A 461,373-nucleotide genomic window follows, 5' to 3' on the forward strand; every position below is an offset into this window, starting at 1 on the left:
GCCGGTGGTCACGACGGCGAAGAAGAACGCGCCGTCGAACCGTGCGTCGCGGCTGCTCACCGCCTCGTACCTGGTCCGTTCGTCCATCACACCGTCCAGTGTGCGGCAGCCGCCGCTGCCGCACTCGCGGTTTTCGGACGTCGAACCGTAGGGGCCCGGCTACCGCACCCGGCCGCCGCGCTTGGCCTGCATCGCCGCCCGTCCCTCGGCGCCCTTGCGCTTCCAGTCCTTCAGGATCTCCGAGCGCACCCGGGCATCGGTCTTGGCGACGATCCGCTGGTTCTCGCGGAGCAGCTTGCGATAGCTCTCCAGCCGCCGCTCGGACAGGGTGCCGTCCTCCAGCGCGCCGAGGACAGCGCACCCGGGCTCGCTCCCGTGGGCGCAGTCGTGGAACCGGCACCGCGCCGCCAGCTCCTCGATCTCGGAGAAGAGCTCGCCGACCCCGGTCCCGGCGTCGAAGAGGCCCACCCCGCGCAGCCCGGGGGTGTCGATGAGGACGCCCCCCTGCGGCAGGACGAGGAGGTTGCGGGTGGTGGTGGTGTGCCGGCCCTTGCCGTCGACGTCCCGGGCCGCCCGCACCTCCATCGCCTCCCTGCCGAGCAGGGTGTTGGCGAGGGTGGACTTGCCGGCGCCGGAGATGCCGAGCAGCACGCTCGTACCGCCGGCGACGACGGCGCCGAACACGTCGAGCCCCTCACCGGTGGTGGAGCTGACGGGGAGCACCTGGACGCCGGGGGCGACGGCCTCGACGTCCTGGACGAGGTGGGACAGGGTGGCCGCGTCGGGCACCAGGTCGGCCTTGGTGAGCAGGACGACCGGCTCGGGCCGGTACTCCCCGGTGCCGTGTCCGTCGCCGAGGAGAGCGGCGCCGTTGGAGCTGGACAGGGCGAGCGCGAGGAAGCGCTCGATCCGCCCGAGGTCGAGCTCCACGGCGAGCGAGACGCAGATGACGATGTGGTCGATGTTGGTGGCGAGCACCTGGCCCTCGGACCGCTCCGAGGAGGTCGAGCGGACGAAGGCGGTACGGCGCGGCAGCAGCGTACGGACGAACCGCGGGTCGCCTTCCGCGTCGAGCGCCACCCAGTCACCGGTGCAGACGATCCGCATCGGGTCGCGCGGCACCACGAAGGCGGTGTCGGCCCGGACCGGGCCGTCGGGGGTGATCACGTCGCACTGACCGCGGTCGACCCGCACCACACGCCCCGGCACGAGGCCCTGATCGGCGTAGGGGGAGAAGGCGGCCGCCCAGTCGTCGTCCCAGCCGTACGGAGTCAGCGGGTGCGAGGAGGACGGAACCGGAAGAAACGAGAAAGACAAGGGAAACCCTTCACAGGGCGGCCCCGGCACCGCGCGCTCGCGCGGGACGTACGTGACGTGGGTCAGCCGGTGGCCACGGGGGTGGGAACGATGATCTTCTGGTTGTGGGCAGCGCCCATCGCAACGACAGTCATCAATGTCCTCACCTCCTGATTCCTCGGGTCCTGCGTTCCTTGGTCCTTTACGCGGCCGAGCTTAGCCGCGCCGCACCCGGCGGCGTCAACACGTTTTCCGGCGCCCGCGCCGGAGTTACCCCGCGATCTCCCCGATCTCCCACGATCGGGTGATACGCATGCATAGCGACCGGTCCGGGGCCGTTAGGGTGCCGGTCATGACCACACCTCAGACCTCCACCGGCACGTTCACACCGGCCCAGTTGGGCACCCAGATCCTGATCGGCTGGAGCAGCCGGCAGCCCGGCGCCGACCAGGACACCGCCTACCTCCTCGCCTACTCGCTGGGCGACGGCCAGGACGGCCCGGAGGTCGGCCGGAACGCGCTGCGCATCGCGCTGGAGCGGGCGGGCCTCCAGGCCGGCGGCCCGATCCAGGACGCGGCCGAGGCCCCGGGCATCCAGGCGAAGCTCCTCGTCCAGGCGGGCCAGGCCGTCCTGACGATGCCTCACCTCAAGGCGCAGTACCCGGCGCCCCCGGAGTGGCTCGCGGCCGCCCTCGGGCAGGGTCAGGTGTACGGCATGTTCGCCACCACCCCGTGGCCGGAGGCCGTTCCGGGCCAGCCCGTCAGTGAGGACCAGTTGCGGGCCTTCGCGGCGAACGAAGAGGTCGTGCGCACCGCCGCCCACTGCCTGCTCCCGGTCCGCTCCCTCGGCTGACCCTCCTTCTCCCCGGTCGCCCGGGACACGGCGATGCCCACCACCCCCCGTGGAGTGGTGGGCATCGCCGTGTCCGGTGCCGCGACAACGAGGGCGGGCGGCCCGGGGAGTGACCCCCGGACCGCCCGCGCTACCTGCGTCAGGCAGTGGTACGTCAGTTGTTGCCGACGCCGTTGCCCGAGAGGACCGGGATGTCGTCCAGGATGTGCGAGAGCGGCTCGTCGCCCTTGGCCTGGGTGGAGTTGTCGGTGCACTGCTGGTTCTGCGGGTTGGACAGGACGTTGATGTCCTGGACCGCGATCGGCACGACGCCGACGAGCGAACCGATGTTGGCCTTGAGCGGCAGGCCGACGCACAGCTTGTTCAGGGTGCCCTGGACGAGCTGGTTCTGCGGGCTCCAGTCACCCTTGGTCTCGGCGTTGCCGATCTCCGACTCGGCCCCGTTGCCGTTGACCGTGGTGGTGCCACCGTCGTTGCCGATCGCCATGGCCGTGGGAGCCGCGACTGCGGACAGACCGAGCAGGGACACGGCCACTGCAGCGCCGGCCATAATCTTCTTCATCAACTTCACCTTTCGGAGCGTCCCGTTGTGGAACGTACTGATCAACTGCCGGGGTGCCCGATCGGTTGCGCAGTACCACTCAAATGGGTTTGTTCCGGCGCAAGGTCGACGCCACTCCCCAGTCGCCAGGGGCCTCAGCTCCCGGGGACCTGGTCCGAGGTGCGCGCCGCCGGTACGAATCCGCCGCTGCGGCGGGGGGCGAGCTCCTGGTGCGGTTCGGAGAGGGGGCTGGCGTGCCCGGCCGCCCGCCACTCGGCGAGGAGCCGGTCGTAGATCGGTGTGCCGCCCGGTGCGGGCCACTGCTCTCTGCTCTGCGGGGTCTGACTGTCGTACGGATCCATGGAGAGGCACTACCCGGACCGGCACGGATCGTCAGCCGGGGCTACGGCATCCGGCCCAACCGGGTGCCCCGGCCGGAGGCGACGGCACACGACGAAGGGCCAGTCCCTCCGGGCCGGCGAAGAACGGTCGCCGTACAGGATGGACTGGCCCCACGCGGGTCACGCGGTGCGGACCGGGACTACCCGGTCTCAGTTGTTGCCGGCACCGTTGCCGGAGAGGATCGGGATGTCGTTCAGGAGGTGCGACAGAGCCTCGTCACCCTTGGCCTGGGTGGAGTTCTCGGTGCACTGCTGGTTCTGCGGCGAGGACAGGACGTTGATGTCCTGGACCGAGATCGGCACGAGGCCCACGAGGGAACCGAGGTTCGCCTTGGCCGGCAGGGCGATGCAGGGCTTGTTGAGCGAGCCCTGGATCAGCGCGAACTGCGGGCTCCAGTCACCGTGGGTCTCGGAGTTGCCGTACGACTGCGAAGCGCCGTTGCCGTTCACCGTCGTGGTGCCGCCGTCATTGGCGATGGCCATGGCGGAGGGGGCGGCCGCAGCGGAGACACCGACGACCGAGACAGCGACAGCTGCCGAGGCCATGATCTTCTTGAACATGAAAGAGCCCTTCTGGGGAGTGGTGCGTATCGATCGAGGAACCAGGGAGGAACGGTGGTGCTGCGGCGGTCAGCCGCCGAGGGGAACCCCACCGAGCAGCGGAGTGGCACTCTCGGCCGCACCGGTTGCCTGGCCCGCCAGCTTGCCGACCGTGCCGTCCTTCGAGACCGTCTCGGTGGTCTCGGCGACCGTGTCCACGAGGGGGTCCACGACCTGCGGGGCACTGGCCATCACCTGGTTGAGGCCACTGTCGAGGCTGAAGTTGGGGGCCGTGGGGGTAGTAGCGGCGAAGGCGGGAGCGGCCGCTCCGAGGGCAGCCACGGAACCGGCAACGAGGGCGGCGGTCTTCGCATACTTCACTTTTCTGGTTCCCTTCTACACGGCGTCTGCTTCGGTCACGTCTCCGTGCCGCACACAAGCTTTCTTTACCTGTGACTTCTGCCGCTTTCCTCAGGGATAACGATCAGACCGCGTGCGGGAAACTGCGCCCGCACGACTTTCTCCGGCGGACGGCGGGAGGAATTGCGCGGACAACGCAGAAGCCCCGGACGGCCATTGCCGTCCGGGGCCGGACCGGCCCGGGCGCGAAGGCGGCCCGGACCGGTCGGTTTTCACGCGTTGATGCAGGTGTTGCCGAAGGTCGGGTTCAGCAGGCCGATCACGTTGACGGTGTTACCGCAGACGTTGACCGGGATGTGCACCGGCACCTGCACGACGTTGCCCGACAGCACGCCCGGGGAGCCCGCGGCGATGGCCTCGGCACCCGAGTCGGCCATGGCCGGCGCGGCGGCACCCATCGCCATGAGGGTTCCGGCGGCGACTGCGGCAACCTTGGTGTACTTCACTTTTTTTGTCCCTTTCCTCGGCGGAGTCCGGTGCGGTCACGACTGTCGTGCCCGCCCGAGCCAGGTCCTGATCGCTCGTGACTCCGGCGCTGTCCTACCTAACGATGAACGCCCGGGATCGAAACTGTTCGACGGGCGGATTCCCGGATTTCCGCCCGAATGCCGCAATGCCCGTGGGGCCTTGGGGCCGTGCGGTGGGGAATGCGGACGGAAGGCCGGCGGCCGCATTCCCGGGAAAACGACGGACCCGAGCCGCTCGGTGGAGGAACGCCGATGGCCCGGGCCCGAGTAGGGCGGCTGTGGATCAGCCGTTGCCGGCACCGTTGCCCGAGAGGATCGGGATGTCCTCCAGGATGTGGGACAGGGCCTCGTCACCCTTGGCCTGGGTGGAGTTCTCGGTGCACTGCTGGTTCTGCGGGGAGGAAAGGACGTTGATGTCCTGGACCGCGATCGGCACGAGGCCGACGAGCGAACCGAGGTTCGCCTTGGCCGGCAGGGCGATGCAGGGCTTGTTGAGCGAGCCCTGGATCAGGCCGAACTGCGGGCTCCAGTCACCGTGGGTCTCGGAGTTGCCGTACGACTGCGAAGCGCCGTTGCCGTTGACCGAGGTCGTGCCTCCGTCGTTACTGATCGCCATGGCCTGCGTCGAGCCGAGCCCGAGGATGGAGGCGGCGACAGCGCCCGTAGCCAGAACCTTCTTGATCACGATTAACCCTTCTCGTACTGGTTGCCCCGTAGCGGGGCACCCTGGTCAACTCGGCGCCGGGTGTTTGGTTCCGTGCATTCACCCGAATGCCGGGCTCAGGGGGCGCGCGGCGCGGGAGCGCGACCGGTTCGGCTCCGCCTGCACACGCCTTTAGCGCCACCTCTGTTCGCACGACCATCTGTTCGTGAAGGAATTGCGGACACACCGTCCGGTGCGTTCGTCCGAACGGGTCGACGTGCCGGGCGCACCGTCTCCTCGCGCACCCATCGCCGCGGCCCGCCCCTCAAGGTCAACACCGTTTACGGAAGGGAAAGTTGGGGCTGAATCGTTTCCCTTCAACGGCGGCCGGGCCAGAGCACGGTTCACCTAATCCATCCGTTCGGGTGATTACATAATTTCCACGCCTCTCCGAGTTTCCCGCGTGGCCTTCGATCGTTATGGCAGTCGTCCAGCGCGTATGTGTTCACGACTTTCACCATGGCTTCCCGTGGGGGATCCGGGGGGCCGCCACAGCAGCGGCACCACCCGACGGCTCCGCGCGCGAAGCACCCACGCGAATGTCCTCGCGAATGTCCTAAGGAAGGGCAAGTAATGCGACAGGCCTTGAATAAAAGCATGATCGTCATGGCGGCCGCGTCGGGCCTCCTGGCCGCGGCCGGCGGCTCCGCGCACGCCGACGCGTCGGCCGAGGGCGCTGCCGTCGGTTCGCCGGGTGTCGGCTCGGGCAATGCCGTGCAGGTGCCGGTGCACGTCCCGGTCAACGCGTGCGGCAACACCGTCAATGTGATCGCCCTGTTGAACCCCACGTTCGGCAACGCCTGCAAGAACGTGAGTTCCAGCGGCCACGACGACGGTTACGGATACGGCAACGGCGGCGGGAACGGCACGGGCGGCTCCAGCGCCGAGGGCGCGGCGGTCGGCTCCCCCGGGGTGCTCTCCGGGAACCTGGTCCAGGCCCCCGTGCACGTCCCGTTGAACGTGTGCGGCAACACCGTCAACGTCATCGGTGCGCTCAACCCGGCCTTCGGCAACAAGTGCGCGAACGTGAGCGGCCCGAAGGACGACTACCCGCCCACCGAGCCGCCGGTCGAGCCGCCGGTCGAGCCGCCGACCGAGGAGCCCCCCACCGAGGAGCCCCCGGTCGAAGAGCCGCCCACGGAGGAGCCGCCGACCGAGGAGCCGCCCGTCGACGAGCCCCCGACCGAGGAGCCGCCGGTGGACGAGCCGCCCACCGAGGAGCCCCCGGTGGACGAGCCGCCGACCCAGGAGCCCCCGGTCGACGAGCCGCCGGTCGACGAGCCCCCGACCGCGCAGCCGCCCACCGACACCCCCGGATCGAACACCCCGGGTACGCACACCCCCGGCTCCGGGACCCCGGGCCTGGCCGACACCGGTGCGGCCGGTCTCGGCCTGGCGGCAGGCGCGAGTGCCGCGCTGCTGCTCGGCGGGACGGTGCTGATGCGCCGCACCCGTAACGCGCGGGACTGATAGCCGACCGCAGCGGGAACGAGGTCCGGCCGGACAGCGGGGACTGTCCGGCCGGACCTTTCGCGCGCCCGGGGAGGGGCCGGGGCCGCCGTCAGCGGGCGACGCGCTCGAAGACCGCGGCGAGCGCCTGGCCGCCGCCGATGCACATCGTCTCCAGGCCGTAGCGGCCCTCGCGGCGGTGCAGTTCGCGGGTGAGGGTGGCGAGGATGCGGGCTCCGGTGGCGCCGACCGGGTGGCCCAGCGAGATGCCCGATCCGTTGACGTTGATCCGCTGTTCGTGGTCGGTCTCGCCGAGACCCAGCTCCCGTGTGCAGGCGAGTACTTGGGCGGCGAACGCCTCGTTCAGCTCGATCAGGTCGAGGTCGGCGAGGGTGAGTCCGGCGCGGTCCAGTGCCGTGCGGGTCGCGGCGACGGGGGCGATGCCCATGGTGGCGGCGGGGACCCCCGCGCGGGCGCAGGAGACGAGGCGGACGAGCGGGGTGAGGCCGAGACGTTCGGCGGTCCCGGCGCTGGTGACGAGGCAGGCGGCGGCCGCGTCGTTCTGTCCGCTGGCGTTGCCCGCCGTGACGGTGGCCTCCGGGTCGGACTTCGCCATCACCGGTCGGAGGGCGGCGAGTTGCTCGGCGGTGGTGTCGGGGCGGGGGTGCTCGTCGGCCGCGACGACGGTCTCGCCCCTGCGGGTGCGTACGGTGACGGGGGCGGTCTCCGCCTCGTACCGCCCCTCGGCCGCGGCGCGGGCCGCGCGGTGCTGCGAGCGCAGGGCCAGAGCGTCCTGGTCGGCGCGGCTGATCCCGTACTCCCGGCGCAGGTTCTCGGCGGTCTCGATCATGCCGCCGGGGACCGGGTGGTGGACGCCTCCGGCGGTGACCCGGCCCCGGGCGAGGGAGTCGTGGAGCTGGAGGCCTGGGCCCTTGATGCCCCAGCGTCCGTCGTGGGTGTAGTAGGGCGCGGCGCTCATGACGTCGACGCCGCCGGCGATCACGACGTCGCTGAAGCCGGTCCTGATCTGCATCGCCGCGTCCAGGACCGCCTGGAGCCCCGAGCCGCAGCGGCGGTCGATCTGGGAGCCGGTGACGGTGGTGGGGAGCCCGGCGTCCAGGGCGGCGACCCGGCCGATGGCGGGTGCGTCGGACGAGGGGTAGGCGTGGCCGAGGATCACCTCGTCGACCCGGTCCGGGTCGATGCCCGTGCGGGAGACGACCTCGGCGACGACATGTGCGGCGAGCGAGGCCGGTGTCTGCTGCGCGAACGCTCCGCCGAAGCGGCCGATGGGGGTGCGCAGCGGTTCGCAGATGACGACTTCGAGCGGCACGGCGGGGCCTTTCCTGAGGGCGGTGACGGTGCGGGCGGGTTCGGGCGGTTGGGGGCCTTTCACCTCGGGTCACCTCCCGGATGGCCTCCCGGATGACCTTCGCATTTCGGCACTGAGTCGGTCCAATATCGAATGTGCACCGGATCGAGAGGCTCCGCGTCTCAATCGGGGGTCTGTGCGGGTGTCGGCAGCGCTTCCTGCGCCACGGCGAGGACCGCGCGCAGGGCGGCGGAGGGGTTGTCCGCGCGCCAGGCCAGGGCCGCCCGGAGGCGGATCGGCGGTCCGGCGAGGGGGCGGTAGACCAGGCCGTTCTGCTGGATGTGCTGGACGGAGGTGACCGTGAGGGTGACGCCGACCCCGGCGGCGACGAGGGCGAGGATCGTGTACGAGTCGGGGGCCTCCTGGACGACGCGCGGGGTGAATCCGGCGCTCTCGCAGGCCTCGGTCATGGCGTCGCGGACGGTGGAGCCGGAGTTGGCGGGGAAGGAGACGAACGGTTCACCGGCGAGTACGTCGAGCGGTACGGTCCCGCGCCGGGCGAGCGGGTGGTCGGAAGGCAGGGCGCAGACCAGCTCCTCCTCGTCGATCACCCGGTGGGCGACGCCGGGCCGGGTCACCGGCAGCCGGACGAAGCCGAGGTCGAGCGAGCCGTCCGCGACCCGGGACAGTGCGGTGTTGGCGTACGTCTGGCCGGTCATGACGAGTTCGAGCCCGGGGTGGGCGGCGCGCACGGCCCGGGTGAGCAGGGGCAGAGTCTCGTGGCTGGAGGCCCCGGCGAAGCCGATGGTGACCCGGCCGTACTCGCCCCTCCCCGCCGATCGGGCGGCCCGGACAGCGCTGTCGAGGTCGTCGAGGACGGTCCGTACGGGTTCGAGGAAGGACTCCCCCGCGCTGGTGAGCCTGACCGAGCGGGTGTTGCGGCGGAAGAGCTGGACGCCGAGCTCCTTCTCCAGCCGGCGGATCTGCTGGCTCAGCGGTGGCTGGGCCATCTGGAGCCGCTTGGCGGCCCGGCCGAAGTGCAGTTCCTCGGCCACCGCGAGGAACGCGTTGAGGTGGCGTAGCTCCATGAGGACACCCCCTCGCGTCATTGATACTCCTGGCGTCTCGATACGACCTTAATTCGGTATTGGACAGCCATCAATGGGCGGTGACACCGTGGGGCCACCACCTAGGGACGGCACATCGACGGCGAGGAGCAGCGTGGACCGGAAGGTCATGTCGATGAGGGAGGCCGTCGCCGCCTTCGTCCACGACGGGGACACCGTGAGCCTCGAAGGGTTCACCCATCTCATCCCGACCGCCGCCGGGCACGAGATCATCCGGCAGGGCCGCCGGAATCTCACCGTCGTCCGGATGACGGCGGACATCGTGGTGGACCAGATGCTGGCGGCTGGGTGCGTGACGCGGCTGGTCTCCTCCTTCGTGGGGAACTCCTCGGCCGGTTCGCTCGGGGAGCTGCGGCGGCGGATCGAGCACGCCGACCCCGAGCCGCTGGCGTTCGAGGAGTACAGCCACTACGGGATGATCTGCCGCTACCTCGCGGGGTCGCAGCGGCTGCCGTTCTACCCGCTGCGCTCGTACGCGGGCAGCGACCTGCCGTCCGTCAGCCCCGGGATCCGCAAGGTCGCCTCGCCCTACCCGGCCGCGGACGGTTCCACCGAGCAGATCTACGTCGTACCGCCCGTCAACCCGGACGTGACGATCATCCACGCCCAGCGCGCCGACCGCCGGGGCAACACCCAGATCTGGGGGCTGACCGGCATCCAGGCCGAGGCGGTGTACGCGGCGGATATGGCGGTCGTGGTGGTGGAGGAGCTGGTGGCGGACGAGGTGGTCCGCGCGGATCCGAACCGTACCCTCGTCCCGGCCCACGCGGTCGACGCGGTGGTCGTCTGTCCGCGCGGGGCGCACCCCTCGTTCGCGCAGGGCTACTACGACCGGGACAACGCCTTCTACCGGGCCTGGTCCGCGATCAGCAAGGACCCGGTGCGGCTGCGGGAGTGGCTGGCGGAGTGGGTGTACGGGACCGCCGACCACGCGGAGTACGTGGCGAAGCTCGGCGAGGAGTTCTGGGCCGGGCTCGCCGTCGGCGAGGCTCTGAGCGAGCCCGTGAACTACGGGAGGCGGCTGTGAGCGAGGAGCGTACGGAGGCCACGGGGGCCGTGACCTCGTCGGAGCTGCTCTCCGTCGTCGCCGCGCGCGAACTGGCCGGTCGCCGGACCGTGTTCGCGGGGATCGGGCTGCCGACGCTCGCCGCCGAGCTGGCGCATCTGACCGTCGCGCCGGAGATCGAGGTGGTGTACGAGTCCGGGGTGTGCGGGGCGCATCCCTCCCAGCTGCCGGAGACCATCGCGGACGCCGTGCTGGTCACGGGCGCCGAGGCGGTGCTGTCGATGCCCGCGCTGTTCGGCTGTGTGCTCCAGGGCGGCCACATCGACGTCGGGTTCCTGGGGGCCGCGCAGATCGACCGGTGGGGCAGCCTCAACACCTCGGTGATCGGGGAGTGGGAGAGTCCGGCGGTACGGCTGCCGGGCTCCGGGGGCGCGGTCGAGGTGATGGCCAACGCCCGTGAGGTCTTCGTCGTGATGCGCCGCCACACCCCGCGCTCCTTCGCCGACGCCCTCGACTTCTGCACCACGCCCGGCCCCGACCGGGCGCTCGCGGACGGCATCCGCCCCCTCGGCGCCGGCGTCACCCGGGTCATCACCGAGCTCGGCATCCTCGCCCGTGACGGTGTGGGCGACGAGCTGCGGCTGGTGGCCGTGCACCCCGGGGTCACCGTCGAGCAGGTCCGGGCCGCGACCGGCTGGGACCTGAAGGTGGCCGGCACGGTCACGACGGTGGAACCGCCCACGGATGCGGAGCTGCGGCTCCTGCGCGACGATGTCGACCCCCACCGTGTCTACCTCCGCTGACACCCCGAGCATGTCCGTCTCCGCCGAAAGGGCCCCAACTGCCATGCGTATCAGGATCGTCGGAGCCGGGGCCATGGGCCGTGGCATCGCCCAGTGGGCGGCGAGCGCGGGACACACCGTGGAGCTGGGAGACGTACGGGCCGAAGCGGTGAAGGACGCCGTGGAGTTCGTCGTCTCGATGCTGGACCGGGCGGTGGCCAAGGGCCGGATGTCCGCGGCGGACCGGGACGCGTCCGTGGCGCGGCTGGTGCCGCTGGAGGACCCGTGGGCCGCCGGGCCGGACGTGGAGCTGGTCATCGAGGCCGTACGGGAGGACCTGGGGACCAAGGCCGAGGTGTTCGGGAAGCTGGAGCGGGCGCTGCCCTCCTCCGCCGTCTTCGCGACCAACACCTCGTCCCTGTCGGTGACCCGGATCGCGGCGGGCCTCCAGGACCCCTCGCGCCTGGCCGGGCTGCACTTCTTCAACCCGGTGCCGCTGATGCGGATCGTGGAGGTGGTGCCGGGCGCGGCGACCCGGCCGGAGATCCCGGCCGCGCTGACCGAACTGGTGGAGGGGTGCGGGCACCGGGCGGTGACCGTGGCCGACACCCCCGGCTTCCTGGTCAACCACGCGGGGCGCGGCCTGGTGACGGAGGCGCTGGCACTGCTGGAGGAGTCGGTGGCGGGGACCGCCGACATCGACCGGATCGCCCGGGACGTGCTGGGGCTGCGGATGGGCCCGTTCGAGCTGATGGACCTGACCGGTCTCGATGTCACGGCCGCGGTGATCGACTCGATCTGGCAGGGCTTCCGGTACGAGGACCGGCTGCGCCCGTCCTACCTCACGCCGAACCGGGTGGTGGCCGGGCTGCACGGCCGCAAGACCGGGCAGGGCTGGTACGCGTACGGCGAGGGCGCCGGGGGTCCCGCGCCGGAGCCGGCGGTGACCGGGAACGGCGACCGGCCGGTGTTCCTGGCCCCGGGCGGATCCGTGGAGACCACGTCGTACGTGGAGGCTCTCTCGGGCGCTCTCGAAGCGGCTGGGGTCCGGATCGAGCGGGGCGACGGGCCCTCCGCCGAGGCGCTGGTGCTGGTGCCGGTCTGGGGCACCACGGTGTCCGGTGCGATCCGGGCGGGCGGGCTGCCGCCGGAGCGGACGATGGGCGTGGAGGTGCTGCCCGCGGCCGGGCGGCGGCGGGTCCTCGCGGTGACGGCCGTCACCGGTCCGGCGGCGGCCCGGGACGCGCGGGCGGTGCTGGCCCGGGCCGCGGCGGACGAGCCGCACGCCGTGACGGTGGTGCGGGACACGGCGGGCTCGGTCGCTCAGCGGCTGCTGTCGTCGGTCGTCGCGGTCGGTGCCTCGATCGCGGAACGCTCGCTCGCCACCCCGGCCGACATCGACCTGGCGGTGACGACCGGGCTCGGCTATCCGGCCGGGCCGCTGGCCTGGGGCGAGCGGATCGGGGCCCGGCGGCTGCTGGAGCTCCAGAGGGCGCTGCACGCGGCGACGGGCGACCCGCGCCACCGTCCGACGCGCTGGGTGACCGAGCGGGCGGATCTGGGGCTCGCGCTGACCGAGGCGGGGACTCCGGTGGGCGACTGCTGGGGGTGATCCCCGGCGGACGCGCGTCCGATTCGTACAAGACGGTGGGGAGGCCCGGTGGCTACGGTCGTTCCATGACTCCACGACTCGACGCGATCAGCATCATCACGGCCGACCTGGCGGCCTCGCTCGCCTTCTACCGCAGGCTCGGTCTCGACATCCCGGCCGGGGCGGAGTCCGCCCCGCATGTGGAGGTGGTCCTGCCGGGCGGGCAGCGGCTGCTGTGGGACACCGAGGACGTCATCCGCTCGTTCGACCCGGGCTGGGAGCGCCCGGCGGGCGGGGAGCGGCTGGGGCTGGCGTTCGCCTGCGACAGCCCGGCGGAGGTGGACGCGCTGTACGCGGAGCTGACCCGTGCCGGGTACGCCGGGCATCTGAAGCCGTGGGACGCGGAGTGGAGGCAGCGCTATGCGGTGGTGCTGGACCCGGACGGCTGCGGCGTCTCGCTGTTCGCGTCCGCGTAGCCCGCGTCCGCTGAGCCCGCGTCCCCCGCGTCTCCGTCCGCCGCGAAGTAGGCCCCGAGGGTCGTGCCGGCCAGGTCGCGCATCTCCCGGGCGAGGTGGGCCTGGTCGGTGCAGCCTGCCGCGCAGGCCGCTCCGGCGTACGGGAGGCCGGTGCGGATGAGTTCCAGGGCGCGCTGGAGGCGGAGGATCCGGGCCAGCGTCTTGGGGCCGTAGCCGAAGGCGGCCAGGGAGCGGCGGTGGAGCTGGCGGGCGCCGAGTCCGGCCTCCGCCGCCGTCGCGGCGACGGAGCGGCCCCGGCGCAGCCCCTCCGCGACGGCGACCGTCCGCGGGTCCGGGGGCCCGGTTTCGGCCATCCGGTCCAGGGCGAGGCGTTCCAGGGCCCCGGCGGGGTCGGGGTCCTTCTCGATCCGCTCGGTGAGGCGGCGTACGGCCGGGGAGGGCCAGAGGTCGGCGAGGTCGGCCCGGTGGTCGCGCAGCAGGGACGCCGGTACGCCGAGGAGGACGGGCGCGGTGCCGGGGGCGAACCGGATCGCGGCGCAGGAGCCCCGGCTCTCCGGGTCCACCTCGAAGGCGTGGGTGTCCGGCCCGGCGACGACGATGCGGCCGCCGGTCCAGATCAGGTCCATGCAGCCGTCGGGCAGCACGGACCGGGGAGCCGGCGGCGGGCCGTCGGGGGCGTCCCAGGTCCAGACGACGGCACCGGGCAGCCGGGCGGGCCGTTCCTGGTAGCGCGGGCGTTCCTGGGGCATGTCTCCACGCTAGCGTGGGGTCAGGCGGAGGGCGGTTCGGAGTTGTCCCGGGAGTGCCCGGACTCCCTGGCCGAGGTGTTGCTCTCCCTGCTGCCCCTGGTCTCCTTCGGCTCCTTCTCCCAGGTCGACTGGAGCCGCGACTTGACGTCGTCGGGCGGCAGGAAGCGGGACCAGCGCTCCGGGAACTCCGAGGGCATGTAGGCCGGGTCGTCGTCCTCGTCGTCGTCGTTCGCGGCCTCCCAGGCCGGACGGGTCCGGGCGACGAACTCGGCGGCTTGGGCGGCCCGGACGCGTTCGGTGGCCTCGCGGGCGGCGGCGGTGGCGAGCGAGGGCCACACATGGTCGATGGCCGCGTTGACCGCGGCGCCGACCAGGACGGCGAAGGCGGAGATACCGATCCACAGCAGGACGGCGATGGGCGCCGCCAAGGAGCCGTAGATCGTGGGGCCTTCGACGGTGTTGGTGAGGTAGATCCGCAGCAGGAAACTGCCGAGCACCCACATCCCGAGCGCCACGAGCGCACCGGGGACGTCCTCGATCCAGGGCGACCGCACGGGGACGGACACGTGGTAGAGCGTCGTGAGGAACGCGATGGTCAGCAGTATGACCAGGGGCCAGTAGAGGACGGCGATGACCTCGGTGCCCCAGGGCACGAACTCGACGACCCGGTCGGGGCCGACGACGAGCAGCGGCAGGACCACCGCGCCCAGCAGCAGGGCGACGACGTACAGCAGGAAGGCGAGCAGCCGGGTCTTGACGATGCCGCGGTGGCCGTCGAGCCCGTACATGACGGTGATGGTGTCGATGAAGACGTTCACCGCGCGGGAGCCGGACCACAGGGCGATGGCGAATCCGATGGAGATGACATCGGGGCGGGCGCCGGTGCTGACGTCGGCCAGCAGCGGTTTGGCGAAGTCGTTTACCCCGCGCTCGGAGAGCACGGTCTGCGAGGCCGAGAGGATGTTGCGCTCGATGGAGGCGACCGTGGTGGTGGTCGTCCACTCGTCGACGTAACCGAGCAGCCCGATCATGCCCAGCAGCAGCGGCGGCAGGGAGAGCAGGGTGAAGAACGCCGCCTCGGCCGCCAGCCCGAGGATCCGGTACTCGATGCACGAGTTGACGGTGTCCTTGAGCAACTGCCACGCCATCCGCCGCTTGGAGACGTTGCGGTAGAGGACTCGGGCCCGGTGGAGCCGGCCCGGTGGCCGCTCGGGTGTTTCATTTGCTGCCTGCACCTCCTTACCGTATCGGCATGGCAGCCACCACCCACACAGTGACCAATCAGGTTCCGCCGCTGGTCGGCTATGACGTCTACACCGCCGACAGGGCCCTGTCCGAGGCCGTCGAGCGGCACATCGAGCCGGGCGTTCTGCCCGGGGCACGGGAGGAACTCGGGGCGCTCGGGCGGGCCGCGGGTTCGGCGCAGGCCCAGGAGTGGGGTGCGCAGGCGAACGGGCATCCGCCCGTTCTGCGCACCCATGACCGGTATGGGAACCGGATCGACGAAGTGGAGTTCCATCCGTCCTGGCACCGGCTCCTGGGGCACGCGGTCGCCGCCGGGCTGACCGACGCCTGGGGCCGCCCGGCCGGTCATGTCCGGCGCGCGGCCGGGTTCCTGGTCTGGACGCAGGCCGAGGCGGGGCACGGCTGCCCGCTCTCGATGACGCACGCCGCGGTGCCCGCGCTGCGGACCGACCCGGTGCTGGCCGCCGAGTGGGAGCCGAAGCTGACCTCGTACGTCTACGAGGAGGGGCTGCGGCCCGCGCCGGAGAAGGCCGGGGTGCTCTTCGGGATGGGCATGACGGAGAAGCAGGGCGGCACCGACGTGCGGTCCAACACGACGCGGGCGGAGCCTCTCTCCGGGGAGGGCGAGTATCTGCTCACCGGGCACAAGTGGTTCTGTTCGGCGCCGATGTCGGACGGGTTCCTCGTGCTGGCGCAGGCGCCGGGCGGGCTGACCTGCTTCCTCGTTCCGCGCGTGCTGCCCGACGGCACGCGCAACGTGTTCGCGATCCAGCGGCTGAAGGACAAGCTGGGCAACAAGTCCAACGCCTCCGGCGAGGTGGAGTTCGACGGGACCTGGGCCCGCCGGGTCGGCGAGGAGGGGCGCGGGGTGCGCACCATCATCGAGATGGTGGCGGCCACCCGGCTGGACTGCGTGGTCGGTTCGGCGGCGCTGATGCGGCAGGCGGTGGCGCAGGCGATCCACCACGCCACCTACCGCAGCGCGTTCGGCGGACTGCTGACCGACAAGCCGCTGATGCGCAACGTGCTGGCCGATCTGGCGCTGGAGTCGGAGGCGGCGACCGTCCTGGCGATGCGGCTGGCCTCGGCGTACGACACGGACACCGAGGAGGAGCGGGCGTTCCTGCGGCTCGCGGTGCCCGCCGCCAAGTACTGGGTCACCAAGCGCTGCACCCCGGTCGTCGGTGAGGCGCTGGAGTGCCTGGGCGGCAACGGGTACGTGGAGGAGTCCGGGATGCCCCGGCTGCTGCGTGAGGCGCCGCTCAACTCGATCTGGGAGGGCTCGGGCAACGTACAGGCGCTGGATGTGCTGCGGGCGCTCCAGCGGGAGCCGCAGGCGCTCGACGCGTTCCTGCGGGAGGTCGGGAAGGCGCGCGGGGCCGATCACCGGCTGGACGCGGCGATCAAGGACCTGCTGACCGAGCTGGCGGACCTGGAGGGGATCGAGGCGCGGGCGCGGCGCCTGGTGGAGCGGATGGCTCTGGTACTCCAGGGTTCGCTGCTGGTGCGCTGGGCGCCGCCGGAGGTCTCCGACGCGTTCTGCGCCTCGCGGCTCGGCCGGGACTGGGGCACGGCGTTCGGGACGCTGCCGCACAGCCTGGATCTGGCCTCGGTGGTGGCGCGGGCCCGGCCGGTCGCGGAGTAGTCGCCGGCCCGGAGGTGAGCGACGGAGGGTGGTGCTGCGCCGACACGGCACCACCCTCCATGCTTGAACCGTGCCGTACGCCAGGCACGGGCCCGGCGTACGGCACGCTGCCACTCTCGTACGGTTCGGCGGGGCATCGCCAGAGTTGCAAAGGGTTGCAACCATTGTGTGGACTGCCAGGTGGGGTTGGCCGGGCAGCGGCAGGATGGGGCCGGAGAGCGCGGAGTGTTTCGGGCGGAACGGGTGGGGACCATGAGCGAGCAGGGTTCTGCCGCAGGGATGCGGGTGATCGGCCGGGAGGCCGACCGCGCGGCCCGGCTGATCCACCGGGCCAGGGAGGCCCGGCTGGCGGGCGAGCGGTCCTCCGTCGTCCCGCGGGCGGAGATCGACGCCTCCTGGGACCGGGTGGTGCGCAGTGGCATCGACCCCGAGCAGTCGCCTTCGAGCGAGCTGCTGCAGGTGGAGGAGATCGAGCACCGCCGGCACAGCACGGCGCTCGGCGAGGTGATGCCGCTGCTGCGGGCTGGGCTCGCGTCCATCGCCGACGCGGCGCACCAGATCATGGTGGTCACCGACGTGGAGGGCCGGGTGCTGTGGCGCCAGGGCAACTCCGGGGTGCTCCACCGGGCCCACGACATCTGCCTGGAGGAGGGCGCCGCCTGGGCGGAGGAGGCGACGGGGACCAACGCGATCGGTACGGCGCTGGCCGCCCGCGCGCCCATCCAGGTCCACTCGGCCGAGCACTTCATCCGGGCCCTGCACAACTGGACCTGCGCGGCGGCTCCGGTCCGTGACCCGCGCGACGGGCGGCTGGTGGGCATCGTCGACATCAGCGGCCCGGCCTCCACCTTCCACCCGGCGACGCTGGCCCTGGTGGACTCGGTGGCGCGGCTCGCCGAGGGTGAGATCCGCACCCGTCACCTGGTGGCGATCGAACGGCTTCGCGCGGTGGCGGCGCCGATCCTGTGCCGGCTGGGGGGCCGGGCGCTGGCGGTGGACACCCACGGCTGGCTGGCGGCGGTGACGGGGATGCCGCCGGTGGACCGGCTGCCGCTGCCGAAGTCGCTGCGGGCGGGCCGGGTGTGGCTGCCCTCGCTCGGCATGTGCCGGGTGGAGCCGCTGCCGGGCGGCTGGCTGGTGCAGGTGTCGGACAGCACGGCTGAGGGGGCGCCGCGCCGGGTGGTGCTCGATCTGAGCCGGCCGCGGGCGCTGGCCGTGCATCTGGTGGGCCCGCTGGGCACCTCGACGCAGCGGCTCTCGCCGCGCCACGCGGAGCTGCTGTACGCGCTGGCGGTGCAGCGGGAGGGGCGTACGGCCTCCGAGCTGGCGCAGGACATCTTCGGTGACGCGACCCGGACGGTGACCGTACGGGCCGAGGTCTCCCGGCTCCGTCGCCATCTGGCGGAGGTGCTGGCGCACCGCCCGTACCGCTTCGGGGAGGGGGTCGAGGTGGAGGTGGTCCGGCCGGAGCACCCCGCCGACCTGTTGCCGCACTCGAAGGCGCCGGTGGTGACGGGGGCGCGGCGGGGGGCGGCACAGGCCTGACCGGGCCCGATGGGCGGGCCGGTGGGCGGGCCCGCTGTGCACCGGCGGGCGGCGGCATGGTTTTCTGGCCGCCATGAGTAACCCCGTGCAGCCCCCCGCAGCCACCACCGCAGCGACCGAGGTGACCGAGGTGACCGAGGTGACGGTCTGGTCGCTGGAGCAGACCTCCCCCGCCGACCTGCGGCCCGCCACCGCTCCGGAGGGCGATGTACGGATCGTCCGGTCCGAGGTGGTGCTGCCGGAGTTCAGCCGCTTCCTCTACTCCGCCGTGGGCGGCGACATCCGGTGGACCGACCGGCTGGCGCTGACGTACGCGCAGTGGCAGGAGGCCCTGGAGCGGCCCGGGGCTGAGACGTGGGTGGCGTACGCGAACGGGACGCCGGCCGGGTACGTGGAGCTGGACCCGCAGGACGACGGCGTGGTCGAGATCATGTACTTCGGGCTGATCCCGGCCTTCCGGGGGCGGCGGATCGGCGGCCACCTCCTCTCGTACGGGGTGGCGCGCGCCTGGGACCTGGCGGAGCGGTGGCCCGAGCGGCCGCGGACGGAGCGGGTGTGGCTGCACACGTGCTCCAAGGACGGCCCGTACGCGATGGACAACTATCTGCGGCGGGGCTTCCGGCTCTTCGACACGAAGACCGAGCTGGAGCCGGACGTGGCGACTCCGGGACCGTGGCCGGGAGCGTACGGCGTCTGACCTTTCCACCGTTCTGTCTGACCTTTCCACCGTTCCGTCCGGGGCGGGGCCTCTCCGGCTCCCCCCTGGGGCATTTGCCCCCATTGCCGCCGACGCCGCATGTGACCGATACCACAGCGTCTCATTCTGCGAGACCATGTCGTCCACATCGTGGATAGTGGTGGACTGCCCCGAGATCCGCGTGACACGCTTCCGTCATGTCTGGAACTGGAATTGCCTTGGTGAGTCGACGCCACGTCGACCTCTGCCGCATGTCCAGCGCCATCTGTCCGGCGAGCTGAGAGTCCCAGCACCGCCGCGCCCCCTCATACCTCTGCCGAACCCAGCGCACCGCCGCGCCTCAGCGCGAGTGTGCGGTTCAGAGCCGCCCTCCTGCAGTCCCGAAGGACGTACTGTCATGGCCGCTACCCCCGAACAGCCTGCGACCACCACGCCCCGCCGCAAGGCCGGACGCCACCGTGGCGAGGGTCAGTGGGCCGTGGGCCACCACACACCCCTCAACGGGAACGAGCAGTTCAAGAAGGACGACGACGGTCTCAACGTACGGACACGTATCGAGACGATCTACTCCAAGCGTGGCTTCGACTCCATCGACCCCAACGACCTGCGCGGACGCATGCGCTGGTGGGGGCTGTACACCCAGCGCAAGCCCGGCATCGACGGCGGCAAGACGGCCGTGCTGGAGCCGGAGGAGCTGGACGACAAGTTCTTCATGCTGCGCGTCCGGATCGACGGCGGCCGGCTGACCACACAGCAGCTGCGGGTGATCGGCGAGATCTCCCAGGAGTTCGCGCGCGGCACCGCCGACCTCACCGACCGGCAGAACGTGCAGTACCACTGGATCCGGATCGAGGACGTGCCGGAGATCTGGCGTCGGCTCGAAGAGGTGGGCCTCTCCACCACCGAGGCCTGCGGTGACACGCCACGCGTGATCCTCGGCTCCCCGGTGGCGGGCATCGCCGAGAACGAGATCATCGACGGCACCCCCGCGATCGACGAGATCCAGCGCCGGTTCATCGGCAACCCCGACTTCTCCAACCTGCCCCGCAAGTTCAAGTCCGCGGTCTCCGGCTCCCCGCAGCTGGACGTGGCGCACGAGATCAACGACATCGCGTTCGTCGGCGTGAACCACCCGGAGCACGGCCCCGGCTTCGACCTCTGGGTCGGCGGCGGCCTCTCCACCAACCCCAAGCTCGGGGTCCGCCTCGGCGCCTGGGTGCCGCTGGACGAGGTGGCCGATGTGTACGGCGGGGTCATCGGGATCTTCCGTGACTACGGCTACCGGCGGCTGCGCACCCGCGCCCGGCTGAAGTTCCTGGTCGCGGACTGGGGCGCGGAGAAGTTCCGCCAGGTCCTGGAGGACGACTACCTCCAGCGCAAGCTGGTCGACGGCCCCGCGCCCGAGCAGCCCGCCCAGACCTGGCGCGACCACCTCGGCGTGCACCGGCAGAAGGACGGCCGCTTCTACGTCGGCTTCGCCGCGCGGGTGGGCCGGGTCGACGGCACCACGCTCACCAAGATCGCGGAGCTGGCCGACGCGCACGGCTCCGGCCGGGTGCGGACCACCGCCGAGCAGAAGATGATCGTGCTGGACGTGGCCGAGGAGCAGGTCGAGTCCCTGGTCGCTGGTCTGGAGGCGCTCGACCTGCGGGTCACGCCCTCCCCGTTCCGGCGCGGCACGATGGCCTGCACCGGCATCGAGTTCTGCAAGCTGGCGATCGTCGAGACGAAGGCGCGCGGCGCCTCCCTCATCGACGAACTGGAGCGCCGCATCCCGGAGTTCGACCACCCCATCACCATCAACATCAACGGCTGCCCGAACGCCTGCGCCCGCATCCAGGTCGCCGACATCGGCCTCAAGGGCCAGCTGATGCTGGACGGCGAGGGCAACCAGGTCGAGGGCTACCAGGTGCACCTCGGTGGTGCGCTCGGGCTTGAGGCCGGGTTCGGCCGCAAGGTCCGTGGCCTGAAGGTCACTTCGGCCGAACTGCCGGACTACGTCGAGCGGGTGCTCGGCCGGTTCCAGGAGGAGCGCGAGGACGACGAGCGCTTCGCGACCTGGGCGGCGCGCGCCAGTGCGGAGTCGCTGTCATGAGCGAGCGAGCCGCCCCGTTCTACTGCCCGTACTGCGGCGACGAGGACCTGCGCCCCAACGAGACCGGCCACGGCGCCTGGGAATGTGCCTCCTGCAACCGTGCGTTCCAGCTGAAGTTCCTGGGTCTGCTGACCCGGGGCGTCCAGCGCAACGACGGTGAAGGGGACCGGACATGACGGACACTCTGCTGAGCGGCGAGCTGACGGACAGCGAGCTCCAGGAGCTGGCCGAGCGGGCGGGCCGCGAACTCGAGGACGCCTCGGCCACCGAGATCCTGAAGTGGGCCACCGACACCTTCGGGCCGCGCTTCTGCGTCACCTCCTCCATGGAGGACGCCGTGGTCGCGCACCTGGCCTCCCGGGTGATGCCGGGCGTGGACGTGGTCTTCCTGGACACCGGCTACCACTTCCCCGAGACCATCGGGACCCGGGACGCGGTGGACGCGGTGATGGACGTCAACGTCATCACGATCACCCCCCGGAGGACGGTGGCCGAGCAGGACGCGGAGCACGGCGAGAAGCTGCACGACCGCGACCCCGACCTGTGCTGCGCGCTGCGCAAGGTCAAGCCGTTGGAGGACGGCCTGACCGCGTACGGCGCCTGGGCGACGGGGCTGCGCCGCGACGAGTCCCCGACCCGCGCCGACACCCCGGTCGTCGGCTGGGACGCCAAGCGCCGCAAGGTGAAGGTCTCCCCCATCGCCCGCTGGACCCAGGACGACGTGGACGCCTACGTCGCCGAGCACGGGGTGCTCACCAACCCGCTGCTGATGGACGGTTACGCCTCCGTCGGCTGCGCGCCCTGCACCCGCCGGGTGCTGGAGGGCGAGGACGCACGGGCCGGCCGCTGGGCAGGACGCGGCAAGACCGAATGCGGGCTGCACGGCTGATGACGACTGATCAGGAGAGTTCGATGAGCGTGACGGAGACGGGAGCCACCATCTGGCTGACCGGTCTGCCGAGCGCGGGCAAGACCACCATCGCGTACGAGCTGGCGGGCCGGCTGCGGACCGAGGGCCACAAGGTGGAGGTGCTCGACGGCGACGAGATCCGGGAGTTCCTCTCCGCGGGGCTCGGCTTCTCACGCGAGGACCGGCACACCAACGTGGCCCGGATCGGCTTCGTCGCCGAACTGCTCGCCGCCAACGGCGTGAAGGTGATGGTCCCCGTCATCGCCCCGTTCGCCGACAGCCGCGAGGCGGTCCGCAAGCGGCACGCCTCCGAGTCCACCACCTACCTGGAGGTGCACGTCGCGACGCCCGTCGAGGTGTGCTCCGTACGGGATGTGAAGGGCCTTTACGCCAAGCAGGCGGCCGGCGAGATCAGCGGTCTCACCGGGGTCGACGACCCCTACGAGGCACCCGAATCGCCCGACCTGCGCATCGAGTCGCACCAGCAGACCGTGCAGGAGTCCGCAGCGGCGCTCCACGCGCTGCTCACCGAGAGGGGCCTGGCGTGAGCACCGTCACCACCGTGCCGGAGGGCACCGTCAACCCGTACGCGCTCAGCCACCTGGACTCCCTGGAGTCGGAGGCGGTCCACATCTTCCGCGAGGTGGCGGGGGAGTTCGAGCGGCCGGTGATCCTGTTCTCCGGCGGCAAGGACTCCATCGTGATGCTGCACCTGGCGCTGAAGGCGTTCGCGCCCGCGCCGGTGCCGTTCACGCTGCTGCACGTGGACACCGGGCACAACTTCCCCGAGGTCCTGGAGTACCGCGACCGTACGGTGAAGAAGCACGGGCTGCGGCTCCATGTCGCCTCCGTGCAGGAGTACATCGACGCCGGGAAGCTCCGCGAGCGCCCGGACGGCACCCGCAACCCGCTCCAGACCGTCCCGCTCACCGAGGCGATCCAGCAGCACCGCTTCGACGCGGTGTTCGGCGGCGGGCGGCGCGACGAGGAGAAGGCGCGCGCCAAGGAGCGGGTCTTCTCGCTGCGCGACGAGTTCTCCCAGTGGGACCCGCGCCGCCAGCGCCCCGAGCTGTGGCAGCTCTACAACGGGCGGCACGCCCCCGGCGAGCACGTCCGGGTCTTCCCGATCTCCAACTGGACCGAGCTGGACGTCTGGCAGTACATCGAGCGCGAGGGGATCGAACTCCCGGAGATCTACTTCGCCCATGAGCGCGAGGTCTTCAACCGCCACGGCATGTGGCTGACCGCAGGACACTGGGGCGGGCCCAAGGAGCACGAGTCCACCGAGACCCGTCTGGTGCGCTACCGCACGGTCGGTGACATGTCCTGCACCGGGGCCGTCGACTCCGACGCCACCACGCTGGACGCCGTGATCACCGAGATCGCCGCCTCCCGGCTCACCGAGCGGGGCGCGACCCGCGCCGACGACAAGATGTCCGAGGCCGCGATGGAAGACCGCAAGCGCGAGGGGTACTTCTAACCATGACCACACCCATCCTCCCGGCGCTCTCCGCCGAGCAGCTGTCGGCCACCACCCTGCTGCGGTTCGCCACCGCCGGGTCGGTCGACGACGGCAAGTCCACCCTCGTGGGACGCCTGCTGCACGACTCCAAGTCGATCCTCACCGACCAGCTGGAGGCCGTGGAGCAGGTGTCGCTGAGCCGTGGCCAGGAGACGCCGGACCTGGCGCTGCTGACCGACGGGCTGCGGGCCGAGCGCGAGCAGGGCATCACCATCGATGTCGCCTACCGCTACTTCGCCACCGCCCGCCGCCGGTTCATCCTCGCGGACACCCCGGGCCATGTGCAGTACACCCGCAACATGGTGACCGGCGCCTCCACCGCCGAGCTGGCCGTGGTCCTGGTCGACGCCCGCAACGGGGTGGTCGAGCAGACCCGCCGGCACGCCGCCGTCGCCGCGCTGCTCCGCGTCCCGCACGTGGTGCTGGCCGTCAACAAGATGGACCTCGTCGACTACGCGGAGCCCGTGTTCGCCGCGATAGCCGAGGAGTTCACCGCGTACGCCGCCTCGCTGGGCGTCCCGGAGATCACCGCGATCCCGATCTCCGCGCTGGCCGGGGACAACGTGGTGGAGCCGTCCGCCCACATGGACTGGTACGGCGGGCCGACCGTGCTGGAGCACCTGGAGACGGTGCCGGTCAGCCATGACCTCACCGCCTGCCACGCGCGCTTCCCCGTGCAGTACGTGATCCGGCCGCAGACCGCCGAGCACCCGGACTACCGGGGGTACGCCGGTCAGATCGCCGCCGGGGTCTTCCGGGTCGGCGAGGCCGTCTCCGTACTCCCCTCGGGGCGCACCACCACGATCACGGGCATCGACGCGCTCGGCGAGAGCGTCGACATCGCCTGGGCGCCGCAGTCGGTGACGATCCGGCTGGCCGACGACATCGACATCTCGCGGGGCGACCTGATCGCCCCCGCCGACGACGCGCCGCCGGTCACCCAGGACATCGAGGCGACCGTCTGCCATGTGGCCGACCAGCCGCTCTCGGTGGGCCAGCGGGTGCTGCTGAAGCACACCACCCGTACGGTCAAGGCGATCGTCAAGGACATCCCGTCCCGGCTCACCCTGGACGACCTCTCCCAGCACCCGGCGCCCGGGCAGCTGGTCGCCAACGACATCGGCCGGGTCGTGGTGCGGACCGCCGAGCCGCTCGCGCTGGACGCGTACGCCGACTCACGGCGTACCGGATCGTTCCTGCTGATCGACCCCGCGGACGGTACGACGCTGAGCGCCGGTATGGCGGGCGCCGCGTTCGCCGCGGCCCCGGAGCCGGTCGTGGCCGACGACGACGCCGAATGGGACTTCTGACGTGACCGACTTCTTCTCCACCTTCTCGAAGGAGGGCGGCCGTGTGGGCAGCGGCGCCCTCGGCAGCGGCCAGGGAGGCGTGGGGCGATGTGCGTGATGACGTACGCGCACCGCTCGCGCGCCCTGAACCCCCCGCATCCGTACCGCCGAAGACCTGCCGATCTCCCGGCCGCGCCCCCCTGACCAACAGCGGGACGCGAGTACCGGGCCAACGAGAGGAAAGCCTCCCGTGCCTGCCCCCCGTTCCACCGTTCGCCGCTCCATAGCCGCTGTCGCGGCCCTGCCGCTGCTCGCCCTGGCCGCCACCGCCTGCGGATACGGCGCCGACGCCGAGGACGACGACGCGAAGAAGGCGAACGTCTCCTCCGGGGAGAAGAAGCTCTCCGCGGACACCGTGAAGATCGGCTACTTCCCGAACCTCACGCACGCCACCGCGCTGGTCGGTATCCAGGAAGGCACCATCCAGAAGGAGCTGGGCGGGACCAACGTCGAGTCCACGACCTTCAACGCCGGCCCCTCCGAGATCGAGGCGCTCAACGCGGGCTCGATCGACATCGGCTTCATCGGCCCCTCCCCCGCCATCAACGCCTACGTCAAGTCCCAGGGCAAGGGCCTGCGGATCGTGGCGGGTTCGGCCTCCGGCGGGGTCAAGCTGGTCGTCGACCCGAAGAAGATCAAGACCGTGGACGACCTCAAGGGCAAGCGGATCGCGACCCCGCAGATCGGCAACACCCAGGACGTGGCCTTCCTCAACTGGATCTCCGAGAAGGGCTGGAAGGTCGACCCTCAGAGCGGCAAGGGCGACGTCTCCGTGGTCCGCTCGGACAACAAGGTGACGCCCGACGCCTACAAGTCCGGTTCGCTGGACGGCGCGTGGGTCCCGGAGCCGACCGCGTCCAAGCTGGTCTCCGAGGGTGCGAAGGTCCTTCTCGACGAGAAGGACCTGTGGCCGGACAAGAAGTTCGTGATCACGCACATCATCGTGTCGCAGAAGTTCCTCGACGCGCACCCCGACGTGGTCGAGGCCGTGGTCAAGGGTTCGGTGTCCACCAACAAGTGGATCAACGCCAACCCCGAAGAGGCCAAGGCGTCCGCCAACAAGGCGCTGGAGAAGCTGAGCGGCAAGCCGCTGGCGAAGGAGATCCTCGACCCGGCGTGGGAGTCCATCGAGATCACCAACGACCCGCTGGCCACCACGCTCAAGACGCAGGCGGGGTACTCGGTGAAGGCCGGTCTGCTGGAGAACCCGCAGCTGGGCGGCATCTACGACCTGGGGCCGCTGAACAAGATCCTGAAGGCCGACGGCCAGCCTGAGGTCGACGACGCCGGTCTCGGCGTCAAGTAGCCCGACCACCCGACCATCCGTACCCGGATCCATCGGATTCCCAGGATTCCCAGGAGGTGACGACCATGGCGACCACCACCCTCACCAAGGCCGAGGACCGTACTACGGTCGAGCACGCCGCCCGGCTCTCGCACGTCTCGAAGTCCTTCGCCGGACACACGGGGCAGCAGCTCGTCCTGGACGACATCACGCTCGATGTCGCTCCGGGTGAGTTCGTCACCCTCCTGGGGGCCTCCGGGTGCGGTAAGTCGACGCTGCTCAACCTGGTGGCCGGACTCGACCGCCCGTCCGCAGGGTCGATCGAGACCCCCGGCGGGCGGCCGGCCCTGATGTTCCAGGAGCACGCCCTCTTCCCGTGGCTGACCGCGGGCAAGAACATCGAACTGGCCCTGCGGCTGCGCGGGGTTCCCAAGGCGGAGCGCCGCACCGAGGCCGAGCGGCTGCTCGAACTCGTCCGTCTCGGCGGCGCGTACGGCAAGCGGGTGCACGAGCTGTCCGGCGGTATGCGGCAGCGGGTCGCGATGGCCCGCGCGCTCGCCCAGGACAGCCAGCTGCTGCTGATGGACGAGCCGTTCGCGGCGCTGGACGCCATCACCCGCGATGTGCTGCACGACGAGCTGACCCGGATCTGGCGCGAGACGAACGCATCGGTCCTCTTCGTCACGCACAACGTGCGCGAGGCCGTACGGCTCGCGCAGCGCGTCGTGCTGCTGTCGTCCCGGCCGGGCCGGATCGCCCGCGAGTGGACGGTCGACATCGAGCAGCCGCGCCGTATCGAGGACACCGCCGTGGCGGAGCTGTCCGTCGAGATCACCGAAGAACTGCGTGGGGAGATCCGCCGACATGGCCAGCACTGACATCACGTCCGACCGGAAGCGGCCGGACGAGGCGGCCGGACCCGTCGACGCGAAGCCCGACGATCTGGCCGGTCTGGAGGCCGGCCTCGACGCCCTGGACGCGGTACAGATCCGCCGCACCCCGGTGCGCGAGGTCCTGCTGAGCAAGGTGCTGCCGCCCGTGGTGGCGGTGGCCCTGGTCCTGGTGGTCTGGGAGCTGCTGGTCCGCGCCCAGGTCACCGAGGTCTACAAGCTGCCGCCGCCGTCCGCGGTGTGGGACAGCGCGCAGGACATGTGGCTCAAGGGAACGCTCCTGGAGGTCGTCTGGACCAGCGTCTCGCGCGGTCTGCTCGGCTTCCTCCTGGCGGTGGCCATCGGTACGCCGCTGGGGCTGCTGGTCGCCCGGGTGAAGCTGGTCCGGGCCGCGATCGGGCCGATCCTGTCCGGGCTCCAGTCGCTGCCGTCGGTCGCGTGGGTGGCCCCGGCGGTCATCTGGCTCGGGCTGAACGACAGCATGATGTACGCGGTGATCCTGCTGGGCGCGGTGCCCTCGATCGCCAACGGGCTGGTCTCCGGCGTCGACCAGGTGCCGCCGCTGTTCCTGCGGGCGGGCCGCACGCTGGGCGCGACCGGGATCCGCGGGACGTGGCACATCGTGCTCCCGGCCGCGCTGCCCGGCTACCTGGCGGGTCTCAAGCAGGGCTGGGCGTTCTCCTGGCGCTCGCTGATGGCCGCCGAGATCATCGCCTCCTCCCCCGAACTTGGTCTGGGGCTCGGGCAGTTGATGGAGAACGGCCGCAGCAACTTCGACATGCCCGGGGTCTTCCTCTCGATCCTGCTCATCCTGTTCGTCGGCATCGCGATCGACCTGCTGATCTTCAGTCCGCTGGAGCGGTGGGTGCTGCGCAGCCGCGGTCTCCTCGTCAAGAACTGAGTTCTCCCATGGCACCTTCCGTCCTCCTCGTCATCGCCCACGGCAGCCGCGACCCACGGCACGCCGCGACCGTGCACGCCCTCACCGGGCGGGTGCGGGCGCAGCGGCCGGGGCTGCGTGTGGAGACGGCGTTCCTGGAGTTCAACGCCCCTTCCGTGCCCCGGGTGCTGGAGCGCCTGGCCGCGGAGGGGGCGCCCGAGGTCATCGCCCTGCCGCTCCTCCTCACCCGGGCGTTCCACGCCAAGACCGACATCCCCTCGGTCCTGCGCGAGGCCCGCGTCCGGCTGCCGAGGCTGCACATCCGCCAGGCCGACGTCCTGGGCCCGTCCCCGCTGCTCAATGCCACGCTGGGGCGGCGGCTGCGGGAGGCCGGGGTCCGCCCCGGCGACATCCCCCGGACCGGGCTCGTCCTGGCCTCGGCGGGATCCTCCGACCCGGAGGCGATCGCAGTGATCGCTGAAATCGCGCGGGAGCTGCGGCACACCGGTTGGTGCGCCGTGCGGCCTGCGTTCGCCTCCGCATCCCTTCCCCGCACCGAGGACGCCGTACGGGCCCTGCGCGCCGACGGTGTCCGCCGGGTGGCGGTCGCGCCGTACGTCATCGCGCCCGGCCGGCTCCCCGACCGCATCGCGGCGGGCGCCGAGGCGGCCGGGGCGGACGTGCTGGCCGATGTCCTGGGCCCCGCGCCGGAGTTGGCGCGGCTGCTGCTGGACCGGTACGACGAGGCGCGGGTGCCGGTGGGGGCGTCGTCGCTCTCGGCGTGAGCCCCCTGCCGGTCAGTCGTAGGACAGGCCGCCCGAGCGGGCCCGCTTGAGTTCGAAGAAGCCCTGGTGGTTGGCGAGCACCCGGAAGCTGTCGAAGAGTTCGGCCGCCCCCTCGCCGCGCGGGATCGCGTTGAGGACCGGGCCGAACCAGACCGTGCCGTCCACGTGGATCGTCGGCGTGCCCACGTACGCGTCCTGCTCCGGGTCCTTGCCCGTGTCGTGGCTGCGGGCGACCTCGTCGTCGTACGCCGTCGAGTGCGCGGCCTCCGCCAGTGCGGCGGGCAGGCCCAGTTCGGCGAGGGAGGCGGCGATCACGGCGTCGAAGTCCGCCTCCTTGTGCTGGTGGATGCGGGTGCCCAGCGCGGTGTAGAGGTCTCGCAGGATTCCGTCGCCGTGGGCGGCGGCCGCGGCGACGGCGACCCGGACCGGGCCGATCGACTTGTCGACCAGCTCGCGGTACCAGGGGGCCAGTTCGTTGCCCCGGTTGTGCAGGTACAGGCTCATGGGACGGAAGCGGAGCTCGATGTCCCGGTGCTGCTCCACCTCCAGGATCCAGCGGGAGGCGATCCAGGCGAACGGGCAGGCGGGGTCGAAGAAGAAGTCGACGGTGGTGCGGTGCGGGGTGGTCATGATCCCAGCCTAGGAAGTGATTGGCGTGGAATCCCGGGCCAATCGCGTTCCGGTGCCGTGGGCCATTCGGGGTTCGCCGCCCGGCACCCCGGCCGCTCAGACGAGCGTCTTCCGTGGCTCCTCGGGGTCCGGGGTGTGGTGGCGGCCGACCGGGATCACCAGCGGGGTCCCGCTCACCGGGTCCGTGGCCACCTGGCAGCGGAGGCCGAAGACGTCCTCGACGGTCTCGGCGGTGATGACGTCGGCGGGGGCGCCCTCGGCGACGATGCTGCCCTTCTTCATCGCGATGACGTGATCGGCGTACCGGCAGGCCTGGTTGAGGTCGTGCAGGACCATGACGACCGTGCGCCCCTCACGGCGGTTGAGGTCGACGACGAGGTCCAGGACGTCGATCTGATGGGCGAGGTCGAGGTACGTCGTCGGCTCGTCCAGGAGGAGCACCGGGGTGCCCTGGGCCACGGCCATGGCGATCCAGGCGCGCTGGCGCTGGCCGCCGGAGAGTTCGTCCACCGCACGGTCGGCCAGGTCGGTGGTGCCGGTCGCGGCCAGCGCGTCGTGCACCGCCTGCTCGTCCGCCTTGGTCCACTGCCGCCACCACGTCTGGTGCGGGGAGCGGCCCCGGTTGACCAGGTCGATGACGGTGAGGCCCTCGGGGGCGACCGGCGACTGCGGGAGGATGCCGAGCTGCTGGGCCAACTCCCTGGTGGGGATGGAGTGCAGGGCCCGGCCGTCCAGGCTGACCGCCCCTTCGCGGGGGGTCAGCAGGCGGGCCAGGGCGCGCAACAGGGTCGATTTCCCGCAGGCGTTGGCGCCGACGATGGCGGTGATCCGGCCCGGCGGCACGGCCAGGTCGAGGCCGGAGACGACAGCCCGGTCGTCGTAGCCCAGGTGCAGGCCCTGCGCCCTCAGGTCGGGTTCGGCGGTGGACATCGGTCAGCCTCCTGAGCCCGCGCGGTTGACGCGGATGAGCAGCCAGAGCAGCACCGGGGCGCCGAGCACTCCGGTGACGATCCCGACGGGCAGTTCGGTGCCGGGGATCAGTTCGCGTGCGAGGACGTCGGACGCGAGGACGATGACGGCGCCGGTGAGTCCGCCGGCGAGCGGGGGCGGCCAGGCCGTGCGGCAGAGCCGCTGGGCGATCTGCGGGGCGGCGAGCGCCACGAACGCGACGGGCCCGGCCGCCGCCGTGGCGAAGGCGACCAGGCCGACGCCGGTGAGCAGGACGGTGAGGCGGACGGCCTGGACCCGGGTGCCGAGCCCCTTGGCGACGTCGTCGCCGAGTTGCAGCGTACGCATCAGCCTGCCGATCAGCAGGGCCGCGGGCACCAGCACGACGAGGGAGGCGGCGAGGGGTGCGGCCTGCTGCCAGTCGCGGCCGTTGAGGTTGCCGACGAGCCAGCCGAGCGCGGCCTGTGCCTGGAAGCGGCCGCCCCGGGCGAGCAGGAAGTCGGTGACGCTGAGGCAGATCCAGGAGACGCCGATGCCGACGAGGATGATGCGGTAGCCGGTGGTGCCGCGCCGCCAGGCGAGCCCGTAGACCAGCAGGGCGCTGGTGAGTGCGCCGATCAGGCCGAGGGCCTGGGTGCCGAGGCCGAAGTCCCAGCCCAGGACGATGCCCGCGACGACCGCGGTTCCGGCGCCCTGGGTGAGACCGATCATGTCGGGGCTGGCGAGCGGGTTGCGGGTCATCGTCTGGAACAGGGCCCCGGACATGCCGAACGCGATGCCCGCGAGCAGTCCCGTCATGGCGCGGGGCAGCCGCAGTTCCTGGACGACGAGAAGGGTGCCCGGGTCGCCGGAGCCGGTCAGGGCGCGGGCGACGTCGGTGAGGGGGATGCCGTACTCACCGATGGAGACGTTCCAGCACAGGGCCGCGAACACGGCGACGACGAGGGCCGCGCAGACGGCGAGCTGCCGGGGGCGCAGAGTGCCGGAGACCGGCGGGACGGACAGGCGGAAGGGGCGGGCGGCGGTCTTCTCCGTACGGAGGGAGTCGGTGGTCACGGTCATACCTCCGCGAGCCGGCGTCGGCGGACCAGGGCGATGAAGAAGGGGCCGCCGATGAAGGCGACGATGATCCCCGCCTGGACCTCGACGGGCCGGGCGATCACCCGGCCGAGGATGTCCGCCCCGAGCAGCAGCCCGGCGGCCAGCGCGGCCGAGAGCGGCAGCAGCCAGCGGTGGTCCGGGCCGAGTCCGGCGGACTGGGCGAGGGACCGGGCGACGTGCGGGACGACCAGGCCGATGAAGACGACGGGGCCGATCACCGCGACCGCCGCCCCGGTGAGGAGGGTGACCGCGACGACGCCCTGGAGGCGTACGAGGCCGAGCTTGCGGCCGAGCGAGGCGGCCACGTCGTCGCCGAGGGCGAGGCTGTTGAGGGCGGGGGCGCTCGCCAGCGCGAGGAGGGCGCCGAGGCCGAGGAAGGGCAGGATGCGCAGCACGGTGGAGGCGTCCTGGTTGGCGAGCGACCCCGCCGACCAGAAGCGGAACCGGTCCAGGGCGGCCGGGTCGGTGAGGACGACGGCGCTGGTCAGCGACGACAGCACGGCGGTCACCGCGACTCCCGCGAGCGCCAGCTTCACCGGCGTGGACCCCGAACGCCCCATCCGCCCCAGCAGATAGACGACGATGCTCGCCGCCATCGCCCCGGCGAACGCGAACCAGATGTAGCCGAGCAGCGAGCCGATCCCGGCGACCCCGGCGGCGATCACGATGGCGAAGGCCGCTCCCGCGCTCACCCCGAGGATGCCGGGGTCGGCGAGCGGGTTGCGGGTCAGCGCCTGCATCACGCAGCCGGAGAGGCCGAGGGCGGCGCCGGCGGCCAGCCCCAGGGCCGTACGCGGAACGCGCACCGACCAGATCACGTCCTCGATCCGGGGTCCGGTCGGCCGGCCGAGGAGCGCCTTGAGGACGTCGCCGGGCGGGATCCCGAGGGCGCCGAGACCGAGCGAGAGCAGGCACAGCACCACCAGCACGGTGGCGATCACGGCCACGAGCAGGGCGGGGCGCCATCGGGCGGGGCGGGTCACGGGGCTGGCTCCACGGTCCGGTTCCTCACGGGCGGTTCAGCAGGGGGTCCGTCCCGCCTGATCGCGGCGGGACGGACCGGGGGAAGGCGTCAGGACGCGGGGTGGACGACCTTCGTGTCCGGCTTGCCGTCGACGGCGGCCGACAGCATCGGGACCAGGCGGTCGACGGTGTACGGGATGCTCAGCGGGGTCACGAAGGAGATGGCGCTGCCGAAGTGGCTGCTCTCCTTGATCATGACCTCGCGGCCCTCCTTGACCGCGTCGAGCTTGCCGTACAGCGGGTCGGCGTGGAGCTTCGTGGCGTCCTTGGCAGGGTCGGTGACGATCCAGGCGACGGCGTCCGTGTCGAGGAGGTCGGTGCGCTCCTTGCTGATGTTGGCGCCGAACGCGTCGCCGACGACCTTGCCGAGGCCCGTGGGGAGCTGGAAGCCGAGGCCGGTGAGGACGCGGGAGCGGTTGTCCTGCGGGCCGTAGACGTACATGCCCTCGTACGGCGTCGCCATGACGGCGGTCCTGCCCTTGAACTCGGGGTGCGCGGCCGCGGCGTCGGTGATGTGCTTCTCGGTCTTCGCGACCAGCGCCTTGGCCTCGTCGCTCTTACCCAGGGCCCTGCCGACCTGCTCGGTCTGGTCCTGCCAGGAGATCCCCCAGTCCGGGACGTCCTTGGGCTGGGCGACGACCGGGGCGATCTTGGAGAGGGTGCGGTACTGGTCCTTGGTGAGGCCCGAGTACAGGGCCAGGATCAGGTCGGGGCGCAGCGAGGCGATCTTCTCGACCTGGGGGCCGGTGCCGTCGTCGTGCAGGACGGTCGGGCGCGGCTTGTCGCCGAGCGCCTTCTCCGCCCAGGGGCCGATCGCGCCCTTGAAGTCGCCGAACCACTCGGTCGTGCCGACCGGGGCCTTGCCGAGGGCGAGAACCGCGTCCTGGTCGGAGAGGCCGACGGTGACGATGCGCTTCGGCTCGTTCTTGAGGGTGGTGGCCCCGTACTTGTGGTCGAGGGTGACCGGGTACGCCCCCTTCGGCGCGCTGTCGGCGGACGGGGCCGCGGAGTCGCCGCTCTCGCCGGACCCGCAGGCGGCGGCTCCGAACAGCAGCAGGGCGGACGCGGCCACGGCGGTCAGCCGGGTCCGCTGGAACATGCGGGACATGGGCGGTTTCCTTCGGGAGGGTGGGCGTGCCACGGGGACGTGGGGGCTCGGGGGTCAGAGGCGGGGTGCGGCGCGGCTGCCGGACCAGGCCCGCCAGAGCGTCGCGTACGGGCCGTCGGCGGTGCGCAGTTCGTCGTGGGTGCCGCTCTCGACGACCCGGCCGGCCTTCAGCACCACGACCCGGTCGGCGGCTACGGCCTGGGTGAGCCGGTGGGCGACGACGAGGGCGGTGCGGCCGGCCAGGGCGGCCCCGGCGGAGCGTTCCAGGGTGCGGGCGCCCGCGCTGCCCGCTTCGGCGGTCGCCTCGTCGAGGACGACGACCGGGGGATCGGCCAGGACGAGCCGGGCGAGGGCGAGTTGCTGGGCGCGGGCGGGGTCGAGGCGGTGGCCGCCCTCCCCCACGACGGTGGCGAGCCCTTCCGGCAGGGCCTCGGCCCACTCCAGCGCGTACACGGTGGCCAGGGCGGTGCGCAGGTCGGCGTCGGTGGCATCGGGCCGGGCGAGGCGGAGGTCCTCGGCGAGGGTCCCGGTGAAGACGTGGACCTCCTGGGTGACCAGGACGACCGGCGGGCCCGCCGTGCTCGGCTCGCTCCGCGCGACGGAGACCGTGCCGCCGGTGGGCTGCTGGACGCCTGCGACGAGCCGGGCGAGGGTGGACTTCCCGGCCCCGCTGGTCCCGACGAGGGCCACGTGTTCGCCCGCGCGGAGGGTGAGCGAGACCTCGTGGAGGACGGTGCGGCCGGGGCCGTAGGCGTGGCTCACGGCATCGACGGTGACGGCCGCCTCGGCCTCGGTCCCGCTCCGCTTCCGCTGATGCGGCAGGCGTACCGCGCTCTCCTCGATGTCGGTCACCCCCACCAGCCGTGCGAGTCCGGCCGCAGCCGACTGGGCGTCGTCGAGCAGGACGAGGGCGGCGTTGACGGGTCCGAAGAGGCTGTGGAAGTAGAGGGCCGCGGCCGTCGCCGTACCGATGGAGACGGACCCGTCGCGGACCAGGAAGAAGCCGGTGACCAGTACGGCGGCCAGGCCGATGTACTCCGCGATGTGCAGGCGCGCGTAGAAGCCGAGCACCAGGTGGACGCTGCGCATGGTCAGCTCGACGGCCTTGCGCGAGCGCCGCGCGCTCTTCTCGGTGTGCTGCTCCTCCAGCCGGTGGCCGCGTACGGTCACCGCTCCGCCGATGGTCTCCAGGAGCTGTTGCTGCTGGGCCCCGTTGGCGACCCGCTGGTCGGCGTAGACCGTGACGGCCCGGCGTAGGTACCACCGGGCGGTGAGCGCCTGGACGGGTACGGCGAGGAGCGCGGCGAGGAGGAACCGTACGTCCAGCAGGGCCATCGCGCCGAGGGTCAGCACGATCGCGAGGACCGAGCGGGCCATCTCGGGCAGGGCGGAGCGGACGGCCTCCGCGACCCGGGCGACGTCTCCGGTGACCCGGGCTGTGAGGTCGCCCGCCCCGGCGCGCTCCAGGCGGTCGGCGGGGAGCTGGAGGGCACGTTCGACGAACTGCTCGCGCAGCCGGGCCAGTACGGTCTCGCCGAGCCGGGCGACCTGGGTCAGCCCGAGCGTGGTGGTGACGCCCTGGACGACGGCGACCACCAGGAGGAGGACGACGGGCAGGGTGAGGGCGTCGGCGGGGCGGCCGTCGGCAACGATGTCGACGATGCGGCCGAGGAGCGGCTGGACGAGGAGCCCCACGGCGGTCGCGCCGACGAGGACGACGAGGCCCAGGAGCGCCCGGCCCCGGTCGGGGCGGATCAGGGTGCGCAGGGCGGCCCGGGTGCGGGCGCCCGAGGCGATGGGGAGCAGTTCGGCACTGTCGTCGGCCGTGCCCGGTATGCCCGATGGAGTGGTGGTCATGTGAGCACCGCCGTGCGGTAGACGGGATGGTCGCGTACGAGGTCCTCGTGCGGGGCCTCGGCGGTGATGGTGCCGCCGTCGATGAGGACGACGCGGTCGGTGGCGGCGAGCAGCGCGGGGCTGCTGGTGACCAGGACCGTGGTGCGGCCGGTGCGGGCGTGGCGGATGCCGGTGGCGATACGGGCCTCGGTGGCGGCGTCGACGGCGGTGGTCGGGTCGTGCACGACGAGGACGGACCGGTCGGCGGCGAGCGCGCGGGCCAGGGCGACGCGCTGGCGCTGGCCGCCGGAGAGGGCGCTGCCGCGCTCGCCGATCCGCCCGGCGGTGCCGCCGGGCAGGGTGGCGGCGACCTCGTCGACGGCGGCGGCGTCCATGGCCGGTTGCGGGCCGGCTCCGGCGGGGGCGGCGGCCGTGACGTTGTCGAGGAGGGTGCCGTCGAAGAGCTGAGCGTCGTGCTCGGCCACCAGCAGCGTGGAGCGCAGGGCGGCGGGGGCGAGCTCGGTGACGGGGGTGCCGTCGAGTTCGATGCGTCCCCGGTCGGGGTCGCAGCGGCGGGCGAGGCAGTGCAGCAGGGTGGCGGCGTCGGCGGCGTCGGTGACGACGATGCCGAGGTGTTCGCCGGGGCGCACGGTCAGGTCGATCCCGTCGAGCCCGGCGTGGCCGAGGTCGTGCAGGCGCAGTTCGCCGGTGGTGGGGGTCGCGGGTTCGGCGGTGCCGCCCGTGGTCTCGCCGGGCGCGGCAAGCACGCCGGCGATGCGGGCGGCGGAGGCGCGGGCCCTGGCGAGTTCGGCGCCGACCCAGGCCAGCACGCTGATCGGGCCGGGGAGGAAGAGGGCGAGGCCGACGGCGGAGACGAGGGCGCCGAGGCCGATGGAGCCGCTGAGCACCAGGCGGCCGCCGACGAGGGCGACCAGCGCGATGAAGGCGCCGGTGAGGGTGAGCATCAGGCCGGTCTGGAGGGCGGCGGCGCGGGCGGCGCGCACATTGGCCTCGCGAGAGGCCTGGCTGGTGGTCCGGTAGCGGGCGACGGCGGCGCGCTCGGCCCGCAGGCCCTTGAGTACGCGGACCCCGGCGACCAGGTCGGCGGCTACCCCGGAGGCGTGGGCGGCGCTTTCCTGTTCGGCCTCGCTGCGGTGCTCCAGGGGACGGGCGAGGTAGTGGCCGAGCGCCATGAGGACCGGGGCGCCGATCAGGACGAGGAGGCCGAGGGGGACGGAGGCCCGCAGCAGGAGGACCGCGCCCGCGACGACTCCGACGACGGCGGCGATGCCGAGGGTGAGGGCCATGTTGAGGGCCCCGACCCGCCGGGCGTCCTCGGTGGCCACGTTGACCAGGGCCCCGGGGGGCCGCCCGGCCTCGGCACCGCCGTGCGGGGCGAGGACCCGGCGTACGACATCGAGGCGCAGCTGGTGCGCGGCCTGCTCGGCGGCGCGCTCGCCGGCCCGGGCGCCGAAGCGGAAGCCGTAGGAGAGCGTGGCGTAGACGACGGCGAGGACGACGAGCCAGGCGGCGAGCGCTCCCCCGTCGGGGCGGACCACGGCACGGTCGACGATCAGGCCGATGAGTACGGGCACGAGCGCTTCGCCGGTCTGGTGGGCGGCGCCCAGCAGCGAACCGAGGACGACGTCCCGGCGCTGCCCTGCTACGGCGCGCCGGATGACACCGCGCCCGGACGTGTCAGCCCCCACCCACCCGCTCCTCAAGCCTGTACCGGACAAGGCGGGAGGGGCGACTTCCAGCCACCCGTCTCCAGCCAAACGAAGGTAAGGCTAACTTGCTCGACGCCCGGTGCGGAACGGGCCCCGGTGGACGTTCCGCGGAGGCGCGGCCAGGGTTCGGCGAACGTCCTCCGGCGCGTCGGCGGGCAGGTTCTCGCGGAGGACATGCTCTGCCGCGCGGGGTGAGCGCCGGTACGGGGGTGGGCGTCCGGCTCACCCCCGTACCGCGAGCTCCACGTCCGCCCCGGAAGCTCAGACCTCGGCGAACGGGTCGTCGATGAACGGGGTCGCCTGGTGGAAGTAGAGCCGCCACCCCGCCCCGGTCAGCCGCCACAGGGAGCTGCGGTGCGAGCGCAGCCCCTTGGACTCGGTGTCGAAGGTGAGGTGCACCAGATCCGAGCAGAGCTCCACGCCCTGCATCCGGGACGCGGTCAGCGGGCCGGGACCCGGGGCGTCGTCGGCGGTGAGCGCCTCGATGATCGTCTCCCGGTTCCAGAGCCGGCCGCTGGTGCCGATCTCCCGGAACCCGGGGTGCAGCAGGGAGGCGAGGAGATCCGCGGAGGCGCGTACCACCGGGTCCAGCAGGCGGAGTTCGCCTTCGATGGCTGCGGCCACGGCGGGCGACGGCTCAGACACGTGTCATCTCCACAAGTTTTGCCACGGTGTTCCAGTTGCGGGTGGTGGCGGTGAGGCCCGCGGTCTGCCGGGGGCGTGCCAGTGCCTCGGCCAGCTTGGAGCGGCCGAGTCCGTCGGGAGCGTACAGGTAGAGGCAGCGGTCACCGAGCTCGAAGGCCTCCGGCCGGTAGGCCTGTGCGTCGAGTGCGGCGAAGCGCCCGCTCTCCACGGCCCGGTCGAAGTAGGTGACGTGGAGCTGCTTGCCCTCCAGCTCGGCGGCGGAAAAGGGGCAGGCGTCCGCGACGGCGGCGAGATAGGAGCCGCTGCGGACGATACAGCTGACGGAGAATCCGAACCGCTCGTGCAGGGCCTGTTCGAGAGCGGCGGCGAGCGCGTTCTCGTCCTTGCTGTCGCTGCGGAAGACGGCGTTGCCGCTCTGCAGGTGGGTGGCGATGTCGGTGTGCCCCAGTTCACCGAGCACGGTGCGCAGTTCCGGCATCGGGACCCTCTTGTGGCCGCTCACATTGATCCCGCGCAGCAGCGCCGCGTACTTCGTCGTCATGGCCCCACACACACTAGAGCGATCTTTCCTCCGGCGCGCAGCCGCCGCGCCCCGTGGGGGAGGGCGCGGCGGCTGCTGTGCGCGAGCGTTGCCGGACGGGGGCGGTGGGGCGCCACCGTCCGGCGGTGGGTCCTACTCGACGATCTTGAGGAGCTTGTTCGCCGTGCCCTCGGTCGCGTTGGAGATGGCGTCCGGGGTGGCTCCCCCGGTGAGCGCCGTGGCGACCTGCTCCGGGGTGGCGTCCTGGTGGCCCGCCAGGTAGACGGCGGCCGCGCCGACGACGTGCGGGGTGGCCATGGACGTACCGGAGATGGTGTTGGTGCCGGTGTCGCTGTCGTTCCAGGTGGACGTGATGTCCGAGCCGGGGGCGTAGATGTCCACGACGGGGCCGAAGTTGGAGAACGAGGACTGCTCGTCGGCCTCCGTGGACGAGGCGACGGTGATCGCCTCGGGGACGCGGGAGGGCGAACCCTGGCCGGCGTCGCTGGACTCGTTGCCCGCGGCGACACCGAAGGTGATGCCGGCGGCGATGGCCTTCTGGACGGCCTCGTCGAGAGCCGGGTCGGCGCCGCCGCCGAGGCTCATGTTGGCGACGGACGGGCCGGACGCGTTGGCGGCGACCCAGTCGATGCCGGCGATGACCTGCTCGGTGGTGCCCGAGCCGTTGTCGTCCAGGACTCGGACGCCGACGATCTTGGCCTTCTTGGCGACGCCGTGCGCGCCCCCGGCGATGGTGCCCGCCACGTGGGTGCCGTGCCCGTTGCCGTCGTCGGCGTCGTCGTCGTTGTCCACGGCGTCGAAGCCCGAGGTGGCCCGGCCCTCGAAGTCCTCGTGGGTGACACGGACCCCGGTGTCGATGACGTACGCGGTGACGCCCTCACCGGCGGCGTCGGGGTAGTTGTACGCGTTGTCGCCCGCGGTCTCGGCCTGGTCCACGCGGTCAAGACCCCACGACGGCGGGTTCTCCTGGGTGGCGTTGATGGTGAACTTCTTGTTCTGCACCACCTTGGCGACGGACGGGTCGGCGGCGAGGCGCTTGGCCTCGGTCTCCGAGAGTCCGCTGGCGGAGAAGCCGTTGATGCTGGAGGAGTAGTCGCGCTGGAGCTTGCCGCCGTACTCCTTGGCGAGCTTCGACTTGTCCGCCTTCTCGCCCAGCATGACGATGTAGCTGCCGGAGACGGCGGTCTCGGCGTCCGCGCCGTAGACCGTGCCCATGGGAGCCGGCGCGGCTCCGGCGAACGAGGTTCCGAACAGGGTGACTCCGGCTGCGGCCGCCACAGCGGTGATCGCGGCGGTGAGCTTGGTCCGGCGGCTGGTGCGCTGGTGCTTGGCCATGAAGAGGGGTCTCCTCGTCAATCTCTGTGGGGGGATTGACCTCCGGCCGGAAGATCTCCGGGGGTTGGCTCGAAACCCTGACCGATTGACGAGCACAGATCAAGACCCCCTTGCATCTGTGACTTACTCAACAAGGTTTCGTAACAAGAAATCGGCCATGGCGGGTCACAACGGGCAACGGTCGTCAACACCCGGACAACAACGCCGTGTCGGCGGGGCGCGAGGGGGGCCCGAGCAGAGGGAACCTGCAGTTCAGAGCCGCCGCCGGGCCGTTCGCACCACCGCGCACCGCACCCGGGTGTGCCCGGCACCGGCACTGCCGGAGGGAGGCGGGTATGCGTGAAGACATGTGAACGTGCGTGAAGAAGTGCGCGAGAGGGGTGAAGTCCCCTGCCGGAGATGTGGAGTCACCCGGGGGGTGCGTGCAGATGCAACGACCACCGGCATCGCACGGACGAACGCCCCACCCCGCACGACCGCGCCGCACGGCGGTGCGGGGCGGGGCGAGAACGTCCGGATACCATTCCGGCCGGTCCGCTCAGAGCGACAGCTCGGCCTCGATGAGATCGGCCGCCCGGAGCGTACCGCCCTCCTTCGCCATCTGCTCGCGCAGCCTGGCGGACCGCTCGGCCACCTCCGGGTCGTCGGCCAGCGCGAGCACGGCGGCGCGCAGCGTGGCGGCGTCGGCCTCCTCCATGGGTACGTGCCGGGCCACGCCGAGCGCCTGGAGCATGTCGGCGTTGCCGAACTGGTCGACGGCCTGAGGCACGGCCACCATCGGCGTCCCCGTGGCGAGCCCCTCCTGGCTGCCGCCCGCCCCGGCATGGGTGATGAAGGCGTCGGCCTGCTTCAGGACCGCCAACTGCGGCACCCACGCGTGCACTTCCACATTCGCCGGTACGTCACCGAGCTCGGCCGGGTCGACATGCGCGCCGATCTGGAGCACCACGTGCCAGCCGGGCAGATCACCGAAGGCCGCGACGCACTCCCGGTAGAAGGCGGGCTGCTTGGTGAACGAGGAGCCGAGCGAGACCAGCAGCACCTTCTCGGCCCCGGCCGGCCGCTCCCACTCCCCCTGGTCGGCCCGGTCGCCCTGGCAGGCGCCGACGAAGGTGTACATCCCGCGGTCCACCCGGTCCGCGTTGGGCTGGAGCGCCTCGGGGATCAGGACGATGCCCCGGCGCGGGCGGGCCACGAAGTCGTCGCCGGAGAGATGGCCGAGGCCGTTTCCGGCGAGCCAGCCGTCGAAGTGGGCGTAGTACGCCCTGCCGCGCTCGGTCTGTTTCAGCTCGGCGGTCATCGGCTCGCCGACCTCCTTCTCGTACCCCTCCCAGGGAACCAGGTTGGGCCAGAGGGAGACGGCGGGGACGCCCCAGCGATGGGCGAGGACGCGGGCGGGATAGGAGGTGATGTCGTGCAGGACGAGGTCGGGCTCGTCGCCCTCGAAGGCGGTGACGAGGTGGGGGAAGGCCTGAATGGCGTCGGCGAGGAAGGGTTCGAGGTTGTCGATCAGCTCGGTGCCCCAGGCCTCCGGGTCGTCGTCCGTCGGCAGGGTCGAGGTGTAGATCACCGGCTCGGCGCCGGTGGCCGCGACCTTGTCGGCGAACGAGGCGGGAATGGCGTAACTGACGCGGTGCCCACGGCTGACGAGCTCCCGGATGACGTCGAGGCTCGGGTTCACATGTCCGTGGGCGGCGATGGAGAACATGGCGATGTGGGCACGCGGGGATTCCGTCATGCCGCCCACCATAAACGAGACGGTACGTCTCGTCTAGTTATTTCGGATGTCCTCCTCAGCGCTGGTAGCGGGCCAGGACCCGCTTGCCGTCGTCGACCAGCCGTTTGCGCAGCTCATCGGTGCCGATCGCGCCGCTGTAGTACTCCTGGAGCGCTGGGGTCGCCACCTTGTCCTTCCACTCGGGGTAGCCGCGTACGGTCTGCGCGGGCGCCGGGCGCAGAAACCGGGCCAGCGCGGTCCCGGTGGCCCAGCCGTGCTCGGCGGTGTGCAGGGAGGGGTGGGCGAGGGCGGTGGTGCCGGTGGGCAGCATCCAGTCGCCCCTGGCCAGCCGGACCATGTTCGGCGGCCGCAGCAGGAAGTCGATGAAGGCGACGGCCTCCTTCTTGTGCGGGCTGTCCTCGGCGACGGAGAGGGTCTGCGGGCTCACCCCCTGGGCCGGCCCGCCACTGCCCGCCGGAGCGGGCAGGACCGTCCACTCGAACCCTTCGGGGGCCTGCTCGACGATCTGCTGGCGGTAGGCGAACCCGAGCGGAAGCATCGCGTACCGGCCGCCGAAGAAGCCGGGCAGGGCGTCCGAGCCGCCCATCCCGAGCGCCGTACGGGCCGCGCTGCGGTCGGTGTTGACCTGGTCGTGGATGGTGCCGGTCACCACCTTGTCGCCCTCCTCGAAGCGCAGCTCGACCCTGCCGTCCGGTTCGCGGTGGAAGAGCTGCCCGCCGCCGGAGAGGCCCAGGTTGAGGGTGACGGAGACGGGTTCCTTGAGCGGCCAGGCGACCCCGTAACGCCCCTTGCCGGTCAGCTCCTTGGAGACATCGCGGAACTCGGTCCAGCTCCAGGGCTGCTCCGCCGTCGGGATCCGCACGCCCGACGCCTTGAGGATCTTGCTGTTGGCGATGAGGACGCGGGGTTCCTGGAGGAAGGGGACTCCGTAGGTCCCGCCGTCGAAGGTGGTGGTGCGCCAGGACCGCTCGGGGATGTCGGCCTTCAGCCGGTCCGGGAGGAGGGTGCGCAGGTCGGCGAGGTAGCCGCCGTAAGCGAAGTCGGCGAGGTCGTCGGAGGCGTCGTGGATGATGTCGGGCGCCTCGCCGCCCTCGAAGGAGGTGAGCAGCTGGTCGTGGACGTTGTCCCAGCTGCCCTGGACGTAGTCCACCTGTACGCCGGGGTGGGCGGCGTTCCACTCCTTCACCAGCTGCTTGTTGGCGTCGACGGACTCCTTCTGCCAGGCCAGCGACTGGAACCTGAGGCGGATGGTGCCGTCGGCGTCCCTGCCGTCGTCGGTGGCCGAGCAGCCGGTGAGCAGGAGGACGAGGACGGTGGCGGCGACCGCGACGCGCCGGGTCGGGGTGCGACGCATCAGCCCCTCACCGCCCCGGCCGTCATCCCGCCGGTGATCCGCCGCTGGATGAAGGCGAAGAGGACCAGGGAGGGCAGCGTGGCGAGGAACGCGGCGGCGGCCAGCGGACCGAGGTCGGCCACGCCCTCCGCGCCGAGGAAGTGGGTGAGGACGACCGGCAAGGTCTGCTTCTCCGGGGTCTTGAGCAGGACGAGTGCGAAGAAGAACTCGTTCCATGCGGTGATGAACGCGAAGAGGGCGGTGGCGACGATTCCGGGGGCGAGCAGCGGGGCGACGACCGAGACGAGGGTCCGTACGCGGCCCGCGCCGTCGACGGCGGCGGCCTCCTCCAGCTCGGCCGGCACGGCCCGGACGTACCCGGCGAGCATCCACAGCGCGAAGGGCAGCGACCAGACGACGTACACCAGGATCAGCCCCCAGAGGGTGTTGATCAGATGCAGGTTCTTCAGCACCAGGAAGAGCGGAATGATCACCAGCACGAACGGGAACGCCTGGCTGACCACGACCCAGCCGGTCGCGGCGGTGGCGAGGCGGCCCCGGTGGCGGGCCATCACATAGGCCATCGGCGTGGCGATGACGACGGCGATCAGGGCGGCGGAGACGGCGGTGATCAGCGAGTTGGCCGCGGCCTGGAGCAGCGGCTGCTCGTCGAAGGCCTGCCGGAAGTTGTCCAGGGTGGGCTTCTCGGGGATCCAGGTGGGGTGCAGGGAGCCCAGTTCGCGGGCGGGCTTGAAGGCGGTGGAGAGCAGCCACAGGAACGGGAAGGCCAGGAACACCAGGTACGCCAGGAGCGCGAGGTACTGGCCGGCGCGGGCGGCCCTGCTGGTGGGAAGACTCATCGCGTCCCGCCTCCTTCGGGGATCCTCATCGCTCCTCGCCTCCCTTGATCCGGCCGACGAGGTAGCAGGCGAGGATCACGGAGATCACCGCGACCATCACACAGCCCATCGCGGCGGCGTAGCCGAACTGTCCGTACCGGAAGGCTTCCTCGTACGCGAAGAGCATCGGCAGCCGGGTCCGCCCGCCGGGACCGCCGCTGGTCAGCACATAGACGAGGGCGAAGGAGTTGAAGTTCCAAATAAAGTTGAGGGCGGTGATGGCGAGGGCGATGGGCTTGATCGCGGGCCAGGTGACCGTACGGAACCGGCGCCAGGCGCCCGCCCCGTCCAGGGCCGCCGCCTCGTGGAGTTCGTGCGGGGTGTTCTGGAGTCCGGCGAGCAGGGCGACGGTGGTCTGGGGCATGCCCGCCCAGATCCCGACGAGGATCACGGCGGGGAGCGCGGTGGCGAGGCCGGTGAGCCAGTCCCGGCCGTCGCCGAGGCCGAGGTCGCGGATGGTCTCGTTGAGGATGCCCGCGTCGGGGTTGTAGACGAGCCGCCACATGATGCCGACGACGACTTCGGGCATCGCCCACGGGATGATCGCCAGCGCCCGGGCCAGCCAGCGCATCCGCAGCTTCTGGTTGAGGAGCAGGGCGAGACCGAGGGCCAGCAGGAACTGCGGGACGGTGACGCCGAACGCCCAGATGAGGCCGATCCGGAACGAGTCCCAGAACAGGGTGTCGTGCAGGAGGTCCTGGAAGTTCAGGGTGCCGATCCACTGGGTGGAGCGGGTGCGGCCGGACTGGGCGTCGGTGAAGGCGAGCGCGATGCCGTAGAGGAGGGGCCCGACGCTGAGGATCAGGATCGGGAGGAGGGCGGGCAGGACGAGGAACCAGGCCGCCCGGTCCCGGGCCGTGGCGCCGGGCGCTCCGGCCGGTCCGTTCCGTGCACGTCCCGGCCCGGACCGCCCCTTCACGGACGCTGATGTCACGAATAAGACCTCTTCGCGGTCTAGGGCCTGTCGTTCGGATCAGGCCGGATCAGGGAGCGGGGTCCGGTGCGTGCAGCTGCAAGGCGGAGGAGGGAGTCACTTCGGAGCATTGGCGACCGACGACAACGCCGCAGATGGACGTGCCGGGGCACGCGAGCCCGGCCTGATCCGAACGACAGGCCCTAGGTGAGGTTCATACCGATCTGGCAGCCCTGGTGGCCTCCGTCATCGTGCTGACGGGCCGTCGGTTCGTCAAGGTGGCCTGCGCGGATGCAAAATCGCACCCATGGACGAGATGCGTGCGCGTGAGGTGCTGACGGCCGCCGGTTTCCCCGGCACGCCGGAACTGCTGGCGCTGGGCGAGAACGCGGTCTTCGCGGCCGGCGACCTGGTGGTGAAGGTCGGCCGGGACGCCACCGGCCACCCGGAGCTGGCGGCCCGGGCCGAACGGGAGGTGGCGGTCGCCGACTGGCTCGCCGCGTCGGGCGTCCCGGCCGTGCGGGCCGCCGAGCACCTGGTACGCCGGGTCGAGGGCCACCCGGTGACGGTCTGGCACCGGCTCCCCGCCCCCGTACGCCCCACCGAACCCCGCGATCTGGCGCCCCTGCTCTCCCGGGTGCACGCCCTGCCCGCCCCCGAGGGATTCACGCTCCCGCGCCGCGAACTGCTCGGCGGGGTGGAGCGCTGGCTGACCCTGGCGGGCGACACGATCGACCCGGACGACGCCGACTACCTCCGCGGCCGCCGCGACGGCTTCGCGGCCGCGGCCGCCGCCCTGGTCCCCCACCTGCCCCAGGGCCCGATCCACGGCGACGCGCTCCCCCGCAATGTCCATGTCGGCCCCGAGGGCCCGGTCCTGGTCGATCTGGAGACCTTCTCCACGGACCTGCGGGAACACGACCTGGTCGTCCTCGCCCTCTCCCGCGACCGCTATGGCCTCGACCCCTCGGCCTACGACGCCTTCTCGTCCGCGTACGGCTGGGACGTACGGGAGTGGGAGGGCTGCACGGTCCTGCGCGGCGCCCGCGAGACGGCCAGCTGCGCCTGGGTCGCCCAGCACGCCCCGGCCAACCCGAAGGCGCTCACGGAGTTCCGCCGCCGGGTGGCGTCACTGCGCGAGGGCGATCCCGAGGTCCGCTGGTACCCCTTCTGAAGGGCCAGCGGGCCGGCGGCCGGACGAGGTCGCGGAGCGTAGGTTGATCTCATGGGATTCTTCGACAAGCTGACCGGAACCAAGCGCCCGGAGACCGGGGTGGCGCCGCGACCGGCCGAGGAGTTGCGGACGGCCCTGCTCGGTCTCAACCGGCCGGACGTCCCCTACGTCATCAGCGACGGCGCGGCGCACGGCGCCGATCTGGTGGCGGAGTGGCGGATCGCCGAGCCCGCCTGGCAGACCTTCTTCATCGGATCCCAGCTGACGCACGCCGTCCGGATCCGGATGCGCCTGGCCGAGGACGTCACCGAGGTGCGTGCCGTCGAGGAGAGTTGGGAAGTCACCCGCGTCGGGAATCCTCCGCGGCTCCGGACTTCGGCGGCGTACGCGCGCGGCGCGGGCAGGACCGTGTCGCGCCGGTACACACTCCACCGAGGGGAGAGCGGCCGCCTCGAAGCGACCGAGTCGTTCAGCTTCGACAGCGCGCAGCTGACGAACCCCCTGCGGAACACCACCCTCGAGTCGGGCTGGACCTGGCGCGGAGTGATCTTCGGCAAGCTCTGACTCCGGTTACGCCCCCCTGCCGGTCACCCGCTCCGCGGAATCACCGGCCAGGCCTGCTCCACCACCGCCGCCGGGTTCGCCGTGCGCCGCAGATAGGCCTGGAGCGAGGCGGACTGTTCGGCGGCCGCCCGGACCTGGAGGGCGTGCAGTTCGGCCGGGGGCAGCGTGCTGACCGGGCGGTGGCGCTCGCCCATCTGCCGCACCACGCGGACGGCGGCCACCGCGTCGGCGGTCGCGTCGTGGGCGTCGGACAGGGTCACTCCGTAGTGCTCGCACAGGGCCTGGAGGGCTCGCTTGCCCTTGCGGTACTTGTCGACGTGCTTGTCGATCACCAGCGGGTCGATGACGGGCGAGGGCACTCCGCCGATCCGCTTGTCGACGGAGTCCAGTCCGTACCGCCCGCATTCACGGTCCAGGAGCGAGAGGTCGTAGCGCGCGTTCATCACCACCAGCGGCACCCCCGAGCGCAGCACCTCGGCGACCGCGTGGGCGATCTCCTCCACGGCCGAGGCGGCCCGCGCGCCGTGCTTGCGGGCGTGGTCGGTGCCGATGCCGTGGATCGCGGACGCCTGCTCGGGTATCGCCACCCCCGGGTCGAGCAGCCAGGTCCGCTGCTCGGTGACCGTCCCGTCCGGCTCCAGCCGGACCAGTGCGGCGGTGACGATCCGGTCGGTCTCGACGTCGGTCCCCGTCGTCTCCAGGTCGAAGCCGACCAGTGGTCCCTGATGCCAGCTCATCCCGATACCTCCTTCGTGGTGCTCCCCCGTGGTGCTCCCCCCGAGTGATGACCACCTTCGCACGCAGCACTGACAACACCGGGAGGGGTGTCGGGACGGGACCTCACGACACCGGGCGCGAGTCCGTCCAGACCGACTCGAACTCCTCGCGGTACGTCTCGAAGAGACCGTGCTCGCTGTCCTGCCCCGCCCGCACCACCGTGCGCCGCCCCCCGCCGCGCAGGACCAGCACCGGTGCCTCCATGCCCCGGGCCCGCCGCAGATAGGGCTGGACGACGCCCACGGCGTCCGCGCCGTCGCCGTCGACCAGGTACGCGGTGAAGCGCGGGGTCTCGTCGAAGACCTGGATCTCGAAGGCGCCCGGGTCGCGGAGCTTGGAGCGGACCCGGCGCATGTGGAGGATGTTCATCTCCACCGAGCGGCTCAGCTCGCCCTTCTTGAGGCCCAGTTCCCGCTCCCGGCGCTTCACCGCGCTGCTGGCCGGGTTGATGAAGAGCAGCCGGACCCGGCAGCCCGACTCGGCGAGCCGGACGAGCCGGCGGCCGGAGAAGTTCTGGACGAGCAGGTTGAGGCCTATGCCGATGGCGTCAAGCCGCCGCGCCCCGCCGAACAGGTCCTCGGCCGGCAGCTGGCGCTGGAGCCTGACCCGGTCGGGGTGGACCGAGACCACGTCCGCGTACCGGTCGCCGACCAGCTCCTCCACCGCGTCCACCGGCAGCCGGTCGGCGGACGGCACCGCGGCCCCGCTGCCGAGGATGTCCAGGAGGCGGGCGGAGGCGCGCTCGGCCTGGGCCAGCACCGCCTCGTTCAGCGCCCGGTTGCGGGAGACGACGTTACGGGCCACCTCCAGCTCGTCCAGGGCCAGCTCGACGTCACGCCGGTCGTCGAAGTACGGCTCGAAGCACGGCCAGTGCTGGACCATCAGCTCGCGCAGCTGCGGCAGCGTGAGGAAGCTGAGGACGTTGTCGTCGGCCGGGTCGAGCAGATAGCCCTTGCGGCGCGAGACCTCGCGTACGGCGACGGCGCGCTGCACCCACTCCTGTCCGGCGGGCCCGGCGGCGGCCACCACCCAGTCCTCGCCGTGCACCGGCTCGTAGATCGGCCGGAGCACCGCGGCGACCACCGCGCGCAGCCGCTGTTCGACCAGATTCAGCCAGATATAGGCGCGGCCCGCCCGCTGGGCGCGGGTGCGCACCTCGCTCCAGGCCTCGGCGCCCCAGTCCAGCTCGGCGCCGATCTCCATGGGCTGCGCGAGGGACACCGCCCCGGGCGGCGCATCGGTCGATTCCCCCTCGTGACCTGCGTCACCTGGGGGTAGCTCGAACCCTCCCGAGCTCACCCGCGTACCGCCTTCCACTCCCCCACCCAACGATCAAGGAAGGGTACTCCGGGAGCGGGATCCGGTGCAGCCCGATGGTCAGGCCGGTTTCTCAACTCCCGTATCGGAACGGCCTGTTCCTTTCGGCGAGATCGGGTGGAGTGAGCTGATTCATAGTGATTAGGGACCCCGGCGAAGGCCGCGATCCGGACGCCCGCCGGGCGGGGCCGTCCGTAATCGCGTCCGGGCCGGCACCCCGGTGTCCGAAGTTGACCGCTGTGGCCGGAGACGGGCGACGGGACCCGGCCGCACCGCGTGACGTACTAGGTGCGCGCCCCACTTTCGGGGAGTATTCGGGGAGTAACGGGCCGAGGAAAGCCACCGCACCCGGATCAGAAGTGGAAGAGTCTCATCTATGCAGGTCTGGCCGGGACACGCTTATCCCCTCGGCGCCACCTATGACGGCGCCGGCACCAACTTCGCGGTCTTCTCCGAGGCCGCCCACCGGATCGAGTTGTGCCTGTTGCACGACGACGGTTCAGAAACGGCGGTGGAGCTCCGCGAGACCGACGCCTTCGTACGCCACGCCTATCTGCCCGGGGTGATGCCGGGTCAGCGCTACGGCTTCCGGGTGCACGGGCCCTACGAGCCCCAGCACGGGCAGCGGTGCAACTCAGCGAAGCTCCTGCTCGACCCGTACGCCCGTGCGGTCGCCGGACAGATCGAGTGGGGCGAGTCGGTGTACGGCTACCCGTTCGGCAAGCCGGACTCCCGCAACGACCTCGACTCGGCGCCGCACACCATGAGCTCGGTGGTGGTCAACCCGTACTTCGACTGGGGCGACGACCGCCGCCCCCGCACGGACTACCACCGTACGGTGATCTACGAGGCCCATGTGAAGGGCCTCACGATGCTCCACCCCGGGCTCCCGCCCGAGCTGCGCGGCACCTACGCGGGGCTCGCGCATCCGGAGGTCATCGCCCACCTGACCGAACTGGGCGTCACAGCCATCGAGCTGATGCCCGTTCACCAGTTCGTCCAGGACCACCGGCTGGTGGACATGGGGCTCGCGAACTACTGGGGCTACAACACCATCGGCTTCTTCGCCCCGCACAACGCGTACGCCTCCTGGGGTGAGCGCGGGGAGCAGGTGCTGGAGTTCAAGCAGGCGGTGAAGGCCCTGCACCAGGCAGGGATCGAAGTCATCCTCGATGTCGTCTACAACCACACGGCCGAGGGCAACCACCTCGGGCCGACGCTCTCCTTCCGCGGCCTCGACAACGCCTCCTACTACCGTCTGACCGACGACCAGCGGTATTACATGGACACCACGGGCACCGGCAACTCCCTGCTCATGAGGTCCCCGCACGTACTCCAGATGATCATGGACTCGCTGCGGTACTGGGTGACCGAGATGCATGTCGACGGCTTCCGCTTCGACCTGGCGGCGACGCTCGCCCGCCAGTTCCACGAGGTCGACCGGCTCTCCTCGTTCTTCGACCTGGTGCAGCAGGACCCGGTGGTCAGCCAGGTGAAGCTGATCGCCGAACCGTGGGACGTCGGCGAGGGCGGCTACCAGGTGGGCAACTTCCCGCCGCTGTGGACCGAGTGGAACGGCAAGTACCGCGACACGGTCCGCGACCTCTGGCGGGGCGAGCCGCGCACCCTGGCCGAGTTCGCCGGGCGGCTGACGGGCTCCTCGGACCTCTACCAGGACGACGGGCGCCGCCCGCTCGCCTCGATCAACTTCACCACCTGCCACGACGGCTTCACCCTGCACGACATGGTGTCGTACAACGACAAGCGGAACGACGCCAACGGCGAGGGCAACCGGGACGGCGAGAGCCACAACCGGTCCTGGAACTGCGGCGCCGAGGGCGAGACGGACGATCCGGAGGTCCTGGAGCTGCGGGGCCGGCAGATGCGGAACTTCATCGCCACGCTGATGCTGTCGCAGGGCGTGCCGATGCTGAGCCACGGGGACGAGTTCGCCCGGACGCAGAAGGGCAACAACAACGCCTACTGCCAGGACAACGAGCTGTCCTGGATCCACTGGCCCGACCCGGACGCCCCGGACGACGAGTTCCGCCGGAATCTGCTGGAGTTCACCCGGTCCATGGTGTGGCTCCGCCGCGACCACCCGGTCTTCCGGCGCCGCCGCTTCTTCCACGGGCGGCCGGTGGAGGGCACCCACGACGAGCTGTCCGACATCGCCTGGTTCACCCCCGAGGGCCAGGAGATGGCCCAGCGGGACTGGCAGGCGGCCCACGCCAAGGCGATGACGGTCTTCCTCAACGGCCATGCGATCTCCGAGCCGGGGCCGCGCGGGGAGCGGATCTCCGACGATTCGTTCCTGCTGATGTTCAACGCGGGCGCCGAGACGCTGGAGTTCGCCGTCCCGGTGGACCACGGGGAGCAGTGGCAGGTCGTCGTGGACACGGCACTCCCGGAGGGGGTGCCCCCGGGGACGGGCCCCAAGGTGGCCGAGGGCGAGCAGGTCACGCTGATCGGCCGCAGCCTCGCCGTGCTGAAGCGCCCCGCCTGAAGCCGTACCGAAGTGCCCGCCCGAAACCGTGCCGAAGCGCCCCGCCCGACGGGGCGGCGGGGGTGAGCGTCCTGCCCGGGGTGACACAGTTCGCCCCGGGCGGGGTACGTAGAAGTCCATGACGCCCACCGCCACGTACCGGCTTCAGCTCCAGCCCGACTTCCCCTTCCCGGCGGCCGAGAAGGCGGTGCCGTACCTGGCCGCGCTCGGCGTCTCCCATCTCCACCTCTCGCCCGTCCTGGAGGCGGTACCCGGCTCCCGGCACGGTTACGACGTGGTCGACCACAGCCGCGTACGGGAGGAGCTGGGCGGTGAGGAGGGGCTGCGGAGCCTCGCCGCCACCGCCCGGGAGCACGGGCTCGGGCTGGTCCTGGACATCGTGCCCAACCACATGGCCGCCGTGCCCCGGCACAACCGGCAGCTCTGGGAAGTGCTGCGCGAGGGCCGGGCCTCCCCGTACGCCCGCTGGTTCGACATCGACTGGGCGGCGGGCGGCGACAAGGTGCTCCTCCCGGTCCTGGCCGGTCCGCTCGGTGGGGAGCTGGACGCCTTCTCCGTCGACGCCGGCGAGGACGGGAAGGTGCTGCGCTACGGCGAACAGGAGTTCCCGCTGCGGGCGGGCACGGCGGACCTTCCGCTTCCGGAACTGCTCGACGCCCAGCACTACCGGCTCGCCTGGTGGCGCCTGGCCCGCACCGAGCTGAACTACCGCCGCTTCTTCACCGTCTCCGAGCTGATCGGGGTCCGCGTCGAGCACCCCGAGGTCTTCGACGCCACCCACTCCAAGGTCCTCGAACTGCTCCGCGACGGGGTGCTCGACGGGCTGCGCATCGACCACCCGGACGGCCTCGCCGACCCGGCCGCGTACCTGCGGCAGCTGAACGAGGCCACCGGCGGCCGGTGGACGGTCGTGGAGAAGATCCTCACCGGCGACGAGCCCCTCCCGGCCGGCTGGGCGGTCGCCGGGACGACCGGGTACGACGCGCTGCACCGGATCGACGGGCTGTTCACGGACCCGGCCGGGGCGGCGGAGCTGCTGGGCCACTACCGGGAGTTCGCGGGCCCGCCCGGGGACCGCGGCGGCTACTGGAAGGCGACCGTCCGCCGGGCCGCGTACCGGGTGGCGACCCACGAGCTGGCGTCCGAGACGGCCTGGCTGACCCGGCTGGCCGCCTCCGTCTGCGCCGGGGACCCTGCCCTGCGCGACCACGCGCCCTGGGCGCTGCGGACGGCGATCCGGGAGCTGCTGGTACGGGTGCCGGTCTACCGGCCGTACGTCACGGCGGGCGAGGAGCCGACCCGGATCGCGGAGGAGACCCTTCCGGACGATGCCGTACGGGACGCGAAGGCGGCGTTCTCCGTGCCGGAGGAGGCCGCCGCCGTCGATGTCGTACGGGATCTGGCGCTCGGGCGGCTGGGAGAGGGGGAGGAACAGGTGTCCTTCTGCGCCCGGTTCGCGCAGACGGCGTCCGCGCTGCACGCCAAGTCGGTGGAGGACACCGCGTTCTACCGGTACGTGCCGCTGATCTCGGCGACGGAGGTGGGCGGGGACCCCGGACAGCCCGCGGTGACGGTGGACGGGTTCCACGCCTTCGCCACCCGGATCGCCCGGGACTGGCCCGCCACGGGAACGGTCCTGACCACGCACGACACCAAGCGGAGCGCCGATGTCCGGGCCCGGATCGCGGTCCTTTCGGAGTGTCCGGAGCGGTGGGCGGAGCTGATCGCGGAGTTGACGTCCGCTACGTCCGTCGCTCCCCCGGACCCGCAGCTCGCCTGGCAGGCCTGGCAGTCGTCGTACGGCTGCGCCCCGCTGCCCGCCGACGAGCTGGGCGCCCGCCTGGAGCCCGCCCTGCTCAAGGCGGTGCGCGAGGCCGGGCTCTTCACCAGCTGGACGGAGCCGGACGCGGCGTACGAGAGGGCGGTGACGGACTTCGTGGCGGCCGGGCCGGGCAGCGGGTCGGGTACGGCCCGGCGGCTGGTGACCGCCTTCGCGGAGTCACTGGCCCCGCACGTCCGGGCCAATGTGCTGGGGGCGGCGCTGGTGCAGCTGACGATGCCGGGGGTGCCGGACCTGTACCAGGGCACGGAGAGCGGGTACCTGGCCCTGGTCGACCCGGACAACCGGCGCCCGTTCCGGCGGCCGGAGGGGCAGGCGGAGGAGAAGCGGGTGGTGACGGCGGCGGCGCTGGGGCTGCGGCGGGAGCTGCCGGAGGTGTTCGGGGAGTCGGGGACGTACGTACCGCTGGAGGCACGGGGGCCGGCGGCCGGGCATGTGGTGGCGTTCTCCCGGTCGGGCGAGGTGGCGGTGGCGGTGACCCGGCTGTCGCTGCGGCTCGCGGAGGACGGGGGGTGGCGGGACACGGTGGTGGAGCTGCCTGACGCGGGGCCGTGGCGGGATGTGCTGGACCCTGGGGCGGGGCGGGAGTTCACGGGGGGTGCGGTGGCGGCGGCCGAGCTGTTCGGTGAGCGGCCGGTGACGCTGTTGCGGAGGGTGCGGGGGTGAGGCGGGGGCGGGGGTGAGCCCTCGCTCTGCGGTGCGGGGGCCCTCGCCCTGCGGTGCGGCGGGGGTGATGCCCGTATCGGACAGCCTGGTCAGGACGGCCGTACGAGCAGGGTCCGCGGCCCCCGTGTGAGTACCCCGCTGGACGCCGGGCGGAAGCCCTCTGCCCAGTGGATGCGGGGCATCGCCGTGAGCAGGGCGCGCAGTCCGTGTTCCGCCTCCAGGCGGCCGAGCAGGGCGGCGGGGCAGCCGGCCGGTCCGGTGAGCAGCGGGTCGGCGTCGGCGCGCAGCGGGTCGAAGCGGTCGGGGGCGGCGAACCGGGCCGGGTCGCGCCCCGCCGCGCCGATGAGACAGGCGACGGGAGCCCCGCCGGGCAGGGTGCCGCCGCTGACGCGGACCTCGGTGCGGGTGCGGCGCAGCACGATCTGGACGGGCGGATCGCGGCGCAGCGTCTCAGTCCAGGCCCGTCCCAGCAGCATCCCGGCCCCTGCCCCGGAGCCCGCCACGCCGGCCAGCAGGTCGGGGTCGTCCAGCATGTTCGCGAGGAACGAGGCCAGGGCCCTCTCCCGGAGCCCGGTGTGCCGGGCGCAGTCTCCGGTGCCCCCGCCGGACCGCTGGTGGACGGCGTGGCGGGGTGGGGCGTTCAGGTCCGGGTAGGAGAGCCCGGCCGCGACGGCATCGGCCCCGGCGGGGAGCCACCGGCAGAACTCGCCGACCAGGTCCGCCCGGTCCCGCCCGGCTATCCGGCGGGCCAGGACGTACGCGGTGCGCTCGACGGCGGAGAGGGTCGCGGGTGTGCTCGCCGGACCCGGAGGCGGGCCCGGAGCCGGAGCCGCACTCGGACCCGGCCCCGGTGCTGTTCCGCCGCCCGGCAGCGGCGTGCAGACGAGGCTCCCCCGACAGAGCCCCAGCGGGGCGGGGACCGGACCGCGCGGGGCCCCGTCGTGCGGGTAGCCGGTGAAGCGGGGGTCGGTGAGGGCGAGGGCCACGTCGGCGTACCGGCTCAGCAGCCAGGCGCCGAGCCCCGGGTCGTAACCGAGCGGGAAGTCGGTGCGCAGGACGCGGTAGAGGCGCAGGCGGTACGGATCCGTCGAGGCGCCCGGCTCCAGCAGTCCCGGCTGTCCGCCCGCGAGCCGGTGCGGACGGCGGGCGGTGGGCAGGGCCTCGGAGCGGTCGGCCGGCATCCCTCGTCGCCCCCTGCGGTCTTGGCGCCGCCTGTCGGCGCACCTGGCTCTCAGCGGACCACCGACGGGGGCTCGGCGCAGTCGGCGTACGCCCGTTCGGGTGAGGGGGCTCCGGGGCGGAAGGGCCGCAGCGGCCGGATTCCGGTGTCCGGCAGGGTGGTGAGCAGCTCGGTGAGGGCGGCCGCCGCGCCGGTCAGGGGCACCCGGGAGAAGACGGCGAGGGCGCGCAGCCAGGGCGGGTCGACGCTCAGGACCGCGCAGTCCTCGTCGAGCGCGCCGCGGACGGTGTGGGAGGGGGCGGTGGAGATGCCCACCCCGGCCGCCGTCATCCGGATCGCCGTCGACGTGCCGGCCGGGCTGCGTAGGGCCCCCGGTCGACTACGCCACCGTCCCCCGGGTCACTGGTGAAGGTGGTGGCGAAGCGGGCGGGCCGGGTGCTGGGCGTCCATCTGGTCGGCCCGCATGTCTCGGAGATGATCGCGGAGAGCCAGCTCGTGGTGGGCTGGGACGCGGAGCCAGGCGTGGCCTGCACCAGCAGCACGGAGAGACACGGGCCGCACCAGCAGCACCGGAAGCGGGCGCCCCAGGATCAGGCAGGCGGGCGCAGCGAAGGAGCGGTCAGACGGAAGCTCATCCGCCCGAAGCTGACCTGGTCCCCGTCGCGCACCAGGATCGAGCCGACGAGCCGCTGGCCGTTGACGCAGGTGCCGTTGGTGGAGCCGAGGTCGCGGAGCACCCAGCGGCCGTTCTGCACGGTGAGTTCGGCGTGCAGCCGGGAGACCGTCTCGTGGTTGAGGCGCAGCCCGTTGCCCGGGTCGCGGCCGATGAGCAGCGGATACGGGCTCGGTGCGGGAAGCAACAGCTTCGGGAGCCGCTCGGTCTGCCAGGCCCGGCGCAGCCGCCCCGGAAAGGCGGATATCCCGCCGACTGCCCTGACCAGCCCCTGCGAGAAGCGGCTGCCGGTGTCCAGGTCCGAGGTGAGGGCCGCCAGTTCCTCGGGACGGCGGGCGATGAGGGCGAGCTCCATGCGCCGCATGAAGGTGTCGTGCGACAGCTTGCCCTGTGCGGCACCCTCTCTGAGCACGCCGAGGACACGGTCGCGCTGGGCGTCCGACAGCCGCGCGGGATACGTGTTGAACTCGAAGGAGGACGTCACATCGACGATTGTCGGGCCGAGGGGCCCGAAGTGTCCAGAACAGCTCTGCTTCCCGCCCGTGCTGACCTGCACCGGGGCTCGGCGCGGCCCGCCCGGTCAGGGGCGGCGTGTTAATCGGTGGACAGGGTCCCCGGCCCCCGGATACGGTCGGCACCGACATCGGCCCAGGTCATGGAGGGAGGCGGAACCGTGCGTGAGAACACCACCGGCTCGACCGGCATCCGCAGCTTCTCGCCCCCGCGCTCCCGCCCCGTCCACCGGGCGGTGTCGGACTCCGTCTGACGTCTGGGAAAACCTGACGTCCGACGTTCGACCGGGAGCGCGGTATCTCGTCCCCGGAGGACACCTTCATGACCGACCTGGTCATTCGCGCGCTCACCCCGAGCGACGCCGATCTCTTCAACTCCCTGCATGACAGCACGACTCCGCAGGGCATCGCTCTCGTCGGCCGTGGCGCCTTCGGCCACCGTTACTCCACCGTGGCGGACGGCGGCGAGTACCGCCCCGACTGGACCTGGGCCGCCCTGCGCGACAACACCGTGGTGGCCAGGGCCGCCTGGTGGGGCTCCCCCGACGACACCGCGCCCATCGCGCTCGACTGGTTCGACTTCGCGCCGGGCGAGGAGGAGGCGGGCGCCGAACTCCTGCGCCGGGCCCCCTTCCGTAGCGAATACTCCCTGCTGGTGCCGCCCGGCTGGCGGGAGGCGCCCGAGGTCCGGGCCGCCGCCGAGGGCCGGATCGCCGCGGCGCGGGCGGCCGGTATGGAGGTCCTCGTCGAGCGTTACCGCTATGAGTGGACCACCGGCTGCCCGCTGCCCGAGCGGCCGGGCCGGCTCACCTTCCGCCCCGAGCCGGACGACGCCGTGATTCTGGACGTCCTGCGCCGGGTCCACTCGGTCACGCTGGACGCCCACGCCCGGCGGGACATCGAGGGCCCGGGCGGTCTGGAGGCGGCGGCCCGGTCGGAGCTGGACTTCTTCCACTGGTGCCCCTCGCCCCGTGAGTGGTGGCAGCTCGCGTACACGCCGGACGGCGAGGTGGCGGGCATCCAGGTGCCGGCGCACAACCCGTCCGGGCCGTGCGTCGGCTTCATCGGGGTCGTCCCCGAGGCGCGCGGTCACGGGTACGGCTACGACCTGCTGGTGGAGTGCACCCGCTTCCTGGTCGAACAGGGCGCGGAGTCCATCGCGGGCGCGACGGACCGCGCGAACGCGCCGATGGCGGCCGCGTTCGCCCGCGCCGGTCACCCCGTCACTCAGGAGCGGATCGACCTGGTGTTCGCTCAGGGGTGAGTGACCCGCTCGCCGTCTCCTCGGCGAGCCAGTCCAGCCGGTGTTGCTGCTCGGCGGGGATCGTCGCGTCCTCGCCGCGCGGCCCCACGTTGAGCAGCAGGTTCCCGCCGTCGGCCGCCGTGTCGCGGACCAGTGAGGTCAGCGCGCGGCGGTCGATGAAGGCGTCCGGGCCGGAGTTGCGGTTGTAGCCGAAGCTGTGGTCGATGCCCCGGGTGATCTCGTACGGGTCGGAGCCGGTGTACCGGGCGTACTCCGGCGTACGGAAGTCGAAGTCGGGCGGGGTGCGGGGGACGAACCCCTCGCCCTGCGCCACCGTGCGCCGGTCCCACCAGTTGTAGAGGGACTTGGCGCCCGGCAGGTTCAGTGCCCGCCAGTGCGGGGCGTACGGCAGCAGGCGGTCGTTGACGACGCCGTGCGGGACGGTGAAGCGGTAGAAGTCGGTGAGGGAGCGGATCCCGGTGGCGGCGGCCGGCCAGGCGATGTCGTTCCAGAGGATGTCGGGGCGGTAGCGGCGGATCAGCTCCCTCAGCTGCGCGTCGGCGTAGGCCGGGTAGCGGCCGCGCGGGACGGCGGAGAACATGTCGGCCGCGGTGCCGATGGGCCGGTCGTCGAAGGTCCAGTCGAGCCCGCCCGAGTAGTAGACGCCGAACCGCAGGCCCTCGGCCCGTACGGCTTCTGCGAACTCGCCGACCACGTCCCGGGTGGTGTGCCAGCCGGTGCGGTGCGGGTTCGCGGTCTCGGAGGGCCAGAGGCAGAAGCCGTCGTGGTGCTTGGTGACCAGGACCGCGTACCCGGCGCCCGCCTCGCGGAAGCTGCGGGCCCAGGCGGCCGGGTCCCAGCCGCTGAGCCCGTCCTCGAAGTCGCGGCCGAAGTCGGTGTAGGGGCGGGTGCCGTAGGTGGCGCGGTGGTGGGCGGCGGCCGGGGAGCCGGGGAAGCGCAGGGAGTTCTCGTACCACTCCGCGTACGAGGTCCAGCCGAGCGGCGCACGCCGGCCCGCCGCCGGGAGCTCCTCCGGCGGGACGTAGGGCGGGGCCCAGCCGGGGACGGAGGCGGGAGTCCAGTGGACGAAGATCCCCAGCCGGGCCCGGGACCACCATGAAGCGACCATGGCGCGAGTATTGATCATTCGGGGGGAGCCGCGTAAGCCCCCTCGACCGCCGGGTTCCGCTTCTGCTCCGGCTTCTGCTGCTGCTTCTGGGCGCGGATCAGGTCGCGGTACCAGGCGTACGAGGCCTTCGGCGTACGGGTGAGGGTCTCGTAGTCGATGTGAACCAGGCCGAACCGCTGCGAGGCCCCCTCCGTCCACTCCACGTTGTCGGTGAGCGACCAGGTGAAGTACCCCCGTACGTCGACCCCGGCGTCCATCGCCGCGCGCAGGGCGGTCAGGTGGCTCTCCAGGTAGGCGATACGGCGGTCGTCGGCGAGCGGCTCGTCCAGGGCACAGCCGTTCTCGGTGATGTGGAGCGGCGGGAGGCGGTCGCCGTAGCGGCGGTGCAGCAGGGTGAGGATCTCGGTGAACCCCTCGGGGACCACGGGCCAGCCGAAGCCGGTCTTCTCGTACCCCTCGATCTCGCGTATCCCGAAGGGGAGTCCGGCGGGCATCGCGAAGCCGGAGAAGGTCTCCAGGGCCTCCGGCCGGGGGGCACCGACGAGGGTCGGGTTGTAGTAGTTGACGCCGTACCAGTCGAGCGGGGTCGAGATGACCTTGAGGTCGTCGGCGACCGGGCCCGGCATCAGGGCGGCGAGGCCGTCGTCCGGGTAGCGGCCGGTGAGGACGGGGTCGGCGAAGAGCCAGTTGGTGAGCGTGTCGTACAGCTCCGCGCCGAAGCGGTCCTCGTCGGAGTCGCCGGCCGTCCAGACCGGGGCGTGGGAGAGGGCGATGCCGATGTTGTCGGCGCCCGCCGCACGCAGGGCCCGGACGGCGAGGCCGTGGGCGAGGAGCTGGTGGTGGGCGGCGGGCAGGGCGTCGAAGAGGAGAGCGCGGCCGGGGGCGTGCTCGCCCAGGGCGTAGCCGAGCATCGTGACCTCGGCGGGTTCGTTGATGGTGATCCACATCGGCACCCGGTCCGCGAGCCGCTCGGCGACGATTCCCGCGTACTCGGCGAAGCGGTAGGCGGTGTCCCGGTCGAGCCAGCCGCCCGTCTCCTCCAGCGGGAGCGGGGTGTCCCAGTGGTAGAGGGTGGGGGCGGGGGTGATGCCGTGGGCGCAGAGCTCGTCGACGAGCCGGTCGTAGAAGTCGAGGCCGTCGGCGTTGACGGCTCCGCTGCCGCCCGGGACCACGCGGGGCCAGCTGATGGAGAACCGGAAGGCGTCGGCGCCGAGCCCGGAGAGCAGGGCGACGTCCTCGCGGTAGCGGGCGTGGAAGCCGGTGCCCCGGGTGGTGTCGGTGCCGTCCTTGATCCGGCCGGGCAGGGCGGCGAAGGCGTCCCAGCCCGAGGGGCCCTTGCCGTCGGCGTCCACCGCCCCTTCGGTCTGGAAGGCGGAGGCGGAGGCTCCCCAGAGGAAGCCGGGCGGGAACTGCGGTACGGGCATCTCGGCCTCCATGAGCCGTACGTATGAACAGAACCTGTATGAGCGGGAGCCGGCCGGGCAATGATCAGGACCAGACCTTAATGGCCGGTGACGGGCCGGTTCTAGGGGTGCGCGGTCGCGGGTACGCGGTCGCCGGCGCGCGGCGGGCCGGTCATGGCGCCCCGCCTCCGGTCCGCGCGGCGGCCTGGCGATCCGGCGATCCGTTATGTGACGAGGAGTGGTGGATGCAGTTCGAGGTATGGGCCCCCGAGGCGGACACGGTCGTGCTGGAGGCGGCGGAGGTCCGCTACCCGATGGAGCGCGACCCGCTGCGGGAGGGGTGGTGGAGCGCCGAGGCGGAGGCGGTGGACGGGGAGCGTTACGGGTTCCGGGTGGACGACGGGCCGCTGCTGCCCGACCCCCGTTCGCGGCGCCAGCCGGACGGGCCCGACGGGCCGAGCGCCGTCGTCGACCAGGGGGCGTACGCCTGGCGCGAGGGCTGGGCCGGGCGGCGGCTGACCCGGGCGGTCCTGTACGAGCTGCACGTGGGGACGTACACCCCTGAGGGCACCTTCGACGCGGCGGCGGCACGGCTGGGCCATCTGGCGGAGCTGGGCGTCACCCATGTGTCGCTGATGCCGGTCTGCCCGTTTCCCGGCACCAACGGGTGGGGGTACGAGGGTGTCTCGCTCTGGGCGGTGCACGAGCCGTACGGCGGACCGCAGGGACTTAAGCGTTTTGTCGACACGGCGCACGGGCTGGGGCTCGGGGTGATCCTGGACGTGGTCCACAACCACCTGGGCCCGTCCGGCAACCATCTGCCCGCCTTCGGCCCGTACTTCACCGACACCCATCACACCCCGTGGGGCGCGGCGGTCAATCTGGACGCCCCGGGCTCGGACGAGGTGCGGGCGTTCCTGCTGGGCAGCGCGCTGGCCTGGCTGCGGGACTACCGGCTCGACGGGCTGCGCCTCGACGCCGTGCACGCGCTCGCCGACACCCGGGCGCTCACCTTCCTGGAGGAGCTGTCGACGGCTGTCGACGCGCTGGCGGTGGAGCTGGGGCGGCCGCTGGGGCTGATCGCCGAGTCCGACCTCTGCGACCCGCGCACCACCACCCCGCGCCCGGCGGGCGGCCTCGGGCTGCACGCCCAGTGGAACGACGACTTCCACCACGCCCTGCACACCGCGCTCACCGGTGAGTCCCAGGGCTACTACTCGGACTTCGCCCGGGCCCCGCTCGCCGCCCTGGCCAAGACGCTGACGTCGGCGTTCTTCCACAACGGGACGTGGTCCAGCTTCCGGGGCCGCACCCACGGCCGCCCGGTCGACGTGACCCGCTCCCCGGCACACCGCTTCGTCGGCTACGCCCAGACCCACGACCAGATCGGCAACCGGGCCCTCGGCGACCGCCTCGCCGCCTCCCTCTCCCCCGGCCTCCAGGCGTGCGCCGCCACCCTCGTACTGACCGGCCCGTTCACGCCGATGCTGTTCATGGGCGAGGAGTGGGGGGCGCGCACCCCGTGGCAGTTCTTCACCGACCACACCGATCCGGAACTGGCGGAGGCCGTACGCAACGGCAGACGGCGGGAGTTCGGCGCGCACGGCTGGGCGGAGGAGGAGATCCCCGACCCGCAGGACCCGGCGACCCGGGACCGCTCCTGTCTGGACTGGGGAGAGCCGGAGCGTGCACCGCACGCGCGGCTGCTGGACTGGTACCGCCGGCTGATCGCGCTGCGGCGGACGTTGCCCGACCTCCACGACCCCGACCTGGCCTCGGTGAAGACCGCCTTCGACGAGGACGCCCGCTGGATCGCGTACCGCAGGGGCGATCTGCGGATCGCGGTGAACCTGGCGGACAAGCCGGCCGCGATCCCGCTCGGCTCGGGCCGCCACCGGCGCGTCGGCGGGCGGGTGGTGGCGGCCTGGGAGCCGGTCGGGGCACCGGGGGCGGACGGGGTGCTGCACCTGCCGCCGGAGTCGTGCGTGGTGCTGGCGGACGACTGAACTCCCCCGACCTGTCGGCTACTCCACGATGGCCAGCTCGCGTGCGGTGGCGTTGAGGCGGCGGCCGCCGTCCTCGGTGACGGTCACGATGTCCTCGATCCGGACCCCGAAGCGGCCGGGGAGGTAGATGCCCGGCTCGACGGAGAAGCACATGCCGGGGACGAGCGGCTGCTCCTCGCCCTCGATCATGTACGGGGGTTCATGGGTGGTGACGCCGATGCCGTGGCCGGTGCGGTGGATGAACCGGTCTCCGTAGCCGAACTCCAGGATCACCGCGCGGGCGGCGCGGTCGATCTCCTGGCAGGCGACCCCGGGCCGGACGGCGGCGCAGCCCGCCTGCTGGGCCTCGCGGACGATGTCGTGGACCCGCTGCTCCTCGGCGGTGGGCTCGCCGACGTGGACCGTACGGGAGGTGTCGGAGCCGTAACCGTGCTTCAGGCCGCCGAAGTCCAGGACGACCATGTCGCCGCGCTCGATGGTGCGTTCACCGGCCTCGTGGTGCGGGTTGGCGCCGTTGGGTCCGGAGCCGACGACGGTGAAGTCGACCTGGGAGTGGCCGAAGTGCTGGAGCAGCGCGGCGAGATCGGCGGCCACATCGGTCTCCCGGCGGCCGGAGAAGCGCACCTTCAGGATCTCCTCGTACGTGGCGTCCGCCGCCGCCCCCGCCGCCGCCAGGCGCTCCAGCTCGGCGGCGTCCTTCACCGCGCGGAGCATCGGGAGCGCCTCGGTGAGGGCGGTGTACGTGGTGTCGGGCAGGGCCCGCTGGAGGCCCAGGAGGTGCATCGCCCAGGCGTTGTCGCTGACGGCGAAGCGGCCCTGGGTCGCGAGCAGCGGGGAGGCCACCGCGTACGGGTCCACGCCGTCGGTCCAGTCCCGCAGGGCGAGCGCGGGCGCCCCGGCGGCGGCCGCCGCGTCGGGCGCCTCCAGGGTGGGGACGACCAGGACCGGTTCCTCACCGGCCCGCAGGACGAGGAGGGTGAGGCGTTCGGTGGAGACGGGCCGGTAGCCGGTCAGGTGGACGAGGTCGGGGCCTGGCGCGACGATCACCCCGGCCAGCCCGGCCTCGGCGGCCGAGTCGGCCGCCCTCGCCATCCGGGCCCGGTAGTCCTCGGCGGTGAAGGGCACGGGGTGCGGCGCGGGCGGGTTCGGGCTGGACATCGGGGCCTCCTGGCGGTGCGGGGGTGCGGCAGGGCGCGTGGCTTCCTGCATCCTGCCCGCCGGGCGGGGTGTACGCGAACAGGTTCGCGGGCGTACACCCCACCCGGCGGGCAGCCCGGTCACGACGGCAGCCGCACCACCACGTCGGCCCGGTCCCGGCAGCTCTCCACCAGCCGGGCGTTCGCCTCGTCGGACCGCTCCACCCACTCCCGCGCGACCACCGGAGGCTTCCCGTACCGCACATGGCGCTCGACGAGCCGCCGCACCCGGACCTCCGGATCGAGATCCAGGAACCACACCTCGTCCAGCAGCCCGCGCACCGCCGCCCACGGCCCCTCGTCGAGCAGCAGGTAGTTGCCCTCGGTGATGACGAGCGGTACGTCCGGCGGTACGGCCAGGGCTCCGGCGACCGGCTCCTCCAAGGCGCGGTCGAAGGCGGGGGCGTACACCGGGCGGACCGGATCCGGGTCGCGCAGGCGCCGCAGGAGCGCCGTGTACCCGGCCGCGTCGAAGGTGTCGGGGGCGCCCTTCCGGCCGGCGCGGCCGAGGCGCTCCAGCTCGGCGCCCGCAAGGTGGAAGCCGTCCATGGGGACGAGGACGGCACGCCCCTCCAGAGCCTCGGTCAGCCGTTCCGCCAGGGTGGACTTTCCGGCCCCGGGCGGTCCGGCGATCCCGAGGACGCGCCGCCGGCCGGTCTCCGCGAGGCGGCGGGCCCGGTCCGTCGCGTCGGCGAGGCCGCCGGGGGTCGTGGTGTCCAGGAAGTCCATGCGGGGCATTGTGCGGGGGCGGGGACGGGAAGCGTTAGTGTTACGTATAACCACTTCTCGATCCTCTGGAGAGGCCCATGTCCCACATCGCCCTGGTCACCCTGGTCGTCCGCGACTACGACGAGGCCGTCGCCTTCTACCGCGACGCGCTCGGCTTCGAGCTGGTGGAGGACACCGACCGGGGCGACGGATCCCGCTGGGTGGTGGTGCGCCCGCGCGGGGCGGCGTCCGGTACGGGGCTGCTGCTGGCCCGTGCGAAGGACGGGGCGCAGGAGGCGAGCGTGGGGGCGCAGACCGGCGGGCGGGTCGGCTTCTTCCTGCACACGGAGGACTTCGCGGGCGACCATGCCCGGATGAGCGCGGCCGGTGTGCGCTTCCTGGAGGAACCCCGGCACGAGACGTACGGCTCGGTCGCGGTCTTCGAGGACCTGTACGGCAACCGCTGGGACCTGCTGCAGCCGACGGACTGACCCGTCGCCATTCGGCCCACATCTGGGCGCTGGGCATCGCGGTCGACATCGTCACCCTGCTCGTCTCCACCCGCGACCGCACCCTGCGGCGGATGGCCGAGGGGATGGCCGCACGCCGTGGTGACCGGCCGCCACCGGGTCCGCCGCACGCCGCCGCGCCCTCGCCGCCCCGGCTCAGCGAATCGCGCGTCGACACCGCGCACATGGGCGAACGGCTCGGGCTGTACGTGATCATCGTGCTGGGCGAGGGGATCATCCAGGTCATCGACGCCGCCTCCGAACGCGACGACTGGGACCTGCCCCTGGCCGCCACCGGGCTCGGGGCGTCCGGGCTGCTGGCCGGGGTCTGCACCCTGAGCCTGCTGTACGGCACCAACGGCATCCCGCACCTGCGCAAGGACGCGCTCGCTCCCCCTCTCGCGATGCTGCTGCACGCCGTGACGACCGGTTTTCTGGACGCGCTGGCCACCGCCCTGGGCTCGGCGGTCGCCCACTTCGACGACGTACTGCCGAAGGGGCAGCACTGGCTGCTGTGCGGGGCGCTGGCGGGGTACTTCGCGGCGGGCGTGGTCGCGACGCTGCCGCTCGCGGAGCGGGCCGACCGGGTGTGGGTGCTGGGCTGGGGGCTGCCGTGCGTGGCGGTGGCCGTGGCGCTGGCTCCGCCGGGCGTACGGCTGGCCGCGTGGGCGACGATCGGGATCCTTGTGGCGCTGGTGGGCTGGCAGATCCTCTACGACCCGGGGCGGGCGGGGATGTCCCCGTCCGGGCGGTGGTGGGGCGGCAGGATCCGGATCCGGCGTACGGCCCGGATCGGCTGAGCGGCAGGCGTAAGCCCTCCGCTCACGCCCGGGCCAGCCCCGCCTCCCGTACCGCCACCGCCTCCATCGCGTCCAGCACCGGCCGGATCAGCGGATGCCCCTCGGCCCCCTGGCGTACGGCGGCGAAGACGCGGCGGGTGGGGGCGCTGCCCTCCACCGGGCGGACGACCACCCCGGTCAGCTCCACCCCGCGCAGGGCCGACCTCGGCACCAGCGCCACCCCCGCGTCCGCCCCGGCCAGCGCGACCACCGCCCGGAAGTCGTCCGACGAGTGCTCCAGGCGGGGTTCGAACCCGGCGAACTCGCAGGCCAGGACCACCACCTCGTGGCACGGATTGCCCGGGTACGGCCCGATCCACGGGTCCTTGGCGAGGTCGGCGACCGCCACCTGGTCCTGGCCGGCGAGGCGGTGGTCCACCGGGAGCACCGCGTCGAACGGCTCCGAGTAGAGCGGGACCCGGGTGAGGCGCCGGTCGTCCTCGGCGGGCGCGCCCCGGTACTCCACCGCCACCGCCACATCGACCTGCCGGTCCAGCACCATCGGCACACTCGCGTCGCCCTCCGCGTCCTGGACCTTGACCCGGATGCCGGGGGCGGTGCGGGCCAGCTCGGTGAGGGCGGGGGCGAGGACGAGGCCGATGCCGGTGGCGAACGCGGCGACCGTGACCGTACCGGCGACGCCCGCGCTGTAGTCGGCGAGCTCCGCCTCCGCCCGCTCCAGCTGGGCCAGGACCACGTTGGCGTGGCTGAGGAGGATCTCCCCGGCGGCGGTGAGCCGGGCGCCGCGCGCGCTGCGCTCGACGAGGCGGTGGCCGGTCTCCTGCTCCAGGGCGGCGAGCTGCTGGGAGACGGCGGAGGGCGTCAGGTACAACGCGGCGGCGGCCGCGGTCACGGTGCGGTGGTCGGCCACCGCACGGAGGATTCGCAGCCGCCGCGCATCGATCATGTGCCCATTGTCCCAGGTCGCGGCCGGGGCCCCGACCCGGTGGTCACGCCTCCGCGTCGAGGGCCGCCCGGGCGTCGACGAAGGCGTCCACCGCGCGGTTGACGTCGGCGGTGGAGTGGGCGGCGGAGAGCTGGACGCGGATGCGCGCGGCACCCTGCGGGACGACGGGGTACGAGAACCCGATCACGTACACCCCGCGCTCCAGGAGCAGCTCCGCCAGCCGGGCCGCCTTCGCCGCGTCCCCGATCATCACGGGGGCGATCGCGTGGTCGCCGGGCAGGATCTCGAAGCCCTCCTCGGTCATCCGGGTACGGAAGAGCGCGGTGTTGGCGTTGAGCTGGTCGCGCAGGTCGCCGGCGGACTCCAGCAGGTCGATGACCTTGAGGGAGGTGGCGGCGATGACCGGGGCGAGGGAGTTGGAGAAGAGGTACGGGCGCGAGCGCTGGCGCAGCAGCGCGACGATCTCGGCGCGGGCCGCGACGTAACCGCCGGAGGCGCCGCCCAGCGCCTTGCCGAGGGTGCCGGTGATGATGTCGACCCGGTCCATGACGCCGTGCAGCTCGGGCGTGCCGCGGCCGCCGGGGCCGACGAAGCCGACGGCGTGCGAGTCGTCGACCATGACCATGGCGTCGTAACGGTCGGCCAGGTCGCAGATCTCCTGGAGCGGGGCCACGTACCCGTCCATGGAGAAGACGCCGTCGGTGACGATCAGGCGGCGGCGGGCGCCGGACGCCTCCTTGAGCTGCTTCTCCAGATCGGCCAGGTCACGGTTGGCGTAGCGGAAGCGCTGGGCCTTGCAGAGCCGGATGCCGTCGATGATCGAGGCGTGGTTGAGGGCGTCGGAGATGACCGCGTCCTCGGGGCCGAGGATCGTCTCGAAGACTCCGCCGTTGGCGTCGAAGCAGGAGGAGTAGAGGATCGTGTCCTCCTGGCCGAGGAAGGCCGAAAGGCGCTGCTCCAGCTCCTTGTGGACCTCCTGGGTTCCGCAGATGAAGCGGACCGAGGCGAGCCCGTAGCCCCAGCGGTCCAGCGCCTCGTGGGCGGCGGCGACGACCTCGGGGAGGTCGGCGAGGCCCAGGTAGTTGTTGGCGCAGAAGTTGAGGACCTCACCGGCGCGGCCGCCGGAGGTGACGGCCACGGTCGCGGACTGCGGGGTGCCGATCACGCGCTCGGGCTTGTGCAGCCCGGCGGCGCGGATCTCGTCGAGGGTCGTGCGCAGATCGTCGCGTACGGAGTCGAACATGCTGGATTCCTTAAAAGGGATGCGAGAAGAGCTTCGAGAGAAGGTTCGACGGGTCAGACGGTCCAGTCGAGGATGACCTTGCCGCCGAGGCCGCTCGCGGCGTCGTCGAAGGCCGCTTCGAAGTCGCGGAAGCCGTACCGGCCGGTGATCACGGGGGCGAGGTCGAGGCCGCCCTCCAGCAGGACGGACATGGCGTACCAGGTCTCGTACATCTCGCGGCCGTAGATCCCCTTGATGGTGATCATCGAGGTGACGATCCGGGACCAGTCGACGGCGAACTCCTCGGCGGGCAGGCCGAGCATCGCGATCCGGCCGCCGTGCGTCATGTTCGCGACCATGTCGCGCATCGCCTCGGGGCGGCCGGACATCTCCAGGCCGATGTCGAAGCCCTCGCGCAGGCCGAGCTCCCGCTGCCCGTCCGCGATGGTCCGGTCCGCGACGTTGAGGGCGAGGCTGACGCCGACCTTGCGGGCGAGGGCGAGGCGGGCCTCGCTGACGTCGGTGATGACGACGTTGCGGGCGCCGGCGTGCTTGGCGACGGCGGCGGCCATGATGCCGATCGGGCCGGCGCCGGTGATCAGGACGTCCTCGCCGACCAGCGGGAAGGAGAGCGCGGTGTGCACGGCGTTGCCGAACGGGTCGAAGATCGCCGCGATGTCGAGGTCGACGGGGACCCGGTGCACCCACACGTTGGAGGCGGGCAGGACCACGTACTCCGCGAACGCCCCGTCCCGGCCGACGCCGAGGCCGACGGTGGAGCGGCAGAGGTGGCGGCGGCCGGCGAGACAGTTGCGGCACTTTCCGCAGACCAGGTGGCCCTCGCCGCTGACCAGGTCACCGACCGCGATGTCCGCGACGCCGGAGCCGAGGGCCGCGACCTCGCCGACGAACTCGTGGCCGAGGATCAGCGGGGTGGTGACCGCCTGCTGGGCCCAGCCGTCGTAGGCGCGGATGTGCAGGTCGGTGCCGCAGATCCCGGTACGCAGGACCTTGATCAGGACGTCCGCGGGGCCGTACTCCGGCTCCGGCACGTCCATCAGCCACAGTCCCGGTTCGGCCTTCTGCTTGACGAGTGCCTTCACGGCTGCGGCTCCCTGCACGTTGGTACGCGGGTGGTGGATACCCCGGGCCTCGGGGCATGTCGGAGGAACCCTGCGGCCCGGGGTGGTCTTTTCGGGGTCACCCCCATGGTGGGGGCGGGGATACGGCGGGACGGGCCGGAACACGCCCGTGCGGCTCCACGCACCGTCCCCGGCCGTCACGGAGAAGGCTGCCGTACGACGGGGGCCCGGGTCCATCGAGGATTTCTTAAGCGCGGTCGCAGGTGTGCTTCACACCTGGCCGTGGGTTCACAGCCGGGTGTGCCTCAGCCGTGACCGGGAGGTCACAGCCCGCTCGTGGTCAGACCTCGCCGTACGGGCCCAGGAAGCGGGGGCGGCCCTTCTCGATCCGGTAGAGGAAGATCCCGTTCTCGTACCGGACCTGGCGGGTCGGGGCGTGGAACGCCAGGGTGCGGACGATCCCCCGGTGCTCGGTCCGGAACAGCCGCTGCGCCAGGCCGTCGCGCTCCGCGCCCGCGGCACTCGTCGCCGCCGCGGCCCGGGCGATCAGGCCGACGGCGTCGTACGCCTCGGCGGCCCAGGTGGCGGGCGGTGCGCCGAAGCGAGCGCGGTGGGCGGCGGTGAACTTCGCGGCCGACGGGAGCGCCACCGCGTCGGCGTACGCCTCGGCGAAGACCCAGCCGTCGGCGGCTTTCCCCGCGCCCTTGAGGAAGGCGGGCCCGAGGGCGGGTCCGGCGCCGACCCGGGTGCCGGTGAAGCCTTCGGCCGCGAGGGCGGTGGCCAGGAGGGCGGCGCGGGGTGCGGAGCGGCCCGCGTGGATGACGGCGTCGGCCCTGATGGCGGTGGCCCGGCGGGCCGCCGGGCGGAACCCCGACGCGCCCTCGGGGAGGAGGTGTTCGGTGAGGGTGGCGCCGGTGAGGGCCGCATCACGGAAGGCGGAGCCGGTCTTCCAGCTCCGGTCGGGGTCCGCCGCGTCCGACACGAGGAGGATGCGCTGTGCGGGACGGGTGTGGACCAGGTAGCTGACGAGGCCGGGGGCGAGGCTGCCGTCGTAGGGCCGGGTCACGCAGAGCGGGAGGCTCGCGCCGGACCCCGCGGTGGTGGAGCCCGCCGCGACGACGACCGTGGCGAGCCGCGCCTTTCCGTACCGCAGGACGACGTCCTCGGGCAGCACGTCACCGGTCGGGCCGAGGACCGCGATGACGTCGGGGTCCGCCGCCAGCCGGTCGGCCGAGCGCAGGGCCCGCGCCGGTTCCCCCGCGTCGTCCTCGGTGCGCAGGGCGAGGCGGAAGGCTTTGCCGGTACGGGAGTTGTGGTCGGCGACGGCGAGCCGGGCGCCGCGCAGGTGGGCCAGTCCGGTGGCGCGGCCGGGGCCGCTGAGGTCGGCGTGGAGGCCGATGGTGCGGGTGGGGGGCTCGCCCGGCCCCTGCGGTCCGGCGCTCCCGTTCCGCCGCCGCGTGGCGATCCAGGCCGCCGTGGAGCCGCCCGTCAGGAGGACGGCCCCGGCCGCCCCGGCGGTGAGGAGCCTGCGGCGGGTGAGGTCGCGGCCGGAGGGCGGGCCTGCGTCGGGTACGGCGGTGGCGGGGAGGAGGGGGTCGGGGTCGGGCAGCGCGAGGGCGGCGGCCGAGCGTTCGGCGATCAGGGCGGGGAGGCCGGGGAGCGACCAGGGGGCGGGTGCGGAGACCAGGGCCAACGCCTCGCGCGGGTCCTCTCCCCCGCCGCCTGCCGCCAGCGCGTCCGCCACCTCCCCCGCCGTCGGACGGTCCTCCGGGGCCTTCGCCAGGCAGGCCGTGACCAGGGGCAGCAAGGCGTGCGGTACGCCGTCCAGCTCCGGTTCCTCGTGGACCGTCCGGAACAGGACGCCCGCCGGGGCGCCCTCGCCGAACGGGCGCCGCCCCGTGACCGCGTACACCAGGACGCAGCCCAGCGAGAAGACGTCGCACGCCGGTCCGACCGGTCCGGCCGACGCCTGTTCGGGCGCGAGGTAGCCGGGGGTCCCGATCACGGCGTCGGTCGCGGTGAGGGCGGTCGCGCCCGCGTGCCGGGCGATCCCGAAGTCGATGAGCCGGGGCCCGTCCAGGGCGAGCAGAACGTTGCCGGGCTTCAGGTCGCGGTGGATCAGCCCGCCCCCGTGCACCGTGACCAGGGCCGCCGCGAGCCGCGCCCCGAGCGCCCGTACGGTCGCGGCGGGCAACGCGCCCCGGGCGCCGACGACCTCGCCCAGGGACGGCCCGGGGACGAAGGCGGTTGCCAGCCACGGTTCGCGGGCCTCGGTGTCCGCGTCGAGCACCGGTACCACCCACGGCCCGGTGATCCGCCCGGCGGCCTCCGCCTCCCGGCGGAACCGCGCCCGGAATCCGGGGTCGGCGGCGTGGTCGGCGCGGATGACCTTCACGGCGGCGAGCGTCCCGCCGGCCGAGCGCGCCAGGTAGACCACGCCCATGCCGCCCGCGCCGAGCCGGGCCAGCGTGCGGTACGGGCCGACGGCACACGGGTCCTGGGAGGCGAGGGGTTGCACGTCAGCTCTTCGGTTTCGGGGCCGGGCCGAGGTAGCGGTAGCGGCCGCCCTCCGCCCGGTAGAGGTGGGCGTCCTGGCCCACCAGTTGCTGCCGCTCCTCGTCGAAGGCGTAGGTCCGGGAGATGCCCTCGTACCGGGAAGTGGCGATGGCGGCGACGAGCGCGGCGCGGCCGGGGCGGCCGTCCGCGGAGGGCGTGCTTCCGGAGGACGTGCCCCCGGAGGGTGTGGCGGTCGGTGAACCGGTGGGGCCCCCGCCGCCCTTCGTGGCGGAGCCCACCAGGGCGGCCACCTCCTGGGCGACGAGCCCGGCGACGTCGTACGCCTCGGCGGACCAGGCGGCGGGGGCGGCACCGAAGCGTTTCCGGTGCGCGGCGGCGAAGTCGGCCGCACCGGGCGCGCCGGGCGTACCGGACACGCCGCCCGCGTCCGTGAAGGGGGCGATGAACTCCCACCCCTCGGCGGTATCCCCGGCCCGCTCCAGGAACTCCGGCCGCATGACGGTGTGTTGCGCCATGCTCGGCCCCTTGAACGGCGTCGCGGCCAGGGCGCGGGCGGCCCGCGCTCCACCCGCCGCGTCCCCCGCGTAGAAGAGCGCGTCGCTGCGGTGGCCGAGCAGGTCCGCGATCACCGGCCCGAGGTCGGAGGTCCCGGCCGGGACCACGCGCGGGTGGGTGGTGCCGGTGGTGAGGCTCGGGGTCATCAGGTTGGTCGCGTATCCCGCCTGGTACGCGGCCTGCCCGCCGGACCGGTCGATCAGGACGCCGAGCCGCTCCACGTCGGGGCGCAGGAGGAGCCGGGTGACGATGGGCATGGAGAGGGCCGCGTAGGAGGGAGAGGCCTGGAAGAAGGCGGCGTTGACCCGGGCCGGATAGGAGATCTGCAACGACGACACCGTCAGCAGGGGCAGCACCGCTTCGTCGTACGCGGGCAGCGCGGTCCCGGTGGCCGCGTCACCGGTCGGGCCGATGACCGCGAGGACGTCCCGGTCGCGGGCGAACTCCTCGGCGACCCGGGCGGACCGTGCCGGGTCGCCCCCGTCGTCGAGCACCTTCACCGCGAGCGTAAAGGGCTTTCCGGTAAGGGAGTTGAAGCGGTCGACGGCCAGCCGCACCCCACGTTCCTGCGCCCGCCCGGCCGCCTTCTGGGCGCCCGTGAGATCGGCGTGTACGCCGATGACCCAGCGCCGCCCGGCCGCAGAGGCGCCGCTCCGGCCGTCGGGTTCGTCGCCGATCAGTCGTACGGCGGCGAAGGTGCCTGCCCCTAGGGCCACCGCGCCGCCTGCCGCGAGCGCCAGGAACCGTCGCCGGGCGGGGGCGGGGGCGGTGGCCGACGTGTTCACGGTGGCTTCGATGTCGGGCAGCGCCAGCATCGCCGCGGACCGTTCCGCGATCATCCGGGCGACGTCCTCGGGCAGCCAGTCGGCGCTCACGCCGTCGCCCGGGACGTCCTCGGCGATCCTGGTGTCCAGGTCGGCGGCGGCCGGACGGGCGGCGGGGTCCTTGGCCAGGCACTCGCCGAGCAGGGCGCGGAGTGCGGGGTCGTCGACCCCGGCGAGGTCGGGTTCGTCGTGGACCGTGCGGTAGAGCAGGGCGTCGACGGCCCCGCTGCCGAAGGGCGGCCGGCCGGTGGCCGCGTACGCCAGGAGGCAGCCGAGCGAGAAGACGTCCCCCTCCGGTCCGGCGCCCGCCCCGGCTCCGGTCGCCTGCTCGGGCGGGAGGAAGCCGGGGGTGCCGACGACGAGACCGGTGGCGGTCAGCGCGGTGGCCTCGGCGGCGCGGGCGATCCCGAAGTCGATGAGCCGGGGGCCGTCCGCCGTCAGGAGGACGTTGCCCGGTTTGACGTCCCGGTGGACAAGTCCGGCACCGTGTACGGAGGTCAGGGCGCGGGAGAGCAGCCGGCCGAGGACCTGGACGCTGCGGGTGGGCAGCGGACCGCAGCGGGCGACGACCTCGGAGAGTGTCGGTCCTGGCACGAACTCCGTCGCCAGCCAGGGTTTTTCGGACTCGGTGTCGGCGCCGGTGACCGGGACGGCCCAGGGGCTGTCCACCCGGCGGGCGGCCTCGGCCTCGCGGCGGAAGCGGGTCCGGAAGTCCTCGTCCCCGGCGTGCTCGGGGAGGATCACCTTGATGGCGGCGAGCGCTCCGGCCTCGGTGCGTCCGAGGTAGACGACACCCATGCCGCCCGCTCCGAGGCGGCCCAGGAGCCGGTGTCCGCCGATGCGTGCGGGATCGCCCGGTCGTAGTGCGTCCATCGCCCGGCCTCAGCTCTGCTTCTCGACGGCGGATTCCAGTCGGACCAGCATGGTGGCCTGCGCCTGGGTGACGAGGGCGTCGATCTCTTCCTCGGTACGCCCCTCGGCCCCCTTACCGGTCACGGCGACGGTGACCTGGTACGTCTGCGCCTGCTGCCAGGAGTAGTGGTGCGGCCCGCCGAGCTCGGTGGACCGGTACTCCCCGACCTCGGTCAGCGCGTCCTCGGAGTTTCGCTGGGTGTCCTCTCCCCCGAGCAGTGCGGCCGCGACCATGCCCCCGATCTGCTCGCCGGCGGTGAGCTGTTGCGTGGGGCAGCGCATGGTCTCCTCGATGGACTCCGCCATCTCCCACTCCGCGTCCTCGCGGCTGCGGTGGACGGTGACGACCGCGGCGAGCCGGACGGGCCCCTTGCCCTGGGCCGCGGGCACCTCGAAGGAACGGGTGCGGGTGGCCAGGACGGTGTCGGCGGGCTTCTCCTGGGTCCAGACGCAGTCCGGACCGAGCACGGGCCAGGTGGCCGCCCCACTCTCGTACGGACTCCGCTTCACCACCCCGGGGCCGAAGCTGTCTGGCCCGGCGATGACCCGGCCTATGAGGTCGAGCGCGGCGGCCCGGGTCCGGGGAAGACGGGCGGGGTCGGGTTCGGGCAGGGCCGGGGTGTCGGCCCCGGTGGCGGTGCCCGTGCTCCGGCCGCCGCCGGCCGGAGCCTTCCGGTTCTCCGTGCCGGGGCTGTCGCCACCGCCTCCTGAGCATCCGGCGAGCAGCACCGGAACGATCGCGAGGAGCAGCGCGGCGCGCCGCCCCCGTCCACCGAACCAGCGTGCACCTAACGGCCCTTGACAGCCCACGGCACTTCCCCCGCTCTCCCTCGACACCGTGCCGATCATAGGTTCGCCCGCCGTCCCCGAAGCGGCGCCGGCCGGAGACTGTTGCGCCATCGGAACATGCGTAACGGGGCCCGCACAGAGGCGACTTCACCGGTCAGGGGGTGGTCTCCGCATGCAACTCCTCCGCACCCCGTCATGCCCTCAACGCAGTACGAGCACATGGCTGACATACCGGCAGAATCTCTCCGCTCCGCAAGCCTTCGGATCTTTGCACGGCTACCTGCGAGCTTTGAACACAGTGGTGACGAAGTATGGACGGCGTCAGCAGAAGCCTCCTACTGTTTCGGTCGCACGAGGACGCACGAGGACGCACGAGGTCCAACGAACTCGCACGAGGACGCACGAAGTCGCACACCCTCTCGACCTGCTCGACCTGCACTCCCGCACGAGCCGCTTGACCCGCTTGACCCGCACGAGCCGAACGTTCACCCCCGGGCGCCGGGTGGCCCCACCCACCGCCGCGACGTGCCTCTCGCTGCGAGGGGCCAGGAGGAAGAATGCATCCACGGCCGTTCCACCCCTTCCGCAGACAACCCGCCCTCGGGCGAGGGCCGTTCCGCAGGCACCTGACCGGTCTGCTGGTCTCCTCGTTCCTCGTCGGCGCCTTCGCCGCCGTCCCGGCCAACGCCGCACCGGCGGCGCCGGACGAACTCCCCCCGCAGGAACCGGGGGTGACCCTGCGCGTCTTCGACGTGCAGGTCCCCCTGGACGAGCTGTGCGACATCAAGTCGGGCCAGACGCCGAACGTCGACAAGCTCATGCCGCAGATCGACTGGGACGCGCCCGACGACTTCGGCTTCGACGACCGCTTCGTCTCCCAGGTGACGGGCAACATCGACGTCCCCGAGGACGGTTCGTACGCGTTCCGCCTCACCAGCGACGACGGGTCACGCCTGCTGATCGACGACCAACTCGTCATCGACCACGACGGGTTGCACGGCGCCGACCCCAAGGACGGCACGGTCACCCTCACGGCGGGCTACCACTCCCTCCGTATCGACCACTTCGACCGCACCGGCGGCCAGCAGATCACGCTCGCCTGGCAGCCACCGGGCGCCGGTGGCTTCACCGTCGTACCGAACTCCGTGCTGTCCACCGACGCCGACGTCGTACGGGTGACGGCGCCGGGCCGCAAGGAGTGCGAGGGCGCGCTCGACTCCCCCGGCGACGGGCTGCCGCTCACGGAGACCCACCCGGACTACGCGCTGACCGATCTGCGCCCCGAGGGCTTCGAGCCGCAGGTCTCCGCGATGGACTGGCTGCCGGACGGGCGGCTCGCCGTGACCACCTGGGGCGGTACGGACAACGAGACCGGCGAGGTCTATCTCCTCGACGGTGTCCGGGGCGAAACCGGCCCGGACAAGGTTAAGGCGAAGAAGGTGGCTGAAGGGCTCAAGGAGCCCATGGGCATCAAGGCCGTCGACGGAAAGCTCTACGTCTCGCAGAAGCACGAGCTGACCGAGCTGACCGACACGGACGGCGACGACGTCACCGACGAGCGGCGGACCGTGGCCACCTGGCCGTACGGCGGCAACTTCCACGAGTTCGCCTTCGGCCTGCTCTACCGGGACGGCTACTTCTACCTCAACCTGTCCGTGTCGATCAATTACGGTGGCGCGACGACCGACCCGCAGCCGGCCCCGAACCGCGGCTCCACCATCAAGGTGAACAAGGAGACCGGCGAGGTCGACTACATCGCCGGGGGCCTGCGTACGCCCAACGGCATCGGGTGGGGCCCGGAGAACGACCTGTTCGTCCTGGACAACCAGGGCGGCTGGCTGCCCTCCTCGAAGCTGGTCCATGTGAAGCAGGACCGCTTCTTCAACCACTACACCAACCCGTCGGGCCCCTTCGACACGAAGCCGGTCACCAAGCCGGTGCTCTGGCTCCCGCAGAACGAGATAGCCAACTCGCCCTCCACTCCTCTTCAGTTGACCGAGGGCCGGTTCGCCGGGCAGATGCTGTTCGGGGACGTGACGTACGGCGGTATCCAGCGCGCCTACCTGGAGAAGGTCGACGGCGAGTACCAGGGCGCGGTCTTCCGCTTCACCCAGGGCCTGGAGGCGGGCGTCAACCGGATCAGCATGGGTCCGGACGGCGCGATCTACGCCGGCGGTCTCGGCGCGGGCGGCAACTGGGGTCAGGAGGGCAAGCTCGCGTACGGGCTCCAGAAGCTCTCGCCCAGCGGTGACAAGGCGTTCGACATCCTGGCGATGCGGGCGAAGCCGGGCGGCTTCGAGCTGGAGTACACCGAGCCGCTCTCCGCCGAAACGGCGGCGAAGCTCGCCGAGAGCTACCAGGTCGAGCAGTGGACGTACGCCCCCACCCCGGCCTACGGCGGCCCCAAGATCGACGAGGAGACCCTCCGGGTCGGCTCGGCTACGCTCTCCGAGGACCGCAGGAAGGTCACGCTCACCCTCCCCGGCCTCAAGGCGAACCGGGTCGTCCACGTCCGCTCCCCGCGCCCCTTCTCCTCCGCGAACGGCACGGAGCTGTGGTCCACGGAAGCCTGGTACACGCTCAACTCCCTGCCGGGCGGCCAGCCTCCGCCCACCTTGTACGAGGCGGAGGAGGCCGCCCTCACCGGAGGCGCGGGGGTCGACACCGAGCACGCGGGCTACTCGGGAGGCGGCTTCGTCGACAACTTCGGCAACGAGGGCGCGGCGGTCACCTTCGACGTGGAGACCACGAAGGCGGGCCCGCACGACGTCGGCCTGCGCTACTCCAACGGCCCGAACCCGGCCCCCGGCACCAAGACGATCAGCGTCCACGTCAACGGTACGAAGGTCCGGCAGACGAAGCTGGCCTCCACCACCGACTGGAAGACCTGGGCGACGAAGAACGAGCAACTGGAGCTGGAGGCAGGTCACAACACCGTCACGTACTCCTACGACGGCGGCGACACCGGTCATGTGAACCTCGACATGATCGCCGTCCACCCGAAGGGCGCCCGCATCCCGCTCTTCGACGGCACGGACCAGGCGTCCTGGCAGCACCCGGACGGCCGCAGCCCCGAATGGCCGGTGAGCGACGGGGAGATGGAGATCAGGAACGGCGACCTCCGGACGAAGCAGGGGTTCGAGGACTTCCGCGTCCACGTGGAGTTCTGGCTGCCGAACCTCCCGCCGGACGTGACCGGCCAGGACCGCGCGAACAGCGGGGTCTACCTCCAGGAGCGGTACGAGGTGCAGATCCTGGACTCGTACGGTGACGACACCCTCGCCGACAACGAGGCCGGGGCGATCTACACGAAGAAGGCCCCGGACGTGAACGCGGCCACCGCGCCGGAGACCTGGCAGACGTACGACATCACCTTCCGCGCGGCTCGCTTCGACTCCTCCGGCAACAAGACGGAGGACGCCAGGATCAGCGTCGTCTGGAACGGCGTCACCGTCCACGACGACGTGGCGGTCGACGGCCCGACCGGCGGTGGAGCGGCCGAGGCCGCGACGGCGGGGGCGATCAAGCTCCAGGACCACGGCAGCAAGATCAGGTACCGCAATGTGTGGGTGGAGCCGCTGACCTAAGCGATCGCCTGGAGGGAGGCGGCGGGGCCGTGAGCCAGATGCGAGAGCAGCCCGTCCGGCCCACGGGACTGCCGTATCCGCCTCCCCGGCGCGGAGGTGCGTCCCCTCGCAGTAGGCAGGCACGTGCGCCCTACTCGGATATCGGCCACGGCTAGGTCTGCTTCCGGTCAACCCGAGCCGACTGCCCCCGAAGCCCGCTTCCCCTCCCCTAGGGTCGGATGCCTGTCTGACTAAAACGGGGAAGCACATGGATCCAATCACGGCTGCCGCCGTAGCCGGAGTTGCGCTGATCGCCAAAGGCGCGCTCGAATCAGCCGGGCAAGAGGCCGGTCGCTCCGGCTGGGGCGGTGGGGCACGCCTCGTGGAGCGTCTGCGAGCGCGTTTCCGTGGGGACTCCGACGCCGAAGGCGCGCTCGACCGGGTCCAGCAGAGCCCTGCCGACGAAGGGGCGCAGGAGCAGTTGCAGCGGCTGCTACTCGCCCACATGCTGCGCGACAGGGAGTTCGAGACCGATGTGCGGCGGAGCATCGACGAGGCCGTCGCCTCGGGTGCCGGACGTGCCCAGGTGAACGCGGCGGTGATCAAGAACTCTCAGGTCTTCAACGAGAAGGTCGAGATCAAGGGCGACTGGAACATCTCCTGACGGGCTGAGAGTTCATGAGCGAGGAAACATCGCCGGACGAGGCGATGCGTGAAAGCGACGAGCGTGCGCCCGCTGAAGAGACCGCCCCGCCCCCGGCCCGGCCCGGGATCGAGGAGGACGGCCCGGTCAGCGAGTCGGACGCCCTGCGGTCCCTCGCGTCGGGCGGCGAGGAGAGCGGCGCCGAACGGGCCGAGGCACTGCGGGCCGGGGCGATCGCGGACCGGATCGCCGAACGGCTGAACGCCGACGCGTCCGGGACCAGGATCGGCACCCTGGCCCTGTTCAACGAGTCGGTCACCTTCGGCGGCGGATTCAACAGCGGGGGAGGTCGGGGGCCCTCCGCGGCCGGCGGCAACGCCACCGCGCAGCTAACCGAGGCGGAGGTCGCGGAACACACCGACCTCTATGTGCATCCTGACCGGTACGACGACGCGGTGGAACTGCTGCGGGAGCACTGTCTGCTGGTCCTGACCGGGGCGCCCGGTACCGGACGTTCGGCGGCGGCCGTCAATCTGCTCGCCGAGGCGATGGCTTTGAACGGAGCCGAGGGCGGAGGAGTGCACCGCGTCCTGGACGTGGCGTCGATCGGTGCCTCGGGGTGGGCGCCGCCGGGCAAGCACAGCGGCTGTTTCGCCGTGGTGGACGGCGACGATCCGGCTGCGGTAGTGAGGGGGCTGACCGCCGCACTGGTCCGACTGCGCTCCGTCGACGCGTACTTGGTCCTCGTCGGTGGCCCCGACCTGACGGCGGCTCTCTCGGGGCCGGGCGGTGACGGTGTCGCCCGGCATCAGCTCGGGCCGGTCGACCCCGCCGTTCTGCTGAAGCGCCGCGTGCTCGGGCACGGGAACGACCCGGACCGGCACAGGGAGCTCTCGGTCCTGCTGGAGTCCACCGGGGCGCTGGCCGCGTTGCGGGAGCGGCCGATGGCCGCCCACGCGGCCCGGCTTGCCTCGGTGGTCATTGCGGGCGGTGACCTCGCGGCCGAGGTGGCGCGGCTGCGCGACCCCAGTGAGCAGGTGTACACGTGGTTCCGTTCCCATCACGCACCGGAGGCCGTGGCGTTCGCCCTGGCCGTCGCAGTCCTGGAGGGCAGCGGGTATCTCACGGTCGCCGATGCGGCGGTCTCCCTGCGACGGGCCCTGGCACCGACCGACGACGCACCTCCGGATGTGCGCTTCCGTGACCGGCTGGAGCAGGAACAGCCCTGGATCGAGCTGGTCTTCCCCCGGGCCGGTGCGACCGGGCCGCCCACGCTGCGCTTCCGCAGCGAGCTCGTACGCCACGTGGTGCTCACCTACGCCTGGACGACCCTGGACGGCAGGCGCGATGCCGTGCTCCAGTGGCTGCGGAACCTGCTGCGCCACGCCGATGTGGAGGTCCGCGCCAAGGCCGCCGTCTCGGCCGGAGTGCTGGCCCGGGCGGATCACTCCTACGCCGTCCACCGGTTCGTGACGTCGTGGGCGAGCAGCACGTCCTGGCCCGTACGGCAGGCCGCGGCGACAACACTCGGGGTGGCCGGGGCGACCCCTGAGACGGCGGAGCAGGTCTGGGCGTTGCTGTTCACCTGGGCACGCGGGGGACACTCCGCCCACGAGCGTCGGCTGGCGAGCACGGCGGCCAACACTGTCGGCGGTCTGTTCGGCCGCAACGCCCCGCAGCGGGCGCTGGACGTCCTGCGGGCCGCACTGGACCGGGGCGACGACTGGGGCACGCTCACCCCCGTGGCCTGGGGCGGAGTACAGCTGATCCACCAGGGACGGGCGCGCGAGGTGCTGGCCGCCTACCTGAAGTGGTCCGCGCCCCAGGACCTGTCACCGATGGCCCTCAAGACCCTCTCGGCCTTCGTCTTCGCCGTTTCGACCTCCTGGTCGTCGGTGTCGCCGGACCCGGCGGGCCCGGACGGAGCCGTCGCCGGGGTCCCCCTGCTGCTGAGTACGCTGCCGCAGCACCGCGCCGAGTCGGCCGAGCTGTGGAGGCGGGCGCTGGCGCGCAAGCCGGTCCAGGACAACGCCCTCATCGCTCTGCGGGCGTGGATCGACACCTATGCGGAGCAGTGCCCCGGAGCACCGGCCGCGCTGCATACCCTGGTGACCGATATCGCCCGGTCGCCCGGCAAGCACCGGGAGCGGCTGCACTGGTGGCTGACGAAGTGGGCCACCGACCCCGATGTGCCCTCCGCTCTGGCGGCGGATCTGGCGCGTTCCGTCGAACGATGAGTCATGCGTGTGGAGCTGTGAGAGGAACGCCGTGGAACTGACGTATGACCCCATTCTGGACCACCAGTCGGTGCCCCGGTGGCGGCTGACGAACCCGCTGCGGCCCCCGGCACCGGGCAGGGCTCTCGTCCTGGTGCCCGACAGCGGGGCTTCACTGACGGTTCTCCCCGGCGAGGAGATTCCGGCAGCTCGCTTCGGCGCGTACCAAAGCGTCTACACCGTCGATCTGTCCCAGCACCGGCTGGTCCTCGACATGCCCCTGCTGAGCCGCGACGCCTCGTTCTCCTTCCGCAGCCGGGTGGACGTGGTCTGCAGGGTGGCCGACCCGGCGGAGGTCGTGGGCCGACGTATCCGGGACATGAGCGGAGCGCTCTACGGCCACCTCCGCAAGCTTCTGCGCGAGGTTTCCCGGGAGTTCGACATCTCGGAGTTCCACGCGGCCGAGCAGGCACTCAACTCAGCGTTGCGTGGTTTCGTGGGCGACTCGGCGGTGCGGCTGTCCAGCCTCCAGGTCGAACTCCTCGTCGACGAGGACGAGATCGCCACCAGCGGGCGCGAGTTCCGCGATGTGCTGCGGGAGACCCGGCTCGACGGGATGCGCCGCAAACGGCACCTGGACCTCATGCGGGAGGAAGGGGTCGAGGGAATCATCGCGGAGATCATGGAGCGCGAGGGCCCGCGCGCCGCGCTGGCCTGGATCGAGAAGGGCGAGTCCGAGCAGCGCGAGGCGGGGCTGCAGGCACTGCGCATGGTCCTGGAGCGCGGCGATGCCGACCGGGAACCCTTCGAGCAGACGGAACTGGAACGGGCCGTGATCGAAGGCATCGTCAACGGGGAGGACAGGCTGTTCGGCGGCGTACGCCGGGGCCGGCTGCGTGGCGCGCTGGCCCCGGGCCGCGGCGCGGAGCATGACTCCGCACCGTCGTCGTCCGCCGAGCGTGGCGCTGAGGCCGGGCGCGACGGGGGACGCGGCCGTGGCCGCGATCCGCTCGCCGGTGAGGTGGTGCGTCCGAGCCCGGCGCCCGTTCCGCCCGAGGACGAACCGGTCCGGTCCGACGCCCGCGAGGAGCGACCGGTCATGCCTTCCCGCCCTGCCCCCTACGCGACGCCGGGCCGGCCGTCACGCCCAGCCGCCGGAACGGCCGACCGTTCCGGGCACGAGGACGCGGGCAGGACGGCGGCCCCGGGGCACACCCCGGCAGCCGAGCAGCCCCGGCGCGTCAGCCGCGTCCGGGGCACGGCCAAACGGCCGGGCGGCGAGGGCGGTGGGGACCGGCGATGACCACTCCCTCCCGTCCCTGGACCGACGCCTGGCAGTTGGCACCAAGTCATCCACCGCTCCCCGGCACTGCCACCGGGCCTGGCTCCGAAGCGGCGCCGGCCGCTGCCGCGGGTCCCGCCCGCGCGGAGCCGGTGCCGGACGTACCCGGTCCCCCGGCCGACGCTCCCCCGGCCGCCGTGCCCCCGCCGACCCCCCGCATGATCTGGGGTTGCGGCATGCCTGGCCTGCAAGCCCTGGGGGTCTGGACGGAGCGCGTCCCGGGGCGCGGCGAAGACGCGGAACCCTTGATCGCTCACCATCATGGGAGCGTGCGCGGGTTGCTCGGGGTCTTCGACGGCTCCGGAGGCTCGGGGTCCTCCCCCGTCTGGCAGGCTCCGGACGGCGAACAGCGCACGGGTGCCTGGGTCGGAGCACGCGTCGCCCGACTCGCGACGGACTGCTGGTTCCGGGAGATCGTCGATCAGGGCGCACCCGCCGACGCGGAAGTGCTCAAGGACTTTCTGGACTACTTCCACGAGCGGGCGCCACAGCGCCGCAGCAAGATCGTCGGCCGGATGCGACGGCAGCTCCCCACCACGCTGGCCGCTGTCGAGTACGGCGTCGGCGAGGGCGACGCCGTGGACGTCCGGGCCCTGTGGGCCGGAGACTCACGGGCGTACGTGCTGACGCCCGAGGCAGGGCTCCAGGTTCTGACCTCCGACCACACGGAGGAGCACGACGCGCTGGAGCTGCTGCGTTCCGATCCGCCGATGACCAACACCGTCTGCGCCGACCGGGACTTCTTCATCGAGGAGAGGTCCCATGCCTTCTCGATGCCGTGTGTCCTGCTCGCGGCGACGGACGGCTTCTTCGGCTACGTACACACCCCTGCCGACTTCGAGAACACCCTGCTGACCACCCTCATGCGGGCCGACAGCGCGGTGGAGTGGGCCGACCTGATCCGCCGGGAGGTGCAGGAGTACACGGCGGACGATGCCTCCCTGTCCCTTGCCGCCCTGGGACACCAGGACTTCGCGGGAACACGTGCGGCCTTCGAGCAGCGTGCCGCGCTCCTGGCCGGACTGTGCGGCAAGGGACGGCCGTCGGGTGCCGATCAGGCCGTGACCGTGCGGTCCTGGCAGAACAGCACCTGGCAGGAGTACCGCCGCGACTACGAGGCGTACCTGCCGATGTCGCAGGAGGACACGGAATGAAACTGGGCGACGAGATCTCGGGCTACCGCGTGGTCACCGAGCCGACCAACGCCAACGGCGGCAAGTGCATGTGGGCATTTGCCGAGAAGGACAGCCGGCAGTATTTCCTGAAACGCTTCCTGGAACCGAAGCGGCCCCGGGAAGGCTCCACCGCGAGTGCCGCGAGCCGCCGCATCCGGCTGGAGGTCTGCCAGGAGTTCGAGGACCGGCACCGCGGCATCATGAAGCGGCTGCGGCCGGACGCGCGCGGCGGCGGCAATCTGGTGCTCGCCACCGATTTCTTCCATGAGGGAAGCACCTACTACAAAGTCACCGAGCGGATCGACACCACCACCCTGGAGAAGCCACAGACGCTGGAACCGCGCCAGAAGGCGGTGCTCCTCAAGACACTTGGGCTGAGCCTCCAGCTCCTGCACGACATCGACGTGGTGCACGGCGACCTCAAACCGCTCAACGTCCTGATCCAGAAGCGGGACGGGGCGGCCTTCCACTCGGCCAAGCTCATCGACTTCGACGACTCGTACCTCTCCGGGAGTCCCCCCGGGCGCCAGGACGTCGCCGGTGACTCGCTGTACGGGGCACCCGAATGGCGCCGGTACGTGCAGGAGGACGAGTCCGTCCAGCCGGAGCATCTGACTACCGCGGTCGACGTCTTCGCGCTGGGTCTGATGACGCACGAGTACCTCACCGGAAGTCTGCCCGCCCACGACGAGCGGTACGGCTCCCCCGCCGACGCAGTCAACGCGGGTGAGCCACTGCGCCTCGACAGCAGGCTGTCGGACTCCCTGCAAGGGCTCATCCGGGCGACGACGTCCCTCCAGCCGGGCAACCGGCCGCGCATGGGCACCTACCTCAAGGCGCTCAAGGACCCGACGGTCTGTGTCTTGGTCCACCGCCGCCCCGGAACCGCCGGCTCGAAGCCCCCTGCGCCTGCCGCACCCGCCGCGCCGCTCCCGGCGGAGGAAGCTCCCGGCACGCGCGTCAGCCGGATCAGATCCAACCTGGGACGGCCCCCGGCCTCCGCGAAGCCGGAGAAGCCAGCGCCGGAGCCCGAGACGGCCACGCCGACCGAGGTCAAGCGGTCCCGGGTACGGATCAATCTCGGCGACCGCCGCAAACCCTGAGCATGCGAACCAGCACCAATGCCTTGAGGAGAGAACCCCGATGAACGCCAGCAGTGGTCAGTACCAGGGCAATCTGCAGTATGCCGTCGACATCGTTCTGTGCATCGACGCCACGGCCAGCATGTTTCCGGTACTGGACACCGTGAAGGCCAGCGCCCTCCAGTTCCACGAACGGCTGAACGACGTGATGGCCAAGAAGGGCAAAGCGATCAGCCAGTTGCGCCTGAAGGTCATCGCCTTCCGCGACTTCGGTGACAACCCGAACGATGCCATCGAACAGACCGGCTTCCTCACCCTGCCCGAACAATCCGCGGAATTCGAGCGGTTCGTGGGCGGCATCGACGCGGGCGGTGGCGGAGACATCCCGGAGTCCGGCCTCGAGGCACTGGCCCTCGCCATCAACTCGCCTTGGGAGAAAGGCCTCGACCGCCGCCGGCACGTCATCGTCATGTTCACCGACGCCCCCGCCCACCCGCTCGGCACCGTCGGTGTGACGGCTCAGACCTACCCGTCGGCCGTTCCGCGCAGCATGGACGATCTCTTCGAGCAGTGGGGCTACGCACGCAGCCAGACCGCCGTGATGGAACAGTCCGCCAAGCGGCTGGTGCTGTTCGCACCGGACGGGGCTCCCTGGCAGGACCCGATCGCCGAGGAGTGGGACCTGACGCTCCACTTCGAGTCCAAGGCAGGGCAGGGGCTGGAGGAGTTCGAGATGGACGAGATCATCGAGACGATCGCGAACAGCCTGTGAGACACAGGCTGGAGCTTCCGGGCGCCTCCGTCAGGGTCGATGAGCAGACGATGACCTTCAACTGGCACGCCTTCGGTCTGATGCAGCTGCCGGTGAGGCACTGCGCGTCCCTGCACACCCGCACGAACGCCGAGCAGAGCGGGATGCAGCTCGTCTTCCGTTTCCGGCCGGAGACCGCGGGGGAGGGTGCGGCGGGCATGGTGATGATCCGGCTCGATGTCCCGGCGGACCACGCGACGCCCGCATCACGGTTCGTGGCGGAGCTCCGGGACGAACACGGCCTCGTGGCGCCTGCGGAGGAGCAGACCGAGGAGGACGGGGTACAGACCATCCCCACGGAGAGCCCGGACTGGGTCGTCTCACCGACGAACGCGGACTCCGAAGAGCTTCACCGCGAGATTTTCGGCAGGATCGCAGCAGAATCAGCGCCCTGAGCGCTGTGTGACGACAAGAAGGGACGGGCGAGGGGGTGGCCGCGGCCAACTGGCGCTGCACGGCGTGCGACACGTTCAATGGACCTACGGCGAAGGTGTGCGTGGGGTGCGACACGGAGCGCAGTCGGCCCGCTACGCGCTCGCCACGGTCCAGCGGGCCAAAAGGTCCCTGGACGTGCGCCGACTGCGACACGAACAACGTCCAGGAGGACCGGTTCTGCATCGGTTGCGCGAGTCCCTGGAAGGCCGCGGCGAAGAAGGCGGCCGCCGGGAAATCCGCACCGAGGAAGCCCGCGGCCCGGAAGCCCTCGGCCGCGCGTACGGAAGCGGGGAAGTCGGCCTCCCCGAAGGCGACGTCGTCCAGACCCGCCGCTGCGAAGAAGACGGCGTCGAAGACAGCGACTTCGAAGACAGCCACGTCCAAGCCGGCTGCCCCGAAGAAGTCCGGCTCCACAGGCCGGACCACCACGCGCGGGGCCGGAACACCCGGCGGACGGGCCGTCAGGCCGTCGCCGATTCCCGCAGAGGTCTTCTACCCCTCGTCCGAGTCCGGCGGCTACGTCCCCGGGCCGAGCACGCATGTCCCTCCCACCGCGGCACGGCCGGAGCCGGCTCCGTACACGCCACCCCCGCCCTACCCGGGCGGACCGGCACCCTTCTACCGGCCGCCGGAGAAGAAGAGCAAAGGGAAGGGATGCGCTCTCGGCTGCTTCGGACTGGCTGTCGTGCTGTTCGTGCTTCCCATGGCGTCGAGGGTGTTCTCCGGGTCCGAGGGGGATTCCGCCGATTCCCGCACCAAGACCTCGCCCACCGCGCCCGCCTGCCCCGACCGGATCGCCGGGGCGATCCCCTCCGGGGAGGGAGCTGTGCTGGTAGAAGCGTTCCGCACGAAGAACAAGCAGATCACCATGTGCCGCACGACGGGTGACGAGCTCTACTACTACGGCGAGTTCAGTGATCAGCGCGAACCTGGCATCGCGATGCGGGCCTCGAAGAAGCCGGGCGGCTACGAAGCGCGCAACGATCCGTACAGTTATCGGATCAAGGACGGGGCCGTGACGATCTACCGCAACGGAAACCGCATCGGCCGGGAGGAACTCACTCCCGAACCGTCACCTTCCTGAACAAGTAGGGCTGTTGAACAGCGAGCTGCTCCTGCTCTGCAGCTACGCCTCCGCAGCGCCTGCAACTCGGCCTGCCACTCCTTGATAACGTCGCCCCCGCGGCCGTGGACTTCTCTCCCCCGACCCGGTCGCGTGGTGGGTGGAGCGGGGACCGGTCGCGGCAGGACGAAGAGGGCCGACAATTGAGCCTTGCACAGGTGCACTACACCTCCGCCGCGCCGGGGGACGCGGAGAAGACGGCGGGCCGGTTCACGGCGGTCGGGCCCGGGGTGTCGCAGGCGCTGCTCGCGGAGATCGAGCCGTTGGTCGGGTACGCCCTGCCCGACGGGGCCTCGCACCGGCCCGCAGACGCCGAACTCCGTTCACTGCCACAGGCGTTCACGTACGCCGCCCTCTCCGACGGCAGCCGTTTGGTCGGCCGTACGGCTCCGGCGCGCGGCGAGGGCCCGGCGCCCGTCCGGTTCCACGCGCACGCGGTGCACATACCCTCCGGCGTGCCGTTGCCGGGCGACCGGCTGCCGGTGGAGGCGTGGCGGTCGCCGCACTGGGTCTCCGTGACGCCCGTGGGCGGCGCGCTGCCCGACCCGCTCGGCGCGCTGCCGCCGGGCCCCGCCCCCGTACGTGAGGGGCTCGACGACTTCGCCGTCTCGCGCGGTCCCTGGCTGGCGGCCGTCCTGGCCGATCTGCGCCGGGCGAGCGAGGAGGCCCCTGCGGGCGGGCCGGTGGTGCTGGTGGAGAGGCAGAACGCGGATGTGGCCCGCTGGCTGGGGCTGGCGGCGGTCACCCTGCCCAGGGAGAGCGTGGAGCGGCTGACGTTCACCACCTACACGCGGCGGCCGGGGAGTTCGGCGCTGCGGGTGGTGGGGGCGCTGCCCGAGGACGCCGCGGCGGCGCGGGAGGCGGGGCTGCGGGTCCATGTGTGCGCGGACCGGCCCCCGGTGGACGGCACGCCGGACATGTGGGCCCGGACCGCGGCCCGGGTGTGGCGCAGCCGGGCGCCGGAGCTGTTCCAGGAGGCGCGCGAGCTGCACGGGGACCCCTTCGCTGCCGGGCCGTTGGCCGTGATCGCCCTTTGCAACGGGGTCGCGCTCGGGCCCGAGGAGCGTGCGGCGGCGGCCGGCTGGGCGGCGGAGCGGCCGTACGCGCTGGACGCGGAGCGGATCGGCCGGTTGGTGGAGGCGCTGGCCTCACCGGGGATCGATGACCGTACGGGCTCCGAATTCGACGCGGTGGGGCGGCTGTTCGGCGCGCTGGACGGGCGGTGCCCGGCCTCGGTCACCGCGCCGCTCGCCGCGATGCTGGTGACGGAGGCGGTGCGGGGCGGCAACGGTTCGCTGGAGCTGCCGCGCCGGGACGCGTTCGTGGGCCCGGACGGGGAGGCGATCGCCGGGGTGCTCGGGCCGGAGATCCTGACCGAGCTGGAGAGCGGTGCGGGCGGGGCGCGCCCGGTGGCCCGGACCGTGCAACTGCTGCGGGTGGCAAGGCTGTTGGGCGTGAACGGCACGGAGCTGCTGCCGGGTGTCGTCGACCGGCTGGCCCCTGCGCTGCTGGCGGAGGCGTCCGAGGAACCGGGGCCCCCCGCCTTCGCACCGGCGCTCCTGGAGTTGCTGGACGAACAGTTCGACGTGCGGACGGCGTTGCTGGGCGCGCTGGACCGGATCGCGCCCGAGGACCCCGGAGCGGTGGCCCGGTTCCTGGAGCGGGTCGCGCTGCCGTTCACCGGGACGCAGGCGCTGCCGCACCTGCGGATGTGCGCCGAGGTGCCCGGCGCGATGACCACCCTGGGCCGGGACCGTACGGCCGTCTGGCACCGCGTCCTGCGGGCGGCCGGCCTCTCCCCCTTCGCCGAGCCGCTGGTCCTGCGTACGGCGGTGGGCCTGGTCTGGGAGGACCGGGCACCCACCGTGGAGGAGGCCCGGATGCTGCTGGAGGCGGCGACCTCGGACGCGCACCGGGCGGCCGGTACGTGGGCCCGCCTGGTCGACGCGGCGCTCGGTGCCCCGGCGGACACGGAGGACGCCACCGCGCTCGCCCACGACCTGCTGCAGGCCTTCCCGCAGGAGATCGGCGGCCGGGAGCGGGCGGCGCTCCAGCTCCTGGACCTCTGCCGCGACCTGCGGACGGGGGCACCCGAGCCCGGCTGGGCCGAGCAGGTCCGCACGCTCCGCGACCGGGCCGAACCTCTCGAACCAGCAGTCCAGGAAAGGGCGTTCACCGCCCTGGTCGAACGCCTGCTGGCCCCGGACCGGCCGGGAGCGGAGCTGTACGACTTCGTCCGGAGCGACGACGTTGAACTGATCGCCGCCTACGACCGCGCGGCCCGCTCGGAGCCGACCCGCGCCCGGCTGCGTACCCACCCCGCTTACGCGGCCGACTGCTTCACCCACTGGACCGCCCACCCGCACGCGGGCGCCGCCTGGACGACCACGGCCGCCGCCCTCCTGGAGGAGGTGCTGCGCCCGGCGGTGCGCGCGATGACGGCGGAGGCCGTCGCGGAGGTGGAGGAGACGGTGGGGCGGACCGGCAGCAGCGGCCGGGCGGTCGCCTTCCGCGACTGGAACAGGTCGAGCGCGCTGGGCCGCCTGGGGCGGCGGATCGCGGGGCGGGTGCGGCGGGGCTGACCCCGAAGCCGCCATGGCCGGACGTGCGTTCAGTACAGCAGGTCCAGTTCGGCACGGACCGTCTTGCCCGGCGGTTCACGGTCGATGACCGCCCAGCGGTCCGCCAGCGCGTCCACGATCAGCATCCCCCGTCCGCTGTCGTCCCCGTCCTCCGGTACGGCGATCTCGCCGGGCCCGGGCGGCCGGCACTCGGTGCGGGTGTCGGACACCTCGATCCGCAGGACGCCGAGGATCTCCCGGTCGCCGGGGGTGTGCGAGAGGCACAGCTCGAAGTCACGGCCGGGCACGCGCCCATGGGTCGCCGCGTTGGCCGTCAGCTCCCCGATGATCAGGGCCGCCGACTCCGAGGCGTCACTGAGGTACGGGATACCCCAGGTGTGCAGCCGGTAGAGGCCGATCCGGCGGGCGAGCCGTGCACCGCGCGGATTCGAGCTGAACTGCCGCTTGAACACACGTACGGTTACATTGGGTTGGGTCTTCGTAGGTGCTTCCATGCCCCCAGATTTCCGGCCCCGACCCTCCACCACCAGGTCACCGACCCGTACGCTGAGTCAGCGTACGGGTGCGAAGGGTAGACAGTACGGATCACGTTCCGTGAGCATGGACGGGTTGCGGACCAGGACAGCGCACGGGGAGGTGGCCGTACATGACGCACGGCACGGATGGCATCGACAGCACGTACGGGACCTTCGGCAACGGCGGCGGGCGCAGCGGCGAACCCGAACCGCATTACAGCCTCAAGATGTTCGGAGAGGTCGTCAAGAACTTCCGCAAGCGGGCGGGCCTGACGCAGGAGCAGTTCGCCCCGCTCGTCGGGTACTCCCCCGAGACCGTCGCCTCCATCGAGCAGGGCCGCCGGCTCCCACCGCCGGACTTCGCGGAGCTTGCGGACGAGATCCTGGACGCGTTCGGGGTGATCCTGGGCGCGGCAAAGCACCTGACGCGACGGAAGGGGTTGGCGAGCTGGTTCCGGCACTGGGCGCAACTGGAGTTGGGGGCACTGAGCCTCTACACGTACGAGTGCCGGTTGATTCCGGGCCTGCTGCAGACGCCCGCGTACGCGCGGACGCTGTTCGCCGACCAGTTGCCGCCGCTCGACGATGAGCAGATCGAGGCACAGCTCGCGGCTCGGCTGGAACGTCAGCAACTCCTGCGGAACCGGCCCAACACCGCGTTCACCTTCATCCTAGAAGAGCACCTATTCCTGCGGGACTTGGGCGGCGAGGAGGTGACGAGGCAGCTGATCGACCACATTCTCGACCTGTCCGAGCTGCGCAATGTGGACATCCAGATCATGCCGCTGGTGCGGCATCACCACGCGGGACTGGACGGACCGATGCAGTTGCTGGAGACGCCGGAGCACCAGTGGTTCGGCTACTTGGAAGGGCAGAAGTACGGCCAGTTCATCTCCGACCCCAAAGTGATCAGCGCACTCCAGATGCGGTGTGCCAGTATGCGTTCACAGGCTCTCTCGTTGGACGACTCCAAGGGCCTGATGCGGCGGATGCGAGGAGCGAGATGAGCACCACAGACCTGGCCTGGTTCAAGAGCAGCTACAGCGGTGGCGACGGCGACTCCTGCGTCGAGGTCGCCCTGGAGTGGCACAAGTCGAGCTACAGCAGCGGCTCCGGCGACGACTGCGTCGAGGTCGCCGCCTGCCCCTCCACCGTGCACGTCCGCGACTCCAAGATCGAGGAGAGCCCGCAGCTCGCCCTCGCCCCGACCACCTGGACGCACTTCCTCTCGTACGCCGCCCAGGGCTGAGCCTCGCGCCGAGCATCCAGGCGTAGCCCTGCGAAGGGTACGCCCGGAAGCCGCGCTCACTGGCGCGGGGGAACACCTTGATCACCTTCGTGGTGCTGCTACTGGTCGCAGTGGTCCTGGGCAGCGTGTGGACCGCCCTCGGCATGCACGGGCCGCTCCTCGGCCGCATGCCCGGTCGCCTGCTTCAGCGACACGTGCAGCAGCCGAGGCTCTGGGGAGCCGGCGCCCTGCTGATGGTGATCAGCCGGAGCGCGCACTCGCCGTCGCTCCTGGTCATCGGGATCGGCCTCGTCGCCCTGGGGCACGTCGTGAAGCCGATACCTCGACAGCACGTGCCGTAAGGCCACCGGCGCCCGGACAGGTACCGTAAAGGCGTACTGACACGACTCATGGGCCTCCTGGCGGGCCGCGTGCGTGAACCCCAGGAGGAGCCGACATGACGACCAACCGTGGACGCAAGGACGTCATCCGCGACCGGATGGCCGCCACCGGCGAGTCGTACAACGTCGCCGCCCGCAACCTCAAGGCCATGAAGGACATGGGCGCCACCCGCGAGGCCGTCCTCGTGCAGCGCTGGAAGCCCGCCGACAGCTTTGAAGTGCCCTGTCCGTGCGGCGGGACCTGTGAGCCCGGCGAGACCTGCGAGCACTGCCACGCCCGCCACCGCCATGTGAAGCGCTACCCGGGCTCCACCACCGAGGTCGAGACCTGGGCCGACCGCTACGAGTGCACCGGCTGCTCCTCCTCGTACACCCTGACCATCCACCTGGCCGGGCGGCCCTGGGGTGTCGCGGAGACGGTCGTGCAGGGCGGGTCGGCCGAGGAAGTCGTACGGGCCCGGGTCTTCCCCGGCGTGATCCACCCGCTGCTGCGGTCGGAAACGGGCGGGAGCGACGACGACGAGGAGTGATCCTCGGGGGGCTGCGCCCGTCTGGTGGAATCGGTCCGGTATCCCCGGGGGGGGCGTGACAGCGCTGTGCCCCCGCCCTGCATACGCGCAGGGGCGGGGGCACCGGCAGGCGGTGGGGCTCAGCTCTCGTCCGGCGCCAGCGTCAGCGAGATCGAGTTGATGCAGTACCGCTGGTCCGTGGGGGTGGGGTAGCCCTCACCCTCGAAGACATGGCCCAGGTGCGAGCCGCAGCGGGCGCAGCGCACCTCGGTGCGGACCATGCCGTGGGCGCGGTCCTCGACCAGCTCGACCGCGTCCGTGTCCTTCGGGTCGTAGAAGGACGGCCAGCCGCAGTGCGACTCGAACTTGGTGTCGGAGCGGAACAGCTCCGCCCCGCAGGCCCGGCAGGAGTAGACGCCCGCCGTCCTGGTGTCGGTGTACTCGCCCCGGAAGGCGGGTTCGGTGCCGGCCTGGCGCAGAACCGCGTACTCGGCGGGGGTCAGCTCTTCCCGCCACTGCTCGTCCGGCTTCTCGACGTCGTACGACACGTCCCGCTCCTCAGCTCGACAGGTGTTCCAGGATGCGCGGGCCGAGGTCGGTGACATCGCCCGCTCCCATGGTGAGAACGAGATCGCCGGGCTTCGCCATTCCCGCGACGGCGGCCGGAACCGCGTCCTGGTCGTGGACGGCCGTGACCTCGGCGCCCGCCGCCTTCGCCGCGTCGATGATCAGGGCGCTGGTGATGCCCGGGATCGGGTCCTCGCGGGCCGGGTAGATGTCCAGGACCACCGAGGCGTCGGCCAGCGCGAGGGCCTGGCCCATCTCGGTGCCCAGCTCCTGCGTACGGGAGAACAGGTGCGGCTGGAAGACGACCAGGATGCGGGCGTCGGCGGCGGCGCCGCGCATGGCCTCCAGATCGGCGGTCATCTCGGTGGGGTGGTGCGCGTACGAGTCGATGACCTGCACGCCCGCCGCCTCGCCCTTGAGCTGGAGGCGGCGCTTGACCCCGGTGTAGCTGCCGATCGCCGAGGCGAGGTTGTGGGCCGGGATACCGAGGGCGACCCCGGCGGCGAGCGCGGCGACCGCGTTGTGGGCGTAGTGGCTGCCCGGTACGGAGACGGTGAAGGTGAGGAACTTGCCGTTGAGCAGGACCGTGACCTCGCTGGTCAGCCCGCGCGGGGTGACCTTGTGGACGCGGACGTCGGCGTTCTCGGCGGAGCCGTAGGTGACGACCTTCAGTTCGGAGAGGTCGCGGACCCGGCGGGTCAGCTCGACGGCGCCGGGCTGGTCGGCGGAGATGATCAGGGTGCCGCCGGGGACGACCTTGCCGACGAACGTCTCGAAGGAGTCGTAGATCTCGTCCATCGAGGCGTAGTTCGCGTGGTGGTCCAGCTCGACGTTGAGGACGATCGCGACCTCGGGGTCGTACTTCTGGAAGCTGCGGTCGCTCTCGTCCGCCTCCGCGACGAAGATGTCCCCTTCGCCGTGGGTGGCGTTGGTGCCGGGGCCCTCCAGGTCGCCGCCGATGGCGTACGAGGGGGACAGACCCAGCGAGGAGAGGGCGACGGCCAGCATCGACGTGGTGGTGGTCTTGCCGTGCGTGCCCGCCACCGCGATGGCGCGCAGGCCGTTCATCAGGGAGGCCAGCGCGTCGGAGCGGTGGACCACCGGGACGGACAGCTCGTTCGCCCGGAGCAGCTCCGGGTTGTCGGCGCGGATGGCGCTGGAGACGACCACGCAGGACGCGTCGTCGGCCAGGTGGCCTGCCGCGTGCCCGATGTGCACGGTCGCCCCCAGCGCCCGCAGCGACTCGGCGGTGGCGGACTCCTTCATGTCGCTGCCCGCCACCTTCGCGCCGCGCTGGGCGAGGATCTTCGCGATGCCCGACATTCCGGCGCCGCCGATGCCGATGAAGTGCGGTCGTTCCATGGCGGCGGGAATACCGGGTGCCATCAGTGGGTCCTCCGTGCTGGGTGGGTCTTCGGCCGCGGACCGGTGCCACTCCGGACCGCGGGGCCAGCCTATTCGCTGTGTGCGAAGAGCTTGAGCACCGGGACGCCGACCTTGTGCCGGGCGCGGGACGCCCAGTCGCGGTGGAAGAACTCCTCCACGTAGTGCGGGGCGGTCAGGACGATGACCTCGTCCGCGCCCGCCTCCTCGACGACGGTCGTCAGTTTGTCCAGGGGGTGGTCCTCGATCACTTGCCCGACCGCTTCGGAGCCCGCCTCGCGCAGGGCCCGTAGGGAGTACTCCAGGCCGATCTCGGCGGGCTCCCGGGCCTCCTTGCCCTCCGGCTCCTCGCTCTCGCGGACTGCCTCCTTGAGCTCTCCCATCGCCACGTCGTCGATCGCGCGCAGCAGGACATCGGCCTGGTCGCCGCGCGGCTGCAACAGAACGACGAACGAGATCCGCTCCTCGCCGTGGAGGGTGGTGACGAAGTCCACGTCCTCGGGAGTGAGCGGCTTCTCGATCATCAAAACGCTTGTGAACACGACAGGCGCCCTTCCGCTTCTGCGTCTCGTCGACAGCCGGCTCGACCGTCGACGGTCGTTTGCTGAAACCATCCTTCCCCGTGCTTCCACGGGGACTGCAGAGGTAAGTGTGCCCAGCCGGAGCTAACCGGAACGGGTAATTCCGCTAAGTGTCCCTCCGTCGGTGACCGTGTGTCCCTCTGCCGGTCACCGTGTGCCCCTCCGCCGGTACCGTCCGAAGAGGAAACCGTCCTCTTCCAGCAGCGATGCCAAGGCGAAACGTTCCGGCACGGTCACTCCGGGGCCTCCGGCGATCCGCTGCGCGTCCCCGGCCGTGAGCATCGGGGAGAGCGTCAGGCAGAGCTCGTCCAGCACCCCCGCCGCCACGAACTGGCCGAGCAGCCGGGGCCCGCCCTCCGTGAGCTGGCGCCGCAGCCCCCGGTCCGCCAGCTCGCGCACCGCGCGGGCCGGGTCCACCCGGGCGTCCTCGCCCGCGATCACCACCTCCGCGCCCGCCTTCCGGGCCGCCGCGATCCGGTCGGCGGGGGCCCCGGCACCGGTCACCACGAGGGTCGGGACCAGCGGCTCGGTGAACAGCGGAAGCGAGAAGTCCAGGTCCAGCGAGCCGCTCACCACCGCGACGGCGGGCGCGGGGCCCTGCCGTGCCGCCGCCCGCCGCCCGGCGAAGGCCTCCCGGGCGCGGGCCGGACGGTACCCCTCCAGGCGTACGGTCTCGGCTCCGGCGATCACCACGTCGGCGAGGCCCCGCAGGGTGCCGAAGATCCGCATGTCGGCGGCGCAGGAGATGCCCTGCGAGCGGCCGTCGTGCTGGGCGGCCCCGTCGAGGGTGGAGACCATGTTGGCGCGCAGCCACGGGGCCCCGGGCGCGGGGTAGGCGTACGCGTCGGCCAGCTCGTCGAGGCTCCACTCGCGGTCCGTGAGCAACCCCGAGGGCTCGGGGGCAGCGGCTGTTGTTGTCAGGTCCGTCACAGGGAGCAGGCTTCGCATGGGTTGCAGTCTGGCACGGGCCTTAGGGTGGAGAGTTGTGTCGTCCTCCACCGCGTTTCCGGGGCAGAGCCCCCTCGCCGAAATGGCCCCGCTGTCCCTGTGCGCCCGCGAGCCGCGCGTCCCCGCCGACCGTCTGGTCGCGGAGATGGTGCCGCCGCCGCGCTTCGATTCGGTGCGCTTCGACACCTACGTACCGGACCCGAAGCAGCCCAGCCAGAGCGAGGCCGTCACCGTCCTCGCGGGCTTTGCCGCCGGGCTCGGCGGGTCGCACGCGACGGGTTCCGGGCGCCGGAAGTGGTTCGGGAGCAAGAAGCCGGCCGCTCCGACCGGGCCGCGCGGGGTCTATCTGGACGGCGGCTACGGCGTCGGCAAGACCCACCTGCTCGCCTCCCTCTGGCACGCCACGCCCGCCGAGCCGTCGCTGAAGGCGTTCGGCACGTTCGTGGAGCTGACAAACCTGGTGGGCGCGCTCGGCTTCCAGCAGACCGTGCAGACGCTGAGCGGTCACCGGCTGCTGTGCATCGACGAGTTCGAGCTGGACGACCCGGGCGACACCGTGCTGGTCTCCTCGCTGCTCAGCCGGCTGGTGGAGCACGGGGTGGCGCTGGCCGCGACCTCGAACACGCTGCCGGGCAAGCTCGGCGAGGGCCGGTTCGCCGCCGCCGACTTCCTGCGCGAGATCCAGGGCCTGTCCGCGCACTTCCGCCCGTTGCGCATCGACGGTGAGGACTACCGGCACCGGGGTCTGCCCGAGGCGCCGCCGCCGTACACCGACGAGCAGGTCACCCGCGCCGCGTACGCCACGCCGGGCACGTCGCTGGACGACTTCCCGGGGCTTCTCGATCACCTGGCACGGGTCCACCCGAGCCGGTACGGGGCGCTGACCGACGATCTCGACGCGGTCTGCCTGACCGGGGTGACGGCGGTGCCCGACCAGTCGACCGCGCTGCGCCTGGTGGTGCTGGCCGACCGGCTGTACGACCGCGAAGTGCCGGTACTGGCCTCGGGGCTGCCGTTCGACCGGCTGTTCAGCGACGAGATGCTGAACGGCGGGTACCGGAAGAAATACTTCCGGGCGATCTCGCGGCTGACGGCACTGGCACGTGACGCGAAGGGCCTGGTGGCGCAGTAGGTTCGGGGGGTGACACCGGGTGCCCGTTCGCGGCGTGCCCGTAACTCCGTCCGCGTACAACCGCGGACAACTCCCGTACAACCGCGCACACTGTTCCGTTCGAAGGGATCCAGCATGGCTACCACGCGTCAGGCGCACACGAACTGGGAAGGCAACCTGCTCGAGGGCAAGGGGGTCGTCACCTTCGACTCCTCCGGCATCGGCGACTACCCCGTCTCCTGGCCGGCCCGCTCGGAGCAGGCGAACGGCAAGACGAGCCCCGAGGAGCTCATCGCGGCCGCCCACTCCAGCTGCTTCTCGATGGCGCTCTCCCACGGGCTCGCCGGGGCCGGCACCCCGTCGACCCGGCTGGAGACCAAGGCCGAGGTGACCTTCCAGCCCGGCACGGGTATCACCGGCATCCACCTCACCGTCGTGGGCGAGGTCCCCGGCCTCGACGAGGACGCCTTCGTGAAGGCCGCCGAGGACGCCAAGGCGAACTGCCCGGTCAGCCAGGCGCTGACGGGTACGACGATCACGCTGTCGGCCTCGCTGGCCTGACCCTCCGCGTCGGCGGCCCCCTCCGGGCCGTCCCAGCGGCAACACGGGGCGCGGGGGCGCGCATGGTTCCCCCGCGCCTCTGTGCGTGCTACACACATGCGGGTCACGTCACCTGTCCGCCAACAGGGAGTTGCCTCATGTCATCCGAAACCCGGACCACAGCGACCGCACCCCGGCACACCGCGACACGACGACAGGTCCTGGCAGGCAGCGGCGCAGCGGCCGCGATCGCCTTCACCGGGGCTTTCTCCGAACTCTTCGCGGGCACGGCCGCAGCCCGCGGCCACGGCGGCTACGGCCCCCTCGTCCCCGACCCGGACAGGCTGCTCGACCTGCCGAAAGGTTTCCGCTACCGGGCGCTGTCCCGGGAGGGCGACCCGCTGCGCTCCGGCGAGGGCAGGGTGCCCAGCAACCACGACGGCATGGCCGCCCTCGCGGGCCGCAACGGCCGCGTCCACCTCGTCCGCAACCACGAGAACCGGCACACGGCGAAGATCGGCGTACCGACCGTCGCGGGGCTCACCTACGACCCTGCCGCCAAGGGCGGCTGTACGTCCCTGGAGCTGGACGGCCGGAACAAGGTGCTCGGCGAGCGGGTCGCCATCGCCGGTACGGCGGTGAACTGCGCGGGCGGGCCCACCCCCTGGCGCACCTGGCTGACCTGCGAGGAGACCGAGGACAAGGCCGGGACCAACGGGTACACCAAGGACCACGGCTTCGTCTTCGAGGTGGACGGCGCCGACCCGCGCCGCACCGGGGCCGTCCCGCTGACCGCGATGGGCCGCTTCCAGCACGAGGCGATCGCGGTCGACCCGAAGACCGGGATCGTGTACGAGACGGAGGACGCGTTCGACAAACCGTTCGGCCTCTTCTACCGCTTCCTCCCCGCCAAGCCGCTCGGCGGCACCGGTTCGCTGCGGGCGGGCGGGGCGCTGGAGGCGATGCGGGTGCCGGGCCTGCCCGACCTCTCCGCGGTCCAGGAGACCGGCGCGAGCTTCGACCGGGTGGAGTGGGTGCCCGTACCGGACCCGCTGGCGGCCGAGACCCCCATCCGGCTCCAGGACTTCGGCCCGAAGGGCATCACACACGCCCAGAAGCTGGAGGGCTGCTACTGGGGCGGCTCGTCCGTCTACTTCGTCTCCAGTTTCGCCCGCAGCGCCGAGGGCTCGGCGGCCGACCACTACGGCCAGGTCTGGCGGTACGAGCCGAAGAAGCGCCGGCTCACCCTGGTCGTGGTCTTCGGGCCGGACACCGACATCCAGCTCCCCGGCGAGTCCCCGGACAACATCTGCCTGGCCGCCGACGGGGGCCTGATGGTCTGCGAGGACGGCGGCGGCGCGCAGCACGTGCTGGGGGTGACGCGGCGGGGCGAGGTCTACTCGATGGCGCGCGGGCGGCAGAACATCGGGACGCCCGAGGAGCCGGAGTGGGGCGAGTTCGCGGGGGTGGCCTTCTCGCCGGACGGATCGACGATGTACGTGAACTGCTACACGCCGGGGACGACGTTCGCGGTGACGGGGCCGTGGTGCTGAGGGCGCGGGGAGCCGAGGGAGCAGGGAGCCTCACCGGAGCGCCGTAGGGACAATATGGGATGATTGTCGGATATTTTCCGTGAGTGATCATTACTGCACGGAAGATGACGACACTGACGGTCGCGGGGGTGCTGCTCGGCGGCGCGCTGGCCGGGTGCGAGGGCGTCTCCCCCGCACCCACCCCCGTATCCACTCCTTCCCCTGCGGCTCCCGCTCCCGCCTCCCCCGCCCCGAAGAAACCGCCGACGATGGCTCCCGGTCCGGCGGGGCGCACCCCGGTCTTCGAGCGGAGGCCGGCGGGCGGGGGCGCGGCGGGCGGCGGCACGGAGGACGAGCGCGCGGAGGGCGGCGCGGCGGCGGGTGGGCAGGCGGCCGCCGGGTCGGCGGAGAAGGTCGTGGCGCTCACCTTCGACGCGGACATGACGGCCGATCAGGGCCCCCGGGCGAAGGCGGGTGAGCGCTTCGACAACCCGGAGCTGATCGCGCTGCTGCGGCGGCTGAAGGTGCCCTCGACCGTCTTCATGACCGGGCGCTGGGCGGAGGAGTACCCGGCGCAGGCGAAGGACATCGGCACGGACGGCCTGTTCGAGGTCGCCAACCACTCGTACAGCCACTACGCCTTCACCGCCGACTGCTACGGCCTGCCGGTGGTCGAGAAGGGCGCCATGGCCCGCGACGTGGAGCGGGCCTTCTCGGCGTTCCGGCAGGCCGGCGTACGGAATGTGGTGCCGTACTTCCGCTTCCCCGGCGGCTGCTACGACGATGCGGCCCTGCGCGCACTGACCGCGGCGAACGTGACGGCGGTGCAGTGGGACGTGGTGAGCGGCGACGCGTTCGCGACGGATGCGGGGGCGGTGGCCGAACAGGTGCTGGACGGGGTGCGGCCGGGGTCGCTGGTGGTGATGCACTGCACGCGCAGCGCGGCGCCGGTCACCGGGGAGGCGATCGGCAGAATCGTTCCGGAGCTGCGGAAGCGGGGCTACCGCTTCGTGAAGGTGTCGGAGCTGATGGAGGGTTGACGGGGCTGATGGAGGGTTGACGGGGCCGGCCGCTTCAGGCGGGGGGTTTCGCCGTGGCGCGCGTCGTGGTGAACCGTCTGCGGTACTCGCTCGGCGTGGTCCCCAGGTGGCGGGCGAAGGCGCGGCGGAGGCTCTCGTCGCTGCCGAGACCGCTGTGGAGCGCCGCCGAGGTGATGCTGTGTCCGTCGAGGAGGAGCTGCTGGGCGCGGTCGAGGCGGACGCGTTCGACCCAGCGGGCGGGCGTGGTGTCCAGCTCGCTCCGGAACAGCCGGGCCAGCTGCCGGGTGCTGAGCGCGGCGGACGCGGCCAGGGCGGACAGGCTGTGGTCGCCGGAGGGGTCGGCGACCACGGCGGCCATCAGCGGTCGGAGCAGGTCGCTGCGGGCCGGTGGCGTACTGACGGCCGTGGAGAACTGCGACTGCCCGCCGGGGCGCTGCAGGAACACCACCAGCTCACGGGCGATGGACCGGGCGACGTCCGGCCCGTGGTCGTCCTCCACCAGGCCGAGGGCCAGGTCGATGCCCGCGCTGATGCCGGCGGAGGTGACGTAACGGCCGTCGCGTACGTAGAGGGCGTCGGGTTCGACGTGCACGCGGGGGAAGCGGTGGGCGAGCGTGGGGGCGTGCCGCCAGTGGGTGGCCGCCCGGCGTCCGTCGAGCAGCCCGAGCGCGGCCAGGACGAAGGCGCCGGTGCAGACGGACGCCACGCGCTCCGCCCGCCCGGTGAGCTCCTCGGCCGCCGCCAGCAGCTCCGCGTCCGGGGGCGGTCCGGCCAGTCGGTCCCCGCCGGCGACCACGAGCGTGTGGAGCGGCCCGGCGTCGGCGGGGGCGACCGTCCCGCCCAGCACCATCCCGGAGGCCGTCGTCACATCGCCGCCGTACGGGGAGACGAGCAGCAGTTCGTAGGGGTGGCCGAGCCGGGCCGCCTGGTGCAGCACCTCTGCGGGGCCGCTGACGTCGAGCAGGGTCACCCCGTCGAAGACGAGGAAGACGACGCGTCGGGTCATGTCCGGATCCGTGGTTCTCTCGGCCGAATGGACATGGCCCAGCGTACGTGAGCGCGCGAGGCTGGTACCAGGCGCACAAACGCCATAGGCACCACAGGCACCCCAGCCATCGACGGAGCACGGAGAGGCCCCATCATGAGCGTCACGAGCGGAACGATCGCAGGCGTACGGATCCCCGACAGCGCCCTGGCCAGGGAAGCGACCGAGCTGGTGCGCGAGGCCGCCACGCCGCTGGTCTTCGACCACTCCCGGCGGGTGTTCCTCTTCGGAGCGCTCCGCGGCCGGGAACAGGGCCTGGACTTCGATCCCGAACTCCTCTACGTGGGCGCGATGTTCCACGACCTGGGCCTGACCGGGCGCTTCCGCCGTACGGACCAGCGCTTCGAGATCGACGGCGCGGACGAGGCCCGCCGCTTCCTGAGGACGCACGGCATCACCGGTGACCCGGCCGACCGGGTCTGGACGGCCATCGCCCTGCACACCACGCCGGAGATCCCGCTGCACATGGCGCCCGAGGTGGCCCTGGTGACCCGGGGCGTGGAGCTGGACGTCCTGGGCATCGGCTACGACGCCGTCACCGACGAGCAGCGCGCGGCCGTGGTCGCGGCGCATCCGCGCCCGGACTTCAAGAACGGGATCCTCGCCGCGTTCACCGAGGGCATCCGGGACCGGCCGGGGACGACCTTCGGCAACGTCAAGGCGGATGTGCTCGCGCACTACGTCCCCGGCTTCGAGCGGGGCGACTTCGTGGAGGTCATCAAGGGCTCCAGCTGGCCGGAGTGACCGGCCCGGGCGGTCACCGGGGCACCGGTAGGATCAGCGCTTTGATGCGACCATCGGGGCGGGGCGGTCAGGGACGGAAGTTCGCGCTGACCTCGGATGAGGACAAGGCCGACTTCTGGGACTCCGCCCGCGGGGCGGAGGGGTTCTTCACGCCGCTGCCGGACGAAGAGGGAGCACGCCGGGTGCGCCTCAAGGGCTGCCTCCCGCTGGGCGGCCTGCTGAAGAGCGTGGGACGCGTCGGCAGTCGTCGCGCCCTGGCGGGGAACGCCTGGTTCGAGCTCCTCGACGGTGACGGAGCCACCATGGGGTCCTACTTCGTCAATGACGTCACCGTCATCGGCGTCGAGCCCTCCGCCTGCGGGGGCGGCCTCGTCGACCTCACGGTGACCCTGTGGTGCGAGAACGCCTTGGCCGGGGCGGAACGCGTATGGGACCTGATCCGCGCGGGCCGGCTGAACCACACCGGCATGTGGCACGAGCTCACCCCCGAGGACAGACACGCGTGGCTGTCGGTGGCGCTGTGGTCCCGGGAGTACCGCCGCCGGGGAAAGGCCGACGCTCCTGCGGGCCAGGTGTTCACCTTGGACGGTCGGCACATCGTCGACCGGGACAGCTTCTACTGCGCGATCGGTGAAGCCGTCAACGGCCCCGGCGGATACTTCGGCTGGAACCTCGACGCTCTGGACGACTGTCTGAGGGGCGGCTGGGGTGCCAGCACGCCGTGCACCGTGCACTGGGATTCCTCGGTCCGGGCCAGGGCACGGCTGGGAGAGCGTGTGCACTCGGGAGCGCGCGAGGTCACGCTCTTCGACCTGCTCCTGGAGATCTTCGAGGAGCGGGGCGTGAGCGTCGCCCTTCGGTGACAGCTCGATCAGGCCGCCGGGTCAGGCGGAGCCACACGCGCTGCCGGGCATCCCGGACGGCCTTGCGCTGCTCGACGTAGCCCGCGTCCATCAGCACCGTGACGTGCTTGGTCAGCACGGAGGCGGAGAGGCCCAGTTGCTCCTGGACCAGGCCGAACTCAGCCTCTCGACAACTCTTTTTTGCTCATGAATCTTTGATTCTTGCGCAGACTCATAGACTTCCTGCGGGGCGGCTTCTAGCCTGCTGCCGACATCACGGTTGTGTACACGACACTCACACCCCTCGCCGGGCCGCACCCGCCACAGCCGCTCCCCGCACCCGAAGGAAGTCTCCGTGGAACTTTCCAGACGGACCATCATCGCCACCGCGCTCGCCGGGACCGGCTCCCTGGCCGCCGGTCTCATCCCGTCGGCCGCGCAGGCCGGGCCCGTTCCGCGGGCCGCGGCCGCCGCGTCCCCGCCCGGGGACGTCGTCGGCAAGATCACCGTCGGGTACCAGGGCTGGTTCGCGTGTTCCGGTGACGGCGCGCCGATCGACGGCTGGTGGCACTGGTCGCACAACTGGGGCCAGTCCCCGTCGCCTTCCAACACGGCCATCGTGAGCTGGCCCGACGTGCGCGAGTACACCCGTACCTATCGCACGGCCTACCCCGCCCTCGGCAACGGGCAGCCCGCGACCCTGTTCTCCTCCTACGACCAGCAGACGGTCGACACCCACTTCTCCTGGATGCGCGAGTACGGCATCGACACCGCCGCCCTCCAGCGCTTCAACCCCAACGGCGGCGAGGGCGCGACCCGCGACGCCATGGCCGTCAAGGTCCGCGACGCGGCCGAGCGGTACGGGCGGAAGTTCTACGTCATGTACGACGCGACCGCCTGGACGAACATGCAGCCGGAGATGAAGGCGGACTGGACCGCGAAGATGCGGGCGCTCACCGCCTCCCCCGCCTACGCCCGGCAGAACGGCAAGCCGGTCGTCGGCATCTGGGGGTTCGGCTTCAACGAACCGAACAAGGCGTGGTCCGCCGAGGTGTGCCTGGACGTCGTCAACTGGTTCAAGGACCAGGGCTGTTACGTGATGGGCGGGGTGCCGACCCACTGGCGGCGCGGGGTGGAGGACTCCCGGCCCGGCTACCTCGGCGTCTACCACGCCTTCGACATGATCTCGCCCTGGATGGTCGGCCGGATCGCCGACATCGCGGACGCCGACAACTTCTACGCCAACGTCAACACCCCCGACCAGGCCGAGTGCGACGCCCACGGCATCGACTACCAGCCGTGCGTGCTGCCCGGTGACCTCCAGTCCGGACACCGGGCGCACGGCGACTTCATGTGGCGGCAGTTCTACAACATGAAGCGGATCGGCGTGCAAGGCATCTACGTCTCGATGTTCGACGAGTACAACGAGGGCAACCAGATCGCCAAGACCGCCGAGAGGGCCGACCAGGTGCCCGTGGGATCCGGTATCCGCGCCCTCGACGAGGACGGCACCGCCTGCTCCTCGGACTACTACCTGCGGCTCACCGGGGACGGCGGCCGGCTCCTCAAGGGGGAGCTGGCGCTCACCCCCGTACGCCCCACCCCGACCACCACCGGCGGACCCGTCGACCCGCCACCGGCCGGTGACCTGGCGCTGCGCAAGCCGGTGACGGCCACCAGCCACACCCAGCACTACGGGGCGGGCAACGCGGTCGACGGTGACCCGCACAGCTACTGGGAGAGCGCCAACCAGGCCCTGCCGCAGTCGATCCAGGTCGACCTGGGCGCGGTGCGGCCGGTCACCCGGCTGGTGCTCACGCTCCCGCCGGTCACCGCCTGGGAAGCCCGCACCCAGACGCTCACGGTGACCGGGTCGGCCGACGGCTCGGCCTACTCGGCGCTCAGCGCTTCGGCCGCCCGCCGCTTCGACCCGGCGACGGGGAACGCGGTCACGATCACGTTCCCGCAGGCTCCGGTGCGGTATCTGCGCGTGCAGATCACGGCCAACACGGCTTGGCCCGCCGCGCAGCTGTCAGGGCTGAGCGTCTACGCGACGCCCTGAACCGCCGATACCCGCTGTTTCCCCGCCCGGTCACCCATGGGAACAACCGCTAGCCGGAGCAGGCCGAACGCCCCGCCTCCTGCCAGGCGCAGACCGGGCAGAGCGTGGCGCCCTTGGCGGACTCGGGGTACTCCGTCGGCTCGCGGCAGAGCACGCACTCCGCGAACGGCGGCCCCGCGTCCGCGGGGGACGGCAAGGCTGCGGGGGCGGCTGCGGGAGTCACGCAGTACGTGGCGTCGTCGTCCATGCCCCCGAGCCTACGTAACCGGGCCGGGCGGCCGGGCCGGGTCAGCCCGACGTCTTCTCGGGCCTGGCCTCGCTCGGCCGCACGATGACGAACCCCTCGCCCTGGAGCATCAGCTGCACGGCCTCGCCCGAGCCGCCGCGCACCATCGAGCCGACGCTCTGGGAGCGGTGCAGGGTGCTCGTGAGCTGCTGGCTCCAGCCGACGACCGCGTCCGTGTCCACGTACACCGGCTGAGCGGCCGTCACCGGGATCACGATCGGGGTGCCCTCGCACATCAGGCCGAGCTTGCCGTAGCCCGTGAAGACGCTGTTGAAGAGGCCGCCGCCGACCATTCCGGCGCCCTTCACCGTCTTGATCTCGTACGAGAGGGTGGCGTCGAAACAGAGGACGTTGCGGCCGTTGATGGTGAGCTGGTCGCCCTGGTCCATCTCCACGATGAAACAGTTGGCGGCCTCGTGCGCGAACCACGCCTCACCCTGGCCCCGGACCGCCATCAGCGCGAGGCCCTCGCCGGTGACCGCACGCTTGAGCATGCCGCCGAGGCCCTGCCCCTTGCGCTCGAACTGGAGGTTGCCGCGGAAGGCGATCATCGAGCCCTGCCGGGCGTGCATCTCCCCGTTGACGGCGTACTTGATCGACTTGGAGTTCTGCAGGGTCATGCCGGGGGCAGTGGCCGGCTGGGCCAGGTGCTCGCTGGAAAAAAGATCGCTCTTCATGCGGAGCATCCTCGCCCGGACCGGCCCGTTCCGCCAAGAAGGTGACAGCCACCGCCTGGCAGACTGGGACGGTGAGCAGCGACGACACCTCCCAGAGCCCCTTCCGCAGCGGTCCGACCGACCGGGACGAAGCCCCGCAGTACGTGCTCCCGCTCGTGGTGCACCTGGAGAAGACGGACCCGCCCGCCCGGACGGACGCCCTGCGCACCGCCGCCCGCGCGGTGCTGACGATCCTCTCCGACGAGCGGTCCACCGGTGAGGGCGAGTGGGCGGGCGCGATGCGGGACTGGGAGGACGCCCGGATCCGCAAGGTGGTGCGCCGGGCGCGCGGCGCGGAGTGGCGCAAGGCGGCCGCACTGCCCGGGATCACGGTGACGGGCGGGAGCGCGGAGGTACGGGTGTACCCGCCGATCCCCCTGGACGGCTGGCCCAAGGAGCTCGCCAAGCTCCAGGTGTCCGGCACCGACCTGGACGACCCCGAGCCGCCCGCCGCCCCCGACCCGGAGGGCCCGGTGCTGTGGCTCAACCCGGAGCTGGAGATGTCGGCGGGCAAGACCATGGCGCAGGTCGGCCACGGCGCCCAGCTCGCCTGGTGGGAGCTGTCCGACACCGAGCGCAAGGCTTGGCGCGAGGCGGGGTTCCCGCTCTCCGTGGCCACGGCGGCCCCCGACCGCTGGCGTGAACTGACGGCGAGCGGCCTGCCGGTGGTGCGCGACGCGGGGTTCACGGAGATCGCTCCCGGGCCTACCGTCGCCGTGGAGGGCGGTCGGCGTTTCTGTCCTCTCCCGGGCGTACGCGTCCGCCGGTGAACGCACACCACCTCTGAGACCGGGAGACCTCGGCCATGAGCGGCTCCTGTCGCTGTGGCAGCAGCACATCGAGCGCGAGCAGCGCCGCATCCTGGACGGCGGCCGGCCCTATCTCGCCAGTGACGCCCTCGACAGGGAGGCCGCCGGGGTCGACGACCCGGCCGCCGTGGCGGCACTGGCCCTGTCCGCCCGTCGGCTTCCGCCGTGGTCCGACACCGTGGCCGGGCTCGCCCGGCTCGCCGAGCGGTTCCCCCTGGCCGGGCTCTCCAACGCGAGCCGGACGGCGCTGCTGGGGCTCAACGCCCACGCCGGACTGCGCTGGCACCAGGCCCTGTCCGCCGAGGACGCCCGGACCTACAAGCCGGACCCGGAGGTCTACCGGCTGGCCGTCACGGTCTCCGGGCTGCCGCCGGAGCGGCTGCTGATGGTCGCCGCCCACGCCTGGGACCTGCGCGGGGCGCAGGCACTCGGGCTGCGTACCGCCCATGTCGCCCGTCCCGTCGGCGATCCGCCCACCGCGTCGGACCGGTTCGACCTGTACGCCGACGGCCTGGCCGATCTGGCCGATCAGCTCGACGCTCTCCCCGGCCGGGAAAGGTCCGCCCGCGGCTGAGCATTCCTGCGCCCGACTACGTACCTCCCGGTACTGCCCCATCGGCATTACCGCCAAGTAGCCTGCACGGCGACTCGGTTGGCGGTTGATTGACGCCTGATCGACGCTGTCACGCCTCGTCCCGGGAGACACCTTGTTGCGACGCATAAACGGAACGGCCCTCATCATCGCGGCACTGGTCGCCACACTCGGCGCACTCGCCTTCCCCGTCTGGTCCTACGCGGACCGTTCCGGCACCGGCGAGGCGAATCTGAACGCCTCCAGCGTCGCCACCCAGTGGGGCCCGCTCTCCGCCACCGACCGGGACTTCCTGGTCAAGGTCCGGCTCGCCGGGCTGTGGGAGCTGCCCGCCGGACAGCAGGCGATCGAGCGGGCGCCCAGCGAGGCGACGAAGGCCGCCGGGGACCATCTGGTCGTCGGGCACACGGACCTGGACCGGCGGGCCCGGGACGTGGCCGCCAAGCTCGGGGTGGAGCTGCCCAACCAGCCGACCGAGCAGCAGCAGGCATGGCTGCAGGAGCTGACGGCGGCGAGCGGGGACGAGTACGAGCGGAAGTTCGCCAACATCCTGCGGGCCGCCCACGGCAAGGTCTTCGGGCTGATAGGCCAGGTCCGGCACACCACCCGCAACACCCTGATCCGGCAGCTCGCGAGCGACGCGAACCAGACCGTGCTGGACCACATCACCATGCTGGAGGGCACCGGCTTCGTCGACTTCGACGCCCTGGCGCGCGAGGCGGCCGGCGGGTCCACCGCCAGCCCCTCGGGACCGTCGATGCCGCAGGGCGGGCAGGTGCCGCAGGTTCCGGTCCCGGTGACGCCGACCGGCGACCAGTCGTTCACCTCGCGGCCGGTACCACCGACGATGCCGCCGATGCCGTAACGAGACCGCGGGCCCGGAACCTCAAATCCTCCTCTGAACGTCCCCCTCTTCGGGTTCGCCGCCGCTCTGCGGGGCCATCACCCCTGGACGGAGCGGAGGAGGGGGACACCATGAAGCTGGGCATCGGAATCGGCTGGCGGCCGGAGATCGCGGCCGAGGTGGAGGCGCTCACGGGGATCGACTGGGTCGAGGCGGTGGCGGAGAACCTCTGCGCCGACCACCTCCCGGGGTCCCTGGTACGCCTGAGGGAACGGGGCGTGACGGTCGTGCCGCACGGCGTCTCGCTCGGCCTGGGCGGCGCGGACCGCCCGGACGCCGGGCGGCTCGCCGGTCTCGCGGCGCGGGCCGAGCTGCTGGGTACGCCGCTGGTGACCGAGCACATCGCGTTCGTACGGGCCGGGGGGCCGCTGACCGCCACGCCGCGGCTGGAGGCCGGCCATCTGCTGCCGGTGCCGCGCACCTGGGACGCGCTGGAGGTGCTCTGCGAGAACGTGCGGATCGCCCAGGACTCGCTGCCCGTCCCGCTGGCCCTGGAGAACATCGCGGCGCTGATCTCGTGGCCGGACGAGGAGCTGACCGAGGGGCAGTTCCTGGCGGAGCTGGTCGAGCGGACCGGGGTGCGGCTGCTGATCGACGTCGCCAACCTCCACACCAACCACGTCAACCGCGGCGAGGACCCGGCGAAGGCGCTGGACGAGCTGCCGGTGGAGGCCATCGCGTACGTCCATGTGGCGGGCGGGGTCGAGAAGGACGGCGTCTGGCACGACACGCACGCCCACCCGGTGACCGCCCCGGTCCTCGACGTGCTGGCCGAGCTCCGCTCCCGGGTCGACCCGCCGGGTGTGCTGCTGGAGCGCGACGACGCCTTCCCGCCCGGCGCGGAGCTGGCGGCCGAGCTGGAGACGATCCGGGTCACGCTGCGGGCGGCTGCTCCGGCCTCAGGTGCGGGCAACTCGCGTGGGGCCGGAGCAGCCGCGGGGAAGCCCGCCGCCCACGGAGCCCGCGACCGTACCGCTGTCGCCCAGACCGCGCTGCTCTCCTCGCTCGTCGCGGGCACCCCGGCCCCCGAGGGCTTCGACCACCGGCGGCTGCGGGTGCAGAGCCGGGCACTGGCCGCCAAGCGTGCCGATGTCGTCTCCAAGGTGGCGCCCGAGCTGCCGCAGATCCTCGGCGACGGCTACCGTGCCGCGTTCCTCGACTACGCCAGGGCCCGGCCGATGAGCGGTGGTTACCGGCGCGACGCCCTGGACTTCGCGGAGCGGATCCTGATCTCGGGCGGCCTCGCCGATCCCGTGGCGCAGCGCCGGCTGACGCACTGGTGGGAGGACCGCTCCGGCCCCCGGCCCCCGCGCCGGACCGCCCGCCTCGTCCGGGCGGCCCGTGCCGTCCTCGTGGGGAAGTGACCGTCATGAACACGCTCGCCCTGCTGCTGACCCTCGGGGTCGCCCTCTCCACCGCGCTGCTCATCGCGAAGGTGGTCGCCTCCCGGTCCGGCCGACGGGCGGCCGGCCCCTCCCCCGCCGTCCACGACCTCTACGAGGCGGCGTTCCTGAACGGCGGCCCGGCCAGGGTCGTGGACACCGCGCTCACCGCCCTGTACGCGGACGGCCGGGTGCTCATCGGCGGACCCGGCATCATCTCCGTACGGCATCCACATGCGAACGACCCGGTGGAACGTGCCGTGTTCCAGGAGCTGTCGACCGCGCCGAGCGGCGCCCTGCACATGGTGCGGGAAGCGGTGATGCGCCACCCGGCGGTGCAGGAGATCGGTGACGGGCTCGCGCAGCGCGGGCTGCTCGTCCCGCCCGCCGCGAGCCGTCCCGTACGGCGGTGGGGGCTGGTCCAGGGAGTGAGCTGCTTCGTCGCGCTGCCCCTCTCCATCCTGCTCACGGTCCTCCAGTACATGGCGCACGACAGCCCCTTCGACATGCCGTTCCCCTTCGTCCTGAAGATGCTGCCCGCGATCCTGCTCGGCGGGATCAGCGGACTCGTCGTGGCCGCGGCCGCCACCAACCGGATCACCCGGGCGGGCCGCCGGGCCGCCCAGGCGTTCCGGGCCGCCAACGCCTGCACGGTGACCCCGCCGTACCTCGTGGCCAATCTGGGACTGCGCGCACTCCCCGACCCCGTGCTCCAGGCCCAGCTGATCGCGGCGGCCCGGCTGCACGCGTCGGCCGGGCGGTCACGTTCCCGCTACTCGGGGAGCCGCTCGCCGGGGTACGTGGGAGGTACGGCAGCGGCGACGGGCTTCGCGGCGACGACGGTGTGGTGCGCCGACGCGGGCCCCGGACACACGAGTTGCGGGGGCTCGTCCGGCGGCGGCTCGGGCTCCGGCTGCGGCGGAGGGTCCGGATCGAGCTGTGGCGGAGGGTCCGGCTGCGGCGGCTCGGGGTCGAGCTGCGGGGGCAGCTCGGGCGGCTCCAGCTGCGGCGGGAGCTCGGGAGGATCCAGCTGCGGCGGGAGCTCGGGAGGATCCAGCTGCGGCAGCAGTTCCTGAGGCCGGGGCCCGGAACGGCGGGCGCGCAACCGGGTCATTCACCGCAACACGCCCGCCCGGTGCTGTACTTCACCCGCCCCGCACCCCACCATCCCCTCTCCGCGTCCGCAGAGAGGTCCCGCCGTGAGAGCAGTACCGCTGTACGCAACGATCGGCTCCCTGGTCCTGTCCGCCCTCACCGCCGCCCCGGCGACCGCCTGGGACGGCGGTGATCCGGCCTCCGCCGAGGCGCGCGGTACTGCGGTGGCCGCGGCCCGCGCCGCGGCGGCCGGGATCTCCTTCGGGGCGTGCCCGGAGGAGGAGATGCTGCCGGACACCCTGAAGTGCGGCACCGTCAGCGTCCCCCTGGACTACGCCCGCCCGGACGGCCCGGCCGTCGAACTGGCCGTCAGCCGCACCCTCGCCACCGGCCCGGCGGCCGGCCGGCAGGGCTCGTTCGTCTACAACCCGGGCGGCCCCGGCGCCTCCAGCATCACCTTCCCGCTGATGGGCGAGATGTCGGAGTGGAAGGAGGTCGCCGCGGCGTACGACATGGTCGGCTACGCCCCGCGCGGGGTCGGCGCCTCGGCCCCGCTCTCCTGCCAGGACCCCGCCGCGTTCGCGAAGAGCCCCACCGACTCCCCCGCCCACCCCACGGCCGCGTACAAGGAGCAGCGCGTCGCCGAGGCGCGGGCGTACGTGCGGGGGTGCGAGCGGAACGCGGGCGAGGCGCTGCGCCACTACACCTCGCTCAACAACGCCCGCGACCTGGAGGTGCTGCGGGCCGCGCTCGGTGATGAGCGGCTGACCTTCATGGGTGCCTCGTACGGCACGTACTTCGGTTCCCTGTACGCGACTCTCTTCCCCTCCCGCGTAAGGCGGATGGTCTTCGATTCGGCGGTCGACCCGGACCCGGAGAAGATCTGGTACCGCTCCAACCTCGACCAGTCGCTGGCCTTCGAGTCCCGCTGGGAGGACTTCCGGCGCTGGGTCGCCGAGCACCACGACGTCTACGGTCTCGGCGCCACGCCCGAGGCGGTGCAGGGCCACTACGACGACGTCCGCGCGGCGCTGGCCACCGAGCCGGCGGGCGGGAAGGTGGGGCCGGGGCAGTTCCACGCGGCGTTCCGGGAGGCGGCGTACTACGACGACTACTGGGCGATGCGGGCGACCGCCCTCTCCGAGTACGTCCGGGGCAACGCGGAGCCGCTGATCACCCAGATGTCGCCGCGCGCGATCACGGCGAAGGACGACGAGAACGCGCGGGCCGTCTACACCGCCGTCGAGTGCAACGACGCGCCCTGGCCCGAGGAGTGGGAGGTGTGGGACCGCGACCACTCCGACCTCGCGGTCATCGCCCCGTTCCAGACCTGGGACAACGCCTTCACCAACCTGCCGTGCGCCTTCTGGCCCGCGCCCCGGCAGCGGCCCCTGGACGTCTCCACCGAGTGGGGCGAACTGCCCCCGGTGCTCATCCTGGCGGCGGAACGCGACGCGGCGACCCCGTACAAGGGGGCGCTGGAGCTCCAGCGGCGGCTGCGCGGCGCGGTGCTCGTGACCGAGCGGGACGCGGGGACGCACGGCATCGGCGGCGCCGGGAACACCTGTGTCGACGGCCATCTGCGCCGGTACCTGCTGACGGGTGAGACCCCGGCCGGTGACGCGGAGTGCGCCCCGCACGCGGAGCCGAACCCCGTATCGCTGGACTGAGGAAGCCGGACGGGCCCCGTGGACGCGCACTCGGTGCGCGTCCACGGGGCCCGAAGCCGAACCCGGTGTCGCTGGAACGGCGGGCGGCACGGTCGGTGCCTGATGCCCGTCTTCTGATCTTCCGGGTTGGGGTGGTGCGGGAACTCGCTGGTTATGCGAGCCCGGCCACCAGGTCTGCGACGCTCTTCCTGCGGCCCGTGTAGAACGGGACCTCCTCTCGCACGTGGAGCCGTGCCTCGGAGGCGCGCAGGTGACGCATCAGGTCGACGATGCGGTACAGCTCGTCCGCCTCGAAGGCGAGGACCCACTCGTAGTCGCCCAGCGAGAAGGAGGCGACGGTGTTGGCGCGCACGTCGGGGTAGCCCCGGGCCATCTTGCCGTGGTCCGCGAGCATGCGGCGGCGGTCCTCGTCGGGCAGCAGGTACCAGTCGTAGGACCGCACGAAGGGGTAGACGCTGATGTAGTCGCGGGGCGTCTCGTCGGCGAGGAACGCCGGGACGTGCGACTTGTTGAACTCGGCGGGCCGGTGCAGGGCCATGTTCGACCAGACCGGTTCCAGAGCGCGGCCGAGCTTCGTGCGGCGGAAGAGGTTGTACGCCTCCTGGAGCTCGTCCGAGGTCTCGGCGTGCCACCAGATCATCAGGTCCGCGTCGGCGCGCAGACCGGAGACGTCGTAGGTGCCGCGCACGGTGATGTCCTTGGCCCCGAGCTGGTCGAACAGCTCCTGGACCTCGTCCGCGTATCCCGCCCGGTCCAGCGGCAGTACGTCGCGCAGTTTGAAGACCGACCAGAGGGTGTAGCGGATGACCTCGTTGAGGTCCTTGGCCTTCTTTCCGGCGTTCGGACTCTTGCTGGATGTCGCAGTCTCAGGAGCACTCATACGGCTATTGTCCCGCCTCGCTCCCGGTGCCCTGAACCAGGGTGGGCGTGGCGATGATCTCCCTCATGATCTCGTCGGCCGCGCGCTGCGCGCTCGCGATGCAGGCGGGGATGCCGACCCCGTCGTAGACCGCGCCGCAGACCCGCAGGGCGGGCAGTTTCGCGATCTCGTCGCGGATGCGGGCGACCCGGGTGTGGTGGCCGACCGGGTACTGCGGCAGTCCACCGATCCAGCGGGTGACCTCGCTGTCGACGGGGCGTGCGGCGAGTCCCGTGGCGGCTCGGAGGTCGCGCAGGGATACGGCGACGAGTTCGCCGTCCTCGCGGTGCAGGTGGTCCTCCTCGCCGTACCGGCCCACCGAGGTGCGGAGCACGAAGAGGTCGGGGGCGGCGTCGGCCACCCACTGCCACTTGTTGCCGGAGAAGGTGGACGCCTTGATGGTGCGGCCATCGACCGGCGGGACGAGGAAGCCGGAGCGGCCGCGCAGGGCCTCGTACCCCTCGATGTCGGAGCGGCGGAAGGCCAGGGTGACCAGGGCCATCGAGGCGTACTCGACGCCGGCCAGCTCGGCGGAGGCGGCCGGGGACTCGGCGGCGAGCAGGGCGGAGGCGGACCAGGCGGGGGCGGCCAGGACGACGGCGTCGGCGGTGATCACCCCGGTGTCGGTGCGGACCGACCAGCCCGCGTCCGTACGGGTCAGACCGAGGACGGGCGTCTTCGTGAGGATCGCGCCGCCGCCGGCCCGTACGGCGTCGGCCACGGCGTCCGGCAGGGTGCCGATGCCCCCCTCGATGCCCTGGAAGACGGGTCCGGTCTGCTGCCGGGCCGCCGCGCGCTCCTGGATCCGGCGGACGGCGTCCAGCAGCGGGCCGCCCTCCTTCACCGCTTCGAAGAGCTGCGGTACGGCGGCCCGCATCGAGATCCGGTAGGCGTCGCCCGCGTAGACCCCGCCGAGGAGGGGTTCCACCAGGCGGTCGACGACCTCGCGGCCGAGGCGGTCGGCGACGTACGCGCCGACGGCGACGTCGTCGCCGACGGGGGTGGGGGTGAGGTCGCGCTCCTCGGCGATCCGGACCAGGCCTTCGGGGGACAGCACACCGCCGAGGGCGGCAGGGTCGCCGGGGACGCCCATGACATGGCCCTTGGGCATCGGGCGCAGCGCGTCGCGCGTCCAGAGGGAGGCGGTGGCGGTGGCCGGCGGCTGGAGACGGCCGGCGAGGCCGACCGCCTCGGCCAGCCCGACCGCCTCGGGGCGGCGGGCGAGCATCGACTCGGCGCCGAGGTCGACCTGGACGCCCGCGATCTCGCCGGTCATGAGCTTGCCGCCGAGCCGGTCGGTCGCCTCCAGGAGCGTGACCCGCAGGCCGGTGGCGACCAGGCGGTGGGCGGCGGCCAGTCCGGCGATACCGCCGCCGACGACGACGGCATGGCGCGCGGGCGGGTCCGCATCCTGATGTGAACGCTGCATGGGTCCACTCTCTCAAACCGTTTCCGGGTCCTGACCGTGACCACTTCGAAACCCCTGGCCGGAAACCGGTTCGGGAGGGCCCACGTCGAACCGGCAGTATCAACACGCGTCCTGGGGGGACCTGTTATGAACAGCGATATCGACGCCCGCTTCCACCACCGCCGCTCCCGTCTCCGGGCCGCTCTGGCGGCGGGTGCTCTCGGCGCGGTGCTGCTCGTCGGCGGCTGCGGGGCCGGCGACGCCTCCGACGCGGGCGGGGGGTCGAACGACCTCAAGGCGAGCGCGGAGAAGGGGCTCGTGGACGAGCAGTACGCCCCGGGCGACTCGGCGGCCTCCGCCGCCGCCCCGGAGGCGGCGAAGAGCGGCGAGCGGCAGAACAAGGCGCCGAAGCCGGGGGCCGCGGGCACCCATGTCATCCGGACCACCGAGCTCTCCGTCGAGGTGCGGAGCGCGCCGAGGGCGGCGGCCGCCGCCCGGAGCACGGTGGAGGCGAGCGGGGGCCTGGTGGCGACCGAGACCACCGAGCGGATCGACGACGAACACGAGACCTCGCACCTCGTGCTGCGGGTGCCGCAGGACAGCTACCAGGAGGTGCTGCGCAAGCTCACCGGCTCCGGGAAGCTGCTGTCCCGTTCCTCGAACGCGAAGGACGTCACCGACCAGGTCGTGGACGTGGAGAGCCGGATCGCCACCCAGCGGGCGAGCGTGACGCGGGTGCGGGAGCTGATGGACAAGGCGGAGAAGCTCACCGATGTCGTCACGCTGGAGGGTGAGCTGAGCAGCCGTCAGGCCGATCTGGAGTCGCTGCTGGCCCAGCAGGCGAGCCTGAAGGACCGCACCTCGCTGGCGACGATCACCCTGGACCTGACCGAGCCGGACGCCCCGCGCAAGGACGGGATGAACGACGACCCGGGGTTCCTGGACGCGCTGGGCGGCGGCTGGGACGCGTTCGTGACGATGTTCCGGTGGATCGCGGTGGCGATCGGCGCGACCGCCCCGTTCCTGGCCACGGCCGCGCTGGTGCTGGTGGTGTGGCGGGTGCTGCGTGCCCGGCGGGCGGCCCGTACGGCCGTGGCGGCGCCCCGGCCGGAGGCGGAGGGCACACCGGCCCCCTGAGCGCCGTAGCGTGGGCTCCCTGACGGCGGACACGGCCGGCACGGCGAAAGGGACCCGGAATGGCAGCGGAGCGACTCGTGGTCATCGGCGGCGCCGCGGCGGGCTTGTCCGCCGCGTCGCAGGCCCGCAGGCTGAAGGGGCCGGACGAGCTGGAGATCATCGCCTTCGAGCGCTCCCGCTTCACCTCGTACTCCGCGTGCGGCATCCCGTACTGGGTGAGCGGGGACGTCGAGCACCGGGACGACCTGATCGCCCGTACCCCCGAGGAGCACCGGGAGCGGGACATCGATCTGCGGATGCGCACCGAGGTCACGGAGATCGATGTGGCCGGGAGACGGGTGCGGGCGCTGGACCGGGACAGCGGGGACACGTACTGGACGGGCTTCGACAAGCTGGTGATCGCCACCGGGGCCCGTCCGGTCCGCCCGGAGCTGCCCGGCATCGACGCGCCGGGCGTGCACGGGGTGCAGACCCTGGGCGACGGGCAGGCGCTTCTGGACTCGCTGGACGCCCTGGGCTCCGAGGAGCGGCGGCGGGCGGTCGTGGTCGGCGCGGGGTACATCGGCGTCGAGATGGCCGAGGCGATGCTGAAGCGCGGTTTCGAGGTGACGGTCCTCAACCGGGGCGAACAGCCGATGGCGACGCTCGACCCGGACATGGGCAGGCTCGTCCACGACGCGATGGACGGGCTCGGCATCACCACCGTCAACGGCGCATCGGTCACCAAGATCCTCACGGGCCCGGACGGCCGGGTCAGCGAGGTGGCGACCGAGGAGCGGACCTACCCGGCGGACGTGGTCGTCCTCGGCATCGGTGTCGAGCCGGAGGCGGAGCTGGCCCGGGAGGCGGGTCTCGCGGTGGGGCCGCACGGCGGTCTCCTGACCGACCTGGCGATGCGGGCCGTCGGCCACGAGAACATCTGGGCGGGCGGCGACTGCGTGGAGGTCCTGGACCTGGTGGCGGGCCGGACGCGTCACATCGCGCTGGGCACCCATGCCAACAAGCACGGCCAGGTCATCGGCTCGAACGTCGGCGGCGGTTACGGGACGTTCCCGGGCGTCGTCGGTACGGCGGTGAGCAAGGTCTGCGACCTGGAGATCGCCCGGACCGGGTTGCGGGAGAAGGACGCCCGCACGGTGGGGCTGCGGTACGTCACGGCGACCATCGAGTCGACACAGCGGGCGGGGTACTACCCGGGCGCGAAGCCGATGACGGTGAAGATGATCGCGGAGCACCGTACGGGACGGCTGCTCGGGGTGCAGATCGTCGGCCGTGAGGGGGCGGCCAAGCGCGTGGACGTGGCGGCGGTGGCGCTGACGGCCGGGATGACGGTGGAGCAGATGACGGCGCTCGACCTCGGCTACGCCCCGCCGTTCTCACCGGTGTGGGACCCGGTCCTGGTCGCGGCTCGCAAGACGGTGGCGGCGGTGCGGGGCGCGGGAAGCTGACGGGTGGTCCCGGGGGCCTGAGAGCTCCCCGGGACCGATGGCGTCAGCGCGCGGTCTGCTCGTGCACGTACTCCACGAGCCGGGTGAGCGCGTCCGGGTCCATGGACGGCATGACGCCGTGGCCGAGGTTGAAGATGTGGCCCTCCAGACCGGCGGCGGCGTCCAGCACCTCGCGGGTCTTCGCCTCGACCGCCGGGGTCGGCGCGAACAGCACCGCCGGGTCGAGGTTGCCCTGGAGCGCCTTGCCGGGGCCGACGCGGCGGGCGGCCTCGTCCATCGGGACCCGCCAGTCGACGCCGACGACGTCCGCCCCGGCCTCGCCCATCAGCCCGAGCAGCTCGCCGGTGCCGACGCCGAAGTGGATGCGGGGGACGCCGTACGGGGCGACGGCGTCGAAGACCTTCGCGGAGGCCGGGAGCACGGCGCGGCGGTAGTCGGCGGGGGCGAGCGCGCCGACCCAGGAGTCGAAGAGCTGGACGGCGGAGGCACCGGCCTCGATCTGGACCTTGAGGAAGGCGCCGGTGATCTCGGCGAGGCGGTCCACGAGGTCGGCCCAGAGCTGCGGGTCGCCGTACATCATGGCCTTGGTGCGCTCGTGGTTGCGCGAGGGGCCGCCCTCGACGAGGTAGCTGGCGAGGGTGAAGGGGGCCCCGGCGAAGCCGATGAGCGGGGTGGCGCCCAGCTCGGCGGTGAGCATCCCGATGGCCTCGGTGACGTACGGGACGTCCTCGGGGGTGAGGTCGCGCAGCCGGGCCAGGTCGGCGCGGGTGCGGATCGGCTCGGCGATGACGGGGCCGACGCCGGGCTTGATGTCGAGGTCGATGCCGATGGCCTTCAGGGGGACGACGATGTCGCTGAAGTAGATCGCGGCGTCGACCTTGTGGCGGCGTACGGGCTGCAGCGTGATCTCGGTGACCAGCTCCGGCATCATGCAGGAGTCGAGCATCGCGATGCCCTCGCGGACCTTCAGGTACTCGGGCAGCGAGCGCCCCGCCTGCCGCATGAACCAGACCGGCGTGTGCGGCACGGGTTCGCGCCGGCAGGCCTTGAGGAACGCCGAGTCACGGGTGGCGTTGCGGGTGGTGTCCTGGCTGGCGGCGGTCGTCGTCTGCTGGCCCGAGGGGCGGTCGTTGGCGCTCACGCACCAAATCTTCGCACGCATGGGGAAGGAGCCCGGCGCCGCAGGGGTGTCTGTCCCTGCGCGGGGCCCGCGTTCCGCCTACTCTTCCCGGCATGGCTCCGGCTCAGGGACAATTTTCCGATCATTCCGACAGTGCTGACAGCAAGGACAAGGACGCGGCGGAGGACCCTCCCGTCCCGCCCGCGTTCCGGTCGGCGGTCGACGCGTTGCGCTCCGCGCGGCTCCGCCCGGAGCTGGAGGTGGAGACCACGCGGCCCCCGCAGCGCCTGGCGCCCCACGCGTACGCGCTGGAGGCGGCGGTGGTCGACGGCGAGGACGATCTCGCGGACGGCAGGCTCGTCCTGCTGCACGATCCGGCGGGGCACGACGCCTGGCAGGGCGCGTTCCGTCTGGTGACGCTGGTGCGGGCGGAGCTGGAGCCGGAGATGGCCGCCGACCCGCTGCTGCCGGAGGTGTGCTGGTCCTGGCTGACCGGGGCGCTGGACGCGCGCGGATTGTCGTACGGGGAAGCCGGAGGGACGGTGACACGCGCCGGATCGCACTACTTCGGTGCGCTCTCCGCGCGCCGTCCGGCGACGCAGATCGAGATCCGGGCCTCGTGGACGCCGCGCGAAGGCCGGGGCGGGGTGCCGGACGCGGCGGCGCACCTGATGGCCTGGGGCGATCTGCTCTGCCAGATCGCGGGGCTGCCGCCGTCGGATCCGACGGACGCGGCGGTGGTGACGCTGCCGCAGCGGCGCGGTCCGCAGGTTTCGTAACACCCCGTCACCCATTTCGCACACACACCGGCTCTCTTTTCGTACAATCGATCGCGCGTCCTATTTGCCCGAATTGTTACTCACCAAATCGTGATCTTCCTCTAAAGGAGGACGGGTCTGCTGCCGAAGAGGTCAATGACCCTTCAAGCACGGTTCGCCCCGGCTTCATCCCCCGAGCCGGCCCCCGTCCCGCCACTCCCCCCAGGAGGCCTGGTGTCCGTTCTCCTTGAGCAGCCCGCAAGCCTGGTCGCCTACCGCCCGAACAAGCCGACGGCCATGGTCGTCGTGGCCGACCCGCGCGTCCGTTCCACCGTCACCCGCCATCTGTGGGCCCTCGGAGTACGTGACGTCATCGAGGCGTCGTCCATCGCGGAGGCACGTCCCCGCGTCGGCAACCCGCGCGACATCTGCATTGCCGACGTCCACCTGCCCGACGGTTCCGGGCTGACCCTGCTGTCCGAGACCCGCGCCGCAGGCTGGCCGAACGGTCTCGCCCTCTCCGCCGCCGACGACATCGGCGCCGTTCGCAACGCCCTCGCGGGCGGCGTGAAGGGCTACGTCGTCACCGGCACCCGAACCAACATCGGCCACCCCACCCGCCCCGGCGTCGCTCCCATCGGCGCCAATGCCGCCCGTATGCACCGCCGGCCTCCCGGTTCCCCGAGCCACCCGGGCGGCTACCGCGAACTGTCAGGACGTGAGGTGGAGGTGCTCCGCCTGGTCGCCGAAGGCCAGTCGAACAAGGCCATCGGCGTCTCGATGGGCCTCTCCGCCCTGACCGTCAAGTCCCACCTCGCCCGCATCGCCCGCAAGCTCGGCACCGGAGACCGGGCCGGAATGGTCGCCGTCGCCCTGCGGACGGGCATCATCCACTGACCCCCACCCCCACCGGGACGTGCACCGATGCGCCTCCGGCTGGAATACGCGCATGGCCACCCGTCGACGGAACGTTCCGTCGACGGGTGGCGCGTATACACAGATACCCTTGACGCGTGACCGACGCCCAAGAGACCGCAGCAGACAGTTCACTGCGAACCACCGGGGGCGCTCCCCCGGACGACGTCGCCCCGGCGCCGATCCCCTTGCTCGAACCTCGCGAGGGCATTCCCCCGGTGGTGGCATCCGACGACGCCCTCGCCCGGGTGGTCGCGGCCTTCGCCGCGGGCACCGGCCCGGTGGCCGTCGACGCCGAGCGCGCCTCCGGCTACCGCTACGGCCAGCGCGCCTACCTCGTCCAACTGCGCCGCGAAGGCGCGGGCAGCGCGCTGATCGACCCGGTCGGCTGCCCCGACCTCTCCGGCCTGTCCACCGCCCTGACCGGCTCCGAGTGGATCCTCCACGCCGCCACCCAGGACCTGCCCTGCCTGCGGGACATAGGCATGGCTCCCACCTCGCTCTTCGACACCGAGCTGGCCGGACGCCTCGCGGGCTTCCCGCGCGTCGGCCTCGGCGCCATGGTCGAGAGCGTCCTCGGGTACGCCCTGGAGAAGGGGCACTCCGCCGTGGACTGGTCCACCCGCCCGCTGCCCGAGCCCTGGCTGCGCTACGCCGCGCTCGACGTGGAGCTCCTGATCGACCTGCGCGACGCGCTGGAGGAGGAGCTGGAGCAGCAGGGCAAGCTGGAGTGGGCCCGGGAGGAGTTCGACGCCATCGCCTCGGCGCCGCCCGCCCCGCCCCGCAAGGACCCCTGGCGCCGCACCTCGGGCATGCACAAGGTCCGCCGCCGCCGTCAGATGGCGGTCGTCCGCGAGCTGTGGAACATCCGGGACCAGGTGGCGCAGCGCCGTGACATCTCCCCCGGCAAGGTGCTGGGCGACGCCGCGATCGTGGAGGCCGCGCTGGCGCTGCCCGCCAATGTGCAGGCGCTCACCGCACTGCCGGGATTCGGCCACCGCATGGGCCGCCGTCAGCTGGAGCAGTGGCAGGCGGCCGTGGAGCGGGCCAAGGCGCTGCCGGAGTCGGAGCTGCCGCAGCCCGGTCAGCAGCCGGCCGGGCCGCCGCCCCCGCGCTCCTGGGCCGACAAGGACCCGGCGGCCGCGGCCCGGCTCTCGGCCGCCCGCTCGGCCGTCTCCGAGCTGGCCGAGCGGCTCCACATGCCCCAGGAGAACCTGATCACCCCGGACACCGTGCGCCGGGTCTGCTGGGAGCCCCCGAAGAACGTGACGCCGAGCGCCGTCGAGGACACGCTCGCCGGTTACGGGGCCCGGCACTGGCAGATCGAGCAGGTCGGCCCGCTGCTGGTCCGGGCGCTCGCCACCACCGGCTGACCCACGCGCCGCCCCCCGCGAGGAAGACACCCCCGGTCACCGGCCGGGGGTTTTCCGCTCTCCGAGCCCTGTTCATATGGAGAACCGATGGTCGAAATCACGCCAGGTTCGGAGCCTGTTCCTCCGCCTCACGGGCGCTCCTGCGGGCACCCGGGCAATGTGACCTTCGACGCTCCGGCCATGGGGGGTGGGCAGTCTGGTTACCCGCAAGTAGCATGAGGGCAGGCGGTGCGCCCACGGGCGTGCCCCGCAGCAGTGCCATCCCGCACCCTGGAGGAGAGCCATCGTGCCTCGTACCATCCGGGACGTCGTCTTCGTCGACGGCGTCCGCACCCCGTTCGGCAAAGCGGGCCCGAAGGGCATCTACCACGAGACCCGCGCCGATGATCTCGTCGTGAAGGCCATCCGGGAGCTGCTGCGCCGCAACCCGGACCTGGACCCCGCCAAGATCGACGAGGTCGCCATCGCCGCGACCACGCAGATCGGCGACCAGGGCCTCACGCTGGGCCGTACCGCCGGAATCCTGGCCGGTCTGCCGCAGTCCGTCCCCGGCTACTCGATCGACCGCATGTGCGCGGGCGCCCTGACCGCCGTCACCGCGACGGCCGGTTCCATCGCCTTCGGCGCGTACGACGTCGTCGTGGCCGGTGGCGTCGAGCACATGGGCCGCCACCCGATGGGCGAGGGCGTCGACCCGAACCCGCGGTTCGTGTCGGAGAAGCTGGTCGACGAGTCCGCCCTGTTCATGGGCATGACGGCGGAGAACCTGCACGACCGCTACCCCACGATCACCAAGCAGCGCGCCGACGAGTACGCGGTGCGTTCGCAGGAGAAGGCCGCCAAGGCGTACGCCAACGGCAAGATCCAGCAGGACCTGGTACCGGTCTCGGTGCGCCGCACCAACGCCGAAGCCGGTGAGACGGGCTGGGGCCTGGTCACCGCCGACGAGCCGATGCGTCCGGGCACCACGATGGAGTCCCTGGCCAACCTGAAGACCCCCTTCCGCGCCCACGGCCGGGTGACGGCCGGTAACGCCGCGGGGCTCAACGACGGCGCCACCGCCTCCCTGCTCGCCGCCGAGGATGTCGCACGCGAGCTGGGCCTCCCGGTCAAGATGCGCCTCGTCTCGTACGCCTTCGCCGGCGTCGAGCCGGAGGTAATGGGCTACGGCCCGATCCCGGCGACGGAGAAGGCGCTGTCCAAGGCCGGCCTCTCCATCTCCGACATCGGTCTCTTCGAGATCAACGAGGCGTTCGCCGTGCAGGTGCTCGCCTTCCTGGAGCACTACGGCATCGCCGACGACGACGCCCGCGTCAACCAGTACGGCGGCGCAATCGCGTACGGCCACCCGCTGGCCTCCTCCGGTGTCCGCCTCATGACGCAGCTGGCCCGGCAGTTCGAGGAGCAGCCCGAGGTCCGCTACGGCCTGACGACGATGTGCGTCGGCTTCGGCATGGGCGCCACGGTCATCTGGGAGAACCCGAATTTCGACGGAGGCAACAAGTGAGCTCCACCACTGAGCTTCTGAAGGGTGCGGCCGAGCTGTTCCCCGGCGAGGTCGTCACGCAGGCGCACGTACGCCACCTGGACCTGCCGTCCGGTGCCGGGCGGTTCGCGCTCATCACGCTGGACAACGGCCTGGACCACACCAAGCCGACCACCTTCGGACCGCAGTCGCTGGCGAACCTGGACGCCGCGATCGACCAGGTCGAGAAGGAGGCGTCGGAGGGCACCATCACCGGCGTCGGCATCACCGGCAAGCCGTTCATCTTCGCCGTCGGCGCCGACCTCAAGGGCGTCGAGCTGCTCGGCCGCCACGAGGACGCCCTCGCGATCGGCAAGGGCGGCCACGACGTCTTCCGCCGCCTCTCCGGCCTGGCGGTCCCGACGTTCGCGTACTACAACGGCGCGGCGATGGGCGGCGGTGTCGAGGTCGGTCTGCACTGCGCCTACCGCACCGTCTCCACCGCGATCCCGGCGTTCTCGCTGCCCGAGGTCTTCCTCGGTCTGGTCCCCGGCTGGGGCGGCTGCGCGCTGCTCCCGAACCTGATCGGCGCGGACCGCGCGGTCTCGGTGATCATCGAGAACTCGCTCAACCAGAACCGTCAGCTCAAGGGCAAGCAGGTCTTCGAGCTCGGCATCGCCGACGCGATCTTCGAGGGCGCCGACTTCCTGGAGCAGTCGCTGATCTGGACCGCTGCCGTCCTCAAGGGCGAGCTGGCCGTCGAGCGCCCCGCGATCGACCGCGGCGACGCCTGGGACGCGGCTGTCGCCCGTGGCCGGGCCGTCGCGGACTCCAAGGTGCACGGTGCGGCCCCGGCCGCGTACCGCGCGCTGGACATCATCGCGGCGGCGAAGGACGGCGACCTGTCCGCCGGCTTCGACGCCGAGGACCAGGCGCTCGCGGACCTGATCATGGGCGGCGAGCTGCGCAGCGGCATCTACGCCTTCAACCTGGTCCAGAAGCGCGCCAAGCGCCCGGCCGGTGCCCCGGACAAGAGCCTGGCCCGGCCGGTCACCAAGGTCGGCGTCGTCGGCGCGGGCCTGATGGCCTCGCAGCTGGCGCTGCTCTTCCTGCGCCGCCTTGAGGTCCCGGTCGTCCTCACGGACATCGACCAGGAGCGCGTCGACAAGGGTGTGGGCTACGTCCACGCCGAGATCGAGAAGCTCCTCGGCAAGGGCCGCATCAACCAGGACAAGGCCAACCGCCTCAAGGGCCTGGTCTCCGGTGTCCTCGACAAGGCCGAGGGCTTCGCGGACGCGGACTTCATCATCGAGGCCGTCTTCGAGGAGATCGGCGTCAAGCAGCAGGTGTTCGCGGAGGTCGAGGCGGTCGCCCCGGCGCACGCGATCCTCGCCACCAACACCTCCTCGCTCTCGGTGACCGAGATGGCGTCGAAGCTGAAGAACCCCGAGCGGGTCGTCGGCTTCCACTTCTTCAACCCGGTCGCGATCCTCCCGCTCCTGGAGATCGTCCGCGGCGAGCAGACCGACGACGCCTCGCTGGCGACGGCGTTCGGTGTGGCCCGCAAGCTGAAGAAGACCGCGGTGCTGGTGAAGGACGCCCCTGCGTTCGTCGTCAACCGCATCCTCACCCGCTTCATGGGCGAGATCCAGAACGTCATCGACGAGGGCACCCCGGTCGAGGTCGCGGAGAAGGCCGTCGAGCCGCTCGGCCTGCCGATGTCCCCGCTGGTGCTCCTGGAGCTGGTCGGCCCGGCCATCGGTCTGCACGTCTCCGAGACCCTGAACCGCGCCTTCCCGGAGCGCTTCACGGTCTCCGAGAACCTCGCGGCGGTCGTGAAGGCCGGCAAGCGCGGCTTCTACGTCTACGACTCCGGCGCGCCGGTCCTCGACCCCGAGGTCGCCGCCCTCCTCAAGCAGGGCGACACCGTCCTCACCGAGGAGCAGACCCGCGACCGCGTGCTCGACGCGGTGGCGCAGGAGATCGGCCTGATGCTGGACGAGGGCGTCGTCGCCGAGGCCCAGGACATCGACCTGTGCCTGATCACCGGCGCGGGCTGGCCCTTCCACCTGGGCGGCATCACGCCGTACCTGGACCGTGAGGGCGTCTCCCAGCGGGTGAACGGCAAGCCGTTCCTGGCGCAGGGCGTGGCGAGCGTTCCCGCCTAGCCGCTGATGTGAGAACGGCCCGGCACACCGTACGGTGTGCCGGGCCGTTGCGTTTCCCCGCTGTCAGCGTCCCGGTGCTGCGGAGCGCAGCATCCCCGGTACGACCTGTCAGATCGCGAAACGATCAAGAATGTTGAGCAATCGTCACACTCTGTTCCACGTGCTGAAGTCGAAGCCCCCGGTCGGTGACAGACGGTTCGCCACCGACAGCCGGCCCCCCTCGCGGACGGTTGCCAACGTCACTCCACCCGTGCGATCGCGGACCATCGCGGGCATCCGGTCGGAGTGCGCGCCGAGGTCGTTCCACCAGACCCCCGCGTCGGGCCGCCCCTGCGCATGGGCGCCCACCACACAGGAGCCACCGGGCCCGGAGCGTACGAGAGCGGAGTACGCCCAGCCCTCCGACTCGATGCCCGGCACCCCGGTGACCGGTCCCGCCCCGTCCGCACCGCCGATCGGCAGCGCGGACACGGCGCCCGGCTGCCAGACGCAGGGCTCGTTCGTGTGCAGGTCACGGAAGAGGAGCGTGCCGGGCTCGGGGCCGGCCGCCATCGAGCCCGGAGCCGGGGAGAGCGCGATGCTCCGGTCCTCCCTCCAGGCCGCGCCCGCCCCGGGCCGGAACCACCGCACCACGGCGGCGGAGTCCCGGAGCCGGGCGAAGACCTCGACATCACCCCGGGCCGTGGTGACCGTCACGATCTCGTCCGCGATCCGGGCCCCGCTCAGGTGCTGCCACGGTGCCCAGCTCCCGTCGGCACCCTGCATCCGGTAGCTGACGCTGTGTCCGAAGTTCCGGGCGAAGACCAGGAGAGCGCCGGACGCGTCGAAGGCCGCCGCCGGGAACCCGACCTCGCGGCTCTTGTACCGGTCCCCGGGGTTGGGGCTGCCGAGGGAGTGCCAGGGGGTGAGGGCGCCGCCCGTGCGGTACTGCGCGGCCCGCATGATCGACACATCCTCCCCGCCGTCCTTCCGCTGCGTCCTGCGGAGCGCGAGGAGGTGGACGAACCCGTGCGGGTCGCGGAAGACGGAGAGGGCGGGCATCAGGCGGGGCCCGGGAAGAAGCTCGGGCCCCCGCCAGGTGCGGCCGCCCGGTTCGTCCTGGGTCCAGCGCAGCACACCGCCCGCGGACGGCTGGAACGCGGTGAGCCTTCCGTCGAACCCCTCGGCCAGCCAGTTCGTCGTCTGCGGATAGCGCAGCGGAGCGGTGATGTCGGCCCGCTCGTCCACGCCCGCCCGGCGGCAGTCGACGAGGACCGGTTCCCCCGTGGCGAGCTGGTAGTCACGGGCGGCCGCGAGCGCGTCGAGCGCCGTGGCCGCGTGGCCGGGCGGTACGTCGTGCACCGGCACGCCGGCGCTCTCGTCGTACCCCACCCGGGCCGGGTCGGGATCCTGCACGAGCAGCCGCTGCGGGCGGAGCTCGTGGAACTCCTTCAGCAGGCCCTCCTTCCCGCTGCCCCGCTGCCCCCCGAGCGTTCGCGGCGCGTGGGCCACCCGGCAACCGCGCCCCTCGGCGTCGGCCAGAGCCCGGTCCAGGGCGGCCCGGCCCTCCTTGCCGTCGTCCTCGGCGCAGATCACGCCGATGGCGGCGGCATCCCGCTGCAGGGCGACGAGGGGCACCGCGTCCCGGTACTTCGCGGCGACGACCGTCACCCTCGGGAGAGCGGCGGTACTCATATCTGCCTCCAGTCGCTGAGGGTCAGGCCCTGGCCGTCCTCCTGGCGTGCGAGGGCCGGCCGGCCCTCGGAGTCCAGGGCCGCCACCACCACGCGCCCGTGGCCGTCCAGTGCGAGCGACGGATCCCCCTGGCAGCGCATCGCGGTGTCGGTCCACCACACACCGGACTGCTCGCCCTCGGTCGCGCACACACCGAGGTTGACCGTCCCGGTGATCCCCCTGACGGCCAGCACCGTGCAGTCGACGCCGTCCAGGGCGGTCCTGAGAGCGGTGATACGGCCGTCCGCCGGGGCCCCTCCCAGCGGCAGGGGCCAGGATCCGGGCCGCAGGGCGACCACTCCGCCGCCACCCGCGTCGGTCAGGTAGTACGTGATCCGGCCGGGCGCGGTCTCCAGCGGGGTCACCGAACCCGGCACCGGAACCACCCGCGCCTCGTCCCCCCGGTCCAGAGCCCCACCGGGCTTCGCCTGAGCAAGGCGCACGGCCGACACACGGGTGGGGACGAGGACCTCCACCACACCCGTGGACGTCGCCGCCGGGGCGGGGCCGTCCGTCACACCGGCGGCGGCGGGAATTCCGGCCCAGGCGCCCCAGGTCCCCTTCGCGTCCTCGCGGCGCAGCGCCACTCCGCCGGGGCCGGTCGGCACACAGATGTGGAGAGCGCCGTCAGGGGTGACGGCACCCGCCGGGGCACCCACCTCCGCGAACTTCGCGATCTCCTTGTAGGGGTTGCCGAGCGCGTGCCACTGGGTCATGGGCCGGGCCGTCTGGTACTGGGTCGCGTACATCACGTCGACGTGGGACCAGCCGTCGGCCCTCGGACGCGTCCGGAGCCCCAGGAAGTGCGCGTAGCGGTCCTGCCCGTGGACCACGCTCAGGTGGGTGATCCCCTTCGCCGGGAGGGATTCGGGCCCTTCCCACCGGGCACCGCCGACCGAGGTCTGGGTCCATCGCAGGAGCGTGTCCTCGACATGGACGTAGGCCGTCAGCCTGCCGTCGTATCCGGTCACCAGCCACGGTCCGCCCAGGGGGCGTTCGGAGCCGGTCCCGGCGGAACCGTTCCGCGGTCCGGCAGGGCGCGGGGAGGCGCTTGGCATGCTTGTCGTCACCCTCCCGGGCTGGTAGCCCTCGCCGGGCGAGGGGGCTCATCGATGGTGGGCGGTACGGGGTCGTTCAGGCGGAGGGAGCCCCCACAGGCGCCCGCCGCGCGGCCGGGTGGCGCAGGCACCAGCCCTCCCAGGCCGATTCCACCATCCGCCGGACGTCATGGCGGGCGGACCAGCCCAGCTCGTCGCGGATCCGGTCCGCCGAGGCGACGACCCGGTCCGGGTCGCCGGGACGGCGGGGGGCGGAGACCGGTTCGCCGGCGGGGCCGTACCCGGTCACCTCGCCGATCAGCGCGATCATCTCGCGCACCGAAACGCCTTCCCCACGACCGATGTTGACCGTCAGATCCGTTCCGGGCCCGCGGCCCAGGAGGGCTCGGGCCGCCGCCAGATGGGCCGAGGCGATGTCGTCGACGTGGATGAAATCACGTACGCAGGTGCCGTCCGCGGTGTCGTAGTCGTCGCCGAAGGCGACCGGGGCGGCGCCCTGGGTGAGCTTCTCGAAGACCATGGGCACGAGGTTGAAGACACCGGCGTCGGCCAGGTGGGGCTCCGCCGCGCCCGCCACGTTGAAGTAGCGCATGGAGGCGGTCGCCATGCCGTGCGCCCGGCCCGCCGCGCGCACCATCCACTCACCGGCGAGCTTGGTCTCGCCGTAGGGGTTGATGGGGGCGCAAGGGGTGTCCTCCGTCACGAGCTCCACGTCCGGCATCCCGTACACGGCCGCGGACGACGAGAAGAGGAAGGCGCGCACCCCGCTGCCGGCGGCCGCCTCCAGGAGTGTGCGCAGCCCGTCGACGTTCTCGCGGTAGTAGTGCAGCGGTCGCTCGACGGACTCCGCGACCTGCTTCTTGGCCGCGAGATGCACCACGCCGCGGACCGACAGCTCGCTCATGGCGCGCCGCAGGCCGGAGGCGTCGAGCGTCGAGCCGTGCACGAAGGGCACACCGGCCGGGACGCGTGCGCGGTCCCCGGTGGAGAGGTCGTCGTAGACCGCGACCGGCTCGCCGGCGGCCGTCATCGCCCGCGCGACGTGGGCCCCGATGTAGCCTGCACCGCCTGTGATCAACCAAGTCATGAGCGAATAATAGTTCGACGCGCCCGCGGTCCATTACCCGCATCGGTCCAGCTGTTCCAGTGCTCGTCCGTTCTATAATGCTCGGTCAGTTGAACATTCACGGACCGGTCACACCCCCCCCACCCGAGTCCCACGCACTCCCCTGGCCTCCTGGGCGAAGAGATTTGAGGACTCGAGCACGATGAGCCACGACGAGACGACACCTGCCTCCCGCGCCTCCCGGCGTGCGGCCAAACCCCGCAAGCGCCGCCGTGGTCTCAAGATCACCCTCGGTGTTCTGCTCGTCCTCCTGCTCGCCGGCGGGGGCACCGTCTACTGGCTCTACAGCCAGCTCGACGGGAACATCAAGGGCGTCGACATCAACAAGGCGCTCGGTGAGGACCGGCCGGAGAAGCTCCCCACCAGCGGGCAGAACCTGCTGGTCCTGGGCTCGGACTCGCGCGCCGGGGCGGAGAACAAGGAGCTGGGAGGCGGCGGCGCCGTCAGCGGCGCCCGCTCGGACACCGCGATGGTGGTGCACATACCCGAGGGCCGCTCCAGGGCCGTCGCCGTCTCCATACCGCGCGACACCCTGGTGACCCGGCCCGAGTGTGCCGAGGACGGCGGATCGACGGTGCCCGCCAAGGAGCGCGTCATGTTCAACTCCGTCTACGCGCAGGTCGGCCCGGCCTGTGTGGTGAAGACGGTGGAGAAGATGTCCGGCGTCCGCATCGACCACTACCTGGAGATCAACTTCGCCGGGTTCAAGGACCTGGTCGACGCCATCGGCGGGGTCACCGTCGATGTGCCGCAGGACATCGATGACAAGGCGAGCGGGCTGAACCTCACCGCCGGCCCTCAGAAGCTGAACGGCACCGAGTCCCTGGCCTACGTCCGGACCCGGCACGGCATCGGCGACGGCAGCGACCTCGGCCGCATCGGGCTCCAGCAGCAGTTCCTGATGGCCCTGCTCAGCGAGGTCAAGTCGCAGGACCTGCTGGGCAGCCCGACGAACTCGTACAAGATCGCCAAGTCGGCCACCAAGTCGCTCACCACCGACTCGGGGCTCGCCTCGCTCACCTCGCTGGCGGAGTTCGCCCGTTCGATGAACGGCGTCGACCCGGCCTCGATGGAGACCATCATGCTGCCGGTGGCGTACGACAGGATCGACCCGAACCGCGTGATCTCGGCCGAACCGCAGGCCGGTCAGCTGTGGAAGGCGATCCGCGAGGACACCGCCATCCCTGAGGAAGCGAAGAGGTCCCCCGCCACCGGCGGCTGACCGCACCGGAGGACGGCCGTCGGCGTACGGCTGCCGGGCGGTGCCCCGGAGCGGGCTGCTCGCGTGACACCCTGCCGGGATGAGCGACGACGCAGCGGTACTGGTGATCGTGGACGGAGCCAACGTGGTCGGTTCCGTGCCCGACGGCTGGTGGCGGGACCGGCACGGGGCGGCGGTACGGCTGCGGGACTCGCTGGTTCCGTACACGGCGGACGGGCTGCCGGGGCTTCCCGGCCCCGTCGAGCTGGTACTCGTCGTCGAAGGGGCCGCGCGGGGCGTCACCTCCGTGGCCGGGGTCCGGGTCGATTCGGCGCCCGGCAGCGGTGACGACCTGATCGCCGAACTGGCGGCGGCCGCCGCCCCGGAACGCGACTGCGTGGTCGTCACCGCCGACCGGGGGCTGCGGCAGCGGGTCGAGGCGTACGGGGCCCGGTGCGTGGGGCCCCGTACGGTACGGCCGCTGCCGCCGTCCTAGCGCCCCTCCTTGCTCATCCGGCTGTGGGAGCGCCCGTACGCGAAGTAGACGACGACGCCGAGGACCATCCAGGCGCCGAAGCGCACCCAGGTCTCCACGGGCAGGTTGAGCATCAGCCAGACCGAGGCGGCCACCGAGACGATCGGGAGCAGCGGCACCCACGGCGTACGGAACGCCCGGGGCAGATCCGGCTGGGTGCGACGCAGGACCAGGACGCCGAGGGCGACGACGACGAACGCGAAGAGCGTGCCGATGTTCACCAGGGTGGCAAGCTCCTCGATGCTCGTGAACCCGGCGATGATCGCGATCAGCACACCGAGCAGGATCGTCGGGCGGTACGGGGTGTGGAAGCGCGGGTGCGTCTTGGAGAAGAAGCGCGGGAGCAGGCCGTCGCGGCTCATCGCGAAGAAGACCCGGGTCTGGCCGAGCAGCAGGATCATGCAGACCGTGGTGAGCCCGACCGCCGCGCCGAAGCTGATCAGTCCGGCGTAGAAGGGGTGCCCGGTGGACTTGAACGCGTCGGCGAGCGGGGCGCTGACGGAGAGTTCGCGGTAGTTCTGCATGCCGGTGACCACCAGGGAGACCGCCACGTAGAGCACCGTGCAGATGATGAGCGAGCCGATGATGCCGCGCGGCATGTCGCGCTGGGGCAGCTTCGTCTCCTCGGCGGCGGTGGCCACCACGTCGAAGCCGATGAAGGCGAAGAAGACGATGGAGGCGGCGGTGAAGATGCCCATCACGCCGAAGTTGGTGGGTTCGTAGCCGAACATCAGCTGAACCAGCGGAGCGTCCCAGCCGCCGCCCGTCTCCTGCTTCTCGGCCGGGGGGATGAAGGGCTTGTAGTTCTCGGCCTTGATGAAGAAGAGGCCCGCGATGATCACCATGAGGACCACGGCGACCTTGATCGCCACCACGACCGAGGTGACCCGGGCGGACAGCTTCATACCGACGACCAGGATGACGGTCAGGACCAGCACCAGGGCGAAGGCCAGGATGTCGAAGCCGAATCCCTCCGCGACATCCGGTCCCGAGAGTGCATCGGGCATCGTCCAGTTGACGTTGTCCATCAGCGAGCGGACGTAGCCGGACCAGCCGACCGCGACCACCGCGGTGCCCAGCGCGAACTCCAGCACCAGGTCCCAGCCGATGATCCAGGCCACCAGTTCGCCCAGCGAGGCGTACGCGAAGGTGTACGCGGAGCCGGCCACCGGGACGGTGGAGGCGAATTCCGCGTAACAGAGCGCGGCCAGCGCGCACACGACGCCCGCCGCGACGAACGCGATGGCGGTGGCGGGGCCCGCCGTCTCCTTGGCGACCTGGCCTGTGAGGACGAAGATGCCGGTGCCGATGATGACGCCGACGCCGAAGACCGTCAGGTCCAGGGCGGAGAGGGACTTCTTGAGCCCGTGTTCCGGCTCCTCGGTGTCACGGATCGACTGTTCGACGGACTTGGTGCGGAACATACCGTTTCCGCGGGGTGGTGTGACCTGCGCGCTCACCTGCGTACCTCCACGCATTGGTTGTGAACGTCATGATTCGGACCGGGTAGGCACGGGAACGCGCCATCCGGCCCGTTTCACGCGAATGGGCCGGAAGAACCACCCGTACAGGGGTGGTTCTCCCGGCCCATCGGCCGTACGGAGAGGTGTTCGCGGGTCAGTCGCGGGCGGGCTCCACCGCGCGGCTCTCGAAGCGGCCGTCGAGCTTGGCGACCAGGCCGGTGACCTGCCGGGCGATGTCCGGCGCGGTCAGCCCGATCTCGGCCATGACCTCGCCGCGGGAGGCGTGGTCGAGGAAGACCGGCGGGATGCCGAAGTCGCGCAGCGGTACGTCGACCCCGGCGTCGCGCAGGGCCTGGGCGATGGCGGAGCCGACGCCGCCGGCACGGCTGTTGTCCTCGACCGTGACGACGACCCGGTGACGCTCGGCGAGCGGGGCAAGCGCCTCGTCGACCGGTTTGACCCAGCGCGGGTCGACGACGGTGCTGGAGATGCCCTGGGCGTCCAGCAGGTCGGCGATCTCCAGGCACATCGGGGCGAGCGCGCCGACGGAGACGACCAGGACGTCCGGGCGGGCCGCCTTCGGCTCGCGCAGGATGTCCATGCCGCCGGCCTTGCCGACCGCCTTGACGGCCGGGCCGACCGCGCCCTTGGAGAAGCGGACCACGGTGGGCGCGTCGTCCACGGCGACGGCCTCGCGGAGCTGGGCGCGGACCTGGTCGGCGTCGCGCGGGGCGGCGATCCGGAGGGTCGGCACGCACTGGAGGATCGACATGTCCCACATGCCGTTGTGCGAGGCGCCGTCCGTGCCGGTGACTCCGGCCCGGTCCAGGACGAAGGTGACGCCGCACTTGTGCAGGGCCACGTCCATCAGGACCTGGTCGAAGGCGCGGTTGAGGAAGGTGGCGTACACCGCGAAGACCGGGTGGAGTCCGCCGGTGGCGAGGCCCGCCGCGGAGACCGCGCCGTGCTGCTCGGCGATGCCGACGTCGTAGATCCGGTCGGGGAAGGCCTCCTCGAACTTGCCGAGGCCGACCGGCTGGAGCATGGCCGCGGTGATCGCGACGATGTCCTCGCGCTCCTGGCCGAGCTTGAGCATCTCCTCGCCGAAGACCGAGGTCCAGTCCAGACCGGAGGTGGAGATCGGCAGACCGGTGTCCGGGTGGATCTTGCCGACGGCGTGGAAGCGGTCGGCCTCGTCCTGGAGGGCCGGGGTGTAGCCGCGGCCCTTCTCGGTGAGGCAGTGCACGATCACCGGGCCGCCGAAGCGCTTGGCGCGCTGGAGCGCGGACTCCAGGGCCTCGATGTCGTGGCCGTCGATCGGGCCGACGTACTTCAGGCCGAGGTCCTCGAACATGCCCTGCGGGGCGATGAAGTCCTTGAGGCCCTTCTTGGCGCCGTGCAGGGTCTCGTAGAGCGGGCGGCCGACGACGGGCGTGCGCTCCAGGATGTCCTTGCCGCGAGCCAGGAACCGCTCGTACCCGTCGGTGGTGCGGAGGGTGGCGAGGTGGTTGGCGAGCCCGCCGATCGTGGGAGCGTACGAGCGCTCGTTGTCGTTGACCACGATGACGAGCGGGCGGTCCTTGGCGGCGGCGATGTTGTTCAGCGCCTCCCAGGCCATACCGCCGGTGAGGGCGCCGTCACCGATGACCGCGACGACGTGGTCGTCCTTGGCGAGGACTTCGTTCGCCTTGGCCAGGCCGTCGGCCCAGCCGAGGACCGTGGAGGCGTGGCTGTTCTCGATGATGTCGTGCTCGGACTCGGCACGGGAGGGGTAGCCGGAGAGGCCGCCCTTGCTCTTGAGCCGGGAGAAGTCCTGACGGCCGGTGAGCAGCTTGTGCACGTAGCTCTGGTGGCCGGTGTCCCAGAGCACCTTGTCCCGGGGCGACTCGAACACCCGGTGCAGGGCGATCGTGAGCTCCACCACGCCCAGGTTGGGGCCGAGGTGTCCGCCGGTCTTGGACACCGCGTCGACGAGGAAGGTACGGATCTCCTCCGCGAGCTGCTCCAGCTCGTCGACGCTGAGCCGGTCCAGGTCGCGCGGTCCCTTGATGCGGGTCAGCAGATCCACCCGTGCCTCCTTGCGTTTGAGCTGATCGAGCGTGCCGATCCGATGAGTCTAATGTTCCACCGCCGGGCATGGGCAGCGGGCGCCTGTGTTCGAGCGCGGACGGGCGGGGACGCGCAGGTGCCCGGCACCCCCGTGGGGCGCCGGGCACCTGCGCGGATCCGCGGTCAGGCGCGGCCCGCGGTCTTCTGGGTCTTACGGGTGATGGAGTCGATGACGACCGTGGCGAGCAGCACGGCGCCGGTGACCATGTACTGGATCGGCGTGGCGATGCCCTCCAGCGACAGTCCGTACTGGATCGAGACGATCACCATGACACCGAGCAGCGCGTTCCAGGTGCGGCCGCGGCCGCCGAAGAGGCTGGTGCCGCCGATGACGGCCGCCGCGATGACGTTCATCAGCAGATCGCCGGTGCCGGAGCCCTGGTTGGCCGCCGCGATCTTGGAGGCCCAGAACAGGCCGCCGATCGCCGCGAACGTACCCGCGATGGAGAAGACGGAGATCCGGATCGCGGTGACGTTGATACCGGCACGCCGGGAGGCCTCGACGCTGCCGCCGAGCGCGAAGATCTTCCGCCCGTACGCCGTGCGGCGCAGCACGAAGTCCGTACCGACCAGCACGATCAGGAAGAGGACCAGGGCGAGCGGCAGGCCGCGGTACTGGTTGAACATGTACGCCGCGGCGAACGCGAACACCGCGAGGACGCCGGTGCGCACGGCGATGTCGGCGATCGGCCGGGACGGGATGCCGGCTGCCTCGCGGCGGCGGGTGTCCAGAAAGGCGGCGGCGAAGTAGCCGATGACCGCGACGGCGGCGAGCCCGTAGGCGGCGGCGACATCGGTGAAGTAGTACGTGGTCAGCTGGCCGACCACCCCTTCGCCGTCCAGGTTGATGGTGCCGGAGTCGCCGAGCAGCTGGAGCATGAAGCCGAGCCAGAACAGCAGGCCGGCCAGGGTGACGGCGAAGGCCGGGGCGCCGATCCGGGCGAAGAAGAAGCCGTGGATCGCGCCGATCACCGCGCCGCTGACGATGGCGACGACGATCGCCAGCCACTCGTTCATGCCCTGGGTGACGCTGAGCACCGCGACGAGGGCGCCGGAGACACCGCTGACCGAGCCGACCGAGAGGTCGATCTCGCCGAGCAGCAGGACGAAGATGATGCCCACGGCCATCATGCCGGTGGCGACCATCGTGGTCGCGATGTCGCTGATGTTCTTCGCGGAGAGGAACTCGGAGTTCATGCTCTGGAAGACGATGGCGATGATCGCGAGGCCGACGACGACCGGGATGGAGCCGAGGTCACCGCCGCTGATCTTGCGCTTGAACTCGGTGATGTAGCCGGCGAAGCCCTGCTGGCGGATGAGCAGCCGGGGGTCGACGACCGTGGCGGCACCCTCGGCCGCGTCCGGGTTGCCGACCGGCGCGTCCTCGGGGGCGGTCTTGTCCAGCGAGGTCGCGGACTTGTCGGTGGTCACTTGGAAACCTCCGCGTTGCGCGCCGCACGTCGGGTCACGGCATTGTCCGTGGCGCCCGTGATGGCGGAGATGATCTCTTCCTGGGAGGTGGTCTTCACATCGAAGACACCGTTGTTCCGGCCCAGCCGGAGCACGGCGACCTTGTCGGCCACGGCCTTCACATCGGCCATGTTGTGGCTGATGAGGATGACCGCGTGACCGCGCTCGCGCAGCCGCTCGACGAGGTCGAGGACCTGGGCGGTCTGCTCGACGCCGAGGGCGGCGGTCGGCTCGTCGAGGATGACGAGCTTGGGCTCACCGAGCATCGAGCGGGCGATGGCCACCGTCTGGCGCTGGCCGCCGGAGAGCGAGGCGATCGGGATGCGGACGCTCGGGATGCGGATGGAGAGCGTGGAGAGCAGCTCGCGGGAGCGGCGCTCCATCTCCACCTCGTCCAGGATGCCGAACCTGCGCAGCTCCCGGCCCAGGTAGAGGTTGCCGACGACATCGATGTTGTCGCACAGCGCGAGGTCCTGATAGACGGTCGCGACGCCGAGGTTCTGGGCGTCGTGGGGCTTGTCGATCTGGACCGCCTTGCCCTCCCACTCGATGACTCCCTCATCGATGGGGTGCACTCCGGCGATCGTCTTGACCAGCGTTGATTTTCCGGCGCCGTTGTCGCCCACCAGGGCGACCACCTCGCCGGCGTGGACCTCAAGCTCTACATCGGTGAGTACCTGGACGGCACCGAATCGCTTGGAGACCCCTCGCAACGCCAACACGGGCGTAGCGGTCACGTGAACCATCTCCTTCGCCGCCTGACCGGCGGGGATGCCGCGCCCGGGGGAAGGCGCGGCGGTCGAGCAGAAGTACAGAAAAAGGGGAAGCGTTCCGTCCGGCGCCCCGCCCGGTAGCGGGACGGTTGGTGGGCGGGACACCGGACAGGCTTCGTGGCGCGCGCGGGCCGGTGTGCGGCGGGCGCGTGCGCGGCAGGGGGTGCCGTGGTGCCCTGGCGGTATCGCGGCGGGCGCACGGCGGGGCGGGACCGGCCGCGGGGCGGCCGGTCCCGGGGGCCTACTTCAGGCCGATCGAGTCGCAGGCGGCCTTGTACTTGCCGGAGCAGATCTCTTCCAGCGTCCAGATGCCGTCCTTGACGACGGTGTCCTTGATGTTGTCCTTGGTCAGCGAGATGACCGGGACGAGGACCGTCGGGATGTCCTTCTGGCTGGCGTTGTCGACCTTCGAGGTGGCGATCGAGTCGAGCTTCTCGCCCTTGGCGAGGGCGACGGCCATCTCCGCGGCGACGATGCCCTCGGCGGGGTAGGACTTGTAGACGCTCATGAACTGCTCACCGGTGACGATGCGCTGCACGCCCGCCAGCTCGGCGTCCTGGCCGGTGACCGGGGGGAGCTTCGGCAGACCGGCGGCCTTCAGGGCGGTGATGATGCCGCCCGCCATGCCGTCGTTGGCGGAGTAGACGCCGTCGATCTTGTCCTTGCCGAGTGCGGTGATCGCCGCTTCCATGTTGGCGTTGGCGTTCTCCGGCTTCCACTCCTTGGTGTCGTACTCCTTGCCGTACTTCACCTTGCCGTCGAGGACGGACTTGGCGCCCTTCTTGAAGAGCGCGGCGTTCGGGTCGGTGATCGCGCCGTTCATCATCACGATCGTGCCGCCGTCGGCCTTGTCTCCCAGGGCCTCCAGGAGTGCGGTGCCCTGCGCGCGGCCGACCTCTTCGTTGTCGAAGGAGGTGTACGCGTCGATGGGGCCCTCGGCGAGGCGGTCGAAGGCGACGACGGGGATGCCCTCGTCCTTGGCCTTCTTGACGCTGTTCGCGATCGCCTTGGCGTCCACCGCGCCGACGATGAGCGCGTCCACCTTGTTGGTGATCATGGTGTCGATCTGCTGCGCCTGGGTGGTCGCGTCCTGCTTGGCGTTGGCGTAGACGACCTCCGCCTTGCCACCCGTGAGCTCGCTGATCTTCTTCTCGATGATCGGCCGGTCGAACTTCTCGTAACGGGCCGTCTGGTTCTCGGGGAGGAGCAGACCTATCTTCAGGTCGTCGCCCTTCTTCTCCGAGCCCTGTTCGGCCTTGTCGCCGGTCTCCTTGGCGCTCCCACAAGCGGCAAGCGAGATCGCCATCGTGGTGGCGGCAACGGCAACGGCGGCACGACGCATACGCGTGTTCATTCTCGAACCTCCCTGACGAGGCCGCGACGTTGCGGCCGAGGTGGCTGGAAGTCAACTCGGCCGCAGCTTCAGCGTCAAGGAGTAAATCCTTAACGAGATGACAACGGTGCCATTCGTTATCTAAGTGAAGGCAGGAGTCGCTGCGGGGAGGGTGCTCTCCAAAAGGGTTGAATCCCCCATCTCGCTCAGCACCAGAGCGAGCGCGCCCAGTACCTCGGCACGCCCTCCCAGGGCCCCTGGGAGCACCGAGAGCTGCCGGGCGGCACTGGGGATCGCGTAACGCGACACGGAGTCCCGTATGGGCCCCAGAACCAGCTCCCCGGCCTCCGCCAGCGAGCCGCCGAGGACGACCCGGCTGGGGTTGAGCAGGTTGCACAGGTTGGCGACACCGCTGCCTATGTGGCGGCCTACGTCACCGATCACACGGCGGCACCCCGGATCGCCCTCACGGGCCAGCTGGACCACCCGTTCCATGGTGAGTCCGGGGCCGTGGCTGGGCTGGAGCAGGGGCAGCACGTAGCGCGCGGCGGTGAAGGTCTCCAGGCAGCCGCGGTTGCCGCAGCGGCAGACCGGGCCCGACTCGTCGAGCGTGATGTGCCCGATCTCGCCGGCCGTGCCGCCGGGGCCCCGGTAGATGGTCCCGTCGATCACCAGACCGGCGCCGACGCCGCTGGCGACCTTGATGTACGCCAGGTCCCGCACGCCCCGCCCGCTCCCCCAGACCAGCTCGCCCAGGGCTCCGAGGTTGGCGTCGTTGTCGACGTACACCGGTACGCCGAGGCGGCCGGAGAGCTCCTCGCTGGGGTTGATGCCCGTCCAGCCCGGCAGGATCGAGGTGGAGCCCAGCGTTCCGGACTCGACGTCGATGGGTCCCGGCACTCCGAGACCGACGCCGATGACCTTGTCCGGGCCGATCCCGGTGGCCTCGATCAGCCGCTTGACCAGCACTTCGGCCCGGTCGAACCCCTCCGCGGACGAGGCGTCGACATCCAGCGGCTCGGACTCCTCCGCCAGCACCTGGTGGGCCAGGTTGCCGACGGCGACCCGCAGGTGCGTATGGCCGAAGTCGACGCCGATGACGATGCCCGCGTCGCCGCTGAGCGAGACGCTGCGGGCCCGGCGGCCGCCCGCCGAGGTGGGGGTCACCTCGACCGTTCCGCCGTCCTTCAGCTCCCGGACGATATTGGAGACCGTGGCTGCGGAGAGCCCGGTGCTCCGGGCGATCTCCGCCTGGGTGAGCGACCCCGCCATCCGTACGGCGCGTACGACCCGCTCCAGATTGGCCCTGTGCAGCGATGTCTGCGACCCGGGAGTCTCCATCGACTCATCCACTCCTGCCCTTGGCGGGCGGTCCAGAGGACCACCCCGGCCGGGGCAGCAGCGATGACACCCCGGCTTCCTCCAACATGTGAACTCTAAGCTGACCGTTCGGGGGTACCTCCCGTCAAGACCTGAGCGGGCAGGGGCTCGCCCGAGCGCGCCACAACGGCCCGGTGCCCCCGCAGAGAGACTCTGCGGGGGCACCGGGCCGTTGTGGATACGTGACCTTCTTATGCGTACGCGTGACCTACTTGAGCGCACCCGCCGTCAGACCCGAGACGACCTGGCGCTGGAAGATGATGTACGCCGCCAGCACCGGGAGCATCGCGATCACCAGGCCGGCGAAGAGTCCGGAGTAGTCGCCCTTGTACCCCTGGCTGGAGGCCAGCTCCACGAGGCCCTGGGCGAGCACCCGCTTCTCCGGGTCGGTGTTCAGCACCGTCGGCAGCATGTACTGGTTCCACTGCCCCAGGAAGTTGAAGATGCCGACGCTGATCAGGCCGGGCTTGGCCATCGGCAGCATCACCTGGAAGAACGTCCGCGTGTGCGAGGCCCCGTCGATGATCGACGCCTCCGCCACCGAGGTCGGCAGCGTACGGAAGAACGAGGTCAGGAAGAACACGGTGAACGGCAGCGAGTACGCGATGTACACGAGGATCAGGCCGTGGATCGTGTTCAGCAGCCCCATGTTGTCCATGACGAAGAACAGCGGGACCAGCGCCAGCATGATCGGGAAACTCATGCCGCCGACGAACAAGAAGTAAATGAAGCGGTTGCCCGGGAACTCGAAGCGGGCGAGCACGTAGGCAGCCATCGAGCCGAGGACCAGGGTGCCCACGAGCGACCCGCCCACCACCAGGATGGTGTTCAGGAAGTACTCGCTCATATGGGCCTGGCTCCAGGCCCGGCCCCAGCTGTCGAAGTTCAGCGAGCTGGGCAGCGACCAGGGGGTGTTGAAGATGTCCGAGTCGGTCTTGAACGAGGACATCACCGCCCAGAACAGCGGCAGGACCACCATGATCGCCCACACGACGAGCATCCCGTGCGAGAAGACGTTGAGGACCTGGCCCTCGCCGCGCTTCGCGGGGGCCGACGGGGCCTTCGGGCCCGTGCCGGTGCGCTGCGCCGGAACCTTGGACGTGTCGGTGCCGGAGGAGGATCCGGAGGGAGGGGTGTCAGTGGTCTTCATCAGAACTCCAGCCGCTCGCGCCGGCCCACCCGCATGACGATGGCGGCGAACGCCAGGGTCACGATGAGCAGGGCGACACCGATCGTGGTCGCGTAGCCCGCCTGTCCGTCACGGAACGCCGACTGGTAGACGTACAGCGGCAGGACGGTGGTCGAGTAGTCGGGCCCGCCGGGGCCGACACTCATGATGTGGACGATGGCGAAGCCCTCGGCGCCGAGCGCCAGGATGCCCATGTAGACCCAGCCGGACTGGACCGTGTCCCACAGCAGGGGCAGCGTGATCCGGAAGAAGGTCGTGATGCGGCTCGCCCCGTCCAGCAGGGCGGCTTCGTAGAAGTCCTTGGGGATGGAGGCCATGCCCGCGGAGAACAGCACCACGAAGAAGCCGGTCGTGCACCAGACGAGGACCGCCATGATGACCCACAGGGCCAGCTTCGGATCGCCCAGCCAGTCCGGTACGTCGTTGAAGCCCACGGCCTTGAGCGTGCCGTTGATCATGCCCTGGGCCGGGTCGAAGGCGAACTGGAACAGGATGGCCACGATCGCGATCGAGAGCACCTGCGGGAAGAAGTAGGCGATCTTGTAGAAGCCGGAGCCCCGTACGCCCGAGACGGCGGCGCCCTTGGTGCGCCGCCCTCCCACGTTGAGCATGAAGGCGAAGAAGAGCGCGAGGCCCAGCGTCACCAGCGGCAGCAGAACGGCCAGCAGCACACTGTGCTGCAGCGATTTCCAGAAGATGTCGTCGTCGAGCATCTTGGTGTAGTTGTCGAAGCCGACCATCTTGAAGTCGGGGCTCAGACCCGTCCAGTCCGTGAACGAGTAGTAGATGGACTGGATGAACGGCCAGATGACGAAGACGACATACAACGTCATCGGGGCCACCAAGAACCCGATTATGAACCGGTATTTACCGTGCTGCATCGTTACCGACTCCGACCTTCCCCGAGCTGCCGCCGCTGGTGACGCGTGATCACTGGTGCCTGAAGTGCTTGATGGACTGGTCCTTGGCGGCCGCGTCGGCGAACGCCTGGATCTTCTTGATGGTCTCGGCCGGGGTGGCGCGGCCCGCCATCATCTCGCCGAGCGCGGCGACACCGATCTGCTCCTTCTGGAGCTTCACGTACCAGTCCTGCAGGCGGGGGTTGACCACATTGGTGCCCGCCTTCTCCAGAGCCGCGACGCCCGACTGCAGGCCGTCCGAGAGCGTGATGCCGTCGGTGCCGCCGTTGAAGGCGGAGAGGGACTTGGTGTTGGTGGTGAAGGACTTGGAGGAGGCCTCGCTGAGCATGATGCGCAGCTGCTCCATGCCGCCCGCCGGGTTCTTCGCCTTGGCCGGGACGATGAACGGCTCGCCGCCGGACGCCCAGATGGTGCCGAAGGGCAGCTTGTCCGAGGAGTCGAGGCTGGAGGGCGCGCCCACGGACAGCTTGAAGTCCTTGGGGATGATCGCCGCTTCCTCGTTCTCGACCCAGGAGCCGTTCGGGATGAACAGCGCCTTGCCGCGGGCCCAGGCGCCCTGCGAACCGCGGTGGTCCAGGCCCGGGGTGCCCTTGAGGATGTAGCCCTTGGCGAAGAGCTCGTAGTACGCCTCGAAGGCCGCCTTGACCGCGGGGTGCTCCCAGGCCTTCGGCTCCAGGTTGTCGATGGCGTTGAGGACCTCCACGCCGCCGATCTTGCCGATGAACGGGTAGAGCGAGAACGGGATGTAGTACGGGTGCTTGCCCGGGTAGGTCCAGCCGGCGATGCCCTGCTTCTTCGCCTTCGCACAGAGCGCGAGCATCTCGTCCCAGGTCTCCGGGTACGTGGCGTCGAGCTTGTCCAGCGCGGTCTGCGAGTACCAGACGCCGTAGACCGTGTACGCGTAGTACATGATCCAGACCGGGTCGCCGTCGAACTGGCCCATCTCGACGATGCCCGGCCGCAGGGTGTCGCGGACCGTCTTGGCGGGGTCGTCGACGGAGGGGGCGTCGAGCAGCGGGGTCAGGTCGGTGAGCTGCTTCTTGCCGACCAGGACGCCCATGTCCATCTGCTGGGCACCGGAGTTGTCGATCAGGTCCGGCGGGGTGCCGCCGTTGAAGCGCGGCTGAAGAACCGACTGGATCTTCTGCGTCGCCGAGAACTTGACCTGCGCCTCGGGGTAGGTCTTCTTGTAGACGTCCCGGGCGTCCTCGGCGTACTTGGTGCCGAACCCGCCGTCGAAGATGACGATCTCCAGCGGGGCGCTGCCGTTGACGGCCAGCGGGTTCTTCTCGGACTTCTCGCCCTTTTCGACCTTGTCGTCGGTGCCGCTGTCGCCGCTCGCGCAGGCGGACAGGAAGCTCATCGTCGGAACAGCGATCAGGCCAAGTGCGGCAGAACGCTTGATCAGATCGCGACGGCCAAGGCCCTCATTGTTCTGAGCGGAGGTGGATCCCATGCTCAAGTCCTCGCCTTCTCCAGGACTCAGGCGGTGTACCGGTCACCCGTCGAAAATTCGCCTCAGGCGAAGGGCCCCGCCACCGCGGTCAGTTGCGCTCGGGTCGTGCAGATATGCAGATGTACCGGAGGAAAAAAACCGGCGGAGTGGGGGTGTCGGAGAACCGTACAGCCAGGACGCCCATGACGCCCTCGCGACCATCCCCTGCTTTCCCCCGCGTGCGCATCCGTCGGAAACGACTGTGCGGATGGCGACAGGTATAGTCCACTTGTCGCCAACTGAGCAAGATCGAATGCACGTTGGGACGACAGTCTTTCCCGAGTTGAGACCTCGCGGACTCCTCGGCACCGCGCGCCCTCGTACAGGGGCAGCTTTTTCCCCTTACGACCGATTCGCGAACCGCACCTGAGGCAACACCCTTGACACGTCCTGTCACTTGGCTCCCTACTGGACCTTGCATCCCGCTATGACAACGTTGTCCAAGCACGCTCCGGGGAGGAATGGCTCGGTATGCAGCCACCACGAGGTCTCCACCATGGCGCTGAGAAGGCCCTCAGCAGCGCCACTCGTACGAGACGGAGCCGCACGGCCGCCGTCCTCGCGGCATCACTCGCCCTGGCCCTCGCGGCCCCCACGGCCGCCGTCGCCGGCCCGTCCGCGGCGCCGCAGAAGCCCTCCGGCGAACGGACGTTCCGCTCCTCGTTCGAAGCGGACGAGAAGCAGCCGGACTGGCGCAACACGGTAGAAGAAGGACCGGACGGCACAGAACGCTCGTCGGGTGTCGACGGCGGGTTCTCCGCCGGAATACCGGGCAATGTCACCGACCGGGTGACCGACGTCCGCGCCAGCGCCGAGAACACCGCGGGCGGCGAGGTCAAGGAGAACCTGGTCGATGTCGAACCGGCCTCCAAGTGGCTGGCTTTCGCGAGGACCGGCTGGGTCGAGTTCGACCTGGACGAGCCGGTGAAGGTGGTGACGTACGCGCTCACCTCCGCCAACGACCACGCCCCGCGCGATCCGAAGGACTGGACGCTCAAGGGCTCGGCCGACGGCAAGGAGTGGACCGACCTCGACACCCGCAAGGGCGAGACCTTCGCCGAGCGGCACCAGACGAAGTCGTACGATTTCGCCTCCGGCACCGCCTACCGGCACTTCCGGCTGGAGATCACGGCCAACAACGGCGCCTCGGACATCCTCCAGCTCGCCGACGTTCAGTTCTCGAACGGTGACACCTCCGCGCCCGTCCCCGACGAGATGCGCAGCCAGGCCGACCGCGGCCCCTCCGGCTCGCCCACCGCGAAGGCGGGTGCGGGATTCACCGGAAAGAAGGCACTGCGTTACGCGGGTACGCACAAGCCGGACGGCCGGGCGTACTCGTACAACAAGATTTTCGACGTGAACACGGCCGTCACCAAGGACACCGAGCTCTCCTACCTCGTCTACCCGCAGATGGGGGAGACGGACCTCAACTACCCCGCGACACACATCGCGGTGGACCTCGCCTTCACCGACGGCACGTACCTGAGCGAGCTGAAGGCCTCCGACAGCCACGGCGGGCTGCTGACCCCGCAGGGCCAGGCGGACGCCAAGCGCCTCTACGTCAACCAGTGGAACAAGGTCGCCTCGCGCATCGGCACGGTCGCGGCGGGCAAGACCGTGGACCGGATCCTGGTGGCGTACGACTCCCCCAAGGGGGCGGCGAAGTTCCAGGGCTGGGTCGACGACATCGCGATCGCCCCGAAGGCGCCCGAGAAGCGCAAGGCGCATCTGTCGGACTACGCGCTCACCACCCGCGGCACCAACTCCAGCGGCGGCTTCTCGCGCGGCAACAACATTCCGGCCACCGCGGTCCCCCATGGCTTCAACTTCTGGACGCCGGTGACCAACGCCGGTTCGCTGAGCTGGCTGTACGACTACCACCGGGGCAACAACGAGGAGAACCTCCCCACGCTCCAGGCCTTCAGCGCCAGCCATGAGCCGAGCCCCTGGATGGGCGACCGGCAGACCTTCCAGGTGATGCCGTCGGCCGCGGCCGGCACCCCGGACGCCTCCCGTACGGCCCGCGCGCTGCCCTTCCGGCACGAGAACGAGACGGCGAAGCCGCACTACTACGGCGTCACGTTCGAGAACGGTCTCAAGACCGAGATCGCGCCGACGGACCACGCGGCCCGGATGCGGTTCACCTACCCAGGCAAGGACGCCAGCCTGGTCTTCGACAACGTGTCGAACGCCGGCGGTCTGGCCCTGGACCCCGAGACCCGCTCCTTCTCCGGCTACACGGACGTGAAGAGCGGCCTGTCGACCGGGGCGACCCGCATGTTCGTGTACGGCGTCTTCGACGCGCCGGTGACGGACAGCGGCAAGCTGAAGGGCGGAGGCGGCGACGACGTCACGGGCTTCTTCCGCTTCGACGCGGGCAAGGACCGCACGGTCGACCTGCGCCTGGCCACCTCGCTGATCGGCGTCGACCAGGCGAAGAAGAACCTGGCCATGGAGATCCCGGAGTCCACCTCCTTCGAGAAGGTGCAGCGCAAGGCGCAGGCGGCCTGGGACGACATCCTCGGGACGATCGAGGTGGAGGGCGCCGACGCCGACCAGCTCACCACGCTCTACTCCAGCCTCTACCGGCTCTACCTCTACCCGAACTCCGGCCACGAGAAGGTCGACGGGAAGAACAAGTACGCCAGCCCCTTCTCCAAGCCGGTCGGTACGGACACCCCGACGCAGACCGGGGCGAAGATCGTCGACGGCAAGGTGTTCGTCAACAACGGCTTCTGGGACACCTACCGCACGACCTGGCCCGCCTACTCCTTCTTCTCCCCCAAGAAGGCCGGCGAGCTGGTGGACGGCTTCGTCCAGCACTACAAGGACGGCGGCTGGACCTCGCGCTGGTCCTCCCCCGGCTACGCGGACCTGATGACCGGCACCAGCTCGGACGTGGCCTTCGCGGACGCGTACGTCAAGGGCGTGAAGTTCGACGCGGAGGCGGCGTACGACGCGGCGGTCAAGAACGCCACGGTGGCCCCGCCCTCCTCGGGCGTCGGCCGCAAGGGCATGGAGACCTCCGTCTTCACCGGTTACGCGAACACCGCCACGCACGAGGGCCTGTCCTGGTCGCTGGAGGGCTACCTCAACGACTACGGCATCGCCCGGATGGGCGAGGAGCTCTACAAGAAGACGAAGAAGGCGCGGTACAAGGAGGAGTCGGCCTACTTCCTGAACCGGGCGCAGAAGTACGTCAAGCTCTTCGACGAGAAGGCGGGCTTCTTCCAGGGCAAGAAGCCCAACGGCGACTGGCGCCTCCCCTCGGACCAGTACGACCCCCGTGTCTGGGGCTACGACTACACCGAGACCAACGGCTGGGGCTACGCCTTCACCGCCCCGCAGGACAGCCGGGGCCTGGCCAACCTCTACGGCGGCCGCGCGGGGCTCGGCAAGAAGCTGGACACGTACTTCTCCACGCCGGAGACGGCGGGCCCGGAGTTCGTCGGCAGCTACGGCGGGGTCATCCACGAGATGACCGAGGCGCGTGACGTACGGATGGGCCAGTACGGGCACAGCAACCAGGTCGCCCACCACGCCACGTACATGTACAACGCGGCCTCGCAGCCGTACAAGACGCAGGAGAAGGTCCGCGAGGTGCTGGGCCGCCTGTACGTCGGCAGCGAGATCGGGCAGGGCATCCACGGCGACGAGGACAACGGCGAGCAGTCGGCCTGGTTCCTCTTCTCCGCGCTCGGCTTCTACCCGCTGGTGATGGGCAGCGGGGAGTACGCGATCGGCTCGCCGCTCTTCAAGAAGGTCACCGTCCGCATGGACAACGGCCGCAAGCTGACCGTCAAGGCCCCGAAGAACAGCGCGAAGAACATCTACGTGCAGGGCGTGAAGGTCAACGGCAAGAAGTGGACCTCCACCGCGCTCCCCCACGACGTGCTGGCCAAGGGCGGCACGCTGGAGTTCGACATGGGCCCCAGGCCGTCCGCCTGGGGCACGGGCAAGGACGCGGCCCCGGTCTCCATCCAGAAGGACGACAAGGCCCCGGCGCCCAAGGGCGATGTGCTGAAGGGTGACGGCGCACTGTTCGACAACACCTCGGCCACCTCGGCGGAGGCCGAGTCGGTGGAGCTGCCCGTCCCCGCGTCCACCGAGGCGCTCCAGTACACGCTGACGTCGGCGGCGGCGGACAAGGCACCGAAGGGCTGGACCCTCCAGGGCTCGTCCGACGGCAAGAAGTGGACGGACCTCGACCGCCGCTCCGGTCAGTCCTTCGCCTGGGACAAGCAGACCCGGGCCTTCTCGGTGGGCCGACCCGGCGCGTACACGCAGTACCGGCTGGTGCTGACGGGTCCGGCGACGCTGGCGGAGGTGGAGCTGCTCTCCTGACGCCCGCGTCGTACGACGGCGGCCGGCACCCCGAGGGCGGGGTGCCGGCCGTCGGCGTTCACTCCTCGTGCAGGCTCTCGGGGAGGGCCACGTTGAGCGCGGCGATGACCGGCCGGCCGTGTTCCGTGCCGAGCCGGGAGACGGCCCCGGTGGCGAGCTGGAAGAGGCGGCCCTCGGCCGGGGTCAGGCCGAGGTAGCGGGCGGTGAGGACGCGCAGGAAGTGCGAGTGGGCGACGAGCGCGATGTCCGCGTCCCCGAGCCCCTCGGCGGCCGACCGGACGCCCGCGAGCACCTGGTCGGCGCGCTGCCCGACCTGGGCGGGGCTCTCGCCGGGGTGCTCCGGAGAGCCGGGGTCGACGCCGTCGGTCCAGAGGTTCCAGAAGGGGCGGGTGCGGCGGATCGCCTGGGTGGTGATGCCCTCGTAGCCCCCGTAGTCCCACTCCCGCAGCTCGGGGGTCACCCGGGGGGCGTGCAGCCCGGCCAGCTCGGCGGTGCGGCGGGCCCGGATCGAGGGGCTGACGAGGGTGAGGCCGATGTTCCGGTCGGCGAGGAGCGGCACGAGGGCGCGGGCCTGGCGCTCGCCGGTGGCGGTCAGGGGGAGGTCTGTGTAGCTCGTGTGCTGCCCGGAGCGGGACCACTCGGTCTCGCCGTGCCGGATGAGGATCAGCTCGCCCATGGGGGTCCGTTCGCTTTCTGTACGGGTGGGGCCGGTTGGTACTGGGAGGTCAATGCTGGGGGGGGACGGGTCGGTGCCGGAGAGACGGGTTGGTGTTGGAGGGACGGGTTGGTGTTGGAGAGATGGGTTGGTGCCGGTGGGGCGGGTGGGGCCACGTACCGTAAGTCCCTCACCTGATCAACTTCCCGTGGGGGGACCGCATGTCCGACAACTTTCCGCCTCCGCCGCCCGAACAGCCGCAGCCGGAGCCGTCGGCCTCGCCGGAGGCGGGGCAGCAGCACCCGGTGGGTCCGCCGCAGCCGTCCCCGTGGGCGGCCCCCGCCGCACCTCCGCGCAAGCAGCGCACGGGGCTGATCGTGACGCTCGCCGTGGGCGGCGGGCTCGTCGTGGCGGGGGCGGTGGTGGCGCTCGTCTACTCGGTGATGAACTCGCTCTCGGACGAACTGGCCCTGCGGGCCGAGCGGTCGGACGCCCCCTTCTCCACCCCGTACGACGAGGAGCCGGAGGAGGGGTACGGGGAGGAGTACGACGCGGAGCCCGTCGAGCCGGAGCCGGAGGCCATCGTGCCGGAGCCGTCCGCCGAAAAGGACGTCACCATCACGAAGTGCACGCGGGACTCCACGATCGGCTGGCCGCACGCCGAACTGAAGGTCGTGAACGGATCCGGCAGCACGAAGAGCTACGTCGTGTTCGTCAAGTTCGTGGACGGCAAAGGTGCTGAGGTGACCGACGGCATCGCGACCACAGAGGAGCTCGCCCCCGGTGAGTCGGCCACGGTGAAGGCCCAGGGGCTCGGCGAGGTGCCCGCGGGCACGAAGTGCCGGATCGATCAGGTCGAGCGGTACCCGCTGTAACGATTCGCTGTTCCGGTTCGGACGATCCGCTGTTCCGGTTCGACGCCGAAGGGCCGCACCCCGGGGAGACCCGGGATGCGGCCCTTGTGCTGTCTGCCGCCTGCCGCCTACTTGCGGATCAGGCTGCGGAGCACGTACTGCAGGATGCCGCCGTTGCGGTAGTAGTCCGCCTCGCCGGGGGTGTCGATACGGACGACGCCGTCGAACTCCACACCGGTGTCGGTGGTGACCTTGACCGTGCGCGGGGTGGTGCCGTTGTTCAGCTCGGTGACGCCGGTGAAGGAGAAGGTCTCCTCGCCGGTGAGGCCGAGGGTCTCGGCGGTCTGGCCCTCGGGGAACTGGAGCGGGAGGACGCCCATGCCGATGAGGTTCGAGCGGTGGATGCGCTCGTAGGACTCGGCGATGACGGCCTTGACGCCGAGGAGCGCGGTGCCCTTGGCGGCCCAGTCGCGGGAAGAGCCGGAGCCGTACTCCTTGCCCGCGAGGATCGCGAGGGGGGTGCCGGCGGCCTGGTAGTTCTGGGAGGCGTCGTAGATGAACGACACCGGGCCGTCGTCCTTGGTGAAGTCGCGGGTGTAGCCGCCCTCGGTGCCCGGCGCGATCTGGTTGCGCAGGCGGATGTTGGCGAACGTGCCGCGGATCATGACCTCGTGGTTGCCTCGGCGCGAGCCGTAGGAGTTGAAGTCACGGCGCTCGATGCCGTGCTCCGTGAGGTACTTGCCGGCCGGGGTGTCGGCCTTGATGGCGCCGGCCGGGGAGATGTGGTCGGTGGTGACCGAGTCGCCGAGCTTGGCGAGCACCCGGGCACCGGTGATGTCCTCGACCGGGGTCGTCTCCATCGTCATGCCGTCGAAGTACGGGGGCTTGCGCACGTAGGTGGACTCGGCGTCCCACTCGAAGGTGTTGCCGGTCGGGATCGGCAGCGCCTGCCACTGGGCGTCGCCCGCGAAGACGTCCTTGTAGGACTTGTTGAACATGTCCTCGCCGATGGCGTTCGCCACGACGTCGTTGACCTCGGCCTCGGTGGGCCAGATGTCGGCCAGGTACACCGGCTTGCCGTCCTGGTCGACGCCGAGGGCGTCCTTGGTGATGTCGACCTTCATCGAACCGGCGATGGCGTACGCGACGACCAGCGGCGGGGACGCCAGGTAGTTCATCTTGACGTCGGGGTTGATCCGGCCCTCGAAGTTACGGTTGCCGGAGAGCACCGAGGTGACGGCGAGGTCGTTCTCGTTGACCGCCTTGGAGACCTCCTCCGGCAGCGGGCCGGAGTTGCCGATGCAGGTGGTGCAGCCGTAGCCGACGAGGTTGAAGCCGACCTTGTCGAGGTAGGGGGTCAGGCCCGCCTTGTCGAAGTAGTCGGTGACGACCTTCGAGCCCGGGGCGAGGGTGGTCTTGACCCACGGCTTGCGGTTCAGGCCCTTCTCGACGGCCTTCTTCGCCACGAGCGCGGCGGCGACCATGACGTAGGGGTTCGAGGTGTTGGTGCAGGAGGTGATCGCGGCGACGGTGACGGCGCCGTGGTCGATCTCGTACGTCGAGCCGTCGGGGGCCGTGACGGTGGTCGGCTTCGTCGGGACGCCGTTGGAGGTCGCCGGGGAGTCGGAGGCCGGGAAGGACTCCTTGCCCGCCTCCTCGTCGTCGGAGACGTAGTTGCGGACGTCCTGGGCGAACTGCGCCTTGGCGTTGGCCAGGACGATGCGGTCCTGCGGGCGCTTCGGGCCGGCGATGGAGGGGACGACCGTGGAGAGGTCGAGCTCCAGCTTCTCGGAGAAGTCCGGCTCGGCGGCCGGGTCGAGCCAGAGGCCCTGCTCCTTGGCGTACGCCTCGACGAGGGCGACCTGCTGGGCGTCGCGGCCGGTCAGGCGCAGGTACTTCAGCGTCTCGTCGTCGATCGGGAAGATCGCGGCGGTGGAGCCGAACTCCGGCGACATGTTGCCGATGGTGGCGCGGTTGGCGAGGGAGGTCGCGGCGACGCCCTCACCGTAGAACTCGACGAACTTGCCGACGACGCCGTGCTTGCGGAGCATCTCGGTGATGGTCAGCACGAGGTCGGTGGCGGTGGTGCCGGCCGGGAGCTCGCCGGTCAGCTTGAAGCCGACGACGCGCGGGATGAGCATGGAGACCGGCTGGCCGAGCATCGCGGCCTCGGCCTCGATGCCGCCGACGCCCCAGCCCAGCACACCGAGGCCGTTGACCATGGTGGTGTGCGAGTCGGTGCCGACGAGCGTGTCGGGGTACGCCTGGCCATTGCGGACCATGACCGTACGGGCCAGGTGCTCGATGTTCACCTGGTGGACGATGCCGGTGCCCGGGGGGACGACCTTGAACTCGTCGAAGGCGGTCTGGCCCCAGCGCAGGAACTGGTAGCGCTCCTTGTTGCGCCCGTACTCCAGCTCGACGTTCTGGGCGAACGCCTCGTTGGTGCCGAACTTGTCGGCGATGACGGAGTGGTCGATGACCAGCTCGGCCGGGGCCAGCGGGTTGATCTTCGCCGGGTCGCCGCCCAGCTCCTTCACGGCCTCACGCATGGTGGCGAGGTCCACCACACACGGCACGCCGGTGAAGTCCTGCATGATCACGCGGGCCGGCGTGAACTGGATCTCCTCGCTGGGCTGCGCCTGGGAGTCCCAGCCGCCGATGGCCCGGATGTGGTCGGCGGTGATGTTCGCGCCGTCCTCGGTACGGAGCAGGTTCTCCAGCAGTACCTTCAGGCTGTACGGGAGGCGCGCGGAGCCCTCTACCTTGTCCAGCTTGAAGATCTCGTACGACTCGTCGCCCACGCGCAGCGTGCTGCGGGCGTCGAAGCTGTTCGCCGACACGACAGTCTCCTTCTTCAATGTGCGCGTTCTACCGCGCCGCGCCTCATTGGCAGCGGGCGCCGCGTTGTGCCGCCTACGGCCCCGACCATCCGCTAAGGTAAGGCTTAGTTAGGTAAACCTTACCGGGTGGCGGCTGCGGTGCGCCTCGGCAGATATCTCGATGTCGAGATAACTCTAGTACATAGCCGCCGCTCGGTCATGCCCAGGTGCCCTTGTGCGCTCCTACCCGGGCCGCCGGACGCGATGCCGGCGGTGGTAGGAGAACGTGACGGCCGCCGTCAACGGGCCCCAGAGGAACAGCGGCTGGTAGAGGATGCCGACGACCAGGTTCCCGGTGGCCGTCATCTCCTCGTGCGGGTACGTCCACCAGAGGGGCACGGTTCCCCAGATCAGGGTCAGCGCCGCCGCGCCCAGGGCGGCGGGGACGACGGCGGCCATGGGGCGGACCCCGCGCCCGCCGATCAGCGGGATCCAGCGCGGTACGACCTCGCCCCACGGACGGACCAGGCCGATGGTCAGGAGGGCGACCAGCTCGCTGACCACGCTGAGGGTCAGCATCCAGACCTTGGCGTCGCCCGTCGCGAAGGGCTCGAAGCCCGCCTCCGTGTAGCCGGCGGGGTGCCCGAGCACCAGGGCGATGCGCCACAGCCCGCTCGGCAGGACCACCAGCGCGGTGAGGTGCGCGGCCCGGACCGCCCAGCGGGGCGGCGGCGCCAGGGGTGTCCGCGAGGTGGCAGGCGGCTTCCGTAAGGTCATGCGACTGATCGTGGCCGCCCGTCTCCGCACGTTCATCAGCCTGTGCGGCGGACCTCATGAGCCTCCGGTACGAGGGGTACGCGGCGGGGTCGGCCGTGCGGCGGAGGCACGGTAGTCCTCCGGGGGCCCGGACAGGGGTCCGGCCCCTCCGCCGGTTCACGGAGGGGCCGGACCTGGTGCGCCGGGCGGGCTACGGCGCGTCGCGGACCGTGCCCTCGAAGGGCGGGCCCAGCGGCTCGCCCTCGTCGTCGGTGGGCTGGAGCCGGACGTACTCGGCCGGCTCCTTCACCTGGTCACGGATGGTCGGGACGGTCAGCTCCGCGGACTGCTCGCCCGCCGGGACCGTCGTCCACAGCGTCCCGTACTCGACCTTCGAGAGCGGGATCGCCGGGTTCGGGACCTTCTCCACGAGCTGGGACAGCCACTCCTGGTCGACGTCGGCCGTGGACAGCTCCGGGCGGCCGCCGGTGACGGGGACCAGCTGGGCCAGGGTCCAGATCTCGATGTCCGCCTTCTCCGAGAGGGAGACGCGCCACGTCAGCGGCGCGCCCTCGGTGACGTCGGCGGCCACCGGCTCGACGGTCACCTTGGGCATCGGGTCGTCGTTCTCGGCGGTGACACCGCCGACGTCCGCGCCGATGACCGTTCCCCGGACCGCCTTGACCAGGATGTCGTGGGGCTTGTCCCAGCCGTAGCGCTTGTTGCCCACGACCTTCACCTCGACGTCGATCCCGGCGGTGCCGGGGCCGACCTTGACCAGGCGGCCGGCCGACTTGCCGGTGTCCGGGTCGACGACGTACAGCCGGACGGCACCGGCGTTCTTGCCGGTGGTGCGGACGGGCACCTTGTAGGTGACGACGCCCGAGTCGCCCTCCTTGACGGTGAGGCGGCCGATGTCGACGCGGGCGAGCGGCGCGGCCTTCACCGCGGGGGTGCCCGGCTTCCACGACCAGGCGTCCATCAGCCACGCCTTGCCGGCACGGGACTTCGGGGTCAGCTCCAGGGCGGCGATCCTGCCGAGGTTCAGCTTGGCGCGGGTCGCGGCGGTCAGCGGAACGCGGACCTCCTGCGCCCAGTACGAGGTGGTGCGGCCGGTGCCCGGCAGCCCGTCGATACGGACGCTGCCCAGCTTGGCCCGCTTGCCCTTGGCGTCCTTGACGCTCACGTCGAACCGGGTGCCGCTGGTGTTCGGCGGTACGGCGACGCGCAGCGCGAGGCTCTTGGCGCCCTTGACGGAGAGCGGTTTCTTCGGGGTGACACGGGCGACCGTGCCGGGCTTCTTCCAGTCCAGGGCGACCGCACGGCGGCCGGCCTCGTGCTCGGGGCGCCACTGGGCGAAGTGCGGCGAGGAGCCGGGGTCCTTCTCGCTCAGGCAGGCGGAGCGGCCGGGGGCGACGGCGTCGCACAGCCTGGCGCCGCTGACCTTCAGCGGGCCCTGCGGGTCGTCGGGGAGGAAACCGGCGCCCCGGTTGCCGCCGACCGCGTGGGTCAGCACCCGGGCGGGATCGGCGGAGGGGGCGCGGCGGCCGGTGCCGTCGACGAGCCGGCGTACGCGGTCGTCGCCGCCGACGAACAGCCGTGCGGCGGCGGCGATGTAGGTCGCACCCGCCTTGTGCTGCTGGTCGGCGGAGAGCCGTCCGGCGGCGCCGGGCGAGCAGAGCGGGTCGGGCGACTCGGGCTCGTGCCAGAAGTCGTCGTCGGCCGGGGCCTTGGCCTGGCCCGGAGTCCACTCGGTGTTGAAGTAGTTGTGGTTGGCGCCGACCATGTAGACCGAGCTGTGCAGGGCCTTGCCCCGGCTGACGCCCCGGGTGCCGTCCGTGAACACCTGGCCCTGGAGGTCGGAGACGTCACCGTCGCAGCCCGGCAGGATCGTGAGCGAGGGGACGTCCGGCACCGGGTTCTGGCCGAAGATGGTGGGGCCGATGTGGACGGTGCCGCGGATGTTCCAGCGGGCCTTGGAGCGGTAGCCGTCCTGGGCGGCCGGCGGCTTGTACAGGCTGTCCATCACCGCGCGGTTGACGCCTTCACCGCCGCGCGAGTGCCCGACGAGGAGCACCCGCGACAGGTCGGTCTTCGGGCCCTTGCCTACGGCGGCGGGCGCGGAGGCGGGCTTGGCGGCCCAGTCGGCCCAGCGGCCGAGGTGGTTGCGGATCAGCGAGGAGCGGGCCTGCGCGCCGCCGTCCTCGGCGTTCCAGTCCTGGCCGTTGATGCCGTTGGCGGAGATCGAGACGGTCACGTACCCCTGGGAGGCCAGCAGTTTCTGGTCGCGCAGATAGCCGCGGTGGCTGGGGATCGGCTTGCTGCCCTTGGCGCAGGGCCAGTCGATGGACGTCTCCTCGCTCTTGCCGGGGACGTAGCAGGTGGAGTGGCGGCCGTGCAGGAAGAGGGCGACGGGCCGCTTGCCGGGGGCCTTCTTCGGGGCGACGACGACACCGCGCATCTCGACCGGCGCGGGGAGGCCCGGGAGTCTGACCGAGGAGAGGCTGTACTCACCGGTGGTGGTGGCGTACTTCCCCGCCTTGCCCGGGTCGACGGTCCCCGCGGGCAGCTTGGGCGGCAGCTTCGGGGCGGGCGGCTTGGCCTTGCGACTCGTGCCCGCGTCCGGGGCCTCGTCGAGCCGGCGTCCGGCGGCCTGGACCTGGAGGTCGTCCAGGTCGGCGGTGCGGACCGCGTCCATCGGGAGCCGGAAGGTCCGGCCGTCGTCCTGCGGTTCGGGCACGCCCACGAGTTCGCCGTTCGCGCGGAACTCCACGCGGGCGTCGCCCATGGGTACCGGCTTGGGCGCGCGCCACTCCAGGTGGTTCCGCCCGTCCTCACCGGCGATGCGCCAGCCGGGCGGCAGTGCGTTCCCGGTGTTCTGCGTAGCGGTGGCGGTGGGTATCTCCGGCGGCGCCGGGGCGGCGTACGCCCCCGTAGGCGCCACCCCTGCCACTGTCAGCACCGCTATCGCGGTGGCCCATGCTTTCCGGCCACGTATCAAAGCTCCTCCTCAACCCTGGTCACCCGCGCGTCCGTTCCGGTGGTCTGTTCCGGATCGAACGCGCTCTCGGACTTCGAGACGGGGAGGCGAACCTGTGGGTTGCCTCTGCGGGCGGAGTGATCGGCGGGGCCGCTGTCGTAGGCGGTCGGTAGGGTCGTGAGGCGGATACGTTCTGCGTGGCGGAGGGGTGGCGGAGTGAGGGTCAGGGAGAGCGATCTGCGGCTGGGCGACGGCCGCAGGCTCCATGTGTACGACACCGGCGGCGACGGCGGCCCGGACGACGGGCTCGTCGTCTTCTGGCACCACGGCACACCGAACATCGGTTCACCGCCCGCGCCGCTCTTCCCCGCCGGCGCGGAGCTGTCCATCCGCTGGGTGTCGTACGACCGTCCCGGCTACGGCGGTTCGTCCCCGCTCCCCGGCCGGGACGTCGCGTCGGCCGCCGCCGACGTACGGGCGATCGCCGACGCGCTGGCCATCGGCCGGTTCGCCGTCCTGGGTCATTCCGGCGGCGGTCCGCACGCGCTGGCCTGCGGCGCGCTGCTGCCCGACCGGGTCGTCGGGGTGGCGACGGCGGCGGGGCTCGCCCCGTACGACGCCGAGGGGCTCGACTGGTTCGCGGGCATGGTGCCGTCCTCGGCGGCTTCCCTGCGGGCGGCCGCCGAGGGGCGCGCGGCGAAGGAGGCGTACGAGGCGGGCGCCGGGTACGACCCGGAGATGTTCACCGGCGCCGACCACGACGCGCTGGCCGGTACGTGGTCCTGGTTCGATCAGGTGGTGGGCCCGGCCCTGGAGGGCGGGCCGGACGGCCTGATCACCGACGACCTGGCGTACGTCGCTCCGTGGGGCTTCGATCCGGCGCGGATCGCCGCGCCCCTGCTCCTCCTCCACGGCGGGCAGGACCGGATCGCGCCCGCCGCCCACAGCCACTGGCTCGCCGGACGCTGCCCGACGGCCGAACTGCGGGTGCGCCCGGGGGACGGGCACATCTCGGTGCTCGACGCGGGGGCGGAGGCTTTGGAGTGGCTGGCGGGGCGGGCGGGGTGAGGGGACGCAAGGTGGGGTCGCGACGGCTCAACTCCCCTGCGGGCCGGGGCTTTGCGCGGCCCGCAGGCATATCCCCGCTGCTTCGGGATACCCGTGGGTCCTGACACAAGGAGGCCCAGATGGCGATCACCTTCCGTAAGAGCTTCCGGATCCTGCCCGGGGTGCGGCTGAACATCAACCGCCGATCCTGGTCGGTCACCACCGGCGGCGGGCGCGGCCCGCGGCGCACGGTCAGCAGCACCGGCCGGCGCACCACGTCCATGGACCTGCCGGGCCCGTTCGGCTGGCGGAAGACGACCCGTCGGCGCAGCGGCTGAGCCTGACCGCCACCCCGTACGGCCGCGCGCCCCGCGCCCCGTCGCCCCCACCGGGGGACGATGGCGGCGCGGGGCGCGTTCGCGCGTTCCGCGAGGGGAGCGGTACGCCGCCCTCCCGGGAACGGTTGCACACCCGTCACTCGAACGGCACACCCCCACATCAGCCTCATCTCATATCTGAGATAACCTGCCGCCATGTCAGACGACTACCTCGCACGCATCGGCAAGCTCATCCGTGACGCCCGACAGCACAGGGGCTGGACACAGACCCAGCTGGCCGAGGCGCTCTCCACGAGCCAGAGCGCCGTCAACCGCATCGAGCGCGGCAACCAGAACATCAGCCTTGAGATGATCGCCCGCATCGGCGAAGCCCTCGACAGCGAGATCGTGTCGCTCGGCTACTCCGGGCCCATGCATCTGCGGGTCGTCGGCGGCCGTCGGCTCTCCGGCGCCATCGACGTCAAGACCAGCAAGAACGCCTGCGTCGCGCTGCTGTGCGCCTCGCTCCTCAACAAGGGCCGCACGGTGCTGCGCCGGGTGGCCAGGATCGAGGAGGTGTTCCGGCTCCTGGAGGTGCTGAACTCCATCGGGGTGCGCACCCGCTGGGTCAACGACGGCGTGGACCTGGAGATCGTGCCGCCCGCGCAGCTGGAGATGGAGGCGATCGACGCCGACGCCGCGCGCCGCACCCGCTCGATCATCATGTTCCTGGGCCCGCTGCTGCACCGGATGGAGCAGTTCACCCTGCCGTACGCCGGCGGCTGCGACCTGGGCACCCGCACGATCGAGCCGCACATGATCGCGCTGCGCCGGTTCGGCCTGGAGATCGCCGCCACGGAGGGGCTGTACCACGCGCAGGTGGACCGCTCGGTCTCCCCCGGCCGGCCCATCGTGCTGACCGAGCGCGGCGACACCGTGACCGAGAACGCCCTGCTGGCCGCCGCCCGCCACGACGGCACGACGGTCATCCGCAACGCCTCCTCCAACTACATGGTCCAGGACCTCTGTTTCTTCCTGGAGGCGCTGGGCGTACGGGTCGACGGGGTCGGCACGACGACGCTCACCGTGCACGGGGTCCCGCAGATCGACGTGGACGTGGACTACTCCCCCTCCGAGGACCCGGTCGAGGCGATGAGCCTGCTGGCCGCCGCGGTGGTGACGGAGTCCGAACTCACCATCCGGCGGGTGCCGATCGAGTTCCTGGAGATCGAGCTCGCGGTGCTGGAGGAGATGGGCGTCGACTGCGACCGCACCCCGGAGTACGCGGCCGACAACGCCCGTACCCGGCTGGTGGACCTGACGGTGAGGCCCTCCAAGCTGGAGGCGCCGATCGACAAGATCCACCCGATGCCGTTCCCCGGCCTCAACATCGACAACGTGCCGTTCTTCGCGGCCATCGCGGCCTCCGCCCACGGCCAGACCCTGATCCACGACTGGGTCTACGACAACCGCGCGATCTACCTCACCGACCTCAACCGCCTCGGCGGCCGCCTCCAACTCCTCGACCCGCACCGGGTCCTGGTCGAGGGCCCCACCCGCTGGCGCGCCGCCGAGATGATGTGCCCGCCCGCCCTGCGGCCCGCCGTGGTGGTGCTGCTGGCGATGATGGCGGCCGAGGGGACGTCCGTACTGCGCAACGTCTATGTCATCAACCGGGGGTACGAGGAGCTGGCGGAGCGGCTCAACTCGGTGGGGGCGCAGATCGAGATCTTCCGCGACATCTGACCGGCACACGGAGGGAAAGGGCGCGGGAACGAAAAAGGCGCGTGCTCCGCCGTCTTCGGCAGAGCACGCGCCCACTGCACCGAATGCGGTGCGGATCATCGCGGCGGGGGTTGTGCGCGACGTCCGTTTCCTGGTCCCGCCCTCGGGGCGAGGGCGGGACGGGACCGCGCTCCGGTGGTCGGGAGGGGTCAGCTCGCCGGTGCGGTTCCGCGGCCGGTGACGGCGCGCAGGATCACGGCGAGAGCGACCAGGACGATGCCGAACCAGACGACGCTGGACACACCCACGTGGTCGGCGAACAGGCCGCCGATCAGGGCGCCGAGGGCGCCGAGGGCGATGCAGGTGTTGTAGGCCATCGTGTTGAGCGACATCGCGGCCTCGAACTGCTGGGGGGCCGCCGAGAGCGTCATGTTGATCTGGCTGAGCTGGACGAGACCGAAGGCGAGGCCCCAGAGGGTCATCGCGATGATCACGCCGACCTTGTTGGCGCCGATGGTCAGCAGCAGGACGAGCGAGGCGACCATGATGAGGCCGCCCACGATGAAGCTGCCGCGGAGGCTCTTGTTGACGGTGTGTCCGCCGATGAAATTGCCGACCGCGCCACCGATACCGAAGACGATGAGGACGACGGTGATGAAGCCGACGGTGGCGGAGGTGCTCTCCTCCAGGTAGGGGCGGACGAACGTGTAGGCGCCGAAGTGGCCGAGGACGAAGAACACGACCATGATCAGACCACCCGCAGCTGCACGTTCTTCAGCGGCAGGGTGAAGACCTCGCGGACCGAGACGGCGTTGGCCGAGGGCAGCGACGGGACGGTGACGGCGACCGCGATGAAGACGACGGCGCTCAGGGCGGACCAGATGAGGAAAGTGGTGCGCCAGTCGCTGGCGCTCTCCAGCAGGGTGCCGAGCGGGATGCCGACGACGGTGGCGATCGAGATGCCGGACATCACTACGGCGGCGGCCGGGTTGGCGTGCTTCTCCGGGACGATCCGCATGGCCATGGTGACACCGATGGCCCAGAAGACACCGCTGGCGAAGCCCATGATCAGGCGGGTGCGCAGGATCAGCGGGTAGTTCGGGGCGATCGAGGTGATCAGGTTGCCGATGGCCACCACGGCCAGCAGCGTGACGAGCAGCTTGCGCCGGTTGACGCGCCGGCTCCACGCCACGATGAACGGCACACCGAGGCCGGCCGCGATGCCCTGCGCCGTGACCATGAGACCTGCCGCGCCGACCGAGACGTTGAGGCTCTCACTGAGCGGGGTGAGAAGGCCGATCGGCATCAGCTCGGTGGTGAGGAAGACGAACAGGCTGGCGGTGATGGCGGCCACGCCCAGCCATCCCCTGGCCGGGGACACCTGATTCTGCGACGTGGCGGGTGGGTTGTCTCTTCTTGGACGGTCATGTCATCTCTCCGGATGTGGTCAGGCGTGGGTACGCGCATGCCTCGGGCCGCCGGGATCCGGCGGGGAGTCCATGGCGAGGGACGGTGCGCCCGCCGTTATCCGCTGCGTTCCTGTTCCAGACCTTCGCCGCTGATCACGCACCTGACGCGGCGGGCTCTCGCACGTCCGCGGGCTGCACTGGGGGATCACCGTGTGCTGCTGAGAACGGCAGGTCGGCCACCCGGCCGTATACCGACTTCACCCACCCTGCCGGGACAGAGACCGGCCCCGCACACATCCATGACGGCCCGGCGTCGCAGCGGATGACGCCGAGATGGCCGGTATCCGAACTCCTCGCGCGGGCCGGCAGGAGCAGCGCGCGCTGCCGCTCGTTCAAAACCAGCCACCGATTCGCCCGCGGTACCGGCCGGAAATTCGCGGCGGTCCCATCTTTGCGTATTTCTTTACCCTGTCTTCCGTCCGGAGGCTGCCCCTCTGCGTCCTTCTCTGCCACATCCAAGGGTGAGAAGAGGGAACCGATGAATATCTTTCGCCACGGAGCTCGGACATCTTGATTCTCACCGCCCGCCGGAGGGCGGGACCGCCGTCACTTCTTCTGCTCGCCGGGGCCGCGGGCATCGACAGCTCTCAGCCCGTCGCGCGCCATGGTGTTCTGCCGGGGGTGTTCACCGGCTCCGGGCAGGGCGAGGGCCGTCTCGAATTCGTGCCGGGCCTCGGCACGCCGGCCCGCCGCCGCGTAGGTGCTGCCGAGGCGGACACGGACCTCCATCTCCAGCCAGGTGCTCGCGCCCGGCGTGAGCGTGGACAGGGCCTCGCGGTGGATGTCGACGGCGGAGCGCAGACTGCCCTGGACGTGTTCGGCGGTGGCGAGCCGGGAGAGGCTCGCCGCGTGCAGGGGCAGATCCTCGGCCTCACGGGCCAGTTCGACCGCGCGCCGCAGCAGATGGGTGGCCTCCGCGTGCCGGCCGAGGGCCAGGTGGGCATCGGCGGCGAAGCAGAGGGCGTTGCCGATGGCTCGGGGGCGGCCGTTCTTCTCGGCGATCGCGAGGGCGGCGGCGTAGTGCTCCAGGGCCTGCTCGTGCCGCCCCTGCTGGGAGTGGATCGCCCCGAGGTTGCACAGTGCGATCCCGCTCAGCCAGTCGTCGCCGAGCCGGGGGGCCAGCTCCACCGCCTCGCCCAGGTGGGCGAGGGCCTCCTCGGCATCGCCCAGGATCCACTCCGCGGCCCCCATCCCGGCCACTGCCCGGGCCTGTTCCCGCAGATCGTCCTGGCCCCGGCCGAGGCGCAGCGCTTCGGTGAACCAGGTGTGCGCCTGCGGGAACCGCCCCTGGTAGATGTCGACCATGCCCATGCAGTTGCGCAGCGCGGAGGGCATCCGCCGGTCGGCGGCCAGGTCCGCGCAGGGCAGCGCGAGCTCCAGGACGGCACGGCACTCGGGGTACCGGCCCTGGTGGACCAGGGGGTCGGCCAGGGCTTCGGCGATCCAGCAGGCGTGGTCGAACCGGCCGGCCGCGGCCGCGTACGCCACCACGTCGACCAGTTCGCCGCCCGCCGCCTTCAGCCAGGCCGAGGCTTCCCGCCAGCCCGGGAAGGGGGCGGGGCCGGCGGTGCCGAAGCCGGTCGGGAAGCCGTCGGGGCCCCAGTCGCCGGCGATGCGGCCCGCGGCCGTGTAGAGGTTCAGGACGGCGGTGCGGTACTCGGCGGCCTCCTCGGGCGCTTCGGTGGCGAGGCGCCGCGCGTGTGCCCGTACGAGATCGTGCAGCCGGTAGCGTCCGGGGTGCGGCTGCTGGAGCAGGCTCGCGTCGACCAGGTCCTCCAGGAGCTCCTCGGCTTCCTCCCGGGGGGATCCCAGCATGGCGGCGAGGGTGAGCACATCGAAGCGTGCGGTCGGGGCCAGGCCCAACGCCCGGAATCCACGCCGTAGTTCGGGCGTCAGCTGGTCGTACGACATCCGGAAGGCGGCCTCCACGCTGCGGTCCCCGGCACGCAGCTCGCCAAGGCTGCGCACATCGTCGGACATCCGGCCGGCCAGGAACGCCAGGGTCCAGGACGGGCGGTTCTGCAGCCTGGCGCTCGCGATGCGCAGCGCCAGGGGCAGGCCGCCGCACCGCCGGGCAAGCTCGGCCGCCTCCTCCGGCTCACGGTCCGCCCGGGACTCCCCGATCAGCTCCCGGAGCAGGCCGACCGCGTCGCCCGTGTCCAGCGGCTCCACGGTGAGCCGCAGATCGGCGTCGAGGCCGAGCAGGCGTTGCCGGCCCGCCACCAGGACCCGGCTCCCCGGTCCGGCGGGCAGGAGCGGACGCACCTGGGCGGCGCTGCGGGCATCGTCGACGACCAGGAGCAGCCGCAGCTCACTCGTGGCCGCACGCCAGGCCGCCACCAGGTCCGCCACATCGTCCAGGTCGTCCGGGATCTCGTCCCCGCTGCCCCGGACCGCGCGCAGCAGCCGGCGCAGGGCCCGCTCCGGGCCGACGCCCTCGTGGGCGGCGCCGTGGGTGTGCAGGTCCACGAAGAGGCAGCCGTCGGGGTAGGCGTCACCGAGCGCCCGGGCGGCGCGCACCACCAGGGCGGTCTTGCCGACGCCCGCCGTGCCGTCGACCGCCACCACGGAGACGCCTTTCGGGGACACCGGGGCGGTGAGCAGGGCGAGTTCCTCCTCCCGGCCGACCAGACAGGCGGTGTCGCCGGGGAGGTCGTTACGGCGGACACGGGCGCGGGGGCGGGGCCGGGGACGGGCGCGGCCTGCTTGACCGGACCCTTCGGACCGGCCGGGCGCGGCAGGATGACCGGGCCCACCGGGATGACCGGGTCCGTCGGGATGACCGGCTCCCTCGGGCAGGCGCCGCCCGGCCAATGAGCCCTCGGCCTCGGCGGCCCCGGGATCGGCCTCGACGTCCCCGGGATCGGCCTCGACTGCCCCGCGAGCCGGCTCCACACCCCCCGCAGCCGGCGCCCCGGCAGCCGACGGCCCCGCCGGACGGCCGAGCAGCAGATGGTCGTCCCGGCGCAAAACCGCCTGGTGCACCCGGCGCAGCTCCTCGCCGGGCTCCATGCCCAGCTCGTCCAGGAGCCGGCGCCGCGTCTCCCGGTAGAGGTCCAGCGCCTCGGCCTGGCGCCCGCTGCCGTACAGCGCGCGCATCCGCAGGCCGGCGAGCGGCTCGTCGTGCGGCTGGGCCAGGGGCGCCGCCATCAGGGCGTCCAGGGCCTCCGGGTGGCGCCCGAGCAGCACCAGGCACTCCGCCCGGTCCTGGTGCACGGTGCGCCGCTGCCGGGCAAGGCGTTCGCGCTCGGTGCCGGCGAGCGGCCCGGGCAGGCCGGGCATCGGCTCACCGCGGAACAGCTCCAGGGCGCGGCCGCTCCGCACGAGCGCCGTGTCGAGGTCACCGGCGGCCTTCGCTCGGTGGATGCGGTCGACCTGTTCGGCGAGGTCGCCCAGGTCGGTCGACACCCCCTCGGGCACGAAGCGGTAGCCGCCGCGCCCGCCGCGGATCACCGACCGGGCGGCCCCGGCGCCCGCCACGTCCATCGCCTTGCGCAGGGAGTAGACGTAGCTCGACAGGACCCGGTGGCCGGTACCGGGGGTTTCCGCTCCCCATACGTCGTCCAGCAGTTGCCGGTACGTCACGAAGGCCGGCGCCCGCAGGATCAGGGCCGCGAGGACGGCCTGCCGTCGTACCGGGCCGAGTGCGATCGGCGCCGCGCCCCGACTCGCGCTGACCGGCCCGAGCAGGTCGATCCGCACCTGCTCGCCCGTATCGGCCCGGCTCGCGGCCGAACCCCCCGCATCCATACCCATGCCCATGTCAAGTCCCCACGTCCCCCGTGCGCCTCGTGCGCACCGTGCCCCGCGCAGCCCCCGCGTCCCCCGCGTCCCCCGCTTCAGCGATATTTCGTCGGCATTTCAGCGCGCCGCGACAGAGTTTGCCAGGTTGCGCCGGTGTCGGCGCCGTCGGGGCGCCGGCCCGGTCGCCCGGTGAACACGGGCGACCGGGCCGGTGGAAGAAAGGAAAACAGCATGTCGCACGGCAATCGCGCCCCCGGGTCACAGCCCACCCGCCGGGGTGCGCGGTGGGAGCGCTACCGGGTCGCCCGCCCATTCTCCGCCCAGGACCTGGCGGGCCTGTGGGGGCTGATCGTGGGCGTCGTGGCCCTTGCCCTCCTGCTCGGCTGGGCGCTGGAGATGAGGGGCGGCACGGTCATCGTCCTGGCGATCCCCTTCATCATCTCCTGGTACGAGAAGCGGCGTACCGCCTTCCAGTTCGACGCGGCCGGCGCCCGGTTCGGCGAGCTGCTGCTGCCGTGGCCGGACGTCACCCAGTTCGTCGTGGCCACGGTGCCGGGCGACGAACACACTCTGATCGGCGCACGGTTGAGTCCCGGCGCGACCCTGCCACCGGGCGCGAACGGCCCCGCACCGCACCCGGCCATGCCCGCCCCGGTCCATGTCGCCGTCCCCCGTGCCAAGTTCGACCTGGACAAGATGGTCCGCAAGGCCCACAAGTACGCCCCGCAGCACATCCAGATCGTCGTCGCCGAGCCGTCCGGTGAACGCGTCGCCTCCCGGGCCAACTGATGCCGCGCCCGTCACAGCCCTGGGAGCTGCCGCCCCCGGAGCACCGGCCGGTGCCCGGCAACCCGTACGCGGCCGAGGGCTTCGGCCCCCCGGTGGAACCGCCGCGCCGCAGGCGCTCCGGCAAGGTGCCGCTGATAGCCGCGGCCGTCGTCCTGCTGCTCCTGGCGGCCGGTGGCGGGGTGTACGCCGTCACCGACGGCAGGTGGGGCGACTCCGCCGCGCCCGCCGCGAAGAGGACGCCACCCGCCTCGGAGACACCGTCCGCTCCCCCGGCCTCCACGGTCCCCACACCCGAACCGAAGCGGATCCCGACGTCGGCGGAGATCAACGCCGGGCGCAAGCCGGGCGAGGCGACGGCGTGGGTCGTCGACGACCGGACCGATCTGCCGGGGCGGAGCATCCTGCTCCACGATCTGTGGGTCGTCGGTGACACCGTCGTCCAGGCCATGCACAGAAAGGTCACCGCCTACCGTCTGTCGGACGGCGCCGAGGTGTGGAGCGTGCCGCTGCCTGCCCCCGTCTGCGAGACGCCGGTCGATCCGACCCCTGACGGCAAGGTCGTCGTGGTGTACAAGAACAGCCAGGCCGTGAACGGGAACCGGTGCAACCAGCTCCAGATGATCGATCTGCGGACCGGGAAGGCGGGGTGGCAGCGAGAGCTGACCGAGACCGGGTCCCTGGACGACACGATCATCGTGCACACGGCCATCAGCGGCGATGTCCTCGCGGTCGTCCAGGGCATGACGGCCGCCGCCTACCGGGTCGACGACGGCACCGAGCTCTACGACATCCCCATGGAGAATCCCGGGAAGTGCTACCCCGACGACGTGGCGGGCGGCCCCCGGCTCCTGGTGAGCTCCAACTGCGCGATGGGCGCCGACCGGAGCAAGTCGTACAGCCAGCTCCGCGAGATCGACCCGCGCACCGGGAAGGTCCACTGGCGCTTCCGGACCCAGTCGGGCTGGAAGGCCGGCAAGGTGCTCTCCGTCGCCCCCGTCGTCCTCACCACCCTCGACACCGCGGACATCATCGGCAACTGGCGGATCGTCGCCCTGGGGGCCGGCGGCAAGCTCCGTACCACCATCGACGCCCGGCCGAAGGGCTTCAAGTACTGCGGCGACTCGGGCGACTCGGGCCAGGGCATCCAGAACTGCCCGGGCATGGTCGCCGGCAGGAACGCCGTCCATGTGGGCGGCACCGGGCAGGTCGGCGCCTATGACCTCGCCACCGGGAAACTCGTCTGGGGCGTGAAGTCCGAGGGAAGCACCCTCCACCCCCTGCGTGAGGAGAACGGCAGCTCCGCACTCGTCTACGAGGCGTCCCGGCCGGGCCGGGAGGGCGGGATCATCCGGTTCGGCCCGGGTGGCGTGGACACGAAGAAGCAGGTGCTGCTCCACCCGCAGTCGGCCCGTCCCACCGAGCACGCCATGCTCGCCGGGCGCCTGGCCTACGTGAACGGCCGGATCGTCATCACGCCGTCGATCGTGAGCGGCAAGGACACCGAACGCGAGGCCCGCATGATGTCGTTCGCCCCGGAGAACCCCTGAGCGTACGGAACGGACGCCGGCCCGGGGCGTACGCGCGAAGGAGTGCGCGTACGCCCCGGGCCGGTGCGCCCGTCGCCGCCTGCGGCATCCCGGGCGCAATGTTCACCGTCATCGGCGGACTCCCCGGCACCGGCAGGACCACCCTGGCGCGGCTCCTGGCCGCGCGCATCGGCGCCGTCCACCTGCGCGTCGACACGATCGAGCAGGCGATCGTCCGCTCGGGCCTGGCCCGGCATCCCGTCGGGCCGGCCGGCTACACGGTGGGATACGCCCTGGCCTCCGAGCACCTGCAGCAGTGCCCGACCGTGATCGCGGAATCCGTGAACCCCCTGGCCGTCACGCGTGACGCCTGGCGGGAGGCGGGCACCGGGGCGGGCGTTCGGGTCGTCGAGGTCGAAGTGGTCTGCTCGGACCCCGCCGAGCACCGGCACCGCCTGGCCACCAGCTCCTGCGACATCCCGGAGCTGCCGCTGCCCGACTGGCAGCAGGTCCTCGACCGCGACTACGAGCCCTGGGGCCGGGAGCACGTCGTCGTCGACACCGCGGGGCAGGCCCCGCAGGAGTTCCTCGTATCGCTGGTGAACCGGCTCGGTGAACCGGGCGGGGCGGAGCCGGGTCCCCGGTAAGGAGGCGGAGTCCGGGAAGCGACTTCCCCGGGGAGGCGGAAGAACGGTCCGGTCGGCCGCGCCCGCGCTGCGCGCACGGCCGCCCGCCCTTACTGTCTGTCCTGGAGCCGCGACAGAAGGTGCCGGAGTGCCGGCGCCCGGCGGGCCGCCCGACCCACCCCGTACAGGAGGAGCCCATGCCGGAGCTGTTCATCGGCGGCCGGTGGACCGCCGCCGCCGACGCGGGCACGCGGGAGATCCGCTGCCCGGCCGACGGCACCCTGGTGGCCACCGTCGACGAGGGCGGGCGCAAGGACGCCGACGCGGCCGTCGCCGCCGCCCGGGCCGCCTTCGACGACGGGCCCTGGCCCGGTACGCCGGCCGCCGAGCGCGGGCGGCTGCTGCTGCGGGTCGCGGAGCTGCTGGAGCGCGACAAGGACCTCTTCGCGCGGGCCGAGTCCCTGGACACGGGCAAGCGGCTGGTCGAGAGCGCCTACGACATGGCCGACATCGCCAACTGCTTCCGCTACTTCGGCAACCTGGTCGCCGCCGGGTCCACCGACCGGGTCGTCGACACCGGGATCGCGGACGTCGACAGCCGGATCGTGCACGAACCGGTCGGCGTCTGCGCGCTCATCACCCCGTGGAACTACCCACTGCTCCAGACGGCCTGGAAGGTCGCCCCGGCGCTCGCGGCCGGCAACACCTTCATCCTCAAGCCCAGCGAGCTGACCCCGCACACAGCCGTCCTGCTCATGGGGCTGCTCGTCGAGGCCGAGCTGCCGGAGGGGGTCGCCAATCTGGTGCTCGGGGCGGGCGCGGCCGTGGGTGCGCCGCTCACCGAGGATCCGCGGGTCGACATGGTGTCGTTCACCGGCGGGCTCACCACCGGGCGGGCCATCATGGCGGCCGCCGCGCCCACGGTGAAGAAGGTGGCCCTGGAGCTCGGCGGCAAGAACCCGAACATCGTCTTCGCCGACGCCGACTTCGAGACCGCCGTCGACTACGGGCTGATGGCGGTCTTCCTCCACTCCGGCCAGGTCTGCTCGGCCGGGGCGCGGCTCCTCGTCCAGGACGAGCTGCACGACCGGTTCGTGGACGAGCTGGTGGCGCGGGCGCGCCGGATCAGGCTCGGCGGCCCCTTCGACGAGGAGGCCCGCAGCGGTCCGCTGATCTCCGCCGCCCATCGCGACAAGGTCGAGGCGTACGTGGCCGAGGGCATCGCCGAGGGCGCGGTACTGCGCTGCGGCGGCGCGCGGCCGGACGATCCGGCGCTGGCGGACGGCTTCTACTACCCGCCGACCGTGCTGGACGAGTGCACCTCCTCGATGTCGGTGGTGCGGGACGAGTCGTTCGGTCCGGTGCTCACGGTGGAGCGGTTCCGGGACGAGGACGAGGCGGTGCGGCTGGCCAACGACACGGTGTACGGGCTGGCCGGGGCGGTCTGGACGCAGGACGGCGGGCGCGCCCACCGGGTGGCCTCGCGGCTGCGGGCGGGCACCGTGTGGATCAACGACTTCCACCCCTACGTACCGCAGGCGGAGTGGGGCGGCATGAAGCAGTCCGGCTTCGGCCGCGAGCTGGGTCCGGCCGGTCTCGCCGAGTACCAGGAGGCCAAGCACATCTGGCGCAATGTCGCCGCGACCCCCCAGCGTTGGTTCGAGTGAGTACGGGTACGGGCCCGGGGCCCGGCTCCGCCCCCGGAAGCGGTGACAGGACCCAGACCCAGCACGACGACGACGCGCTCGGGGAGATGGGCTACCGGCCCGAACTCAAGCGCACCCTGGGCAACTTCCACACCTTCGCGGCCGGGATCAGCTACATCTCGATCCTGACCGGCACCTTCCAGCTGTTCTACTTCGGCGTCAGCTTCGGCGGTCCCGCCTACTGGTGGTCCTGGCCGATGGTCTTCTGCGGGCAGCTGATGGTGGCCCTGTGCTTCTGCGAGCTGGCGGCCCGCTATCCGGTGGCCGGTTCGGTCTACAACTGGGCGAAGAAGATGGGCGGCCCGCATGTGGGCTGGCTCGGCGGCTGGATGATGATGACGGCCACCATGGTCACGCTCTCTGCGGTGGCGCTGGCCTACCAGATCACGCTGCCGCAGATCGACAGCTGGTTCCAGTTCGTCGGCGACGGCAGCGGAAAGAACGACCAGGCGGCCAACGCGGTCCTCCTCGGCACGGTGCTCATCCTCTTCTCCACGCTGGTGAACGCGTTCGGGGTCAAGCTGATGGCCCGGATCAACTCCGCGGGCGTCTTCATCGAGCTGATCGCGGCCGTCGCCCTGATCGTCTTCCTGGCGGCCCACATCACCCGCGGCCCCAGCACCGCCCTGACGGAGACGTACGGCCTCGGCAGCGGCCAGTCGCTGGGCTACTTCGGCGCGTTCCTCACCGCCTCGCTGGCCTCGGCCTATGTGATGTACGGCTTCGACACGGCGTCCTCGCTCGGTGAGGAGTCGCACAACCCGGGCCGCAACGCGCCCCGCGCCATCCTGCGGGCGCTCATCGCGTCCTTCACGATCGGCGCGTTCATCCTTCTCTTCGCCCTGCTGGCGGTGCCGGACCTGCAGGCCGAGGAGCTGTCCACGGGCGGTCTGCAGTACGTGGTGCTGGCGACGCTCGGCGACACGGTCGGGGAGATCTTCCTCTGGGCGGTGGTCGTCGCGATCACCGTCTGCGTGCTGGCCGTGCAGGCGGCGGGGATCCGGCTGATGTTCGCCATGGCGCGGGACAACAACCTGCCCGCGGGATCGAAGCTGGCCAAGGTCAGCCCCCGCTTCCAGACGCCCGTGGCGCCCGCCGTGCTGATCGGGGTGGTGGGCGTGGTGATCCTGGTGGTGAACATCAACCAGCCGCAGATCTTCTCGGTGATCACCAGCATCGCGATCATCATGATCTACGTGGCCTATCTGCTGGTCACCGTGCCCATGCTGCTGCGGCGGCTGCGCGGTACGTGGGAGCCGCGCGAGGGCGCGTTCTCGCTGGGCCGCTGGGGGCTGCCGGTCAACGTCCTCGCGGTGCTCTGGGGCACGGCCATGTCCCTCAACCTGGCCTGGCCGCGCGCCGAGGTCTACAACGCGACCGGCCCGCAGCACTGGTACCTGCGGTGGGGCGCGTTCCTGTTCATCGGCGTCGTCGCGCTCGGCGGCTTCGCCTACTACTGGTTCTTCCAGCGGCACCGTACGGGAGTGCTCGCCGAGCACCGTTTCGAGGCCGAGGACCCCACCGCTCCCCCTCCCCCGACGACGCCCGACCGCTGAATCCTGGAGACGCGATGCCCGAAGAGAGCCCTGTGCCCACGTACGACTACGTCGTGGTCGGCGGCGGTACGGCCGGTGCCGTCGTCGCCGCCCGGCTCACCGAGGACCCGGCCGTCACCGTCTGCGTACTGGAAGCGGGCCCCTCGGACGTCGGCGACGACAGCATCCTGCGGCTGGACCGGTGGATGGCGCTGCTGGAGTCCGGCTACGACTGGGACTACCCGGTGGAGCCCCAGGAGAACGGCAACAGCTTCATGCGGCACGCCCGCGCCAAGGTGCTCGGCGGCTGCTCCTCGCACAACTCGTGCATCGCCTTCTGGGCCCCGGCCGAGGATCTCGACGAGTGGGGTGCCCGGGGCTGCACCGGGTGGAGCGCGGCGGACTGCTTCCCGCTCTACAAGCGGCTGGAGACCAACGACGCGCCCGGCGACCACCACGGCCGCTCCGGCCCGGTCACCCTCCGGACGGTCCCGGCGGACGACCCGTGCGGTACGGCGCTCCTGGCGGCCTGCGCCGAGGCCGGGATCCCCACCACCCCGTTCAACACGGGCACCACGGTGGTCCGGGGCGCGCACTGGTTCCAGATCAACGCCCGCGAGGACGGGACCCGTTCCTCGGCCTCGGTCTCGTACCTGCATCCGGTCCTCGGGAAGCGGCCCAACCTGGAGCTGCGGACGGGGCTCCAGGCGAAGCGCCTGCTGTTCGACGGCGAGGGCGGGCAGCGGTGCACCGGGGTGGAGTACCTGGAGCCCGACACCGTCCACAGCGGCAGGGTGCACGCCCGGCGCGAGGTGGTCGTCGCCTGTGGTGCGATCGACTCCCCCAAACTGCTGATGCTCTCCGGGATCGGTCCGGCCGGCCATCTGCGGGAGACCGGGGTGGAGGTCCGGGTGGACTCCCCCGGCGTCGGCTCGCACCTCCAGGACCACCCGGAGGGCGTGATCATGTGGGAGGCGAAGCAGCCCATGGTCACCTCCTCCACCCAGTGGTGGGAGATCGGGATCTTCGCCGACACGGAACCGGACCTGGACCGGCCGGACCTGATGTTCCACTACGGCTCGGTGCCGTTCGACCTGAACACCTACCGGCGCGGCTACCCCACCTCGGAGAACGCGTTCTGCCTCACCCCGAACGTCACCAGGGCCCGCTCCCGGGGCACGGTCCGGCTGCGCACCCGGGACTTCCGGGACAAGCCCCGGGTCGATCCGCGCTACTTCACCGACGAGCACGACGTACGGGTGATGACGTACGGGCTCCGCCTCGCGCGGGACATCGTCGCGCGGCCGCCGATGGCCGCCTGGGCGGGCACCGAGCTGGCCCCGGGGGCGGGCGCCACCACGGACGCGGAGCTGTTCGACTACATCCGCGAGACCCACAACACGGTCTACCACCCGGCGGGCACGGTACGGATGGGTCCGGCGGACGACCCGGACTCGCCGCTCGATCCGCAGCTGCGGGTCAAGGGGGTCACGGGGCTGCGGGTGGCCGACGCATCCGTCATGCCGGTGCTGACCACGGCCAACCCGTGCATCACGACGATGATGATCGGCGAGAAGTGCGCCGACCTCATCAAGGGGGAGCTGAGGCCCGCCGTCCAGGGGACCTGAGCCCGTTCGCGTGGGCCGCACCCGGGAGGGGTGCCCACGGTGGTGAGTAGTCTTCTTCTCGCAGCAGAACCCCGCCGTACGTGCCTACCTGGCCGCCGAGGCGGGAGAGCGCAGGGTGGACGCCTTCGCGTTCGGTGGTGGCCAACCGGCCGTTCCTGCTGTTCGCCGCTGCCATGACCGGCTCCTACGTGCTCACGTTCCAGGTGTATCTCGCCCTCCCCCTCGCGGCGGGGGACTCCCTGGGAGTGAACGCCACGAAGGTGACCACCGGTCTCTCGTGGTCTCCGCCGCGGTGGCGGTCGCCGGGCAACTGCGCCTGACGGCCTGGGCGAAGGGCCGCCGGAGCACGCACCAAGCCCTTGCGGCCGGGCTCTCCTGCATGGGCCTGGCCTTCGTCCCCCTCGCGTTCACCCCGCGGGACTCCCCCGTGATGACCCACGTCGCCCTGGTGACCCCGGTTGCCCTCCTCGCGGTCGGCGGGGCGATCGTCCATCCGTTCGAGATGGACACCGTGGTCGCCCTGTGCGACAACCGGCTGGTCGCCACCCACTACGGGCTGTACAACACGCTCTCCGGTGTGGGGATCACGCTGGGCAATCCGGCGGTCGGGGCCCTGTGGGACTTCGCACAGGTCCACCGGGCGGCCTGGCTGACCTGGGTGGTTCTCGTGGCGGTGGGATTCGGGTGTGCGGTCTCGGTCACCGTGCTGGCACGCAGCGGCGGACTCGCCGGCCGGGAGGTCGCCCAGGCGGCCGGCTGAGCATCGGGGGCACGTCACCCTTCCCCATCCCATTCGCACACCTGTACGAATAGCGTTACGCTCGTGCCATGGCCGTACACCTGCAGACCTCGCTCTTCGACCAGGGGGACGAGGTCGCCGTCCGCCCCCTCGGCGGGGTGCGCCGGGAGCATCTCGGCCACGGCGCCTGGATCGACGTACTCCCGCAGTGGCTCCAAGGGGCCGACGCCCTGTTCGAGACCCTGGCGGGCGCCGTGGCCTGGCGGGCGGAGCAGCGGGTGATGTACGAGCGGGTGGTGGCCGTCCCCCGCCTGCTGGCCTTCTTCGGCCGCAGCGATCCCCTGCCGCACCCCGCGCTCGACGACGCCCGTACGGCGCTGGGCGCGCACTACGGGGCCGAGCTCGGCGAACCCTTCACCACGGCCGGGCTCTGCTACTACCGGGACGGCCGGGACGGGGTCGCCTGGCACGGTGACACGATCGGCCGAGGCTCCACCGAGGACACCATGGTCGCGATCCTCTCCCTGGGAGCCCCCCGGCACCTCGCGCTGCGGCCCCGCCGTCCGGGCCCCGCCCCCGTACGCAGACCGCTCGGGCACGGCGACCTGATCGTCATGGGCGGCAGCTGCCAGCGCACCTGGGAGCACGCGGTCCCGAAGACGGCACGGGCGGTGGGGCCGCGGATCAGCGTCCAGTTCCGGCCCGACGGCGTGCGCTGACCGCACCGGCGGGTGCCGGAAGCCGCCCCTATCGGCCGTGGCGCGGGCGTACCGCAGTTGTGCCTGCCGGGGCCAGGGCGGATTCTGAAGACCATGGACCAGGCCGGTGTGGCGCGGTGAGCGCGACCAGAGCGGCGGATGCCGCCGACTTCCGTGGCCCCCTGGACATCGCCAGGGCGGCCACGGTGGTCCTGGACGGCCGTGACACGGTCATCGGGTGGAGTCCCGCCGCCGCCGAGCTGCTGGGCTACGGCCCGGACGAGGCCGCCGGACGGCCCCTGAGCGCGTTCCTGTCGCCCCTGCCCGTCGACCGGCCCCTCCCGGCCGCATCGGACCGCCCGGGCCCCGCGGACCGCCCGGACCCCGGCCCGTCCTCCGGCAACGAGATCCGCCTCGCGCGTCACCGGGACGGCCGGGAGCTGCTGGTGGCGACCACGATGTGCCCGCTGGCGGGTGCGGCCGGAGGTGACGCGGCCGAAGCCCCGGGACGGGTTCTGGTGGCGGCGGAGCTCGGGGCGCTGCGGCAGTGGGAGTCCCAGCTCGCCCTGCTGCAGGGGCTCGCCACCCAGTCGCCCGTGGGCCTGGCGATCTACGACACCCGCCTCCGGCTGACCTGGAGCAACACCGCCTACGAGCGGGAGATCGGCAAGCCGCTCGCCAAGTACCGGGGGCAGCGGGCCGACCAGCTGTACTCCGGGGGCCGTTTCGTCACCCCGGGGTACCCGCAGACGCTCGACGCCGTGATGCACCACGTGCTGGACACCGGCGAACCCATCCTCGACCTGCACTTCCAGGGGCGGCCGCCCAGCGACCCCGGGACGGAGCACCTGTGGTCGTGCTCCTACTACCGGCTGGAGGACGCCCACGGGCATGTGTTCGGGGTCTGCGAGGACGCCTTCGACATCTCCGACCGCTACCGCGCCCAGCAGCGTCTCGCCCTGCTCGTGGAGGTCGGCCGCCGGATCGGCACGGTCCTGGACGTGGTCACCACGGCCGAGGAGATCGCCGAGATGACCGTGCCGGAGTTCGCCTCCGCCGTACGGGTCGACATCGCACGGGTGACGGTGATGAGCGGGGAGCTGCCACCGTCCGGGAGCTCGGCGGCCATGGATCTCCTGCGGGTCGGTGAGCACTCCGTGGACCCGGGGATGGCCGATCCGGGCGAGCCGCTGTACCCGGGCGCGCCGGGGACCCAGGCACACCGATATCCCCCGGTCGCCTATCCGCCGGGTTCACCGCAGGACCGCAGCCTGGCCTCCGGCGGGCTCGTGCTCGACGACAACACCCTGGTCGTCCCGTTGCGGGTCGGCGGCAGTGTGCTCGGGCTCGTCACCTTCCTGCGGAGTCCGCGCCCCGACACCCCCGGCCGTACGGTCGCCCACGGTCCGGCGAACACGTTCGACAACGGCGAGGTCGCCCTGGCCGACGAGCTGGCGGCCCGGGCCGCGGTCTGCATCGACAACGCCCGCCGCTTCACCCGGGAACGCTCCGCCTCCCTCGCCCTCCAGCGCCAGCTGCTGCCCCACCATGTGCCGCCGCAGTCCGCGGTCGACATCGCCTACCGCTATCTGCCGTCGGACGATGTGACGGGGGTCGGGGGTGACTGGTTCGACGTGATCCCGCTCTCCGGGACCCGGGTGGGCCTGGTGGTCGGGGACGTGGTCGGCCACGGCCTCCAGGCGGCCGCCACCATGGGGCGGCTCCGCACGAGCGTGCGCGCCTTCGCCCAGCTGGACATGGCCCCCGACGAACTGCTGACCCGGCTGGACGACCTGGTGGGACAGCCGCTGGAGGAGCGGCCGGGCACCCGGAACGGCCCGGCATCGGACGCGTACGACGAACTGACCACGGGGGCGACCTGCCTGTACGCGGTGTACGACCCGGTCTCGCGGCGGTGCGTCATGGCCCGGGCCGGGCATCTGCCGCCGGCCGTGGTGCACCCCGACGGCCGGGTCATGTTCCCGGATCTGCCGGCCGGGCCGCCGCTGGGGCTGGGGGGCCTGCCCTTCGAGTCCATGGAGATCGAGCTGCCGGTGGGGAGCCTGCTGGCGCTGTTCACGGACGGTCTGGTGGAGGCCCGCGACCACGACATCGACCAGGGACTCGACGCGCTGGGCCGGGTGCTCGGCGCCCCCGGCACCTCGCTGGAGGAGCTGTGCGACCGGGCCGTCCTCGAGCTGGTGCCGGACGCCACGACCGCCGACGACACGGCCCTCCTCCTCGCCCGCACCCGCCAGTTGGACGAGGGGCAGGTCGCCGAGTGGGAACTGCCGGCGGCGGCGGTGGCCGTGGGCCGCGCGCGGGAGCTGGCCACCCGTCAACTGGGCCTCTGGGGCCTGGAGGAGCTGTCGTTCGCCACCGAACTGGTCGTCAGCGAACTGGTCACCAACGCGGTCCGGTACGCGGGCGGGCCGCTGCGGCTGCGTCTCATCCGGGACCGGACCCTGCTCTGCGAGGTCGCGGACACCGGGCACACCTCGCCGCATCTGCGCCACAGCGCCGAGGACGACGAGGGCGGGCGCGGGCTGTTCATCGTCGCCCAGCTCGTCCAGCGGTGGGGCACGCGTTACACCCCGGCCGGGAAGACCATCTGGACGGAACAAGCCTTTCCGCCGGTCGAGTTCGGCTGAATCTGATCGCTAAGTCGACTGGGTGTCCGTGGTTCTGGTTCCGATGCCGAGAAAGGTGCTCATTCGATGAGTGCTGTTCCCTCCACCCGTACCGTCGCCCGCACAGGCCTCACCCTCTTCTCCGCCGCCGCCCTGGCGCTCTCCCTCGCCTCCCCGCCGCCGCGGCGACCGGGACCCGCACGATCACCGACGGGGGCACCACGTACAACCTGTCGCTGACCGCCCCGAACACGGCGACCGCCACCGGGCAGAACATCACCGTCACCGGCAGCGGTTACAACCCCGGCCAGGGCGTCTACGTCAGCCTCTGTGTGGTGGACGGGGCGCAGGGCGCCAACAAGCCCTCCCCGTGTCTCGGCGGCCAGGACGAGTCCGGCACGACCGGAGCCTCCCACTGGGTCTCCAGCCTGGGCGGCGGCCTCCCCAACACCTCGCCGTTCGGCGCCGGCGGCACCTTCAGCGTGCCGATACACGTCAAGGGCGACCTCGGCGGCGGCAACGACGGCACAACGGGTTGCGCCGATACCGGTAGTGACGGATCGACAGGTGGCGGCAGCCCCGGCGGCAGCACCGATGGGGGCTCCTCCGCCGGGGCGTCCGGCTCCTCCGGCGACTCCGGTTCCCCGGCAGGCTCCACCGGCTCCACGGTGGGCGGCGGCAGCGCCGGGGGCACCACCGGCACGGGGACGACGTCCGGCGGCAGCCTGGCGGCGACCGGGATCACTGTGATCTCGGCAACTCTCCTTGCGGCGGCACTCCTTGGCGGCGGGCTGCTGATCCACCGCCGGGCCAGGAGGCGCACGACCGGCCTCGCCCGACCCCGTGGGCGCCCCCTTGCCACCCCGGGGGGCCGTCCACGGACCACGAACCCCCTGGCAGCGCAGGTCGCCGCCATGGGGTTCGTGCTTGCGCTCCGGCGTGCGCCGGAGTGAGAGCCTCCGCCTCGGGCCGCCGGGAACCGCACCCCACAAGCGCTTGCCCAGCCGTTGATCCGTCAACAACCGCCCCTCATAGGCGAGATCAGCTGGTTACGGCAGATCGCGGGTGTCTGAACCGAGCCGTCTGAACTTCACGAGAACTCCAGCGAAATGGCACGTGTGTGGATATCGTGCACCGAGCGAGGGCGCATCCGTCAGTCCATGGGATCGACGGATGCGTCCCGTTTGTGGGGGTGCGACTGTGACTGGGGGGTTCATGGGGCATGTCGAAATACCGGAAACTGACATATCCGGGCCGGTGGGGCTCCGGGGCGCGCCGCGTCCCCGCACCGCCGCGTCCCGGAATCGCACGGCGGCCCTGGAACAGCTGTGGAGGGCCCCGACAGCAGAGCGCGACCCGGCCGAGCGGGCTCCGGCCCGCCGGAAGCCGGGGCACCATCCGTCGGTAGGCGCGCTGACCGACCTGATAGGGCTGGCCGGGCCGGCCTGGCTGCTGCTGCACCTGGGCGAGCAGCCCCGCCCGTGGGTGGCCGCGGCGGTGGCCGGCGCGGTGTGGACCGGTTTACGCGGTGCGCGGGGGCGGTACGCGGACCCGGTGCGGGCCGAGGCGGGCGGCGCGTTCGGCGCCCTCGGCGACTGGCTGGTGCTCCTCGGGGTCCTGGCCGTCCTGCACGCGGCGGCGGGGGGTTCCGTCGACCCGGCCACGGCTGTCGTGGCCGTGGCGCCGGGACTGCTGGTCGCCACCGCCGTGGAGGGGCTGCGGCGCTGGCCCCGCACCGCACGCCGGGGCCGGGCGGTGCGCCGGGTGCTGCTGGTGGGTGAGGCCGCGGGCCTGGACCGGGCGGCCGAGCAGCTCAACTCCCGTACCGACCACGCCTATCGGCTGGTTGCCGCGATCCCGGTCGGGCCCGCCCGGCCGGGGTACGAGGGGGTGCAGGTGCCGGGGCGGCTCGCCTCCGCCCCCGCGGACGACGATGTGACGACGGTGCTCGGCGGGGCCTACGCCCACGAGGCCGATCTGGTGCTGGTGGCTCCCGGGCCGCGGCTGACCGGCGACCGGCTGCGGCGGCTGGGCTGGGGGCTGCACGACGCGGGCGTCGCCCTGTGCGTGGTCTCCGAGCTCTCCGGCGTCGCGGCCGGCCGGGTCCGCCCGGTGACGGCGGCCGGGCTCACCCTGCTGCACATCGCGCCGCCGCTGCGCGGTGGCCCGCAGGGGGTGCTCAAAGCCGCGCTGGACCGCAGCGGCGCCCTGTTCGGGCTGCTGGTGCTCTCACCCCTGCTGCTCGCGGTGGCCCTGAGCGTGCGGTTCTCCTCGCGCGGTCCGGTCTTCCACCGGCAGATCCGGCAGGGGCAGCACAACCGGCCCTTCACCATGTGGAAGTTCCGCACGATGGTGGCGGACGCGGAGGCGCGCAAGGAGCAGCTCACCGAGGACAACGAGGTCGACGGACCGCTCTTCAAGATGCGCAGGGACCCCCGGGTGACGCCGGTTGGACGGGCCCTGCGCCGGACCTCGATCGACGAACTCCCGCAGCTGTTCAACGTGTTGCTGGGGCAGATGTCCCTGGTGGGGCCCCGGCCCCCGCTCCCCGAGGAGGCGTCCCGGTACGACGAGCGGGAGCACCGCAGGCTCGCCGTGAAACCGGGGCTGACCGGGCTGTGGCAGGTCAGCGGGCGCTCGGACCTGTCCTGGCAGGAGACCGTCTCGCTGGACCTCTGGTACGTCGACAACTGGTCGGTGGCCACGGACATGGGGCTCCTCGCCCGTACGGTGCGCGCCGTCACCGACGGCCGCGGGGCCTACTGAGAACGGCGGGCCCGACGATGCGAGGAACCCCCGTGCGCCACTGCGCGGCCGGCACGCGCAGTGGCGAACGGTCAGGCGGCGGGTGCGAGTTGTCCCAGCCACCAGGCGTAGGTGCGGGCGATGCCGTCGCGCAGCGGGATCTGCGGCTTGAAGCCGAGGGAGGTCAGGCGGGAGACGTCGAGCAGCTTGCGGGGGGTGCCGTCGGGCTTCGAGGTGTCCCAGCCGATCCTTCCCTGATAGCCCGTCACCTCGGCGACTTTCTCGGCGAGTTCGCGGATGGTGAGGTCCTCGCCGCAGCCGATGTTGACGGGCGCGTCACCGTCGTACGCCTCCAGCAGGCGTACGCAGGCGGCGGCCAGGTCGTCGACGTGGAGGAACTCGCGGCGCGGCGAGCCGGAGCCCCACAGGGTGACCTCCTCCGCCCCGTCGCGCTGCGCCTCGTGGAAGCGGCGGATCAGCGCGGGCAGGACGTGCGAGGTCTCCAGGTCGAAGTTGTCGCCCGGCCCGTAGAGATTGGTGGGCATGGCGCTGATGTAGGAGGCGCCGTACTGCCGGCGGTAGGACTGGGTCTGGACGATTCCGGCGATCTTGGCCAGCGCGTAGGCCTCGTTGGTGGGCTCCAGCTCCCCGGTGAGCAGCGACTCCTCGCGGATCGGCTGGGGGGCGAGCCGGGGGTAGATGCACGACGAGCCGAGGAAGAGCAGCCGCTCGGTCCCGGCCGCGTGCGCCCCTGCGATCACGCTGAGCTGGATGCGCAGGTTGTCCTCCAGGAACTGCACCGGGTAGGTGCTGTTGGCCATGATCCCGCCCACCTTGGCGGCGGCCAGCACCACGGCGTCCGGGCGGATGTCCCGCAGATACGTCTCGGTCCGCGCGGCGTCGCGCAGGTCGAGGAGGTCACGGCCGCGGGTGAGGACCTCGTGGCCGTCGTCGGCGAGGCGGCGGGCCACCGCCGAGCCGACCAGTCCGCGGTGGCCCGCGACGAATATGCGGGAGCCGGGGCGCAGTAGGGGACGGGCGGATTCCTGGCGTGGGACGGGGAGTTCGGTCGTCATGGCTCGGATTGTGCCAGCAGTAACGGACTGCGGTGATGTTTTGCCGCAGAACGCTCCAATTCCGATATGTCGGTGACCTGTTCGTCGCACAGGCGGACAGCAGAGAAGGGGGAATCGTGGCGAAGACCGCGCTCATCACGGGAGTGACCGGCCAGGACGGCTCGTACCTGGCGGAGTTGCTGCTCGACAAGGGGTATACGGTCCATGGCCTGATACGCCGGTCGTCGAGCTTCAACACCGAGCGGATCGACCACATCTACCAGGGTCCCGAGGAGCCGGAGCGCTCCTTCGTCCTGCATCACGCGGACCTCACCGACGGTGTGGCGCTGGTGAACCTGTTGCGCGACATCCAGCCCGACGAGGTCTACAACCTGGGCGCCCAGTCCCATGTGCGGGTCTCCTTCGACGCCCCGCTCTACACCGGTGACGTCACCGGGCTCGGCACCATCCGGCTCCTGGAGGCGGTCCGGGCCAGCGGGATCCAGACCCGGATCTACCAGGCGTCGTCCTCCGAGATGTTCGGCGCCAGCCCGCCGCCGCAGAACGAGAAGACCCCGTTCCACCCGCGCAGCCCGTACAGCGTGGCGAAGGTCTACTCGTACTGGGCGACGGTCAACTACCGCGAGGCGTACGACATGTTCGCCGTCAACGGGATCCTCTTCAACCATGAGTCGCCGCGCCGCGGTGAGACCTTCGTGACCCGGAAGATCACCCGGGGCGTCGCCCGGATCAAGGCCGGCCTCCAGGACCGGCTGCACCTGGGCAACCTGGACGCGATCCGGGACTGGGGGTACGCGCCGGAGTACGTGGACGCCATGTGGCGGATGCTCCAGTGCGAAACCCCGGACGACTACGTGGTGGCGACCGGGGAGGGGGTCAGCGTCCGGCAGTTCCTGGAGTTCGCCTTCGAGCACGCGGGCCTCGACTGGGCCGAGCATGTGCGGTACGACCCGAAGTACGAACGCCCCAGCGAGGTGGACGCGTTGATCGGTGACGCGTCCAAGGCCGAGGACCTGCTGAGCTGGAAGCCCGAGGTGAAGTCGCGGGAGCTGGCCCGGATCATGGTCGACGCGGACATCCGCCTGCTCTCGGACCAGCTGACCGGGGCCGCCGTCCGGGTGGACAGATGAGGGGGGCGGGGGGTCGAGGACGTACTCTGCGCGGCGGTGTCCTCACCGCGGTCCTCGCGCTGGCCGCCGGGGTGCTCGCCCCGGTGGCCGCCGCGCCACCGGCGGCCGCACTGACCGACCCGGTCGGCTTCACCGCCGACCAGCTGCCCACCTACCAGACCAACGGGATCGTGTGGGCGCTGGCGGAGGCGAACGGGGTCGTCTACGCGGGCGGCACCTTCTCCGCCGTCCGCCCGGCCGGAACGCCCTCCGGAGGCAGCTCCACGCCCGCCGTCAACTTCGCGGCCTTCAACGCGGCGACCGGGGCTCCGGCCGGCTGCCCGCTCTCCTTCACCCGGAGCGGCGGCACCGCCACCGTGCGGGCGCTCGCCGTGTCGCCGGACAGGTCGACGCTGTACGTGGGCGGGTACTTCAACGCGGTCAACGGGACGAGCGCCAACGGGCTGGTCGCCGTCGACACGGCCACCTGCACGCGGCGGGCGGGGTTCGCGCCGGACTTCTCGGCGACGGTCCGCGCGCTGGACGTGGCGCCGAACGGCACGGTCCACGCGGGCGGCGACTTCCAGTCGGTGAACGGGCAGACCCGGCGCTTCTTCGGCGCGGTGACCCCGGCGGGTGCCGTGACCGGGTGGAATCCGGACGCGGACGACCCGGGGCGGACCCTGAGGGTGACGCCGGACGGGCAGTCGGTGCTGATCGGCGGTGACTTCTTCACCGTGGGCGGCGCCAACTCCCATGCGATCGCGGTGACAAGCGCCACGACCGGATCACTCACCCGGGGCTATCCGAACAACTTCATCCCGTCCACCGCCGTCATCAAGGACATCGTCACGGACTCCGCGTCCGGCGGCTGGTACGCGGCCGGTGAGGGCCGGGGCGGCAACTCCTTCGACGGCCGGCTCGCGATGGAGCTGGACGGCTTCGGCCAGCGCTGGCGGGACACCTGCCAGGGGGCGACGCAGGCGCTGCGGGTCTACAAGAGGGTGCTCTACGCGGCGAGCCATGTGCACGACTGCTCGACCATGGGCGGCTTCCCCAACCAGGCGCGCAAGCACCTCACCGCGCAGGGCGTCGACGACCCGGCGCTGCTGGGCTGGCTGCCCGACACGAACGACGGGATCGGGGAGCCGGTCGGGCCGCGCGCACTGACCGTCGCCACCCGCGACGGCCGTGACTTCCTGTGGGTGGGCGGGGAGTTCACCACCGTCAACGGGGTGCAGCAGCAGGCGCTGACCCGGTTCGCCAGCACCCCGGACACCGGTGCGCCGAGCCTTCCCGCGGCCAGTGTGTCGGCGCCGCGCGCCGGTGAGGTGCGGGTGAGCTGGCGGTCCGCGCTGGACCTGGACGACAGTCTGCTGACGTACCGGGTGTACCGGAACGGGGGTGCGCTGCCGGTGCACACCACGACCGGCTCGTCCCTCTTCTCCAGCCGCCCGCAACTGACCTTCACCGACCGGAACGTGGCCGCCGGGCAGACGTACTCCTACCGGATCACGGCGACCGACGGCGCCGGCAACACCAGCGCGCTCTCCCCCGCCGTCTCCGTGACCGCCGCCTCCTCCGCCTCCCCGTACCAGGAGCGGGTGCTGGCCGACGGGGCTGATCTGTACTGGCGTTACGACGAGCCGGGCGGGGCGTTCGCGGCGGACGCGTCGGGCAGCGGCAACGGCGGGGTGTACGTGAACACCCCCACGTACCGGGCCACGCCCTCCGCCGTCGCCGGTTCGGCCGCGCTCTCGCTGAACGGCAGCGACGAGTACGTGTACAGCGACCGGCTGCACCGCTACAGCTCACCCACCCCGTACTCCATCGAGACGTGGTTCCGTACGACGTCGACGAGCGGCGGGCGGCTCGTCGGGTACGGCAACAACATCGGTACCGCGCAGGGTCACACGAGCTCCGTCTCCGACAAGCTGCTCTACCTCACCGACAACGGGCGGCTCGCGTTCGGAGTCCAGGTCGGCAGCACCAACAGCCGCCCGACCCTGACCAGTTCGGCGAGCTTCAACGACGGGCAGTGGCACCACGCCGTCGCCACCCAAGGGCCCGGCGGGATGGCGCTGTACGTGGACGGGGTGCGGGTCTCCTCCAACACGACCGCGGGGAACCGCTCGTACAACGGGTACTGGCGGGTCGGCGGTGACGCGATGAACAACGCCTGGCCGAACCGGCCCTCCAGCACCTACTTCGCCGGCCAGGTCGACGAGAGCGCGATCTACCCGTCGGCGCTGACGCCCGCCCAGGTCGCCGCCCACCACGAGCTGGCGCAGGCGCCCGTCCCGCCCGGCGACACCACGCTGAACGTCCTGCCCGACGAGGACGCGTACGTGAACGGCGTGGCGGCCAACGCGAACTACAACGACCAGCAGCTGGCCTCCCGGGGCATCACGCCCTACCTGGGCTATCTGCGCTTCACCCTGCCCGCCGCCCCGGCCGGGCAGGTCCTCAAGGGGGCCCGGCTCCAGTTCCGTACGTCGTCGGATCCGACGGCGGGCTCCACCGACAGCCACACCGTGGTGCCGGTCACCGGCGCCTGGACCGAGTCGGCGGTCACCTACAACTCCCGGCCGGCGCTCTCCGCGTCCGTGCTGGGGAACATAACCGGCGCAACCGCCGTCTCCACCGACTACTCGGTGGAGCTCACCGCGCCGGCACTGGGCGGGGCCCTCGGCTCCGCCTACTCACTCGCCCTGACCAGCAGCGGGACGGACAGTCTCCGCATCTGGTCGGGCGAGGCAGGATCGGCGGCCTCCAGGCCGCAGCTCGTTCTCACCTTCGGAGCTGAATGATGAACGGAAGTACGGGGCAAAGATCCGGAGGACGCGGCAGTGTTCGGGCCGCCTCCGCCGCTCTCTGCCTGCTGGCCGGAGCCCTGACCGCCACGGCGGTCGGGGGTTCCCCGGCAGCGGCGCTGACCCCTCCGGTGGCCATCACCGCGGACGACCTCTCCACCTGGCAGACCAACGGCATCGTCTGGTCGATGGCGGCCGGCGACGGCGTCGTCTACGCGGGCGGCACCTTCTCCACCCTGCGGCCGCCCAATGCCGCACCCGGCACCGGTGAGCAGCCCGCGGTGAACTTCGCCGCCTTCGACGCTGCGACCGGGGCGCCCACCGACTGCTCACTGTCGTTCACGATCTCCTCGGGGACCGCGACCGTACGCTCCCTCGCGCTCTCCCCCGACGGGGAAACGCTGTACGCGGGCGGCCAGTTCGGGGCGGTGAACGGGGAAGGGGTCAGCAACTTCGCTGCCATCGACACCGCCACCTGCACCGTCCGCAACGACTTCAAGATCGCCGTCTCGGCCACCGTGCGGGCGCTCGCCGTCACGTCCGACACGGTCTATCTGGCCGGCGACTTCACCAGCGTCGGAGGCCAGAGCAGGAGCCATTTCGCGGCCGTCTCCACCGCCGGGGCCTCGCTCCTGCCGTTCAGGGCCGACGCCGACGAGGTGGCCCGGGCCGTCGAGCTGACCCCGGACGGGCAGAACGTGCTGCTCGGCGGGGACTTCTTCCGGATCAACGGCACCACCACCCACGCCCTGGCCGTGGTGAACGCCACCACCGGCCAGCTCACCAAGACCTACGCGGGGTTCATCCACAACAACTCCACCGTCCAGGACATCACCACCGACGCCACCGGCTTCTACACCGCCAACGAGGGCAGCGGCGGTGGGGTGTTCGACGGCCGGATCGCCCTGAACCTGAGCGACTTCCAGCAGCGGTGGCGCGACACCTGCCTGGGCGCCACCCAGGCCGTGGCGGTCTACTCCGGAGTGCTCTACAGCGGCAGCCACGCCCACGACTGCTCCTCCATGGGCTCCTTCCCGGACCAGCCGCGCAAGCACCTGCTGGCCCAGTCGGTCGACGACCCGACGCTGCTGCCCTGGTTCCCGGACACCAACGACGGCATCGGGGAGCCGGTCGGTCCGCGGGTGATGACCCAGGCCGCCAAGGACGACCGCCACTACCTGTGGGTCGGCGGCGAGTTCACCACCGTCAACAGCGCCCCCCAGCAGGGGCTGACCCGGTTCTCGGACGCCCCGGACACCGGGGCGCCCTGGGTGCCCAACGTCAGCCTGTCGACGCTGAATCCGGGCAAGGTCGAGGTGAACTGGCAGACCAGCTTCGACACCGACGACGGTGAGCTGACCTACCGGATCTACAAGGACGGGTCGAACACCCCCATCCACACCACGACCGGCTACTCGGTCTTCTGGAACCGGCCGCAGCTGAGCTGGACGGACACCGACGTCGTACCGGGCGAGACCTACTCGTACCGGATCACCGCGAGCGACGGCACCAACACCAGCGCCAAGTCCCCGGCCCAGTCCGCCACCGTGGCCACCACGACCGAGGCCTACCCCGCCCGGGTCAAGGCCGACGGGGCCACCCTCTACTGGCGCTACGACGAGGGCACCTCCACCTTCGCCCACGACAGCAGCGGCAACCTCAACAACGGGTTCCTGCGCAACGGCCCCGCCTACCGGCAGACCCCGGCGGCCGTCGCCGGGCCGTCCACCGCGATCGGGTTCAACGGCACCGACGAATACGCGTACAGCAACCGTCAGCACGCCCAGCCGACCCGCTTCTCGGTGGAGACCTGGATCAAGACCACCACCACCCGGGGCGGAAAGATCATCGGCTTCGGGAACCTGAACCAGCAGAACAGCACCCGCCACGACAAGCACGTCTACATGCGCAACGACGGGCGCCTCGTGTTCGGCACCCAGAGCGGCGGGACGCGCACCATCGCCACCTCGGCCGCCTACAACGACGGCCAGTGGCACCACGTCGTCGCCACCCAGGGCCCCCTGGGCCAGGGAATGTCGCTGTACGTCGACGGGCAGCTGCGCGCGTCGAACATCCTGTACTCCACCAACGAGAACTACCCGGGGTACTGGCGGGTCGGCGGGGACAACCTGTCCGGCTGGCCGAACCGTCCCACGAGCAACTTCTTCGACGGGGAGATCGACGAGACCGCCGTCTATCCGACCGCGCTGACCGGTTCCCAGGTCAGTGCGCACTACGCCCTGAGGAACAGCTGATCCGATGAGGAATCCGTTCCTGGCCTGCGCCGCCGTCGTCCTGACGGCGGCGGTGCTGGCCGCCTGCGGCTCGTCCGCGGACGGGAACGACCCGGAGGCCGCGGGCGCCCAGCGCCCCGCGGCCTCCGGGCCCTCCGTCCCCGGCCCGTCCGCCACCACGCCCACCACACCCGCTGCGCCCGCCGCACCCGCCACCGAGGGGCCGGCGGTCCCCGATCCGTCCGCTCCCGCCGCGACCGCCGAGGGCCCCAAGACGCCTTCCGACGAGATCACCCCGGCCACCGGGACCTTCACCAAGAAGCAGAAGGAGTATCTGGAGGACCGGGTGCCCAAGGGCATGGACCCGGCCGCCGTGCTCCAGACCGGCCAGGAGACCTGCGACAAGCTGCGCTACCTGGTCAAGGCCGACCGGGACACCGCCGTGGGCGCGATCGCCACCCAGGAGATCCCCGACGCCCCGGCCGCCGTGGCGGGGCTCTGCCCCCAGCACCAGGACCTGGTCGACGAGGCCGCGTACGCCTATGTGGACGGCACCCACACCGGGAAGACGCTCCGGCCCGGCGTCTACCGCTCCGCCTCCCCCACCACGAGCTGCTCGTGGCAGATCACCGGGGCCGGCGACAAGGAGCTGGCCTCCGGCACCTCGGACACCGGAAAGTCCCGGAAGATCACCATCCCGAAGTCCGCCCGCACGTTCACCTCCACAGGCTGCTACGCCTGGCTGGCCGAAGGAGCCGAAGGATGACCGCTGGTAAGACCAAGCTCCCCATAGCCGTGGCGATCCCCACGAAGAACGAGGGCCTGAACATCGCCGAGGCGGTGAAATCGGTGCTCGGCCACTTCGAGGCGGTCGTCGTGGTGGACTCCCACAGCACCGACGACACCGTCAAGATCGCCGAGGAGTGCGGAGCCGAGGTGGTCACGTACACCTGGGACGGGGGCCATCCGCGGAAGAAGCAGTGGTGCCTGGATAACGTCCGCACCGACCTGGACTGGATCCTGCTGCTCGACGGCGACGAGCGGCTCAGCCCGGGGCTGCTGGCCGAGCTGCGGGAGACCTTCCGCGATCCGTCGGCGCAGAAGCCCGCCGCGTACGACATCCCGCTCGGGTACTGGTTCTCGGGGAAGCGGCTGCGGCACGGATACACCATCCGCAAGCGGTCGTTGACCGACCGCACCCGCTCCTACTACCCGGAGGTCGGGGACCTGGACGCGCCGGGCATCGGGGAGGTGGAGGGCCACTACCAGCCGGTCGCCGCGACTGTGGGGACGTTGGAGAACCCCATCGAGCACCAGGACCTCGACCCGGTCACCGCCTGGTTCGAGCGCCACAACCGGTACTCGGACTGGGAGGCGTGGCTGGAGCAGCACCCCCAGGTGAAGGAGCAGGTGCGCCAGGTCAAGTCACGCCAGGGGCAGTTGTTCCACAAGGCGCCGTTCAAGCCGGTGGTGTCGTTCGCGTACATGTACCTCTACCGGCGGGGCTTCCTGGACGGCCGGGCCGGGTTCGACTTCGCGCTGGCGATGAGCTTCTACCGCTGGCAGATCGCCCTCAAGTCCCGTGAGAAGCCGCTACGTTGACCTGTGCGTCGCTCACCCTCGCCTCCGGCGGACCACGTCCTCGTAGGTCCGCCGGAGGGTGGCGGTGACGACCTCGATGGTGAACTGGTCGTTGACCAGGTCCCAGGCGGCCTTGCCCGCCTGCTCGGCGGCCTCCGGCTCCAGCAGCTCCAGGATCGCGTCGGCGACCTTGCGGGCGTTGGCCGCGTCCTCGCCGACCCGGCTGTCGATGACCCGGCCCGCCCCGGCCTCCGCCACATCGGGGGCCTGCCCGCAGGTGCGGGTGATGACGACGGGGGTGCCCACGGACATCGCCTCCAGGACCGAGACCGGGAACGGCTCCTCGATCGCCGGCAGCACGTACACATCGGCCTCGCGTCCGGCGGCGAGGACCTCGTCGTGCTCCAGCGGGCCCACATGGTCCAGGGAGTCCGTGACGCCCAGCCTCCGGGCGAGGGCGAGGGTGCCGGGCAGCGAGCCGGTGTCCGGTCCGGCCAGGACGAAGCGGGCGTCCGGGTGGCGGGCGAGGACGTGCGGCATCGCGGAGACGAAGTCCTCGGGCCGCTTGCGCTTCTGGATCCGGGCGAGGTAGAGCACGGTGGGCGGCCGGCCGGGGTCGCGGGCGGGCTTGCGCTCCTGCGGGCGGACGCCGTTGACCAGCCGTACGGTGCGGGTGAGCGGGACGGGGGCGGCGACGGCGTTCACATCGAGCCGCTCCATCTCGGTGAGGTGCAGGACGGCGTCCGCGCTGCGCAGCACCTTGCGGACCCCGAGCAGGTCGGTGAGCTGGGCGACCTTCTTCTCGGTCGGGTCGATCATGCCGTGGGTCTGGACGACCAGCGGCGTCCGGGTCGCGAGTGCGAGCAGCGCGGCGGGCAGGGTCACCAGGTCCCGCATCAGATGGACGTGTACGAGGTCGGCGCCGCGCATCATGCGGCGTGCGGTGCGCAGCAGCGCGGCGGAGGTGATACCGCTGACCTCGAACATCGGGAGCAGATGCCGGGCCTGGAAGAGGTGGACCGGAACTCCCTCGACATGGCTGGGCAGTTCGCCGTCGGGGAAACCGTCACCGAGGGCCATGATGCGGGCGTCGTCCCCGGCGGCCCGCTGGACCTTGGACAGGTTGAGCGCCACCCGGGTCGGACCACCGAAGGCGTGGTCCGGAGTATGGAGCGTGACGACGTGCAGGATCTTCACCAGAGTTCCCCTCGACTACGGCCAATTGTTCACAGGGTAGTCATTGGATCCCCTCAAGTGGGTTGATTCGTTAGAGTGTTCAGCGGTTCACTGAACGGGGGGGCGCATGACGTCGGTGCACACGTCGGCGCACGGACCGGCCGAGGAGAAGGCCGGGGAACCGGCCGTCGACGCGGCCGCGCGTCCGGAGCGGTCCAGAGCCCGGGGCGGGCCCTTCGAACCCCCCGAGCGGCCGATCGCCTGGGCGATGCTGTCGCGGGCGGTGTCGGTGCCGCTCATCCTGGGTCTGGTCTGCTTCCTGCCCGCGGTGATCGCCGCGCAGCCCGGCACCGGCGTCCGGGACAGCGCGTACTGGCTCCAGCTGGTCCTGACCTGCTACGCGGGGGCCCGGCTCGCGACGATGATCCTCTCCACCCGGCGGCGGCTGCTCCAGGGCGTCTTCTGGATGTTCGTGTACATCGCGATGGGTGTGGCCCCGTTCGCCCAGGTGGTGATCGAGCAGACGCCGACGCCGATGGTGGGGCCGCGCCAGGACCTGATCACGGCCATCGCGATGGTCCTGGTGGGGTGTGCCGCCTTCGACCTGGGGGCGCTGCTGGCCTCGCGGCGCCCGCTGCGGCGCCGTACGCCCTCCGCGCGGAGCACGGGCGGAGGGCCGGCTGTGGCGCATCCGGTGCGGCTGCGGCTGCTGGTGGTGCTGGCGTTCGCGGCGAGCGCGTTCTACGTGCTGAAGCTGGGCGGGCCGGCCGTCTTCTTCACCAGCCGGCAGGAGATCAACGAGACCGTGGCGGCGAGCGGGGTGGTCACGGAAGGGTCCAATGTGGGCTCGGCGTTCATCAAGGGCTTCGGCCAGGTCCCGGCGCTGCTGGGGCTGCTCTTCTACACCCGCCGGCTGGCGACCTCCTACCGGGCCCGGCGCACCCCGTCGACGGTGCTGGTGTGGGTGGCGCTGGTGGCGCTGAACCTGGTGGTGAACAACCCGATCTCCAACGCCCGTTACTGGTTCCTGACGGTGCTGATGGCGTTCGTGTTCACCGCGTTCCCGAGCAGTGCGGCGATCTACCGCACGGTGCTGGCGACGGGGGTGGTGGGGGCGCTCGTGGTGTTCCCGTACGCGGACAAGTTCCGGTACGACGAGGGGGGACAGCGGCCCGCGCAGTCGGCCTCGGTCTTCGAGCCGCTGGTGACCAAGGATTATGACCAGATGGTGATGTTCGCCAACACCATCTCGTGGGTCGACACCCGGGGCCACACCTACGGACGCCAACTGACGGGCTCCGCGCTGTTCTTCGTGCCGCGCGCGGTGTGGAGCGGGAAGCCGGAGGACACCGGGGTCCGGGTCGGGCAGTGGATGGGGCTCCGGATGACCAATCTCTCGGCCCCGCTGTGGACCGAGTTCTGGGTCGACTTCGGCGCGTCCGGGGTGATCGGCGGGCTCGCCCTGATCGGTTACGGGGCGGCGCGCACCGACCGCCGGTACGCGCTGGCCGTCACCCGGGCGGGGCCCGGCCCCGGGAGTGTGCTGGCCATCGCCGCGCCGCTGATCGCCGGATACACCTTCATCCTGCTGCGCGGCCCGCTGCTCCAGGCGGCGGGGAAGCTGGCCATCGCCGCGCTGTGTCTGCTGCTGATCAGCACGTTCAGGGAGCAGAGGGCAGGACGTCGGCGGTGACGGCCTCGCCGGGGGCCGGCTTCCGGCGCCGGATCCGGGCGACCCGGATCCAGGTGGCGGCGGCCTTGCAGAGCGAGCCGAGGAAGAGCCCCCAGGCGGCGCCCAGGACGCCCCCGACGAGGTAACCGCCCGCGAGGAACGCCACGGCGATGAGCGAGAAGACCACCTGGACGGCGAGCGTGGTGCGCGGGTCGAGCATCCGCAGGGCGAGCATTCCGCAGGTGCCGACGGCCATCGCCGCGTACTGGCTGCCGGTCGCGGGCAGCAGGGCGGCGGCCACGGACCAGGTGTCGCCGAGGAGTTGGCGCCCCGCGCTGTCGGGCAGCAGGGCGAGGACGGTGGCCCAGAGTCCGGCGGTGGTGGCGAGGGCGGCGGCGAGGGCGGCGGTGGCCCGGACGCGTCGGCGCTCCTCGGTGATGCGGCCGAGCAGCGGGGGGCCGAAGGAGGTGGCGGAGGTGAACAGGACGTTGAGCGGCCCGAACAGGGTGGTCGCCCCGCGCAGGGCGCCGACGAGCAGCGGGTTGCCGACGGCGCCGAGGCCGAGGACGGAGAGCTGGCTGGTCGCGTTGCCCACCCCGAACTCCACGGTGAACCGCTGTCCGAGGTGCCCGCGCCGGAGCATCGGCCGCAGCAGCAGCGGGGCCCCGGCGGTGGAGCGGTGCAGCAGGGCGGTGGAGAGCAGGAGCGCGGGCAGGGCGGAGAGGCCCCAGACGGTGATCAGGCGGGCGGGAGACGCCCCGTACACCTGGGCCCCGAGCGCTCCGAGGACGCAGGCGAGGCGCAACAGGTCGCAGAGCAGGGCGAGATGGGGCTGCTGGAGGGTGGAGAAGGCGTACCGGACGGCGTCCTGGCCCAGCACGACCGGCAGGACCAGGCCCAGCGTCAGGAGCGCCAACGCTGTGTCCCCGGGGACGAGGAAGCAGACGGCGGCCAGGAGCGCGCCGGACGCGGCGGCGGCGAGGACGGTGAAGGCGACGGCGGAGCGGCAGGCGCTCCGGGTCTCCTCCCCTCCCCCGCGCCTGAGGACCAGCGGCTGTCCGGTGTACGCGCCCGAGACGCCGAGCAGCACCGTGAAGACCAGGTAGACCGCGGAGAAGCGGGCGAAGTCGGCGACGGTGGAGAGCCGGGCGGCGGCCACCAGCACCAGGATGTTGGTGAGCGCCGCCACGCCCTGGTCCGCGACCGAGCAGAGGACGGCCGTACGGGCTCTCACCGCCGCGCCGCCGGAAGCGTCAAGGAGCGCAGGCCGAGGGTCTCGGTGGGATCTCCGGTGATCTCAGGTGCGTCCGGCTCGGCGGTGGGGGTGGGACCGCCGCCGCCACCGGTACGCCGCCGGGCGGACCTGGTCCGGCGCTCCGACCGGCGCAGCCGCCCGCGGCTCGGGTGGAGCAGGGCGCCGAGGACGGAGCCGCCGGAGGCGCCGATGATCTCGCGGATGCGCTCCAGGTCGCTGCGGTGCACCGCGCGCGGGTCGCAGACGATGATCACGCCCTCCACCCGGTCCACCAGGGCGACCGCGTCCGCGTAGGAGAGGACGGGCGGGGCGAGGACGATGACGACGCTGCCGGGCCGGTCGGCCTCGGCGACGATACGGCCGACCGGGGTGGAGGTGAGCGCGCGCGGGACGTTGTCGACGGTGGTGCCGGGGATCAGGGCGAAGGCGCCGGAGCCGGGGACGTCCACGTTGGATCGGCCGCCGGTGGGCCAGCTGCCGTCGCCCTCCTCGGCGGCCCACCGCGGCGGGCGGACCTCGTGCGCGGCGGGGCCCAGGGCGCGGGCGAGGGAGGGCGTCCGCAGATCGGCCTCGACGAGCAGGACGTCCCGGCCCATCTCGGCGAAGGCGGCGGCCAGGTTGGCGGCGGCCGCCGCGGCCTCCTCGTTGTCGCCGCGCGGGGCGGTGACCAGCAGCCGGCGGCTCTCGGCGAACGAGGGGTCGTAGGCGAGCCGGAAGGCGACGGCCCGGTACTCCTCGGCGAGCCGGGAGCCGCTGCGGCCGATGGCGAGCACCGACCCGGTGGCGGCGCGTTCACGGGGCAGGGTGCCGAGCAGGGGTGCGCCGAGCGAGCGGACCAGCTCGCGGCCGGAGCGTACGGCGGGGTCGAAGACGAGCCGCACCCAGGAGAGCAGCAGCCCGAGGGCGAGGCCGACGACGCCGCCGAGGCCGAGCAGCAGGGGCAGGCCGGGGCCGGTGGGCGCGGTGGGGGCGACGGGCTTCTTGTTGAGGTAGCCGGGGGTGGTGTCGAGGGCCTTGAGCTCGGAGATCTTCCGGCTGAGCTCGGAGATGGAGACGATGATGTTGGCCCGGGCGCTGGTGACGTCGTCGGCCGCGCCCGAGCCGGTCTGCTCCTCCAGCAGGTCGCGCTTCTCCTCCAGCGGGTCGAGCTGGGCCCGGTAGCCGTCGGACATGTTCTTGATGGATTCCTCGGTGCGCGCCTTGCGGTGGGCCAGATAGGCGCCTGCCAGGGCTTCGGCGCGGGCCCGGGACTGCTCGGGGGTGGCGCCGGTGTAGGAGAAGCGGAGGGTGAGTGTGTTGGGCGGGTTGGTGACCTGGAGCCCGGCGAGCAGCTCCCGGGCGGCCACGTCGTCGCCCTTCTTGAGCAAGGTGCCCGCGGCGAGGGTGCCGACGGTGTCGCTGACGGCGGTCTGGCGCTCGGAGCCGATGTTGATGCCCTTGTCGGCGGTGGCGCCGCTCGCGAAGGGGTCGGAGATGGCGGAGCGGACGAGCACCTCGCCGGTGGCGGCGTAGGTGTCCTCACCGCTGAGGGCGAGGTAGCCGCCGCCGAGCAGCCCGATCACGACACCGACCGCCAGCAGCGCCCGGTAGCGCAGGAGCTGGCGGAACTGGTCGCGCAGCAGCGCCGGTTCGTCCTGGTCGTCCAGGACACGGTTCACAGGTGTCATCGGCTCGGGCTCCCTTGTCCGTCCTGCAGGGCCTCGGCGAGCAGGGTGTCGAAGCGGGCGAGGCCCGCCTCCCGGCTCAGGTGGCGTGCGACATACCGCGGCCCCTCCGCCCCGAGGGCGTCTGCCGCGGCCGGGTCGGCGGCCAGCTTCCGCAACGCCGCCAGCAGGGCGGCCGGGTCCTCGGGGGCGACGAGCACCCCGGCCCCGGAGCGGCGCACCTCGTCGGCGGTGCCGCCCTCGTCGGCGACGGAGGCGATGACCGGGCGGCCGGAGACGAAGTACGAGGTGAGCTTGGAGGGGACGCTCATGTCGAGGACGGAGGCCCGCTGGGTCACCGCGAGGACGTCGGCGGCGGCGAGGACGTCGGTGAACTCCCGGGCCCCCGCGGGCACCGGGAAGTCCACGTTGGGCAGTCCTTCGGCGCGGGCTCGCAGGGCGTCGCGCTGGTTGCCGTCGCCCATCAGGACGATCCGGACGTCCGGGGCGAGGCGGGCGGTGTCGATCAGGACTTCGAGGCCCTGCTTGAGGCCCATGTTGCCGGAGTGCAGCAGGACGGGCGTCGAGGGGTCCCAGCCGAGCCGGGCCCGGGTGGCGGCCCGGTCGGCGGTGGGGGCGTGCACATGGGTCCAGTTGGGGACGATCCGGATGCGGCCGGGGTCGACGCCGAGGGCGGTGACTCCGGGGACGAAGCTCTCGTGGATGACCCCGACGAGGGCCGCGCCGCTCAGGGCGTACCGCTCGGCCGTCGCGGCGACGGTGGCCGCCCTGCCGCCGCCCCGTATGCCGCTCTGGGCGGCGGCCGCACCCATCAGGTCCTGGACGACGGGGAGGTACGGGACGCGGTGGCGGCGGGCGAGGCGGGCGCCGATGACACCGCCGGCGAGGCTGGGCATCTGCGCGATCACGGCGTCGGGTCTGCCCGGCGGCGGCGCGATCAGCCCGGTGGCGAGGACGGAGGCCTCGAACGCGGCTCTGCGCAGAGCGGTCTGACGGGACGGCACATAGTGCCTGCGCCGGTGCACGCCGACGCCGCGGCGTATCTCCACCGTCCGCCACACGCTCCGGTAGGCCTCGTCCAGCCGCCAGGACGGGTAGTGCGGCATACCGGTGAGCGCACGCACCAGGGCGCCGGACGCGGCCCAGTGCTCGGCGAGTTGAGTGGCGTACGGGCCGATGCCCGTGACCTCCGGTGCGTAGTTCGTCGAGACCACCAGAAGGCGGCGGTTCAGAAACGGCCTGTGCCGTTCGGCATCGGACATCGGACGATCGCCTTCCCCCCACAACAGCCGCTGCCCCCTGCGGGAACAGCCCCTGTCGAGCTTATCCGTTCACGGCTTGCACAAGTGTTCTTCACAGTAAGGTCGTTGGAACATCACCGGATCACATCGACCGTGGGGGGAGAGATACGGATGGTGCAGCACAGGGTGGGGTACGCGCCCGGGGTGTACGACCTGTTCCACGTGGGCCACCTCAACATCCTGCGGCATGCTCGCAGTCAGTGCGACTACCTCGTCGCGGGGGTCGTCTCGGACGAGATGGCCGCCCTCGCCAAGGGCCACACGCCCGTGATCCCGCTGCGCGAGCGGCTGGAGATCGTCCGCAGTGTGCGGTTCGTCGACGCCGCGTTCGTGGAGACCGTGCCGGACAAGGTCGAGACCTGGCAGCAGGTCCGGTTCGACGTGATCTTCAAGGGCGACGACTGGCGGGGCACGGAGAAGGGGAAGAAGCTGGAGCGCGACTTCGCCGAGGTCGGCGTGGAGGTCGTCTACTTCCCGTACACCGTGCACACGTCCAGCACCCAGCTGCGCCGGGCGCTGGACGTCCTCGTCAGCCGGGACGGAGCGCTCTCAGCTCCCTGAACCACTTGGCGAGGAAGGCCGCCAGGAAGAGCGCGTGGACCACCGCGAGCACGGCGTACCCGGCCCGGAAGGCCCCGGGTGCGCCGAGCAGCATGAAGACCAGGCAGAACACCCCGTAGTCGGCGGGCAGCAGGGCGACCGCCCGCACCCGGGAGACCGGTGCGGCGGGTGTGACCGCCCCCGCCGGTGCGGCAGCCGCCTTTGCGGTGGCCATCCGTGCGGTGGCAGCCGCCTTTCCGAGCTGTTCGCGCAGCAGCCCCGCGCAGAAGGTCACCACGGCGGCCAGCTGGAAGCCCGGCGGCAGCAACAGCCAGGCGTCCGAGGGCAGTTCACCGAAGCGGTAGAAGGAGATCAGTACGGCGGTGTGGACGAGCACCAGTTTGCCGCAGTCCACGACGTGGTCCAGCCACTCCCCGTCGGGTCCGCCCCGGCCGGTGAGCCGGGCGAGCTGGCCGTCGGCGGAGTCGAAGGCGAAGCCGACGGCGAGTGCCGCGTAGACCGCGAGCCCCAGCGTCCAGGACGGCTCCACGAGTGCGACCGCCGCGAGCGCGGCGTAGGTGAACACCGCGCTGACCAGTGTGACTTGATTGGGTGTCAGCCCGGCCCGGTACGCGCCCGCCGCGAGCACCCGCCCGGCCGGGCGGTTCACGTACCGCGAGTAGAGCGAGACGCCCTTGGCGCTCTTCTGTGCGCCGCGCAGTTCGCGCAGCACTGTGCCCGTGCTTCCCATACGCCCCCCAGCGTCCGGCATTGCCCGCATCATGGCATGCGGGCACCGGGGCCGTGGCGTCATTGGCGGGGACGGAACAGTTCCGTGATCATGCCGGGCCGGGGGGCTGCTTCCCGTCGGTGAGCTGCTCGTCCAGTTCGTCGAAGAGCAGCTCCTCGTGCTGGACCTGTCCGGTGCGGTACGCCGAGCGGGCGACCAGGTGCGAGGCGACCGGGCCGGTGAGCATCTGGAAGAAGCCGATGAGCGAGAGCGTGGCGAGATCCATGCCGCTGCGCAGCCGGAGTGCGACCCCGGCCAGGACCAGGAGGATGCCGAGGGTCTGAGGCTTGGTCGCGGCGTGGCTGCGGGAGAGGACGTCGGGCAGCCGGAGCATGCCGATCACCCCGAGCAGGCAGATCGCGGCGCCGAGGATGACGAGCAGGGCCCCGGCGGTGTCGAGGATCTGGAGCCAGACGTTCACTGCGGGCCCTCCTCGGTCCGGTCGGCGTCCGGGCCCGGGGAGTGGGTCGGGACCGTGACGGCGGGCCGGTCGCGTACGGCGATGAAGCGGGCGATGCCCACCGAGCCGGTGAAGCCGAGGAACGCCAGCACCAGCATGATCGGGAAGTAGAACGGGTCCCGGGCGAAGGCCGACTTGGCGCCGAGACCGGCGATGATCAGGGCGGCGATCACATCGAGCGAGATCGCCCGGTCCAGCATGGAGGGGCCGAGCCAGATCCGGACCAGCAGCAGGAGCCCTGCCACCAGGACCAGGACGATGGCGGCGGTCAGCAGAATACGGTCGACGTGTTCGAGAACGCTCATGGTGCGGGCCTTCCGGCGGCGAGCTGTGGCGGTGGGGGCGGTGCGGCGACGCGGACGATCTCGTCCCGGGTGCCGAAGGCCCGTACGGTCAGTTCTTCCAGCCGCCAGACCTGACGCCTGGCGGCTTCGAGCTCCTCGGGCCGGTCCGCGTCCAGGACGTGCAGGAAGACGGTGGCGGTGGCCCGGCGCACCTCGATGACGGAGCCGCCCGGCACGTTGGAGACGGCCACCGCGACGGCGGCGAGCATCAGGTCGCCGCGGCAGCGCAGGGGCACGCCGATGACGGCTGCCCGGTGCGGGGTTCCGCCGAAGATCTGCCGGGTGACCCGCACGCCCGAGGTGTACATGTCGTAGAGCAGGTATCCGGCGAGGCGGACGATGCCCCACGGGTGGAGCCGCAGCCCCAGGTCGACCGGCGGCAGCGGGAAGGCCAGGCAGACGGCGCTCGCGACGATCACGCCCGTGATGATGTTGGCCAGGTTGAAGGTCGACCAGAGCAGCACCCAGATGAGGGTGAGCCAGGCGATCAGCGGCAGGTCCAGCACCCGTCCACGTCGGCCGACCTTGCAGCTCATCGGCGGCAGGTCGGTGTCGCGGAACGAGAGCCGCAGGAATCGGCTCACCTGCCCAGCACCTCCTCGATGTAGGGCGTGCGCTTCAGCAGTTCGACGGCCGACCGGTCGGTGAAGGTGGTGAGCGGTCCGGCGAACACCGTGAAGGACAGGGCCAGCACGATCGTCGCGGCGGTCGCCGCCATCATGGGCCGGGGAAGCCTGCTGGTGGTGATGACCGCCTTCCCCCGGAGCGTCGCCGCCACGGGTCCGCCGGCCGGCTGCCGCACGATCGTGATGCCCTCGTCACCGGTGCCGGGGACCCCGTCGGGGCCCTCGTCGACGTCGTCGTCGCTGTCGTCCCCGGACTCCAGGACCGTCCCCGCCTCGGCCAGCCCCGGCGGAGCGGCCCGCCAGAACGCCAGGTTCCAGACCTTGGCGGTCACGTACAGCGTCAGGAGGCTGGTGACCACCGAGCCGGCGACCAGGATCCAGGCCCAGGTGGAACCGTCGGCGACGCCCGCGCGCATCAGCCCGAGCTTGCCGACGAAGCCGGAGAGCGGAGGGATGCCCGCCAGGTTCATCGCGGGGACGAAGAAGAGGAGGGCCAGCATCGGCGCGGCCTTGGCGAGTCCGCCGAGCCGGGTCAGCTCCGTGGTCCCGCCCCGGCGCTCGATCAGACCGGCGACCAGGAACAGGGTGGTCTGCACGGTGATGTGGTGGACGACGTAGACGATGGCGCCGCCGTACGCCTCGCGGGTGGCCAGGCCGATCCCGAAGACCATGAAGCCGATGTGGCTGATCAGAGTGAAGGAGAGCAGCCGTTTGAGGTCGGTCTGGGCCACTGCGCCGAGGATTCCGATGATCATGGAGGCCAGCGCGACGGCCATCAGGAGATCGCCGATGCGGTTGCCCGGGAAGAGCAGGGTCTCGGTCCGCATCATGCAGTAGACGCCGACCTTGGTGAGGAGTCCGGCGAACACCGCGGTGACGGGGGCGGGCGCCGTCGGATAGGAGTCGGGGAGCCAGGCCGCAAGTGGGAAGACGGCGGCCTTGATCGCGAAGACGGTGATCAGCATCGCCTGGATCAGGGTCTGCACGCCGAGCGGGAGGCCGGGCAGCCGCTCGGCGAGCTGGGCGAAGTTGACGGTGCCGAGGGCCGCGTACGTCATCGCGATGGCGATGAGGAAGAGCATCGACGAGAACAGCGAGATGATCACGTAGGTGGAACCGGCCCGCATGCGGGGCCCGGTGCCGCCCAGAGTGAGCAGCACGAAGCTGGCCACCAGCATGATCTCGAAACTGACGAAGAGGTTGACGAGGTCACCCGCGAGGAAGGTGCAGGAGACTCCGGCCACGAGGATCAGGTAGGCGGGGTGGAAGACGGCGAGCGGGGTCTCCTTGTCCCGGTCGGTCATGCCCTGGCCGAGGGAGTAGATCAGCACGAAGAGGGTGACGGCCGAGGAGACGGTGAGCATCAGGCCGGAGAGCCGGTCGGCGACCAGGGTGATGCCGAGCGGCGGGGCGAAGTCGCCGAGGTGGACGGAGAGCGGGCCCTGGCGGTCGGCGGCGATCATCAGGATGACCGAGAGCGCCAGGACGGCGGTGAGTACGGCGACGCTGATGAAACGCTGGAAGCGCTGCATCCGGGTGCCGAAGGTGAGGCTGAGGCCGGTGGCGCAGAGGGGCAGGAGCACCGGCAGCGGGACGAGCGCGTTCATCCGGTGGCTCCTCGGTCGTCGCGGGGATAGCGGTCGTCCGCCTTGGCGTCTCCGTCGCGTTCGTAGTCCTCTGGGTCGGCGCCGATGACGTCGTTCCAGAGGTCGCCGGAGGCATCGCGGCCGCGGGCCTGGCGGGCCCGGTCGGCGCGCAGCCGGTCGCGGAGTCTGCGGCGCTCCTCGCGGTAGCGTTCGCGCTCGTCGGCGGTCGGTTCGGCGCCCGAGCGGAAGTCCTCGCGCAACTGGGCGCGTTCGGAGAGCACTTCGGCGCGGAGCACGATGCGCCGGTCCTCCAGGTCGTCGTGCACCTCGTCCGTGCCGGTGATCTGGTGGCTGCGGTAGGCCATGGCGAGCAGGAACGCGGTGGTGCCGAGGGTGATCACGATGGCGGTCAGCGCGATGGCCTGCGGCAGCGGGTCGGTGACCCGGCGCAGGTCGACCCCGTAGAGGAGGGGGGCGGCGCCGGCGGTACCGGTCGAGGCGAGGATCAGCAGGTTGATCCCGTTGCTCAGGATGACGGCGCCGAGCAGGATGCGGGTCAGTGGCCGGGTCAGCATGAGGATGCCGCCGACGGCGCAGAGCACCACGGCCGTGGCGAGGAGCGAGGCGCTGACGGTCATCGGGAATCCCCCTCCGTCATGGCGCTGTTGGGGGCGGTGAGGGCTCCGGCGGCCCGTTCGATCTGCCGGTCGATCTTGGCGCCGAGGGCCCGGACGATGTCCAGGACGACGCCGAGCACCAGGAGGTAGACGCCGAAGTCGAAGAGGATCGGCGTACTCATGTGGAAGTCGCCGAAGACCGGCAGGTGGCCGTGGTACGTGAAGGCGTGCAGCACGGTTCCGTCCAGGAGGCCGAGGAGCCCCACGGCGGTCGAGATGAACAGCCCCAGTCCCGTGAAGAGCCCCGGTTGCAGGGGCGCGGCCCGGGCCAGTTCGAAGCGACCGCCCGCCAGGTAGCGGGTGATGAAGGCGACTCCGGCGACGAGCCCCGCGACGAAGCCGCCGCCCGGCATGTTCTCGGCGCAGAACAACAGGTAGACCGAGAGGATCAGGATCGGGTGGAAGATCAGCCGGGCGACCACCTCGAAGACGATCGAGCGGTGCTCGGGTGCCAGGGTCGAACCGGCGGCCAGCCAGCTGCGTTCGGGCGCCACGTCGTCGCCCTGTGGCAGACGTGAGGTGTGCTGCGCCGCGATCGACCAGGCGGTGCGGCCCTTCAGTTCGTCCGGGATCACCGACCCCTCGCTGCGGCGGTGCAGGTAGATCAGGCTGGTGACACCGATGGCGGCGGCGGCCAGCACGGCGGACTCCCCCATGGTGTCCCAGGCGCGCAGGTCGACCAGGATCGTGGCGACCACGTCCTTGTACCCGTGGTCGGCGACCTCCTCGACCATGGCGGCGCCGGCGGGCTCCGCGGTGCGCGCGGCCGCGGCCACCCATACGGCGACGCCGATGGTGGCGGCCGCGAGGAGGGCCACCGGGATGCGGATCGCCCGCCGCCAGGGAGAGACGGTCTCCTCGAAGTGCACCGGCATCCGGCGCAGCACCAGGACGAAGACGATCATCGCCACGGTCTCGACGCAGAACTGGGTGAGCGCCAGGTCGGGGGCGCCCTGGACGACGAAGAGCAGGGCGGTGCCGTAACCGATCAGACCGCTGAGGACGACCGCCTTCATGCGGCGCCGTACGGTCAGGCAGAGCAGCGCCACGATGCAGGTGAGCAAGGCCACGCCGCCCTGGAGCACGTTGTCCCAGAGCCGGGGGGCCGGTGCGCCCTGCCACGGCTCGTCGGTGAGGAGCACGGCGAGCTGTCCGCCGACCATGACGAGCAGCGTGGTGGCCAGGTAGACGGAGAGGGAACCGCGCTGGATGAAACCGGTGACCTGGAGGGCGAGACGTTCCTGCCCGAGCAGGAGATGGCCGAAGACGCTGTCGGCGGTGGGCCAGGCGATGCGGCGGGAGACCTTGGTGACGGTGGCGCGCCCGAGGAAGAGGACGGTACCGGCGGCCCAGGCGACGGCCGACAGGAGGAGGGCGGTGCCGAGCCCGTGCCAGAGGGAGAGGTGGTAGGGGTCCGCGGGGACGGGGTAGGTGTCGGCGTACGCGCCCAGCAGCCGGTCGGTCCAGCCGACGCCCGGGCCGAGGACCAGGCCGAGGACGGCGAGCAGGGCGGGCGGGGCGAGGAAGGCCCGGCCCACGCGGTGTACGGGGGTGTCGGGGACGCCGGGCTTCCGGGCGAAGGCGCCCCAGACGAACCGCAGGGTGTACGCGGTGGTCAGCGCCGAGCCCGCGACGACGACGGCCAGCGCCCACCGCTCGGCGGCCGTGCCGTGCAGCAGCGCCTCGAAGGCGGCCTCCTTGGCCGCGAAGCCGAGCAGTGGCGGCAGGGCGGCCATGGAGGCGGCGGCGAGGACGGCGACCCCGGCGACGTACGGCAGGGAGCGGCCGACTCCGGAGAGTTTGCGCAGGTCGCGGGTGCCGGTGGCGTGGTCGACGATGCCGGTGACGAGGAAGAGGGGCGCCTTGAACAGGGCATGGCCGAGGATCATGGCGGCGGCGGCGAGGGCCGCGTTCCGGTTGCCGGTCCCGGCCAGCAGGATGAGGAAGCCGAGCTGGCTGACGGTCCCGTAGGCGAGCACGAGCTTCAGGTCGTTGAGGCGCAGCGCCCGCCAGCCGCCGAGCAGCATGGTCGCGCCGCCGAGGACCAGGATGACGGGCTTCCACACGGGTACGTCGGCGAAGGCCGGGGAGAGCCGGGCGACCAGGTAGACCCCGGCCTTGACCATCGCGGCGGCGTGGAGATAGGCGCTGACGGGGGTGGGTGCGGCCATGGCGTTCGGCAGCCACATGGAGAACGGCCAGATCGCGGACTTCGACAGCGCGCCGCACAGGACGAGGACGAGGGCGATGGAGACGGCGATGGTCGCCTCGGGCGGGTCGGCGACGATCGTGGAGATCCGGTAGGTGCCCGCCGCCTGACCGATGATCAGGAAGCCGACCAGCATGGCGAGCCCGCCGAGTGTGGTGACCACGAGGGCCTGGAGCGCGGAGCGGCGGCTGTGGCGGTGTTCGCTGCCGTGGCCGATCAGCAGGTAGGAGAAGACCGTGGTCAGCTCCCAGAAGACGTACAGCGTGATGAGGTCGTCGGCGAGGACGAGGGCGAGCATCGCGCCCGCGAAGGCGAGCAGGTTCCCGGCGAACCGGCCCAGTTGCGGGGTGTCGTCCCGGAAGTAGGAGGCGCAGTAGAGCAGGACGAGCGCGCCGACCCCGGCGGCGAGCAGCACCATGAGTTCGGCGAGCGCGTCGAGGCGCAGGTCGACGGAGACGTCGTAGTCCGGGATCCACTGCCAGGACCAGGTGACCGCGTCACCGGAGGCGGCGGTGTTCCAGCGGGTGAAGGCCCAGACGGTGGCGGCGGCCGGGGGCAGCGCGAGCACGAGGAAGGCGCGCCTGCCGAGCCGGTGCACCAGCGGGCCCGCACAGGCCGCCAGCACGAAGTGGCTGACGATGAGCGCGATCACAGAGGAGTGTCCGGGTCGGGCGGCAGGGCATCCGGAATAAAGTGCACTAAATACAGATATATCCCCGGGATCGATTCACTCGACCGGCGCGCCGCGCACCCCCCGGCCCACTGCGCCGGGAGCCATTTTCAGCCGTTTCCGGTGCCTTGCCCGTGCCCGGCGCAGGCTCCGCTGTGGTCGCAGTACGGGGTGTTCCCGGTGGCGCCGCAGCCGCAGAGCATGACCCGGGTCTCGTGGTGCGGCCCGTGGGGGGTGGCGACTTCCAGGTCCCCGCGCAGGTGCAGCACCCCGTCAGGGTGCAGCGACACATGGGTGGGAACGTCGGGGATCTCGTCGGGCAGGCCGTCGGTGCGGTGGTACTGGAGGGCCCCGCTCGGGCAGCGGTGGATGACGTCGGCCACCTCTTCGGCGGGGGCGTTGCCGGGGAGGATCCATGGTTTCCGGCCGACCTCGAAGACGGCGGGGAGCCCACGTACGCATTCGGCCGCGTGCAGGCACCGGTGCGCGTCGAAGCCGACGGTGATGCCTTCGCCGTCGTAGGACCGGGCGGCGGCGGGGTGCGGCGGGGTCGGTCGGCTGTCGCTGGTCACCGCGGACCCTCCTGGCGGCTCGGCATCCGTACGGGCCCCTCCAGCCTCGCCCTCCCCGCCCGGGGCCGCGACTCGGGCGGGCGGGGCCCACCGCCGCGACCTCGGCGTCGCCGCCGCCACCACGCCGTCGCCCCCGCCCCGTCACCACCGCCACCGCCACCGCCACCGCCACCGCCACCGCCGTCAGGGCAGCACGGCGACCCCGTCGATCTCGACCATCGCCTGTTCGTCCCAGAGCCTCGCCACCCCGATGACCGCCATCGCCGGGTAGTCGCGCCCCGCCAGCCGGCGCCAGATCCGGCCCAGTTCGGCGGCGTTGGACCGGTAGTCGGCCACATCGGTGGCGTACACCGTGACGCGGGCCAGGTCGGCGGGGGCGCCGCCCGCCGCGCGCAGGGCGGTGAGGAGGTTGGTGAGGGCGGTGGTGAACTGTTCGGGCAGGGTGGCGCCGACGACCTTGCCGTCCTGGTCGAGGGCGGTCTGCCCGGCCAGGAAGACCAGATGGCTCCCGGTGGCGACGACGGCGTGCGAGAAGCCGGTGGGCGGGGAGAGTTCGGCCGGATTGATCCGGTGGGACGGGCTCATACGGGCGGCTCCTGGGACTCCTGGGCGGCGGCGGACGCGTACAGCTCCTTGGCGATGATGGTGCGCTGCACCTCGCTGGCGCCCTCGTAGATCCGGGGCGCGCGGACCTCGCGGTAGAGGTGTTCGAGCAGATGACCGCGGCGCAGGGCCCGGGCGCCGTGCAGCTGGACGGCGGTGTCGACGACGTACTGCGCGGTCTCGGTGGCGTACAGCTTGGCCATGGCGGCGCGGCGCGGCACGCCGCTCTCCCCCGCGTCGTACGCCGCGGCCGCCGCGTACACCAGGAGGCGGGCGGCCTCGGTGCGGGTGGCCATCTCGGCGACCTGGTGGGAGACGGCCTGGAGGTCGCTGAGCGGGCCGCCGAACGCGGTGCGCCGGGCGGTGTGGCCGAGGGTGGCGTCGAGGGCGGCGCGGGCCATCCCGACGGCGAAGGCGCCGACGCTGGGGCGGAAGAGGTTGAGGGTGTCCATCGCGACCCGGAAGCCCCGGTCGGGCTCGCCGAGCACGTCGTCGGCGGTGACCGGTACGCCGTCGAACTCCAGGGTGCCGATGGGGTGCGGGGAGAGCATGTCGAGGGCGGAACCGGTGAGTCCGGGGCGGTCGGACGGGACCAGGAACGCGGTGATCCCGCGCGGGCCGGCGCCGGGTGTGGTGCGGGCGAAGACGGTGGCGAAGTCGGCCTCGGGGGCGTTGGAGATCCAGCACTTCTCGCCGGTGAGCCGCCAGCCGCCCGGGGCGGGTTCGGCGGCCAGGCTCAGGGCGCCGGCGTCGGACCCCGCGCCCGGCTCGCTCAGGGCGAACGCCGCGACGGCCCGGCCCGCCCGGACCTCGGGGAGCCAGCGTGCGCGCTGGGCGGGGGTGCCCGCCCGGACGACGGGGGTGGTGCCGAGGCCCTGGAGGGCCAGCGCGGTCTCGGCCTCGGTGCAGCCCCGGGCCAGGGACTCGCGCAGCAGGCACAGGTCCAGCGCGCCGGAGCCGAACATCCGCTCCAGCAGGCCCAGCTCGCCGAGGGCTGCGAGCAGCGGGCGGTTGACGCGCCCGGGCTCTCCCTTCTCCGCCAGCGGGCGCAGCCGCTGCTCGGCGAGGGTGCGCAGCTCCTCACACCAGGCGGTCTGTGCCGGTTCGAGGGAGAATGCCGTCATGGCGGCGCCTCTCTTGTCGCGTCCGTTGTCTTGTCGCTTCTCTGCCTTATCGCGCACCGTTGACTACCGTCACCCAAACGATACGCTCCAGGGGCGACAAGGGGGCGATCCTTCATGGAGCCGAATTCCTCGCCGAACACGCCCGCAGCCGCCGCCGACGCGTCCGTACGCGTCCCCGGTGCGCACACCGACACGTTCACGCGCGACCATCTGCCACCGCCGCAGCAGTGGCCGGAACTCCTTCTGGACGATCCCGCGCTGCGCTACCCCGACCGGCTGAACTGCGGACACGAGCTGCTGGACCGCACGGTCGAGGAGCGGGGTCCCGACCGTCCCGCGCTGCGCTCCGCCGACGGGGGCGTCTGGAGCTACGGCGAGCTGCGGGAGACCGTGGACCGCATCGCCCATGTGCTCACCGACGACCTGGCCGTGGTGCCCGGCAACCGGGTGCTGCTGCGCGGACCGACCACACCCTGGCTGGCCGCCTGCTGGCTCGCCGTCATAAAGGCGGGCGCGGTCGCCGTGACCGTACTGGCGCAGGCGCGCACGAGTGAACTGGCCACCATCTGCTCGCTCGCCCGGGTGAGCCACGCGCTGTGCGACGCGCGCTCGGCCGAGGACCTGGCCAAGGCGGACGTGGAGGGACTGCGGACGACCTTGTTCGGCGGGGACGGCCCCGAGGACCTGATCCGGCTGGCGGCCGCGCACTCCGGCTCCGGCCCGTACCGGGCGGTCGACACGGCCGCCGACGAGGTCGCGCTGATCGCCTTCACCTCGGGGACCACCGGACGCCCCAAGGGCTGTATGCACCTCCACCGGGATCTGCTCGCCATCGCCGACACGTTCTCCCGCCAGGTGCTGCGGCCCGTCCCGGACGACGTGTTCGCGGGCAGCCCGCCGCTCGGTTTCACCTTCGGCCTCGGCGGTCTGCTGGTCTTCCCGCTGAGGGCCGGGGCCTCGACACTGCTGCTGGAGCAGGCCGGGCCGCACCATCTGCTGCCCGCACTGGCCCGCCACCGGGTCTCGGTCCTCTTCACCGCGCCGACGGCCTACCGCACGATGCTCGGCCAGCTGGACGGCCACGACCTCTCGGCGCTGCGCCGCTGTGTGTCGGCCGGGGAGAACCTGCCCGCGGCGACCTGGCAGGCCTGGTTCGAGGCGACCGGGCTGCGCATCATCAACGGCATCGGGGCCACCGAACTGCTGCACATCTTCATCTCCGCCGCCGACGACGCCATCCGCCCCGGCACCACCGGCGTCCCCGTGCCTGGCTGGCAGGCCCGGGTGGTCGACGAGCGCGGCGAGGAGCTGCCCGACGGCGAACCGGGGCTGCTCGCCGTGCGCGGCCCCGTCGGCTGCCGCTATCTCGCCGACCCCCGCCAGACGGAGTACGTCCGGCACGGCTGGAACATGACCGGCGACACGTTCGTCCGTGAGCCGGACGGCTACTTCCGTTACGTGGCCCGTGCCGACGACATGATCATCTCGTCCGGCTACAACATCGCGGGCCCCGAGGTGGAGGACGCCCTGCTGCGCCATCCGGAGGTCGCGGAGGCGGCCGTGGTGGGCCGGGCGGACGAACTGCGCGGGGAGATCGTGGTGGCCCACGTGGTGCTGACGGAGGGGTCGGAGCAGACGGCCGACTCACTGCGGGCCCATATGAAAGCCTCTCTGGCCCCGCACAAGTGCCCGCGCGTCTTCGTCTTCCGCTCCTCCCTCCCCCGTACCGCGACCGGCAAGCTCCAGCGGTTCCTGCTGCGGGACCAGCCCCTCTAGAGTGATCACGTGGCCGAGCTCCGCACCCCCCGTTCCCTGATCGTCACGCTCTACGGCGCCTACGGTCGGCCGCCGGACAACGCCCCGTTCGCGGTGGCGGAGCTGATCCGGCTGCTGCACGCCGTGGGCGTCGACGCGCCTTCCGTACGCTCCTGCGTCTCACGGCTGAAGCGGCGCGGGCTGCTGGTCGCCGCGCGGGCGGCGGACGGCTCGGCTGGGTACGCCCTGTCGCCGGACGCCCGCCAGCTGCTCGACGACGGCGACGGGCGCATCTACGGCCGTCCGGTGCACCGGCTCGCCGAAGGCTGGGTCCTCGCGGTCTTCTCCGTCCCGGAGGCCGAGCGCAACAAGCGCCACCTGCTGCGCTCCCGGCTGGCCCGCCTCGGTTTCGGCACGGCCGCCCCCGGAGTGTGGATCGCACCGGCCGGCCTCTACGAGGAGACCCGGCACACCTTGGAGCGCCTGGAACTCGCCCCGTACGTCGACCTGTTCCGCGGCGACCACCTGGGCTTCGCCGCGACCCGCGCGTCGGTGGCCCGCTGGTGGGACCTGGACGCGGTGGCCCGCCTCCACCTGGACTTCCTGGAACTGCACGAGCCGGTGCTCCGGGAGTGGGAGGCGGCCCCGGGAACCGAGGAGGACCCCCGCCCGCAGGATGCCTACCGGGACTATCTGCTGGCCCTGGACTCCTGGCGCCAACTCCCTTACGCGGACCCGGGGCTGCCGGAGGAGCTGCTGCCGAAGGGCTGGCCGGGCGGCCGCTCGGCGGAGGTCTTCGGCAAGCTGCACGAGAGGCTGCGGGACGCCGGGGAGCGGTTCGTGCGGGGGTGAGGGGCGGCGGTGCCGAGTTCGTACCGCCCGGGAGCCTTCGGCCACGACCCGCTGAACCGACGAGCCGGTCGCCCGTCAGGCGCGGACCAGCTCGGCAGCACCGAAGGACACGTCGAATCGGTCGCACCAGATGCTGACGCTGGTGAAGGCAGCCGGGTCGAGGCCGGCGGGCAGCGGATAGTTGTGGGCCCCCTTGTTGCCCTTGAGCTTGCCGAGGCTCTCGTAGGCACCGTCGTCGAAAACGAACCAGCCGGCCCGCCCCGCCTTTACCGGCGCATCGGTCAGCCACACCCTCAGGTCCGGACCGTTACCGGTGTCGAGGTTCTCCAGCCGCAGGATGTGCGAACCGTCGCTGAGCCGCAGCAACTTCACCGTGCCGGAAGTGGAGTGCTCATGGCTGATCAGCTCGCCTCCGGCCACGGTCACCGGCTCCACGGGTTCGGAGGGCGGCGGCCCCTCCGGCGTCACCGGCTCGCCCGCGGACCTGCCCACGGGCTCCGAAGCCGTCGCCTCCGGCAAGGCCTCCTGAACGGTGTCGTCCTGCCACAGCTTCCACGGCTGGAACCAGTGGAGCCCCACGCCGACCAGCGCCACGACCACCACCAGCGCCCCCGCGACCACCGGCCGCGTCAGCGTTTCGCGCACTCGCCCCATCCCGTCTCCTCCACTCGCCCTGCCGGCCTGCTCGGCCGGCTCCGGAAGACCCATCCAACCCGACCGGGCACACCTGCGGCGGCTGCTCCGGTATGACGAGAGTCTTACGTCCGCGCGGGAACGGTCAGCCCAGCCTGAGCCGCGGCTTCGGCCCGTCCGTGCGGCCCGTGGGCGGGGGGCGGCTGCCCGCGCCGTACGGGAGCGGCCAGGGTGCGCCCGGTCCCGCGTAGCCCTGTTCGGCCGCCGCGTGGAGCGTCCAGTGCGGGTCGTACAGGTGGGGGCGGGCCAGGGCGCAGAGGTCGGCGCGGCCCGCCAGGAGCAGGGAGTTGACGTCGTCCCAGGAGGAGATGGCGCCGACCGTGATGACCGGGACGCCGACGGTGTTGCGGATCCGGTCCGCGTACGGGGTCTGGTACGAACGGCCGAACTCGGGGCGCTCCTCGGGCACCACCTGGCCGGTGGACACGTCGATGGCGTCGGCTCCATGGGCGGCGAAGGCGCGGGCGATCGCGACGGCGTCCTCCGCGTCGGTGCCGCCCTCGGCCCAGTCGGTGGCGGAGATCCGGACGGTCATCGGGCGGTCCTCGGGCCAGACCTCGCGGACGGCGTCGAAGACTTCGAGGGGGAAGCGGAGTCGCGCGGCCAGTGATCCGCCGTAGGCATCGGTGCGGTGGTTGGTGAGCGGGGAGAGGAAACCGGAGAGCAGGTAGCCGTGGGCGCAGTGGAGCTCGAGGAGGTCGAATCCGGCGTCGGCCGCCCGGCGGGCAGAGTGGGTGAACTGATCCCGGATCGTGGCCAGTTGGGCCGCATCGAGCTCCTGCGGGACCTGGCTGACGCCTGGCTGGTACGGAAGCGGGGAGGCGGCCGACAGCGGCCAGTTGCCGGTCTCCAGGGGCTGGTCGATGCCCTCCCACATCAGCCGGGTGGAGCCCTTGCGGCCGGAGTGGCCGAGCTGGACGCCGATGGCCGCGCCGGGGGCAGAGGTATGGACGAAGTCGGTGATCCGCCGCCAGGCGGTGGCCTGTTCGTCGGTCCACAGGCCGGTGCAGCCGGGGGTGATGCGGCCCTCGGGGCTGACGCAGACCATCTCGGTCATGGTGAGTCCGGCGCCGCCGAGCGCCCGGGCGCCGAGGTGGACGAGGTGGAAGTCGCCGGGGAGCCCGTCGGTGGCCGAGTACATGTCCATGGGTGAGACGACGACCCGGTTGCGCAGTTCGAGGCCGCGCAGCCGCAGCGGGGTGAACATCGGGGGGGTGCCGGGCGGGCAGCCGAACTCCTCCTCGACGGCGGCGGTGAAGGAGGCGTCGCGCAGCCGGAGGTTGTCGTGGGTGACGCGGCGGCTGCGGGTGAGCAGGTTGAACGCGAAGCGGCGGGGCGGCTGGTCGACGTAGCCGGCCAGCTCCTCGAACCAGCGCAGACTGGCCGCCGCCGCCCGCTGGGTGGAGGCGACGACCGGGCGGCGCCCGGCCTCGTACGTGGCCAGCGCGGCGGGCAGGTCCGGCTGTTCCTCGATGGAGGCGGCCAGCGCGAGGGCGTCCTCGACGGCGAGCTTGGTGCCGGAGCCGATGGAGAAGTGCGCGGTGTGGGCGGCGTCCCCGATGAGGACCGTGTTCCGGTGCGACCAGCGGGAGTTGGTGACCGTACGGAAGGTGAGCCAGCTGGACCTGTTGGCGCGCAGGGGCCTGCCGTCGAGGGCCTCGGTGAAGAACTTGGCGCAGCGGGCGGTGGATTCGGCCGGGTCGCAGGTGTCGAGCCCGGCGGCGCGCCACACCTCCTCGCGCATCTCGACGATGACGGTGGAGGCGTCGGCGGCGTACGGGTAGCCGTGCAGCTGCATGACGCCGTACGGGGTCTCGGCGATCTCGAAGCGGAAGGCGTCGAGCGCGAAGTCGGCGGCGAGCCAGATGTAGCGGTTGCGGTGCTCGGTGACGGCCGGGCCGAAGGCGTCCGCGTGCGCCTCACGGGTCGCACTGTGCACCCCGTCGGCGGCGATGACCAGGTCGTGGCGGGCGGCGAGGTCGGCGGCGGGCGGGGCCTGGGCGCGGAAGCGGAGGTCGATGCCGAGGGCGGTGCAGCGCTCGTGCAGGATCTCCAGCAGCCGGCGGCGCCCGAGGGCGGCGAAGCCGTGGCCGCCGGAGGTGTGGGTGCGGCCGCGGTGGACGATGTCGATGGTGTCCCAGCGGACGAACTCACGGCTCAGGGCCCGGTAGACCTCCGGGTCGGCGTCTTCGATCCCGCCGAGGGTCTCGTCGGAGAGGACGACGCCGAAGCCGAAGGTGTCGTCGGGGGCGTTGCGCTCGTACACGGTGATCGCTCGGGCCGGGTCGAACCGCTTGAGCAGGGCGGCGGCGTAGAGGCCGCCGGGGCCGCCGCCGATGACCGCGATGCTCCGCACAGGGGTCGGCACGGCCGCTACCTCCCCCGCCACTTCGGCGGCCGCTTCTCGGTGAAGGCGGCGTGGAACTCCGCGTAGTCCTCGCCGTGCATCAGGAGGGCCTGGGTGTTGGCGTCCAGCTCGACGGAGGCGGCGAGCGGCATGTCCAGTTCGGCGGTGAGCAGCGCCTTGGTCTGGGCGAGGGCGAGGGCGGGGCCGTCGGCGAGGCGGCGGGCCAGCTCGGCGGCGCGGGCGTCGGCCTGCCCCTCCTCGGCCAGCTCGCTGATCAGCCCGATCCGCTCCGCCTCGGGGGCCCGGACGGGGTCGCCGAGCATCAGCAGCCGGGTGGCGTGGCCGAGGCCGACGACCCGGGGCAGGAGGTAGGCGGCGCCCATGTCCCCGCCGGAGAGGCCGACCCGGGTGAAGAGGAAGGCGAAGCGGGCGGAGGGGTCGGCGACCCGGAAGTCGGCGGCGAGGGCGAGGACGGCTCCGGCTCCGGCGGCGACCCCGTGAACGGCGGCGACGACCGGGAAGGGGCACTCGCGCAGGGCCCGTACGACCTGTCCGGTCATCCGGTTGAACTCCAGGATCGCCGCGGTGTCCATGGCGAGGGTGGCGCCGATGATCTCCTCCACGTCGCCCCCGGAGCAGAAGCCGCGCCCCTCACCGGCCAGCACGAGGGCGCGGGCGGAGCGCTCCCGAGTCAGCTCGGCGAGCAGGTCGCGCAGATCGGCGTAGGCACCGAAGGTGAGGGCGTTGAGCTTCTCGGGGCGGTCCAGTGTGACGGTCACCACACCGCCGTCCCGGGTGATCCGGAGATGGCGCCACTCCTCCACGCGCGGGGCGGAGCTGGGAAACGAGCTCATGAAGGGGTTCCCTTCAGCATTCGGGCGGGTTGCCGACCGTGCGCGGGTCGCGTTCCACCACCGAATTTATCACTCGTACGTGACTGTCGTCACGAGGTCGCGATACGTCGACCGTGAGACTGTTGTGGCGAAAGTCCTGTTTGCACCGGCCGACCGCCTCTATGGCCAGGGCCGTGCGGTTCGTAAGGTTGACCCCAGGAAGTCTCGATACGCGATGCCGATGATGAGCCGAGTGAGTCGAGAAGCCCCGACGAGGAGTCGGGAGAGCCCGATGACGAGTCGGGAGGCCCCGATGAGTCGAGAAGTCCCGCTAAGAGGAAGACCCGCTCCCGAACGGAACCCCGCCGTGCCGCCCGATGTCCCTGTTCCCGCCTCCTGGCGGATCGCCCTGCCGCACTCCACGGCAGCCGTGCCGATCGCCCGCGCTCTCGTCCGTACCGCCCTGTCGGACATCGATGCCCCGGCGGACAGCGACACCGCCGAGCTGCTCACCGCCGAGCTGGTGGCCAACGCCGTCGAGCACACGGTGAGCAGCGAACCGATCGAGCTGGTCGTGGAGCTGCTGCCCACCGGCTGCCAGGTAGAGGTGCACGACCACGACCCCGCTCCGCCCGGCGACCTGTCCCGGCCGCCGCACGGTTACGAGGTCGACCCCTGGCAGGAGCACGGCCGCGGTCTGCTGCTGATCCGGACCCTCAGCTCCGCCTGCGGTCACCGCACCACGGAGCACGGCAAGGCCGTCTGGTTCACGCTTCCGGCGATACCGTCCCAGCCGGGCCCGTCTCCGGAGAGCTGACCAGCCGGGACCGCTTGCGCCCGTAGCAGGCGTAGAGCAGCGAACCGGCGGCGAGGAAGACCGCGAACTGGACCCAGGTCGTCCAGCCGGTCCCGTACATCAGATACAGGCAGAACACCACGCCGAGCACCGGGCTCACCGGGTAGAGCGGCACCCGGAAGGTGCGTTCCAGTTCGGGGTTGCGGCGGCGGAGCACCACGACGGCCACGTTGACGGCGACCATGGTGGCGAGCGTGCCGATGGTCGTCAGGTTGACGACGACGTCCAGCGGGACGAAGGCCGCCGGTACGGCGAAGACGCAGGCCACGATCCAGGTGTTGGCGACCGGGGTGTGGGTCTTGGGCGAGACCCGTTCGAAGACGCGCGGGATCAACCCGTCGCGGGACATCGACATCAGGATGCGGGTCTGCCCGTACATCACGGCGAGCACCACGGAAGCGATGGCCACGACCGCGCCGAAGGCGATGATGCCCCCGCCGACCGAGGAGTCGGTGACCTGGTTGACGACCAGAGAGAGGGCCGCGGGCCGGTCGGAGACGGCGTCCGCGCCGAGTGCGCCGATGGCCGAGAGCGCCACCGCGCAGTAGAGCAACGTGACGACGCCGATGCAGATCAGGATGGCGATCGGAATGTTCCGGCGGGGGTTCTTGACCTCTTCGCCGGCGGTCGTGATGGCGTCGAAGCCGATGTACGAGAAGAACGCCAGCGACGCGCCCGCCGTGATCCCGCCGAGCCCGTGGCCCGCGAACGGCACGAGGTTGTCGTCCTGGAACGCGGTGAACGCGATCACGCAGAACGCGAGCAGGATGCCGATCTTCAGGACCGCCATGGCGGCGGTCGCGGTCGCGCTCTCCCGGACGCCGCGCACCAGCAGGGTGGCGGCCATCGCGATCACGACGACCGCCGGCAGGTTGATCACGCCGCCGTCGCCGGGCCCGGCGGAGACGGCCGCGGGCAGCTCCCAGCCGATCAGGCTGTTCAGCAGCTCGTTGACGTACTGGCTCCAGCCCACCGCGACCGCGGAGACCGAGACGCCGTACTCCAGCATCAGGCACCAGCCGACGAGGAACGCCGTGCGTTCGCCGAGGGCGGCGTACGCGAAGGAGTACGAGCTTCCCGAGACCGGGATCGCGCTGCCCAGCTCCGCGAAGGAGAAGGCGGTGAAGATGCAGGTGATCGCGGCCAGGACGAACGAGATGACGACGGCGGGTCCGGCCTCGGCGACGGTGTCGGAGAGGCCGACGAAGATGCCGGTGCCGACGATGGCCCCGACGCCGAAGCAGACGAGCTGGAAGAGGCCCATCGTCCGCTTGAGGCCGTGGCCCTCCAGGTCACCGCCGGACTCGGCGATGAGCTGGTCGGGGCTCTTGCGGCGCAGTCCGGGACGGTGTGCGGTGCCGGGATTCGGCAGGCCGGGGCTCATGCGGGACGTTCTCTTCTCTGGTGGTGCAGTGGGGGGACGGTCCCGTGCGCGCCTGAGCGGCACGGGAAAGGGGCCCAGGCACGTCAGAGCCCGAACCCCACCAGAGGCGACATCGTAGCCACCACCTCGCATGTTCACCCAATCGGGCGAATGGCCATGCGAATCCCTCGGCCGTGAGGTCGGCTACACGTCCGCCAGCGTCGCCACCAGCACGGCCTTGACGGTGTGCATCCGGTTCTCGGCCTGGTCGAAGACCACCGAGTGCGCCGACTCGAAGACCTCGTCGGTGACCTCCAGCTCGGTGAGTCCGTGGGCGGCGTGGACGTCCCGGCCGACCTGGGTGCCGAGGTCGTGGAAGGCGGGCAGGCAGTGCAGGAACTTCACGTCCGGGTTGCCGGTGGCCCGCAGGACGTCCATCGTCACGGCGTACGACGCGAGCGCGGCGATGCGCTCGTCCCAGACCTCCTTGGGCTCCCCCATCGAGACCCACACGTCCGTGGCGACGAAGTCGGCGCCGCGGACGCCCTCGGTGACGTCCGCGGTGAGCGTGACCTTCGCGCCGCTGACCGCGGCGAGCTTCTCCGCCTGCTCCACGACGGAGGGGGCCGGCCAGTACATCTCGGGGGCGACGATCCGGATGTCCAGGCCGAGCAGGGCGCCGGTGATCAGGTAGGAGTTGCCCATGTTGAAGCGGGCGTCGCCGAGGTAGGCGAAGGCCATCCGTGTGACGGGCTTGCCGCTGTGCTCCGTCATGGTCAGGACGTCGGCGAGCATCTGCGTGGGGTGCCAGTCGTCGGTGAGCCCGTTGAAGACGGGGACGCCGCCGTACGCGGCCAGCTCCTCGACCACCTGCTGGCTGTCGCCCCGGTACTCGATCCCGTCGAACATCCGGCCGAGCACCCGGGCGGTGTCCTTCACCGACTCCTTGTGGCCCATCTGGGAGCCGGAGGGGTCCAGGTAGGTGGTGAAGGCACCCTGGTCGGCGGCGGCGACCTCGAACGCGCAGCGGGTGCGGGTCGAGGTCTTCTCGAAGATCAGCGCGATGTTCTTCCCGCGCAGCCGCTGGGTCTCGGCCCCCGCCTTCTTGGCCGCCTTCAGCTCGCCGGCCAGCGCGACCAGGCCGAGGAACTCCTCCGCGGTGAAGTCCAGCTCCTTGAGGAAGGGGCGGCCGGTGAGGTCGATGGCCATGGTGACGGCTCCAGGGATCGTGCGGGGATCGACGAACAGTTCTGGAAGTCTATACGACTAACCGCATTCCTATACAGCCCCCTGGGTCCAGAATCCGCCGGTCCCCTGTCTCGAAAGTGCCTGCACTACACAGGGTCCCGCACCACCGGACAGCTCATGCAGCGCGGTCCGCCCCGCCCCCGGCCCAGCTCGCTGCCCCGGATCTCGATGACCTCGATGCCCTGTTTGCGCAGATAGGTGTTGGTGGTCGCGTTCCGCTCGTACGCGACGACGACGCCCGGCTCGACAGCCAGGACGTTGCAGCCGTCGTCCCACTGCTCGCGCTCCGCCGCGTGCACGTCCTGGGTGGCGGTGAGCACCCGGATCGAGTCGAGGCCGAGCGCGGCGGCGATGGCGCGGTGCATGTGCTCGGGCGGGTGGTCGGTGACCTTCAGTTCGCGGGGGCCGCTGCCCGGCTCGATCGTGTACGAGCGGAGCATGCCGAGCCCGGCGTACTGGGTGAACGTATCGCCGTCGATCATGGTCATCACCGTGTCCAGGTGCATGAACGCACGGCCCTTGGGCATGTCGAGCGCCACGATCGTGCGCGCGGAGCCCGCGTCGAAGAGGCCGCGGGCCAGCATCTCCACCGCCTGCGGGGTGGTGCGCTCGCTCATCCCGATCAGGACCGCCCCCTGCCCGATGACCAGGACGTCACCGCCCTCGATGGTGGAGGGGTAGTCGTCCTGCCCCTCCGACCAGTGGTGGAAGACGCCCGCGTCCGGTCCGGTGAAGAGCGGATGGTGGCGGTAGATCGCCTCGAAGTGGACGGTCTCGCGCTGCCGGGCGGGCCAGCGCATCGCGTTGATGGAGACCCCGTCGTAGATCCAGGCGGAGGTGTCCCGGGTGAAGAGGTGGTTGGGCAGCGGGCCGAGCAGGAAGTCGTCCAGGTCCATCACATGGAAGCGGACGGAGGTCGGTTCGCTGTGCCGCTCCAGGAACTCGCGCTTGGTCATCCCGCCGACCAGCGCCTCCGCCAGCTCGGCCGACGGCAGCTCCTCGAAGGCGGCGCGCAGGTGCTCGGTGGCGAGCGGCCCGTACTCCTTCTCGTCGAAGACCCGGTCGAGCACGAGCCGCCGCGCGACGGGGATGTCCAGGGACTCCTGGAGGAGGTCGCCGAAGAGGTGCACCTCCACTCCCCGGTCACGCAGGACGTCGGCGAACCCGTCGTGCTCCTCCCGGGCCCGGCGCACCCACAGGACGTCGTCGAAGAGGAGCGCGTCCTTGTTGGAGGGGGTCAGCCGTTTCAGTTCCAGATCGGGGCGGTGCAGTATGACGCGGCGCAGCCGCCCGGCTTCGGAGTCGACATGGAATCCCATGTCTTCATCCTCACCGGGCGGAGCACCGTTCACCCCGCGAATCGCCCACCGTTCGCGCGGGTCTCAGAGCCGGGGGTCCACCGGCTCCGACTCCAGGGCCAGGACGGCGAAGACCGCCTCGTGGACGCGCCACAGCGGCTCGCCCTCCGCCAGCCGGTCCAGGGCCTCCAGTCCGAGCGCGTACTCCCGCAGCGCGAGCGAGCGCTTGTGGCCGAGGAACCGGGACCGCAGGCGCTCCAGGTTCTCCGGGCGGGTGTACTCGGGGCCGTAGATGATCCGCAGGTACTCCCGGCCGCGCACCTTGATGCCGGGCTGGACCAGGTGGCCCTTCGCGTCCCGGACGAGGGCGCCGAGCGGCTTGACGACCATGCCCTCGCCTCCGCGCCCGGTCATCTCCAGCCACCAGTCGGTGCCCGCGCGGACGGACGCCTCGTCGGCGGGGTCCACGACGAGCCGGCGGGTGACCTGGAGCAGCCCGGTCGGGTCGTGCTCGACGAGGCGGTCCAGCCAGGCCAGCTGCTCGTCGTGGGGGACGGCGGCCAGCGAGCGGCCCTGCACGGCGAGGATCTGGAACGGGGCGATGCGCATCCCTTCCAGCCCCTCGGTGGACCAGCAGTAGCGCCGGTACGCCTCGGTGAACGCGGCCGCGTCCTCGGCCCGGGCGCGCTGCCGCCCGCCGAGGCCGCCGACGTCGACGCCACGGGCGGCGGCCGTCTCCAGAGCGGCGAGGGCGGACGGGAACACCGCGCCGGAGGCCGCGCCGACGGCGGCGTACTGCGAGCGCAGCAGTCCGCCGGCCTTGAGCGACCAGGGCATCAGCTCGGCGTCCAGGAGCACCCAGTCGGTGTCCCACTCCTCCCAGAGCCCCGCCGCGGTGACGGCTGTACGGAGTCGGTCGAGGACCTCTTCGGTCACGGCCCGGTCGTCCAGGAAGGGCCGCCCGGTGCGGGTGTACAGCGCGCCGGTGGGGCCGTCCGTGCCGAAGCGGGCGGTCGCGGCGGCGGCGTCCTTGCAGATCAGGGCGACGGCCCGGGAGCCCATGTGCTTCTCCTCGCACACCACCCGCTCGACGCCGTCGCTGCGGTACTGCGCGAACGCCTCGGCCGGGTGCTCCAGGAAGCCTTCCTCGCGGGAGGTGGCGGTGGGGGCCATGGTGGGCGGGAGGTAGGCGAGGAGCTGCGGGTCGACGGCGAACCGGCTCATGACTTCGAGGGCCGCGGCCGCGTTCTCCTCGCGCACGGCGACGCGGCCCAGGTGCCGGGTCTCCACGACCCGGCGGCCCTGGACGTCGGCGAGGTCCAGCGGCCTGCCCTCCCGGCCTCCGGGCGCCTCTGTGGTCAGTGGCCTGGCGGGCTCGTACCAGACCTTCTCGGCCGGTACGTCGACGAGTTCACGCTCCGGCCAGCGCAGCGCGGTCATCTTCCCGCCGAAGACCACGCCGGTGTCCAGGCAGATGGTGTTGTTGATCCAGGAGGTGGTGGGCACCGGCGTGTGACCGTAGACGACGGCGGCGCGCCCCCGGTAGTCCTCGGCCCACGGGTAGCGCACGGGCAGGCCGAACTCGTCGGTCTCGCCGGTGGTGTCCCCGTACAGCGCGTGCGAGCGGACCCGGCCGGAGGTGCGGCCGTGGTACTTCTCGGGCAGTCCGGCGTGGCAGACCACCAGATTGCCGCCGTCCAGCACGTAGTGGCTGACGAGCCCGTCGATGAACTCCCTCACCTGCTGCCGGAACTCGGGGTGCCCGGCGTCCTCGTGCTCCAGTTGCTCGATCGTCTCGGCGAGGCCGTGGGTCTGCTGGACCTTGCGGCCCGCGAGGTAGCGGCCGAGCTTGTTCTCGTGGTTGCCGGGGACGCAGAGGGCGTTGCCCGCCGCGACCATGGACATGACGCGGCGAAGCACACCCGGGCTGTCGGGGCCCCGGTCGACGAGGTCGCCGACGAAGACGGCCGTACGCCCTTCGGGGTGGGCGCCGCCGACGTATCCGAGTTTGCCGAGCAGGGTGTCCAGCTCGGAGCGGCAGCCGTGGATGTCGCCGATGATGTCGAACGGGCCGGTGAGGTGGCGCAGGTCGTTGTAGCGCCGCTCCAGGACCACTTCGGCGCTCTCGGCCTCCTCCTCGGTGCGCAGGATGTGCACCTTGCGGAAGCCTTCGCGCTCCAGGCCGCGCAGTGAGCGGCGCAGCTCGCGGCGGTGGCGCTGGATGACGTGGCGGGGCATGGACGCGCGGTCGGGGCGGGCGGCGTTGCGGGCGGCGCAGACCTCTTCGGGGAGGTCGAGCACGATGGCGATGGGCAGCACGTCGTGCTCCCTGGCCAGCTGGACGAGCTGTTTGCGGCTCTCGGACTGGACGCTGGTGGCGTCGACGACGGTCAGCCGTCCGGCGGCCAGGCGCTTGCCGGCGATGTAGTGGAGCACGTCGAAGGCGTCGCGGCTGGCGCTCTGGTCGTTCTCGTCGTCGGCGACGAGGCCCCGGCAGAAGTCCGAGGAGACGATCTCGGTGGGCTTGAAGTGCTTGTGGGCGAAGGTGGACTTGCCCGATCCGCTGGCGCCGATGAGGACGACGAGGGAGAGGTCGGTCACCGGCAGGGTGCGGGAGGCGCCGCCGGTGGTGGTGTCGGTGCTCGTGCTGTCGTCGTTCGTCATGCGGCCTCCGCCTCCTTCTTCTTCTCGTTGTTCCTGTCGGTCTTCCTGCCGATTTCCGTGCCGGTCAGGGTGAAGACGGCGAGCTGGGTGGGCGGGCCGACCTCGGGGTCGTCCGGGCCGACGGGCAGATGCGCGACGGCGTACCCGTGGCGCCCGGCCACCTTCCCCGCCCACTCCCGGAACTCGGCCCTGGTCCACTCGAAGCGGTGGTCCCCGTGGCGTACGTGCCCGGCAGGGAGGGTCTCCCAGCGGACGTTGTACTCAACGTTCGGCGTGGTCACGAGCACCGTGCGCGGACGCGCCGAGCCGAAGACCGCGTACTCCAGCGCGGGCAGCCGGTCCAGGTCCAGGTGCTCGACGACCTCGCTGAGCACGGCGGCGTCGTACCCCTTGAGCCCCTTGTCCGTGTAGGTGAGGGAGCCCTGCCGGAGGGTGACCCGGCCCGCCTGCCGCTCCCCCATCCGGTCCAGCTTCAGCCGGCGCGAGGCGATGGTGAGGGCGCGCATCGACACGTCGACGCCGACGATCTCGGTGAACCGCACGTCCTTGAGGAGCGCCTGCACCAACTGGCCCTGGCCGCAGCCCAGGTCGAGCACCCGGTGCGCACCGGCCCCGCGCAGCGCTTCGAGGATCGCGGTGCGCCGGTGCTCGGCGAGCGGGACGGGCTTCTCCTCGGTGTCGGTGCTCTCGTCGACCGCGTTGTCGACGCTGTCGACGTCGAGGTCGTCCGACTCCGCGAGCCGGACCAGCTCCAGGGCCTGGTCGGCCTGGCGGGTCAGCCCCCAGCGGTGGGAGAGGTAGCGCCGGGTGATGAGGGGGCGCTCGGGGTGGTCGGCGAGCCAGCCCTCACCGGCCCGCAGCAGCTTGTCCACCTCGTCGGGGGCGACCCAGTAGTGCTTGGCGTCGTCGAGCACCGGCAGCAGGACGTAGAGCTGGCGCAGCGCGTCGGCGAGCCGCAACTCCCCTTCCAGCACGAGGCGTACGTAGCGCGAGTCGCCCCACTCGGGGAACTGCTCGTCCAGCGCCACCGGCGTCACCTCGACCCGCTCCCAGCCGAGCGGCACGAACAGCTTGCGCACCAGCTCCGCACCGCCCCGGGCGGGCAGCGCGGGCACCTCGATCCGCAGCGGCATCGGAGCCCCGGCCCGCTCGGGCATGGCCCGGCAGACACCGCCCAGCGCGGACTTGAACAGCGTGGCAAGCGCGACCGAGAGCAGTGAGGAGGCCGCGTAGGGGCGGTCGTTGACGTACTGCGCGAGCGCCGCGTCGGGCGCACCGCCCCGGCCCTTGCCCTTGCCGCGCCGCACCAGCGCCACCGGATCCACCTCCAGCAGGAGTGCGGCCGTGCAGCGCTCCGCGGACGCCTCGGGATAGAAGACGTGCGCGGTGCCGTGCGAGGTGGAGAACGCCTGCGCCCGGTCGGGGTGCTTGTGCAGCAGGAAACCGAGGTCCGTGGCGGGACGTTCAGGGGTGCCGGTCGTACCGATTGTCAGGAACACCTGTCCGAGTATGGTCTCGATCCCGCACCTCCCACCAGGCATTTTCAGCGCTCCAGCAGCCCCGCCAGCTCCTTGATCCGGTCCGGCCCCACCCGGCAGCAGCCCCCGACGAGCCGCGCCCCGGCCCCCGTCCAGGCCCGCACCCGCCCCGGGTCGAAAGTGCTCCGCCCGGTCCACTCCCTGCCTCCGGCGTCCCAGCCCTCCCCGCTGTTCGGGTAGACCACGGCCGGCTTGCCCGTGACCGCCACCGCCACCCGCACCGCCTCCTCCGCCTCGGCCGGGTCGCAGCAGTTGACCCCGACGGCCACCACCCGCTCCCGCCCGGCGGCCACCGCGAACGCCTCCTCCAGCGGCTGCCCGGCCCGGGTCCGGCCGCCCGCGACGCTGTACGAGAGCCAGATCGGCAGCCCGGTCTCCTCGGCGACCCGCACCACCGCCTCTGCCTCGTCCATGTCCGGCACCGTCTCCAGCGCCAGGACGTCGGGCTCCGCCTCGGCGAGCGCCGCCATCCTGGGGCGGTGGAAGCGCTCCAGCTCCCGGACGGTCAGCCCGTACCGCCCCCGGTACTCGCTGCCGTCCGCGAGCATCGCCCCGTACGGGCCGACCGAGGCGGCGACCCAGACCTCCCGCCCGGGATCGGCCCGGCGGGCCGCACCGGCCGCCCGCCGGGCCAGCTCCACGCTGCGGGCGAGCAGCGCCCCGGTCCGTTCGGGGCCGATCCCGTGGCGGCCGAACCCTTCGAACGTGGCCTGGTAGCTGGCCGTGATGAGCACCTGCGCTCCGGAGCGCAGATACGCCAGGTGGGCGGCCTCGATCTGTTCCGGGGCGTCGGCCAGCAGCCGGGCCGACCAGAGCGCGTCGGTGAGATCGCACCCCTGAGCCTCCAACTGGTTGGAGAGTCCGCCGTCCAGCAGGACGGGTCCTTCCGCCAGTGCTTCGGCGAGCGTACGGCCGGTGCTCACAGCCATCTCCTTCTCGTCCGTCCTTCCCTGTGGGAGAGGCGGGTCAGTTCAGCTGGGACTGGATCTGCGAGGAGATCAGCTCCAGATGGTCCAGGTCGTCCAGGTCGAGGACCTGGAGGTAGATCCGGGACGAGCCGATGGCCGCGTACCGGCCGATCTTGTCGACCACCTCGGCGGGCGAGCCGGCCAGCCCGTTGGCCTTGAGCTCCTCCACGTCCCGGCCGATGGCCGCCGCCCGCCGGGCCACTTCGGCGTCGTCCTTGCCGGTGCAGACGACCAGGGCGTTGGAGTACACCAGGTCGTCCGGTTCCCGCCCGAACGCCTTCGCCGCGGCCTTGACCCGGCCGAACTGCTTCTCGCTGTCCTCCAGGGAGGCGAAGGGGATGTTGAACTCGTCCGCGTACTGCGCGGCGAGGCGCGGGGTGCGGGTCGCGCCGTGGCCGCCGATGAGGACGGGCACCTTGGCCTGGGCAGGCTTCGGCAGCGCGGGCGAGTCGGTGAGCTGGTAATACGTGCCGTCGTAGCTGAAGGTCTTGCCGACCTCCGTCGCCCAGAGGCCGGTGACGATCGCCAGCTGCTCCTCCAGCCGGCCGAACTTCTCCTTGGGGAACGGGATGCCGTAGGCCTTGTGCTCCTCCTCGAACCAGCCCGCGCCCAGGCCGAGTTCGACGCGGCCGCCGGACATGCGGTCGACCTGGGCCACCTGGATGGCGAGCACGCCGGGCAGGCGGAACGTGCCTGCGGTCATCAGCGTGCCGAGCCGGATCCGCTTGGTCTCGCGGGCGAGACCGGCCAGCGTGATCCAGGCGTCGGTCGGTCCGGGCAGGCCGTCACCGGAGCCCATGCGGAGGTAGTGGTCCGAGCGGTAGAAAGCGTCGAAGCCGAGGTCCTCGGTGGCCTTGGCGACGGTGAGCAGGGTGTCGTAGTCGGCCCCTTGCTGGGGCTCGGTGAAGATTCGAAGATCCATGCACCCATCCTGCCCCTTCACCGGCGGCTCCTCCTCAGGGCCCCGCCGCCGACGGGGCGGGGCCGCGTATCCCGCCGTAGGGGCCGTCGCGCTCCCTTTCCCGCTCCCCCAGCCGTCTCAGCAGCCCGTGCACGCGGTCGAGCGACTCGTCGGCCGCGTCCATGGCCTCGATGCACTGCCAGTAGAGGCCGTCCTCCCCCGTGTCGCAGGCCACCGAGACGAGCGCGATCCCGGCCTCGCCGAGGAGCAGCGCCAGACCCGTCAGGGCCGCCCGCACATCGGCGATCCCGGAGAGCTGCGCCGCCCGTGCTCCCCGGGAGAGGACCGCCGGGTGGTCCGGCGCCGAGCAGCCGCCGCCGATCTCACCGAGGGCCCGCGCCTCCCCCCGTAACTCCATCGGGCCGAGCAGGGCCAGCCGGCTGCCGACCGTCCGCGCGAGGGCCTGTGCCTGCCAGGCCTCCGCCATCACGTCCGGCGCACCCCGGCTCTCCGCCAGGGCCCGCCGCCCCGCCTCGATGAGTCGCTCCGCTTCCATGCGTTTCCCCCGTCCGTACGAAAACCCGCTCACCTCTTTCATTACCCACAGTGAGGTAGATGGCACCGTAAGGCCAGAGGAAATCGGAAATCTGTGGACACCAAGTCGATTGTGGATAAGTCGATCACTCCGAAGAGTGACGATCCTGGGGTTCCGGCGTGCTCGGGACAGGGAAGCGCTTCTCGTTCCGGTCCATCTTGGCCGCCAGCGCCCGGAGCGGGTCGATGCCCAGCACCTCGCAGAACTGGAGGAGATAGGCGAGGACATCGGCGACCTCGTCGGCGACACGATGGGCCGCTTCGGGTTCGTCCATGATCCGGGCGGACTGTTCGGGCGTCAGCCACTGGAAGATCTCGACCAGTTCGGAGGCCTCGACGCTGAGGGCGGCCACCAGGTTCTTCGGGGTGTGGTACTGCTCCCAGTCCCGGGCCGCCGCGAACGCGGCCAGCCGCCGCTGGAGTTCTGCCACATCGAGTTCTGTCACGGCCCCAGGTCTACCACCACCGCCCCGGACGCCGCCGCCCCGGACGCCCCGAGGGGCGTCCGGCGGCGAGGCCGACGAGAAGGGGCGGGAGGGACGGGGCTTTACGACAGGCCCTAGGACTGGGCGAGCCCGGCCGGTGTGACCCCTTCGACCTCCATGCCCTCCGGGGCGAGCAGGAAGACGTTCCGGTCGACGCGGTGCATGCCGCTGCCGAGTCCGAAGACCACACCGCTGCTGAAGTCGAGAATCCGCTTGGCCACGTCCGTCTCGGCCGCTGTCAGGTCGAGCAGCACCGGAACCTGGGCGACCAGGTACTCCGCGACCTCGCGGGCGTCCGCGAAGACCTGCACCCGCAGCACGACCAGGCGTCGCTGTTCGGCCGCACGCTCGTCCGGGACCGTGCGGTGGTCGATGCGGGACGGCCACTCGTCGCGGCCCCGCAGGGGTACGACCTGGGCGAGCCCCTCCCACTGTTCGTCGGTGGCGTCATATCTGTCGTACCTGTCGTACCTGCTCACAGGGCCACCCCGTCGTCAAGCCGGTCGGGTTCGCGCCGGCTGCGCTCACTGTTCATCGGGCAATCCTCTCGCCCCTCACCCGTTCGGCGTACCAACGACACGGCGAAGGGCCGGATCGAGTCACTCACACCGCGCCCTCACACCGCGATGACCTGGACCCCGGCCTCGCCGAACCGGTCCCTCGCCTCCGCCGTGATGTGGGAGTCGGTGACGAGCACATCGACCAGGCCGAGGTCGCAGACCCGCGCGAAGGCCCGCTTGCCGATCTTCGAGGAGTCGGCCGCCACCACCACCCGCTGGGCCCGCTCCGCGAGGAGCCGGTTGACGCTGGCCTCGCCCTCGTGGTGGACGTAGGCGCCGCGTTCGATGTCGATGGCGTTCACCCCGAGGACAGCGACGTCCAGCGTGATCTCGTTCATCACGCCGACGGCCAGCGGGCCGGTCAGTTCGTACGACTGCGGCCTGGCGACACCGCCCGTGACGACCATCTTGATCTGCGGCCGGATCGCCAGTTCGCTCGCGATGTTCAGGGCGTTGGTCACGACGGTGAGCGTCGGCTGCCCGCCCGCGACCGTGGTCTCGCCGACGATGTCGGGGCGGACCGCCAGCGCGCGGGCCACCTCGGTCACCGTCGTACCGCCGGTCAGGCCGACCACCTCGCCGACGGCGACGAGCCCGGAGACCGCGCGACCGATGGCCTGCTTCTCGGGGGCGTGGCGGCCGGTCTTGTAGCGCAGGGCCAGCTCGTAGGAGACCCCGTGCGCGACCGCTCCGCCCCGGGTGCGGGTGAGCAGGTGCTGTTCGGCGAGCTGGTCCAGGTCGCGGCGGATGGTCGCGGCCGACACGGCGAGCGCCGCCGCCGCCTCCTCGACCTCCACCCTGCCGTGCTTGCCGACGAGTTCCAGCAGCGCGTCCCAACGGGCGTCCCTGGCCACGTGCGTCTCCTTCACCGTCCGGTGCCGGGCTCCGCGCTTCCCGGGAACGCGGTCGCCGGTGGCCGGACCGCGCAAGCGTCGCACAGGAGCCCGGCGACCGGCTCCGCACCCCGCGCACCATGCTTGTTCTTGCTCGATAACTGCATGTAACGTGCAGGATTCTACATCGAGGCTCCTTCCGCCCCTCGTCCCGTGGAGTTGCAGACGTGTCGTACGCCGAGACCGAGACCGCCAGTCAGCCCGCCTGCTGGCGTCGCGCCGCCGCACTGGCCGATGGCCACCGGGCCGTCCTGCCCGCCTCCGGAGAGCGTGTCGCCGTCGTCGGCTGCGGCACCTCCTTCTACATGGCGCAGGCCTACGCGGCGCTCCGCGAGGGCTCCGGCCAGGGCGAGTCGGACGCCTTCGCCGCCTCCGAGTTCCCCCACGGCCGCGGCTACGACCGGGTCGTCGCGCTGACCCGCTCGGGGACCACCACCGAGGTGCTGGAGCTGCTGGACCGTGTGCGCCCGGCCTCACGGACGGTCGCCGTCACCGCCGATCCGCGGACCCCGGTACGGGAGGCTGCCGACGATCTCGTCGTGCTCGACTTCGCCGACGAACGGTCCGTCGTCCAGACGCGGTTCGCCACGAGCGCCCTCACCCTCCTCCGGGCCCACCTCGGTCTGCACACCGAGGACGCGGTACGGGACGCGGAGCGGGCGCTCGCCGAGCCGCTGCCCGAAGGGCTGCTGGAGCGCTCCCAGTTCTCCTTCCTCGGCCGGGGCTGGACGGTCGGCCTGGCCCATGAGGCGGCGCTGAAGATGAAGGAGGCGGCACTGGCCTGGACGGAGTCCTACCCGGCGATGGAGTACCGCCACGGGCCCATCAGCGTCTCCACGTCCGGTACGGCGACCTGGATGTTCGGCGCCGCACCCGAGGGTCTGGGCGAGCAGGTGCGCGCCACGGGCGCCCAGTGGGTGGAGAGCGGACTCGACCCGCTGGCCGACCTCGTACGCGTACAGCGGCTGGCGATCGCCCGTGCGGCGGCGCGGGGGCTGGACCCGGACGCACCCCGTCACCTGACCCGGTCGGTGGTGCTGGACCAGGCCTGAGGGAGGATGGACGCAGGAGGAGGTCGACGCCCCTCCACGCACCCGACACCCCCACGCCGGAGAGCCCTCATGCACCTCGCACTGCCAGTTGCCGCCGAGGAACCCGAGGGCGGCATCGCGGGGTGGGCCACCGGCCTGGTCGAGACGTTCGGCGGGCCGGGTGCCGGTTTCGCCATCGCCCTGGAGAACCTGTTCCCGCCGCTGCCGAGCGAGATCATCCTCCCGCTGACCGGGTTCGCCGCGTCGCAGGGCGTGCTCAGCCTGGCCTCCGCCCTGTTCTGGACGACACTCGGCTCCGTCGTCGGGGCGTTGGCGCTGTACACGATCGGGGCCGTGTTCGGCCGGGAGCGGATGCACGCCCTGTGGGCCAAGCTGCCGCTGGTCAAGGCCTCGGACCTGGTGCGTACGGAGGCGTGGTTCGCGCGGCACGGCACGAAGGCGGTCCTGCTGGGCCGGATGGTGCCGGTCTTCCGGAGCCTGATCTCCGTGCCCGCGGGTGTGGAGCGCATGCCGCTGCCGGTGTTCGTCGGCCTGACGACGGCGGGCAGCCTGGTGTGGAACACCCTGCTGGTGATGGCGGGTTACTGGCTCGGCGACCGCTGGGACGTCGTCGGAACGTACGTCGGACTGCTGTCCAAGGTGGTGCTCGGGCTGGCCGCGCTGGCGCTGATCTTCTACGTGGTGATGCGCGTCCGGGGCCGCAAGGGCTCCCGGCGCGGCGAGTGACGGGCGACGCCCCGCACGGATCCACCGCCCGGCACCGCCCGCCCCGGAGCACCGCCCGGCGCTCCCGGACGCCGCGGCGCGCCGGGAGGGCCGCCCGGAGGCGTCCGGGGTCCGGCCGGCCCGCTCAGGACTCCTCGAAGTAGGCGTCCAGAGCGGCGTCCAGCTCGGCCGGCCACTCCTTGAGCTGGGTCCGGCTCGCCGCCTCGACCTCGGCGTTGAACCAGCGCCGGGTCGACAGGTGCACGGTCACGGTGAACCGGCGGCCGAACCGGGCCGGGTTCATCTCCACCGCGCCGATCTCGGCCCAGTCGAATTCGGCCTCCTGGTCGTCCAGCCGGAACCTGATGCCTTCCCGGGCCACCCGGATCGAGCCCCGGCGGTCGCTGACCTCGAAGACCGGGCCGTCCTCGGCCTCCTTCTCCTCCGCCTGCACTTCGGCGTCGGACTCCGCCTCCGACTCCGGCTCGGCGTCGGATCCGGGAGCCGCCGCGTCTTCCGCTCGGGGCGCGTCCTCCGGCTCCGGGTCCGTCTCCGTACCGGCCTCCGCTTCCGGTTCGGTCTTCCGGATCGCGGCGGGCGCCGCCAGGCCGGGGAGGGGGATGAACGCCGGGTCGGTGCCTGCGGCGAACTCGGGCTTCTTGTTCGAATCTATGCTCTGCTCCACGGCGGGCAGTATGGTCCACGAACCTGTACGTGACCAGTCGTCACCGTCTCAGGACGGCCGCCGGAGCCTGAGACCGGCTGTCAGAGCACGCCCCGGCGCCACTCCCGTACCAGCAGACAGCCGAGGTACGCGCCGCCGATCGCCATGGTGTAGATCCCCACCGGCAGGTCCTCGAAGAGCGGCAGCTGCTGGGCGCAGAGGTCGGCGGCCACCAGGAGCAGCCCGCCGGTGAGGGCGGAGAGCAGCAGGTGGGGGCCGGATCCGCGGGTGAGGCGCCTGGCGATCTGCGGGGCCGTCAGGGCGATGAAGGCGATGGGTCCGGAGACGCTGACGGCGGCCGCCGAGAGCGCTATGGCGAGGGCCACGGCGAGGGTCTTGGCCTTCCTCGGTTCGGAGCCGAGCCCTTCGGAGATGTCGTCGCCCATCTCGCCGATGTCGAGCCGCCGGGAGATCAGCGCGGTCAGCGGGGCGGTGGCGAGCAGGACCAGCCAGATCGTGGTGGCGTCGGTCCAGGAGCGGGCGGTGAGGCTGCCGTTGACGTAGGCGGTCAGGACGGACGCCTTGTCGCGTTCCAGGGCGTAGACGACGTACTGGGTGACGGCGGCGCCCATCGCGGCGACCCCGATACCGGCGATGACGAGCCGGGCGGGGTTGCGGAAGCCGGTGCCGGTGGAGACGTACACGAGGGCCATCGCCACGACCGCGCCGATGAGGGCGCCGACGGCGACGGGGACCGTGTCGGGGAACATCAGCGCGCAGATCGCGGCGCCCGCCCCGGCTCCGGCGGAGAGCCCGATGACGTCGGGGCTGCCGAGGGGGTTGCGGGTGACGGACTGGAACAGCGCGCCGGAGAGGCCGAGCGCCGCGCCGACCCCGATGGCGACGGTGAGGCGGGGGCCGCGCAGCCGGTTGAAGACGAAGCGGTCCTTGCCCTCCGCGTCCCCGACGAGGGCCGCGGGCAGGTCGGCGAGGTCGAGGCCGAGACGCCCCCAGGTCAGCGTCGCCACGGCGGCGACGAGGAGGAGGACGAGGAGGCCCGCGCCCGCGAGGACGGAGGCGCGGCGCATCGGTATCGCCACGGTGCGGCCGACGACCAGGTAGCCGCGGGGGGCCTTGACGGACTCTCGAAGGGGCTCGGTGACGGTCATGTCGTGCCCCGCATCCTGCGTACGGCGATGAGCAGCGCGGGTGCGCCGACGAAGGCGGTGACGACGCCGACCATGAGTTCGGTGGGGCGCATGACGACCCGGCCCACGACGTCGGCGAGGAGCAGCAGGGTGGGGCCCAGCAGCGCGGAGAACAGCGTCTGGACACGGAAGTCGACGCCGACCAGGGCCCGTACGACGTGCGGTACGGCGAGGCCGACGAAGGCGATCGGGCCGACGGCGGCGGTCGCGGCGGCGCTGAGCAGGGTGGCGGCGAGGAGCCCGCCGCCCCGGGTGCGCGCCGGGTTCGAGCCGAGGGAGACGGCGGTGGCGTCGCCGAGGGCCAGGGTGTTGAGGCCGGGGCCGAGGGCCAGGGCGAGGAGGAAGCCCACGGCGGCGAAGGGCAGGACGGACCAGAAGACGTCGAAGTCCCGGCCGCCGAGCGCTCCGACCACCCAGTAGCGGTAGCTGTCGAACACCTGCGGCTTGCTGAGGGTCACGGCCTGGATGAACGCCATCAGTACGGCGGTGAGCACGGCGCCGGCGAGCACCAGGCGCACCACGCTCGTGCCCGTACCGGCGGAGCCGATGACATGGACGAGCACTCCGGCGACCAGTGCTCCGGGCAGTGCCCACCACATGGTGTCGGTGGCACCCGACGCACCGAACCAGGCGGTGGCGGCGACGATGCTCGCGGAGGCGCCCGCGTTGATGCCGAGGAGGCCGGGTTCGGCCAGCGGGTTGCGCGAGACTCCCTGCATGAGGGTGCCGGCGACCGCGAGGCAGAGTCCGGCGAGGACACCGAGGACGGTTCTGGGGTAGCGGCTCTCGATGATGGCGGTGACGTTGGCGTCGGCGCGGGAGCCGAGGACGTCGAGAACATCTCCGAGCGAGGTGGAGCGGCTGCCGAACATGACGCTCGCGCAGAGCGCGACCGCCAGCGCGGCGACCGCCGCGAGCAGGAGGAACGCCGTCCGAGCGGCGCCGGTACGGGAGGTACCGGCGCCGCTCGGCGGTGCGACCGTGGTGGTTGCCATGGGAGTGAAGTGTGCCTGGTGGCTTCGGCGGTTCGGATACCCGGCCGGGGTTACTTGCCGGCCTTCTTGACGGCCTCGTCGATGATCGGCAGGTAGCGCTCGATCGTCCACGGCACGGTCAGCGGGTTGATGATCGAGGAGGCGGTGACGAAGGAGTTGTCGTTGCTCGCGACGACGGCGCCCTTCTTGATCGCGGGGATCGCGCCGTACAGCTTCTGGCCCTCGATCTCCTTGCGGTTCTTCGCGTCCGTGTAGAACGTGAAGACCAGGTCACTGTCCTTCAGCTTCTCGGCGTTCTCCAGGCCGATGAGGGCCGAGTCGGTGCCGGGGGTCTCCTTGAAGCCGTTGACGACCGGGTCGACCTTCAGGCCGAGCGAGGAGACCATCTTGACGCGCTGCTCCTCGGGCTTGAAGACGCCGAGGGTGCCGGGGCCGGAGTTGTAGATGTAGGAGAAGGTGACGTCCTTGTAGTTCGGCCGGGTGGCCGCGGCGTCGGCGAGCTGCTTCTCGATCTTCGTCTTGAGGCCGTCGGTGTCCTCGGTCCGGCCGAGCGCCTTGCCGATGATGTCGATCTGCTGGTCCCAGTCGGTGCTCCACGCCTGGTCCGGGTAGGCGACCGTGGGGGCGATGTCCTTGAGGACGTCGTACTGCTTCTGCGTGATGCCCGACCAGGGGGCGAGGATGACGTCCGGCTCCAGCTCGGTGATGGCCTCGAAGTCGATCTCCTCGCCGCCCGCGAACTGCTTGGGGAGCTTGTCGCCGGACTTCTTCACGGCCTCGTTGATCCACGGGAGGTAGCCGGACTTGTCGCTGCCCCACGGGTAGCTCTCGATGCCGACCGGGGTCTGGCCGAGGGCTATCGCGGTCTCGGCGGAACCCTGGCCGAGGGTGACGATGCGTTCGGGCTTCTCGTCGATCTTCGCGGTGCCGAGCGAGCTCTTGATCGAGACGGGGAAGGCCCCGCCGCTCTTCCCCGCGTCCTTCGCCGTGTCCTTGCCGCTGTCACCGTCCGAGGAGCAGCCGGCCAGGACGACGGCGAGGGCGACGGCGGTGGCCGAAGCGGCAAGGGTGTGACGACGCACGCGGGTGAAGCCGAGCATGGGTGTTCCTCATGGTTGGACGAACGAGTGAGAGTTAGGCAAGCCTAAGCTAAACGTAACAGGGGGCCTCCGGTGGGCCCTTATCCACCCTCCCCGGAGTGCGACTCACCCACAATCGCTACCCATTCAATCTCTCTAAAGATGATTGACCGACAGACTATTTCTCGATACCGTTGGGCGGACCGCCGGCCTTGCCGACCGCCGTACGGACGGAGCCTCATGCCCCCGCTCGACCTGACCTCCGACGAAGTTCTGACCACCACCCGGGCGGTACGCAGACGCCTGGACCTGGACCGGCCGGTGGAACGCGCCCTGATCGAGGAGTGCCTGCGGCTCGCCGCCCAGGCCCCCACCGGCCGCAACCGGCAACGCTGGGACTTCGCCCTGGTGACGGACCCCGCCAGGCGTGCGGCCCGGGTCTCCACCAGCGTCATCCCGGCGCTGTTGACGGCCTGTTCGCGGCCGGGCGCGGCGAGCGAGGTGAGCACCACGACCGGGGTGTCCGGGTGGCCGTCGCGGACGGTCTCCACGAAGCCGCAGACGGCGGGCCCCCAGGTCCGCGCGGTGAACCCGCCCCGGATGTAGGCGTTGATGCCCAGCTCCAGGGTGATCAGGTCCGCCGGCGCGTCCCGGATCGTCCGCGCGAGGAGCGGATCGAGGTGGGCCTCCCCCGCGAGCCCCAGGTTGCGCAGCCGCCACCCGCGCTCCGCCGCCACGAGAGCGGGCCAGGTCTCCGAGGGGCCCGCCGCGTACATGCAGTGGACGATCGAGCTGCCGTACACCACCCACCGGGCGCCCGGCCGGTCCACCGCGGCCGGCGGCGAGCGGTGGCCGCTCAGGGAGACCGCCGCGATCCGGGTGGCGCTCAGATGCGGCAGCCAGACCTCCGCCTCCGCCGGGCGGGCGCCCCCGGCGGGCAGGGCGAAGGCGATCCGGTGGCGGCCGGGCCCGCCCGTCCAGCGGTGGGCGAGGAGGCCGTCGACCCGGACGTCCAGCGGTGAGCCGCCGGGGCTGTTCTCCACCTCAAGATCGATGGAGGCCGTCGGTCCGGACCGCGAAGCGGACCCCGGCGGTGGTACGGGCCAGCCGCGCGAGGTTGGCCGACAGGGTGGTGTCGAGCCGGTCCAGGGGGATCCGCAGCGGGAGCAGACCACCGCCGGTACTGAAACCGTTCCCGTCCCCGTTGCCACCGTCCTCAAGGCTCCAGCCGGTGATGCCGTCGAAGGAGAGCCGGGGGTCGTCCGGGGTCAGCCGCTCCACGGGCGGATGCGACGGTACGGGGGTGGCGTCGGTCGACATGGGCGGCCACCTTCCGGGGCCGGGCGGCAGGGGGCGGATCCACGGCGGCGCAGGGCCGACGCGAGCCCCAAACGTATCAGCGCAAATAGTCTGTGCCCAGACAATCTTGCAGCATACTTAACCGCCTCCGACCCTCGCAGCGCCCGTCGCGGCCGGTCCGCCGCGTCGATGCGGCGCTAGGGTGGTGGGCCTGAACCCAGGAGGAGCAGTCATGGCCGCCCCACAGCCTTCCCGCCTCACTTCGCCCAGCCGGAAGCCGGAGGCCGGCGGGCGCGACCGGTACTTCTCCCGACTGGCGCAGGAACGGCCCGACATCGCCCTGTGCCGGGCCACGACGGTGGTGACCCGCACGCTCGACGAGGAGCTGGCCGGGCGGCAGCTCACCATGGCCCAGCACCTCGTGCTGAAGATGCTGAGCGATGTGGGCCCCTGTTCCCAGCAGGAGCTCAGCGAGCAGCTGCGGATCGACCGGAGCGTGATGGTGGGGTGCATCGACGGGCTGGAGGACTCCGGCCTCGTACGCCGTGAGCGCCATCCCCGGGACCGCCGGGCCTACGCGGTGACGCTGACGCCGGAGGCCGGGCCGGTGCTGGAGGAGGCAGAGAGCGGGGTTCCGCACCTGCTGGACCGGGCCTTCGGCGCCCTCACGGCGGCCGAGCGCCGGACCCTGACCCGGCTGATGGGCAAGATCCTCGACGTGCACTGAGCCGAGGCCGGTGCGCCGGCCCGGCCGACGGGTGCGGGCCCGGCCAATCCCCTTGCCATGCGGCTCCGAATCACTGGTGGGAGCCCGCCCGGACTCCCGTAGCGAGGCAGGTGGGATCCATGGTCCAGGCACGGTCACTGCTCACCCCCGACCTGCCGCCCCGCTTCGCGACGCCGGACCTCCCGGGGGCGCGTGCCCCGGTCGATCCGTCGGCTCCCGGCCCTTCGGAAGCGGCCGTCAGCCCCTTCCCGCCGCGTCGAGCGCCAGCCACACCCGGTCGCGGGTCGGCGGCAGTTCGGTGAACCTGATCCCCGTGGCGTCGCGCAGCGCGTTGGCGAAGGCCGGGGCGACCGGGTTGAACGGGCTCTCGCTCATCGACTTCGCGCCCAGCGGGCCGATCGCGTCGGAGGTCTCCATGAAGTGCACCTCGGTACGCGGCACATCGGCGTTCTGCGGCAGCCGGTAGCGGCGGAACGCGGCCGTGGTCACCTCGCCGCGCCCGTCGAGCCGTACGTTCTCGAAGAGGGTCGCCCCGAGCGCCTGCGCCACCCCGCCCTCGACCTGGCCCCGGCACTGCATCGGGTTCATCACCTTGCCCGCGGAACAGCTCCTTGAGGCTGACCACACGCCCGGCGCGCTCCACCGCGTCCGCCGTGAGCCTGCACTCCCCCGAAGCCGCCCCCAGATGCTCGGCCGCGAACTCCAGGAGCTGTACGGCGAGGGCGTCGGCGGCCTTCATCACCGCCTTGCCTTTGTGGACGGCCGTGGTGCCGTTGCCGAACTCGGCGGTGCCGACGGCGATGTCGTACGTACCGTCCTGGAGCAGCTTCACCGTGGCGTCCGCGAAGTGGCCGCCGGGCGGCCCGGTGGCAATCATCGGCATCCCGGTGCCCTGGCCGACGAGCCACCCTTCCGGGACGTCGTCGCCGGGCCCGTCCCCGTACTCCTGGATCGCGTCCCGTACGACCTGGAGGCACTGGTCGAGGCCGTAGCTGGCGATCTCCAGGTCCTCCTCCTTGCCGTACGCCGCGCAGCGCGTCCTCGATGGCCCGGTAGCCGGTGCAGCGGCAGATGTTGCCCTTGAACGCCCTTGGCAGGTCGGCCAGTTGCTCCTCTTCGAGGGCTGCCGTCGTCATCAGGTACCCGGCGGTGCAGAAACCGCACTGGAAGCCCTGTGCGTCCAGGAACTTCTGCTGTACGGGGTGGAGTTCACCGTCCGCGCCCGCCAGGCGCGCCTGCGCTCTGCCGGACCACGGCCCGTACACCGTGATCGCGGTCTCCATGGGAGCGGAGGAGGGGGCGGCGGAGGCGGGCGCCGAGGCCCTGGACGAGGTTCTGCGCCACCTGCCGGGCCACCGGTTCGCGACGGCCCGCCTGGCGACGGGCGGGACGGCCGCCGTCATCGCCACGGACTCCGGTGCTCCGGGTGCTGGTGCTCCAGGTGCCGTGGTCGCCACGCTCAAGGGCCTCTGGCCCACGCTGGACGCCTGCGACGACGCCACCCTCCCGTACGGCGGGACCAGCACCCCGGCCGCCGCCCAGGAGCTCAACGGCGCTCTGGAGCAGGCCCGTTACGCGCTGACGGCGGCGGTTCGGACGGGGAGCGCGGACGGCGCCGCGCAGCTCACCGCGGTCGAGGACCTGACGACCCTGGACGCCCTCCTCGCGGGCATCCCCGCCCACCTGCGGACGGCCTTCGGCGTCCACGCGCTCGGCCCGCTCGCCGACGGCACGAACCCCTCCCACCGGATGCTCCTGGAGACCCTCGACACCTTCCTGGCGCACAACGGCTCCTGGGCGCGGACGGCCGAGGCCCTGCATCTGCACGTCAACACCGTGCATTACCGCATCGGGCGCGTGGAGCTGCTCACCGGCCGCGATCTGGCCCGCCTCGATCACAAACTGGACCTGAAGACGGCGCTGCTCTGCCGCTGAGCCCGGCGGACCGGAGGAGTCAGCGGCGTCGGAGGGTGAGCGCGCTGCGCTTCTCCGGCTGCGGACGGCTGGCCCAGAGGGTGCGTACGTGCTCCAGGTGGTGGCGCATCAGGGCCTCCGCCGCCTCTGCGTCCTGGGCGATCATCAGGTCGAGCAGCGTCACGTGCTCCTCCGCGGAGTCGACGAGCACCCCGGCCTCGTCGAGCTCGGTGAGACCGTACAGCCGGGACCGCTTGCGGAGGTCGCCGACGACCGAGACGAGGTGGCGGTTCCCGCCGAGGGCGAGCAGGTCGAGGTGGAAGCGGCGGTCGGCGTCCAGGTAGCCGATGAGGTCGTGCCCCCGGGCCGCCGTCACGATGGCCTCGGCGCCGGGGCGCAGGGCTTCGAGCTGCTCCCGGGTCGCGGTCCGGACCACCTTGCCGACGGTGGGGACCTCGATGAGCGTACGGATCTCCGTGTACTCGTCCAGGTCCTGTTCGGTCATCTCCGTCACCCGGAAGCCCTTGTTCCGTACGGCCTCGACCAGCCCTTCATGGGCGAGGTCGAGCATCGCCTCCCGGACCGGTGTGGGCGAGACGCCGAACTCGGCGGCGAGGGCGGGGGCCGAGTAGACGCCACCGGGCTTGATCTCCCCCGCGATGAGCGCGGCACGCAGCGCGTGGGCCACCTGGTCGCGCAGGTTCTCGGTGGGGGACACGAGCTTGCGCGACTGCAGGGTGACCACGGCGTCCTCCGGGACTTCGGGCGTCTTCGCTACGGAACCGTCGGCCCCACGAGGAGGCGTCGGTGCAATGTCACGTTACCCGAAGGGAGTTCACCTCCGGAGGGGGTCGGGGCCGACGTCCTTCACAGCAGGAAGCCGTCCGGGAACGGGTCGCTCGGGTCGTGGTGGAACTGCGAGGTGCCCGTGATCCAGGCGCGTCCGGTGATCGTCGGGACGACCGCCGGCTCCCCCGCCACCCGGCACTCCTCCACGAGCCGGCCGGTGAACGACGTACCCAGGAAGGACTCGTTGACGAAGTCGCGGTGCAAGGGCAGTTCGCCCCGGGTGTGGAGCTGGGCCATGCGTGCGGAGGTGCCGGTGCCGCAGGGCGACCGGTCGAACCAGCCCGGGTGGATGGCCATGGCGTGGCGGGAGTGCGCGGCGGTCGAGCCGGGGGCCAGGAGCTGGACGTGATGGCAGCCGGTGATCGACGTGTCCTCCGGGTGGACGGGCGGGTCCGTGGCGTTGACGGCGGCCATCATGTCCAGCCCGGCCCGCAGGATGTCGTCCTTGCGTGCCCGGTCGAAGGGCAGGCCCAGGCGGTCGAGGGGGAGGATCGCGTAGAAGTTGCCGCCGTAGGCGAGGTCGTAGGTGACCGTGCCGTACCCGGGGACCTCGACACGGCGGTCCAGGGCGACGGTGAACGAGGGCACGTTGCGCAGGGTCACGGCGGTGGCGGCCCCGTCCTCGACCCGGACCTCGGCGACCACCAGCCCGGCGGGGGTGTCGAGCCGGACCGTGGTCACGGGCTCGGTGACGGTCACCATCCCGGTCTCCACGAGCACGGTGGCGACGCCGATGGTGCCGTGCCCGCACATCGGCAGCAGCCCCGACACCTCGATGAACAGCACGCCCCAGTCCGCGTCGGGCCGGGTGGGCGGCTGGAGGATCGCCCCGCTCATCGCCGCGTGGCCGCGCGGCTCGTACATCAGCCAGGTCCGGAGGTGGTCGAGGTGCTCCTGGAAGTAGGTGCGCCTCTCCCCCATGGTGGCTCCGGGTACGGTCCCGATGCCGCCGGTGACCACTCGGGTCGGCATGCCCTCGGTGTGGGAGTCCACGGTGTGGATGATGCGGCGGCTGCGCACAGCTCTGCTCCTTCGTCATGGTGGGACGGGATGTATCCGATGCCTCAGTCCAGGCCCTCGGCGAGCAGCTTCTCGGTCAACGCCCGCACGGTCGCCTCGTCCTGGGAGGAGAGCGGGGTACGGGGAGGCCGGCAGGGTCCGCCGCTCCCGTCGGCCACCACGTCCTGGGACACCTTGATCGCCTGGACGAACTCGGTCCTGGAGTCCCAGCGCAGCAGCGGGTGCAGACGCCGGTACAGCGGTACGGCGGTGTCCAGGTCACCGGCGACCGCCGCGCGGTTAGAGAGCGGTGCAGGAGCCGGGGAGCGCGTTGGGGAATCCGGCGATCCAGCCGACGGCCCCGGCCACGGCCAGTTCCAGCAGGACGTCATCGGCACCGATCAGCAGGTCGAGCCCGGGGGCGCGCTCGGCGATCTCCCAGGCCCGGCGCACATCACCGGTGAACTCCTTCACGGCGACGATGTCCCCCGCCTCGTGGAGCTGCGCCAGCAAGGCGGGGGTGAGGTCTACCCGGGTGTCGTAAGGGTTGTTGTAGGCGACCACGGGCAGCCCGGCGCGGGCCGCCTCGGCGTAGTGGGCGCGTACGGCGGCCTCGTCGGCCCGGTAGACGTTGGGCGGCAGCAGCAGCACCGAGCCCGCCCCGGCCTGCGCCGCCTCCTCGGCTCAGCGCCGGGCCTCCGCACTCCCGTAGGCGGAGACGCCCGGCATCACCCGGGCCCCGTCGCCAGCCGCCTCGACGGCGGTCTCGACGACCCGGCGGCGCTCGTCGTCGGTGAGGGTCTGGTACTCGCCGAGGGACCCGTTCGGGACGACGCCGTCGCAGCCCGCGTCGATGAGCGAGCGGACGTGGCCGGCGAAGGCGTCGAGGTCGACGGAGAGGTCGTCGCGGAACGGCAGCGCGGTGGCGACCATGACGCCGTGCCAGGGGTGGGTGCGGGTGCGGGGCATCGGCGAACTCCTTGGGTCGGAGGCGGGGTCGGGCTGAGGCCGGCGGGAAGCTGGGAGGTCAGAGGGCTGGTGTGCCTGGGGTGGTGGCAGGGCCGGGGTCGGTACCGGGACCGGTGGCCGGAGCGGACTCCGCGAGGTCCTGGAGCGACACCGGGCAGGAGAGCGGCCGGCGTGCGGGGGCGAGAGGGGCGGAGCCGTCGCCACCGGCCGCGAGGCAGGTGACGGCCGTCTCGCACAGGCGCCCCTGGCACCAGCCCATCCCGGCCCGGGTGAGCAGCTTGGCGCTCCGCACGTCCCGGGCCCCCAACTCGTGCGCCTGCCGCAGTTCATGGGCGGTGACCTCCTCGCAGCGGCAGACCTCGGTGTCCTGGGTGACCCACTGCGGCCAGTGGACGCCGGGGCGGTGGACCGAGGCCATGAGGTCGGCGAAGCGGCGTTGCCGGGCGGTGGCCGCGCGCGATCCGGCGTTGCGCCCGCCGCCATGGAGGGCGGCCGCCACGCTCAGGGCTGCCGACCGGCCCTCCAGCAGCGCGAGTTCGACGCCCCCGATGCCGGTCGGTTCACCTGCCGCCCACAACCCCGCGATGTCGGTGCGCTGTTGGCCGTCGACCTCGACGGCGGGTGTCCCGTCCGGTGCGGTGCGCAGTGTGCAGCCGAGAGCGACGGCCAGTTCGAGCTGGGGGACGAGCCCGTGGCCGACGGCGAGCGCGTCGCAGGCGATCCGCACTTCGGTCCCGGCCACCGGCCGCCATTCCCGGTCGAGGGTGGCGAGGGTGACCGCCTCGACCCGGTCCGTACCGTGCGCCCGGACGACCGCGCTGCGGGTGCGCGGCCGGATCCGGTACCGCAGGAGATCCGCCGCGAGCCGGGCTCCCTCCACCGCCTTCGCCGGGTTGCGGGCGAGCACACCGAGACGGCCGGCATAGCCGGTGTACGAGGCGGCCTCGGCCAGCACCGGGATGCCGGCGCCCGCCTCCGCCAGGGAGACGGCGACCGCGAGCAGGAGCGGTCCGCTGCCGGCCACGACGATGCGCCGGCCGGGGAGCGCGCCGGAGTCCTTGAGGATCGCCTGGGCACCTCCGGCGGCGACCACCCCGGGCAGGGTCCAGCCGGGAAAGGGGAGTTGGCGTTCGTAGGCGCCTGTGGCCAGCAGGAGGCAGCGGGCTCTCGTGATCCTTATGCCGTCTGCGGGTGTGGGGGCGGCCGGTGCGCCCTCGGCCCGTGCGCCGTCGACCGGGACGTGGCGGAGTGTCCAGCGTTCGGGGTCCGCCGCCGGGCCGCCGCCTTCGGCCGTCCAGACGTGGCGGCGCGGGAGGTGGGTGATCCTGCCTCCGCGCACGTGTGCCGCCAGGCGGGCGGACAGCGCGGCGAAGGTGGCCCGCTTGTGGTGGACGGGCTTCCCTTGTGGGGCGAGCCCGGGGGCGGCATGGCGGAAGTACTGGCCGCCCGGGCGTTCCGAGGCGTCGATCAGGACGACGTCCAGGCCGCTGTCGGCCGCGGTGACGGCGGCGGCCAGGCCTGCGGGCCCGGCGCCGATGACCGCCAGGTCGTATCCGCCCGGCGCCGGGGCCGGGGCCGGGGCCGTACTGTCCGCCGTACGGTCGAGCGGGGTTGCCCTGCCCGACGTACCGCCGGGCGCCGAGCCCCTGCTCCCCCGCGTGCCGTCAGCTGCCGAGCTCGTCACGCCCGTGCCCTTCCTGCGAGATGACCGTTTCACCCTCCGACACCCTTACGAGGCAAGCGCGTTGACCGGGTGCACCGTTGACGACGACCAGGCAGTCGAAGCAGACGCCCATCCCGCAGAACGCCCCTCGCGGCCGTCCGCCGACGCGGGTGGTGCGCCAGGCGACGATGCCGTGGTCCCACAGGGCGCCCGCGATGCTCTGCCCCTGGCGGGCGGCTACGGCGCGGCCGTCGAAGGCGAAGCGGACGGGCCCGGCCTCGGCGGGTGGTTCGGCTCGGTGTCGCATGGACCGCTCTTCCCTTCTCTCGTAAGGGAACCCGGGAACCCGGGTACGCGAATGCGCGCGTGCCGGAAGGTCAGTTGCCGTTCCGTGGAGACACACCGGCGGGTTCGGCCAACCGGCCCGGGTCGAAGGGGCCGACGTCGAAATCCGTTGCCCCACCGGTCAGTTGCCGGGCGATGGCCAGCCCGGTCGCCGGGGCGAGGCCGATCCCGGCGCCCTCGTGGCCGCAGGCGTGGTAGAGGCCGGGTACGTACGGGTCGGGGCCGATGGCCGGCAGGTGGTCGGGCAGGTACGGGCGGAAGCCGCAGTAGACCCGGAGAACGCGCACCTGCGCCAGCACCGGGAGGAGGCCGGTCGCGGCGGCGGCCAGGCGGTGGACGGCCTCGGCCGAGATACGGCGGTCGAACCCCACCCGTTCCCGGCTCGCGCCGATGAGGACGGGCCCGGCGGGGGTGCCCTCCACGACCGGCGAGGTCTGCAGCCCGGCGTCCCCGCTCGCCACGTCGGCGACGTACCCCGCCGCGTAGACCTTGTGCCGGACCAGCGGGGGCAGAGGCTCGGTGACGAGGACGAAGCCCCGTCGCGGCTGGACGGGGAGGTAGGAGCCCGCGAGCTCCGCGATCCGGCCCGCCCAGGTGCCCGCCGCGTTCACGACCGCTCCGGTCAGGAGCCGGCGGCGCGCGGTGCGCACCCCGCTCACCCGGCCTTCCGGGGTGGTCGTGACGGCCGTGACCTCCTCCCCCAGGAGGAGCCGCGCCCCCGCGCGCCCCGCACACTCCAGCAGGCGGGCGGCGGCCCGGGCGGGCTGCACCTGGGCGTCCTCGGGGTAGTGGAACCCTCCGGCGAGGCCGGGCGCGAGGTGGGGCTCCCGGTCGTGAAGGCCGCCGGGACCGACCTCCTCCACGGTGACACCGGACCGGGCCTGCGCGGCGGCGAACTCACTTAACGCTGAAAGCTGTTCACCGTCCTCCGCGACGACGAGACCACCCTTGGCCTCGAACTCGATGTCAGTGGGTAGGACTTGTGCGAGGTCACTCCAGAGCCGGAGCGACGCACGGGCCAACTCCAGCTCCGGACCGGGCTCCTTGTCGGAGACGAGGAGGTTTCCCTCACCCGCTCCGCTTGTGCCGCCCGCGACCGGCCCCCGGTCGACCACGGCCACGGACAGACCGGCCTGAGCGGCGTAGTAGGCGCACGCGGCACCGACGACTCCGGCGCCGATCACGACGAGATCCACGGACTCTCCCTTGAGCACGTCAGTAACATGTCACATGGCTCAGAGCCTGCCAAGACCCCGTCCCGGCCCGCTTCCGACCCGCTTCCGACCCGCCGACGACCCGCTCCCCCCGGGCGGGAGCGGGTCGTCGGCGTCAGAAGTGCCGGGCTCCCCAGGGTCAGTACTCTGCGGAGACCACGAGCCCCGACACCGCCTGTTCAGCGGCGATCGAGACGTAGTTCCACCCCGGAGTGGGGTTGTTCACGGTCACCGACTCGGAGTTGCCGGGCTTGGCGGACCGGTGGGTGAAGTCGGTCTTCGACGGCCAGGAACCGGCCCGGTGGTACAGGTCGGCGTTGCCCGTTCCGCCGTGGGTGCTGATGCGCAACTTCGTTGTTCCGGAAGGGACATACAGGGTGAGGTAGGCGTAGTCGCCGGCGCGGGCCGAGACGCCGGACCGTGCGCAGTTGCGGTCGAGCCGGGTCTGCTCGGGAAGGGTGCACTCGGGCAGGTCCGGCGGATCGGTCGGGTCGGTGGGGTCCGTGGCCTCTCCGCAGTCGCCTGCGGCGCAGGCGGTGAGCCAGGCGTTCCAGCCGGCGTCGTAGCGGGTGCCGATGGTGGTCTTGAGGTGGGTGCGGGCCGCGTTCCAGTTCCCGGCGCGGTAGTGGCGGAGGACGGTGTCCAGGTCCGCGCGGTGGGACTGGAGCAGGTAGCGGACCGCGAGGTAGCCCCAGCGGTAGACGCGTGTGCTGTCGCTGTTGTCGTAGGTGGTGTCGAACAGGGTGCTCAGCGGGTAAGTGCGCTTGCCCGCCTCGGCGATGGCCGCGTCGTAGGTGAGTTGGCGGTACGAGTAGGAGACGTACTCCGCGAACCCCTCGACCCACCAGACGGTCGGGGTGGTCATGCCGTCGGCGAAGTCACCGGCCATGGTGAAGCGGCCGTCGAGGTAGTGGGTGTACTCGTGGTTGAGGTTCCAGATCTGGAAGTCCGGCCTCAGCCACTCGGCCTCGTAGGCGATGAAGCGGGGCTGGTTGCCTGCGGCGGAGGGGTCGCCCTCCAGGTACATGCCGCCGTTGTTCGTGTCGATGCCGAACATGGCGCCCGCGTAGGTCCCGTAGTCGTCGCTGGAGTTGTAGACGACCACTTCGAGGCGGGTGTTGAGGTCGCCGGCCACCGGTCCTGCGTCACGGGCGATGTCATGGAAGAAGGCATCCTGGCCCGCCAGGCTGGTACAGGTGGAGGCGAGTTGGGCGGCGGACATCTCCTGGGCGCGGATGCGCAGGCTGCCGCTGCAGTCGTGCCGGACCGGCAGCGCGGCCCTGTCGAGGCGGTCGGGGAGGTCGCAGGTCGCGAAGTAGGCGCAGTTGCCCGCGTCGTAGTAGTTGGCCGACTCGGCAAGCCCCACCCACAGGGGTGCCGTCGCCCCGGTGATGGACGTCCGGTCGAGCAGCCCCTTGACCTGCGGGCGGACCGTGGGGCGCAGCGCCTCGTACGGCAGGAAGCGGGCGAGTTCGCGGCCCGCGTTGGTGACGAGGAAGGCGTGCTCGGTGCCGAGCAGGGCGAGGTTGCGGGAGGCGAAGGAGTGGACCGTGTCGGCCGTGGACCGGTCCGCCGTGACCGCCGTGACGAACGCGGGGAGTTGGTGTCCCCGGAAGAGCACGGTGAAGGTGTTGTTCACGGCGGCCCGCATGTTCCAGAGGGCGTTGTACGAGGTGTCGTAGCCGGTGAGCAGCCGCCGGACCACATCGAGGTAGCGGGCGTTCTCCTGGGAGCTGTCGATGAGGATGACGGCTTCGGAGAGTGTCTCGCCGTTGGCGTCGGTCACGTCGCGGGAGCGGGGCGAGGCGAAGAACCCGTCGAGCGCGGACCGTATCGCGGTGGTGAGCGCCGGTCCGTAAGAGCCGACGACCGGCTCGTTGTACCACTGCACGTAGTACCCGGCCCTCAGATACAGCACCAACTGGGGTACGCCGGTGGTCCCGTTGCCCGGATAGGCGGCCGAGGCGTCGCGCAGCGCGTACGACACCGTCGCCATCTGCGCCTCACGGAACGCCAGGCGCGCGTTCTCGCCGGTGAGGCCGAACAGCGTGTTGACGCACTCCGTGGCGGACGCCTTGATCTGCTGGACGAGGGCGCTGCCGGTACGCGAGGTGAAGTCCGCCGGATCGCAGGCGGCGGCAGCGGTGGCGGACCCTTCCGCAGGCTGGTCGTAGTCCCGCCTGAACGCCGCGTCGGACGCGGGGGCCGGGCCCCGCTCGTCGACGGGCAGCGCCGAGGCCCGTACGTGGTCGGGTTCGGGCGCAGCGTCCGGCAGGTGGGACGCGGCGGGCGGGATCTCCGCGCCACCGCCGTCCACCGGGTCCGTGACGGACGCCGGGGGGCGCGGAGCGGAAGCGAACGACGGGGTGCTGAACGAGGTCGTACCCAGGCACATGCAGAGCGCCAACGCGGCTAAGGTCGCGGCGCGTCTGCGCATCGATGCCGGTTTCACCAGCTGCCTCCTCTTAAGGCTCACCCGGGACGGGTGTGGGGGATGAGGGTGGGTGGGGATGGCGGAGCGGCACCTCGCACATCGATGCTGCTGACATGGACACGCAAGGTGCTGTGCGACAGTACAATTTCACACAGCACTAGCTTTGAGAAGGCACCCGGCGCGACTTTCGGCCCGGGGGGACACGACGATGGCCCCCGCTGAACGTGTCAGCGGGGGCCATCGTCATAACGGCGTCGGATCAGGCGCTCAGGTCGCCGTCCTTCACAGCGGCGACGAACGACGACCAGCCGGCGGCCGCGAAGGTGAGCGCGGGGCCTTGGGGGTTCTTGCTGTCCCGGACCGGAACGACCCGGGCGAAGTCGTCGGCAACCTCAAGGCACTGGCCGCCGTCCTGGTTGCTGTAGCTGCTCTTGCGCCAAGTGGCTGCGTTCAGATCAAGGGCTCGCACGTACTTCCTCCAGGATGCGCAGAATGAATCTCCGCGACTCGGCCGGCGAAAGAGCCAGGTCGCGCACCGAATCGTACGCACGTTGCAGCCGCTCAACCGTTACAGAGTCCTCGATGAGTTCGCCCCTGTACCCGTTCTCGGCATACGCCACGGTACGCCCATCGGGCAAGCGCAGGAACATGACGTCAGCGTTGGTGAGACCGTGCAAGCCCGCACTGAACGGTGCTACCTGCAGGGTTACGTCATCCCGTTCGCCGACCTCCAACAGATACTCCAACTGCTGCTTCCACCCCTGCGGACCGCGCAGCGACGTCCGCAGCACGGCCTCCGACAGGATGGTCCGGAACTGCGGCGCATCCTCGCCGGCAAGCAGCTCTCGCCGCCCCATCCGCGCGTCGACCTGCTGGTCCAGCGCTTCCCCCTTGAGCCCACCGGCCGACAACACCTCCCGTGCGTACGCAGGTGTCTGCAACAGCCCCGGCAGCACGCTCACCGCGAAGTGCCACAGGCTCACCGCCTCGGCCTCCAGCGCCATGTACCGCCGGTACCGCTCCTTGAACTGCGTCTTGTCGCTGACGGCCAGCTCCCAGAGCGCCAGCAGCAGCCCCGGCGTCCCGTAGTGGACGTCCAGCGCCTGGACCACCTCCGGGCCGCCGACCGTCTCGCCCTTCTCCATCTTGCCGAACAGCGACCAGTCCCAGCCCAGCCGGTCGCCCAGCTGCCGCAGGCTGTGGCCGCGCGCCGTGCGCAGGAGCCGTAGCTCCTCCGCGAAGCGCGCTCGTGGTTCCCTGCTGCGGCCCGTGACCGCTCGCCTCGTCGGCATCGCGTCCTCCGTGGAACGTGTGGAACGTGGTTCTCCCGGCCGGGAAGCTGCTCCCGGCTCCGGCCGGATCGCACCCCTGGCCAGGCCATTCTCGTAATGAGCCCCTCACGCACGGTAGTTCAGGACGTGCGGCCGGGGCGCCCCTTCCGTCCAACATCCAGCCGAAGGAGGACGTCATGACGTCCAGGCCGCCCCTCCCCCGCCGTACACCGCAGAGTGCCGCCCCCAACTCCGGGGCCGCCAAAGTGAAGGAGGCGCTGGACGCGCGGGACGCACTCGCCGCAGCCCTCACCCGGGCCGGTATCCAGCTTCCCGCCATGGACGTCCGCACCCCGTGGGCCGACACCGTCCCCGAGGACGCCCCGGCCGCCGCGCCGGACGGCGAGGCCTCGGAGCGTTCGGGCGAGATCCGGTACGCCCTCGTGCACCTCGGGGTCTGCTCCGCCCCCGTGGCCCACGCGTTGGCGACCGCCATCACGAACGGGCTGGCCGGGTGAGGGAGGACGGTGGCCCGGCGGTCGGGGCGGCCGTCCACGACAGCGGGTCCGACCGGGTGGGGGTGGTGCTCGGCCACCAGGGCGCCCACCTCCGGCTCGGCCCGCTCGGGGGTGGGCGCGCGTGGGAGGCGGACCCCGCCGACGTACGGCCGCTCAGCCGCGCCGAACTGCTGAGCGCCCAGCTCGCCGAGGTGAACGCCCGCAGCCGGAGCCCGCTCTGACGTCAGCCGCAGGACTCCCTCGTGGGCTGCCGGCGTCCGGGAGCCGGGGAGCCGGGGAGCTCGCCCATGGGGGCGCTGCCCTGTTCGAGCAGCCGCCGCTGGGAGAGGAGGTAGCCCAGCTCGGCCCTGCTGCGGCTGCCCAGCGCCTCGGAGACCTTGCGGATGTGGGTGGACACGGTGCGGGCGCTCATGCCCAGCCGGGACGCGATGGATTCGTCCGTGTGGCCGGTGACGACCATGCGGAGCACGGTCCTGCGGACCGAGCTGGTGAGCAGGTCGGGGCGGTGCCGTTCGATGCTGATGGCGACGGGCTCGGCACGCTCCCACGCATGATCGAACATCTTGGCCAGAAACTCGATCACCCCCGGGTCACGGAGAGCCAGCGCGGTGCTCTTGCGTTCCGCGGTCCCCGGGATGAAGGCGACCGAGCGGTCACAGACGATGACGCGCTCGAAGATCTCATCCACGGTACGGACCTGGGCGCCTTCGGCGAGGACCTGTTCGATGTAGGCCAGGGTGGGAGCGTGCGACCGTACGCTGTGCTGATAGAGAGTGCGCTGCCGTACGCCCTTCCCCAGCAGAGCAAGATCGCGGGGCAACGCCTCGGCGAGCAGCGCGGGCGACCGGCCGCCGCCGGGCTGCGCGGTCAGCAACTCCTCCTTGCAGGATCCGACGGCCTTCCGGAGCGCCTCACCGATCACCTCCTCACCGCTCAGCGGCTCGATGGGCAGCTCCGCCCGGCGCTGGACCTTTCGATAGACGGCTTCCGCCGCCAGGAAGGATGAATGCAGGACTTCCAGGGTTTTTCGGCGCTCTTCGATGTCACGCTCGATATGACGCGCAAGTTGAGATTCGGCGATTTTGGGGGGAACAGGCACGTACACGGCCCGTCCGCCGGGCAGCGGCCTCAGGAGCCCGGACCTGATGAGGCATCCGGGCACTTCACCGGATACCGTCCCCGCCTCCAGCGCCTCACGGTAGCGCCGCAGTCCCTCCTCGCACAGGCGCACCTCGGTAAGTGGCGTTATGTCAGGTTCTGGCGCCATCTGCTCATCCTTCGTGTTGCCGCAATGCGTGGTCAGGACGACAGGCAGGCTCGCATCGTCGCCGGAATATGCGAAAGGATGGCCGTGACGCAAAAAATGCGCCCGGACAAAAGCAGCAGTGGCACCTCACCCGGGCCGATTCACAGGAACTCGCCCGGGAAATTTCACAAACGGGAAACCCCCGCAGTGAAACATGGAAACAATCACATCGATAAGGTGATGGTATGTATCGGACCGTCAGCGCTGCGCATACTTGCTTTTCACGACGCGCACGCCGTGCACCACAGGAACGAAAAGACTCGGCCTGGGGCTGATGCACAAAAAGCGCAATCGGCATCATTCCCTATCCGGCCTTTTTCTCCTCGAAATTGACAGAGAAACGTCTCGCATCCTGAGACGGGCGGTGCGGCGGGCGCGCTCCCCAGGGAGCCCGGAGGCACCGCTTCAGTCCTGGGCGAGATCGTCCGGGGCCGACCTGGCGAGGTCGCCGAGGGTCGCGAGGGCCCGGGAGAGGGTCTCGGCGCCCGGCGAGGCGAGGCCCAGACGGATCGCGTGCGGCCCGCGGTGGCTCCGCCCGACGGAGAACGCGGCGGCCGGAGTCACCGCGATACCGTGCCGCGCCGCAGCGGCGACGAAGGTGTCGGCGCGCCACGGCCGCGGCAGCTCCCACCAGCGGTAGTACGACCCCGGGGCGCTACGGGTCACGAAGTCACCGAGGTGGCGCTCCGCGATCTCCTGCCGCTCCACGGCCTGCCGCTGCTTGGCCCGTACGAGAGCCTCCACGGCGCCGTCCGCCTGCCACTGGGCCATCGCCTCCAGGGGAAACCGCATGGGCGTCCAGCCACCCGAGCGCAGAGCGGCCGCGACCCCGGCCGAGACGGCGGCGGGGGCCACCGCGAACCCGAGGGACAGCCCCGGGGAGAGCCGTTTGGACAGACTGTCGACAAGGACCGTCCGCTCCGGCGCACGCGACGCGAGGGGCGGCAGATCGTCCCGGAGGAAAGCCCAGACGGCGTCCTCGATCGCATGGATCCCGCACGTCAGCAGCACATCGGCCAGGCGGTCCAGCCTGCCCGCGGACATGGTCAGCGACAGCGGGTTGTGCAGGACGGGCTGTACGTAGACGGCGTGCAGCGGCCCGGCCCGGTGCGCCTCCTCCACCGCTTCCGGAATGAGCCCGTCCGCGTCCATCGCCAGCGGCACGAGGGTGACGCCGAGCCGGGTGGCGATCGCCTTGAGCACCGGATAGGTCAGCTCCTCGACGCCCAGCCGCGCGCCCGGCCGGGTCAGCGCGGCGACGACCGCCGAGATCGCCTGGCGGCCGCTCCCGGCGAACAGGATCCGCGCCGGATCGGGGCGCCAGCCGCCCCGCGCGAGCAGGCCGGCCGCGGCATCGCGCGCGGCGGGGGTACCGGCCGCTCCGACCGGTCGCAGTACCGGCTCCAGACGGTCGGGCAGCAGCAGCCTGCCGAGACCGGCGGCGAGCAGCCCGGCCTGCTCGGGCACCACCGGGTAGTTGAGCTCCAGGTCGATCCGGCTGTCGGCGGGCTCGGACAGCGGGGGGGCGGCGGCCGCCGGGCCGGGGGCGTCGCAGACGAAGGTGCCGCGGCCCACATGGCCGACGGTGAAACCCCGGCGGGCGAGCTCCTGATAGACGCGGGTTGCCGTGGAATTGGCGATGCCGTACTTCCGGGCGAATTCCCGTTGGGCGGGGAGCCGTTCACCCGCCTTGAGCCGGCCCGCTCTGATCTCCTCCGCCACCGCGTCGGCGACGCTCCGGTAGTCCTTCACGAACCTCACCTCCCGTACCCATCACTCGTCGGCATCACCCGCCGACTCCCTCATCGACAGCGAAGCACAGCATTGCACCGAGTTCAATATTCCGTATTGAACCGAGGAAAGATTTGACCTTACACTCGAATTGCTCCGATGCCTGGCTCCGCAGGAGACCGGAAATGCACGGAGCCGACGACGGAACTGACCGCAGAACTGACCACGGAACTGAAGGCGGCGCACAGCAATGGTTGAGCTGACCGGAGTACTGGGAGTCGCGATGGTGGCCCTGGGGATGGTGCTCACCCCCGGACCGAACATGATCTATCTCGTCTCCCGGAGCATCACCCAGGGCCGGCGCGCCGGAGTCGTCTCCCTCGGCGGTGTCGCGGTGGGATTCCTGGTCTACCTGCTGGCGACGAACCTCGGCCTCTCGGTGGTCTTCATCGCGGTGCCCGAGCTGTACATCGCGGTGAAGCTGGCCGGCGCGGCGTACCTGGCCTACCTCGCCTGGACCGCCCTGAGGCCCGGGGGTGTCTCCGTCTTCGCCCCCCAGGACATGCCGCACGACTCCCCGCGCAAGCTCTTCACGATGGGGCTGATGACGAATCTGCTCAACCCGAAGATCGCCATCATGTACCTCTCGCTCATCCCGCAGTTCATCAACCTGGAGTCGGGGCATGTGCTGTTCCAGGGGTTCGTGCTCGGCTCCGTCCAGATCGTGGTGGCCCTCACGATCAACCTGAGCATCGTCCTGGCCGCCGGATCCATCGCCATCTTCCTCGCCCGCCGCCCCGGCTGGCTCAAGGTGCAGCGCTACATGATGGGAACGGCACTCGCCCTCCTGGCCGTCTCGGTCGCCCTGGACACCTCGATGCCTGCCAGTTCGAGCTGATCCCGTGCCGTCATCGCTGTGAGCTGCTCCGCGTGTTCTTGGAGGGAGCGGACGCCGACGTCGCCGTGGTTGAGGGCGTCGATGCCCTGGACGGCCGCGGCGAGGGCCTGGACGGTGGTGAGGCAGGGGACGGAGCGGGCGACGGCGGCGGTGCGGATCTCGTAACCGTCGAGCCGGCCGCCGGTGCCGTAAGGGGTGTTGACGATGAGGTCGACCTGCCCGTCATGGATGAGCTGGACGATCGTCTTCTCCCCGTTCGGCCCCTCCCCTTCGGACTGCTTGCGCACGACGGTGGCGTTGATCCCGTTGCGCTTGAGGACCTCGGCCGTCCCGGAGGTCGCCATCAGCTCGAAACCGTGGGCGACGAGCTCACGGGCCGGGAAGATCATCGAGCGCTTGTCCCGGTTCGCGACCGAGATGAACGCCCGCCCCTTGGTGGGCAGCGGCCCGTAGGCCCCGGCCTGCGACTTCGCATACGCCGTACCGAAGACGGAGTCGATGCCCATGACCTCACCGGTGGAGCGCATCTCCGGGCCCAGGACGGTATCGACGCCCCGGCCGTGGATGTCCCGGAAACGCGACCAGGGCATGACGGCCTCCTTGACGGAGATCGGCGCGTCCAGCGGCAGCGTCCCCCCGTCACCCGTCTTCGGCAGCAAACCCTCCGCCCGGAGTTCGGCGACGGTCGCACCCAGGGAGATACGGGCGGCAGCCTTCGCCAGCGGCACAGCGGTCGCCTTCGAGGTGAAGGGGACCGTGCGGGAGGCGCGCGGGTTGGCCTCCAGGACGTAGAGGATGTCCCCGGACAGCGCGAACTGGATGTTGATCAGCCCGAGCACACCGACACCCTTGGCGATGGCCTCGGTCGAGGCCCGCAGCCGCTTGATGTCGAACCCGCCCAACGTGATCGGCGGCAGGGCACAGGCCGAGTCGCCGGAGTGGATCCCGGCCTCCTCGATGTGCTCCATCACGCCGCCGAGGTACAGCTCCGTGCCGTCGTAGAGGGCGTCGACATCGATCTCGATCGCGTCATCGAGGAACCGGTCGACCAGGACCGGGCGGGTGGGGCTGATCTCGGTGGACTCGGCGATGTAGGACGCCAGGCGGGTCTCGTCGTAGACGATCTCCATACCCCGCCCGCCCAGAACGTAGGAGGGGCGGACCAGAACCGGGTAGCCGATCTCGTCCGCGATCGCCTTCGCCCCGGCAAAGGCGGTCGCCGTCCCGTGCTTCGGCGCCGGGAGCCCGGCCTCGGCCAGGACCTGGCCGAAAGCCCCACGGTCCTCGGCGGCGTGGATCGCCTCCGGGGAGGTCCCGACGATCGGGACCCCGTTGTCCTTCAGCGCCTGGGCGAGGCCGAGGGGAGTCTGGCCGCCGAGCTGCACAATCACCCCGGCGATCGGGCCCGCCAACGATTCGGCGTGGACGATCTCCAGGACGTCCTCCAGGGTGAGCGGCTCGAAGTACAGCCGGTCGGAGGTGTCGTAGTCCGTGGAGACCGTCTCCGGGTTGCAGTTGACCATCACCGTCTCGTACCCGGCGTCGGACAGCGCGAAGGAGGCGTGGACGCAGGAGTAGTCGAACTCGATGCCCTGCCCGATCCGGTTCGGACCCGAGCCCAGAATGATCACAGCCGGCTTCGTGCGGGGGGCGACCTCGGACTCCTCGTCGTAGGAGGAGTAGAAGTACGGCGTGTTCGCCGCGAACTCCGCCGCACACGTGTCAACCGTCTTGTAGACGGGACGGATCCCCAGCGCGTGGCGCACCTCGCGGACCACGTCCTCACGCAGGCCCCGGATCTCACCGATCTGCGCGTCCGAGAACCCGTGCCGCTTGGCCTCGGCCAGCAACTCAGGGCCGAGCTTGTCAGCAGCGGCCAGCTCGTCCGCGATCTCCTTGATCAGGAACAGCTGGTCCACGAACCACGGGTCGATCTTCGTCGCGTCGAAGACCTCCTCCTGCGTCGCCCCGGCCCGGATCGCCTGCATCACCGTGTTGATCCGGCCATCCGTCGGCCGGACCGCTTCCGCGAGGAGTTCGGCCTTGTCACCGACCTCACCGGTGAAGGCGAACTGCGAGCCCTTCTTCTCCAGCGAGCGCAACGCTTTCTGGAGGGCTTCGGTGAAGTTCCGGCCGATCGCCATCGCCTCGCCCACCGACTTCATGGTGGTCGTGAGGGTCGAGTCGGCGGAGGGGAACTTCTCGAACGCGAACCGCGGCGCCTTCACCACCACATAGTCGAGCGTCGGCTCGAACGAAGCCGGCGTCTTCTCCGTGATGTCGTTCGGAATCTCATCCAGCGTGTAGCCCACGGCCAGCTTCGCAGCGATCTTGGCGATCGGGAACCCCGTCGCCTTCGACGCCAAAGCGGAAGAGCGGGAGACACGCGGGTTCATCTCGATCACGATGACCCGCCCGTCGGTGGGGTCGATCGCGAACTGGATATTGCAGCCACCGGTGTCGACACCCACCTCACGGATGATCGCGATCCCGACATCCCGCAGCCGCTGATACTCCCGGTCGGTGAGGGTCATGGCGGGGGCGACGGTGATGGAGTCGCCGGTGTGGACACCCATCGGGTCGAAGTTCTCGATCGAGCAGACGACCACCACATTGTCGTTGCGGTCCCGCATCAGCTCCAGCTCGTACTCCTTCCACCCCAGAATCGACTCCTCCAGGAGCACCTCGGTGGTCGGAGACAGAGTCAGACCCTGGCCGGCGATACGGCGCAGCTCCTCCTCGTCGTGAGCGAAACCGGAACCCGCACCGCCCATCGTGAACGAGGGGCGCACGACAACCGGGTAGCCACCGAGGGTGTCCACCCCGGCGATGACGTCGTCCATGGTGTGGCAGATGACCGAGCGGGCGGACTCCCCGTACCCGATCTTCGCCTTCACCGCCTCGACGACACCCTTGAACAGCTCGCGGTCCTCACCCTTGTTGATCGCCTCGACATTCGCACCGATCAGCTCGACCCCGTACTTCTCCAGCACACCGTTGTCATGCATGGAGATCGCCGTGTTCAGCGCCGTCTGACCACCCAGAGTCGGGAGCAGAGCGTCGGGGCGCTCCTTCGCGATGATCTTCTCCACGAACTCCGGGGTGATCGGCTCCACATACGTGGCATCCGCGATCTCGGGGTCGGTCATGATCGTGGCCGGGTTGGAGTTCACCAGGATGACCCGCAGGCCCTCCGCCTTCAGAACACGGCAGGCCTGGGTCCCGGAATAGTCGAACTCGGCAGCCTGACCGATGACGATCGGACCCGAGCCGATGACCAGGACGGACTGGATATCGGAGCGCTTAGGCACGCTGGCCCTCCATCAGAGAAACGAAACGATCGAACAGGTACGCGGCGTCATGCGGACCGGCCGCCGCCTCAGGGTGGTACTGAACACTGAACGCCGGCCGGTCCAGCAGCTGGAGACCCTCCACCACCTGGTCGTTCAGGCACACGTGGGAAACCTCGGCACGCCCGAACGGGGTCTCCGAGACCTGGTCCAGCGGCGCATCCACAGCGAAGCCGTGGTTGTGTGCCGTGACCTCGACCTTGCCCGTGGTGCGGTCCTGCACCGGCTGATTGATCCCCCGGTGCCCATACTTCAACTTGTACGTACCAAAACCCAGCGCCCGGCCCAGGATCTGATTGCCGAAGCAGATACCGAACAACGGAGTCGACCGCTCCAGAACACCCCGCATCAGGGCGACCGGATGATCGGCCGTCGACGGGTCACCGGGACCGTTGGAGAAGAACACACCATCCGGCTGGACCGCGTACACCTCCTCCAGCGTCGCCGTCGCGGGCAGCACATGCACCTCAATGCCACGCTCCGCCATCCGGCGCGGCGTCATCCCCTTGATCCCCAGGTCCACCGCCGCGACCGTGAACCTCTTCGTCCCGATCGCCGGAACGACGTACGCCTCCTTCGTCGCCACCTCGGCAGACAGGTCCGCACCCACCATCTGAGGAGCCCGCTGGACGCGGGCCAGCAGCGCAGCCTCGTCGGCCAGCGCCTCGCCGGAGAAGATCCCGACCCGCATCGCACCCCGCTCCCGCAGATGACGGGTCAACGCACGCGTGTCGACACCACTGATCCCGACCACCCCCTGCGCCACCAGCTCCTCATCCAACGACCGCCGCGAACGCCAGTTGGACGGCTTACGCGCAGGATCACGGACCACATACCCCGACACCCAGATACGCGCCGACTCCGGATCCTCGTCATTCACCCCGGTGTTCCCGACATGCGGAGCCGTCATCACCACCACCTGACGGTGGTACGACGGATCGGTCAGCGTCTCCTGATAACCGGTCATGCCCGTCGAGAACACCGCCTCCCCGAAGGTCTCCCCCAAAGCCCCGTAAGCACGGCCACGAAACGCACGGCCGTCCTCCAGGACGAGCACCGCAGGCAGGACGAGTACGGCGGGCGGTCCTCCGCTGCTCCCGCCCGTCATCGATCCAGTCCGCAGGCCACACGTGCTCCGCGTTCCGGGACGCACTCCAGGCGGAACTGGGCCGCCGTCCTGAGGATGGCCTTCTCCACGTCACCGCTCGATCCGCCGCGGAACCGGAACCGGGCGCCCACGTGCTCGTACCCGCCCACGCGCGGGACCACCTGGCCCACGGCCGGGACCACCAGGGCGTAGGGGCCCTCGTCGGGGGTCGGCGGTTCGGGGAGTTCCCAGGCAGTCACGCGGCAGGGGGCCGGTACGGGTGAGGGCACCAGCAGCCAGCCTCCCGTACGCCACACCTCCGGTACGGGCAGCTCCGGGCGCCGGCCGAGCTGGACGTCGGCGGCGGCCCGGGCGAGGTCGATGCCGTGCACCTCCCGCCAGACGAACGGGATCTCCGCCCCGCCGACCCGGTAGCCCGCCTCCAGGAACTGGATGGAGGGTGAGCCGTCGGCCGACGTACCGACGAACGCCTCCAGGTGGAATACCCACGGGTCCGGGCCGAGTGCCCTCGAGACCCGTGAAGTGAACTCGCCCAAAGTAGTGAGGAGTTCGGGGTCGTCGACCTCCACCGAGCCGAGGGCCTCGCCCTGGGTGAAGTCCACGCAGGTGTTGACGTAGCGGGAGGCTCGCCAGGGGCCCAGCTCCTCGCCGGTCCAGAGGCCGTCGATGTGGAAGATCGGGTCGGCGCAGAACTGCTGCACCAGACGCGGTTCCGGGGGCGATGTGCGCAGCAGCGGCAGGTCGGCCTCCGAGTCGAGGCGTACGACGCCCCGGCTGGCGGTGCCCCGGCGCGGCTTGACCACGACCGGCCAGCCGTGGTCCTCGGCGAAGGCCAGGACTGCGGCCTCGTCGGGGGCGTCCGCGAAGGCGGGGGCCGGTATCCCGGCCTCGGCGGTGACCTGGTTCATCGTGAGTTTGTCGCGGAAGCGGGCCAGGGGGCCGGAGGTCTGGCCGGCGCAGCCCAGTCGCTCGCGGACGAGTGCGGCGGTGTCGAGGTCGCCCTCGTTGAGGGCGACCACCCGCTCGGGCACACCGAAGTGGGTCCGCAGTTCGGTGACCGCGCGCCAGACGGCGTCGAGGTCGTCGGTGGCCGGGACGGTACGGGCGGCTGCCGCGGCACCGGGCACGGAGTCGAGCGCCAGCTCCGTGGTGACGTAGGTGACCCGGTGGGCGCGGTGGTCGACGTAGTCCTCGTAGTGGGCGTGGCGGTCGCGCCAGCGGTGGATGACGACGATGTGTTTGCCGTGTTCGCTCATGCCTGATCGGCTCCGGCGGCCGACATGTCCCGGACCCGGCCCACCGCGAAGGTCGCGGAGACCACGGCGGCCCGGGCCGAGCCGAGTGCGCCGCGCGCCGCGTCCAGGTCGCCGTCGGGGAGCTGGCCCACGATGTCGGTGGCGCAGTCGATCAGGTGCAGTGCGGCGCGGGCGAGGGGCTGCTCACTGCTGTACCGCTCCTCGACCAGCCGGCGGACGGTGTGCAACTGGGCGACGGGGTCCGGCCTGGACCCCTCCGCCACGACGGGGCAAATGATCGTGTTCATGGGTGAGTCCATCCCAGGAGACAAGAGACAGGAGACAGGAGCAGAGGGAAAGGGGGCCGTACCCAGGCCGGGTGGCCGGGACCGTGGTTCGGGGTCCCGGCCACCCGGGCAGGCGGCGCACTGGGTGGAACGGGGCCGGAAGGCAGCGCCGGTGTCAGCTCGTCTTGAAGCGGATGCGGTCGTTGGTCGCGTCGCACTTGGCCACGGCGTCGTCCGCGTCGCGACCGGAGGCGATGACGTACCCGGAGACGCAGTCGGCGACGGTCAGCAGCGGGGGCACGGTCTCGCCGACGCTCTTGCCGATCACCGCCGCCACCTCCGTGTCCGTGAACTCGTCCAGGTACGGCAGGAAGACGTACTGCTTCTCGTCCCTGGGGACCCGGCGGATCGCGTCGGCCGCGTCGTCGTCCACCTCGACCGCGTCGATGGTGCCCGGCTCCGGCGTGAAGAACCTGACCGCGGCGCCGCCCAGCGGCTCGGGCGAGGTCTGCGGCAGCTCGTCGATGCCGAGCGGGACCGTGAGGAACATCCGGTTGAGGTTGAGTCCGAAGGCGCGGCGGACCAGTTCGGGTGCGCCGCTGCCGGCCAGGCGGGCGTGCGATTCGAGGACGCGCGGGCCCTTCGGGGTGAGGACGAACTCGCTGTGCGAAGGACCTTCGGTGAGGCCCACCGCGTCGAGCAACTTCGGTGTCAGCTCACGGAGTTCGGCGAGCCACGGAGTGGCGTACCGGCTGGGGGTGCTGACCTCCCACTCTACGTACCGGTCGTTCATGCGGTACTCGGAGTAGCCGATGGTGAGGTGGCGGCCCGCGTGCGAGAAGGAGTCGACGCTGACGACGGGGCCGTCCAGGTACTCCTCAGCGATGACGGTCGCGATGTCGGCCTCCTGGAGCGCCTGCCAGGCCTTCGCGGCGTCCTCGGGTCCGTCAACGGGGTGGATGTGCAGGCTGGCGACGCCGTCCACCGGCTTGACGATGATCCGGTCACCGACCTCGGCCCGGAACGCGGCGATCTCCTCGGCGCTGTTCACCATGCGGTAGCGGACGGGGCTGATGCCGTGCTCGTCCAGCAGCTGCCGGGTGAGCGCCTTGTCCTTGAGGGCGCGGGCGGTGAACTCGGTGACGCCGGGCAGGCCGAGGGCGTCCACGACGAAGCCGGTGGACTCGGCGGCCGGTTCGGTGGTGGTGAGGACGCGGTCGAAGGGCCGCTCGGCGTGCAGCGGCTTCAGGAGTTCGAGGATGGCGGGGCCGTCGTCCAGGGAGCCGTGGATGATGCGCTCGCAGTGCTGGGCGACGGCCACGTCGTAGGCGCCCTCCTCGTGGACGAGGACGACGTCGATGCCGAGTTCCTTGGCTCCCGTGACCGGTGCCGGCCGGCCGCCGATGACTGCCACGCGGTACTTGCCCATGGGGTTCCCTTCGAAGTGGTGTGTGCGGTGGGTGCGGGTGGGCGGAGAATCGGAACGTTCTCCAGGTCAGGCGGCGTAGCAGCGGCGGAGCCAGCGGGCCGTCGTGTTCGGATGCGGGGTGAACGCCTTGCGGCGGTGCAGCACACGGAGGTTGTCGAAGATCATGAAGTCGCCCGGCTGCAGGATCAGATCGGCCGACGGGATGTCCAGCAGGACCGCTCGCCAACGTTCCAGCGCCTGCTGGGCGGCGGGGGTGAGACCGGTCGTGGTCCCCCGGTCGTAGCGGGCGCGGTGTCGGCCGTCCGGTCCGGACTCCAGGACCGGGGTCTTCACCAGCGGGCCGATCGTCCCGCCGTCGTTGGAGTCGGGTGCGCCCACCTCGAACTCCGGCCCGGTGAGCACGGACCGGGACTCCTCGTCGAGCCGCACGACGACGTCGTCGAGGGCCGCGATCTCGGTGGGGATGCGCTCCTCGTTGCGTATGGCGAAGAAGGTGAGGTAGGGCGGTGTGTAGAGCCGGGGGTCCGATCCGGGCGGGCCGAACGGCTGGTGCGGGTTGTCGGAGTGCCAGAAGAACTCCGAGTCGGCCCCCCAGGAGCTGGTGGTTCCGGAGGCCGCCGGGTTGGGCACCACATTGCGGATGAGCCGGCCGTCGTTCTCGTAACTCACCGCGAACGGCGTGCATCCGAGCAGCCGGATCAGCCCCAGGTGGATCGCGTTGGTCACGGCGAGTTCGCTCTCGTCGGCGAATCCGGTGACCGGGGTGGCGGGGAAGTCCTGGGTGGGCAGGTTGGACAGGAGCAGCGCGTGGGAACCCGCCGCCGTGAACACCTGGCTGCCCTGGAGGATGTCACCGGGCAGATGGCGCCGCAGCGCGTACGCGCCGATGGAGCCGAGGATGGCGTCGTCGAGGTCGGAATCGAGGCTGGTCTCCGATACCCGGGCCGAGATCTCCTTGCGCAACAGGTCCCGGGCGCTGTCCTCGACTCGGTACCGGGCGAACTGGAGCAAGCTGGTCATCGTCTGTCTCCGTTAGGTCGGTTGCACGCCCTCGTTGCATCGCTCAGCGAGCCGGTGACGGGGCTGGCGCGTTCCAGTACGTGTCGGCGCGCCGGTTCCAGCGGCGTGCCAGGGGGTCGCCGGTCAGTCGGCCGAGCAGGCCGATCGGCGTCACGACGAGGTAGTAGGTGATGAGGAGCAGGAAGGTACGCATGGACGTTCGGTCCGTTTCTCGTGGCGGCGGGGAGGGCCCTCGGCCCGGGGGAACCAGCAGGCGTCCGGGGGGGGGAGGCTCAGTCCAGGGGGATCTCGTCGCGCCAGTCGGACGCTTCCTGCCATGCGGGCTGGTCGCTCTTCTCCAGCAGGAAGTTGCCGAGCGCCAGCATGTCGATGTCGGTCCGCATGAAGCAGGTGTAGGCCTCCTGCGGGGAGTTGACGATCGGCTCGCCGCGTACGTTGAACGAGGTGTTGACCAGCACCGGGCAGCCGGTGAGGGACTTGAAGGCGGTCAGCAGCCGGTGGTAGGCCGGGTTGCTGTGGCCGGTCACCGTCTGCACGCGCGCCGAGTGGTCGACGTGGGTGACGGCGGGGATGGTGGAGCGCCGCACCTTGAGCAGGTCGAGCCCCGAGGCTCCGCCGTCCTGGGCCTCCAGCCGCTGGGCGGCGGCGACTTGGGAGACCACGAGCATGTACGGGCTCTCCTGCGGCAGGTCGAAGTAGTCCTTGGCGTCCTCGGCCAGGACGGCCGGCGCGAACGGGCGGAAGGACTCCCGGAACTTGATCTTGAGGTTCATCGCCGACTGCATGTCCGGGTTGCGCGGGTCCCCGATGATGGACCGGGCGCCGAGTGCGCGGGGGCCGAACTCCATGCGCCCCTGGAACCAGCCGGCGATCTTCCCCTGGGCCAGCCCGTCCGCGACCTGCGCGGCCAGGGTGTCGCTGTCGAGCCGCCGGTACGGGATGGAGTGCGCGTCCAGGTAGGCGGCGATCTCCTCGTCACCGTAGGCGGGGCCGAGCAGGGAACCGCTCATCGCGTCGTGTCCCGTCGTCACGTGGTCGCGCCGGGCCCCTCGTTCCATCGCGACGGCCTGGGCCGCGCCGAGGGCTCCCCCGGCGTCACCGGCGGCGGGCTGGACCCACACCTCGTCGAAGATCCCGGCGTCGATCACCTTGCCGTTGGCCACGCAGTTGAGCGCGACACCGCCGGCCATGCAGAGCCGGGACTCCCCCGTGCGCTCGCGCGCCGTCCGGGCGAGCCGGAGCACCGCCTCCTCGGTCACGGCCTGTACCGAGGCCGCGAGGTCGAACTCCCGCTCGGTGAGCGGGGTTTCGGAGGTGCGGCGCGGTCCGCCGAAGAGCTTCTCGAAGCCGCGTCCGGTCATGACCTGGCCGCGCAGGTACTCGAAGTAGCGCATGTCCAGGCGGAAGGAGCCGTCGGGCTTGAGGTCGATGAGCTTCTCGCGGATGAGGTCGGCGTAGCGCGGTTTGCCGTAGGGCGCGAGGCCCATGAGCTTGTACTCGCCGGAGTCGACCTTGAAGCCGCAGAAGTAGGTGAAGGCGGAGTAGAGCAGGCCGAGCGAGTGGGGGAAGCGGATTTCGGAGACGGGTCGGAGGTCGGTGCCCCGGCCGTGCCACAGGGTGGTCGTGGCCCATTCGCCGACGCCGTCGATGCAGAGCACGGCGGCGGACTCGTAGGGGCTCGGGAAGAAGGCGGAGACCGCGTGCGACTCGTGGTGACGGCGTACGGAGAGCTCGGGCACCCGGCCCCGGCCCAGTGCGGCGAGTTCGGCGCGCACGGTCTCGTCCGTGTGCAGCTTGCCGCCGCGGCCGAGCCAGGTGGGCAGGGTGTCACGGAAGGAGGCGAAGCCGGTGGGCGCGGCGCCGGCGAAGGTCGCCAGCACCCGGCGGAACTTCAGCCGGGGGTCCTCGTAGTAGGCGACGGCGGAGACGTCGTCCAGGCTCACGCCCTGCTCGTCGAGGCAGTACTCGACCGCGCGGGAGGGGAACGAGGGGTCGTGCCGCCGCCTGGTGAAACGTTCCTCTTGGGCGGCGGCCACGGGAACGCCGTCGGCGATCAGGGCGGCGGCGCTGTCGTGGTAGAAGGCGGAGACTCCGAGAATGAGGTCAGACACCGCTGCGTTCCTCCGGCTGGGTTCGGATTCGGGATCGGGGGCGGGGCGGGGGTGGAGACCGCCTGGGCACGGGAAGGCCGGCGGTCCGCTTCCGGGGCCTCACCTGCGGCGGCCGGTGAAGCGGGTGCGGCGGGCGGCGAGCCGGGCCCCGACACCCCTCGGCGGGTTGAGCGAGCGGTAGCCCACGCGCACCCGGCCCCACACGTCGGCCCGGGCACCGGGCCCCGGTGCGTCGGGCAGCGAGGCGAGCAGGGTGTCCACGGCGTCGGCCGCCCAGGCGGAGTGCCCGGTGGCGACGTTGTCGATGGTGTTGTGGATGTCCACGAAGCGGGTGCTGAAGCCGTACGCCTTCAGGGCGAGGCGCGCCCGCCGGTAGGTGCCGCCGACACCCGACAGCTCCATGGCCAGGTTCAGCCCCAGGACCTCCGGCAGGAAGGTCTGCGGGAAGCGCCCCACGCACAGCCAGTACACCGGCAGTTCGAGGGACTCCTCACGGAAGCCGGGCCACTGCGCGAACGCGGCGGAGGCCGTCGGCGGCAGCTCCACCCCCATCTCCTTGAGCACATCGCGGTAGATGAGGGGATGGTTCAAGTGCGGTTCGCCGTTGCCGAGTTCGTCCCAGTACGTTTCGAAGAGGGAGTGCCCGATCGCGGACGAGGCCTGCTCGTAGTCGGTGAATCCCTGGAGCCAGCTGCCGTCGATGAGGGTCAGCGGGGCCGTCTGTACGGTGTCGTCGACGACCGCTTCCTTCGAGGGGAGGGGGATCGCCGCGTTCTCCTCGAACTCCGCTCCGTGCTGGTCGTGTTGGGCCTGGAGCCAGGGCCGGAGCCCTTCGTGGCCCCAGCGCTCGGGGAGCTGCATCGCCGTACGGTCCATGCCGTGGCCGGAGCGGGCGAGCCAGCCGGCGACGTACTCCATGGCCCAGGAGCGGAGGGCGGGGGTGTCGGTACGGTTCATGAGCAGGTGGTACGCCTCGCGCAGCCCGGACGGGGTGCGGCCCGGGGAGCGGGCGCCCGCCCGTAGGGCTCCGGCGACGGCGGCGAGGGGGTCCCGGGTGCCGCCCGGGAAGGACTTCTGCGGCGCGACCCCGACCCGTACGCCCTCCGGCCCCGGCTCGGGTTCCGGTTCCGTCTGCGGTTCCGGCGCTTCTGCGGGCTTCACGGGGAGCGAGTCGATCCACCGCCGGATCACCGTCAGATCCTCCGGCGAGAAGACCCGGAACATCGGTCCGCGCTCGCCGACCAGCCCCCGTACCAGCGAACTGGCCCCGGAACGACCGGGCTTGACCAGCTTGCTGCGCGACAGGACGTCCAGCAGCGGCCCCGGGTCGGTCCGGCACTCCGCCAGCCAGCGGGCCAGGGGCTTGCCCTCCAGCAGGAACTGGTGGTGGTAGACGGCGCCTTCACGCGACCGGACCCGCATCAGCTCGGCCATGTCGAACGCGGGGTCCCCGGCCGCCACGAGCTCCGCGTGGAGCGCATCCGACCAGTCGCGGAGGCCGGCCAGCATCCAGCGGAAGCCGGAGCGCACCGCGTCGGCGCCCCGCGCGCCCTCCTCCTCGACCAGCGCGTCCACCGCTCCACGGCACCGCTCGACGGGCAGGGGCCCTTCGGTCTCACGCCTGTCGGCCGGGTCGAGGGTCGCCCAGTCGGTCTCCGTCGGCAGTACTTCCCTGACCAGCTCCAGTGCGGGCAGCATCCCGACGGCTCGCAGGCACAGGTCGGCGCCGAGGATCTCGCCCCGGAAGTCGTCGGGGCGCCGGCTCATCGCCAGGAGCAGCGCCGGGAGGCGGAACGCCCCGTCCGGGATGCGCTGGTCGCCGGTGAGCCGGGCCGCCGGTGCCGCGTTCTCGGCGAGCCGCAGCCTGCGTAACAGTTCGAGGTAGGCACTGCCCCGGGAGGCCGCCGGGTGGCCGGCGCCCACGTCGGACGCGTACAGGGCGAGGATGCGCAGCACCAGGGGGTCGTCGGCGTTGCCGGGGGCGCTGAGCCACTGCAGCCAGGCCCCGGACATGAGGGCCAGCGGGGCGCAGCCGAGGACGGCCCGGCGGACGAGCACTTGGCGGTGGCCGTCGGGGCGGTCTCCGGTGCCTTCCCCGCCCACGGCCAGGCCGAGGTAGCGCTCGCGCTCACCGGTCCCCCAGTCGGCGGCCTGCCGGACCAGAGCGTCGAGGTCGTCGGGTGAGCCGTCACCTGTGGCCGTGGCGTGGCGGCGCAGTACGGTCCGTACCTCCTCGACGAACCGGCCCTCGGGGAGGGACGCTTCCGGGTCCGTCGCGTACGCGTACACAGTCCGCGCGGAGCCGCCGCCGTCCCCCGGCAGCCCGTGCGGACGACCCGCCTGATGCTCTGCGGACAGCGTGGCCGTGGCAGCTGCCTGTTGGCTGTGCATCGTTCCCCTCTCTCGGTCTCGGTCTCGGTCTCGTGCTCTCGTCGCGTGCTCTCCGTCGCGTGCGGTCAGAACATGGGGTAGATGGAGGCGTCGTTCTTGGGCTTCCGCTTACGCCGGAACACTTTCGCGATGAGGTTTTTTACGAACGACATGGCTGAATAGCCCTCTCTTGCGTAAAGGGAGTACGTGGGGATCGGACCGGACCGAACCGGTCAGGAAAGCCCGAGGGATTCGGCGAGGAGGCCGGAGACGATTTCCGTGCCGTGGTCGGTGAAATGCGCCCGGTCCACATAGAGCCAGTCGTCGTCCTTGACGGACTCGGCGACAACGGGACTCAGGTCCAGGAAGCGGATGTCCTGTTCCTTGCAGGCGACCTGGAGTGCGTCGGCGTACCGGCGGCCGGTCTCCAGCGTGGCGATGTCGCCGTACAGCTCCCAGAAGTTGGAGATCCCGTCGAGCTCGCCGAAGATCGCCCTCTCCTCGGGCGGGCCGGACTCCCGCACCCAGGTCGCCAGCGGCTGCAACACGTAGGTGATGCGGGCGCCGGTCGGCCCGGCCAGCAGGCGGAGCGCGGCGAGGTGGCGGGAGGTCAGGTCGACGGCGTACGCGATCCGGTCCGCGAGCGGGGGCACCACATGCGGGGCGTCCTCCGGTCCTCCGGGGCGCCGGCCGAAGCCCCGCTTGGGCTTGCGGTGGGAGGCGCGCAGCTCCTCCATGCTGTCGAAGTACTCGCCGCAGTTGAAGAATCCGCCGTGGTCGCCGCGCTGGGAGTCGGGCAGCCGGCTGAGCGCGAGGTCGTTGAGGCCGGAGAAGACGACGATCTCGTCGATCTCGGGGACCAGTTCCCGGTGCATCAGGAACAGCAGCAGCTCCTGCATCGAGTTGTGGCTGCGTCCGGCGAAGTTGAGCCAGGGGACGGAGGGCGCGTACCGGGTCCAGAGGCGCGACGCCACGGTGGCGGCGTCCGCGGTCGCCCCGATCCCGAACGGGGTGGAGCTGCCGGCCAGCAGCCGGACCGGTCCTTTCGGCGGATCCGCCACCGATCCCTGTTCGGTGGCGCCGTGGGAGATCCTGAATCCCAGCCGGTCGGTGTTTATCGTCGCCGAACGGTAGTCCGCCCGGTGGAAATACATCAGATAGGGCAGGTACCGGGTCTCCGCACGGTCATCGAAATCGTCGTACCGCAACATCTGGGGGGTCAAGAGTTCACGCTGGGATTTCACGGGCAGGACGCTCCTCGATTCAGGGCTCGCTCTTCCGGTGGGCGTGTCTCGGCGCCGTACGTGACGAGCTTTGCCGTTCGGCAGCCGTGACTGAAGAGAACCCTGTGGTCGGGAAGGCGCAATGCGGGATCCCGAGGGAGAGACAGAAGCGCCCAGAAGGGGCATTTCTTCTCTATGGGGTCGGAAGCGAGGTCTCCTCCGCCGCCTCCGCCAGCACCTCCGCGAGGCCTTCCGTCGTCAGCACCATGCTGACGGGGGCCGAGCTGTTGAGGCAGAGGCTGTGGCCGGCGGGAATACGGGCGAGCAGCTCCTTGAGCGGCAGCGTCACGGACGCCAGTTGCCCGAGGCCGCGGAGGTAGCGCGGGGAGGTGTAGACGGGGACCACCGCCGTACCGTCGGGTGCCGACGCGCTCACCGGCTCACCGTCCGCTGTGACCGGCACCGCGACCTCGGCCCTGGCCAGTGCGGCGGTGACGTCCTCGGCGGGGCCGTATCCGGTGGTGGCGAGCTGGACGGCGCGGTCCACCTCGTCGGCGGGCTCGGGCCACCCCATCGCCTCGGGCGACGGCCGGTAGTCCGGGTTGTCCTCCCACTCCACGATCTCGCCCGCGGAGTCCGAGCGCCACTGGCCGATGACGGCCCATTCCGGCGGCGGGCCCTCTCCTTGCCAGGCGGGGTCGGTCAGATAGAGCCAGTGGTCGGGCGCGAGCCGGGCGGCCTCGACGAACTCCTCCGGGGGTGCGGGGTCCAGGGGGGAGGTGGCGGGCTGGGCGCCGGGCTCACTCATCGTGTCCTCGTTCACTGGGGGGTGCGTGGCTGGGGCGGGGATCGGGGGTGGGGGTGGTGGGGGCCGGGCATCAGGGAGCCGGGGCGGACAGCCCGGTGCGGCCGGTCGGTTCTGTGCGGTCGTCGTCGCTCCGCCCGGAGCGGGGCAGCGGTGCCGGGACCGGGCGCGGGGCGTCCTCGGCCGAGGCGGGCTGTGCCGGGCGGGTCCGCTGCCAGGGGGCGGCCCCCGGCGCGGTGCCGTCGGCCGCCGGGTGCAGGGTGAGCACCGGGTCCCCGGCGTCATCGGTGCCGGAGATGTCCACCGGGAAGTCGGTCCACCACACGGTGCGGCCGAGCCTGCGGGCGATGCGGTCCGCGAGGTCGGCGGCGTCGGCGGCCCGGTCCGGGAGGGCGAGGAGGACCGGCACGGTCAGGTCGGTGCGGGCCAACGCGGGGTCGGCTGACAGGAGTTCGGCGAACTCGTCGGCCGTCGTCTCGTACGTGTCGCCGCCCCAAGACACCTCGACGAGATCCGGGTCGTCCGCGTCGGCCACGACCCGCACCGGATAGGGGACGGGCCGGTCCTTCCCCTGGGCCCAGGGCGCGTCCACCAGGCCTGCGGGTGTACGGAACCGGTCCAGGTCCACGTCCTGCGACGGCCCGCCGGTGTAGTCGCGGCCGGTGCCGTCCGACGCGCCCTGCACCGTGTCGAGGGCCGTGTCGTCGTACGCACCAGCCTCCTTCAGGGCGTACGCCGCCGCGATGTCGGGGTCGGACGCCTCCCGGCCCACCGCGAAGGCCCGGGTGAGCACGTCGAGCGCCTCGGTGCGGCGGGCGTGGGCGGCGCTCGGGTCCGGCTCCAGGTGGAGGACCCGGGCGGCGAACTCCTGCGCGTCCGGGCCGGTCCCCGGCAGCGTTTCCTCGGCCTTGACCCGCGCCCAGAACATCCGGGACATCGCCGCCTCGCCCACCTCGTCGGTGCGGATGCGCAGGACGGCGGCGGCCTCGTCCTCCACGTCCCCCTCCGCCAGCCACTGGGCGGCGGCCTCCACCGCGGGCAGGTCCACGAAGCTGACGAGCCCGTCGCCGGGGTACCGGGCCCAGTGCTCCGCGGCGGCGGCCAGCACCCGGCGGGTGGTCTGCCGGTCCACCCCGGCGGCGGCCTCCGGGTGCACGGCGACGACCCGGTGGAGCAGGTCCAGCGTGAACGGGCCGGCCTCCTCGAAGTCGGAGTCGCTGCGCCACATCTGGTCCACCGCCGCCGCGCCCCGCAGCAGGTCGCCGAAGCCGGGGTCGTCGTCGATGTCGTGGCCGAAGGTGATGCGCAGCGCCCGCACCAGGCGCAGCGTCGCCGTACGCATCTCGTCCGACACCTCGCCGTCGCCGGGGCTCACCCCGGCCACCTCCGCCAGCCGGTCCAGCTCGTCCTCGTCCGGTTCGGGCCGGGCCAGGGCCCAGGCCCGGCGGCGCCCCTGGGCGTCGGCGAACAGGGTCCGCTGGTAGCGGCCGTTGCTCCGCCGGGTGCCCTGGGGACCGTAGGCGAGGCGTACCGCCCGCCCGGTGGCGTTGGCCACGTGCTGGCCCATCGAGACGGTGGCCAGCGGATCGGCCACGAAGGGGCCGCCGTACGCGTCGGAGGCGGCGCTCGGAGCGGGTACGGCGCTGTCGCCGGGCGCCCCGCTCCAGCAGACGACGAGGTCGACCCAGTGGTCCTCGGGCAGGGTCGTCAGGCTCTTGCGGCGGCGCAGCCACGGTCCGGCCTCCCGCTCACCGATGTCGCGGGTGGTGCCGTCGCGCAGGGCCAGCGTCAGGCTGCCGGGAGAGCCGTGCAGGTCCAGCCGGTACGCCCGGTCCTCGGGGCCCGGCCGGGGCAGGTCGAACTCACCGGAGGTGCGGCCGGTGGCCGGGTGGTCGTGGACGAAGGTCGCCATCCGGTCCAGGTGGCGGTCGTCGTCCTCGAAGTCCCGGGCGAACTCGGCGGGATGGTGGGAGGCCCGGCCGATCTGCCGGCCGCTGAGCGCGCTGACGAGGGCCCGGCTCACCACGTCGTGGTGCCAGCCGGGAGTGTCGTCGTCGGTGTCCGGCCCGAGCCCCGGATCGCTCGCGATCCAGTCGCCCCGGGGGGCCTTCGGGGCACGGACGACATCGATGGTGCTCGCCTCCCCGGGGGCGGACTCGACGGTGACCCGGCCGCTGTGCGCCCACACCGTCCGGCCCGTACGGTCGGCGAGCCTGCGGGGCAGGTCGAGATAGCCGTCGGCGGCGAACGGTACGGCGAGCACCACAGGTGTGTCCGGCGGCAGCGCCTCGCGGGCCAGGTCCGCCGCTACCAGCTCCACGAACTCCTCGATGCCCAGCTCCCGGACCGTGCCGTCCGGCAGCCGCGCCTCCACCCGGTCGGGCCCGCCTTCCGCAGCCACCACGTAGGGCGTCGTGCCGCTCGGCCAGGGGGCCGGTGAGGTGGTGAGGACGTCGTAGCCGCCTGCGGGGTCCGCCTCCAGCAGGTCGCTCTGCGTGGTGTCGAGTCCGATGACGTCACTCGTGCCCCAGTTGAGGCCCGGCACCCGGCTGCCGCCCACGGTGAAGTGCTGGGCGCGGCCCGGCGCGGTCACCCCCAGCTCGGACAGGTGGTACGCGGCCAGCGCCGGGAAGCCCGTCGCCCGGCCGGCCGCCGTCGCCCGGCCCACCAGGCCGAACAGCTCCTGCCGGGTCTCCTGCGGGACCGTGGCCCCGGGGTCCAGGTGCAGGACGCGGCGGGCGATGGCGTCCACGTCGAGCGGCCGGTCCCGCAGCGCACGCTCGCGACGGCGCAGGGAGTCGAGCTTCTGCACCGCCACCGCGTCGGGCGGCTGGTGGAGGACGAGGGTCGCCTGGCGGCCCAGCTCGGCGCGGGTCACCTGGGCGAGGGCGCCGGTGCCCACCCAGTCGGCGGGCACGCGCGCCATGGCCTTGACGACGATGGCGAAGTCCTGCGCGGTCAGGCGCGGTTCGCCGGTCGGCAGATCACGCTGCAGGCGTTCCAGTTCGCTCGCCAGCAGCCGGGTGAAGCGATGGCGCGCGGTGGTGGCCCGCCGCCTCGCGGGCGAACCGGTCGGCGCACGGTCGGGGCGGATGTCGGCGCCGTAGCCGGTGACCTCCACACGGGGCAGGGACGCGCCCGCCCGCCGGTTGCGCAGACCGGTGGCCGCCACCTGGGCGGCGAGCAGCTCCAGGGTCCGGTCCCCCTGCGCGGAGGGGCTCGTCTCGTCCCGCCCGAACGCCACGAGGGTCCGGGGCGGCAGCGGTTGCAGTGCCCTCGCCGAGGCGGGGGCGACGGGGACTGCGGGAAGCGCGGGGGCTGCCGGTACGGAGGTGGACTCGACGCCCTCCATCGGGTCGCCAATGGAACTGCGCTGGTTTCGGGCGGAGTTCGGGGCGTTGTCGGCGGGGACTGTGGTGATCGGAGCCGGTGCGGTCGGAGCCGATGTGATCGGAGCCGATGTGATCGGAGTCGGTGTGATCGGAGTCGGTGTGATCGGAGTCGGTGTGATGCCCTGCTCGGCGCCCTGCCCGATGGGCTCCGGTTCCGCCGGGGCGGTGCCCTGCGGGGTACGGGTCCCGGCGGCCGGGTCGCTGTTGGTGGCCGGTGTCGGCGCACGGGGGCCCGGCGCCGGTGTGGCAGGCACCGTCTGCGCACCCAGGTCGGGGACGGACGGGGCGGTGAACCGCCAGTCCGTGGAGCTGGGTTGGGCCGCAGAGAAGAGATCGGGGGCCAGCACGGGGAGTTCGCCCTCGGCGGCGTCCGGGGCTGACAGTTCGACCGGGGAGGTGCTCCACCACACGGGCCGGCCCAGCCTGCGGGAGACGGTCCCGGCGACCTCCGGGGTGGGACCGCTGAGCCCGTCGAGCAGCAGCAGGACCGGCGTGGAGGACTGGATCCCCCGCAAGCCTGTGTCGGATGCCAGAAGTTCGGCGAACTCGGCGGCCGACAGCCGGTGGGTGGCCGCGCCCACAGTCACCTGGACGTGGCTGCTGTCCTCCAGGTCCACCGAGGCCCGTACGGCGTAGGGCACCGGCCGGTCCTTGCCGTCCGCGTCCTGTCCGGCCCACGGCGCGTCCACCGTCGCGTCCGCGACCCGGAAGCTGTCCAGCCGGGGCAGCAGGGTCGCGAGGCCGCGCCAGTCCCGGCCGGAGCCGAACGCCGCACCCACGGTGGTGAGCAGCGCGGGCGCCGCGAGGGCACCGGCCGCCTCGACCGCGTACGCGCCCGCCACGTCCGGGTCGGCCATGTTCCGGCCCGCCGCGAAGCCCCGGGTGAGCAGCGCGCGGGCCCGGTCGCGCAGGGCGTCGTCCACCTGGGCGTCCGGGTCGAGGCGGAGGGCACGTACGGCCAGCAGATCGGCGGCCGGTCCGGGGCCGGGCAGCGTCTCCTCGGCGCGGACCCTCGCCCAGAACATCCGGGTCCGGTGCGCGGGGGCGTCGGCGGGGTCGGCGAGCCGCAGCGCGTCGACGGCCGCCCGGTCCACCGCCGCCGGGTCGGAGAGCCAGGCCGCCGCCGTACGCAGCTGCGGGAGGGGGACGAAGCTGCTCACCGGCAGCGTGCCGCCCGAGTTCCGCCACTCCTTCGCCGCCTCGGCCAGCACCTGGCGGGTGACGTCCCCGTCCACGCCGCCCACCGCGAGGGGGTGCGCCGCGATCACCTGGCTGAGCAGCTGCGGCCAGAACGGGCCGGTGGGCTGGAGGTCCGGGTCGGTGAACCACATGTTGACGATCGCGGCGGCCCCCGTGACCAGTGCCGGGAAGTCGTCGGCCACCTGTACGTCCGGTCCAACGACCAGCTTCAACGCCCGCACCACACGCAGCAGTTCGGAGCGGAGGCGCGGGGACGGCCCACCCTGGAACCCGGCCTGCTCCGCCAGCCGGTCGAGTTCCGCGTCGTCCGGTTCCGGATGGCTGGTCTCCCACCACCAGGGGCGGCCCTGGGCGTCGGTGGCCAGTACCCGCACCGGGCCGTCGCCGAACCTGACCACGCCCTGGGAGGAGTACGACAGCCGGGTCGTGCGCCGGAGCCGGTTGGCCAGGTGCTGGCCGAGGGAGAGGGCGTCGTCGCCGAGCGGATCGGCGGTGAACGGCGCGGGCAGGACGCCGTCGAGCTGGGAGACGTCCTGCGCGGAGCCCTGCTCCGGGGCCCCGGAGTGGCAGATCACCAGGTCGACCCAGTGGTCCTGCGGCAGGCTCGCCAGGCTCTTGCGCCGCCGCAGCCACCCGGTCGCCTCGTCCCGGTCCACGGTCCGGCTGCCGCCGTCGGCCAACGGCAGGGACAGCCCGCCCGGGAGCCCGTGGCCCGCCAGCCGGTACGCCTTGTCCGCCGGGCCGGGGTCCCGCATCGGCAGCTTGCCGGAGTACATGTTGGTCGCGGCGTCCCAGTGGACGTAGAAGGACATGTGGTCGAGGTCGCGGTAGCTCTCGCGCTCCCCGACGAGCTCGGCGGGCTGATGGAAGCTGCGCCCGGTCTGCTCGCCGGTCCGGGAGCTGACGATGGGCTGGGTCAGCACCTCGCGGTGCCAGGCCGGGGCGTCGTCGTCGGGGTCCGGCGCCAGGCCGGGGCGGACCGGGAGCCAGGTGCCGTCCGGCAGGCCGTCCCGGTGGAGCACGGCGATGGTGTTCGTCGCGGTCGGGTCGGGGTTGCGCTGCGCCAGGCCGCTGTGGACCCAGACGGTGCGGCCGGTGCGCTCGGCGAGCTTGCGGGGCAGTTCCAGGTAGCGGTCGCCCGCCGACGGCACGGCCAGCACGATCGGGGCGTGCTCGGGCAGCGGGTGGCGGGTCAGGTCGGCGGCGACCAGCTCGGCGAACTCGTCGGCGTCCAGCTCCCAGGTGGTGCCGTCCGGCAGTTGCGCCGTGACCCGGTCGTGGCTGCCGTCCGCCAGCACCGGATACGGGGTCGGGTCCCACGGCCACGGCGCGACGTCCGCGTTCCCGGTGGGGGCGGGTGCGCCCGTGGGGCCGGTGGTGAGCCGGTCCACGAAGAGGGTGTCGAGCTCGGCGGTCCCGGTGCCGGTCCAGTTCAGGCCCGGCACCCGGTTGCCGCCGGCCGAGACGTGCCGGGCGCGGTCGTCCGCGAGCAGGCCCTGCTCCTCCAGGTGGAAGGCGGTGAGCGCGGCCACACTGGTGGCCCGACCGGCGGCGAGGGCCCGGCCGGTCAGCGTGTACAGGTCGCGCCGCATCTCCGGATCGACGAGCACGGAAGGGGCCAGGTGCCGGATCCGGCGGGCGACGGCGTCCACGTCCAGGGGCCCGGAGCGCAAGGCCGGGTCGGTGCGGCGCAGCGCGTCCAGGGCGTCCAGGGCGGCGGCGTGACGCGGTGAGGTGACGCCGATGGTGGCCTGGCGGCCCAGCTCCTCCCGGCCGATCTGCCCGGCCAGGGCCACGGTGACACCCTGGCCGGGCACCCGGCTCCGGCCCCGCGCGGTGATCGTGAAGTCCTGCGGCCGCAGGGGTGTGACCCCGGCGGGCAGGTTCGCCTGGAGGGTGCGCAGGGCGTGGTCGAGCTTGCGTACGAACAGGTCCTGGGCCGCCCTCGCCCGCAGGTCGCCCTGTGCCTGGGCTGCCTGGTCCCGGTCGCGCGCGGTCCCGGCACCGCGCGCGTCCGCGCCGTATCCGGCGATGTCGATCCTGGGCAGCGGTACCCGGTTACGCCGGTTGCGCAGCGCGGTCCGGGCGACCTGGTGGGCCAGCCGCTCCACCCCGCGCTCGGCGCTGTCGGCGGTTCCGGTGGCCTGCGGCGCGAACGGTACGAGGGTCAGCGCGGGCAGCGTGGTGAGCGGCCGGGCGGGCGGGGCGGCGGGCACGGCGTACACCGGCTGCCCACCGCCCGCGCCTGGGCCGACGGGTACGGGTACGGGCAGGCCGAAGGTGAAGTCGAAGTCGGGGAGGTCCCCCAGGTCACCGAGGTCACCGAGGTCACCGAGGTCACCGAGGGCGTCCATGCCTCCCAGTGCGTCCGAAGCATCCAGGTCGAGGCTGTCCAGGGCGGAGGGGGAAGACGCCGGGCAGATCGAGATCGCCCAGGTCCACATCCATGTCCACGTCCATGTCCATGTCCGGGAACTGGCCTTGGCCTGGGTCCATGCCGAGGTCCTGGCCGGGGTCCATGCCGAGGTCCAGGTCGGGCATGTCCAGATCCGGCATTTCGCCACCCGGCCGGGACTGGAGCGCGGGCCGTCCCGGCGCGGCCTCCCCGGCCGTGGGCCCGGTCGCGGGCACCGTCCAGCGCGGTGCCAGGCCGAGTCCGGTACGCAGGGTGTCGGCCAGCTCCGCGGCGGACGCCCGTACGCCCTCGGCACCGGCCTGCGCCGCCAGCAGCTGGCCGGCGACCCGGCGCACCGCGTCGCGGAAGGCCTCACCGGCGTACCGGGAATCGGCGAGTACCGGGTGCGGTTCGGGCGGCAGCACCAGGGCGACGGCGGCCGACCAGGCGCGGGCGGTCTCCTTGTCGCCCCGGCCCTCCGGGGCTGCGTCCCGGAGGTCGGCGTACGTCCCGGCCCACAGCCGCCGCGCCACGCTCGCCGCCACCGCGTCGAGGACCTGCGTTCCGTCGTCGGCCCGGACCAGGCGTACCCGGGCCAGGTCCAGCGGGGAGAGTCCGCCGGCGGGCAGCCGGCCGTCACCGCGCAGCATCATCTCGGCGCGCAGGCCCGGGGAGAGCGTGACGCCCGCCTCGCGCAGCTCGTCCGATCCGACGGTCTCCTCCGCGCCAGGGGGTGCGGGGGCAGGAGGCAGGTCGTCGGCGGTGAGCTGTTCCGCGATGTACCGCCGCTGTTCGGTGTCCCGGGACACGGCCGGGGCCGGCGTGAGAGGTCCGGTGGCGTCGCCCGTGTCGTCATCGGCGGCGGTCCGGGCGGCGCCCAGCGCGTCCGGTGCGACCCCCAGGGCCCACAGCCGATGCTCCGCCCGCTCCAGCAGCCTTCGCGCGCGGTCGACTTCAGCGAGGGCCTCGGGGGCAGCACCGACCGCTGCCGCGCCGAACGCGCTCCGCGCCCGACTGTGCGCCTCCCAGGCCGCGTCGAGATCCGCGTCGGGCCCGTTCGGCGCCGCCGCCCGGCCCCCGGACGGGGCGGAGTTGAGCGCCGGAGCCGGAACGGAGGGCGGGGTGCCGGCGTCCAGCACCTCCTGGGCGTGCTCGTCGGGGAAGCGGCCGTCGCGGGCGACGTGCTCGCGCAGCTCCTGCTCGGTGAGCGGGTGGACGTTCCAGTAACGGCCCCAGTTGTCCTGGTAGTCCAGTGCCGGATCGTGGCCGAGGAGGGAGTCCAGCGCCAACTGGGCGCCGCGCATCACCTCGTGGAACGAGTGGTGGCCCGCCGACAGCGACATGGCGATCATCCCGGCCCGGATCAGCCCGAGGTCGAGGTCGAGGCCCCACTGGTCCCGCATGCGGGCGGCGTGCACCAGGAAGCGGTAGGTCGAACCCGCGGTGCCGGTCAGGACCAGGCCACCCGAGTCCTCGGACGTCCCCTGGAGGCCGGAGCTCATCGCGAGGTCGTACACGGAGGACGCGGGCATCCAGGTGAGCCCGAGCTCGTTCACCGCGAAGGGGCGCTCGGCCCGGCTCAGCGGCGGGCGTACGTCGTCGGGGTCGGTCCGGACCGTGTGCTCCCGGGTGGCACGGGCGAGCGCCGCCTGCTTCTCCGGTACGGAGAGGGTGTCGTCCAGATTCAACTGTGCTGCCAGCCGCTCCAGTTGGGTGCGGCCTTCCGCCTGGCGGCGGCTGGGCCGCTCCCCCTCGATCTCCGGGTTCGGGTCCTCCCGGCCACCCAGCATCTCCGGCACCAGGTCGCTGGAGATGCCCTGGAACAGGAAGGTCACCAGCTCCCTCAGGTTGCCGGTCCGCAGCACCTGCTGGAGGACGGGCCGGTGAGTGCCGACGGACCCGGGCATGCTCGGGTTCTCGCTGCCGAACGTGGCGAGGGCGCGCGGGTACTGCTGCCGCGCCCGCTCCCACGCGGCGCGCGCCATCTTCCGGAACTCCTCGGTCACCGCCTCGTTCTCGGCCAGGTGTTCGGCCAAGCGGCGCTCGAAGAGGACGGACTCCTCGGCGTACCGGATGCGTGCCCGGACCCACGCGGGCACCGGTACGCCACGGTCGGGGCTGGGCGTCGCGGACCGGCGGCCCGGACGGGACGGGTCCCGGACGGAGGTGGTCGTGGACCCGGTGGTGCCGGTGGTGCCGGTGGCCGGGTCCGTACCGACGGGCGGCGACCCCTCCGGGGCGGGCCCGTCGGTCGGACGGAGCAGGGCGGGCGGCTCGGTGCGGAGCGGCTCCCCCGCGGGCGCGGGGCGGCCGGACTCCGGAGGGGACGTGTGCCGGTGGTCGTCGATGTCGACGGTCACCACCCGCCCCCGGTCCGGGTCGGTGGCGCGGCGGACCCGCTGGGCGTCCAGGGTGAGCGTGAAGTCGGAGAGCCGGACGTGCGGGCCGGGGGCGCCCTCCTGGAACGTCCTCAGCAGCCGGGCCAGCCGGTCCCCGAGCGCCCTGCCGACCGTATCGGCCCGCTTCTGGCCGCTGGCCCGGGAGCGGTTGCCGTGTCCGGTGACGGTGACCGTGGGCAGGGGCAGGCCGTTGGTGCTGTTCCACAGGCCGGTGCGGGCGAGGTACAGGGCCAGGGCGTCCAGGTTCTCGTCCGCGTCGGGCGACAGGGTGTGCTGCTGCTCGGCGAAGCGTACGGTCCGCCGGTCCGGGCGGAGGGCGTGGCCGTGCAGGGCGACCGTGGTGAGCGGATTGGACACGGCGGGTGAACGGTCCGACAGCAGCGCCGAGTTGACGGCGTGAGCCGACTCCCCGGGGCGCTTGCTGTAGGCGCGGAAGTACCACTGGTCCTTGTCGTGCGGGACCGGCGCGGCGGACCGTACGGCGTCCCGGGCGCGGGCACGGGTCTGGTCCACCTCTCGCTGGGCCAGGGCGTGTTCGGGGCGGTCCTCGGTGAAGTACCACCGGACGTGCTCGGCCTCGTGGACGGCGGCCAGGGCCCGGGCCGCGCGCGCGAACCCTTCCAGCCGGGCGGTCTCCGCCGGGTCGGCGCCACCGCGCCGGGCCGTCTCGGCCCGCTGGTCCGTCTCCTGTGCCAGGAGGGTGAGTTGGTCCTCGTCGTAGCGGTCGAGATTGTCGTCGACGACGGCGTCGAGCTGGTCCGCCGGGATCTGTGTGCGGGAGTGGGTCTCGTTCTCCAGGGTGATCTGGTGGGTGCCGTCCTCACTGGCCAGCACCACCTGCGCGAAGTGGTACGGGGCGTGCGGACCGACCGGGTCGCCGGGCCTGGCGTGGTTGTGGGTGAAGAGCTGGGCGCCGCCGTCGTTGGTCGTGCTGACCGACTGGATCAGATAGCCCTCACCGACCTCCGCCCAGGCGTACTCGTTGACCCCGGCACGGGCGGCGGCCTGGGTCAGCGGCCCACGCAGCGCGTTGTCCTGGGTGTGACTGAGGGCCTGGCCGTACGCCTCGCCCGGGGTGGGCGCGCCGACGACTCCGCCGGTGAAGCGCGGGTCCCGGCCCGCCTGCCGGACGGCCCAGTCGGGGGTGACCGCGATGGCGGGGCGGGTGCCGCGGGCGACCTCCGTCAGCGCCTGGGCCAGGTGGTGGGTACCCGTGACCTCCCGGCCGTGCAGTCCGTTGACCGGGGCCGTGGCCACCGTGCCGTCGGGACCGCGGAAGGCGAGATGGGAGAGCGGCGCGGCATCCGTTCCGGCGACCATCCGGGCGAAGTCGCGGGTGAAGGCGTGCTCGGAGGCACCGGAGGCGGTGAGGAACCGGGGCTCGACCCGGAACAGCGGTTCGCCGGGCGTGCCGTCCTCCTGGTCGAGCACCACACGTACCGAAGGGTCGGCCTCCAGCCGTACCCCGGCTCCGGCGGCGGCCAGTCGGGCCGAGGAGCGCTCGATCGCCGCCCGGGTGGCGTACACCTGCCGGCCCCGGCCGGTGGTGTCGTCCCCGGCCGAGCGCAGCGCGACCGTCCGGTCCGCGGAGATGTGCAGCGGCGGCCGGTCGGCGGCGGGGACGGTCCCCGGAGTCTGCTGGGGCAGGACCAGCGCGGGTCCCTCGGCCCCCTCCCCCGTACGGACTTCGCCGACCGTCCGGGACCCGGCCTCGGTGAACAGCACTCCGGTGCCGCTGTCGTCGATGACCTGGTAGTCGCGGGTGACCAGGGGGCGGGGACGCAAGGCGTCGACACGGTGTTCCCACTGCAGTTGATCGGCCAGCCGGTCGAACTCCGCGTCGCCGTCGCTGGTGGAGCCGCTGTCGCTCCCGGCGTCGCTGCCGCGGCCGTCGTCGCTGTCGGTGTCGCCGCTGTGGTCGCGGGCGCCGGGCAGGCCGGGCTCCTGCGGTGGTGGGGGCGTGGTCCAGTCCGGCCCGGTCTGCCCGGCCCCCCGGTGCACCACGAGGTGGGCGGCTCCGGTGGTGGGGTGGGTGGCGACCTCGGCCGGTCCCAGCGGGTACCAGACCGGGCGGGCCGTCGTGCCGGCGACCAGGTCGGCGACCTGTGCGGCGAACGCAGGGGGCAGGGCGAGGACGATGTCCGCGCCGCCCGGCCGCCGGGAGTCGTACGAGATGATCCGGGCCATCTCCACGGCGTCGCGGACCACGAAGGTGCGCCACGGCGTGACGATCTCGACGCCGCCGCCCTCAGCCGCCCCGGCCACGAACAGGTACGGGTTCCGCCACGGCGCGCTCTGCCCGGCCGTGCGGCCCGAGCGCTCGGCGAGGTAGGAGTCCGGAGCCGGAAGGCCCGGGCCCTTCTCCGTGAAGTTCCGTCCTGCCGGGGTCCGGTCCGCCGTGCGCAGCAGGGTCTCCTCGGCGAGGGCGTCCCGCCGGGTCTCGATCTGCCGGTCGACGAAGTACACGGCGAGGTCATCGGCGCTCGCCAGGTCGTCCGATGACGCCTCCAGCGCCAGCGCTCCCAGGTCCAGGACGTCCTGGTTGCTCACCCGGGCCCGGAGCGGCAGGTGCAGGACGTGCCGGACGAGGTCGGCCAGCCCGGCGCGGGTCGTACGGCCGCCCGCCGCCTCCTCGACCAACTCGTAGAGGGCTTCGGAGGTCTCCTGGAGCCGGGCGCGGGGAGCCCTGCTCCACTGCGGGCCGAACACCGCCGTCAGCCACTCGGGGTCGGCCCAGATCGGGGTGTCCTCCTCCCCCTCGGAGTCGGAGTCCCCGTCACTGTCGGGGTCGGGGTCGGTGCCGGTGTTGTCGTGGGGCTGCGGCTGGGGCTCCGCACCGGACAGCGTGCTCAGTTCGTACGCCTCTTCCTCTCCCGGCAGCCCGGGACCCTCGCCGGTGAGGGACGTCTCCGGCGTCTTCGGCTTCGGCTCCGGGGTCGGGGCCTTCGGCGCCGGGGCCGGTGTCCGGAGGAGCAGCGGTAGGAAGTCCCCACCACGGCGGCGGAGCCGGAGGACGGGCGCGTCGGCGGAGGGACCGGCGTAGGTGTGGGCGGTGCCGTTCTCCTCGATCAGGGTGATGGTGGCGCCGGTCGCCCTGGCGGCCCACTCGGCCACCGCACGATCGGCGTCCCGGCCCCACGGAGCATTGGCGAGGTGGCGGCGCAGGTGGCCGTCACGGGCATCCCGGCTCGGCGCGGGCGCGCCCGGCCTGGCCCGGAGCGGCGGGGGCGAGAACAGTGTGTCGCGTTCCGCCCGGTCGCCGGGAAGCCCGTTCAGGCGCATCAGCTGGGCGGGCGACGCACCCGCGCGGATGCGGAGCCGGGCCGCCGCCTGCGGGTCGCGGCCGGGCTGCTCGGCGGCCTGGCGCAGGGCCGTGGAGAGCGCGGCGAAGAAGCCGTTGCCCCGGCCGGCCGGAGTGCCCTGGGTGTAGGTGGCGCCGTCGGGTGCGGTGAGGAGGCCGTCGCGGTCCAGGCGGTAGCGCGGGCCACCGGTGTCGGCGGGCGGCAGCCAGGGCGGGGCGGGGTGGCTGCGGTGGACGGGCGGCTTGGGGGTGGTCTCCGTGCCGGTGCCACTGGTGCCGGGGGCCGTCATCGTGCTCGTATCCGTGCCGGTGGTCGGCGGGGCCGGCAGCGGGGTGGTGGGAGGCGGCACCGTGCCGGGCGCCAGCGCGGCGGAGAAGAAGCCGTCCGCGGCGAAGAGCACCGGGCCCGAGGCCGGGTCGGCCGTCGCCGGATCGGCGCCGTGCGGGAGGAACATCTGCTGCCGCCCCTCCCCCGTCACCACCGTCACCGGGGTGCCCAGGATCCGGGCCGCGAGTGCGGGCAGCACATCGGCGCCGCCGTGGTCGCCCGCCCGGCGCTCCGGCGGGGCCGGGGCCCCGGCATCCGGGTCCGCCGCGGGCTCGGCCGTGAACGGGCGGTACAGGGCCGCCGTGGCCAGCGCCACCCGTTGCTCCGGGCTCGGCCAGAAGGTCTGCGGGAGCCGGCCGAACGCGTCGAACTCGGCCTGCTGAGCAGCCGTCAGCACCACCCCTGCGGCGTCCAGTTCGGCCTGGGTGAAGGTGTCCGCCACATCCAGGGCCAGGCCGTCGAGCAGATCCTCGTTGCCGTTGTCGGCCAGCGCCCAGGTGAGCCGGTCGCGCGCGGCGTCGACGGCCTCGGCGGTGACCGCCGGGTCACCGGGGGCGGCCGTGAACCGGTCGGCGAGGTCCCCGTCGAGCAGGAAGGACAGCCGGTCCCGGTCCTGGGCCGTCGCGAGCAGCGCGTGGAAGAACGAGGCCCCGTCGTGCGGTACTTCGTGGACCTCGTGCACCGTGCGCCCGTCCGGCGAGGTGAGAGTGCGCGGGGCGGCGCCGGTGGCGCCGGTGACCTTGTACGGCTCCGGCGCCTCGGAGCGCCAGTCGGGCGCGGTGTACTCCTGCGGCACGTCCTTCACCGGCACGGAGCCCGAACCCTGGTGGTGGGCGGTGAGGCGGGCGGCGGCCAGGTGGAGGCGGTGGTGGTCCTTCGCGGCGGCGTCCAGGCGCTGCTGCCAACGGCGTACCTCTTCGCGGGCCGTCTGCCAGGCGGTGACGGCCGGGGAGTGGGCGACGGCCCGGGGCAGGACCGTGGACCGGTCGTCGTCCCCGAGCGCGGTCTGTTCCTCGGCGCTCAGGTCGAGCCAGGTCTCCCGGGTCTTCGCGCGGGCGTCGTAGTAGTTCTTCTCGGCGGTGGCGAGGTCGGCCGCCGCCTTGGCCTGGTCGTCCCAGGCCGTGCGGGCCTCGTCGGGGAAGGTGGTGTCGTCCAGGAGGCCGTAGTCGCGGGCGATGTCCTCGCGGAGCCAGACCAGGGCGGTGGTCTCGGCCTCGACGGCGCGCGGGCCTCGCCTGGGCTTGCCGAGGGCCTGCATCGGGCGGCTGTCGGTGACCCGGTGATCCACCTCGGCCACCGAGAGCCAGCTGACGGGCACCGCGAAGAGCATGCTGCGGTCGGTCAGCACCTTGACGTGCGTGCCGAGGGTGGTGTCGGTGGCGCTCCTGAGCGCGGTGGAGTCGTTGGCGCCGCCGATCGGGACCGTGGCGCCGGGGTTGGTCACGCCCGCGTTGCTGTTGCCCGCCAGCGGCGACGTGCTGACCGCGCCCTCGACGTTGTCGGTGATGCCTGCTTCCAGCGCGTCGCCGGTCTTGCGCCGCTGCATGGCCTCCATACGCGGCTTGTTCTCCACGGCCAGCAGCCGGGCGCCGGTGCGGTGCATCTTGGCGTAGAGGCGGGAGTCGGCGGTGTGGGACTGGCCGAGGAGGCGGGCGGAGGACTGAGTGGGCAGCGGCGAGCCGTCGGGGCCGAGTGCCTCGCGGAAGCCCGCGGTCAGACCGACCTGGGAGGTGGCCTCCTGCTGGGCCTGGGCGGGGGCGGTGCCGAGGGCGGTGAGCGGGGTGTGGCGGGCCATCCGTACGCGTTCGGTGAGCGTGGTGCCCGTGTGCCGCTTTCCGAGGTCCGTGTCACCGGGGAAGCCGTCGGCGCGGGCGGTGGCGAGGGTGAGGGCGTCCTGCACGTTGGCCGAGCCGAGGATGTCGACGGCGAGGATGCCCGAGCCGATCACATCGTCGAAGGGCAGGATGTCCGGGTCGGCCTCGCCGGTCTCCCCGTCCGTGGTCCGCCACCGGGCGATACCTTCCGCTCGGGCCTGATCAGCCGTCAGCACCTTTACCGCGCGGTCGGGTTCGGGGATGTCCTGTTCGGTGAGCGCCCCGTCGGTGCCGTCGCCGTCCGGGGTGAGCAGGCTCGCCGGGAGGATCTCGTTGAGGGAGCCGACGGGGGCGGTGGCGGTGGGGCCGAGGGGCTTCCCGGAAGCGTCCACCAGGGTGGCCGTCAGGGTGTACGTGGTCACGATCTCGGCGTGCGCCTGGGTGGTGGCGATGTTGGGCATCGTGGTGCTGCCGACCGCCTCGGTCACATTGCTCGACCGCTGCTTGGCCGCGGTGCCCTGGAGCGCCGGGTTGGCGACCAGCACCCCGCTGCCGGCCGCGCGTTCGCTCGCACTGAGCGTCACATCCGCGCCGCGGTCCTGGGACCGGCCCTCGACGTCGTCGCGGGCCGTGGTGCGGTAGTCCTCCAGCTCGTAGCCGGTACGCAGCCGCTCGACGGTGGTGGTGACCGGCGTCAGGGTCAGCTTCAGCTGGCCGGGGCTGCCGCCGACCGGCAGGTGGTGCGGGCTCGTCCAGGTGCGGTAGCGGACCGGCAGGGCCATCCCGTCGGTGGTCAGCTCGTGCACATGGGAGCGGAGGAAGTCCGGGGAGAGGCGCTGGAGCACCTGTTCCCGGTCGTGCGAGGGCACGCCCATCCTCTCCAGCTGCCCCATCAGCTGCTGCGCCGCCCGGCTCGCGTCGAGCCGGCCGCTGGGGTGGGAGGGGAAGTGGCGGCGGCGGAGGAAGGGAGGAAGCCGGTAGCCGCCGCCGAGGTTGTCCGGTGTGCGGGTGCCGAGGCCGTCGGGGGCGAGCCCGGCCTCGATCGCGTCCTGCATCGGCAGGTGGAACATCACCGCGTCGCGGATGCGCTGGAGCGCGGCGGCTCCCCGGCGCGGGGCGAGGCCGCGCCCGAGCCGCTCGGAGATCCGCCCGGCGGCGGAGCTGATCCCGCCCCCGGCACGGGTGCCGACCGCCCCCATCGCGGCCGTCCAGCGGTCCCGTACGGCCACGGTCTCGGTGGCGTCGGCGACCACCAGGTACATCCGCCCGGCGTAGCTGAGGGTGGTGTTGCGGCCCCGGGTGAGGGTCTGGGAGACACTGCGGCCCTTGCCCCAGGCGTACTGGAGGGCGGTCGAGTACGCACCCACCAAGGCCTGTTGGCCGGGAGCCTGCTGCAACGGCGTCACGCCGCCCTGGAGCCCGAGGGTGGTCCGGGTCCCGGTGCCGGAGGTGCCGGCGACGCGGTGCTCGTTGCCGATCGTCGCTTCGAGGCTGCCCGGCTTCGGGTCGCTCTTGACGCGTACGTTGTCGAGTTCGCCCCGGACCGCCGCCTTGAGGTAGTGCGTCGAGAAAGGGCCCGCGCCGGTGAGTCCGGTGATGCGGGAGCCGAACGGACCCAGGTACTGGCCGAGTTGCCCGGCGACGCCGAGGTTGGCCATGGCCCGGCGCAGGGCGGTGCGGATCGGGGTGCCGGGCGCGCTGACGTGCCAGGAGGAGCCGGTGGCGCGGTCGGCGGTGTCCTGTACGAGTCGCTGGCGCTGCTCGCCTCCCTCGGTGCTGAGGACCACGTGCGGGGCGCTGAGCAGCTTGTTCACGAGCTGCCGGTCGGATGCGGCGGTCCGGGGCAACGGCCGTGTTCCGTCGAGGAGCTGGTCCGCCTCGGTGGAGGGGAGGGGACGCGGTACGGGGGTGGGTGCGGGCGCCGGCGCGGGACCGGTGGCCGGAGGGTCGGCGGGGGCGTGGCGGTCGGAGCCGTGGGCCGCCGGGACGGCCAGCTCCACCCGGCCCATGGTCTCGGTCCCCCGGGCGAACAGCGGACGCTCCCCGACCTTGCTGACGAAGACGCCCGCGCCGAGCAGCCCCACCGAGACCAGCCGGGTCCAGCCGCGCGGGCGGCGGTGCCCCTCGAAGGTGGCGCCCAACTCCACCTGGTAGCTGTAGAGATCGGCGCCGTTCTGGAAGGTCAGCTGGTCGTGGGCGACCGCGACGGTGTTCTTGGTGGCCCGCGTCCGCGTCTGCGCGTAGCGGGCGCCCAGGGAGACGTTGCCCGCCTGACGGGGCACCCCGGCGCCGGGGTCCTTGTCGTGGTCGCGCGGCGAGATGCCGAGTTCGACACCGGCGGAGAGGGTGGTGGACTCCTGCTGCCCCTGGCCGGAGACCTCGGTGCCGATGACGGCGTTGCGCAGCGAGCGTTCACTCAGCGTGGTCTCGAACTGCCGGTCGGTGAGGCGGGCACGCAGGATGAGCGTGTGGTGGCCCCGGCGGACCTTGCCGTCCTCGGTGAGGGTGACGGGCACTCCGGTGGTGGTCAGGTCGTCCAGGCTCTGCGCGAGGCTCGGCCGGTTCAGCGCCTCGCGCACCTGGCGCTCGTTGTGCAGGGCGGTCCGCATGCGCCCGTCCCCGTACCAGAGCTTGGCGAGGTGGGGGTGGCGCAGCATCAACGACGGGACGAAGAGCGACGGGTACGCGCGGTGGAGCGTGTCCAGGACCGTGTCGGTGAAGGCCTTCAGGGGGTCCTGAGGGGCGGGGGCCGGGGCGGGCGCGGGGGCCGTCGTCGTGGTGGCCGGGGCGGGCTGGGCGGCGGGCCGCCGGTCCGGCACGAAGCCCTCGGCGCGGACCTGACCGCCCAGGTGCACCGGGTCCTGACGGGTGAGGTACCACGGCACCGGCGGCTCGGCGTCCGGGTTCGGGCCGGTCGCTCCGGGCGTACGGCTGTCCCAGCCCGCGAGGCGGCGGGCGTCCTGGGTGGAGTACCAGTCGAGGCTGACCACCCGGACCGGCTGGGCGGCGGAGGCTGGCTGACCGGCCTTGCGCACCATCAGGGTGCGCTCCACCCGGTACAGCGCCATCGGGTGGTTGCGGACGCGGCCGGTCACCTTGCGGGCGGCGTCGGAGCCGAGGTAGTGGCCCCGGCCGGTGCTGAGGTCGGTGCGGACCAGGGGGCCGCCCTGGAGGCGTACGTCGGTCTCGGGGCCGATGAGGGTGTAGTTCGGCCCGGCGGTGACCTGGACCCCGAGGCGGGTGTCGCGGATGTGGGCGCGCTGGTTCTGGTACGTGGTCTGGGCGAGGTCGCGGACCTCCGCCTTGACCGACTCCGTGACCAGGGTGGCCCGGTGCGGGATCGACCGCTCGACGATCAGATGCCCCAGCGGGTGCTGCCCGCTGCCCCGGGTCAGCTCGGGTCCGCTGACGGGTCCGGCGAACCGCCCGAAGAGGCCGAGCAGCCGTCCCGGCCGGACGTAGGAGACCAGGGTGCGGTGGGCAGAACTGCCGGGCTTGGCACCGGAGATGGCGAGCGCCACGTCCTCCGGCGGGTCCGTCAGGTGCAGAGCGGTCGTGTCGGTGATCCGGGGTTCGGCCCCGTCCGGGAAGGTGAGCGTCTCCGGCGCCCGCTTCGGCCCCTTGAAGGGCACGGTGAGGTCGTCCGGCAGCCGCCAGCTCAGCCCGTCCCGCATGGCGAACCCGGCGGAGTGCACCTCGCTGCGCTGCCAGCGGAGGGTGGCGGCTGGCGGGGTGCCAGGCCCGGGGGTCGTCGGCGCGGGGGTCTTCGGGGCCTCCGTGACCCGCTCGACGCGCACCCGGTAGTGGACGTCGTCCAGATGCAGGTGGGACCCCTCCCAGGCCCGGTACTCGCTCTGGTGGTACGCCTGCGTGCCCAGGGTGTAGTCGGTCCTGCGGGTCCAGCCCAGCGAGACGCCGATCTTCAGCATCCAGTTGAGCGGCGGGCCCATGCCCAGCGCGGCGGCGACCCGGCGGCCGACACCGACGCTGCGCCCGCCGCCCGTACCCGCCTGGCCGCGCCTCATGGTGTCCAGCCGGACGGTGGCGCCGCCGACCTCGGAGAAACGCTCCCAGCGGTGGTACGGGACGGCCTCGACGGTCATCTCGTGGCCGACCCCGGACTTCTCCCGGCCCACGAAGCGGGCGCCGCGCGGGGCGGTGAACGCGCCCGGCTGGTCCTTCAGAAGGCGCAGCAGCTCCGCCTCGTCGAACTGGGCCCGGAGCTTCTTGGGCAGCTGGTCGAAGACCTCCTTGGCCACCTGCTCGGGCGAGCGCAGCGTGAGAGCACCCAGGCCGTTGAGGAGCCCGGCCCCGGGGGTTCCGTCGGTCCGGGCGCCCGGGCCGGTGGGGCCGTCGTCCGGATCGGCGTCCGGGCTGATCAGGACGGTGGGCAGCCGGCTGCCGTCGTCGAAGGTGACGGTGCGCGGGGCGGGGCCCGGCGGCCGGGCGTCCTCACCGGTCAGCAGCCGTGCCGGGCGGTGCCGCTCCAGCTGGGTCTCCAGCGGTACGGGGTCGCCCCGGTCCGGGGTCTCCTCGGCCGGAGCGTCCAGGTCGGTGACTTGGCCCATGCTCCGAAGCCACTCCCCGAAGACGTCGGTGCCGACCGGGTCCTGGGTGGCCGGGGCGGGGGTGGGGACCGGGGTGGGGGTGGGAACCGGCACGGCTGCGGCCGGGACCAGGGCGTCGTAGTGGTCGGAGCCGTTGTAGGCGAGGTGCAGGGCGCCGCCCCGGCCGCCCGGGTTGAGCGGGGTGACGGAGGTGCCCGCCGGGGCCGACGCGTCGGGCCGGACGAGTCGCAGCTCGATGTCGAGGGTGTGCGCCAGCGCGAGCGGGAGCGCGTCGGCGAACGGCGAGGACCACAGGGCCGGGAGCTCGGCCGCCGCGACGATCAGCCCGTCGGTGCCGAGGCGCCGGGCGTCGGCGGGGGTGGGGGCCACGTCGGCGAGGTGGGGGTAGCCGCTGTCCCGGAGGATGCGCCGCCACCGGCGTCCGTCGCCGTCGGTGACGACCGCCTGTTCGATCCGGTCCCAGCGCTGCCCGATCCGCTCCCGCGCCTCCGGGTTCCGTACCCCGGCCAGGGCGGTCATCCGCAGGTCGTCGACGACGGCGAGCACCGGGTCCGGGGTGGCCTCGACGTCCGGGGCCAGCAGTTCGGAGCCGATGAGCCGGTCGCGGAGCAGGCCACGGAGGCCGGCGACGTTCCGCGCGGCCCAGGCGGGCGGAACGTCGTGGCTGCGCGCGGTGTCGAGAAGCGACCGGAAGAGGCAGTCCCCGTCGGCCCGGGTGCGCAGCCTGCGGAGGGCCTGCCCGTCCGCGTGGACGGTGTCCGCGAGGCCCGGCGTCCCGGTGTCCTTGCTGAACAGGTCCACGTCCTCGGCGATGCTCTCCGGGCGGCCGGACGGGGAGGCCGAGGAGGACGGACGGGGCCCGGGGTGGACGAGCACGGCGTGGTCGTTGCCGGGGCTGAAGCGGAGCAGCGGTTCGCCGGACGAGCCTTCGTGGGAGCTGACGATCTTGTCGAAGACCGACTTGTCGAAAGCCGTCGGCGGATTCCAGAACATGTGCGCGCCGTGCGCCACGGCCATGTCCTTGGCCCGCATCTCATCGATCAGCGCGTCATGTTCGGGAGGCGAAACCCGGGAACCGTCCGGCGACGACACATCGAACAGGTCATGGTCTCCGGTGATCGGCCGGCGACCGCCCTCACCATCGAAACCGAACACGATTCCTTCGTGAACGGTGAACCTGCCGTCGGCCTCGTACTGGGCCATCTTCCCGGCCAGCTCATGGAACTCCGTGGACCGCTGGTTGAACCGCGAAACCACCCGGTCCCACGCATCCACCGGAACGGAACCCTGATCCGGCAGCACCGGCTTGAAGTAACCGACCAGCCCGATGTTCCCCGCATCGGCGCCCAGCAGTGCATCGACCTCGTCGACGGTCTTCGCCTTGATGTCCTGCGGCTTCGGCATCGCCCCCGCATCCAGCCACTTCGGCGCGGACGGATTCGTCGGCCGCACATCCACGACCACATTCCGGTCCCGCGCCACATCACGGAACTTGTTGAAATTCTTCTCCGGAATGCCGTACGTGTGCCGGGCGGTATAGGAATCGACCTGTCCGGGCTTGAGCTTCTGCGCCCAGGTGAGAACGGCGTGGTCGCTGTTGGGACCGAAGCGGAGCAGCGGTTCTCCGGAGGGGCCCTGATGGGAGCCGACGATCTTGTCGAAGAGCGACTTGTCGAAAGCCGTCGGCGGATTCCAGAACATGTGCGCGCCGTGCACCACGGCCATGTCCTTGGCCCGCATCTCCTCGATCAGCGCGACATGCTCCGGATGCGAAACCCGCGAACCGTCCGGGGAGGAAATGTCGAACAGATCGTGGTCGCCCGTGATCGGACGCCGTTCGCCATCGTCGTCGAGACCGAACACCACCCCGTCCTGAACGACGAAGCGGCCATCGGCCTCGTACTGCGCCATCTTTCCGGCCAGCTCATGGAACTCCGTGGACCGCTGGTTGAACCGGGAGACCACCCGGTCCCACGCATCCACCGGAACCGAACCCTGATCCGGCAGCACCGGCTTGAAGTAACCGACCAGCCCGACGTTCCCCGCATCGGCGCCCAGCAGAACATCGACCTCGGAGACCGTCTTCGCCTTGATGTCCTGCGGCTTCGGCATCGCCCCCGCATCCAGCCACTTCGGCGCGGACGGATTCGTCGGCCGCACATCCACGACCACATTCCGGTCCCGCGCCACATCACGGAACTTGTTGAAATTCTTCTCCGGAATGCCGTACGTGTGCCGGGCCGTGTACGCGTTGACGACGAGGGAGTTCACCGGGGGCGGCACCGGAGGCGGCGTTCCGTCGGACACGGGCGCATCCGGGTCGACGGCCGGGGCGGCCGGGGCCGCGGGCTCCGGGCGGTGCAGGCGGCGGGCCAGCTCGGCGGTGTCGTCGGGGCCGAGGCCCAGTTCGGAGAGCGGCAGCGGGGCGTCCGACAGCGACCAGGCGATCTGCGCGGACCGCGCATAGGAGAGGCCCAGCACGTCGGGCTGCGAGACCAGGGTGTCCGGTGCCGGTTGGGGCGGCGGGGGCGGCAGCAGCCGGTCGAGCGTGGTCGTGGGGGTCGCGCCGGACCGCAGTCCGGCGGCCGCTTCCAGGAACGCGGTGTACTGCCCCGGGGTGGGGCCGGTGGCCGGGTCGACGTTCGTGCCGTTGGTGGCGGTGTGCCAGTCGGTGACCATCCGGTCCAGCAGGTCCGGGGTCATCCGGCCGTCGCCGTACCGGGCCGCGGTGCCCGGTTCGCGCCAGCGCAGACCGTCCACGTAGGCGAGCGCCGCCAGCAACTCCCTTTTCCCCGACTGCTGTTCGGCGTCCGGGCCGAGGACCTCGCGCAGGGTACGGAGCTGCTGGAGGGCGCGGGCGCGGGCGAAGGCATCGGCCGGGTCCGGGCCGGTGTGCAGTCCGGCGTCGCGGGCCAGGTCGTCCAGGTCGGTCCCGGCGGGCTCCGGGGTGAACAGCCGCCACCGGCCCGGCCCGTCCGGACCTTCGCCGAGCACCGCGCGTACGTTGCCGTCCCGGTCCTTGGCGGTGCCCGCCTCGGTGGTCGGCGCGTACACCGGGCGCCCGGTCCGGTTCGCCACGTGCTGGGCGACCGGCAGTCCCGCGATCTTCGGCTGCTGCCCGGTCTCGCAGGAGAACAGCACCAGCGGCCGGTCCCGGTCCCCGTCCTGCGCCCAGGACTTGAGCACCTCGCCGAGCTGGACACCGCTGACCTTGACCGTGGGGTACGCGGGGTTGTCCGTCCCGAGGGTGACGGTACGGGGCGTTCCGTGGCCCACGAAGTAGTCGGCGCCCCGCTCGGTGCCCGAGCCCGGGAGCGCGGTCGGCGGGCCGGTGAAGACCGTACGGGGAGCGGGCGGGGCTTCGGAGGTCCCGGGGGGCGGGGGCCCGGCCGAGGTGGTGCGCACCCCGCGGAAGGTGTCCTGGCCGAGCAGCGCCTCACGGCCGGCGCTCTGCCCCGTACCGTCCTCGGCCGGGCCCTGAGAGATGGTCACCGTCCGTACGGCGACGCCGGGTTGCGGAGTGAGCGCCGTCTGCGGCACGAAGCGCCGGAGCTCGCTGAAGGGCACCGTCTTCCGGTCGAGCGTGGTGACGGACGGCCCGGTCGTGGGGGCCGGCGTGGTTCCGTCGCCGTCGGTGGTGCTCATGGTGATCGGGGCGACCGGGGTGTCGCTCGTGTCCATGTCGCCGTCCCGCCCCGACTCCAGGTGCGGGTCGGCGGCGGTCTCGCCTTGCGACGGGCGCGGTCCCCCGGTGTCCAGAGCACCGTTGCGGATCAGGGATTCGACCATCTGCGGTACCGAGTGGCCGCCCTGGAACAGGCTGTACATGTTGTCGGGCACGACGGGGCGCAGGCCCTGCTCCAGCAGGAGTTTCGGCAGCAGGATCTGCACGTTGGAGCGGAGGTTGCCGTCCTGGAACGGGTGGACCACGTGCAGCGCGCGGATGGTGCGGACGATGGAGGCGAGCTTGGCCGCGTCGTCGGCGTCGGGGTCGGAGACGCGGGCGTAGTGCTGCTGGAAGAGCGTGTCGACGAGGTCCGGCGCGGCGTCCTTGCCGTAATTGGTCGCCAGCGAAGGGTTGTTGTGCAGGAACCGGGTCAGGATGGTGACCGGCCGGGGCTTGGGCAGCGGCTTGGACCAGTCGCGGCTGGTCGTGTCGTAGACCAGCAGGTGATCGCCGATGCGCTCGTCGAAGATGTCGTCGGCGAGAGTCTCACCGCGCAGCGGGAACTGCGTCGCGCCGCCGCCGGACCAGCCGATCGTCCGGCCGAGGTGGCCGGTGGCCAGCCCGTGCATGGTCCGGTACGAGGTCGAGTCCATGGGCGTCGCGACGGTGCCGGGGTCGCCGAGGAACTGCGTGTACGCCGACACCATGCCCTTCTGGAACCCCGGTGAGCGGTCGTGGTCGTAGTAGGAGCCGGGGTCGTCCGGGAAGGCGTCGAGCGCGGCCTGGTGGTTCTTGGGGTCGATGTAGAAGGTCCACCACTGGTCCTCCGGCAGGTAGTCCCGGAGTGTCTGCGGGGATTGGTCCTGTGCGGGGTCCGCGGGCCGCACGGTGATCTGCCCGTGCGGGGGCGGGGCGGCCGAAGGTGTGGCGGTGGTGTTCCCGTCGCCACGGCCCGATTCCAGGTGCAGGTCGGTGGCCGTCTCGGTCCAGGGCCGGGCGTCCGCGGCCGGCTTGGAGGCGGCGGGCACGTCGGTGGGGGTGGTCGAGGGGGCCGAGGATGTCGGGATGGCCGCCGGCTTGATGTCCGGCGCGGCCTCGGGGGCTGTGGTGGTGGGCGGCGGCTTGACGTCCGGGGCGGCCTCGGGACCCGTGGTGGTGAGCGGCGGCTTGACGTCAGAGCCGGGCTCAGGGCCGGTGGTGGTGATCGCCGTCGGCTTGGGGTCCGGACCCGGCAGGTCGCCGGTGGCGGGAGCCGGTTCGCCCGAAACCACCTTCACGGAGGACGGGTCGCTGTCGTACTGCTCGGACTCGGTGCGGCGGGGTGCGGTCTCGGTGTCGGCCGGACCGGACTCGATGTCGGCGGACGCGTCCTGCGTCTCCTGTGTCTCCGCCGCCTGCTCGCCCGGCGGAGGCTGTGCCGCGCCGGTGTCGCCGGGCGGGCCGCCCTGGGAGACGGAACGCGGCGGCGAGGCCGCCGACGCGGGGGTCTGGTTGGCCGACGCGGTGGTCGAGGCGGCGGGCGGTGGAGCGGCCGGCATGACGGGCGGCACGCCCAGGGCGTCGGCGAGCGGCAGCAGCACGTTGGCGCCCGGGAACGCCGTGTTCGCCCCGCTGTCGGGCGTCGCGGCGAACCCGGGGCCGCCGGTGAGCGGGCGGACCTCCACCGGCGCACCGGGGCCTTCGCGGGTCAGCTCGACCGCCTCGCGCACCGGCTGCCCCGTCGCGTCGGAGCCGGTCGGCGGACCGAGCACCACGGCCCGGTCCACCCCGGCGCCGTCCAGCAGCTCGGCCGCCTCCGGCGATCCGGCGAGCGGCGGCGGCCCCTCGGAGACGACGACGGTCAGCGGGGACGCACCGGTGCCGGGGCCGTCGGCGGTGGTCGAGGCGTCTCCCTCGACTCCGCGCGTCCCGGAGCTGCCGCCGGCCTCTCCGGGAGCGCGCGCATCGCCGTACGAACCGCTGGTGTTCACCTCGGGAGGGGCGGTGTGCTCCGCCGGGCTGGACGGTGTGTCCGTACCAGGCGAGTTCACGTTGCCCGCCCCGCCGGTCGTACCGGCCCCCGGCGACGCCCCCGGCCTCTCCCCCAGGATCGGCGTATCCACCGTCACCGGCGTGCCGAAGCCCTCCAGGGCCCGGCGCACCTCGTCGGTGTCGACCTGGCCGGCCGGGCTGTTGCCGGAGGGCACCACCCGCACCTCGGGCAGCTGCGAGAGCCGGTCGTGCACCCCGTCGCGTACGTCGATCTCGGCGGGGCCCGGCGGCTGGGAGCCCCGGAGAGCGGCCAGGTCCCGCAGCGCCTGCTCCCGTACCTCGGCGGGGCCCTGGTGGACCTGCTGCCACAGCGCGTTCTCGGCCGCGGTCACCGGCAGCGGGCCCGGCGTGTACGGGGGCGGGTCGGCGGAGAAGTAGGGCGGCGGGTCCTGCGACACATAGGGCGGCGGCGACTGGCCGCCGGTGAAGTCGCCCTGGCCAGTGGTCTGCTGGACGACCGGCGGCGGTGAGGAAAGACCTGGGCCGTCGCCGCCGGTGCTGTCCGTGCGGGAGGGGCCCTCGGCACGGTCGGAGCCGCCCGTCTCCGAGCCGTTGCCGTTGCCGTTGCCGTTGCCGTTGCCGCCGGAAACGGTCGGCGGCGGCTGGTTGCGCAACTTGTCGATGGCGTGGCGGAGTTCGGCGCCGCTGTTCAGTGCGGCACCCATGAGGGAGGACTCGACCAGGCTGCTGATGCCCGCACCGAAGAAGGTGGTCCAGCTGGAGGACCAGTCCCCCTCGAAGGCCCCCTTGATCAGGATCTCGGCGACCACCTCGCCGGCTCCGGCTGCGATGAAGTCCGCCGTCCCCTTGAGGGCGTAGTGCCCGGCCAGCGCGCCCGGCCGGTCGAGGTTGAGGCGCAGGATCTGGCTGTTGCGCCACAGCTCGGGGTTGTTGCGGAAGGAGAGCGGGCCGTCCCGGAAGGTGACAGGCACCGGGCCGGGCGAGGGGGTGGGGCCGGGGCCGTTGCCGTACGGGTTCGGGTCGGGGCGGTCCTTCGGCAGGTCGAGGTCGGGGTCCGGCTTGGGGTTGGGGGTCGGGCCGTTGGTCTTGATGTCGACGTTCGGCGTGTCCCGCCAGTCGGGGTTCTTGAAGTCGAGATCCGGGCCCCCCTTGAGGAAGGTGCCGTCGAAGCTGCGGACGATGTCCTTGGCGAACTTCTCGAAGACGCTGGTGAAGAACCCCGCCGCCGCGCCGAACGCGGCGGCCTTGCCGATGTCGCTCCAGTCGATGCCGTCCGGGCGGCGGCCGTCCGGGGCGAAGTTCATCATCGCCAGCCGCACGGCGAAGGTGGTGAACGCCTCGGCGAACGCCTCGGTCAGCGAGGGCGCCAGGTGCAGCCGCTGGAGCAGATGGCTCAGCGTGGTGAGGATGAAGAAGCGGCTGCGCAGCTTGGCCATCATGATCTGGCTGGCCGAGGCGCCACCGGTGAAGAAGGACATCGCCAGGTAGATGGCGATCTCGATGAGCAGCCGGATGATCTCGGCGATCACCTGCCACTTGGACTCCATGATGTCCATGGAGGTCTTGCGGCGGCCCTCGGCGATCTTGTCGAGCTGGTCGGAGAAGTCGCGCAGGTAGTTCTTGCCGCCGTCGTCGATGAGCATGCCCATCGCCTTGGCGTACGACGAGGCGAGGTCGTCCGGCATGGACTCGCCGATGTCGTGGATCGACTTGTCGATCAGCGAGGAGAGCCGGTCCAGTTTGCGCCCGAGGCCGGAGTAGGGCCGACGGCTCTCGAAGGCGAGGTCCTCGTCGGCGTCCATGAGCCTCTCCCCGGTGAGGATGAAGATCATGGCGTTGACCTCGGGCGATACCTGGATGCTCACCGACGGCCGCCGCGGGGGGAGCGCGGGCAGGGCTCGGCGGCCGCTCCCGAATCCGTACGGGAGCGGCCTGCGGTGCGGAGGTCAGCGCCGGCCATGCCCGCCCGGGCCGCCGAGTCCATCGGTCTCCAGGCGGCTGTTGCCGTGCTCGATCTCGTCGATGTTGCGGTCGCGGGTGTCCTTCATCATCCGGACGTTGCCGATCGTGGCGTCGGTGATGCCCACCAGCGCGTCCCGGATGGAGAGCATGGTGTCCTTGGTGGTCTGCCGCTCCTTCTGCTCCTGCGGCTTGGCCTTCTCCGAGAACTCGCTGTTGGTGCCGGGCCAGCTGACCGTGGGCGCCAGCTCGTCGAGGAACTCCTCGGTCATGGACCGGGTGAGCGTGCCGATCTCCTCCAACTGCCGTGCCAGGGCCTCGATGCGCTCCGGGTCGACGTAGTACCGCTGTCCCATCGTCAGTCCTCTCCCTCGTCGCCGAGCGCGTCCCGCCAGGCGGGGGTGGCCGGGCCGCGCGCGGTGTCGTCGTCCTCGCGCAGGACCTCGGGGCCGAAGATGCGCTCCCAGTCCAGCTCGAAGCCCTTCAGCTCCGGCAGGTCGCTGCTGGGTTCGGTGAAGGGGGCCATCGCCTTCATCACATGGCGGTTCATCTTCAGCCGGGCCGCACTCGCCGCCTCCAGCACGCTGGCGGCCAGCTCCTGCGGGGACATGTCTCGGTACTTGTTCTCCAGGAACTCGATCCCGGTCAGCTCACCCTGCGGGCCCGCGGTGGCGCGGACCGCACGGTCGGAGGAGAGCGCCGCGAAGGACGCCGACCGCAGCTCGCGCTCGGTGCGCGCCACCGCCTCCTGGGCCGCCTGCAGTTCGGCCATGGCCTTCTCCAGGCGCTTCTCCAGCGGTTCCGTCACGCCCGCTCCCCTCCTTCTGCCTCGGTCTTCACGTACGTACGGATGTCGGTACGGGCGTGGCGCCCGGCCCGCTCATCCTGCCTGGTGGCGGGCGCCTGAGCGAACGTCACCTGCCGATGACGGCCGGGGTGCCGCCCTCCTCGGTGCCCCAGACGTCCGCGTCCTCCTCCAGGTAGTCGGCGGAGGTCACGGGCCTGCGCCCCTGCTCCTGCTCCTCCGCCGGGGAGTCGCCGCCGGTGGTCGCCACCCGGGAGGCCGGGGTGAGGAAGGTGTCGCTGTCCTCCTGGCGGTTCCACGGGCTGCGCCTGCGGCGGTTGCGGCGCTCGCTCTCCTCGGCAGCGTCGACCAGGACGGCGCGCACGCGCTCGCCGTTGCCCTTCTCGCCGCCACCGCCCATGCCGCCCATTCCGCCGCCCATCGGCATGCCGGGGGAGCCGGGCGTGCCCGGGGCGCCGGGTGCGCCGCCTGCCGCGCCGGGGGCGAGCGGGCTGCCCGCACCGGCGGCGACGCCGTCCGAGAGGGGGGCGACCCCGCCCCCGCCGGCGCCGCCCGGGGAGAAGGCGGCCGAACCGGCCAGGCCGCCGGGACCGGACTGGCCGCCGCCGACGCCCAGCTCGGAGAACGCCAGGTCCCGGGAGGTGGTGCCGTCACCGCCACCGCCACCGCTGCTGCCGCTGCCGAGGTCCTTGAGGGCGTCCAGATCAAGGTCCCGATTCCCGTTGAGGCCGTCCAGGTCCCGATTCCCGTTGAGGTCACCGAGATTGCCGAGATCACGGTTCTGGCCGAGATCCCGCAGGTCGTCGAGGAAGTCCGGCCTGCCGTCGCTTCCCCGCGAGTTGAGCTCGTCGAGGGTGACCGTCTCGGTCCTGCCCTGGGGATCGGTGACGGTGGCGATGCCGGTGTCCGGGTCGATGGAGTGGCTGGAGCCGTCCGGGAAGGAGTTGACGAACCGGCCGTCGTCCAGCGAGGAGACGGAGCCGTCCGGGTTGGTCACGTCGGCCCCGTGGGTGAGGTCGGTGGTGACCTTGGAACCGTCCGGAGCGATGCTGGTGAGCTGCCCCGTGTCCGGGTCGAAGACGCTCTTGCCACCGTCCGGGAACGTGGTGGCGAAGTCGCCGTTCTCCAGCCCGGTGAGACTGCCGGTCGAGGACTTCAGACCCGCGTCGTCGGTGTTGAGGTTCCCGAGGTCGCCCAGGTCGTTGATGGTCTCCCGGTCGCCGAGGTCGCCGGGTGACTCGGTCGGCAGGTCGGCGTTGATGTTGCCCAGGTCGCCGAGGTCGCCCAAGTCCCCGCTCCCGTTGCGGCCGTTCAGGTCCCCGAGGCTGCCGAGGTTCTCCGTGGTGACGGTGCCGTCGGGGGCGGTGGAGGTGGCCTGGCCGGTCTTCGGGTCGACGACCTGCGTCGTGCCGTCGGGGAACGTCGTCGTCAGCTTTCCGTCGTCGCCGAGAGAGGTGACCGAGCCGTCCGGGTTGGTCACCCTGAGGCCGTCGCTCAGGTCCTGCGTGGTGACGCTGCCGTCCGGGTGGGTGGTGGTGAGGAGCCCGCTGTCCGGGTCGAAGGAGGTGGTGCTGCCGTCCGGGAAGCCGGTGGTGAGCTGGTTGCCGTCGAGCTGGGTGGTGCCGCCGGTCGGGGTGTCGAGGGAGCCGCCCGCGCCGCTGTTGAGGTCGCCGAGGTTGCCCAGGTTCTGGTTGATCGCCTCGTTGGCCGCGTCCGTGGGGTTCTTCGTCCCGCCCGGGCCGCCGTTGAGCTGGCCGAGGTTGCCCAGGTTCTGGCCGACCGGGAGCGGGCCGCCCGCGGGCCCCTGCTGGTTCTCGCCGCCGGGGTTGTTCACATCGCCCAGGTTGCCGAGGTTCTCCGAGATCGCGTTGTTCACGTCGTCGAGGCTCGGGCTGTTCCCGCCGCCGGAGCCGGGGCCGTTCAGGTCTCCGAGGTCACCGAGGCTCTCGGTCACCGGGATGTCCTGTTTGAGGTTCAGCAGGTCGTCCAGGTTGCCGAGGTCCTCCCCGCCACCCGGACCGTTGATGTTGCCGAGGCTCTCCTCCATCTGCTTGGCCTGCTCCTCGGCCTCCCGCTTGGCCTCCTCCTGCTCCCGCCGCTGCTCCTCGCGCAACTCGTCCTGGTACTTCTTGTCCTCGTCGCGCTGCTTGTTCTGCTCGTCGCGCAGCTCGTCCTGAAGGTTCTTGTCCTCCTCGCGCTGGAGCCGCTGCTCCTCACGCAGCTCGTCCTGAAGATTCTTGTCCTCCTCGCGCTGGAGCCGCTGCTCCTCACGCAGCTCGTCCTGAAGATTCTTGTCCTCCTCGCGCTGGAGCCGCTGCTCCTCACGCAGCTCCTCCTGGAGCCTCTTGTCCTCCTCGCGCTGGAGGCGCTGCTCCTCACGGAGTTCGTCCTGGTAGCGGCGGTTCTCCTCGTTCTCCTCGTTGATCTTCTCCTTCTCCTCCTCCAGCTTATTCTTCTCGTACTCCTCGCCGGCCGTGCTGGTCGACTTGGGCTCGGGTACGTTCTCGGAGAAGTCCTTGGAGAGCGTGAGGAACTGGTTGTTGAGCCGTGACTGCACCTCGCGGGCGGGCTCCACGAGCATGTCGTCCACTGCCCGGCTCCAGATGTCCACCGCCTTGTCTCCGACCTTCGCCCAGTTGGCGATGTCGGAGAGGTCTCCGTAGTCCGGGTGCACCTGGGAGAATCCGGCCTGCGGGCTGTGGCTGACGGTCGTGGAGTAGCGGGTGGTGTACGACTTGATGTCCGTCTTGGCCACGTTCTCCGCGTCCACCCACTTGGCGAGGTCGTCGAGGACGTAACGCAGCACCCGGTGCGGGTCGTAGTAGTCGGACTGGGCCCAGGTCAGCCAGTTGTTCAGCAGGTCCCGGGCGGCCTGCTCCAGATGGGAGCGGCCGAGCGAGAGCGCCCGGGAGTACACGGTGTTGCCGGTGCCGGTGTCGTCGCCGGTGCCCGCGGTGCTGTTGAAGGTCTCCACGTAACTGTCGTAGTTCTCGCGGATCTTCTTGATGAGGCTGCGGAAGACATCCGCCGCCTCGCCCTTCCAGCTCGCGTCGTCCCGGCCGAAGCGGTCCTCCCAGTCCTTCAGCAGCGGTGCGTGGTCCTTGAAGAACTTGGCCGCGTAGTCGAAGGAGTGGCCCGCGTTGTCGAAGGAGTCCAGGTCGACGACGTCGGACTCCTTGGCGACCAGGCCGCTGAAGCGGCCGTCGCCGCTGTTCCCCTTCAGCAGTGCCAGGAGCGCCGCCCGTGGCCCGTTCATGTACCGGGCCAGCGGGATGGTACTGAACTTGTCCTTGTTGTAGTCCGTGAACTCGTTGCCCTCGCGGACGGACACGTTCTCGACGTCGGTGGAGTCGGTGCCGGCGAAGATGATCTCGTCGCCGGACTTCACGCGTCCCTCGAAGACGATGCGGGCCTGCATGATGGAGCGCTTCTTGCCGCTGTCGAAGAACCAGATGTCGTAGTCCTGGCCCTTGTCCCGCAGGAAGCCGGAGTCCTTGACGAGGAGGCTGAGGCTGCGCTCCTTGATGTCCATCCGGAAGAGCTTGCCGCCGTGGTCGGAGCGGAGCGTGTCGAAGATCTCGCTGCGCTTGGGCACGGGATAGCCGGTGATGTGCGTGACGAGGTCGGCCCAGTTGTCGGCGGATGCCGCGTCCCTGTTCTCGTACTTGTCGACGTTCTCCACGGATGATTCGTCGTACCGGTCGGCCACCGCGCGCCCCTTCTCGTCTCTCGCCGTCCACCCCGGTCCGCGGGGGCGGCTACTTCTCTTCCGTGCCCGAGGATCCGCTGGTGAGCGTGTCGACCTCTTCGAAGGTCTGGAGCAGCGTCTGGGCGTCGATCGCGTCCAGGTTCTTGTTCTTGGTCTTGTTGGCCTCTTCGATGGTGTCGGTGAGGGCTTCCTTGAGCTCCTTGAAGAGCTCCATCTGGTCACCGAGCAGCTTGTCGACGGACGTGGCGACGGCTTTCACGCTCTCGACCAGCGTCGGACCGGAGATCAGCTTGTCCGTGTTCATCAGTCCGAGGCGCAGGAGCTGCCGGTCCTGGTCGAGGTTGTCGGCCGTGGTGTAGCCGCCGATCAGCTCACCGAGGGGGCGGATGCGGCTGTCGCCCTCGCCCTCGCCCTCCTCCTTGTGCTTCTTGGCCTTGGTGTAGACCGGGTGCACCTCGTTGTCGCGGAAGTTCTCCATCTGCTTGAGGTCGAAATGCTTGACGTCGGCCTGCTCACCGGCCATGGGACGTCCTCCTGCGATCGGGTCCGGACAGGGTCACTGGAACGGGGCTGCGGGAAGCCGGGGTCCGCCTCCGCCGCGTACGGCAGGGAGGCGGACCCCGGCCGGAAGGCTAACGGGCCCGCACGCCACCCCAGTTGTCGGCGCTCCTGCGCTCGTCGCGGGAGTGGTTGTCGTGGATGCTCTGGACCAGCTCGCCGCTGTCGCCGAGGAGCAGGGCCATGTTCTTGGTCGCCTGGTCCCACTCGGCCTGGACGCCGCGGTACATCTGCTGGTCGTCACCCTCCCATGAGGTCACGAGCGGCTTGAGCTCGTCCTCCAGGTTGTTGAGGGTGGTGATGATCTGCTGGGTCTGCTGCTTCAGCTCCTCGATCGCGTTGCGGACCGTGGAGTACTGCACATCGATGATGCCGTCGGCCATGACATCTCCTCTCGGGTGGGGGGCGGATCAGCGCAGTGCTTCGAAGACGCCTTGGCTGGTCTTGCTGTTGAGCACCTCGGTGAGGTCCTGGTTCTCCTTCGCCAGCCGGTCGGCCGACGTCACGTTCTCCTGGAGAGCGTCGACCATCTTGCTGATCTGGACGACGACCTTCTGCGCCTCGCCGTTCCAGCTGCGGAACAGCTTCAGCAGGGCCTGGCCCTCGTCACCGCCGACACCCGAACGAGCGGCGATCTCGGCGACGTTGTTCTGGATCTTCTCGACCGCGGCCCGGGCCGACTCCAGAGAGGAGACACCTCCCAAGCCCTTGGCATAGTCCGCCCGCCTCTGGCCACTGTCAGCCATGTCGCGCTCCCTTCGTTGAGTGACTCTCATCGCACCGTTGCCCGCTGAGGCTAAAGAGAACTCACCGGTCGGCGCAACGCATGTTGGGAAGATTTGAGCATAGGTCAGTTCGCCGGAATCCTTACATGCCAACGGAGTTGTCCGAAGGTTTCGGCTAAATGAACGTGCCCCGCCGCCGGTCGGCCGGGGCGGGGCGATACGGACGGGAAACGGGCAGCGGGTGAATCCGAACGGTCATCGGGACAGCCCATTCCCTGAGCTTTATCTGAGGTTTCCCTCCATGCCCGGGCCGGGCCGAATGGACCCCGTCGGACCCGAGTTATGTTCGAAGCTTTACTTCCCCGCCTCCCATTTCCCTTTCTTCGGCACCGTATGGGGCGTTTGCCTGGATCATGGCCGGGAGTCGACGGCGTCGGCCGTGGTGGCCGTACCGGTGGCGTCGGGAGCACCGCACTTCGGGGCGGTGACCCTGGGCTCCGCGGCGCCGGAGGCCGCGGCCGGATCCAGGTCAGCGCCGGTCGGCAGGGCCGCGAGCAGCGGTGCGGGCACCGAGCCGATGTCCCCCTCCCCGTATCCGAGCGCCCCCAGGGATTCCTTGGCCGGGACCCGGTACTTCACCCCGTTCTCCGCGACCAGATAGGTGGTCCCGGCGTGCGCCGCGCCGCTCGCGTGCAGGGCACGGACCAGGGCGCCGCGCCCCGGCCTTACCACCGTGGCGTCCGTCCGGGCACAGGCCGCGACCAGCGGCCGGTCGGTTCCCTGCGACACCGCGACGGGAGCCAGGCCGGTCAGCGGGACCAGCACCGACCTGATCCGGGCGCCGCCGTTGCCGCCGTCGACCTGGGCGCAGAGAGCGGTGCCGCGCGGTGCGGACTCCGGGATCGGGGGCGTACGGGGCAGCTCCCCCGCCGCGGATCCGGCGGCGGCCGTCTCCTTCGCCCGGTGCGTACGCAGCGCGTCGGCGCCGACCTCGCGGGCCTCGGGCGAGCGTCCCCGGTAGGCGTCCTTCTGGGTGGCCGGGTCGCCCAGCACCAGGGCGGCCTCCAGCCGGGACAGCGGCACCAGGCCGTCCTTGCGGAGCAGGTGGTACGTGGTGCCGCCGCCGGGCACGCTGACCTGGAACAGCTCGCCGATCCTGCTCGGTTCGCCGCCCAGCACCGGGCCCTTCTCCCCGCGCCCCGGGACCTCGGGCGGCTTCAGGGCGGGGCCGGGGGCCAGGGCGTCGAGGAAGGCCGCCGAGACGGGCATCGCCCGCTCGGAGCCGTAACCGAGGGCGTTACGGGCGTCGGACTCGGGGTCCAGCGCGAGCCGGCTGCCCCGCCACACCAGGTACTCGGTGCGGTCCGGGCCGCGTACGAGCACGCCCCGGTCGGCGCCGACGCCCTGGGATTCCAGCGGCGAACCGGCGACCACGGTGGTGGCCCCCGGGCTGTCCACGCCCGCGTCCGCGACGGCCCCGGAGGTGCTGGGCAGCGCCCCGTCCGGGCCGGTGACGCACATGTGCCAGGCCCCGGAGTCCAGCTGAGCGGGGCCGGGAAGGGTGTCGGGGGCGCCGGGGATGCCGGCCGGGGACCCGACGGGGACGTCCCGCAGCGAGGCGGTGGAGACGTCCACGGCCTTGAGCTGCGCGCCTCCGATCAGCCGGGCCGAGGCGTAGTTGCGCACCGGGTGGAGTACGCCGTCGGTGCCGGTCCACAGATAGCGGGCACCGGTCTCGCGGTTGACCACCAGGTTCTCGCCCTTGCGCCAGGTCTCGTTGCCGCCGGGGCGCAGCAGCCCGTAGACGGTGGCACCCGCGCCGATCAGGACGGTCACCAGCAGGCCGAAGACCACGCCCCGGGTGGTCCGGCCCAGCGGGCTCTCCGGGGCGTCCGGGTCGGCCGTCAGCAGGCCCGAGCTGAGCCTGCCCATCATGAAACCGTGGGCCTGCACCTGGTCGCGCTTGGACTGCACAGCCTCTCCTCAACTCTTCTTCGATGGAACGGCGTACGGGGGTGTTCAGGCCTGGTGGACCGTACGGGGGGGGAGCTCAGCCGAACAGGCCGCGCAGCCAGCCGAAGAGGCCCGCCACCCAGAGGGTGAGCGGCAGCAGTGCGACGGCGAGGCCGGTGTGCGCCAGCTCCGCCGCCCGGCCCCAGTACGGCAGCACCCGGCGGCCGGGCACGATCCAGGACGCGGTCACCAGGGCGGCCGCGACGGCGAGCAGCACCGCGAAGACGACCACGCGGCCGTCGGCGTCGCTGTCCACCGCCCAGGCCCGGGCGAGCAGCAGCAGCCCCCAGATCCCGGGCACCGCCAGGGTGAGGCGCTGGCCGATGTGGACCAGGCCCCTGGAGTGCAGGAGCAGCAGCAGGGCCAGCGAGAGCGCGGTGAGCGTCTCGGGGAGGTCCGGGGTGTGGGCGAGGACGGCCAGGGCGGCGGCGGCGATGGTGCCGGTGGCGGCGAAGAGCGCGGTGACCCAGCGCCCGGCGAGTTCGGTGCGCTCGGCGACCTCGTCGCCCGCGTACGGGTCGATGCCCTCCTGGAGCTGTCCGGCGGAGGACGGCAGGGAGGGCATACGCATTCCGGCCAGTTTGAAGGCGAACGGTGCCACCGCCCCGGCGGCCAGCGCGACGACCGTCGCGACCAGCGCCACGGCGGCCGGCACGTCCAGGCCGGTGTAGCCCATCAGGGCCCCGGAGACGGCGGTGGCCACGGCGACCACGGCGGTGGCCAGCAGCGCGGGGGCGCCGACCGCCGTCGCGGCGAGGGCGAGGACCGCGCCGCCCGCCGCCGCGGCGCCCGCGGCGAGCAGCCGCGCGCCCGCGACCTCCGCAGCGTCGGGGCCGGTCAGGTCGCCACCGGGCAGCACCCAGCCGACCAGGGCGAAGCACGGGGCGACCAGCAGGCCGAGCGCGGTCGCGGAGAGCCGGTCGCCGACCGCGCGGCTGGCGGAGCCCGCACCGGCGAGCAGCAGCACTCCGGCGACGGCCGCGCAGGCGGCCCGGATGGCGGTGGAATCGGCCACTCCGGGCCAGAACACCAGCACCAGGGCGGCCACCACGGTCGCCACGGCGGTCCCCACCAGCAGGCCCCGGGCCGCCGCGGCGCTCCAGGTGTGCAGCCGGCGGCCCACCGTCTCGGCGATCCCGTCGACCAGGTCGTCCAGTCGGGCCTCGGGCAGCGCCTCGGTGTGCGGGCGCAGATGGAGCACGGCCCCGTCGGAGAGACCCGCCCGGGCCAGGGTGGTCTCCTCGTCGAGCGGGGCGTCGCCGAGCCGCTGGAGCACCCAGCCGGCGTGGTCGAGCCCGGCCTCCTCGGCCTCCTCACCAACGTACCGCAGGAGGGTGGGCAGGAGATCGGCGACCGGTACGTCGGCGGGCACGGCCAGATCGATGGTGACGCTCGGCGCACGTACGGTCAGGCGGCACGATTCGGCCACCGCACTGTCGGTCATCAGCAGAACTCTCGTCTTCCGTGCAGGCTTTGACAGGAGACTTCCCCGGGAGAGGGAATGTGCGAACAGTACGGATAAGTCCGCGCGACCGTGAACCCGGGGGCCGGGCAGGGAAATTGTGCCCGCACACCCGGCGACCACCACTCCCGCGTGGACAGGTCGCGTTCCGTGAATGCAGACTACTGCCTGCGGCCACCGGTCGTGCTGCGGACCGGACCTCGAATCCGGTAGGCGCTTGTCCATCACCGAAGTTGGCCGTCCCCCGCTATCCGCTCGAAACATTCACCCGGCGTTCATCGGTGCACGTGCGGCCCGGAGAATCCGCCTGGTGCGGTCTTTCCCCCTGACGGGTACCAGCCGGTATTCGGAACGGGCCGGGAAGTCAGTGAACCGGAGGTTCTGTTCCTTGAGTGTCGTGCTGTTCCGCCGCCCGGCCCGCAGGCGCGGGCCGGAGATGCCCGAGGGGCAATTGACCCTCCAGGAGCCTCCGGTCCTCGCCGAGACGGTGCCCGACACCTCGGCGGTGTGGACCTACCTGCCGATGGCCCTGATGTCGGTGTCGATGATGCTGATGTTCCTGCGCCCCGGCGGCGGGAACGGCGTCTTCATGTATCTGGCGATGGGCGTCATGGCGCTCTCCGCCGGTGCCATGCTGCTCGGGCAGCTGATGCGCCGCTCCAGCGAGCGCAAGCAGCGGCTCAAGGGCGAACGCCGCGACTATCTGCGCTATCTGGCTCAGACCCGCAAGCGGGTGCGGACCACCATCGCAGAGCAGCAGCGGGCGCTGGCCTGGCGCCACCCGGAGCCCGCTTCGCTCCGCTCGCTGGCCCGTACCTCCCGGCTGTGGGAGCGCCGCCCGGCCGACGAGGACTTCGGTGAGGTCCGTCTCGCGGTCGGCGAACAGCAGCTCGCCCTCACCCTGAACCCGGTCTCCACCCGCCCGGTCGAGGACCTCGAACCCCTCTGCGCGCACGCCCTGCGCCGCTTCATCCGCGCGTACTCCACCATCCCGGAACAGCCCCTGGGCCTCTACCTGCGCTCCTCGGCCCGGATCCTGCTGCGCCCGGAGGAGGCGCCCGGTGAGGAGAGCGCGGCGACCGGTGAGGACGGCGGCGACGCCGTACGCGCCCTGGTGCGGGCCATGCTCGGGCAGCTCGCGGTGTTCCACGCGCCGGAGGAGCTGTGGATCGCGCTCTGCGTCAGCGACGAGCGGCGGTCCGACTGGGAGTGGGTCAAGTGGCTGCCGCATGTGCTGGATCCGCACGAGGAGGACGGGGCGGGGCAGGCCCGCCGGATCACCGCCGACCTCACCGAGCTGGACGATCTGCTCGGCGCCGAGTTCGCCGAGCGCCCCGGCTTCGACCCGGACGCCCGCCCCGGCCGTGACGAGCCGTACACGGTCGTCGTGCTGGACGGCGTCACCGTCCCGGAGGGCCACCGCTGGGAGGGGCACGGCTACCGCAACGCCCTGATCCTCGACGTGTCCGGGGCGCTGCGGTGGCGGCCCGGCCGCAACACGCTGCGGCTGACCGTCGGGGCCGACCAGGTGAGCCTGGTGCGCACCGACCGCAGCCGCAAGGAGCGCTCCGTGCCGCTCGGCCGCCCCGACCGGCTCGGCCCGCTCGGGGCCGAGTCGCTGGCCCGGCTGCTCACCCCGCGCCGGATGAGCCTGGGCACCGACATCGCGCAGCCGCTGGACACCGACGTCGAGCTGACCACCCTGCTCGGCATCCCCGACCTGCACCGGCACGACCCGCAGACCCTCTTCGACCGGCACTCCGGCTCCGGCCGGCTGCGGGTGCCGATCGCGGTCGGGGTGGACGGCCGCGCGGTCGAGCTGGACATCAAGGAGTCCGCGCAGGGCGGTATGGGCCCGCACGGCATGCTCATCGGCGCCACCGGCTCCGGCAAGAGCGAGCTCCTGCGCACCCTCGTCCTGGGCCTCGCCCTCACCAACTCCTCCGAGACCCTCAACTTCGTCCTGGTCGACTTCAAGGGCGGCGCCACCTTCCTCGGCCTGGAGGAACTCCCCCACACCTCCGCGGTGATCACCAACCTGGCCGACGAAGTCGCCCTGGTGGAGCGCATGCAGGACGCCCTGCACGGCGAACTCATCCGCCGCCAGGAGCTTCTCCGGTCGGCGGGCAACTACACCTCGGCCCTGGAGTACGAGCGGGCCCGCGCCGCCGGGGCGGACCTCACACCGCTGCCCAGCCTGTTCGTGGTGGTCGACGAGTTCAGCGAGCTGCTCTCCACCCACCGGGAGTTCATGGAGCTGTTCGTGATGATCGGCCGCCTCGGCCGGTCGCTGGGCGTGCACCTGCTGCTCGCCTCGCAGCGCCTGGACGAGGGGCGCATGCACCAGCTGGAGAGCCACCTCTCGTACCGCATAGGGCTGCGTACCTTCTCCGCGATGGAGAGCCGCGGTGTGCTCGGTGTGCCCGACGCCTACGAGCTGCCCGCCGCGCCCGGCAGCGGCTATCTGAAGTCCGGTGTGGAGGCCCTGACCCGGTTCCGCGCCGCGTACTCCTCGGGGACGTACCGACGCCGTACGGGGGCCGTCGTGCAGGCCCGGGTGGCCAGCCAGGTGGTGCCGTGGACCAGCGGGTGGGTGGTGCCCCGCACCCTGGAGACCCCGCCCGAGCCGGAGCCGGAGACGGAGGAGGCCGAGGACGAGGAGGCGCTGCTCGACGTGGCGCTGGAGCGGCTGCAGGGCTCCGGGCCCGCCGCGCACCAGGTGTGGCTGCCGCCGCTGGACGAGCCGTCGCCGCTGGACGCCCTGCTGCCCGGCATCGCCCCCGATCCGGAGCGCGGTCTCATCGCCACGGGCTGGCCCGGCGCCGGACGGCTGCGGGTCCCGGTCGGTCTGGTGGACAAGCCCTTCGACCAGCGCCGCGACCCGTTGATCGTGGACCTGTCCGGGGCGGGCGGCCATGTGGCCGTCGCGGGCGGTTCGCAGAGCGGCAAGTCGACGCTCGCCCGTACGCTCATCGCCGCCCTCGCCCTCACCCACACCCCGGCCGAGGTCCAGTTCTACTGCCTGGACTTCGGCGGCGGCGGCCTCTCCCAGCTCGCCGCGCTGCCGCACGTCGGCGGGGTCGCGGCGCGGCTCAACCCGGAGCGGGTGCACCGGGCGGTCGCCGAGGTGATGACGCTGCTCGCCCGCCGCGAACAGTTCTTCGTGGACCACACGCTCGACTCCATGCAGTCCTACCGCCGCCGCCGGGCAGCCGGGGAGTTCCCCGACGAGCCGTTCGGTGATGTGTTCCTGGTGGTCGACGGCTGGTCCACGGTCCGCCAGGACTACGACGACCTGATCCCGAAGTTCAACGAACTCGCCGCCCGGGGCCTCAACTACGGCATCCACCTGATCATCACGACCACCCGCTGGGTGGAGCTGTCCGCGCAGGTCCGCGACCAGGCCGCGACCCGGCTGGAGCTGCGGATGGGTGACCCGATGGACTCCGAGATCGACACCCGCAAGGCCCGTTCGGTGCCGCGCACCGGCGGCCGGGGCATCACCGCCGACAGCAAGATGCACTTCCTCGCCGGCCTGCCCCGCCTGGACGGCAGCGGCTCCCTGGAGGACCTCGGCGAGGGCGTCACCCACCTGGTCGCGGAGATCGCCCGGCACTGGTCGGGCCCGTCCGCACCGCAGGTCCGGATGCTCCCGCACCGCCTCCCGGTCTCCGAACTCCCGGCGCCCGAAGCCACCGAGGGCGGCGGTATGCGCCTGGCGCTCGGTCTCGACCAGGACGCGCTGGAGCCGGTCTGGCACGACTTCAGCCGGACCCCGCACCTGATCGCGGTCGGTGACACCGAGAGCGGCAAGACCAATCTGCTGCGCCTGATCACCAAGGGGATCACCGCCCGTTACGCCCCCGAGGAGGCGAAGATCATCGCGGTGGACTACCGCCGCACCCTGGTCGACGCCATCCCCGAGGAGTACCGCATCGGCCATGTGATCTCGCTGGACAACCTCAACGAGACCATCGAGGGCGCGGCCCGCGCGATGAAGACCCGTATCCCCGGGGCCGACATCGCCCCGGCCCGGATGCGCACCTGCGACTGGTGGACCGGCCCGCGTCTGTTCATCCTGGTCGACGACTACGACATGGTCTCCGGGAACTCCTTCCAGAGCCCCTTCGAGCCGCTCTTCGAGAATCTGACCCTCGGCTTCGAGATGGGCCTGCACCTGGTCGTCGCCCGCAGCGCGATGGGCGCGGGCCGAGGCCTGAGCGACGGTCTGATCCGCCGCCTGGACGAGGCCAACAACCCCGCGGTCCTGCTCTCCTGCCCGCCCACGGAGGGCCGTCTCTTCGGCAACGCGAAGCCGCTCAACCTGCCGCCGGGCCGGGCCCTGCACATCCAGCGCCGCAAGCCGCGGCTGGTGCAGACGGCGCTGGTGGAGTAGGCCGGAAAGTCACGCCGATGAGGCGCCCTCCCGACGGGAGGGCGCCTCTCGCGTTCAGCCCTCGGTCGTGCCGGCCCCGGCCGGACGCCAGCCCCGGGCACGCGCCCGTGAGAGGGCGAAACCGGCCCAGAGGACGGCGAGGACACCGGCCGAACCGAGCAGGACGAAGAGGGTGGCCCGCCCGGTGGCGCGGTCGGTGCCGGAGCTGTCGCGTACGGCCACGGGATCGGCGGCGCGCTCCCCACCGGCGGCGGGCGCGGCCGAGTCGCCGAGGACCGTGGTGACGGCGGCGTAGGCGTCCAGCTGAGGGATGTCGGCCGGGTACGCGGTGGCCGTCAGCCGACGGGTCACCGCGTCGGCCGGGTCGTCGGGGTGCGTGGCGCGGACCACCGCCGCGGCCCCGGCCGCGTACGCGGTGGCCACGACGACGCCGCCCCCGAGGTAGTGGCCGGTGCCGCGCGGCCCGCCGGAGACCACCCCGGCGCCGGGCGCGGCGAGGTCGACGGTGCCGGTGGGCAGTGCGCCGTCCGGGCGGGTGCCGGCGGGCAGCATGTCGGCGACCGCGAGGACACCGGGCTCACCGGCGGGCCAGTAGGTACGGGAGGGAATCTCGTCGCCCGAGCCCCGGGACGGCGGGTCCGGGGTGGCGGCCGCGACCACCACCGCGCCCGCCCGGCGGGCCTCGGCCACGGCACGGGTCAGGGCCTTGTCCCGGCGTGGCAGGGCCACCGCGACCGCGATCACGTCGGCCCGGGCGGCGGTCGCGGCCCGTACCGCCGCCGTGACGAGCGCGGGGTCCGGCTGCCCGCGCCGGTCGGTGCCGCGCAGGGCCAGGATCTTCGCGCCCGGGGCGACCCCGGCGAGGCGGGGGGCGGTGGTGCCGGTCCCGGCGATCAGCCCGGCCAGGAACGTACCCTGCCCGACGCAGTCGTCGGCGGCCTCGCCCCGGGCGGTGACCCGGCCGTCGAGCCCGGCGGCCTCGGGGTCGACCCCGGTGGAGACCAGCGCGACGGTCACGCCCGCCCCGGTGGTGTGCCGGTGCAGCCGGTCCAGGTCGAGGCGCTGGCGGGACCAGTCCTGCTTCTTCGCCTTCTCCTTGGAGGCGGGGGTGCAGACCACCGCTTCCGCCTGCGGATCGAGCGCGGAGGGCATGCCGGGCAGCTCCTGGCCCTTCTTCCCGTCGGCGGCGGGGAGCGCCGTCGGGGTACGGGAGGGGGGACCGGCCTGGGCTGGTGCGGCGGCGGGCAGCAGCAGGGCGGCGGCAAGCCCGGCACCGTACAGCAGACGTGTCGTCCCACGGGCGGGCGGCCTCACCGGGGGACCGCCTTCGGGGCCACGGCCGTGACGTCCGACGGGAGGAGGACCCGCAGGTCGTCCAGGGTGGGCGCGGCCAGTGAACTGAGCCTGCCCGCCTGGCGGGTGACCATCGACTCGACCACCTGGCGGGCCAGGCGGGCGTTGCCGAAGGAGCGGTCCCGGGGCAGCGCGTCGAAGTACTCCTTGAGCAGCGGGCCGGTGCCGGGCCCGCACTCGTACCCCATGTTCGCGGCCTGGGCGCGCACGATGGTGACCAGCTCCTCGGAGGAGTAGTCGGCGAAGGAGATCCGGCGCGGGAAGCGGGAGGAGAGGCCGGGGTTGGAGGCGAGGAAGCGTTCCATCTCGTCGGTGTAGCCGGCGACGATGACGACGACCTCGTCGCGGTGGTCCTCCATCAGCTTCAGCAGGGTGTCCACCGCCTCCTGGCCGAAGTCGGCGCCGCCGCCGCGCGGGGTGAGGGTGTAGGCCTCGTCGATGAACAGCACACCGCCACGGGCCTTCTCGAAGACCTCGCGGGTCAACTGGGCGGTGTGGCCGATGTAGCGGCCGACGAGGTCGGCGCGGGCCGCCTCGATCAGCTGGCCGCGCTGCAGGACGCCGAGCTGGGTGAGCACCTCTCCGTAGAGGCGGGCGACGGTGGTCTTGCCGGTGCCCGGCGGGCCGGTGAAGACCAGATGGTTGCTGAGCGAGGGGACGGGGAGTCCGGCGGCGGCCCGGTGGCGGGCGGTGGTGATGAGGTTGACCAGGTCGGCGACCTCGCGCTTCACCCCGGCCAGGCCGATCATGTCGCCGAGGCGGGTGAGCGGGTCGTCGGCCGGTGCGGCGGTCCCGGCGGCCGACGCGACGGCGGTGGCGGAGACGTCGTCGGGGAGCAGCAGCCGCAGATCGCGCTCGCTGACCTGGGGCTGCGCGGAGAGCCGGACCGCCTGCCGGTCCACCATCTCCTCGAACACCCCTCGTGCGGCGCGGCCGTTGCCGAATCCGGCGTCCCGGTCCATCGCCCCGAAGTGTGCGGCCAGCGCCTCGGCGGTCCCCTCACCCAGCTCGTACTGGTGCTGGGCGCACATGCTCTCCATGATCGCGACCAGGTCGGGCACGGAGTAGTTCTCGAACTCGACGGTCCGCGAGAAGCGGGACGCCAGGCCCGGGTTGGAGCTGAGGAAGGAGTCCATCTCGCGGGAGTATCCGGCCGCGACCACCACCACGTCGTCGCGGTGGTCCTCCATGAGCTTCAGCAGGGTGTCCACGGCCTCACGGCCGAAGTCGGCGCCGCCGTTGCCGCTGTCGGCGGTGAGCGTGTACGCCTCGTCGATGAACAGCACGCCGCCGAGGGCCCGTTGGAAGGTCTCGGAGGTCTTGATCGCGGTGCCGCCGACGACCTGGGCGACCAGGTCGGCGCGGGAGACCTCCACCAGGTGGCCGCTGCGCAGCGAGCCCAGCTCGGCCAGGATCGCCCCGAAGAGGCGGGCGACGGTGGTCTTGCCGGTGCCGGGCGGCCCGGCGAAGACCAGGTGTCTGCTCATCGGCGGTGCGGGCATGCCGAGCTGCTCGCGGCGCTGGGCGAGCTGGGTGAGGTTGACCAGGGTGCGGACCTGCTGTTTGACGTTCTCCAGGCCGATGAGCGCGTTGAGGGCGCCGAGGGGTCCGTCCGCACGGTCGGGGGCGGGTCCGTCGGCGGCGCCGGAGCCTGCCGGGTCGGTGTTCTCGGCGCTGCCGCTGCCCCAGGCGTCCCGCTTGCCGTTGCCGACGCTGTTCAGGCCCTCCACGGCGAGCCGTTCGCCGGGGGCGGTCTGCACCAGGCCGCCGCCCTCGTTCTCCCGGGCGGTGCAGTTGACGAGCGAGACGGGTGCGGTGGACTCCACCCGGAAGCCGTCCTGGGCACCGCCGTTGGCCTCGCAGCCGCTGAGCGAGGCGAGCGCGCCCTCGCGGAGCAGGAAGCCGTGGCCCTTGGGGGCGTGCACGGAAGTGCGGTTGGCGGTCAGCTCGCCGCCGGCCGCGACGACCACGCCCTCCTCGCCGGAGATCTCGACGCGGAAGTCGCGGACGGTGACGTTGCCGCCGTCCTCCACGATCAGTCCGCTGGTGGCGGTGTCGGAGACCCCGCCGCCGGCCAGGTAGAGGGTGGAGCCGGAGGCCACCCGTACACCGGCGCCCTTCGGCCGGACGATCTCGCAGTCCTCGACGCGGCCCCGGGCGTCCCGGGTGGCCACGATGCCGTCGCCGGCGGGTTCGACCAGCCGGGCCCGGCGCAGCAGCGGGTTGGCGCCGCCGAGCAGCGCGACGGCGGGCGAGGAGCCGATCACCTCCAGGCGGTCCAGCTCCGGCGCCGAGTCCTCCTCCAGGAGCAGCCCGGCCCCTTCGCAGTCGCGGACGGTCAGCCCGGTCAGCGCCGGGGAGGAAGCCCCGGCGACCCGGAGCGCGGCGCCCTGCGCGCCGTCGACCCAGCAGTCCTCGAAGGTGCCGCGGGCCCGGTCGGTGACGACCACGCCGTGGCCGCGCACGCGTGAGACGCGGCAGCGGCGCAGTACGGGGTCGGTGCCCCCGGCCAGGGCGATCCCGTTGCCGGAGGCGCCGGTGACGCGGACGTCCTCCAGCGTGGTGCGGCCCGCACTGCTCAGGTGGACGCCGGTGCTGGTGTCGTGCACCACGGTCCGGACGACCGAGACGGCGGAGTTCTCCTCCAGGGCGATGGAGGGCTTGTCGGTGGAGGAGATGTCGCAGTCCTCGACGGTGCCCCGGGTCTCGCCGTTGGCGAGGAGCCCGTTGCCGCGGGCGCCGCGTACCGTGCAGTCGCGGATGCGGGCCTCGCCCTGCTCGGCGAGGACGATGCCGCTGGTGCCGAGGTGTTCGAGCGTGCAGGACTCCACGGTGGTGGGCGTGGTGGAGGTCACCACGATGCCCGCGCCCTGCGGGTTGCTCACCCGGCAGTCCCGCAGCGCGAGGGAGCCCGTCCCGCCGGCCAGCATCGCGGTCCAGGCGGCGCCGACGATCTCGCAGCCGTCGAACGCGGCCTGCCCGCGCCGCACATCCACGGCGGGCAGCTCGGCGTCGCCGCCGCGCAGGGTGAGTTCGGAGAGCATCACGGCGTCGGCGCGCAGCGCGATGACGCTGCCCGAGCGCGGCCGGATCTCCACCGTGCCCCGGCCCTCGGCGGCGGTGAGGGTGACCCGGGTGTGGATCACCAGGTTCTCCGCGTACGTTCCGGGCCGGACGCTGATGAGCGCACCGGTGCGGGCAGCGGCGAGCGCCTCACCGATCGTCGAGAAGCGGTCCCCGGGACCGACCGACAGTACCTGGCGCGACACGCACCAACCTCCTTGCTACGGCGGCGTCTTCGACGAACGCCCCTTGTCTGCGCCGGGGGCGGGCAGCAGTCCGACGCTGCCATCATGCCCCGTCCCGGCGCGTACGGGATCCGGGGGCGGCGCCCGCGGTCCCCGGGAGCTCCGGTCAGACGCTCCACTTCTGGTTGTCGAGGCCCGTGCAGGTCCACAGGATCAGATAGGTCTCCGGGCCCCTGCCCCGGCTGTGGTTCGGGATGTCGACACACTTGCCGACGACGGTGTTGACCAGGTCGTGGGCACCGTTAAGGGCGAACTTCTGGGCGGCGGAGCCGTTGCACCAGGCGAGCTGGATGCGGGAGCCGTTGTTGAAGTTCGCGTTGGCGACGTCCAGGCACTTGTCCTTGGCCCGGATGGTGCCGTCGGAGGCGAAGCGCCACTTCTGGGCGTCGGCGCCGTTGCAGTCCCACATGAACAGCGGCTGGCCGTCGTTGAAGTTGTGGCCGGGCACGTCGAGGCAGCGGCCGGAGAGATGGCTGCGGAAGGAGACGGGCCCGCTGAGGGTCACGGCGGGCCCCGCCTTGGCGGGCTGGTTCTTCGCCCCGCCGCCGGCATTCTTGGGCTGGGCCGTCGGGCTGTCGGCCTTCTTCGGCGCTGCCTTGGGGGCGGCTTCCTTCTTCGGCGCGTCCTTGCCGCCACCGGACGGCCCGGCGGCCGGGGGAATGACCGGCACGGGGTTGCCGGCCGTCTCCGGCTCCCCGTCCTTGCTCTTCTCCCCCTTCTTCCCGTTCTCGTCCTCGGCGGACGCGCTGGTCTCGGGCGCGGTGACGGCGAACTCGCCCGGCGCCTCCTGCCCGCTCCCGTCGAGGACGGTCCCGGCGGCGGCCGCGTTCGTCCGCTTGGGCCCGTCGTCGTTGTTCCCGGCGAGGACGAGGAAGGGCACCGACACGAGCAGCGCTCCCACGACCGCCGCGCCCGCGAGTGCGGCCTTGCCCGGCCGCCCCACCGGACCGGCCTCCTGCTGCCGCCGGCCGATGGCGGTGGCGCTCATGGTCCGTACGAGGGCGGGGAGCCGGCTCTGGGCGGCGGCGGAGGCACTGGGGTCGGGGTCGGAGTCGGGGGATCCGGCCTGGGCCCCGGGGGTCGCGGCGGACCCGGGCTCGGCGGCTGCGGTGCCGGCGGTACTGGCCGCGGTCTCAGGGGACTTGGACGCTCCGGACTTCTCACCCTCCGGGGGCTTCGGAGTCTCCGGGGCCTCCGGGGCGGCGGCCGCTTCGGTCTTCGCCTCTGCGGGCTCGGAATCGGGCGCGGCTGCCGTATCAGGCACGGCGGAAGCACCGGAACCGCCGGAGGCGACGGGAGCGGCGCCGGCGGCGGAGTTCACGGCTGTGCCCTCACCCTCGGCACCGGACTCCGTACGAGCCTCAGGAGAAACGGGGGTCTGCTGGGACGACGACGAACGCGTCACGGGGTCCTCCCTGTGGTGTGGGGCCAGGGTTCGGTGGAATGGGGGCCGCCCGTCCCGGCCACGGGGACGGGGTCCAGGGGCCCGAGAAGGCTGTCGGCCGGGACGAGCAGGGGTGCCGCGGCACCGGGGTTGACCGACAACAGGGCGCCGGCGGCCGTCACCGACCTGGCCAGCTCCCGTGCGGACAGCGTGTCATGGTGAAGTGCCGCAGACATGAATTCATGTGCGGACGAGGTGAACAGGAGCACCACCGGCGCCCCGTCCCGCCCGGCGGCCACGAGCGGCCCACCGTCCGGCCCGCGCACGACGGTGACATCCGCCTCCGCGAGAGCGGCCAGCGCCTCGTCGACCGTGCCGTATCCGGTCGCGGCCCGCTGAGCCGCCGCGTCGACCGGATCAGTGGGCTCCGGCCACCCGAGAACGCGGGCCGAGGGCCGGTACGCCGGGTTGGAGCGGTACTCCCCCACGTCCCCGCTCGCGTCAGACTGCCACTCCCCCAGCACGGCCCACTCCGGCGGCGTCCGCTCCTCGGTCCACTCCGGATCGACGATCCCGATCCAGTGCCCCGGCGCCCGACGGGCTGCGTCCTTCACGGCATCCGGCACCAGGGAGGCATCGGGAAAGGCCAACGGAACGCCCTGCGGGCCCTCTTGCGGCTCTCCGGTCGGATTCTCCACCTGAACTCTTGGCTCCGTACGAATTCTTGAGCGCCGAGCGGTATACGCGTACCGCCGACAGTGATCAGATCGGGAAGCCAACAGGATGTCATACGAGCCTCGATGACGGCGTGCGGCAGGAGATCCGAATGGCCTGGCCACGTGCCCGTTTGCTGCCCGAACAGAGAACTTTCCGGGACCAGTGAGGCGCAGGTGGACAAAGCGGCGGGAGCGTAAGGGCCGAGACACCGCCCACCCTCCCCACGAGGGGCTACCTTGGGCGCGCCACCGAGGAGGAGTCACCGCATGCCCCCCGAGCCCCCCACCCCCGGCGCCAGCACCGCGGCAGCCACCGCCCGCGCGGAGAAGTCCACCCCTGCGCCCCCACCGCCCACCGCACCGGCGGAGGAGACCCCGGCCGCTCCGCCGAAGGCCGAGACGGCGCCCGCCCCCTCTGCCACGGAGGAGCCGGAGCCCGCCGCTTCTTCCGCGGAGGAGCCGGAAGCGAAGGCGCCCGCCACACCCGAGCCCGGCGCGTCGGCCGAGCCCTCGCCCACGGCCGAGCCCGCCACCCCGTCGGAGCCCTCGCCCACGGCCGAGACGGCCAAGGAACCCGAGGAGGCCCGTGCGGAGGGCGCCGCCCTGGCGGCGGCCGTCGGAACCGCGCCGGAGACCAAGACACTCACGGCGGTCGACAGGGGCCGCCCCCGCACCCCGGTCCTGGCGGGGGCCGTGTTCGTCGGCGCGGCCCTGGTCGCGATCCCCGTGCTCCTGATGGGCAGCGCGAACGACGAGGGACCCCGTAACACCGGGACGGCACCGGTCGCCGGGAGCGCCGACACGGTCCTCAACCCCGAGACGGCTCCGGCTGCTCTGGAGGACTACGTGGCGGTGAAACCCACACCGTCCGCGACCGAACAGAAGAAGATCACCCCACCGAAGGCCGCCCCCGCCCCGGCCGCCCCCGCCCCGCAGCCCAGCACGAGCGCCCCCACCGAGAAGCCGAAGCCGAAGGCCTCCCCGAAACCGAAGCCCAAGGCGGCGGCCCCGAAGCCGAACTGGGGCACCCAGACGGTCTCCGCGACCAGCTCCATCGGGGTCGGCCAGTCCTGGGCCACCAACCGCATCCGTATGACGATGCAGCAGGACGGCAACCTCGTCGTCTACAACGAGCAGAACAAGCCCATCTGGGCCGCCATGACCTTCGGCCAGAACCACCGGGCGATCTTCCAGCCCGACGGCAACCTGGTCATCCACAACGGCGACGACCGCGCGATCTGGGCGTCCAAGACCCACGATTTCGGCGGCGCCCAGATGCTCCTCCGCCCGGACGCCAAGGTGGTCATCGTGCACAACGGCAGGGTGGTCTGGTCGACCTGACGCGTCGGCCGACGGGGCGGCCCCGGGGTCTCGCATTGTCCTGCCCACATTGCAGATGTGATGATGTGAACCATGTCTGAGTGCGAAGGCCAGGCAGGCGGAGAGCCCCGGCCGAACATCCCGAAGTCGCGGCTTGCGGAGTATGCGGAAATGTCCGGGCCGGTAGGGCGACCCGATGAAGCGGGAGGACCGGCGGACAGCTCTCCCGCCGAGCCGGGACCTCCGCGATCGAGGACTCCGGCAGAACCGGGCATCGGCCCGGCCGCGCCCGTGTCGGCCGAGGATCCTCTCGTCACCGCGCGGCGGCTGGAGTTCACCGCCCTGCTGGGCAGGTTCCGGTCGACGGCCGTCCTGGTGCCACTGAGCCTTTTTCAACCTGCCCGTGGGGCTGTGGTGTTGGTCGGTGCGGGCTGTACGGAACGACGAAGCTCCTGGTAGACGGGTTCTCGACCAAGATCACCCGTGTCCGCCACGAGCTTCGCGTGCTTGCCTACCCGTCGTCGATCGATCTTTCCAGCAGTACCTTGCAGCACCTGGCCGAGCAGCTTGCAGTCCGGCGACGGGAGACCGGTACCCGGTGGCGACGCCTGCCCGCCGACCGCCAGGCCCTGCTCGCCCTGGCCCACCTGCGGTGCGGCGACACCTACGCCCAGCTTGCCGCCGGCTTCGGAATCGGCATCGCGACCGTCTGCCGGTACATACACGAGGCCATCGAAGTCCTGGCCGCTCGCGCACCAACCCTGGCCCAGGCGATGGAGACGGCCCGGACGAAAGCGTTCGTGATCCTGGACGGCACTCTGCTGCCGATCGACCGGATCGCCGCCGACACCCCCTACTACTCGGGAGAACACAAGCGGCACGGCATGAACGTCCAGGTCCTCACCGACCCATTCGGCCGACTGCTCCGGGCTTCCCCGGCTCTGCCCGGAGCCACTCACGACCTGACCGCGGCCCGAAGCCATGGCATCGTCGACGCGCTCGCGGCCGCGGGACTGAAGTGCTGGGCGGACAAGGCCTACCAAGGCGCCGGCCGGCACATTCGAGTCCCCTTCCGGGGCCGCCGGCTCAAGCGCTGGAAGCGACGGCACAACAGCAGTCACGCCAAGATCCGCTGCGTCGGCGAGCAGGCCATGGCCGTGCTGAAAGGTTGGCGCCTCCTGCGGAAGCTCAGCTGCAGCACCAACCGGATCACCGACATCGTGAAGGCAGTCCTCGTCCTCCACCACGCCTCAACATGAGGTCGGAAAAGGCTCAGTGCTGGCCGATCGCCTGAAGAGGAGCATCGAGGAGGGCGACGTCCCGGAGTCATCGTCCCCGCAGACGCACTGGGAGTGGCACGCGCGTTTCCCGGAGACCGCGCAACTACTGGGCGGCTGGTTCTCCCAGGACATCGTCGATGAGTTCCCCGGCCACGACGCCGCGGTCGCGGATTACGCCGACACCACAAACCCGCAGTTGGTCGCCCGCCTCGTGGGTCAACTGCACGAGTTGCTCGCCCTCCCCTTGGACGAGGGGGACTATGCCCTGGCTGCCGCCGAACTCGGCATGGAGGTGGGCCCGCCGGAACCGTTCTCCCACGGCGCCTGGTTCCAGTCGCTGGCGGCGACGCTGTCCGGCGTCTGATCCGGCTGGACGGTCGAGGGACGGGCGCTCCACAGCCGCAAGACGGCACGAACGTGGACAGCATCGCAGGGCCGAGCCTTCGCGAGACCCCACCTGAAGGTCCGACCGGCCGGTGACCGCAGTCCTCTGAGGACATCGCCAGGGCCTCAACAGAGCAACCCGGCGGAGACGCAGGCGATCCGCAGTCCGAAGGCGGATGTATCTCAGCGCCCTGACCTCACCGACGGGGCCAGGACGGCTACATCGACCTGGCCACCCGGGCGGCCAGATGGCTCGCGGCGGCCAAGAAACCTCTCCTCGATGATGACGCGACGACCCGTACTGCGCCGTGGGTTCGACGCTCATCTGACGCACCATAAGAACGAGCGTCAGATGAGCGTCGAGCCCGTCGTGCGCCATTCCCAACGAAGGCTGCCGCAGACTGCTTGCCCCTGCACTCCTGGGTGAAACCGCAGGTCAGAGCAGTGTGCCTGGACGGCCGCGCGCTCCACGTCGTGTCCGGTGGGAAACATGTCGAGCGCATCCCGCCGTGCCTGAGAACCCCGGGAAAACTGCAGGTCAGAGCCCCTTTGCAGCAGGCTCCAGAATCGCCACGCACTCAACATGCGAAGTCATCGGGAACAGATCGAACGCCCGCAGCGTCCGCACCCTGTACCCGCCCTCCGCGAAGTACGCCAGGTCCCGCGCCAGTGCCGCCGGGTCGCAGGCCACGTAGGCGATCTTGCGGGCGCCCAGGCCCGACAGGTGCTTGACCACCTGCTTGCCCGCGCCCGCGCGCGGCGGGTCCAGGACGATCAGGTCGCATTCGGTGATGCCCGTGCGGGGCAGGACCTGGTCGACCTTGCCCTGTTCGATGCGGACGCGGTCCAGGTCCTTCAGGTTGTGGCGGGCGTCCTCGACCGCGCGCTTGCCGGACTCGATGCCTAGCACCGCGCCCTTCTCGCCGATGCGCTGGCCGATGGCTCCGGCGAAGAGACCGACGCCGCAGTAGAGGTCGAGGGCCGTGTCGTTCTTGCGGGGCAGCAGGCCCTGCATGACCGCGCGGACCAGGGTGTTGGCCGCCTGCGGGTGGACCTGCCAGAAGCCGCCGGAGCCGACGCGGTAGGTGCGGTCGTCGGCGCGTTCGCGGACGAAGGCGCGGCCGTGGACGCGGTGGACGCCGCCGTCGTGCTCCTCGACGCGGAGTACGGAGACCGGCTTGTCCAGCTCGATCAACGGGAGCCGGCCGCCGGGCTTCGGGGTGAGGATGACCTGGCGGTCGTGGGAGCCCGTGGCGGTGATGGCCTCCACCGCGGCGATCTGCGGCCATTCGCGCTTCTCGACGCCGAGTTCCGAGACTCCGGGTGCGGCGATCAGGCAGTGGTCGATCGGCTGGACGTCGTGCGAGCGGTGCTTGCGCAGGCCCGCCCGGCCGTCCGCGTCGACGGCGTACTGGACGCGGGTGCGCCAGGCGGGGACCTCGCCCGGCGGGAGCTTGTCGCCCTCGGCGGGCATGACCGTGCCGTCCCAGCCGGCCTCCTCGGGGGTCAGGCCCGCCAGGCGAAGGAGCTGCTCGGCGATCACCTCGCCCTTGAGGCGGCGCTGCGCGCCGGGCTTGGCGTGCTGCCAGTCGCAGCCGCCGCACATGCCGGGGCCGGCGTACGGGCACGGGGCCTCGACCCGGTCCTTGGACGGCTCCAGGATCCGTACCGCATCCGCCCGCAGGAAGCGGGAGTCCGTGTCGCCGTCGGTGACCTTGGCGATGATCTTCTCGCCGGGGAGCGTGTGGCGGACGAAGAGGACCTGGTTCTCGGCGGTACGGGCGATGCAGTGGCCGCCGTGTGCGACGGGACCGACCTCGACCTCGTACTCCTCCCCGACCAGCGACGACGTGGGTTCGTTCTGCATGAGGGGAGGCTCCAGGGAGGGGGGAAGGGACGGCGAGCCGGACGGGCGTACGCGTCCGGACAACAGCCCACCAGTCTACGTGGGTGCGGTCGGAGTGCTTACCACAAGCCGACTCCCCGTCGCATGTCCCGTCGCATGTCCCGTCGCACGGCCCGTGACGGCCCCGGCCCGCCGACCGGAGGACCCCCGCCTCATCCCTTCCGGTTCGGCTCCTTGTGCCGGCGTTCCACCGGGCCCCGGCGCACCGCCCCCGGAGGGTTCCAGTCCGCCCGCTTCCTCGCACGCTTCTTCGCGGCCTCGGAGGACTGGAGCTGGTAGGGGACGGAGGTGACCATGACGCCCGGGGTGAAGAGCAGGCGGCCCTTGAGGCGCAGGGCGCTCTGGTTGTGGAGCAGGTGCTCGTACCAGTGGCCGACCACGTACTCCGGGATGTAGACGCTGATCACGTCGCGCGGGCTCTGGCGGCGCAGCCCCTTGACGTACTCGATGACCGGGCGGGTCACCTCGCGGTAGGGCGAGTCGAGGATCTTGAGCGGTACGTCGATGTTGCGCCGTTCCCAGTCCTGGCGCAGGGCCTTCGTCTCGTCCGGGTCGACGCTGATGGAGAGCGCCTCCAGGTGGTCGGCGCGGATCAGCTTGGCGTAGGCGAGGGCGCGCAGGGTCGGCCGGTGGAGTTTGGAGACCAGGACGATCGCGTGGACGCGGGAGGGGCGGACGCTCTCGTCCGCGGGGGTCTCGTCGGCCGCGATCTCGGCCGCGACCCGGTCGTAGTGCTTCCGGATCGCGGTCATCGTGCCGTAGAAGATCACCATGCCGAGCAGGGCGACCCAGGCGCCGTGGGTGAACTTGGTGGCGAGGACGATCACCAGGACCACACCGCAGAAGAATGCGCCGAAGGCGTTGATGGCGCGGGATCGGACCATGTGGCGGCGCTTGGACTGATCCCCTTCGTCGGCCAGCAGGCGGTTCCAGTGCCGCACCATGCCGGTCTGGCTGAGGGTGAAGGAAACGAAGACGCCGACGATGTACAGCTGGATCAGGCGCGTGGAGTCGGCTCCGTAGATCCCGACCAGCAGGATGGCGGCGGCGGCGAGCAGCACGATGCCGTTGGAGAAGGCGAGCCGGTCGCCGCGGGTGTGGAGCTGGCGCGGCAGGTAACGGTCCTGGGCGAGGATCGAGCCGAGCAGCGGGAAGCCGTTGTACGCGGTGTTGGCGGCCAGGAAGAGGACCAGCGCGGTGGCTGCGGCAAGCATCATGAACAGGAACGAGCCCTGGCCGAAGACCGCCTCGGCCACCTGGGCGATCACCGGGTCCTGGGTGTAGCTCTCGCCGACCGGGACGCCGTCGCGGAGCAGGTCGACCGCCGGGTTCTCGGCCATCTTGACGTCGGTGGTCATGGCCAGGGCGATGATTCCGCAGAACATGGTGACGGCGAGCAGGCCCATCATGGCGAGCGTGGTCGCGGCGTTCTTGCTCTTCGGCTTGCGGAAGGCGGGCACCCCGTTGCTGATCGCCTCCACCCCGGTGAGGGCGGCGCAGCCGGAGGAGAAGGCGCGCAGGAGGAGGAAGAGCAGCGCGAAGCCCGCGAGTCCCTGGTGTTCGGGCTTGATCTCCAGCTCGGAGGTCGGGGCCTGCATCGCGTCGCCGAGGACCAGTCCCCGGAACGCGCCCCACAGCAGCATGAGGAAGACGCCGGCCACGAAGAGGTACGTCGGGGCCGCGAACAGCTTCCCGGACTCCTTGACCCCGCGCAGGTTCATCAAGGTGAGCAGGACGATCGCGCCGACGGCGCAGAGGGTCTTGTGCTCGATGACGAAGGGGATCGCGGAGCCCAGGTTCTCCACACCGGCGGAGATCGACACGGCCACGGTCAGGACGTAGTCGACCAGCAGGGCGCTGGCCACGGTCAGTCCGGCCTTGGGCCCGAGGTTGGTGGTGGCGACCTCGTAGTCGCCGCCACCGCTCGGGTACGCGCGGACGTTCTGCCGATAGGAGGCGACGACCGTGAACATGAGGACCACGACGGCCAGCGCGATCCACGGGCTGAAGTGGTACGCCGACACACCCGCGATGGACAGCACGAGGAGGACTTCTCCGGGTGCGTACGCCACCGAGGACAGCGGGTCGGATGCGAAGACGGGGAGGGCGATGCGCTTGGGGAGGAGCGTCTCCCCCAGCTTGTCGCTGCGCAGCGCCCGGCCGATCAGAATCCTTTTGGGCAGGTCGGTCAGTTTGGACACGCTGAGGATCGTAAGCGGAGCCAGGACCGCTCCCGGCCGTCTGATCGCCGTGGCCCCGCTCTCTCCTGCGGTAGGAGCAGAAACCGGCCGCAATCCTTAACGGAATCCTTGCGATGGGCGCAGCGCCTTTACTCCCCCTTTGCCCACGTGTCGAAGGGAACGCGGACGCGGATGAGGCAACGGCGGCAGGGCGGCATAAGCTCATATCCGGGCAACGCCGAAGGTGGTTGCCCCGTTGTTTGCCCGGCAAGCTGAGAGAGAAGTGTGAGCAGCGTGTTTTCGCAGGTCAGCCGGATGACCAGGACGGCGAGGTAGGCGCACAGTGCACATCGTCATCATGGGCTGCGGGCGCGTCGGAGCCGCACTCGCACAGACCCTGGAGCAGCAGGGGCACACGGTCGCGGTGATCGACCAGGACCCCACGGCGTTCCGCCGCCTCGGGTCCGGATTCGGCGGCCGCCGGGTCACCGGGGTCGGCTTCGACCAGGACACCCTCCGTGAGGCGGGGATCGAGGAGGCCGGCGCGTTCGCCGCAGTCAGCAGCGGCGACAACTCCAACATCATCGCCGCCCGGGTGGCCCGCGAGATGTTCTCCATCGAGAATGTCGCGGCCCGGATCTACGACCCCAAGCGGGCCGAGGTCTACCAGCGGCTCGGCATCCCGACCGTGGCGACGGTGCGCTGGACGGCGGACCAGATGCTGCGGCGGCTGCTGCCGTCGGGCGCAGAGCCGCTGTGGCGCGATCCGAGCGGGGGTGTGCAGCTCGCCGAGGTGCACACGACGCCGTCCTGGATCGGCCACCGGATCAGCACCCTCCAGGAGGAGACCGGCGTCCGCGTCGCCTTCCTCACCCGGTTGGGCGAGGCCATTCTGCCGACCTCGCAGACCGTCCTGCAGGAGGGCGACCTGGTCCACGTGATGATGCGTACGGACGAGATCGCCAAGGTCGAAGAGGCCTTCGCCGAGGGTCCCGAGGAGGGCGGTCACTGATGCGTGTGTCGATTGCCGGGGCGGGCGCGGTGGGCCGTTCCATCGCCGCCGAGCTGCTGGAGAACGGGCACGAGGTGCTGCTCATCGACAAGGCGCCCAGTGCCATCTCGGTGGAGCGGGTCCCGTCGGCCGAGTGGCTGCTCGCGGACGCCTGCGAGATCACGTCGCTGGACGAGGCGGCCCTGCAGCGGTGCAACGTGGTGATCGCGGCGACGGGCGACGACAAGGTGAACCTGGTCGTCTCGCTGCTCGCGAAGACCGAGTACGGCGTGCCGCGGGTGGTGGCGCGGGTCAACCACCCGAAGAACGAGTGGCTGTTCAACGAGTCCTGGGGCGTCGATGTCGCGGTCTCGACCCCGCGGCTGATGTCGGCCCTGGTGGAGGAGGCGGTGAGCGTCGGCGATCTGGTCCGGCTGCTGCGCTTCAGCCACGGCGACGCCAACCTGGTGGAGCTGACGCTGCCGCCGGAGTCGGCGCTGGCCGGCACCCGGGTCGGTGACGTGGCATGGCCCGAGGACACCTCGCTGGTGACCATCATCCGTGGGACGCGCGTGCTGACGCCGAGCGCCGAGGAGACCCTGGAGGCCGGTGACGAGTTGCTGTTCGTGGCCGCCCAGGCGCGCGAGGAGCAGCTGGAGGACCTGTTGTCGGTCCGCCGCGACCCGGACCTCTCGTCCGACAGCTGACGCGTAGCCGTAAGGCCGACGCGTGAGCATTATGAGCGCGTGAGGGTATAGGAGGGGCCCGTAACCGCACTGCGGCTACGGGCCCCTCCTTCATGCCTACGTCCTACGCCTCCGGGTTGCGGAGGGCCGCCGCGGCCTGCGCCTTGCGGTCCTTCTCGGCCTGCTCCTCGGCCTCCATCTCGGCGAAGACGTCGATGGGCGGCGGCGCCTTGGCCAGGAAGACCCAGGTGAGATAGACCGCGAGCAGGAACGGCGGGATCTTCAGCGCGATCAGCACCCAGCCGAACTGGGTGCTGTCGGCCCACCAGTAGAGCGGGAAGAGGATCGCGCACTTGGCGAGCAGGATGAGGCCCCAGGCGTAACTGGCCTTGGTGTACGCCTTCTTCCGGCCCGGGTTACGGGTCCGCCAGGAGAGGTTCTCCTTGAAGACCGGGCCGAGGATCAGACCGATCAGCGGCACCCCGGCGGCGGCCGTGCCCAGGTAGGCGATGGCCAGCCCCAGGGTGTAGAGCATGCCGGGCAGGTAGAAGTCCTTGGCGTTGCCCGTCATCATCGCGAAGACGACACCGAAGGCCACCCCGAAGACGCCGCTGAAGGCGTGCTTCACGGTGTCGCGGCGGATCAGCCGTACGGCGACCAGGGCCAGGGACACGGCCAGGGCCGCGATGGCCGAGATGTGCAGGTTCTTGTTGATGGTGAAGATCGTGACGAAGAGCAGCCCGGGGAGGACTGTCTCCACCATGCCGCGCACACCGCCGAACGCTTCGAAGAGGGCGGCTTCGGTGACCGCCTTCGACGCGGTGTCCTGCTGGGCGGCGTGCTTCCCGCCGGCGTGCTGCGGGCCCGTGAGGTGGGTCTGGTCCGTTTCGGACGTCGGCTTGTCGAGAGACGTCACCGGCTACTCCTTGCCGAGCGGTCGGAGTTCGTATGTGGGGTTGAACAGCACCCGGCGCCCGTGGCTCATGGCGACCCGGCCCGAGGCGATGATCCTGCGGCCGGGCTCTATGCCGACGATGGAGCGCCGGCCGAGCCAGACCACGTCCAGCGGCTCGGTGCCGTCGAAGAGCTCCGCCTCCAGGGCGGGCACTCCGGCCCGGGGACGGAGGGTGACGGTCCGCAACGTACCAGCCACCTTCACGATCTGGCGGTCGGAGCACTCGGAGATACGGGTGCATCCGGTGGCCTGGGCGTCCTCCCGCAGCTCCTGGGACTCCAGGTCCTCCTGGGAGCTGGAGAGCCGGTCGAGCATACGGCGGAAGCGCCCGGAAGGCCTCTCCGCCCTGCCGGCCTTCTCGTGTCGGGGAACAGCACTCATAACCGAAGGGTACCGGTCCTGCGGGGCGTGCACGGAGGCCTGGGTGGACCACTCGAAAGGGTGAGCCGGTGAGCGTCAGCCGCGCTCGAAGCGGTAGCCCATGCCCGGCTCGGTGACGAAGTGGCGGGGGTGCGAGGGGTCCGCCTCCAGCTTGCGGCGCAGCTGGGCCATGTAGACCCGCAGATAGTTCGTCTCGGTGCCGTAGGAGGGCCCCCAGACCTCCTGGAGGAGCTGTTTCTGGCTGACCAGGCGGCCACCGTTGCGGACGAGGACCTCCAGCAGGTGCCATTCCGTGGGGGTGAGCCGGACGTCGCGGCCCTCACGGTGCACCTTCTTCGCCGCCAGGTCGACGGTGAAGCCGGCCGTCTCCACGATCGCGATGTCCCCGGTGACGTCCTGCCCGACCGGTTCCGAGCGGCGTACGGAGGCGCGCAGCCGGGCCAGCAGCTCGTCCATGCCGAACGGCTTGGTGACGTAGTCGTCGGCGCCCGCGTCCAGGGCCTCCACCTTCTCGTCGGAGGTGTGGCGCGCGGAGAGGACGAGGATCGGGACCCTGGTCCAGCCGCGCAGGCCCCTGATCACCTCGACCCCGTCCATGTCGGGCAGCCCGAGGTCGAGCACCACGACGTCGGGGTGGAGGGCGGCGGCGAGCTGGAGGGCGGTCGCCCCGTCGGGCGCCGCGTCGACCTCGTAGTGGCGGGCCTTCAGGTTGATCACGAGGGCGCGTACGATCTGCGGCTCGTCGTCGACCACAAGCACCCGGGTCATCGCGGACCTGCCTTTCTGCAGTACGGGCTGTGCGGGATGTGAGCGGGGGTGTACGGGGCGGGGGTGTACGGGGGCGGTGCGGGGCGTACGCGGGGGTGGGGCCGGGCGTACGCCGGTGCGCGGCGGGTCCGTCATGAGGTGGCCCCCGCGGAGAGGGCGGCCCCGGCCTGGGCCCGGCCGGGTGCCGCGGTGAGCGTCAGGACCATGGTCAGCCCGCCGCCGGGGGTGTCCTCGGCGTCCAGGGTGCCGCCCATGGCCTCGGCGAAGCCCCGGGAGACCGCGAGGCCGAGGCCCACTCCGGCGCCGCGCGGGGCGTCACCGTACCGCTGGAAAGGCTCGAAGATCCGCTCCTTGGCCTCGTCGGGGACGCCGCGTCCGCGGTCGACGACCCGGAGCTCGACGCGTTCGCCGAGTGCGCTGGCGGCCACCACGATGCGCTCCCCACCGGGGCTGTACTTGACGGCGTTCTCGACCACATTGGCAACGACCCGCTCCAGCAGCCCCGGGTCGACGGCGACCATGGGCAGCGTCTCGGGGATGTCCAGGTCGACGCTGCCCTCGGGGACCCCGCCGAGCGCCATCGGCACGACCTCGTCGAGGTCGATCTCCCGGATCAGCGGGGTCACCGTGCCGGTCTGGAGACGGGACATGTCCAGCAGGTTGCCCACCAGGTGGTCGAGCCGGTCGGCGCCGTCCTCGATGCCTTCGAGGAGCTCGGCCTCGTCTTCCGGCGACCAGGCGACGTCGTCGGAGCGCAGCGAGCTGACGGCGGCCTTGATCCCGGCGAGCGGGGTGCGCAGGTCATGGCTGACGGCGGCGAGCAGCGCGGTCCTGATCCGGTTGCCCTCGGCGAGCCTGCGGGCCCGGTCGGCCTCCGAGACCAGGCGCTGGCGGTCCAGGACGACGGCCGCCTGGGTGGCGAAGGCGCCGAGCACCCGGCGGTCCTCGGCGGGCAGCACCCGGCCGGAGAGCGCGAGCGCCATGTTGTCGCCGACCGGCATGTCCACGTCCGCGTCGTCGGGCCGGGCGACCGGGGCGGGCCCGACGGATCCGGCGCAGGTCCACGGGTCGACGTCGCTGATCCGCTCCAGCAGGGCGACGGACTCCATCGCGAAGGTCTCGCGGACCCGCTCCAGCAGGGCGTCCAGGGCGGTCTCGCCGCGCAGCACGCTGCCCGCCAGGAAGGAGAGGATCTCCGACTCGGCGCGCAGCCGGGCGGCCTGGTGGGTGCGCCGGGCCGCCAGGTCCACCACCGAGGAGACCGCCACCGCCACCGCGAAGAAGATCACGATGGCGACGAAGTTCTCCGGGTCCTGGACGGTCAGGGTGTGGGTGGGCGGGGTGAACCAGTAGTTCAGGAGCATGACGCCGACGGCTGCCGAGGCCAGGGCCGGCCGCAGGCCGCCGAGCAGGGCGGCGGCGACGGTCAGGAAGAGGAAGAGCAGGACGTTGTTGGCGAGGCCCTGACCGTTGTCGAGGCTGAGCAGCAGCAGGGAGAGCAGGACCGGACCGACGACGCCGACGAGCCAGCCCCAGATGATCCGGGCCCGCCCGAGCCGGGCGCCGCGCGCGATGGGCAGTCCGCGGCCCTTGGCGACCTCTTCGTGGGTGACGATGTGGACGTCGAGGTCGGGGCCGGACTCCCGGGCGACGGTTGCGCCGACCCCGGGCCCGTAGATGTACTGCCAGGTCTTGCGGCGGCTGGAGCCGAGCACGATCTGGGTGGCGTTGACCCCCCGGGCGAACTCCAGGAGGGCCGCGGGTATGTCGTCGCCGATGACGTGGTGGAACGTTCCGCCGACGTCCTCGACCAGCGTGCGCTGGACGGCGAGCTCCTTGGGCGAGGCGGAGGTCAGCCCGTCGCTACGGGCGATGTAGACGGCGAGGATCTCGCTGCCGGAGCCCTTGGCGGCCATCCGGGAGGCGCGGCGGATGAGGGTGCGGCCCTCGGGGCCGCCGGTGAGGCCGACGACGATGCGTTCGCGGGCCTGCCAGGTGGTGCGGATGTCGTGCTCGCCCCGGTACTGCTGGAGGTACTCATCCACCCGGTCCGCGGTCCAGAGGAGGGCCAGCTCGCGCAGGGCGGTCAGGTTGCCGGGGCGGAAGTAGTTCGAGAGGGCGGCGTCCAGCTTGTCGGGCTGGTAGATGTTGCCGTGCGCCATCCGGCGGCGCAGCGCCTGGGGCGACATGTCGACCAGCTCGATCTGGTCGGCCCGGCGCACCACCTCGTCCGGGACGGTCTCCTGCTGGCGTACGCCGGTGATCGACTCCACGACGTCGCCCAGCGACTCCAGGTGCTGGATGTTGACCGTGGATATGACGTCGATCCCGGCCTTGAGCAGCTCCTCGACGTCCTGCCAGCGCTTGGCGTTGCGGGAGCCGGGCCCATTGGTGTGGGCCAGTTCGTCCACCAGGGCCACGGCGGGGGCGCGCTCCAGGACGGCGTCGACGTCCACCTCGGTGACGACGGCGGAGCGGTAGGTGATCTCGGTGCGCGGGACCTGTTCCAGGCCGTGCAGCATCACCTCGGTACGCGGCCGGTCGTGGTGCTCCACGAGGGCGACCACGCAGTCGGTACCGCGATCGACCCTGCGGTGGGCCTCGGAGAGCATCGCGTACGTCTTGCCGACGCCCGGTGCCGCGCCCAGGTAGATCCGGAGTGTGCCGCGTCCCATGGCCCCATTGTCTTCTTCCGTGCGGCCGTCTCTGCCGGCGGCCGGTGGCGCCAGGTGCGGCTGCCGCTCTTGACGCTACTCCGCGAATCCGTGGCCCCGGCACCTGGGAGCGCAGGTGAGGGGCGTATTGACGCAACCCTGATGCGGACCCGCCCGCTCCGGCCGGGTCCGCGTCGAGGGGCGCTCAGCCCGTGTTCACCAGCTCCTTCAGGGCGATGTTGAGCTTCAGGACATTGGCCCGGGGCTCTCCGACGAAGCCGAGGGTCCGGCCCTCTGTGTGATCCGCCACCAGCCCCGCCACCCGCTCGCCTCGGCCAGGAAGCCGTCGACCCCCGCCTCCTCGGCGACGGCCTTGGCGGTCAGCGGGTTGTCGCCGGTGATCATGACCGTACGGATGCCCATCCGGCGCAGTTCACCGAACCGTTCCCGCATCCCCTCCTTGACCACGTCCTTGAGGTGGACGACGCCCAGGACACGTGCCCCGTGGATGTCCTCCAGGGCCACCAGCAGCGGTGTGCCGCCCGCTTCGGCGATACGGTCCGCGAGCGCGTCCGCGTCCTGGGCGACGCTGCCGCCCCGGCCCTTCACCCAGGCGGTCACGGACCGGGCCGCTCCCTTGCGCACCCGGCGGCCGTCCAGGTCCACGCCGGACATCCGGGTCTGCGCGGTGAAGGGGACCCACTCGGCGCCCGCCGGTGCTCCCCCGGCGTCGGCGCCGGGCCCGTACAGCTCGTCGGCCAGGGCGACGACCGAACGGCCCTCGGGGGTCTCGTCGGCGAGCGAGGAGAGGCGTGCGGCCCCGGCGAGCTCCTCCTCCGTGACGCCCGCGACCGGTACGAACGCGGCGGCCTGCCGGTTGCCGACGGAGATGGTGCCGGTCTTGTCGAGCAGCAGCGTCGACACGTCGCCCGCCGTCTCGACCGCGCGCCCCGACATGGCCAGCCCATTGCGCTGGACCAGGCGGTCCGTGCCCGCGATGCCGATGGCGGAGAGCAAGGCGCCGATCGTGGTCGGGATCAGGCAGACCAGCAGCGCGGTCAGCACGATCATCGACTGCTCGGCCCCGGCGTACACGGCGAAGGGCTGGAGCGTGACGACGGCCAGAAGGAAGACGATCGTGAGGGAGGCCAGCAGGATGTTGAGGGCGATCTCATTGGGGGTCCGCTGCCGCGCCGCGCCCTCCACCAGGCCGATCATCCGGTCGATGAACGCCTCCCCCGGCTTCGTGGTGATCCTGATGACGACGCGGTCGGAGAGCGCCTTCGTACCGCCGGTGACGGCCGAGCGGTCGCCGCCGGACTCCCGGATGACCGGTGCCGACTCGCCGGTGATGGCGGACTCGTCGACGGAGGCGACGCCTTCCACCACATCGCCGTCCCCGGGGACGGTGTCCCCGGCCTCGCAGACCACGAGGTCCCCGACGCGCAGCTCCGTTCCGGCGACCCGTTCCTCGCCGCTGCCGAGGACCCGGCGGGCGACGGTGTCGGTCCTGGCCCGGCGCAGGGTGTCGGCCTGTGCCCGGCCCCGCCCCTCCGCCACCGCCTCGGCGAGGTTGGCGAAGAGGGTGGTGAGCCAGAGCCAGCGCCGCGACGAGCGCGAGCAGCTGGAGCAGACCGGCGAGAAGGGGGCTTATGTCGGGCTCAGAACCTCTCCGGGTGGAGGAGGGCGAGGACGAGGTAGCCCAGCAGGGCGACGGCCACGATCAGGCCGACGATGTTCTCGGCGGTCACAGCTTGGCCACCGCCCGTGCGACGAGAGCCACCAGCGCGAAGACCGCGATCGTGGTGGCGACGAAGGCCGTGTCGGCCATCGTGCGCTCCTAGGGGGGTTCCGTTTCTCGGACCCCCTGAGCGAACAGCCGGAAACGGCCCCCACCAGCCGCGTTGACAGACTACTTACGGGAGCGGCCCGGCTCTTGATGTCACCCGTACGTGCCCGATACGCGCCCCGTACGCGCCCCCCGGGGGAGGCGGGACGGGTGGACGCGAAAAGGGCGGTGGGCCGCACCCCTGGAAGGGTGCGGCCCACCGGCCGATGCTGTGCTGACGTACTGCTAGCGGACCTCGGTGATCTCGGGTCCGCGCTGGAGCTGGCCCATGCCGCCGGAGAACTTCGAGCCCTCCTGCTCCTCCTGCGTGACACCCTCGGGCACCATCTGGGCGTCGTTGGGCAGCTTCAGGACGATCGGGTCGCGCGGGGCCATCGGGCCCTCTCCGCGGACCACCACGGTGTCCCGGAAGACCGTCTCCAGCAGCCCGGCGGCCTCCGGCTGCACCGCGCCCTGGCCGGAGATGACACCGCGCAGGAACCAGCGGGGGCCGTCGACGCCGACGAAGCGCACCAGCTGGACACCGTTGGTGCCGTCCGGGAGCTGTACGGGGACCTGCGCACGCAGCTCCCAGCCCAGCGGGCCCTCGACCTCGTCGATGATGCCGCCCTGCTGGGTGATGCCGGAGGCGATCTCCTCGCGGACCTCGCCCCAGATACCCTGCCGCTTGGGGGCCGCGAAGGCCTGCAGCTGGACCGCGCTGTCGCGGAGCACGACGGTGGCAGCGACGATCGCGTCGCCTGCCACCTCCACCCTCAGCTCCATGCCCTCGACACCGGGCACGAAGATGCCGCCCAGGTCGACCCGGCCCTCGCCGGGCTGGGAGACCTCGGAGAGGTCCCAGGGTCCGTCGGGCCGGGGGGCCGGCGGAAGATTCGTCCGGCGGGCGCCTGCGGCGGCCCCGTCGGTACCCTCGTCGGCGACCTGCTCGGCCTCGCGCACCTCGTCCGCCGCGTCCTCGGCGGAACCACTCTTCTTGCGACGTCCGAACACGTCACTGTCCTTCCCGGTCGGATACGACCGAAGCGTAGCTGTTCCCACCGTGGGTGATCCCGCCCTCGGCGACGTCCACCGACGCGTGACCACCGGTGGACCCGAAGCCCCCTTCGGCCCGCGCCGAGCCGGGAAGTTCCGCCACCTCGTGGAAGCGCACCTTCTCGACCTGCTGGACAACCAATTGGGCAATCCGGTCGAACCGTTCGAATCGCACGCTCTCGCGCGGATCGAGGTTGACCACGATCACCTTGATCTCCCCACGGTACCCGGCATCCACCGTCCCTGGGGCATTCACGAGGGCCACTCCGCAGCGGGCCGCGAGGCCGGAGCGGGGGTGCACGAAGGCGGCGTATCCGTCGGGCAGGGCGATCGAGACCCCGGTGGGCAGCACCACGCGCTCGCCGGGGGCGAGTTCGGCGGCCTCGGTGGTCACCAGGTCGGCCCCGGCGTCCCCCGGGTGTCCGTACGCCGGAATCGGCACGTCCGGGTCGAGCAGGCGGATCAGTACGTCGACGGGGCTGCGCATCAGGGGTTCACCTCGAAGGCTCGGGCACGCTTGACCTGGTCCGGGTCGGCCATGGCCGCCTGGATCTCGGCGGGCCGCCCGTTCTCGATGAAGTGGTCCACCTTGACCTCGATGAACAGCGCGTCGGCCCGGACGGCGACGGGTCCCTCGGGGCCGCCGATCCGGCCGGTGGCCGTGGAGTAGATCTTCCGGCCGTGCACGGCGGTGATCCGGGCGTCGAGGTGCAGCACGGTGTCCACCGGGACGGGGCGCACGAAGTCGGTCTCCAGCCGTCCGGTCACCGCGATCGTGCGCAGCAGCCAGTTAAGCGAGCCGAGGGTCTCGTCCAGCGCCGTGGCGAGAACACCGCCGTGGGCGAGGCCGGGGGCGCCCTGGTGGGCGGGCTTGACGGTGAACTCGGCGGTCACACTCACGCCTTCGCCGGCCCGCGCCTGGAGGTGCAGGCCGTGCGGCTGTCCCTCACCGCAGCCGAAACAGTGCTCGTAGTGCGCGCCGAGGAGCTCCCCGGGGGCGGGGGCGTCAGGGTGCCGGACCGGCGCGACGGCGTCGGCCGGGGGTGTCAGAGCTGCTGATGTTCCACTCACAGGCGCAGACCTTACCCGCGCGGCGGTGTGCCGGTCGCGCCGTGCCAAGCTTGGTTCCATGCAGCCTTCCGCACCGCCCTTCGACGAACGTCTCACCGCACCGCGTTCCTGGTGGTTCATCGCCTTCGGGGTCGGTGTCGCCTGTGCGCTGATGCTTCTGCCGCTCGGCTCCCTGCCGCTGCTCGCCGGGCTGGTCGGCGGTACGGCCGCGGCGGCCGCCGCGGTGAGCAGTTACGGCTCCGCCCGGATCCGGGTGGTGGCCGGGGCGCTGGTGGCGGGCGACGCCCGTATCCCGCTCTCGGCGCTCGGGGAGCCCGAGGTGCTGAACGTGGAGGAGGCGCGCGCCTGGCGCACGCACAAGGCGGACGCGCGCGCGTTCATGCTGCTGCGCAGCTATGTGGGGACGGCGGTGCGGGTGGAGATCACGGATCCGGACGACCCGACTCCGTACGTCTTCCTCTCCACCCGGGACCCGCGGGGCCTGGCGGCGGCGCTGAGCGCCGTTCCGGCGGCCTGAGGTCCGGTTACGCGCGTCCGGGGGCTCAGCCGCCCTCGATCTCCTTGGGCAGCACGGCGGGCAGCACGGGCTGCTCCAGCGGGGGCAGCTCGACGAGCCGGTCCCAGGGGATCTGCTGCTTGCGCAGGTCGTTCCTGATCCGGTCGGCGAGCTTGCGGGTGTCGCGGCGGTTCATCGTGGCGCCGACCGCGGCGCCGATCATGAACGGGATCAGGTTGGGCAGGTTGCGCGCCATGCGCTTCATGATCTGCTGGCGCAGCTCGCGCTTCATCTGGCCGCCCAGGGCCGCGTTGAGCGTGGTGGGCCGGGTGACGTCGATGCCGCGCTCCTCCGTCCACGACGTCAGATACGCGGTGGAGCGCTGGCCGAGATTGCCCGGCGGGCGGCGGCCGTAGACCTCGTGGAGTTCGGCGACGAGCTTCATCTCGATCGCGGCGACGCCGGTGACCTCCGCCGCCAGCTCGGCGAGCATGGCGGGCGGTACGGGCAGCATGGCGGCCGCGCCGATGCCGGCGCCCACGGTCGCGCTGGCCCGGCTCGCGCCCGCCACCAGCTTGTCGGCGAGCTCCTCGGGCCCCAGCCCGGGGAAGTGCTTGCGCAGGGTGGCGAGATCGCGCACCGGGACGCGGGGAGCCGTTTCGATGATCCGGTCGGCCAGCTGGCCGGCCAGGGCACGGGCGCTCTCCCCGCCTCTGCGCACCCCCCGTTTCACTGCGTTCAGGCGGCCTGCCCCGGTCGTGGGCTCCGCCTGGTCCGTCTCTCCGCCCGGCTCCGGCAGGTCTGCCGCCCCCGCCACTTCGAGCGAGGCCGAACGGCCCCGCTCGTCGTCGGACGTACCGGAATCACCGGGACGGGAGACACCGGAGGTCTCCGGCAGGGCGGCGGACCGCTCGGCAGCCGGGCTGACGCCTGGTGCCGGGCCTGTGCCGCCCTGTTCCGCCTCCGGTCCGCGCCGGCGCCAGGGGCGCCGCTTCCGGAACGGTGTGTCGCCTGCCACGGCCGACCCGACCTCAGTCGCAGTCGCGGCAGATGGGCTGACCGTTCTTCTCGCGGGCCAGCTGGCTGCGGTGGTGCACCAGGAAGCAGCTCATGCAGGTGAACTCATCGGCCTGCTTGGGCAGCACCCGGACGGCCAGCTCCTCGTTGGAGAGGTCCGCGCCGGGCAGCTCGAGTCCTTCGGCCGCGTCGAACTCGTCGACGTCGACGGCGGATGCCGTCTTGTCGCTCCGACGAGCCTTGAGCTCTTCGAGGCTGTCCTGGTCCACGTCGTCGTCGGTCTTGCGTGGGGTGTCGTAATCCGTTGCCATGTCGCTCTCCCCCTCTTGGGTTTCTGCGGGTGTCTCAGCGCACGTAACGCGTGAGAGGCCGGACTTGTGCCCGACCTGAGGCGGAGATTTTGCCTCACATCAAGGTCTGTTACTCAATCGACACCCAACCGGCCGCCTCGGCGAGGCTCGGCTTGGGTGGCGATGGGGACCGTACACGGTCCCGACTGCGCAGTTCACAGGCGCCACCCCGTGTACTTCCCGTGATAACACCCTCCGAAAACCCGGACGATTACCGGCTTTCCGAACGAGATGTGATCACGGAGAGTAGATGGCCCCAAAACGGCCTCTGTGATCGATCACACACGACTCACTCGGGAACGGGTCCTGAAAATTCCGCCCAAAGCGAACATGGAGATTCGGTGCAGAGTCACACCGTGCAGCCTCTCAGACCGGCAGGGTGACGCGCATCACGAGACCGCCGCCTTCGCGGGGCTCCGCGATGATACGGCCTCCGTGGGCCCGCGCGACGGACCGTGCGATCGACAGGCCGAGCCCGACCCCCTTGTCGCTGCCCGTGCGCTCCGTACGCAGCCGCCGGAAGGGCTCGAAGAGGTTGTCGATCTCGTACGCCGGGACCACAGGACCTGTGTTCGAGACGACCAGCAGGGCCTGGCCGGTCTGCAGGGAGGTGGTGACCTCCACCCAGCCCTCCTCGGCCACGTTGTAGCGCACGGCGTTCTGTACGAGGTTCAGCGCGATCCGCTCCAGCAGGACCCCGTTGCCCTGGACGACGACAGCGGACCTCTCACCGCGGATCTCGACGCTCTTCGCCACCGCCTCCGACCGGGCCTGGTCGATGGCGCGGTCGGCGACCTCGGCGAGGTCGACCGGTTTGCGCTCGATGATCTGGTTGTCGCTGCGGGCCAGCAGCAGCAGCCCCTCGACCAGCTGCTCACTGCGCTCGTTGGTGGCCAGCAGGGTCTTCCCGAGCTGCTGGAGCTCGGGCGGTGCCTCCGGGTCGGAGAGGTGGACCTCCAGCAGCGTGCGGTTGATAGCCAGCGGGGTGCGCAGCTCGTGCGAGGCGTTGCCGACGAACCGCTGCTGCGCGGTGAACGCCCGCTCCAGCCGGTCCAGCATGTCGTCGAAGGTGTCCGCGAGCTCCTTGAGCTCGTCGTCCGGGCCGTCCAGCTCGATCCGCCGGGTGAGGTCCGTGCCCGCCACCCTGCGCGCGGTCCGGGTGATCCGGCCGAGCGGGGACAGGACGCGTCCGGCCATGGCGTAGCCGAAGGCGAAGGCGATGATGCTGAGGCCGACCAGGGCGAGGAGCGAGCGGTTGAGCAGGGTGTCCAGGGCCTGCTGGCGCTGTTCTCCGTTGCATGCCTTGAGCGCGGCGTTCGCCTCGTCCGCCGAGAGGCCCGGGGTGAGGGCGGGACAGGCGTTGCTGGTGAGCTGGATCTTGCTGTCGGGCAGCAGTTTGAACGGCAGCTCGTTGCCCACGTGCAGCCCCTGCGCGGCCAGCATGTAGATGATCGAGAGCAGCATGATGCCCGCGATCAGGAACATCCCGCCGTAGAGCAGCGTGAGCCGTATCCGGATGGTCGGACGCAGCCACGGGTACAGCGGCTCCTGCTGCTTGGGCTCCCAGGTGGGCTTCGGCGGCGCCACAGGGGGGTCGGGGATGGTGGTCATGATCCTCAGATCCGGTATCCGGAGCCCGGCACGGTGACGATGACGGGCGGCTCGCCGAGCTTGCGGCGGAGCGTCATGACTGTGACGCGCACCACGTTTGTGAAGGGATCGGTGTTCTCGTCCCAGGCCTTCTCCAGGAGCTGCTCCGCGGAGACGACGGCACCCTCGCTCCGCATCAGGACCTCCAGCACCGCGAACTCCTTGGGGGCGAGCTGGATCTCCACCTCGTCCCGGAAGACCTCGCGCCGGTTCGGGTCGAGCTTGATGCCGGCCCGCTCCAGGACGGGGGGCAGCGCGACCGTCGTACGGCGGCCCAGTGCGCGGACCCGGGCGGTCAGCTCGCTGAAGGCGAAGGGCTTGGGCAGGTAGTCGTCGGCGCCCAGCTCCAGGCCCTCGACCCGGTCGCTGACGTCACCGGAGGCGGTGAGCATGAGCACCCGGGTGGGCATACCGAGCTCCACGATCTTGCGGCAGACGTCGTCGCCGTGCACCACCGGGAGGTCCCGGTCCAGGACGACGACGTCGTAGTCGTTGACCCCGATGCGCTCCAGAGCCGCGGCACCGTCGTAGACGACGTCGACGGCCATGGCCTCGCGGCGCAGTCCGGTGGCCACCGCATCGGCGAGCAGCTGCTCGTCCTCGACGACGAGTACGCGCACAGCGCAGTCCTTCCCTAGGTCCTTCTACGGGTTCACACAGCGAACGGCCCCCAGGGGAGGCCGACTGTGTACATCCATCCTGCCCGCAACGCGTATAAACCGGCGGTAAGACGGCGCTCGGGCCGACCGGGCCCGGGGAATGGGGCGGAATTACCGGTCAGTTGAGGTTTCTCTGAGACTGCGTGTGGGGATGAGGGGTTCACACCCGCGATCACGTCCGGCCCGTGGCATGCCACGGCCCCACTCCGTTCCCCGGAGTAGCGGCGAGATCACCCGCCCCTCCGGCTCCCCTGCCGGAGGAATCCCGGGCACACCCCCGTGCCACCGACCCACGATGAGGGGGCGCATCATGGACGCTTTCACCGCAGGTCTGCTGCAACGCATCAAGAGCACCGAGTCCGGCCTCACGCGGGCTCGCGAGGACGGCGACGACTTCCTGGCGGATGTCGAGCAGGGCGAGCTGGACGACCTGCACCGCCTCGCGGCCGAGCACGGCGTGGAAGTCGGCGCCACAAGCGTCTGAGCCGTACAGCAGAGGGCCCCGGATGCCGACACGGCACCCGGGGCCCTCTGCTGTGCCGTGCGGCCCTCACAGCTCTCACCAGGGCGTTCGGGCCGGGCAGGGGTGTCAGTCGTGCCAGGCGCCCAGCTCGTCGAGGGCGGCCTGCAGCGGCTCGAAGACCCCGGGGGTGGCGGCCACCGTCAGATCGCCGTCGGCCGGCAGCCCGGGGCGGCCGCCGGTCAGCGCGCCCGCCTCCCGGGCGATCAGGTCGCCCGCGGCCAGGTCCCAGGGGTGCAGCCCGCGCTCGTAGTAGCCGTCCAGCCTCCCCGCCGCCACATCGCAGAGGTCGACGGCGGCCGAGCCGCTGCGCCGGATGTCCCGGAGCCGCGGAATCAGCTGCTGGGCGACGTCCGCCTGGTGGCTGCGGACCTTGCCGACGTAGTTGAAGCCGGTCGAGACGAGGGCATGGTCCAGCGGCGGGGCGGGGCGGCAGCGCAGGGCGTTGCCGTTCGCGTACGCACCGCCGCCCCGGACCGCCTGGTACGTCTCCCGGCGCATCGGGGCCTCGACGACGCCCACGATCCGCTCGCCGTCGCGCTCGGCGGCGATGGAGACCGCCCAGGTGGGCAGGCCGTACAGGTAGTTCACGGTGCCGTCCAGCGGGTCGATGACCCAGCGGATGCCGGTGCTGCCCGGGGAGCTGGCCCCCTCCTCGCCGAGGAAGCCGTCGTCGGGGCGGAAGTCGGAGAGGTAGCCGGTGATCAGCTTCTCGGCGGCGATGTCCATCTCGGTGACCACGTCGATGGGGCTGGACTTGGTGGCGGCCACCCCCAGGTCGGCGGGGCGGCCGTCGCGCAGCAGGGCTCCGGCGCGGCGCGCGGCCTCCAGGGCGAGGTCGAGCAGTTCGGTCAGGGCGGGGTCGGTCACGGTGCTCCCAGAGGTGGTCGGTGCGTACGGGCTACACGTACGGGCTGTCCGCCCCCGCCGCGGCCGGCTTGGGGGCCCTGGCCGGGCAGCAGCCGACCGGGCAGAGGTCATGGGACGGGCCGAGGGAGCCCAGCGCGCAGGGCTTCACCTCACGCCCCCGCTCACTCGCCGCGCGCTCCAGGAGCAGATCCCGTACGGCGGCGGCGAAGCGCGGGTCGTCGCCCACCGTCGCGGACCGCCGGACCGGCAGGCCGAGCTCGGCGGCCTTCGCGGTGGCCTCGGTGTCGAGGTCGTACAGGACCTCCATGTGGTCCGAGACGAAGCCGATGGGCGCCATCACGACCGCGGGGACGCCCTCGCCGTGCAGGGCCTCCAGGTGGTCGCAGATGTCGGGCTCCAGCCACGGGATGTGCGGGGCGCCGCTGCGGGACTGGTAGACGAGCTGCCAGGGGTGCTCGATACCGGTCTCCGCGCGCACCGCCTCCACGATCAGCCGGGCCACGTCCAGGTGCTCCGCGACGTACGCCCCGCCCTCGCCGTGCGCCTCCACCGGGCCCGAGGCATCGGCGGCCGAGGTCGGGATGGAGTGCGTGGTGAAGGCGAGGTGGGCGCCCGCGCGGACGTCCTCGGGGAGATCGGCGAGGGAGGCGAGCACGCCGTCGACCATGGGCTCCACGAAGCCGGGGTGGTTGAAGTAGTGGCGCAGCTTGTCCACGCGCGGCACGTCGAGGCCCTCCGCCGCCAGGGTGGCCAGCGACTCGGCGAGGTTCTCGCGGTACTGGCGGCAGCCCGAGTACGAGGCGTAGGCGCTGGTGGCGAGGACGGCGATCCGGCGGTGTCCGTCGGCGGTCATCTCGCGCAGGGTGTCGGTCAGGTACGGCGCCCAGTTGCGGTTGCCCCAGTAGACCGGGAGGTCCAGGCCGTGGTCGGCGAAGTCCTTGCGCAGGGCGTCCAGCAGCGCGCGGTTCTGGGCGTTGATCGGGCTGACCCCGCCGAAGAGGAAGTAGTGCTTGCCGACCTCCTTGAGCCGTTCCTCGGGGATGCCCCGGCCGCGGGTCACGTTCGCCAGGAACGGGACCACGTCGTCCGGGCCCTCGGGACCGCCGAAGGAGAGCAGCAGCAGGGCGTCGTAGGGAGCGGGATCGCGCAGTTCGGACATGACACCGATCCTGCCACCCGTCGCCGACAGGGCGGCAACCGACATCCGACGCCCTGTCGGGAAGGCTCGGAGACCGGTGGTCACGCATCCTCGCCGTCCACGGGCCGTCCGCAATTCCGGTGTCCGGAACATCCACGCGCCCGTAAGCTGTAACAGCCCGCCATACGCCTGACAGGCACGACCGGAGTTCCCCCTTGCCCAGCCCCTACCGCGCCATCTTCGCCGCCCCCGGATCCAAGGGGTTCTCCGCCGCCGGGCTCCTCGGGCGGATGCCGCTGTCCATGATGGGCATCGGGGTCGTGACCATGATTTCGCAGCTCACCGGCCGCTACGGGCTGGCCGGGGCGCTCACCGCGACGCTGGCCATGGCGGCCGCGGTCTTCGGTCCGCAGGTCTCGCGCCTGGTCGACCGGTACGGCCAGCGGCGGGTGCTGCGGCCGGTCACCCTGGTCTCGGTGGCGGCGGTGGCGGGGCTGCTGATCTGCGCCCAGCAGGGGGCGCCGGACTGGACGCTGTTCGTCTTCGCGGCGGGCGCCGGCTGTGTGCCGAGCGTGGGGTCGATGGTCCGGGCCCGCTGGGCGGCGATCTACCGGGGTTCCAGCCGCGAGCTGCACACGGCGTACTCCTGGGAGTCGATCGTCGACGAGGTGTGCTTCATCTTCGGCCCGATCATCTCGATCGGTCTCTCCACCGCCTGGTTCCCGGAGGCCGGCCCGCTGATCGCCGCCGGGTTCCTGCTGGTCGGGGTCTTCTGGCTGACCTCCCAGCGCGCCACCGAACCGATTCCGCACCCCAAGTCGCTCCACACCAGCGGCTCGGCGCTGCGCTCGCCGGGGCTCCAGGTCCTGGTGGTCACCTTCGTGGCGACGGGCGCGATCTTCGGCGCCGTCGACGTGGTGACGGTGGCGTTCGCCGAGGAGAGCGGCCACAAGGCCGCGGCCTCCCTCGTGCTGGCCGTCTACGCGCTCGGTTCCTGCCTCGCGGGGGCCGTCTTCGGGCTGCTGCACCTGAAGGGGAAGCCCGCGACCAGGTGGCTGGTGGGTGTCTGCGCGATGGCCGTGAGTATGATCCCCCTCCAACTGGCCGGGAACCTTCTGTTGCTGGCCGTGGCGCTCTTTGTCGCGGGCCTCGCCATCGCACCGACGATGGTCACCACCATGGCCCTCGTCGAAGCGCACGTACCACGCACCAAGCTGACCGAGGGCATGACCTGGACCAGTACCGGGCTCGCCGTCGGGGTGGCGCTCGGCTCCTCGGCCGCCGGCTGGGTGGTCGACGCCGCCGGGGCGAAGGCGGGGTACGCGGTGCCCGCCGTGGCGGGAGCGCTCGCGGCGGCGGTGGCGTTCCTGGGGTATCGCCGGCTGGCCAAGCCGGTTCCTACGGGAGGGCGCGGGGAAGATGACCGACACCTACGCACGGACGACGACGAGCGCGTGGCGTAACTGGGCGGGCAATGTGACCGCCCGGCCGGCCCGGGCCGAGTCCCCCGCGTCCGTCGACGAGCTGGTGGACGTGGTGCGCCGGGCGGGTGCGGACGGCCTCAAGGTGAAGCCGGTCGGCACCGGCCACTCCTTCACCGCGACCGCCGCCACCGACGGGGTGCTGATACGCCCGGACCTGCTCACCGGTATCCGGGACATCGACCGCAAGGCGATGACCGTCACCGTGGAGGCCGGCACTCCGCTCAAGCGCCTCAACACCGCGCTCGCCCGTGAGGGGCTCTCGCTCACGAACATGGGCGACATCATGGAGCAGACGATCGCCGGGGCGACCTCCACCGGAACGCACGGCACCGGCCGCGATTCGGCGTCGATATCCGCCCAGATCCGCGCCCTGGAACTGGTCACCGCCGACGGCACCGTGCTGGTCTGCTCGGAGCAGGAGAACCCGGAGGTGTTCGCCGTCGCCCGGGTCGGGCTCGGCGCCCTCGGGGTGATCACCGCGGTCACCCTCACCGTGGAGCCGGTGTTCCTGCTGACCGCCCGCGAGGAGCCGATGGCCTTCGACCGGGTCACCGCGGAGTTCGACCAACTGGTCGCCGAGAACGAGCACTTCGAGTTCTACTGGTTCCCGCACACCGGCAACTGCAACACCAAGCGCAACAACCGCAGCGCGGGCCCGGCCGCCCCGCCCGGAAAGGTGGGCAGCTGGATCGACGACGAGCTGCTCTCCAACGGGGTCTTCCAGGTGGCCTGTTCGCTCGGCCGGGCGGTCCCCGCGACGATCCCCTCCATCGCCAAGCTCTCCAGCCGCGCCCTCTCGGCCCGGACCTACACCGACATCCCCTACAAGGTGTTCACCAGCCCGCGCCGGGTGAAGTTCGTGGAGATGGAGTACGCCGTTCCGCGCGAGCAGGCCGTGGCGGCGCTGCGGGAGCTGAGGGCGATGGTCGAGCGCTCACCGCTGAAGATCAGCTTCCCGGTCGAGGTGCGCACCGCGCCCGCCGACGACATGGCCCTCTCGACGGCCTCGGGCCGGGAGAGCGCGTACATCGCCGTGCACCTCTACAAGGGCACGCCCCACCGCTCGTACTTCACCGCGGTGGAGCGGATCATGACCGCGCACTCCGGCCGGCCGCACTGGGGCAAGATCCACACCCGGGACGCGGCCTACCTGGCGGGGGTCTACCCGCGGTTCGGCGAGTTCACCGCCGTACGCGACCGGCTCGACCCGGACCGGATGTTCGGCAACGACTATCTGCGGCGCGTCCTCGGGGAGTGAGCTCCGGGAAGCGCATCGGCCCCCTCGACGTGTTCCGTCGAGGGGGCCGATGCGCGTCCGGCGGTACCTCGGTCACTCGGCGCCGGTGCCGTCGGCGGGCGGGACCTGCTCCCCCTGGCCGGGGGCGCCGCCGGTGCCCGTGCCGGTCGGGTCGGGTGCGCCGGCCCCGCCGTCGCCGGGGGTCGAGGGGGTCGGCGTCGGGGCGGGCGTGGTCCCGCCGCCGGAGTTGGAAGGCGTCGGCGTGGGGGTGGACCCGGTGGACGGGTTCTCACCGCCCGTGCCCGTACCGGGGTCCGGGCTCGCGGTGCCGCCGTCTCCCGGGTCGGTGGCGGGAGCCGATCCGTTGCCGTCGCCCGGGTCCTGCTGCTCGTCGCCGCCGTCCTGGCCGGTGTCCCCGGAGGGCGTGGGATCGGCCGGACCCGGATCACGGTCGCCTCCGCCGCGCACGACGGAGCTGAGGGTGGTCCCCTGGCCGCCGCTGAGATCGTTGCCCGAGATCATCTCGAAGGCGGTGATCCCGGCCATGGAGACGGCGAAGACCGCGGCGGCCGCCAGCGCGGGACGCTTCCAGCCGCGCAGCCGGGTGCCCTGAGTGACGCCGTCGGTGAACGCGTCACCGGTCGACGGGCCACCGGTGACGGCCGCGCCGGACGGGGCCCGGGGCAGCAACTGCGTACGGTCCGGGTCGGATCCGGCCCCCGCGCCCGGCTGCGCCCTCAGCATCCGGGTCCGCGCGTCGCCGAGGTCCAGCAGCTGGGTCCGGTCCGGGTCGGCGGGCCTCAGCTGCCGCGTGCTCTCCACGTCCGGGACCACCTCCGGGACCGCGCCCGGGTCGACCGTGGGCAGCACCGTGGTGGCGTCGTCCACCGGTCCCGGCTCGGGGTCCGTCCGCCGTTCGGCGCCTCTGCGGCCCGCGGGCGTCGTCTCCTTGGTGTGCACCGTCACCTGGCGGCCCTCGGGGTGGGTCACCTGGACCGTCACCTCGCGGATCTGCTCGCCGGTGCGGCGGAAGAAGTGCTGGAAGACGGAGCCCCCGCACGTGGCGACGACGCTCATCACCCCGGCGCCGGCGATGGTGCCGTACACGCCCAGTTGCGAGGCCGCCACGGCTGCGGCGACGGCCGCCGCCGCACTCCCGGCGACCTGCGGCAGACTCAGATCTATGCGCCTTTCCTTGGTTTCTGTGTCACTTTCCGGCTTCTGAACCATTACCAGCCCCTGCTTGACATCTCTCCCACCATGCAACAGGAAGGGACAAATGAGCGAAGTGGATAGTTCCGTTTCGGGTGATTGTGTGAAGCACAACACGCATCAGGGGCATTTCGCGGAGAACTGGGTATCCCAACTCCCGCACCTCCCGAGAAGTTCGGCGGCGCGCCGGTCCACCCAGGTGGCCCGAATGGAGTACTGTGACGAGCCCTGGGGCGGACTCCCACGTGGGAATCCGCAGCTACGGGAGAGGGGCCGGCGGCTCCACTCGGACCGGCGGCGCCAAGGCATTGCACGGGTGCTTGCTACGCAGAGCGGCCAAATCGGTCACTTTGGGACGCAAGAGACAACCGTGCCATGGCGGCGTTCCAGGGCGGGCGCCCGACACGCCGGGCAACTTGGCAAGGTTGTGGCAGGCTGCACCCGGGCAGGTCACACTCGACTAGCGGAAGCAGCGACGCACGTGACGTCGGCAGGCACCACCCGGGAGGTCCCCATGCCCGAACTGCGTGTCGTGGCCGTCTCCAACGACGGCACACGACTGGTGCTCAAGGCTGCGGACAGCACGGAATACACGCTTCCGATCGATGAGCGGCTGCGCGCCGCCGTGCGCAACGACCGCGCCCGGCTCGGCCAGATCGAGATCGAGGTGGAGAGCCACCTCCGCCCCCGCGACATCCAGGCCCGCATACGGGCCGGTGCCTCCGCGGAGGAGGTCGCCCAGTTCGCCGGCATCCCGGTCGACCGTGTGCGCCGCTTCGAGGGCCCTGTGCTCGCGGAGCGTGCCTTCATGGCCGAGCGGGCCCGGAAGACTCCCGTGCGCCGTCCCGGCGAGAACACCGGCCCCCAGCTCGGCGAGGCGGTGCAGGAGCGTCTCCTGCTGCGCGGCGCCGACAAGGAAACCGTCCAGTGGGACTCCTGGCGCCGCGACGACGGCACCTGGGAGGTCCTGCTCGTCTACCGGGTCGCGGGAGAACCGCACTCGGCGAGCTGGACGTACGACCCGCCCAGGCGCCTGGTCCAGGCCGTCGACGACGAGGCGCGTTCGCTGATCGGTGAGACCGACGGCGCGGCACCCGAGCCGAGCTTCCCGTTCGTGCCCCGGATCGCCCGGCTGCCGCGCGACCGGCCGCTGGACCGAGCACTCGACCGGCAGATCGAGCGGCCCGCACCGGCCGCCGAGCCGGAGGAGTACGTGAGCAGCGCCTCGGCCGGTGAGCGCGACTCGCTGACCAGCCTGCTGGAGGCGGTGCCGAGCTTCCGCGGCGACATGGTCGTCCCGGAGCGGCCGACGCAGCCCGAGCCGCCCGCGCTCGAACCCGCCGTCGAGGAGAGCGAGGCGGACGAGCCGCCCGCCGCCGCGGCCTCCGCCGGTGCCGGTTCGGCGTACGCGGATGTGCTGATGCCCCGGGCGGTGGCCGGTCACCGCGACCGGCTGACCGGGACGACGGACCGTCAGGCCGAGGCGGACGGGGTCCGGCCGGGACGCCGGGCCGCCGTGCCGAGCTGGGACGAGATCGTCTTCGGCACCCGCCGCAAGAAGCAGGACTGACCGGGAGTGCCGGTCGGCAGGAGAGGGGCCCGTACGCGATGGCGTACGGGCCCCTCTCCGTCGCGGCGCTTACCGGACCGGCCCCTAAAGCGGCTCGGGACCGGTGGCGACCGGGCGGGCGGGGTCCGCGGACCACTCGGACCAGGAGCCGGGGTAGAGCGCGGCGGGGATTCCGGCGATCTCCAGGGCGAGCACCTCGTGGGCGCCGGAGACCCCCGATCCGCAGTAGACGCCGACCGGCTCGCCGCTCCTCCCCGCCGCCAGTGCGGTGAACCGCTCGGCGAGCTCTCCGGCCGGAAGGTAGCGGCCGTCCTCGGCGACGTTCGCCGTGGTCGGTGCGGAGACCGCCCCCGGGATGTGGCCGCCGACGCGGTCGATCGGCTCGACATCGCCCCGGTAGCGCTCGGCCGCCCGCGCGTCCAGGAGCAGCCCCGTGCGGGCGAGGTCGGCCGCCCCGTCCGCGTCCAGGGTGGGCAGGGCGCCGGGCTTCGGCCGGAAATCGCCCTCGACGGGGTGCGGGATCCCGGTGGAGAGGTCGCCGGTCCACCCGGCGAGGCCGCCGTCCAGGACCCGTACGTCCGTGTGCCCCGTCCAGCGCAGCAGCCACCAGGCGCGCGCGGCGGCCCAGCCCTGCCCGCCGTCGTACACCACGACCGGGGTGTCCTGCCCGACGCCGGCGCGGCGCATCGCGGCGCCGAAGGCCTCCGGGTCCGGGAGGGGGTGGCGGCCGCCGCTGCCCGCCGGTCCGGCCAGTTCCGTATCGAGGTCGACGAAGACGGCGCCGGGCAGATGGCCGGCCTCGTAGTCGGGGCGGCCGTGCGGACCACCCAACTGCCAGCGGACGTCCAGGAGCACCGGGGGCCGCGGTCCCGTCGACTCGCTCGCGTATTCGGATGCGGTAATGATGGGCTTCATGGGTGCCATCCTCGCGCAGAGGCCGTGGCACCCGTACCAGCAACCGAACGGACATACCACACCAAAGCGGTCCCCCTTGGGCGAGAACCCGGAACACACGGCGCGGCCGTTGCCGCGCCGGCGCCGGGTGGTGCGAGCATCTGCACGGGGTATGCGGACCGCGTCCTGACCCAGGACGGCGTACCTGCCCCGTTCCCCTGTACGGCCACCACAACGGTCCGAGGAGAGACAACACGATGACCGAGGCTGCTGCCCGGCGCACGCCCGGAACACCTTGCTGGGTGAGTCTGATCGTGCACGGCCTGAGCGCGACCCAGGAGTTCTACGGAGCTCTGTTCGGCTGGGAGTTCCGGCCGGGGCCAGACCAGTTGGGCCCCTACGTCCGCGGTCTGCTCGACGGGAAGGAGGTCGCGGGCATCGGCCAGCTGCCGCCCGACCGGCACCTCCCGATCGCCTGGACCACCTATCTGGCGACGGACGACGCGGACCTGACGGCCGAAGCGATCCGCTCCTGCGGCGGCACGGTCGCGGTCGGGCCGATCGACGCGGGTGAGGCGGGCCGGCTCGCCATCGCCTCGGACCCGGGCGGGGCGGTCTTCGGCGTCTGGCAGGGCTCGGAGCACAGCGGCACCATGACGGCCGGCGTCCCCGGCACCCCCGTCTGGAACGAGCTGGTGACCCGGGAGACCTCGATGGTCGCGAAGTTCTACCAGACGGTCTTCGGTTACGAGACCGAGGCGGTGGTCTCCGCCGACTTCGACTACCAGACCCTGCACCTGGACGGCGGCCCGGTGGCCGCCCTGCACGGGGTCGGCCAGTCGCTGCCACGCGACCGGGGCCCGCACTGGATGACGTACTTCGAGGTCGCCGACGTGGACGCGTCCGCCGCCCGGGTGGTGGAGCTGGGCGGGCACATCCTGCAGCCGCCGCGTGAGGGGGCGAGCGGCCGGCTGGCGACGGTGGCCGATCCCGAGGGCGCGGCCTTCACGATCGTCCGGACGTACGAGGGCTGACCGGATCAGCCTTCGGCGGCGACCGGCAGCACGTCCGGGGAGAGCGTGCCCGCACGGGCCGTCTCCGCGGTCAGCCGGCGCCGGTGGTGGCGACGGCACAGCACCTCGTAACCGACCTCGCCCGCCTGCCGGTTGACGTCGCCGACGACGACCTGGGCGCCCTCGACGACCATTTCACCGTCCACCGTACGGGCGTTGTGCGTGGCGCGGGCGCCGCACCAGCAGAGCGCCTCGACCTGGAGGGCCTCTATCCGGTCGGCCAGCTCGATCAGCCGCTGGGAGCCGGGGAAGAGCTTCGTACGGAAGTCCGTGGTGATGCCGAACGCGAAGACGTCCAGGCCCAGATCGTCGACGACCCGGGCCAACTGGTCGATCTGGACCGGGGCGAGGAACTGTGCCTCGTCCACGATCACGTAGTCGACCCGGCCGCCCCGGCTGACCCGGTCGACGATGTGCCCGTAGACGTCCATGCCCTCGTCCGCCTCGACGGCGTCCGTCACCAGGCCGAGCCGGGAGGAGAGCTTGCCCTGGCCGGCGCGGTCGTCGCGGGTGAAGATCACGCCCTGGAGCCCGCGGGCGGAACGGTTGTGACCGATCTGCAGGGCCAGCGTGCTCTTTCCGCAGTCCATGGTTCCGGAGAAGAACACCAGCTCGGGCATGAGGGGTCGAGCACCTTTCACGGGGACGGTCACAGGGAGGACGGAAAACGCGGTTATGAGCGTACTTCGAGCAGCGGGACGAGCTGTTCGACGGGGGTCAGGGAGCCGTGCATGCCGACCATCGCCGACTCGTGCGGCTCGTTGACCGACGCGGTGATGACCACGTCGTCGTGGGCGGCGGCGACCACATCGCCGATCCGGCCGTACACCCGCTCGTCGATGACGGGCCCGAACCAGCCCGCCGCGATCGCCTCGTCCCGGCTCGCCACCCAGAACTGCTCGCCCAGCACCTCGCGCCAGACGGCCAGGACGTCTCCCTGCGCGCCGGGCACCGCGTAGACATGGCGGGCGCGGCCCTCGCCGCCGAGCAGGGCGACGCCCGCGCGCAGCTCCCAGTCCTCGTCGAAGTCGATCCGGGACTGCTCGTCGAACGGGATGTCGATCATGCCGTGGTCGGCGGTGATGTAGAGCGCGGAGCGCGGCGGGAGCTGCTCGGCGAGGCGCTGCGCGAGCCCGTCGACGTACATCAACTGGCCGCGCCAGGCGTCGGAGTCGACGCCGAAGCGGTGGCCCTTGCCGTCGACCTCGCTGTAGTACGTGTAGACGAGCGAGCGGTCACCGGCGGCGAGCCGCTGGGCGGAGACGTCCATCCGGTCCTCGCCGGAGAGCCGGCCGAGGAAGGAACCGCCGCTGAGCGCGACCTTGGTGAGCGGGGTCTGCTCGAAGTCCGGGGACGAGACCTGTGCGGTCCGCACGCCCGCCGCGTCGGCGAGCTGGAAGACCGTGGGGTAGGGCTGCCAGACCTTCGGCGCGGTGAACGGCTTCCAGCGGAGCTGGTTCATCAGCGCGCCGGACTCCGGGTTGCGCACGGTGTAGCCGGGCAGGCCGTGCTCGCCGGGCGGCAGCCCCGTACCCACCGAGGCGAGCGAGGTCGCGGTGGTGGAGGGGAAGCCGGCGGTGATCGGCTGCCCGGTGCCGCCGCGCGAGGTGGGGAGCAGCGAGTGCAGGAAGGGCGCCTCGTCGGGGTGCGCCTTGATCTGCTCCCAGCCGAGGCCGTCGATCAGGAAGACGCAGTTGCGGTCGGCGGGCGTCAGCTCGGGGATGGTGGCGGTGAAGCCCTCCACCCCCTGCCCGGCCACCAGCGTCGGCAGCAGGTCCGCCAGCGAGGCGCTGCCGTACGCGGGGACGGGCGCGGTGTCGAGGGCGAGCGGGACCGGGTCCTGCCAGGCGGGCTGGGCCATCACCGGCCGGTCGCCGCGGTGGCGGCCGTGGCCTCGGAGAGGGACTGGGCGAAGGCGAGGGTCTGCCGGACGGCGTCCGGGCCGTCCCCGGCCTCGCTGACGCGCAGGCTCAGGTCGTCCGCGGTGGAGCTGCCCGTGTAGCCGTGGTCGGCCTCGCAGTTGGCGTCGCCGCAGGCGGCGGGCTCCAGGTCGATCCGGGAGACCGCGCCCCAGCCGATGGTGAGGACGACCTCGCGGGGCAGCGTGCCCGGGACGTACTTCTCCGGGTTGGCCACCACCCGGCTGACCACGACGGAGGAGATCCGGTCGAGCTTGACCGACTCGGTGGAGGTGGTGGCGTACGGCGTCGGGGAGCTGGTGTCGGCGGCCTGCTCGTCGGTGTGGCTGACGATGAAGCGGTGCTCGGTGAGGACAAGGACCGTGGCATGGCGGCGGACCTCGTTGGAGTCGAACGTGGTCTCCTGGTGCACCAGGTACGAAGCCACCGGCTCCCCGCCGACGGCGGCCTCGACCGCCTCGGCCACGAGGGCCGGGTAGTAGCCGCTGCGCTCGATCGCCGCGCGCAGCCCCTGGGTCGTCGTACCGGTCTTTGCCATGTGCACCATCCTACGGGGGGCCGGTGACTGCCGGGGACGCCCTGGGGCGGGTCAGTAGTTCGGGAGGCGGCGGGGGCCGAGGTCGCCGCGCGGGGGCGGCGGAGCGAGGCGGACGGTCGCACCGAGCACGGTGAGGCCCTGGGGGGCCACGACCACCGGTTCGAGCGCCACGGAGACCACTTCGGGATGGTCGTCGACCAGCCGGGACAGTCTCAGCAGCAGCTCTTCCAGGGCCGGGGTGTCGACGGGCGCCGAGCCGCGCCAGCCGAAGAGGACCGGGGCCGCCTTGATCGACCGGATCAGTTCGGCGGCGTCGCGGTCGGTGGCCGGAACCAGCCGGTGCGCGGTGTCACCGAGCAGCTCGGAGGGGGCGCCCGCCAGGCCGAAGGAGAGGACGGCCCCGGCGGCGGCGTCGATGGACGCCCGTACGACCGTGTCCACACCGCGCGGGGCCATGGACTGGACGACCGGGAGGAGTTCGGCGGGCTTGCCGAGGAGCTCGGTGAACTCTCCGTACGCGCGGCGCAGCGCGTCCTCGTCCGCGAGGTCGAGCCGTACGCCGCCGAGGTCGGCGCGGTGGCGCAGGTGGGGTGCGGTGGTCTTCAGCGCCACCGGGTAGCCGAGGCGGGCGGCCGCGGCGACGGCCGCCTCGGGGTCCGGGGCGGGGAGCGTGGGGCGTACGGCGATGCCGTAGCGGCCCAGCAGCTCGCGGGCCTCGTCGTGGGTGAGGGGGCGGCCGCGCGGGTCGGGGGCGGTGCCGAGCAGGGTGTCGATCAGGGCGGCGGCGCCGGGTTCGTCGGTGGTCTCGTCCAGGAACTCGGGCACCTTGCCGGGCGTGGCCGCCTGGCGCCGCCACTGGGCGTACTTCACGGCTTCGGCCATTGCCCGTACGGCACGTTCGGCGGCCGGGTAGGCGGGGATGCGACCGGGGCGGGCGGGCGGGTCGGCGGCTTCGGTCTCTGCGGTCGCTTCGGTTGCCGGGGGCGCTTCGTTTCCTGCGGCCCCCGTGGTCGCTTGGGTGCCGGGCTTCGTGGGGGCGGCTCCGGTGGGGGCGCCCGGTGCGGCGGCGGGCTGGGCGGCGGCGGGCTGGGCGGCGAGCGTGGTGGGCCGGGTGCGGGGTGCGGCCGTGCTGCTCGCGGCGGCCAGGGCCTCCGCGAGGCCGCCGATCTCCACGTGGACGACGGCGACGGGCTTGGCAGGTCCGCCGGCCGCGGCTCCGCGCAGGGCTGCGGCCAGCACCTCGCCGTCACCGGTCTCGGCCTCGCCGCTCTCCCCCACCCACGGGATGGCGGTGACGATCACGGCGTCGCAGGTCCCGTCGGCGAGCGCCTCGGCCAGCGCGTCCCGGAAGTCCTGCGGCGAAGCGGCCGTGGTGAGGTCGCGCGGCGGGCGCGGGCGGAGCCCCTCGGCCAGGCAGGCGTCGTACGTGAGGAGGCCGAGGGACTCGGAGTTGCCGAGGATCGCGACCCGGGGCCCGGCCGGGAGCGGCTGGCCGGCCAGGAGCAGTCCGGCGTCGACCATCTCGGTCACCGTGTCGACCCGGATGACGCCCGCCTGCCGCATCAGGGCGGAGACGGTGGCGTCGGGGATACGGCTGACCGGGACGGCGTGGCCGGGCGGGTTGGTGCCGCTGTGCCGGGCGCCCTTCACCACGACGACGGGCTTCACGGCGGCGGTGCGGCGGGCGAGACGCGTGAACTTGCGGGGGTTGCCGAGGGATTCGAGGTAGAGGAGGGCGACGTCGGTGTCCTGGTCCTCGAACGAGTACTGGAGGAAGTCGTTGCCGGAGACGTCGGCCCGGTTGCCCGCCGAGATGAACGAGGAGAGGCCCGCGCCGCGCCGGTGGAGGCCGGAGAGGAGGGCGATCCCGATCGCACCGGACTGGGTGAACAGGCCGATCCGGCCGCGGGCGGGCGACTCGGGGGCGAGGGAGGCGTTCAGCCGGACGGACTCGGCGGTGTTGATGATGCCGAAGGCGTTCGGGCCGATGATCCGCATGCCGTACGAGCGGGCCTGGCGGACCAGTTCGCGCTGGAGCTCACGGCCGGCGGAGCCCCTCTCGGCATAGCCGGCGGAGAGAACGACGAGGCCCTGGACGCCGTGCTCGCCGCAGTCCGCGACGGCTTCGGGGACCCGGTGGGCGGGGACCGCGATGACGGCGAGGTCGACCTGCTCGTCGATCTCGCCGAGCGAGCGGTGGGCGGGGACCCCGTCGAGGGTGGCGAGGCCCTCGTCGAAGGCGCGGTTCACCGCGTAGGTACGGCCGGTGAAGCCGGCGGCGAGGAGGTTGCGCAGGACCGTGCGGCCCACTCCCCCGGGCGTGCGGCCGGTGCCGATCACCGCGACCGAGCCGGGGGCGAGCAGGCGCTGCACCGAGCGGGCCTCGGCACGCTGCTCGCGGCCGCGCTGGACGGCGAGGGACTTCTCGGTGGGTTCGAGGTCGAGGGTGAGGTGGACGGAGCCGTCCTCGAAGCTGCGCTGCTGGGTGTAGCCGGCGTCCCGGAACACCTTGATCATTTTGTTGTTGGCGGGGAGCACCTCGGCGGCGAAGCGCCGGATGGAGCGCTCGCGGGCGACGGCGGCGATGTGTTCGAGCAGCGCCGAGGCGACTCCGCGGCCCTGGTGGGCGTCCTGGACGAGGAAGGCGACCTCGGCCTCGTCGGCGGGGGCGGAGGCGGGCCTGCCCTGCTCGTTGATGCGGTCGAAGCGGACGGTACCGATGAACTCGCCGCCGATCGTGACGGCCAGTCCCACCCGGTCGACGTAGTCGTGATGGGTGAAGCGGTGCACGTCCCGGTCGGAAAGGCGGGGGTACGGTGCGAAGAACCGGTAGTACTTCGACTCGTCGGACACCTGCTCGTAGAAGCTGACCAGCCGCTCGGCGTCGTCCGTGGTGATCGGCCTGATGCGCGCGGTGCCGCCGTCACGGAGCACCACGTCCGCTTCCCAGTGGTCGGGGTACGCGTGATGCGGACTCTGCTCAGGCGTGGGCTCCATGGGCAAAGCCTACGGCCGACATCCCGGTCGCGGAGGGATCGGTACCGGGGCAGTCTGAGGACGACCCGGACGAGGGCCTGTCGTGTGGATCAGGTGGGAGGGGAGGCCGGGCACAGCATTGCGCACCGCGTGAGAGACTGGTCTAGACAACCGTTGATATGTGAAGGGCAGAACCATGGCTGAGCGCCGCGTAAACGTCGGTTGGACCGAGGGCCTGCACGCCCGCCCCGCTTCCATCTTCGTCCGTGCCGCCACGGCTTCCGGCGTCCCGGTGACGATCGCCAAGGCCGACGGCAACCCGGTGAACGCCGCCTCCATGCTCGCGGTGCTCGGTCTGGGTGCGCAGGGCGGCGAGGAGATCGTGCTCGCGTCCGAGGCGGACAACGCCGAGGCCGCTCTGGACCGTCTGGCGAAGCTGGTCGCCGAGGGGCTCGAAGAGCTTCCCGAGACCGTCTGACCGCTCGACAGGCCGTCCGGCCGCCCGACCCGCTCCGGGTCCGATTCCGGTACACCGGTCCTTTCGACGGTTCGGCCGGAATCCGTTCTTCGCGAGAGCCGTGGAACCCTTTTGGGGACCACGGCTCTTTCGTTACTCCTGAAGCCGATGCATTGCCCATTCGGGCAGCACAAATAAAGCCCTCGGCAATTGCTCCTCTTTGTATACGGCGTCATTGTTAATGCCGGACACCCGCGATGTTTACGCCGTGTTGCGAAGAACTCACCCGGGGCGGCGGCGCCGCGCGACGGCCGGGGCGGTCCGGGCGGCGCAGCCGGTGGGCGCCGGCGGCCCGTTCCGCATGCTGGGCGGTCAGTGCCCTGGCCCGCTCCGCGTCGCCGCGCGCCACCGCGTCCACGATCGCCCCGTGCTCGACCCAGGAGTCGACCGGGCGGGCCGGCTGCTCGACGGCGTACATCCAGGCGATCTTGTGCCGGAGCTGGGTGAGCAGCGCGATCAGGCCGGGGCTGCCGGAGGCCTGGGCGAGGGTCTCGTGGAACCAGCCGCCCAGCGACCGCAGATCCTCCCCCTCCCCCCGGCGGGCCCGCTCCTGGCCCAGCCTGACCAGCCCGCGGAGCACCTTGAGGTGGGCTTCCGTACGGCGCTGGGCGGCCCGCGCCGCGCCGAGCGGCTCCAGGAGCATCCGCACCTCCAGCAGGTCGGCGGCCTCCTGCTCGGTGGGCTCGGCGACACAGGCCCCGGCGTGCCTGCGGGTGACGACGAAGCCCTCGGACTCCAGGGTGCGCAGCGCCTCGCGCACCGGGACGCGGGAGACCCCGTACCGCCGTGCCAGCAGCTCCTCGGTGAGGCGGCTGCCGCGCTCGTAGACACCGGAGACGATGTCGTCACGGATTGCCGTGCATACCGAATGCGCGGGAATGCGCATGTCCGAACCTCCGCCTTAATCCCCGCGAAACGCGGCCGGCCGACGCCTGTTCCGTGACTCTATTGCAATCTGCCGCAATTTCCGATGGCAGGCCGGAATCCATGGATATCTTCTGGCCAAAGGTCCGGTACGGAGAGGCCCGGTACGGGGGATTCCTGACTCATTGCCGAAGGCCCCGGCGGGAAGCCGGGGCCTTCGGGTGGGGAGGTCGCGCGAGGTGGGGTCAGACGTTCAGACCGTGCGAGCGCAGGTAGCCGACCGGGTCCATGTCCGAGCCGTACTCGGGGGTGGTCCGGGCCTCGAAGTGGAGGTGCGGGCCGGTGGAGTTGCCGGTGGAGCCGGAGAGGCCGATCTGCTGGCCGGAGGTGACGCTCTGGCCGACGGCGACGCCGATGGAGGAGAGGTGGCCGTACTGGGTGTACGTGCCGTCCGCCATCCGGAGCACGATGCTGTTGCCGTACGCGCCGCCCCAGCCGGCCTCGACGACCGTGCCGGCGCCGACCGCGACGACGGAGCTGCCGGAGGCGGCCATGAAGTCCACGCCGGAGTGGCTGCCGGAGGACCAGAGGGAGCCGCCGGTCTTGTAGCCGGTGGTGACGTGCGAGCCGGCGAGCGGAAGGTGGAAGGCGTTCAGACGGGCGCGCTCGGCGGCGCGGGCGGCCCGGGCCTTCTCCTCGCGGATCTCCTTGGCGCGGGCCTCGGCCTTGCGCCGGGCCTCCGCCTTCGCCTTGGCCTTCGCGGCCTTGACCTTGGCCTCGGCGGCCGCCTCGGCCTTCGCCTTCGCGAGGGCCTCGGCCTGCTGGTGCTGCGCCTGGGCCTGGGCTTCGATCTGCTTGGCGAGCGTGGCGTCGAGGGCGATGGCCTGGGTGAGTCCGCTCTCGGCGGCCTTGGGGGCCTCGGAGTCCGCTGCGGCGGCCGGGGAGGCCAGGGAGCCGAGGACTCCGGTGGTGGCCAGGGCCGCGATGCCGGCGGCCTTGGCGCCGCGGCGCGTCAGGCGGCTCGGGGCACGGTGCTTCCCGGTGGCACGGGTGAACGCCATGGAGGGGCTGATCCTTTCCTTCCTTCTCGCCTACCGGGTTAGCTGACGGGTTCGGAGCAGGAAGGTCTCCTACGGATCCCCGCGCCGGGTCACGGCACGGACTTCCGATTCACCCCAGGGACTGCGTGGGTCCCCGGCTCCCCAGGCTCGCGCCTGACGGGGACTCGGCGATGGCTGCCCGGCGCCGCGGGTGCGGCATACGGGTGACGGACAGCCGAGCCGACGCTAGGCGGGCCGACTTCCCATCACCAAACGGACAGGGGGATTTGTCGCGCATCCCACAGGGCAGAAAGTCACTCTCCCCAACAAAGAGAATCAATAGGCCTTAACGGACAAATAAGGAGGACCCCGGCGGATCGCTGTCCGCCGGGGTCCTCTTCGTCCTGGTGTATACCGACGCGGCGTCAGCCGCTGACGACGGTCACCTCTCCGATGCCGAGCTCCTTCACCGGCTCCGCGATCTGCGCCGCGTCGCCCACGAGGACCGTGACCAGCCGGTCCACCGGGAAGGCGCTGACCACGGCCGCGGTCGCCTCCACGGTGCCCGTCTCGGCGAGGCGGGCGTACAGCTGGGCCTGGTAGTCGTCGGGCAGGTGCTGCTCGACCTGGTCGGCCAGCGTGCTCGCCACCGAGGCGGCCGTCTCGAACTTCAGCGGGGCGACGCCCACCAGGTTCTGCACGGCCGTCTCCCGCTCGGCGTCGGTCAGCCCTTCGGCCGCCAGCGTCCGCAGGACCTTCCAGAGGTCGTCCAGCGCCGGGCCGGTGGACTCGGTGTCCACGGAACCGCTGATGGCGAGCATCGCCGCGCCGCCCGAGTCGGGGCCGGTCGAGCGCAGGACCTGGGCGAAGGCCCGTACGCCGTAGGTGTAGCCCTTCTCCTCGCGCAGCACCCGGTCCAGCCGGGAGGTGAGGGTGCCGCCCAGGCAGTACGTGCCGAGCACCTGCGCGGGCCATACGCGCTCGTGCCGGTCAGCGCCGATGCGGCCGATCAGCAGCTGGGTCTGGACCGCGCCGGGGCGGTCCACGATGACCACACGGCCGGTGTCGTCGGCGGTGATCGGCGGGACCGGGCGGGCCTGGCCCGCGTCGCCCGACCAGTCGCCGAGGGTGTCGGCGAGCAGGGCGTCCAGGTCGATGCCCGTGAGGTCACCGACGATCACGGCCGTCGCGGTGGCCGGGCGGATGTGGGCGTCGAAGAAGCCGCGCACGGCGGCGGCGTCGATCCGCCGCACCGTCTCCTCGGTGCCCAGGCGCGGGCGGGACATCCGGGCGGTGGCCGGAAAGAGCTCCTTGGAAAGCTGCTTGGCGGCGCGCCGGGACGGGTTGGCCTGCTCGTGCGGGATCTCGTCGAGGCGGTTGCCGACGAGCCGCTCGATCTCGCTCTCGGCGAAGGCCGGGGCGCGCAGGGCCTCGGCGACCAGGCCGAGCGCCTTGGCCAGCCGGGAGGCCGGGACCTCCAGGGAGACCCGGACGCCGGGGTGGTCGGCGTGCGCGTCGAGGGTGGCGCCGCAGCGCTCCAGCTCGGCGGCGAACTCCTCGGCGCTGCGCTTGTCGGTGCCCTCGGAGAGCGCGCGCGACATGATCGTGGCCACGCCGTCCAAGCCCTCGGGCTCGGCGTCCAGGGGCGCGTCGAGGAAGATCTCCACGGCGACGACCTGCTGGCCGGGGCGGTGGCAGCGCAGCACGGTCAGCCCGTTGGGCAGGGCGCCGCGCTCGGGCGCGGGAAACGCCCAGGGCCGGGCGGTGCCCGGGGTCGGCTGCGGGTGGTACTCCATGGCTACTCCAGTCACGGCGGCGTCGCTCACTTGTCCGCCCCCTCGGGCTCGTCGGTGCCTTCGGCCTCGTCGGCCGGCTCGATGGGCTCGTAGACCAGCACCGCCCGGTTGTCGGGACGCAGGGCCGCCTCCGCCGCCTCGCGCACCTCCTCCGCGGTGATGTCCAGGACGCGTCCCACGGCACTCAGGGCGAGCTGGGGGTCACCGAACAGGACCGCGTAGCGGCACAGTTCGTCGGCGCGGCCCGCGACCGTCCCCAGGCGGTCCAGCCACTCGCGCTCCAACTGGGCCTGCGCCCGCTCCATCTCCTCCGCGGTGGGGCCGTCGGCGGCGAACCGGGCCAGCTCCTCGTCGACCGCGGCCTCGATCGTCTCCACCTCGACACCGCCGGAGGTCTTCACGTCCAGCCAGCCCAGCGAGGGCGCCCCGGCGAGCCGCAGCAGCCCGAAGCCCGCCGCCACCGCCGTACGGTCGCGCCGGACCAGGCGGTTGTGCAGCCGCGAGGACTCGCCGCCGCCCAGCACGGTCAGCGCCAGGTCGGCCGCGTCACAGGCGCGGGTGCCGTCGTGCGGGAGGCGGTAGGCGGCCATCAGCGCACGCGCCGGGACCTCCTCGTGGACCACTTCGCGCAGCTGCTCGCCGATGGTCTCGGGCAGCGTGCCGTCGCGCGGCGGCTGCTTGCCGTCGTGGGACGGGATGGAGCCGAAGTACTTCTCGACCCAGGCGAGGGTCTGCTCGGGGTCGATGTCCCCGACGATCGAGAGCACCGCGTTGTTGGGCGCGTAGTACGTACGGAAGAACGCGCGGGCGTCCTCCAGGGTTGCCGCGTCCAGGTCGGCCATGGAGCCGATCGGGGTGTGGTGGTACGGGTGGCCCTCGGGGTAGGCGAGGGCGGTGAGCTTCTCGAACGCGGTGCCGTAGGGCACGTTGTCGTAGCGCTGGCGCCGCTCGTTCTTGACGACGTCGCGCTGGTTCTCCATGGACTCCTCGTCGAGCGCGGCGAGGAGGGAGCCCATACGGTCGGCTTCCAGCCAGAGAGCCAGCTCCACCTGGTGGGTGGGCATGGTCTCGAAGTAGTTGGTCCGCTCGAAGCTGGTCGTCCCGTTGAGCGAGCCGCCGGCCCCCTGGACGAGCTCGAAGTGACCGTTCCCCTTGACCTGTCCCGAGCCCTGGAACATCAGGTGCTCGAAGAGGTGAGCCAGACCGGTGCGTCCCTTGACCTCGTGGCGCGAACCGACGTCGTACCAGAGGCAGACCGCGGCGACCGGGGTCAGATGGTCCTCGGAGAGCACCACACGCAGGCCGTTGGCCAGGCGGTGCTCGGTCGCTGTCAAGCCGCCGGAGCCGGCCTGTGCTGTGGCCGTGTGACCCATGGGCATGTACGTCCCTTCGATCGCGATACTGGACTTCCTGCCAGACCTGCCACTCTAAGCAAGCGCACCGGCACCTGGCGAAGTTCCCGTTCCGTGGATGTTTCCGTCGATGGTGCCCCAGGTGGCACCGCCCGGGAGCGCTTCGGACGGGTCGAGGTCCGCGTTGTCAGTGCGGCGGTCCACAATGGTCCGCGTCAGTAGCTCGACTTGTCAGCTCGTGTCGCCCCGAACAAGCTCAGGTTGTCCGAACAGAATCCGTGAAGGAGTCGCAGCCGCGATGGCCCGCCGTAGCACGAAGACCCCGCCGCCGGACGACTTCGAGGAGAAGATCCTCGACATCGACGTCGTCGACGAAATGCAGGGCTCCTTCCTCGAGTACGCGTACTCGGTGATCTACTCCAGGGCCCTGCCCGACGCCCGCGACGGCATGAAGCCGGTGCACCGGCGCATCGTGTCCCAGATGAACGAGATGGGACTGCGCCCCGACCGCGGCTATGTGAAGTGCGCGCGCGTCGTCGGCGAGGTCATGGGCAAGCTGCACCCCCACGGAGACGCGTCGATCTACGACGCCCTGGTGCGGATGGCACAGCCCTTCTCGATGCGGCTGCCCCTCGTCGACGGCCACGGCAACTTCGGCTCTCTCGGCAACGACGACCCGCCGGCCGCGATGCGGTACACCGAGTGCCGGATGGCCGACGCCACGTCGTTGATGACCGAGGCTATCGACGAGGACACCGTCGATTTCCAGTCGAACTACGACGGCCAGGAGCGCGAGCCGGTCGTCCTCCCGGCGGCCTATCCCAACCTCCTGGTCAACGGGGTCTCGGGGATCGCCGTCGGCATGGCGACCAACATGCCCCCGCACAATCTGGGCGAGGTCATCGCCGCCGCCCGCCACCTGATCAAGCACCCGGGCGCCGACATCGAGACGCTGATGCGTTTCGTCCCCGGCCCCGACCTGCCCACCGGCGGCCGCATCGTCGGGCTCAACGGGATCAAGGACGCGTACACGGCGGGCCGCGGCACGTTCAAGATCCGCGCCACCGTCGCCGTGGAGGACGTGACGGCGCGCCGCAAGGGCCTCGTCGTCACCGAACTGCCCTTCACCGTCGGCCCGGAGAAGGTGATCGCCAAGATCAAGGACCTGGTCTCGGCGAAGAAGCTCCAGGGCATCGCCGACGTCAAGGACCTCACCGACCGTGCGCACGGCCTGCGCCTGGTCATCGAGGTGAAGAACGGCTTCGTGCCGGAAGCCGTGCTGGAACAGCTCTACAAGCTGACGCCGATGGAGGAGTCCTTCGGCATCAACAACGTGGCCCTGGTCGACGGCCAGCCGCTCACCCTGGGCCTCAAGGAGCTGCTGGAGGTCTATCTCGACCACCGCTTCGAGGTGGTGCGCCGGCGCAGCGAGTTCCGCCGCACCAAGCGCCGCGACCGGCTGCACCTGGTCGAGGGGCTGATCGTCGCCCTCCTCGACATCGACGAGGTCATCCGGATCATCCGGGACAGCGACAACTCGGCGCAGGCGAAGGAGCGCCTGATGGCGCACTTCTCACTGAGCGAGATCCAGACGCAGTACATCCTGGACACCCCGCTCCGCCGCCTCACCCGCTTCGACCGGATCGAGCTGGAGAGCGAGCGCGACCGGCTCAACGGTGAGATCGAGGCGCTGAGCGCGATCCTGGAGTCGGACGCGGAGCTGCGCAAGCTGGTCTCCACGGAACTGGCCGCGGTGGCGAAGAAGTTCGGCACGGACCGGCGCACGGTGCTGCTGGAGTCGGCCGGTTCGCAGATCGCGTCCGTACCGCTGGAGGTCGCCGACGACCCGTGCCGGGTGCTCCTCTCCTCCACGGGCCTGCTGGCCCGTACGGCCAACGCGGACCCGGTCGAGGTCTCCGAGGACGCCCGGCGGACCAAGCACGACGTGATCGTCTCGGCGGTCGCGGCGACGGCCCGCGGCGATGTCGGGGCGGTGACTTCCACCGGGCGGCTGCTGCGGCTCTCGGTGATCGACCTGCCGCAGCTGCCGGACACCCACGCGGAGCCCAACCTCTCGGGCGGGGCGATGGTCTCGGAGTTCCTCAACCTGGAGGCGGACGAGGAGCTCATCTGCCTCACCACGCTCGACGAGGCCTCGCCGGGGCTGGCGATCGGCACCCTCCAGGGCGTGGTGAAGCGCGTCGTGCCGGACTATCCGGCCAACAAGGACGAGCTGGAGGTCATCACCCTCAAGGACGGTGACCGCATCGTGGGCGCGACCGAGCTGCGTACGGGCGAGGAGGATCTGGTCTTCATCACCTCCGACGCCCAGCTCCTGCGCTACCCGGCGGGCTCGGTGCGTCCGCAGGGGCGGGCCGCCGGAGGCATGGCGGGCGTCAAGCTGACGGCAGGGGCCGAGGTGCTGTCGTTCACGGCGGTCGATCCGGCGGCGGACGCGATCGTGTTCACGGTGGCCGGTTCGCACGGGACGCTGGACGACTCGGTGCTGACGTCGAAGCTCACCCCGTTCGACCAGTATCCGCGCAAGGGCCGGGCGACCGGCGGTGTGCGCTGCCAGCGGTTCCTGAAGGGTGAGGACGTCCTGGTCTTCGCCTGGGCGGGCGCCACCCCGGCCCGGGCCGCCCAGAAGAACGGCACCCCGGCGAAGCTGCCGGAGCCGGACCCGCGGCGCGACGGTTCGGGCACGCCGCTGCTGGAGCCGGTGGCCGTGATCGCCGGGGCGCCGCTGTAAGCGGGCCGGTGACGTAGCGGGAAGCGGCCGGGGGGGTGTTACGCCTCCGCGGCCGCTTCTTGCGTTACGCCTCCGCAGTCGCTTCCCGCACGTCCCCGGGTACGTCTTCGTGCTCCGGTTCCTGTTGTACGTACCGGAGCACCCCCCACATGCTGCGTTCTGCGTCAGGGGTGCCGAGGCCATCGGCGGGGTCGTCTCCCGCCACCGGGTTCTCCGCAGGTTCCGCACGGCAGGCGGTGAGCCCGTCCCGCAGCGCCCCGGCGTCGACACCGGCCCCGATCATGACGAGCTGGGTGAGCCGCTGTTCACACCTCGCCCAGGGCTGCGGCACGAAGCGCAGGAACCGGCCGACCGCGTGGAGCGCGTACTTGTTGTCCCGGTCCCCCGCTCCGAAGTCCGCGAACCCCTTGATCCGGTAGAGGCCCTCGGGCCGGGAGTCCAGGAACGTCATGAAGCGGCGCGGGTCCATCGGGGTGTCCGAGGTGAAGTCGACGCTCTCGTACGCCGCATGAAGGTGGTCGGCGTGGTCCTCGTGCGCGTGGCCCGCCTCCTCCCGCAGCAGATCCTCGAAGGTGAGCTGACGGATCTTCTCCTCGCCGTCCGGCCGCAGCGCGGGATCGAAGAGCAGCTCGGGGTCGATCCGGCCGTGCACGGCCGAGATGACGGCGGCGGGGCCGCTCAGCTCCGCGACACGCTCGCGCAGCCGCTCCTGCTCGGCCTCCCCCACCCGGTCGGTCTTGTTCAGGACCACGAGGTCGGCGACGGCCAGATGCCGGTCGATCTCGGGGTGGCGCTCCCGGGTCGCGTCGAACTCGGCGGCGTCGACGACCTCGACCAGACCGCCGTACAGGATGTGCGGGTTCTCGCTGGCCAGCAGCATCCGTACGAGCTCCTGGGGCTCGGCGAGACCGCTCGCCTCGATGACGATCACGTCCAGCCGGGCGGAGGGGCGGGTGAGCGTCTTCAGGAAGGTGTCGAGTTCGCTCGCGTCGACCGCGCAGCACAGACAGCCGTTGCCCAGGGAGACCGTCGAGCCGACCTGCCCCGCGACGGTCATGGCGTCGATCTCGATGGACCCGAAGTCGTTGACGATCACGCCGATCCGGGTGCCCGCGCGGTTGCGGAGCAGGTGGTTCAGGAGGGTGGTCTTGCCTGATCCGAGAAAGCCCGCCAGGACGACGACCGGGATCTGCTGGGTGCGGGGCGGGGTCAACGGGGGCCTTCCTCGGATGGGCGGTCAGGGCGCGGGGACCGGCTGCGGCGGGGGTGTGCCGATGTAGCGGGCCGCAGGGCGGATGATCTTGGAGTCCTCCGCCTGCTCCAGGATATTGGCGCTCCACCCGATCACCCGCGCCGCGCAGAAGGTGGGCGTGAACATCGCGCGCGGCAGCCCGCAGAGCTCCATGACGACCCCGGCGTAGAACTCCACGTTGGTGTGCAGCTCCCGCCCCGGCTTGAGCTCGGCGAGGATGGCCTCCACCTGCTGCTCGACCTCCACGGCGAAGTCGACGAGCGGCCCGCCGAAGCTCTGCGCGATCGACTTGAGCATCCGGGAGCGCGGGTCCTCGGTGCGGTAGACGGGGTGGCCGAAGCCCATGATGCGGCGGCCGGAGAGGACCTGTTCGCGGATCCAGCCGTCGATGCGGTCCGGGGTGCCGATGGCGTCCAGGGTGTCCAGGGCGCGGCTGGGCGCTCCGCCGTGCAGCGGTCCGGAGAGCGCTCCGACGGCTGCGACCAGGCAGGCGGCCAGGTCGGCGCCGGTGGAGGCGACGACGCGGGCGGTGAACGTGGAGGCGTTGAAGCCGTGGTCGACGGTGGAGATCAGGTACTGCTCGACGGCCCGGACCCGGTCGGGCTCCGGCTCGCTGCCGGTGAGCATGTACAGGTAGTTGGCCGCGTAGGGCAGGTCCTCGCGGGGCTCGACGGGTTCGAGGCCCTGGCCGAGGCGCTGTAGCGCGGTCAGGATCGTGGGTACGGCGGCGCAGGCGGCCAGTGCGTCCGCGCGGCGGCGGTCGGCGTCGAGGTCGTAGACCGGGCGGTATCCGGTGGAGGCGCCGAGCAGCGACAGGGCCGTACGGAGTCCGGCGAGCGGGCCGGAGACGGCGCCCGCGCGGGCGATGGCGGGCAGCGCCTCGCGCACCTCGGCGGGGAGCGTACGCAGGCTCGCCGTACGGGCCGCGAAGTCGGCGGCCGCTGCCCGGCCGGGCAGCTCGCCGTGGAACATCAGGTACCAGACGTCCTCGAAGCTACGGGTCCGCGCGAGCTCGATCGCCGAGTACTGGCGGTAGTGGTAGAAGCCCTCGCGGCCGCGTACGTCGCCGAGGGCGGTGTCGGTGACGACGACGCCGGCGAGACCGCGGGGGACGGCAGAGGTGGTGGTCATGGCTGTTCTCTCCTCCATGCATGCAGCATTGATTCGACTGTCCATGCTTGACTGTAAATCTGTCAATGTTGACTGAGTCAATGTGAACACGGAGTGGATACGGTGGTTCCCATGACGGATCAACCAGAGCCCGGCCGACCGGACGCACCCCGGCTGACCACCCGGGAGGCGGCCGAGCTGCTGGGGGTGAAGCCCGAGACGGTGTACGCGTACGTCAGCCGGGGTCAGCTCAGCAGTGTGCGGGCAGCAGGCGGCAGGGGCTCCACGTTCGACGCCGACGAGGTGCGGGCGCTGGCCCGGCGCTCGGGGCGGCGCGAGCCGTCACCGGCCGGGGGCGACCTCGTCTTCCGTACCGGCATCACCCTCATCGAGCAGGACCGGTACTACTTCCGCGGGGTCGATGCGACGGAGCTGGCCCGGAACCACAGCTACGAGGAGGTCGCGGAGTGGCTCTGGACCGGTGAGCTCCGGCTCGGGGCACGCTTCACCGCACCCGCCGAGACCCTGGCGGCCGCTCGCCGGACGGTCGGTGCGCTGCCGGCGCACAGCGGCTCGACGGACCGGCTGCGGGTGGCGGTGACCGCTGCGGCCGCCACGGATCCGCTGCGCTTCGACCTCTCACCGGGTGCGGTGCTGAGCAGTGCGCGGAGCTTGATCCCGACGCTGGTGGGCGCATTGCCGGTGCTCGGCGTACCGGAGGCCGACGGGGGTTCCCTGGCGCGCGAACTGTGGCCCCGGCTGACCGCGCGGCCGGCGGACGCCCCGGCCCTCGCCGTCCTGGACGCGGCCCTGGCCCTCCTGATCGACCACGACCTGGCGGCCTCCACCCTGGCCGCCCGGGTCGCCGCCTCGGCGCGCGCCCATCCGTACGCCGTGGTCTCCGCAGGCCTCGGCGTCCTGGAGGGGCCGCTGCACGGAGCCGCGAGCGGACTGGCCCACCGCATGCTCCAGGAGGCGGTGGACCGGGGCAGCGCGGTCCCCGTGGTCGCCGACCATCTGCGGACCGGGCGCCCGGTGCCGGGGCTGGGCCACCGGCTGTACCGGGGCGAGGACCCGCGGGCCCGGACCCTGTTCGCCCTGCTGGAGGACGTACCGCAGGCGGCCGGGGCGCTGGCGGCGGCCCGGGAGGTCGTCGCCACGACGGCCCGCCACGCACCGCTGCACGCCAACATCGACCTGGCGCTCGCCGCCCTCTCCGTCTCCTGCGGGATGGCGGCGGAGGCGGGCGAGACGGTGTTCGCGGTCTCCCGCACGGCGGGCTGGATCGCGCACGCGCTGGAGGAGTACGGGGAGCGCCCGCTGCGGATCCGGCCGAGCGGGCAGTACACCGGCCCCCGGCCACCCCAGCCCGCCCCTTGAGCCCTCAGGTCCGGACCAGCGCAAATTAGCTACGGATCAGAGGGAATTCTCGCGCGGCGGCTGGGCGGTGGATCCGCGCACCACCAGTTCGGGCTCGAAGAGCAGCTCGTCCGAGGGCACGGTCCGGCCGCCGATCTGCACCGAGAGCAGCTCCACGGCCGCGCGCCCCATGGCCTCGATGGGCTGGCGGACGGTGGTCAGCGGCGGCTCGGTGCAGTTCATGAACGCCGAGTCGTCGTAGCCCACGACCGATACGTCGTCGGGCACCGAGAGTCCCCGGCGGCGGGCGGCCCGGACCGCGCCCAGGGCGAGCGGGTCGCTGGCGCAGATGATGCCGGTGACGCCCCGCTCCAGCAGGCGCATGGCGGCGGCCTGCCCGCCCTCCAGCGAGAACATCGCCCGCGCCACCCACTCGTCGGGGATGCTCGTGCCGGTCTCCTCGGCGAGCACCCGGGCGGCGGCCAGCTTGCGCTGCGAGGGAACATGGTCGGACGGGCCGAGGACGAGGCCGATGCGCTCGTGCCCCAGCGAGACCAGGTGGCGCCAGGCCTGCTCGACGGCGACGGAGTCGTCGCAGGAGACACCCGGGAAGCCGAGCCGGTCGATGGCCGCGTTGATCAGGACGACGGGGATCTTGCGGTCGGCGAGCACCTTGTAGTGGTCGTGCGGGGCGTCCTCCTGGTGGTAGAGGCCGCCCGCGAAGACCACGCCGGAGACCTGCTGCTGGAGGAGGAGCTCGACGTAGTCGGCCTCCGAGACCCCGCCCTTGGTCTGCGTGCAGAGCACCGGGGTGAGCCCCTGCTGGGCGAGTGCGCCGCCGACCACTTCGGCGAAGGCCGGGAAGATCGGGTTCTGCAGCTCGGGCAGGACGAGCCCGACCAGCCGGGCCCGCTCCCCCCGCAACTGCGTGGGCCGCTCGTAGCCGAGGACGTCCAGCGCGGAGAGAACAGCCTGCCTGGTGGCGTCGGAGACGCCCGGCTTACCGTTCAGCACCCGGCTGACCGTCGCCTCGCTGACTCCCACCTTCTGGGCCACTTGAGCAAGTCGTCGCGTCATGAGCGCAAGATTAGCGCAAGAAGTGCAAGTAGATTGCGCTACTGCCGAACTCCCCGCAACGTTCTCAGAACGCCCGTACGAGAACGCTCACAGAAGGCGCGCCGCCAGGCAAGGGGTGCACGCGGATCCCCTGCCCCCTCCACCCCGCACCCGTCCATGGATTTCCACCGGCCCTCGACGCCGTTTACCGTCTCTACGATGAACGCCCCATCGATCTCCGACCGGGGACCGCGCCGGTTCGGCTGGCCGCAGCGGGTCTTCTCCCAGGTCCTGCTGATGCAGCTGGCCATCATCACGGGCGTCACCGTGCTGGTCACCGGCCTGTTCCTGGCCCCCCTCAGCGCCCAGCTGGACGACGAGGCGATGCGCCGCGCCCTGGCCATCGCGCAGAGCACGGCCGCCCAGCCCGGGATCGCGGAGGACCTGCGCACCACGGAGGCGTCCGCGTCGGGCCCCGTGCAGTCCGCCGCCGAGCGGATCAGGCGGGCCACCGGCGCGGAGTACGTCGTCGTCATGGACCGCCGGGGCGTGCGCTGGTCGCACCCGGAGACGGACCGGATCGGCGAAGTGGTCTCCACCGACCCCGGGGACGCGCTCCGCGGCCGGGAGGTCATGGAGATCGACAGCGGGACCCTCGGCCGCTCGGCCCGGGGCAAGGTGCCGCTGTACGGCTCCGCCGGTTCCTCGGGCTCCGCCGGCTCTTCCAGCTCGTCCGAGGTGGTCGGCGCGGTTTCGGTCGGGATCGAGTACGACAGCGTCCGCGCCCGCCTCCTCGGGGCGATCCCGGGGCTCCTCGCGTACGCGGGCGGGGCCCTGGCCGTCGGCGCGCTCGCCGCGTACCTGATCTCGCGCCGACTGCAGCGGCAGACCCATGACCTGGCGTTCTCCGACATCTCCGCGCTGCTGACAGAGCGCGAGGCGATGCTGCACTCGATCCGTGAAGGGGTCGTCGCGCTCGACGGCACGGGCCGCATCCGGCTGCTGAACGACGAGGCGCAGCGGCTGCTCGGGCTCGGCCCCGAGGCGGCGGGCCGGCCGCTGGCGGAGGTGCTGGACGGCGGCAGGACCGCGGACGTGCTGGCGGGCCGGGTCGTGGGTGACGACCTGCTGGCCGTCCAGGGCGGCCGGGTCCTGCTGGCCAACCGGATGGAGACGGACGACGGCGGGGCCGTGGTGACCCTGCGCGACCGGACCGAGCTCGAACACCTCGGCCGCGAGCTCGACTCCACCACCGGGCTGATCGACGCGCTCCGCGCCCAGGACCACGAGCACGCCAACAGGCTGCACACCCTGCTGGGCCTGCTGGAGCTGGAGATGCACGAGGACGCCATGGAGTTCGTCACGGAGGTCGTGGGCGTCCACCGGGCGACGGCGGAGCAGGTCACCGAGAAGGTGCAGGACCCGCTGCTGGCGGCCCTGCTCGTCGGCAAGGCGACGGTCGCCGCCGAGCGTGGCGTCTCGCTGCGGCTGGCCCCCGGCACGCTGCTGCCCGACCGGGTGGTCGACCCGCGCGGCCTGGTCACGGTGGTCGGCAACCTCGTCGACAACGCCACGGACGCGGCGGCCGGGTCGGGCGACGCCCGGATCGAGGTCGGGCTGCGGGCCGAGGGCCGTACGGTGGTCCTGCGCGTGCGGGACAGCGGCCCCGGGATCGCCCCGGAGCAGTACGCGTCGATCTTCACCGAGGGCTGGTCCACCAAGGACCTCCCGGCGCACGGCAAGCGCGGCCTCGGGCTCGCCCTGGTCCGCAGGCTCGCGGAGCGCCAGGGCGGCAGCGTGACCGTCGCCGGGGCCGATGGCGGCGGGGCGGTGTTCACCGTCGTCCTCCCGGAGGCGCTGGCCGGGCCGGAAACGGCGGATCCGGCCACGGCACCGCATCCCGCCACGACAGGAGACAACCGGTGATCCAGGTCCTGATCGTGGACGACGACGTCCGGGTGGCGCGGATCAACGCGGCGTACGTCGCCAAGGTCGCCGGATTCCGGGTGACCGCACAGGCCCACTCGGCGGCCCAGGCGCTGGCCGTGGTCGAGGACGTACCGGTGGACCTGATCCTGCTGGACCACTACCTCCCGGACCGCAACGGCCTCACCGTCGTACGGGAGTTGCGCCGGCTGGGCCGTCAGGTCGACGTGATCATGGTGACCGCCGCCCGCGATGTGGGCACCGTGCAGGACGCGATGCGGCACGGCGCGCTCCAGTACCTGGTGAAGCCGTTCACGTACGCCGGTCTGCGCTCGAAGCTGGAGGCGTACGCGGCGCTGCGCCACACGCTCGACGGCGGCGGGCAGGCCGAGCAGGCGGAGGTGGACCGGCTCTTCGGTGCCCTGTGGGCGGCGGGCGAGACGGACCTCCCCAAGGGCCACTCCCCCACCACCGCCGAACTCGTCCGGCAGGCGCTGCGCGACGCGGACGGGCCGCTCTCAGCCCAGGAGATCGCGGAGAGCGCGGGGATGAGCCGGCAGACGGCCCAGCGCTATCTGAAGCTGCTGGAGCGGACCGGCAAGGTCCGGCTGACGCTGCGGTACGGCGAGACGGGCCGCCCGGAGCACCGGTACGCCTGGGCCGCCGGCTGAACCTTCAGGGCCTCACGCGGCCCCGGCCCCCGTGAGTGCCCGGACCTCGCTCTCCGCGTGCTTGGCCTCGTCCGGCTTCTCGCGCGAGGTGACCGTACCTAGCCAGCCCGCCAGGAAGCCGAGCGGGATCGAGACGAGCCCCGGGTTCTCCAGCGGGAAGAGCTGGAAGTCGACGCCGGGGAAGAGGGACGCGGGGCTGCCCGAGACGACGGGTGAGACCAGGACCAGGACGACGGCGGGGACGAGGCCTCCGTACACCGCCCAGACCGCGCCCCGGGTGGTGAAGTTCCGCCAGAACAGGGAGTAGAGCAGGGCCGGGAGGTTAGCGGAGGCGGCCACGGCGAAGGCGAGGCCGACGAGGAAGGCCACGTTGAGGTTCTGGGCGAGCAGGCCGAGCGCGATGGCGACCGCCCCGATCCCGGCGGCGGCGACCCGGGCGACGGCCACTTCGCCGTACTGCTTGCGGCCCGGGCGGCGGAGCGAGGCGTACAGGTCGTGGGCGACGGAGGCCGAGGAGGCCAGCGTGATGCCCGCGACGACGGCCAGGATGGTGGCGAAGGCGATGGCGGCGACGACGGCGAAGAGAACCGTTCCGCCGGTGGAACCCTCACCGCCGCCGAGCACCAGGGCCAGCAGGGGTACGGCGGTGTTCCCCGCCGCGTTGGAGGCCCGGACGTCGGCGGAGCCCACGAGGGCCGCGGCGCCGAAGCCCAGCACGATCGTCATCAGGTAGAAGCTGCCGATGAGGCCGATGGACCAGACGACGGACCGGCGTGCGGCGCGGGCGGTGGGCACGGTGTAGAAGCGCGACAGGATGTGCGGCAGCCCCGCCGTGCCGAGGACGAGGGCGATGCCCAGGCTGATGAAGTCGAAGCGCGAGGTCCAGTCGCCGCCGTAGCGCAGGCCGGGGGCGAGGAAGTCCTTGCCGTGGCCGCTGCGTTCGGCCGCGGTGTTCAGCAGGCTGTTGACGTCGCCGCGGAAGTGGACCAGGACGAGCACGGTGAGGGCGACGGCTCCGCCCATCAGCAGCACGGCCTTGACGATCTGGATCCAGGTGGTGGCGCGCATCCCGCCGAACGACACGTAGACGACCATCAGCGCGCCGACACCGACCACGGTCCAGGACCGGGCCGCGTCGCTCGTACCGCCGAGCAGCAGGGCCACCAGGGAGCCCGCGCCGACCATCTGGGCGACGAGGTAGAGCACGGAGACCGTGACGGACGAGGTGCCGAGCGCGGTGCGCACCGGGCGCTCGGCCATCCGTGCGGCGACCACGTCGGCGAGGGTGAACCGGCCGCAGTTGCGGACGAGTTCGGCGACGAGCAGCAGGACGACCAGCCAGGCGACCAGGAAGCCGACCGAGTAGAGCATGCCGTCGTAGCCGAACAGGGCGATCAGCCCGGAGATCCCGAGGAAGGAGGCCGCCGACATGTAGTCGCCGGCGATGGCGAATCCGTTCTCCATGGGCGAGAACAGGCGTCCTCCGGCGTAGAACTCCTCGGCGGAGCCCTGTCGGTTGCGGCTGACCCAGGTGGTGATGAAGAGCGTCACCGCGATGAACGCGCAGAACAGCAGCAGGGCGAGTGTCTGGTGGTCGCCTCTCAACGTCCCGGCCCTCTCGTCGTCTGCGGGCCCGGGCCGTTCGCCAGGTCCGGTTCCAGTCCTCTCGTCATCTCCTGGGTGTCCCACCGCAGATCGAGTGCGGCCCGGTCCCTGCGCAGCCGCGCGTGGCGTGCGTACGCCCAGGTGAGGAGGAAGGTGGTGAGGAACTGGCCGAGACCCGCCACCATCGCCACGTTGACCGCTCCGGCGACCGGGCGGGCCATCAGCCCGGACGCCGTGGTGGCCGCGACGACATAGGCGAGGTACCAGAGGAGGAAGGCGAGGGCGGCGGGCGCCACGAAGCGGCGGTAGCGGCGGCGCACCTCGCGGAAGGCCGCGCTGCGGTGCACCTCCAGGTAGATCTCGGCCGCGCTGGGGGCGGGCCGCGGCTCCCCGGGCCCGGGTGTGCCGTCGCTCCCCGCGTCTCCCGCGCCGTCCGCCTCGCCCCAGCCCGCGGCCGATGCCTCGTACCACGGGTCGTCGAGCCGCACTCCCGCGGCCGTCGGCCCTGCTTCCTTCTCCACCGAGCAACTCCCTTGTCCACGGACCTTTTCGGCCGCGTGGCCCACCATGGGCGGTGGGGGAAGATCCCGGACGCGTCATTCGCCCGAATTCACCTCTTCAGGTGACAGAAGTGCCGGACGGCTGCGACACGAGCCCTGAAACGCACGCGGCCCCTGTTCTCCGGCGGACCGGGGAGCAGAGGCCTCGTACGTGTTCGGTACGGGATCCCTACGCGTCGATGCGCGAGCGGTCCAGGGTCGCCGCCGAGCTGGTGATGAACTCCTTGCGGGGCGCGACCTCGTTGCCCATCAGGAGGTCGAAGACCTGCTCGGAGGATTCCAGATCCCCGATGTTGATCCGGCGCAGCGTGCGGTGGCGCGGGTCCATCGTGGTCTCGGCGAGCTGGTCGGCGTCCATCTCACCCAGGCCCTTGTAGCGCTGGATGGACTCCTTGATCCGGACGTTCTTGCGCTGGAACTCCAGCAGGGCCTGGCGCAGCTCGTTGTCCGAGTACGTGTACACGTACTTGTCCTGGCCCTTCTTGGGCTGGACAAGCTCGATCCGGTGCAGCGGGGGCACCGCGGCGAAGACCCGTCCGGCCTCGACCATCGGGCGCATGTAGCGCTGGAAGAGGGTCAGCAGCAGGGTACGGATGTGGGAGCCGTCCACATCGGCGTCGGTCATCATGATGACCTTGCCGTAGCGGGCGGCGTCGATGTCGAAGGTCCGGCCGGACCCGGCTCCTATGACCTGGATGATGGCGCCGCACTCAGCGTTCTTCAGCATGTCCGAGACGGACGACTTCTGGACGTTGAGGATCTTGCCGCGGATCGGCAGCAGCGCCTGGAACTCACTGTTCCGGGCCAGCTTGGCGGTGCCGAGCGCCGAGTCGCCCTCGACGATGAAGAGCTCGCTGCGCTCGACGTCGTCGCTGCGGCAGTCGGCGAGCTTGGCGGGCAGCGAGGAGGACTCCAGCGCGGTCTTGCGGCGCTGGGCGTCCTTGTGCTGGCGGGCCGCGATCCGCGTACGGGCGGCCGCGACGGCCTTCTCCAGCACCGACCGGGCCTGTGCCTTGGCATCCCGCTTGGTGGAGGTCAGGAACGCCTTGAGCTCCTTGGCGACCACGGCCGCGACGATCCGGTTGGCCGCCGAGGTGCCGAGCACCTCCTTGGTCTGCCCCTCGAACTGCGGCTCCGCCAGCCGTACGGTGACGACGGCGGTGAGCCCTTCGAGGGCGTCGTCCTTGACCACGTCGTCCTCGGCGACCCGCAGCATCTTCGCGGAGCGGAGCGCTTCGTTCACCGTCTTGGTGAGGGAGCGCTCGAACCCGCTGATGTGGGTGCCGCCCTTGGGGGTGGCGATGATGTTGACGAACGACCTGACAGTGGTGTCGTAGCCGGTGCCCCAGCGCAGCGCGATGTCGACGCCGAGCTCCCGGGTGACCTCGGTCGCGGTCATGTGGCCACGGTCGTCGAGGACCGGGACGGTCTCCTTGAACGTACCCGTGCCGGTCAGCCGCTGGACGTCGCAGACCGCCTTGTCCTGCGCCAGGTACTCGCAGAACTCGCTGATGCCGCCGTCGAAGCGGAACGTCTCCTCGGTCTTGCCCTCGCCGTCGGCGCCCCGCTCGTCGCGGACGACGATCGTGAGCCCGGGGACGAGGAAGGCCGTCTGGCGGGCACGCTGGTAGAGCGTCTCCAGGTTGAGCTTGGCGTCCTTGAGGAAGATCTGCCGGTCCGCCCAGTACCTGACCCTGGTACCGGTACGGGCCTTGGGGACCCGCTTCCCCTTGCGCAGGCCGTTGGCCGGGTCGAAGGGGCTGTCGGGGCCCTGCTCGGTGAACATGCCCGGGACCCCGCGCCGGAAGCTGATGGAGTGGGTCGCGCTGTTGCGGTCGACCTCGACGTCCAGACGGGCGGAGAGGGCGTTGACCACGGAGGCGCCGACGCCGTGGAGGCCGCCGGAGGCCGCGTAGGAGCCGCCGCCGAACTTACCTCCGGCGTGCAGCTTGGTCATGACGACCTCGATACCGGAGAGCCCGGTCTTGGGCTCCACGTCCACGGGGATGCCGCGGCCGTTGTCCCGGACCTCGACGGAGGCGTCGTCGTGGAGGATGACCTCGATGAGGTCGCAGTGGCCTCCGAGGGCCTCGTCGACGGAGTTGTCGATGATCTCCCAGAGGCAGTGCATGAGGCCGCGGCTGTCGGTCGACCCGATGTACATCCCGGGGCGCTTGCGGACCGCCTCGAGCCCTTCGAGGACGAGAAGGTGCCGCGCGGTGTAGTTGGAGCTGTCCCGGTCGCCGCCTGCTGCGGTCAGCATCGCGGTGGACGGCACGGACGTATCGGCGGTCACGCGGTTCGCTCCTCGCTGAATTTCATCTGGGCCCCATGTGGGTATCACGGTCGGCTTCGGTTGCCGCTGAGAGCCTACAGAGGCCTGGTAGAGCGGTTGTAACGCCACCCTCGGGGAATCCTCATGCTAGTCGAGCTTCATCCGGGCTCGCATGGATGTTCGATCATTCGTCGGAGTGACGTGCACATCACGTTCCCTTCGAGGCATGAACCATTTAGGCTCCGGGCACGTCCTCATGAACAAACCGGCAAGCCGGCCGGCGGGACCCACCCCCAAGACATGCAATGCGAAACCGTAGCGCTCCGCATACGGCACATTCGCCGCCAACCGGCAACTGACAGCCATCCCGAGAAGAAGTTTCGAAGAAAAGCCACGAGCGGGAACGTTTTCGGCCTGGTTGGATGTTGACCCTGGTACGACAGCTCGTCGAGCTAGAGAAGAGGCGACGTGACTACTGTTCTGACCCCCGCGAGCCCGCTGACCGCAGCAGACCGCTGTGACCGTTGCGGCGCCCAGGCCTATCTGCGCGTCGTCCTGATCAGCGGCGGTGAACTGCTCTTCTGCGCCCACCACGGGCGCAAGTTCGAGCCGGAACTCAAGAAGATCGCCGCGGAAATACAGGATGAGACGGATCGGCTCAACGCCGTGCAGGCGACTGCTGCCGACGAGGAACAACACTGACACCTCGCATCCACGACGAGCCAGGGGCCGGTCCAGGACCGGCCGACGGGCGGCACCCCCACCGGGGGCGCCGCCCGTTCTCGTTCCCGTGGGGGGGGCGGGCCTCGCTCAGATGCGGCCCTCGGCCCACTTCACGGCGGCGGAGACCCGGGTGTACACCCCGGGGCTGCCGACGCGCCCGCAGCCGCTCCCCCACGACACCAGGCCGATGAGCCGCCCACGGGCCACCAGCGGCCCGCCGCTGTCGCCCTGGCACGCGTCCCGCCCACCCGCCGGATCGCCCGCACAGAGCATCCCTGAGGCGTCGTACGTGCCCTCATGGCCGCCCGGGTAGGCTCGGGCGCACTCGCTGTCCGGCAGGACCTGGACCCGGGCGGAGCGCAGCACGGAGGCGTACGTACCGCTTCCGGTCGTGTCCCCCCACCCGTAGACCGCCGCGGCCGTCCCGGCCCGGTACGCCTCGTCCCCGGACCGGGCCATCGGGATGACGCTGCTCTTCGGCAGAGCCCGGGACAGCGTCAGCACCGCGAGGTCTCCGGCATTGGTGGCGGGGTCGTAGGCCGGATTGACCCAGACCCCCCGGACCGGGATCTCCTGGCCCGTCGTGTCACTCAGCCGGTCCCTCCCGGCGATGACGCGCAGATCCCTCACCCGGCTCACGGGGCCGCCGAGCGCCTCTTCACCCAGACAGTGGGCGACCGTCAGGATCTTCGTGGGCGCGACGGCGACACCGCCGCAGAACTGGCCCGCGCGCGCTCCTCCGAACCGGTCACGGCTCGACAGGGCCACCGCCCAGGGGCTGTCCGCCACCGGGGCGGGCTGACCGCCGACGACGACGCTGTCCGCGGCCGCCGGGAGCGGCAGCACGGCGGCCGCGGCGGTCAGGGCGAGGACCCCGGTCAGGGCACGGAAGACGGGACGGGGCATGAAGGCTCCTGACACTGAGGTGGCAATGGTCCACCCAGCGTGATCCAGCCCATCCCCCTCCGCACCCGCGGACACGCCGGAGGGCCCGGTTCCCTGGGGGGATCCGGGCCCTCGGCCGGTGAAACTCCCGCTCTAGTCGAGGTAGTCGCGCAGGACCTGCGAACGCGACGGGTGACGGAGCTTCGACATCGTCTTCGACTCGATCTGACGGATGCGCTCACGCGTCACGCCGTAGACCTTGCCGATCTCGTCCAGCGTCTTCGGCTGGCCGTCGGTGAGACCGAAGCGCATCGAGACCACGCCGGCCTCACGCTCGGAGAGCGTGTCCAGCACCGAGTGCAGCTGCTCCTGGAGGAGCGTGAAGCTGACCGCGTCCGCCGGGACGACCGCCTCGGAGTCCTCGATCAGGTCACCGAACTCGCTGTCGCCGTCCTCACCGAGCGGGGTGTGGAGGGAGATCGGCTCACGACCGTACTTCTGGACCTCGATGACCTTCTCAGGGGTCATGTCGAGCTCCTTGGCCAGCTCCTCCGGGGTGGGCTCACGGCCCAGGTCCTGGAGCATCTGGCGCTGCACGCGCGCGAGCTTGTTGATGACCTCGACCATGTGCACCGGGATACGGATGGTGCGGGCCTGGTCGGCCATGGCGCGGGTGATCGCCTGACGGATCCACCAGGTGGCGTACGTGGAGAACTTGTAGCCCTTGGTGTAGTCGAACTTCTCGACCGCGCGGATCAGCCCGAGGTTGCCCTCCTGGATCAGGTCCAGGAAGAGCATGCCGCGGCCGGTGTAGCGCTTGGCCAGGGAGACCACCAGGCGGAGGTTGGCCTCCAGCAGGTGGTTCTTGGCCCGCCGGCCGTCCTCGGCGATGATCTCCAGCTCGCGCTTGAGCTTCGGTGCGAGCTTGTCGGCGTTGGCCAGCTTGTCCTCGGCGAAGAGACCCGCCTCGATGCGCTTGGCGAGCTCGACCTCCTGCTCGGCGTTGAGGAGGGGAACCTTGCCGATCTGCTTGAGGTAGTCCTTGACCGGGTCGGCGGTGGCGCCGGCGACGGCGACCTGCTGGGCAGGCGCGTCGTCCTCGTCGTCGTCGGAGAGGACGAAGCCCTTGTTCTCGCCCTCGCCCTCCTCTTCCTCGCCCTTGCCGGCCTTGACCTCTTCGACGGCCTCGTCACCGTCGAGCAGCTCGTCGTCCTGCTTGCCGGACTTCTTCGCCGCTGTCTTCTTGGCCGCCGTCTTCTTCACGGCGGTCTTCTTGGCAGCCGTCTTCTTGGCTGCCGCCTTCTTCGCGGGGGCGGCCGCGACGGCGTCGCCGGCCACCGCGTCCGCGCTCTCGGCCGCCGGGGCGGCGGTGGCCGCGACGGTCCTCGTCACGGTGGTCTTCGCCGCGACAGTCTTGGTGGCGGTGCGCTTGACCGGGCTCTTCGCTGCGACGCTCTTGCGGGCGCGCTTCGGCGACTCCGCGGCACTGACCATCAGCGTCACACCCTCTTCCTCGAGGATCTGGTTGAGGCTGCGCAGAACATTCTTCCACTGGGTTGGCGGAATCTGGTCAGCCTCGAAGGCCCGACGCACGTCATCGCCGGCGATCTGCCCATCAGCCTTTCCCCGCTCGATGAGCGCCATCACAGACTCGGACTCGGCGATCTCCGGCGGGAGCGTACGGGATGTGCTGGCCGACACGAACAACCTCTCGGAACGATGGAAACGGCTTCCGGCCCTGCCCTGGAGAGGGCGGGAACCGACGACCGTCGACTGGGGATGTCGTCGACGGCGCGGGTTTGGCCTCGGAACTGAACAGCGCGCCCAAGGGCTGCTGTATTCCTTCCGCGGCGGTCACCTCTTAAGTCATCGCGCTGCTTCGAGGAGTGTTACGCCCAATCCGCGTGGCCCGAGTCACACCCCATTCGCGACGAACCGTGCCAGGGCAGGCATCCCCTCACAATTGTGCCGCCGGACCCGTGCGGTCCGGCGGCACAGAGCCTGCGCACCCCGGCGGTGGACCGGTCAGTGCTCGCGCGGCGCGGGAACCACACGCTCCACGTCGGGGTGGACGACGAGCAGTTGGCGCATGGCCGACTCGGCGGCCGCGGAGTCACCGGAAGCCAGGGCGTCGACGATGCGCGCGTGGTGGGCGAGCGAGGCCTCGCCCGGGCGGTCACAGCCGGTGACCGGGCCGCCGGAGACATGCAGGGCGGCCGAGACGATGCCGGAAAGGTGTTCGAGCATCCGGTTGCCCGCGGCCTGGATGAGCAGGGCGTGGAACTCCGCGTCGGCGCGGGAGAAGGTGATCGCGTCCCCCTGCCCCATCGCGTGACCCATGATCTCCACCATGTCGCCGAGGCGCTGCTGAAGATCTTCCCGGCCGTGACCGGCGGCGAGACGGGCGGCGAGCGGCTCGATGGTCCAGCGCAGCTCGGCCAGCTCACGGCGCTGGCCGTCGCGCTGCGGACCGAAGGCGCGCCATTCGATGATGTCGGGATCCAGCAGGTTCCAGTCGCTGACCGGACGGACCCGCGTACCCACATTGGGACGGGCACTGACGAGTCCCTTGGCTTCGAGGACGCGCAGGGACTCGCGTACGACGGTGCGGGAGACCTCGAAGCGCTGGCCGATCTCCTCGGGAACGAGGGGGCGGTCCGCGCCGAGGTCGCCGGAGACGATCATCTGGCCCAGCTGCTGGACGAGTTGGCCGTGGAGGCCGCGCCCGCGGCTGGCCGCTCCCCGCCGGCTCGCCCGCCCCAACTCCGAATCGGAACCGCCCCAGGGCCGGGCCGCGGCGCGATCGCCGGCCAGCGCCTCCGAATACGGATAGCGATCGAGTTCGCCCGAGCCGGCCAGGCCGGAATCGGCGGAGCGGGCGGCGGTCATCATGGTGTGCGCAAGGGTACTCACGCATCCTTTGTCGGCGTGGCTCGCCCACCCCTTGAGGTCTTTGGTGAAAAGCACACGAAAGGGTGATCGGCGCCCGCGCCGCAATTGACGCCATACATGCATGAAGCAGTCATTTCCTAGGGAGTTACGGACCCCTCTCCCCGGCTCCGGTCCGCGGCGATCACCAACGCACCTTTCCGCGAAGGCTGGTGAACAGATACGCGCAGATCAGGGCCGACAACGACAGGGCGAGCGCGGCGCCCACGGGCTGCGCCACCACCCTCGCGACGGCCAGGACCCAGCGGTCCGCCTCCTGCGGCAGCTGCCACCAGGCCAGTTCACGCAGCCGGCCGGGAAGCCCGGTGACCGAACGCGCGGACGGAGCGGCGAACACCTTCTGCACCAGCGGAACCACCAGCACCGGGACAGCCAGTACGGCGGCGATCCCGGCCCCGGCCACCCGGAAGACCCCCGCCGCCAGCAGCCCCGCCCAGGCGCAGCCCACCGTCAGGCACGCCCAACTCGCGCCCAGCACGACGGCATTGTCCGGAACGGTGATCAACTCGGGCCCGTAGAAGAGCCGGAGGCCCTGTGCGCCGCAGACCACGGCGAGGAGGGCCAGCAGGAGCGCGAACCCCGCGGTCACCGCCAGCTTGGCCAGCAGCAGGCCGATTCGCCGGGGCACGGTCCCGCGCCCTGCGGCGAGCGCCGGGTAGCGGAACTCGTCCCCGAAGGACAGGGCGCCCAGGATGCCCGCGCCCAGGGCGGCGGGAGGCAGCGGCAGCAGCTCGGGCCAGGCGGCGAGCGCGCGGGGCAGGGGGGTGCCGCCGGTGCGGGCCAGCAGGACGGAGAGCCCGGCGGAGACCAGCAGGACGGAGGCCATGATCAGGGTCGTCGTCCGGACGCCGAGGGAGCGCCGCAGTTCGTACCGCAGTGGGCGCAGCGGCCCCCGTGCGGGTCGGGCCCGGATCGGCGGCGGCAGTTCGGAGAGGGCGACGGCGGAGGGCTGCCGCACCCCGCCCTCATCCTCCGGCGGGGCGGCGGGGCCGGTGTCGCCGATCTCGTCGGCGAGTTGGTGCACGGGGACGCCGTGCCGGAACGCGGTGTCCCCGACCTCGGCGCAGGTGGAGCCGTACACGGTCAGCAGGCCGCCGGCTTCGGGGACCACCTCGACCGATCGCTGCGCGGCCCGCGCTTCTCTGCTGACGACCGCGGCGAGCCGGGCCGCGTGCGGGGTCCGGACGGCGACCCGGGGGCGGAGCCGGGTACGGGCGAAGTCGGCGACATCCTGGTCCGCGAGGAGGCGGCCGCCGTCGACGGTGACGACGCGATCGGCGGTGCGGGCGGCCTCCTTGGGGTCGGCGGTGGCGTACAGGACCGTTCCGCCCTGCGCCGCGTGGGCGCGCAGCAGCCCGTACAACCAGCTGTTCTCGCGCGGGGAGAGCCCCTCGGCGGGTTCGTCCAGGACGAGGGTGTGCGGGTCCCCGAGCAGGGCGGAGGCGAGGCCGAGCCGACGGTCCATCCCCACCGACAGGGTGCCGAGACGCTGGTCCCCGAGCCCGGCGAGGCCCACGACTTCGAGCATCTCGTCGGCTCTGGCCGCAGGCGTCCCGGCGGCCGCACAGAGCATCCGGAGCTGTCCGCGGGCCGTGCGGGAGGGGTGCCCCGGTACGTCGCCGAGCAGCACACCCACTTCGCGCGCCGGGTGGGCGATGCGGTGCAGCGGCCGGCCGCGGAAGTAGGCGACGCCCCGCCCGGAATCGAGTTCGAGCATCAGACGCAGGGCCGCGGTCTTGCCCGAGCCGGGGGCGCCCAGCAGGGCGGTGACGCGACCGGGCGGGGCCTCGAAGGTCAGGTCGTCCACGGCGGGCGGAGCGTCGCGACGGGGGGTGCTGGTGAGTCCGATGGCCTGGAGCATCGCTTATCTCGCGTTCTCTCACGGAAGGTGAGACCGCTCGGCGGCAGAGGGGTACCGCAGCAACATAACGCGACATTTCAGACTTTTGGTGCAGCAGTGTGCCCGCGGGTGTTCCGCTCCTCAGGACTCGGGGCCGACTCGGACTTCCGGCAGCGGCCTCAGACTTCCGGCCGCAGCATCGGCGGATTGAGCACCGTGGCCGCACCGGCCCGGAACAACTGCGCGGGCCTGCCGCCCTGTCGCGTGGTGGTTCCGCCGGAGGGCACCAGGAATCCGGGGGTGCCGGTGACCTTGCGGTGGAAGTTACGGGGGTCGAGGACCACACCCCACACCGCCTCGTACACCCGGCGCAGCTCCCCGACCGTGAACTCCGGCGGGCAGAACGCCGTGGCCAGCGAGGAGTACTCGATCTTGGAGCGAGCGCGCTCCACTCCGTCGGCGAGGATCCGCGCGTGGTCGAACGCGAGCGGCGTCGCCGGCTCGCCCTCCCGCCCGGTGCCGGGGCGCAGGAGGTCCTCGACGGGAGCCCAGCGCGCACTGTTGGCGTCCCCGCCCGCACGGGGTGCGGGCAGATCCGGCGCGAGGGCGAGGTGAGCGACGCTGACGACCCGCATCCGGGGATCCCGCGCCGGGTCCCCGTAGGTGGCCAGCTGTTCGAGGTGCGCGCCGTTGCCCGCGGCGGGCTTCGCCGGATCGTGGGCGCACAGCCCCGTCTCCTCGGCCAGTTCGCGCGCCGCCGCGGATCCGAGGTCCTCGTCGGTCCTGACGAAGCCGCCGGGCAGCGCCCACCGGCCCTGGAAGGGGGTTTCCCCGCGGCGGACCACCAGCGCGCAGAGCGCGTGGCGGCGCACCGTGAGCACGACCAGGTCCACGGTGACGGCGAAGGGCGGGAAGGTCGACGGGTCGTAGGGCGGCATGCCGCGATCATAGTCGTCTGCCTGACGATAAACACTCCCTTCGGTGCTCCGGTGATCAGGGAAAACCCCGGTACGGCCGGATCCGGCCGTACGCGTCGAGCAGGTCCGCACCGGGCGGTGCCATCAGCGGGCGTGCACCCCCGAACGGCACGGACCCGCCTCCGGGAAGGCCCGCTTCCCGCCGTGCGGCCTGGCCATCGCTCTCAGCGGCGCGTCCCGGTGCCCCGTCGGCCGTACCGCCTCACGTCCCGCATCCGGCGCCCGGTCGCCGGCGTCCCTGGCCGGGCGGCAACGGACCGAGTGGCGGCGGACCGAGTCGCGGCGGGCCGGGTGGCGACGGGCCGTCCTGTCGTCTGCGTCGGCGTCGTCCCTCCCGCGTCCGTGGCCCGGCGCCCGCTCACGCTCCCGCGCCTGCGTTCCCGGTTAACCGACGGCCTGACCCTGCGGACATGAAGGGCAGGCCCCCTGATCGCCCCGGCCTCCGCCGACGGCCCGCCCTCCTCGGTGTCCGCGGTCGCATCCTCCGGCCCTCCGTCGTCACCGTCGTCACCTCGCAGACAGCGGCGCAGCGTCTCCGGATCCAGCCCCTCGTTGCAGGCCCGGTGCAGCAACTGCGCGAAGGTGTACTCCGGGTCGGCACGGAGCGCCATGGCCAGAGCGACCCGCGCGCCGGGCTCGTCACCGGTGGACCAGGAGACCCAGCCGGCCAGGGTGAGCGGGGCGGCCGCGTGTTCGCCGTACGGTCCGACGCAGCGGCGGGCGAGCGTTCGCCAGAGCCTGAGGGCGGACAGGCCGTCGGGGCCCTCCATCCAGACCGCGGCCTTGTCACGGGTCTCCCGGTCCTGGAGTCCGAGAATGACGGCGGCGGCTTCGTCGTCGCTGATCAGCTGGTCGTCCCCGAAGTCGGAGACGGCTTCCGGAGCGGGCCGCGTCCGCCCGAGGCGGGCGATGAGTGTGCGGGCGAGCGCCAGGGTCTCCTTCGCCACCTCGGCCTTCGCCCGCTCGTCGAGGATCCGGGGGACCAGCGACGGGAGGGCCCGGTCCAGCGCCTGCTGCTGCCCGGATGCCGCCTCCGGTGTCTGCCAGGGAGCGAGCCGCGCCTCCATGTCGCGCAGCGTCCCCCGTACCTGGATCCCCGCGTAGGCGGCGGCCGCGGCCATCACCGTCGTACCCGGCATGGCCAGGGGATTTCCCTGGTCCGGGCAGCACCGGCCGTCTGGACAGCAGTACGACCAGTAGCGGCCGTCCGAGATGCAGAGCGCTTCGAGCACGGGTACGTCGAGCGCCCCGCACGCCGTGCGCAGGCTCTGGGCGAACGGCCGCAGCCGCTCCATGGTCCGGCGGCCGCTCTCGCCGTCGGTCGAGTCCTGGCAGAGGAAGATCACGATCCCGTCGGGCCGCCCCTCACGGCGCTCGCTCCCCGAGATCAAACTCTCCGCAAGCTGATCGGCGACCGGCCCCCATTCGCCGGGCGCCTTCGGAATGCCGAGCCGGAGCCGGCCGCCGAACCGGCCTCGGCCGCCGTGCAGGGCGACCATGACGACGCTGTCGTCGGGATGGAAGCCCATCAGATAAGGGAGGGCATCGGCCAGTTCGGCGGGGCCTCGCAGGGTGATCTGCTGACTGTCGGCAGGACCGGTGGATTCGTGGTGCTTGTTCATGGCTCGACGGTCCCGTGCCCCGCCGAATCCCGCGACCCCTGTGGATAACGTTATCCACAGGCCCGCCCCGCCGTTCGCGGTTTGTGGTCGCCATCGGGTTGCATGGGGGGATGACCAACGCAGACCGTGCAGCGCTCAGGGCTTCGGCCGACTCCGTTCTCACCCGCCTCGTCGGGGATGCCACGGGTGAGGCCCGGCTGCGCGAGGACCAGTGGCTGGCGATCGAAGCGCTCGTCGCCGACAAACGCCGGGCTCTGGTCGTCCAGCGCACCGGGTGGGGCAAGTCCGCCGTCTACTTCGTGGCGACCTCGCTGCTGCGCGCGCAGGGCAGCGGCCCGACCGTGATCGTCTCGCCGCTGCTGGCGCTGATGCGCAACCAGGTCGCGGCGGCCGCGCGGGCGGGGATCAGCGCCCGCACGATCAATTCGTCCAACACGGAGGAGTGGGAGAGCGTCCAGGACGAGGTGGCCGCCGGTGAGGTCGATGTCCTGCTGGTCAGCCCCGAGCGGCTGAACAATCCCGATTTCCGGGACCAGGTGCTGCCCCGGCTCGCCGCCGCGACCGGGCTGCTGGTGGTCGACGAGGCGCACTGCATCTCCGACTGGGGGCACGACTTCCGGCCGGACTACCGGCGGCTGCGGACCATGCTCGCCGACCTCCCCGCCGGTGTTCCGGTCCTGGCCACCACCGCCACGGCGAACGCCCGCGTGACGGCGGACGTGGCGGAACAGCTGGGTACGGGCGCGGGCACGGACGCCCTGGTCCTGCGCGGTCCGCTGGACCGGGAGAGCCTGAGCCTCAGCGTGCTCCGGCTGCCGAACGCGGCGCACCGGCTGGCCTGGCTGGGCGACCACCTCGGGGAGCTCCCCGGTTCCGGGATCATCTATACGCTGACGGTCGCGGCGGCCGAGGAGGTCACGGCCTACCTGCGCCAGAACGGTCATCCGGTCGCGTCCTACACCGGCCGGACCGAGAACGCGGACCGGCAGCAGGCGGAGGACGACCTGCTGGCCAACCACGTCAAGGCGCTGGTCGCCACCTCCGCGCTGGGCATGGGGTTCGACAAGCCGGACCTGGGCTTCGTCGTGCACCTGGGCTCGCCCTCCTCCCCCATCGCCTACTACCAGCAGGTCGGGCGCGCGGGGCGCGGGGTCGAGCACGCCGAGGTGCTGCTGCTCCCCGGCAAGGAGGACGAGGCGATCTGGCAGTACTTCGCCTCGGTCGCCTTCCCTCCCGAGGAGCAGGTGCGCCGCACCCTGGACGTCCTGGCCGGGTCGGAGCGGCCGCTCTCCCTTCCCGCGCTGGAACCCCTGGTCGATCTCCGGCGGACCCGACTGGAGACGATGCTCAAGGTGCTGGACGTCGACGGTGCGGTGAAGCGGGTCAAGGGCGGCTGGATCTCCACCGGCGAGCCGTGGGTATACGACTCCGAGCGCTATGCCTGGGTCGCCCGGCAACGGGCCGCCGAGCAGCAGGCCATGCGGGACTACGCCACCACGACGGCGTGCCGGATGGAGTTCCTGCGGCTGCGGCTCGACGACGAGGAGGCGACCGCCTGCGGGCGCTGTGACAACTGCGCGGGTGTCCGCTTCGACGACAAGGTCTCCACCGCGGCCCTGGACGGCGCCCGCAGCGAACTGGGCCGCCCGGGAGTGGAGGTGGCCCCCCGCAAGATGTGGCCCACCGGTCTCTCCGCCGTGGGCGTCGACCTCAAGGGGCGCATCCCTGCCGGTGAACTCTCCTCCACCGGCCGGGCGCTCGGCCGCCTCTCCGACATCGGCTGGGGCAACCGGCTGCGCCCCATGCTGGCGGCTCAGGCACCGGACGCGCCGGTGCCGGACGACGTCACCGACGCCGTGGTCACCGTGCTCACGGACTGGGCGAAGGGCCCCGGCGGCTGGGCCTCCGGCGCACCGGACGCCGCGCCCCGGCCGGTCGGTGTGGTCACCGTCGCCTCGCGCCGTCGGCCGCAGCTGGTCGAGTCCCTCGGCCGACGCATCGCCGAGATCGGCCGGATGCCCCTGCTCGGGACGGTGACGTACGCCCCGGGCGCCGAGGATATGACGATGTCGCAGACCAACAGCGCGCAGCGGGTGCGGGCGTTGCACAAGGCCCTGACCGTCGAGCCGGAGCTGGCCGAGGCACTGAAGTCCGCCGGCGGTCCTGTCCTGCTCGTGGACGACCTTTCCGACACCGGCTGGACGCTGGCCGTCGCCGCGCGGCTGCTGCGGCGGGCCGGAGCCCAGGGGGTGTGTCCGCTGGTCCTCGCGGTCCAGGCGTGACGGCAGGCGTCATCCGGACCGGGGCTGGGCAGGGATATCAGTGTCATTCCGGCTGATTCCCGTCAGCCGCACCAATTGCTCGTTGCCGCCTGCCGATACGCCAGGAAGAATTGGGACTGCTCCCGCACAGTTCCTCGTCGGGCCCGGAAGGGCTGTGCCGCGGCGCGCCCTCACTCGACCCTGCCCGCACCATGGGCGCGTAGCGAAGGGAGGACCATGACCTTCGGATTCGCCCCGTCCGCAGCCACTTCCACAGCGGCGTTCTCGGCATCTCCGGGTTCCGCGGACTCCGTCAACCGCCTTGCCCGGATGCTCGAACCCGCCGAGTGGGCCTCGGCGGGCATACCGCTGCTGCGCAGCCCGCGGGAGGTCGTCAGCGGGCTGCACTCCCGGCACCGGCCGACGCCTGCCACCGCCGTGGTCGCGGTCCTCGATCATGAGGAACGGCTCACGGCGAGCGCCTCGTTCGTGCGCCGGGACACGGTCGCGGCGGACGGCTGGGATTTCCGCAATGCCCTGCTGGCGCATCTGCGGCGCGTCATCCCGCACGATCTGCGGCGCCGCACTCCGGTGCGTACCGCCGTGCTGCTCTACTGCCGTGACGGCGACGAACGGTGGACCGAGGAGGACGGGGCCTGGATGTGGGGCCTGCGGGACGCCTGCACCCTGCACGGTCTCCGGTGCGGTGCGTACATCACCCTGACCGGCGGGGGCTGGCAGGTCCTCGGCGAGGGGCGCGGCGGACGGCGGCCCAGTTCGCTGTCGGAGCCGGCCTCGCTGGCCGACACTGTCGCCGAACAGCAGCCCGCTCTGACGCGGACGGGTGGCGGGGCGGCGGAGGCGCTGCGCCGCTCGGCCGCCCGGTGACCGGGCGGCGCCGAGCATCCGTCCGGCCGGAGTGCCGGGCGCCCGAGCGGGCAGCCGGCACTCCGGCCGGACGGTTCAGACTCCCGCGCCGAGTGCGGAGTTGATCGTCTGCGGGTCTCCGCAGGCGATCAGCAGCGCGTCGGCACGCTCACGCGCGACGGGCAGCGCACGGGCGACGGTGCCATCGGCATCCCCGTTGACCGCTACGACGACCACGGGCCGGGGCTTCGCCCGGTCGACCGCTGAGGCGTCCGCGAAGAAGACGTCGTCACCCGCGTCCTGCTGGGCCCAGTAGGCGGCTTCGCCGAAGGACAGCTCGTGGGCGGCCCACGGGTGCTGCTCGCCGGTGGTGAGCACCAGGATGTCGCCCGGTGCCCGGCCGGACTCCAGCAGCAGGTCGACCGCCTCCTCCGCCGCGTCGAGGGCGCCGTCGGCCGGGGCCGGGATCAGCTGGAGCTGCGGTGCGGAACGATTCTCCGGCCGGCTCGGAACGCCCTTGGGCGCTGCGGGCACGGGTGCGGGTGCGGGCTGTGCGCGCTGTGCCGGAGGCGTGGGGCGCGCGGGGCCGGGGCCCGGACGTCCGGGGCGCGGCGTGGCCGCGGAACGCGGACCTGGTACGGGACGGGGGGTCGGCGCGGTACGGCCGGCGGCCGGAGCGACGCGGGGACCCTGGGCACTCTCGTGAATCTGAGGCTCCTGGGGAAGAAAGGGAAGAAAAGCAGGAAGGTGGTCTGTCGTGGGCCGACGTGGTCCGTCGGCATCGCTGGAGGGCGCCTGCGCGCGATCAGAATTCGAAGCCGAGCTGGCCCCCGCTTTCGAGTGCGGCCGCCTCGGCGGAAAAACGGACCTTCTTCAGGTGCTGCCACCGGGGCAGCGCGTCCAGGTACGCCCAGGAGAGGCGGTGATGGGGCGTGGGCCCCCGCTCCTCCAGTGCGGCCCGGTGCACGGGCGAGGGGTACCCCGCGTTGGCACCGAAGGCGAAGTCTGTGTACTCCTCGGACTCCCCGCCCAGTTCGGCCATCATCCGGTCGCGGTACACCTTGGCGATGACCGAGGCGGCCGCCACCGCGATGCAGGACTGGTCGCCCTTGATGACCGTACGGACCTTCCAGGGGGCTCCCAGATAGTCGTGCTTGCCGTCGAGTATCACGGCGTCGGGCCGCACCGGCAGCCCTTCCAGGGCCCGTACGGCGGCGAGCCGGAGTGCCGCGGTCATGCCGAGGTCGTCGATCTCCTGCGGAGAGGCGTGACCCAGGGCGTGGGCGGTGACCCAGCTCTCCAGCAGGGGGGCGAGTTCGGCACGCCGCCGGGGCGTCAACAGCTTGGAATCGGTGAGGCCTTCGGGCGGTCGGCGCAGACCGGTCACCGCGGCACACACGGTGACGGGTCCGGCCCACGCCCCGCGTCCTACCTCGTCGACACCGGCAACGGTCCTGGCACCGGTGGTAGCGCGAAGCGAGCGCTCGACGGTGTGCGTGGGTGGTTCGTACGGCATGGCGCCAGCCAGCGTACGCCGAGAGCGACGGCAGCAACACCCCGGGGCACCGTGCACACCGAGTTTCGGCCGACAGGCGCCGGGCCGGGGTGGGATCAGTAGGGGTCGTAGTCGTCGTGGTCCTGCTCGTAGCCTTCCCGCTCGCCCTCCCGTACGCCGTCCGTGCCCAGCCCGTAGCAGGTGCGGCGGTCGGTGTTCGCGGGGCGCTTCCGGAGGATCTCCTCGGCCCTGGCCTCGCCCCAGCTGGTGGCGTACCAGGGGGAGCCGGAGCTGCGCAGTTCGCCCTGGATGACCCGGAGAGCACAGGAGCGCTGCGGTTCCGGCAGCTTGTCCAGAGCGGGGACGGCGTCGGCGGAGAGGTCCTTGAGGTAGTCGATGTCGATCGAGGTGCGGTCGTACCCGAAGCGCTGGACGTTCTGCTGGGCGACCACCGCGTCCGGGGAGATCAGCCCGAAGGCCAGTACGGCGGCCGCGGCGCTGACCGCGATCGCGCGGGGCAGGAACCTGGCGCCGAAGACCCCGGCGGCGAGGATCAGGACCAGCACCACCCCGAGCCAGAGTTCCATCGCGGCCACGGAGATCCGGAGCCTGGTCAGCCCGTACTCGTCGACGTACAGGTCCATGCGGCGCAGCGCCGAGGCGACGACGACCAGGGTGAGCACGCAGAGGGTGCCCAGCACGGCGCGCACCAGCGTCCGGTCCCGGCTGCCGCCGCGCGGCGCCCAGCGCAGGGCCAGGGCGATCACGAGGAGGGTGAGGAGGGTGGCCCAGAGCAGCTGCCAGAAGCCCTGGCGGGCGTAGTCGGCGTGGGTGAGCCCGGTCTCCTCGTGCACCTTGTCGTAGCCCCCGAGGAGCACCACGAGCTGGAGGGTGATGAACGCGGCGAAGAGCAGGTCGAGGACGATGAGCGGAAGGGCCCACTCCGCACGTCCTCGGGGCTTGCCCGGCTTGACGGTGAGCCCGTCCCAGCGCACCGGTGCGGCGGCGGTGCGGGCGGCGGCCAGCGCGCCCACCAGTCCCACGAGGAAGAGGAACGTGCGCAAGGGGCCGTCGACGATCGACACATCGGGGATGAGCCGGCCCAGCAGGTCGGCGAAGTTGGCGTCCGCGCCGGCGAAGAGCGTCCCGAACACCACGAGGAGCCCGACGGCCACGGCCGAGGTGCGTACGGCGGTGACCCAGCGTCCCCGGGAGTCGTCGGCCCGCTCCCGTACCCCGCGCCAGCCCCAGCGGATCCCGGGTACGACCGAGTCCAGGGTGCCCACGGAACCGAGCAGTACGCCGAGCCAGCTCCGGCTGCCGTGCAGCGCGAGCGAGCCCAGGGCGAAGGCCGAAACGACGGCCAGGAAGGTCGGCCAGCTCGCGTCCAGGAGCGCCGGCACCGCGAGCAGGGCGAGGCCGCCGACTGCCCAGGTGGCGGTCCAGGGCCGCAGCCGACGGCCGGCGGCCCGCGCCGCGAAAGCGGCGGCCAGGGCGGCGGGCACAGCGACGATCAGCAGGTTCACACCGAGGCCGTCGCCGAGCAGGAGCGCGCTGAGGACGGCGGTGGCCAGGACGGCCCAGAGGACGGCGAGCGGGATCAGGGGCGGTGCGGCCGGACGCAGCTTGGCCGTAGCGCCGGGGCGCTTGACCGGGGGCTGCCAGGGGCGTCCGGGCTGCCAGGTCTGCTGCGCCCCCTGGGCCCGCTGCCGCTGGGCGGGGAGGTACGCGGGGGTGGCCGGGGGCTCGACGCCCTGGGCCGCGTAGGGGCTCGGCTGCGGGGCCGGTGGCCGGGGTACGGCTGTCTCCTTGGCCGGGGATGCCTGCTCCGGGGACGCCTGCTCCGGGGACGGCGACGGTGACGGCGATTGCGGGTTCGGCGGGGCGTCGGCCGGCGGACCTGACGCCTCGGCCGACTCCGGCGACCCTGGCTTCTGTTCGGACATGGGACCCCTCCCCCTCCGGGCACCCGCGCGCGGCCTCGGGCGGCGCGCGGTCCCGGCATCTCATTCGGCGCGCGCCCGTGGAGATCGACCCATGAAGATCAAACAGAGGCGGCGTGGCCGAAAGAGTATTCCCGAACCGGTGTTCGCGAACACTCAGAGTGAGGCTGTGGCAGGACCGTGACAGTCGCCCCGGCGTCGGTCCGCCCGCCGGAGCGGACGGACGGCCGTGCGGTCAGTGGTGCGCCGGGACGAGCCAGCCGGGAGGTTCCTCGGTCTGTGCCAGCCATGCGGCGGGCGGGGCCCCGGCCGTCCCCGCGGCGACGACGCCCCCGACGATGGCGCAGGTCGTGTCGACGTCGCCCCCCGCCTGGGCGGTCACCCAGAAGGCCTCCTCGAAGTCGCCGAGGCTCCTGGCCGCCGACCAGAGGGCGAACGGGACGGTGTCGTGAGCGCTCGTGCGGCGGCCGTTGCCGAGGACCGCGGCGACCGTGCCGGCGTCCTTGTAGTCCAGCATGTCGCGGGCCCTGCGCAGCCCGGCGCCGACCGCGCTGCGGGGCACGAGGGCGATCACGCCGTCCAGGAGATCCTCGGGCTTCGGCGGCCCGGCCGGGGCCGCGGCGAGCGAGGCGGCCGCCGCGACGGCCATCGCACCGACGACGGCCTCACGGTGCTGGTGCGTGGTGTACGAGGAGATCTCGGCCTGGTGGGTGGCCTGCTCCGGGTCGTCCGCGTACCAGGCGCCGAGCGGGGCGATCCGCATGGCCGAGCCGTTGCCCCACGAGCCCTGCCCGTTGAAGAGCGCCGAGGCCAGCTCGCGCCAGTCCCCGCCCTCCCGCACGAGCCGGAGCAGCCGGTTCACGGCGGGCCCGTAGCCCCGGTCGAAGTCGTGGTTCTCGGCGAAGGAACGGGCGAGTGCGTCCTGGTCGATACGGCCGTGGGCGGCGAGCACGGCCAGGACCGAGGAGGCCATCTCGGTGTCGTCGGTCCACTGCCAGGGGCCAGGAGGCAGGACGCGCTGTTTGAGCAGCGGGTAGTTGACCGGGACGAAGAACTGGGAGCCCAGGGCGTCTCCCACGGACAGGCCACGCAGGCTGGCCAGGGCGCGTTCGAAGCGCCGCTCGGAAGCAGAATCAACGGTCATCGCCCTGCCACTCTATCCGGTGCGGCCGTACGGCTCAGGGGTGCGCCAGCGCTGAAAGGGCCGGTCGAGGGTGTAGCGGCCGTTCTCGCCGAGGAGCAGGGTCCTCGTCTCGGCGTTGCCCGGGTTGGAGAGCGATTCGAACTCGGCCACCGACCAGTGGAACCAGCGCATGCAGAACAGCCGCATCGTCAGACCGTGGGTGACCAGCAGGACGTTCTCCGGATGGCCGGGGTCCTCGAAGCTGCGGTGCAGGCTCTCCAGGAACGCGCCCACCCGGTCGTACACGTCCGCGCCGGACTCCCCCTGGGCGAAGCGGTAGAAGAAGTGCCCGTAGGCGTCCCGGTAGGCCTTCTGGAGCCGTACGTCGTCCCGGTCCTGCCAGTTGCCCCAGTCCTGCTCGCGCAGCCGGGGTTCCTCGCGGACCCGGACCCGGGCGGGGTCGAGGTCGAAGGCCCGGAACGTCTCGTGGGTGCGCCGGTAGGGCGAGATGTAGACGCTGACCTGTTCCTGGCCGAACTGCTCGCGCAGGAGTGCCCCGGTCTCCCCCGCCTGCCGCCGGCCCGTCGCGGTGAGCCGGAGCGCGTGGTCGGGCTCCCGCTCGTACACCGTGTCGTCGGCGTTGCCCTCGGACTCGCCGTGCCGGACGAGGACAATGCGCTGCGGTCGTGCCATGCACCGACCCTAGGTGGTGGACGTCGATTCCGCGTGGTCCGAAGAGACCACGCGTCATGGAAGAGACCACGCGTCATGCAGGAAGACCGGTGTCAGACCGTCCAGGAGGGTTCCAGCTCCACGACGTCCCCGGACAGGGCGGCCACGTCCGTCTCGGTCTGCGCGCGGGCCGCCAGGCGCTCCGCCCCGTCGGCTCGGTACTTGCCCCGCTCGGCGCTCGATTTCCACATGGAGATCACCAGGAACTCGTTGCCGGGGGCCTCGCCGAAGACGCCGCGCACGATCCCGGGGGAACCGGCCATCGCCGGGTTCCACACCTGCTTCTGCATCAGCGTGAAGTGCTCGGCCCGGTCCTCGTGAACGCTGCTGTGCGCGACCCTGACGACGTCCACGTCCGTGAACTCGGGCTCGAAACCCGTCTTCACGTCGAACCGCCGCTCGAAGAGCATGACCTGCATGTCGCGGAACGTGCCCGCCTGTCCGGTCGCCGGCCGGTCGTGGCCGCGGGCCATGAAGGAGTCGTAGAAGACGCGGTTGTCCCAGAACGCGAAGACATGGGCGACATCGGGGCGTGTTCGGCTCCACCCGCCGCCCTGCCCCCTGAACCCCGGCTCGCCGAGCAGCCCCGCCCACTTCCGCTGCCCCCGCTCGAAACCATGACGGTCCACCACGGAACAGCGAATCCACTTCACCAGCACCGCGCCATCGTACGGCGCGGAACGTGGCCTGGGTCACGGTCGCCCGCGGATCACCCGGGCCGGATCCCCCCACTGAACACACGAAGCGCACGGTGCCCATGGCCCGAATCCGCCGTCCACCACAGGGGCAGTTGGCGGCGGGGCCCGTTCCGTACATGATCGGGTGATGAGAACGGTCCATGGACCGTCGGCCAGGAGGGGAAGTCCGGTGAGCACTCCGAACAAGGACATCGAGAAGGTCGAAGTACGGATCAAATGGGACCCCAGCCCGCACGGTGAACCGGCCAACGACCTCGACATCATCGCGGCCACCTACCCGGCGGACGCACCGTACGGCAGCCCCTCGTACCTGGTGCATTTCGACAGCCGTTCGCCGGACGGCACCATCACGCTGAACCGGGACAGCAGGACCGGCCAGGGGTTCGGATTCGACGAGGTCATGACGATCGAGCTGGACCGGCTCGCGGACACCTACAGCCGGGTGGTCGTCGGCGTCGCCATCCAGCAGCGCGAGGGCCGCAAGACCTTCGGAGAGGTCGGCAGCACCGCGGTGCAGATACTGGAGGGCTACACCAGCCTGCTGGAGGACGATTTCGCGAGCGTCGCCCGGTCGACGGCGGCGGTCGTCGGGGAGTTCTCCCGTACCGGTTCGGGGCAGTGGGCGTTCCGCGCGGACATACGGGGCTTCGACGCCGACCCCGACGCGTTCGCCGCGGTGATGGGTAACCGCGTCTGACCGGCATCGGCCAGTTCCGGCCAATGCCGGTGGGCTCGGGAGGGGCGACCGGTCCCCCCTCCCGAGCCCGTTGGCCGGCCGTCGGGCTCGGCGGCGCGGCATCTCCGGCGGCGGGCCGGCCCGAGGGGAACGGCCATGAAGTGGATCACTTTCCGGCTGCTCGGGGGCGGGCCTGCACGATCATGAGCCGGATGGAGACTCGTTTCGTCGGAATCGCCGAGCTGGCCGAAGTCCCGTCCGTGGCGGTCGTCGTCGACGTCATGCGCGCGTTCACCGTGGCCGCCTGGGCCTTTGCCCGGGGTGCGGAGAAGATCGTTCTCGCCGAGTCGCTGGACGACGCTCTGGTGCTCACGGCCCGCCACCCGGAGTGGGTGGCGCTCAAGGACGGGCCGCCCGCGCCCGGGTTCGCGATGGTCAACTCGCCGGGCCTGCTGCGCTCGGCCGACCTCGGCGGGCGGACCGTCGTGCAGAAGACCACGGCGGGGACGGTCGGCGCTCTCGCGGTCAAGGACGCGTCGCTGGTGCTGTGCGCCGGCTTCGTGGTCGCGGAGGCGACGGCCCAGCTCCTGCGGGCACGCGGGAGTGGCAGTGTCACGTTCGTGGTCACCGGCGAGGACGGCCGGGCCGATGAGGATCTGGCCTGCGCGCAGTACATCGCCGGGCGGGCCACCGGGGCCGCAACGGATGCCGCCGGTTTCCTCCGTCGCGCCGCCGCGTCACGCGCCGCCACCGAGCTGGCGGAGGGGGTACGTCAAGGCGTCCACCCCGATGACATCGCGCTCTGTCTCGAGCTCGACCGGTTCCCGTTCGCCATGGTGGCCGCCCTGGAGGACTCGCTGATGGTCCTGCGTCCGTACGCCGCACCCTGATCACCGCAGATCCGGGAACCGAGCGGATCCGGGAACCGAAGAGGGCGCCGACCCGTGGTCGGCGCCCTCTCTCATCTACTGCTCAGCTCGGTGTCAGCTGCAGCCGCTGGTCGAGCCGCAGCCCTCGCAGATGTAGCAGGAGCCGGCGCGCTGCATCTTCGTACCGCACGAGAAGCACAGCGGGGCGTCCGCGCTGATGCCCAGCTGCATCTCCACCAGCTCGGCCGAGGTGTGCGCCGTCGCCGGAGCCGGCTTCTCGGCGGACTCGCGGGGAGCCGCCACCGCCCTCAGGGGTTCGGGCTGCACCGGGGCCGACTGGGCCAGGCTCTCGGAGTCCACACCATCCGCCTCGAAGGACGGCTCGTACGAACCGGTGTCGAGGTGGCGCTGGCGCTCGTCGGCGGAGTGGATGCCGAGGGCGGAACGGGTCTCGAAGGGCAGGAAGTCGAGCGCCAGGCGGCGGAAGATGTAGTCGACGATCGACTGTGCCATCCGCACGTCCGGGTCGTCCGTCATACCGGCCGGCTCGAAGCGCATGTTCGTGAACTTCGAGACGTACGTCTCCAGCGGGACGCCGTACTGCAGACCGACCGAGACGGCGATGGAGAAGGCGTCCATCATGCCCGCGAGGGTCGAGCCCTGCTTGGACATCTTCAGGAAGACCTCACCGAGACCGTCGTCCGGGTAGGAGTTGGCGGTCATGTAGCCCTCGGCGCCGCCCACCGTGAAGGAGGTGGTGATGCCGGGACGTCCCTTGGGCAGACGCTTGCGGACCGGGCGGTACTCGACGACCTTCTCGACCGCCGTACGGATGGTCTCCTCGGCCTTCGCGGTGACCGCTTCCTTCTCCTTGTCCTTGGTCTTGGCGGAGAGGGGCTGGCCGACCTTGCAGTTGTCGCGGTAGATCGCGAGCGCCTTGACGCCCAGCTTCCAGGCCTCGAAGTAGACCTCTTCGACGTCCTCGACGGTGGCCGTCTCGGGCAGGTTGACCGTCTTGGAGAGCGCACCGGAGATCCACGGCTGGATGGCCGCCATCATCCGGACGTGGCCCATCGCGGAGATGGAACGCTCGCCCATCGCGCAGTCGAAGACCTCGTAGTGCTCGGCCTTCAGGCCCGGGGCGTCGATCACATTGCCGTTGTCGGCGATGTGGGCGACGATCGCCTCGATCTGCTCCGGCTGGTAGCCCATGCGGCGCAGGGCCTGCGGCACCGTGCCGTTGACGATCTGCATCGAGCCGCCGCCGACCAGCTTCTTGAACTTGACCAGGGCGAGGTCGGGCTCAAGTCCTGTGGTGTCGCAGGACATCGCGAGACCGATGGTGCCGGTGGGCGCGATGACCGAGGCCTGCGCGTTGCGGAAACCGTTCTTCGCTCCGAGCCGGATCACGTCCTGCCAGGCTTCCGTCGCCGCCGCCCAGACGGGGGCGTCCAGGTCGTCGGTGCGGATGGCCTTGGCGTTGGCGTCGGAGTGCTGCTTCATGACGCGCTGGTGCGGCTCGGCGTTACGGGCGTAGCCGTCGTACGGGCCCACGACCGCGGCGAGCTCGGCGGAGCGCTTGTACGAGGTGCTGGTCATCAGCGAGGTGATGGCACCGGCCAGGGCGCGGCCGCCGTCGCTGTCGTACGCGTGGCCGGTCGCCATCAGGAGGGCGCCGAGGTTGGCGTAACCGATGCCCAGCTGGCGGTAGGCGCGGGTGTTCTCGCCGATCTTCTGCGTCGGGAAGTCCGCGAAGCAGATCGAGATGTCCATCGCGGTGATGACCAGCTCGACGACCTCGGAGAAGCGCTCGGACTCGAAGGACTGGTTGCCCAGGCCGTCGTCCTTGAGGAACTTCATCAGGTTGAGCGAGGCGAGGTTGCACGAGGTGTTGTCCAGGTGCATGTACTCGCTGCACGGGTTCGAGCCGTTGATCCGGCCGGACTCCGGGCAGGTGTGCCAGGCGTTGATGGTGTCGTCGTACTGGATGCCCGGGTCGGCGCAGGCCCAGGCGGCCTCGGCCATCTTGCGGAAGAGGGTCTTGGCCTCGACCTCTTCGATGACGTCGCCGGTCATCCGGGCGCGCAGCCCGAACTTGGAGCCGGCCTCGACGGCCTTCATGAACTCGTCGTTCACGCGGACCGAGTTGTTGGCGTTCTGGTACTGGACGGACGTGATGTCGTCGCCGCCCAGGTCCATGTCGAAGCCCGCGTCACGCAGGGCGCGGATCTTCTCCTCCTCCCTCACCTTGGTCTCGATGAAAGCCTCGATGTCGGGGTGGTCGACGTCGAGGATGACCATCTTGGCCGCACGCCGGGTGGCGCCACCGGACTTGATGGTTCCGGCGGAGGCGTCGGCACCGCGCATGAAGGAGACCGGTCCCGAGGCGTTGCCGCCGGAGGAGAGGAGCTCCTTGGAGGAGCGGATACGGGAGAGGTTCAGGCCGGCGCCGGAGCCGCCCTTGAAGATCATGCCCTCTTCCTTGTACCAGTCGAGGATCGACTCCATGGAGTCGTCGACGGCCAGGATGAAGCAGGCGGAGACCTGCTGCGGCTGGGGCGTTCCGACGTTGAACCAGACCGGGGAGTTGAAGCTGAAGATCTGGTGCAGGAGGGCGTGGGCCAGCTCGTGCTCGAAGATCTCGGCGTCCGCGGGAGAGGCGAAGTAGCTGTTCTCCTCGCCGGCCTTCCGGTACGTCTTCACGATCCGGTCGATCAGCTGCTTGAGACCGGTCTCGCGCTGCGGCGTGCCGACAGCGCCGCGGAAGTACTTGCTGGTGACGATGTTGACCGCGTTCACCGACCAGAAGTCGGGGAACTCGACGCCACGCTGCTCGAAGTTGATCGAGCCGTCGCGCCAATTGGTCATGACGACGTCACGGCGCTCCCACGTCACCTCGTCGTACGGATGCACGCCGGGGGTGGTGTGGATGCGCTCGATACGCAGACCCTTGCTCGCCTTGGTCCCCTTGGTGCGGGAACCTCGTGCCGGGCCGCTCGCCGTCTCTGTCATGCCGCCTCCCATATGTGGGCAAAAACGCCCTGAAGTGCCCAGTTCTTCCCAGGCACAGTGTGTGTCCGTCGTCCCGCGGGCCGCGCTGGGCCACGGGGACAGGTTCTGAATCGCCCGGTCACCGATCGGCGGAGTTACTGCCGGACGGTGACGGGCCGGTACCGCTCAGTCGGCGGCAATGGCAGGCGCGGGGACCTCAAGGGTCTCTCCGCTCCCACAGTCCTCCGCGGAGGGCCGCTGCGCGCGCAGCTCCACGATGGCGGCCTCGAAGTCTTCCAAAGAATTGAACGCCCGGTAGACGGACGCGAAGCGCAGGTACGCGACGAGGTCGAGCTCCTGCAGGGGGCCGAGTATGGCCAGACCCACGTCGTGGGTGGTCAGCTCGGCACTGCCGGTGGCGCGCACCGCCTCCTCGACCCGCTGGCCGAGTTTGGCGAGAGCGTCCTCCGTGACGGGCCTGCCCTGGCATGCCTTGCGGACGCCGGAGATGACCTTGGTGCGGCTGAAGGGTTCGGTCACGCCGCTGCGTTTGACGACCATCAGCGAGCAGGTCTCCACCGTGGTGAAACGGCGGGAGCAGTCGGGGCACTGGCGGCGGCGACGGATCGACGTCCCGTCGTCGGTGGTGCGACTGTCGACGACCCTGCTGTCCGGGTGCCTGCAGAAGGGGCAGTGCATGGCTCCCAACCCTCCTTCACAGCACGACTGAATAGCCCCGTCGGCAACCCTTGCGGGCCCCCGGGAGGCAGTCCCCAGCATAGGCGATGGTCCTGGACCGAATGAACCCAGGACCACAACTTCTGGGCGGCCGGAACGATCCAACCACTAGATCTAGGGTTGAGTGGCATTTTCGACCCCACCGCGTGTCGCGCCCCCGGCACCGCCCGGGGGGAGCGCGGGCCAGGCAAGAGGGTACGGGAATCGCGCGGCCCGCGATCCGCCGGGGCCCCGGGGCACGGAACCGGATGAAAGACTGGGCGCAGCCCCGGCGAGGGCCCGCAGAACCCCATGCGCACCTTCCATCTCCGTGCTCATACACCTGCGGGAAGCATCACGGCAGCCCTTTATTCGTTTTTCACTCGAACGTGTGTTTGGCGCAACCTTTCGAAAGCTACTACCGTTGTCCAGCTAGGGAGAACATTCGAGAGGGGCCGACGTGACCACGACCGCAGACAGTGCCACCATCACCGCCCGGGACCACCGCTCCCAGAGCCGACTTGAGCCGGTGCATGCCATGAATGACTCAGTCACGAACACGGACGGGCCCGAGCCCGCGCGACCCGGGCGCTCCTTGCCCGGGAGGCCGCCAGGGATCAGGGCGGACAGCTCGGGACTCACGGACCGGCAGCGGCGGGTCATCGAGGTCATCCGCGACTCCGTGCAGCGCCGCGGCTACCCGCCGTCCATGCGGGAGATCGGTCAGGCGGTGGGCCTGTCCAGTACGTCGTCCGTCGCCCATCAGCTGATGGCCCTGGAGCGCAAGGGCTTCCTCCGGCGGGACCCGCACCGGCCCCGCGCCTACGAGGTGCGCGGATCGGACCAGCCCAGCACCCAGGCGACCGACACGACGGGGAAGCCCGCCGCGTCCTACGTTCCGCTGGTGGGCCGGATCGCCGCCGGTGGGCCGATCCTCGCCGAGGAGTCGGTCGAGGACGTCTTCCCGCTGCCGCGCCAGCTCGTCGGTGACGGCGAGCTTTTCGTCCTGAAGGTCGTCGGTGACTCGATGATCGAAGCGGCGATCTGTGACGGCGACTGGGTCACCGTGCGCCGCCAGCCCGTCGCGGAGAACGGTGACATCGTCGCCGCGATGCTGGACGGCGAGGCGACGGTCAAGCGCTTCCGCCGCGAGGACGGGCATGTGTGGCTGCTGCCTCACAACGCCGCGTACCAGCCGATCCCCGGCGACGAGGCGACGATCCTCGGCAAGGTGGTGGCGGTGCTGCGGCGGGTGTGAAGAGCACCGGTCGCTGACCTCACGGACACGACGGAGCCCCGGGACGCTTTACGGCGTTCCCGGGGCTCCGTCGTTGCCTGTCACCGTCCGGTCGCGCCTCTTACCGTCCGCCGCCTGTCTGCCGTCCCCCGCCTACTTGCCGTCCGCCTTGGCCAGGGCGTCGATCGCGGCGAGTGAACGGCGCGCCTGGTCGGGGTCCGTCGTGTACCAGAAGTCGGGCAGCGAGGCCCGCAGATAGCTGCCGTACCGCGCGTTGGCGAGTCTCGGGTCCAGCACGGCGACGACACCCTTGTCACCCGTGGCCCGGACAAGGCGGCCCGCGCCCTGCGCCATCAGCAGCGCGGAGTGCGTCGCGGCCACCGCCATGAACCCGTTGCCGCCGGCCTCCTCGACCGCCTTCTGGCGTGCGCTCATCAGCGGGTCGTCGGGCCGGGGGAAGGGGATCCGGTCCATGACCACCAGCTGACAGCTCGGCCCCGGCACGTCGACGCCCTGCCAGAGCGAGAGCGTGCCGAAGAGGCAGGTCTCCGGGTCGGCGGCGAAGTTCTTGATCAGCTCGCCGAGGGTCTCCTCGCCCTGGAGCAGGATCGGCTTGTCCAGCCGTCCGCGCAGCTCCTCGGCGGCCGCCTTGGCCCCCCGCATGGAGGAGAACAGCCCCAGCGTGCGGCCGCCCGCCGCCTCCACCAGCTCGGCGAGCTCGTCCAGCATGTCCGTGCGGGACCCCTCGCGCCCCGGGGTGTTCAGATGCCGGGCGACATAGAGGATGCCCTGCTTCGGATAGTCGAACGGGGAGCCGACGTCCAGCCCCTTCCACTGCGGGACGTCGTCGCCCGCGGTCCCTTCGGGAGCGAGCCCGAGGGACGCCCCCACCCCGTTGAAGTCGCCGCCGAGCTTCAGCGTGGCCGAGGTCAGGACCACGGAGCGCTCGGCGAAGAGCTTCTCGCGCAGCAGCCCCGAGACGGAGAGCGGGGCCACCCGCACGGAGGCGCCGAACCGGTCGTGCTGTTCGTACCAGACGACGTCGTACTCCGAGCCCTGGGTGATGCGCTCGGCCACGCCGTGGATCGACTCGACCGAGGCCAGGGCCTGCTTGCGGACCGCGTTCTCGTCCTCGACCGACTTGTCCCGGGTGGCACCGATCGCGGAGATCACCGTACGGGCCGCGTCGCGCAGCGCCATCAGCGCGTACCCGAGGTCTTCGGGCACCTCCTCCAGCCGGCCCGGGAGCGCCAGCTCCATCACGCGCTCGAACCCCTCGGCGGCGGTCTGGAGCGCGTCGGCGGCCTTCTCGTTGACCAGCTTCGCCGACCGGCGGACCGCCCGGTTGACCTGCGCCGGGGTCAGTTCGCCGGTGGCGACCCCGGTCACCCGGGAGACCAGCTCATGGGCCTCGTCCACGATCAGCACCTCGTGCGACGGCAGCACCGGGGCGCCCTCGATGGCGTCGATCGCGAGCAGCGCGTGGTTGGTGACGACCACGTCGGCGAGCTTGGCGCGCTCGCGGGCCGCCTCCGCGAAGCACTCGGCGCCGTACGCACACTTCGTCGCGCCGAGGCACTCGCGCGAGGAGACCGAGATCTGCGCCCAGGCCCGGTCCGAGACGCCAGGGGTGAGATCGTCCCGGTCCCCGGTCTCCGTCTCGCTCGACCAGTCCCGCATCCGCAACAGGTCCTGGCCCAGCTTGCTGGAGGGCGCCGCCGCCTCGAACTGGTCGAAGAGCCCGTCCTCCTCGTCCTGCGGGACCCCTTCGTGGAGTCGGTGGAGGCAGAGGTAGTTCGAGCGGCCCTTGAGCATCGCGTACTGCGGGCGCCGGCGCAGCAGCGGGTGCAGGGCGTCCACCGTACGCGGAAGGTCCCGCTCCACCAGCTGGCGCTGGAGGGCGAGGGTGGCCGTGGCCACGACGACCCGCTCCCCGTGCGCCAGCGCGGGCACCAGGTAGCCGAGGGACTTGCCGGTGCCGGTACCGGCCTGGACCAGCAGGTGGGATTGGTCGTCGACCGCCTCGGCGACGGCCTCGGCCATGGCGGCCTGGCCGGGCCGTTCCGTACCGCCGACAGCGGTGACGGCGGCGTGCAGGAGCTCGGGGAGGGATGGCTTCGTCATAGCCCGACCACCCTACGGCGCACCACTGACAACAGCGATCACCCCTGGATCCGGGCGGAGGGGTGCAGCGGGTTGGGGACCGTGCCGTGGATCGCCGCGTGCGGGCGGCTGGAGCGGTCGCGGTAGCCGTCGACGTGCAGCCGGTTGCGGTTGAGACAGAGGCGTTCGATCTCGGGGGTGAGCATGTCGAACAGCTCGAACCGCTCCTTGAGCTCCGGGAAGCGGGCGTGGTGGCGGACGATCTCCGCCCGGACGAGTGACCAGAACTCGTCCTCGCTCACTCCCAGCTGCTCCTCGCAGAGCGGGGACAGGTAGCGGAAGACGCCGACGAAGAGTCCGGAGTGGATGAACTGGGTGAGGAAGGACGGCTCCTCGGTCAGGAGCACCGTGCGCACCTCGTCGGGCATGGTGTCGTGCTCCGGCAGCCGGTGGGCGCTGACGTTGACGTCGTCGACGAAGTCCTTGATCGCGAGGCGTACGGGCACGTCGTTCTCGTCGAAGACCACGATGGCGTTCTCGCCGTGCGGGGAGAACACCGTGCCGTAGCGGTAGAGGAAGTGCAGGAGAGGCGGTAGCAGGGCGGCGAAGAGGCGGGTGAGCCAGGCGGCCGGGGCGAGGCCGGAGCGCTCGACGAGTTCGGCGGTGAACGCGCGGCCCGCCGGATCCGTATGCAGGAGGGAGGCGAGCGTGCGGGCGCGTTCGCCCGGTGCCAGGCGGGGCGGCAGGGGCTCCCGCCAGATCGCGCCGAGGATTTCCTTGTACTGATAGGGCGCTTCGGGGAGGTGGTCGTACAGCGGATGTTCCACGGCGACGGAGGCGACCTCGCCGAGGAGGATGACCCGGCAGGCGTCACGCAGGAACGGATCGGCCTCGCAGAGGCCCTGGACCCAGGCGGTGACGGCGGGGGCGGCGAGGGTCCGCTCGGTCGGCAGTCCGCGCCAGACCAGGGTGTTGAGGATCGAGAGCGGCAGCTTCACCGTGTGCCGGTCGGGGCGTCCCACATTGGCGAACGTGCGGACGGACTGCTGCGGAAGGCGGGCGTCGCCGTCGCTGTGCAGCGCCACGATGTCGCCGTCGGCGAGGGCGGGGGCGAAGAGCGGAACGATCCATTCGTCCCACTGCCAGGGGTGTACGGGGAGGTAGAGATAGCTCGCGGGGTCGAGCCCCCGGGCGTGCAGTTCGGCGGCGAACGAGGCGCGGACGGAGGGGTCGAGCTCCTCGGCGTAGAGATCCTCGGGGATGGTGAGGCGGCCCACGCCCCGGTACTGCGCGATACGGGTGCTCACCGCGATCCACGGCAGCTGGAGGGGGCTGCGGGTCTCGGGGGTGAAGCGGGCCGTGTCGGCGGCGGAGAAGCCGAGCCGCCCCTTGCTCGCGACCAGCCAGGGGTGACCGGTCTGGTGTCCTTCGAGCTCCGCGTAGCCGACGTCGGCGAGCCGGTCCGCGGTGAGGGCGGTGTGGTCGAGCCGGGCGTCGGCGGAGAGCGTGTGGGTCAGCTCGCGGATGAGGTGACCGAGGGTGGCGCCGTCGAGTCCGAGGAGGCCGCCGGCGCGGGCGAGGAACCGCAGCGGGTCGCGGAACGGCCGGGTCCCGTCGGACGAGCCGTTGGAGGGCGCGGTGCGTGAGGGTGAACCGCCGGGCGAGGTCGAGCCGTTGGAGAGGGCGCTCACCGGCCGGTGGACCGTCACGACGGAGTCGGGGTCGACGCGCCAGCTGCCGTAGACGCCCCGGCGGGCCGAGAAGCGGAGCTCGGTCCCGTCGTCGAGCGGGAGCGAGTAGAGGCCGCCGTCGCCGGGCTGCCGTTCGGGCTCGATGATCTCCTCGTACGCGAACTCGCCGAGCATCTTGGCGAGCAGCCGCGCTGCGGCCCGGTCCCAGACCCGCCGGTTCAGCTCCGGGGGGTTGAGCAGGGGGTGGGGCTCGACTGAATCATGGCTCGCGGGATATGTCGGCACGGGGACTCCTCCGGGTGGAACCGATGGGGTTCGAGCGGTGTGGACGGTGCGGAGCGATGTTCACAGGTGATCACGGTACGTTCGGTCGCGGATCATGAGGGCGGCACGTTTGTCGGGGAGGTCCACTTCGGCGGAGAAGCGGAATCCGGCGCTCAGGAATGCCGATACGGACGGGGTGTTGCGCAGATCCGGCTCGGCGACGACCCGGCCGCACTGCGGCAGGTTGTCCAGGACGAGGTCGGCGACGGCGCGCAGCAGGGTGGTGCCCACGCCCCTCCCCCGGTTGTTCACGCCCCCGATGAGAAGATGGATCCCGGTGTCGTGGAGGCGGGCGGGATAGTGGCGGGCCAGCGGGTCCAGGTCGGCGCGGTAGATCTCCCAGTAGCTCATGGGGGTTCCGTCGAGCACGCCGAGACAGGGGATGGAGCGCCCGTCTCCTTCGAGCTGGGGCTTCAGGTGGTCCGCAGTGACGGATTCGGGCCCGGCGAGCTCCCAGAAGGCGGCGACCGCCGGGTCGTTCATCCAGCGGCTGAGGACGGCGAGGTCGCGCGCCGGCACCACCGGGACCAGCTGGAACACCCCGGCCTCGGTGGTCGCCGCGGGCCAGGTGGCCGGGTCACCGAGCAGTTCGCCGGCAGGGCCGCGGCCTGCCGCCGCGGCCCTTTCGCGGTCCTCACCGATGAGGGCCAGGAGCTCCTCGGTGAGCTTCAGGTCGAGGGTGTCCTCGGTGCCGGTGGCGGAGGGCGCGGCGGTGGCTCCCTGGTCGCCGGGCACATGGGCCGGTTCCGGAGGCGCCGCGTCGGATTCCGCGGGCGCGTCGGCGGGAGGCACGGTGACACTCTCCTCTCTGGAGCGGGTGGCCGGCGCGGTGGCGGCCGGGTCCCTCAGGCGTGCAGCGGGTTGGCGATGGAGACGTAGACGGACTGGGTGTCGACCGGGCCGACCAGCTCGTCGAGTCCGTGCAGCCGGGTCAGCAGGTTCGCCTTGCAGCGCAGTTGGCGGTGTTCCAGGAGATACGCGGGGAGGGGCGAGCCCAGTTCCGCGGTCTCGGTGAGGAAGTGGCGGAGGACGGTGAGGAGGTCCTGCTCGTCGGCGAGACGCTGGGCGCCGAACGCGCCGATGAGGCCGAGGACGTTGTTGATGCCCAGGTAGTAGGCGAACCGCTCGTCGGTGACCGGGTCGGAGACGAAGGTGTCACTGACCGCGCCGATGCCCGGAAGCCGCTGTTCCAGTTCGTCGCGGCGGGAGTCGCGGAAGTAGTAGCCCTGGTTGTCCCGGTAGCGCCCGCCGACCGGCCAGCCGTCCGGGTCGAGCAGGACCAGGGTGTTCTGCTGGTGGGCTTCGAGGGCGACCCCGGCGTGGGCGTCGAGCCACAGGACGGGGCGTACGACGCGGTCCAGGTAGCGGCGGAACCACTCGGCGGAGATGTCCGCGGCCGGGCGGCCGGTCCGGGCGGCCAGGGCGGCGACGGCCTCGGCGAGCCGGGAGCGCATCAGGGGCTGCCCGGGCCGGGGGCGTTGCGCGGTGAGTCCGGCGATGCAGACGGCGTCGTCGCCCGGGCCGAAGGGGTTCTGGCGGAGCATCACGTCGAGGCCGGTGACGGGGGTGCCCTCGGGGTCGTCGACGGCGAGCCAGGCGGGGTCGCGGACGATGTCGAACCCGGGGTGCTCCCGCTGCCAGCGGTCGGCCAGTCCGGTGGAGAGGAGGCGGTGGACCTCGACGCCCCGGTGCAGCTCCTTGCGGAGGTTCTCGCGGCGGGAGTTGGTGATGCGTACGCCGAGGGAGAGCTTGAGCATCACGCGGGCGCCCGGGCGGTGCACGGTGCGGATGGACGAGGTGGGGTGCCAGTGCTCGCCGTGCGGGCCGAGATCGTGCAGCAGGCCGGTCTCCTGGAGGGCGGCGACCTGCGGACGGCTCAGCAGGTCGGCGGCCTGCCAGGGGTGCAGCGGAAGGGCGGCGGTGCCGGGCGGCAGGCGCAGCCCTTCGCGGTGCGGGGCGAGGAGCTCCTCGGCGGACGCCGTGCCGCCGTCGCTCCAGGCGGAGTCGGTGGCGGTCAGCGAACGGTCCACGGCGAACCAGTGGAGCGGGAAGGAGCCGTGGAGCTCCGGGGAGTAGCGCCGGGACTCCGCCTCGGAGAGCCCTTCGCGGCTCTTGGGGGTGGGGTGGAGCGGGTGGCCGAGGAGGAGGGACTGCTCGGCGGTGAGGAAGAGGTCGGCGTCGGCCGGGTCGGCGGGGCTTCGCCGCCGCTGTTCGACGAAGCCCGCGGTGTGGCGTACGGAGTCGGCGACCCTGGCAACCAGGTCGGCGGAGCCGTTGCGGTCGGCTTCCCGGCCGATGAGGACGGCGACGGTGACGGCGTCGGCGGGCGGGGCCTTCTCGGGGGCGTCTTCCAGGACCGGGGCGCCGAAGCGGTGGGCTCCGGTGGCGGACCAGTAGTGGACGGGGACGAGGAGGGCGGTGCCGGTGGCGGCGAAGTCGACGCGCAGGGTGTCGCCTTCGGGGCGGGGCAGGTCGTTCTCCCGGGTCCAGCACCGCAGGAGGCTCTCCGTGCCCGCGGCGTCGGCGGCCCGCAGCGGGTCCGGGTGGTCCAACGGGTCCTGGCGGTCCGGAGAGTCCTGTCGGCTCGACAGGTCCTGCTCGTACGAGGTTTCCGAGTCGTCCTCGTACGGAGCTTTCTGACGGGGCACGGTCGTCGTCGCCTCGACCGTGCCGGGGGCGGCCGGTCCGTCCTGCCCTCGGTGCTGGGGGGTACCGGGGCCGTCGGCCTCGGACGCGGGGGTGGGGTTCACGGCGGTCTTCCTTGTGTGGTTCCGGGGATCAGGTGGTCAGCCCGACGGCGGCCCTGCGGTGCGGCGAACGCTCCGCGGCTGCCAGTGCGTCGGCCAGACGGTCGACGACGGCGCTCGCCTGTTCGTCGGTGAGGGTGAGAGGGGGCAGGAGGCGGACCACGGCGCTCTGCCGGCCGCCCAGTTCGACGATGAGGCCGCGGTCCAGGCACTCCTGCTGGACTGCGCGGGCGAGGGCCGGGTCCGGCGGCGGGGCCGGGGTGTGGTCGTCGGCCTCGGCCGGCAGGGGCGCGGCTTCGGGGTCCACCAGCTCCAGGCCGATCATCAGTCCGCGCCCCCGTACGTCGCCGATCCCCGCATGGTCCGCCCGCAACTTCCGCAGGCTGTCGAGCATTCGGGCGCCCAAGGCCGCCGCACGCTCCGCCAGCCCGTTCTCCCGGACGTACGCGAGGGTGGCCGCGCCCGCCGCCATGGCGAGCTGGTTGCCACGAAACGTACCCGCGTGGGCGCCCGGCTGCCAGAGGTCCAGCTCAGAGCGGTAGACGATCACCGCGAGCGGGAGGGAACCGCCGATCGCCTTGGAGAGGACCATGACGTCCGGCACGATGCCGCTGTGCTCGACCGCCCAGAAGGCGCCGGTCCTGCCGACGCCGGTCTGCACCTCGTCGGCGATCAGCGGGATACCGCGGGCCCGGGTGATCTCGCGCATCCTGCGCAGCCAGGCGTCCGGGGCGGGATTGACACCGCCCTCGCCCTGGACCGGCTCCACGATCATCCCCGCCGGGGCCGGCACCCCGCCCTTCTCGTCGTCCAACAGGTGCTCCGTCCACCGCGCGCCGAGGGCAGCACCCCGCTCGCCGCCGACCCCGAACGGGCAGCGGTAGTCCTGCGGGAAGGGCAGCCGGGTCACCCGCACGTCACGGGCACCGCCGGAGGCTTCCAGCGCCCCGGCGGTCATGCCGTGGTACGCGCCGGTGAAGGTCAGCAGGCCGTCGCGCCCGGTCGCGGAGCGGACCAGCTTGAACGCGGCCTCGACGGCGTCCGTACCGGCGGGGCCGCAGAACTGGATGCGGGCGTTGTCGGCGAACTCCCGCGGCAGGGTGGCGAACAGCTCCGTGGTGAAGGCGTCCTTGACCGGGGTCGCGAGGTCGAGGACGTGCAGGGGCGCTCCGGAGTCGATGACCTTCCGGATGGCTTCGAGCACGACGGGGTGGTTGTGGCCGAGTGCCAGGGTGCCCGCGCCCGACAGACAGTCCAGATAGCGCCGTCCGTCCGCGCCCTCGATGGTGAGCCCGCGCGCCCTGACCGGGACGATCGGCAGGGACCGCGCGTAGGTACGGGCGGCCGACTCGCGCAGCGACTGGCGGCGGAGGATGCCCTCGTGCGCGGGCGGCGGTGCCACCGGAACGGGTTCGGTCACGGACACGGCTCTTGATCCTCCTGCGGTAACAGTTGCGTTGCACGTCGATACGTTTTCGCGCGGACGGAGTGCGGGGGTGAACGCTGTCCCGGTGTCCCCCGTACGTACCAACGACGCCGGCCACGAGGGATCACGGGTAAATCGGAACATCCTTGCGGAGACGGAACCGTGGACCTGCCGCGTACCGTCCCCATCGGCACCGGCATAGTGGGGGCCGCACAGAGGGCCGGAAACAGCTGCCTTACGGCCCCGAAGTGTCCGAAAGCTGCACGGAGTACCGAGTGACGAAGTCCCAGGGGGATCACCAGATGCGACCCATTCGCCCGACCGACACCGCGCGCCGCGGCAGGCGCGTACGGCGCATGCCCTCCGGCGTGCTCGCCGCGACGGCGGCCGTCGCCGTCCTGGCGCTCACCGCCACCGCCTGCGGTCCGGAGGAGGACAACGCGGGCGGTACGACGCCCAGCGCCTCGGCCGACCCGTCGTCCGACGGCAAGGTCGTCATCCCGGACGATCTCAAGGACCGGCTCAAGGAGCACGGGATCGACCCGGACAAGTGGCGGGACGGCGAGTGGAAGAACTGGGACAAGGACAAGTGGCTGCGTGAGGCCAAGGACTTCGTCAACCCGGTCATCGAAGGCCTCTGGGACCCGGAGCGGATGCGGGAGGCCGACAAGCCCCCGGAGAACCCGGTGGACAACGACATCTCCGGTGACGACGGCGTGACGGACCCGACGCCCGCGCCCGTCCGGGCGGCCGGTGTCGCGACGCCGTACCACGACAGGGCACCGGAGGCCGGGAAGCTGGTCTTCGACGGCCCCAAGGGCTCGATGGTCTGTTCCGCGACCGTGGTGAAGGACCCGGCGAACCCCGGCAAGTCCAACATGGTGTGGACCGCCGGGCACTGTGTGCACGCGGGCAAGGAGGGCGGCTGGTACCGCAACATCGCCTTCGTCCCGTCCTACAACAACGACGGCCTCTCGCCGGCGGAGCTGGACACCGCGCCCAAGGAGAAGGTCGCTCCTTACGGGGTGTGGTGGGGCCGGTGGGCCCAGACCTCCGAGCAGTGGATCGCCGAGGGTGCGGCGACCGGCGGGCAGGGTGCCCCGTACGACTTCGCGGTGCTGCACGTGGCGCCGGAGAAGGGGTCGACGGGCAAGTCGCTGGAGGAGACGGTCGGTTCGGCGCTGCCGGTCGAGTTCAATGCGCCCGCCGTACCGCAGATCGCGTCGATGACGGCCGTCGGCTACCCGGCCGCGCCGCCGTTCGACGGCCAGAAGCTGTTCCGGTGCCAGGACAGGCCGGGCCGTCTTTCGGTCCGGCAGGACGAGCCGACGATGTACCGCATCGGCTGCACGATGACCGGTGGTTCGTCCGGCGGCGGCTGGGTCGCGGCCGGCCAGGACGGCAAGCCCGCCCTGGTCTCGAACACCTCGATCGGCCCGGTCTCGGCGGGTTGGCTGGCCGGTCCCCGGCTCGGCAAGGAGGCCGAGGGCGTCTACCGTGCGGTCAGCGAGAAGTACGCGGGTCAGTAGGGCCACCCGGGCTTCGCGCCCGGCCGACAGCTCCCGGACACCGTCCCGCCCTCCGGCGGGACGGTGTTCCGCGTTCCGGCGGGTACACGGAAGGCAACCGAGCGCCGGATCCCGTACGGCCACGACCGAGAGGCATGGCGATGACCGATTCCACGATGAGGGCGGTGGGCTGGGCGCAGTCCTTCCCCATCTCCCAAGGAGTGCGAGCGGGACGGCACTGGGCGCGGGAGCACCTCGAATCACTGGAGTGGGCCGAGAAGGCGCCCGACACCGTGGATTCGGTGCTCATCGCCGTCTCCGAGCTCATCACCAACGCGCACAAGCACGCTCACAGCGACGCCCAGCTCGTCCTGACCTGGGACAGCGCCTGCCTGCATGTGAGTGTCCACGACTCCAGCCCGCAGCCGCCCGCCCCGCGTGACGCCGGCCCCGGTGCGCTCGGCGGCCGGGGTATGGCCATCGTCGAGGCGCTGGCCGACAGCTGGCAGCACCATCCGCAGCGGGACGGCAAGACCGTGACCGCGTGTTTCGTGCCCCCGGGGTACGGGAACACCGGGGGCGGCTCCGGCACGGCGGGCGACGGGGCGTAGAGGCCCCGTGAACGACGACGCCCGACCGGGGGTCCCGGTCGGGCGTCGTCGTTCACGGCTTGCGCCGTGCGGTGATCAGTGCGCGGCGGGGACGAACGTCCCCAGCTCCGCTGCCAGTTCCTCGTGGACCTGAGCCTTCAGCAGGGTGCCGTCGGCGGTGTGCTCCTCGGAGAGGACCTCACCCTCGGCGTGCACCCGGGAGACCAGGGCCCCCTGGATGTACGGCACGAGCACCTCGATCTCGACGGACGGGCGCGGCAGCTCGTCGTCGATGAGCGCGAGCAGCTCGTCGATTCCGGCACCGGTCCGGGCCGAGACCGCGATCGCGTACTTCTCGTTGCGCAGCAGCCGCTGGAGGACCAGCGGGTCCGCCGCGTCCGCCTTGTTGATCACGACGATCTCGCGCACATTGACCGCGCCGACGTCCCGGATGACCTCGCGCACCGCGGCGAGCTGCTCCTCCGGCACCGGGTGGGAGCCGTCCACCACGTGCAGGATGAGATCGGACTCGCCGACCTCCTCCATGGTGGAGCGGAACGCCTCGACGAGGTGGTGCGGCAGGTGCCGTACGAACCCGACGGTGTCAGCGAGGGTGTAGATGCGGCCGCTCGGTGTCTCGGCCCGGCGCACGGTCGGGTCCAGGGTGGCGAACAGGGCGTTCTCCACCAGGACACCGGCTCCGGTGAGGCGGTTGAGCAGCGAGGACTTGCCCGCGTTGGTGTATCCGGCGATGGCGACGGAGGGCACCTTGTTGCGCTTGCGCTCCTGCCGCTTGATCTCGCGGCCGGTCTTCATCTCCGCGATCTCCCGGCGCATCTTCGCCATCTTCTCGCGGATCCGCCGCCGGTCCGTCTCGATCTTGGTCTCACCGGGACCACGCGTGGCCATACCGCCACCGCCGCCGGAACCGGCGCCGCCCATCTGACGGGAGAGCGACTGACCCCAGCCGCGCAGCCTCGGCAGCATGTACTGCATCTGTGCCAGCGAGACCTGCGCCTTGCCCTCTCGGGACTTGGCGTGCTGAGCGAAGATGTCGAGGATGAGAGCGGTCCGGTCGACCACCTTCACCTTGACGACGTCTTCCAGGTGGATCAGCTGGCCCGGGCTGAGCTCACCGTCGCAGACGACGGTGTCGGCCCCGGATTCGAGGACGATGTCACGCAGCTGCAGCGCCTTGCCGGACCCGATGTAGGTCGCCGGGTCGGGCTTGTCACGCCGCTGGTACACCGCGTCGAGCACCTGTGCGCCCGCCGTCTCGGCGAGTGCGGCGAGCTCCGCGAGGGAGATCTCCGCGTCGCGCACCGTCCCCGAGGTCCAGACACCGACCAGCACGACGCGCTCCAGGCGCAGCTGTCGGTACTCGACCTCGGTGACGTCCTCGAGCTCCGTGGAGAGACCGGCGACGCGCCGCAGGGCGGCACGCTCGGAGCGGTCCAGCTGGTCGCCGTCGCGCGCTCCGTCGATCTCCTGGCTCCAGGCGACGTCCTCTTCCATCAGGGCGTCGGCCCGAAGGCTCTCGGTGAGGCTCTCGGGGGTGTTCTCCGTGGCGCTCTGCGCGTCCTGCGCGTCCTGGGGAAGGGAAGAAGAGGAGGTCATTGGATCCTTACGTCGATAGAGTTCTTTACGTCAGTCACAACGTGTGATCTGTCCGGATGATTCCCGCCCGGGGTTCCGGTGCTCTCCGCAGTGCTGACGTGTCGATAGTGGCACGGCCCCGCCGGGCCCGTCACTGGGGTTTTCCCCAGGCTTCAGGGGGTGGCAGCGGGCTCGGCCGCGCGCCAGTCGGGGTGTCCGGGCATCGGCGGTGTCTTCTTCCCGTACAGCCAGCCGTCGAAGAAGGCCGTCAGGTCGCGTCCCCCGATGCCGGACGCCAGCCGGACGAAGTCCGCGGTGGTCGCCGTACCGTCCCGGTGGATCCGGACCCAGGCGCGCTCCAGCCGGTCGAAGGCGGCCACGCCGATCTCCTGGCGGAGGGCGTAGAGCACCAGGGCGCTGCCGTCGTAGACGACGGGCCGGAACAGGGAGAGCTTCTCCCCCTCGGCCGGGCCGTCCGGGTGCGCCGGCGGGCCGCCGTTGGCCCGCCAGCCGTCGGAGAGCTTGTACGCCTCGCGCATCCGCCGCTCCAGCGTCCCTCCCCCGTTCTCCTCCGCGTACAGGGCCTCGTACCAGCTGGCGTGCCCCTCGTTGAGCCAGAGGTCGGACCAGGAGGCGGGCGAGACGCTGTTGCCGAACCACTGGTGGGCCAGCTCGTGGACCATGACGGAGTCGACGTACCACTCGGGGTAGGCGGGCTCGGTGAAGAGGGACCTGCCGAAGAGCGAGATCGTCTGGGTCTCCAGCGCGAAGCCGATGGTGCTGTCGGCGACGAGGACTCCGTACGTCTCGAAGGGGTAGCGGCCGACCTGCCGCTCCATCCACTCCAGCTGGGCGGGGGTCTTCCTCAGCCAGGGCTCCATCTTCTCGCGGTCGGCGGCCGGGACGACGTCGCGCAGCGGCAGTCCGTGCGGTCCTGTGTGGTGGTGGACGGCGGACCGGCCGATGGAGACCTGGGCCAGCTCGGTGGCCATGGGGTGCTCGGTGCGGTAGGTCCAGGTGGTCGTGGTGCCGTTACGGGTCCGGCCGGCGGGCAGTCCGTTGGCGACGGCAGTGAGGTCCTTGGGAGCGGTGATACGGAAGGTGAAGTGCGCCTTGTCCGAGGGGTGGTCGTTGCTCGGGAAGACCCGGTGGGCGGCGTCGGCCTGGTTGGCCATGGCGAGGCCGTCGGCGGTACGGATCCAGCCGCCGTTGCCCGCGGTTCCGGCCGGGTCGCTGGTGTGGTGGACGGTGATGTTCAGGGGTGCGCCTTCGGGGAGGCGGCGGGGTGCCTGGACGACCAGGTCCTCGTTCTTGCTCCCGAACTCGGCGGCCCGCCCGTTGACCTCGACGCCCTGCACGGTGCCCCGGGCGAAGTCGAGGTTGATCCGCTCCAGGGGTGCGGTGGCGCGGGCCGCGATCGTGGTGACGGCGTCCAGGGGCTTGGTGTTGCTGCCGTGGTACGTGAAGGCGATGTCGTATGCGAGGACGTCGTACCCGGGGTTGCCCAGCTCGGGGAAGAGCCGGTCACCGATGCCGAGGGGCTCGGGGGCGGGCAGGACGGCGGCGACGAGGGTGAGCGACGCGGTGGCCAGGAGGGCGGCCCGCAGGCGGCGGGAGATGTGCGGCATGGACTACCGCTATCAGCGCCGGGCGCTCTCCCGGTGGTGCCGCGCGCCGCACCACCCGAACGGGGCGGGGTCAGCCGGTGGCCGCCGGGTGCTGGGCGCGGCTGACGTCGTAGACCCCGGCGACCTCGCGCATGGCGCGCATCAGGGCGGGCAGCCCGGCGGCGTCGGGGAGCTGGAGGGTGTACGTGTGCCGGACGCGCTGTTCGCTGGGCGGTTCGACGGTGGCGGAGACGATCGCCGCGTCTGCCGTGGCGATCGCTTCGGTGAGGTCGGCGAGGAGCCGGGGGCGCCCGAAGGACTCGGCGACGAGCGTGACCCGGCAGGCGGCGGGGTCGCTCCAGCCGTCCTCGTCGCGCCACCGGGCGGCGACGGGGGCGCGGCCGATCTCCCGCATCCGGGCGACGGCGGGACACTCCTGGCGGTGCACGGTGACGGCACCGCCCCGGACCACGATGCCGACCACCTCGTCCGGGGGCACCGGCGTACAGCAGCGGGCCAGGCGGGTGGGGCTCTGGGCGCCGTCGACGACGACGTTGGCTGCGCGCCCGCCGGACCGGGTGCGGGCGGGTGCGGCGGACTGCGGGTTGTCGGCCGCGGGCTCCGTACGGTCGTCGGCACCGCCGGCCTCAGGGCCCGGGGCGTCGGGGTGGGCGGAGAGCCAGCCGGTGATCGCGATCCGGGCCGCGGGGGTGCGGGCGTGGTCGAGCCACTCGGGGGACGGGCCGGACGCGGTGTCCTGGGCGAGCAGCAGCTGCACAGTGTCCCCGTCGCTGAGCTGGGTGGAGAGGGTGGCCAGGCGGCCGTTGACGCGTGCTCCGATACAGCCGTGCGCCCGCTCCCCGTGCTGGGCGTAGGCGGCGTCGACGCAGCTGGCCCCGGCGGGCAGGCCCAGGGTGCCGCCGTCGGTGCGGAACACGGTGATCTCGCGGTCCTGGGCGAGGTCGGCGCGCAGGGTGGTCCAGAAGGTGTCGGGGTCGGTGGCGGACTCCTGCCAGTCCAGCAGCCGGGAGAGCCAGCCGGGCCGGGTCGGGTCGGCGCGCTCGTCGGACGGTTCGGTCTGCTGGGCGGCGCCGTCGTGGGCTGTGGTCGCGTCGTGGGCGTACGGGTTGCCCAGGGCGACGACGCCCGCCTCGGCGACCTTGTGCATCCGGTGCGTACGGATGAGGACTTCGGCGACGGCGCCCTCGGGGCCGACGACGGCGGTGTGCAGCGACTGGTACAGGTTGAACTTGGGGGCGGCGATGAAGTCCTTGAACTCGGAGATCACCGGGGTGAAGCAGGTGTGCAGCTCACCGAGGACGGCGTAGCAGTCCGCGTCCTCGCCCACCAGGACGAGCAGTCGGCCGAAGTCGGTGGGGCGCAGTTCGCCGCGTTTCCTGCGGACCCGGTGCACGGAGACGAAGTGGCGGGGCCGGATGAGGACTTCGGCACTGATGCCCGCTTCCCGCAGGGTGGCCCGGACGCAGTCGGCGATGGCGCCCAGGGGGTCCTCGCCGCCGGTGGCGGACGCGATGAGGGCGCTGGTGTCCGCGTACTCCTCGGGGTCCAGGATCGCGAAGACCAGGTCTTCGAGCTCGGTCTTGAGCGCCTGCACGCCGAGCCGTTCGGCCAGCGGGATGAGGACGTCCCGGGTGACCTTGGCGATCCTGGCCTGCTTCTCGGGGCGCATCACGGTGAGGGTGCGCATGTTGTGCAGCCGGTCGGCCAGTTTGATCGACATGACCCGGACGTCGTTGCCGGTGGCGACGAGCATCTTGCGGAAGGTCTCCGGCTCGGCGGCGGCGCCGTAGTCGACCTTCTCCAGTTTGGTGACGCCGTCGACGAGGTAGCAGACCTCTTCGCCGAACTGCTCCCGCACCTGATCGAGGGTCACCTCGGTGTCCTCGACGGTGTCGTGGAGGAGGGAGGCGGTCAGGGTGGTGGTCTCGGCTCCGAGCTCGGCGAGGATAAGGGTGACGGCCAGCGGGTGCGTGATGTACGGCTCGCCGCTCTTGCGCATCTGGCCCCGGTGCGAGGACTCCGCGAGGACATAGGCCCGGTGGAGGATGCCCAGGTCGGCGTCGGGGTGGTGGGCGCGGTGCGCGTCGGCGACATGGCCGATGGCGTCGGGCAGCCGGTCGCGGGAGACCGGGCCGAGCAGCGCCACCCGGCCCAGTCTGCGCAGATCGATCCGGGGCCGGCTCCGCCTGCGGGGCACAGCGGCGGGATCGGCGGCCTCTGCACTCATGGGCACCTCCGGCGGAGTCGACCGGCGGTGGGGAGAGGCGGACGCTTCTCCGGGCCGGTGCTTGATGCTATCGACCCCACCACGTGGCGCAGTCCGGCTCTGGCCCAGCGTGAAACGGATCACCCATTCGAGCGAAGCTCCGACCGACCACGGTTTCGAACCGGGAGCCGCCCGGCACTCGGCGCTCGGCCGATGAGCCGCCCGGCCCGAGCCGGTGGCCGCCCGGCGCTCAGCCGGCCGCCGCTTCCAGCCAGGCCGGGTCGATGGTGCCCTCGGCGACGATCACCGCGGCGCCGGTCATGTCGACCGCGCCGTCCGGGTGCTCGGTGATGGTCAGAGTGCCACCGGGGAGGTCCACCCTGTACGTAGCGGGGAGCCCGGTCACCGCCGGGTCCGTGCCGTCCCGGCGGGCGGTGGCGACGGCCACCGCGCAGGCGCCGGTGCCGCAGGAGCGGGTCTCGCCGGAACCGCGCTCGTGGACGCGCATGGCCACATGGCGCGGGCCCCGGTCCACGACGAACTCGACATTGACGCCTTCGGGGTAGACCGCGGCGGGGCTGACCGGAGGGGCGGAGAGGAGGTCGCCGGCGTGGGCGAGGTCGTCGACGAAGGCGACGGCGTGCGGGTTGCCCATGTTGACGTTGCGGGAGGGCCAGCTGCGCTCCCCGACGGCGACCGTGGCGCTCTCCTCGGGCAGCGCGGCACGCCCCATGGAGACGGTGATGTCGCCGTCCTTGGCGAGGTGCACCTGCTTGATGCCGCCCCGGGTGGCGACGGCGAGGCCGCCCTGCTCGACGAGCCCCTCGCGCTGGAGGTAGTGGGCGAAGACGCGCACTCCGTTGCCGCACATCTCGGCGATGGAGCCGTCCGCGTTGCGGTAGTCCATGAACCACTCGGCCTCGGCGGCCATGCCCTGGGCCTCGGGGTGGGCCGCGGAGCGGACGACGTGCAGCAGGCCGTCCCCGCCGATACCGGCCCTGCGGTCGCAGATCCGGGCGACGACGGAGGCGGGCAGCGCGAGGGCGTTGTCCGGGTCGGGGACGATCACGAAGTCGTTCTCGGTGCCGTGACCCTTGAGGAAGGTGATCTGCGAAGTGCTCACAGGGCAACTGTACGAGCCATCACCGACACTCCGCGATGCCGGACACTCCCAGCTGCCACTCCGCGGTGCCGGACCCTGGCGGCTCAGCGCAGGCGGGCCACGCGCCAGACGGCGAGGGCGACCAGCCCGCCGCCCAGGGCGACGTACAGCGCGATCACCCGCCAGTCGAGACGGTCGCCCGAGCCCCTGGCCGGCAGGCCGGGCCAGGTGTGGCCGACGCGGCGGGCCGCCATCATGCCCCAGCCGGCCGCGCAGCAGCTGATCAGAAGGCCCAGCATGGCGACGACGGCACCACCGTCACCGAACTCGAAGGCGAGCGGGAAGGCGAACATCAGCGAGCCGACGGCGGCCAGCATGATGATGGGCGCGAGCTGCCAGATCCGCAGTCTGCGGGCGGGCCTGAGCTCGACCTCGACCTCCGGGGCCATGTCCTGCTCGTCGGGCCCGTCGGGACTCAGCCGCCCCGCGATCTCCTGCGGTGGCGGTACGTCGTGCTGCTCCGTGTCGCGAGGGCCGGCCTCCATCGCCACGCGCCCTCCCAACTCGGACTCCACTGGTGGATCGATGATGGCACGATCACGGGCGCCGAATTGACGGGCGGAGCGTCCCGATGCCATCACGTGATCAGGCTGTGACCGCTCGTTCGATCAACGTCAGCGCCCGGTGCGGGAGTTCTTCCCGGTCACGCTGTCCGCCGCCGAGCCACCGGACGCGCGGGTCGCGGCGGAACCAGGAGTCCTGCCGGCGCGCGAAGCGTTTGGTGGCGCGCACGGTCTCGGCCCGCGCCTCCTCCTCGGTGCACTCCCCCGCGAGCGCCGCGAGAATCTGCTGGTAGCCCAGGGCCCGTGAGGCGGTGAGGCCCTCGCGCAGTCCGCGCGCCTCCAGGGTGCGCACCTCGTCCACCAGGCCGGCCTCCCACATCCGGTCGACGCGCAGGGCGATGCGCTCGTCCAGCTCGGGACGGTCGACGTCGACGCCGATCTGCAGGGCGTCGTAGACCGGTTCGTCGCCGGGGAGGTTGGCGGTGAAGGGCTTGCCGGTGATCTCGATGACTTCGAGGGCGCGGACGATACGGCGGCCGTTGCTCGCGAGGATGGAGCGGGCGGCGCCGGGGTCGGCGGCGGCGAGCCGCTGGTGCAGGAAGCCGGAGCCCCGCTCGGCCAGCTCCTGTTCGAGGCGGGCGCGCACCTCGGGGTCCGTACCGGGGAACTCCAGGGCGTCGATGGCGCCCTTCACGTACAGCCCGGAGCCGCCGACCAGGACGGGCGTGCGGTCCTCGGCGAGCAGCCGGTCGATCTCCAGCCGGGCGAGGCGCTGGTACTCGGCGACGCTGGCGGCCTCGGTGACGTCCCAGATGTCGAGCAGACGGTGGGGGACGCCCGCGCGCTCGGCGGGTGTCATCTTCGCCGTACCGATGTCCATCCCGCGGTAGAGCTGCATGGAGTCGGCGTTGACCACCTCACCGCCGAAGTGCTGGGCGAGGAAGACCCCCAGATCGGATTTTCCGGCCGCGGTGGGGCCGACGACGGTGATGACGCGGGGGGCTGAAACGGGACGGTTCACCGGGACAGTCTCCCAAATATCCGCGCTCTTCCCGCCCACTCCCGGGGGGACCGGAAGGGCGCTGAGAGAACGCTGAAGGGCGAGTAAAGTCGGCAGGGAGGGACAGGTGACGGACAATGGGGGCGGGAGAACGCTCCCGCAGACAGTCCTCACTGCACGGAAGGTGACCCAATGGGGTTCCTGGACAACCTGAAGGCCAAGCTGGGACCGGCCAAGGAAAAGGTCGGCGACCTCGCGCAGCAGCACGGGGGCAAGATCGAGCAGGGCCTCGACAAGGCCGCGCGCACGGTCGACCAGAAGACCAAGGGCAAGTACAGCGACAAGATCGACACGGGTACGCGCAAGGCCAAGGAAGCCGTGGACAAGCTGGGCCAGAAGGACGGCGGCACCCCCGGCACCACCCCTCCCCCTCCGCCGCCCGCTTCCTGATCTGACAGCGGCAGGCCCCCGAAGGCGGCACCGGATCTCTCCGGTGCCGCCTTCGGTCTGTTCAGGACCAGGTCGCGACGGTGTAGCCGACTCCGTAGGGCGCGTCCTCGTACAGCAGCCGCCCGCCGAGGCCCACTCCCCGCGCGGCGCCGCTGAGCAGCTGCCAGGGGGCCCGGCCGGCCGCCTTGAGGTCGTACGCGAGCGTCTCGTCCAGCGCGTCCAGTGCGGCGAGGTCCGCGGCGCCCAGGGCCGCGGTGGCCCGGGCGTCGAAGGCCTCCGCCCGTTCGTCCAGGTAGCCGGGCGCCTTGAGCGTGCGGCAGGCGCTGCCGTCGCCCATCACCAGGAGCGCGACGCGGTCGGCGCGGGCGGCCAGCCCCTCCCCGGCCCGTGCGCACTCGCCGGCGGGGTGGCGCCCGTCCACCGCAAGCCCCTCGACCGGTGCGCCCGCCCAGCGGGCCCGGTCCAGCAGCCACGCGCCGACGGCGAGGGAGTCCGGCAGCGGGGGTTCCTGCGCGGCCGGGCCCGGCTCGCCGAGGGCGACGTCGAGGGCGACGCCGAACCCGCGGAAGGAGCCGTACCCGCCGGACGGGTAGGAGCGGCCGGCCCCCGGCCCCACGACCACGAGCAGGTCGGGGCGGGAGGCGGCGAGCACCCCCACGGCGTCCAGGCACGCGGCGCGCGCGGTGTCGAGTTCGGGCGCGGCCCCGGCGGCGACCTCGGGCACCAGGAGCGGCGGACAGGGGCACACGGCGGCGGCGACAAGCATGCCGGTCAGGGTACTTGCCGGGGGCGCCGGCCGAGGCCGGGCAGGCGGCCGTTCCCGCAGGCGGCCGCCGCCGGGACCGACAGCCGGGCCCGACCGACAGTCGGGCCCGTAGAGCCGGAGCCGTCAGCCGATGCCGCAGGCCGGTGCCGCGGCGGCCGGCAGCGGGGCCGGGGCGCCGATGGTGGGGAGGCCGAGCATCACTCCGGCCGGCTTGGCGGCGGCGGCCGTGGTGCGCTTCTCCCAGGCGTCGCCCGCGCGGGTGGTCCGTACGGCGAGCGGGGTGCCCTCGGCGAGCAGGTGGTGCGGGGCGGCGTAGGTGACCTCGACGGTCACCACGTCGCCGGGGCGCACGTCCTGGCCGGGCTTGGTGAAGTGGACCAGGCGGTTGTCGGGGGCGCGGCCGGAGAGGCGGTGGGTGGCGCCGTCCTTGCGGCCCTCGCCCTCGGCGACCATGACGTCCAGGGTGCGGCCGACCTGTTTCTTGTTCTCGTCCCAGGAGATCTGCTCCTGGAGGGCGGACAGGCGCATGTACCGCTCCTGGACGACCTCCTTGGGGATCTGGCCGTCCATGTCGGCGGCCGGCGTCCCGGGGCGCTTGGAGTACTGGAAGGTGAACGCGTTGGCGAACCGGGCCTCGCGGACGGCGTGCATCGTCTGGTCGAAGTCCTCCTCCGTCTCGCCGGGGAAGCCCACGATGATGTCGGTGGAGATGGCGGCGTCCGGCATCGCGGCGCGCACCTTCTCGATGATCCCGAGGAAGCGCTCCTGACGGTAGGAGCGACGCATCGCCTTCAGTACACGGTCGGAGCCGGACTGCATCGGCATGTGGAGCTGCGGCATCACGTTCGGCGTCTCGGCCATGGCGGCGATGACGTCGTCGGTGAAGTCGCGGGGGTGCGGCGAGGTGAAGCGGACCCGCTCCAGGCCCTCGATCTTGCCGCAGGCGCGCAGCAGCTTGGAGAAGGCCTCGCGGTCGCCGATGTCGGAGCCGTACGCGTTGACGTTCTGGCCGAGCAGGGTGATCTCGGACACGCCCTCGGCCACCAGCGCCTCGATCTCGGCCAGGATGTCGCCGGTACGGCGGTCCTTCTCCTTGCCGCGCAGCGCCGGGACGATGCAGAAGGTGCAGGTGTTGTTGCAGCCGACGGAGATGGAGACCCACGCGGCGTACGCGGACTCGCGTCGGGTGGGGAGCGTGGAGGGGAAGGCCTCCAGGGATTCGGCGATCTCGATCTGCGCCTCCTCCTGGATACGGGCGCGCTCCAGGAGGACCGGCAGCTTGCCGATGTTGTGCGTGCCGAAGACGACGTCCACCCAGGGGGCCCGCTTGACGATGGTGTCGCGGTCCTTCTGGGCGAGGCAGCCGCCGACGGCGATCTGCATCCCGGGGCGCTTGGTCTTCATCGGGGCGAGCCGGCCGAGGTTGCCGTAGAGCTTGTTGTCGGCGTTCTCCCGTACCGCGCAGGTGTTGAAGACGACAACGTCGGCGTCGCCGTCGGAGCCCTCGGGGGCGCGGACGTATCCGGCGCCCTCCAGGAGACCCGACAGCCGTTCGGAGTCGTGGACGTTCATCTGGCACCCGTAGGTGCGCACCTCGTAGCTCTTCTGGACGTCCACTGCTTCGCTCCGGTTGCCGCTGCTCATGTGACCAGGGTAGGCGGTTGCCGGGCGCACCCTTCCCGTACCGGGCCCGCCCCCGCAGCCGGGCCTGGTCAGAGGGGCGGTGAGCTGGCAGGATCGCGCGCATGCTCCACGCTCTGTCCCGATTCGGCCGACGTCGCACCCTTCAGACGGGCGCCGCGCTCGCGGTCGTGCTCGGGCTGCTCGCGTGGTGGCTCCTTCCCCTGGGCGAACGGGCCCCGAGCGGGACGCTGACCTTCTCCACGGGGGTGCCGAGCGGCGTCTACCAGCGGTACGGGGAACGGCTGGAAGGCGCCCTTGCCAAGGACATGCCCGAGGTGTCCATAAAGCTCCTCACCAGCGAGGGCTCCCAGGAGAACCTCGCGCGGGTGGCGACGGGAGAGGCCGACTTCACCATCGCCACCGCCGACGCCGTGGCCACCTATGTGCGCGACGGAAGGCCCGGCGCCCATCTGCTGCGGGGGTGTGTGCGGCTCTACGACGACTATGTGCAGCTCGTGGTCCCGCGCGACTCCGACATCGGCAGCGTGGCCGATCTGCGGGGCAAGCGGGTCGGCGTGGGCCAGGAGGGCTCCGGGGTCCGGCTGGTCGCGGACCGGCTGCTGAACGCGGCGGGCCTCCACCCGACGCAGGACGTGACCGCGGTGTCGGCGGGCATCAACACGATGCCGGACCGGCTGGTCTCCGGGGACCTGGACGCCTTCTTCTGGTCCGGCGGGCTGCCGACCGGGGCGGTGCAGGAGCTGTCGCAGCGGTTCGCCGTGCAGCTGGTCCCGCTGGACGAGGGCCTTATCAAGGAGTTGCAGTCGATCGGCGGCTCCGCCCGTTACTACCGGTCGGCGACGATGCCCGCCGACGCCTACCGCTTCGCCCAGCGGGGGCAGTCGGTCGCCACGGTCGCCGTCGCCAATCTGCTCATCACCACGGACCGTACGGATCCGGCCATGACCGAGGCCTTCACCCGGACGGTGATCAACAGCCGGGACCGGATCGGCCGCGAGGTACACGCGGCGCAGCTGGTGGATCTGCGGACAGCGATCTACACGGACCCGCTGGAAGTGCACGAGGGCGCCAAGCGGTACTACCGCTCGGTCAAGCCCTGAGCCGCAGGCCCTCTGAGCCTCCGGCCCCGGGGCTCAGGAGGTGTGCGGCAGCTCGCGCGGCACCGAGACGGTGACCCGCAGGCCGTGCGGCTCGTGGCGTTCGTACGTGATCGAGCCGCCGCCCGCCGCGAGGAGCACGCGGGAGATGGAGAGGCCGAGCCCCGAACCGCTCACGTTCTGGTGCCGGGTGCTGCGCCAGAAGCGGTCCCCGACGCGTTCCAGCTCCTGCTCGGTGAGGCCGGGCCCCCGGTCGGCGACCACGACGGTCGTGGCGGTGGCTCCCGGGACGACCGTGACCCGTACGTCCTGTCCGGCCGGGGTGAACTTCAGGGCGTTGTCGATGACCGCGTCCAGTGCGCTGGAGAGCGCTGTGGGGTCGGCCCAGGCGGTGGCGGCCGGGGCCCCGTCCTGGATCAGGTGCACGCCCTTCCCGTCCGCCATCGGGCGCCAGGAGGCGACGCGTTCGGCGGTGAGCGGGACGATGTCGGTCAGCTGGAGGTCCGCCTCGGTGTGTTCGGCCAGCGCCAGGTCGAGCAGGTCGTCCAGGACCCGGGCCAGCCGCTTGCCCTCGGTGCGTACGGCGGCGATCTCCTCGTTGCCCTCGGGCAGTTCCAGGGCGAGGAGTTCGATGCGCAGGAGCAGCGCGGCGAGCGGGTTGCGCAGCTGGTGCGAGGCGTCGGCGACGAAGGCGCGCTGCTGTTCCAGTACGTCCTCGACGTTGTCGGCCATCTCGTTGAAGGACCGGGCCAGGCGTCTCAGCTCCGGCGGCCCGCCGGAGGCGGCGACCCGGGAGCGCATCCGGCCGACGGCGATGTCGTGGGTGGCCGCGTCCAGGACCCGTACCGGCAGCAGCACCCAGCCGGTGAGCCGGACGGCGGCGCCGACCGCGACCAGCATGGCCAGGGCCTCGCCGACCGCGATCAGCAGCCAGGTCCGCAGGATGCGGGAGCGCATCTCGTCGGTGGGCGAGTCGATGACGACCACGGCGACGACGTCACCGTCGCGCACGACGGGCGAAGCGACGACGACCCGGCCGTCCTGCCAGGGCCAGACCTGCGGGGGGTCGTGCGAACGGCGGCCGAGGAGCGCTTCGCTGAAGGCGGTGCGCCCCTCCCCCTCGGCCGGCAGCAGCCAGCCGTCCGGGGCCTTCGCCAGGGCCAGGTCGTTGCGGTAGAAGATGCCGGCCCGGATGCCGTACACCGAGGCGTAGACCTCCAGGTCGGTGGCGAGCGTCAGACGGCGCTCGTCGGTGGCCGGGACCGTGTCGGTGATGGACTGGGCGAGGGCCGCGAAGCGGGCGGTGTCGTCGATCCGGTCGATGACCAGGCGCTGCTGCTCGGCGGCGGCCACACTCACCGCGAGCGGGAAGCCGAGGGTGAGCAGGACGGCGGCCATCAGCGTGATGAGCAGGGGGAGGAGACGGGTGCGCACCGGGGACGAAGCCGTCCGTCACGCGGCCGGGGCGACGAGTCGGTAGCCGACGCCCCGCACGGTCTCGATGAGGGCGGGCAGCCCCAGCTTGGAGCGCAGTGAGGCCACGTGCACCTCCAGAGTGCGCCCGGTCCCCTCCCAGCTGGTGCGCCAGACCTCGCTGATGATCTGCTCGCGGCGGAAGACCACGCCGGGCCGCTGCGCGAGGAGGGCCAGCAGGTCGAACTCCTTGCGGGTCAGCTGGACCTCGGCGTCGTCGACGCTGACGCGCCGGGTCGGCAGCTCTATCCGGACGGATCCCAGACGCAGTGCCGCGACGGGGGTTGACGCGGTGTCCTCGCCGCTGGTGGTGCGCCGGGCGACCGCGTGGATACGGGCGAGCAGCTCACCGGTGTCGTAGGGCTTGGTGACGTAGTCGTCGGCGCCGAGGTTGAGTCCGTGGATGCGCGAGCGGACGTCGGCACGGGCGGTGACCATGATCACCGGGGTCGCGGTGCGCTTGCGGATCTTGCCGCAGACCTCGTAGCCGTCCTGGTCGGGCAGGCCGAGGTCGAGGAGGATGACGCCGAAGGGCTCCTTCTCCGCGGGCAGCAGCGCGCGCAGGGCCTCCTCGCCGTTGCGGGCGTGCACGACCTGGAACCCGTGCCGGGCGAGCACGGCGGACAGGGCCGCCGCGACATGGTCGTCGTCCTCGACGAGCAGCAGTCTCATGGCCCTCCTCTCCGTCTCCCCGGGCCGTGGGGACGTCCCATACTCGTTCGCGTAACCGCTCTTGTGCACGCCACCGTTGCACGGCGTCACCCGGCGATATCTCAAGTTTCGCCCCGCTTCACCCGGAAGATCCCGGGTGAAACTTTCCGTTCAGCGGCGCTTCACGTTCTTTTGCCGCACAGGGCATCCACTCCGATGACCGGTACGCCAGTCAAGAGGCTGCCGGTTACAGCAGGGTTTCCGTTATGCACCCGGTACGCCCGGGCACCGTTCGTGACGTCCACTTCACGCGGAGTGTCCGGTTGCCGCCGGATCGTTATGCTCAATTTCCGCTCAGATGTAATGACGCTGGTCGCACCGCGTCATTAGTGTCCTTGGCACCCGAGGAGGACGGAGCAAGAAGCCGATGAGCGGAGTTTCAGTGACCAAGGCCGCCGAGGATGCCGCGCCCGCGGGCGACGACCTTGTCGTACTGAGCGACGTCAACAAGCACTTCGGCGCGCTGCATGTGCTCCAGGACATCGACCTGACCATCGCCCGTGGCGAGGTCGTGGTCGTCATCGGGCCCTCCGGGTCCGGGAAGTCCACGCTGTGCCGCACGATCAACCGCTTGGAGACGATCGATTCGGGTGCGATCTCGATCGACGGCAAGCCCCTGCCCCAGGAGGGCAAGGAGCTGGCGCGGTTGCGCGCCGACGTGGGCATGGTCTTCCAGTCGTTCAATCTCTTCGCACACAAGACGGTGCTGGAGAACGTCATGCTGGGCCAGACCAAGGTCCGCAAGACCGACAAGAAGGCCGCGGAGGAGAAGGCCCGGACCCTTCTCGACCGGGTGGGCGTCGGCGTGCAGGCCGACAAGTACCCGGCACAGCTCTCCGGCGGCCAGCAGCAACGCGTGGCGATCGCGCGGGCGTTGGCGATGGGCCCGAAGGTCATGCTCTTCGACGAGCCGACATCGGCTCTCGACCCGGAGATGATCAACGAGGTCCTCGAAGTCATGCAGCAGCTGGCCCGGGACGGGATGACGATGATCGTCGTCACCCACGAGATGGGCTTTGCCCGTTCGGCCGCCAATCGTGTGGTGTTCATGGCGGACGGAAAGATCGTCGAAGAAGCGACGCCCGAGCAGTTCTTCAGCAATCCGCGCAGCGACCGGGCCAAGGACTTCCTGTCGAAGATCCTTCACCACTGACGACCGACGACTGACGACAACGACCCACGGCATAAGGAAAACTCACATGAAGCTCCGCAAGTCGGCCGCCGTCGCGGCCATCGCCGTCCTCGCCCTGACCGCGACCGCGTGTGGTGGCAAGGAGGGTTCCGCCGGTGACAAACCGGGCGGCACCAAGCCCGGCTCCTCCGAGGCTCCCGCGCTGCCCACGTACACCGTCGCCACGGACGTCGCCCTGGACTCGCCGGTCTTCAAGAAGGCCAAGGAGCGCGGCAAGCTGATCATCGGTGCCAAGGCCGACCAGCCGTACCTCGGCTTCGAGGACCAGTCGACCAAGGAGCGCTCCGGCTTCGACATCGAGATCGCCAAGATGATCGCGGCGGACCTCGGCTTCTCGGAGAAGCAGATCGAGTGGAAGACCGTCGACTCCGGCATCCGTGAGACGGCGATCTCCAAGGGCCAGGTCGACTACTTCGTCGGTACGTACACGATCAACGACGAGCGCAAGAAGCAGGTCGGCTTCGCCGGTCCGTACTACAAGGCGGGCGCCGACCTCCTGGTCCGCAAGGACGACAACTCCATCACCGGCAAGGAGTCGGTGAAGGGCAAGAAGGTCTGCTCGATCGTCGGCTCCACCCCGCTCCAGGAGATCAAGAAGCCGGAGTACGGCGCGGACGTCGTCGAGCTGGCCAAGTACTCCGACTGCGTGCAGCAGGTGCTGACCAAGCAGGTCGACGCCCTCACCACGGACGACTCGATCCTCAAGGGTTACGCGGCCGCCAACTCCGGCAAGCTCAAGGTCGTCGGCAAGCCGTTCACCGACGAGCCCTACGGCGTCGGCCTGAACAAGGACGACAAGGTCCTGCGCGACGCGATCAACGACTCGCTGGACAAGCACGTCAAGGACGGCACGTACAAGAAGATCTACGAGGCGACGCTGGGCCTGTCCGGTTCGGCCTACACCGAGCCGCCGGCGCTCGAGCGCTACTGACGCCCGTCCGCCGTCCCACGGCCGACGCCCCGTCACTGACGTACCGCGTGTGACTCAGGAGGCGTCCCGTACGCCGCCGCTGCCCCTCAGGGGCACGGGGCGGGCGTACGGGGCGCCCCTTCCCCTGCCCTGATGCCGCTGACCGCCGACGCGGAGACCTCATGAACGTACTGCTCGACAATTTCCCAGAGTTCCGCGACGGCTTCATAGGAACCGTGTCGATCACCGCCGTCAGCTCGGTTATCGCACTGGTGCTCGGTGTCGTCATCGCCGGCTTCCGGGTCTCGCCGGTGCCGCCGCTGCGGTACTTCGGCACCGCCTGGGTGACGCTGATGCGCAACACCCCGCTGACGCTGCTTTTCCTGATCTTCTTCTTCGTCGTCCCGGAGATCCTCTTCCCGGGGATGAGCCCGTTCGTGCTCGGGTCGCTGGCGCTCGGCTTCTACACCTCCTCGTTCGTCTGCGAGGCGGTCCGCTCCGGCATCAACACCGTGCCGCTGGGCCAGGCCGAAGCCGCCCGCTCGATCGGCATGACGTTCGCCCAGACCCTGCGCATCGTGGTGCTCCCCCAGGCGACGCGGACCGTCATCCCGCCGCTGAGCAGCATCTTCATCGCGCTCACCAAGAACTCCGCGATCGCCGGAGCCTTCAGCGTCGCGGAACTCTTCGGCTGGCAGAAGCTGATGAGCGACAAGGGCTACGACATCGTCCCCGTCTTCATCTGGGTGGCCCTCGGCTACCTGGTCGTCACGTTTACCATCAGCGGCCTCTTCCGGCTGCTGGAGCGTCGCATGGAGGTCGCCCGATGAGCGCCAGCGTTCTCTACGACGCCCCGGGCCCCAAGGCCGTCGTCCGTAACCGGCTCTACGCCGTCGTCGGCACCCTCGCCATCTTGGCGCTGATCGCGGTCAGCCTGCTGCGGCTGGCCGACAAGGGCCACCTGGCCCCCGAGATGTGGGACATCTTCAACTACTCGGGCATCCGGCAGAACATCGCCGACGCCCTCGTCGCGACGCTCAAGGCGTTCGGTCTGGCCGCGGTCGGCTCGGTCGTCCTCGGCGTGGTGCTGGCCGTGGGACGCCTCTCCGACCACAAACCGGTCCGCTGGGCGGCGACCACCTTCATCGAGCTGTTCCGCTCGCTCCCGCTGCTGATCACGATCTACGCCATCTGGGTCGGCTTCCTCACCGACTACTCGATGTGGGCGCTGGCGGCGGGCCTGTCGGTCTACAACGGCTGTGTGCAGGCCGAGGTGCTGCGCGCCGGCATCAACGCCGTCCCCCGGGGCCAGAGCGAGGCCGCGTACGCGCTCGGCATGAGCAAGACCCAGGTGATGGTCACCGTCCTGATGCCGCAGGCGGTCCGGTCGATGCTGCCGACGATCATCAGCCAGCTCGTGGTGACCCTCAAGGACACCTCGCTCGGCTTCATCATCCTGTACCCGGAGCTGCTCCAGACCGCGCGTCTGATCGCCTCCAACACCCTGGTCAACGGCCAGTACCCGTACGTCTCGACGATCACGGTCATCGGCACGATCTACATCGCGCTGTGTCTGCTGCTCTCGTCGCTGGCGACCTGGATCGAGAAGCGCGGCCGCCGCGCCAAGACCGGCATCGCGGTGGCGCCGGCCGTCCAGGCCCCCGGAACCATCGACGCGACGGCCGGCACGTTCGGCCCGAACGCCGACACCACAGGGGGCGCGGGGGGCGCAGGCACCGGGGCCGACGGTGCCGGTGGGACCGGAGTGTCGCAGAACTGACCGTGGGCGGTCCTTCCCGGCAGAAGCATTCGAGGCAGCGGCGCACGCGTCGCTGCCTCGGTCACTTGACGCAAGCACCCCCAGTGGGTTGCATACGTTCTGTGATCACGCACCCGGCTTCCACTGCCACGTTCCGCATGACCGTACGGGCCGGAGGACACGCGCCGTGGACCCGGTGATCGTCGTCGGCGCCGGGCCCGTCGGCCTGACGCTGTCGCTGGCCCTCGCCGCCCAGGGTGTCCCGTGCGTGCTCCTCGACGAGGGGCCGGGCACCGAGGAAGTGCGTCTCGCCCGCACGGTCGTGCTGCGCGAGGACACCGCCGATCTGGTGGAGCGGCTCGGCGCCGCCCGCCTGGAGAAGGACGGCCTGCGGTGGAGCGGGTGGCGCTCAATGCGCCGGAAGCAGCTGGTCCGTGATGTGCCGCTGAGCGCGGGTTCCGGGGACTCCGTCGACGAGGACGCGCCGCCCCTCCCGGCCCCCCTCCACATTCCGCAGCACGCGCTGGCGTCGGCCCTGCGCGCCGCCGTCGCGGCGGCGCCGCTGGTGAAGCTGATGGAGCTGAGCCGGGTCGACACCCTGGAGCAGGACCGCGACGGCGTCACGGTGCACACCAAGGAGCCCGGTGCGACCTGGTGGCGCGGCAGCTATCTGGTCGGCTGCGACGGCGCACGCTCGACCGTGCGCAAGCTGCTGGACATCAGGTTTCCCGGTCGTACGGCGGTGGAGCGGCATGCCGTCGCCGCACTGCGGGCCGACCTGCCCTGGCCGGACGAGGCCGTGCTGCACCGGCAGCCGCCGTGGCGCACCGGGGGTGCCGAGGTCAGCGCGCGGCCGCTGCCGGACGGGGTCTGGCGGCTGGACTGGCTGCTCCCGCCGCGCGGCGAGCTGGTCACCCCGGACGCCCTGATCGCCCGCATCCGGGACAGCCTGGCCGGCTGGTGCGGCGAGACCCCGCCGTACGAGCTGCTCGACACCGGGGTCCACACGCTCCACCACCGCCTCGCCCGGCGCTGGCGGGTGCAGCGGGCCTTCCTGGCGGGCGACGCCGCGCATCTGCTGGGGGCGCTCGGCACCCAGGGCCTGGACGAGGGCATCCGGGACGCCGAGAACCTGGCGTGGAAGCTCGCCCACGCCTGGCATCACGGCGGCGCCGATCTGCTGCTCGACAGCTACCAGGCCGAACGTCGGGCCGCCGTGGCCGCCCGGCTGCGCGCCGCCGACCAGTCCCTGCCGATACTGCGGGGCGGCGGAGGGCTGCGGACGCTGGTACCGGGCACGGCCCGGGGTCACGACACCCTGCTCGCCAACGGCCACCTGGGCTGCGGAGCCCTCGGTGCGCCCCCTTCGTACACGCACTCCCCCCTTGCACCACCGCACGCCGAGGCGCACACCACGGTGGGTACGCCCCCCGGTGCGCCGGTCGCCGATGTAAGGGTGACGGCGCCGGACGGGACGGCGGTGCGGCTGCGCGAGCGGCTCGGGCAGGGGCATCCGCTGGTGATCCTGGTCGCCCCCGGAACCGGTGTGTGGGACCGGCGGCACTGGCTGACCGCCGGCATCATGCCGCGCCTCGTGGAAGCCGTGGAGGCGCTGCCGTCCACGGCGGAGCTGCTGGTCACGGAGAGCTACCCGGGTGCGTCGGCCCACACCGTCCTGCTGGTGCGGCCCGACGGACACCTGGTGGCCGCCTTCGCCGGCGTACGGCCCGCGGAGCTGTTCGCCGCGGCGCGGGCGGCACTGGGCGGGCCGCCCGGGGGCGGGTCCGGCGCCGGACCCGCGGAGCGCGGGGACGGGGAGAGCGGGGACGGGGAGAGCGGGGACGAGCGGGGGGCGGCGCGAGCGCCGGGGCCCCGCGAGCGGGTTCACGCCGACCGGACCGCCAGGATCAATTGACCGTCACGGGCGCACATGGTCTACTCCAGATCATGACCGACACCGATGTGCGCCTGTGGCGGAGGGTCCATATGGACCTCCTCCGTTACGCGGGCTGCGTGTGTCGCCCGTCCTGCTGAATCGCCCCCCTCTGCCGGTCCGTGCCGCTTTCCCGCACGGCCGGGATCTCGCGCGAACTCTCAGGACGGTCCCTGTGTCTTCCCCCTCTCCTGCCGTACCCACGGCTGCTTCCGTACCCTCCCGTGCCACCGGACCGGTGGCCTCCGCTCCGGCTGCGTCCGCTCCGGCTGTACCCGCTGCCTCTCTATCCGCTCCCGCTGTTTCCGCGCGGGTCGGCTCGGCCCGTTCCGTCTCCTCCGGTCCGACGGTCGCGGAGCTGCTCGACTTCGTGCGCCGCGCCGCCGAGGACACCGCGCTCATCGCCTCTCTTCCGCTCGATCCGGAGGGCCGCACCTGGGTCCGGCTCGACGGGCCGGGCGGCAGCGAGGCCTGGCTGATCGGCTGGCCGCCGGGGACCGGGACCGGCTGGCACGACCACGCCGACTCGGTCGGCGCCTTCACCACCGCGGCCGGCGCCCTCAAGGAGCACTCACTGGCCGTACGGCTGCCCACCGACGGCTGGAAGACCCTGGAGCTGAACGAGGGGGTGGACCGGTCACGGGAGCTGGCGGCCGGTCAGGGGCGGGCCTTCGGGCAGAACCACGTGCACGAGGTCCTCAACGAGTCCGACAGCGTGCATGCCGTCTCCGTCCACGCGTACTACCCGCCGCTGCCGCGGATCCGCCGGTTCAGCCGCACAGGTGCGGTGCTCCGGCTGGAGCAGACCGAGCGCCCGGAGGACTGGCAGTGAGCGGCGACGAGCGAGGTGGGGCCGAGGGCGTGGGCGCCACGGAGCAGGTGGGCATCGACGAGCTGCTGGAGCGGGTCCGGGACGGCTACGACCGGATCGGCCCGCACGAGGCTTCCGCCGCGGCGGCGGACGGGGCGCTGCTGGTGGACATCCGGTACGCGGCCCTCCGGGAACGGGACGGGCTCATCCCCGGCGCGCTGGTCGTGGAGCGCAACGAGCTGGAGTGGCGGCTCGACCCGCAGGGCAGCCACCGCGCCGCCGAGGCGGTGAGCCACGACCTCCCGGTGGTCGTCATCTGCAACGAGGGGTACGCGTCGAGCCTCGCGGTGGCGTCGCTGCGCCAACTCGGGCTGCACCGGTCAACCGACCTGATCGGCGGCTTCCAGGCCTGGCGCGCGGCCGGGCTCCCGGTCTCCCCGGCCGCCGCCCCCGACACCGCCTCCGACACCGAGGACAGGACCGGCACCGGCGGCTGACGCCGGACATCGATCCGAGGGAGGGGGCGGCCACGGGCGTGACGTGGCCGCCCCCTCCCTCACGTCTGGCTCACTTCCGACTTACTGCTTCTGGCTCACTTCTTCTGAACTCGCTCCTGCGCGTGACACACCCGAACGCCGCGTTCCAGTAGAGCCATCGCCGTGCGCGACCGACATTCGCCTCATACAGAGGCCGAAATGTACGGAGATGACGCACTCATGGCGACCCCAGTCCTCACCCCCGACCAGCTCGACGCCGAGGCTTCCCGGCTGCACGACACACAGGCGTGGCAGCGCATCGTCTCGGGGTGGGAGAGCACCGCCCCCGAGCCCGTGCTCTCCCCGGCCGAGCCCCCGGAACCGGTCGTTCCCGGCCGGTCCCCGTCGCCCGCACAGGACCGCCCTGCCGACTGGCGGAGCCTGTTGTCCGTCCCCGTCGACCGGCTGATCGACGACTCGCTGCGGGCGCTGCCGGCAGCGCCTCCGCCCGAGCGCCCGCTCCCCGGTCGGCTGGGTGCGGTACTGCCCGACCGTGTCCACGCCTGGCGGCGGGTCGGCCAGAGAGATCTGAGACCCTCCGTCCACCTCGGCTACGCCCGGCAGGTCCTGACCGAATGGGGCTGGCAGAACACCCCGTACCGGCTGCGCAACGCCCGTGGCGCCCGCTGCATCTGCGGCGCGATGCTCACCGCGCACCGGCTCGGCTACGGCTCCCCCACCACGGTGAACCGGGCCGGCGCCTGGCTGATCACCGAACTCCGCTCCCAGGGATGGCCCGGGCTGATCGGCCCCTGGAACCGCGCGCCGGGCCGCACCGCGGCGGACGCGTTGGCCCTCATCGACGGGGCCGCCCGCCGCGCGTCCCTGGCCGGACACTGACCGACGGCCCCCCGACCGCCGCTCCCCGCCGCCCCGCTCCCCGCTGCTGCCCCGCCACCACTGCACAGCGCCCCCGCTGCCCGCGCCCGCTTCCCCCGTCCGGCCCGCCCCCCGTTCCCGCTCAGAAAGGCTCGTCCAGGCCTTCCGTGTCCTCGCCTTCCTCCTCCAGCGCCTGACGCACCACCCGCAGGGCCATGCCCTCCCCGTATCCCTTGCGGGCGAGCATGCCCGCAAGACGGCGCAGCCGCTTGTCGCGGTCCAGGCCGCGGGTGGAGCGGAGCTTGCGGGCCACCAGCTCCCGTGCCGTCTCCTCCTCCTGATCGGCGTCGAGCTGCCCGACCGCGTCGTCGATCACTGACGGGGCGACGCCCTTCGTGCGCAGCTCGCGGACGAGGGCCCGGCGGGCGAGCCCCCGGCCGTGGTGCCGGGACTCCACCCATGCCCCGGCGAAGGCCGCGTCGTCGATCAGCCCGACGTCCTCGAAGCGCGAGAGGACCTCCTCGGCGGCCTCGTCCGGGATCTCCCGCTTTCGCAGGGCGTCCGCGAGCTGCTTGCGCGTCCTCGGCGTCCCGGTGAGCAGGCGCAGGCAGATGCTGCGCGCCTGCTCGACCGGATCGCGCGGCTCGCCCCTGTCCCGCTGGTCACGCGGCTCCCCCTTCTCGGCCCTCGACGAGGAAGGGGAGCCGCTGCTCCTGGTGCCGGAGCGGCCACGGGGGCCCGCCCCTTCGCCGAACCCGGCCCCGGGCTCCGCAGGGCCTCCCGGCCACTCCGTACGACGTGCCACGGCCTAGCTCTTGGCCGCCGCGGTCTTGGCCGGCTTCGCCTTGGTGGCCGCAGCGGTCACCGGCTTCGCCGCCCCGTCCGCCGCCGCTCCCGCGGCCGCCGTTCCTTCCGCGGCCGGCTCGGCGGGCTCGGCCTCCGGCCGGACACCGACACCCAGCTTCTCCAGGATCTTCTTCTCGATCTCGTCGGCGAGGTCGGGGTTGTCCTTGAGGAAGTTGCGGGCGTTCTCCTTGCCCTGGCCCAGCTGATCGCCCTCGTACGTGTACCAGGCGCCGGCCTTGCGGACGAAGCCGTGCTCCACGCCCATGTCGATCAGCCCGCCCTCGCGGCTGATGCCGTGGCCGTAGAGGATGTCGAACTCGGCCTGCTTGAAGGGCGGGGCGACCTTGTTCTTGACGACCTTGACGCGGGTGCGGTTGCCGACCGCGTCGGTGCCGTCCTTGAGCGTCTCGATCCGCCGGATGTCCAGGCGCACCGAGGCGTAGAACTTCAGCGCCCGGCCACCGGTCGTCGTCTCCGGGGAGCCGAACATCACGCCGATCTTCTCGCGGAGCTGGTTGATGAAGATCGCCGTGGTCTTGGACTGGTTGAGCGCGCTGGTGATCTTGCGGAGGGCCTGGCTCATCAGACGGGCCTGGAGGCCCACGTGCGAGTCGCCCATCTCGCCCTCGATCTCCGCACGGGGCACCAGGGCCGCGACGGAGTCGATCACGATCAGGTCCAGGGCGCCGGAACGGACCAGCATGTCGACGATCTCCAGCGCCTGCTCACCGTTGTCCGGCTGGGACAGGATGAGGCTGTCGATGTCGACGCCGAGCTTCTTGGCGTACTCCGGGTCCAGCGCGTGCTCGGCGTCGATGAACGCCACCGAGCCGCCGAGCTTCTGTGCGTTCGCCACGGCGTGCAGCGTCAGCGTCGTCTTACCGGAGGACTCCGGTCCGTACACCTCCACCACACGGCCGCGCGGCAGACCGCCGACGCCGAGGGCGACGTCGAGGGCGGTCGATCCCGTGGGGATGACCTCGATGGGCTCGTTGGGCCGCTCACCGAGGCGCATCACCGCGCCCTTGCCGAACTGTCGTTCAATCTGTGCGAGTGCGGCGTCCAGCGCCTTCTCGCGGTCGGTTCCTGCCATGGGTTCCACCCGATTTGCTTGAGTCGATCGCTTCACGTCAAAGACGCTAACCCCTGCCACTGACAATGGGCCTCGACGTCCTCCCGGCCTGTGGACAACTCCACGGTCGGGCCCGGAAAAACCCGGCCGAAATCCATGAGAATGGATGTTCGATTTTGGTGTCAAGCGCACCACGCTGCCGGAACGGTTGGGTACACCTACGCATTGTTCGACCTGCCCCCATGGCTCGATTCTTCCTGAGGCGGCGGTGGCTCCGCCCCTCGTGCATCTGCCGGCCCCCCAAGATCGGCATCCGCCGTACGAGGTCGACATCCCATCGTCCGGAGCCCCCGCCGTGCCCCTTCCTTCGCCCGCACCCGGTGTTCGCCGTGCGCGGGCCCCGCCGGACCCGAGCCGGTCCGGCCGACCCCTCAGGAGGAATCGCATGGTGTCTCAAGCTGCGGTGTGGCGTGTCGCCGCTGCCACGTGTGCCGTCGGAGCACTGATCGCCGGTGCCGGTACGGCAGGAGCTGCACCCACCCCTCCGCCCGGCGAAGGCCGCATCCTGGGCGCCGACCGCGCCGGCGCGGTGCCGGGCTCGTACATCGTCACCTTCAAGGACTCGGTGGCGCGGGCGGATGTCGGCAAGGTGGCGAAATCCCTCGCCGGGCGGCACGGCGGCAAGGTCGGCCACACCTACAGCGCGGCGCTGCGGGGCTTCTCCGTGAAGGTGGACGAGGACCAGGCCCGGCGGCTGGCCGCCGAACCCTCCGTCGCACGGGTGGAGGCCGACGGAGTCGCGTACGCCCTGGGCACCCAGAACGACCCGACCTGGGGACTGGACCGCATCGACCAGCGTGACCTGCCGGGCGACCGGAAGTACACGTACCCCAGTACCGCATCCGATGTGACGGCCTATGTGCTCGACACCGGGATACGCACCTCGCACCGGGAGTTCGGCGGCCGGGCGGTCAACGGCTACGACTTCATAGACAACGATGCCGTCGCCCAGGACTGCAACGGGCACGGCACGCATGTGGCGGGCACGGTCGGCGGCGCGACGTACGGCGTCGCCAAGGCCGTGAAGCTCGTCGGCGTGCGCGTCCTGAACTGCCAGGGCTCGTCCGGCTCCACCTGGGCCCCGGTCCTGGCCGGCATCGACTGGGTGACCAGGAACGCGGTCAAGCCCGCGGTCGCGAACATGAGCATCGGCGGCGGCCGGACCGCCTCGGTCGACGACGCGCTGGCCGCTTCGATCGCCTCCGGTGTCACCTACGTCGTCGCCGCCGGCAACGACGGGGCCAACGCCTGCAACACCTCCCCGGCGGCGGTGCCGAGCGCGGTGACGGTCGGCGCCACCGACAGCCGTGACGCCCGCTCGATCTGGCCGAGCGGCAAGTCCTCCAACCACGGGACCTGCCTGGACCTGTTCGGCCCCGGCTCCGACATAGTCTCCGCCTCCCACCTCGACGACACCGGCTCCCGCTCCGACGGCGGCACCTCCATGGCATCTCCGCACGTGGCGGGCGCCGCGGCCCTGATCCTCTCCGCCAACCCGTCCTGGACGCCCAAGCAGGTCCACGACAAGCTGATCGCCGACGCCACCCCGAACAAGGTCACCGACGCGAAGACCGGTTCGCCCAACCGCCTGCTGCACGTCCCGAACGGCGGCACCACGCCTCCGCCCACCGGCAGGACCTTCGAGAACACCACCGGCTACCCGGTCCGCGACAACGCGACCGTCGAGGCGCCCATCACCGTGAGCGGCATCACGGGCAACGCCCCCGCGACGCTGTCCGTCACGGTCGACATCCGGCACACCTTCCGCGGTGACCTGCGGGTCGACCTCGTCGCCCCCGACGGCGGTGCCTTCCGGCTCAAGGACTACAACGCCAACGACAGCGCCGACGACGTGCGCGGGACCTTCACCGTGAACGCCGCGTCCAAGCCCGCCGACGGGACCTGGAAGCTGCGGGTGAGCGACAACTGGGCCAACGACACCGGCACGCTGAACTCCTGGTCGCTGAGGTTCTGACCGGCCGCTTCCGGCAGCACCCCACCGGACCGCCGGTGATCCACGGTCCCGAACCCTGGTGGATCCCGGCGCACCCCGGCCGGTGAGGCCTCTCCGCGCACTCACCGGCCGGACGGGGGACGTCTGCGGCGCCCGCACACGCGCCGCAGGCGTCACTCCCCTTCTCACCACCGTCGCGAACGGCCATCATGAGGCCGCCGGGCGGCGCGGCCCGGCCGAACCGCCCGCCTTGCCCATGCTGCCCATGGGTACGGAAGGAAGCCGTGAACTCCGACCCGCCGACCTCCGCCCCCGGTGTCCTGATCGGACGCTCCGCGCTCCTGGACGACCTGCGTCCGGTGCTCGACCGCCGGCCCGCCGTCGTCGTGATCACGGGTGAGGCGGGGGTGGGAAAGAGCCGGCTGGTCCGCGAACTCCTCACGCGGACACCGCCGTCGGGGGCCGTCACCCTGGTCGCCCGCTGCCAGGAGTCGGGCGACCCCTTCCCGTTCGCACCGCTCGTCGAGGCGCTGAGCCTCTGCCGCCCCCGCCCGGCGGACCTGACACCGCTGACCGGGGCGCTGCGCGGGCTGCTGCCCGACCTCGCGGACCTCCTGCCGCCCGCACCGCCTCCTCCGGACGATCCGCGCGCCGAACGCCATCGCGTCCTGCGGGCCCTGCGGGCGTTGACGGCATCCCTGGGGAGGGTGGTTCTGGTCGTGGAGGACCTCCAGTGGGCCGACGAGTCCACCTGCGCCTTCCTCCGTACGGTCGTCTCAGATCCGCCGCCGCACCTGGGACTCGTCCTCACCGCGCGCAGCCACACAGCTCCCCACACCGGCGTGGAGGGAGGCGCCGGGCGAGGCGACGGACTTCCCTTCCCGTTGCGCCCGCCGGCCCAGGTGACGGTGGCCGAGGTCCATCTCCTGCCGCTGTCCGTGGCGGAGACCGGTGCACTGGCAGCCGGCCTGCTCGGCGTGCGGGCGGTGCCGGAGGAGTTCGCCGACCGTCTGCACCGGTGGACGGGCGGCCTGCCCTACGTCGTCGAGGAGGTGCTGCGGCGATGGCCCGACGCCACGGCATGCTCCACCGGGACAGCGGGGATGCCGGAGCCGCCCCTGTCCGCGTCCGTGCGCCGTGTGGTGGTGGAGCGGTTGCGTTGCCTTCCTTCGGACGCGCGGCGGGTGGTCGCCGCGGCAGCGGTTCTCGGGGACCCCGCGCCCGTACACCTGCTGGGAGCGGTCGCGGGGCTGGACGAACCGGAGACCCGTAGTGCCCTGGCCGCGGCTCTGAAAGAAGGCGTCGTCAGGGCGGCGGACGGAACCTACGCCTTCCCTTACGAGCTGGCGCGCCGGGCCACGTACGAGGCGGTCGCCGAACCGGAACGGCCCGTACTGCACCTGCGTGCGGCCCGTGCCCTCACCCGGCACACCGGCCCCCTCCCGCTGGTGCGGATCGCCGGACACTACCGGAGCGCCGGCCACCACACCCACGCCGTGCGATGTCTGGAAGCGGCCGCGGGCCGTGCCGCCGCGTGCGGGGACGCCGGTACGGCCACGGACCGCTACCTCGATGCCCTGCGCGGCGGCCCCTCGGCCGTCGTCCGCGACCGGCTCGCCCTGAAGCTGGCCCGTGTCGCGCTGAACGCCCGGACCGGCCCGCAGGTCCCGGACGCCCTGCGGCAGGTGCTCGACCGGCGCTCCCTCGGCCCCGGTCCGAGCGGCGAGATCCGGCTGCTCCTGGGGCTGTTGCTGCGCAACCAGTCGGGTTCCGGGCTTGAGGCGCTGGAGGAGATAGCGCGGGCCGTTCCCGATCTCCTAGCCGTCTCGACGGGGCAGGCCGCCCGGGCTCTGTCGATCATCGCGATCCCCTCCCTCAAGGGGTGGCCGATCGGCGAGCACCGGCGGCTGCTGGCCGAGGCGGACCGGCTGCTGCCCCGGGTCGACGAGGAGGACCTGCGTGCGGCCGTGCTGGCCAACCGCGCCACCGCCCTGGCCCTGATGGGCGACCCGTCGGCGTGGCAGGCGGTGGCCGATCTGCCCGCCGCCATCACCGGCGAGGGGGCGGCGCGGGTGCACGCCAATCTGGCGGGCGCCGCGACCGCCCTCGGCCATCCGGAGCGGGCCCGTGCCTTCCAGGCCCGGGCGTGGGAGGCCGTCCGGACGAACCACGCCCCGTACCTGGAAGCGTTCGTCGAGACCACGGACATGCTCGCCGCCTTCACGGGCGGCCGGTGGAAGGGGCTGCTGGAGCGGGCAGAGCGCGCCGAGGCGCAGTACCGGGACGTGCCCGACTTCCACGCGGAGGCCCTCCTCGTCTGCGGGCTGCTGCGCCTGCACACCAAGGGGCAGACGGATGTGGCGCGTCGCCTCCTGGAGCGGGCCGTCCGCACGACCGCGCTGGACACCGGCATCGTGCTGACCTCCGCCGCGGCCGCCGCGGTGCGGGTCCATCTCGCCGCCGACCGCCCCGCGCAGGCCGTCCAGGCGATGGAGGGAGCCCTGCACCAGGTGCGCCGCACCGGTGCGTGGGTGTGGGCGACGGCCCTCGCACCGCCCGCCGTTCAGGCGCTGGTCCGGGACGGCCGGGACACGGAGGCCCGCCGGCTCGTCACGGAGCTGGCCGAGGGCATCGCGGACCGGGACGCGCCGGCCGCCCGGGCCGCGCTGCTGACCTGCCGGGCGCTGCTCGGCGCGACGAGCGGCCCGCAGGCCGGGACCGGCGGGTCCGATGCCCTGTACGCGGCCGCCGCGGACGCCTGGGCGGCTCTGGAGCGGCCCTACGAAGCCGCGTACGTCAGGGAGGCCTGGGGGCTCCGGCTGCTGGCCGCCGGAGCGGCGGGCGGGCGCACCGTGCTGCACGAGGCGATCGCGGCCTACCAGGACATCGACGCCGTATGGGATGTGCTGCGATGCCAGCGCGGGCTGCGGGAACACGGGCAGGTCACCGTCCGCAGGCCCGGTGCGCTGGGGTACGGCGACCATCTCTCGCCCCGGGAGCGGGCCGTGGCCCGGCTGGCCTCGCTCGGCCTCTCGAACCGCGAGATCGCGCGCGAGCTGGTTCTCTCGCACCGGACGGTCGAGCACCACGTGGCGCGTGCGCTGCGGAAGCTGGGGTTGTCGTCCCGGACCGAGATCGGTTCGCAGCTCGGGCTCTGACGGAATGCGTGCCCTACATTAAGGCGATATGGGACCCTCTTCGACACCGGAAAAGCCGGACAGTACCCCTGCACCGCCGGACAGTGCCCCTGCACCGGCAGACAGTTTGCCTGTTACGGGCTCCGATCTCGCCGGGCGGGTGGCGCTCGTCGCGGGCGGCACCCGTGGGGCGGGCCGCGGGATCGCCGTGCAGCTCGGCGCCGCCGGAGCGACCGTGTACGTCACGGGCCGTACGAGCGGTTCCGAGCGCTCCGAGATGAACCGGCCCGAGACGATCGAGGAGACGGCCGCCCTGGTCGACACGGCGGGCGGCCGCGGGATCGCCGTCCGGGTCGACCATCTGGTCCCCGACCAGGTCAGCGCGCTCGTCGCACGTATTTCGAGCGAGCAGGGTGCCCTCCACATCCTGGTGAACGACATCTGGGGCGCCGAGATCGAGTGGAACAAGCCGGTCTGGGAGTCGTCGCTCGACACCGGGCTCCACACCCTGCGGCTGGCCGTCGACACCCACGCCATCACCAGCCATTTCGCGCTCCCTCTGATGATCGAGACTCCGGGCGGCCTGGTCGTCGAGATGACCGACGGGACGGACGAGTACAACGCGGCCAACTACCGCGTGTCCTTCTTCTACGACCTGGCGAAGGCCGCCGTGAACCGGATGGCTTTCGCGCTCGCCCATGAGCTCGCGCCGCACGACGCGACCGCCGTGGCGCTCACCCCCGGCTGGCTCCGCTCCGAGGCGATGCTCCAGGCCCACGGAGTCACCGAGGCCACCTGGCGCGACGCGATCACGCACGCGCCGCACTTCGCGATCTCCGAGTCCCCCGCGTACGTGGGCCGGGCGGTGGCCGCCCTCGCCCGCGACCCGGAGGTGGCTCGCTGGAACGGACAGTCGCTCTCCAGCGGGCAGCTCGCCCAGGTGTACGGCTTCACCGACGTGGACGGCAGCCGGCCCGACGCCTGGAGGTATCTGACCGAGGTCCAGGACCGGGGGCTGCCCGCGGACGTCACGGGCTACCGCTGACCCCTGACGGGTGTCACGGCTCACCGCCCGTCTCCTCCTCCCACTGAGCCCCGGGGGGGCTCAGCCGCCCGTGCGGCCGTTCCCGCCGAGCGCTCGGCGTATCCGTGACAGGGCCGGTTCCCCGCGCCGCGGGCGGGGGCCGCCGTGCACCCTGGGATCGTCGGTGACGTCGTACCGCTTCACATAGGCCCCCAGGAACGCCTGGAGCGTGGCGATGGCGGGGATGGCGATCAACGCGCCGACGGCGCCCAGCAGGGCCGTCCCCGCGATCACCGAACCGAAGGCGACCGCCGGGTGGATGTCGACGGTCTTGGCGGTCAGCTTGGGCTGGAGGACGTAGTTCTCGAACTGCTGGTAGACGACGACGAACCCGAGCACCCACAGCGCATACCAGGGGTTGACGGTGAAGGCGATCAGCATCGGCAGGGCGCCCGCCAGATACGTGCCGATGGTGGGGATGAACTGCGAGACGAGCCCGACCCAGACGGCGAGCGCCGGAGCGTAGGGCACGCCGAGGACGACCAGCAGGATGTAGTGCGCGACGCCGGAGATCAGTGCCATCAGGCCGCGCGAATAGATGTAGCCGCCGGTCTTGTCGACCGCGATCTCCCAGGCGCGCAGCACCTCGGTCTGCCGGGCCGGCGGGAGTACGGAGCAGAGCGCGCGGCGCAGCCGGGGGCCGTCGGCCGCGAAGTAGAAGGAGAACAGGAAGATGGTCAGCAGCCGGAACAGCCCACCGAGAACGGTGGTGGAGACGTCGAGCACCCCGGTGGCGCTGTTCTGGACGTACTTCTGCAGCCAGTCGGAGTGCAGCAGGCTGTCCTGGACCTCGACCCGCGAGAGCTCGGTGCGGAAGGTCTGGTTGACCCAGTTGATCACCGAGTCGATGTACTTGGGGAAGTCGTCGACCATGTCGACGATCTGGCCGGCCAGCATCGATCCCAGCAGGACGACGAAGCCGACACTGAAGATCATCAGGCCGATGAAGACGAGGAATGTGGCCATCCCCCGGCGCATGCCACGGGCCGACATCCGGCCCACAGCGGGCTCGATGGCGAGCGCGAGGAAGAACGCGATCAGCACATTGGTCAGCAACCCGATGACCTGGTCGAACGCCCAGCTGCCGAGCTGGAAGCAGGCGTAGAGCGCCAGGGCCAGCACCATCGCCCGCGGCAGCCAGCCCGGCATACGGGCGGGCACCGGACCGGTGGGCGGTGCGGGGGGCTCGGCGGGCGGGGCGGTGGGCGGCTCGGCCGGGACGGTCTCGTCTGTCGATGACACGGGACAAGTCTCGCCTACGCCACCGACAGCCGGTTCCCCGGCCGGGCGACGCCGGGGGCAGGCGGTGTCAGCGCCTGTCCGCAGGGACGTCCATGGACGTGCAGACCGCGCGCCAGACGTCCTTCGCGTCCCAGCCGACGTCCAGTGCCTGGTGCACCGTACGGCCGCCGAGTTCGGCCATCACATGGTCACGGGCGAAGGAGTCCGCGTACGCGGCACCGAAGTGGTCCGCCATCCGCTCCCAGAAAATCGTCAACCGCATGCCACCAGTATCGCGCTCCTGAGAGTGCAGCCCGTCCGCCGGGCATGTGCCGGAGCCTCATCCCCCTCTACGGTCGGTCCATGGCTGGAACCGGAGCACATCCCCTCGCCCGCGCCGAACACTTCATCTGGCTCACCGCCCGCGTACTGGAACAGCGGAGGTTCGCCCACCGCTTCCTCGACGGCGACCCGGACCCCGTGGAGACGGCGCTCACCGCCTACCGGAACGAGGACGGCGGCTACGCCCACGCGCTGGAACCCGATCTTCGCGGTCCGGTAAGCCAGCCGCTGCACACCGCCCACGCGCTCAGCGTCCTCGACTCGATCGGCCGCTGCGAAGGACTGCGTGTGGAGCGGATCTGCCGCTATCTGAGCGACGTGTCGACCAAAGAAGGGGCGCTGCCCGCACTGCTCCCTTTACAACGCGGATATCCCGCCGCACCGTTCGTCCCCGTGGTCGACGACCCACCCGCAGAGCTGCTGGCGACCGGTCCGATCGTCGGACTGCTGCACCGCAATGAGGTGTGGCACGCCTGGCTGTTCCGGGCGACGGACTTCTGCTGGAGCGCCGTCGACGCCCTGGAGCAGTCGCACCCCTACGAGATCGAGGCCGCGATCGCCTTCCTGGACGGGGTGCCGGACCGGGCCCGCGCCGAGCGGGCGGCGGACCGGCTCGGCCGGCTGGTGCGCGGCCAGCGGCTCGCGGTGCTGGATCCGTCCCGGCGGGCGGAGTATCCGGTGGCGCCGGGTTACGCGCCGGGCGAGCACCACTTCCCGCACGACTACTCCCGTACGCCCGGGTCACTGGCCCGCCGCTGGTTCACCGACGAGGAGCTGGAGCGCTCGCTCGACCACCTGGCGGCCGAGCAGCAGGAGGACGGCGGCTGGCCGGTGAACTGGCGGCAGTGGGCACCGGGCACCGCTCTGGAGGGGCGGCCCCTGGTGACGCTCAGGGCCCTGGAGACGCTGCGGTCCTACGGCCGTCCGCTCGGCTGACCGGGTGTCGCTCACCCCAAGGCGCGGACGCCCGCCGTGACCACCACGGCCGCGCCGACGACCACCAGGAAAGGGGCGCGCAGGATCAGTGCGAGCGCCGCGGCGGCGAGTCCCGCGGCCCGGGCGTCGAGGACGAGCTGCTGGCCGTCACCGAAGGTCTGCTGCGCGGTGAGGGCCGCCAGCAGCGCCACCGGCAACAGGGTCGCCATCCGCCGTACGAGCGGTCGCTCCAGCACTCCCGCCGGGACCAGCAGGCCCGCGTACTTGGCGAGGTAGCAGCCCACCGCGGTCAGTCCGATGGCTATCCAGACGTTCATGAGTCCCGTCCGCCCTTCTTCTCCGTCGTCTCCTTCTGTGAGGCCGTCGCCGCTCCCCGCTTACGCCGCCCCATCAGGAAGAGGACGAGGGGCGCAGCGAGCGCGGACAGCAGGACCGGCACTCCGGCCGGCAGGACGGGCAGCAGCGTCAGGGCCAGCAGCACGGCGACCCCCGCGGTGACGCGTTCGGTGGTGCTCCTGAGCATCGGTGCGAGCAGCGCGAGGAAGACGGCGGGACTGGCCGCGTCCAGGCCCCAGGCCTCGGTGTCGCCCAGCGCCTCGGCCCCCATCGCACCCACCAGGGTGGTGAGGTTCCACAGCACGTAGAGGGTGAGCCCGGTGACCGTGAAGCCGAGACGCGCGGCCCGCCGGTCGGGCTGGGCCACCGTGACCGCGGTCGTCTCGTCGATCACCCAGTGGGCGGCGAAGGGACGCACGGCACGCGGAAGGGCCAGCAACTGGGAGAGCCGCAGACCATAGAAGGCGTTGCGGACGCCGAGAAAGAACGCTCCGGCCGCAGCCGTGTACGGGTTGCCGCCCGCGGCCAGCGCGCCGACCAGGGCGAACTGCGAGGCGCCGGTGAAGACGAAGAGGCTCAGGGCGCAGATCTGGAGCACGCTGAGCCCGGACCCCGCGGCGGTGACGCCGAACGCGAAACCGGAGAGCCCGACGGCGATGCCGACGCCGAGCGCGTCCCGGACGACGGCCGCGTCCGGCTTGTGCGGTGGGGCGTCTGGCGCCGGGCCCGGCGGCCCGGCGGATATGGCACCGATCGCGCCGGTGCTCTCTGGGGGTGCTGTCTGTTCTGCCACGCGCCGCACGTTACGGGGGCGGTCAGGGCCCGGTCTTGTACGTTCTTGCGCGCTCACGCCGGTACGCACCGGGCGGCACCCCCACGATCCGGGTGAAGTGCCGGTTGAGGTGCGGCTGGTCCGTGAACCCGACGGCGACCGCGGCGTCGGCGGGGGCGACGCCCGCGTCGAGCAGGCGACGGGCCCGGCGCACCCGGGCGTCGGTGAGCCAGGTGTGGGGCGGCATCCCGTACTCCTTCTTGAAGGCCCTCAGCAGCGCGAACGGGCTGGTGCCCAGCTCGGCGGCGAGCGTCTCCAGCGTGGGCGGCGCGTCCATCCGCCCCTCCAGCGCGAGGCGGGCGCGTTCGGCATCCCGCGCGCCTCCGGCCCGGGGCGTCACGCTGGGGAGCGAGCTGCCGTGCCGGTCGAGGAGGCGGACGACCAGGACCCGCAGCAGGGTGTCGGCGGCCAGCGCGTTGCCCTCCTCCGCGGCCCGGTGCACCTGGGTGATCAGCCGGGCGGCGTAGGGGTCGGTCACACGGTTCTCGGCGAACCCGACCGTGCCGCGCAGGGGTGTCACCTCGGCCGCGATGTCGTTGATCACCTGGGCGGAGGGGTACAGCGTGTCGTATTCCCAGCCCTCGGGCTGCCCGGGGCGGGCGGTGTGCGGCACCTCCGGGTTGATCATCACGACGGTGCCGGGGATCGCGTGGACCATGCCGCCCGGCAGCCCCACGTCCTCCACACCACCGGTGACCGCGCCGAACACGTACCCCTCGTGGCTGTGCCGGGGGAAGGTGTGGCGGACGTACCGGGCTCGCAGGAGATCGAGGTCGGGCAGCTCCGCGTACGTCCAGTGCCGCGCCCACTCCTTCGCCCGATCCGCTCCCGCCATGGCCACATTCTCGCAGGTCCCGGCCGTGCGACGCAGGGTGAGGGGGTGGCCCCGGGCGGTGTCGGCGGCCCGTTGTCAGTGGTGGGGTGCACGATGGGGAACATGACCGGCTCCGCTCTCGACACCTTCTCGCCCGCGACCCGCAGCTGGTTCGCCGGTGCCTTCAGCGCGCCCACCCCCGCGCAGGAAGGTGCCTGGCGGGCCATCGGCGAGGGCAGTGACGTGCTGGTGGTCGCGCCGACCGGTTCCGGCAAGACACTGGCCGCGTTCCTCGCCTCGCTGGACCGGCTGGCGGCCGGTCCGCCGCCCGCGGAGGCGAAGAAGCGCTGCCGCGTGCTGTACGTGTCGCCCCTCAAGGCCCTGGCGGTCGACGTCGAGCGGAATCTGCGCTCCCCGCTGACCGGCATCCGCCAGGAGTCGGTGCGCCTGGGCCTGCCCGAGCCGGAGGTGCGGGTGGGTATCCGGTCCGGTGACACCCCGCCCGCCGAGCGGCGCTCCATGGTGACCCGGCCGCCGGACATCCTGATCACCACACCCGAATCTCTGTTCCTGATGCTCACGTCCTCCGCCCGGGACGCGCTCGCGGGCGTCGAGACGGTGATCCTGGACGAGGTGCACGCGGTCGCCGGCACGAAGCGCGGCGCCCATCTCGCCCTTTCCCTGGAGCGCCTGGACGAGCTGCTGCCCCGGCCCGCCCGCCGGATCGGGCTCTCCGCGACGGTCCGGCCGGTCGGGGAGGTCGCCCGCTTCCTCTCGCCGCAGCGCAAGGTGGAGATCGTCCAGCCGCCGTCCACCAAGGAGTTCGACCTCTCGGTGGTCGTCCCGGTGGAGGATCTGGGCGAGCTGGGCGGTTCGCCCGCCACCGACGGGGACGCCGCCCAGGCGGAGAAGCCCTCGATCTGGCCGCATGTCGAGGAGCGCATCGCCGATCTCGTCCAGTCGCACCGCTCCACGATCGTCTTCGCCAACTCACGGCGGCTGGCGGAGCGCCTCTGCAACCGGCTGAACGAGATCGCGTACGAGCGGGCCACCGGCACCGCCTTCGACCCGGACAACCCCGCCCCCGGCCTGCCGGAGGCGCACGCCCCCGCCGAGGTCATGGCCCAGTCGGGCGCGGCCCGGGGCGCCCCGCCCCTGCTGGCCCGCGCCCACCACGGTTCGGTCTCCAAGGAGCAGCGGGCCCAGGTGGAGGAGGACCTCAAGGCGGGGCGGCTGCCCGCCGTGGTGGCCACCTCCAGCCTGGAGCTCGGCATCGACATGGGCGCGGTCGACCTGGTGATCCAGGTCGAGTCCCCGCCCTCCGTCGCCTCCGGTCTCCAGCGGGTGGGCCGGGCCGGGCACCAGGTGGGCGCGGTATCCACCGGAGTGGTCTTCCCGAAGTACCGCGGTGATTTGGTGCAGGCCGCCGTCGTCACCGAGCGGATGCGGACAGGGGCGATCGAGGCGCTGCGCATCCCGTCCAACCCGCTGGACGTCCTCGCCCAGCAGCTGGTCGCCATGGTGGCGCTGGACAGCTGGCAGGCCGACGACCTGCTGGCCCTGGTCCGCCGGGCCGCCCCATTCGCCTCGCTCCCCGAGTCGGCGTTCACGGCCGTGCTCGACATGCTCGCCGGACGCTATCCCTCCGACGCCTTCGCCGAGCTGCGGCCCCGGGTGGTCTGGGACCGGGTCGGCGGTACGGTCACGGGCCGCCCCGGAGCCCAGCGGCTCGCCGTCACCTCGGGCGGCACCATTCCGGACCGCGGCCTCTTCGGGGTCTTCCTGGCCGGTGCGGACCCGAAGAAGGGCGGCGGCCGGGTCGGCGAGCTGGACGAGGAGATGGTCTACGAGTCCCGGGTCGGCGACGTCTTCACCCTGGGCACCACCTCCTGGCGGATCGAGGACATCACCCGGGACCGGGTCCTCGTCTCGCCGGCCCCGGGTGTTCCTGGGAGGCTGCCGTTCTGGAAGGGCGACCAGCTGGGCCGCCCCCTGGAGCTCGGCCGCGCCCTGGGGGCGTTCCTCCGCGAGATCGGCGGGCTCTCCGAGGAGGACGCCCGGCTCCGGCTGCTCGCCGCCGGGCTCGACGCCTGGGCGGCGGACAACATCCTGGCCTATCTGGACGAGCAACGACGGGCCTGCGGCCATGTCCCGGACGACCGGACGATCCTGGTCGAGCGGTTCCGGGACGAGCTGGGCGACTGGCGGGTCGTCGTCCACTCCCCTTTCGGCGCCCAGGTGCACGCCCCCTGGGCGCTCGCCCTCTCCGCCCGCCTCGGTGAGCGGTACGGGATGGACGCCCAGGTCATGCACGCCGACGACGGGATCGTGCTGCGGCTCCCCGACGCCGACATGATGGGCCTGGACCTCCTCGACTTCGACGCCCCGCCGGGACCGGACGCGGCGAACGACGGACCGGCGCCGGGGGCCTTCTCGTACGACAGCGAGCAGCCCCCGGTCGGTGCCGCCGATGTCGTCTTCGACCAGGGCGAGGTGCAGCAGATCGTCACCGACCAGGTCGGTGGCTCGGCGCTGTTCGCCGCCCGCTTCCGCGAGTGCGCCGCCCGGGCCCTGCTGCTGCCCCGGCGCTCCCCCGGCAAGCGCACCCCGCTCTGGCAGCAGCGCCAGCGCGCCTCCCAGCTGCTCCAGGTGGCGTCCGAGTTCGGTTCGTTCCCGATCGTCCTCGAAGCCGTCCGCGAGTGCCTCCAGGACGTCTTCGACGTCCCCGGGCTCACCGAACTGATGGGTGACCTGGAGGCGCGCCGGGTCCGGCTGGTCGAGGTCACCACCCAGGAGCCCTCCCCGTTCGCCCGCTCCCTCCTCTTCGGTTACGTCGCCCAGTTCCTGTACGAGGGCGACTCTCCGCTGGCCGAGCGGCGGGCCGCCGCACTCTCCCTGGACTCCCACCTCCTGGCCGAGCTGCTGGGCCAGGCGGAGCTGCGCGAACTGCTCGACCCCGAGGTCCTCACCGAGCTGGAGCGGGAGCTCCAGTGGCTCACCGAGGACCGCAGGATCAAGGACATCGAAGGGGTCGCGGACCTCCTGCGCGTCCTGGGACCCCTCACCGACGCCGAGCTGGCCGAGCGGGGCGCCGAGCCCTCCTGGGCACCGGAGCTGGCGTCCTCCCGCCGGGCCATCCAGGTCCGGATCGCCGGGGCCGACCACTGGGCGGCGATCGAGGACGCGGGGAGGCTGCGCGACTCCCTGGGCACAGCGCTCCCGGTCGGTGTGCCCGAGGCCTTCACCGAGCCGGTGAAGGACCCCCTCGGCGATCTCCTCGCCCGCTTCGCCAGGACGCACGGCCCGTTCACCGCCGCGCGGGCCGCCGAGCGGTTCGGCCTCGGCACCGCCGTCACGGACGGCGCGCTGCAACGGCTCGCCGCCTCCGGCAGGACCGTCCAGGGCGAGTTCCACCCGGCGGGCATCGGCCAGGAGTGGTGCGACGCCACGGTGCTGCGCCGGCTCCGCCGCCGTTCGCTGGCCGCGCTCCGCCAGGAGCTGGAGCCGGTGGAGCCCGCCGCACTCGCCTCGTTCCTCCCCCAGTGGCAGCACTTCGGCTCCAACCGCCTGCGGTCCATCGACGGGCTGGCCCGCGCCGTGGAACAGCTCCAGGGAGCGCCCGTCCCGGCCTCCGCCCTGGAGAAGCTGATCCTGCCGAGCCGGGTCATGGGCTACACCCCGGCGATGCTCGACGAGCTGACGACCACGGGCGAGGTGATCTGGGCCGGGGCCGGAGCGCTGCCCGGCAAGGACGGCTGGCTCTCCCTCTATCCCGCCGACAGCGCACCCCTGCTCCTGCCCGCCCCGCACCCGCTGGAGCTGTCGGCGCTCCACGAGTCGCTGCTCACCACCCTCTCCGGGGGGTACGGCCTCTTCTTCCGGCAGATCGCCGACCAGGTCCGGGCCACCACCCACCCGGACTCCACCGACCAGCAGCTCGCCGACGCACTCTGGGAGCTGGCCTGGTCGGGCAGGCTCACCAACGACACCCTCGCCCCGCTGCGCTCGCTCCTGGGCTCCGGTCGGACGGCGGGCTCCACCGCCCATCGGGCAAGACGCAGCGTGCCCCGCGGGCGGTACGGATCCCTCACCGCGGCCGCCCGGCCCGCCTCCCGCACCGGCCCCCCGACGGTCTCGGGCCGCTGGTCCCTGCTGCCCCCGCGCGAGCCGGAGCCCACTCACCGCGCCCACGCCCTGGCCCGCACCCTGCTCGACCGGCACGGCGTGGTCACCCGCGGCGCGGTGCAGGCCGAGGGGGTGGAGGGCGGCTTCTCGGCGACGTACCGCATCCTGGCCGCCTTCGAGGACAGCGGTCAGGCCCGGCGGGGCTATGTGGTCGAGGGGCTGGGGGCCGCCCAGTTCGCGATGGACGGGGCGGTGGACCGGCTGCGGGCGGCCGCCACGGCCCGCGACCGCCGGGACCCGGGCACCGCGCCCCAGGCCCTGGTGCTCGCGGCGGCCGACCCGGCCAACGCGTACGGCGCCGCCCTGCCGTGGCCGGAGTCCCCGGACGGCGCGGGCCACAAGCCGGGCCGCAAGGCGGGGGCGCTGGTGGTCCTCGTCGACGGCGAGCTCACCCTCTACATGGAACGCGGCGGCAAATCCCTGCTCGCCTGGCCGTCCGACCCCGAGTCCCCCGCACTCCTTGCGGCGGCCGAGGCCCTGGCCGCGTCCGCCCGCGCCGGTGCGCTCGGCACCGTGACGGTGGAGCGGACGAACGGCGTCTCCTCCCTCACCTCACCACTGGGCCGGACCCTGGAGGCGGCCGGGTTCCTCGCCACCCCGAGAGGCCTGCGCCTGAGGGCGTGAGCCGGGCGGGCCCGTCCCCGTGTCCTGGCACACCCCGCCGAAGCGCGCCGGGCCCATCATGGGGGTATGCCCGAAGGAGACACCGTCCTGCAGACCGCCGCCCGGCTGCACGCAGCGCTGGCGGGGCGGGTCCTGACCCACGCCGACCTCCGCGTCCCCCGGTTCGCCACCTCCGACCTGAGCGGCCGCACCGTCCTCGACGTCACCGCTCGCGGCAAGCATCTGCTGACCCGGATCGAAGGCGGGCTGACCCTGCACAGCCACCTCAGGATGGACGGGGCCTGGCGGATCTACGCACCGGGTGAGCGCTGGCGCGGCGGCCCCGGGCACCAGATCCGCGCGGTCCTGACCAACGCCGACCACACCGCCGTCGGCTACCGCCTCCCGGTGCTCGAACTGCTCCGCACCAGTGAGGAGAGCAAGGCCGTGGGCCATCTCGGGCCGGATCTGCTGGGCCCGGACTGGGACCCGGTCCTCGCCGTGGACCGGCTGCTCGCCGCACCGGACCGCCCCATCGGCGAGATGCTCCTGGACCAGCGCAACCTCGCGGGCATCGGCAATGTCTACAAGTGCGAACTGTGCTTCCTGGCCCGCGTCACCCCCTGGCTGCCCGTGGGCGCCCTCCCCGACGGGGCCCTCCCCCGCCTGGTCGCCCTGGCCCACCGGCTCCTCGACGCCAACCGGGACCGCCCCACCCGCACCACCACCATCCGCGCCGAGCGCCGCCCCCGCCCGGACGCCCCGGCCCCCACTCCTCCGCAGAGGCCCCTCCCGCCCCTCCGGGTGCAGGAACCCCTGTACGTCTACGGCCGGGTTCACCGCCCCTGTCTGCGCTGCGGCACCCCGATCCGCAAGGTCGACGAGGCCGACCGGCCGACGTACTGGTGCCCGGCCTGCCAGTCGGGCCCGATGCCCTAGGTACCGAAGGGCTCGACGCCACAAAGACCGACACACCAATTGACGACCCGTCAGATTTGACCGTACGGTCCCGTCATGCCCCTCTCCGCGTACGACCTCACGGGCCGCTCCGCGTTCGTCACCGGAGCCGCCAGCGGTATCGGCCGGGCGAGCGCCGTACTCCTCGCCGAGGCCGGGGCCACGGTCCACTGCGCCGACCGCGACGAGACGGGCCTGCGCCGGACGTACGAGGTGATCACGCGTGCGGGCGGCACGGCCCGCGCCCATCCGCTCGACGTCACCGACCGGGACGGGGTCCGTGCGGCCGTCCGGGTGGCGGGAGAGCTCGACATCCTGGTCGCCGTGGCCGGGATCATGCACACCAGCAGCGTCCTGGAGACGGCTGACGACGACCTGGACCGGGTACTGGCGGTCAATTTCAAGGGGGTGCTGTACGCCTGCCAGGAGGTGGCCCGCTCCATGATCTCCCGCTCCGCACCCGGTTCGCTGATCACGATGGCGTCCGGCGCCGTGGACTCCGCGAGCGCGGGCCTGCTCTGCTACAGCGCGGCGAAAGCGGCCGTGGTCCAGCTCACCAAGACGCTCGCCACCGAACTGGGCCCCCACGCCATACGGGTGAACGCGGTCGCGCCGGGCTGGATCCGTACGCCGATGACCGACCGGCACGGAGCCGAACAGCAGCAGCGTGCGGAGGCGACGATGGCCCGGATCTCTCCGCTGGGCCGGGTCGGCGAACCCGAGGACGTCGCCCACACCGTGCTGCACCTGGCGTCCGACGCCTCGGCCTTCACCACCGGCCAGATCCTCCGCCCGAACGGCGGCGTCGCCATGCCCTGGTGAGCCCCGCCACAAGCCGCCCCGATCCCGCCCCCGAAGCCCGCCCCGCCGACTCCGCCCGCCCCGCCGAGAGCATCGACGCCACATGGACGGGCAGCAGGCTCAGCCCCCAGCCGCCCGCCGCCACCGCGCCCTCCACCGCCCCGGCCTGCTCCGGCTGCAGCGCCAGCCTCAGCACCGCCCACCACCACATCCCGCCGAGGACCAGCGCCGGCACCCAACGCCGTACCATCGCTGCCCTCCTGCGGCCGACGCCCTTTCGGGCAGTTTCCCCTGGCTGCGGCGCCCCTGCATCCAGAACGCCCGGCCGGCAGCCCCCACACGCCCAGTGCCCCCGCCGGGAATCGGCGGGGGCACTCGGGGTACTCGGGCATCCGGAACGATCCGGTGCTCAAGGCGGGCAGTGGCGCGAGGCGCTACTTGTCGTTGTCGTTGCGCAGCGAGTCCGTGACGCCCTTCGCACGGTCACCGGCCTCGTCGACCTTGTCCTTGGCCGTGGCCTTGGCCTGGTCGGCCTTGCCCTCGGACTCCTTGCGGCGGTCGCCGGTCAGCTTGCCGACGGCCTCCTTGCCCTTGCCCTTGAGCTTGTCCATGGCGTTGTCACCAGTCACGATGTCGGTTCCTTCCGCTCAGGCACTTTCGGCCTGGAACATCCAGGCGTGCTTTTCGAGGTCTGCCGTCAGTGAGATCAGGATGTCCTGGGTGACGGGATCCGGCGCGTCGGTCACCTCGATGCGCTCCCGCATCCGGCCGATGACCACGCCCAGAGCATCCACGAGCGCCTTCACGGCGTCGGTGTCCTTGATCCAGCCGTCGGGGACGGGCTGGATGGCGGTCTCCTTGGCAACGGTCGCGGAGCGCCCGTCCGGGTTGACCCCGATCGCGGAGGCACGCTCGGCGACCGTGTCGGAGTGCTGCCGAGCCGTGACGACCACATCGTCGAGCTGCAGATGCACGGACCGGAAACGCGGGCCGACCACGTTCCAGTGGATCTGCTTCGCCACGAGGGAGAGGTCGACCAGATCGACCAGTGCGCCTTGCAGCGCTTCTCCGACGAGCTTGAGATCACTCTCGGACAGTGGGCTCTTCACCACAGACATGCACAACTCCCATCCGTCAGGCGTACTGCTGACTGTCGTCAGGCCTTTCGCCGACCGTTTCGGCGCACCACCCACGATGGCACAAATGAAACAAAACAGTCATGTTGGCCTCAACCTCCGTCTGCCCGCTCTTCCGCGGCTCACACACGCACGGGCCGCACAGCCCGCGCAGAAGGGGCACACGCGAAAGTCCCGGCCGACCCCTGTTGGGGCCGACCGGGACCCCGGTCGAGCACTGTGCCGCGCGCGGATCAGGCGGCGACGACGTCCACCGCTTCTGCGGGCGCCTTGATGGTCACGCGTCCCGACGGCACACCTGCGACCGACGAAACGGAGACGGAATTGAGCATGGGACGAACCGGTACTGGGACCGGATCAGTGGCAGCTGCCGACTCGGCCAGCTCAGCGAGCGAGAGCTCGTCGCTCACCTCACGCATGAGCTCGGACATCCGTACGTCAAGCGCGTCGCAAATCGCGGAGAGCAGCTCGGAGGATGCCTCCTTCTGCCCCCGCTCCACCTCGGACAGATAACCGAGCGAGACCCGGGCGGACGAGGAGACTTCGCGCAGAGTACGGCCTTGGCGCTGGCGCTGCCGACGCAGCACGTCACCCAGCAGGCGACGGAGCAGAATCATCGGTGGCTCCCTCCTCGGACCGCGTAGCCGCATCCTTCACGCCCTACCGTACCGCCTTGTGCTGCGGCCGTGCGGGGAGCGATGTCGTGTTCACTCAGGGCTGCAAACATCAATTCCCCCCGATCTGTTCCGTATCCTGTGCCCGCGCATTCTCGCGGAGTTCGCTCAACAGCAGATCGAGGGCGCTTCGTACACTCTCTCTACGGATGTCCGCCCTCGAACCATTCAACCGCAGAGCGGATATTTTCTCGACGCCTGAAGGTCCCGCGACGGCCACATAGACCGTCCCGACGGGCTGTCCGTCCTGCGGCTCCGGGCCCGCGACGCCGGTGGTGGAGATGCCCCAGTCCGCGCCGAGAGCGCCCCGCACACCTGCCGCCATCTGCCGCGCGACCTCGGGATCGACCGCCCCGCGCTCCGCAAGCAGGGCCCCGTCCACACCCAGGATCTCTCCCTTGAGGGCCGTGGCATAGGCCGTCACCGACCCCCGGAAGGACCGCGAGGCTCCGGGTACGGAAGTGAGTTCGGCCGCCACCAGGCCGCCCGTCAGTGATTCGGCGACGGCGAGGGTCTCCCCGCGCTCCGCAAGTCGCCCGAGCACCCGGGCAGCGGCTGTCACCGCTCGGCCTCCGCGCCGTCGCGCGCACCGACGGTGGGCTCCACGGGCGTCGACCCACCGGACACACGCACAGCCGAACCGGACGCACCGGCACCGGAAGCACCGGAGGCCTCGGCACCAGAGGCACCAGCGTCCGCAACACCGGCACCAGGAGACCCGGCCGCCTCGTTCAGCGCCTCCGTGGTCCGGCCGACGGCGGCGCGCTCGGCAGCGAGGCTCCTGCGGCGCAGCACGACGGCCTGGCGTACGTAGTCGAGTCCGGTGACGACCGTCAGCACGACGGCCACCATCATCACCCAGAAGCGCAAGGTCGCCAGGGGGCCGGTGAGCACCAGGACGTACATCCCGGCCGCCGTGCCCTGGGCCAGGGTCTTCAGCTTCCCGCCCCGGCTGGCCGGGATCACCGCGTGCCGGATCACCCAGAACCGCATCAGCGTGATGCCCAGCTCACGGGCGAGGATCACACCGGTGATCCACCACGGCAGGTCGCCCAGGACGGAGAGGCAGACCAGCGCCGCGCCCATGATCGCCTTGTCGGCGATCGGGTCGGCGATCTTCCCGAAGTCCGTGACCAGGTTGTACGCCCGCGCCAGATGACCGTCGAAGAGGTCGGTGATCATGGCGACGGCGAAGGCGGCCCAGGCGAAGGAGCGCCAGACCGGGTCGTACCCGCCGTTGTGGAGCAGCAGCATGACGAAGCCGGGAACGAGCAGCAGCCGCACCATGGTCAGGATGTTGGCGATGTTCCACAGGCTGGCCTGGTTGACGGCCGCAGTGCCCAGCTTGCCGCCGCGGACCGGCTTCGCGCCGGAACCGCCTGCCGCGGATGCCGGGACTCCCGTCATCTGGCCGCCTCCGCAAGCTCGTGGTGTTCGGCCACCAGGTCGACGCCCTCGGTGCCCACTGCCTTTGCCTCGACCATACGGCCCGGCACGAGACCCTCGCGTGTGGTGAAGACCACCTGGCCGTCCGTTTCCGGAGCCTGGTGCGCGGCGCGGCCGACCGCGACCTCGCCGTCCTCGTCCGACTCGACGGACTCCACCAGCACCTGGAGGGTCTCGCCGACGCGCTCCTCGGCCCGCTGCGAGGTCAGCTCCTCGGCCAGCTGGGAGATGTGGGCGAGCCGCTCGGCGATGGTGTCGGCGTCCAGCTTGTTCTCGTAACCGACCGCCTCGGTGCCCTCCTCGTCGGAGTACCCGAAGACGCCGATGGCGTCGAGCCGGGCGCCGGTGAGGAAGCGTTCCAGCTCGGCGAGGTCGGCCTCGGTCTCACCGGGGAACCCGACGATGAAGTTGGACCGGGCGCCGGCCTCGGGGGCCTTGCTCCGGATGGTGTCCAGGAGCTCCAGGAAGCGGTCGGTGTCGCCGAAGCGGCGCATCGTGCGCAGCACGCTCGGGGAGGAGTGCTGGAAGGAGAGGTCGAAGTACGGGGCGACCTTCGGCGTCGAGGTGAGGACGTCGATCAGGCCGGGGCGCATCTCGGCGGGCTGGAGGTAGCTGACCCGGATCCGCTCGATGCCGTCCACGTCGGCCAGCTCCGGCAGCAGGGTCTCCAGGAGCCGGATGTCGCCGAGGTCCTTGCCGTAGGAGGTGTTGTTCTCGGAGACGAGCATGACCTCCTTGACGCCCTGCTCGGCCAGCCAGCGGGTCTCCTGGAGCACGTCCGAGGGACGGCGGGAGATGAAGGAGCCGCGGAAGGAGGGGATGGCGCAGAAGGAGCAGCGGCGGTCGCAGCCGGAGGCGAGCTTCACCGAGGCGACGGGGCTGGTGCCGAGCCGGCGGCGCAGCGGCGCGCGCGGTCCGGAGACCGGAGCGACCCCTTCGGGAAGGTCCGCGGGCGCCGGGGCGGGTGCCTCCTGGGCGTGCCCGGGCAGCGCCACGGCGGCGTCCTGCCGCTCGGCAGGGCTGATCGGCAGCAGCTTGCGGCGGTCGCGCGGGGTGTGCGAGGCGTGGACGCCGCCGTTGAGGATGGTCTGGAGCCGGTCGGAGATGTCGGCGTAGTCGTCGAATCCGAGGACACCGTCCGCCTCCGGCAGGGCCTCGGCGAGGTCCTTGCCGTAGCGCTCGGCCATGCAGCCGACGGCGACGACGGCCTGGGTGCGGCCGTGCTCCTTGAGATCGTTGGCTTCGAGCAAGGCGTCGACGGAGTCCTTCTTGGCGGCTTCGACGAACCCACAGGTGTTGACGACTGCGACATCAGCGTCGGAGGCATCCTCGACGAGGTCCCAGCCGTCCGCTGCCAAGCGGCCTGCCAGCTCCTCCGAGTCCACCTCGTTACGGGCGCAGCCAAGAGTGACAAGGGCGACGGTACGGCGTTCGGGCATGGACTCAAGACTACTTTGTCCCGGCGGCCGTCCCGCCGTGCAGGGTTGCCTGCCCTCCTCCTGCTACGCGGAGTGACAGGTGCCCTGCTACGCGGAGCAGCAGACGGCGGGCCCGCCGGGAACGCCGACGGGCGCCCGGCACGAGGCCGGACGCCCGTCGATGGGGTGGGGAGGCGCGGGATCAGCCGGCCTCGGGGTCACCCTTGGTGTACGTGAGCCGCTCGACCTGACCCGGTTCGAAGCGGTCCTGGAGCTTCTTCCCGTTCACGAAGAGCTCGATCGCCCCGGCGTTGCCGAGGACGAGGTCGATGCGCTCCTTGTCCTGGAAGGTCTTGGACTCACCCTCGAGCAGCAGCCCGTCGAAGAGCAGCCGTCCGTTGTGGTCCTTGACGGAGATCCAGCTCTTGCCCTGGCTCGCGCCGAGCTTGACCGTCACCTTGTCCCGGGGGGCTGCGGCGATGGCGCTCTCGGAGGGCACGGGCTTGGGGTCGGCCGGCTTGGTGGTGGGTTTGGCCGCGGTCTTGTCGGGCGTCGAGCCCTCAGCGACCTGGGCGGTGTTAGACGGCTTCTCCTCACCGCTGAAGAGGGTGAAGCCGACGAAACCGACGACGGCGACGATGGCCGCGACCATGGCCGCGGTCCAGTTGGGCCGCCGCGGTTCGGAACGGATGCGCTCCGCTTCGAACAGCGGTGCCGCGGGGGTCGGTGCGGGACGGCCGCCGTGGTCTCCGTCGTAACGCTCGACCAGGGGTTCCGGGTCGATACCGACGGCACGGGCGATGTTGCGGATGTGGCCGCGTGCGTAGACGTCGCCGCCACAGCGCGAGAAGTCGTCCTCCTCGATCGCGTGCACGATGGGGATGCGCACCCGGGTGGAGCTGCTGACTTCCTCGACCGTCAGACCTGCGGCGATTCGAGCCTGCTGAAGGGCACGACCGATCGAAGGCCGGTCGTCTTCGGGGGAGTTGCCGATGGACACGGGGGCGCCTTTCGAGCGTGAGCCACCTGCTGGATGTTCAGTCTAGGGGGGGTACGAAAGGGAGGGGCAACCGGGAGGGACGACTTTGTACGCCATCGGGTTCGCCGGACGGCCCCGCGGACCGCTCCGCGGACGGAGCGGGGACGGGACCGTGCCCCGATCGAGGACTGGGCAACCTGGAGTGGGCCGAACAGGGTGGGTGACAACGAGCTGGGCGGGAGGGAGGAGCATCGTTCCGCCCCTCCCTCCAACTTGACGTACGACCGCACGAAACGGTTGCCCACGAAACCTTTACGGGTGGATTACCTCTACGGAGCGGATTCCCCGCGGATGACGGCCAACACCCCGTCCAGCTCGTCCGGTTTCACCATGACGTCCCGCGCCTTGGAGCCCTCGCTGGGTCCGACGATGTTGCGGGACTCCATCAGGTCCATCAGCCGGCCCGCCTTCGCGAAGCCGACCCGCAGCTTGCGCTGGAGCATCGAGGTCGACCCGAACTGGGTGGAGACGACCAGCTCGGCGGCCTGGCAGAGCAGGTCCAGGTCGTCGCCGATGTCCTCGTCGATCTCCTTCTTCTGCTTCGTACCCACCACGACGTCTTCCCGGAAGACCGGGGCCATCTGGTCCTTGCAGTGCTGGACGACGGCGGCGACCTCGTCCTCGGTGACGAACGCGCCCTGCATACGGGTGGGCTTGTTGGCGCCCATCGGCAGGAAGAGACCGTCCCCCTTGCCGATGAGCTTCTCGGCGCCGGGCTGGTCGAGGATGACCCGGCTGTCGGCGAGCGAGGAGGTGGCGAAGGCCAGCCGGGAGGGCACGTTCGCCTTGATCAGACCGGTGACCACGTCGACCGAGGGGCGCTGGGTGGCGAGCACCAGGTGGATTCCGGCGGCGCGGGCCAACTGGGTGATGCGGACGATCGAGTCCTCGACGTCACGGGGGGCGACCATCATCAGGTCGGCCAGCTCGTCGACGATCACCAGGAGGTACGGGTACGGCGTCAGCTCCCGTTCGCTACCCTCGGGCGTCTTCGCCTTTCCGGTGCGCACGGCGTGGTTGAAGTCGTCGATGTGCCGGTAGCCGAAGGCGGCGAGGTCGTCGTAGCGCAGGTCCATCTCCCGCACGACCCACTGGAGCGCCTCGGCGGCCTTCTTGGGGTTGGTGATGATCGGGGTGATCAGGTGCGGGATGCCCTCGTACGCGGTGAGCTCGACGCGCTTGGGGTCGACGAGGACCATCCGGACGTCCTCCGGGGTGGCCCGGACCATGACCGAGGTGATCAGGCAGTTGATGCAGGAGGACTTGCCGGAGCCGGTCGCACCGGCGACCAGGACGTGCGGCATCTTCGCCAGGTTGGCCATCTCGTAGCCGCCCTCGACGTTCTTGCCGAGCGCCACGAGCATCGGGTGGTCGTCCTCGGCCGCGTCCGCGAGGCGCAGCACGTCACCGAGGTTGACCATCTCCCGGTCGGAGTTGGGGATCTCGATGCCGACGGCGGACTTCCCCGGGATCGGCGAGATGATCCGCACGTCGGGACTGGCGACGGCGTACGCGATGTTCTTGGCGAGCGCCGTGATCTTCTCGACCTTCACGGCCGGGCCGAGCTCGATCTCGTACCGGGTGACCGTCGGGCCCCGGGTGAAGCCGGTGACGACTGCGTCGACCTTGAACTCGGTGAACACGTTGGTCAGCGAGCTGACGACGGCGTCGTTGGCCGCACTGCGGGTCTTGCCGGGGCCGCCGCGCTCCAGCAGGTCGAGCGAGGGCAGCGAGTACGTGATGTCGCCGGACAGCTGGAGCTGCTCGGCGCGGGCGGGCAGGGCCCCGGTCCGCTCGGGGGCGGGCTTCGTCAGATCGGGTACGCCACCGGAGTGGTCGGGTACGCCCGCGGAGGCGGCCCCCGCCCTGCCGGCGCCCCGGTCCTTCCCCGCGCCGTCGCCCCGCTCGGCATCGCGGGCTCCGGGCACGGGCGTGCCGGTGCGCTCGCGGACCCGGTCCACCGAGACGCCCTGGGTCAGGTCGGCGACGACAGGCGAGGGCGGCATGCCGTTGAGTACGGCCCCGTCGAGCGCGGCGGCGGCGGCCGCGGCCACGTCCACCGCGTCCATGGGCCGGTTCATCGCGGGCTGCGCGGCGGGCCGACGGGGCCTCCTGCGCTTGGTGAGCGCCTCCGCCTCGGCGCTGTCGTGGTCGTAGAGGGCGTCGTCGTCGCCAGGGGCCCGGCGGCGCTCGGCACCCCGGCGGGTCCCGGCGGGCAGCGCCTCACGCCACTGCTCGTCGTAGCGCTCGTCGTCCTCCTCGTACACCTCGCCGGGCTCGTAAGCCGGTTCCACGATGCCGAGCCGGACGCCGAGCTGCCGGAGCCGGCGCGGGATGGCGTTGACCGGGGTCGCGGTGACGACGAGGAGGCCGAAGACGGTGAGCAGCACCAGCAGCGGCACGGCGAGGACCTCGCCCATCATGAAGATCAGCGGCTTGGAGGCGGCCCAGCCGACCAGCCCGCCCGCGTCCTGCATGGCCTCCGTGCCGTCCTCACGGCCCGGCGACCCGCAGGCGATGTGGACCTGGCCGAGGACGCCGACGACCAGGGCGGAGAGCCCGATGACGATCCGGCCGTTGGCGTCGGGCCGCTCCGGATACAGGATCAGCCGTACGGCCATGGCACCGAGCAGTATCGGCGCGAGCAGATCGAGCCGGCCGAACGCCCCGGTCACCAGCATCTCCACCAGGTCGCCGACGGGCCCCTGGAGGTTGGACCAGGTGCCCGCGGCCACGATCAGCGCGAGGCCGAGGAGCAGGAGTGCGAGGCCGTCCTTGCGGTGGGCGGGGTCAAGTCCCTTCGCACCGCGCCCTATGGAGCGGAACACCGCGCCGACGCCGTGCGCCGTGCCCAGCCAGACGGCGCGCACCAGCCGGTAGACGCCGTTGGTGGGGGACGGTGCCGGTTTGGGTACGGGCCTCTTGGCCGCCGCCTTCTTCGCGGGCGCCTTCTTCGCGGGCGCGCTCGCCTTCTTGGGGGCGGTCTTCTTGGCGGGCGCGGCTTTCTTCGCCGGCCCGGGAGTACGGCCGACGCGCTTCGCGGTGCCCGCCGTGCCCTGGGAACCCTTGCCGGACGTACGTGAGGCCATGGTGCCGAGGTTACCGTTGCCGACGCCCGTGAACACGTTCGCCTACTGGTTCACCCGACCGTGTCGCCTTCCGGGAACCGGTAACTGACGCGCACTCATGGCTGGGAGCCTGCCGGGCACCGCCCGAAGCACCGTGTGTCCGGCGCCCGAAGTGCCGTGTCCGTCAGCTCCGAGCGCGCACCGTCAGGCGCTAGTTCTGCGCGGGCAGGATCCCGGGGCCGCCACCCGTGCCCGGCTCCAGCGCGTCGAGCGCGCGGCGCAGGCCGGTGAGCTTGCGTTCGAGATGGGCCGCCGTGGCGACGGCAGCGGCATCGGCGGACTCGTCGTCGAGCTGCTTGGAGAGGGCTTCCGCCTGCTCCTCGACCGCCGCGAGCCGCGCGGAGAGTTCGGCCAGCAGACCGGCCGGCTCCTTCTCGTGGTCGCCGCCCGTGTTGCCGTCGCCCTCCAACTGGAGCCGCAGGAGCGCGGCCTGCTCGCGGAGCTTGCAGTTCTTCATGTACAGCTCGACGAAGACCGAGACCTTGGCGCGCAGCACCCACGGGTCGAACGGCTTGGAGATGTAGTCCACCGCGCCGGCCGCGTAACCCCGGAAGGTGTGGTGCGGGCCGTGGTTGATCGCGGTGAGGAAGATGATCGGGATGTCCCGGGTCCGCTCACGCCGCTTGATGTGGGCGGCGGTCTCGAAACCGTCCATGCCCGGCATCTGGACGTCCAGCAGAATGACCGCGAAGTCGTCCGTGAGCAGCGCTTTGAGCGCCTCCTCCCCTGACGATGCCCGGACCAGTGTCTGATCGAGCGCAGAGAGGATGGCCTCCAGCGCCAGCAGATTCTCCGGCCGGTCATCGACCAGGAGGATCTTGGCCTTCTGCACCATGGCCCGTCCTCCTCGCCCCGGAAATGCACCGGGTGCCGCCCCAGGGGACGACTCCCTTACGCCGTCCGTCCTTGTGCCGGTCATGGTAGCCGCACCCCGCCCGTCACCACACCCTGTCACCGCGTTGTCACTGTGCACGTACCGCAAACGCGGTGGGAGACCAGAAGGTTCCCCGAATACAGCACGTTCACACCCGTTCGCGCACAGCCGGTCAGCAACTCACCCTGATTCGTTCAATATCCGATCACTCTCTGTGCATCCACTGCTCCATCACCGCAAGCAGATGATCAGGATCGACCGGCTTCGTCACATAGTCGGAAGCACCACAGTCGATCGCCTTCTCCCGATCGCCCTTCATCGCCTTCGCGGTGAGCGCGACGATCGGCAGCCCGGCGAACTGGGGCATCCGCCGGATCGCGGTCGTGGTCGCGTAACCGTCCATCTCGGGCATCATGATGTCCATCAGTACGACCGTCACATCGTCGTGCTGCTCCAGGACTTCGATCCCCTCACGGCCGTTCTCCGCGTACAGCACGGCGAGACCGTGCTGCTCCAGCACGCTGGTGAGCGCGAAGACATTACGGATGTCGTCGTCGACGATGAGCACCTTCTCACCGCGGAACCGGAACGTCCGCCGGGGCTCCGCCGCCTCCTCCCCAGAGGCCGCACCCCCCTGCACCCACTCCTCCTGCGGGACGCTCTCGCCCGCGGGCCGCCCGGCGGGCAGTGCGGGCCGTCGGGCCGCGTCCCCCAGCGCCTTGCGGCGCCGCCGGAACATCCCCGCGGAGTTGGCCGGGTCCCCGAGCGGGGCGGAATCGCCGCCCTGCGACACCTGCCCGTTCTCGGACCCGCCGCCCATCCCCTCGGCCGAACCGGAACCCACCTGGGGGTAGCCCTGCGGAGGCAGTTCGGCCCGGTGCAGCGGCAGGTACAGCGTGAAGGTCGAGCCCCGGCCCGGCTCGCTCGCCGCGTGGATCTCGCCGCCGAGCAGCCGCGCGATCTCCCGGCTGATGGAGAGCCCGAGGCCCGTTCCGCCGTACTTGCGGCTCGTCGTACCGTCCGCCTGCTTGAACGCCTCGAAGATCACCAGCATCTTGCTGGACGCGATCCCGATCCCGGTGTCGGTCACCGAGAAGGCGATCAGATCGGCGTCCGCGTCCCGCAGCGAACCCGCCTCCAGCAGATGCTCCCGGATGGCGTTCGGCACATCGGCGCCGGCCGGCCGGATCACCAGCTCCACCGCCCCGCTGTCGGTGAACTTCACCGCGTTGGACAGCAGGTTGCGCAGCACCTGGAGGAGGCGCTGCTCATCGGTGTGCAGCGTCGCGGGAAGCTCCGGCGAGACCCGTACGGAGAAGTCGAGGCCCTTCTCCGCGGTGAGCGGGCGGAAGGTCGCCTCCACGTAGTCGACCAGCTGGACCAGCGCGATCCTGGTCGGGCTGACGTCCATCTTGCCCGCCTCGACCTTCGACAGGTCGAGGATGTCGTTGATCAGCTGGAGCAGGTCGGAACCGGCCCCGTGGATCGTCTCGGCGAACTCGACCTGCTTCGGCGACAGGTTGCCCTCGGCGTTGTCCGCCAGCAACTTGGCCAGGATCAGCAGCGAGTTGAGCGGCGTGCGCAGCTCGTGCGACATGTTCGCCAGGAACTCGGACTTGTAGCGCATCGAGACCGCGAGTTGCTCGGCGCGCTCCTCCAGAACCTGCCGCGCCTCCTCGATCTCGGTGTTCTTCACCTCGATGTCGCGGTTCTGCTGGGCCAGCAGCTCGGCCTTCTCCTCCAGTTCGGCGTTGGACGCCTGGAGGGCCTTCTGCCGGTTCTCCAGCTCCTGCGAGCGGTCGCGCAGTTGCTCCGTCAGCTCCTGCGACTGCTCCAGGAGCTTCTCCGTCTTGGTGTTGACGCTGATCGTGTTGACGCTCGTCGCGATCATCTCGGCGAGCTGGTTGAGGAAGTCCCGCTGGATGTGCGTGAACGGCTGGAAGGAGGCCAGTTCGATCACGCCGAGGACCTTGCCCTCGAAGAGCACCGGCAGCACGATCACATGCGCGGGCGGCGCCTCCCCGAGACCGGAGGAGATCTTCAGATACCCCGGCGGCACGTTGTCGACCTGGATCGTCCGCTTCTCCTCGGCCGCCGTCCCGATGAGCGTCTCACCGGGCCGGAACGAGGTCGGCATCGAACCGGCGGAGTAGCCGTAACTCCCCCGCATCCGCAGCTCGTACGCGCTGTCGTCGCCGTTGTCCGGCCCCACCTCGTCGGAGTCGCCCGGGGACATCGCCAGGAAGAAGGCGCCGTGCTGGGCCGAGACCACCGGCGTCAGCTCGCTCATGATCAGCGATGCGACGTCCTCCAGATCGCGGCGGCCCTGCATCAGACCGGAGATCCGGGCCAGGTTGCCCTTGAGCCAGTCCTGCTCCTTGTTGGCGAGCGTGGTGTCGCGCAGGTTCGCGATCATCGTGTTGATGTTGTCCTGGAGGACCTGGATCTCGCCGGCCGCGTCGACATCGATCTTGAGGTTCAGATCGCCGCGGGTCACCGCCGTGGCGACGGCCGCGATGGCACGTACCTGACGGGTGAGGTTCCCGGCCATCTCGTTCACCGACTCGGTGAGGTCGCGCCAGGTGCCGTCGACGTCCCGCACCCGCGCCTGACCGCCCAGCTGCCCCTCGGTGCCCACCTCGCGGGCGACCCGGGTCACCTGCTCCGCGAACGAGGAGAGCTGGTCGACCATCGTGTTGATGGTGTTCTTCAGCTCCTGGATCTCACCGCGCGCGTCGATGTCGATCTTCTTGGTGAGATCGCCCTTGGCGATGGCGGTGGTGACCGTGGCGATCTGGCGCACCTGGCCGGTCAGGTTGGAGGCCATCGAGTTCACGGACTCGGTGAGGTCCTTCCACGTACCGGCGACTCCCGGCACCCTGGCCTGGCCGCCCAGCTCACCTTCCGTGCCCACCTCACGGGCCACACGCGTGACCTCGTCCGCGAACGACGACAGCGTCGTCACCATCGTGTTGACGGTGTCGGCCAGCTCCGCGACCTCGCCGCGCGCCTCCACGGTGACCTTCTTCGTCAGGTCGCCGTTGGCGACCGCGGAGGAGACGCGGGAGATGTTGCGTACCTGGCTGGTCAGGTTGTTGGCCATCAGGTTGACGTTGTCGCTGAGGTCCTTCCAGATGCCGGTCGCCCCGCGCACCCGCGCCTGACCGCCGAGGATGCCCTCGGTGCCCACCTCGCGCGCCACACGCGTGACCTCGTCCGCGAAGTTCAGCAGCTGGTCGACCATCGTGTTGACGGTCGTGACCAGTTCGAGGATCTCGCCCTTGGCGTCGACGGTGATCTTCTTGGAGAGATCGCCCTTGGCGACCGCGGTGGTGACCTCGGCGATGTTGCGGACCTGGAGGGTCAGGTTGTTCGCCATGCCGTTGACGGACTGGGTGAGGTCCTTCCACGTACCGGACACGCCCTGCACCTCGGCCTGTCCGCCGAGGATGCCTTCCGTACCCACCTCGCGGGCGACCCGCGTCACCTGCTCCGCGAAGTTGGAGAGCTGGTCCACCATCGTGTTGAGGGTGTTCTTCAGCTCCAGGATCTCGCCCCGGGCGTCCACGTCGATCTTCTGCGACAGGTCACCGCGCGCGACCGCCGTGGCGACCTGCGCGATGTTACGGACCTGGGCGGTGAGGTTCCCCGCCATGCCGTTCACCGAGTCGGTGAGATCGCGCCACACTCCGGCCACACCGGGCACCTGTGCCTGACCGCCGAGCCGCCCGTCCGTACCCACCTCGCGGGCCACCCTGGTCACCTGGTCGGCGAAGGCGGAGAGCTGGTCGACCATCGTGTTGATGGTGTTCTTGAGCTCCAGGATCTCGCCCCGGGCATCCACGTCGATCTTCTGCGACAGGTCGCCCCGCGCCACCGCCGTCGTCACCTGGGCGATCTGCCGCACCTGGGAGGTGAGGTTGCCGGCCATGAAGTTGACGGAGTCCGTGAGCTCCTTCCACGTACCCGAGACGCCGTCCACCCGCGCCTGACCGCCGAGGCGGCCCTCGGTGCCCACGTCACGGGCCATCCGCGTCACCTGGTCGGCGAAGTTGGACAGCTGCGCCACCATCGTGTTGACGGTGTTCTTCAGCTCCAGCATCTCCCCGGCCACATCCACGGTGACCTTCTGCGACAGATCGCCGTTGGCAACCGCCGTGGTCACCTGCGCGATGTCCCGGACCTGACCGGTCAGGTTGCGGAAGGCGGTGTTCACCGAGTCGGTGAGATCCTTCCAGGTCCCGGCAGCGCCCGGCACCTCGGCCTGTCCGCCGAGCCGGCCCTCGACGCCGACCTCACGGGCGACCCGGGTCACCTCGGAACCGAAGGACTGGAGCTGGTCCACCATCGTGTTGACGGTGTTCTTCAGCTCCAGCATCTCCCCGGCCACGTCGACCGTGACCTTCTGCGACATGTCGCCGCTGGCCACCGCCGTCGTCACCTGGGCGATGTCACGTACCTGCGTCGTCAGGTTCCGGAAGACCGTGTTCACCGAGTCGGTGAGGTCCTTCCAGGTCCCCGCCGCCCCCGGCACCTGCGCCTGGCCGCCGAGGAGCCCCTCTCCACCGACCTCGCTCGCCACACGTGTCACTTCGTCGGCGAAGGTGCGCAGCGTCTCGGTCATCTGGTTGATCGTCTCGGCGAGCTGGGCGACCTCGCCACGCGCGCTCACCGTGACCTTCTGCGACAGGTCACCGTTGGCGACCGCCGTCGTCACCTCCGCGATGCCGCGCACCTGGGAGGTGAGGTTGCCCGCCATCGTGTTGACGGAGTCCGTGAGGTCCTTCCACACCCCGGCCACACCGGGCACGGTCGCCTGACCGCCGAGCTCACCCTCCGTACCCACCTCACGGGCGACGCGCGTCACTTCCGAGGAGAACGAGGACAGCTGGTCGACCATCGTGTTGACGGTGTTCTTCAGCTGGAGCATCTCGCCGGCCACATGGACCGTGACCTTCCGCGACAGATCACCCTTGGCGACCGCCGTCGTCACCAGCGCGATGTCCCGCACCTGGGCGGTCAGCCGGTACGCCATGGTGTTGACGGAGTCCGTGAGGTCCTTCCAGGACCCGGACATCCCGCGCACCTGCGCCTGCCCGCCCAGCTTGCCCTCGGTACCCACCTCGACGGCGACGCGTGTCACCTGTTCGGTGAAGACCGACAGCTGGTCGACGAGGTTGTTGACCGTACGAGCGACCTTCAGGAACTCGCCGCGCAGCGGGCGTACCGTCTCGTCCGTCGTGTGCGACCGCAGCTCCATCCGCTGCTCCAGGTCACCGTCGGCGACCGCCGACAGCACCCGGCCCACCTCGGAGACCGGTCTCGCGAGATCGTCCACGAGCTCGTTGGAGGCATCGATCGCGGCGGCCCAGGAGCCCTCGCAGGCGCCCGTCTCCAGCCGCTCCGTGAGCTTGCCCTCACGCCCGACCACACGCCGTACGCGCGCCAGCTCACCGGTGAGATGGAGGTTCCGGTCGGCGACCTCGTTGAAGACCGCCGCGATCTCCGTCATCACGCCGTCGCCGGAGACGGTGAGCCGCCTGCGGAAATTGCCGTCGCGCATCGCCACGAGTCCCGCCAGCAGTCTGTTCAGAGCTGCCGCGTCAACTTCGACGGTGCCATTGCGCTGCTTTTTCACGGACTGTCCGCCTTTTGTACGCGTTTCTGAACCCCGCGCCGCCACGCCAGACTCCACCGTGTCCCTCCCGCAGGGGTTGACCGTTTCGCTCGGGTCTATCCGGAAGCTTGCCCAGTTCCACTTTGGCTCACCGCCACAGCACACCGTCAATGGGGCACCGGGCGGACGTCAAATCGTTGCAACGTACCAGGCCGGAACAGGTCGGCGGGCAACCTCCCCCGGTTGCACCCCATCCCTCCCACCGGGAGACATACTCGTGCGCCCGCGCACAACTCCTGCGGCGTCCTGTCCCGATCTCGGCCCTCGTGTACCCGGCACCCTTGACGAACGTCTAGCCTGGCAAGCGAATCGAAGCGGCGAGAAACGGGCACAGGACTCGGGGAAGCGACGAGACACCATATGGGGAGTGCTGTGATCACCGCGCGCGCGGCCGCCACCTTCGAACCGGTCGGGCGCTCGGTCGCGACCGCCCGCGCATTTGTCCGGGACACCCTCCAGGGGTGGGGATACAACGATGTCGTCGACGACGCCGTAGTCCTCACCAGCGAACTCGTCACCAACGCGGTGGTCCACGCGGGGACGGCGGCCGACGTGCTCTGCCTGCGCACCGAGGACGGCGTACGCGTCGAGGTCGCCGACCACTATCCGGAGCGTGAGGTCCCGCTCCAGAGCAACGGGCTCGACTTCGGCTCCCCGGACCGCGAGAACGGCCGTGGCCTGCTGCTCTGCGCCGCCCTGGCCTCCCGGTGGGGTGTCGAGTACACCCCCACCCGCAAACATGTCTGGTTTCAGCTGGACCTCCCCGAGCGCCCGGTCGGCATCCGCTCCGCAGGACCGCTCCTGCCCATCGCGCTGCTGCCCGTGGCGGACCAGCGCGTACGGGTGGCCGTCGTCCAGATCGACCACTCCGGCTCCATCGCGGCGTGGAACGACGACGCGGCCTTCCTCTTCGGGCACGCGGCGGACCAGGTGTCCGGCAAGCAGCTCACCGACTTCGTGGCCTGGCCGCACACCCCCGGCACCAACACCGGCATCGCGGACGCGCTCCAGCTCTCCCGCTGGGAGGGCAGCTACGGAATCCGCTGCGCCGACGGCCGGGTCATCCCCGTCTACGCCTCGCACCTGCGGGTCCGCGACACCGACGGCGAACCGTCCACCGTCTGCCTCCTCGTACGCGACTACGAACGCGCCGTCCTGCAGTCCCCGGTGCGCACCCCGGTCTCCGACTCCTCGTCCGAGAACCGCAGCACGGACCCGTTCGAGGTCTTCATCGGCTCCCCCGCCCCCGACGACCTGGACGGCCTGCTCCAGCGGACCGTCGAACGGGCACGAGACATGCTCGACGCGGACGCGGCGTTCCTCCTTCTCGCCACCGACGACGAGACGGAGCTGGAGGTCAGGGCCACGACGGGCCTCCCCTCGGCCCGTCAGCGCTTCGCCCGTGTCCCCGTGGAAGCCGGAACGGGCCGCTACGGCTCCGCCCGCATGCCCGCAGTCCACGAGGACCTGACCGCCGTACCCGGCGCCGTCCCGCTCCTCACCGACACCGGAATGCGCTCGGTCGTCACGGTCCCGCTGAAGGTGGAAGGACGCCTCACCGGCTCCCTGGGCGTCGCCGCCGAAGCCGCGGGCCGCTACTCCAACGAGGAGGCCCTGCGCCTCCAGTTCGCCGCCGACCGCATCGCCCTGGCCGTCGAGTCCGCGCGCCTCGGCGAGCTGGAACGGCTGCGCCGCGGCTCCCTCTCCTTCCTCGTCGAGGCCTCCGACCTGCTGGCCGGCACGCTCGACCGCGACCAGACGCTGGCGCTGATGGCCCAGATGACGGTCCCGACCCTGGCCACCTGGTGCGCGGTCTACACGATCGCGGACCAGTCCTCGGACCCGTACCTCTCGTACGTCCTCCACGAGGACGAGGACCTCATCGACGGTCTCAAGGCCCTGCTCTCGAAGATCGCCCCGCCGGACCCGGTCCCGACCCCCGGCGCCCGTATCTGGGCCGCCCCTTCGGAGGCCGGTCACCGCGCGGCGCTGTCCACGTCGACCCGCAGCCTCGACCACGACGCCCCGCTCAGCATGAGCACGGCCACCCGCACCATCCTCGCCACGGCCCAGGCCGTCGGCGGCGAGACCGTGGTCCTGCCGCTGGTCGCCCGCAACCGGGTGATCGGCATGCTGACGCTCGGGAAGCCCTCGGACGACCACTTCCGCCAGGAGATCCTGGAACTGGCCGAGGACCTCTCCCGCCGGGCCGCGCTGGCCCTGGACAACGCCCGCCTGTACTCGGAGCGCATGGCGATCAGCCAGTCCCTCCAGCGCAGCCTGCTGCCCCCGGGCCTCCCCGACGTCCCGAACGTCGAGATCGAGGTCATCTACCGCGCCGCGGGCGAGGGCAACGAGGTCGGCGGCGACTTCTACGACGTCTTCCCGATCCACGACGGTGCTTACGGCTTCGCCATCGGCGACGTCTGCGGCACGGGACCGGAGGCGGCCGCCGTCACCGGCCTGGCCCGCCACGCCCTGCGCCTGCTCGCCAAGGAGGGCTTCACCGGCCCGGCGGTCCTGGAGCGCCTCAACGCGGCCATCCTCGACGAGGGGGCCCGCAGCCGCTTCCTCACCCTCCTGTACGGCGAGCTGTGGCCCCAGGAGGACGGCAGCGCACTCCTGAAGGTCGTCTGCGCCGGCCACCCTCTGCCGCTGCGCCTGCGCCAGGACGGCTCCGTGGAGGCAGCGGCCGAACCGCAGCCCCTGCTCGGCGTCCTGGAGGACCTGGAGCTGTACGAGCAGGAGGTCACCCTCAACCCCGGCGATGTCCTCCTCTGCGTCACGGACGGCGTCACCGAACGCCGCGAGGGCACCCGCATGCTCGGCGACGACGGCCTCGCGGACGTCCTGTCGACCTGTACGGGCCTGACAGCCGGAGCGGTCGCGGCACGCATCCTGCGGGCCGTGGAGCGCTTCGCTGCGGAGCCGGCCTCGGACGACATGGCCATCCTGGCGATGCGCGTCCCGGAGCCGCCCCGCATCTGAGACCGGCAGTGCAGTTATGCACCAAAACGAAAGGCCCCCGCCATATGGTGGGGGCCTTTCGTTTTCTCTCTGAGCCCCAATGCGGAATCGAACCGCAGACCTTCTCCTTACCATGGAGACGCTCTACCGACTGAGCTATTGGGGCCTCGCTGCGCTGTGGCAACGAGGTAAACCATACACCGGATCCGGGGATGCTCATAACCGCGGCCGGCATGAACTCCGTGGCCACCTGGGCCACAGGCCGACGATACTCGGCCCTGCTAGGAGAGAGTGTCGGGCCGGAACGCAGAAAAGCCCCGTGCCAATGGCACGGGGCTTTCCCGGAAAAATTGTTCGGCGGCGTCCTACTCTCCCACAGGGTCCCCCCTGCAGTACCATCGGCGCTGAAAGGCTTAGCTTCCGGGTTCGGAATGTAACCGGGCGTTTCCCTAACGCAATGACCACCGAAACACTATGAAATTAACCAACACCGGACAACAACACGGCAGTTCGTTATTTCAGAACCAACACAGTGGACGCGAGCAACTGAGGACAAGCCCTCGGCCTATTAGTACCAGTCAGCTCCACCCGTTACCGGGCTTCCACATCTGGCCT

Annotated in this window: 355 protein-coding genes, 1 tRNA gene, 2 rRNA genes, 14 pseudogenes and 1 riboswitch (2 of these 373 cut by a window edge); of the genes and pseudogenes, 144 read left to right on the forward strand and 228 right to left on the reverse strand. The window is 71.8% G+C overall.

Translation table 11 applies throughout. From position 1 onward, the window contains the following. On the reverse strand, positions 1 to 87 hold the 5' portion of the coding sequence (locus tag ACK8N7_RS06295) for a DNA-3-methyladenine glycosylase 2 family protein (protein WP_500441363.1). 1,371 nt of this gene lie to the left of the window's left edge; only the first 87 of its 1,458 coding nucleotides appear in the window; the start codon lies at positions 85 to 87; its stop codon lies beyond the left edge, outside the window. A 72-nt stretch (positions 88 to 159) separates the two neighbouring features. Then, a complete protein-coding gene (gene rsgA / locus ACK8N7_RS06300; RefSeq protein WP_500441365.1) occupies positions 160 to 1,317 on the reverse strand; it encodes a ribosome small subunit-dependent GTPase A in 1,158 nt (385 codons plus the stop codon). Between the two features lie 331 nt (positions 1,318 to 1,648). Between rsgA and ACK8N7_RS06305 the strand changes: the two genes are divergently transcribed. After that, positions 1,649 to 2,149 carry a DUF5949 family protein gene (locus ACK8N7_RS06305; RefSeq protein ID WP_032753702.1) on the forward strand — a complete coding sequence of 167 codons (501 nt, stop codon included), beginning with the start codon at positions 1,649 to 1,651 and terminating at the stop codon, positions 2,147 to 2,149. A 154-nt stretch (positions 2,150 to 2,303) separates the two neighbouring features. Here the strand turns inward: ACK8N7_RS06305 and ACK8N7_RS06310 are convergent, their stop codons facing one another. From ACK8N7_RS06310 to ACK8N7_RS06335, 6 genes are all read right to left on the reverse strand, one after another. Next, positions 2,304 to 2,711: a rodlin gene (locus ACK8N7_RS06310; protein ID WP_403211270.1), complete on the reverse strand. Its 408-nt coding sequence runs from the start codon at positions 2,709 to 2,711 to the stop codon at positions 2,304 to 2,306. A gap of 134 nt (positions 2,712 to 2,845) precedes the next feature. Next, on the reverse strand, positions 2,846 to 3,052 hold the full coding sequence (locus ACK8N7_RS06315) for a hypothetical protein (protein WP_500441367.1): 207 nt from the start codon (positions 3,050 to 3,052) through the stop codon (positions 2,846 to 2,848). A gap of 189 nt (positions 3,053 to 3,241) precedes the next feature. Then, complete coding sequence (locus ACK8N7_RS06320; RefSeq protein ID WP_354402839.1) at positions 3,242 to 3,652, reverse strand: rodlin; 411 nt, start codon at positions 3,650 to 3,652, stop codon at positions 3,242 to 3,244. 69 nt (positions 3,653 to 3,721) lie between these two features. Then, positions 3,722 to 4,012 (reverse strand): hypothetical protein, encoded by a 291-nt coding sequence (locus ACK8N7_RS06325; protein ID WP_403211274.1) that lies wholly within the window; start codon positions 4,010 to 4,012, stop codon positions 3,722 to 3,724. Positions 4,013 to 4,263: 251 nt separating this feature from the next. Then, positions 4,264 to 4,497 (reverse strand): chaplin, encoded by a 234-nt coding sequence (locus tag ACK8N7_RS06330; protein WP_031127181.1) that lies wholly within the window; start codon positions 4,495 to 4,497, stop codon positions 4,264 to 4,266. A gap of 304 nt (positions 4,498 to 4,801) precedes the next feature. Continuing rightward, on the reverse strand, positions 4,802 to 5,203 hold the full coding sequence (locus ACK8N7_RS06335; protein WP_015612266.1) for a rodlin: 402 nt from the start codon (positions 5,201 to 5,203) through the stop codon (positions 4,802 to 4,804). A gap of 591 nt (positions 5,204 to 5,794) precedes the next feature. On the opposite strand from ACK8N7_RS06335, the gene ACK8N7_RS06340 reads away from it, so the two are divergent. Further along, positions 5,795 to 6,691 carry a chaplin gene (locus ACK8N7_RS06340; protein ID WP_403211276.1) on the forward strand — a complete coding sequence of 299 codons (897 nt, stop codon included), beginning with the start codon at positions 5,795 to 5,797 and terminating at the stop codon, positions 6,689 to 6,691. A gap of 91 nt (positions 6,692 to 6,782) precedes the next feature. Here the strand turns inward: ACK8N7_RS06340 and ACK8N7_RS06345 are convergent, their stop codons facing one another. Then, positions 6,783 to 8,003: an acetyl-CoA C-acetyltransferase gene (locus ACK8N7_RS06345; RefSeq protein ID WP_403211625.1), complete on the reverse strand. Its 1,221-nt coding sequence runs from the start codon at positions 8,001 to 8,003 to the stop codon at positions 6,783 to 6,785. Between the two features lie 161 nt (positions 8,004 to 8,164). Further along, positions 8,165 to 9,070 carry a LysR family transcriptional regulator gene (locus ACK8N7_RS06350; protein WP_500445700.1) on the reverse strand — a complete coding sequence of 302 codons (906 nt, stop codon included), beginning with the start codon at positions 9,068 to 9,070 and terminating at the stop codon, positions 8,165 to 8,167. A gap of 133 nt (positions 9,071 to 9,203) precedes the next feature. On the opposite strand from ACK8N7_RS06350, the gene ACK8N7_RS06355 reads away from it, so the two are divergent. The 4 genes from ACK8N7_RS06355 to ACK8N7_RS06370 all read left to right on the forward strand — a co-directional run bounded on the left by ACK8N7_RS06355 (position 9,204) and on the right by ACK8N7_RS06370 (position 12,964). Further along, positions 9,204 to 10,136 (forward strand): CoA transferase subunit A, encoded by a 933-nt coding sequence (locus ACK8N7_RS06355; protein WP_500441371.1) that lies wholly within the window; start codon positions 9,204 to 9,206, stop codon positions 10,134 to 10,136. Further along, positions 10,133 to 10,918: a CoA-transferase subunit beta gene (locus ACK8N7_RS06360; RefSeq protein WP_403211280.1), complete on the forward strand. Its 786-nt coding sequence runs from the start codon at positions 10,133 to 10,135 to the stop codon at positions 10,916 to 10,918. The genes ACK8N7_RS06355 and ACK8N7_RS06360 overlap by 4 nt, the downstream gene beginning before the upstream one ends. A 43-nt stretch (positions 10,919 to 10,961) precedes the next feature. Next, positions 10,962 to 12,509 (forward strand): 3-hydroxyacyl-CoA dehydrogenase, encoded by a 1,548-nt coding sequence (locus ACK8N7_RS06365; protein WP_403211281.1) that lies wholly within the window; start codon positions 10,962 to 10,964, stop codon positions 12,507 to 12,509. Positions 12,510 to 12,574: 65 nt separating this feature from the next. Beyond that, a complete protein-coding gene (locus ACK8N7_RS06370) occupies positions 12,575 to 12,964 on the forward strand; it encodes a VOC family protein (protein ID WP_500441373.1) in 390 nt (129 codons plus the stop codon). Here ACK8N7_RS06370 and ACK8N7_RS06375 read toward each other — a convergent pair. Together ACK8N7_RS06375 and ACK8N7_RS06380 are read right to left on the reverse strand one after the other, a co-directional pair. Then, on the reverse strand, positions 12,907 to 13,713 hold the full coding sequence (locus ACK8N7_RS06375) for a DUF6597 domain-containing transcriptional factor (RefSeq protein ID WP_500441375.1): 807 nt from the start codon (positions 13,711 to 13,713) through the stop codon (positions 12,907 to 12,909). The two genes, ACK8N7_RS06370 and ACK8N7_RS06375, sit on opposite strands and share 58 nt — an antisense overlap. Positions 13,714 to 13,733: 20 nt before the next feature. Further along, positions 13,734 to 14,948, reverse strand: coding sequence for a YihY/virulence factor BrkB family protein (locus tag ACK8N7_RS06380; protein ID WP_403211287.1), 1,215 nt, complete (start codon positions 14,946 to 14,948; stop codon positions 13,734 to 13,736). Positions 14,949 to 14,965: 17 nt separating this feature from the next. On the opposite strand from ACK8N7_RS06380, the gene ACK8N7_RS06385 reads away from it, so the two are divergent. The 14 genes from ACK8N7_RS06385 (at position 14,966) to ACK8N7_RS06450 (ending at position 28,561) form a co-directional block, all read left to right on the forward strand. Continuing rightward, positions 14,966 to 16,603 carry an acyl-CoA dehydrogenase family protein gene (locus ACK8N7_RS06385; RefSeq protein WP_403211289.1) on the forward strand — a complete coding sequence of 546 codons (1,638 nt, stop codon included), beginning with the start codon at positions 14,966 to 14,968 and terminating at the stop codon, positions 16,601 to 16,603. A gap of 252 nt (positions 16,604 to 16,855) precedes the next feature. Continuing rightward, positions 16,856 to 18,148: a GAF domain-containing protein gene (locus ACK8N7_RS06390; protein ID WP_500441378.1), complete on the forward strand. Its 1,293-nt coding sequence runs from the start codon at positions 16,856 to 16,858 to the stop codon at positions 18,146 to 18,148. Positions 18,149 to 18,221: 73 nt separating this feature from the next. Continuing rightward, positions 18,222 to 18,845 (forward strand): GNAT family N-acetyltransferase, encoded by a 624-nt coding sequence (locus ACK8N7_RS06395; protein WP_500441380.1) that lies wholly within the window; start codon positions 18,222 to 18,224, stop codon positions 18,843 to 18,845. A 197-nt stretch (positions 18,846 to 19,042) separates the two neighbouring features. Further along, positions 19,043 to 19,126 (forward strand): putative leader peptide, encoded by an 84-nt coding sequence (locus ACK8N7_RS06400; protein WP_316944184.1) that lies wholly within the window; start codon positions 19,043 to 19,045, stop codon positions 19,124 to 19,126. Positions 19,127 to 19,242: 116 nt separating this feature from the next. Continuing rightward, positions 19,243 to 20,940, forward strand: a complete 1,698-nt coding sequence (locus ACK8N7_RS06405; protein ID WP_403211295.1) for a nitrite/sulfite reductase — start codon at positions 19,243 to 19,245, stop codon at positions 20,938 to 20,940. Next, positions 20,937 to 21,116 (forward strand): hypothetical protein, encoded by a 180-nt coding sequence (locus tag ACK8N7_RS06410; protein WP_097934331.1) that lies wholly within the window; start codon positions 20,937 to 20,939, stop codon positions 21,114 to 21,116. The genes ACK8N7_RS06405 and ACK8N7_RS06410 overlap by 4 nt, the downstream gene beginning before the upstream one ends. Next, on the forward strand, positions 21,113 to 21,829 hold the full coding sequence (locus ACK8N7_RS06415; protein WP_403211298.1) for a phosphoadenylyl-sulfate reductase: 717 nt from the start codon (positions 21,113 to 21,115) through the stop codon (positions 21,827 to 21,829). Before ACK8N7_RS06410 ends, ACK8N7_RS06415 begins: the two co-directional genes overlap by 4 nt. Positions 21,830 to 21,852: 23 nt before the next feature. Beyond that, positions 21,853 to 22,398, forward strand: a complete 546-nt coding sequence (cysC, locus tag ACK8N7_RS06420; RefSeq protein ID WP_403211300.1) for an adenylyl-sulfate kinase — start codon at positions 21,853 to 21,855, stop codon at positions 22,396 to 22,398. Beyond that, positions 22,395 to 23,330: a sulfate adenylyltransferase subunit CysD gene (cysD, locus tag ACK8N7_RS06425; protein ID WP_403211302.1), complete on the forward strand. Its 936-nt coding sequence runs from the start codon at positions 22,395 to 22,397 to the stop codon at positions 23,328 to 23,330. Before cysC ends, cysD begins: the two co-directional genes overlap by 4 nt. 2 nt (positions 23,331 to 23,332) lie before the next feature. After that, positions 23,333 to 24,682: a sulfate adenylyltransferase subunit 1 gene (locus tag ACK8N7_RS06430; RefSeq protein WP_015612249.1), complete on the forward strand. Its 1,350-nt coding sequence runs from the start codon at positions 23,333 to 23,335 to the stop codon at positions 24,680 to 24,682. 229 nt (positions 24,683 to 24,911) lie between these two features. Then, positions 24,912 to 26,027, forward strand: coding sequence for an aliphatic sulfonate ABC transporter substrate-binding protein (locus ACK8N7_RS06435; protein ID WP_500441383.1), 1,116 nt, complete (start codon positions 24,912 to 24,914; stop codon positions 26,025 to 26,027). A gap of 65 nt (positions 26,028 to 26,092) precedes the next feature. Beyond that, the gene (locus ACK8N7_RS06440; RefSeq protein ID WP_403211308.1) at positions 26,093 to 26,884 is read left to right on the forward strand and encodes an ABC transporter ATP-binding protein; all 792 of its coding nucleotides are present in this window, start codon (positions 26,093 to 26,095) and stop codon (positions 26,882 to 26,884) included. Beyond that, positions 26,871 to 27,797: an ABC transporter permease gene (locus tag ACK8N7_RS06445; protein ID WP_403211310.1), complete on the forward strand. Its 927-nt coding sequence runs from the start codon at positions 26,871 to 26,873 to the stop codon at positions 27,795 to 27,797. Before ACK8N7_RS06440 ends, ACK8N7_RS06445 begins: the two co-directional genes overlap by 14 nt. 8 nt (positions 27,798 to 27,805) lie before the next feature. Continuing rightward, positions 27,806 to 28,561, forward strand: coding sequence for a sirohydrochlorin chelatase (locus tag ACK8N7_RS06450; RefSeq protein WP_500441386.1), 756 nt, complete (start codon positions 27,806 to 27,808; stop codon positions 28,559 to 28,561). 12 nt (positions 28,562 to 28,573) lie between these two features. Here ACK8N7_RS06450 and ACK8N7_RS06455 read toward each other — a convergent pair whose 3' ends face one another. From ACK8N7_RS06455 to ACK8N7_RS06520, 14 genes and pseudogenes are all read right to left on the reverse strand, one after another. Beyond that, positions 28,574 to 29,191: a mycothiol-dependent nitroreductase Rv2466c family protein gene (locus ACK8N7_RS06455; protein ID WP_500441388.1), complete on the reverse strand. Its 618-nt coding sequence runs from the start codon at positions 29,189 to 29,191 to the stop codon at positions 28,574 to 28,576. Between the two features lie 96 nt (positions 29,192 to 29,287). Continuing rightward, the gene (locus tag ACK8N7_RS06460) at positions 29,288 to 30,121 is read right to left on the reverse strand and encodes an ABC transporter ATP-binding protein (RefSeq protein ID WP_403211316.1); all 834 of its coding nucleotides are present in this window, start codon (positions 30,119 to 30,121) and stop codon (positions 29,288 to 29,290) included. A 3-nt stretch (positions 30,122 to 30,124) separates the two neighbouring features. Next, a complete protein-coding gene (locus ACK8N7_RS06465; RefSeq protein WP_500441390.1) occupies positions 30,125 to 31,201 on the reverse strand; it encodes a FecCD family ABC transporter permease in 1,077 nt (358 codons plus the stop codon). Continuing rightward, on the reverse strand, positions 31,198 to 32,223 hold the full coding sequence (locus ACK8N7_RS06470) for a FecCD family ABC transporter permease (RefSeq protein WP_403211320.1): 1,026 nt from the start codon (positions 32,221 to 32,223) through the stop codon (positions 31,198 to 31,200). Before ACK8N7_RS06470 ends, ACK8N7_RS06465 begins: the two co-directional genes overlap by 4 nt. A gap of 89 nt (positions 32,224 to 32,312) precedes the next feature. Further along, entirely contained in the window at positions 32,313 to 33,371 is a 1,059-nt protein-coding gene (locus ACK8N7_RS06475) for an iron-siderophore ABC transporter substrate-binding protein (RefSeq protein ID WP_500441393.1), read from the reverse strand. A 54-nt stretch (positions 33,372 to 33,425) separates the two neighbouring features. After that, entirely contained in the window at positions 33,426 to 35,228 is a 1,803-nt protein-coding gene (locus ACK8N7_RS06480; protein ID WP_500441394.1) for an ABC transporter ATP-binding protein, read from the reverse strand. Continuing rightward, the gene (locus ACK8N7_RS06485) at positions 35,225 to 36,916 is read right to left on the reverse strand and encodes an ABC transporter ATP-binding protein (RefSeq protein ID WP_500441396.1); all 1,692 of its coding nucleotides are present in this window, start codon (positions 36,914 to 36,916) and stop codon (positions 35,225 to 35,227) included. The genes ACK8N7_RS06480 and ACK8N7_RS06485 overlap by 4 nt, the downstream gene beginning before the upstream one ends. 282 nt (positions 36,917 to 37,198) lie before the next feature. Then, positions 37,199 to 37,582, reverse strand: a complete 384-nt coding sequence (locus ACK8N7_RS06490; protein ID WP_403211326.1) for a nuclear transport factor 2 family protein — start codon at positions 37,580 to 37,582, stop codon at positions 37,199 to 37,201. Then, positions 37,575 to 38,123, reverse strand: a complete 549-nt coding sequence (locus ACK8N7_RS06495) for a DUF1697 domain-containing protein (protein WP_403211328.1) — start codon at positions 38,121 to 38,123, stop codon at positions 37,575 to 37,577. The genes ACK8N7_RS06490 and ACK8N7_RS06495 overlap by 8 nt, the downstream gene beginning before the upstream one ends. Positions 38,124 to 38,255: 132 nt before the next feature. Continuing rightward, complete coding sequence (locus tag ACK8N7_RS06500) at positions 38,256 to 39,458, reverse strand: S8 family peptidase (protein ID WP_500441399.1); 1,203 nt, start codon at positions 39,456 to 39,458, stop codon at positions 38,256 to 38,258. Positions 39,459 to 39,996: 538 nt separating this feature from the next. After that, positions 39,997 to 41,233 (reverse strand): annotated as a pseudogene (gene mgt, locus ACK8N7_RS06505) (macrolide-inactivating glycosyltransferase); the annotation flags it as partial. An 18-nt stretch (positions 41,234 to 41,251) separates the two neighbouring features. Next, positions 41,252 to 42,550 (reverse strand): ABC transporter substrate-binding protein, encoded by a 1,299-nt coding sequence (locus ACK8N7_RS06510; protein WP_403211332.1) that lies wholly within the window; start codon positions 42,548 to 42,550, stop codon positions 41,252 to 41,254. Next, a complete protein-coding gene (locus ACK8N7_RS06515; protein WP_403211334.1) occupies positions 42,550 to 43,389 on the reverse strand; it encodes a carbohydrate ABC transporter permease in 840 nt (279 codons plus the stop codon). The genes ACK8N7_RS06510 and ACK8N7_RS06515 overlap by 1 nt, the downstream gene beginning before the upstream one ends. Before the next feature lie 25 nt (positions 43,390 to 43,414). Then, on the reverse strand, positions 43,415 to 44,362 hold the full coding sequence (locus ACK8N7_RS06520) for a carbohydrate ABC transporter permease (protein WP_403211336.1): 948 nt from the start codon (positions 44,360 to 44,362) through the stop codon (positions 43,415 to 43,417). A 286-nt stretch (positions 44,363 to 44,648) separates the two neighbouring features. Here ACK8N7_RS06520 and ACK8N7_RS06525 point away from each other — a divergent pair, with 286 nt between their 5' ends. Together ACK8N7_RS06525 and ACK8N7_RS06530 are read left to right on the forward strand one after the other, a co-directional pair. Then, complete coding sequence (locus tag ACK8N7_RS06525; RefSeq protein WP_500441402.1) at positions 44,649 to 45,515, forward strand: phosphotransferase enzyme family protein; 867 nt, start codon at positions 44,649 to 44,651, stop codon at positions 45,513 to 45,515. 51 nt (positions 45,516 to 45,566) lie between these two features. Then, on the forward strand, positions 45,567 to 46,079 hold the full coding sequence (locus ACK8N7_RS06530; protein ID WP_500441404.1) for a hypothetical protein: 513 nt from the start codon (positions 45,567 to 45,569) through the stop codon (positions 46,077 to 46,079). A gap of 23 nt (positions 46,080 to 46,102) precedes the next feature. Here the strand turns inward: ACK8N7_RS06530 and ACK8N7_RS06535 are convergent, their stop codons facing one another. Together ACK8N7_RS06535 and ACK8N7_RS06540 are read right to left on the reverse strand one after the other, a co-directional pair. Further along, positions 46,103 to 46,816 carry a 3'-5' exonuclease gene (locus tag ACK8N7_RS06535; RefSeq protein WP_403211340.1) on the reverse strand — a complete coding sequence of 238 codons (714 nt, stop codon included), beginning with the start codon at positions 46,814 to 46,816 and terminating at the stop codon, positions 46,103 to 46,105. 103 nt (positions 46,817 to 46,919) lie between these two features. Next, on the reverse strand, positions 46,920 to 48,155 hold the full coding sequence (locus ACK8N7_RS06540; RefSeq protein WP_403211342.1) for a DUF5919 domain-containing protein: 1,236 nt from the start codon (positions 48,153 to 48,155) through the stop codon (positions 46,920 to 46,922). A 394-nt stretch (positions 48,156 to 48,549) separates the two neighbouring features. Between ACK8N7_RS06540 and glgX the strand changes: the two genes are divergently transcribed. Both glgX and treY read left to right on the forward strand, forming a co-directional pair. Then, a complete protein-coding gene (glgX, locus tag ACK8N7_RS06545) occupies positions 48,550 to 50,679 on the forward strand; it encodes a glycogen debranching protein GlgX (RefSeq protein ID WP_403211344.1) in 2,130 nt (709 codons plus the stop codon). A gap of 118 nt (positions 50,680 to 50,797) precedes the next feature. After that, complete coding sequence (treY, locus tag ACK8N7_RS06550; protein ID WP_500441407.1) at positions 50,798 to 53,185, forward strand: malto-oligosyltrehalose synthase; 2,388 nt, start codon at positions 50,798 to 50,800, stop codon at positions 53,183 to 53,185. Positions 53,186 to 53,274: 89 nt separating this feature from the next. Here the strand turns inward: treY and ACK8N7_RS06555 are convergent, their stop codons facing one another. Both ACK8N7_RS06555 and ACK8N7_RS06560 read right to left on the reverse strand, forming a co-directional pair. Continuing rightward, the gene (locus tag ACK8N7_RS06555; protein WP_403211348.1) at positions 53,275 to 54,366 is read right to left on the reverse strand and encodes a cytochrome P450; all 1,092 of its coding nucleotides are present in this window, start codon (positions 54,364 to 54,366) and stop codon (positions 53,275 to 53,277) included. 50 nt (positions 54,367 to 54,416) lie between these two features. After that, positions 54,417 to 54,695: a hypothetical protein gene (locus tag ACK8N7_RS06560; protein ID WP_500441409.1), complete on the reverse strand. Its 279-nt coding sequence runs from the start codon at positions 54,693 to 54,695 to the stop codon at positions 54,417 to 54,419. Positions 54,696 to 54,761: 66 nt separating this feature from the next. Here ACK8N7_RS06560 and ACK8N7_RS06565 point away from each other — a divergent pair. Continuing rightward, positions 54,762 to 54,884, forward strand: a pseudogene (locus ACK8N7_RS06565) (oxidoreductase dimerization domain-containing protein); the annotation flags it as partial. A 71-nt stretch (positions 54,885 to 54,955) separates the two neighbouring features. Here ACK8N7_RS06565 and ACK8N7_RS06570 read toward each other — a convergent pair. Beyond that, complete coding sequence (locus ACK8N7_RS06570; protein ID WP_403211350.1) at positions 54,956 to 55,522, reverse strand: DUF1707 and FHA domain-containing protein; 567 nt, start codon at positions 55,520 to 55,522, stop codon at positions 54,956 to 54,958. Between the two features lie 350 nt (positions 55,523 to 55,872). Between ACK8N7_RS06570 and ACK8N7_RS06575 the strand changes: the two genes are divergently transcribed. Beyond that, positions 55,873 to 56,814, forward strand: a complete 942-nt coding sequence (locus ACK8N7_RS06575) for a GNAT family N-acetyltransferase (RefSeq protein WP_500441411.1) — start codon at positions 55,873 to 55,875, stop codon at positions 56,812 to 56,814. Here ACK8N7_RS06575 and ACK8N7_RS06580 read toward each other — a convergent pair. Both ACK8N7_RS06580 and ACK8N7_RS06585 read right to left on the reverse strand, forming a co-directional pair. Continuing rightward, a complete protein-coding gene (locus ACK8N7_RS06580) occupies positions 56,774 to 57,922 on the reverse strand; it encodes an alpha-L-fucosidase (RefSeq protein WP_403211354.1) in 1,149 nt (382 codons plus the stop codon). The two genes, ACK8N7_RS06575 and ACK8N7_RS06580, sit on opposite strands and share 41 nt — an antisense overlap. A gap of 14 nt (positions 57,923 to 57,936) precedes the next feature. Beyond that, entirely contained in the window at positions 57,937 to 59,346 is a 1,410-nt protein-coding gene (locus ACK8N7_RS06585; protein WP_500441414.1) for a GH1 family beta-glucosidase, read from the reverse strand. A 224-nt stretch (positions 59,347 to 59,570) separates the two neighbouring features. Between ACK8N7_RS06585 and treZ the strand changes: the two genes are divergently transcribed. Then, a complete protein-coding gene (gene treZ, locus ACK8N7_RS06590) occupies positions 59,571 to 61,331 on the forward strand; it encodes a malto-oligosyltrehalose trehalohydrolase (protein ID WP_500441416.1) in 1,761 nt (586 codons plus the stop codon). Positions 61,332 to 61,349: 18 nt separating this feature from the next. Here treZ and ACK8N7_RS06595 read toward each other — a convergent pair whose 3' ends face one another. Together ACK8N7_RS06595 and ACK8N7_RS06600 are read right to left on the reverse strand one after the other, a co-directional pair. Beyond that, entirely contained in the window at positions 61,350 to 62,489 is a 1,140-nt protein-coding gene (locus ACK8N7_RS06595; protein WP_500441418.1) for a M24 family metallopeptidase, read from the reverse strand. Between the two features lie 119 nt (positions 62,490 to 62,608). Further along, positions 62,609 to 63,256: a nucleoside/nucleotide kinase family protein gene (locus ACK8N7_RS06600; RefSeq protein WP_500441420.1), complete on the reverse strand. Its 648-nt coding sequence runs from the start codon at positions 63,254 to 63,256 to the stop codon at positions 62,609 to 62,611. Positions 63,257 to 63,333: 77 nt separating this feature from the next. Here ACK8N7_RS06600 and ACK8N7_RS06605 point away from each other — a divergent pair, with 77 nt between their 5' ends. After that, entirely contained in the window at positions 63,334 to 63,726 is a 393-nt protein-coding gene (locus tag ACK8N7_RS06605; RefSeq protein ID WP_030562306.1) for a VOC family protein, read from the forward strand. Positions 63,727 to 63,755: 29 nt separating this feature from the next. Next, positions 63,756 to 64,544: a low temperature requirement protein A gene (locus ACK8N7_RS06610; RefSeq protein WP_500445702.1), complete on the forward strand. Its 789-nt coding sequence runs from the start codon at positions 63,756 to 63,758 to the stop codon at positions 64,542 to 64,544. Positions 64,545 to 64,566: 22 nt separating this feature from the next. Here ACK8N7_RS06610 and ACK8N7_RS06615 read toward each other — a convergent pair whose 3' ends face one another. From ACK8N7_RS06615 to ACK8N7_RS06640, 6 genes are all read right to left on the reverse strand, one after another. Next, positions 64,567 to 65,490 (reverse strand): LysR family transcriptional regulator, encoded by a 924-nt coding sequence (locus ACK8N7_RS06615; protein ID WP_403211362.1) that lies wholly within the window; start codon positions 65,488 to 65,490, stop codon positions 64,567 to 64,569. Positions 65,491 to 65,533: 43 nt separating this feature from the next. After that, on the reverse strand, positions 65,534 to 66,733 hold the full coding sequence (locus ACK8N7_RS06620) for a glycine C-acetyltransferase (protein ID WP_500441423.1): 1,200 nt from the start codon (positions 66,731 to 66,733) through the stop codon (positions 65,534 to 65,536). Positions 66,734 to 66,786: 53 nt separating this feature from the next. Then, a complete protein-coding gene (gene tdh, locus ACK8N7_RS06625) occupies positions 66,787 to 67,815 on the reverse strand; it encodes an L-threonine 3-dehydrogenase (RefSeq protein ID WP_403211366.1) in 1,029 nt (342 codons plus the stop codon). Positions 67,816 to 68,134: 319 nt separating this feature from the next. Continuing rightward, positions 68,135 to 70,312: a bifunctional serine/threonine-protein kinase/ABC transporter substrate-binding protein gene (locus tag ACK8N7_RS06630; RefSeq protein WP_500441425.1), complete on the reverse strand. Its 2,178-nt coding sequence runs from the start codon at positions 70,310 to 70,312 to the stop codon at positions 68,135 to 68,137. Position 70,313: 1 nt separating this feature from the next. After that, positions 70,314 to 72,563, reverse strand: coding sequence for a bifunctional serine/threonine-protein kinase/ABC transporter substrate-binding protein (locus ACK8N7_RS06635; RefSeq protein ID WP_500441427.1), 2,250 nt, complete (start codon positions 72,561 to 72,563; stop codon positions 70,314 to 70,316). Positions 72,564 to 72,572: 9 nt separating this feature from the next. Then, a complete protein-coding gene (locus ACK8N7_RS06640) occupies positions 72,573 to 73,412 on the reverse strand; it encodes a hypothetical protein (protein ID WP_500445704.1) in 840 nt (279 codons plus the stop codon). A gap of 536 nt (positions 73,413 to 73,948) precedes the next feature. Here ACK8N7_RS06640 and ACK8N7_RS06645 point away from each other — a divergent pair. The 10 genes from ACK8N7_RS06645 (at position 73,949) to ACK8N7_RS06690 (ending at position 88,366) form a co-directional block, all read left to right on the forward strand. Further along, entirely contained in the window at positions 73,949 to 76,978 is a 3,030-nt protein-coding gene (locus tag ACK8N7_RS06645) for a 3-keto-alpha-glucoside-1,2-lyase-like domain-containing protein (protein WP_500441429.1), read from the forward strand. Between the two features lie 247 nt (positions 76,979 to 77,225). Continuing rightward, positions 77,226 to 77,621, forward strand: coding sequence for a Het-E N-terminal domain-containing protein (locus ACK8N7_RS06650; RefSeq protein ID WP_364887486.1), 396 nt, complete (start codon positions 77,226 to 77,228; stop codon positions 77,619 to 77,621). 14 nt (positions 77,622 to 77,635) lie between these two features. Next, entirely contained in the window at positions 77,636 to 79,837 is a 2,202-nt protein-coding gene (locus ACK8N7_RS06655; protein ID WP_500441438.1) for a hypothetical protein, read from the forward strand. 31 nt (positions 79,838 to 79,868) lie between these two features. Beyond that, positions 79,869 to 81,119 (forward strand): hypothetical protein, encoded by a 1,251-nt coding sequence (locus ACK8N7_RS06660; RefSeq protein WP_500441440.1) that lies wholly within the window; start codon positions 79,869 to 79,871, stop codon positions 81,117 to 81,119. 308 nt (positions 81,120 to 81,427) lie between these two features. Beyond that, a complete protein-coding gene (locus ACK8N7_RS06665; RefSeq protein WP_500441442.1) occupies positions 81,428 to 82,312 on the forward strand; it encodes a serine/threonine protein phosphatase in 885 nt (294 codons plus the stop codon). Next, the gene (locus tag ACK8N7_RS06670; RefSeq protein ID WP_500441444.1) at positions 82,309 to 83,436 is read left to right on the forward strand and encodes a protein kinase domain-containing protein; all 1,128 of its coding nucleotides are present in this window, start codon (positions 82,309 to 82,311) and stop codon (positions 83,434 to 83,436) included. Before ACK8N7_RS06665 ends, ACK8N7_RS06670 begins: the two co-directional genes overlap by 4 nt. Before the next feature lie 40 nt (positions 83,437 to 83,476). Continuing rightward, the gene (locus ACK8N7_RS06675; RefSeq protein WP_500441446.1) at positions 83,477 to 84,187 is read left to right on the forward strand and encodes a vWA domain-containing protein; all 711 of its coding nucleotides are present in this window, start codon (positions 83,477 to 83,479) and stop codon (positions 84,185 to 84,187) included. 50 nt (positions 84,188 to 84,237) lie between these two features. Beyond that, positions 84,238 to 84,621: a hypothetical protein gene (locus ACK8N7_RS06680; protein ID WP_364887504.1), complete on the forward strand. Its 384-nt coding sequence runs from the start codon at positions 84,238 to 84,240 to the stop codon at positions 84,619 to 84,621. A 743-nt stretch (positions 84,622 to 85,364) separates the two neighbouring features. Further along, a complete protein-coding gene (locus ACK8N7_RS06685; RefSeq protein WP_500441448.1) occupies positions 85,365 to 85,745 on the forward strand; it encodes a hypothetical protein in 381 nt (126 codons plus the stop codon). A 182-nt stretch (positions 85,746 to 85,927) separates the two neighbouring features. Next, positions 85,928 to 88,366 carry a GTPase-associated protein 1-related protein gene (locus tag ACK8N7_RS06690; RefSeq protein WP_500441450.1) on the forward strand — a complete coding sequence of 813 codons (2,439 nt, stop codon included), beginning with the start codon at positions 85,928 to 85,930 and terminating at the stop codon, positions 88,364 to 88,366. A 29-nt stretch (positions 88,367 to 88,395) separates the two neighbouring features. Here ACK8N7_RS06690 and ACK8N7_RS06695 read toward each other — a convergent pair whose 3' ends face one another. Beyond that, a complete protein-coding gene (locus ACK8N7_RS06695) occupies positions 88,396 to 88,860 on the reverse strand; it encodes an ATP-binding protein (RefSeq protein ID WP_403136208.1) in 465 nt (154 codons plus the stop codon). Between the two features lie 152 nt (positions 88,861 to 89,012). Between ACK8N7_RS06695 and ACK8N7_RS06700 the strand changes: the two genes are divergently transcribed. From ACK8N7_RS06700 to ACK8N7_RS06715, 4 genes are all read left to right on the forward strand, one after another. Beyond that, the gene (locus ACK8N7_RS06700) at positions 89,013 to 89,888 is read left to right on the forward strand and encodes a helix-turn-helix domain-containing protein (protein WP_500441451.1); all 876 of its coding nucleotides are present in this window, start codon (positions 89,013 to 89,015) and stop codon (positions 89,886 to 89,888) included. Next, a complete protein-coding gene (locus tag ACK8N7_RS06705; RefSeq protein ID WP_500441453.1) occupies positions 89,885 to 90,130 on the forward strand; it encodes a DUF397 domain-containing protein in 246 nt (81 codons plus the stop codon). Before ACK8N7_RS06700 ends, ACK8N7_RS06705 begins: the two co-directional genes overlap by 4 nt. A 77-nt stretch (positions 90,131 to 90,207) precedes the next feature. Further along, entirely contained in the window at positions 90,208 to 90,471 is a 264-nt protein-coding gene (locus ACK8N7_RS06710; RefSeq protein WP_500441455.1) for a hypothetical protein, read from the forward strand. A gap of 95 nt (positions 90,472 to 90,566) precedes the next feature. Further along, the gene (locus tag ACK8N7_RS06715) at positions 90,567 to 91,040 is read left to right on the forward strand and encodes a hypothetical protein (RefSeq protein ID WP_500441457.1); all 474 of its coding nucleotides are present in this window, start codon (positions 90,567 to 90,569) and stop codon (positions 91,038 to 91,040) included. A 119-nt stretch (positions 91,041 to 91,159) separates the two neighbouring features. Here the strand turns inward: ACK8N7_RS06715 and msrB are convergent, their stop codons facing one another. The 4 genes from msrB to ACK8N7_RS06735 all read right to left on the reverse strand — a co-directional run bounded on the left by msrB (position 91,160) and on the right by ACK8N7_RS06735 (position 94,498). Continuing rightward, positions 91,160 to 91,567, reverse strand: a complete 408-nt coding sequence (msrB, locus tag ACK8N7_RS06720) for a peptide-methionine (R)-S-oxide reductase MsrB (protein ID WP_403211386.1) — start codon at positions 91,565 to 91,567, stop codon at positions 91,160 to 91,162. Positions 91,568 to 91,577: 10 nt separating this feature from the next. Next, a complete protein-coding gene (gene murC, locus ACK8N7_RS06725) occupies positions 91,578 to 92,972 on the reverse strand; it encodes a UDP-N-acetylmuramate--L-alanine ligase (RefSeq protein ID WP_403211388.1) in 1,395 nt (464 codons plus the stop codon). A gap of 68 nt (positions 92,973 to 93,040) precedes the next feature. Next, positions 93,041 to 93,493: a hypothetical protein gene (locus ACK8N7_RS06730; RefSeq protein ID WP_031127100.1), complete on the reverse strand. Its 453-nt coding sequence runs from the start codon at positions 93,491 to 93,493 to the stop codon at positions 93,041 to 93,043. Positions 93,494 to 93,697: 204 nt separating this feature from the next. After that, positions 93,698 to 94,498: a pyrimidine reductase family protein gene (locus ACK8N7_RS06735; RefSeq protein ID WP_500441460.1), complete on the reverse strand. Its 801-nt coding sequence runs from the start codon at positions 94,496 to 94,498 to the stop codon at positions 93,698 to 93,700. Between the two features lie 37 nt (positions 94,499 to 94,535). On the opposite strand from ACK8N7_RS06735, the gene zapE reads away from it, so the two are divergent. The 4 genes from zapE to ACK8N7_RS06755 all read left to right on the forward strand — a co-directional run bounded on the left by zapE (position 94,536) and on the right by ACK8N7_RS06755 (position 98,721). Then, the gene (gene zapE, locus ACK8N7_RS06740) at positions 94,536 to 95,630 is read left to right on the forward strand and encodes a cell division protein ZapE (protein WP_403211392.1); all 1,095 of its coding nucleotides are present in this window, start codon (positions 94,536 to 94,538) and stop codon (positions 95,628 to 95,630) included. 114 nt (positions 95,631 to 95,744) lie between these two features. Beyond that, positions 95,745 to 96,170, forward strand: coding sequence for an OsmC family protein (locus ACK8N7_RS06745; RefSeq protein ID WP_015612194.1), 426 nt, complete (start codon positions 95,745 to 95,747; stop codon positions 96,168 to 96,170). 137 nt (positions 96,171 to 96,307) lie between these two features. Next, positions 96,308 to 97,702: an alkaline phosphatase PhoX gene (locus ACK8N7_RS06750; RefSeq protein ID WP_500441463.1), complete on the forward strand. Its 1,395-nt coding sequence runs from the start codon at positions 96,308 to 96,310 to the stop codon at positions 97,700 to 97,702. 104 nt (positions 97,703 to 97,806) lie between these two features. After that, on the forward strand, positions 97,807 to 98,721 hold the full coding sequence (locus ACK8N7_RS06755) for a polysaccharide deacetylase family protein (RefSeq protein ID WP_403211396.1): 915 nt from the start codon (positions 97,807 to 97,809) through the stop codon (positions 98,719 to 98,721). A 34-nt stretch (positions 98,722 to 98,755) separates the two neighbouring features. On the opposite strand, the gene ACK8N7_RS06760 is transcribed toward ACK8N7_RS06755, so the two are convergent. Further along, entirely contained in the window at positions 98,756 to 99,727 is a 972-nt protein-coding gene (locus tag ACK8N7_RS06760; RefSeq protein WP_403211398.1) for a GlxA family transcriptional regulator, read from the reverse strand. A gap of 135 nt (positions 99,728 to 99,862) precedes the next feature. On the opposite strand from ACK8N7_RS06760, the gene ACK8N7_RS06765 reads away from it, so the two are divergent. Further along, positions 99,863 to 100,510 (forward strand): HD domain-containing protein, encoded by a 648-nt coding sequence (locus ACK8N7_RS06765; RefSeq protein WP_403211400.1) that lies wholly within the window; start codon positions 99,863 to 99,865, stop codon positions 100,508 to 100,510. Between the two features lie 44 nt (positions 100,511 to 100,554). Next, complete coding sequence (locus tag ACK8N7_RS06770) at positions 100,555 to 101,373, forward strand: barstar family protein (protein ID WP_500441466.1); 819 nt, start codon at positions 100,555 to 100,557, stop codon at positions 101,371 to 101,373. Here the strand turns inward: ACK8N7_RS06770 and ACK8N7_RS06775 are convergent. Then, positions 101,309 to 101,530 (reverse strand): annotated as a pseudogene (locus ACK8N7_RS06775) (transcriptional regulator); the annotation flags it as partial. The gene ACK8N7_RS06770 and the pseudogene ACK8N7_RS06775 sit on opposite strands and share 65 nt — an antisense overlap. A gap of 177 nt (positions 101,531 to 101,707) precedes the next feature. On the opposite strand from ACK8N7_RS06775, the gene ACK8N7_RS06780 reads away from it, so the two are divergent. Further along, complete coding sequence (locus tag ACK8N7_RS06780) at positions 101,708 to 103,414, forward strand: glycoside hydrolase family 99 protein (protein WP_500441468.1); 1,707 nt, start codon at positions 101,708 to 101,710, stop codon at positions 103,412 to 103,414. Positions 103,415 to 103,463: 49 nt separating this feature from the next. Here ACK8N7_RS06780 and ACK8N7_RS06785 read toward each other — a convergent pair whose 3' ends face one another. Both ACK8N7_RS06785 and ACK8N7_RS06790 read right to left on the reverse strand, forming a co-directional pair. Beyond that, entirely contained in the window at positions 103,464 to 103,661 is a 198-nt protein-coding gene (locus ACK8N7_RS06785; RefSeq protein ID WP_356414552.1) for a hypothetical protein, read from the reverse strand. A 41-nt stretch (positions 103,662 to 103,702) separates the two neighbouring features. Then, on the reverse strand, positions 103,703 to 104,377 hold the full coding sequence (locus ACK8N7_RS06790; RefSeq protein WP_403211409.1) for an AIM24 family protein: 675 nt from the start codon (positions 104,375 to 104,377) through the stop codon (positions 103,703 to 103,705). Between the two features lie 71 nt (positions 104,378 to 104,448). On the opposite strand from ACK8N7_RS06790, the gene ACK8N7_RS06795 reads away from it, so the two are divergent. From ACK8N7_RS06795 to ACK8N7_RS06820, 6 genes and pseudogenes are all read left to right on the forward strand, one after another. Next, the gene (locus ACK8N7_RS06795) at positions 104,449 to 105,186 is read left to right on the forward strand and encodes a peptidyl-tRNA hydrolase (protein ID WP_500441471.1); all 738 of its coding nucleotides are present in this window, start codon (positions 104,449 to 104,451) and stop codon (positions 105,184 to 105,186) included. Continuing rightward, positions 105,173 to 105,799: pseudogene (locus ACK8N7_RS06800) on the forward strand (haloacid dehalogenase type II); the annotation flags it as partial. The gene ACK8N7_RS06795 and the pseudogene ACK8N7_RS06800, both read left to right, overlap by 14 nt. 136 nt (positions 105,800 to 105,935) lie before the next feature. Further along, the gene (locus ACK8N7_RS06805; protein ID WP_403211634.1) at positions 105,936 to 106,682 is read left to right on the forward strand and encodes a DUF4142 domain-containing protein; all 747 of its coding nucleotides are present in this window, start codon (positions 105,936 to 105,938) and stop codon (positions 106,680 to 106,682) included. Between the two features lie 110 nt (positions 106,683 to 106,792). After that, entirely contained in the window at positions 106,793 to 108,085 is a 1,293-nt protein-coding gene (locus ACK8N7_RS06810) for an MbnB/TglH/ChrH family RiPP precursor modification enzyme (protein WP_500441473.1), read from the forward strand. A 5-nt stretch (positions 108,086 to 108,090) separates the two neighbouring features. Further along, positions 108,091 to 109,179, forward strand: coding sequence for a TIGR04222 domain-containing membrane protein (locus ACK8N7_RS06815; protein WP_500441475.1), 1,089 nt, complete (start codon positions 108,091 to 108,093; stop codon positions 109,177 to 109,179). 123 nt (positions 109,180 to 109,302) lie between these two features. Then, positions 109,303 to 110,868, forward strand: coding sequence for an alpha/beta hydrolase (locus ACK8N7_RS06820; RefSeq protein WP_500441477.1), 1,566 nt, complete (start codon positions 109,303 to 109,305; stop codon positions 110,866 to 110,868). A gap of 151 nt (positions 110,869 to 111,019) precedes the next feature. Here the strand turns inward: ACK8N7_RS06820 and hemQ are convergent, their stop codons facing one another. Both hemQ and hemG read right to left on the reverse strand, forming a co-directional pair. Then, on the reverse strand, positions 111,020 to 111,748 hold the full coding sequence (hemQ, locus tag ACK8N7_RS06825) for a hydrogen peroxide-dependent heme synthase (protein ID WP_015612177.1): 729 nt from the start codon (positions 111,746 to 111,748) through the stop codon (positions 111,020 to 111,022). Between the two features lie 4 nt (positions 111,749 to 111,752). Then, a complete protein-coding gene (gene hemG / locus ACK8N7_RS06830) occupies positions 111,753 to 113,216 on the reverse strand; it encodes a protoporphyrinogen oxidase (RefSeq protein WP_403211419.1) in 1,464 nt (487 codons plus the stop codon). A 126-nt stretch (positions 113,217 to 113,342) separates the two neighbouring features. Between hemG and ACK8N7_RS06835 the strand changes: the two genes are divergently transcribed. Both ACK8N7_RS06835 and ACK8N7_RS06840 read left to right on the forward strand, forming a co-directional pair. Next, positions 113,343 to 114,332, forward strand: a complete 990-nt coding sequence (locus ACK8N7_RS06835) for a DUF4349 domain-containing protein (RefSeq protein WP_500441480.1) — start codon at positions 113,343 to 113,345, stop codon at positions 114,330 to 114,332. Positions 114,333 to 114,391: 59 nt separating this feature from the next. Then, on the forward strand, positions 114,392 to 115,780 hold the full coding sequence (locus ACK8N7_RS06840; RefSeq protein ID WP_500441481.1) for an FAD-dependent oxidoreductase: 1,389 nt from the start codon (positions 114,392 to 114,394) through the stop codon (positions 115,778 to 115,780). 43 nt (positions 115,781 to 115,823) lie between these two features. Here ACK8N7_RS06840 and hemE read toward each other — a convergent pair whose 3' ends face one another. Next, positions 115,824 to 116,921: a uroporphyrinogen decarboxylase gene (gene hemE, locus ACK8N7_RS06845; RefSeq protein ID WP_500441483.1), complete on the reverse strand. Its 1,098-nt coding sequence runs from the start codon at positions 116,919 to 116,921 to the stop codon at positions 115,824 to 115,826. 92 nt (positions 116,922 to 117,013) lie between these two features. Between hemE and ACK8N7_RS06850 the strand changes: the two genes are divergently transcribed. The 5 genes from ACK8N7_RS06850 to ACK8N7_RS06870 all read left to right on the forward strand — a co-directional run bounded on the left by ACK8N7_RS06850 (position 117,014) and on the right by ACK8N7_RS06870 (position 123,579). Next, positions 117,014 to 117,679 carry a DUF3000 domain-containing protein gene (locus ACK8N7_RS06850; RefSeq protein ID WP_031127076.1) on the forward strand — a complete coding sequence of 222 codons (666 nt, stop codon included), beginning with the start codon at positions 117,014 to 117,016 and terminating at the stop codon, positions 117,677 to 117,679. Positions 117,680 to 117,892: 213 nt separating this feature from the next. After that, positions 117,893 to 118,555: a response regulator transcription factor gene (locus ACK8N7_RS06855; RefSeq protein WP_003965521.1), complete on the forward strand. Its 663-nt coding sequence runs from the start codon at positions 117,893 to 117,895 to the stop codon at positions 118,553 to 118,555. Between the two features lie 116 nt (positions 118,556 to 118,671). After that, positions 118,672 to 119,946, forward strand: a complete 1,275-nt coding sequence (locus tag ACK8N7_RS06860) for an HRDC domain-containing protein (RefSeq protein WP_500441485.1) — start codon at positions 118,672 to 118,674, stop codon at positions 119,944 to 119,946. Positions 119,947 to 120,232: 286 nt separating this feature from the next. Continuing rightward, positions 120,233 to 121,453, forward strand: coding sequence for a thiolase family protein (locus ACK8N7_RS06865; RefSeq protein WP_403211430.1), 1,221 nt, complete (start codon positions 120,233 to 120,235; stop codon positions 121,451 to 121,453). Further along, complete coding sequence (locus ACK8N7_RS06870) at positions 121,450 to 123,579, forward strand: 3-hydroxyacyl-CoA dehydrogenase NAD-binding domain-containing protein (protein WP_500441487.1); 2,130 nt, start codon at positions 121,450 to 121,452, stop codon at positions 123,577 to 123,579. The genes ACK8N7_RS06865 and ACK8N7_RS06870 overlap by 4 nt, the downstream gene beginning before the upstream one ends. Positions 123,580 to 123,723: 144 nt before the next feature. Here ACK8N7_RS06870 and ACK8N7_RS06875 read toward each other — a convergent pair whose 3' ends face one another. From ACK8N7_RS06875 to galE, 3 genes are all read right to left on the reverse strand, one after another. Next, the gene (locus ACK8N7_RS06875) at positions 123,724 to 125,253 is read right to left on the reverse strand and encodes a PLL family lectin (protein WP_500441488.1); all 1,530 of its coding nucleotides are present in this window, start codon (positions 125,251 to 125,253) and stop codon (positions 123,724 to 123,726) included. Beyond that, positions 125,250 to 126,350, reverse strand: coding sequence for a hypothetical protein (locus ACK8N7_RS06880; protein WP_403211436.1), 1,101 nt, complete (start codon positions 126,348 to 126,350; stop codon positions 125,250 to 125,252). The genes ACK8N7_RS06875 and ACK8N7_RS06880 overlap by 4 nt, the downstream gene beginning before the upstream one ends. A gap of 76 nt (positions 126,351 to 126,426) precedes the next feature. After that, a complete protein-coding gene (gene galE, locus ACK8N7_RS06885) occupies positions 126,427 to 127,437 on the reverse strand; it encodes a UDP-glucose 4-epimerase GalE (RefSeq protein WP_403211438.1) in 1,011 nt (336 codons plus the stop codon). Between the two features lie 181 nt (positions 127,438 to 127,618). Between galE and ACK8N7_RS06890 the strand changes: the two genes are divergently transcribed. Next, positions 127,619 to 128,698 (forward strand): LCP family protein, encoded by a 1,080-nt coding sequence (locus ACK8N7_RS06890; protein ID WP_403211440.1) that lies wholly within the window; start codon positions 127,619 to 127,621, stop codon positions 128,696 to 128,698. A 79-nt stretch (positions 128,699 to 128,777) separates the two neighbouring features. After that, positions 128,778 to 129,173: an NTP pyrophosphohydrolase gene (locus ACK8N7_RS06895; RefSeq protein WP_403211442.1), complete on the forward strand. Its 396-nt coding sequence runs from the start codon at positions 128,778 to 128,780 to the stop codon at positions 129,171 to 129,173. Here the strand turns inward: ACK8N7_RS06895 and ACK8N7_RS06900 are convergent. From ACK8N7_RS06900 to ngcE, 9 genes are all read right to left on the reverse strand, one after another. After that, a complete protein-coding gene (locus ACK8N7_RS06900) occupies positions 129,170 to 130,636 on the reverse strand; it encodes an amino acid permease (RefSeq protein WP_403211444.1) in 1,467 nt (488 codons plus the stop codon). The genes ACK8N7_RS06895 and ACK8N7_RS06900 overlap by 4 nt on opposite strands. Positions 130,637 to 130,829: 193 nt before the next feature. Next, positions 130,830 to 132,743, reverse strand: coding sequence for a 1-deoxy-D-xylulose-5-phosphate synthase (gene dxs / locus ACK8N7_RS06905; protein WP_500441491.1), 1,914 nt, complete (start codon positions 132,741 to 132,743; stop codon positions 130,830 to 130,832). Between the two features lie 164 nt (positions 132,744 to 132,907). Continuing rightward, positions 132,908 to 134,215, reverse strand: coding sequence for a sugar ABC transporter permease (locus ACK8N7_RS06910; RefSeq protein ID WP_403211448.1), 1,308 nt, complete (start codon positions 134,213 to 134,215; stop codon positions 132,908 to 132,910). Continuing rightward, positions 134,212 to 135,000 (reverse strand): ATP-binding cassette domain-containing protein, encoded by a 789-nt coding sequence (locus ACK8N7_RS06915; protein ID WP_355126731.1) that lies wholly within the window; start codon positions 134,998 to 135,000, stop codon positions 134,212 to 134,214. Before ACK8N7_RS06915 ends, ACK8N7_RS06910 begins: the two co-directional genes overlap by 4 nt. Before the next feature lie 268 nt (positions 135,001 to 135,268). Then, entirely contained in the window at positions 135,269 to 136,381 is a 1,113-nt protein-coding gene (locus ACK8N7_RS06920) for a sugar ABC transporter substrate-binding protein (protein WP_015612156.1), read from the reverse strand. A 120-nt stretch (positions 136,382 to 136,501) separates the two neighbouring features. Next, positions 136,502 to 137,701 carry an ROK family transcriptional regulator gene (locus tag ACK8N7_RS06925; RefSeq protein WP_032753587.1) on the reverse strand — a complete coding sequence of 400 codons (1,200 nt, stop codon included), beginning with the start codon at positions 137,699 to 137,701 and terminating at the stop codon, positions 136,502 to 136,504. A gap of 247 nt (positions 137,702 to 137,948) precedes the next feature. Further along, entirely contained in the window at positions 137,949 to 138,890 is a 942-nt protein-coding gene (locus ACK8N7_RS06930; protein WP_500441494.1) for a carbohydrate ABC transporter permease, read from the reverse strand. Then, positions 138,890 to 139,810: a carbohydrate ABC transporter permease gene (locus ACK8N7_RS06935; RefSeq protein WP_403211453.1), complete on the reverse strand. Its 921-nt coding sequence runs from the start codon at positions 139,808 to 139,810 to the stop codon at positions 138,890 to 138,892. Before ACK8N7_RS06935 ends, ACK8N7_RS06930 begins: the two co-directional genes overlap by 1 nt. A gap of 49 nt (positions 139,811 to 139,859) precedes the next feature. Beyond that, on the reverse strand, positions 139,860 to 141,305 hold the full coding sequence (gene ngcE, locus ACK8N7_RS06940) for an N-acetylglucosamine/diacetylchitobiose ABC transporter substrate-binding protein (protein ID WP_403211455.1): 1,446 nt from the start codon (positions 141,303 to 141,305) through the stop codon (positions 139,860 to 139,862). A gap of 510 nt (positions 141,306 to 141,815) precedes the next feature. On the opposite strand from ngcE, the gene ACK8N7_RS06945 reads away from it, so the two are divergent. Further along, a complete protein-coding gene (locus ACK8N7_RS06945; RefSeq protein WP_500441496.1) occupies positions 141,816 to 145,688 on the forward strand; it encodes a GH92 family glycosyl hydrolase in 3,873 nt (1,290 codons plus the stop codon). Between the two features lie 58 nt (positions 145,689 to 145,746). On the opposite strand, the gene ACK8N7_RS06950 is transcribed toward ACK8N7_RS06945, so the two are convergent. Further along, positions 145,747 to 146,364, reverse strand: a complete 618-nt coding sequence (locus ACK8N7_RS06950; protein WP_403211459.1) for a histidine phosphatase family protein — start codon at positions 146,362 to 146,364, stop codon at positions 145,747 to 145,749. A 200-nt stretch (positions 146,365 to 146,564) separates the two neighbouring features. On the opposite strand from ACK8N7_RS06950, the gene ACK8N7_RS06955 reads away from it, so the two are divergent. Beyond that, positions 146,565 to 147,218 (forward strand): hypothetical protein, encoded by a 654-nt coding sequence (locus ACK8N7_RS06955; RefSeq protein ID WP_403211461.1) that lies wholly within the window; start codon positions 146,565 to 146,567, stop codon positions 147,216 to 147,218. Between the two features lie 107 nt (positions 147,219 to 147,325). Here the strand turns inward: ACK8N7_RS06955 and acnA are convergent, their stop codons facing one another. The 3 genes from acnA to ACK8N7_RS06970 all read right to left on the reverse strand — a co-directional run bounded on the left by acnA (position 147,326) and on the right by ACK8N7_RS06970 (position 153,776). Continuing rightward, positions 147,326 to 150,040: an aconitate hydratase AcnA gene (gene acnA, locus ACK8N7_RS06960; protein WP_403211463.1), complete on the reverse strand. Its 2,715-nt coding sequence runs from the start codon at positions 150,038 to 150,040 to the stop codon at positions 147,326 to 147,328. 222 nt (positions 150,041 to 150,262) lie between these two features. After that, complete coding sequence (locus ACK8N7_RS06965; RefSeq protein WP_500441499.1) at positions 150,263 to 150,796, reverse strand: hypothetical protein; 534 nt, start codon at positions 150,794 to 150,796, stop codon at positions 150,263 to 150,265. A gap of 190 nt (positions 150,797 to 150,986) precedes the next feature. Next, a complete protein-coding gene (locus tag ACK8N7_RS06970; protein WP_500441501.1) occupies positions 150,987 to 153,776 on the reverse strand; it encodes an alpha/beta hydrolase in 2,790 nt (929 codons plus the stop codon). Between the two features lie 195 nt (positions 153,777 to 153,971). Here ACK8N7_RS06970 and ACK8N7_RS06975 point away from each other — a divergent pair, with 195 nt between their 5' ends. From ACK8N7_RS06975 to ACK8N7_RS06985, 3 genes are all read left to right on the forward strand, one after another. Continuing rightward, positions 153,972 to 154,823 (forward strand): alpha/beta fold hydrolase, encoded by an 852-nt coding sequence (locus tag ACK8N7_RS06975; RefSeq protein ID WP_500441502.1) that lies wholly within the window; start codon positions 153,972 to 153,974, stop codon positions 154,821 to 154,823. 119 nt (positions 154,824 to 154,942) lie between these two features. Then, positions 154,943 to 155,140, forward strand: a complete 198-nt coding sequence (locus ACK8N7_RS06980) for a DUF4236 domain-containing protein (RefSeq protein WP_355124640.1) — start codon at positions 154,943 to 154,945, stop codon at positions 155,138 to 155,140. A gap of 195 nt (positions 155,141 to 155,335) precedes the next feature. Next, positions 155,336 to 156,865, forward strand: a complete 1,530-nt coding sequence (locus ACK8N7_RS06985) for a UDP-N-acetylglucosamine 1-carboxyvinyltransferase (RefSeq protein ID WP_403211471.1) — start codon at positions 155,336 to 155,338, stop codon at positions 156,863 to 156,865. 188 nt (positions 156,866 to 157,053) lie between these two features. Here ACK8N7_RS06985 and ACK8N7_RS06990 read toward each other — a convergent pair. Next, positions 157,054 to 158,150 (reverse strand): annotated as a pseudogene (locus tag ACK8N7_RS06990) (MFS transporter). Between the two features lie 709 nt (positions 158,151 to 158,859). Next, the gene (locus ACK8N7_RS06995; RefSeq protein WP_500441505.1) at positions 158,860 to 162,069 is read right to left on the reverse strand and encodes an AfsR/SARP family transcriptional regulator; all 3,210 of its coding nucleotides are present in this window, start codon (positions 162,067 to 162,069) and stop codon (positions 158,860 to 158,862) included. Positions 162,070 to 162,288: 219 nt separating this feature from the next. On the opposite strand from ACK8N7_RS06995, the gene ACK8N7_RS07000 reads away from it, so the two are divergent. The 12 genes and pseudogenes from ACK8N7_RS07000 (at position 162,289) to ACK8N7_RS07055 (ending at position 176,700) form a co-directional block, all read left to right on the forward strand. Continuing rightward, positions 162,289 to 162,846 carry a hypothetical protein gene (locus ACK8N7_RS07000; RefSeq protein ID WP_403211479.1) on the forward strand — a complete coding sequence of 186 codons (558 nt, stop codon included), beginning with the start codon at positions 162,289 to 162,291 and terminating at the stop codon, positions 162,844 to 162,846. Then, positions 162,846 to 164,393: an outer membrane protein assembly factor BamB family protein gene (locus ACK8N7_RS07005; RefSeq protein ID WP_500441507.1), complete on the forward strand. Its 1,548-nt coding sequence runs from the start codon at positions 162,846 to 162,848 to the stop codon at positions 164,391 to 164,393. The genes ACK8N7_RS07000 and ACK8N7_RS07005 overlap by 1 nt, the downstream gene beginning before the upstream one ends. Before the next feature lie 98 nt (positions 164,394 to 164,491). Then, positions 164,492 to 165,019: a P-loop nucleotide/nucleoside kinase family protein gene (locus tag ACK8N7_RS07010; protein ID WP_500441509.1), complete on the forward strand. Its 528-nt coding sequence runs from the start codon at positions 164,492 to 164,494 to the stop codon at positions 165,017 to 165,019. Between the two features lie 176 nt (positions 165,020 to 165,195). Continuing rightward, the gene (locus tag ACK8N7_RS07015) at positions 165,196 to 166,665 is read left to right on the forward strand and encodes an aldehyde dehydrogenase family protein (RefSeq protein ID WP_403211485.1); all 1,470 of its coding nucleotides are present in this window, start codon (positions 165,196 to 165,198) and stop codon (positions 166,663 to 166,665) included. After that, positions 166,653 to 168,260 carry an APC family permease gene (locus tag ACK8N7_RS07020; protein WP_500441512.1) on the forward strand — a complete coding sequence of 536 codons (1,608 nt, stop codon included), beginning with the start codon at positions 166,653 to 166,655 and terminating at the stop codon, positions 168,258 to 168,260. The genes ACK8N7_RS07015 and ACK8N7_RS07020 overlap by 13 nt, the downstream gene beginning before the upstream one ends. A gap of 14 nt (positions 168,261 to 168,274) precedes the next feature. Beyond that, entirely contained in the window at positions 168,275 to 169,867 is a 1,593-nt protein-coding gene (locus ACK8N7_RS07025) for a GMC family oxidoreductase (RefSeq protein WP_500441514.1), read from the forward strand. A gap of 137 nt (positions 169,868 to 170,004) precedes the next feature. Continuing rightward, positions 170,005 to 170,187 carry a hypothetical protein gene (locus ACK8N7_RS07030; RefSeq protein WP_500441515.1) on the forward strand — a complete coding sequence of 61 codons (183 nt, stop codon included), beginning with the start codon at positions 170,005 to 170,007 and terminating at the stop codon, positions 170,185 to 170,187. Further along, on the forward strand, positions 170,145 to 170,627 hold the full coding sequence (locus ACK8N7_RS07035; protein WP_500441517.1) for a hypothetical protein: 483 nt from the start codon (positions 170,145 to 170,147) through the stop codon (positions 170,625 to 170,627). The genes ACK8N7_RS07030 and ACK8N7_RS07035 overlap by 43 nt, the downstream gene beginning before the upstream one ends. A 68-nt stretch (positions 170,628 to 170,695) precedes the next feature. Beyond that, a complete protein-coding gene (locus tag ACK8N7_RS07040) occupies positions 170,696 to 171,325 on the forward strand; it encodes an alpha-ketoglutarate-dependent dioxygenase AlkB (RefSeq protein WP_403211493.1) in 630 nt (209 codons plus the stop codon). Between the two features lie 116 nt (positions 171,326 to 171,441). Beyond that, complete coding sequence (locus ACK8N7_RS07045; protein WP_500441519.1) at positions 171,442 to 173,955, forward strand: SpoIIE family protein phosphatase; 2,514 nt, start codon at positions 171,442 to 171,444, stop codon at positions 173,953 to 173,955. Between the two features lie 66 nt (positions 173,956 to 174,021). Continuing rightward, a pseudogene (locus tag ACK8N7_RS07050) lies at positions 174,022 to 174,482 on the forward strand (hypothetical protein); the annotation flags it as partial. A 667-nt stretch (positions 174,483 to 175,149) separates the two neighbouring features. After that, the gene (locus ACK8N7_RS07055; protein ID WP_403211497.1) at positions 175,150 to 176,700 is read left to right on the forward strand and encodes a sugar transferase; all 1,551 of its coding nucleotides are present in this window, start codon (positions 175,150 to 175,152) and stop codon (positions 176,698 to 176,700) included. Positions 176,701 to 176,771: 71 nt separating this feature from the next. On the opposite strand, the gene ACK8N7_RS07060 is transcribed toward ACK8N7_RS07055, so the two are convergent. Beyond that, the gene (locus tag ACK8N7_RS07060; protein WP_403211499.1) at positions 176,772 to 177,755 is read right to left on the reverse strand and encodes a GDP-L-fucose synthase family protein; all 984 of its coding nucleotides are present in this window, start codon (positions 177,753 to 177,755) and stop codon (positions 176,772 to 176,774) included. Between the two features lie 116 nt (positions 177,756 to 177,871). Here ACK8N7_RS07060 and gmd point away from each other — a divergent pair, with 116 nt between their 5' ends. Genes gmd through ACK8N7_RS07085 form a run of 5 tightly spaced genes read left to right on the forward strand, consistent with a single transcriptional unit; the run spans position 177,872 to position 185,513 of the window. After that, the gene (gene gmd, locus ACK8N7_RS07065) at positions 177,872 to 178,885 is read left to right on the forward strand and encodes a GDP-mannose 4,6-dehydratase (protein WP_403211501.1); all 1,014 of its coding nucleotides are present in this window, start codon (positions 177,872 to 177,874) and stop codon (positions 178,883 to 178,885) included. Further along, the gene (locus ACK8N7_RS07070; protein ID WP_500441522.1) at positions 178,882 to 181,674 is read left to right on the forward strand and encodes a LamG-like jellyroll fold domain-containing protein; all 2,793 of its coding nucleotides are present in this window, start codon (positions 178,882 to 178,884) and stop codon (positions 181,672 to 181,674) included. Before gmd ends, ACK8N7_RS07070 begins: the two co-directional genes overlap by 4 nt. Then, positions 181,671 to 183,932 carry a LamG domain-containing protein gene (locus tag ACK8N7_RS07075; RefSeq protein ID WP_403211505.1) on the forward strand — a complete coding sequence of 754 codons (2,262 nt, stop codon included), beginning with the start codon at positions 181,671 to 181,673 and terminating at the stop codon, positions 183,930 to 183,932. The genes ACK8N7_RS07070 and ACK8N7_RS07075 overlap by 4 nt, the downstream gene beginning before the upstream one ends. Positions 183,933 to 183,936: 4 nt before the next feature. Continuing rightward, positions 183,937 to 184,677 (forward strand): Rv1352/Rv1906c domain-containing protein, encoded by a 741-nt coding sequence (locus ACK8N7_RS07080; RefSeq protein ID WP_500441524.1) that lies wholly within the window; start codon positions 183,937 to 183,939, stop codon positions 184,675 to 184,677. After that, complete coding sequence (locus ACK8N7_RS07085) at positions 184,674 to 185,513, forward strand: glycosyltransferase family 2 protein (protein ID WP_500441526.1); 840 nt, start codon at positions 184,674 to 184,676, stop codon at positions 185,511 to 185,513. The genes ACK8N7_RS07080 and ACK8N7_RS07085 overlap by 4 nt, the downstream gene beginning before the upstream one ends. 12 nt (positions 185,514 to 185,525) lie before the next feature. On the opposite strand, the gene ACK8N7_RS07090 is transcribed toward ACK8N7_RS07085, so the two are convergent. Beyond that, positions 185,526 to 186,689 carry a glycosyltransferase gene (locus ACK8N7_RS07090; RefSeq protein WP_403211511.1) on the reverse strand — a complete coding sequence of 388 codons (1,164 nt, stop codon included), beginning with the start codon at positions 186,687 to 186,689 and terminating at the stop codon, positions 185,526 to 185,528. A 106-nt stretch (positions 186,690 to 186,795) separates the two neighbouring features. Here ACK8N7_RS07090 and ACK8N7_RS07095 point away from each other — a divergent pair, with 106 nt between their 5' ends. Continuing rightward, positions 186,796 to 188,361 carry a hypothetical protein gene (locus ACK8N7_RS07095; protein ID WP_403211513.1) on the forward strand — a complete coding sequence of 522 codons (1,566 nt, stop codon included), beginning with the start codon at positions 186,796 to 186,798 and terminating at the stop codon, positions 188,359 to 188,361. Here ACK8N7_RS07095 and ACK8N7_RS07100 read toward each other — a convergent pair. Genes ACK8N7_RS07100 through ACK8N7_RS07110 form a run of 3 tightly spaced genes read right to left on the reverse strand, consistent with a single transcriptional unit; the run spans position 188,330 to position 192,521 of the window. Then, positions 188,330 to 189,574 carry an MATE family efflux transporter gene (locus tag ACK8N7_RS07100; RefSeq protein WP_500441529.1) on the reverse strand — a complete coding sequence of 415 codons (1,245 nt, stop codon included), beginning with the start codon at positions 189,572 to 189,574 and terminating at the stop codon, positions 188,330 to 188,332. The genes ACK8N7_RS07095 and ACK8N7_RS07100 overlap by 32 nt on opposite strands. Further along, positions 189,571 to 191,262: a CpsD/CapB family tyrosine-protein kinase gene (locus tag ACK8N7_RS07105; protein ID WP_500441531.1), complete on the reverse strand. Its 1,692-nt coding sequence runs from the start codon at positions 191,260 to 191,262 to the stop codon at positions 189,571 to 189,573. The genes ACK8N7_RS07100 and ACK8N7_RS07105 overlap by 4 nt, the downstream gene beginning before the upstream one ends. After that, positions 191,259 to 192,521: a glycosyltransferase gene (locus tag ACK8N7_RS07110; RefSeq protein WP_500441533.1), complete on the reverse strand. Its 1,263-nt coding sequence runs from the start codon at positions 192,519 to 192,521 to the stop codon at positions 191,259 to 191,261. Before ACK8N7_RS07110 ends, ACK8N7_RS07105 begins: the two co-directional genes overlap by 4 nt. 150 nt (positions 192,522 to 192,671) lie before the next feature. On the opposite strand from ACK8N7_RS07110, the gene ACK8N7_RS07115 reads away from it, so the two are divergent. Then, on the forward strand, positions 192,672 to 193,121 hold the full coding sequence (locus ACK8N7_RS07115) for an FAD synthase family protein (protein WP_015612087.1): 450 nt from the start codon (positions 192,672 to 192,674) through the stop codon (positions 193,119 to 193,121). Here ACK8N7_RS07115 and ACK8N7_RS07120 read toward each other — a convergent pair. The 10 genes from ACK8N7_RS07120 to ACK8N7_RS07165 all read right to left on the reverse strand — a co-directional run bounded on the left by ACK8N7_RS07120 (position 193,090) and on the right by ACK8N7_RS07165 (position 202,761). Further along, positions 193,090 to 193,851: a CDP-alcohol phosphatidyltransferase family protein gene (locus ACK8N7_RS07120; RefSeq protein WP_500441535.1), complete on the reverse strand. Its 762-nt coding sequence runs from the start codon at positions 193,849 to 193,851 to the stop codon at positions 193,090 to 193,092. The genes ACK8N7_RS07115 and ACK8N7_RS07120 overlap by 32 nt on opposite strands. Before the next feature lie 88 nt (positions 193,852 to 193,939). Then, positions 193,940 to 194,311 carry a monovalent cation/H(+) antiporter subunit G gene (mnhG, locus tag ACK8N7_RS07125; protein WP_403211523.1) on the reverse strand — a complete coding sequence of 124 codons (372 nt, stop codon included), beginning with the start codon at positions 194,309 to 194,311 and terminating at the stop codon, positions 193,940 to 193,942. Beyond that, on the reverse strand, positions 194,308 to 194,655 hold the full coding sequence (locus ACK8N7_RS07130) for an MrpF/PhaF family protein (RefSeq protein WP_403211525.1): 348 nt from the start codon (positions 194,653 to 194,655) through the stop codon (positions 194,308 to 194,310). The genes mnhG and ACK8N7_RS07130 overlap by 4 nt, the downstream gene beginning before the upstream one ends. Next, the gene (locus ACK8N7_RS07135) at positions 194,652 to 195,278 is read right to left on the reverse strand and encodes a Na+/H+ antiporter subunit E (RefSeq protein WP_403211527.1); all 627 of its coding nucleotides are present in this window, start codon (positions 195,276 to 195,278) and stop codon (positions 194,652 to 194,654) included. Before ACK8N7_RS07135 ends, ACK8N7_RS07130 begins: the two co-directional genes overlap by 4 nt. Next, complete coding sequence (locus ACK8N7_RS07140) at positions 195,275 to 196,927, reverse strand: Na+/H+ antiporter subunit D (protein WP_403211529.1); 1,653 nt, start codon at positions 196,925 to 196,927, stop codon at positions 195,275 to 195,277. Before ACK8N7_RS07140 ends, ACK8N7_RS07135 begins: the two co-directional genes overlap by 4 nt. Continuing rightward, positions 196,924 to 197,544, reverse strand: a complete 621-nt coding sequence (locus tag ACK8N7_RS07145; protein WP_015612081.1) for a Na(+)/H(+) antiporter subunit C — start codon at positions 197,542 to 197,544, stop codon at positions 196,924 to 196,926. The genes ACK8N7_RS07140 and ACK8N7_RS07145 overlap by 4 nt, the downstream gene beginning before the upstream one ends. Then, positions 197,541 to 200,444: a Na+/H+ antiporter subunit A gene (locus ACK8N7_RS07150; protein ID WP_500441539.1), complete on the reverse strand. Its 2,904-nt coding sequence runs from the start codon at positions 200,442 to 200,444 to the stop codon at positions 197,541 to 197,543. Before ACK8N7_RS07150 ends, ACK8N7_RS07145 begins: the two co-directional genes overlap by 4 nt. Positions 200,445 to 200,572: 128 nt before the next feature. Further along, the gene (locus ACK8N7_RS07155; protein WP_403211533.1) at positions 200,573 to 201,034 is read right to left on the reverse strand and encodes a (4Fe-4S)-binding protein; all 462 of its coding nucleotides are present in this window, start codon (positions 201,032 to 201,034) and stop codon (positions 200,573 to 200,575) included. Positions 201,035 to 201,217: 183 nt separating this feature from the next. Continuing rightward, positions 201,218 to 201,619 (reverse strand): RidA family protein, encoded by a 402-nt coding sequence (locus ACK8N7_RS07160; protein ID WP_403211535.1) that lies wholly within the window; start codon positions 201,617 to 201,619, stop codon positions 201,218 to 201,220. Further along, positions 201,616 to 202,761: an acyl-CoA dehydrogenase family protein gene (locus ACK8N7_RS07165; RefSeq protein ID WP_403211537.1), complete on the reverse strand. Its 1,146-nt coding sequence runs from the start codon at positions 202,759 to 202,761 to the stop codon at positions 201,616 to 201,618. The genes ACK8N7_RS07160 and ACK8N7_RS07165 overlap by 4 nt, the downstream gene beginning before the upstream one ends. A gap of 114 nt (positions 202,762 to 202,875) precedes the next feature. Here ACK8N7_RS07165 and ACK8N7_RS07170 point away from each other — a divergent pair, with 114 nt between their 5' ends. Together ACK8N7_RS07170 and ACK8N7_RS07175 are read left to right on the forward strand one after the other, a co-directional pair. Further along, entirely contained in the window at positions 202,876 to 204,537 is a 1,662-nt protein-coding gene (locus tag ACK8N7_RS07170; RefSeq protein WP_500441542.1) for an AMP-binding protein, read from the forward strand. A 9-nt stretch (positions 204,538 to 204,546) separates the two neighbouring features. After that, positions 204,547 to 205,368, forward strand: a complete 822-nt coding sequence (locus ACK8N7_RS07175) for a PaaX family transcriptional regulator (protein WP_500441544.1) — start codon at positions 204,547 to 204,549, stop codon at positions 205,366 to 205,368. A gap of 75 nt (positions 205,369 to 205,443) precedes the next feature. On the opposite strand, the gene ACK8N7_RS07180 is transcribed toward ACK8N7_RS07175, so the two are convergent. The 3 genes from ACK8N7_RS07180 to ACK8N7_RS07190 all read right to left on the reverse strand — a co-directional run bounded on the left by ACK8N7_RS07180 (position 205,444) and on the right by ACK8N7_RS07190 (position 209,262). Beyond that, entirely contained in the window at positions 205,444 to 206,022 is a 579-nt protein-coding gene (locus tag ACK8N7_RS07180) for a DM13 domain-containing protein (RefSeq protein WP_403211543.1), read from the reverse strand. Positions 206,023 to 206,146: 124 nt separating this feature from the next. Continuing rightward, a complete protein-coding gene (locus ACK8N7_RS07185; protein WP_500441547.1) occupies positions 206,147 to 208,450 on the reverse strand; it encodes a bifunctional salicylyl-CoA 5-hydroxylase/oxidoreductase in 2,304 nt (767 codons plus the stop codon). Continuing rightward, entirely contained in the window at positions 208,435 to 209,262 is an 828-nt protein-coding gene (locus ACK8N7_RS07190; RefSeq protein WP_358365493.1) for an enoyl-CoA hydratase family protein, read from the reverse strand. Before ACK8N7_RS07190 ends, ACK8N7_RS07185 begins: the two co-directional genes overlap by 16 nt. 346 nt (positions 209,263 to 209,608) lie before the next feature. Between ACK8N7_RS07190 and ACK8N7_RS07195 the strand changes: the two genes are divergently transcribed. Beyond that, positions 209,609 to 210,058: an ATP-binding protein gene (locus tag ACK8N7_RS07195; protein ID WP_403211548.1), complete on the forward strand. Its 450-nt coding sequence runs from the start codon at positions 209,609 to 209,611 to the stop codon at positions 210,056 to 210,058. Here ACK8N7_RS07195 and ACK8N7_RS07200 read toward each other — a convergent pair. From ACK8N7_RS07200 to ACK8N7_RS07250, 11 genes are all read right to left on the reverse strand, one after another. Next, positions 210,009 to 211,481: an amino acid permease gene (locus ACK8N7_RS07200; RefSeq protein WP_500441549.1), complete on the reverse strand. Its 1,473-nt coding sequence runs from the start codon at positions 211,479 to 211,481 to the stop codon at positions 210,009 to 210,011. The two genes, ACK8N7_RS07195 and ACK8N7_RS07200, sit on opposite strands and share 50 nt — an antisense overlap. 183 nt (positions 211,482 to 211,664) lie before the next feature. Further along, the gene (argF, locus tag ACK8N7_RS07205; RefSeq protein ID WP_500441551.1) at positions 211,665 to 212,669 is read right to left on the reverse strand and encodes an ornithine carbamoyltransferase; all 1,005 of its coding nucleotides are present in this window, start codon (positions 212,667 to 212,669) and stop codon (positions 211,665 to 211,667) included. A 125-nt stretch (positions 212,670 to 212,794) separates the two neighbouring features. Beyond that, the gene (locus tag ACK8N7_RS07210; RefSeq protein WP_031126993.1) at positions 212,795 to 214,027 is read right to left on the reverse strand and encodes an arginine deiminase; all 1,233 of its coding nucleotides are present in this window, start codon (positions 214,025 to 214,027) and stop codon (positions 212,795 to 212,797) included. Positions 214,028 to 214,090: 63 nt separating this feature from the next. Then, positions 214,091 to 216,670: a polynucleotide kinase-phosphatase gene (locus ACK8N7_RS07215; RefSeq protein ID WP_500441553.1), complete on the reverse strand. Its 2,580-nt coding sequence runs from the start codon at positions 216,668 to 216,670 to the stop codon at positions 214,091 to 214,093. Next, the gene (locus tag ACK8N7_RS07220) at positions 216,667 to 218,169 is read right to left on the reverse strand and encodes a 3' terminal RNA ribose 2'-O-methyltransferase Hen1 (protein WP_500441555.1); all 1,503 of its coding nucleotides are present in this window, start codon (positions 218,167 to 218,169) and stop codon (positions 216,667 to 216,669) included. The genes ACK8N7_RS07215 and ACK8N7_RS07220 overlap by 4 nt, the downstream gene beginning before the upstream one ends. A gap of 44 nt (positions 218,170 to 218,213) precedes the next feature. Beyond that, on the reverse strand, positions 218,214 to 219,137 hold the full coding sequence (gene mmuM / locus ACK8N7_RS07225; protein ID WP_500441557.1) for a homocysteine S-methyltransferase: 924 nt from the start codon (positions 219,135 to 219,137) through the stop codon (positions 218,214 to 218,216). 37 nt (positions 219,138 to 219,174) lie between these two features. Then, the gene (locus tag ACK8N7_RS07230; RefSeq protein ID WP_403211561.1) at positions 219,175 to 220,098 is read right to left on the reverse strand and encodes an LLM class F420-dependent oxidoreductase; all 924 of its coding nucleotides are present in this window, start codon (positions 220,096 to 220,098) and stop codon (positions 219,175 to 219,177) included. A gap of 34 nt (positions 220,099 to 220,132) precedes the next feature. After that, positions 220,133 to 220,633 (reverse strand): DUF6099 family protein, encoded by a 501-nt coding sequence (locus tag ACK8N7_RS07235; RefSeq protein WP_403211563.1) that lies wholly within the window; start codon positions 220,631 to 220,633, stop codon positions 220,133 to 220,135. A gap of 124 nt (positions 220,634 to 220,757) precedes the next feature. After that, on the reverse strand, positions 220,758 to 221,117 hold the full coding sequence (locus ACK8N7_RS07240) for a nucleotide pyrophosphohydrolase (RefSeq protein WP_403211565.1): 360 nt from the start codon (positions 221,115 to 221,117) through the stop codon (positions 220,758 to 220,760). A 113-nt stretch (positions 221,118 to 221,230) separates the two neighbouring features. Then, complete coding sequence (locus ACK8N7_RS07245; protein WP_015612061.1) at positions 221,231 to 221,635, reverse strand: cell division protein SepF; 405 nt, start codon at positions 221,633 to 221,635, stop codon at positions 221,231 to 221,233. A gap of 137 nt (positions 221,636 to 221,772) precedes the next feature. Next, complete coding sequence (locus tag ACK8N7_RS07250; protein WP_358723572.1) at positions 221,773 to 222,570, reverse strand: DeoR/GlpR family DNA-binding transcription regulator; 798 nt, start codon at positions 222,568 to 222,570, stop codon at positions 221,773 to 221,775. Positions 222,571 to 222,776: 206 nt separating this feature from the next. Here ACK8N7_RS07250 and ACK8N7_RS07255 point away from each other — a divergent pair, with 206 nt between their 5' ends. Both ACK8N7_RS07255 and ACK8N7_RS07260 read left to right on the forward strand, forming a co-directional pair. Then, a complete protein-coding gene (locus ACK8N7_RS07255) occupies positions 222,777 to 223,661 on the forward strand; it encodes an SIS domain-containing protein (protein WP_403211567.1) in 885 nt (294 codons plus the stop codon). A gap of 69 nt (positions 223,662 to 223,730) precedes the next feature. Further along, the gene (locus ACK8N7_RS07260; protein ID WP_500441561.1) at positions 223,731 to 224,387 is read left to right on the forward strand and encodes a DedA family protein; all 657 of its coding nucleotides are present in this window, start codon (positions 223,731 to 223,733) and stop codon (positions 224,385 to 224,387) included. 124 nt (positions 224,388 to 224,511) lie between these two features. Here ACK8N7_RS07260 and ACK8N7_RS07265 read toward each other — a convergent pair whose 3' ends face one another. From ACK8N7_RS07265 to ACK8N7_RS07280, 4 genes are all read right to left on the reverse strand, one after another. Further along, entirely contained in the window at positions 224,512 to 225,051 is a 540-nt protein-coding gene (locus ACK8N7_RS07265) for a hypothetical protein (RefSeq protein WP_403211571.1), read from the reverse strand. 80 nt (positions 225,052 to 225,131) lie between these two features. Beyond that, the gene (locus tag ACK8N7_RS07270; RefSeq protein ID WP_403211573.1) at positions 225,132 to 226,199 is read right to left on the reverse strand and encodes a FecCD family ABC transporter permease; all 1,068 of its coding nucleotides are present in this window, start codon (positions 226,197 to 226,199) and stop codon (positions 225,132 to 225,134) included. Next, complete coding sequence (locus ACK8N7_RS07275; protein WP_403211575.1) at positions 226,196 to 227,233, reverse strand: FecCD family ABC transporter permease; 1,038 nt, start codon at positions 227,231 to 227,233, stop codon at positions 226,196 to 226,198. Before ACK8N7_RS07275 ends, ACK8N7_RS07270 begins: the two co-directional genes overlap by 4 nt. Positions 227,234 to 227,283: 50 nt before the next feature. Further along, positions 227,284 to 228,333, reverse strand: a complete 1,050-nt coding sequence (locus tag ACK8N7_RS07280; RefSeq protein WP_403211577.1) for an iron-siderophore ABC transporter substrate-binding protein — start codon at positions 228,331 to 228,333, stop codon at positions 227,284 to 227,286. A 219-nt stretch (positions 228,334 to 228,552) separates the two neighbouring features. Here ACK8N7_RS07280 and ACK8N7_RS07285 point away from each other — a divergent pair. Further along, a pseudogene (locus ACK8N7_RS07285) lies at positions 228,553 to 228,747 on the forward strand (nitroreductase family protein); the annotation flags it as partial. Between the two features lie 89 nt (positions 228,748 to 228,836). Here the strand turns inward: ACK8N7_RS07285 and ACK8N7_RS07290 are convergent. Together ACK8N7_RS07290 and ACK8N7_RS07295 are read right to left on the reverse strand one after the other, a co-directional pair. Beyond that, positions 228,837 to 229,088 (reverse strand): annotated as a pseudogene (locus tag ACK8N7_RS07290) (SGNH/GDSL hydrolase family protein); the annotation flags it as partial. A 268-nt stretch (positions 229,089 to 229,356) separates the two neighbouring features. Beyond that, positions 229,357 to 229,632 (reverse strand): hypothetical protein, encoded by a 276-nt coding sequence (locus ACK8N7_RS07295; protein WP_500441565.1) that lies wholly within the window; start codon positions 229,630 to 229,632, stop codon positions 229,357 to 229,359. 211 nt (positions 229,633 to 229,843) lie between these two features. On the opposite strand from ACK8N7_RS07295, the gene ACK8N7_RS07300 reads away from it, so the two are divergent. Next, positions 229,844 to 230,338 carry a MarR family winged helix-turn-helix transcriptional regulator gene (locus ACK8N7_RS07300; RefSeq protein WP_500441566.1) on the forward strand — a complete coding sequence of 165 codons (495 nt, stop codon included), beginning with the start codon at positions 229,844 to 229,846 and terminating at the stop codon, positions 230,336 to 230,338. Positions 230,339 to 230,575: 237 nt separating this feature from the next. Here ACK8N7_RS07300 and ACK8N7_RS07305 read toward each other — a convergent pair. Then, positions 230,576 to 231,389 (reverse strand): annotated as a pseudogene (locus tag ACK8N7_RS07305) (xanthine dehydrogenase family protein molybdopterin-binding subunit); the annotation flags it as partial. Between the two features lie 40 nt (positions 231,390 to 231,429). Further along, positions 231,430 to 231,522, reverse strand: a pseudogene (locus tag ACK8N7_RS07310) (2Fe-2S iron-sulfur cluster-binding protein); the annotation flags it as partial. Between ACK8N7_RS07310 and ACK8N7_RS07315 the strand changes: the two are divergent. After that, positions 231,488 to 232,273 (forward strand): PucR family transcriptional regulator, encoded by a 786-nt coding sequence (locus ACK8N7_RS07315; RefSeq protein ID WP_500441567.1) that lies wholly within the window; start codon positions 231,488 to 231,490, stop codon positions 232,271 to 232,273. The pseudogene ACK8N7_RS07310 and the gene ACK8N7_RS07315 sit on opposite strands and share 35 nt — an antisense overlap. A gap of 19 nt (positions 232,274 to 232,292) precedes the next feature. On the opposite strand, the gene ACK8N7_RS07320 is transcribed toward ACK8N7_RS07315, so the two are convergent. The 9 genes and pseudogenes from ACK8N7_RS07320 to ACK8N7_RS07360 form a co-directional block, all read right to left on the reverse strand. Beyond that, a complete protein-coding gene (locus tag ACK8N7_RS07320; RefSeq protein WP_403211583.1) occupies positions 232,293 to 232,997 on the reverse strand; it encodes a GntR family transcriptional regulator in 705 nt (234 codons plus the stop codon). A gap of 122 nt (positions 232,998 to 233,119) precedes the next feature. Continuing rightward, positions 233,120 to 234,121, reverse strand: coding sequence for a proline racemase family protein (locus ACK8N7_RS07325; RefSeq protein WP_403211585.1), 1,002 nt, complete (start codon positions 234,119 to 234,121; stop codon positions 233,120 to 233,122). 44 nt (positions 234,122 to 234,165) lie between these two features. Beyond that, positions 234,166 to 235,069: pseudogene (locus tag ACK8N7_RS07330) on the reverse strand (dihydrodipicolinate synthase family protein). Positions 235,070 to 235,127: 58 nt separating this feature from the next. Continuing rightward, positions 235,128 to 236,753 (reverse strand): FAD/NAD(P)-dependent oxidoreductase, encoded by a 1,626-nt coding sequence (locus tag ACK8N7_RS07335; RefSeq protein WP_500441569.1) that lies wholly within the window; start codon positions 236,751 to 236,753, stop codon positions 235,128 to 235,130. Next, positions 236,734 to 237,039, reverse strand: a complete 306-nt coding sequence (locus tag ACK8N7_RS07340; protein ID WP_500441571.1) for a (2Fe-2S)-binding protein — start codon at positions 237,037 to 237,039, stop codon at positions 236,734 to 236,736. The genes ACK8N7_RS07335 and ACK8N7_RS07340 overlap by 20 nt, the downstream gene beginning before the upstream one ends. 70 nt (positions 237,040 to 237,109) lie before the next feature. Then, the gene (locus ACK8N7_RS07345; protein ID WP_500441573.1) at positions 237,110 to 238,273 is read right to left on the reverse strand and encodes an NAD(P)/FAD-dependent oxidoreductase; all 1,164 of its coding nucleotides are present in this window, start codon (positions 238,271 to 238,273) and stop codon (positions 237,110 to 237,112) included. A gap of 157 nt (positions 238,274 to 238,430) precedes the next feature. Further along, positions 238,431 to 240,728: a M9 family metallopeptidase gene (locus tag ACK8N7_RS07350; RefSeq protein ID WP_403211636.1), complete on the reverse strand. Its 2,298-nt coding sequence runs from the start codon at positions 240,726 to 240,728 to the stop codon at positions 238,431 to 238,433. Between the two features lie 256 nt (positions 240,729 to 240,984). Continuing rightward, a complete protein-coding gene (locus ACK8N7_RS07355) occupies positions 240,985 to 241,194 on the reverse strand; it encodes a DUF397 domain-containing protein (protein ID WP_500441575.1) in 210 nt (69 codons plus the stop codon). Next, positions 241,181 to 242,017, reverse strand: a complete 837-nt coding sequence (locus ACK8N7_RS07360) for a helix-turn-helix domain-containing protein (RefSeq protein WP_500441577.1) — start codon at positions 242,015 to 242,017, stop codon at positions 241,181 to 241,183. Before ACK8N7_RS07360 ends, ACK8N7_RS07355 begins: the two co-directional genes overlap by 14 nt. Before the next feature lie 176 nt (positions 242,018 to 242,193). On the opposite strand from ACK8N7_RS07360, the gene ACK8N7_RS07365 reads away from it, so the two are divergent. Both ACK8N7_RS07365 and ACK8N7_RS07370 read left to right on the forward strand, forming a co-directional pair. Next, positions 242,194 to 242,514 (forward strand): hypothetical protein, encoded by a 321-nt coding sequence (locus ACK8N7_RS07365; protein WP_500441579.1) that lies wholly within the window; start codon positions 242,194 to 242,196, stop codon positions 242,512 to 242,514. Continuing rightward, positions 242,511 to 242,735 carry a hypothetical protein gene (locus ACK8N7_RS07370; RefSeq protein ID WP_500441580.1) on the forward strand — a complete coding sequence of 75 codons (225 nt, stop codon included), beginning with the start codon at positions 242,511 to 242,513 and terminating at the stop codon, positions 242,733 to 242,735. The genes ACK8N7_RS07365 and ACK8N7_RS07370 overlap by 4 nt, the downstream gene beginning before the upstream one ends. A 2-nt stretch (positions 242,736 to 242,737) precedes the next feature. Here ACK8N7_RS07370 and ACK8N7_RS07375 read toward each other — a convergent pair whose 3' ends face one another. Beyond that, positions 242,738 to 243,781, reverse strand: a complete 1,044-nt coding sequence (locus ACK8N7_RS07375; RefSeq protein WP_500441582.1) for a LuxR C-terminal-related transcriptional regulator — start codon at positions 243,779 to 243,781, stop codon at positions 242,738 to 242,740. Positions 243,782 to 244,225: 444 nt separating this feature from the next. Next, positions 244,226 to 245,572: an aminotransferase-like domain-containing protein gene (locus ACK8N7_RS07380; protein ID WP_403211605.1), complete on the reverse strand. Its 1,347-nt coding sequence runs from the start codon at positions 245,570 to 245,572 to the stop codon at positions 244,226 to 244,228. A 229-nt stretch (positions 245,573 to 245,801) separates the two neighbouring features. Between ACK8N7_RS07380 and ACK8N7_RS07385 the strand changes: the two genes are divergently transcribed. After that, positions 245,802 to 246,449 carry a LysE family translocator gene (locus ACK8N7_RS07385; protein WP_031126948.1) on the forward strand — a complete coding sequence of 216 codons (648 nt, stop codon included), beginning with the start codon at positions 245,802 to 245,804 and terminating at the stop codon, positions 246,447 to 246,449. Here ACK8N7_RS07385 and carB read toward each other — a convergent pair. The 21 genes from carB to eccD all read right to left on the reverse strand — a co-directional run bounded on the left by carB (position 246,371) and on the right by eccD (position 297,656). Further along, the gene (gene carB, locus ACK8N7_RS07390; protein WP_500441585.1) at positions 246,371 to 249,760 is read right to left on the reverse strand and encodes a carbamoyl-phosphate synthase large subunit; all 3,390 of its coding nucleotides are present in this window, start codon (positions 249,758 to 249,760) and stop codon (positions 246,371 to 246,373) included. The two genes, ACK8N7_RS07385 and carB, sit on opposite strands and share 79 nt — an antisense overlap. Beyond that, the gene (carA, locus tag ACK8N7_RS07395) at positions 249,753 to 250,907 is read right to left on the reverse strand and encodes a glutamine-hydrolyzing carbamoyl-phosphate synthase small subunit (protein WP_500441587.1); all 1,155 of its coding nucleotides are present in this window, start codon (positions 250,905 to 250,907) and stop codon (positions 249,753 to 249,755) included. Before carA ends, carB begins: the two co-directional genes overlap by 8 nt. Further along, positions 250,904 to 252,163, reverse strand: a complete 1,260-nt coding sequence (locus ACK8N7_RS07400; RefSeq protein WP_403215605.1) for an ATP-grasp domain-containing protein — start codon at positions 252,161 to 252,163, stop codon at positions 250,904 to 250,906. Before ACK8N7_RS07400 ends, carA begins: the two co-directional genes overlap by 4 nt. Continuing rightward, a complete protein-coding gene (locus ACK8N7_RS07405; protein ID WP_031125713.1) occupies positions 252,160 to 252,450 on the reverse strand; it encodes a hypothetical protein in 291 nt (96 codons plus the stop codon). The genes ACK8N7_RS07400 and ACK8N7_RS07405 overlap by 4 nt, the downstream gene beginning before the upstream one ends. Before the next feature lie 154 nt (positions 252,451 to 252,604). Next, a complete protein-coding gene (locus tag ACK8N7_RS07410; RefSeq protein WP_403215609.1) occupies positions 252,605 to 253,858 on the reverse strand; it encodes an ATP-grasp domain-containing protein in 1,254 nt (417 codons plus the stop codon). 66 nt (positions 253,859 to 253,924) lie between these two features. After that, complete coding sequence (locus tag ACK8N7_RS07415; RefSeq protein WP_500441590.1) at positions 253,925 to 254,878, reverse strand: TauD/TfdA family dioxygenase; 954 nt, start codon at positions 254,876 to 254,878, stop codon at positions 253,925 to 253,927. Between the two features lie 43 nt (positions 254,879 to 254,921). After that, positions 254,922 to 255,071, reverse strand: a complete 150-nt coding sequence (locus ACK8N7_RS07420; RefSeq protein WP_403215613.1) for a hypothetical protein — start codon at positions 255,069 to 255,071, stop codon at positions 254,922 to 254,924. 79 nt (positions 255,072 to 255,150) lie between these two features. Beyond that, positions 255,151 to 256,989: a carbamoyltransferase family protein gene (locus tag ACK8N7_RS07425; protein WP_403215615.1), complete on the reverse strand. Its 1,839-nt coding sequence runs from the start codon at positions 256,987 to 256,989 to the stop codon at positions 255,151 to 255,153. Between the two features lie 99 nt (positions 256,990 to 257,088). After that, positions 257,089 to 259,380, reverse strand: coding sequence for an iron-containing redox enzyme family protein (locus ACK8N7_RS07430; RefSeq protein ID WP_500441593.1), 2,292 nt, complete (start codon positions 259,378 to 259,380; stop codon positions 257,089 to 257,091). Positions 259,381 to 259,592: 212 nt separating this feature from the next. After that, positions 259,593 to 260,603, reverse strand: a complete 1,011-nt coding sequence (locus ACK8N7_RS07435; protein WP_403215619.1) for an SGNH/GDSL hydrolase family protein — start codon at positions 260,601 to 260,603, stop codon at positions 259,593 to 259,595. Positions 260,604 to 260,775: 172 nt separating this feature from the next. Then, on the reverse strand, positions 260,776 to 261,390 hold the full coding sequence (locus ACK8N7_RS07440; protein ID WP_403215621.1) for a type VII secretion system-associated protein: 615 nt from the start codon (positions 261,388 to 261,390) through the stop codon (positions 260,776 to 260,778). Between the two features lie 70 nt (positions 261,391 to 261,460). Continuing rightward, the gene (locus tag ACK8N7_RS07445; protein WP_500441594.1) at positions 261,461 to 268,423 is read right to left on the reverse strand and encodes a lonely Cys domain-containing protein; all 6,963 of its coding nucleotides are present in this window, start codon (positions 268,421 to 268,423) and stop codon (positions 261,461 to 261,463) included. Continuing rightward, positions 268,317 to 288,308, reverse strand: coding sequence for a hypothetical protein (locus ACK8N7_RS07450; RefSeq protein ID WP_500441596.1), 19,992 nt, complete (start codon positions 288,306 to 288,308; stop codon positions 268,317 to 268,319). Before ACK8N7_RS07450 ends, ACK8N7_RS07445 begins: the two co-directional genes overlap by 107 nt. 81 nt (positions 288,309 to 288,389) lie before the next feature. Further along, on the reverse strand, positions 288,390 to 288,758 hold the full coding sequence (locus ACK8N7_RS07455; RefSeq protein ID WP_015612004.1) for a hypothetical protein: 369 nt from the start codon (positions 288,756 to 288,758) through the stop codon (positions 288,390 to 288,392). A 2-nt stretch (positions 288,759 to 288,760) separates the two neighbouring features. After that, the gene (locus ACK8N7_RS07460; protein ID WP_500441598.1) at positions 288,761 to 289,210 is read right to left on the reverse strand and encodes a YbaB/EbfC family nucleoid-associated protein; all 450 of its coding nucleotides are present in this window, start codon (positions 289,208 to 289,210) and stop codon (positions 288,761 to 288,763) included. A gap of 106 nt (positions 289,211 to 289,316) precedes the next feature. Then, positions 289,317 to 292,916, reverse strand: coding sequence for an AAWKG family protein (locus tag ACK8N7_RS07465; RefSeq protein WP_500441600.1), 3,600 nt, complete (start codon positions 292,914 to 292,916; stop codon positions 289,317 to 289,319). Between the two features lie 49 nt (positions 292,917 to 292,965). Continuing rightward, on the reverse strand, positions 292,966 to 293,439 hold the full coding sequence (locus ACK8N7_RS07470; protein WP_403215627.1) for a type VII secretion system-associated protein: 474 nt from the start codon (positions 293,437 to 293,439) through the stop codon (positions 292,966 to 292,968). 109 nt (positions 293,440 to 293,548) lie between these two features. Then, positions 293,549 to 293,857, reverse strand: coding sequence for a WXG100 family type VII secretion target (locus ACK8N7_RS07475; RefSeq protein ID WP_003970670.1), 309 nt, complete (start codon positions 293,855 to 293,857; stop codon positions 293,549 to 293,551). A 27-nt stretch (positions 293,858 to 293,884) separates the two neighbouring features. Beyond that, positions 293,885 to 294,220 carry a hypothetical protein gene (locus ACK8N7_RS07480; protein ID WP_003970669.1) on the reverse strand — a complete coding sequence of 112 codons (336 nt, stop codon included), beginning with the start codon at positions 294,218 to 294,220 and terminating at the stop codon, positions 293,885 to 293,887. A 390-nt stretch (positions 294,221 to 294,610) separates the two neighbouring features. Then, the gene (gene eccB, locus ACK8N7_RS07485) at positions 294,611 to 296,173 is read right to left on the reverse strand and encodes a type VII secretion protein EccB (RefSeq protein ID WP_500441604.1); all 1,563 of its coding nucleotides are present in this window, start codon (positions 296,171 to 296,173) and stop codon (positions 294,611 to 294,613) included. A 76-nt stretch (positions 296,174 to 296,249) separates the two neighbouring features. After that, positions 296,250 to 297,656 carry a type VII secretion integral membrane protein EccD gene (gene eccD / locus ACK8N7_RS07490; RefSeq protein ID WP_403215631.1) on the reverse strand — a complete coding sequence of 469 codons (1,407 nt, stop codon included), beginning with the start codon at positions 297,654 to 297,656 and terminating at the stop codon, positions 296,250 to 296,252. A gap of 406 nt (positions 297,657 to 298,062) precedes the next feature. Here eccD and eccCa point away from each other — a divergent pair, with 406 nt between their 5' ends. After that, the gene (eccCa, locus tag ACK8N7_RS07495) at positions 298,063 to 302,070 is read left to right on the forward strand and encodes a type VII secretion protein EccCa (protein ID WP_403215633.1); all 4,008 of its coding nucleotides are present in this window, start codon (positions 298,063 to 298,065) and stop codon (positions 302,068 to 302,070) included. A 54-nt stretch (positions 302,071 to 302,124) separates the two neighbouring features. On the opposite strand, the gene ACK8N7_RS07500 is transcribed toward eccCa, so the two are convergent. The 4 genes from ACK8N7_RS07500 to ACK8N7_RS07515 form a co-directional block, all read right to left on the reverse strand. Further along, the gene (locus ACK8N7_RS07500) at positions 302,125 to 303,384 is read right to left on the reverse strand and encodes a S8 family serine peptidase (RefSeq protein WP_500441607.1); all 1,260 of its coding nucleotides are present in this window, start codon (positions 303,382 to 303,384) and stop codon (positions 302,125 to 302,127) included. Further along, positions 303,381 to 306,692 (reverse strand): right-handed parallel beta-helix repeat-containing protein, encoded by a 3,312-nt coding sequence (locus ACK8N7_RS07505; RefSeq protein ID WP_500441609.1) that lies wholly within the window; start codon positions 306,690 to 306,692, stop codon positions 303,381 to 303,383. Before ACK8N7_RS07505 ends, ACK8N7_RS07500 begins: the two co-directional genes overlap by 4 nt. Before the next feature lie 145 nt (positions 306,693 to 306,837). After that, a complete protein-coding gene (locus ACK8N7_RS07510; protein ID WP_500441611.1) occupies positions 306,838 to 308,136 on the reverse strand; it encodes a ricin-type beta-trefoil lectin domain protein in 1,299 nt (432 codons plus the stop codon). Further along, complete coding sequence (locus ACK8N7_RS07515; RefSeq protein ID WP_500441613.1) at positions 308,133 to 308,813, reverse strand: type VII secretion system-associated protein; 681 nt, start codon at positions 308,811 to 308,813, stop codon at positions 308,133 to 308,135. Before ACK8N7_RS07515 ends, ACK8N7_RS07510 begins: the two co-directional genes overlap by 4 nt. A 285-nt stretch (positions 308,814 to 309,098) precedes the next feature. Between ACK8N7_RS07515 and ACK8N7_RS07520 the strand changes: the two genes are divergently transcribed. The 3 genes and pseudogenes from ACK8N7_RS07520 to ACK8N7_RS07530 form a co-directional block, all read left to right on the forward strand. Next, positions 309,099 to 310,172, forward strand: a complete 1,074-nt coding sequence (locus ACK8N7_RS07520; protein ID WP_500441615.1) for a mannose-binding protein — start codon at positions 309,099 to 309,101, stop codon at positions 310,170 to 310,172. 482 nt (positions 310,173 to 310,654) lie between these two features. Beyond that, the gene (locus ACK8N7_RS07525) at positions 310,655 to 311,410 is read left to right on the forward strand and encodes a transposase family protein (RefSeq protein ID WP_500441616.1); all 756 of its coding nucleotides are present in this window, start codon (positions 310,655 to 310,657) and stop codon (positions 311,408 to 311,410) included. A 16-nt stretch (positions 311,411 to 311,426) separates the two neighbouring features. Next, a pseudogene (locus ACK8N7_RS07530) lies at positions 311,427 to 311,795 on the forward strand (contact-dependent growth inhibition system immunity protein); the annotation flags it as partial. A gap of 558 nt (positions 311,796 to 312,353) precedes the next feature. Here the strand turns inward: ACK8N7_RS07530 and ACK8N7_RS07535 are convergent. Both ACK8N7_RS07535 and ACK8N7_RS07540 read right to left on the reverse strand, forming a co-directional pair. Continuing rightward, positions 312,354 to 313,682, reverse strand: a complete 1,329-nt coding sequence (locus ACK8N7_RS07535; RefSeq protein ID WP_403215647.1) for a class I SAM-dependent RNA methyltransferase — start codon at positions 313,680 to 313,682, stop codon at positions 312,354 to 312,356. Positions 313,683 to 313,873: 191 nt separating this feature from the next. Further along, positions 313,874 to 315,922, reverse strand: a complete 2,049-nt coding sequence (locus ACK8N7_RS07540) for an APC family permease (protein WP_403215649.1) — start codon at positions 315,920 to 315,922, stop codon at positions 313,874 to 313,876. 322 nt (positions 315,923 to 316,244) lie between these two features. Here ACK8N7_RS07540 and ACK8N7_RS07545 point away from each other — a divergent pair, with 322 nt between their 5' ends. Further along, entirely contained in the window at positions 316,245 to 316,913 is a 669-nt protein-coding gene (locus ACK8N7_RS07545) for a potassium channel family protein (RefSeq protein WP_015611968.1), read from the forward strand. After that, entirely contained in the window at positions 316,913 to 317,599 is a 687-nt protein-coding gene (locus ACK8N7_RS07550; protein ID WP_403215651.1) for a potassium channel family protein, read from the forward strand. Before ACK8N7_RS07545 ends, ACK8N7_RS07550 begins: the two co-directional genes overlap by 1 nt. A gap of 103 nt (positions 317,600 to 317,702) precedes the next feature. Here the strand turns inward: ACK8N7_RS07550 and ACK8N7_RS07555 are convergent, their stop codons facing one another. The 10 genes and pseudogenes from ACK8N7_RS07555 to ACK8N7_RS07600 form a co-directional block, all read right to left on the reverse strand. Then, the gene (locus tag ACK8N7_RS07555) at positions 317,703 to 318,494 is read right to left on the reverse strand and encodes a DUF3159 domain-containing protein (protein ID WP_403215653.1); all 792 of its coding nucleotides are present in this window, start codon (positions 318,492 to 318,494) and stop codon (positions 317,703 to 317,705) included. Between the two features lie 3 nt (positions 318,495 to 318,497). Beyond that, complete coding sequence (locus tag ACK8N7_RS07560) at positions 318,498 to 318,914, reverse strand: OB-fold nucleic acid binding domain-containing protein (RefSeq protein WP_176725505.1); 417 nt, start codon at positions 318,912 to 318,914, stop codon at positions 318,498 to 318,500. 75 nt (positions 318,915 to 318,989) lie between these two features. After that, complete coding sequence (locus tag ACK8N7_RS07565; protein WP_403215655.1) at positions 318,990 to 319,682, reverse strand: response regulator; 693 nt, start codon at positions 319,680 to 319,682, stop codon at positions 318,990 to 318,992. A 131-nt stretch (positions 319,683 to 319,813) separates the two neighbouring features. After that, entirely contained in the window at positions 319,814 to 322,357 is a 2,544-nt protein-coding gene (locus ACK8N7_RS07570) for a DUF4118 domain-containing protein (RefSeq protein WP_500441620.1), read from the reverse strand. Between the two features lie 184 nt (positions 322,358 to 322,541). Beyond that, positions 322,542 to 322,661 (reverse strand): annotated as a pseudogene (locus ACK8N7_RS07575) (potassium-transporting ATPase subunit C); the annotation flags it as partial. Next, positions 322,661 to 323,938 (reverse strand): annotated as a pseudogene (kdpB, locus tag ACK8N7_RS07580) (potassium-transporting ATPase subunit KdpB); the annotation flags it as partial. The pseudogenes ACK8N7_RS07575 and kdpB, both read right to left, overlap by 1 nt. A 59-nt stretch (positions 323,939 to 323,997) precedes the next feature. After that, positions 323,998 to 324,087: a K(+)-transporting ATPase subunit F gene (kdpF, locus tag ACK8N7_RS07585; protein ID WP_018516254.1), complete on the reverse strand. Its 90-nt coding sequence runs from the start codon at positions 324,085 to 324,087 to the stop codon at positions 323,998 to 324,000. A gap of 323 nt (positions 324,088 to 324,410) precedes the next feature. Then, positions 324,411 to 325,178: a DUF3710 domain-containing protein gene (locus ACK8N7_RS07590; protein ID WP_403215659.1), complete on the reverse strand. Its 768-nt coding sequence runs from the start codon at positions 325,176 to 325,178 to the stop codon at positions 324,411 to 324,413. Position 325,179: 1 nt separating this feature from the next. Next, the gene (gene dut / locus ACK8N7_RS07595) at positions 325,180 to 325,707 is read right to left on the reverse strand and encodes a dUTP diphosphatase (protein WP_018488271.1); all 528 of its coding nucleotides are present in this window, start codon (positions 325,705 to 325,707) and stop codon (positions 325,180 to 325,182) included. Continuing rightward, on the reverse strand, positions 325,707 to 326,291 hold the full coding sequence (locus tag ACK8N7_RS07600; protein WP_015611957.1) for a PaaI family thioesterase: 585 nt from the start codon (positions 326,289 to 326,291) through the stop codon (positions 325,707 to 325,709). Before ACK8N7_RS07600 ends, dut begins: the two co-directional genes overlap by 1 nt. 58 nt (positions 326,292 to 326,349) lie before the next feature. Between ACK8N7_RS07600 and ACK8N7_RS07605 the strand changes: the two genes are divergently transcribed. Next, positions 326,350 to 326,808, forward strand: a complete 459-nt coding sequence (locus tag ACK8N7_RS07605; RefSeq protein ID WP_500441623.1) for a DUF3093 domain-containing protein — start codon at positions 326,350 to 326,352, stop codon at positions 326,806 to 326,808. 25 nt (positions 326,809 to 326,833) lie between these two features. Here ACK8N7_RS07605 and ACK8N7_RS07610 read toward each other — a convergent pair whose 3' ends face one another. From ACK8N7_RS07610 to ACK8N7_RS07625, 4 genes are all read right to left on the reverse strand, one after another. Next, positions 326,834 to 327,805, reverse strand: coding sequence for a hypothetical protein (locus ACK8N7_RS07610; RefSeq protein WP_403215662.1), 972 nt, complete (start codon positions 327,803 to 327,805; stop codon positions 326,834 to 326,836). Positions 327,806 to 327,818: 13 nt separating this feature from the next. Continuing rightward, positions 327,819 to 328,115, reverse strand: coding sequence for a DUF4193 domain-containing protein (locus ACK8N7_RS07615; protein ID WP_003965732.1), 297 nt, complete (start codon positions 328,113 to 328,115; stop codon positions 327,819 to 327,821). A gap of 405 nt (positions 328,116 to 328,520) precedes the next feature. After that, complete coding sequence (locus ACK8N7_RS07620; protein ID WP_500441624.1) at positions 328,521 to 329,765, reverse strand: sensor histidine kinase; 1,245 nt, start codon at positions 329,763 to 329,765, stop codon at positions 328,521 to 328,523. 5 nt (positions 329,766 to 329,770) lie between these two features. After that, on the reverse strand, positions 329,771 to 330,424 hold the full coding sequence (locus tag ACK8N7_RS07625) for a response regulator transcription factor (RefSeq protein ID WP_006128158.1): 654 nt from the start codon (positions 330,422 to 330,424) through the stop codon (positions 329,771 to 329,773). Between the two features lie 349 nt (positions 330,425 to 330,773). On the opposite strand from ACK8N7_RS07625, the gene ACK8N7_RS07630 reads away from it, so the two are divergent. Continuing rightward, entirely contained in the window at positions 330,774 to 330,947 is a 174-nt protein-coding gene (locus ACK8N7_RS07630; RefSeq protein WP_403215666.1) for a hypothetical protein, read from the forward strand. Between the two features lie 105 nt (positions 330,948 to 331,052). Here ACK8N7_RS07630 and ACK8N7_RS07635 read toward each other — a convergent pair whose 3' ends face one another. Continuing rightward, the gene (locus ACK8N7_RS07635) at positions 331,053 to 331,853 is read right to left on the reverse strand and encodes an inositol monophosphatase family protein (RefSeq protein WP_403215668.1); all 801 of its coding nucleotides are present in this window, start codon (positions 331,851 to 331,853) and stop codon (positions 331,053 to 331,055) included. 31 nt (positions 331,854 to 331,884) lie between these two features. Beyond that, positions 331,885 to 333,012, reverse strand: coding sequence for a ferrochelatase (locus ACK8N7_RS07640; protein WP_500441627.1), 1,128 nt, complete (start codon positions 333,010 to 333,012; stop codon positions 331,885 to 331,887). A gap of 194 nt (positions 333,013 to 333,206) precedes the next feature. Between ACK8N7_RS07640 and ACK8N7_RS07645 the strand changes: the two genes are divergently transcribed. Beyond that, a complete protein-coding gene (locus ACK8N7_RS07645; RefSeq protein ID WP_403215672.1) occupies positions 333,207 to 334,454 on the forward strand; it encodes an MFS transporter in 1,248 nt (415 codons plus the stop codon). Further along, positions 334,411 to 335,733, forward strand: coding sequence for a D-arabinono-1,4-lactone oxidase (locus ACK8N7_RS07650; protein ID WP_403215674.1), 1,323 nt, complete (start codon positions 334,411 to 334,413; stop codon positions 335,731 to 335,733). Before ACK8N7_RS07645 ends, ACK8N7_RS07650 begins: the two co-directional genes overlap by 44 nt. 72 nt (positions 335,734 to 335,805) lie before the next feature. On the opposite strand, the gene ACK8N7_RS07655 is transcribed toward ACK8N7_RS07650, so the two are convergent. Next, positions 335,806 to 336,942 (reverse strand): hypothetical protein, encoded by a 1,137-nt coding sequence (locus ACK8N7_RS07655; protein ID WP_500441629.1) that lies wholly within the window; start codon positions 336,940 to 336,942, stop codon positions 335,806 to 335,808. Between the two features lie 496 nt (positions 336,943 to 337,438). Here ACK8N7_RS07655 and sepH point away from each other — a divergent pair, with 496 nt between their 5' ends. After that, a complete protein-coding gene (gene sepH, locus ACK8N7_RS07660; protein WP_364692685.1) occupies positions 337,439 to 338,494 on the forward strand; it encodes a septation protein SepH in 1,056 nt (351 codons plus the stop codon). Positions 338,495 to 338,578: 84 nt separating this feature from the next. Here the strand turns inward: sepH and ACK8N7_RS07665 are convergent, their stop codons facing one another. Then, positions 338,579 to 339,409: a sulfurtransferase gene (locus tag ACK8N7_RS07665; RefSeq protein WP_403215678.1), complete on the reverse strand. Its 831-nt coding sequence runs from the start codon at positions 339,407 to 339,409 to the stop codon at positions 338,579 to 338,581. Between the two features lie 236 nt (positions 339,410 to 339,645). Here ACK8N7_RS07665 and ACK8N7_RS07670 point away from each other — a divergent pair, with 236 nt between their 5' ends. Next, positions 339,646 to 340,422, forward strand: coding sequence for a VOC family protein (locus tag ACK8N7_RS07670; RefSeq protein ID WP_403215680.1), 777 nt, complete (start codon positions 339,646 to 339,648; stop codon positions 340,420 to 340,422). 5 nt (positions 340,423 to 340,427) lie between these two features. On the opposite strand, the gene ACK8N7_RS07675 is transcribed toward ACK8N7_RS07670, so the two are convergent. Genes ACK8N7_RS07675 through ACK8N7_RS07690 form a run of 4 tightly spaced genes read right to left on the reverse strand, consistent with a single transcriptional unit; the run spans position 340,428 to position 345,915 of the window. Beyond that, positions 340,428 to 341,081 (reverse strand): thymidine kinase, encoded by a 654-nt coding sequence (locus tag ACK8N7_RS07675; RefSeq protein WP_015611944.1) that lies wholly within the window; start codon positions 341,079 to 341,081, stop codon positions 340,428 to 340,430. Positions 341,082 to 341,134: 53 nt separating this feature from the next. Then, a complete protein-coding gene (locus ACK8N7_RS07680) occupies positions 341,135 to 342,322 on the reverse strand; it encodes an alkaline phosphatase family protein (protein WP_403215682.1) in 1,188 nt (395 codons plus the stop codon). Further along, positions 342,322 to 342,918 carry a DUF5998 family protein gene (locus ACK8N7_RS07685; protein ID WP_031125795.1) on the reverse strand — a complete coding sequence of 199 codons (597 nt, stop codon included), beginning with the start codon at positions 342,916 to 342,918 and terminating at the stop codon, positions 342,322 to 342,324. Before ACK8N7_RS07685 ends, ACK8N7_RS07680 begins: the two co-directional genes overlap by 1 nt. 51 nt (positions 342,919 to 342,969) lie before the next feature. Then, the gene (locus tag ACK8N7_RS07690; protein ID WP_403215684.1) at positions 342,970 to 345,915 is read right to left on the reverse strand and encodes a bifunctional acetate--CoA ligase family protein/GNAT family N-acetyltransferase; all 2,946 of its coding nucleotides are present in this window, start codon (positions 345,913 to 345,915) and stop codon (positions 342,970 to 342,972) included. Between the two features lie 175 nt (positions 345,916 to 346,090). Here ACK8N7_RS07690 and ACK8N7_RS07695 point away from each other — a divergent pair, with 175 nt between their 5' ends. Next, positions 346,091 to 346,372 (forward strand): HPr family phosphocarrier protein, encoded by a 282-nt coding sequence (locus tag ACK8N7_RS07695; RefSeq protein WP_015611940.1) that lies wholly within the window; start codon positions 346,091 to 346,093, stop codon positions 346,370 to 346,372. A 217-nt stretch (positions 346,373 to 346,589) separates the two neighbouring features. Here ACK8N7_RS07695 and ACK8N7_RS07700 read toward each other — a convergent pair whose 3' ends face one another. From ACK8N7_RS07700 to ACK8N7_RS07715, 4 genes are all read right to left on the reverse strand, one after another. Continuing rightward, positions 346,590 to 347,297 carry a GntR family transcriptional regulator gene (locus ACK8N7_RS07700; protein WP_403215686.1) on the reverse strand — a complete coding sequence of 236 codons (708 nt, stop codon included), beginning with the start codon at positions 347,295 to 347,297 and terminating at the stop codon, positions 346,590 to 346,592. Between the two features lie 223 nt (positions 347,298 to 347,520). Continuing rightward, positions 347,521 to 348,336, reverse strand: coding sequence for a M23 family metallopeptidase (locus tag ACK8N7_RS07705; protein ID WP_500441633.1), 816 nt, complete (start codon positions 348,334 to 348,336; stop codon positions 347,521 to 347,523). 13 nt (positions 348,337 to 348,349) lie between these two features. Continuing rightward, a riboswitch (cyclic di-AMP (ydaO/yuaA leader) is annotated at positions 348,350 to 348,516 on the reverse strand. 224 nt (positions 348,517 to 348,740) lie between these two features. Further along, positions 348,741 to 350,111 (reverse strand): M16 family metallopeptidase, encoded by a 1,371-nt coding sequence (locus ACK8N7_RS07710; protein WP_403215810.1) that lies wholly within the window; start codon positions 350,109 to 350,111, stop codon positions 348,741 to 348,743. Between the two features lie 26 nt (positions 350,112 to 350,137). Next, positions 350,138 to 351,484, reverse strand: a complete 1,347-nt coding sequence (locus ACK8N7_RS07715) for a M16 family metallopeptidase (RefSeq protein WP_403215812.1) — start codon at positions 351,482 to 351,484, stop codon at positions 350,138 to 350,140. Between the two features lie 277 nt (positions 351,485 to 351,761). On the opposite strand from ACK8N7_RS07715, the gene ACK8N7_RS07720 reads away from it, so the two are divergent. Continuing rightward, a complete protein-coding gene (locus ACK8N7_RS07720; RefSeq protein ID WP_403215690.1) occupies positions 351,762 to 354,215 on the forward strand; it encodes a DNA gyrase/topoisomerase IV subunit A in 2,454 nt (817 codons plus the stop codon). A gap of 64 nt (positions 354,216 to 354,279) precedes the next feature. Here the strand turns inward: ACK8N7_RS07720 and ACK8N7_RS07725 are convergent, their stop codons facing one another. Together ACK8N7_RS07725 and ACK8N7_RS07730 are read right to left on the reverse strand one after the other, a co-directional pair. Beyond that, positions 354,280 to 355,428 (reverse strand): CobW family GTP-binding protein, encoded by a 1,149-nt coding sequence (locus ACK8N7_RS07725; protein ID WP_500441636.1) that lies wholly within the window; start codon positions 355,426 to 355,428, stop codon positions 354,280 to 354,282. Between the two features lie 24 nt (positions 355,429 to 355,452). Further along, the gene (locus ACK8N7_RS07730) at positions 355,453 to 356,598 is read right to left on the reverse strand and encodes a citrate synthase/methylcitrate synthase (protein WP_351094617.1); all 1,146 of its coding nucleotides are present in this window, start codon (positions 356,596 to 356,598) and stop codon (positions 355,453 to 355,455) included. 111 nt (positions 356,599 to 356,709) lie between these two features. Here ACK8N7_RS07730 and ACK8N7_RS07735 point away from each other — a divergent pair, with 111 nt between their 5' ends. After that, entirely contained in the window at positions 356,710 to 357,957 is a 1,248-nt protein-coding gene (locus ACK8N7_RS07735) for a citrate synthase (RefSeq protein ID WP_403215694.1), read from the forward strand. 36 nt (positions 357,958 to 357,993) lie between these two features. Here ACK8N7_RS07735 and ACK8N7_RS07740 read toward each other — a convergent pair whose 3' ends face one another. Beyond that, a complete protein-coding gene (locus ACK8N7_RS07740; protein WP_015611931.1) occupies positions 357,994 to 359,013 on the reverse strand; it encodes a LacI family DNA-binding transcriptional regulator in 1,020 nt (339 codons plus the stop codon). Positions 359,014 to 359,211: 198 nt separating this feature from the next. Between ACK8N7_RS07740 and ACK8N7_RS07745 the strand changes: the two genes are divergently transcribed. Together ACK8N7_RS07745 and ACK8N7_RS07750 are read left to right on the forward strand one after the other, a co-directional pair. Further along, positions 359,212 to 360,918 (forward strand): sensor histidine kinase, encoded by a 1,707-nt coding sequence (locus ACK8N7_RS07745; protein WP_500441639.1) that lies wholly within the window; start codon positions 359,212 to 359,214, stop codon positions 360,916 to 360,918. Then, on the forward strand, positions 360,915 to 361,589 hold the full coding sequence (locus ACK8N7_RS07750; protein ID WP_403215698.1) for a response regulator: 675 nt from the start codon (positions 360,915 to 360,917) through the stop codon (positions 361,587 to 361,589). Before ACK8N7_RS07745 ends, ACK8N7_RS07750 begins: the two co-directional genes overlap by 4 nt. A gap of 12 nt (positions 361,590 to 361,601) precedes the next feature. Here the strand turns inward: ACK8N7_RS07750 and ACK8N7_RS07755 are convergent, their stop codons facing one another. From ACK8N7_RS07755 to ACK8N7_RS07765, 3 genes are all read right to left on the reverse strand, one after another. Continuing rightward, the gene (locus ACK8N7_RS07755; RefSeq protein ID WP_403215699.1) at positions 361,602 to 363,194 is read right to left on the reverse strand and encodes a monocarboxylic acid transporter; all 1,593 of its coding nucleotides are present in this window, start codon (positions 363,192 to 363,194) and stop codon (positions 361,602 to 361,604) included. After that, the gene (locus ACK8N7_RS07760) at positions 363,191 to 363,715 is read right to left on the reverse strand and encodes a DUF485 domain-containing protein (protein ID WP_500441641.1); all 525 of its coding nucleotides are present in this window, start codon (positions 363,713 to 363,715) and stop codon (positions 363,191 to 363,193) included. The genes ACK8N7_RS07755 and ACK8N7_RS07760 overlap by 4 nt, the downstream gene beginning before the upstream one ends. A 208-nt stretch (positions 363,716 to 363,923) precedes the next feature. After that, positions 363,924 to 366,050 (reverse strand): DNA gyrase/topoisomerase IV subunit B, encoded by a 2,127-nt coding sequence (locus ACK8N7_RS07765; protein ID WP_403215701.1) that lies wholly within the window; start codon positions 366,048 to 366,050, stop codon positions 363,924 to 363,926. 447 nt (positions 366,051 to 366,497) lie between these two features. Here ACK8N7_RS07765 and ACK8N7_RS07770 point away from each other — a divergent pair, with 447 nt between their 5' ends. Then, complete coding sequence (locus ACK8N7_RS07770) at positions 366,498 to 366,731, forward strand: DUF7455 domain-containing protein (RefSeq protein WP_015611925.1); 234 nt, start codon at positions 366,498 to 366,500, stop codon at positions 366,729 to 366,731. Between the two features lie 108 nt (positions 366,732 to 366,839). Here the strand turns inward: ACK8N7_RS07770 and ACK8N7_RS07775 are convergent, their stop codons facing one another. From ACK8N7_RS07775 to ACK8N7_RS07800, 6 genes are all read right to left on the reverse strand, one after another. Beyond that, complete coding sequence (locus tag ACK8N7_RS07775; RefSeq protein WP_403215703.1) at positions 366,840 to 367,658, reverse strand: serine protease; 819 nt, start codon at positions 367,656 to 367,658, stop codon at positions 366,840 to 366,842. Between the two features lie 132 nt (positions 367,659 to 367,790). Continuing rightward, complete coding sequence (locus ACK8N7_RS07780) at positions 367,791 to 369,338, reverse strand: RNA polymerase sigma factor (RefSeq protein WP_031125811.1); 1,548 nt, start codon at positions 369,336 to 369,338, stop codon at positions 367,791 to 367,793. 324 nt (positions 369,339 to 369,662) lie between these two features. Beyond that, positions 369,663 to 370,550 carry a FadR/GntR family transcriptional regulator gene (locus tag ACK8N7_RS07785; protein WP_403215705.1) on the reverse strand — a complete coding sequence of 296 codons (888 nt, stop codon included), beginning with the start codon at positions 370,548 to 370,550 and terminating at the stop codon, positions 369,663 to 369,665. A gap of 160 nt (positions 370,551 to 370,710) precedes the next feature. Then, positions 370,711 to 372,447, reverse strand: a complete 1,737-nt coding sequence (locus ACK8N7_RS07790; RefSeq protein ID WP_403215707.1) for an ATP-binding cassette domain-containing protein — start codon at positions 372,445 to 372,447, stop codon at positions 370,711 to 370,713. A gap of 158 nt (positions 372,448 to 372,605) precedes the next feature. Then, complete coding sequence (locus ACK8N7_RS07795; RefSeq protein WP_031125814.1) at positions 372,606 to 373,364, reverse strand: NUDIX hydrolase; 759 nt, start codon at positions 373,362 to 373,364, stop codon at positions 372,606 to 372,608. 203 nt (positions 373,365 to 373,567) lie between these two features. After that, positions 373,568 to 375,025, reverse strand: a complete 1,458-nt coding sequence (locus tag ACK8N7_RS07800) for a DUF4192 domain-containing protein (protein WP_403215709.1) — start codon at positions 375,023 to 375,025, stop codon at positions 373,568 to 373,570. Positions 375,026 to 375,135: 110 nt separating this feature from the next. Between ACK8N7_RS07800 and ACK8N7_RS07805 the strand changes: the two genes are divergently transcribed. Both ACK8N7_RS07805 and ACK8N7_RS07810 read left to right on the forward strand, forming a co-directional pair. Then, positions 375,136 to 377,307 (forward strand): RecQ family ATP-dependent DNA helicase, encoded by a 2,172-nt coding sequence (locus ACK8N7_RS07805; RefSeq protein WP_403215711.1) that lies wholly within the window; start codon positions 375,136 to 375,138, stop codon positions 377,305 to 377,307. A gap of 216 nt (positions 377,308 to 377,523) precedes the next feature. Beyond that, the gene (locus ACK8N7_RS07810) at positions 377,524 to 378,174 is read left to right on the forward strand and encodes a hypothetical protein (RefSeq protein WP_500441645.1); all 651 of its coding nucleotides are present in this window, start codon (positions 377,524 to 377,526) and stop codon (positions 378,172 to 378,174) included. 75 nt (positions 378,175 to 378,249) lie between these two features. Here ACK8N7_RS07810 and ACK8N7_RS07815 read toward each other — a convergent pair whose 3' ends face one another. The 6 genes from ACK8N7_RS07815 to ACK8N7_RS07840 all read right to left on the reverse strand — a co-directional run bounded on the left by ACK8N7_RS07815 (position 378,250) and on the right by ACK8N7_RS07840 (position 384,105). Beyond that, entirely contained in the window at positions 378,250 to 378,861 is a 612-nt protein-coding gene (locus ACK8N7_RS07815) for a hypothetical protein (RefSeq protein WP_500445707.1), read from the reverse strand. A gap of 97 nt (positions 378,862 to 378,958) precedes the next feature. After that, positions 378,959 to 379,669 (reverse strand): ribonuclease HII, encoded by a 711-nt coding sequence (rnhB, locus tag ACK8N7_RS07820; RefSeq protein WP_015611915.1) that lies wholly within the window; start codon positions 379,667 to 379,669, stop codon positions 378,959 to 378,961. A gap of 95 nt (positions 379,670 to 379,764) precedes the next feature. Then, the gene (locus ACK8N7_RS07825; RefSeq protein WP_500441647.1) at positions 379,765 to 381,594 is read right to left on the reverse strand and encodes a DUF4153 domain-containing protein; all 1,830 of its coding nucleotides are present in this window, start codon (positions 381,592 to 381,594) and stop codon (positions 379,765 to 379,767) included. 232 nt (positions 381,595 to 381,826) lie between these two features. Further along, positions 381,827 to 382,735, reverse strand: a complete 909-nt coding sequence (locus ACK8N7_RS07830) for an ADP-ribosylglycohydrolase family protein (protein WP_403215717.1) — start codon at positions 382,733 to 382,735, stop codon at positions 381,827 to 381,829. Between the two features lie 12 nt (positions 382,736 to 382,747). Next, complete coding sequence (locus tag ACK8N7_RS07835) at positions 382,748 to 383,407, reverse strand: histidine phosphatase family protein (protein ID WP_403215719.1); 660 nt, start codon at positions 383,405 to 383,407, stop codon at positions 382,748 to 382,750. Between the two features lie 92 nt (positions 383,408 to 383,499). After that, positions 383,500 to 384,105, reverse strand: coding sequence for a YdbC family protein (locus ACK8N7_RS07840; protein ID WP_403215721.1), 606 nt, complete (start codon positions 384,103 to 384,105; stop codon positions 383,500 to 383,502). 208 nt (positions 384,106 to 384,313) lie between these two features. Here ACK8N7_RS07840 and ACK8N7_RS07845 point away from each other — a divergent pair, with 208 nt between their 5' ends. Next, positions 384,314 to 384,841 (forward strand): TerD family protein, encoded by a 528-nt coding sequence (locus ACK8N7_RS07845; protein ID WP_403215723.1) that lies wholly within the window; start codon positions 384,314 to 384,316, stop codon positions 384,839 to 384,841. Between the two features lie 191 nt (positions 384,842 to 385,032). Next, positions 385,033 to 385,710, forward strand: a complete 678-nt coding sequence (locus ACK8N7_RS07850; RefSeq protein WP_500441650.1) for a 2-phosphosulfolactate phosphatase — start codon at positions 385,033 to 385,035, stop codon at positions 385,708 to 385,710. A gap of 93 nt (positions 385,711 to 385,803) precedes the next feature. Here the strand turns inward: ACK8N7_RS07850 and ACK8N7_RS07855 are convergent, their stop codons facing one another. Beyond that, a complete protein-coding gene (locus ACK8N7_RS07855) occupies positions 385,804 to 388,701 on the reverse strand; it encodes a vitamin B12-dependent ribonucleotide reductase (RefSeq protein ID WP_403215727.1) in 2,898 nt (965 codons plus the stop codon). Between the two features lie 165 nt (positions 388,702 to 388,866). After that, positions 388,867 to 389,379, reverse strand: a complete 513-nt coding sequence (gene nrdR / locus ACK8N7_RS07860; protein WP_384643794.1) for a transcriptional regulator NrdR — start codon at positions 389,377 to 389,379, stop codon at positions 388,867 to 388,869. A gap of 478 nt (positions 389,380 to 389,857) precedes the next feature. Here nrdR and lexA point away from each other — a divergent pair, with 478 nt between their 5' ends. Beyond that, positions 389,858 to 390,655 (forward strand): transcriptional repressor LexA, encoded by a 798-nt coding sequence (lexA, locus tag ACK8N7_RS07865; RefSeq protein WP_015611906.1) that lies wholly within the window; start codon positions 389,858 to 389,860, stop codon positions 390,653 to 390,655. Between the two features lie 132 nt (positions 390,656 to 390,787). On the opposite strand, the gene ACK8N7_RS07870 is transcribed toward lexA, so the two are convergent. From ACK8N7_RS07870 to ACK8N7_RS07890, 5 genes are read right to left on the reverse strand one after another with little or no spacing between them, the layout of a single operon-like run. Further along, positions 390,788 to 392,758 carry an ATP-dependent DNA helicase gene (locus ACK8N7_RS07870; RefSeq protein WP_031125827.1) on the reverse strand — a complete coding sequence of 657 codons (1,971 nt, stop codon included), beginning with the start codon at positions 392,756 to 392,758 and terminating at the stop codon, positions 390,788 to 390,790. 38 nt (positions 392,759 to 392,796) lie between these two features. Then, entirely contained in the window at positions 392,797 to 394,713 is a 1,917-nt protein-coding gene (locus ACK8N7_RS07875) for an IucA/IucC family protein (protein ID WP_403215730.1), read from the reverse strand. 60 nt (positions 394,714 to 394,773) lie between these two features. Continuing rightward, positions 394,774 to 395,544, reverse strand: coding sequence for a GNAT family N-acetyltransferase (locus tag ACK8N7_RS07880; protein ID WP_500441654.1), 771 nt, complete (start codon positions 395,542 to 395,544; stop codon positions 394,774 to 394,776). A gap of 53 nt (positions 395,545 to 395,597) precedes the next feature. Beyond that, positions 395,598 to 397,502, reverse strand: coding sequence for an IucA/IucC family protein (locus ACK8N7_RS07885; RefSeq protein WP_500441655.1), 1,905 nt, complete (start codon positions 397,500 to 397,502; stop codon positions 395,598 to 395,600). A gap of 28 nt (positions 397,503 to 397,530) precedes the next feature. After that, a complete protein-coding gene (locus tag ACK8N7_RS07890; protein WP_500441657.1) occupies positions 397,531 to 398,925 on the reverse strand; it encodes a diaminobutyrate--2-oxoglutarate transaminase family protein in 1,395 nt (464 codons plus the stop codon). 356 nt (positions 398,926 to 399,281) lie between these two features. Here ACK8N7_RS07890 and ACK8N7_RS07895 point away from each other — a divergent pair, with 356 nt between their 5' ends. Together ACK8N7_RS07895 and ACK8N7_RS07900 are read left to right on the forward strand one after the other, a co-directional pair. Further along, on the forward strand, positions 399,282 to 400,454 hold the full coding sequence (locus ACK8N7_RS07895) for a trypsin-like serine peptidase (protein ID WP_403215818.1): 1,173 nt from the start codon (positions 399,282 to 399,284) through the stop codon (positions 400,452 to 400,454). Between the two features lie 140 nt (positions 400,455 to 400,594). Continuing rightward, positions 400,595 to 401,044: an ATP-binding protein gene (locus ACK8N7_RS07900; RefSeq protein ID WP_500441659.1), complete on the forward strand. Its 450-nt coding sequence runs from the start codon at positions 400,595 to 400,597 to the stop codon at positions 401,042 to 401,044. A 75-nt stretch (positions 401,045 to 401,119) separates the two neighbouring features. On the opposite strand, the gene hflX is transcribed toward ACK8N7_RS07900, so the two are convergent. The 6 genes from hflX to miaA form a co-directional block, all read right to left on the reverse strand. Beyond that, a complete protein-coding gene (hflX, locus tag ACK8N7_RS07905; protein WP_015611898.1) occupies positions 401,120 to 402,640 on the reverse strand; it encodes a GTPase HflX in 1,521 nt (506 codons plus the stop codon). Positions 402,641 to 402,792: 152 nt separating this feature from the next. After that, a complete protein-coding gene (locus tag ACK8N7_RS07910; protein WP_500441661.1) occupies positions 402,793 to 404,247 on the reverse strand; it encodes a M1 family metallopeptidase in 1,455 nt (484 codons plus the stop codon). A 70-nt stretch (positions 404,248 to 404,317) separates the two neighbouring features. After that, positions 404,318 to 406,474: a RelA/SpoT family protein gene (locus ACK8N7_RS07915; RefSeq protein ID WP_403215742.1), complete on the reverse strand. Its 2,157-nt coding sequence runs from the start codon at positions 406,472 to 406,474 to the stop codon at positions 404,318 to 404,320. Between the two features lie 229 nt (positions 406,475 to 406,703). Further along, positions 406,704 to 407,576 carry a diaminopimelate epimerase gene (gene dapF / locus ACK8N7_RS07920; RefSeq protein ID WP_500441663.1) on the reverse strand — a complete coding sequence of 291 codons (873 nt, stop codon included), beginning with the start codon at positions 407,574 to 407,576 and terminating at the stop codon, positions 406,704 to 406,706. Positions 407,577 to 407,659: 83 nt separating this feature from the next. Next, positions 407,660 to 408,100, reverse strand: coding sequence for a hypothetical protein (locus tag ACK8N7_RS07925; RefSeq protein ID WP_403215820.1), 441 nt, complete (start codon positions 408,098 to 408,100; stop codon positions 407,660 to 407,662). A gap of 100 nt (positions 408,101 to 408,200) precedes the next feature. Further along, entirely contained in the window at positions 408,201 to 409,139 is a 939-nt protein-coding gene (gene miaA, locus ACK8N7_RS07930; protein ID WP_500441665.1) for a tRNA (adenosine(37)-N6)-dimethylallyltransferase MiaA, read from the reverse strand. 171 nt (positions 409,140 to 409,310) lie between these two features. Here miaA and ACK8N7_RS07935 point away from each other — a divergent pair, with 171 nt between their 5' ends. Further along, positions 409,311 to 409,568 (forward strand): antitoxin, encoded by a 258-nt coding sequence (locus ACK8N7_RS07935; RefSeq protein ID WP_015611892.1) that lies wholly within the window; start codon positions 409,311 to 409,313, stop codon positions 409,566 to 409,568. Positions 409,569 to 409,629: 61 nt separating this feature from the next. On the opposite strand, the gene ACK8N7_RS07940 is transcribed toward ACK8N7_RS07935, so the two are convergent. Next, complete coding sequence (locus ACK8N7_RS07940; protein WP_500441667.1) at positions 409,630 to 410,334, reverse strand: class III extradiol dioxygenase subunit B-like domain-containing protein; 705 nt, start codon at positions 410,332 to 410,334, stop codon at positions 409,630 to 409,632. A gap of 123 nt (positions 410,335 to 410,457) precedes the next feature. Next, on the reverse strand, positions 410,458 to 411,978 hold the full coding sequence (gene miaB, locus ACK8N7_RS07945; protein WP_358268728.1) for a tRNA (N6-isopentenyl adenosine(37)-C2)-methylthiotransferase MiaB: 1,521 nt from the start codon (positions 411,976 to 411,978) through the stop codon (positions 410,458 to 410,460). Between the two features lie 101 nt (positions 411,979 to 412,079). Between miaB and ACK8N7_RS07950 the strand changes: the two genes are divergently transcribed. Continuing rightward, entirely contained in the window at positions 412,080 to 413,078 is a 999-nt protein-coding gene (locus ACK8N7_RS07950; RefSeq protein WP_403215752.1) for a TAXI family TRAP transporter solute-binding subunit, read from the forward strand. 33 nt (positions 413,079 to 413,111) lie between these two features. Here ACK8N7_RS07950 and ACK8N7_RS07955 read toward each other — a convergent pair whose 3' ends face one another. Together ACK8N7_RS07955 and ACK8N7_RS07960 are read right to left on the reverse strand one after the other, a co-directional pair. Next, the gene (locus ACK8N7_RS07955) at positions 413,112 to 414,509 is read right to left on the reverse strand and encodes a sensor histidine kinase (RefSeq protein WP_403215754.1); all 1,398 of its coding nucleotides are present in this window, start codon (positions 414,507 to 414,509) and stop codon (positions 413,112 to 413,114) included. An 18-nt stretch (positions 414,510 to 414,527) separates the two neighbouring features. Then, positions 414,528 to 415,220, reverse strand: coding sequence for a response regulator transcription factor (locus tag ACK8N7_RS07960; protein WP_015611887.1), 693 nt, complete (start codon positions 415,218 to 415,220; stop codon positions 414,528 to 414,530). A gap of 406 nt (positions 415,221 to 415,626) precedes the next feature. Here ACK8N7_RS07960 and ACK8N7_RS07965 point away from each other — a divergent pair, with 406 nt between their 5' ends. From ACK8N7_RS07965 to ACK8N7_RS08005, 9 genes are all read left to right on the forward strand, one after another. After that, positions 415,627 to 416,412, forward strand: a complete 786-nt coding sequence (locus tag ACK8N7_RS07965) for an amino acid ABC transporter ATP-binding protein (RefSeq protein ID WP_403215756.1) — start codon at positions 415,627 to 415,629, stop codon at positions 416,410 to 416,412. Positions 416,413 to 416,458: 46 nt separating this feature from the next. Continuing rightward, positions 416,459 to 417,382: a glutamate ABC transporter substrate-binding protein gene (locus ACK8N7_RS07970; RefSeq protein ID WP_403215757.1), complete on the forward strand. Its 924-nt coding sequence runs from the start codon at positions 416,459 to 416,461 to the stop codon at positions 417,380 to 417,382. A 161-nt stretch (positions 417,383 to 417,543) separates the two neighbouring features. Further along, entirely contained in the window at positions 417,544 to 418,191 is a 648-nt protein-coding gene (locus tag ACK8N7_RS07975; protein ID WP_031125846.1) for an amino acid ABC transporter permease, read from the forward strand. After that, a complete protein-coding gene (locus ACK8N7_RS07980; protein WP_403215759.1) occupies positions 418,188 to 419,141 on the forward strand; it encodes an amino acid ABC transporter permease in 954 nt (317 codons plus the stop codon). The genes ACK8N7_RS07975 and ACK8N7_RS07980 overlap by 4 nt, the downstream gene beginning before the upstream one ends. A 166-nt stretch (positions 419,142 to 419,307) precedes the next feature. Further along, complete coding sequence (locus ACK8N7_RS07985) at positions 419,308 to 421,035, forward strand: FAD-dependent monooxygenase (RefSeq protein ID WP_500441672.1); 1,728 nt, start codon at positions 419,308 to 419,310, stop codon at positions 421,033 to 421,035. A 32-nt stretch (positions 421,036 to 421,067) separates the two neighbouring features. After that, a complete protein-coding gene (locus tag ACK8N7_RS07990) occupies positions 421,068 to 421,154 on the forward strand; it encodes a putative leader peptide (protein WP_311307652.1) in 87 nt (28 codons plus the stop codon). Positions 421,155 to 421,228: 74 nt separating this feature from the next. Next, positions 421,229 to 421,885, forward strand: coding sequence for a cupin domain-containing protein (locus tag ACK8N7_RS07995; RefSeq protein ID WP_403215763.1), 657 nt, complete (start codon positions 421,229 to 421,231; stop codon positions 421,883 to 421,885). After that, positions 421,882 to 422,361, forward strand: coding sequence for a rhodanese-like domain-containing protein (locus ACK8N7_RS08000; protein ID WP_403215765.1), 480 nt, complete (start codon positions 421,882 to 421,884; stop codon positions 422,359 to 422,361). The genes ACK8N7_RS07995 and ACK8N7_RS08000 overlap by 4 nt, the downstream gene beginning before the upstream one ends. Before the next feature lie 219 nt (positions 422,362 to 422,580). Next, positions 422,581 to 423,240, forward strand: a complete 660-nt coding sequence (locus ACK8N7_RS08005) for a DUF6197 family protein (protein WP_403215766.1) — start codon at positions 422,581 to 422,583, stop codon at positions 423,238 to 423,240. Between the two features lie 121 nt (positions 423,241 to 423,361). Here the strand turns inward: ACK8N7_RS08005 and recX are convergent, their stop codons facing one another. Beyond that, positions 423,362 to 424,024: a recombination regulator RecX gene (recX, locus tag ACK8N7_RS08010; protein ID WP_403215768.1), complete on the reverse strand. Its 663-nt coding sequence runs from the start codon at positions 424,022 to 424,024 to the stop codon at positions 423,362 to 423,364. A 3-nt stretch (positions 424,025 to 424,027) separates the two neighbouring features. Then, positions 424,028 to 425,158: a recombinase RecA gene (gene recA, locus ACK8N7_RS08015; protein ID WP_403215770.1), complete on the reverse strand. Its 1,131-nt coding sequence runs from the start codon at positions 425,156 to 425,158 to the stop codon at positions 424,028 to 424,030. Positions 425,159 to 425,582: 424 nt separating this feature from the next. Between recA and ACK8N7_RS08020 the strand changes: the two genes are divergently transcribed. The 3 genes from ACK8N7_RS08020 (at position 425,583) to ACK8N7_RS08030 (ending at position 431,333) form a co-directional block, all read left to right on the forward strand. Then, a complete protein-coding gene (locus ACK8N7_RS08020; protein WP_500441675.1) occupies positions 425,583 to 427,172 on the forward strand; it encodes a S8 family peptidase in 1,590 nt (529 codons plus the stop codon). Between the two features lie 263 nt (positions 427,173 to 427,435). Then, complete coding sequence (locus ACK8N7_RS08025) at positions 427,436 to 430,309, forward strand: ATP-binding protein (RefSeq protein WP_500441677.1); 2,874 nt, start codon at positions 427,436 to 427,438, stop codon at positions 430,307 to 430,309. Positions 430,310 to 430,337: 28 nt separating this feature from the next. Next, a complete protein-coding gene (locus tag ACK8N7_RS08030) occupies positions 430,338 to 431,333 on the forward strand; it encodes an SDR family oxidoreductase (RefSeq protein WP_403215775.1) in 996 nt (331 codons plus the stop codon). A gap of 60 nt (positions 431,334 to 431,393) precedes the next feature. Here ACK8N7_RS08030 and ACK8N7_RS08035 read toward each other — a convergent pair whose 3' ends face one another. Together ACK8N7_RS08035 and ACK8N7_RS08040 are read right to left on the reverse strand one after the other, a co-directional pair. Beyond that, entirely contained in the window at positions 431,394 to 432,521 is a 1,128-nt protein-coding gene (locus ACK8N7_RS08035) for an AI-2E family transporter (RefSeq protein WP_403215822.1), read from the reverse strand. A gap of 160 nt (positions 432,522 to 432,681) precedes the next feature. Then, on the reverse strand, positions 432,682 to 432,876 hold the full coding sequence (locus ACK8N7_RS08040) for a DUF3046 domain-containing protein (protein WP_403215777.1): 195 nt from the start codon (positions 432,874 to 432,876) through the stop codon (positions 432,682 to 432,684). Positions 432,877 to 432,956: 80 nt separating this feature from the next. On the opposite strand from ACK8N7_RS08040, the gene ACK8N7_RS08045 reads away from it, so the two are divergent. Beyond that, positions 432,957 to 433,871 carry a hypothetical protein gene (locus ACK8N7_RS08045; RefSeq protein WP_500441679.1) on the forward strand — a complete coding sequence of 305 codons (915 nt, stop codon included), beginning with the start codon at positions 432,957 to 432,959 and terminating at the stop codon, positions 433,869 to 433,871. Positions 433,872 to 433,882: 11 nt separating this feature from the next. Here the strand turns inward: ACK8N7_RS08045 and ACK8N7_RS08050 are convergent, their stop codons facing one another. The 3 genes from ACK8N7_RS08050 to ACK8N7_RS08060 are packed head-to-tail and all read right to left on the reverse strand — an operon-like array spanning position 433,883 to position 435,874. Next, positions 433,883 to 434,188 (reverse strand): AzlD domain-containing protein, encoded by a 306-nt coding sequence (locus ACK8N7_RS08050; RefSeq protein ID WP_403215780.1) that lies wholly within the window; start codon positions 434,186 to 434,188, stop codon positions 433,883 to 433,885. Beyond that, positions 434,185 to 435,000 (reverse strand): AzlC family ABC transporter permease, encoded by an 816-nt coding sequence (locus ACK8N7_RS08055; RefSeq protein ID WP_403215782.1) that lies wholly within the window; start codon positions 434,998 to 435,000, stop codon positions 434,185 to 434,187. Before ACK8N7_RS08055 ends, ACK8N7_RS08050 begins: the two co-directional genes overlap by 4 nt. Positions 435,001 to 435,022: 22 nt before the next feature. Next, the gene (locus ACK8N7_RS08060; RefSeq protein WP_403215783.1) at positions 435,023 to 435,874 is read right to left on the reverse strand and encodes an AraC family transcriptional regulator; all 852 of its coding nucleotides are present in this window, start codon (positions 435,872 to 435,874) and stop codon (positions 435,023 to 435,025) included. Positions 435,875 to 435,976: 102 nt separating this feature from the next. On the opposite strand from ACK8N7_RS08060, the gene ACK8N7_RS08065 reads away from it, so the two are divergent. From ACK8N7_RS08065 to ACK8N7_RS08075, 3 genes are all read left to right on the forward strand, one after another. Further along, the gene (locus ACK8N7_RS08065; protein ID WP_403215785.1) at positions 435,977 to 440,662 is read left to right on the forward strand and encodes a DEAD/DEAH box helicase; all 4,686 of its coding nucleotides are present in this window, start codon (positions 435,977 to 435,979) and stop codon (positions 440,660 to 440,662) included. 66 nt (positions 440,663 to 440,728) lie between these two features. Continuing rightward, complete coding sequence (locus tag ACK8N7_RS08070; protein WP_403215787.1) at positions 440,729 to 441,580, forward strand: Fpg/Nei family DNA glycosylase; 852 nt, start codon at positions 440,729 to 440,731, stop codon at positions 441,578 to 441,580. Between the two features lie 75 nt (positions 441,581 to 441,655). After that, a complete protein-coding gene (locus tag ACK8N7_RS08075; protein ID WP_500441683.1) occupies positions 441,656 to 442,420 on the forward strand; it encodes an SDR family NAD(P)-dependent oxidoreductase in 765 nt (254 codons plus the stop codon). Here ACK8N7_RS08075 and ACK8N7_RS08080 read toward each other — a convergent pair. The 11 genes from ACK8N7_RS08080 to ACK8N7_RS08130 form a co-directional block, all read right to left on the reverse strand. Then, positions 442,368 to 442,649, reverse strand: a complete 282-nt coding sequence (locus ACK8N7_RS08080) for a hypothetical protein (RefSeq protein ID WP_403215791.1) — start codon at positions 442,647 to 442,649, stop codon at positions 442,368 to 442,370. The two genes, ACK8N7_RS08075 and ACK8N7_RS08080, sit on opposite strands and share 53 nt — an antisense overlap. Positions 442,650 to 442,833: 184 nt before the next feature. Beyond that, the gene (locus ACK8N7_RS08085) at positions 442,834 to 443,010 is read right to left on the reverse strand and encodes a CsbD family protein (protein ID WP_031126265.1); all 177 of its coding nucleotides are present in this window, start codon (positions 443,008 to 443,010) and stop codon (positions 442,834 to 442,836) included. 36 nt (positions 443,011 to 443,046) lie between these two features. After that, complete coding sequence (locus ACK8N7_RS08090) at positions 443,047 to 443,517, reverse strand: Dps family protein (RefSeq protein WP_267066303.1); 471 nt, start codon at positions 443,515 to 443,517, stop codon at positions 443,047 to 443,049. Between the two features lie 251 nt (positions 443,518 to 443,768). Then, entirely contained in the window at positions 443,769 to 444,152 is a 384-nt protein-coding gene (locus ACK8N7_RS08095) for a helix-turn-helix domain-containing protein (RefSeq protein ID WP_015611861.1), read from the reverse strand. Positions 444,153 to 444,261: 109 nt separating this feature from the next. Continuing rightward, on the reverse strand, positions 444,262 to 444,771 hold the full coding sequence (locus tag ACK8N7_RS08100) for a CinA family protein (RefSeq protein ID WP_094213707.1): 510 nt from the start codon (positions 444,769 to 444,771) through the stop codon (positions 444,262 to 444,264). After that, positions 444,768 to 445,616: a CDP-diacylglycerol--glycerol-3-phosphate 3-phosphatidyltransferase gene (pgsA, locus tag ACK8N7_RS08105; RefSeq protein ID WP_403215793.1), complete on the reverse strand. Its 849-nt coding sequence runs from the start codon at positions 445,614 to 445,616 to the stop codon at positions 444,768 to 444,770. Before pgsA ends, ACK8N7_RS08100 begins: the two co-directional genes overlap by 4 nt. Next, positions 445,613 to 447,094, reverse strand: a complete 1,482-nt coding sequence (gene rimO / locus ACK8N7_RS08110) for a 30S ribosomal protein S12 methylthiotransferase RimO (RefSeq protein ID WP_403215795.1) — start codon at positions 447,092 to 447,094, stop codon at positions 445,613 to 445,615. The genes pgsA and rimO overlap by 4 nt, the downstream gene beginning before the upstream one ends. Before the next feature lie 181 nt (positions 447,095 to 447,275). After that, entirely contained in the window at positions 447,276 to 448,073 is a 798-nt protein-coding gene (locus tag ACK8N7_RS08115) for a helix-turn-helix domain-containing protein (protein ID WP_403215797.1), read from the reverse strand. Positions 448,074 to 448,381: 308 nt separating this feature from the next. Further along, positions 448,382 to 451,201, reverse strand: coding sequence for a DNA translocase FtsK (locus ACK8N7_RS08120; RefSeq protein ID WP_500441688.1), 2,820 nt, complete (start codon positions 451,199 to 451,201; stop codon positions 448,382 to 448,384). Between the two features lie 190 nt (positions 451,202 to 451,391). Then, entirely contained in the window at positions 451,392 to 452,075 is a 684-nt protein-coding gene (locus ACK8N7_RS08125) for a response regulator (RefSeq protein WP_403215801.1), read from the reverse strand. 244 nt (positions 452,076 to 452,319) lie between these two features. Continuing rightward, a complete protein-coding gene (locus ACK8N7_RS08130; protein ID WP_403215803.1) occupies positions 452,320 to 457,752 on the reverse strand; it encodes a HAMP domain-containing protein in 5,433 nt (1,810 codons plus the stop codon). A gap of 399 nt (positions 457,753 to 458,151) precedes the next feature. Between ACK8N7_RS08130 and ACK8N7_RS08135 the strand changes: the two genes are divergently transcribed. Continuing rightward, complete coding sequence (locus ACK8N7_RS08135) at positions 458,152 to 460,779, forward strand: SpoIIE family protein phosphatase (protein ID WP_403215804.1); 2,628 nt, start codon at positions 458,152 to 458,154, stop codon at positions 460,777 to 460,779. A 72-nt stretch (positions 460,780 to 460,851) separates the two neighbouring features. Here the strand turns inward: ACK8N7_RS08135 and ACK8N7_RS08140 are convergent. The 3 genes from ACK8N7_RS08140 to ACK8N7_RS08150 all read right to left on the reverse strand — a co-directional run. After that, positions 460,852 to 460,924, reverse strand: a tRNA-Thr gene (locus ACK8N7_RS08140). 186 nt (positions 460,925 to 461,110) lie between these two features. Continuing rightward, positions 461,111 to 461,227, reverse strand: a 5S ribosomal RNA gene (gene rrf / locus ACK8N7_RS08145). A gap of 79 nt (positions 461,228 to 461,306) precedes the next feature. Further along, positions 461,307 to 461,373, reverse strand: a 23S ribosomal RNA gene (locus ACK8N7_RS08150); it runs 3,059 nt beyond the window's last position.

Origin of the sequence: Streptomyces griseobrunneus, from assembly GCF_046713465.1 — a bacterium.
In the GTDB taxonomy this organism is placed as follows: domain Bacteria; phylum Actinomycetota; class Actinomycetes; order Streptomycetales; family Streptomycetaceae; genus Streptomyces; species Streptomyces microflavus.

Excerpts from the sequence above, each read along its gene's own strand:
- ACK8N7_RS06305 (WP_032753702.1), top strand. The coding sequence starts at position 1,649 with ATGACCACACCTCAGACCTCCACCGGCACGTTCACACCGGCCCAGTTG.
- ACK8N7_RS06310 (WP_403211270.1), bottom strand. The coding sequence starts at position 2,711 with ATGAAGAAGATTATGGCCGGCGCTGCAGTGGCCGTGTCCCTGCTCGGT.
- ACK8N7_RS06315 (WP_500441367.1), bottom strand. The coding sequence starts at position 3,052 with ATGGATCCGTACGACAGTCAGACCCCGCAGAGCAGAGAGCAGTGGCCC.
- ACK8N7_RS06320 (WP_354402839.1), bottom strand. The coding sequence starts at position 3,652 with ATGTTCAAGAAGATCATGGCCTCGGCAGCTGTCGCTGTCTCGGTCGTC.
- ACK8N7_RS06340 (WP_403211276.1), top strand. The coding sequence starts at position 5,795 with ATGCGACAGGCCTTGAATAAAAGCATGATCGTCATGGCGGCCGCGTCG.
- ACK8N7_RS06350 (WP_500445700.1), bottom strand. The coding sequence starts at position 9,070 with ATGGAGCTACGCCACCTCAACGCGTTCCTCGCGGTGGCCGAGGAACTG.
- ACK8N7_RS06365 (WP_403211281.1), top strand. The coding sequence starts at position 10,962 with ATGCGTATCAGGATCGTCGGAGCCGGGGCCATGGGCCGTGGCATCGCC.
- ACK8N7_RS06370 (WP_500441373.1), top strand. The coding sequence starts at position 12,575 with ATGACTCCACGACTCGACGCGATCAGCATCATCACGGCCGACCTGGCG.
- ACK8N7_RS06375 (WP_500441375.1), bottom strand. The coding sequence starts at position 13,713 with ATGCCCCAGGAACGCCCGCGCTACCAGGAACGGCCCGCCCGGCTGCCC.
- ACK8N7_RS06385 (WP_403211289.1), top strand. The coding sequence starts at position 14,966 with ATGGCAGCCACCACCCACACAGTGACCAATCAGGTTCCGCCGCTGGTC.
- ACK8N7_RS06390 (WP_500441378.1), top strand. The coding sequence starts at position 16,856 with ATGAGCGAGCAGGGTTCTGCCGCAGGGATGCGGGTGATCGGCCGGGAG.
- ACK8N7_RS06395 (WP_500441380.1), top strand. The coding sequence starts at position 18,222 with ATGAGTAACCCCGTGCAGCCCCCCGCAGCCACCACCGCAGCGACCGAG.
- ACK8N7_RS06400 (WP_316944184.1), top strand. The coding sequence starts at position 19,043 with ATGTCTGGAACTGGAATTGCCTTGGTGAGTCGACGCCACGTCGACCTC.
- ACK8N7_RS06405 (WP_403211295.1), top strand. The coding sequence starts at position 19,243 with ATGGCCGCTACCCCCGAACAGCCTGCGACCACCACGCCCCGCCGCAAG.
- ACK8N7_RS06410 (WP_097934331.1), top strand. The coding sequence starts at position 20,937 with ATGAGCGAGCGAGCCGCCCCGTTCTACTGCCCGTACTGCGGCGACGAG.
- ACK8N7_RS06415 (WP_403211298.1), top strand. The coding sequence starts at position 21,113 with ATGACGGACACTCTGCTGAGCGGCGAGCTGACGGACAGCGAGCTCCAG.
- cysC (WP_403211300.1), top strand. The coding sequence starts at position 21,853 with ATGAGCGTGACGGAGACGGGAGCCACCATCTGGCTGACCGGTCTGCCG.
- ACK8N7_RS06430 (WP_015612249.1), top strand. The coding sequence starts at position 23,333 with ATGACCACACCCATCCTCCCGGCGCTCTCCGCCGAGCAGCTGTCGGCC.
- ACK8N7_RS06440 (WP_403211308.1), top strand. The coding sequence starts at position 26,093 with ATGGCGACCACCACCCTCACCAAGGCCGAGGACCGTACTACGGTCGAG.
- ACK8N7_RS06445 (WP_403211310.1), top strand. The coding sequence starts at position 26,871 with ATGGCCAGCACTGACATCACGTCCGACCGGAAGCGGCCGGACGAGGCG.
- ACK8N7_RS06450 (WP_500441386.1), top strand. The coding sequence starts at position 27,806 with ATGGCACCTTCCGTCCTCCTCGTCATCGCCCACGGCAGCCGCGACCCA.
- ACK8N7_RS06455 (WP_500441388.1), bottom strand. The coding sequence starts at position 29,191 with ATGACCACCCCGCACCGCACCACCGTCGACTTCTTCTTCGACCCCGCC.
- ACK8N7_RS06460 (WP_403211316.1), bottom strand. The coding sequence starts at position 30,121 with ATGTCCACCGCCGAACCCGACCTGAGGGCGCAGGGCCTGCACCTGGGC.
- ACK8N7_RS06465 (WP_500441390.1), bottom strand. The coding sequence starts at position 31,201 with ATGACCGTGACCACCGACTCCCTCCGTACGGAGAAGACCGCCGCCCGC.
- ACK8N7_RS06475 (WP_500441393.1), bottom strand. The coding sequence starts at position 33,371 with ATGTCCCGCATGTTCCAGCGGACCCGGCTGACCGCCGTGGCCGCGTCC.
- ACK8N7_RS06480 (WP_500441394.1), bottom strand. The coding sequence starts at position 35,228 with ATGACCACCACTCCATCGGGCATACCGGGCACGGCCGACGACAGTGCC.
- ACK8N7_RS06495 (WP_403211328.1), bottom strand. The coding sequence starts at position 38,123 with ATGACGACGAAGTACGCGGCGCTGCTGCGCGGGATCAATGTGAGCGGC.
- ACK8N7_RS06500 (WP_500441399.1), bottom strand. The coding sequence starts at position 39,458 with ATGGCCAAGCACCAGCGCACCAGCCGCCGGACCAAGCTCACCGCCGCG.
- ACK8N7_RS06510 (WP_403211332.1), bottom strand. The coding sequence starts at position 42,550 with ATGCGTCGCACCCCGACCCGGCGCGTCGCGGTCGCCGCCACCGTCCTC.
- ACK8N7_RS06515 (WP_403211334.1), bottom strand. The coding sequence starts at position 43,389 with ATGAGTCTTCCCACCAGCAGGGCCGCCCGCGCCGGCCAGTACCTCGCG.
- ACK8N7_RS06525 (WP_500441402.1), top strand. The coding sequence starts at position 44,649 with ATGGACGAGATGCGTGCGCGTGAGGTGCTGACGGCCGCCGGTTTCCCC.
- ACK8N7_RS06530 (WP_500441404.1), top strand. The coding sequence starts at position 45,567 with ATGGGATTCTTCGACAAGCTGACCGGAACCAAGCGCCCGGAGACCGGG.
- ACK8N7_RS06535 (WP_403211340.1), bottom strand. The coding sequence starts at position 46,816 with ATGAGCTGGCATCAGGGACCACTGGTCGGCTTCGACCTGGAGACGACG.
- glgX (WP_403211344.1), top strand. The coding sequence starts at position 48,550 with ATGCAGGTCTGGCCGGGACACGCTTATCCCCTCGGCGCCACCTATGAC.
- treY (WP_500441407.1), top strand. The coding sequence starts at position 50,798 with ATGACGCCCACCGCCACGTACCGGCTTCAGCTCCAGCCCGACTTCCCC.
- ACK8N7_RS06555 (WP_403211348.1), bottom strand. The coding sequence starts at position 54,366 with ATGCCGGCCGACCGCTCCGAGGCCCTGCCCACCGCCCGCCGTCCGCAC.
- ACK8N7_RS06560 (WP_500441409.1), bottom strand. The coding sequence starts at position 54,695 with ATGACGGCGGCCGGGGTGGGCATCTCCACCGCCCCCTCCCACACCGTC.
- ACK8N7_RS06575 (WP_500441411.1), top strand. The coding sequence starts at position 55,873 with ATGACCGACCTGGTCATTCGCGCGCTCACCCCGAGCGACGCCGATCTC.
- ACK8N7_RS06580 (WP_403211354.1), bottom strand. The coding sequence starts at position 57,922 with ATGGTCGCTTCATGGTGGTCCCGGGCCCGGCTGGGGATCTTCGTCCAC.
- ACK8N7_RS06585 (WP_500441414.1), bottom strand. The coding sequence starts at position 59,346 with ATGCCCGTACCGCAGTTCCCGCCCGGCTTCCTCTGGGGAGCCTCCGCC.
- treZ (WP_500441416.1), top strand. The coding sequence starts at position 59,571 with ATGCAGTTCGAGGTATGGGCCCCCGAGGCGGACACGGTCGTGCTGGAG.
- ACK8N7_RS06595 (WP_500441418.1), bottom strand. The coding sequence starts at position 62,489 with ATGTCCAGCCCGAACCCGCCCGCGCCGCACCCCGTGCCCTTCACCGCC.
- ACK8N7_RS06600 (WP_500441420.1), bottom strand. The coding sequence starts at position 63,256 with ATGGACTTCCTGGACACCACGACCCCCGGCGGCCTCGCCGACGCGACG.
- ACK8N7_RS06605 (WP_030562306.1), top strand. The coding sequence starts at position 63,334 with ATGTCCCACATCGCCCTGGTCACCCTGGTCGTCCGCGACTACGACGAG.
- ACK8N7_RS06615 (WP_403211362.1), bottom strand. The coding sequence starts at position 65,490 with ATGATCGATGCGCGGCGGCTGCGAATCCTCCGTGCGGTGGCCGACCAC.
- ACK8N7_RS06620 (WP_500441423.1), bottom strand. The coding sequence starts at position 66,733 with ATGTTCGACTCCGTACGCGACGATCTGCGCACGACCCTCGACGAGATC.
- ACK8N7_RS06635 (WP_500441427.1), bottom strand. The coding sequence starts at position 72,563 with ATGGACGCACTACGACCGGGCGATCCCGCACGCATCGGCGGACACCGG.
- ACK8N7_RS06645 (WP_500441429.1), top strand. The coding sequence starts at position 73,949 with ATGCATCCACGGCCGTTCCACCCCTTCCGCAGACAACCCGCCCTCGGG.
- ACK8N7_RS06650 (WP_364887486.1), top strand. The coding sequence starts at position 77,226 with ATGGATCCAATCACGGCTGCCGCCGTAGCCGGAGTTGCGCTGATCGCC.
- ACK8N7_RS06655 (WP_500441438.1), top strand. The coding sequence starts at position 77,636 with ATGAGCGAGGAAACATCGCCGGACGAGGCGATGCGTGAAAGCGACGAG.
- ACK8N7_RS06670 (WP_500441444.1), top strand. The coding sequence starts at position 82,309 with ATGAAACTGGGCGACGAGATCTCGGGCTACCGCGTGGTCACCGAGCCG.
- ACK8N7_RS06675 (WP_500441446.1), top strand. The coding sequence starts at position 83,477 with ATGAACGCCAGCAGTGGTCAGTACCAGGGCAATCTGCAGTATGCCGTC.
- ACK8N7_RS06680 (WP_364887504.1), top strand. The coding sequence starts at position 84,238 with ATGACCTTCAACTGGCACGCCTTCGGTCTGATGCAGCTGCCGGTGAGG.
- ACK8N7_RS06685 (WP_500441448.1), top strand. The coding sequence starts at position 85,365 with ATGGCGTCGAGGGTGTTCTCCGGGTCCGAGGGGGATTCCGCCGATTCC.
- ACK8N7_RS06695 (WP_403136208.1), bottom strand. The coding sequence starts at position 88,860 with ATGGAAGCACCTACGAAGACCCAACCCAATGTAACCGTACGTGTGTTC.
- ACK8N7_RS06700 (WP_500441451.1), top strand. The coding sequence starts at position 89,013 with ATGACGCACGGCACGGATGGCATCGACAGCACGTACGGGACCTTCGGC.
- ACK8N7_RS06705 (WP_500441453.1), top strand. The coding sequence starts at position 89,885 with ATGAGCACCACAGACCTGGCCTGGTTCAAGAGCAGCTACAGCGGTGGC.
- ACK8N7_RS06715 (WP_500441457.1), top strand. The coding sequence starts at position 90,567 with ATGACGACCAACCGTGGACGCAAGGACGTCATCCGCGACCGGATGGCC.
- murC (WP_403211388.1), bottom strand. The coding sequence starts at position 92,972 with ATGGCACCCGGTATTCCCGCCGCCATGGAACGACCGCACTTCATCGGC.
- ACK8N7_RS06730 (WP_031127100.1), bottom strand. The coding sequence starts at position 93,493 with ATGATCGAGAAGCCGCTCACTCCCGAGGACGTGGACTTCGTCACCACC.
- ACK8N7_RS06735 (WP_500441460.1), bottom strand. The coding sequence starts at position 94,498 with ATGCGAAGCCTGCTCCCTGTGACGGACCTGACAACAACAGCCGCTGCC.
- ACK8N7_RS06745 (WP_015612194.1), top strand. The coding sequence starts at position 95,745 with ATGGCTACCACGCGTCAGGCGCACACGAACTGGGAAGGCAACCTGCTC.
- ACK8N7_RS06750 (WP_500441463.1), top strand. The coding sequence starts at position 96,308 with ATGTCATCCGAAACCCGGACCACAGCGACCGCACCCCGGCACACCGCG.
- ACK8N7_RS06755 (WP_403211396.1), top strand. The coding sequence starts at position 97,807 with ATGACGACACTGACGGTCGCGGGGGTGCTGCTCGGCGGCGCGCTGGCC.
- ACK8N7_RS06760 (WP_403211398.1), bottom strand. The coding sequence starts at position 99,727 with ATGACCCGACGCGTCGTCTTCCTCGTCTTCGACGGGGTGACCCTGCTC.
- ACK8N7_RS06765 (WP_403211400.1), top strand. The coding sequence starts at position 99,863 with ATGAGCGTCACGAGCGGAACGATCGCAGGCGTACGGATCCCCGACAGC.
- ACK8N7_RS06770 (WP_500441466.1), top strand. The coding sequence starts at position 100,555 with ATGCGACCATCGGGGCGGGGCGGTCAGGGACGGAAGTTCGCGCTGACC.
- ACK8N7_RS06785 (WP_356414552.1), bottom strand. The coding sequence starts at position 103,661 with ATGGACGACGACGCCACGTACTGCGTGACTCCCGCAGCCGCCCCCGCA.
- ACK8N7_RS06790 (WP_403211409.1), bottom strand. The coding sequence starts at position 104,377 with ATGAAGAGCGATCTTTTTTCCAGCGAGCACCTGGCCCAGCCGGCCACT.
- ACK8N7_RS06810 (WP_500441473.1), top strand. The coding sequence starts at position 106,793 with ATGAAGCTGGGCATCGGAATCGGCTGGCGGCCGGAGATCGCGGCCGAG.
- ACK8N7_RS06815 (WP_500441475.1), top strand. The coding sequence starts at position 108,091 with ATGAACACGCTCGCCCTGCTGCTGACCCTCGGGGTCGCCCTCTCCACC.
- hemQ (WP_015612177.1), bottom strand. The coding sequence starts at position 111,748 with ATGAGTGCTCCTGAGACTGCGACATCCAGCAAGAGTCCGAACGCCGGA.
- hemG (WP_403211419.1), bottom strand. The coding sequence starts at position 113,216 with ATGCAGCGTTCACATCAGGATGCGGACCCGCCCGCGCGCCATGCCGTC.
- ACK8N7_RS06835 (WP_500441480.1), top strand. The coding sequence starts at position 113,343 with ATGAACAGCGATATCGACGCCCGCTTCCACCACCGCCGCTCCCGTCTC.
- ACK8N7_RS06840 (WP_500441481.1), top strand. The coding sequence starts at position 114,392 with ATGGCAGCGGAGCGACTCGTGGTCATCGGCGGCGCCGCGGCGGGCTTG.
- ACK8N7_RS06850 (WP_031127076.1), top strand. The coding sequence starts at position 117,014 with ATGGCTCCGGCTCAGGGACAATTTTCCGATCATTCCGACAGTGCTGAC.
- ACK8N7_RS06875 (WP_500441488.1), bottom strand. The coding sequence starts at position 125,253 with ATGAGTACCGCCGCTCTCCCGAGGGTGACGGTCGTCGCCGCGAAGTAC.
- ACK8N7_RS06880 (WP_403211436.1), bottom strand. The coding sequence starts at position 126,350 with ATGCCAAGCGCCTCCCCGCGCCCTGCCGGACCGCGGAACGGTTCCGCC.
- galE (WP_403211438.1), bottom strand. The coding sequence starts at position 127,437 with ATGACTTGGTTGATCACAGGCGGTGCAGGCTACATCGGGGCCCACGTC.
- ACK8N7_RS06890 (WP_403211440.1), top strand. The coding sequence starts at position 127,619 with ATGAGCCACGACGAGACGACACCTGCCTCCCGCGCCTCCCGGCGTGCG.
- ACK8N7_RS06895 (WP_403211442.1), top strand. The coding sequence starts at position 128,778 with ATGAGCGACGACGCAGCGGTACTGGTGATCGTGGACGGAGCCAACGTG.
- ACK8N7_RS06900 (WP_403211444.1), bottom strand. The coding sequence starts at position 130,636 with ATGTTCCGCACCAAGTCCGTCGAACAGTCGATCCGTGACACCGAGGAG.
- ACK8N7_RS06915 (WP_355126731.1), bottom strand. The coding sequence starts at position 135,000 with ATGGTTCACGTGACCGCTACGCCCGTGTTGGCGTTGCGAGGGGTCTCC.
- ACK8N7_RS06920 (WP_015612156.1), bottom strand. The coding sequence starts at position 136,381 with ATGAACACGCGTATGCGTCGTGCCGCCGTTGCCGTTGCCGCCACCACG.
- ACK8N7_RS06925 (WP_032753587.1), bottom strand. The coding sequence starts at position 137,701 with ATGGAGACTCCCGGGTCGCAGACATCGCTGCACAGGGCCAATCTGGAG.
- ACK8N7_RS06930 (WP_500441494.1), bottom strand. The coding sequence starts at position 138,890 with ATGAAGACCACTGACACCCCTCCCTCCGGATCCTCCTCCGGCACCGAC.
- ACK8N7_RS06935 (WP_403211453.1), bottom strand. The coding sequence starts at position 139,810 with ATGCAGCACGGTAAATACCGGTTCATAATCGGGTTCTTGGTGGCCCCG.
- ngcE (WP_403211455.1), bottom strand. The coding sequence starts at position 141,305 with ATGGGATCCACCTCCGCTCAGAACAATGAGGGCCTTGGCCGTCGCGAT.
- ACK8N7_RS06945 (WP_500441496.1), top strand. The coding sequence starts at position 141,816 with ATGCAGCCACCACGAGGTCTCCACCATGGCGCTGAGAAGGCCCTCAGC.
- ACK8N7_RS06950 (WP_403211459.1), bottom strand. The coding sequence starts at position 146,364 with ATGGGCGAGCTGATCCTCATCCGGCACGGCGAGACCGAGTGGTCCCGC.
- ACK8N7_RS06955 (WP_403211461.1), top strand. The coding sequence starts at position 146,565 with ATGTCCGACAACTTTCCGCCTCCGCCGCCCGAACAGCCGCAGCCGGAG.
- ACK8N7_RS06965 (WP_500441499.1), bottom strand. The coding sequence starts at position 150,796 with ATGACCTTACGGAAGCCGCCTGCCACCTCGCGGACACCCCTGGCGCCG.
- ACK8N7_RS06980 (WP_355124640.1), top strand. The coding sequence starts at position 154,943 with ATGGCGATCACCTTCCGTAAGAGCTTCCGGATCCTGCCCGGGGTGCGG.
- ACK8N7_RS06985 (WP_403211471.1), top strand. The coding sequence starts at position 155,336 with ATGTCAGACGACTACCTCGCACGCATCGGCAAGCTCATCCGTGACGCC.
- ACK8N7_RS06995 (WP_500441505.1), bottom strand. The coding sequence starts at position 162,069 with ATGGGTATGGATGCGGGGGGTTCGGCCGCGAGCCGGGCCGATACGGGC.
- ACK8N7_RS07000 (WP_403211479.1), top strand. The coding sequence starts at position 162,289 with ATGTCGCACGGCAATCGCGCCCCCGGGTCACAGCCCACCCGCCGGGGT.
- ACK8N7_RS07005 (WP_500441507.1), top strand. The coding sequence starts at position 162,846 with ATGCCGCGCCCGTCACAGCCCTGGGAGCTGCCGCCCCCGGAGCACCGG.
- ACK8N7_RS07010 (WP_500441509.1), top strand. The coding sequence starts at position 164,492 with ATGTTCACCGTCATCGGCGGACTCCCCGGCACCGGCAGGACCACCCTG.
- ACK8N7_RS07015 (WP_403211485.1), top strand. The coding sequence starts at position 165,196 with ATGCCGGAGCTGTTCATCGGCGGCCGGTGGACCGCCGCCGCCGACGCG.
- ACK8N7_RS07025 (WP_500441514.1), top strand. The coding sequence starts at position 168,275 with ATGCCCGAAGAGAGCCCTGTGCCCACGTACGACTACGTCGTGGTCGGC.
- ACK8N7_RS07040 (WP_403211493.1), top strand. The coding sequence starts at position 170,696 with ATGGCCGTACACCTGCAGACCTCGCTCTTCGACCAGGGGGACGAGGTC.
- ACK8N7_RS07055 (WP_403211497.1), top strand. The coding sequence starts at position 175,150 with ATGGGGCATGTCGAAATACCGGAAACTGACATATCCGGGCCGGTGGGG.
- ACK8N7_RS07060 (WP_403211499.1), bottom strand. The coding sequence starts at position 177,755 with ATGACGACCGAACTCCCCGTCCCACGCCAGGAATCCGCCCGTCCCCTA.
- ACK8N7_RS07070 (WP_500441522.1), top strand. The coding sequence starts at position 178,882 with ATGAGGGGGGCGGGGGGTCGAGGACGTACTCTGCGCGGCGGTGTCCTC.
- ACK8N7_RS07075 (WP_403211505.1), top strand. The coding sequence starts at position 181,671 with ATGATGAACGGAAGTACGGGGCAAAGATCCGGAGGACGCGGCAGTGTT.
- ACK8N7_RS07080 (WP_500441524.1), top strand. The coding sequence starts at position 183,937 with ATGAGGAATCCGTTCCTGGCCTGCGCCGCCGTCGTCCTGACGGCGGCG.
- ACK8N7_RS07085 (WP_500441526.1), top strand. The coding sequence starts at position 184,674 with ATGACCGCTGGTAAGACCAAGCTCCCCATAGCCGTGGCGATCCCCACG.
- ACK8N7_RS07095 (WP_403211513.1), top strand. The coding sequence starts at position 186,796 with ATGACGTCGGTGCACACGTCGGCGCACGGACCGGCCGAGGAGAAGGCC.
- ACK8N7_RS07105 (WP_500441531.1), bottom strand. The coding sequence starts at position 191,262 with ATGACACCTGTGAACCGTGTCCTGGACGACCAGGACGAACCGGCGCTG.
- ACK8N7_RS07110 (WP_500441533.1), bottom strand. The coding sequence starts at position 192,521 with ATGTCCGATGCCGAACGGCACAGGCCGTTTCTGAACCGCCGCCTTCTG.
- ACK8N7_RS07115 (WP_015612087.1), top strand. The coding sequence starts at position 192,672 with ATGGTGCAGCACAGGGTGGGGTACGCGCCCGGGGTGTACGACCTGTTC.
- ACK8N7_RS07120 (WP_500441535.1), bottom strand. The coding sequence starts at position 193,851 with ATGGGAAGCACGGGCACAGTGCTGCGCGAACTGCGCGGCGCACAGAAG.
- ACK8N7_RS07130 (WP_403211525.1), bottom strand. The coding sequence starts at position 194,655 with ATGAGCGTTCTCGAACACGTCGACCGTATTCTGCTGACCGCCGCCATC.
- ACK8N7_RS07140 (WP_403211529.1), bottom strand. The coding sequence starts at position 196,927 with ATGAACGCGCTCGTCCCGCTGCCGGTGCTCCTGCCCCTCTGCGCCACC.
- ACK8N7_RS07145 (WP_015612081.1), bottom strand. The coding sequence starts at position 197,544 with ATGACCGTCAGCGCCTCGCTCCTCGCCACGGCCGTGGTGCTCTGCGCC.
- ACK8N7_RS07160 (WP_403211535.1), bottom strand. The coding sequence starts at position 201,619 with ATGAGCCCGTCCCACCGGATCAATCCGGCCGAACTCTCCCCGCCCACC.
- ACK8N7_RS07165 (WP_403211537.1), bottom strand. The coding sequence starts at position 202,761 with ATGACGGCATTCTCCCTCGAACCGGCACAGACCGCCTGGTGTGAGGAG.
- ACK8N7_RS07170 (WP_500441542.1), top strand. The coding sequence starts at position 202,876 with ATGGAGCCGAATTCCTCGCCGAACACGCCCGCAGCCGCCGCCGACGCG.
- ACK8N7_RS07180 (WP_403211543.1), bottom strand. The coding sequence starts at position 206,022 with ATGGGGCGAGTGCGCGAAACGCTGACGCGGCCGGTGGTCGCGGGGGCG.
- ACK8N7_RS07190 (WP_358365493.1), bottom strand. The coding sequence starts at position 209,262 with ATGAGCTCGTTTCCCAGCTCCGCCCCGCGCGTGGAGGAGTGGCGCCAT.
- ACK8N7_RS07200 (WP_500441549.1), bottom strand. The coding sequence starts at position 211,481 with ATGAGCCCCGGCCTGCCGAATCCCGGCACCGCACACCGTCCCGGACTG.
- argF (WP_500441551.1), bottom strand. The coding sequence starts at position 212,669 with ATGGCCATCGACCTCACCGGCCGCCCCTTCCTCAAGGAGCTGGACTTC.
- ACK8N7_RS07210 (WP_031126993.1), bottom strand. The coding sequence starts at position 214,027 with ATGGGATTCCATGTCGACTCCGAAGCCGGGCGGCTGCGCCGCGTCATA.
- ACK8N7_RS07215 (WP_500441553.1), bottom strand. The coding sequence starts at position 216,670 with ATGACGAACGACGACAGCACGAGCACCGACACCACCACCGGCGGCGCC.
- mmuM (WP_500441557.1), bottom strand. The coding sequence starts at position 219,137 with ATGGCTGTGAGCACCGGCCGTACGCTCGCCGAAGCACTGGCGGAAGGA.
- ACK8N7_RS07230 (WP_403211561.1), bottom strand. The coding sequence starts at position 220,098 with ATGGATCTTCGAATCTTCACCGAGCCCCAGCAAGGGGCCGACTACGAC.
- ACK8N7_RS07235 (WP_403211563.1), bottom strand. The coding sequence starts at position 220,633 with ATGGAAGCGGAGCGACTCATCGAGGCGGGGCGGCGGGCCCTGGCGGAG.
- ACK8N7_RS07260 (WP_500441561.1), top strand. The coding sequence starts at position 223,731 with ATGCACCTCGCACTGCCAGTTGCCGCCGAGGAACCCGAGGGCGGCATC.
- ACK8N7_RS07270 (WP_403211573.1), bottom strand. The coding sequence starts at position 226,199 with ATGACCGTCACCGAGCCCCTTCGAGAGTCCGTCAAGGCCCCCCGCGGC.
- ACK8N7_RS07275 (WP_403211575.1), bottom strand. The coding sequence starts at position 227,233 with ATGGCAACCACCACGGTCGCACCGCCGAGCGGCGCCGGTACCTCCCGT.
- ACK8N7_RS07280 (WP_403211577.1), bottom strand. The coding sequence starts at position 228,333 with ATGCTCGGCTTCACCCGCGTGCGTCGTCACACCCTTGCCGCTTCGGCC.
- ACK8N7_RS07295 (WP_500441565.1), bottom strand. The coding sequence starts at position 229,632 with ATGTCGACCGACGCCACCCCCGTACCGTCGCATCCGCCCGTGGAGCGG.
- ACK8N7_RS07300 (WP_500441566.1), top strand. The coding sequence starts at position 229,844 with ATGGCCGCCCCACAGCCTTCCCGCCTCACTTCGCCCAGCCGGAAGCCG.
- ACK8N7_RS07340 (WP_500441571.1), bottom strand. The coding sequence starts at position 237,039 with ATGCGACACCGAGCCGAACCACCCGCCGAGGCCGGGCCCGTCCGCTTC.
- ACK8N7_RS07350 (WP_403211636.1), bottom strand. The coding sequence starts at position 240,728 with ATGCGCAGACGCGCCGCGACCTTAGCCGCGTTGGCGCTCTGCATGTGC.
- ACK8N7_RS07360 (WP_500441577.1), bottom strand. The coding sequence starts at position 242,017 with ATGCCGACGAGGCGAGCGGTCACGGGCCGCAGCAGGGAACCACGAGCG.
- ACK8N7_RS07365 (WP_500441579.1), top strand. The coding sequence starts at position 242,194 with ATGACGTCCAGGCCGCCCCTCCCCCGCCGTACACCGCAGAGTGCCGCC.
- ACK8N7_RS07375 (WP_500441582.1), bottom strand. The coding sequence starts at position 243,781 with ATGGCGCCAGAACCTGACATAACGCCACTTACCGAGGTGCGCCTGTGC.
- ACK8N7_RS07385 (WP_031126948.1), top strand. The coding sequence starts at position 245,802 with ATGGTTGAGCTGACCGGAGTACTGGGAGTCGCGATGGTGGCCCTGGGG.
- carA (WP_500441587.1), bottom strand. The coding sequence starts at position 250,907 with ATGACGGGCGGGAGCAGCGGAGGACCGCCCGCCGTACTCGTCCTGCCT.
- ACK8N7_RS07400 (WP_403215605.1), bottom strand. The coding sequence starts at position 252,163 with ATGAGCGAACACGGCAAACACATCGTCGTCATCCACCGCTGGCGCGAC.
- ACK8N7_RS07405 (WP_031125713.1), bottom strand. The coding sequence starts at position 252,450 with ATGAACACGATCATTTGCCCCGTCGTGGCGGAGGGGTCCAGGCCGGAC.
- ACK8N7_RS07410 (WP_403215609.1), bottom strand. The coding sequence starts at position 253,858 with ATGGGCAAGTACCGCGTGGCAGTCATCGGCGGCCGGCCGGCACCGGTC.
- ACK8N7_RS07415 (WP_500441590.1), bottom strand. The coding sequence starts at position 254,878 with ATGACCAGCTTGCTCCAGTTCGCCCGGTACCGAGTCGAGGACAGCGCC.
- ACK8N7_RS07420 (WP_403215613.1), bottom strand. The coding sequence starts at position 255,071 with ATGCGTACCTTCCTGCTCCTCATCACCTACTACCTCGTCGTGACGCCG.
- ACK8N7_RS07430 (WP_500441593.1), bottom strand. The coding sequence starts at position 259,380 with ATGCACAGCCAACAGGCAGCTGCCACGGCCACGCTGTCCGCAGAGCAT.
- ACK8N7_RS07440 (WP_403215621.1), bottom strand. The coding sequence starts at position 261,390 with ATGAGTGAGCCCGGCGCCCAGCCCGCCACCTCCCCCCTGGACCCCGCA.
- ACK8N7_RS07445 (WP_500441594.1), bottom strand. The coding sequence starts at position 268,423 with ATGTGGACCTGGGCGATCTCGATCTGCCCGGCGTCTTCCCCCTCCGCC.
- ACK8N7_RS07455 (WP_015612004.1), bottom strand. The coding sequence starts at position 288,758 with ATGGGACAGCGGTACTACGTCGACCCGGAGCGCATCGAGGCCCTGGCA.
- ACK8N7_RS07470 (WP_403215627.1), bottom strand. The coding sequence starts at position 293,439 with ATGGCCGGTGAGCAGGCCGACGTCAAGCATTTCGACCTCAAGCAGATG.
- ACK8N7_RS07475 (WP_003970670.1), bottom strand. The coding sequence starts at position 293,857 with ATGGCCGACGGCATCATCGATGTGCAGTACTCCACGGTCCGCAACGCG.
- ACK8N7_RS07480 (WP_003970669.1), bottom strand. The coding sequence starts at position 294,220 with ATGGCTGACAGTGGCCAGAGGCGGGCGGACTATGCCAAGGGCTTGGGA.
- eccD (WP_403215631.1), bottom strand. The coding sequence starts at position 297,656 with ATGACCGACAGTGCGGTGGCCGAATCGTGCCGCCTGACCGTACGTGCG.
- ACK8N7_RS07520 (WP_500441615.1), top strand. The coding sequence starts at position 309,099 with ATGCCCCCCGAGCCCCCCACCCCCGGCGCCAGCACCGCGGCAGCCACC.
- ACK8N7_RS07535 (WP_403215647.1), bottom strand. The coding sequence starts at position 313,682 with ATGCAGAACGAACCCACGTCGTCGCTGGTCGGGGAGGAGTACGAGGTC.
- ACK8N7_RS07550 (WP_403215651.1), top strand. The coding sequence starts at position 316,913 with ATGCGTGTGTCGATTGCCGGGGCGGGCGCGGTGGGCCGTTCCATCGCC.
- ACK8N7_RS07560 (WP_176725505.1), bottom strand. The coding sequence starts at position 318,914 with ATGAGTGCTGTTCCCCGACACGAGAAGGCCGGCAGGGCGGAGAGGCCT.
- ACK8N7_RS07565 (WP_403215655.1), bottom strand. The coding sequence starts at position 319,682 with ATGACCCGGGTGCTTGTGGTCGACGACGAGCCGCAGATCGTACGCGCC.
- ACK8N7_RS07570 (WP_500441620.1), bottom strand. The coding sequence starts at position 322,357 with ATGGGACGCGGCACACTCCGGATCTACCTGGGCGCGGCACCGGGCGTC.
- dut (WP_018488271.1), bottom strand. The coding sequence starts at position 325,707 with ATGCGCAGCCCCGTCGACGTACTGATCCGCCTGCTCGACCCGGACGTG.
- ACK8N7_RS07605 (WP_500441623.1), top strand. The coding sequence starts at position 326,350 with ATGCAGCCTTCCGCACCGCCCTTCGACGAACGTCTCACCGCACCGCGT.
- ACK8N7_RS07615 (WP_003965732.1), bottom strand. The coding sequence starts at position 328,115 with ATGGCAACGGATTACGACACCCCACGCAAGACCGACGACGACGTGGAC.
- ACK8N7_RS07620 (WP_500441624.1), bottom strand. The coding sequence starts at position 329,765 with ATGACCACCATCCCCGACCCCCCTGTGGCGCCGCCGAAGCCCACCTGG.
- ACK8N7_RS07630 (WP_403215666.1), top strand. The coding sequence starts at position 330,774 with ATGGACGCTTTCACCGCAGGTCTGCTGCAACGCATCAAGAGCACCGAG.
- ACK8N7_RS07640 (WP_500441627.1), bottom strand. The coding sequence starts at position 333,012 with ATGTCCGAACTGCGCGATCCCGCTCCCTACGACGCCCTGCTGCTGCTC.
- ACK8N7_RS07650 (WP_403215674.1), top strand. The coding sequence starts at position 334,411 with ATGACCGACACCTACGCACGGACGACGACGAGCGCGTGGCGTAACTGG.
- ACK8N7_RS07655 (WP_500441629.1), bottom strand. The coding sequence starts at position 336,942 with ATGGTTCAGAAGCCGGAAAGTGACACAGAAACCAAGGAAAGGCGCATA.
- sepH (WP_364692685.1), top strand. The coding sequence starts at position 337,439 with ATGCCCGAACTGCGTGTCGTGGCCGTCTCCAACGACGGCACACGACTG.
- ACK8N7_RS07665 (WP_403215678.1), bottom strand. The coding sequence starts at position 339,409 with ATGAAGCCCATCATTACCGCATCCGAATACGCGAGCGAGTCGACGGGA.
- ACK8N7_RS07670 (WP_403215680.1), top strand. The coding sequence starts at position 339,646 with ATGACCGAGGCTGCTGCCCGGCGCACGCCCGGAACACCTTGCTGGGTG.
- ACK8N7_RS07675 (WP_015611944.1), bottom strand. The coding sequence starts at position 341,081 with ATGCCCGAGCTGGTGTTCTTCTCCGGAACCATGGACTGCGGAAAGAGC.
- ACK8N7_RS07680 (WP_403215682.1), bottom strand. The coding sequence starts at position 342,322 with ATGGCCCAGCCCGCCTGGCAGGACCCGGTCCCGCTCGCCCTCGACACC.
- ACK8N7_RS07685 (WP_031125795.1), bottom strand. The coding sequence starts at position 342,918 with ATGGCAAAGACCGGTACGACGACCCAGGGGCTGCGCGCGGCGATCGAG.
- ACK8N7_RS07690 (WP_403215684.1), bottom strand. The coding sequence starts at position 345,915 with ATGGAGCCCACGCCTGAGCAGAGTCCGCATCACGCGTACCCCGACCAC.
- ACK8N7_RS07695 (WP_015611940.1), top strand. The coding sequence starts at position 346,091 with ATGGCTGAGCGCCGCGTAAACGTCGGTTGGACCGAGGGCCTGCACGCC.
- ACK8N7_RS07700 (WP_403215686.1), bottom strand. The coding sequence starts at position 347,297 with ATGCGCATTCCCGCGCATTCGGTATGCACGGCAATCCGTGACGACATC.
- ACK8N7_RS07705 (WP_500441633.1), bottom strand. The coding sequence starts at position 348,336 with ATGGCGTTCACCCGTGCCACCGGGAAGCACCGTGCCCCGAGCCGCCTG.
- ACK8N7_RS07710 (WP_403215810.1), bottom strand. The coding sequence starts at position 350,111 with ATGGAGTACCACCCGCAGCCGACCCCGGGCACCGCCCGGCCCTGGGCG.
- ACK8N7_RS07715 (WP_403215812.1), bottom strand. The coding sequence starts at position 351,484 with ATGGGTCACACGGCCACAGCACAGGCCGGCTCCGGCGGCTTGACAGCG.
- ACK8N7_RS07720 (WP_403215690.1), top strand. The coding sequence starts at position 351,762 with ATGGCCCGCCGTAGCACGAAGACCCCGCCGCCGGACGACTTCGAGGAG.
- ACK8N7_RS07730 (WP_351094617.1), bottom strand. The coding sequence starts at position 356,598 with ATGACCACCACCTCTGCCGTCCCCCGCGGTCTCGCCGGCGTCGTCGTC.
- ACK8N7_RS07735 (WP_403215694.1), top strand. The coding sequence starts at position 356,710 with ATGACGGATCAACCAGAGCCCGGCCGACCGGACGCACCCCGGCTGACC.
- ACK8N7_RS07740 (WP_015611931.1), bottom strand. The coding sequence starts at position 359,013 with ATGACGCGACGACTTGCTCAAGTGGCCCAGAAGGTGGGAGTCAGCGAG.
- ACK8N7_RS07745 (WP_500441639.1), top strand. The coding sequence starts at position 359,212 with ATGAACGCCCCATCGATCTCCGACCGGGGACCGCGCCGGTTCGGCTGG.
- ACK8N7_RS07775 (WP_403215703.1), bottom strand. The coding sequence starts at position 367,658 with ATGCCCCGTCCCGTCTTCCGTGCCCTGACCGGGGTCCTCGCCCTGACC.
- ACK8N7_RS07790 (WP_403215707.1), bottom strand. The coding sequence starts at position 372,447 with ATGCTCCAGGCCATCGGACTCACCAGCACCCCCCGTCGCGACGCTCCG.
- ACK8N7_RS07795 (WP_031125814.1), bottom strand. The coding sequence starts at position 373,364 with ATGCCGCCCTACGACCCGTCGACCTTCCCGCCCTTCGCCGTCACCGTG.
- ACK8N7_RS07800 (WP_403215709.1), bottom strand. The coding sequence starts at position 375,025 with ATGAACAAGCACCACGAATCCACCGGTCCTGCCGACAGTCAGCAGATC.
- ACK8N7_RS07805 (WP_403215711.1), top strand. The coding sequence starts at position 375,136 with ATGACCAACGCAGACCGTGCAGCGCTCAGGGCTTCGGCCGACTCCGTT.
- ACK8N7_RS07810 (WP_500441645.1), top strand. The coding sequence starts at position 377,524 with ATGACCTTCGGATTCGCCCCGTCCGCAGCCACTTCCACAGCGGCGTTC.
- rnhB (WP_015611915.1), bottom strand. The coding sequence starts at position 379,669 with ATGCCGTACGAACCACCCACGCACACCGTCGAGCGCTCGCTTCGCGCT.
- ACK8N7_RS07825 (WP_500441647.1), bottom strand. The coding sequence starts at position 381,594 with ATGTCCGAACAGAAGCCAGGGTCGCCGGAGTCGGCCGAGGCGTCAGGT.
- ACK8N7_RS07830 (WP_403215717.1), bottom strand. The coding sequence starts at position 382,735 with ATGACCGTTGATTCTGCTTCCGAGCGGCGCTTCGAACGCGCCCTGGCC.
- ACK8N7_RS07835 (WP_403215719.1), bottom strand. The coding sequence starts at position 383,407 with ATGGCACGACCGCAGCGCATTGTCCTCGTCCGGCACGGCGAGTCCGAG.
- ACK8N7_RS07850 (WP_500441650.1), top strand. The coding sequence starts at position 385,033 with ATGGAGACTCGTTTCGTCGGAATCGCCGAGCTGGCCGAAGTCCCGTCC.
- ACK8N7_RS07855 (WP_403215727.1), bottom strand. The coding sequence starts at position 388,701 with ATGACAGAGACGGCGAGCGGCCCGGCACGAGGTTCCCGCACCAAGGGG.
- nrdR (WP_384643794.1), bottom strand. The coding sequence starts at position 389,379 with ATGCACTGCCCCTTCTGCAGGCACCCGGACAGCAGGGTCGTCGACAGT.
- ACK8N7_RS07870 (WP_031125827.1), bottom strand. The coding sequence starts at position 392,758 with ATGACGAAGCCATCCCTCCCCGAGCTCCTGCACGCCGCCGTCACCGCT.
- ACK8N7_RS07895 (WP_403215818.1), top strand. The coding sequence starts at position 399,282 with ATGCCCTCCGGCGTGCTCGCCGCGACGGCGGCCGTCGCCGTCCTGGCG.
- ACK8N7_RS07900 (WP_500441659.1), top strand. The coding sequence starts at position 400,595 with ATGACCGATTCCACGATGAGGGCGGTGGGCTGGGCGCAGTCCTTCCCC.
- hflX (WP_015611898.1), bottom strand. The coding sequence starts at position 402,640 with ATGACCTCCTCTTCTTCCCTTCCCCAGGACGCGCAGGACGCGCAGAGC.
- ACK8N7_RS07910 (WP_500441661.1), bottom strand. The coding sequence starts at position 404,247 with ATGCCGCACATCTCCCGCCGCCTGCGGGCCGCCCTCCTGGCCACCGCG.
- ACK8N7_RS07915 (WP_403215742.1), bottom strand. The coding sequence starts at position 406,474 with ATGAGTGCAGAGGCCGCCGATCCCGCCGCTGTGCCCCGCAGGCGGAGC.
- ACK8N7_RS07925 (WP_403215820.1), bottom strand. The coding sequence starts at position 408,100 with ATGGAGGCCGGCCCTCGCGACACGGAGCAGCACGACGTACCGCCACCG.
- ACK8N7_RS07935 (WP_015611892.1), top strand. The coding sequence starts at position 409,311 with ATGGGGTTCCTGGACAACCTGAAGGCCAAGCTGGGACCGGCCAAGGAA.
- ACK8N7_RS07940 (WP_500441667.1), bottom strand. The coding sequence starts at position 410,334 with ATGCTTGTCGCCGCCGCCGTGTGCCCCTGTCCGCCGCTCCTGGTGCCC.
- miaB (WP_358268728.1), bottom strand. The coding sequence starts at position 411,978 with ATGAGCAGCGGCAACCGGAGCGAAGCAGTGGACGTCCAGAAGAGCTAC.
- ACK8N7_RS07950 (WP_403215752.1), top strand. The coding sequence starts at position 412,080 with ATGCTCCACGCTCTGTCCCGATTCGGCCGACGTCGCACCCTTCAGACG.
- ACK8N7_RS07960 (WP_015611887.1), bottom strand. The coding sequence starts at position 415,220 with ATGAGACTGCTGCTCGTCGAGGACGACGACCATGTCGCGGCGGCCCTG.
- ACK8N7_RS07965 (WP_403215756.1), top strand. The coding sequence starts at position 415,627 with ATGAGCGGAGTTTCAGTGACCAAGGCCGCCGAGGATGCCGCGCCCGCG.
- ACK8N7_RS07970 (WP_403215757.1), top strand. The coding sequence starts at position 416,459 with ATGAAGCTCCGCAAGTCGGCCGCCGTCGCGGCCATCGCCGTCCTCGCC.
- ACK8N7_RS07975 (WP_031125846.1), top strand. The coding sequence starts at position 417,544 with ATGAACGTACTGCTCGACAATTTCCCAGAGTTCCGCGACGGCTTCATA.
- ACK8N7_RS07980 (WP_403215759.1), top strand. The coding sequence starts at position 418,188 with ATGAGCGCCAGCGTTCTCTACGACGCCCCGGGCCCCAAGGCCGTCGTC.
- ACK8N7_RS07990 (WP_311307652.1), top strand. The coding sequence starts at position 421,068 with ATGACCGACACCGATGTGCGCCTGTGGCGGAGGGTCCATATGGACCTC.
- ACK8N7_RS08005 (WP_403215766.1), top strand. The coding sequence starts at position 422,581 with ATGGCGACCCCAGTCCTCACCCCCGACCAGCTCGACGCCGAGGCTTCC.
- recA (WP_403215770.1), bottom strand. The coding sequence starts at position 425,158 with ATGGCAGGAACCGACCGCGAGAAGGCGCTGGACGCCGCACTCGCACAG.
- ACK8N7_RS08020 (WP_500441675.1), top strand. The coding sequence starts at position 425,583 with ATGGTGTCTCAAGCTGCGGTGTGGCGTGTCGCCGCTGCCACGTGTGCC.
- ACK8N7_RS08030 (WP_403215775.1), top strand. The coding sequence starts at position 430,338 with ATGGGACCCTCTTCGACACCGGAAAAGCCGGACAGTACCCCTGCACCG.
- ACK8N7_RS08035 (WP_403215822.1), bottom strand. The coding sequence starts at position 432,521 with ATGCCGGGCTGGCTGCCGCGGGCGATGGTGCTGGCCCTGGCGCTCTAC.
- ACK8N7_RS08040 (WP_403215777.1), bottom strand. The coding sequence starts at position 432,876 with ATGCGGTTGACGATTTTCTGGGAGCGGATGGCGGACCACTTCGGTGCC.
- ACK8N7_RS08045 (WP_500441679.1), top strand. The coding sequence starts at position 432,957 with ATGGCTGGAACCGGAGCACATCCCCTCGCCCGCGCCGAACACTTCATC.
- ACK8N7_RS08050 (WP_403215780.1), bottom strand. The coding sequence starts at position 434,188 with ATGAACGTCTGGATAGCCATCGGACTGACCGCGGTGGGCTGCTACCTC.
- ACK8N7_RS08060 (WP_403215783.1), bottom strand. The coding sequence starts at position 435,874 with ATGGCGGGAGCGGATCGGGCGAAGGAGTGGGCGCGGCACTGGACGTAC.
- ACK8N7_RS08065 (WP_403215785.1), top strand. The coding sequence starts at position 435,977 with ATGACCGGCTCCGCTCTCGACACCTTCTCGCCCGCGACCCGCAGCTGG.
- ACK8N7_RS08070 (WP_403215787.1), top strand. The coding sequence starts at position 440,729 with ATGCCCGAAGGAGACACCGTCCTGCAGACCGCCGCCCGGCTGCACGCA.
- ACK8N7_RS08075 (WP_500441683.1), top strand. The coding sequence starts at position 441,656 with ATGCCCCTCTCCGCGTACGACCTCACGGGCCGCTCCGCGTTCGTCACC.
- ACK8N7_RS08080 (WP_403215791.1), bottom strand. The coding sequence starts at position 442,649 with ATGGTACGGCGTTGGGTGCCGGCGCTGGTCCTCGGCGGGATGTGGTGG.
- ACK8N7_RS08085 (WP_031126265.1), bottom strand. The coding sequence starts at position 443,010 with ATGGACAAGCTCAAGGGCAAGGGCAAGGAGGCCGTCGGCAAGCTGACC.
- ACK8N7_RS08090 (WP_267066303.1), bottom strand. The coding sequence starts at position 443,517 with ATGTCTGTGGTGAAGAGCCCACTGTCCGAGAGTGATCTCAAGCTCGTC.
- ACK8N7_RS08095 (WP_015611861.1), bottom strand. The coding sequence starts at position 444,152 with ATGATTCTGCTCCGTCGCCTGCTGGGTGACGTGCTGCGTCGGCAGCGC.
- pgsA (WP_403215793.1), bottom strand. The coding sequence starts at position 445,616 with ATGACGGGAGTCCCGGCATCCGCGGCAGGCGGTTCCGGCGCGAAGCCG.
- rimO (WP_403215795.1), bottom strand. The coding sequence starts at position 447,094 with ATGCCCGAACGCCGTACCGTCGCCCTTGTCACTCTTGGCTGCGCCCGT.
- ACK8N7_RS08120 (WP_500441688.1), bottom strand. The coding sequence starts at position 451,201 with ATGGCCTCACGTACGTCCGGCAAGGGTTCCCAGGGCACGGCGGGCACC.
- ACK8N7_RS08125 (WP_403215801.1), bottom strand. The coding sequence starts at position 452,075 with ATGGTGCAGAAGGCCAAGATCCTCCTGGTCGATGACCGGCCGGAGAAT.
- ACK8N7_RS08135 (WP_403215804.1), top strand. The coding sequence starts at position 458,152 with ATGGGGAGTGCTGTGATCACCGCGCGCGCGGCCGCCACCTTCGAACCG.